Below are 455,172 nucleotides of genomic sequence, written 5' to 3' on the forward strand. Positions count from 1 at the left end.
CCCCAGCAGCAGGTCGGCGATCGCCCGCTCGTCGTCGGCGTCGAGGATGCCCGTTCCGAGAAGATGGCCGATGTTGCTCGTCAACGTGTCGACGGGCTTTTTGTCCCGATCCAGCGCGACGGCGGGATAGCGGCCTTCGGGCGTCGTGATCCAGAAGGACTTCGCGAAGCGGGCGCGCAGATCCGCCGCCCACGTCCGGAGCGCCTGCGGAGAGAGGTCGGCGCCGGCATCGAAGGACTCCAGGATCTCCGCACCCGCGAGGGCCGCTTCGTAGGCGTACCCCTGCACTTCGCACAGAGCGATCGGTCCCTCGGCGAGAGTGCCGTCACGCCACTGGATCGAATCGCCTGAATCCTTCCACCCCTGGTTGGCAAGGCCTCGGCCCGTGCGGTCGATGTAGTCGAGGAATCCGTCGCCGTCGCTGTCGCCGTGCTCGATGATCCAGCGGAGAGCAGCCATGAGGTTCGGCAGGAGCGCGCGCACCTCGGCGTCGGGCATTCCGGCCCGCCACGCGTCGGCGAGGAGGCACACCCACAGCGGCGTCGAGTCGACGCTCCCGTAGTAGAGCGGCGGGAGGGCGATCCCCTCGCCCGGCATCTCCAGGGCGGTCGCGCGGAGTTCGTGGAGGATCTTGCCGGGCTCCTGCGCCGTGTCGTCGTCGTGCCGGTCTCCCTGCAGGCGCGCGAGCACCCGGAGCGTCGAGGCGGCCATCCGCGTGTCGAGCGGCAGCGCGAGGCGCGCAGCCCAGATCGAGTCCCGGCCGAAGAGGGTCAGGAACCAGGGCACCCCGGCGGCGAAGAACTCGTCGCCGGGATGGTCGGGAAGCGCGAGTCGCAGCGCGTCGAGGTCGCCGAGGGCGACGTCGATCCAGCGCGCGATGCGCGGGTCGGACCCGGATGCCGGGGGCACTTCCGCCGGAACCTCCGCCCAGGGGCGCGCTGTGCCGGCCGCCCGGACGACGAGCGTCGTGTCGCGCAGGTCGAGTTCGAACGCGACCTGAGCGACCCCCCGCGCGGGCACGGAGACCCGCCAACTCGCCACGACGTCGTCGCCGTCGCGCTCGACGCGCCCACCCGGGGCCCGGATCGTGAGGCGCTGATCTCCCGCCGTGGCGGTGACTGTCACCGCGGCATCCGTCACGTCCACGTCGTGGGGGACCGGTTCCGATACACCGGACTTGACGTCGTGGAGCGAGGCGAAATCGAGGCCGAGCCGCACTGAGAGCGTCGTCGTGACCGCGTCCGGGAGGGCCGAGTGCAGCCTCAGCGTCTCGACGACCGACCCGGCGGAGACGACCCGCTCGCGCAGGAGCCGCACCTTGGGGTCGGGAGAGCGATCGTCGATCCCGCGCAGGAGACCCCCGAACACGACGCGCGACGGGCCGTCGGGAGCGACGGAGATCCATTCGATCGGCGAATCGGCGCACGACAGCTCGAGACTCCGCACGTGACGGACGTCACCGTGGAAGACGCCGTCGATGGCGGTACCGCCGAGGTCGCCCGTGTCGCCCGACCACATTTGCGTCGGCGCTCGCAGTACCGTCACGGCGTCGTCGAGCAAGGGCTGGAGGGGCTCGGATCGAGGGGATTCGAGGGTCATTCTTTGACTGCTCCTTCGCTGGCGTTCATGATGCGCCGCTGGAAGATGAAGAAAAGGACGGCGACGGGGATCGTCATGATGAGGGCGGCGGCGAGCTTGAGCGGGTACTGCGTTCCCTGGCTCAATTGACCCGATGCCAAGCGGGCGACGCCCTTCGTGAGCGTCGTCAGCTCGGGGGACTGCGTCGACACGATGAAGTGGGCCAGCTCGTTCCACGAGCCCTGGAACGACAGGATGATGATCGTGATGAGCGCGGGGCGCGCCATCGGCAGCACGACGGACCAGAAGACCCGGAAGCTCCCGGCCCCGTCGATGCGGGCCTGTTCTTCGACCGACACGGGGATCGACTCGAAGAAGTTCTTCATGATGAAGACCCCGGCCGCGTCGACGAGGAGCGGCACGATCATGCCCGCATACGAGTCGTACATGCCGAGCTGATTGATGACGAGGAACTTCGGAATCAGCAGCACGACGGCGGGGACCGCCATGACGGCCACGACACCCGCGAAGATGACGCCGCGACCCCGGAACTGAAGTCGCGCGAGGGCATAGCCCGCGAGTGAGCAGAAGAAGACGCGGCCGAGCGTCACGCAGATCGTCACGACGGCGGAGTTGGCGAACCACAGCGGGAAGTCGCTGCGCAGGAACAGCCGTTCATAGGCGGCGGCCGACCACGTCTGCGGGATGAGCGAGACGGGGTTGGACGCCGCGTCCGCATCCGTCTTGAACGAGGTCGAGATCTGGATGAGGAACGGCGAGATGTAGATGAGGGCGAGCACGATGAGAAGCGCGTAGAGCGCGATCTGCCAGGTCACGGTCCGGCTCCGCCACCGCCTCATCGAGGGCTTCCGCCGCGTCGAGGTCGACGCGAGGATCTCGGCCTCGGTGAGCGTCGTGCCGGTCATCGCATGCTCCTTCCGGTCGGGCGCACTTCGTACTGGCGGGCGCGGCGACGAGACACGGGCCGCTCGCGCAGCACCCAGCGCTGGAAGATCGTGAAGAACACGATGATCGCGAAGAGGATGAAGGCGATCGCGGCGCCCTGGCCCCAGTCCTGACCGAGGAAGGCGGAGGAGTAGGACAGGTAGGCAGGGGTGACCGTCGTCTTGCCGGGCGCGCCCTGCGTGCCCGTGTAGATCTGGTCGAAGACCTGCCAGCATCCGATGAGACCGAGGGTCAGGACGGTGAAGAGCGTCGGCCGGAGCTGCGGGAGGGTCACCTTCCAGAACCGCTTCCACGCGTTCGCGCCGTCCATCATCGCCGCTTCCTCGACATCGCCGCCGAGGTTCTGGAGCGCCGCGATGAACAGCAGCATGAAGGTTCCGCTCGTCGTGAAGACCGCCATGAAGATGAGGGCCGTCATTGCGACGGAGGGCCCCGCGAGCCAGTTCCAGAACGTGACGCCCAGGAACCCGTTCTCGGTGAGCGCGTCCGGTCCGCTCGTGACGCCGAACGCACCGAGAAAGTTGTGCACGATGCCGGTCGGGTCGTTGAACCAGTTCGGCCCGTTGATCCCGACCCACGAGAGGATCTCGTTGACGGCGCCCGTCGCGGAGAAGAGGAAGAGCCACAGCACGGTGATCGCGACCGACGAAGTCACCGAGGGAAAATAGAACGCCGTGCGGAAGACGCCGCGCCCGCGCAGGACCGCCCGATTGACGAGGACGGCGAGGAAGAGCGAGAGCGCCGTCTGCAGCGGAACGACGAGCAGCACGTACCACGCGTTGTTGCGGAGCGAGGTGCCGAAGTCACGGGTCGGAAGGCCGCCGTCGGTCGTGATGGCGGCGTAGTTCTCCAGGCCCACGAAGCCGACACCGGGTGCGAAGGGGCTGCCGCGTCCGGACCAGTCCGAGAAGCTCACCCACAGCGCCATCAGCACGGGCACCAGAAGGAAGACGCCCAGGATGACGAGTACCGGGAGAGTGAAGACCCATCCCGCCAGCGTCTCGCCGCGCCGCAGACCCGAGCGGGGTCTGCGGTCGCGGCGCGGCGCCGTAGCCAGTGCAGTCATGCGTCGACTCAGCCCACGACGGCTTCGGTGTTGGACTGGACGGTGTCGAGGATCTGCTGCGGGTCAGCCGCCTTCAGGTTCTCGAGCGCCGCATTGAAGTCGGAGATGACCGCCGCGATGCCGTCGTTGGTCGGGACTCCCTGCGCGTAGTCCGCTGCCGCGAGGAACGCCGCGAGCTCGGAGTTGTCAGAGGTCCACTGATCGGCGGCGGACTCGACGGGAGGCATGGGGCCGAAGGCATCCGAGAAGGCGAGAACCTGCTCCGTGCTCGTGAGGTACTCCACGAGGTCGAGGGCGGCTTCCTGGTTCGGGCTGTCAGCGGCCATACCCCAGCAGTTCGTGAACTGCAGCGTGCCCTGGCCCGCCGGTCCGGCGGGGAGCTCCGCCACGATGTACTCGACGGCGGGGAAGTCGTTCTCCATGGCGCCCGTGATCCAGTTGCCCTCGATCACCATCGCCGCCTGCTCCTTGCCGAAGGCCTCGCCGCCCCAGCCCGCGCCGAGGTCGATCGTCGCGTAGCCGAACGTTCCCGAGGCGAGCTGCTCCTTGACGAAGGTGAGCGCCTCGAGGTTCTCGGGGCTGTCCGCCGTCGCCTCGGTCCCGTCCTCGCTCACGAGAGAGCCGCCGGCCTGTGCCATGAATGCGCCGACCCTCTGGTATTCCGCGCCGAAGGCGAGACCCGTCACGCCGTCGGCTGTCAGGGTCTGAGCGACGGATGCCAGCTCATCCCAGGTGGTGGGGATGTCCGCATCGGTGAGGCCCGCGGCCTCCCACAGACGCGTGTTGATGATGAGCCCGAGGGTCGAGAAGTCTTTGGGGGCGCAGTAGAACTCGTCCTCGTACGTGAAGTTGGACACGAGCGACGGGTAGAAGTCGTCCTTGTTGGACAGCAGATCGCCGTAGGGAGTGAGCGATCCGTTGGAGGCGTAGCCGGCCAGCGCTTCAGGAGCGAGGTAGAACAGGTCGGGCGGCGACCCTGCGGCGAATCCCTGCGACAGCTCCTGCGACAGGTCGCTCGCCGCAACGACGTCCGCGTCGATTCCCGACTCGGCCGACCATGCCGCGACGGCTTCGGTGACGGCGTCGGTCTCGGCGTCGCCCGATGATCCGATAAGGATGGTCAGCGCGTCATCCGATGAGGTCAGCTCGCCCGAACCCGCCTCACCGCCGCCCGAATCGCTGAAACCCGACCCGCATCCCGTGAGCACCAGAGCGCTCGCCGTCGCGAGCGCACCGATTCCGACGATTGTTCGTGCCGTGCTGCGTGCCATGACAATCTCCTTCGATATCAAGGGGTTGAACGATCAAACTTTGAACGATCAAAATCTCTCGTGGACAAACTAAGCTCGGGATGCGCCGATGTCAAGCGCGTTGCTAGCCTGTCCCTCGTCCGAGTGCAGGTGCCACGTCGAGAGAAGGAGCGGGCATGGCGAAGTCGCCCACCGTCGAAGACGTCGCGCTCGCCGCCGGCGTCTCGCGGCAGACCGTCTCGAACGTCCTGAACACGCCCGCCGTCGTGAAGGCGTCGACCCGCGAGCGCGTCGAGAACGCCATCTCGCAGCTCGGCTACCGACGCTCGGCGGCGGCGCGGCAGCTGCGGACACGGCGGAGCTCCACGATCGGCATCCATCTGGATCCGTACGCCGGCGGAATCTCCGGCGTCGTCCTGGACCGCTTCGTGCACGCGCTCACGGAACGCGCCGGCGACCGCGGCATGCGCATCCAGCTCTACGCCGCGCGCACCCCCACCGACGAGATCGAACGTATGCGCGAGCTCGCCGACGGCGGCGAGATCGATGCCGTCGTCATCACGGGCACCTTCCACGGCGACCCGCGGACGCAGTGGCTTCTCGCGCACGAAGTGCCCTTCGTGTCGTTCGGCCGACCGTGGGGCGAGGATGACGTCGCGTCTCCCGCTCACCTGTGGGTCGACGTCGACGGCGCCTCCGGCACCGCCGCGGCCACGCGCCATGCGCTCGCCCACGCGGGGTCCCACGTCGCCTTCCTCGGTTGGCCCACCGGCTCGGGAACGGGTGACGACCGCGAGCGCGGGTGGCGCGACGCACTCGCTGCGGAGGGCTTGCGGATGCCGCGAGTCGCCGTCGACGAGGGCGTCGGGCGCGCCCGGGCAGCCGTTGCCGACCTGATCGCGTCGGACGATCGGATCGATGCCATCGTGTGCGCGAGCGACTCTCTGGCCATCGGCGCACACCTCGCGACGACGGCGGCCGGGCGGGCCGAGCTCCCCATCTACGGCTTCGACAACACGCCGGCCGTCGAGGCGCTCGGGATCTCCAGCGTCGAGCAGCTTCCCGAGAAGGTCGCATCGGGCGTGCTCGATCTGCTCATGGGGCCGACCGGCCGGGTCGTCGTGCCCCGCGAAGCGAGCGCGAACGCGGCGCACGTGCTCGTCGAGCCTCGGCTCGTCGTGCGCTGAGTCACCCGCCGAGGCGCCGGGCGAGCGTCGTCGCTGCGTGGATCACGAGCGCGCTGAGGGCTTCGGCATCCGCGTCGGAGTCGGCGGTGAACGTCACGGCGATCGCGGCGGCCGGCCACCCGGCATGGTCGCGGACGACCGCTCCGATCGATCGGAGGCCGAGCGTCACCTCGCCGTCTTCGGTGGCGTAGCCGCGGGATCGTGCGTCGCGGAGCACGTCGCGCAGCTCTCCCGGGCGCTGCGGACCCCGGCCCGTGCGATCAGCGAAGGCGCCGGCATCCGGATACAGCGCCCGCACCTGCTCGCGGGGGAGTGCCGCGAGCATCGCACGCCCCGTCGCCGTGAGGTGAGCGGGGAGGCGCACGCCGACGTCGGTCACGAGAGCGGGTCTGCGGGACGCGCGTTCCTCGACGATGTACAGAACATCGCGGCCGTGCATGACGGCGAGATGCGCGCTCTCGTGCGCCCGGTCGACGAGGTCGGCGAGCACGGGGCGACCGAGGCGCGCGAGGGGCTCCTGCCGCGCGTAACCGCCCGCGAGCTCGAACGCGGCGATCCCGACGCCCCACCGTCGCGCTTCGGGAAGGTGCACGACGAACGCGTGCTCCTGCAGCGTCGCGAGCAGGTGGTACACCGTCGAGCGGGGGAGATCGAGCGCCGTCGCGATCGTCCGCGCCGGAACCGGCCCTCGCTGACTCGCGAGATAGGTCAGGATCCGCAGGGTCTGGTCGGCCGCGGGCACTTGCGTCTTGTCTGGCATCTCAGACACAGGATGCCACGGCTGCCTGCCGCCGGGGAACTCCGGCGTGTGGAATCGACGCATGACCTCGCGCCCGCCCGCTCCTCCCGTCGTCGTCGTGGGTGCCGTTCCGCTCGCGCCCGCCGATGTCGTCGCCGTCGCACGCCACGGTGCGCGTATCGAGCTCGACGGGGCCGCGATGGACCGGGTCGCGGCATCCCGTGCCCTCATCGAGGCGCTCGCCGACGACCCGCAGCCGCACTACGGCGTCTCGACGGGATTCGGCGCCCTTGCAACGACGTTCATCGCCCCCGAGCGGCGCCGGCAGCTGCAGCTGAGCCTCATCCGCTCCCACGCGGCCGGCACCGGCGCGGAAGTCGAGGACGAGGTCGTCCGTGCACTTCAGCTCCTGCGACTTCAGACCCTCGCGACGGGACGGACGGGCGTCCGCCCCGTCGTCGTGGAGACCTACGCCGACATGCTCAACGCGGGCATCACTCCGATCGTCCGCGAGTACGGCTCCCTCGGCTGCTCGGGCGATCTCGCACCGCTCTCGCACGTCGCGCTCGCGGCGATCGGCGAGGGCGACGTGCGCGTCGCGGGCCAGACCGTGTCGGCAGTCGACGCGCTCGCCGCCGCCGGGATCCCGCCACTCGTGCTCGAGGAGAAGGAAGGCCTCGCGCTCATCAACGGCACCGACGGGATGCTCGGGATGCTCCTTCTCGCGCTCCATGACATCGAGATGCTCCTCGATACGGCCGATCTCGCCGCCGCGATGTCGGTCGAGGCGCAGCTGGGGACGGACGCCGTCTTCGCCGCCGATCTCATGGCGCTCCGGCCTCAGCTCGGTCAGGCGACGTCAGCGGCCAACATGAGGGCCTCCCTGCGCGATTCGCCCCTCGTCGCGTCGCACAAGGACCCCGCCGAGTGCACGCGCGTGCAGGACGCGTACTCCCTCCGCTGCTCGCCGCAGGTGCACGGTGCCGCGCGGGACACCGCGGCGCACGCGGCCCTCGTGGCATCCCGTGAGCTCGCGTCGGCGGTCGACAACCCCGTCGTGACGCTCGACGGGCGGGTCGAGTCGAACGGGAACTTCCACGGCGCGCCCGTCGCGTACGTGCTCGATTTCCTCGCGATCGCGGTCGCCGACGTGGCATCCATCTCGGAGCGCCGTACCGACCGCGCCCTGGATCCCGCGCGCAGCCACGGGCTCCCGCCCTTCCTCGCGGAAGAGGTCGGTGTCGATTCGGGACTCATGATCGCCCAATATGCCGCTGCCGGCATCGTCTCGGAGCTCAAGCGGCTCGCGGTTCCCGCATCCGTCGACTCGATCCCCTCCTCGGCCATGCAGGAGGATCACGTGTCGATGGGATGGGCGGCGGCTCGCAAGCTTCGCCGGAGCGTCGACGGGCTCTCCCGCGTCCTGGCGATCGAGCTCGTCACGGCGGCGCGCGCGCTCGACCTGCGTGCGCCGCTCCAGGCTGGACCCGTCACGGGTGCCGTCCGGAGCTTCCTCCGCAACGCCGGGATCGGGGGCCCGGGACCCGACAGGTTCCTCTCTCCCGAACTCGAGGCCGCCGCGCAGCTCGTCGGTTCGGGCGAGGTCGCCCGCGTCGCGGCATCCGTCACCCCGCACAACGGAGGGGATCCGCGATCATGAGGACCTCTCTCGCGCTTTCGGCCCTCAGAAACGCCGATCTCCTCAGAAACGACGACCACGAAGGAGCTGCACGATGACCGATCGCCACATCCGCGCCGCGCGCGGACCGCAGCGCACCGCGAAGAGCTGGGGCGCGGAAGCGGCCAAGCGCATGCTCATGAACAACCTCGATCCCGAGGTGGCAGAGCACCCGGAGAATCTCGTGGTCTACGGCGGCACGGGACGCGCAGCGCGCAGTTGGGAGGCCTTCGACGCGATCGTGCGCACGCTCGACGAACTCGAACCCGACGAGACGCTCCTCGTCCAGTCGGGGAAGCCCGTCGGCGTCTTCCGCACGCACGAGTGGGCGCCGCGCGTGCTCATCGCCAACTCGAACCTCGTCGGGGAATGGGCGACGTGGCCCGAATTCCGACGTCTCGAGGAACTCGGCCTCACGATGTACGGCCAGATGACGGCCGGATCCTGGATCTACATCGGCACCCAGGGGATCCTGCAGGGCACGTACGAGACGTTCGCCGCCGTCGCCCGGTCTCTCGCCGCGCGGGACGGCCGTGACGAGGCGACGGCAGACCTCGCCGGCACCCTCACGCTCACGGGCGGATGCGGCGGGATGGGCGGCGCGCAGCCGCTCGCGGTCACCCTCAACGGCGGCGCCGTCCTCATCGTGGACGTCGACGAGTCGCGGCTCGCGCGCCGTGTCGCCCACGGCTACCTCGACGAGTACACGACGGATCTGGATGCCGCGATCGCCAGGGTCGTCGCAGCCCGTGACGCCCGTGAAGCCGTCTCGGTCGGGGTTGTCGGCAACGCCGCCGAGGTCTTCGGCGATCTGCTGCTTCGTGGTACGCCGATCGACATCGTGACCGACCAGACGAGTGCCCACGATCCGCTCGCCTACCTCCCGGTGGGCGTGCCCTTCGAGCGCTGGCGCGAGGAAGCCGACCGGGATCCCGAAGGGTTCACCGCCCGCGCGCGGGGTTCGATGGCGAAGCAGGTCGCCGCGATGGTCGGGTTCCAGCGTGCCGGCGCCGAGGTGTTCGACTACGGCAACTCGATCCGCGCCGAGGCGAAGCTCGGCGGGTTCGACGGCGCCTTCGCGTTCCCCGGTTTCGTGCCCGCCTACATCCGCCCGCAGTTCGCGGAAGGGCGCGGACCGTTCCGCTGGGTCGCGCTGTCGGGAGACCCCGAGGACATCCGCAAGACGGACGAAGCGGTCAAGGCGCTCTTCCCCGACAACGCGGCGCTCGTCCGCTGGCTCGACAAGGCGGGTGATGCCGTGCACTTCGAAGGCCTCCCCGCCCGGATCTGCTGGCTCGGCTATCAGGAGCGGCACCTCGCGGGACTGAAGTTCAACGAGATGGTGGCGTCGGGCGAACTGTCTGCGCCCATCGTGATCGGTCGCGACCACCTCGACGCGGGCTCGGTCGCTTCGCCCTATCGCGAGACGGAGGCGATGGCCGACGGCTCGGACGCGATCGCCGACTGGCCGCTCCTCAACGCGCTTCTCAACACGGCATCCGGTGCCTCGTGGGTCTCGATCCACCACGGCGGGGGCGTCGGCATCGGGCGATCGATCCACGCGGGACAGGTGACCGTCGCCGACGGTTCGCCGCTCGCGGCCGAGAAGCTCGCGCGCGTGCTCGTCAACGATCCCGGCACGGGCGTCATGCGGCACGTCGACGCGGGCTACGACCGCGCGCGCGAGGTCGCCCGCGAACGGGGTCTCACGGTGCCGATGCTCTAGCGGGGTGTCTCCCACGTCCATTCGTCGGGGTCGATGCTCGTCGCGACGTCCCAGTCGGACGCTTCCCATTCGAAGCGGGCGACAGCGCAGGTCGGCATGTGGGCGATCTCGCCGTTCGACAGTTCACCGGCGAGAACGCTCATCCCCGGGTCGTGCGCCACGACGACGACCGCTCGCGCGTCCGTTTCGGCGGCGGCACGCAGGAGCACGGGCGCCGGCGCGCCGTACAGTCGCTCCTGCTGTTCGACGGGAACGCCGAGCGCGCCGCTGAAGAAGTCCGCCGTCGTCGCGGCGCGCAGCGCCGTACTGGAAAGGATCACGTCGGGACGAAAGCCCGTAGCGGCCAGCGCAGACGCCATCCGCGGAGCATCCCGCAGACCCCGGTCGTTGAGGGGCCGGTCGTGATCGTCGAGCGTGAGGTCCGCCCAGTCGGATTTGGCATGGCGGATGAGAACGAGTCGTGTCGTCATGGCGAAGTCCCTCCCGAGCGCGCTGTCACGGCAACGCTAGCCCCGATTCGCCACGTACACCCACGCGTCGCGTCCGCTCGCCAGACGTACCGCCACGCGACGGTAGAGCGACACCTCGTATTCATCCGAGGCCTCGAGCTCGTCCTCCGTCACCCAGAGCACCTTGCCGATGACCTTGTCCCGCGGGCTGTGCGTCACCCGCACGAGCGGGTGGACAGAGGCTCCGGAGAGGTCGACCACGCGACGATCCTCGATCTCGACGTAATCGACCGTGTAGCCGGGGAGGACATCGTCTTCGCTGTCGAGGAGGCGCCCAAACGTGTCGAGCTGCACTTCGGGATACTGAAGCGTCCCGTAGCTGAACAGGAGCTGGTCGGCTGCCACGCGATCAGCGTAACCCCGAGAGTCGCGGGAGCGAAGAGATCGTCACGCGCCGACATCTGCCGGCTGCCGTTAGCCGAGGAACGCGTGCGCGATCGTGTAGATCACGAGGCCCGCAAGGGCGCCGACGATCGTTCCGTTCAGACGGATGTACTGCAGGTCGCGTCCGACCATGAGTTCGATCTTCTCGGTCGTCTCTTCGGCGTCCCAGTTCTCGACGGTGTCGGTGATGATCGACGCGATGTCGTGCCGGTACCGATCGACGAGGAACACTGCGGCATCCGTTACCCACGTGTCGACGCGGCGCTGGAGCGCCTGCTCGGTCTGGAGTCGCTGGCCGATCTCGGCGAGGGCGGATGCCGCGCGGCGACGCAGCGGACTCTCCTGGTCGGCAAGGGAGCGGAGGAGCCCCGCCTTCGCGGTGTTCCACGCCGACGCGGCGAGTTCGCGCACGCGCGGGCTGTCGAAGACGGAGGTCTTGGCGTCTTCGAGGCGTCCGATGGTGGCCGGATCGTGCTGGAGATTGACCGCGAGGCGCGCGAGGTACTGGTCGATCGCGTGCCGAGCAGGATGCTCCGGGTCGGCCTGCACGGCGGCGACGAACTTGACGGCCTCGTTGTAGACCGTGTCGTCGACGAGCCGATGCGCGATCGAGGGCACCCAGCCCGGCAGGCGGCGGGAGACGAGCCCCGCGAACGAACCGCGGTTGGCCGCGAGCCACTGTCCGATCGTGTCGGCGGCGAGATCGACGGCGCCGTGGTGGGCTCCGCTCTCCACGAGCCGCTCGAGCCACTCGCCGACCGGCGGACCCCACTCGGGACTGATGAGGTGCTCGCGGGCGAGATCTTCGATGACGCCCTGCACGTCATCGTCGCTCAGGGCCGTCAGGACGCTCGCTGCCATGAGCGATCCTTCCGCGGCGACGCGCTCGGCGTGCGCGGGTACCGCGAGCCACTCGCCCAGGCGCGACGCGATCGGCGTGCGTTCGAGCTTCGTGCGCACGACATCGCCGCGGAGGAACTCGGTCTCGACGAACTCGCCCAGATTCTGACCGATCTCGTCCTTGCGGCGCGGGATGATCGCGGTGTGCGGGATGGGGATCCCGAGCGGATGCCGGAACAGCGCCGTCACCGCGAACCAATCCGCCAGCGCACCCACCATGCCGCCCTCCGCCGCCGCGCGCACATAGGCGAAGGCGGGGATCTGCTGCTGGAGGGCGAAGCCGATGACGAAGACGATCGCCATGAAGACGAGGGCGCCGAGGGCGACGCCCTTCATCAGGCGGAGTCCGCGGCGTCGCTCCTGGTCTGCGGGGCTCAGAAGGTGCGTGGGAGTGCGTGCCATGAAGGGGATCAGTCCGTGAGAGGGCCGAGCCAGGCGGCGGCGACCGTGGAGTGGGCCGACTCGGGGTCGGAAGGGTGGAAGAGGCCCGCGAGCACATCGCGGTAGAGGCGACTCAGCTCCGAGCCGGAGAAGTACGCCGACCCGCCCGCGACGAGCACGGCGTCGTCGACGACGGCCTTGGCCATCGTGACGGCGCGGTGCTTGAGGCCGCTCAGGAGCGAGAACCACCGTGCGCCGTGGTCGGCGGCGGTGTCGACGTCGTGCGCCACGGCAGCGATCTGCGGGGGCAGGGCGTCGTAGGCGAGCGCCATGTCGGCCACGCGCCAGCGGATGTCGGGGTCCTGGCTGTAGGCGGAGCCCGTCTTCTTGGACGTCCGGCGGTGTGCGGTCTCGACGGCGAGATCGAGCGCCCGTCGAGCGATCCCGGTGTAGACCGATGCGAGCAGGATCTCGAAGACGCTGAAGATGCCGAAGACGAGAGGGTCGGGCTGGGGGCCCGGGGCCATCCGGGCGACGACGCGGTCCGCGGACGCGGTCGCCCCGTGCAGCTCGGTCGTCCTCGACTGCGTCCCCCGCATGCCGAGGGTGTCCCAATCGTCGCGGGTCACGACGGCGTCCGTCCGCGGAACGAAGGCGTAGACCATCGTCGGCGCGTCGGTGCTCGTCGTGTCGAGGCCGTGCAGCCCGAGCTGCGTCCACACGGGGCCGAGGGACGTGAAGATCTTCGTTCCGCTGAAGGAGTAGCCGCCGTCGTCGAGAGGTGTGGCGACGGTGTCGCTGCCGAACAGCACGAGGTCGTTCCCCGCCTCGCTGATCCCGAACGCGAACACCTCACCGTGCACGGCTCCGTCTTGCACGAAACGGAGCCGGTCATCGCCGCGGTCCTGCAGCACCTTCGCGACGCCCGTCCACACGAGGTGCATGTTGACGGCGAGGGCCGTCGCAGGCGCGGCCGTCGCGAGACGCTGCTGGAGGAGCGCCGTCTCGGCGAGACTGAGCCCCGCACCGCCCTGATCGACCGGCACGAGGGCGGCGAGATATCCGGCATCCTTCAGCTCCGCGAGGTCGGCCTCGGGGAAGGTGTTGTCGCGATCGTGCTGGGGAGCCCGTTCGCGCAAGCGCGCCAGCAGGTCGTCGGGGAGGAGGCCGGCGGGGTCGAAGGCGGTCACGCGAGTGCCGTCCGAAGGTGCCGGACGGTGTCCTCGGGCTTGTCGCGATGCGGAGAATGGCCCGCTCCGGCGACGACCGAGATGCTGATGTACGCGTTGGCCGTCATCTCCTCGATGAGGCGCCGTGTGACGAGGGAGTACACCTTCGGGTCGGAGGCGATGACGTGCGTCGGAACCCGCAACCGGGATGCCGCGACCCGCTCGTCCCACTCGGGGTTCTGCGAACTCGTCTGCTCGACCGCCCAGCGGCTCGCCTGCTGCGCCGACAGTGCTTTGAGCTCGATGTCCTGTTCATGCCACGTGGGGTGCTCGGCCCGGACGGCCGCCGCGGTGGGATCCGCGAACGAACGGGTCTGACTGTCGCGGACGATCTGACGATCGCGCTCGCGCAGATGGATCGCGGGGTCGATGAGGATGAGGCGTCGCGTCCACTCCGCATCCGCCGCAGCGGCCGCCGTCGCCGCCGCGCCGCCGAGCGAGTGTCCGACGACGGCATCCCACGAGCCGCCCCCCGTCGGCCGCGTGATCGCGAGGTCGGCCGCGTACGCGGCGATCGTGTACTCGAGCGCCCGAGGCGCTGTCCCGTGGCCACGGAGGTCGACGGCCTGCGCGTACCATCCGTCGTCGGCGAGGGCCGTGCCGAACCGCCACATGAGCGCCGCGTTCGAGCCGAGTCCGTGGACGAGGAGTGCGCGGCGCGTCGCGGCGGGATCGCCCCATGAGAGGCGGGGGAGAGTGAGGGGTGCCGGCATGACTCCAGGGTAGGCCGGTTGTCCTACCCGAGGCCGATCAGCTCGCCCGCGAAGATCACGACGGCCGACACGAGGACGGCGACGAAGGCGACCGCGACGACGGCGAGGACGACGATGTTGCCGACGAGGGCGAGAAGGAAGGCGGCGAGGGGGAAGCGGGAGGTCGAGTGCGTGGGGATGCTGCTGGTGGTCACGCTTCGACGCTACGAACGCGGCCGGCTCGCGGCATCCGTCTGCGGCACGACCCGCATACCTCTCGAGGATGATCCCGACCGTGCCGAACGGGCCGCACCCCTCGTGGGAAGACGGACAATGGCCTGGTGATCTCCACCGACCTCGCTCTCGCCCTCCGCGCCGCCGGACTCGTCTGGCATCCCTCGTCAGGAGATCGCTTCCAGCTCGACGAACCCGAATTCGAGGCCGATGTCTTCACCGTGAGCGAGATGACGGTCGAGCCGCGCAGCTACCCGACCGGAAGCATCCTGGCCTTCAACGGAACGACCGAATGGGCGCTGGATTCCGTCGCCCTCGAAGACGCGCTCTGGCTTCCGCACGAGCACCAGCTGCGCGAACTCCTGCGCGGCACCTTCCGTGCCCTGAGGCGGGACGCCGACTCGCACGTCGTCGAGATCGTGCTCGGTGGGGAGACCCTCTCGTTCGATCACCCCGAGCCGGCCGACGCCTACGCGCTCGCTGTCCTCGAGCTCATGAGCCGGTCGGACTGACGCCGACACCCCGATTGCCTACACCCCGATTGTCAGCGCAGCGGTGTAGCCCTGCGAGACGCTCCCCGACATGGTCGCGATCTGGTGGATGCCGCCGTCGTCGCCGAAGACGTTGTCGTTCTGCAGCGACACTCGCGAGGCGTTGCTGATGCTGCGCTCGTACCCGCTCGTGGCGTAGACGGCCGTGTTCGTCTCGGCGGGGAGGGCGATCTGACTCGTCTTGACGATGGGGCCCGACGCGACGGCGGTCGCCGTGTCCTCGTAGACCTCGAAGTGGATGTGCGGCCAGCGCCCCGAGTAGCAGGCGGGATAGATCGAGGTGAACGTCACGGTGCCGTTGGCATCCGTCTCCTGCACGCCGCGGAGGTAGTTCTCGTTCTCGACGCCGTTGCTGTACAGCGAATAGTTCCCGTCGCGGTCGCAGTGCCAGAGGTAGACGCCCCGCCCCGAGAGCGCTTCGCCGGTCGTCGCGTCTCGGACGGTGAGTGCGATGGTGAGAGGGATCCCTTCGGCGACCGTCGTCGATGAGCCGAAGCTCGAGCGGATGTCGCTGCGCACGATGCCCGAGTCGTCCAGAACGTTCACCCCGTTCGATCCGTCGGCGGGGTACGGTCCGCCCGTTTCGTCGGGGACTTCCGTGAGGGATGCCGTCCCCTCGGCGCTCGCCGACGCGGTCGCGCCTCCCGTGGCCGAGGGGGTCGCGGTCGGGCTCGATCCGCTCTCGGCACCGCTCGACTGCGTCGTCGCACCGCACGCCGCGAGGAGGGACGTGAGGGCGGCACCGCCGAAGATGCCGAGCATGCGGCGCCGGTCGATGAGCGTGCGGATGTCGTAGACGAGTCCGCGGTGGTCTTCGTCGATGGGGTCGCCGTTCTCGTCGAGCCATCGGTTGTCGTCGTCTGTCATGAGAACGAGAGAACCCCACCGCCCTATGCCGTTTCTATGGCACGGCTATGACGAGCCACTGCGTGTGCGGCTCAGGGGTCAGGAGGGGCTCGGACCGGACAGCGTCGAGATCGGCTCGGTGTCGGGAAGGGGACTCGCATCACGGTGGCGGAGGTCGGGGAATCCGCGCACGAAGACGACCGCGACGAGGAGGCCGACCGCGGCGAAGGCGGCCGCCGCGACGTAGGCGCCCGTCGCGCCGATGCCGTCGATGAGGAAGCCCGCTGTGGCGGATCCCGCGGCCGCGCCGATGAGCTGTCCCGTGCCGACCCATCCGTAGGCCTCGGCGGTCTCGCTGAACTTCACGCTCGCCGATGTCATCGCGAAGATGACGGCGAGGGCGGGTGCGATGCCGATGCCGGCGAGGATGAGCGTCCCGCTGAGCCACCAGACGTCGAGCGAGACGATCGTGAGGGAAAGCCCGACCGTCACGATGAGGAGGCGGCGTGCCATCGCCCAACGGCCGATCGGGATGTGTCCGAACGACAGGCCGCCCGCGAGGCTTCCCACGGAGAAGAGGGCCAGCACGATGCCGGCTTCGAGGCCGCCGTGATCGAAGGTCGCCACGACACCCGCCTCGACGGCCGAGCATGCGCCGATGAGAAGGAACCCGACGATGGTGGCGAGGAGGACGGGAGGCTTTCCGAGCACGCGTCCGATGCCGCGACGGCTGCGGGGGATCCGCACGCGCCCGACTTCGGGGGAGAGGATGAACCACGCGCCGCCGCCCAGGAGGATCGCGACGATCAGGAGGAGCGCGGGAACCGTCCCCACCTGGGTGCCGACGAACGTGACGACGACGGGAGCGATGATCCAGATGATCTCCTGCAGCGACGCGTCGAGGGAGAACAGCGGCGTGAGCTGTCTGGCCGTGACCATCTTGGGGTAGATGGTGCGCACGGCTGACTGCACGGGCGGAGTCGACAGCCCGCCGATGAGTCCCAGCACCATGTAGAGAGGGACCGGGAGGGTCAGCAGCGCGATCGCGGCGATCGACGCGGCGCAGATGAGGAGCGTCACCGTCAGGACGCGGCGCATACCCCAGCGCCCCATCCAGCGGCTCGTGACGGGTCCGGAGATGGCCTGACCGATCGATGTCGCCGCCAGGACGAGGCCCGCAGACCCGTACGATCCGGTGACGTGCTCGATGTGGAGCAGGATCGCGAGGCTCGTCATCCCGTTGGGGAATCGGGCCGTCAACTGTGCGGCGATGATACGCCCGACACCCGGCGTGCGCAGAAGATCACGGTACCCCGACACCCGATTACGTTAGCGCGGCGCGGGGCCGTTTCGGATCGGACGGGCGCGGAGGGGCATCGCGTGGGATCGGATGCCGCGACACGCCGCGACACGCCAGGGACGTTGTCCACAGGCGAATCCGATGTCGGAACCCCCGCCTACCGTGAACCTGTGTGAAACCGGCCGCCCGCGGGGGGCCGAAACCGTTCGGATTCAGGCCTTTTTCAGCTTTCGAGAAGATGGCGCACCTGTGGATGAATCGGTGGAGAACCTGTGTTGTACCGAGAGGGACCGGTGGAAAACTACACGGATGTAACTACTAGCCCTTGTGGTGCTATCTAACGTCCGTACCCATATGTAGTATTGGACTCCCGGTGGGGGGAACCGCCGGGAATCATCGAATGTGAGGGGAGAGACCGATCACCATGGCGATCACCGTCTACACGAAGCCCGCGTGCGTGCAATGCACCGCGACCTACCGCGCGCTCGACTCGAAGGGCATCGAGTATGAGATCCACGACCTGTCGGAAGACCCCGCGGCCCTCGAGCAGGTCAAGGCTCTGGGATACCTCCAGGCCCCCGTCGTCATCACCGATGAAGACCACTGGTCGGGCTTCCGGCCCGACAAGATCGACGAGCTCGCCTCGCGTCTGTGATCCCCGATGAGCACGGTCGCGACGAGCGCACCGCTGCTCGTCTTCTTCTCCAGCGTCTCCGGCAACACCGCTCGCTTCATCGAGAAGCTCGGACTGCCGGCGGTACGCATCCCGCTCCACTCCTCTGACGCACCCCTCATCGTCGACGAGCCCTTCGTCCTGGTCACTCCCACCTACGGGGGAGGCCAGGGCCGGGGCGAGGAGAAGGGGGCGGTGCCCAAGCAGGTCGTTCGATTCCTCAACGACGAGCGAAATCGCAGCAACCTGCGCGGCGTCATCGCCGCAGGCAACACCAACTTCGGCGAGGCCTTCTGCCTCGCCGGCGACATCATCAGCCGCAAGTGCCGCGTGCCCCACTTGTATCGGCTCGAACTGTTCGGCACGCCGGAAGACGTTGATCGCGTGAGCGACGGATTGGAACGATGGTGGCATCTGCAGTGACCGATACTCAGGCGGATTTCAAGCACGAGGCGCGGTTCGAGGGCATGGACTATCACGCCCTCAACGCGATGCTCAATCTGTACGACGAGAACGGGATGATCCAGTTCGACGCCGACAAGCGCGCCGCGCGGGAGTACTTCCTCCAGCACGTCAATCAGAACACGGTGTTCTTCCACTCCCTCAAGGAGCGCCTCGACTACCTCGTCGAGAAGGAGTACTACGAGCCCGCCGTGCTCGAGAAGTACTCCTTCGACTTCATCCAGCAGCTCAACGACTTCGCCTACGGCAAGAAGTTCCGCTTCGAGACGTTCCTCGGGGCGTTCAAGTACTACACGAGCTACACGCTCAAGACGTTCGACGGCAAGCGCTACCTCGAGCGCTTCGAGGACCGCGTCGTCATGACAGCCCTCGCGCTCGCCGATGGCGACGAGAAGCTCGCGACGAACCTCGTCGACGAGATTCTCTCGGGTCGCTTCCAGCCGGCCACTCCGACGTTCCTCAACGCCGGCAAGGCGCAGCGCGGTGAGCTCGTGTCGTGCTTCCTTCTGCGCATCGAAGACAACATGGAGTCGATCTCGCGCGGCATCAACTCCTCGCTGCAGCTGTCCAAGCGCGGCGGCGGCGTGGCTCTGCTGCTGTCGAACATCCGCGAGTCGGGTGCGCCGATCAAGCAGATCGAGAACCAGTCGTCGGGCATCATCCCCGTCATGAAGCTGCTCGAAGACAGCTTCAGCTACGCCAACCAGCTCGGTGCGCGCCAGGGCGCCGGCGCCGTGTATCTCAGCGCCCACCACCCCGACATCCTGCGCTTCCTCGACACCAAGCGCGAGAACGCCGACGAGAAGATCCGCATCAAGACGCTCTCCCTCGGCGTCGTCGTGCCCGACATCACGTTCGAGCTGGCCAAGAACGGCGAAGACATGTACCTCTTCTCGCCGTACGACGTCGAGCGCGTCTACGGTGTGCCGTTCGGCGACATCTCGGTGACCGAGAAGTACCGCGAGATGGTCGACGACCCGCGCATCAAGAAGACGAAGATCAACGCGCGCGAGTTCTTCCAGACTCTCGCCGAGATCCAGTTCGAGTCGGGCTATCCGTACATCATGTTCGAGGACACGGTGAACAAGGCCAACCCGATCAAGGGCCGGATCAACATGTCGAACCTCTGCAGCGAGATCCTGCAGGTCAACACCCCGACGACGTACAACGAGGACCTCTCGTACAACCAGGTGGGCAAGGACATCTCCTGCAACCTGGGCTCGCTCAACATCGCCCTCGCGATGGACGGCGGTGACCTCGCCAAGACGGTGGACACGAGCATCCGTGCCCTCACCGCCGTCAGCCAGCAGAGCCACATCGCCTCGGTGCGCTCGATCGAGTCGGGCAACGACCGCTCTCACGCGATCGGCCTCGGTCAGATGAATCTGCACGGCTACCTCGCCCGTGAGCACGTCTACTACGGCTCGGAAGAGGGTGTCGACTTCACGAACATCTACTTCTACTCCGTGCTCTTCCACGCGCTCACGGCGTCGAACAAGATCGCGATCGAGCGGGGCGAGACCTTCGACGGGTTCGAGGACTCCACGTACGCGTCAGGGGAGTTCTTCGACAAGTACATCGACCAGGCGTGGGTTCCCACGACCGACAAGGTCAAGGAGATGTTCGCGGGTCACCACATCCCGACGCAGGAGGACTGGCGCGAGCTCAAGGCCTCGATCCAGCAGTACGGCATCTACAACCAGAACCTCCAGGCGGTCCCGCCGACGGGTTCGATCTCGTACATCAACAACTCCACGTCGTCGATCCACCCGATCGCGGCGAAGGTCGAGATCCGCAAGGAAGGCAAGCTCGGCCGCGTCTACTACCCGGCGGCGTTCATGACGAACGACAACCTGGAGTACTACCAGGACGCGTACGAGATCGGCTACGAGAAGGTCATCGACACGTACGCCGCCGCGACGCAGCACGTCGACCAGGGTCTGTCGCTCACGCTGTTCTTCAAGGACACCGCGACGACGCGTGACATCAACAAGGCGCAGATCTACGCGTGGCGCAAGGGCATCAAGACGATCTACTACATCCGTCTGCGTCAGATGGCGCTCGAGGGCACTGACATGACCGAGTGCGTCTCCTGCACGCTCTGACGGTCTGACCTGGGATTTTGGAGAAGAAGGAACGATGAGCGAGAAGCTCCAGCTCCTGGACCACGTCCAGGCCATCAACTGGAACCGCATCCAGGACGACAAAGACCTCGAGGTGTGGAACCGCCTGGTCAACAACTTCTGGCTGCCCGAGAAGGTGCCGCTGTCGAACGACATCCAGTCGTGGAACACGCTGACACCCGAAGAGCAGACGCTGACGATGCGCGTGTTCACGGGGCTCACGCTCCTCGACACGATCCAGGGCACCGTCGGTGCCGTGTCGCTCATCCCCGATGCGATCACGCCGCACGAAGAAGCGGTCTACACGAACATCGCTTTCATGGAGTCGGTGCACGCCAAGAGCTACTCGTCGATCTTCTCGACGCTGTGCTCGACGAAGGAGATCGACGAGGCGTTCCGCTGGTCGGTCGAGAACCCGAACCTTCAGAAGAAGGCGCGGATCGTCATGGACTACTACCGCGGTGACGAGCCCCTCAAGCGCAAGGTGGCCTCGACGCTCCTGGAGTCGTTCCTCTTCTACTCGGGCTTCTACCTGCCGATGCACTGGTCGTCGAGGGCGAAGCTCACCAACACGGCCGACCTCATCCGCCTCATCATCCGCGACGAGGCCGTGCACGGGTACTACATCGGCTACAAGTTCCAGAAGGGGCTCGAGAAGGCGTCCGAGGCCGAGCGTCAGGACATCAAGGACTACACGTTCTCGCTGATGTACGAGCTCTACGACAACGAGGTGCAGTACACGCAGGACCTGTACGACTCGGTCGGCCTGACCGAGGATGTCAAGAAGTTCCTCCATTACAACGCCAACAAGGCCCTCATGAACCTGGGCTACGAGGCGATGTTCCCCGCGAGCGTCACGAACGTCAGTCCCGCTATCCTCTCCGCGCTCTCACCGAACGCCGACGAGAACCACGACTTCTTCTCCGGGTCGGGCTCGTCGTACGTCATCGGCAAGGCCGAGGCGACGGAAGACGAGGACTGGGACTTCTAGAAACCCCTGGCAAACGCCCCGTTCTGCCAGTCGGCGCAGTGAGCAGAGGCCCCCGGCCGATTACCGTGAGTGGTGATCGGCCGGGGGCATTCTTGCGCGTACGCCCACACTTGCCCGAGCGTGGCCTCCCGGGCGGGGCGTGTTTCGGACCGGCGGGGCGCGAATTCTGCGCCCCGCGATGGCACACCGCGCCCCGAGCTGCGGGGCAGCCCTCGCCGCCCGCGTGAGGGAGGGCCCTAGTGTGGAAGGCATGGGCTGGCTCCAGTACGACCACATCAGCGACCCGATCGCCATCGACGATCGTGCGCTGTCGCACTTGAAGACGGTCATCACGACGAAGCTTCGCCGAGGTGAGAGCTTCACCGTCACGTGGATCCACTCCACGGAGCAGGCACCGGGTCGTACGACGATCTGGGTCGACCCGGCGATTCCTCTGCGCTTCACGTTCGAGTCGCCCGATCCCGTCGAGCTGAACCCCGAGTGGCTCGTCCGACTGGCCGACACGGCCTCGATGACAGGAGAGATCGTGCTCATTCCCGAAGAGGAATCCGGTCCGCTGACGATTCCGCCGGCGTCATGATGAGGACGATCGCCCGATGGGCTCTCGCAGGAGCCATGGTCTTCGCGGGAATCAGCCACTTGTTCTGGGCGCGCAAAGAGTTCCAGGCTCAGGTACCCGACTTCACGACGAAGGTCATGGACAAGGATGCCGTCGTCGTGGCATCCGGTGTCGTCGAAGTGATGCTCGGCGCATCGCTCGTGGCGCTGCCCCGGTCGCGCCGTACGATCGGCACGATCCTCAGCGCGTTCTTCATCGCCGTCTTCCCCGGGAACATCGAGCAGTACACGAAGAAGCGCGACGGGTTCGGCCTCGACACCGACCGCAAGCGGCTCGTACGGTTGTTCTTCCAGCCCGTTCTCGTCGCCTGGGCCTTCTGGTCGACGCGACGCTGATCCTCGCCCGAGATTCGACACCGTAGGCGGACACCGATGCCCTTCCTCTTCTCGCTCCTCGTCCTCGGGCTCATGGTGTTCGCGCTCGTCGACATCATCCGGCGAGACGACTCCGAAGTGCGGCATCTGCCGCGGGTCGTGTGGGTCGTCATCGTCGTCCTCCTGCCGCTCATCGGCTCGGCGCTCTGGTTCGCGCTGGGACGGACGTACCCCGAAGGCGGACCACGGATGCCGCGCCCGGCACCGCGCGCTGCGACACGGACCGCGCCCGCGCCGCCCGCGCCGCCGGCGCCGCCGCGCGACACGCGGACGACGGAGCAGCAGTTGGCAGACCTCGAGCGGGAGATCGAGGCCGAGCGTCTGCGCGAGGAGATCGCACGTCGCCGCCGCGATCAGGGCGGCGCGACGGCGTGACGCTCAGCGCCGCGTCGAGCGCGTCACGGTGAATTTGGCGTTGCGCGCGACCTGCTGAGTCGGACCGACCACGCGCTCGAGCGCTGATCGGTGCGGCAGGCCCGAGTTCCAGACGGTCCATAGCTCTCCGCCGGGCACGAGAACCCGTGCGGCGTCGCGGAAGAACCTCGAACCCACGTCTTCCGTCACCGCCGCGCCGGAGTGGAACGGGGGATTGAGTGCGATGAATCGGGTCGATGCGTCGGGCTGCATGCCCAGGAGATCGTCTCGCACGACGCGGACCCGATCGCCCACGCCGTTCGCCTCCGCCGTCGCGCGCGCCGACGCGACGGCAGCCGCCGAGCGGTCGGTCGCGAGGACCTGGATCGTCGGATGCCGGAGCACGAGGCTCGTCGCGATGACACCGGATCCGCACGCATAGTCGATTGCGCCGTCGGGAATGTCGGCGGGCAGGTGTGCGAGCAGCAGGCGCGTCCCGATGTCGATCGACGTTCCGGCGAACACTCCGCCGTAGGCGAGCACGACGAGGCCGTCGTGCTCGGTGCGGTCCGCGATCGGTTCGCGTCCGCCGACCGGCCCGCGGGCGATCAGCACGCGAGACTTCTGGCGCGCGTGCGTGACATCGAGCACGCCGAAGAACTCGCGAAGAACGTCGTTCATCCCGAGCGACATGTGCTTGACGCGTCCACCGGCATAGACGACGACGTCCTCAGAGGCGTACAGCGCGATGAGTCCCGCGACGTCGCGGAGTTCGGCGAGCGAGCGGGGGAGTCGCAGCAGCACGACGCGCGCGCCCGCGACGACCTCGCGCGTGAGGGGAAGCGACCGGTAGGTGTCGGTGAGCCCGAACGCCGCCGCGTTGGCGGCGAGAGCGCGCTCGCCCGTCAGGGGATCCTGATGCACCCGGATGCCGCGCGCGCCGGCGTCTGCGGACCCGAGCGTGAGCGCCCCGAAGTCGTCGCCGATGACGACGAGGTCGCCGTCGTCGATGCCCGCGCGTGCGTCCGCTGATTCGTCGAGCAGCAGGCGGTCCGCGGCATCCGTCGCCACGAGCTCGGGAGCCTCGTGATCGGGCCAGCGTCGCAGGCCATCGAGCGAGAACGTCACCGCTCCACGTTAGCCGCCCGGCGCGACGATCTAGGCTGGAGGGGCACCGACCCGAGGAGCGATGTGTTCCGCACACCCCTGTCCCTTTTCCGCACGCTCGCGATCGCGGAGGCGATCTCGTGGACGCTGTTGATCACCGGTCTCATCCTGCGCGCGACGTCCGACCTGGCGATCGCCGTGACGATCGGCGGAGGCATCCACGGCTTCGTCTTCCTTTCCTACGGCGCGACGGCGATCCTCGTCGCGAAGAACCAGCGATGGGGCGCAGGTCCGACGATCGTCGCGATCGGCAGCGCCGTCATCCCCTACGCGACGATCCCCACCGAGATCTGGCTGCACCGCACGGGCCGCCTGCGGGGTGCCTGGCGTCTCGAGCCGACGGAGGATCGACGGGATGCCGCTTGGCACGACCGCCTCATGCGCTGGTTCCTTCGCCGCCCGTGGGTGCTCGGGCTCCTCATCGCGCTCGCCGTCGTGCTGCTCTTCGTCGTCCTCCTCGTGATCGGCCCGCCCGGCGGCAAGGACTAGCGTTCGCCCGCGTCGACGCGTTCGCCGAGGGCGATCGGCGAGACGGGGAATAGACGTCATCGCATCCCGTTGAACTTGATACGGTTTCACTCAAGTTTGTGACTTGATAGACCTTGACTCAGGTTTCAGGAGACACGGAATGCCCGAAGACTTCCCCACCCCCATCGGTGACAACGGCTCGTTCGACGAGTTCCTCGCCCGCTATCTCGCGGGCGAACGCTCCCGGGCGGAGCGCTCGATCGACCTCAGCCGCTTCCTCGGCGCCCGCACGCAGGAGCTTCTCCAGCAGGCCGGCCGTTTCGCCCTCGAGCGCGGTCAGCGAGAGCTCGACGCTCTCCACCTGCTGCGCGTCCTCGTCGAGCAGGCGCCCGCGAGCGAGGCCGTGAGCCGGATCGGTGCCGACCCCGCAGCGATCGTCGCCGCGACCGACGAGCGTCTCCCCGCGGCATCCGCGCCCGCCGACGTCGACGGAGCCGTCATCACGCCCTCTGTGCAGCGCGCGCTCTTCCACGCTTTCCAGGTCGCACGTTCGTCGGGCTCGACGTACGTCGACCCGGAGCACCTCTTCTTCGCTCTCGTCCTCGCGCAGGACACCCCGGCCGGCCAGATCCTCGCCCGCGCCGGTGTGACGGCGGAGGCTCTCACGCAGGGTCTCCGCGAGACGGTGACCTCGTCGGGCGCGGAGACGGACACACGGACGGATGCCGCGGCATCCGGCACCCCCATGCTCGACACCTACGGCGACGACCTCACGGCGCGCGCGGAGCAGGGGCGCCTCGACCCCGTCATCGGTCGGACCGACGAGATCGAGCAGACCATCGAGATCCTCAGCCGCCGCACGAAGAACAACCCCGTTCTCGTCGGTGAGGCGGGAGTCGGCAAGACGGCGATCGTCGAGGGCCTCGCGCAGGCGATCGTCGAGGGCGTCGTCCCCGAGCAGCTCCGCGGCAAGCGCGTCATCGCGCTCGACCTCCCGGCCATGCTGGCGGGAACGCGGTACCGCGGAGACTTCGAGGAGCGCCTCACCAAGACGATGGACGAGATCGCGTCTCTCGAGGGCGAGCTCATCGTCTTCATCGACGAGGTGCACACGGTCGTCGGAGCCGGCGGTGGCGGAGACGGCGCGATGGATGCCGGCAACATCCTCAAGCCCCGTCTGGCGCGCGGAGACCTCCACCTCGTCGGAGCGACGACGCTCAAGGAATACCGGATCATCGAGAAGGATCCTGCTCTCGAGCGCCGCTTCCAGCCGGTCCGCGTCGGCGAGCCGTCGGTCGAGGACGCCGTCCTCATCCTTCGGGGGCTCAAGGCCGCTTACGAGCAGCACCACGCGATCGTCTACACCGACGAGGCGCTCCGTGCAGCCGTCGAGCTGAGCGACCGCTACCTGACGGAGCGCGTCCTGCCCGACAAGGCCATCGACCTCATCGATCAGGCCGGCGCGCGTCTGCGTCTGCGGCTCGGCGCGAAGGTCGACGTGAGCGTGCTCGTCGAGAAGCTCGCGACGCTCGAGGCCGATAAGAACGCGGCGGTCTCGGCGGAGCACTACGAGGAGGCCTCACGCATCCGCGACGAGATCGCCGATGTCCAGCAGCGCCTCGACGAGGCGACCGCGTCGGGTGCCGCGACGCGCGGCGAAGCGATCGTCGGCGAGCCCGAGATCGCCGCGGTCATCAGCCGCGCGACCGGCATCCCCGTGAACCGGCTCACCGAGACGGAGCGCGAGCGGCTCGCCGACCTCGAGGGCGAACTGCACGCGCGGGTCGTCGGACAGGACGATGCGGTCGCGGCCGTCGCCAAGGCCGTGCGCCGCAGCCGCACCGGAATGAGCGACGCCCACCGCCCCGTGGGATCGTTCCTCTTCCTCGGCCCGACGGGGGTCGGAAAGACGGAACTCGCGAAGGCGCTCGCCGCGTCGCTGTTCGACGACGAGACCGCGGTCATCCGGTTCGACATGAGTGAGTTCGGCGAACGCCACACGGTGTCGCGTCTCGTCGGGGCCCCTCCCGGATACGTCGGGTATGACGAGGCGGGACAGCTGACCGAGCGTGTGCGGCGCAACCCCTACTCGATCGTGCTCTTCGACGAGATCGAGAAGGCCCACCCCGACGTCTTCAATCTGCTGCTGCAGGTGCTCGACGACGGACGCCTCACCGATGGACAAGGACGCACGATCGACTTCCGCAACACGGTCATCGTCATGACGTCGAACCTCGGCTCGGAGTTCCTGGCGTCACGTGGCGGAGCCATCGGCTTCCTCGCCGACGGCGGCGGCGCGACGGGATTCGGTTCGGAGAAGGACTTGCGCGACCGTGTGTTCGCCAAGCTCCGCGAGGCCATGCGTCCCGAGTTCCTCAACCGCATCGACGAGATCGTCCTGTTCCGCAAGCTCGATAAGGCGCAGCTGAACGACATCGTGCGGCTGCTCCTCGGCGCGACCGAGGCGCGACTGTCGAAGCGCGACGTGCGACTCGTCGTGACGGACGCCGCGGTGGCCTGGCTGTCGGACGCGGGATACGAGCCCGAGTACGGCGCGCGACCTCTCCGCCGAGTCATCCAGCGTGAGGTCGAGGACCGCGTCGCCGAGCTCTTCGTCAGCGGTGTGCTCGTCGACGGTGGCGATGTCACGGTGGATGCCGGCGAGGACGGCCTCATCGTCGCATCCGGAGCGCCGCTCGCCGTCGCCGCCTAGTCGGTCGTGTCCGCGGGCCATGCCACAGTAGAGGCATGGCCCGCATCGGCGCGATCTTCAGCCCTTATCCCCACCCTCCCGAGGTCTTCCGCGACGCCGTGACGGCCGCCGAAGACGCGGGACTTCCCGAGCTGTGGCTGTGGGAGGACTGCTTCCGGCAGTCGGGCTTCGCCGCGGCATCCATGGCTCTCGCCTGGACCGAGCGCCTCCGGGTCGGGATCGGGATCTCTCCTATGCCGCTGCGCAACGTCGCCATCTCGGCGATGGAGGTCGCGACGATCGCACGCACCTTCCCCGGACGCTTCCTGCCCGGCTTCGGCCACGGCGTGCAGTCCTGGATGGCGCAGGCGGGGGAGCGGGTCGCGTCGCCGCTGACACTCATGCGCGAGTACGTGCCCACGCTCCGCGGACTCATGGCGGGGGAGCGGGTGTCGATCGAGGGGCGATACGTCACGCTGGACGACGTCGCGCTCGACTGGCCGCCGCCCGTGCCACCCCGCGTCTACGCCGCGGCCGAAGGACCCAAGACGCTGCGGCTGAGCGGAGAGGTCGCCGACGGCACCGTGCTCGACAGCCGCCGCTCGCCGGACGAACTGGCCGCCCAGGTCGCGGCGGTGCGGGAGGGGCGCGCGGGTCGCGACGGCGAGCACGACGTCGTGGCCTACGTCGTCGCCGCCTTCGGATCAGGCGCCGAAGAACGGGTGCGGGCGGACTTCGCGGGGCAGGCGTCGCCCCGCGACCACATCGGGCGCGCGCTCTGGGGAGCACCCGACGCCGTCGCGCGCGGCGCGCAGGCGTTCTTCGCCGCCGGCGTCGATGCCGTCATCCTCCTCCCCGCCGTCGGGGAGGGCGATCTCGCGAGCTTCTACGCCGACGCGGCCGAGGTCGCACGAGCGGTCGTGTCGTGACGGTCGCGCGCACCGTTGCACGGTGGGTGCTCGCCGCCCTCCTCGTGGCGGCGGGTCTCTCACACCTCCTCTGGGGTCGGCGCGGCTACCGCATCGTCGTGCCCGATTGGGCCACGCGCGTCCTCCGCACCGATAAGGACATGATCGTCGTCGCATCAGGCGCCGCCGAGGTCCTGCTCGGCGGCGCGCTCGTGGCGCTTCCGAAAGACCGCGGGCGCGTCGGCGCCCTCGTCGCCGCCTTCTTCGTGGCGGTGTTCCCCGGCAATGTGCACCAGTGGCAGACGGGCCGCGACGCTCCTCTCATGCGTACCGACCGCGCTCGGTTCGTGCGTCTCCTCCTCCAACCCGTGCTCGTGGCCTGGGCGCTCTGGTCGACGCGCGGTCGCTGACACCACCTCCGTGTCGGGGGCGGCTGGCAGGATGGCGTCATGCTCCTCTCGCGACTCGTTCAGGCGACGGATGCCGTGACGGCGACGTCCTCGCGACTCGCCAAGGTCGCGGCTCTCGCCGACGTCCTCGGTGCCCTCGACGTCGACGAGATCGCCCCCGCGATCGGCATCCTCGTCGCGAAACCCCGGCAGGGGCGGATCGGCGTGGGCTGGCGTTCGCTCATGACGCTCGACGTCGATCATCCCGAGACGGGGTCGCTCGGGGTGCTCGACATCGATCGCGCGTTCACGGCGCTCGCCGCCGCCGAGGGGCAGGGATCGAACACGGTGCGCCGCACGCAGCTGCTTTCGCTCGCCGCCGCGGCGACCGCCGGCGAGTGGGACTTCCTCGCGCGCGTCATCCGCGGCGAGCTGCGCACGGGCGCCCTCGAAGGCGTGCTCGTCGACGCGATCGCGCGCGCATCCGATCGCCCGGCGACGTCGGTCAGGCGTGCCGCGATGCTCTCGGGCGATCTCGGAGAGACAGCACGCATCGCGCTCACGCAGCCCGCGGAGGCGCTCGACGAGGTCGGCCTCGAGGTCGGGCGCGCTGTTCTGCCGATGCTCGCGGCGACGGCCCCGACGGCGGGCGAGGCGGTGCAGTCGCTGGGGACCGCGGCATCCGTCGAGTACAAGCTCGACGGTGCGCGCATCCAGGTCCATCGTGACGGCGACGCCGTGCGGGTCTTCACGCGCAGCCTCGCCGACATCACACATCGCGTGCCCGAGATCGTCGAGGTGGTCCGTGCGCTGCCTGTCGAACGCGTCATCCTCGACGGCGAAACGCTCTCGCTCGACGAAGACGGCGACCCGCGACCCTTTCAGGACACGATGGCCCGATTCGGAGCAGACGGTGCCTCGACCGTCGCTCTGCGCCCGTGGTTCTTCGACGTCCTCCACCTCGACGGCACCGACCTGCTCGACGAGCCGCTCTCCGAGCGCCTCGCGGCCCTCGAACGCATCGCCGCTCCGTGGCGCATCCCCGCGATCGTCACGGACGACCCCGAGGCAGCCGATCTCTTCTCGAAGGACGCCCTCGCGGCATCCCACGAGGGGGTCATGGTCAAGGCGATCGACTCGACGTACACGGCAGGACGGCGAGGGAAGTCGTGGCTCAAGGTCAAGCCCGTCCTGACGTATGACCTCGTCGTGCTGGCGGTCGAGTGGGGGTCGGGGCGCCGCGCGGGGCAATTGTCGAACCTCCACCTCGGCGCCCTCGATCCCGCAGGCGAGTTCGGCGATCGCGGCAGCTACGTCATGGTCGGCAAGACGTTCAAGGGGCTCACCGACGAGTTGCTCCGATGGCAGACGGCCCACTTCCCGACGATTGAGACGCACCGCACAGGGGGAGCGGTCCACGTTCGACCCGAAACGGTCGTCGAGATCGCGATCGACGGTGTCCAGCGTTCGACGCGGTACCCCGGCGGTGTCGCCCTGAGGTTCGCACGGGTCAAGGGATACCGCCCCGACAAGTCCCCGGCCGACGCGGACACGATCCAGGCGCTGCGCACGCTCCTCAAGTGATGCGCATCGTCGTCCTGACCGGCGCCGGAATCTCGGCCGAAAGCGGTCTGCGCACCTTCCGCGACTCCGGAGGCCTATGGGAGGGGCACGATGTCGACGCCGTCGCGACCCCCGAGGGCTTCGAGCGCGACCCCGACCTCGTGCTCCGGTTCTATGACGACCGCCGCCGCGCGGCAGCGACGGCGGACCCCAATCCAGCGCATCGCGCCTTGGCTCGCCTCGAGCGCGCGCTCGGCGATGACTTTCTCGTCGTGACGCAGAACGTCGATGATCTCCACGAACGCGCGGGCAGTGTCCGCCTCATGCACATGCACGGCGAGCTGAACCGAGCGCTGTGTCGTGCGTGCGCGGCCCGACCCGAGTGGCACGCCGACCTGCTCGATCGACCCGCGTGCCCCGCGTGTGGGGAGCGGACGCTGCGCCCCGACGTCGTGTGGTTCGGCGAGATGCCCTACGGGCTCGACGTCATCGGAGACGCCGTGGTGTCGTGCGACATCTTCGTCTCGATCGGCACCTCCGGGGCGGTGTACCCGGCAGCCGGTTACGTCGCGCTCGCCGCCGCATATGGCGCGCGAACCGTCGAGCTGAACCTCGAACCGAGCGACGCCGACGTTCCCTTCGACGAGGTCTGGTCGGGCCTCGCCAGCGTCGTCGTGCCGCGCTGGGTCGACCGATTTATCGTCCGCGACACACGCTGAAACGGGCAGGAAATACGGGGCTGGAAGAGTCGCGGCATCCGACCCTCCCGGGCGCGCTGATGCGACGGCATCAGCCCGTCGCGCCAGCAGCCCTCTTTCCCGAAGGACCTGCTTCCGCATGCCTGAAAACTCCTCCCGACGGCGGATGACCCACGCTCTCGCGCGTGTCACCGCCGCATTCGCCACAGCGTTCGCGCTCGCCGGCGCCTCGATCGCGCTCGCGCCGGCAGCGCTCGCCGCACCGCCCGAGATCGACGAACTGTCCGTCTCCGCTCCGGAATCCGTCGACGTGGGCGACGACGTCGAGGTGGCCATCGCGGTGACCGACGCGACGGACCTCTACGCCTACACCGTCACGGTGGCGATCGACCCCACCCTCTTCGCGTTCAGCGAAGGAAGCGCCGTCTTCCCCGCCGGGGGATTCGACGCCGTCGATGAGGGAGACGGCACGATCACATTCACGCACACGCGCCTGGGCACGTCTCCCGGGCTCGAGGGTTCGCAGGAGCTCGTCGTCTTCACGCTGCGTGCGATCGGCGCCGGTGCGACCCCCATCACGGTGGGTCCCGCCACGTTCTCCAGTTCGACCAGTGAGACGATCTCGCTCGAGGGCACGATCGATGTCACGACGACTGTCGTCGAGGCACCGAGCCCGACTCCGACTCCGACGGCATCCGCCACGGCGGCACCCGTCGACGGATCGGCCGCAGGAAGCGGATCCCAGCCCCTCGCCGTGACAGGTCAGGATGCCGGCGTCTGGACCGTCGTCGGTGTGTTCGCGGCCGCGCTCATCGCTGCCGGTGCCGTGCTCGTCCTTCGCCGACGGGCGGTCAACCGATGACTCTGCAGCGCTCCGCCCCGTCGTCCCTTTCCTCTACCAACCGCCTCCCCTCCACAAACCGCCTCCCCTCCACAAACCAAAGGATTTCTGCGGTGAGAACTCCCATCACGCGAGCGTTGGCGATCGCCTCCGCCGCGGCCGCCGTCTCGGCGTTCGCCGTGTCGACTCCGGCCGTCGCGGTCGAGGAGGCTGCATCTGCGCCCTTCCTCATGCCCTTCTACACCGAGCTCGACCTCACCGGCGACGAGCTGGTCGACACGGACGATCTCGCGGTCGCGGTCGCGGCTCTCGGGACCACGAGTACGGATGCCGCGTGGCCCGGCCTCCAGGCGATCGATGTCGACGACGACGGTGTCCTCACGGTCGCCGACATCGCGGGGCTTTCGCAGCGCATCATCTACGACGACGGTCCCTTCGAGCTCGTCGAGGCCAGCGTCATCGACATGCAGGCCGCCATGAACGCCGGCGTCACGACGTCGGTCGAGATCACGCAGGCCTACATCAACCGGATCTCCGCGTACGACCGCGTCGTGCGGGAGGGAGGGGAGCGTCCGCTCAACTCGATCGTGACGGTCGGGGCGACGACGGCGCTCGCCGCCGCTGCCGCGGCTGACGCCGAGCGGGCGGAGAGCGGCCTTACGAGCATGCTGCTCGGCATCCCCGTCGCGCTCAAGGACAACTACAACACCCTCGACATGCCGACGACCGCCGGCTGCGGATGCTGGGACGCCAACCAGACGACGACCGACGCGACGATGGTCGAAGGCCTGCGGGCAGAGGGTGCAGTCATCCTCGCGAAGGCGAGCATGGACGAGTTCGCTGTCAACCTCTCGTCGACCTTCAGCGCGGGCCAGCCGGCCGGATCGACCCTCGATGTCTCGAGCCCGTACAACACGGGGCGGAACGCGGGTGGTTCGAGCGGTGGCACGGGCGCGTCCATCGCGGCGAACTTCGCCGCGCTCGGATTCGGCACCGACACGGGCGGGTCGATCCGTATCCCGTCGAACTACAACCAGCTCGTGGGTGTGCGTCCGACGGTCGGTCTCGCGAGCCGTGACGGCATCGTTCCACTCGCTCTCTCGCAGGACACGGGTGGGCCCATGGCTCGGTCCGTGCTCGACGCGGCGGTCGCGCTCGATGCCGTCGTCGGTGTCGACGAGGCAGACCCCATCACGGCGCGTCAGGCAGGACTCGTCCCCGAGTCGTACACGGCCTCGCTCGACGCCTCGGCGCTCGAGGGCACAACGATCGGTTACGTCCCCGCCATGATCGGCAGTAACGCCAGCACTGTGCGCCTCTTCAACGCCGCCCTCGAGGACCTCCGCGCCCAGGGCGCGACGGTCGTCGAACTGACGGCGCCCGAGGGGTGGGCCGCGATCCTTGCTGAGGGCAGCGGCTCAGGTCCGGAGTTCAACCACGATCTGCAGAACTACATCGATTCGTACCTGAACCCCTCTGTCGCGGCCCGCAGCCTCGCGCAGATCAGCCAGTCGCCGAACATCATCCCGAGTCGGGGTGTCACGGCGTCGAATCCGGCGAACGCGACGTATGTCGCACGCTCCCTCGTCACCCCCGAGGCCTACGAGGCGTGGGCGGGCCCCGAGGGCACGCACACGACGCAGCTCGCGCGCGGAAAGCAGATCGTGACGGACCTCATGAACGCACAGGGTCTCGACGCGATCGTCTACCCGACGGGTAACCCCTACGGGACGATCGGCACGAACATGCGCCTGAGCCCCAACACGGGTATGCCCGCCGTGACCGTGCCGATGGGTCAGGCGAACGCCACCGAGCCGATCCCCGGGGGAGGCGCGAACATCGAGTTCCTCGGGCGCGACTTCGCCGAAGGCGATCTGCTCGGCCTCGCGTACTCGTACGAGCAGGCGACGCACCACCGCACGACGCCGGCGCTGTACCCCGCGCTCGGCTAAAGCAAAGCGAACGGAAGGCGCCGGGATCCCCTCCCCCCGGCGCCTTTCGTCGTGCGTGGTGTGCCTATAGTCGGACCGCGCCACCCGACCTCAATCGCGAGAGCGCATCGACGCTCGCCGCGAGGATGAGGACTCCGCCCGTGACGAGCAGGCTGATGCCCGCCGGCAGGTTAAGGAGTCCGAGACCGTTCGTGATGACGGCGATGACGAGTGCGCCGATCGCGGCGTGCACGAGCCGGCCCTTGCCGCCGAAGAGGCTCACTCCGCCGACGACCGCCGCGGCGACGCCGGAGAGCACGATGTCGCGCCCGACCGTCGCGTCGACGGACCCGACGCGCGACACGCTGAGGAGAGCGGATGCCACGGCGAGCGACGAGCAGATGACGAACGCCCACCACTTGACCCAGCGGACCTTGACGCCCGATCGCCGCGCGGCTTCGGCGTTGCCGCCGATGGCGTAGATGTAGCGACCGAACTTCGTGCGGTCGAGCACGAACGTCCCGGCCCAGAGGATCACCAGCACGATCGGCACGATGAGCGGGACGCCGGCGACTTCGACGACCGACTGTCCACGGTTCTGGTTCAGGATGTACACGATTCCGCCGCCGATGACGGCGATGACGGCGAGCTTGATCCACACGAGCGAGATCGCGCGGTTCGGAACACCGGCGCGCGTGCGCCGCGCACGATCCCAGAAGGACGTGCCGGCCGAGACGGCGAGCATGATCGCCAGCATGACCCATCCGCCCCATACGGGGAGGTTCCCGTTCTGGATGGCGATGAGCTCGGGCACCTGGAGGCGGTAGAGGCCTCCGGGGCCGATGATGACGAGAGCGAGACCCTGGAACCCGAGGAAGAGACCCAGTGTCACGACGAACGAGGGTATGCCGACACGGGCGACGAAGAAGCCTATGAGCGCACCCGTGAGGAAGCCGAACGCGAAGCCGATGAGGAGGGCCAGCGGCCAGGGGATCCCGTAGACGGCGTTCAGCACGACGAACAGCGCCATGCCGACACCGCCCGTGACACCCGCCGAGAGGTCAATCTCTCCGAGGAGCAGGACGAAGACGAGCGCCATACCGAGGACGACGAGGGTCGCCGCCTGGTTGAGGAGGTTGGCGAAGTTCCGTTCCGTGAGGAAGAACGGGCTCAGGACGCTGAAGAGGATGCCGAGGACGACGAGGCCGCCGACGGCGGGGAGGGCGCCCATGTCGCCACCGCGCACGCGCTGCCACCAGCCGCGGACCTGGTCGGCGAGGCCGCCTTCGACGCCGCTTCCGATCAGGTCGCTCGCGACCGGGTCGGGCGAGGCCTCGGTGCGCGTCGCGTTGCTGCTCATTCCGCTCCTCCCGTGGGGATGTTGCTCGTACCGATCAATTCGACGCCCAGCGTCTTGGTGCCCGTGATGTACCCGACGACGTCGTCGCGCGTCGTCTCGGAGGTGGGGATCTGCGCGACCATCTGGCCGAGGTAGAGCACCGCGATGTCGTCGGCCACGGCGAAGACATCCGCCAGGTTGTGGCTGATGAGGACGACGGCGACCCCCTGGGCGGAGAGCCGCGTGACGAGGTTCAGCACCTGCTCCGTCTGCGCGACGCCGAGCGCGGCGGTCGGTTCGTCGAGGATGACGACGCGTGCCTTCTTCAGAACGGCTCGGGCGATCGCGACCGTCTGCCGCTGCCCGCCCGACAGTGATGAGACCTTCTGACGCACCGACTTGACGGTGCGCACCGAGAGCGAGCGGAGCGTGTCGGATGCTTCGCGCTCCATGCGCCCCTCGTCGAACGTGCCGGCCGACAGCTCCTCGCGACCGAGGAACATGTTCTGCACGATGTCGAGGTTGTCGCAGAGCGCGAGATCCTGGTACACGACCTCGATGCCCAGGGCTGCGGCATCCCTCGGGGCGTGGAGATCACGATGAGCGCCGTCGATGAGGACCTCGCCCTCGTCGTAGGGCTGAACACCTGCGAGCCCCTTGATGAGCGTCGACTTGCCGGCCCCGTTGTCGCCGACGAGGGCGGTCACCTTGCCCGGACGCACCTTCAGGTCGACGCCCTTGAGGACGCTGACGGGTCCGAATGATTTCTTGACGCCGACCAGTTCGATGATCGGCTGCGACTGTGCGGTCGCCTCTGACATGCTCGCCTCCTCGCGAGTCGTGGGAAGGGGCGCCGTCCCGTATCCGAGACGGCGCCCCTCCTCAAGGGGATGTTCAGCTCGCGACGACGCCGAACTCTTCGCAGGCGGCCATCACGTCGGGCGTGCAGACATCGTCGTAGGCGGCGTCACCGGCGGCGACGACATCCTTGACCTCATCCGGACCGACGAGGATCGGGGTGACCTGGATGTACGGCGTGCCGTCTTCCAGTTCCGCATCCGTGCTCACGGTGTCTCCGCTCAGGAGCGCGACCGCGACCTCGACGGCGGCAGCCGCCTCATCCGCGACGGGCTTGTAGACCGTGGCGGTCTGCCATCCGAGGAGGATGTTCTGGAGCCCCGCGACGTTGGCATCCTGACCCGAGACGGCGACCCCCTGGAGGTTGTTGTCCTGCAGGACCTTGATGACGCCGGCCGCGTTGGTGTCGTTCGCGGCCCAGACGCCGTCGACAGCACCGTTGAGCGACGTCAGAGCCTGCTCGAAGTTGGTCTGCGACTTCGCCTGGTCCCAGGCTCCCGGCGGCTCGGCCGCGGCGGTGATGCCCGCGGCTTCCATGACCTCGGCAGCGCCCTCGTGGAACATCGCCGCGTTGCCGTCGGTGGGGTCACCGCCGATGTACACCACGACGGCATCCGCCGGAGCGACGCCCTTGGCCTCGAGCCCGTCGAGGACCGTCTGTCCCTGGAGGCGGCCCACCTCGACGTTGTCGAAGGAGACGTAGTAGTCGGCGCCCGCGAACGGACGGTCGTAGGCGATGACGGGAATGCCCTCGGCCTTGGCCTTCGCCGCGACGGCTTCGGCCGCGCCCTGGTAGTCCACCAGGAGCATGACGCCACAGCCCTGCGTGAGCTGCTGGTCGGCGATCGTCGAGTACTTGTTGACGTCGCCCTGCGCGTTCTGGATGTCGACGTCGAAGCCTGCGCCTTCCAGGCCTTCCTGCAGGTACTTGCGGTCGAAGTTCTCCCAGCGCGGCGACGACGCCGCGTCGGGGAGGATGACGCACGCGCGGCCCGCGGCGTCGCCGCCGCCTCCGTCGCCGCCGTCGGACGGCGTCCCGCCGCCACCGCCGGCACAACCGGCAAGGATCATCGCGGCAGCACCGGAGAGTGCAGCAGCCGCGAGCAGGGATGACTTCTTCATCGTTCGCCTTTCGTCTTTGAAGGTGCGGGCACCGGGACTCGCCCGGCACCGTTGCGCTACGGACGATCATCTCCACGGGAGACCTTGGCGTCAAGTGTTGAACGTAACGACTTCGCAACGGGCCTGAGTGATCGACGGATGTCGCCAAGGGGAGTTCTTCGGTTCCGGGGGACGCACGCATTTTGCATGACAAACAGGAGTCGATACGTGACGAACTGCTCACCCGAATCGTTTCGGAGGTGGAAACACGGCTCTCCGAGTTTTCGACGTGAACTCAGTGTTCAGTGGAGCGTCAGGCTCTTCCCGTCGCAGCGCGCTGTCTGCGTGACACCGAATCGACGATCACCGCGAGGACGAGGACGACTCCCGTGACGACGAACTGCACGGCGGAGTCGAGATTGAGGAGGGTCAGACCCGACGAGATCGACTGGATCACGACGATGCCGAGGAGAGCGGCGTACGCCGTGCCGCGCCCGCCGAAAAGGCTCGCGCCGCCGATGACGGCCGCGGCGATCGCGTTGAGGTTCGTGTCGCCGCCACCCGAGCTCTGGTTGGCCGCGCCGAGACGTGCGGCAGCCAGGAGGCCGCCCACGGCGGCGAGAGTCGAGCAGAGGACGAACGCCGAGAGGTAGATCCGCTCGACACGAATCCCCGCTCGCCGTGCTGCCTCCACCGAACCCCCGACGGCGTAGACGGCCCGACCCCATCGTGTGCGGGTCAGCGCGAAGTTCGCGACGACGACGAGCGCGAGGAAGAACAGGAACATCACGCCCACGCCGCGCGCGAGGTTGAGATACCAGGTCGCCGCCAGCAGCACGAGGAGAAGCGCGAGGGAGCGTACGCCGATGTCGAGATAGCTCTGGCTCACGAGATTCGCAGACGCCCGGCGGCGCGCGTGTCGCACGCGCGACCACGCGTACGCGGCCGCCCCGAGCACCGCCACCGCATAGGCGGCCCACGCGGGGAGGAAGAGCTGCTGCGCGAAGACGACGATCCACGACTCCGGCGGAAGATTGATCGAGCCGCTGGGACCGAGCACCCAGAGCTGAACCCCGAGGAAGCCGAGGAGCCCCGCAAGCGTGATGACGAAGCTCGGTACCCCGAATCGGGTGTACAGGAACCCGTAGACGACGCCGACGGCGCATCCCGCCACGACAGCCGCCGCGAGCGCCAGCACCGGGTCCCACCCGAGCTGCACGACCGTCACCGCGAGGATCGCGGCGGACAGACCCGAGACGGAACCGACCGACAGATCGATCTCTCCCACGAGGAGCACGATGACGACGCCGAGCGCGATCGTCCCGATCGCCGCGCACTGCATCGCGAGGTTGACGAGGTTCGTCGGGGAGAGGAACACGGGGTTGAGCGCCTGGAAGACGGCCCAGATGACGATGAGGCCCCCCACGACGGGGACGGCTCCGAGGTCTCCGCCCCTGATGCGCGACACGAGCTGCGCACCCGCTGCGCGCAGTCCCGCCGGACTGAAGAGCTTGTCGTCGTCGTCGGTCTCGACGGCACCCGTCTCCGCAGCGTTCATGCCTCGCCCTTTCCCGTGCGGGGTCGTCGTGAGCCGGCATCCGGCAGGCGGATGATGCTGCCGCCGGACGCGGCGTCCTCGACGGCAGTCTCCTCCGGCGTGCGACGTTCGCTCGCCGCAGAGCGGCCGGTGGACACGCTGACGGCGCCCGTGATGGCGGCGATGAGTGTCTCGCTCGTGAGGTCGGCGGCGTTGTAGACGCCGTTGTTGCGGCCCAAGCGGAGGACCACGACGCGATCCGCCACGGCGAGCACGTCGGCCATGTTGTGGCTGATCAGCACGACGCCGTGCCCGCGCTCGCGCAGGCGTTCGATGAGGTTCAGCACCTCCGCCGTCTGGGCGACGCCCAGCGCCGCTGTGGGCTCGTCGAGGATGATGACGCGGGGTTCTCCGATGAGGGATCTCGCGATCGCGACGGTCTGCCGCTGCCCGCCGGACAGCGACGCGACGGGCGTCCGCACCGACGGGATCTTCGCCGAGAGTTCGCGCAAAAGCGTCCACGTGCGCTCCTCCATGGCGACCTCGTCGAGCGTGCCCTCCGACAGGAGCTCGCGGCCGAGCCACAGGTTCGCGACGACGTCGAGGTTGTCGCACAGCGCCAGGTCCTGGAAGACCGTCGCGATCCCGAGATCCTTCGCGTCGGCGGGAGTGTGGATGTCGACGAACGCGCCGTCGAACTCGATCGTGCCGGAGTCCTGCGCGTGAACCCCCGCGAGCACCTTCACGAGAGTGGACTTGCCCGCGCCGTTGTCGCCGACGAGCGCGACGACCTCGCCCTCGTTGACCCAGAAGTCGACATCGGTGAGCGCGCGGACCGCGCCGAACCGCTTGCCGATGCCGTGCATCGTGAGAACACGCTCGCGCGTGCGACCGGTGCGGCCAGGTGCCATCGTCATCCTCACCCTCGGCGGACGTCCGCAACGACCATACCCGCCACCGTGCCCTCGGGAGTCACTCGGCGAGCAGTCCCGCCGCAACGCAGTCGGCGCGATAGTCGGCCGTGCAGATGTCCTCGACGGTCCAGAAGTCATCCGCGACGATCGTGTCGGCGATGTCGTCGACGGTCACGGCGACGGGGTCGAGCAACGTCGTCGGAGTTCCGGCGATCTCCATCGGCGCCTCGATGTCCTCTCCGCGCAAGAGTGCGACGGCGACCTCGGCGGCCAGCTCCGCCTGCGGCTTCATCGCCTTGTAGACCGTCATGTACTGATCGCCGCGGACGATCCGCTGGAGCGCCGAGAGCTCGGCATCCTGACCCGTCACGACCGGCAGCGGAGAGACTCCCGCCGCGCGGAGCGCCGCGACGGCGCCGCTCGCAACCCCGTCGTTGGCGGCGTAGATGCCGACGATCTCGCCGTCGAATTGGGCGATCTGTCCCGCGACCCAGTCCTGCGCCTTGTCAGGGCTCCAGTCGGGCGTGTCGTACTCCGCGAGGATCCGGAGCCCCGTCTCGTCGATGACGTCGTGCGCGCCCTCGCGGAAGAGGATCGCGTTCCCGTCGGTCGGAGACCCGTTGACGATCAGGATGCCGCCGGTGCCCTGCCCGCGGCGCTCGAGCTCCTCGACGAACGCCTCGGCCTGCAGTCGCCCGACCTTCTCGTTGTCGAAGGAGACGTAGTAGGCGAGGTCGCCGCCCGCCACGAGCCGATCGTAGGAGACGACGGGGACCCCTTGCGCGTTCGCGGACGCGACGATGCTGACGGCGGCGCGCCCGTCGACGGGATCGAGGACGAGGACGTCGGCCCCGGAGGCAAGGGCGGACTCCGCCTGCTGCTGCTGCTTCGCGGCATCCTGATCGGCATTCGCGTACAGCACGTCGATGTCGCCGAGCTCCGCGACCCGGGCCTCGAAGTACGGACGGTCGAAGGTCTCGTAGCGTGCGGTCTTGGCATCGGGGAGGAGGAGGGCGATGGATCCCTCGGAGGAGGACGCGTCCCCACCACACGCTCCGAGCGTGAGTGTCGCGGCTGTCAGTGCGGCGACGACGAGACCACGAAAGAGCGGGCGCCGCCGTGGCGCGGTGTTCGTCATGGGAGGACTTTACGCGGTGATCTGCACGACGTCCGATTCGACGGTCACGTGATCGAGGGCGATCGCGATCGCGCCGCGCGTCTCGGACCATTCGCCGAATGAGGCGCCGACGATCTCCGGAAGACCACGGGTCGAGGGGAGTGCCGACCGTTCGAGGGCGTGGCGCATGGGGGCCATCAAGATCTCCCCGGCGAGACCCAGTTCACCGCCGACGACGATCACTTCGGGATCGAAGAGGTTCGACAGGCTCGCTGCGGCGACCCCGATGTGGCGTCCGGCGTCGGCGATGACGCGGCGCGAGCTCCCGTCGCCGTCTTCGGCGGCCTGGAGAAGGTCGCCGAGGCGCTGCATCCCCTCGCTCGGCGGGAAGAGCGACAGCAGGGCCGGGCCGCCCGCGTAGGTCTCGAGACAGCCCCGGTTGCTGCATCGGCAGATCGGGCCGTTCTCGTCGAGCGTGACGTGCCCGATCTGTCCGGCCTTGCCGTTGACGCCGCGGAAGAGGTCTCCTCCCACGACGAGTCCCGCACTGATCGAGTGTCCGACGCGGATGAAGACCGACGACGCCAGTCCCCGGGCGCTGCCTTCTCGCGCCTCGGCGAGTCCGCCGAGGTTGGCCTCGCTGTCGACGTAGACGGGGCGGCCGATGCGCGAGCGGAGGCTCGCGGCGACGTCGACGCCCTCCCAGCCGCGCAGGAGTCCGGGAGTGGACACCATCCCCGTCGACGGATCGATGGGAGCGGGAAGGGCGAGACCGACGGCGAGGAGGTCGGAGAGGCTCCCGCCGAGCGACTCCATCATGTCGCCGAGGAGGATCGCGACGCGGTCCAGTTCTGCATCGTGGCGATGATCGAGGGCGAGGGGGAGCGAGGACTGCGTCACGATGGTTCGCATCGCGTCGGCGATCGCGATGTGCAGCTGGCGGGAGCTGAAGTGCACGCCGGCGACGAGCCCGAGCTGGCGCGCGAGCGACACGAGGGTCGCTCGTCGGCCGCTCCGCGACGTGAACGACGTGTGCAGGATGCCGGAGGCGGTGAGCTCCTTGACGATGTTGGAGACTGTCGCGGGACTGAGCCCCGTGCTGCCGGCGAGCTCGACCTGGGTCAAGCGTCCGTGGCGCTTCAGGGAGTCGATGACGCGCGCGCGATTGGCCTCGCGGAGCGAGGATTGCGAGCCCGGCTGGGCGCTGCGGCGTGCCACAGTCCCACACTGTACCCGACGGTCCCCCTGGCGTCCCGGAGATTCCGCGTGCGGACGGCGGTTGTCAGCGGCGGTCGGAGGCGAGACGGATCAGCACGATGTTGCTCGACTCGTCGACGTCGGCGACCGTCGGATGGGCCTTCACGAACTCCGTGAAGCTCTTGTGGCCGAGCGCCTTCTCGCTGAATGCGGGATCCAGACGCTTGATGAGGCTCTTGACCTCCGAAGCATGTTGCCACTGCGCATCGTCGGCCTTGTCGCCCTCGAGGCGCAGCGCCCGTTCGAGCAGATCAGCGCCCGGATCCTTGGAGCGCTTGCGGGCGCGGGGAGCCGCGGCATCCGTCTTGCCCGGTGCGGGGCGCGTGATGCCGGGGAGGGCATCGTATGCGTCGAACTGGTCGCACGCCGCCGCGAGCGACTTCGCCGTCGATCCGGCCACGCCGACGCCGACGACGAACCGGCCCAGACGCTTGCACCGCTGCGCGAGCGGGACGTAGTCGGAGTCGCCCGCGACGATCACGACATGCGTGAGATCGGGGAGACGGAACATGTCCTCGACCGTGTCGACGGCGAGCCGGATGTCGGCGCCGTTCTTGGCATACGCCGCGGCGGGGAAGAGCTGAACGAGGTCGACGGCGCGCGCGACGAGCTGCGAGCGGTAATCGGCGTTGACGGGGGAGGACCAGTCGGCGTAGGCCCGCGTCAGGACGAGTGTCCCGAAGGATGCCGCGTAGTCGATGATCGCGCCGACGTCGATCCGCGCCGCGGCGAGGCGCTCGGCGACGTCGGGAGCCGACGAATCCTCGGCGATCCGCTGGCGGTCGCGCGAATAGGCGTTGCGGCCGTGCACCCGGTCGTACCAGGACATCACGATGTTGTCGAAGTCGAGGTAGACCGCGACGCGCTGATTCTGAAGGTCGGCCATGTCACTCCTCCCCGGGGTATCCGACGCCGATGATCTGGCGCACGGCGTCGAGACTCGCCATGATGTCGACGACCTCGTCGAGGGGCAGGATGTCGCTGTCGGTGCGGCCCTCGGCGACGAAGCGCTCGGCGGCGAGAGCCTGGTACTGCATCCCGCGCCCCTCGATCCGCGACTCGTACGTCTCGAGCACGGTGCCGTCTGCTGCGACGACGCGGAAGGACGAGGCGTTGTACCACGTCGCGTCGATGTCGATGCGGGCATCCGTCCCGATCACGTGCGCGGTGTTCGGTCCTGCCGAGCGCGACGCGGAGAACGTCGTCGCGACGGCACCGGAGGCGTACGTGAAGATCGTCGCGACCTCGGTGTCGGCACCCGTCTCGGCGAGCGTCGCGGAGGCGTTGATCGTGTCGGGTGCGCCGAGGACGTCCCACGTGAAGGACACGGGGTAGATACCCAGATCGAGGAGGGCTCCGCCGCCGAGCTCGAGGTCGTTGAGTCGGTGGTGCGGGTCGTCGGAGATCTTCTGCGTGTGATCGGCGAGGACGGCGCGGATGTCTCCAAGCGTGCGTTCCGCGAGGATCTCCCGAATGCGGACCATGTGCGGGAGATACCTCGTCCACATCGCCTCCATCGCGAGGAGGCCGCGCTCGCGCGCGACGTCGCGGACGGCGGCGGCCTCATCGGCGTTGATCGTGAAGGGTTTCTCGACGAGGACGTGCTTACCCGCTTCGAGGGCGAGGACGGCCTGGTCGGCGTGGAACGGATGCGGCGTCGCGATGTAGACGATGTCGACGTCGGGGTCGGCGACGAGATCCTCGTACGAGCCGTGCGCGCGGGCGATCCCGAACTCCTCGGCGAAGGCGCGTGCGGCTTCTTCTCGACGCGATCCGACCGCCGTCACGGTCAGTCCCGCCGTCTGCAGATCGCGTGTGAAGGCCTGGGCGATGCCGCCCGGACCGAGGATTCCCCACCGCAGTGCACTCATATGTCGAGCGTAGCGAGCGCGCGAGGGCGGGAGGGCCCGTTTAGGCTCGGATGCGTGCCATCCTCGGTCGAACGCTTCCGCGAGCTCCTGCGCATCCCGACGGTCTCGCACGCCGACGAGTCCGCGATCGAGTGGAGCCGGTTCGAGGAGTTCCGCGCGGCGCTGACGCGGCTGTATCCCGAGACCCACCGAGTGCTCGAGCACGAACTCGTCGCGGGGCACTCGCTCCTCTACCGCTGGCAGGGGAGGGCCGCCGGTTCACCCCTCGTGCTGATGGCGCACCAGGACGTCGTCCCCGTCGTCGAGAGCGAATGGACCCACCCGCCCTTCGACGCGCAGATCATCGGCGACGGCGCGAATGCCGCCATCCACGCGCGCGGCGCGATCGATGACAAGGGCGCGCTCGTCGCGATCCTCGAGGCGGTCGAACAGCTCGTGGCGGAGGGGTTCCGGCCGCAGAACGACGTCTACCTCGCGTTCGGCCACAACGAGGAGACGGCGGGCGACGGCGCGCGAGCCATCGTGGAGGTGCTCCGGGGTCGCGGAGTGCGTCTCGGACTCGTTCTCGACGAAGGCGGCGCGGTCGTCGACGGCGTCATCCCGGGTGTCCGCATTCCCACCGCGATGGTGGGCGTGGCCGAACGGGGCGTCATGACGCTCTCCCTCGTCGCCCGCGAGGCCGGCGGGCACGCGTCGACGCCGCCCACGCGCCCCGCGACGGCGAGACTCGCGCGCGCGATCGATCGGCTGCAGCGGCATCCGTTCCCCGTCCGGCTCGTCGCTCCCGTCCGCGCGATGCTCGCAACGGTCGCGCCCCACGCCCCCCAGCCCCTCCGCGCGCTCCTCGGCAGTCTCGCGATCTCGGGGCCGCTCGTCGCCCGCGTCTTCTCGAGGCTCGGCCCCGAGATGAACGCGATCGTCCGCACGACGGCCGTCGCGACGGAGCTGGAGGGCGCACCCGGCGAGAACGTCCTGGCGACGTCGGCGCGCGCCTCGATCAACATCCGCCTCCTCACAGGCGACACGGTCGCGAGCGCCACGGAGCGCGTCCGCCGTATCGTCGCGGATCCGAGCATCGAGATCGACGTGCGCCACGGCTCCGACCCCTCGCCCGTCTCACCGTGGCGCGGAGAGTCATGGCGTCGGATCGCGACCGCCGTCGGGGAGTCGCTCGGGCACGACGTCCTGACGACGCCCTATATCCAGCTGGGGGCGAGCGACAGCCGCTGGTTCACCGCGATCGCCGACGACGTCTATCGCTTCACGCCGTTCCACCTCACCCGCTCGGAGCGCGACGCCCTCCACTCGCACGACGAGCGCATCCGTATCGACGTGTGGCTCCGGGGGATCGGCTTCTACCGCGCGCTCATCGCCGCGGGCTGAGCGTCCGCCTCGTCGACGAGCGGAGCGAGCGCCTCCGCGAGATCGGCGATGATGTCGGCGGGGTCCTCCAGGCCGATCGACAGTCGCAGCGTCGTGGGCGAGATCCGCGCCTGCGCGAGCTGCGCCGGCGACAGATGGCTGTGGGTCATGGATGCCGGGTGGTTGACGAGGCTCCGCGCATCGCCGATGTTGGCGACGAGTCGCACCGTGCGCAGCCGCGCGATGACGTCGGCGACGCGTCGGAAGTCGGTGTCGGAGTGCCCTGTCCCCACGACGTCGAAGGCGAAGACCGAGTTGGTGCCCCGCGGCAGGTAGCGACGAGCGTTGTCATGCCACGGGCTGTCGGGGAGGCCGGGATGATGCACGCGTGTCACGGCGGGATGCGACGCGAGGAAGCGCGCGACCGCGAGCGCGCTGTCGGTGTGCCGCTGGACGCGCAGATCGAGCGTCTCGAGTCCTTGCAGCAACTGGAAGGCGTTGAAGGCCGACAGCGAGGGGCCGAGGTCGTGGACGTACTTCGTCTTCACGAGTGCGATGTAGGGGGAGCCGGTCGCTCCGAAGCGCTCGACGAGGCTCCCGTCGCCCACCCGTCGATACGTCTCCGTCAGCTGCGGCCACCTGCCGGGCGACGCCGTCCAATCGAACGTCCCGAGGTCGACGATGACGCCGCCGAGCGACGTGCCGTGTCCGCCGAGGTACTTCGTGGCCGAATGCACGACGATCGCCGCGCCGAACTCCTTCGCGCGCTGGAGGTAAGGCGTCGCGATCGTGTTGTCGATCACGAGCGGGAGGCCCGCCTCGCGCGCGACTCGCGCGACGGCATCCAGATCCAGGACCTGTGCGATCGGATTCGAGATCGACTCGGCGAAGAGCGCGCGCGTCGTCGGGCGGATGGCAGACTCCCACGCCGCGATGTCGTCCTGGTCGACGAACGTGACGTCGATTCCCCAGTCGGGGAACGTGTCGTCGAGCAGATCGACGGTGCCGCCGTACAGCTGTCGCGCGGCGACGATGTGCTCGCCCTGTTTCACGAGCGCCAGCAGCGCGAGCGCGACGGCGGCTTGCCCGGACGCGACGGCTGCTGCGGCAACGCCGCCCTCGAGTTCGGCGACGCGCTTCTCCAGGACGAGCACCGTGGGGTTGGCCGCGCGACTGTAGATGTTGCCCTCGCGCCGCAGCGCGAACAGGTCGCGTGCGTCGTCGAGCGACGCGAACTCGAACGCGTTGGACTGATGGATGGGCGGGACGGCGGTGTTCTCGACGACGCCATGGAGGTGGCCGGCGTGGACCTGGGCCGTGGCGAAGGCGCGCGGAGAGGCGGACATGGCGTCCATTGTGGAAGGGGACCCCGCTTCGCGGTGCGCCTGTGTCCAACTGTTGCGCTGTGTCCAACTGTGGCGCTGTGTCCAACTGTTGCGCTGTGTCGAACTATTGCGGCGCGGGCACCGCGTCTCAGGGGACGAGCGTGATCTTGCCGTCCGTGCCGGCTTCGACAGCGCGATGCGCTTCCGGAGCGTCGTCGAGCGCGAACGACGGGCCCTGCTCGAGGGAGAAGCGCCCGGCGGCGAGAAGGCTCATCGCGACGGGGATCGCTTCGTCGCGCCACGCGTTCTGCTGCGCCGTGAGAGGCCAGGGCGCGCCGCCGCTGAACGCGCGGATCCCCAGCCGCTCGGCATGCGCTCCGCGCACGAGGGTCGCGATGCGCGTCGTGTCGGCAACCAGCTCGAGGGACGTCGAGAGGGCTTCGTCGGTTCCTGCGGCGTCGATCGCGACCGTGATGCCGCCGGGGGCGATGCCGCGGACACGGTCGGCGAGTCCGTCGCCGTAGACGACCGGCTCGCCGCCCAACTCGCGCACACGGGCGGAGCGCCGCTCGGAAGAGGTCGCGATGACGCGCGCGCCCCACAGCACGGCGAACTGCACGATGGCCTGGCCGACGGATCCCGACCCGCCGTGAACGAGGAGAGCGTCTCCCGGGCCGACGCCGAGCGAGCGGAGCGCCTGGTAGGCCGTTCCGATCGGGATGCCGAGTGCCGCCGCATCGGCCGCGCTCACGGTCGCGGGGCGAGGGACGACGCGCCGGGCGGCGACGACGACGTCGGTCGCGTACGCGCCGGAGGCGCCCCAGAATCCGATGGCGTCTCCGACACGGAACCCGTCGACGCCTTCCCCTACGGCCGTGACGACGCCCGCGCCATCCGACCCCACGCGACGGGGTTCGTCGATCGGGGGTGACGGACGGATGCCGGCGCGGAGCTTCGCGTCGATCGGGTTGACGCCGACCGCCTCGACCCGCACCGCCAGCTGCCCGTCTGCGGGCAGGGGAGCGGGGGTGTCGATCCGGTGCAGGACCTCGGGCCCGCCGAGCTCGGTGTAGACGATCGCGGATGCCATGGCGTCAACGCTACTCGCGGAGCGCCTTCAGGATGCGCTGCAGCGAAACGGGTTCGGCGGTTCCCAGCGACTGCGCGAAGAGGCTCACGCGGTACTCCTCGAGCAGCCAGCGCGCATGGACGAGCGACGGCCTCGCGTCGGGGTGCGGGGGGATCGTTCCGTCCGCGTCGGTATACGCCGACGCAGCGCGCTCGAATTCCGTCATGCGCTGCCGGTCGCGTCCCGGGTTGTCGCTGAGGCTCGCCGTCCGGTCGAGAGCCGCCCGCAGGTAGCGGGGGTAGTGGACGATGCGCGCCAGTCCCGTCTGCGAGAGGAAGCCGGGGAAGACGAGTCCCGCCAACTGGCCCTTGATGTCGTTCAGGGCGCCGAGGAGTGTCAGCGAGTTCTGAGTTCGGAGGGTCCGCTCGACGTCCCTCGCGGCGGTCAGGATCTTCGCGGCGAGCGAGACGGTCGTGAACAGCTCGTCGACGACGACGGCCGACAAGGCCGTCCGCACGGCTTCGAACGCGGTCTTCGTCCGAACAGGCGAGCCGCCCGTCGTTCGGGCGATGACAGCGTCCGCGACGGCCACACGGGCGTCTTCGATGAGTGCCTTGGCCGACGAGTAGGGGGATGCCGCGAGGGCGAGCTTCTCGGCCGACGTCAGGTGGTCGAGGACGTAGGCGGCGGGAGACGGCACTCCGAGGAGAGCGAGTCGCCGGATGCCCGCCCTGGTCTCGCGGGCGGCGGCTTCGGGGGTCGCCTCGATCCGCAGCGCGACACTCGTCCCGTCGTCGATGATCGCGGGGTAGCCGCGCACGATCCCGCCCGCGACCGCCGTGTCGACGATCTCGGGGAGGTCGTCGAAGGACCAGTCGGTGAGGCCTGACCGCGCCGGGAACCGCACGGCGGCGCCGGGGGTCGCCGGTGCCGCGGCCGGTCGGGCGCCCGGTCGCTTCGGCGATTCGAGCGAGCGCGATACGGCGGCTCTCGTACGGTCGGCGAGCGACGCCTGCAAAGCCCGGAGATCGAGGTCGGATCCGACGGGCCGACCGCGCTCGTCGACCGCGCGGAACGTGATCCGAAGGTGGCCCGGCACCCGCTCCATGTCGAAGTCCGCCGCGGTGACGGGCTGGTTCGCGACACGCTGGATGCGCGCCGCGAGGGCATCCAGCAGGGGCACCGGCGGAAGGCCCGCGTGCGACTCGGGTCCCTGTCCGGCCAGGTCGCCCGCGAAGGTCGCCGCCCAGTCGGCGGCGGGGACGACATGACGCCGGATGGGTTTGGGGAGCGCGCGCAGGAGGGCCGTCACGAGCTCGTCGCGCATGCCGGGGACCTGCCAGTCGAATCCCTCCGGGCGGAGCTGCGCGAGGAGAGCGAGGGGCACGACGACGGTCACACCGTCATCCGCGGCCCCCGGTTCGAACCGATACGCGAGCGACAGCACTTGGTCACCCTGCTGCCAGCGGGCGGGGAAATCGTGTTCGTCGCCGCGCGTCGCTTCGTCGACGAGGTCGGCCTCGCTCATGTCGAGGAGGCGCGGCGTGCGGGACGCGGCATCCTTCCACCACGCCTCGAAGGAACGCACGTCCAGCACGTCGGAGGGGAGGCGCGCGTCGTAGAAGCGATAGACCGCTTCGTCGCCCACGAGGATGTCGCGGCGACGCTCGCGCTCCTCGACCTTCTCGAGGCGTCGCCTCAGTTCCAGATTGCGTCGCTCGAAGGCCGTGAGTCTCTTGTCGAGGTGCGAGGAGTCCCAGTCGCCCTCGACGAGAGCGTGCCGGAGGAACATCTCCCGCGCGAGCGGGCGATCGAAGCGAGCGAGCTGCACACGGCGACGCGGCACGATGTCGACGCCGAAGAGCGTCACCCGCTCGTACGCGGAGGCTGCCCCCGTCGACTTCGACCAGTGCGGTTCGCTCACGCGGCGCTTCGCGAGGTCGCCCGCGAGAGGCTCGGCCCACTCGGGGTCGATCTCGGCGACCATCCTCGCGAAGAGTCTGCTCGTCTCGACGAGCTCGGCTGCCATGACGGCCGATGGCCGCTTCTTGCGGAGTCCCGAGCCGGGGAAGATCGCGAAACGCGTGCCCCGCGCCCCGAGGTACTCCGCGGGGGGTGTGCGCTTGTCGGGGCGTCCGCCGGTCGAGGGTCTCGTGCGTTCGTCGAGGATCCCGATGTGGGAAAGGAGCCCCGACAGGATCGCCTTGTGGACGAGGTCGGGATCCGCGGTCTCCCCACCGGGCCCCGGCCGGCCGACGAGCGTCGAGAGCTGCCGGTGCACGTCGGACCACTCCCGCACGCGCACGTAGTTGAGGTGCTCCGCACGGCAGAGCCGGCGGAAGGCGCTCGACCCGAGTTCGCGCTGCTTCTCCTGCAGGTGGTTCCACAGATTCAGGAGCGTCAGGAAGTCGCTCGTGGGGTCGGCGAAGCGCGCGTGCAGGCGGTCGGCCTCTTCGCGACGCTCCTCGGGGCGCTCTCGCACGTCGGGGATCGACAGGCCCGCGACGATCGCGAGGACATCGCGGATCACGCCGGTGCGGCGTGCCTCGACGAGCATGCGTGCGAACCGCGGGTCGGTGGGCATCCGCGAGATCTCGCGGCCGAGGTCCGTCAGGCGCCCGCGATCGACCGCTCCCAGTTCGGTGAGAAGGTCGAGTGCCGCGCGGACGCCGCGCGAATCGGGCTTCGTGAGGAACGGGAAGTCCTCGATCTCGCCGAAGCCGAGCGACAGCATCTGGAGGATGACGGACGCGAGGCTCGTCCGGAGGATCTCGGGTTCGGTGAACTCGTCTCGACCCGCGAAGTCCTCTTCGCCGTAGAGGCGGATCGCGACTCCCGGGCTCGTCCGTCCCGCGCGGCCCGACCGCTGCTGCGCGGATGCCTGCGACACGGGCTCGATCGGGAGCTGCTGGATCTTCGTGCGCGTGCTGTAGCGCGAGATGCGCGCCGTCCCGGTGTCGATGACGTAGCGGATGCCGGGAACCGTGAGGCTCGTCTCGGCGACGTTGGTCGCGAGGATCACACGGCGGCGCACTCCTGCGACCGACGAGCGTTCGAAGACGCGGTGCTGTTCGGCCGCGGAGAGACGGCCGTAGAGGGGGAGGACCTCCGTCGGGGCGGCGTCTTTCGCGTACATTCCCCGAACGGCATCCATCGCGTCGCGGATCTCCGCTTCGCCGGGAAGGAACACCAGCACGTCGCCCGTGGGCTCGCGGTCGAGTTCCCGCAGCGCCGCCGTGATCCCGTCGACGTCGTCCGTCGCCGTTTCAGGACGCTTCCCGGACTCGGCGCGCTCGTCCACCGCCGGGCGGTAGCGGATCTCGACGGGGTATGTGCGTCCCGAGACTTCGATGATGGGGGCGGGGCGACCCGCGGCATCCGCGAAGTGCTTCGCGAAGCTCTCGGGATCGATCGTCGCGCTCGTGATGACGACCTTGAGGTCGGGCCGCTTTGGGAGGATGCGCGTGAGGTACCCGAGGAGGAAGTCGACGTTGAGAGAGCGCTCGTGCGCTTCGTCGATGATGATCGTGTCGTAGCGGCGCAGCAGACGGTCGCGGTGGATCTCGTTGAGGAGGATGCCGTCGGTCATGAGCGCGATGCGGGTGTCTTCGGACACCTTGTCGGTGAAGCGCACCTTGTAGCCGACGGTCGAGCCGAGCGGCACCTGCAGTTCCTCGGCGATCCGCTCCGCGATGGTGCGCGCAGCGATCCGGCGGGGTTGCGTGTGGGCGATCCGCGTGCGCCCGAGCTCGAGCGCCATCTTGGGCAACTGCGTCGTCTTTCCCGACCCCGTCGCGCCGGCGACGATGACGACCTGGTGATCGCGCAACGCGCGCAGGATCTCCTCCCGCGCGGCGCTGACGGGCAGCTCCGGCGGGTAGGTGATGGTCGGTTCGTTCGCAGACACAGCCTTCGATCGTATCGTCCGCGGCGAACAACGGCGCGCCCGACATCGCGGAGTCGTAGGCTCGGACCATGGCAGACCAGCACGACGTTCCCCGTATCGCTCTCAACTCCGGCTACGACATCCCACAGCTCGGCTACGGCGTCTTCAAGGTGCCGCCGGCCGAGACCGAGAAGGTCGTGCTCGAAGCACTCGAACTCGGATACCGGCACATCGACACGGCCGCGATCTACGGCAACGAGGAGGGTGTCGGTGCCGCGATCGCCAAGAGCGGCATCCCGCGCGACGAGATCTTCCTCACGACGAAGCTGTGGAACGACCGGCAGGGCGGCGACGAGCCGCGCGCCGCGCTCGAGGAGAGCCTCACGAAGCTCGGCGTCGACTACGTCGACCTCTACCTCATCCACTGGCCAGCCCCTGCGAACGGCACCTTCGTCAACGCGTGGAAGCAGCTCGCGGCGCTCAACGAAGGCGAGGCGATCCGCTCGATCGGCGTCTCCAACTTCCTCGTCGAGCATCTCGAGGCGATCCACGGCGAGACGGGGGTCCTCCCCGCCGTCAACCAGATCGAGCTCCACCCCGCCTACCAGCAGCGCGATGTCGTCGCCTGGTGCGCCGATCACGGCGTGCACATCGAGGCATGGGGCCCGCTCGGTCAGGGCAAGTACGACCTGTTCGGCGTGCCGGCCGTCCACGACGCGGCGTCCGCCCACGATCGCACGCCCGCCCAGGTCGTCCTCCGCTGGCACATCCAGAAGGGCAACATCGTCTTCCCGAAGTCGGTGAAGGCCGACCGCCTCCGCGAGAACTTCCGCATCTTCGACTTCGCGCTGTCGGATGCCGAGATGTCGGCCATCGACGCGATCGATCCGGGCGACGGCTCGGGCCGCGTGGGTGCGCACCCCACCGAGCTCCACTGACCGAGCTGCACTGATCGCACCGCAGTGAACGAACGGCAGTGAACGAACGGCAGTGAACGAACGGCAGTGAACGAGCGCCTCTCCTCCTCCGCGAGCCCGTACCTGCGGGCACACGCCGACAATCCCGTCGCGTGGTATCCGTGGGGGAGGGAGGCGTTCGACGAGGCGCGCCGTCGCGACGTGCCCGTCTTCGTGTCGATCGGATATTCCACCTGCCACTGGTGCCACGTCATGGCACGGGAGTTGTTCGCCGACCGCGAGACGGCCGCCGACCTCGACGCGGGCTTCGTCTCGATCAAGGTCGACCGCGAGGAGCATCCCGAGGTCGACGCCGCGTACATGGCAGCCGCGGCGGCCTTCACGCTTCACCTCGGATGGCCGCTGTCGGTGTTCGTGACCCCCGACGGCCACCCGTTCTTCGCCGGAACCTACTTCCCGCCGTCGGCGCGCGGCGGAGTTCCCGCCTTCCGTGACGTTCTGGGCGCCGTCCGGGAGGCGTGGACGGAACGTCGCGAGCAGGTCGCCGAAACGGCGGATGCTCTCGTGCAGGCGCTGGCGTCCGCCCGTGCGCACGGGACGCACGGCGGCGGGGGTCTCCCCGACGTCGCGGCGCTCGCATCCGCCGCGCAGATGCTCGCGGCGCGCGAGGATCCCGAGTACGGCGGACTCTGGGGCGGCGACCCCGTGGCGCCGAAGTTCCCCGTCGCGACCGCGCTCCGCTTCCTCCAGCACCCCGTCATCCGCGAGGCCGCACCGGGGGCGGCCGCTGTCGCGGAGCGTGCGCTCGCCGCGATGTCCTCGTCGCCCCTCCGCGACGTCATCGAGGGCGGGTTCTTCCGCTACGCCACGCGGCGGGACTGGTCGATTCCGCACTACGAACGGATGCTGACCGACAACGCCCTGCTGCTCGACGTCGCCGCCGCGGCGGACGACGGGGCGACGGCGCGGGGCATCGCCTCCTTCCTCACTCTCGTGCTGCAGCAGCCCGCCGGCGGGTTCGGTGCCGCGCAGGACTCCGAGTCGTGGATCGACGGCAGGCGCAGCGAAGGCGGCTACTACCTCGTGAACGACCGTGCGGGGCTGCAACCACCCGCTGTCGACGGCAAGGTCGTCACGGGGTGGAACGGCCTCGCGATCGGGGCGCTCGCACGAGCCGGCGCGCGTCTCGGGACCGCCGAATGGATCGAGGCCGCGCGCTGGGCGGCCGATGCCGTCCTCACGATCAACACCACCGCGGATGGCAGGCTCGTCCGCGCATCGCTCGACGAGATCCCTTCGCGCGCGGCGGCATCGCTCGCCGACTACGGGCAGCTCGCGTCGGGGCTCACGGCGCTCGCGATCGCGACGGGGGAGCCGGCCTACGTCGAGCGCGCGCGAGCACTCCTCGACGCGTGCATGCGCCCGAACGGCGAACCGACCGTGCCGGGCGGCGGCGACGGCGTCCTCTCGGCGCAGGGGATGGGAGCGCCCGACGCGGCGTCCGATGCGGACGAACCCTCAGGTCTTGCCGCGCTCGCCGAGACGGCACTCGCTCTGTGGCAGCTCGGCGCGGGCGAGTCGTACCGGGTCTTCGCGGAGGAGTGCGTCGCACGACACCGCGACGCGGCGCTGGCTCAGCCGCTCGCGCACGGAACGCTCTTGCGCGTTGGCGCGGGTCTCGCCGTCGCTCCCCGCCAGATCGTCGTGGTGGCGGACTCCGCGGACGACCCGCTCGTCCGGACGGCGCGCGCCGTCGAGGCCGACGTCGTCATCGCCGTGACATCCGAGCAGGCGGCCGCGTGGGCGGCATCCGGATTCGACCTCTTCGCGGGGAAATCGACCCAGGACGGGCGGGCGACGGCGTACGACTGCCGTAACTTCTCCTGCCGGCTTCCCGTGACGGAACCCGCCGACCTCGACGAGGCCGGCGCGCGCTGACGGGACTCAGCCGGCGGAAAGGCCCCGGAGGGTGTTCCCCTGACTGCGGGGCACCTCGATGCCGAAAAGCGTCTCGAGGGCGTCTTCGAACTCGTGCAGGCGTCCTTCGGCGGCGAACTCACGCGCGCGGACGGTCGGGGCGTGCGAGATGACTCCCGCGAGGTGGCGGAGCGCCGCCTCGGTCGCCGCATCGCCGCCGCGATCGCGCACGCGCTGGATCTCGGCGTCGAGTGCCGTCTGGATGTGGCCGCGGAGCGCCACGATCGCCGGGGCCGCCGCTTGCTCGGCGTTGAAGACGCTCGCCGCTGTGCCGACGATCTCGAAAGCGCCGGGACCGAGTTCGGGAAGCGCCGCGTGGCGGCCGATGAGCTCGAGGTCGAGCAGCTCGACCCCTTCGACGGATGCCACGGACGGGTCGACGTTGCGGGGGAGACCCAGGTCGATGATGAGGCGACGCCGCCCGACGGGGATGTGCTCCTCCGTCACGACGTAGCGGGCCGTGCAGGTCAGGACGATGTCGGCCTCGCCGATCGCGTCACGGAGATCGCTCTCGGCGCGGATGCCGTACTTCGCGGCGAACTGCTCGGCTCGCCCCGTCGCGGAGTAGACCCGGATGTCCTCGGCGCCGCGTGCGCGGAGGGCCGCGATCGTCGTGGCGGCGTACTGACCCGTCCCGACGAGCAGGACCGGGACGGTCGCCCAGTTGGTGACACGCGTGTCGGCGAGGTCGAGGGCGATGCGGGCGAGGGAGCGGCCCGCGGCGGCGACGTCGGCCGTCGCGCGCATTTCGCGCGTCGCGTGTGTTGCGCGCTGGAATGCGCGCTCGAGGGCCGCGCTCGTGGTGCCGGCTCGGCGCGCGGCGCCGAGCGCGCGCTGCACTTGACCGCTGATCTCCTCTTCGCCGACGACCATCGACTCCAGGCCCGAACTCACGGCGAAGAGGTGGTGGACGACGTCGCTTCCCGCGATGCTGACGGCGGAGGCGCGAAGAGCCTCGGCGTCGGCTCCCGCGGGACCCTCGAGCATGTCGAGGACGGCTTCACGGGCGACGACGGCTCCGCCCGTGAGCGGTTCATCCAGCTCCAGGTACGCCTCGAACCGGTTGCACGTGGCCAGGACGACGGCCCCGCGAACGAACGAGTGCGTCTGCGTGAGGTCGTCGGCGAGCGAGTCCGCGACGCGAGAAATGCGATCGAGGACATCGAAGTCGGTGTTGCGATGATTCGCCGTCAGACAGAACAGCACCCGCCGATTCTAGCCCGCCCCTCGTCCGAAGGCGCCGAGCGGCGACGTAGCCTTGACGTCGTGTCCTCCACCGTGATCGCCCTGCCCGAGACCCACCCGCTGCGCGATGGGCGCACGTCGGACTCCCGTCTCGTCCGCGCCGCCCGCGGCGACCGCCCCGAGATCCTGCCGGTGTGGTTCATGCGCCAGGCGGGGCGTTCTCTGCCGGAGTACCGCGAGACGCGGGCCGGCACCGAGATGCTCGATGCGTGTCTCACCCCCGCGCTCGCCGCCGAGATCACGCTCCAGCCCGTCCGCCGCCACGGTGTCGACGCCGCCGTCTTCTTCAGCGACATCGTCATCCCCGTTCTCCTCGCCGGCGTCGCCGTGTCGATCGTTCCGGGACGGGGGCCCGTCCTCGAGACCCCCGTGCGTTCCGCATCCGATGTGCTGGCGCTTCGCCCCATCGAACCCGACGCTCTCGACCCGATCTCGGAGGCTGTGCGGCTCGTCGTGGCGGAGCTCGGCGACACGCCCCTCGTCGGATTCGGTGGCGCTCCGTACACTCTCGCGAGCTATCTCGTCGAAGGCGGGCCCTCGAAGGAGCAGTTGCGCACGCGCGCTCTCATGCGGAGCGATCCGCGCACGTGGGCGACGCTCCTCAACTGGTGCGCGGACGTGACGGGTGCGTTCCTCGAGGCCCAGGTGCGCGCGGGTGCGAGCGTCGTGCAGCTCTTCGACTCGTGGGCGGGCTCCCTCTCCCGCGACGACTACGTCAAGCGCGCTCTCCCGCACTCGAAGCGCGCCCTCGACGCCCTGCGGGGCCTCGACGTGCCGCGCATCCACTTCGGGCTCGGACTCTCGGAATCCCTCGACGCGACACCCGCCGTCGGTGCCGACGTCATCGGCGTCGACTGGCGGCTGCCGCTCGACGAGGCGAACCGCCGACTGGGCGGGCGTTTCCCGCTCCAGGGGAACATCGACCCGGCTCTCCTGACCGCGCCCTGGAGTCTCATCGACCGTCACGTCCGCGACGTCGTCGAGCGCGGCGCTGCGGCACCCGCGCACATCGTGAACCTCGGACACGGCGTCCCGCCCGAGACGGACCCGACGGTGCTCACACGCATCGTCGAACTCGTGCATGAACTCTGACGTCATCGTCGTCGGTGGCGGCGTCGGCGGTCTCGTCGTCGCCCGTCGCCTCGCGCTGAATGGCACGCGCGTCATCCTCCTCGAGCGCAGCGATGCGTTCGGTGGACAGGTCGCACCCCTGCCGGTCGCGGGAGTCGCTCTGGATGCCGCGGCCGAGTCGTTCGCGACGAGAGGAGGCGTCGTCGCGGCGCTCGCCGAGGAGCTGGAGCTCGCGGCGGACATCGTGCTCCCCGCGCCGACGCCCGCGTGGCTCCATCGCGCTGACGGGACGGCGGTGCCGCTTCCCGCGGCGGGAGTTCTCGGCATCCCGGGCGAACCGCTCGCCCCCGATGTCGTCCGCGCGGTGGGGCGAACGGGGGCATGGCGGGCAGCGCTCGACCGGCTTCTTCCCGCGCGTATCGGTCGCGACGCGGTATCCCTCGACGAACTCGTGCGGGTCCGCATGGGCGCCGCCGTCGCCGACGCGCTCGTGGCACCCGTCGTCCGTGGAGTGCATTCGATCGAGCCGTCCGCGCTCTCCGTCGACGCCGCGTCTCCGCGGCTTCGAGCGGAGATCGCCGTGCGGGGTTCGCTCGCAGCGGCCGTGAGCGCCCTGCGGGCGCAGGCGCCGGCGGGGTCGCAAGTGGCGAGCATCCGGGGAGGGATGCACCGCCTCGTCGCGGCGCTCGTCGCGGAGAACGAGCGGCTCGGGGTCGAGCTGCGGACCGACGTCGAGGTCACGCGGTTCGACGCGACCGGCGCGACGCTCGACGGGGCGCGCCTTGCAGGCCGTGTCGTCAGGGCATACTCCGAGCCCGCGGCGTCGCCCCGCCGCCTGACCCTCGTGACGCTCGTCGTCGAAGCCCCCGCGTGGGACGATGCACCGCGCGGGACGGGCCTCCTCGTCGACGCGGCTGCTCCCGATGTGACAGCCCGCGCGCTGACGCACACCACGGCGAAGTGGCAGTGGGTGCGCGATGCCCTCCCCGGCCGCCACGTCGTGCGCCTTTCCTACGACGGCGATCCCGTGGACCCGATCGCGGAGGCGACCCGCGATGCGCCGCTCCTCCTCGGCGCCGATCTCTCCCAGGTCACGGATGCCGCGGTGACGACGTGGCAGCGGGGGGTCGCCCCCTCGGACGGAGCGGTCCCCGCCGTCGGCGAAGGAGCAGCGGGGACAGGACTCGCGTCCGTCGTCGCGCACGCCGAACGTGTCGCAGCCGAGATTCTCACGATCCCCTGAGGTCGCCGGCGTCGCCTGTCCGGGTGGATTCGGGGGAGGATAGAGGAGTGAGTTCCGCGATCGACACCCCCGTTCCGTCCGCAGCCGAGACCACTCATTACGCCCTGTGGGCCGTCTTCCGCCGCGATCCGCACGCCGCCGCGGGCGATTCGTCCGCGCCGAGCCTCGCCGACGCCGCAGCCGGCGTCTCGAGCCTTCGTGGCGTCTACGACGTCTCGGGTCTCCGCGCTGATGCCGACATCCTGCTGTGGCTCACGGGGACGACGGCGGACGGCCTCCAGGCCGATCTCCGGACGCTCCGGCGTTCGGCGGAACTCGCCCCGCTCCTCCCGACGTGGAACGCTTTGGGCGTTCACCGCGACGCCGAGTTCAGCCGCGATCACTCGCCCGCCTATGCGCGAGGACTGCCGCCGCTCGGGTGGGTGACGGTCTACCCCTTCGTGCGCAGTTACGAGTGGTACGTGCTCCCCGCCGCCGAGCGCGGCGAGATGCTCGCCGAGCACGGGCTCAAGGGCCGCGAGTACCCGCAGGTGCAGTCCAACACGGTCGCGAGCTTCGCGCTCGGAGACTACGAGTGGCTCCTGGCGCTCGAAGCCGACGACCCCATCGACCTCGTCGACCTCATGCGGCATCTGCGGGCGACCGAGGCCCGGCGCCACGTCCGCGAGGAGGTGCCGTTCTTCACGGGACGCCTTCTCGCTCTGGACGAGGTCGCCGAGGTCGTGCGGTGAGCGCACTGCGGATCGGCACGCGCGCCAGCGCACTCGCGATGGCGCAGTCGTCGAAGGTCGCTGAGGCGCTCGGCGGCGAGCTCGTTCCGATCGTGTCAGAGGGGGATCGATCGACCGAGTCGCTGTCCTCGCTCGGCGGAACGGGGGTCTTCGCCGCCGCGCTCCGGGAGGCGCTTCTCGCGGGAGAAGTCGACGCTGTCGTGCACTCGTACAAGGACCTCCCGACCGCACCGCTGGCGGGTCTCGTCATCGCCGCTGTGCCGAAGCGCGAGGACGCGCGCGACGCGCTGTGCGCGCGCGACGGTCTGACGCTCGAGACGCTTCCCGAGGGCGCGCGCGTCGGCACGGGTTCGCCGCGACGGCGTGCGCAGCTCGCTCGACGCCGCCCCGACCTGGTGCTGGCGGACATCCGTGGCAACGTTGACACGCGTCTCTCACGCGTCGGCGCCGACGATCCCGAGCGGTCGCTCGACGCCGTGGTGCTCGCCGCGGCAGGACTCGCGCGGCTCGGACGCCTCGACGTCGTGACGGAGTACTTCGAGCTCGGACCGTGGCCGACGGCCCCCGCTCAGGGCGCGCTCGCGGTCGAGACGCGGGCGGGCGACGAGAAGCTCGCGGCCCGCATCAACCACACGGCGTCCCGTGTCGCAGCCGAGGCCGAGCGCGGAGTGCTGGCGCGACTCGAGGCCGGGTGCGCCGCGCCGATCGGCGCGCACGCGTTCGTCGACGACGGCATGATCTTCCTCGCCGCGCGGATCTATCGTCCCGACGGCAGCGAGATGCTCACGAGCGCGCACGCGGGGTACGTCGGCGACGTCACGGCGGCCGAACTGTCCGACCGCGTCGCCAGCGAGCTCCTGGCATCCGGAGCAGCCGACCTCGCTCCGCTCGGCGGAGCCTCCCGAGAGGACCTCTCATGACGGGCTTCCCCGCCGTCCGCGCTCGTCGCCTCCGTGCGACGTCGGCGTGGCGCCGTCTCGTCAGCGAAACGCGACTGAGCCCCGCGCAGCTCGTCCTGCCGCTCTTCGTCCGCGAGGGCGCTGTCGAGGCTCTTCCCATCGGATCGATGCCGGGAGTCGTGCAGCACTCGCTCGACTCGCTCAAGAGGGAGCTGCAGCGCGCAACGGATGCCGGGATCGGCGGCGTCATGCTCTTCGGCGTACCTGAGCACAAGGACGCCACGGGGACCGGGGCGACGGATCCCGACGGCATCCTCAACGTCGCGACGCGCGTCGCCGTCGCCGAGGTCGGGGATGCGCTCGTCGTGCAGACCGACTTGTGCCTCGACGAGTTCACCGACCACGGCCACTGCGGCGTGCTCGACTCCCGCGGACGCGTCGACAACGACGCGACTCTCGAGCGCTACCGCGACATGGCTCTCGCGCAGGCCGCGGCTGGCTCCCACCTCCTGGGACTCTCGGGGATGATGGACGGCCAGGTGGCGGTCCTCCGCGACGCGCTCGATGCCGAGGACCGCTCCGACGTCGCGCTCCTGGCGTACGCGGCGAAGTACGCCTCGGCGTTCTACGGTCCATTCCGCGAGGCGGTGCAGTCCTCGCTCCAGGGGGACCGTCGCACGTATCAGCTCGACCCCTCGAACCGCCGCGAGGGAGCGCGCGAAGTCGAGCTCGACATCGCCGAGGGAGCCGACATCGTGATGGTGAAGCCCGCCATGAGCTACCTCGACGTCCTCGCCGACACCGCTGCGGTCTCGCCCGTTCCCGTGTGGGCCTACCAGGTGAGCGGTGAGTACGCCATGGTCGAGGCCGCCGCGGCGCAGGGGTGGATCGACCGCGAGCGCGCCATCGACGAGTCGCTCACGAGCATCCTCCGGGCGGGAGCCGACGCCATCCTGACGTACTGGGCCATCGAGGCCGCCGAGAGGGCGAACGCATGACGACGAATGACGAAGCCGCCGCCCGCGCACGCGCCGTGATCCCCGGCGGAGTAAATTCGCCCGTTCGCGCCTTCGGGTCGGTCGGCGGCACGCCGCGGTCGATCGTGTCCGCCCGCGGGGCGACCGTGCAGGACATCGCAGGTCGCGAGTACATCGACCTCGTCGCGTCGTGGGGGCCGGCCCTCCTCGGCCACGCGCACCCCGAGGTCGTGGCGACCGTGCAGGATGCCGCGACCCGCGGCCTCTCGTTCGGCGCCTCCACGCTCGCCGAGACCGAGCTCGCGGAGCTCGTCATCGACCGGCTCGACGTCGACGGCATCCGTGGCATCGACCGTCTCCGGCTCGTCTCGACGGGCACGGAGGCCACCATGACGGCCATCCGCATCGCGCGCGGCGCGACGGGCCGTGACGTCATCATCAAGTTCGCGGGCCACTATCACGGCCACTCCGACGGCCTGCTGGCCGAGTCCGGGTCGGGCGTGGCGACCCTCGGGCTGCCGGGCTCCGCGGGTGTCCCCGCCGACATCGCCGCGCTGACGCTCGTCCTGCCCTACAACGACCGCGATGCCGTGCGCACGGCGTTCGCCGCGCACCCGGGCCGCATCGCCGCGATCATCACGGAGGCCGCGGGCGCGAATGCCGGCGTGCTCGCCCCCGAAGACGGATTCAACCGCTTCCTCGTCGAAACGGCGCACGCGAACGGGGCCCTCGTGATCGTCGACGAGGTGCTCACGGGGTTCCGCGTCGGCGCCGCCGGCTGGTGGGGACTCGAGCGCGCAGCGGGCGAAACGTGGACGCCCGATCTCGTGACCTTCGGCAAGGTCATCGGCGGAGGCATGCCCCTCGCCGCCATCGGCGGACGCACGGAGCTCATGGAGCTTCTCGCCCCGCTCGGCCCGGTCTACCAGGCCGGAACGCTCAGCGGCAATCCGCTCGCCGTCGCGGCCGGGCACGCGACCCTCCGCCTCGCCGACGCCGACGTGTACGCCCGCATCGATCGTGCGTCGGCGGCCGTCTCGGCCGCGCTGCACGACGCCCTCGACGCCGAGGGCGTGGCGCACACGATCTCGCACGCGGGAAGCCTCTTCTCGGTCGCGTTCCGCGATGCGCCCGTCCGTGACTACGACGACGCGCGCGCGCAGGACTCGTGGCGCTATCCGCCGTTCTTCCACGCGATGCTGGACGCCGGCATCTCCCTGCCGCCGAGCGTCTTCGAAGCCTGGTTCCTCACGGCAGCCCACGACGACGACATCATCGACAGGATCGTCACGGCCCTCCCGGATGCGGCCAGAGCCGCGGCGGCAGCGCAGCACTGATCGGATCCCGCCTGATCGGATCCCGCCTACTCATCAGATCCACCTACTGATCAGATCCACCTACTCATCAGATCCAGGTGGGTAGCCAGTTGTGGAGTCGCCAGAAGTCGTAGGGGACGCTCGTCGCCGTGAGGATCGGGTACCAGAAGGCCGACAGCACGAGCGCGACGATGAGGAAGATCCACACGAGTCGCTGACCCGAGAGTCGCCGGTACCCGTCGGTGCTCGCGGCCCCCGCGACGCTCTGCAATCCGAAGGTCAGACCCAGGATCAGGAACGGCAGGATCGCGATCGTATAGAACTGGAAGATCGTCCGCTCGGGGTACAGCAGCCACGGCACGTACGTCACGCCGATGCCGACGAGCACGAGCGCGAGTCGCCAGTCGCGCGTCATGACGAAGCGCCAGATGAGCCACAGTGCCGCCGCGACCCCCGCGTACCAGATGAGCGGATTGGGCATGCTGTAGATGTTCTGGATGCCGGCATCCGTCGACTGGTAGTACATCGACGTCGGGCGAAGCAGCAGCGGCCACTGCACGGCGGGGCTCGCATACCCGTGCGCGCTCGTGAGCCCGACGTGGAAGCCGTAGATCTGCTCGTGGTATCCCCACAGGTTCTGGAGGGGGAGCGGCACCCACGACCAGAATCCCGCGACGGGCTCCGTGAGGGTGTTGCGTCCGTACCCGCCGTCGGTGACGAGCCAGCTCGTCCACGACGCCAGATACACGACGAGCGCCACCGGGATGAAGAGCAGGAAGGTCACGGGACCCTGACGGAACGCCGCGTCGCCGGGCCACAGGGCGACTCCTGCGCGGCGCCGAGCGAGAGCATCCGACACGACGAGGTAGATCCCGAGACCCGCCGCCGCGTAGAGGCCCGACCACTTGACGGCCGTGGCGGCGCCCACGGCGGCGCCCGCCGCGAGGAGCCACGGACGATTCCACAGGACGGGTCCCCATGAGGGCGGGGTCTCGTCGGTGCGCGCCGCGATCGCCGCGGCGAAGAGCCGCGACGTGCGTCGGTGATCGAGAATGACGAACCAGAACGTCAGCAGAACGAAGAAGGACAGGAAGACGTCGAGGAGCGCGACCCGGCTCATGACGATCCCGAGCCCGTCGATCGCGAGGAGTCCCGCGGCGACGGTCGCGAACGGCATCGATCCCGTGAGGGACTTCGCCACGAAGTACAGCAGCAGGACGAGCGCCGTGCCGAAGAGGGCGACTGCGATGCGCCAGCCGACGGACGAATCCGCGCCGAAGAGCGCCATCCCCATGCCGATGAAGAGCTTCCCGAGCGGAGGATGGACGACGAAGCTCCCGGATGTCTCGAAGACACCGGTGTCGCCGGCGACGAAACTCTCGTCGGCACCGTCGGGCCACGTCGCCGAGTACCCGAGGACCCACTGCGTCCACGCATCCTTGACGTAGTACGTCTCGTCGAAGATGAGCGCGTGCGGGTGTCCCAGGTTCCACAGGCGCAGGACGCCCGCGACGAGGGTCACGAGGGTGGGGGCGAGCCACCGCCACAGCCGGGCGACGCGCGGATCGGTGCGCGTACGTGCAGCCCAACGGTCGTAGAGGCTCGTCTTGGCCGGCGGCAGGAGCGGCGCAGGGTTATCCGGTGCAGCGGATTCCGGCGCAGAGCTCTCCGGCGCAGTGTTCTCCGGCGCAGGGGTCGACGTCACGGCGTCCAGCCTATGCTGGGGCGCGTGATCATCCTCGCCGCGACGCCGATCGGCAACCTCGGCGACGCGTCCCGCCGCCTCATCGAGGTCCTCGAGGGTGCCACCGTCATCGCCGCGGAGGACACGCGTACGACGCAGCGGCTCCTCGCAGGCCTCGGGATCGGCAATCGGCCCCGGCTCATCGCGCTGCACGACCACAACGAGAAGGACCGCGCCCCCGAGATCGTCGAGCTCGCCCGCGATCACGACGTCCTCGTCCTCTCGGATGCCGGCATGCCCACCGTCTCGGATCCCGGGTACGGCGTCGTCGCCGCGGCCGCGGCGGCCGGCGTCGAGGTGACGGCGATCCCCGGTCCGAGCGCCGTCGTCACAGCGCTCGCCGTCGCGGGGCTCCCGACGGACCGCTTCACCTTCGAGGGGTTCGTTCCCCGCAAAGCCGGCGACCGGGCGCGCGTCTTCCGCGAGCTGTCTGCCGAGCCGCGCACGATGGTGTTCTTCGAAGCCCCGTCACGTGTCGCGGCGACGCTCGCGGACATGGCGACGGCCTTCGGCGCCGATCGCCGCGCCGCCGTCTGCCGCGAACTCACGAAGCTCCACGAGGAGGTCGCGCGCGGATCGCTCGCCGCGCTCGTCGACTGGGCGGCCGCGGGGGTCCGCGGCGAGGTCGTCGTCGTCGTCGCGGGAGCGTCGGCGCGCGAAGTCGCCTTCCCGGATGCCGTGACGCACGTTCTCGAACAGGTGCGCTCCGGCATCCGTCTCAAGGATGCCGCCGCCGACGTCTCCGCTCACACGGGCCACTCGTCGCGCGAGCTGTACCAGGCGGCGCTTGCCGTCAAGGGCTGAGGCCGTCAAGGGCTGAGCCACGTCACACGCCGAGCCGCGGCATCCTGCCGAACTAGAATCGTCTAGTGACTTCCGGCCGCAGCTTCTACATCACGACGCCGATCTACTATCCGAGCGACGTGCCCCACATCGGCCACGGCTACACGACCGTGGCGGTCGACACCCTCGCGCGGTGGCACCGCCAGGCAGGCGATGACACCTGGATGCTGACGGGCACCGACGAGCACGGTCAGAAGATGATGCGTGCCGCTGCCGCGAACGGCGCGACCCCCCAGGAGTGGGTGGACCGCCTCGTGAGCGAGGAGTGGTTCCCGCTTCTGGAGACCCTCGACGTCGCCAACGACGACTTCATCCGCACGACCCAGGCCCGTCACGAAGAGCGCGTCAAGCAGTTCGTGCAGGCGATCCGCGACCGCGGCTACATCTATGCCGGTGAGTTCGAGGCGCTCTACTGCGTCGGCTGCGAGGAGTTCAAGACCGAGTCCGAGATCGTCGACGGCACGGGCGCTTTCGAGGGACTCAAGGTCTGTGCCATCCACTCGAAGCCCCTCGAGCTGCTGCAGGAGAAGAACTACTTCTTCAAGCTGAGCGAGTTCCAGGACCGTCTCCTCGAGCTCTACCGCTCGACGCCCGATTTCGTGCGCCCCGAGTCTGCGCGCAACGAAGTCGTGTCGTTCGTGTCGCAGGGCCTCAAGGACCTCTCGATCTCGCGTTCGACGTTCGACTGGGGCATCACGGTGCCGTGGGACGAATCGCACGTCATCTACGTGTGGGTCGACGCGCTCCTCAACTACGCGACGGCCGTCGGCTACGGCAGCGACCCCGAGGAGTTCGCCCGCCGTTGGCCCGCGTACCACGTCGTGGGCAAGGACATCCTGCGCTTCCACGCCGTCATCTGGCCCGCCATGCTCATGGCCGCGGGAGTCGACGTGCCGAAGGGCGTGTTCGCGCACGGCTGGCTGCTCGTCGGCGGCGAGAAGATGTCGAAGTCCAAGCTCACCGGTATCGCTCCGACCGAGATCACCGACGTCTTCGGGTCGGACGCGTACCGCTACTACTTCCTCTCGGCGATCGCGTTCGGACAGGACGGCTCGTTCTCGTGGGAGGACCTCTCGGCGCGCTACCAGTCCGAGCTCGCCAACGGCTTCGGCAACCTCGCGTCGCGCACGACCGCCATGATCGACCGCTACTTCGAAGGCATCGTGCCGCCGCCCGCGGCCTACACCGACCGTGACGTCCGCGTACAGAAGATCGTGGCGGATGCCGCGTCCGCCGCTGACGACGCGATCGAACGGTTCCGCATCGACGAGGCGATCGCCGCGATCTGGACGATCGTCGACGACCTCAACCTCTACATCACCGAGAACGAACCGTGGGCGCTCGCGAAGGACGAGGCGAAGCGCGAACGACTCGGGACGGTGCTGTACACGGCGGCGGAGGGACTCCGGGCCCTCGCGGTGCTGCTGTCGCCCGTCATGCCGGTTGCGACCGAGAAGCTCTGGGTGGCACTCGGCGCCGACGTCGCGCTCGGGATGATCGCCGACCAGCCGCTGCGCGAAGCGGGCCGATGGGGCATCCTCGCACCGGGTACATCGGTCAATGCGCTCGCGCCGCTCTTCCCGCGCGTCGAGCAGAGCGTATGACCGACGATCCCTCCGGCTACGTCCGCACGCGTTCGCAGGAGGGGCGCGGCGACGTGCGCTGGCCGCAGGCGCCCGAGCCCCTGGCCGTCGCGGTCTACGACAACCACGCGCACCTGGAGATCGAGGACGGCGATGCTCCGCTGAGCCTCACGGAGCAGCTCGACCGCGCTGCCGCGGTCGGTGTCGTCGGTGTCGTGCAGGCGGGAGGAGACATCGACTCCAGCCGCTGGTCGGCGTGGGCTGCGGCATCCGATCCGCGCGTTCTCGCGGCCGTCGCGATCCACCCGAACGAAGCGCCCGCCTACCGCGCGGCAGGCCGCCTCGATGAGGCGCTCGGGGTCATCGACGAGCTCGCGGCGCAGCCCCGCGTGCGGGCGATCGGCGAGACGGGTCTCGACTTCTTCCGCACCGACGAAGAGGGTCTCCCTGCTCAGTTCGGCAGCTTCGAGGCGCACATCGCGATGGCGAAGAAGCACGGCATCGCGATGCAGATCCACGATCGCGACGCCCACGACGCCGTCCTGGAGACGCTGACGCGCGTGGGAGCACCCGAGGCCACCGTCTTCCACTGCTTCTCGGGAGACGCCGCCATGGCGCGTGTCTGTGCAGAGGCGGGCTACTACCTCTCCTTCGCGGGAAACCTCACGTTCAAGAACGCGCAGAACCTCCGCGATGCTCTCGCCGTCACGCCGCGCGAGCGGATCCTCGTCGAGACGGACGCGCCGTTCCTGACGCCGACGCCGCATCGCGGACGCCCGAACGCGCCGTACCTCATCCCCGTCACAGTGCGTTTCATGGCCGAGGAACTCGGCGTCGACCTCGACGAGCTGTGCGCGCAGTTGGCCGCCAACACCCTCGAGGTCTACGGCTCGTTCGACTCCTGATCCGGCGACTCCTGATCCTCGTCGCTCAGCATGGGCCGAGCGGCGGCGATGTGCGAGATGGAGCGCCACACGAGCAGGAGCGCCAGGGCAGACCCCACGAACGCGAACCACCACGGCGCCGTGAGCCCCCACGTCTGCGCGAGCAGGCCGCCGATGAGCTGCCCGATGACGAGACCGCCGAAGACGCCCACCATGTTCACCGAGGCGATGCGTCCCTGCAATGAGAGCGGGACGAGCCTCTGACGGACCGTCGTCGAGATCGTGCCCCAGACGAAGGCGTAGGCACCGAACCCGAACATCAGCGCGAACGCGACGACGGGTGACGTCGTCAGTGCGAACGCGAGATGCATCAGCACCTCGAGGGTCAGGCAGACGCGCATGAGGGTCGCGAACGACACGTGCCGCTCGAGCCAGCCGAAGCAGAGGGTGGCGAGGATCCCACCGAGTGCCGACGCCGTCGTCAGAGCGCCGTATCCGACCGGACCCATGTCGAGATAGTCGGTCGCGTACAGAACGAGGATGCCCCATGGGGCTGCCCACGTGACATTGAAGACGAGGATGATGACGACGAGCGTCCGCACGGGAGCATTGCCCGCAAGCCAGGCGAGGCCCTCACGAATCGGACGAGGCGGCCTTCCGTCGCGTGACGCCTCCTTCTCGGGGACGGGCGTCCGGGCGATCCGCGAGATCAGGACGACCGCGAGGCTCACGCAGAGGATCTGCACGAGGAACGGCCAGAACGAGCCCGCTGCGAAGAGGAAGGCACCCAGGGGAGGACCCGCCAACTGATTGCCGACGAGGAAGCCGGCCTGCAGCCGGGCATTGCCCGTCCCGAGATCGCTGGGCCGCACGAGCATCGGCAGCAGCGTGCTCCCCGCCGTGTCGGCGAAGACCTCGGCCGTGCCGTAGAGGAACGCCGCCGCGAGGACGATCCACACCGTGACCTGTCCCGTCACGAGGAACGCGACGAGAGCGAGCACGAGCACGGCGCGCGATCCGTTCGCGATCATGACGAGCCTGCGGCGGTCGTGATGGTCGGCGACGGACCCCGCGAAGAGACCGAAGAGCAGCCACGGGAGGAACTGCATCATGGCGCCCGCTGCGACGAGAAGCGGCGAGGAAGTGAGGGATGCCAGCAGGAGCGGTGCCGCCGACAGGGCGATGCCGTCTCCCAGGTTGCTCGTCCAGGACGAACTGAGAAGCCACCGGAAATCCCGTCCCAGGCGGCGGGGTGCGATCAGCTCGCCGAGGGAAGGCATCCCGCCATCCTAAGAGCGCCGTCAGGTGCGGGCGGTACCACGCGGCTTCTGGACGAACAGGGTCTCGGTCTGCTCGATGTCCATGCCCTTCGTTTCGGGGATCTTCCACGCGACGTAGACGAACGACAGAGCCGCGAACGCCGCGTACATGCCGTAGGTGAGCGGCAGCGACCACGCCGACATTGCGGGGAACGAGACGGTGATGAGGAAGTTGGCGATCCACTGCGCACCGGCGGCGACGCCGAGGGCCTTCGCGCGGATGCGGCTCGGGAAGATCTCGCCCAGGAGAACCCAGACGAGCGGACCCCACGACGCTCCGAACCCGATGACGAAGAGATTCGCCGCGACGAGAGCGATCGGTCCCCACGGGGCGGGGAGCGACACGTCCTGACCCGCGCCCTCCGCGAACAGGAAGCAGACGGCCATCGTCGCGAGCGAGATCGTCATGATGATCGAGCCCGTGAGCAGGATGGGTTTGCGACCGACCCGGTCGACGAGGAAGATCGCGACGAGGGTCACCAGAACGTTCGTCACGGAGGTTACGACGCTGATGCCGAGCGAGGCCGATTCGGGGAAGCCGACGGACTGCCAGAGGCTCGTCGAGTAGTAGAAGATCACGTTGATGCCGACGAACTGCTGGAACACCGACAGGATGATGCCGGCCCACACGATCGGCTGAAGCCCCAGGGCCGGTCCGCGCAGCGACACGCCCGCGTTCTTCCGATCTTCGAGGATCGCCGTGGAGAGCTCGTTGATGTGCTTCTCGAGATCGACGGGCGGGACGAGCTGCGCGTAGATCTTTCGTGCTTCGTCGTCGCGGCCCTTCGCGATGAGGTAGCGGGGCGACTCGGGGAGAGTGAAGGCGAGGATCCCGTAGACGGCGGCGGGGATGACGCCGACGAGGAACATCCATCTCCAGGCCTCGAGGCCGAACCACAGCGGCTCGGACGCGCCGCCGGCGCCCCACGCCAGGACGGCGTCGCTCAAGAGCGCGGCGAAGATGCCGAGGGTGATCGCGAGCTGCTGCAGTGAAGCGAGCGCGCCACGCACCTGCTTCGGGGCGATCTCGGCGATGTACGCCGGCGCGACGACGGAGGCGATGCCGATGCCGAGCCCGCCCAGAACGCGCCACAGGATGAGATCGGGGACGCTGAAGGTGAGGCCCGCGCCGATCGAGCTCACGAGGAAGAGCGCTCCGCCGAGCATCATGACGCGAAGGCGTCCCCACCGATCGGAGAGGTTCCCCGCCAGGATGGCTCCCACCGCGCAGCCGAGCAGCGCGACGGCGACGACGAACCCCGTCAGGACGCTCCCGAGCTCGAAGTTCTGGTCGATCGAGTCGACGGCGCCGTTGATGACGGAGGAGTCGAAACCGAAGAGGAAACCGCCGACGGCGGCGGCGACGGACAGGCCGAGCGCACGCCGCCCGTAGGGGCTCTTCAGCGTGAAGGCATCGGCGGGGATCGAGTCGGACGAGCTCATGGACGCAAACCTAGCGCTCGCGGTCATCCACGGCGAGAGGCGACACGGTGCTGTCTGACTACAGTTGAGACATGCCCGTAACTCTCCTCGGAGCCTCCGAGATCCGCTCACTCGCCGCGGACCTCGACGTGACACCGACGAAGAAGCTCGGCCAGAACTTCGTCGTGGACGCCAACACCGTCCGCAAGATCGTCCAGGTCGCTCGGGTCGTGGAGGGCGATCGAGTCGTCGAGGTCGGTCCCGGCCTCGGGTCCCTCACCCTTGCGATCCTCGAGCGCGGAGCATCCGTCACGGCTGTCGAGATCGATCACCGCCTCGCCGAGAGACTTCCCGCGACGGCGCGCGCCCACGGCGTTCCCGACGGTGCGCTCACGGTCGTCGATGCCGACGCACTGCGGGTGACCGCGCTTCCCGGCGATCCGACGGTGCTGGTCGCCAACCTTCCGTACAACGTCAGCGTCCCCGTCCTGCTGCACTTCCTCGAGACCTTCCCGCAGCTTCAGCGCGGGGTCGTCATGGTGCAGGCGGAGGTCGGCGAGCGGCTCGCGGCGCCGCCGGGCTCGAAGGTGTACGGCGCGCCGAGTGTCAAGGCGGCCTGGTACGGACGCTGGCGCCTCGCGGGAACCGTCTCCCGTCAGGTCTTCTGGCCCGTCCCCAATGTCGACAGCGTCCTCGTGGCGTTCGAGCGCAACGCTGACGCGCGGGGGACCGAGGAGGAGCGGCGGAGCACCTTCCGGATCGTCGATGCGGCCTTCCAGCAGCGGCGGAAGATGCTCCGACAGGCGCTCTCGGCATCGCTCGGCGATTCCGCCTCGGCATCCGCCGTTCTGGAAGCGGCGGGGGTCGCCCCGACGGCTCGCGGCGAGGAGCTCTCCGTCGAGGACTTCCTGCGCATCGCCCGCGTTCTCTGACCTGCATTCCGCTTCTCGTTCCCAGGGTGTTCATCGCGCCTTCAGGGAAAAGTACGAAACATGCCTGTAACATTTGCGGCACTGCAGCACGACGACCAGGGGAGAAGACGTCATGCGCACCGCCGAACACCCCGCACCCGAGCGGGCCCTGATCCACCTGAGCGACACGCACCTGCGCGCTGGAGGCGTTCGGCTCTTCGAGAGCGTCGATGCCTCTGCCCGACTCGAGCGCACCCTCGCCGTCATCGAGTCATCCGGCATCCGTCCGGACGGGATCGTCATCACGGGTGACCTCGCCGACCTCGGGGAGCCGGGCGCCTATGCGCAGCTCCGCGCCCTCGTCGAGCCTTTCGCCGCACACCTCGGCACCCGCGTGTTCTGGGTCATGGGCAACCACGACGATCGTCCCGCCTTCCGTGCGGGGCTCTACGACGACGTGTCAGCGGACATGCGACCCGTCGACCGCGTCGACGAGCTCGACGGCCTTCGCCTCGTGACGCTCGACACGAGCGTCCCCGGTGCGCACCACGGAGAGCTGGACGACGCGCAACTGGAGTGGCTCGCCGAGATCCTCGCCGTCCCGGCGCCGCTCGGAACCATCCTCGCGATGCACCACCCTCCGGTGCCGAGCGTCCTTCCCCTCGCCTCGAGCGTCGAGCTGCGCGACCAGCGCCGCCTCGCGCCCATCCTCCGCGGGAGCGACGTGCGGGCCATCATCGCGGGGCACCTGCACTACTCGACGTTCGCGTCGTTCGCGGGGATCCCCGTCTCGGTCGCGTCGTCGACGTGCTACGCACAGGACCTCACGGTCCCCACGGGCGGGACGCGTCCTCAAGACGGGGCGCAGTCGTTCAACCTCGTCCACTTGTACGCCGACACCGTCGTCCACTCGGTCGTGCCCGTCGACGCCCCGAGGGTGCTCGAGTACATCGACCCCGAGGAGGCTCAGCGGCGACTGCGCCTCGCCGGGATCGCGCCCGTCATCGACGCGCGGCAGGATGCTCGGATCGCGCCGATCGCTGCGATGCACTGACCTCGGCTTTCTCCCACGGAGCCCGCACGGGGAACATGCGCTCGAGCGTCGCGCGGAGCGTGCTGACGCGGACGTCCTCGGGGATCTCCGCATTCCCTCCGTCGTTGAGGCAGAACATGTCGACATCGGTGCTGCGCGCGGCGATCCGCGCCATGCGTCGAAGGCCCGCGACCATCGTGGTCTGCACGTAGCGGACGCGCGGCTCCCGTGTCGAGACCGCACGACCCGTCATGAGCGCGTAGTAGTGGTACAGGCTGTTCGTGACCGAGATGTCCGTCGCGGCGCGGAAGCGGGATGCCGCCGTGCGGGCGAAGTCCTCTGCGAAGGTCTCCTCGAGCTCGGCCATGACGCTCTTCCGCAAGGGTGTTGCACAGTGCTCGAGATCGCGGACGATCGTGCGACCGAAACGTTCGCGCAGGAGCGCGCGGTTGACGCGCAGGCCGTTGTCGTGTCCGCTCCGGGCGGGCGCGGGGTCGCCCGCACCGATCCGGATGCCGCACTCGACGAACTTCGTGACGCCGGCGGGCGTGAAGAACATCTCGGGCCGGACCGTCCGCCCGAAGAACATGTCGTCGTTGGAGTAGAGGAAGTGCTCCGCGAGTCCCGGAACCCGATGCAGCTGCGCCTCGACGGCGTGCGAATTGTGCGTGGGAAGCGTCGACGTGTCGGCGAAGAACTCCTCGCTCCGCACGATCGTGACCTTCGGGTGGTCGGCGAGCCAGGCGGGAGCGGGGGAGTCGGTCGCGATGAAGATCCTGCGAACCCACGGGGCGTACATGTGGACGCTCCGCAACGCGTACCGCAGCTCGTCGACGTGTCGGTAGCGGGCGGGACCGTCATCCCCTTCGCCGACGACGTACTGCGCGAGCTGGGCGGCCCGCTGCCGCTGGAAGTCGCTCGACGAGCCGTCCACCCAGGAGAAGACCAGGTCGACGTCTTCCGTGAACTCCTGCGGCTGCGGGTCGAACATGCCCGCGATCGTCCGCCACACGCGGCCGTGACGTTCGACGGTGTCCCCGTCGATGTCCTCCGTCGCCGTCTCGCGGCGGAGGTAGGCGTTGTCGTTGGGAGCCGAGACCGTCGTGTCGCCGAAGCGCCAGAACTCCAGGCGTGCCCCGAGCGATGCCCCGTAGCGCAGCGTCCGTCCGGGCGTGATGCGGGGGCGGAAGACGCGGAGTGCGGAGGGATCGGGGCCGGGATCCGTCCATTCGGATGCCGGGACGGCGGGGCGGCGCTTCGACTTGATGTACAGCGGTTCGGTGTCGCACAGCGAGCCCAGGGCCGCGAGTGCCTCCGCGCGAGCATCCACATCGACGACGATCGCGTCGACGAGACGGTCCATGCGCACGAGCAAGAACTCGACCCCGGCGCGCTCGAGAGCATCTGCGACGAGAAGCAGGTCCGCGACGCGCGCCGCCGAGGGGCTCACGGTGTCATGGACCAGATGGACGACGCCGTCCTCGAGTGAGACATCGTCGCGCGTGAGCAGTCCGGTCCACCGCTGCGAACGGTTCGGCAGCGCGGAAAGCGGCGATGCTGCGGGGCTTGCGATCACATTGTCCTCCTCATCCGGCAGCGGATCCGCAGAGGGCTCGCGGGACTGACGGGATGGCCACCCTACGCACTGTCCGTTACGGAGACGTTTCCTCACCCACCCTTGACAGGGCATTCGCCTCTATGCTCTCGCCTTGCGCCATCGGGTCGCCGTGCGCAAGGGGCCTGCGCGCATCCGCCGACGTCGCTAGCCTGGAGCGGTGACCGAAGAGCATCGCTACCGCTCCCGCGGGGGAGACCTGCACCGTCCGTACGCCGCGGCCGACGAACGCTACGAGCGCGTGGAGTATCGGCGCGTTGGAACCTCCGGCCTCACCCTTCCCCCCATCTCCCTGGGACTGTGGTGGAACTTCGGCGACAACATCCCCTTCGACAACCAGCGTTCGCTCCTTCGTCACGCGTTCGACGCGGGGATCACGCACTTCGATCTCGCCAACAACTACGGCCCGCCGTACGGCTCTGCCGAGACGAACTTCGGCCGGATGATGCGCAAAGACTTCGCGCCCTATCGCGACGAGCTCATCATCTCGTCGAAGGCCGGCTACGACATGTGGGACGGTCCGTATGCGAACGGCGGCTCGCGCAAGTACGTCATCGCGAGCGCGGAGCAGTCGCTTCGGCGGATAGGACTGGACTACGTCGACGTCTTCTACTCCCACCGCTTCGATCCCGACGTGCCCCTCGAGGAGACGATCGGAGCCCTCGACACACTCGTCCGCGACGGCAAGGCGCTGTACGTCGGCATCTCGTCGTACAGCGAGCGGCAGACCGTCGAGGCGGCCGCCATCGCCCGCTCTCTCGGGACGCCCCTCGTCATCCACCAGCCCTCGTACTCGATCCTCAATCGCTGGATCGAGGACGGCCTGACCGACGCCCTCCGTCAGGAGGGGATGGGTGCCATCGCCTTCGTGCCGCTGGCCCAGGGACTCCTCACCGACAAGTACCTCGGCGACGGTCCCGCGGATCGTGCGCAGAAGCGGTCGTCGATCCCCGATCGTCCGCTCTCGGACGAGGGGAGGGCGCGCCTGCGAGGACTCGACGTCATCGCGAAGGAACGTGGTCAGTCCCTCGCACAGCTCGCGCTTCAGTGGGTGCTGCGGGATTCCGTCGTCGCGTCGGCGCTCATCGGTGCGTCGCGCCCGGCCCAGATCGATGAGAACATCGCGGCTCTCGATGGGCCGGCGTTCACGACCGAGGAGCTGGAGCAGATCGACGCTCTCGCCGAAGGCGGCGAGGACGGCCTCTGGACGGACCCGGCCGACGCGTGAGTCAGGCCTTCATCGCCGACCGCGTCCGGGTGAGGGCGCCGGGAAAGCTCAACGTCTTCTTCGAGGTCGGTGGGGTGCAGGACGACGGCTATCACGACGTCGCATCCGCCTATCAGGCCGTATCGCTCTACGAGGAGGTGTGGGCCTCTCACTCGGACGACTTCACCGTGTCGGTGTCGGGATCGATCGACTCGACCGACGTCCCCCTCGATGATCGCAACCTCGCGGTGCGCGCCGCGCGGCTCGTCGCGCGCACGGCCGGCTACGAGGGCGGCGTCCATCTCGACATCGTCAAGGGAGTGCCGGTCGCGGGAGGCATGGGAGGTGGATCGGCGGATGCCGCTGCCGCTCTCGTCGCGTGCGACGCCCTGTGGGGAACGGATCTCGGCGGGCAACGCCTGCAGCGGCTCGCGGCGCGCCTCGGCGCCGACGTTCCGTTCGCGATGCTCGGAGGAACGGCGATCGGGACGGGTCGCGGCGACCAGCTGAGTCCCGCCCTCGCGAAGGGGCGATTCGACTGGGTCATCGTGCCCTCGAGCGAGGGGCTGTCGACCCCCGAGGTCTATTCGCACCTCGACCGCATGCGCGGGGCGAGCGACATCCGCCCGACATCGTCGCCCGACGTCGACCCCGCCGTGCTCCAGGCTCTTCGTGCGGGGGATGCTGTTGCGCTCGCGGCGGCGCTTCGAAACGACCTGCAGACGGCCGCGCTGTCGCTCCGGCCGAGCCTGCGCGACCTTCTGGAACTCGGAGAGTCGATCGACTCGTCGCTCGGCGGAATCGTGTCGGGTTCGGGGCCCACTGTCGCGTTTCTCGCCGAGGGCCCCGAGGCGGCCCTCGAACTGCAGGTGACGCTGTCGGCCGCCGGATATGAGGCGCTCCACGTCCACGGACCCGTTTCGGGCGCTCGTATCCTCCCCGCGTGAGGACGATGTGACACGTCCCGAATAGGCTCGGAGGTATGAGTACCGAGCTATCCGTCGACGTCACCGCCTACCGCGAGGGAACCCCCGATCCGGTGTCGGCCGAGAGGCTCTCGGCGCAGGGCTTGGAGATGCGCACGATCCCCGCCGCAGGCGACGACTTCGAGGGCTTCCTCCAGGCTGTCGTGCGGGGGTTCCTCGGGCCTGAGCATTCCGCCGTCCAGGTCACCGCGACGAGCGAGCGCAGCGCCTACCGTCGCGCGACGGGCGTGTACGACCCGCAGTCTCCCGTCCGGGACCGCCCGGTCGGAACGATCGCGTCGTGGATGGGCCGGCTGAGTATGCCGGGTGATCGCGACATCCCTGCGTGCGCCATCTCCGCCGTCACGGTGGCGCCTACTCACCGCAGACGCGGCATCGCGCGCGCCCTGCTCGAGGGAGAGCTTCGTGCCGCTCACGCGGCGCGCGCGCCGATCGCGATGCTCACGGTGAGCGAGTCGACACTCTACGGTCGCTACGGCTTCGCTCCCGCGGCGGCGAGCGCCGAGTGGGTCATCGACATCAAGCGTGCGGCGTGGACCGGGCCGACGCCCGCCGGGCGCGTCGACTTCATCGCGAAGGAGCGGGCGCGCGAACTCCTCTCCGTCGTGCACGAGCGAGTGCGCCGGTCCGTGCCGGGTGAGATCGACATCCCCGCCGGCCACTGGGACACCATTGCGGGCACGCGCCCCGATGCCGTCAAGCCGGAAGCCAAGCGCGCCGTCCAGTACGCGGACGCCTCGGGTGAGGTGCGCGGTATCGCCGTCTACAGCGTCACCGAGAACGAGGCCGACTACACGAAGTCGACCGTCACGCTCACGTACCTTCTCGCGGAGACCGATGAAGCGTACGCCGCGCTGTGGCGCTTCTTCATCGAGATGGACCTCATCGGCGAACTGCGGGCGAGCGAGCTTTCGGTCGACGAGCCTCTCCTGTGGATGCTCTCGGACCAGCGCGCCGCCGTCGTGACCGTCCGCGACCACCAGTACGTGCGTGTCCTCGATGTCCCTGCGACGCTCGAGGCACGGACGTTCGGCGCGCCCGGCTCGCTCGTCCTCGACGTGAGCGACCCGCTCGACCTCGCGGGTGGGCGATTCCGGCTCGACGTCGGTGACGACTTGACGGCACGCGTCGAACGCATCGACTCGGACGACGCGACAGAGGGCGCCGTCGTAGCTCTCGGCATCCAGGAACTCTCCGCCATCTCGCTCGGCGGCGTCTCGGTGGCGACCCTGGCGGCAGCCGGCCGGATCTCGACGACGGATGCCGCGCTCGCCACGCGGATGTTCGCGGGCACCCGCGCACCGCGACTGAGCATCTGGTACTGACATGGCGCATCTTCTCGGAGCCGAGGCCCTGCACCTCGAGTTCCCCACGAAAGTCGTCTTCGACGGGGTGTCGCTCGGCATCGACGAGGGTGATCGCATCGGCGTCGTCGGCCGGAACGGCGACGGCAAGTCGAGTCTGCTCGCGATGCTCGCGGGCCGGCTCGAACCCGACGGGGGACGCGTCACGGTGCGCGGTGGCGTGCGGGTCGGAGTTCTCGACCAGGCCGACACGATCGGAGACGAGGGCACTGTCGGGGAGGCGGTCGTCGGCGATACCCCCGAGCACGAATGGGCAGGGTCTGCGCGCGTGCGCGAGATCGTCTCGGGCCTCCTCGGTGACATCGCGTGGGACGCGCCCATCGACGCGCTGTCCGGCGGGCAGCGCCGTCGTGTCGCGCTCGCGCACCTCCTCGTCGAGGACTGGGACGTCGTCTTCCTCGACGAGCCCACCAACCACCTCGACGTCGAGGCGATCGCGTGGCTCGCCGAGCACCTGAAGCGCCGGTGGCCGGCGAACCAGGGCGGACTTCTCGTCGTGACCCACGACCGGTGGTTCCTCGACGAGGTGTGCACGACGACGTGGGAGGTGCACGACCGCATCGTCGAGCCGTTCGACGGCGGGTACGCGGCCTACATCCTGCAACGTGTCGAACGGGACCGGCAGTCGGCGGCGATCGAAGCGAGGCGGCAGAACCTCGCCCGCAAGGAACTCGCGTGGCTGCGCCGCGGTGCGCCGGCGCGGACGTCGAAGCCCAAGTTCCGTATCGATGCCGCGACGGCACTCATCGAGGACGTCCCGGAGATCCGAAACGCGACGGAGCTGACGTCACTCGCGGTGTCGCGGCTGGGCAAGGACGTCGTGGACCTGCTGGATGCCGCGGTCTCCTTCGACGACCGTGTCGTGCTGCATCCCGTCGAGTGGCGCATCGCGCCGGGGGAGCGGACGGGGATCCTCGGTGTCAACGGCGCCGGCAAGTCGACGCTTCTGAGCCTCGTCTCCGGCACCCTGGAGCCGACGGCGGGTCGCGTCAAACGCGGGAAGACCGTCAAGGTCGCGACCCTCACGCAGCGGCTCGACGAACTCGAGGATCACCTCGACGATCCCGTGCGCATCGTCATCGCGGGACTTCGGACGACCTACACGTTCGGGATGGGTTCGAAGGCGCAGGAGCTCACGCCGGGGCAGTTGCTGGAGCGCATGGGGTTCTCGAGCGCGCAGCTCTCGACGCCCGTGAAGGACCTCTCGGGAGGTCAGAAGCGGCGCCTGCAGCTGCTGCTCATCCTGCTCGAACAGCCCAACGTGCTGATCCTCGACGAGCCGACCAACGATCTCGACACGGACATGCTCGCTGCGATCGAGGACCTCCTGGACACGTGGCCGGGGACCCTCCTCGTCGTCTCGCACGACCGGTACTTTCTCGAGCGGGTGACGGATCAGCAGTACGCGATCCTCGGCGGGCATCTGCGGCATCTGCCGGGAGGGGTCGACGAGTATCTGCGCCTGCGCACGCGCGAGCGCGAAGCGCCCGCTGCGGCGTCCAGTTCGCCGACGGCGGGTTCTTCGTCTGCGCTGTCGGGGGCCGATCTGCGGGCTGCGCAGAAGGAGGTCTCCTCCCTCGAGCGTCGTCTGGAGAAGCTCGAGTCGCAGATCACGAAGGCGCGCACGGCGCTCGCCGATCACGACCAGGCCGACTACGTCGGGCTCGGTGCGGAGATGGCGCGGATCGGCGATCTCGAATCCGAGCGCGACGGTGTGGAGGAACGCTGGTTCGAGCTCACGGAGCAGCTCGACGGGAGCTGACGAGGTCGAAAAGCCTCGTCGGCGACGTCGTCGCAGGCCGCCAGCGGGGTCGGGCTTCGATCCATGGCGGCGCGAGGACTTCGGGCACGCCGTGGTTCATCCTCACCTGCCATCCGTGGTGATCCAGGTGGCGATGATGGAACCAGCAGAGGAGAACACCGTTGTCGGTGTGCGTCGGGCCGCCCTTCGCGTGCTCGACGACGTGGTGGATCTCGCACCAGCCCGCGGGAACTCCGCAGCCGGGGATGAGGCAGCCGCCGTCGCGGAGTGCGATGGCGCGCCTCTGGTGGCGGTTGAAGACTCGATCTTCCGTGCCGATACGGAGGATCCGCCCATCGTCGCTCTGGACGATGCGTTGCACGACGCCGCTGCAGCCGACGTGGGTGGCGGCCGTGAGCGATACGGGCTCCCCGTCGTCGAGGTGTGCCCACCCGCGCCCTTGGACGAGATCCTGCTCGCGCACCGAAACGACGAGCGTCGGCGCCGCGCCTCCGATCGTGGGCAGAAGTTCGCTGGATGCCGCCGTGAACAGCGCCGTCGCGAAGGCGTCGTGCCGCTTCTGCGCCGACGTGCGGCGGTCAGCGACGGTGTCCTCATCGCGGACCTCGTCTGACGGACGGAACATGACAGGCCCGTCGGTACTCACACGCGGAGACCCGATGGCGTGGCAGATGCGCGCGAACTGGGCGGCGACCTCGGCGAGCAGCGTGCCGGAGAGGGGGACGACGCCATCACGCGCGCGCCCGAGCGTGATGCCGCGGAGGCGCAGTGCCTTCTCTTCGCGAGGTTCGGCGCCATCCTGGTCGAGGTAGGCCGCCCACGCGCGCGCTTGCACACGCAGGAGTTCCGCGCACGCGGCCGGCGAGCCGTCGGGTCCTTCTCCGCGCGCTTCGGCCGCGAGCAGCGCATCGGCGGCCCGAAGGTCGTCGACGCTGACCCGGGGACTCATCTCCTGGAGGGGCCCCGCGACCGCGATGAGTCCGTCGATCCCCACTTCTCCGTCGGCGAGCGCTTCTCGCATTGCGGGGAGGAGTCCCGGCATGGCATCGCCGTTGAGCGCCACGCGTACCATCGTGACTTTCGCGCCGCGCTGGAGCCGTGCCGCCGACGACACTCCGAGGCGCGTGACACGTTGGACGAGCTCTCCGACGTCGTGGCATCCTCGTCGAGACGTGAGTCGCTGCTCGCGGTCGCGCTCCTGTGAACGACGGGAGATCTCGCCGACCGCCTCGATCATGACGGCGTCGGTGAGGCGCTGCAGCTCAGCCGCAACGCCCAGCGCATCGATGATCTGCTCGTCGGAAGTCCATCGGATCCCACCCTCGGCGAACACCTCGCGCACCCGGTCGCGGGTCGGCGTGATCGCCGTCCGCAGCGTCTCGAGAAGTGCTTCCATACCCCTATTCTGACGAGGGCCACCGACATTCGAAGACCGGTTTTCCCCAGGTAGGAGAGAAGAAAATGATTCTCCGAGAACCGGGCTCAGTCGCGGAGCGGCGAGCCTGCGACCTCGAAGCGGAAGCCCCCGAACTCGCCGGACAGCAGCGGGCGCGCGGCCGCGATCGACTCCTGCACCTCGGGCAGCTGAAGCGATGCCCTGTGCGCGTCTTCACTCGTCCACAGCTCCACGACGAACACCGTGTCGGGCTCGGCCGGGTCGGTGCCCACTTCGTAGGCGAGGCATCCGATCTCGCTGAGTGCGGGACTGCGGCGGGTGAGGTGCGCGACGAGCTCGTCACGCTTTCCGGGGAGGGTTCCGAGTGTTCCGACGTTCGCGAAGGTCATGGCGCGACAGTACCGGGCCGCACCGACACCCGATTCACCAGCCCATCGACCCCGGCTCACCCTTGAACGGGCCCACGACGTCGGGTGTGATCCAGCCGCCGTAGAAACCGCCGGCCTGGGGCGTCACCTCGACGCCGCCGACCGTGCAGAGGTCCATCGCGGCGGGGTAGAGAGCGACACGGTTCGCAAGCGCTTCGTAGCCGGGCGCGGGATTCGGATAGTTCCAGGCCGCCCTCGGCCGGATTTCACCGCCGCCGTGCACGTCGAGGTAGCGAGCGCCGCCCTTGAACTCGCAGAACGACGAACCTTCACCGGGAGTCAGGGCCCCGCTCACGAAAGCGGCGATCGGAAGGTAGTAGACCGGTGGGTGACTCGTCTCGAGGACGCGGACCACGTCGCCCGTGTCGACGATGGTCTCGCCGCCGAGAACGACGCGCACACGGCGGTCGACGTGCTCGACGCGGGGCGGGCGCGGGTAGTCCCACACGGACTCCTGTCCCGGCCGGATCGGATCGGGTGTCGGACGTCGCATGGCGGCTCCCTCTGTCGTGGTTCACCGCCAGCGTATGTCAGGACGCGCCGGCCGGGACCCCCACCCGGTAGCGCGCTCCCCGGTGCTCCGGCGGGAGACGGTCACCGCGACCGTGGAGCTTCTCGCGGAGAGTGCCCGGACGGTAGGTATCCGGATACACCCCGCGCGCCCGGAGGACGGGGATGACGTGCTCGACGATGTCCTCGAAGGTGCCGGGGGTGATCGCGTAGGCGAGGTTGAAGCCGTCGACATCCGTGTCTTCGACCCACTCCTGCAGAGTGTCGGCGATCTCCTCACCCGACCCGACGATGAGCGGCCCGAGTCCGCCGATGGCTCCGCGCGTCGCGATGTCGCGCACGGTGAACTCCTCTCCGTGCCGAGCCGACTCCTCGAGATTCGCGATGACGGAGCGGATGGCGTTCGATTCGACGTTGCCGACCGGCTCGTCCAGGTCGTAGCGGGACAGGTCGACGCCCATCCAGCCGCTCATGAACACGAGCGCCCCCTCGGCGCTCGCGTACTGCAGGTAGTCGCGATGCTTCGCGTGCGCCTTCTCGCTCGTCTCGTCGGTGATGATCGTGAGCAGCGTGTAGATGCGGGCCGCTGACCGCGGACGACCTGCCGCTTCCAGGGCGTCCCGGATGCGGGCCACGGTGGAGCGCAGCACCTCTTTCGTGGGCGCGGCGATGAAGATGGACTCGGCGTTCTCGGCCGCGAACGCGACGCCACGCGGCGATGCACCGGCCTGGTAGATGACGGGGGAGCGCTGCGGGCTCGGCTCGGAGATGTGGATGCCGGGAACCGTGAAGTGCCGACCCTCGTGGCCGATCTCGTGCACCTTCGTCGGGTCGGTGAAGACACCCGACTCGCGGTCGCGCACGACGGCATCGTCTTCCCACGACCCTTCCCACAGCTTGTAGAGCACTTCGAGGTACTCGTCGGCATGGTCGTAGCGATCGTCGTGCTCTCGCTGGTCGTCATGGCCCATGTTGCGGGCCGCGCTCGGCAGATAGCCCGTGACGACGTTCCAGCCGACCCGTCCGTTCGTGAGGTGGTCGAGCGTCGACATGCGGCGCGCGAAGGGGTAGGGATGCTCGTAGGCGGTACCCGCCGTGATCCCGAAGCCGAGGTGCTCGGTGACGAGCGCCATGGCGCTCACGAGCAGGAGCGGATCGGAGACGGGAACCTGAGCACCGTGGCGGATGGCAGCTTCGTTCGTCCCGCCGTACACGTCGTAGGTGCCGAGGACGTCGGCGATGAAGATGCCGTCGAACGTTCCGCGTTCGAGGAGCTGCGCGAGCTCCGTCCAGTACGACAACTCCTTGTACCGGTGCGACTGATCGTCCGGGTGCCGCCAGAGCCCGGAGGACTGGTGAGCGACGCAGTTCATGTCGAACGCGTTGAAACGGATCTGACGCTTCGCGGGAGACGCGGAATCCTCTGCCCCGGGAACGGTGTCGTGACTGCTCATCTGGACATCGTGCCCGCCGGACTCCCTGCCGGCACGCTGGACGTCACGTCATGACGCGCGGCGTCACGCAGCGTCACACGGTCGGGGAACGCGCGGCCTAAGAGTCGAAGCCGAGACTCAGCTTTCGCAGAAGTCCCGCGAGCCGGTCGCGGTCGGAGCGCGAGAGCGAGCCGAGCAGGAGCGATTCGGCGTCGACGAGACGCGTGATGGCGGCATCCACGCGGATCCGTCCGTCATCGGTCAGCGTCACGAGGATGCTCCGGCCGTCTCCCGGGTCGGCTTCGCGCCGCACGAGTCGTCGTGCGACGAGGCGATCGATCCGATTCGTCATCGTCCCGCTCGAGACGAGGGTCTGCTGCAGCAGTTGCTTGGGGCTCAACTGGAACGGTTCGCCGGCGCGTCGGAGCGCGGACAGCACGTCCCACTCCCACGACTCGAGCTCGCTGCGGCGGAAGGCGTCGCGGCGGGCGCGGTCGAGATGGCGCGAGAGGCGGTCGACGCGAGAGAGGACTTCCAGCGGGGAGAAGTCGAGGTCGGGTCGCTGCGCGATCCACGCCTCGACGATCCGGTCGACCTCGTCCGTCTCATGTGCCACGCCACCATCATCCCATCGGGCTCGTGCATGGCAGACTTGACGGGGCCGCACGTGCGGCCGGTCCGCCGTGGTGTAACGGCAGCACGACAGCCTTTGGAGCTGTTAGGCCCAGGTTCGAATCCTGGCGGCGGAGCATGTCGAACAGCACTGCGCCCCTCGCCGTCGTCGTTCTCGCCGCGGGGCAGGGGACGCGGATGAAGTCGTCGCTGCCGAAGGTGCTGCATCCCATCGGCGGAGTGCCGCTCGTCGGACACGTCCTGCATCATGCTCGGCGACTCGCGCCCCAATCGGTGCTCGTCGTCGTCCGCCACGAGCGCGATCGTGTGGCCGAAGCCGTCGCCGCGACCGACCCCGACGCGGTCATCGTGGATCAGGACGACGTGCCCGGCACGGGCCGCGCCGTCGAGATCGCGCTCGAAGCATTGCCGGATTTCGACGGCGATGTCCTCGTGCTGAGCGGTGACGTCCCGCTGCTGGAGGCCTCGACCCTCGCTCGGCTCATCGAGGCACATCGTGCGCGGACGGCCGCTGCGACGATCCTGAGCGCCGTCCTCGACGACGCGACGGGGTACGGCCGCATCATCCGCGATGCCGACGGCACGGTCGTCAAGATCGTCGAGCAGAAGGACGCCTCGCCCGACGAGGTGCGCGTCACCGAGATCAACGCAGGGGTGTACGTCTTCCGGGCTTCGTCGCTGCGGACGCAGATCGCGCGCGTGGGGACGACCAACGCGCAGGGCGAGAAGTACCTCACCGACGTCGTCGGTCTCCTGAGGGATGCCGCGGAGCCCGTGGCCGCCGAAGCGGCTCCCGATGCCGCAGCAGCGCTCGGCGTGAACGATCGCGTCCAGCTCGCCGAAGCCGCGCGCCTCCTCAACGCCCGCACCGTTCGCCGCTGGCAGCTCGAGGGTGCCAGCATCCTCGACCCCGCGACGACGTGGATCGATGTCGATGCGACGATCGCCCCCGACGTCACGATCCTTCCGAACTCCTACATCCTGGGCGCGACGACGATCGCGACGGGCGCGGTCATCGGTCCCGACTCGACGCTCCGCGACTGCGAAGTGGGGGAGGACGCCACCGTCACGCGCACTGACGCGACGCTCGCGGTCATCGGCGCGCGTGCGACCGTCGGGCCGTTCTCGTACCTCCGCGCGGGGACGCGGCTCGGCGACGGCGGCAAGATCGGAACGTTCGTCGAGACGAAGAATTCGACGATCGGCGAGGGCAGCAAGGTGCCCCACCTGTCCTACATCGGCGATACGACGATCGGTGCGCGCGTCAATCTCGGCGCCGGCGCCATCACCGCGAACTACGACGATCTGACGAAGCACCGGACCGAGATCGGCGACGAGGTGCACACAGGGTCGCACAACGTGTTCGTGGCGCCCGTTAGGATCGGAGACGGCGCGAAAACCGGCGCCGGCGCCGTCGTCCGCAAGGATGTTCCCGCGGGCGCCCTGGCCTTGAGCGTTGCCCCTCAGCGCAACGTCGAGGGGTGGGTCGAGAAGAACCGACCGGGAACGGGTGCCGCAGAAGCGGTCGCTCGGTCCCGGGCAGCACAGAAGGCGGACGATGGGTCGCAAGAAGAAGACGGTTGAGCTCGACAGGGAGCACGACATCGCGCCGGGACTGGTCGCCAAGACCAAGAAGCGGCTCGTCGTGGCATCCGGACGCTCGCATCCCGCACTGGCCGACGACGTCGCAGAGGCTCTCGGCACGCAGCTCGTCCCCACGGAATACCGCACGTTCGCGTCGGGGGAGATCCTGACGCGATTCGAGGTGTCGATCCGCGGGTGCGACTTCTTCCTCATCCAGACGTTCGGGCCTCCCGTCAACGAGTGGCTCATGGAGACGCTCATCATGCTGGATGCCGCCAAGCGCGCGTCCGCGAAGCGGATCACGGTCGTTGCGCCGTACTACCCCTACTCGCGCCAAGACAAGAAGGGCCGCGGTCGCGAGCCGATCAGCGCACGCCTCGTCGCAGATCTGCTGCGCACGGCCGGCGCGGACCGGGTCATGAGCGTCGACCTGCACGCCGCGCAGATCCAGGGATTCTTCGACGGACCCGTGGATCACCTCTTCGCCAAGCCCGTTCTGCTGGAGTACTTCCAGCGCACGCTCACACCCGATGACCGGGCCAAGCTGACGGTCGTCTCGCCCGACACGGGTCGAGTCCGCGTCGCCGACACGTGGTCGGACAGCCTCGGTGCGCCGCTCGCGATCATCCACAAGCGTCGCGATCCCAATGTCGCCAACCAGGTGACCGTCAACGAGATCGTCGGTGACGTCTCGGGGCGGGTCTGCCTCCTCGTCGACGACATGATCGACACGGGCGGAACGATCGTCAAGGCGGCCGAAGCGCTCAAGAAGAACGGGGCCGAGCGGGTCATCGTCGCCGCCACCCACCCGATCTTCAGCGACCCCGCCGTCCAGCGACTCCAGAGCGAAGCGATCGACGAGGTCGTGGTGACCGACACGATCCCGCTCCCCGAAGAGAAGCGCTTCCCGACCCTTACGGTGCTCCCGATCGCTCCGCTCCTCGCGCGTGCGATCCACGAGGTCTTCGAGGACGGCTCCGTCACGAGCATGTTCGACGGCGCCGCCTGATCTCGCGCTCTCGGGCTGGCAGGCTCCCAACGCTCAGAGGAGTCTCATAGTCGCATCCGAGAGGATGCCGAAAGAGCCCGCCTAGCGTGGGACGACCCTCGAGCGAGGCGACGAAGAAAGAGGACCGACATGATCCCCACCGCACCCCGCATTTCAGACCCCCGCATTTCAGGCCACCGCACCACCGCAGCCCGCACCACCGCCACGCGTCTTTCGGCGGCTGCCGCGCTCACCGTCATGGGAGCCTTCGCGCTCGCCGGCTGCGCTCAGACCGCGACGTCGACCGACTCCAACGGCGCCACCAGCGGGTCCGACACGTCGACCGAGTCCGGCACGACAACAGACTCCGACACGTCGACGGATGCCGGCGGCTCGTCCGGCTCCGGCACGTACGCCGACGGCACGTACACGGCGGAGGGCTCGTACGCGACACCCGAGACCGTCGAGACCATCAGTGTGACGGTGACCCTCGAGGACAGCATCATCACGGCCGTCGAGGTGACGGGCGAGCCGCAGCGTGCCGAGTCGGAGCGCTACCAGGGTGCGTTCATCGGAGGAATCGCCGATGAGGTGGTCGGTCAGTCGATCGACGACATCGCGGTGAGTCGCGTCGCGGGATCGTCGCTCACGAGCGGCGGATTCAACGACGCCATCGAGGTCATCAAGTCCGAGGCCGCGGCCTGACGACCATGACCGATCGGGCGCGCTGGCGCTTCGAGGCGATCGGCACGACGTGGGAGATCGAGACCTCCGAGCCGCTCGACGAAACGGCGCGACGTGACGTGGCATCCGTCATCGCGGACTTCGATGCGAGCTGGTCGCGCTTCCGCGACGACTCGCTGGTCTCCGGGCTCGCATCGCAGGGAGGGACCGTTCCGGCTCCGCGCGATGCCGCGGCGATGCTGGGTCTCTACAGCGAGCTCTCGGCGGCGACCGACGGCGCCGTCAATCCCCTCGTGGGGGAGTCGCTCGCCCGCCGAGGCTATGACGCGACACTCTCCCTCATCGATCGGGGTGCCGTCGGAGCACCCGCCGACTGGGAGGCGATCGTCCAGATCCGCGACGGGCAGCTCACGGTGCGGGATCCCGCGCTCATCGATGTCGGGGCGCTCGGCAAGGGACGCCTCGTCGACCTCGTGCTGGCGGCCGTGACCCCCCACACGGCCGGCACGATCGTCGTGGACGCCAGCGGCGACCTGGCCGTGCGCGGTGCCTCGCAGCGCATCGGGCTCGAGCATCCCTATGATCCGTCGCGTGCCGTCGGCGTCTGGGAAGTGACGGATGCCGCGCTGTGCGCCTCCGCGATCAACAGGCGCGCATGGGGCGAGGGGTTGCACCACGTCCTCGACGCGCGTACAGGACAGCCGGTCCGCACGATCGCGGCGACCTGGGCTGTCGCTCCGACCGCGATGCACGCCGATGCGATCGCGACGGGGCTGTTCTTCGACGGGGGCCCGCGCCTCGCCCACGAGTGGGGTGCGTCGTGGGTGCGGATGACGACCGACGGACGTCTCGAGTGGTCGCCGGGCTGCTCGGCGGAGCTTTTCGTCGCGGGTAGCGTGGGAGCGTGACCTCCGCCCCCTCCGTCATCGCGGTCGCCCGCGACGACGCGCACCGGTTCGCCAAGCCGACCCGCGGAAGCATCACGCTCGTCGCGGGCTACGGCATCGACGGCGACGCCCACGCCGGCGCGACGGTGCAGCACCGGTCGCGCGTCGCGCGTGACGCGACCGCTCCCAATCTCCGGCAGGTTCACCTCATCCACGCGGAACTCTTCGACGAGCTTGCAGAGGCCGGGTACGACGTCGCCCCGGGCGATCTCGGCGAGAACGTCACGACGGTCGGCATCGACCTCCTCGCACTTCCTCGCGGGGCACGCCTGCGGCTCGGCGACGACGCCGTCGTCGAGGTGACGGGACTCCGCAACCCCTGCGTGCAGATCGAGGGCCGCGCCCGAGGTCTCATGAAGCAGCTCGTCCGCGTCGCAGACGATGGCACGACCGCGCGATTGGCGGGCGTCATGTCCGTCGTCCTCGTCGGCGGCATCGTGCGGCCCGGCGATCCGATCGACGTCGTCCTCCCCGACGGCGTCCACGACCCCCTTGGACCGGTGTGATGTGCTGGGAACCTTGACCTCCACGTGGAACCGCGTCTTCGCGGTCCTCGGCCGTATCTCGATGTACCGTCTCGTCCTCGTCGCGCTCGCGGTGCTGGCACTCGTCGCACTGGGCCTGTCGTTCTTCGGTCTCGTCGGCCCCACCCCGCTCGAACTCATCGTCTCCCTCGTCGTGCTGTCGCTCGTGTCTTCGGGCGTGGATGCCGCAGCTCGGCGTGTGCTCCGGCTGCCCTGGCGCATCGAGTCGTCGCTGATCACGGCGCACATCCTGCTCTTCGTCCTCCGCCCGACCCTGGAGCTCGCCGGGATCGCCGGCCTCGCGATCGCGGCGGCCGCGGCAGCCCTGTCGAAGTACGTCATCGCCTGGCGCGGCCGCCACATCCTCAATCCCGCGGCGGTCGGCGCGACCGTCCTCACCTTCCTGAGCCTCGCCGTCCCCGCACTCGGATCGTCCGCATGGTGGGTCGGCACCCCCGCGATGGCCGCCCCCGTGATCCTCTTGGGGCTCGCCGTGCTGTGGCGCACCGAGAAGATCCGCGTGGTCGCGGTGTTCCTCGTCACTGCCGTCGCCGTCGCGATCGTCCGGACGTCGTCGCAGTACCAGGCCGCGGGTCTCGACGTCGAACTCGATGCCATCCTGTGGCCGATCCTCTGGTCGTCGCCGTTCCTCTTCCTGGGCGCCTTCATGCTGTCGGAGCCGCTCACACTGCCTCCTCGACGCTGGCAGCAGTTCACCGTTGCCGGCGTCGTCGGCGTCCTCGCCGGATGGCCGATCGATCTCGGGTCGGTGACTCTCGGTCAGGAGCGCGCTCTCATCGTCGGCAACCTCGTCGCCTTCGCGTTCGCGGCCCGCTCGGCGCTGGGGCTCGTGCTGGAGCGGCGCGCCCAGATCACGCCGACCGTGCGGGAGCTCACCTTCCGCGCGAAGCGGCCGCTGCGTTTCGTGCCGGGACAGTACCTCGAGCTGGAGGTGCCCCACCGGCGTCCTGATGCGCGAGGAACGCGCCGGGAGTTCAGCATCGCGTCCGCCCCCGAAGAACTGCCCGTCGTGCGGGTCGCGTTCAAGGACGCACCCGCCGCAGGAGCGAAGCCGCAGAGCTCGTTCAAGCGTGCGCTCGCCGAGGTGACCCCCGGCGACCCGCTCGCCGTGACGGGCGTCTGGGGCGACTTCGTGCTCCCCAAGCGGACGACGGCACCGCTCCTCCTCGTCGCCGCGGGGATCGGCGTCACCCCCTTCGTGTCGCAGTTGCGCCACGCGCAGCTCGCGGGGGAAGAGCGCGACGTCGTTCTCGTCTACGTCGCATCCGACGCGTCGGAGCTGGCGTATCGCGACATGCTCGAGGAGACACGCGTCCCGGTCGTCGTGTTCACCCGCGATCAGCCGGAGGGCATGGCGTCGCACTGGCTCTGGGCCCGCGGCGTCCGCCTCGACGCGGACGGACTTCTGCGCGTCGTTCCCGACATCGCTTCGCGACACGCCTACATCTCGGGCCCCGCGGGGCTCATCGCCGACCTCGCACCCGCGCTCGAGAAGGCCCGTTCTCTCACGACGGATGCCTTCAGCGGCTACTGAGCCCTTCAGCTACTGAGGATCTGCGGGGCGAGCCGCGGGGAGCGTCAGCTCGAAGGTCGTGTCGCCCGGAGTGCTCTGCACCGTGAGCGTTCCGCCGTGCGCCTGCGCGATGGCGCGGGCGATCGACAGACCGAGTCCCGTGCCGCCGGTCTTGCGCGCGCGGGATCGATCGGCGCGCGAGAAGCGCTCGAAGAGCTCGTCCGACAGTGCGGGGTCGATGCCGGGGCCGTTGTCGTGCACACGGACGACGGCGGACTCGCCCGACCGCTCGACCGAGACCGAGACGGTCGTGCCGGCGGGCGTGTGCACGCGCGCGTTCGCGAGCAGGTTTCCGACGACCTGGTTGAGGCGACCGGCGTCTCCCGCCACGACGACGGGATCCTCGTCGAGGTCGAGCTCCCAGACGTGATCGCGGCCGGCGGCCTGCGCGTCGCCGACGGCGTCGATGGCCAGGCGCGTCAGGTCGACGGAGCCGTAGACGAGCTCTTGGCCCTCGTCGAGACGCGCGAGCAGAAGCAGGTCCTCCACGAGCGTCGTCATCCGGAGCGATTGCGCCTGGATCCGGTCCAGCGACGAGTGCGTCGTCTCGCTGAGCGTGGGATCCCGCAGAGAGAGCTCGGAGTATCCGCGGATGGACGCCAGGGGTGTGCGCAGCTCGTGGCTCGCATCGGCGACGAAGGCGCGCATCCGCTCTTCGTTGCGCTGGCGCACCGCGAGCGATGTCGAGACGTGATCGAGCAGTTCGTTGAGTGCTTCGCCGACGCGGCCCACTTCCGTGCGCGGGTCGGCTTCGCTCGCCGGAACACGGTCTGCGATCGTGACCTGGCCTTGATCGAGGGGGAGCTTCGCGACGCGTTCGGCGGTGTCGGCGACGGCGCGGAGCGGGGCAAGACCTGCACGGATGGACCATGCTGTGCCCACGCCCAGCAGAAGGAGTCCTCCGAGGGTCAGAAGCGCGATGGTCGTGAGTGTCTGTCCGATCGTCTGCGACACGTCGCTGCGGGAGAGGCCCACGACGAAAGCGCTCGACGGGCCGAACGACCTTCCCTCCAGCCGATAGGTGCCCACGCCCTCGATCGAGACGACGAGAGGGCCTTCCGCACCGACCGCGTCGACGATCTGCGTGATCTGATCCTCGTCGAGCTCGACGACATCGAAGTCATCGTCGGTGACGGCAGCCGTGATGCCTCCCGAGATCGTCTGGACGACCAGCAAGGACCCCGCAGGCTGTGGCTGCTCCTCGAGGATCTGCGCGGCGGTCCGGCCGGCGTTGAGGCTCGGGAAGATGCGGGTGGCCGTCCGTTCGACCGTCGCGCTCAGCTGACTGTTGAGACTCTGTTCCAGGACGCTCCCGAGGATCGTGCTCATCGCGACGGCGACGAGCACGAGGATCATCGAGACGATCGAGATGACGGTCACGATGAGGCGTCGCTGCAGCGTCCAGGGGTGTCGAGTGCGCCTGACGGGTTCCGCGGCCGCGGTGGTCGTCACTGCGGCGCCTTGATCATGTAACCGACGCCGCGCACCGTGTGGATGAGCGGATCGCGACCGGCGTCGATCTTCTTGCGCAGGTAGGAGATGTACAGCTCGACGACGGACGAGCGTCCTCCGAAGTCGTAGTTCCAGACGCGGTCCAGGATCTGGGACTTCGACACGACGCGGCGCTGATTGCGCATGAGGTAGCGGAGGAGCTCGAACTCCGTCGCGGTCAGCTCGATCTCGGTACCGGAGCGGTCGACCTCGTGGCTGTCCTCGTTGAGGGTGAGGTCGGCGACGCGGAGGATCGGCTCGGCCCCGCTGGCGTGGGCTGTGCCCGCCCGCCGCATGAGGCCGCGAAGGCGCGCGACGACCTCTTCGAGGCTGAACGGCTTCGTGACGTAGTCGTCGCCACCGGCCGTGAGACCCGCGACGCGGTCGGAGACACCGTCCTTCGCCGTGAGGAAGAGGACGGGAACATTGTCGCCCGACTGGCGGAGGCGCTGCAGAACGGCCATCCCGTCGAGGTCCGGCATCATGATGTCGAGCACCATCGCGTCGGGTTCGAACTCGCGCGCAGCCTGAAGTGCCTGGAAACCGGACGCCGCGGTCTTCACCTCCCACCCCTCCATGCGCAGCGCCATCGACAGGAGGTCGGTGAGCATCTGCTCGTCGTCGACGACGAGGACTCGGAGGGCGGTTCCGTCGGGACGGAGGAGAGCGGTGGCAGGCGTCGTCATGAGGCCATTGTGACCCCGTCGCTATGCGATTCCTATGGACTGGCCTATGCGCGCGCTGTGAGTCGCGTACATAACTGCCGCATAGCGGACTCTTCTCGCGCGCATGAGCCGCCTCCCTACCGTGAGGGACGACCAGGCCACAGGGGCCGATCAGGAGGACAGGACATGTACATCACGTATCTGCGGCGGGAGCTGGCGGGCCGCAAAAAGCAGACGATCATCGTCGCGGCGGGTCTCGCGATCGCGATCGCGCTTGTCATGATCGTCAATTCCCTCGCCGCGGGTGTCAGTGACGCGCAGGCGAAGGCGCTCGAGTCGGTCTACGGTGTCGGCACGGATCTGACGGTGACGGGCGCCGCAGCAGAGCCCGGTGAAGGACGCGGGCAGATGTTCGAGTTCGACGAAGAGGGGGGATCGACGACGGAAGACGGGACGACGGAGCTCGCCCAGTCGCGGCTCATGACCGCGCCCATGCGTTCGACCCTCGACGCAGCGACGGTCGACACGGTGGCCGGAGTCGACGGCGTCGCCGCGGCATCCGGAGCACTCAGCCTCACGAACACGACCTTCTCGGGCGAGCTTCCCCAGCGTCCGACCGACAGCGAGTCAGGAGAAGCCGGTCCCGGTGCACCCCCGAGCGGTGAAGAAGGCGGCTTCGGTGGCGGATCGTTCGACGTCGACGCGTTCTCAGTGCTCGGCATCGATCCCGCCGTCTCCGAGGTCGGACCGCTCTCGGCGGCCTCCGTCGACGATGGTCGTGTGCTGGAGACGGCGGATGCCGGGACGAACGTCGCCGTCCTCGACGCCTCCTACGCGGCATCGGCAGGGCTCGCCGTCGGCGACACGATCGATGTGGGCGGCGCATCGTTCGAGGTGGTCGGGATCGTCGCATCCACGTCGAGCGACGCCGACACGGCGGCCAACGTGTACATCCCCCTCGACGTCGCACAGGAGCTCTCCGGTGCGGGCGACGTCGTGTCGACCGTCTACGTGCAGGCGGCGTCCTCCGACACCATCGCGACGGTGCAGACGGCGCTGCAGGACGAGCTTCCGGATGCGACCGTGAGCTCGCAGTCCGATCTCGCCGCAACGGTGTCGGGTTCGCTCTCCAGCGCCTCTTCGCTCATCACGAACCTCGGCACGTGGCTCTCCATCATCGTGCTCGTCGTCGCGCTCGCCCTCGCCGTCCTGTTCACGATCTCGGGCGTCTCGCGCCGCACACGCGAGTTCGGAACTCTCAAGGCGATCGGCTGGTCCAACAGCCGGGTCGTCGGGCAGGTCGCGGGTGAATCCGTCGTCCAGGGACTCATCGGTGGTGCCGTCGGACTCGTCATCGGACTCGTCAGCATCGCCGTGATCAACCTCGTGGGTCCCACGATCTCCTCCGCACCCGCTGCCGACACTCTCACTCAGGGCGGTCCCGGCGGAGGCGGCATGCCCGGCGGCGGAGGTTTCGCGGACATGCTCGCGTCGCAGACCACCACCGAGATCGTCCTCAACGCACCTGTTACGGGCTGGGTCATCGCCGCGGCGATCGGACTCGCGGTCCTCGGCGGACTCGTCGCCGGCGCATTCGGCGGGTGGCGCGCCGCTCGCCTGAGCCCCGCTGAAGCCCTCCGCTCGGTCGGGTGAGGGCATGACCGAAGCGACGATCCCCGATACAGAAGCATCCCCCCACCAGAAAGGCGACCCGCTCATGACCATGACCGCTCACGACACCGCAGTGCCCGATGCCGCGCCATCCGCTCTCTATCGACTCACCGGCGTCACCCGCACGTATCGGCAGAAGGACCGCGTCGTGAAGGCGCTCGCGGGTGTCGATCTGGAGATCACCGCGGGAGACTTCGTGACGATCCAGGGACCGACGGGCGGGGGCAAGTCGACGCTGCTCCAGATCCTCGGCGCACTCGACCGGCCGACGGCGGGTTCGGTCGAGCTCGGCGGATCCGATCTCGCTCGCGCCTCTCACGCGCGGCTCGGCCAGGTCAGGGCTCAAGAGATCGGCTTCGTCTTCCAGGGCTTCAACCTGATTCCGACTCTGACCGCCGCCGAGAACGTCGACATGGCGCTCGAACCGCTCGGACTGTCGAAGCAGGAGCGTGCGACGCGCGTCGCGGAGGCTCTCGCCCACGTGGGTCTCGCCGATCGAGGGGCGCACAGACCGGGGGAACTCTCGGGAGGTCAGCAGCAGCGCGTCGCGATCGCACGCGCCATCGTCAAGCGCCCGCGGGTTCTCCTGGCGGACGAGCCGACCGGAAACCTCGACGAGGCGATGCGCGATGAGATCCTGGCGGTTCTCGAGGCGCTGTGCGCAGAGGGTCTGACGCTCGTCGTCGTGACACACGACTCCGCCGTCGCGAAGCGCGCACATCGCCGGCTGCGGCTGGACCGGGGGACGGTGCGCGACATCACGCGCTGACGTTCACCCCGCCGTACGGGCGTGGGCCGCGATGCGATCGAAGAGCGCGTCGAGGTCCGCGTCCGTGCGCTGTGCGTCGGGGTGTGCGTCGTAGTGCTCGACGATCCGGCGGGCGCCCTCGTCGAAGGTCACGGTCGTCGTGAACTCGGGGACGAGAGCTGTCACCTTGGCGTTGTCGAAGAGCATCGAGTGGGCCTTGTCTCCCAGGAGGGTGGGGCCGAAGTGCGGCACGAACGCGGCGATCGTCTCGGACGCCACGTGCACGAGGTCCGGCTCGTCGACTCCTGCCGCATCGGCGATCCAGCCGTAGATCTGATTCCACGTCGGGGCATGGTCGCCCGTCACCGTGAAGTCCTCGCCGAGCGCGCGGGGGTTCGCGAGCAGTCCCGTGATGGCCACCGCGACGTCGTCGGCGTGCGTGATGGTCCACAGGCTCGTGCCGTCGCCGTGCACGATGACGGGGCGGCCGTCCCGCAGGCGGGAGATGTCCGTCCACTTCCCGAGGGTCGGGATCATCCGCTCGTCGTACGTGTGCGAGGGTCGCACGATCGTGAAGGGAACGCCCGACGCGGCGAGGAACTCTTCCGACGCGATCTTGTCGCGGGAGTACTGCCAGAACGGGTTGTCCAGCGGCGTCCGCTCTGTGACGGGAACGTGTGCGGGCGGCTTCTGGTACGCCGACGCCGAGCTCACGAAGAGATACTGGCCTGTGCGGGCGCCGAGCAGCTCGAGGTGGGGAGCCAGATCGTCCGGGACGAACGAGAGGAAGTCGGCGACGGCGTCGAACTCGGCATAGCCGAGCGCCTCACGCACGGCGCCGGCGTCGCGGACGTCGGCGAAATACTCGCGGACGCCATCGGGGACGGCTCGCCCCGTCGTCCCGCGATGCAGGATCGCGACGTCGTCTCCGCGTTCGAGAGAGTGTCGTACGCACGCGGTGCTGATCGTCCCGGTGCCGCCGATGTAGAGAATGCTGGCCACGAGAGAGAGCCTAGGCCTGTGCTGTGTCGGCAGGGGGCGCTATCGTGACGGCCGTGACCTTGTCAGAGCTCCGCGCCGCGGTGAGCGGCGCCGTCATCACTCCCGACGACAGCGAGTGGGATGCTGCTCGGCTGTTCCATTCGGGTATCGGACTCCCCACGGCCATCGTGCGTCCGGCGTCGCTCGCCGACGTGCGGGCGGCGGTCATGTGGGCTGCGGCATCCGGATCGCCCGTTGTCGTGCGCGGCGGCGGGCACGGCCCATGGGGGAGTGTGCCCGGCGGTCTCACGGTCGATCTCGGCGCGTTCACGTCGGTGGATGTCGACATCGACGCGGACGGGGCTCTCGTGCGCGTCGGCGGAGGCGCGACGTGGGGCGACGTCGCCCGCACGCTCGCGCCGCGCGGCCTCGGCATCAGTTCGGGTGACACGGCCTCCGTCGGCGTCGGGGGACTCACCCTCGGCGGGGGTATTGGCTGGATGACGCGGGCGTGGGGGCTCACGATCGATCAGCTCGTCGGGGCTGAGGTCGTCACGGCGGCGGGAGACCTGGTCGAGGTGTCGTCCGACGTCGAACCCGACCTCTTCTGGGCCCTCCGCGGCGGGGGCGGGAACTTCGGCGTCGTGACGAGGTTCGACTTCCGTGCCCACGAGCTGCCGGCCGTCGTGTTCGCGACCATGACGATCGAGGGTGACGCGCGCCCCGTGATCACAGCTCTCGCGGAGGCCCTCGTCGACGCGCCCCGCGACGTGACCGTCACGTACATGGATGTTCCGCCGATGGATCCGAGCGCCCCGGCGGGCGCGACGATCACGGCATGCTGGGCGAACGACGACGCGGGCGCGGCCCGCGCGGTGCTCGGACCGATCGCCGAGTCGCCGGGCGTGAGCTCGTTCGATATCGCGGTGCAGGCGTATCCCGACATCCTGCTCGACATGCCGGCGTACGATCCTGCCGCGCCCATGCCGGGTTTCGTCGGCGGGAACACTCTCCTTCCCGTGCTCGACGAGATCGCGATCGATCGGCTCGTCGCATTCCGCGAAGATCACCCGGCATCCGTCGTCCTTCTCCGCTCGCTCGGCGGGGCCTTCGGCGACGTCCCGCCCGAGACGACGGCTTTCGCCGCCCGCGATGCCACCTGGTTCGCCATGGCAGGTGCGTTCGACCTGCCGGGGCTTCTGAGTGACGACGAGCGCGCAGCCATCGTGGCGGAGTGGAGCGCGATCGAGTCGCTCGGCGTGGGTGTCTACGGCAACTTCACGACGTCGACGACAGAGGACTGGGTCCCCCGGATGTATCCGCCCGCGACCCTCGCGCGCCTGTCGGCGGTCAAGCGGAGCTGGGATCCGGGCAACGTCTTCTCACGCACGCACAACGTCGCTCCCGCGTGACCGGCGTCGCACGGCGCGCACGATGAGGATCGTGAGCGCAGCGCCCACGGCCGCTCCCGTCGTGTTCGCGACGAGGTCGCGGATGTCCGGCACCCTCTCCGCGAGGAGCGACAGCTGCACGAGCTCGATGATGCCGCTTGCGGCGAGCCCGCACACGACGGCGATCCACCAGCGCGCTCCCCACAGCACGGCGAGTGCGCCGAAGGGCACGAACAAGCCGACGTTCGACAAGAACTCGACCCGGTCGAGCGTCAGCCAGGCCGTCACGTCGTAGCGCGCGAACCACGCGACGACGAGGTCGACGATCCCTTGCACCTCGGGCTCGTAGGGCACCGGACGCAGAGTGAGGTACCAGAGCACGACGGCGTACGCCGCCGACGCGACGACGAGCGCCCACCTCCGCGGACGCATCGCCGTCGCGTCCGCCGTCAGTGGGTGTCTTCCGCTTCAACCTCGGTGCGGTCGCCGGACCAGAGCGTGTGGAAGGTCCCGGGCTTGTCGATGCGCTTGTAGGTGTGGGCGCCGAAGAAGTCGCGCTGGCCCTGGATGAGGGCAGCGGGAAGCCGCTCGGCGCGGAGGCCGTCGTAGTAGGCGAGGGAGGAGGAGAAGGCCGGGGAGGGGATGCCGGCCTCGGCCGAGACGCCCACGATGTGGCGCCAGGCATCCTGTGCACGGCCGAGGGCATCCACGAAGTACGGCGCCGTGAGGAGGACCGGAAGGTCGGGAGCGGCGGCGTAGGCCTCGGTGATGCGGTTCAGGAACTGCGCGCGGATGATGCAGCCGCCGCGCCAGATCGAGGCGATGGCGCCGAGGTCGATGGTCCAGTCGTACTCTGCGGCACCGGCGCGGATCTCGTCGAAGCCCTGCGAATAGGCGACGATCTTCGATGCGTAGAGCGCGAGGCGGACTTCTTCGATGAACGCGTCGGCGTCTTCGACATGGAACCCTTCGCGGGGTCCGGGGAGGTCGCGGGACACGCTCCGCTGTTCGGGGTGGCTCGAGAGCGACCGTGCGAAGGTCGCCTCGGCGATACCCGAGACGGGCACTCCGAGCGAAAGGGCGGTCTGCACCGTCCAGGCGCCCGTGCCCTTCGCGCCGGCCTGGTCGAGGATCACGTCGACGAGCGGGGCGCCCGTCTCGGCGTCGACCTGGCGGAGGACTTCAGCGGTGATCTCGATGAGGTACGACTCCAGCTCGCCGCGGTTCCACTCGGCGAAGACGTCGGCGATCTCGGCGGGGGTCTTGCCCGTTCCGCGGCGGATGAGGTCGTAGGCCTCCGCGATGAGCTGCATGTCGGCGTACTCGATGCCGTTGTGCACCATCTTCACGAAGTGTCCCGCACCGTCGTGCCCGACGTGCGTCACGCACGGCTCACCTTCCGCGATCGCGGCGATCGAGCGGAGGATGGGGCCGAGAGTGACCCACGACTCGTCGGATCCTCCCGGCATGAGCGACGGGCCGAGCAGGGCACCCTCTTCGCCGCCGGAGACGCCCATGCCCACGTAGTTGATGCCCGTTTCGCGGACGGCCTTCTCGCGGCGGATGGTGTCGGTGAAGAGACTGTTGCCGCCGTCGACGATGATGTCGCCCGGCTCGAAGACGCGCACGAGCTCGTCGATGACGGCGTCGGTGGGGCCGCCGGCCTTCACCATGATGAGAGCGGTCCGCGGACGAATGAGCGAGGCGGCGAACTCTTCGTAGGAACCCGTCGCGACGAAGCCCGCTTCGGGGTGCCCCGTGACGAGTTCGTCGGTCTTGCTGTAGGTGCGGTTGAACACCGCGACCGTGTTGCCCTCACGCGATGCGAGGTTGCGAGCCAGGTTCGACCCCATGACGGCGAGACCCACGACGCCGATGTTCGCTCGCGCCGCGTTGTCGGCAGACGGACCCGTGGGCTCCGGCACGGGGCGGTTCACCTCATGGGGCTGCGGTGCACCTTCGTGCTCGGGCGCGGAAGCGGGGTGATCCTCGCGATCCGTCGAGATGTCGTTCTGCGTCGAAGGGTCGCTCTGTGACACGCGTGCTCCTGAGGTATCGGTGACGGGCTCAGGACCAGCCTAGAGCTTCGGGCGTCCGGCCCTGCTCCTCGGCCGTCGTCCTCAGTCCTTGTAGTAGGCCTGCCGCCCCAGCGACCAGATCGCCAGCACGACGCCGACGAGGCCGATACCGCTGATGACGGCGATGACGCCGAGAAGGAGGTCGCTGGCGAGCTGGCTGTCGATCGTCATGGTTCCTCCGAGTCAGGCGAAAAGCGGTGTTCCTCATGCTAGCGGGGTCGCTGGTAGACTCTGTCAAGACTTCGGCGAGGGAGTCGCGCCCGGCGTCCTGCCGGGAGCGGATTCCGTTATCGACGAGGGTGTGCAGGCCTCCTGGTTTCCTCACGCGCTCGCGTTCGAGTCGAAACCCCTCAACTCGAGACCGCTCGATTCAAGATCCCTCGACTCGAGACCCCAGAACGTGGGACCGCGGCATGCGCGGGCCCGGAAACGAACGGGCGCTGCGCCCGCAAGGAGAACACCATGACCAACGAACCCGACCACAAGGTCCACGCCGAGCTGCGCGAGAACTTCGGCAAGGGCTTCGCCCGTCGCCTGCGCGCTGCCGGCAAGATCCCCGCCGTCATCTACGGCCACGGCACGGCGCCCGTGCACGTCGCGCTCCCGGGCCACCAGATGTCGCTGCTGATCCGTCGCGCCAACGCCGTCCTCGAACTCGACGTCAACGGCACCGACCAGCTCACGCTCGTCAAGGACGTCCAGAAGGATCCTGTGCACCAGATCATCGAGCACATCGACCTCCTCGTGGTGAAGAAGGGCGAGAAGATCGAGGTCGACATTCCGATCACGGTCGTCGGAGAGTCCTACCCCGGCACCATCGCGAACCTCGACGCCGTGAGCGTCCTGCTCGAGGTCGAGGCGACCAACATCCCCGAGAACGTCGAGGTCAACATCGAGGGTCTCGAGGAGGGCGCGCACATCACCGCCGCCGACCTCACTCTGCCGAGCGGCGCCACGCTCATCGCCGACCCGGAGATGCTCATCGTCGCCGTCTCCGTGCCGTCGTCGACGCTCGCCGCCGAGGACGAGATCGCTGAAGCCGATGCAGAGGTCGCCGCTGAGCAGTCGGCCGCGTCGGAGGAGTCCGAGTAAGACCTCGCCGAGAGGCACCAGGCACGAAGGGCGCGCGGAATTCCGCGCGCCCTTCGTCGTCGGGCAGGATGGAGATCATGGCAGACGTGTGGCTCGTCGTGGGACTGGGCAATCCCGGACCCCGGTACGAGACGACGCGACACAACGTCGGTCAGCTCGTCGTCGACGAACTCGCCGCTCGTCGCGGTGAGACCTTCAAGGCCCACAAGGCGCATGCGCGCGTCGTGGAGACGTGGCTCCGCCCCGGCGGGCCCAAGCTCGTCCTGGCCAAGCCGAACTCCTTCATGAACGTCTCCGGGGGTCCCGTAGCGGGACTGGCGAAGTTCTACGGTGTCGACCCGGACCACATCGTCGTCGTCCACGACGAACTCGACATCCCGTTCGACACGATCAAGCTCAAGTCGGGCGGCGGCCACGGCGGCCACAACGGCGTGCGCGATGTCGCGAAGGCTCTCGCGACCCCCGACTTCCCGCGGGTGCGTGTAGGCATCGGTCGTCCTGTCGGACGCCAGGATCCCTCCGACTGGGTCCTCGAACCCTTCGGCGCGACGGAGCGCAAGACGCTCGGCATCCTGGTGGCGGATGCCGCGGATGCTGTCGAGCAGCTCGTCGACGAAGGACTACTCGCGGCACAGCAGAAGCACCACGCGCCTCGCGCGTGACGCGCTACAACCCGTAGCCGAGGGTAAGCGAGACCTGCACAGCGATCGCGAAGACGACGGGGCCGATGGCAGCCAGGACGACGGCGATGATGCCCTGCACACGACCCGCACGGCGGGTGATCGCGACGATGCCCTGGACGAGCGCCCAGACGCCGAGGAGCGTCCCGGCCCAGAAGGCGACCTCGCCGAGAAGGACCCAATCGCGAACGGGTGAGAGAACGCTCAGATCGCCGCCGGTCCATTCATCGAGTGAGAGGTTCTGGCGCCCGAGACCCGCGCCGATGCCGACCGCCGCGACGGTGGCGATGATCGGACTGAGGACCGTCGCGGCGACGGATGCGAGAAGGGCGACGACGCCGAGCATCGAGGATCGTGGCGGCGCCGGTGCGGCGAACGGACTCGCCGCGGGGGAGGGGACGCCGGGAGTGGCATACGGCGCGGGGAACCCTGTCGGCGCGACGTACCCTGCCGGCGGTGCGTACGACGGCCGAGGAGTGGAGGGATCGCTCACGCGCCCATCCTACGAGTGCCCTGTTCTTGAGAGTGCCCTGTTCCTACGAGTGCTCTGTCCACAACCCGGCGCATCGAGACTCGCCGCCCGCCTAGACTCTTCGAGTGACAGTTCCCGGGATCGTACGCGCCCTCGAACGGGCTGATTCCTTCCAGGATGCCGTGGTCGCAGCATCCGTCGATGCGGACTTCTCGCTCGTCGACGGGCTCGATGCCCCGATGCTCGCGGCCCTGCTCGACCGACGGCGCGCCGGCGGGAAGCCGGCCACTCTTCTCGTGATCACGCCGACGGGCCGGCGATCGGATGCCCTGGGGCCCGCGCTGGAAGCGCTCCTCCCCGGCGCGGAGGTCGTCCATTTCCCCGCGTGGGAGACGCTGCCACACGAGCGCTTGAGTCCCTCGGCAGAGATCGTCGGGCAGCGGCTGGAGGTGTTGGGCCGGATCGCGCGATGGAACGGCGAGACCCCCTTGGTCGTGACGGCTTCGGTGCGCGGCGCCATCCAGCCTCTCGCAGCCGGCCTCACGGCGATCGAGCCGCTCCGCCTCGATGTGGGTGGCCGCGGGCACGACCTCTCCGATATCGCCGGCCGACTCGTCGCGCTGGCCTACCAGCGGGTCGACATGGTCTCCCGGCGCGGCGAATTCGCGGTCCGCGGTGGCATCCTCGACGTCTTCCCGCCGACCGCACCACACCCGTACCGTGTCGAGCTGTTCGGCGACGAAGTCGACCAGATCCGGGCGTTCTCGGTCGCCGACCAGCGGTCTCTCCCCGGCGATGTCCCGCGTGTCGAGCTCGTCGCGAGTCGGGAGCTCCTGCTCACCGATTCCGTCCGCGAGCGTGCCCGCGCCCTTGCATCCGACTTCCCGGGACTCCGGGGGATGCTCGAGAAGATGTCGGAGGGCATCCCCGTCGAGGGCATGGAATCGCTCCTCCCCGCGGTGGTCGATCGCCTCGTGACGCTCGTGGACTACCTGCCCGAGCGGTCGGCGATCGCTCTCGTCGATCCGGAGCGGTCCGTTGCGCGGGCGATCACGCTCGGAGAGACCAACCGCGAGTTCCTCGAAGCCGCGTGGAGTGCTGCCACGGCGGGAGCGGAGACGCCGATCGATCTCGGGGCAGGCGACTTCGTCACCCTTCCCGCACTCCGGGCTGCCGCGCATTCCCGCGGCGACGTCTGGTGGACGTTCAGCGGGTTCGATTCGGGCGCATCGGATGCCGCAGCCGAAGGCCTCCTCGCCGAGGACATCGACGTCGCCCTCGAGGCCGCCGCGGTCATCCGGGTACCGGGATCGCCCGTGCCGTCGTTCCAGGGCAATGTCGACGGCGCAACGGCGCACGTGGCGCAGCTCCTCGCCGAGGGATGGCATGTCATCGTCACGGCGACGGGACAGGGCCTCGTCGAGCGCGCGCGAGACGTCCTCGCCGAGCGGGGGATCGCTGCACGTCGGGTCGAGGGAATCGATGCCGTCCCCGAGCCGGGGGTCGTCCACGTCGTGATGGCCCCGCTCGAGCGCGGCTTCGAGGCGGCGGATGCCCGGCTCGCCGTCCTGACCGAGACGGAGTTCTACGGGCGCACGATCGGCGGCGATCAGCGCGTCGTCAAGAAACTGGCCTCTCGCCGGAAGAACGTCGTCGATCCGCTGCAGCTCAAGACCGGCGACTACGTCGTCCACGCGACGCACGGCATCGGCAAGTTCGTCGAGATGACGCAGCGCGAGGTCTCGAGCGGCGGGCGGAACGCCGTCAAGAGCGTGCGCGAGTACCTCGTGCTGGAGTACGCGCCGTCCAAACGCGGATATCCCGGCGATAAGCTCTTCGTCCCGACGGATCAGCTCGACCTGCTGTCGCGCTACGTCGGGGGCGAAGCGCCGACGCTCTCGAAGATGGGCGGAAGCGATTGGGCCCAGGCGAAGGGCAAGGCCCGCAGGGCCGTCCGTGACATCGCCGTCGAACTCGTGAAGCTGTACTCGGCGCGCATGGCAGCCAAAGGGCACGCTTTCGGGCCCGACACTCCGTGGCAGCGCGAGCTCGAGGAGGCGTTCCCCTTCGCCGAGACCCCCGACCAGCTCCAGACGATCGACGAGATCAAGGCCGACATGGAGAAGCCCATCCCGATGGACCGGCTCCTGTCGGGTGACGTCGGCTTCGGCAAGACGGAGGTCGCGGTGCGCGCGGCGTTCAAGGCGATCCAGGACGGTAAACAGGTCGCGATGCTCGTTCCGACCACCCTCCTGGTGAAGCAGCATCTCGAGACGTTCGCCGAGCGGTTCGCGGGATTCCCCGTGCAGGTTCGGGCGCTTTCGCGGTTCCAGACCGACAAGCAGGCGCGGGAGGTGCTCGCGGGGCTCACCGACGGCACGGTCGACATGGTCATCGGAACGCACCGCATCCTCACCGAGAAGGTCATCTTCAAAGATCTCGGGCTCATGATCATCGACGAGGAGCAGCGGTTCGGCGTCGAGCACAAGGACGCCCTGAAGAAGCTCAAGACGAACGTCGACATCCTCGCGATGAGCGCCACGCCGATTCCTCGGACGCTCGAGATGGCGGTGACGGGCATCCGTGAGATGTCGACGCTGCAGACGCCGCCCGAGGATCGGCATCCCATCCTGTCGTTCGTGGGACCCCGCAACGACAAGCAGATCGGTGCCGCGATCCGGCGCGAGCTGCTGCGCGAGGGTCAGGTGTTCTTCGTCCACAACCGCGTGCAGTCGATCCAGCGGGTCGCCGCCGAGCTGGCGGAGCTCGTGCCGGAGGCGCGGATCGCCGTCGCGCACGGTCAGATGGGCGAGCACGCGCTCGAAGAGGTCGTCGACGCCTTCTGGGAGCGCCGCTTCGACGTCCTCGTGTCGACGACGATCGTCGAGACGGGTCTGGACATCTCCAACGCGAACACGATCATCATCGACCGCGCTGACAAGTACGGCTTGTCCCAGCTCCACCAGTTGCGCGGCCGGGTCGGACGTGCGCGCGAGCGCGCCTATGCGTACTTCCTCTACGACGAGAACAAGCCGCTCTCCGAGACGGCCGCTGACCGACTCGAGACGATCGCCGTCAACAACGATCTCGGGTCGGGGATGCAGGTCGCGCTGAAGGACCTCGAGATCCGAGGCGCGGGGAATCTCCTCGGCGCCGAGCAGGCCGGCCACATCGCCGGCGTCGGGTTCGATCTGTACCTCCGGATGATCGGCGAGGCGGTCGCCGCCTTCCGCGGCGACGACGTCGAGGGCCCGACGGAGCTGCGGCTCGAGCTTCCCGTCCAGGCGCGTATCCCGGAGTCGTACATCGACAGCGAGCGCCTCCGCCTCGAGGCCTACCAGAAGCTCTCGGCGGCGGCATCCGTCACGGCGAAGGACGAGGCGATCGGCCTCGTCATCGACGAGCTGACGGACCGCTACGGCGAGATGCCGGAAGATGTCGAGGGGCTCATCGCGATCGCGCGCTTGCGCAGACGGGCCGCGCAGGCAGGGCTCGCGGACGTCGTGGCGATGGGGCCGAACCTCCGTATCGCGCCGGCGAACCTGCCCGACTCGATGAAGGTCCGCCTCCAGCGGCTCCACCCCAAGGCGAAGCTCGTCGCGAGCGGCGAGGCCCTCGTCGTGCCGCTGCCGTCCGCCGGGGGAGAGCCGCTCACCGATGCGCAGCTCATTGCGTGGGTGGGTCAGCTCCTCGATCAGCTGTGGCCCGCCAAGACCGTCGAGGAGCCCGCGGTCGCGCCGTGAGGACCCGGCACGGTGCAGGCATCGTCAGCGGCCGTCGACCTCGTCGAAGAACGCGCGGATGTCCCCGCTGAGGAGCTCCGGCTCTTCGTGCGGCGCGAAGTGTCCGCCGCGCGGCATCACGGTGTACCTCGTCAGGTTGTAGGTCCGTTCAATCCACTCGCGGGGTGGACGCGCGATGTCGTGGGGGAAGACCGCGACGGCGGTGGGAGTGGCGACGCTGCGGACCGCGGGAGTCAGGCCGTGGGCGTGCTCGTAGTAGGGGCGGAAGGAAGTCGAGATCGAGTTGGTGAACCAGTAGAGCGACGCCTGGGTCAGGAGGAAGTCGTCGGTGAACCGGCGTCCGATGTCTCCGTCGCAATCGCTCCAGGCGCGGTACTTCTCGACGATCCAGGCCAGGAGGCCGACCGGTGAGTCGGAGAGCGCGGGAGCGAGCGTCAAGGGCTGCCGCTGCTGCTGGTGCTCGTAGCTTCCCGCGAGCTCCGTCCACTCCGCCATCTCCTTCCGGTACCGCCGTTCGGCGTCCGTGAGGGTGCTCTCGTCGAGTTCGATCGGGGGGACGACCGACATCACGTGGATGCCCGTCACCGCCTCCGGGTGAGCCTGTGCCAGACGAGACGTGATCCCCGATCCCAGGTCGCCTCCGTGCGCTCCGTACCGCGAGAACCCGAGCGACGTCATCAGTTCGTGCCACAGCTCGTGCGTTTCCGTGCGCACGCCGGGTCGTTGAGGCGAGAACGGAAAGCCGGGCAACGACGGCACGACCACGGTGAAGGACGTGCGAGAGGTCTCTCCGAAGGAGGAGGGGGACGAGAGTCTCCGAGCGACGTCGACCATCTCGTAGCTCGTGCTCGGCCAGCCGTTCGTGAGGATGAGGGCCTGCGCGTCGGCCGTCTCGCCCTCGAACACGAAGGCGTGAATCGGTGTGCCGCGGACCTCCGTCATGACCGAAGGGAGGGCGAGGATCTCCGCCTCCATGGCGCGCCAGTCGAAGCCCGACACCCATCGCTCGGCGAGGCGGCGCAACGTCGCCGAGTCTGTTCCGGCGTCCCAGGGGCTCATGGGCCATTCCGGCCCCCACCGAGTCGCTTCAATGCGACGACGCAGATCGTCGATCAGGGCATCGCTCACGGGAAGCGGGAAAGGTGCCGTCACGGGAGCACACACTACCCGCCGGGGACGTGTCAGAAGGGTGCGCGAGGAGTTCCCGGAGGTCGTGGCGCCGTTGCAACCGCGAGCCAGTCCGTCGGGACGAACCTCACCTTTCGCGCGGGCCGATCGGAGTAGCGCTGCCCCGTCGGGCTCGACCATTCCAGGATTCCACCGGGGCGTTGCCGGACGGTCCAGTCCGTGTGGTGCTTCAGCGTGTGGTGGCGTCGGCACAGGTGGCTGAGGTTGCTCGCCGTCGTCGCGCCGCCGGCAGCCGCATCGATCGTGTGGTCGACATCGCACCGGAGAACAGATGTTCGACAACCGGGGAAGCGGCAGTGCTCGTCGCGTGCCCGCAGGTGACGGATCAGATCCTTGTTCGGGCGATAGCGATCGACGGCCAGGACGCCACCGGAAACAGGATCGGTGAGAACCCGGGTCCAGCTCGAGGCGCTCCCAGCGAGACGGAGGGCCGTCGCGGGATCGATCGGCCCATGCCCGACGAGGACGCACGGTTCATCCCCGACACCCGCCTCGATGAGCACGGGCACTGTCACTTGCACGTCGGCCGTGATGGATCCCAAGCCACCGTCGTGTGCCACGGGATCGCCGGCGAGCAGCAGGTCGGCGAAGATATCCGCGCGAAGCTGCCCGATCGTCCGGCGCTCACTTTCCCGACTGGGGCCGCTGACGAAGGCCGGATCGCCGTCCCCGTGGCTCTCACCCCCGTGCGCCTCGGGGTCGCTCCCGCGGTCAGCAGATCCCCTGTCGGCTTCGCGTTCTCCGTCGTGCTGAGCTTCCTCAGCCTCGATGTGAGCGGCTTCTCTCGCCATCTGCGTGACGCGATCGTAGATCCCGTGCGCGATGACGGCCGGCTGGTCTGCGATGATCCGCGCGATGCCGTCGTCGAGGTCCACGAGGCGAACTCCCCGCGCGTCGACTGCCCGCTGCCGCCGCTCTCCAACCGCTTCGGGTGCGAGCTGCGCCGCGAGCGTTCGCGCGATGGAGCGGAGACGACCCGAGGTCTCGGACTCCGCGATCGGGACGATGATCGCCTCGTACCGCGCGACGAGCTCGTCGGGCACGACGACGCCGGCATCGACGACGACGCCGGCGTGTGCGGCGTCGATGCGCCCCTCACGCCAGGCTGTGAGGGTGCGGGGATAGCGCGACGTCAGGGTCGATGCGTCGCTCATCCGCAGCTGCACGCTCCGGTCGCTCACGCGCATGGCGGTGGCCAGCTCGGCACAGACCTCCCGCATGCCCAGATCAGCATTCCGACGCCGGGACGACTCCGACCGCGTCGTGTCGCGCTCGACCGCCAGCGCAACGGCATCCGAGAGCAGACCGGCCTGCTGCGCTTGGAGTGTCGCGATCCGTCGGTTGACCGCTGCGACGTCCGCGACGAGAGCGCCCAGGGATGTCGCCCAGTCGTCGTACTGCGGATCGGAGGTCACTGCCCGGTGCTCCCTTCGGTGTTGATTCACCAGTGTGCGGACAGCTCCCAGGATAGAACAAAGCTCCGACACTCCCACGTGCCCTGTGGACAACTTCCGGCATAATCAGCCGCGCTTCGGCTCGGTCGCAACTCCTCGCCCTTGCCGCCCGCGGGCGTACTCTGGCTGCAATCGACAAGCGACGCTGCGACGGAGGAAGCACCATGCAGTTCGAGCATCTGGGAGTGAGCCCACGGATCCATCCCGATGCCGTAGTCGCGCCGACCGCCGTCATCAGCGGCGACGTCGAGATCGGCCCCGAGTGCCGCGTCCTGCACGGTGCCGTCATCACGTCGGAGGGGGGACCGGTCACGCTCGGCGCCCACGTCATCGTCATGGAGAACGCGCTGATCCGAGCGACTGCGACGAACGCCGTGCACATCGGCGACCACGTTCTCGTGGGTCCCATGGCGAGCGTCTCCGGAGCGACCATCGCCGACGAGGTGTTCCTCGCAACCGGTACCCGCATCTTCAATGGTGCGAGGATCGGCGCGCGCAGCGAAGTGCGCATCAACGCCGTCGTTCACCTTCGCACGACCCTGCCCGCCGACACCGTCGTTCCGATCGGGTGGATCGCCGTCGGTGATCCCCTCCAACTGCTCTCTCCCGATCGCCACGAGGAGATCTGGGAGGCCCAGCGGGAGCTGGACTTCCCCGGCTACGTCTTCGGGCTCGATCGCGAGACGCCGGATCTCATGGTGCAGCTCACCGAGCGCTACGGGCGGAGCCTCGCGCGACACGTCGACGACCGCCGCATCGATTGAGTCGATGCGGCGACATCGATCGGGGCCGCGCGCCCGGCGTCACCCGGTGTTCTGAAGACCGGCCGCAACGCCCGACACCGACAGCAGGAGCAGGCGCTGCTGCTCGGCATCCGTTGCGCCCGTCCTGAGCGCGCGCAGTGCCCGCAGCTGCAGGAGCGAGAGTGCGTCGACGTAGGGGCTGCGCATCTTGACGGCGCGTTGCAGGACGGGCTTGTTGCCCAGCAGTTCCGCGCCTCCCGTCAGACGCACGACCCACGCGCGCGTCAGCGCCATCTCGTCCGTGACGAGCGCGGCGAGGTCGTCGCGGTCGCCGAGCGCGAGATAGTGCCGGGCGATGCGATCGTCCGCCTTCGCGAGGCTCATCGCGACGTTGTCGATCATGGTGTGGAAGAGCGGCCACTGGTCGTAGGCCTCGATGAGGCGGTCCGCGTCGCCGACGGCCTCGAGCGCCGTGCCGAGGCCGAACCAGCCCGCGAGGTTGATGCGGGCCTGCGTCCAGGCGAACACCCACGGGATCGCCCGGAGATCGGCGAGCGACTCCACCGAGAGTCCGCGGCGCGCAGGGCGGGATCCGAGGGCCAGAAGGCCCAGTTCCTCCATCGGTGTCACTTGTGCGAACCAGGGCGCGAACCCGGGCGCCTTCACGAGTGAGAAGAACCGCTCGCGCGAGGCGGCATCCATCGTCGCGGCGATGTCGGCGTAGCGCTCCGCCGTCTCGCGATTGTGCTGCTCGTTGGACGGGGCGGATGCCAGGAGCACAGCCGCAGCGACCTGATCGATGTGCCGCATCGCGATCGCGGGGTCGCCGTAGCGGGCGAAGATGACCTCGCCCTGCTCGGTCAGTTTGAAGCGCCCGTCGACGGAGTGGGGCGGCTGCGCGAGGATCGCCGAGTTCGCGGGGCCGCCACCGCGTCCGAGCGCGCCTCCGCGTCCGTGGAAGAGGGTGAGCTCGATTTCCTGCTCCGTGGCCCACGCGCCGATCGCGGCCTGCGCTTCGTAGAGGGCGAGGTTGGCGGCGACGGGGCCGACGTCCTTGGAGGAGTCGGAGTAGCCGAGCATGACTTCCAGGCGCCTGTCCGTGGCGTCCAGCCGGGCGGCGAACTCGGGGTGCTCGACGATCTCGGCGAGGATCCCCGGAGCCGCCTGCAGGTCGGCGAACGTCTCGAAGAGCGGGATGACATCGAGGACGGGTGTCGCTTCGCCCGGGCCCATGGCGTAGCGGGCGAGGCGGTGCACGTTGGCGAGATCCTGTGCCGACTGCGTGAACGACACGATGTAGCGGCCCGCGGCGCGAGAACCGTAGCGTTCCTGCAAGAAGGCGATGGAACGGAAGACGTCGAGCACTTCGTCGGTCAGCTCGGAGCGCTCGCCACCGGCATCGAGCTCGGCGAGCACCTTCGCATGGACGGCCGAGTGCTGTCTGACCTCGAGTTCCGTCAGGTGGAATCCGAACGTCTCGACCTGCCAGATTAATTGCTGGAGATGCCCGAACGCCTGCCGAGGTGCCCGCGCCGCGACGAGCGACTCCTGCACGACCCGCAGATCCGCGAGAAGCTGCTCGGGCTCGTGGTACGCCAGATCGGCGTTGCGCGTCCGCGTCGCGGCGATCTTGCGGGCCACGAGGAGCAGGATGCGGCGGTGCGGTTCACCGGGCGACCGCTTCGCGATCTCTGCGGCCTCGTCCTCGTCGGCCGCGCGCAGTCGCTGCCACAGGGCTTCGAGCGCCGCGCTCGGCGGGGTCGTCGCGGCATCCAAGGTGAGCGTGCGACCGATTCTCAGCGCCGTGCGCTCGAGGCCCAGCAGGACATGCTCGCTCGCGATCGCTGCGGCCTTGCGCGTGACGGATGCCGTGACGAACGGGTTCCCGTCACGGTCGCCGCCCACCCAGGAGCCGACGCGGACGAACGGCTTCACGATGGGAGCACGGCTTCCGGCAGCGGGTCCCTGGAGCGCGTCATCGACGCGCCGGTAGACATGCGGGACGGCGGTGTAGAGCGTCTCGTCGAAGACGGCCATGACGGCACGCACTTCGTCCGTGGGTGACGGCTTCTCGGGACGAAGAGGGGCGGTCCGCCACAGCGTGTCGATCTCTTCGAGCATGCGCCGCTCTGCGCGCCGCTCGTCGGCGCCGTTGCGCACGGCGGTGTCCCGCTCCTCCAAGAGCGTCGCGAGTCTGCGGATGCTGGTCGACACGGCCCTGCGGCGTGCCTCGGTCGGATGCGCCGTGAACACCGGGTGGAAGCGGAGCGCCTGCAGCCGCGCGAGCGCCGTGTCATCGCCGACCTCTTCCGCGAGGCGGACGAAGGCGGCAGCCACCGAATCGCCCGCGCGCTCCTTGTCGGGCCGTCCGTCGCGCTCGCGCAGGATCCGCACGCGCTGGTGCTCTTCGCACAGGTTCACGAGGTGGAAGTAGGCCGTGAAGGCGCGGGCGACCTCGTCGGCCCGGGCGACGGAGAATCCGTCGGCGATCGCCGCGGCGCGCGCGAACGCTTCGTCGGACTCGTCGGTGTATGCCTGGATGGTCGCGACGCGGAGGCGCTCGACGTCGTCGTACAGTCCCGGCGATCCGCTCTCACGCAGGACCCGGCCGAGCAGGGCCCCGAGGAGCCGGACGTCGGCGCGCATCTTTTCGGGGATGGACTGCTCGGCTTCGTAGCGTCCGACGAGATCGATCGCCTCGGTGGGGGTGGGTTCACGCATCCCTCCACGCTATCGGCGCTGTGTTTCCTCGACGTCACGTGTGACATCAGCAACGCCCGGTAAGCTGGAGGGAGGAGAGCCGGGAAGTCTGGTCGGCACGTCGTCTGACGAACCCAGAATCCCCTCCGAAAGGACGCTTATGTCTTTGCTGCGCTCTGCGCGCTTCCCCGCCATCATCCTGTTGTCGGCGGCGATCCTCGCCCTCATCCTCGCCAATTCTCCCGCCGGCCCCGCGGTCGTCGCGCTCAAGGAGACGTATCTCGGCATCCCGGGAGTCTTCGAGATGTCGATCGGGCACTGGATCCAGGACGGCCTGCTCGCCGTCTTCTTCTTCGTCGTCGCGGTCGAGCTGCAGTTCGAGCTCACGAGCGGCGAGCTCAACTCCGCCCGGAAGGCCCTGCAGCCGGCCATCGCCGCGGCCGGTGGCGTCATCGTCCCCATCGCCGTGTTCCTGCTCTTCGCGGGCACGTCGGATGCCTCGGGCGGATGGCCCATCCCGACGGCCACCGACATCGCGTTCGCGCTGGGAGTCCTCGCGGTGTTCGGCAAGGGTCTGCCCAGCGGCATCCGCATCTTCCTTCTCGCCCTCGCGATCCTCGACGACATCGTCGGCATCGTCTTCATCGCCGTGCTGTTCACGGACGGCGTCAATGTCGCGCTCCTCGCGTTCGCGGCGGTCGCCGTCGTCGCCTTCGGCATCCTCAGTCGCATGACGGGCGGACGCGGGCACGTCGCCGTCGTCGTGCTCCTCGTCGTCATCGGCATCGTCACGTGGGTGCTCGTGTACCTCTCGGGCGTCCACGCCACGATCGCGGGCGTCGCCCTCGGCCTCGCGATGGCGCAGCAGCCGGCGCTCCGCACGCGGCACGCGATGGAGCCCTGGGTCAACGCCGTCGTGCTTCCCCTGTTCGCCTTCTCCGCGGCCCTCGTCGTCATTCCGCAGGTGTCGCCGACCGAGCTGTCGCCGGCGTTCTGGGGCGTGCTGGTGGCCCTTCCCGTCGGCAAGATCATCGGCATCACGGTCTTCGGCTGGATCTCCTTGCGGGTGGGGAACCGGGGTGCGACACCGCACCTGTCGTTCCTCGACCTCCTGGCGGCGGGAAGCCTCGGCGGCATCGGATTCACCGTGTCGCTGCTGCTGTCCGAGCTCGCGTTCGCAGGCCGTCCCCTCATCCGCGACGAGGCCACGCTCGGCGTCCTCGCGGGGTCGGCGATCTCGCTCATCCTCGCGGCTCTCCTCGTCGCGCAGCGCGCCCGCAGCTACCGCCGCCGCGGCGCGGTCGCAGCCGAGCACGACCCGATCCACGAGACCGCCGAGGAGCCTCGGATCACATGAGCCTGGATCCGCGCGACGCTCACCCCGACGATGCCCTGCGCGCTGCAGCAGAGACGATGCGTGCCGTCCGCGATCGCTGCGTGTGGTCGCAACAGATCGATCACGACGCGCTCGTGCCCTACCTCGTGGAGGAGAGCGCCGAGCTCATCGACGCGGTCGAGGACGGCGACAGGGCCGACCTTCGCGAAGAGCTCGGCGACCTCCTCTGGCAAGTGCTGTTCCATGCCGAGATCGCATCGCGCGACCCCGACGACCCGTTCGACATCGATGATGTGGCGCGGGGCCTGACCGACAAGATGGTGAGGCGGCATCCCCACGTGTTCGCGGATGCCGTCGCCACGACGCCCGAAGAGGTGCTCGTGCACTGGAACGCCGCGAAGGCGGCAGAGAAGCGCGACCGCCGCAGCGTCTTGGACGGAGTGAGCGAGCGCATGCCGTCGCTCGCCCTCGCCCAGAAGCTTCTCGGCAGAACGTCGCGACTGCCGTCCGACGTCCTTCACGTGGCACCCGCCGAGAGCGCACTCGACTCCGAAGAGCAGCTCGGGGAGGCGCTTCTCGCGCTCGTCGAGACCGCGCGCACTCACGGGTGGGATGCCGAGCGGGCCCTTCGAGCGCGCCTGCGCGTCCTGCAGACCGACGTGCGCACGGCGGAGGGTGCCGCAGGCACGGTCGGCGGTGCGGAAAGATAGAGGCGTGGCTTCCGTCAATCCGCCGCGCGGCATGCGCGACTTCCTCCCCGCAGACAAGGCTCGGCGCGAGCGTGTCCTCGCCGTCATCCGCGAGCGCTACCGTGCCCACGGGTTCGATGAGATCGAGACTCCCGTCGTCGAGGAGTATGCGCGCCTCCACTCCGGCATGGGCGGCGACAACGAGAAGCTGGCCTACAACGTCCTCAAACGCGGACTCGACGCCGACGCCATCCGCGCCGCGGCAGATGACCCCGCGTCCCTGACGGACCTCGGCCTCCGCTACGACCTCACGGTCCCGCTCGCCCGGTTCTACGCCTCGAATCGGGGTCAGCTGCCGACGGTCTTCCGCTCGATCCAGATCGCTCCCGTGTGGCGTGCCGAGCGCCCGCAGAAGGGACGCTACCGGCAGTTCGTGCAGTGCGACATCGACATCATCGGTGATGGTTCGGCGCGCGCCGAAGCGGAGCTGGCGATCGCGACCCTCGACACGCTCGATGCGCTCGGACTCAGGGGCGGCAGCATCCGGATCAACGACCGGCGGGTCCTGGACGCGATGCTCGAGGGATTCGGCTTCGCGGCGGAGGAGCGCCCGGGTGTCCTCATCACGATCGACAAGCTCGACAAGGTCGGCCCGGACGGCGTCGTCGCCGAGCTGACGTCGCGCGGCGCGGATGCGGCGGCGGTGGCGGCGTTCCACACCTTCCTCACGCGCCCTCGGACGCTGGAGTATCTCCCCTACGGAGAGGGGCAGATCCGCAAGGCGCTCCCGGACGGAATCGCGGACGAGATCATCGATCACCTCGCCGGCATCGGTGCAGCGGTCGCGGCCGCCCGCGGGTCGGACGTCGACATCCCGCTCGTCTTCGACCCGTTCCTCGTCCGCGGCATGGGCTACTACACCGGCACGATCCTGGAGCTCGCGCACCCGTCGGTCGAGTACTCACTCGGCGGCGGTGGCCGCTATGACGGGATGATCGGCCGGTTCCTCGGTCAGGACGTTCCCGCCGTCGGGTTCTCGATCGGCTTCGAGCGCATCGTCGACCTCGTCGATGATTCCGCGGATGCCGCGCAACCCGCCGTCGTCCTGGTCCACGATCGCGACATGCCCGTCGGCGATCTGCTGGCGCTCAAGGCGGCGCTCGTGAGCGAGGGCTCGCGCGTGCGGCTGGAGCAGCGGACGAAGAACATCAAGGCGCTCCTGGAGCGTGCGGCATCCGACGACTACACCTCCTTCGCGACGGTGTCCGCCGGGGCGACGCGCGAGAGCATCGAGATCAAGCCCCTCGCCTGAGCCGCGCTCGACGGCACCCGGTCGTCATCGGGCGTTCACCTCGACGTGTTCGGCTGGCATCATGAGTCCGACCCGTCGGGTGAGCGTCGTCTTCGCCAGCACAGCGCTCATCGCGGCGGCAGGTGTCGCGGCATCCCGCGCCGTCCTGGCCCGGCAGGCCGCCATCGCGCGACGGCGGATCGGCAAGCCCCTCGGCGAGGTCGCCGTCGACGCCGACCGGGTTTGGCGAAAGCGCCTCGCAGGCGACCCCGTCGAACTCCTCCTGCTGGGCGATTCGATCGCGGCGGGACTCGGGGCCGAGCGGCGCAAGGACACCCTGGGGGCGAGGCTCGCGAAGGGGGTGGCCCGCGCCGTCGGGCGGCCCGTGCGGCTGACGACAGCGGCCGTCGTCGGATCTGAGTCCTCCGCCCTCGCGGGGCAGCTCGACACGATCGCCGCGGATGCTCGTCACGATGTCGCCGTCATCATCGTGGGCGGCAATGACATCACGCACCGGATCCCCATCGCCACCTCCGTCAGGCAGCTCCACGAGACGATCGAACGGCTTCGCGGGCGGGGGACGGAGGTCGTCGTGGGGACATGCCCCGATCTCGGCGCGCTCCGTCCCGTCCCGCAGCCGCTGCGGGCTCTGAGCTCGCGGCTCTCACGTCAGCTCGCGTCCGCGCAGGCGGAAGCGGCGCGCGCCGCGGGGGCCCGTCCCGTCTCGCTCCGGCGGGCGGTGGGGCCCTTCTTCATCTCGCAGCCCGACGAGATGTTCAGCCTCGATCGATTCCACCCGTCCGCCCTCGGCTACCGCCGGACGGCGGACGCCCTCGTTCCCGCGATCGTCGACGCCCTCGAGGCGAGGTCGGCGGACGCCCGTGTGTGACGCGACGCGCGCCGGGGCCGACTGGTAGCGTTCCGGAATCGCGGACGATCGTCGCGCACCTTGACGAGGAGGACTGCATGGCCCGGACTGACAGCGCGCCCGCTGCGAAATCGCACGCCGCACCGCGAGAGGAGTGGACAGGGCAGATCGGGTTCATCCTCTCGGCCATCGGCTCGGCGGTCGGGCTCGGCAACATCTGGAGGTTCCCCGGCGTCGCGTACGAGAACGGCGGCGGAGCCTTCCTGATCCCGTATCTCGTCGCACTCCTCACTGCCGGCATCCCGATCCTCTTCCTCGACTACGCCATCGGCCACCGCTTCCGTGGTGCGGCCCCCACGGCCTTCCGCCGGCTGGGCGGTCGCCTCGGGCGCTGGATGGAATCGCTCGGATGGTTCCAGGCGATGATCGCCTTCGTCATCGGCCTGTACTACACCGTCGTCATCGCGTGGGCGCTGAGCTTCTTCGTCTTCTCCTTCGATCTGCGGTGGGGAGACGACCCGGCAGCGTTCTTCACGGGCGACTACCTGCAGGTGGGAGAACCCGGATTCTCTCTCGACTTCGTTCCCGGCGTCCTCATTCCGCTTGCCATCGTCTGGGTGCTCGCGATCGTCGTGCTCGCGGCGGGCGTCGCGAAGGGACTGCAGCGCACGAACGTCATCGCGCTGCCCGTGCTCCTCGTCGCCTTCACGGTCCTCGTCGTCCGGGCCCTCTTCCTGGACGGCGCCGGCGAAGGACTGACGGCACTGTTCACGCCCGAATGGTCGGCGCTCGCCGATCCGAACGTGTGGATCGCGGCGTACGGCCAGATCTTCTTCTCCCTGTCGATCGCCTTCGGCATCATGATCACGTACGCGTCGTACCGGCGCCGCCGCTCGAATCTCACGACGCCCGGCCTCGTCGTGGCGTTCTCCAACTCGTCGTTCGAGATCCTCGCGGGCATCGGTGTCTTCGCGACGCTCGGCTTCTTCGCGTTCCAGCAGGGTGTCGCGGTGGACGAGCTCGAGGGGCTGACGGGCGTCGGGCTGTCGTTCATGACGTTCCCGGCGATCGTGTCGCAGATGCCGGGAGGCCCCATCTTCGGATGTCTCTTCTTCGGCTCCCTCGCCCTCGCCGGCTTCACGTCGCTCGTCTCGGTCCTCCAGGTCGTCTCGGCCGCCGTGCAGGAGAAGTTCGGGATCACGCGGCGCGCCGCGGCGATCGGCGTCGGGGGCGTCTCGGCCGTCCTCTCCGTCCTGATCTTCTCCACGACGACGGGACTCCTCGCTCTCGATGTCGTCGACCAGTGGGCCAACAACGTCGGCATCGTCGCATCGGCGGTCCTCACGACGGTGCTCGTCGTGTGGGTGGCGCGGAAGGGACCCGAGCTGCGGTACCACCTCAACACCCTCTCCACGTTCCGGGTGGGCAACATCTGGGTGATCCTCGTCGGCGTCCTCGGACCCGTCGTCCTCGGCTACATGCTCATCTCGAAGATCGTCTCGCTCATCGTCGAGGGGTACGGCGGGCTCCCCGCCTGGTACCTCGGCGTCTTCGGGTGGGGCACGGTCGCGCTCCTCGTCGTGGGCGCCGTCCTCGTCACGGTCGTGCCGTGGCGTCGGTCGCCCGACGACTTCACTCCGTGGCCGCCCTATCCGCCGGCGTCCGATGAGCGCACGCCTGCTTCGCAGAAGGGAGTCCGGTCATGACTCCGATCGCCATCACATTCCTCATCCTGTCGATCCTGATCGTGTGGGGAGGCCTCGTCGCGAGCGCGATCTTCCTGCGCAGACGCCCCGAGCCCGACACGTTCCCCGAGGGTGCTGCCGACGACCATCGCGAAGACGACGCGCCCATCGAACACGACACGTGACACCGCTCACCCGGTCGGTGTCGCGCTTGACGCCGACCGGGCGGGCTTGTTGGCTGGCTACATGACAGACCCCACCCCTGACGCGTGGCGACGCGTCGACGCTTACCTGACGTCCACTCTGGTGGGGGGAGACGACGCGCTCGTGGCCGCCGTCGCCGATCAGAACGCCGCGGGGCTCCCCGCCATCGAGGTCGCGCCCGTCAACGGCAAACTCCTCCACCTTCTGGCGCGGATGTCCGGGGCCCGACGGGTGCTCGAGATCGGCACGCTCGGGGCGTACTCCACGATCTGGATGGCGCGCGCCCTCCCCGCGGACGGTGTCGTCGTGACGATCGAGGCAGAGCCCCGCAATGCCGAGATCGCCCGGGCCAACGTCGACAGGGCGGGCGTCGGCGAGCGCGTCGAGATCCGGCTCGGGCGGGCCGCCGAGGTCCTTCCCACGCTCGAGGGGGAGCCGCCCTTCGACCTGGTGTTCATCGACGCCGACAAGGAGTCCAACACGATCTACCTCGACTGGGCGGCGCGACTCGGCCGCTCGGGAACGGTCGTCGTCGTCGACAACATCGGTCGCGGGGGAGAGGTCGCCAATCCGGCCACCGAGCGCTCGGACGTCATCGGGGCGCAGCGCGGACTGGAACTGCTCGGCCGGGACCCGCGATTCGAGGCCACCGCCCTCCAGACCCTCGACGCGAAAGGATGGGACGGCGTCGCCATCGCACTGGTCGTCTGAGCGGGCGCCGCGTGTCGTCGATCCGGATGCTGCGCCTGTGGCCGCGGCATCCGCATCACTAGACTCGACACGGACCGACGACGCTCCACAGATCCACCTCCACGAACTAAGGAGTCCCAGTGGCATTGATCGAGGCTGTAGGCGCACGCGAGATCCTCGACTCGCGCGGCAACCCGACCGTCGAAGTGGAGGTGCTGCTGGACGACGGCATCGTGCAGCGCGCAGCCGTTCCGTCGGGCGCATCGACGGGAGCCTTCGAGGCGTACGAGCTGCGTGACGGCGACAAGAGCCGCTACAGCGGCAAGGGCGTCCTCAAGGCCGTCGCCGCCGTCATCGACGAGCTCGGTCCTGCCATCGAAGGCGTCGACGCGAGCGAGCAGCGCATCATCGACGAGATCCTCATCGAGACCGACGGCACCGAGAACAAGTCGCGCACCGGCGCGAACGCGATCCTCGGCGTCTCGCTCGCGGTCGCCAAGGCGGCGGCCGACTCGGCCGACCTGCCGCTCTTCCGCTACCTCGGCGGCCCGAACGCGCATGTCCTCCCCGTTCCGCTGTTCAACGTCATCAACGGCGGCGAGCACGCCGACAACGGCATCGACTTCCAGGAGTACTTCCTCGCACCGATCGGCGCAGACACCTACGCCGAATCGCTGCGCTGGGGCACGGAGATCTACCACGTGCTCAAGGGCGAGCTGAAGGCCGCGGGCTTCAACACGGCCCTCGGTGACGAGGGCGGCTTCGCCCCCGACCTTCCGAGCAACCGCGAAGGTCTCGACTTCCTCATGAAGGCGATCGAGAAGGCGGGCTTCACGCCCGGCGAGCAGATCGCGGTCGGACTGGATGTCGCGGCCACCGAGTTCTTCAAGGACGGCGTCTACACGGTCGAGGGCAACGCCTGGTCGGCCGACAAGCTGACCGACTATTTCGCCGACCTCGTGGCCAACTACCCGATCGTCACGATCGAGGACGCGCTCGCCGAGGACGACTGGGATGCGTGGAAGTCGCTCACCGACGCGATCGGCACCAAGGTGCAGCTCGTCGGCGACGATCTCTTCGTCACGAACCCCGAGCGCCTGCAGCGCGGCATCGACCTGGGCGTGGCCAACGCGCTGCTGGTGAAGGTCAACCAGATCGGAACGCTGTCCGAGACGCTCGACGCGATTTCGCTGGCCACTCAGAACGGCTACCGCTCGATGCTCTCGCACCGCTCCGGTGAGACCGAGGACACCACGATCGCCGACCTCGCGGTCGCGGTGAACGCGGGTCAGATCAAGACCGGCGCGCCCGCCCGCAGCGAGCGCGTCGCGAAATACAATCAGCTTCTGCGCATCGAGGAAGAACTCGGCGACGCCGCGATCTTCGCGGGTCGCGGAGCATTCCCGCGCTACAAGGGCTAGAAAGCACGATCGAAGGGGGAGCCGTGGCCAAGACGACGGCTCCCCCTTCGCGTGCGCGGCGGGCTCCACGCGAACGGCCCGCGCTCGACGTGCGGGAGTGGCTGGGCGGCATCCGTCTGTCTGGCTTCATGGTCATCATGCTGGGGCTCGTGGTTCTCGCGGCCTTCGTGCTGGTGCCGACGGTGGGCACCTATCTCGCGCAGCGGCAGCAGGTCGCCGCGCTCGAGCGCTCAGTGCAGCTCGGGCGTGAAGAGGTCGAGGTGCTCGAAGCGCAGCGGGAGCGCTGGAAGGACCCCGCGTACATCACGACGCAGGCTCGCGAGCGTCTTTATTACGTCAACCCCGGCGAGGTCGTCTACCTCGTCGACAACGATCTGCCGCCCGAGCAGATCCCTCAGGAGCAGGCCGCCGTCAGCGATGAGGTCGCACAGACCCGCACCGACTGGATGGCGCAATTCGTGCGCTCCCTCACCGAGGCGGGGCTCTCCGAGACCGTCACGGCTCCCACGGTCGGGGTGCCGGATCCCGCGCCGACCGACACGCCTGCCCCATGACGCGGCGGGTCCGCGTCCAGCATCGCCCCGGCACACACGGGTAGCCTGGAGGCGTGCCGACTCCTCCCTATGCGCCCGTGAGCGATGCCGATCTCGCTGTCATGCGCGAGCAGCTCGGACGCCCAGCGAGGGGAGTCGTGGGGATCGCGGCACGCTGTGTGTGCGGCAATCCGACGGTGGCGGCAACGGCGCCGCGGCTTCCCGACGGAACGCCGTTCCCGACCTTCTACTACCTGACCCACCCCGGCGCGACGGCGGCGATGTCGGCGCTCGAAGCCGACCAGGTGATGCGCGATCTCAACGCCGAACTCGCCGAAGACGACGATCTTCGCGCAGCGTACGCGCGTGCGCACGACGCCTACCTGACGGACCGGGCGGCGTTCGGTGACGTCGAAGAGATCGACGGCATCTCCGCCGGTGGGATGCCGAGTCGCGTCAAGTGCCTTCATGCGGTCTTGGCGCATACGCTCGCGGCGGGTCCCGGGGTGAACCCGATCGGCGACCGCGCACTAGCTCTGTCGACCTGGACACCCGATCGGTGCGTCTGCGCTCACCCGGGCGGCGGCGGATGAGACGCGTCCTCGCGTGCACCGCCGTCGCCGTGCTCCTCGCGCTCGGCGGGGCGCCCGCCGCGTCGGCCGCGACGCCCGTGACGGTGCCCCAGGTCTCGGCGACGCCGCAGCCGGACGCCGTGCGCGCGGCGCAGTACTGGCTCGAGGACTACGGCATCCGTGACGCCTGGGCGACGACGCGCGGCGCCGGGGTGCGCATCGCGATCATCGACACGGGGATCGGCCGCGGACCGGCGGAGTTCGACGGTGCCGTCGTGGACGGCATCGACGTCTCGGGAGCAGGATCGTCGGACGGACGGATGCCGGTGGGAGCGGTCGACGCGAACCACGGAAGCTGGGTCGGCTCCCTTGCGGCCGCGCGTGGCACAGGCCCCGAGTCGGGCATGATCGGCGTCGCGCCCGAAGCCGAGCTGCTCTCGATCTCGGTCGGCTTCGGCTCCGCGGCATCCGTGTCGTTCGTCGAGCAGATCGCCGAAGCGATGCACTGGGCCGTCGATCACGGTGCCGATGTCATCAACCTCTCGCTGACCACCAACATCCCCGACTGGGACGAGAGCTGGGACGAAGCGTTCCAGTACGCGTTCGACAACGACGTCGTCGTCGTCGTCGCGGCGGGGAACAGGGCGAGCGGAACGACGAAGGTGGGAGCTCCCGCCACGATCCCCGGCGTCCTGACCGTCGGCGGAGTGGACCCCCAGGGGCGTGCGAGCGTCAACGCGTCGACGCAGGGCATCACGATCGGTGTCTCCGCGCCGAGCGAAGACCTCCTCGGCGTATCCGCCGACGGGCGGCTCGTGCAGTGGGACGGCACGAGCGGCGCGGCCCCCATCGTCGCGGGCATCGCGGCGCTCGTGCGGGCGGCGCATCCGGATCTCGACGCCAACAACGTCATCAACCGCATCGTCCAGACGGCTCGTCCCGCCGGATCCTTGCAGGAGCGCGACCCCATCTACGGTTACGGTCTCGTGGATGCCGCTCGTGCCGTGACAGCAGACGTCCCGCTCGTCTCGCAGAACCCCATGGGGAGCCTGACGGAGTGGATCCGCCTCTACCGGCGCGCCGACGCGGCGCCCGCTCCGGAGCAGACGACGAACCCCGTAGAGATCGCGCCGCTGCCGCAGGCGGAGATGCAACCGCGCGCCGTCAGCTCGCTGCTGCCCACGCAGGACACCCTCCTCTACGGGTCGCTTCCGCTCCTCCTGGTCACGGGCACCGCTATACTGGGGGCGCTCGGCGTCACTGCAGCTGTCCGACGCATCCGATCGGCGTCCCGCGCGCCGAGCCGCTGACACAGGAGAACTCCCCGCCGTGACCAACACCGTGCCCAAGATCCTCATCGTCGGTGGCGGATACGCAGGCTTCTACACCGCCTGGAAGCTCGAGAAGCTTCTCCGCAAGGGCGAAGCAGAAGTGACGATCGTCGATCCGCTGCCCTACATGACCTACCAGCCCTTCCTCCCCGAGGTCGCGGCGGGGTCGATCGAAGCGCGCCACTCGGTGGTCGCCCTTCGTCGCCACCTCCACAAGACGACGGTCGTCGCGGCGAAGGTGACGGGTATCAACCACGCCGGCAAGGTCGCGACCATCACCCCGATCGCCGGCGAGCCGTACGAATTCGCGTACGACCAGATCGTCGTGACAGCGGGCGCGGTGTCGCGCACCTTCCCGATCCCGGGTATCGCCGACAATGCGATCGGCCTCAAGACCATCGAGGAAGCCGTCGCGATCCGCGACCGCCTCATGTCCAACTTCGACAAGGCGTCCGTACTGCCCCCCGGACCCGAGCGCGATCGGCTCCTGACCGTTGTCGTCGTCGGTGGAGGGTTCGCCGGCATCGAGGTGTTCGCCGAGTTGCGCTCGCTCGCGTCCTCGCTCATCAAGAGCTACCCGCAGGTGACTTTCGAGGACACCCACTTCCACCTGGTGGAAGCGATGGGGCGCATCATGCCCGAGGTGTCGCTCAAGACCAGCGAATGGGTTCTCTCGAACCTCGCCAAGCGCGGTGCGTTCGTGCACCTCGACACGCAGGTGACAGGTGCCATCGACGGCAATATCGAGCTGTCGACGGGCGAGACGATCCCGTCCGACTTGATCATCTGGACAGCGGGCGTCATGGCCAACCCCACGGTCGTCCGTGGCGGCGACCTGCCGGTCGAGGAGCGCGGTCGGATCCGCACGCGCGCTGATCTGCGCGTCGGCACGGAAGAGGAGTTCGTCGAGGGCGCGTGGGCGGCCGGTGACGTCTCTGCTGTTCCCGACCTCTCCGGCGGCGGTGTCGGCGGCTACTGCGTCCCCAACGCCCAGCACGCCGTCCGTCAGGCGAAGCTGCTCGCGAAGAACCTCGTCGCGGTCCTCCGCGGAGAGCTCCCGCGCGAGTACAACCACAAGAACCTCGGCGCTGTCGCAGGGCTCGGCATCGGCGTCGGCGTGTTCCAGTCCGGCAAGCTCGCCATCAAGGGCCCCCTCGCGTGGATCGCGCACCGCGGCTACCACGGGCTGGCCATGCCGTCGTGGGAGCGCAAGTTCCGCGTCGTCGGCGGCTGGTGGAACAACTTCTGGCTCGGCCGCGATCTCGTCAACCTCGAGACCGTCCAGAACCCGCGCTACGTGTTCGAGGAGTTCGCGGCGCGTCCGCGTCCGCCGCAGCCGGCGGTGACTCCGCCCGCGGAGCCGCGTGACGCCGGCAAGCGCGCCGACGAGAAGGAGACCGTCGAGGCGGAGAAGGCGTCCGCCTCGCGCTGACCGGTAGCGTGGGACCGCGTTCAGCTCTCACGGACGCGCCCCCGTAGCCCAATGGCAGAGGCAGGCGACTTAAAATCGCTCCAGTGTCAGTTCGAGTCTGACCGGGGGTACATGCTCGCCGATCGACGCGGCGCTGATCTCGCTACTTGTTGGTGCGACCGTGCGGTGTCGGGACGTTGATCGTCGACGTCGTGCGACGACAGGCCTCGCACGTGACCAGGGCGATGGTCGCCGTCGTCGATGCGCCGGCGGGAGCGGCGCCGCAGGCGGGCCGTGTCGTCCCGGCGGCGGTGTAGTGAACGTGTCCTGGCATGCGTTCATGGAACCGCACGACGCGCGTCACCGCAACGGGTCCCGGGCACGGCGCTCCACATAGGCTGGTGCCCATGCGCGCCCCCTCGGAATGTTGCCCATGAGTCTCGAGCTTGTCGGACGTGCGCCGACAGGGGAGACCTGGCGCCGGCCCGCCGACCACTGGCGCTCGCTGACGGAGGCTGTCGCGGGCATCTCCGGTCCCGTCGCGGCGATAGACGTCCCTGCCCTCCGCCACAATGCGCTGGACATGCTGGTGCGCGCAGCAGGCGTCCCCATCCGCGTCGCGAGCAAGTCGGTCCGCGTCCGCGACGTGCTCGACGCCGTCCTGGCGATTCCCGGGTATCGCGGGATCCTCGCCTTCACACTCCCCGAGGCGCTCTGGCTCGCGCGTGATCACGACGACATCGTGCTCGGCTACCCGACGGTGGATCGGGAGGCGATCGCGCACCTCGCCGCCGACGAGGAGGCCGCCGCGCGCATCACCCTCATGATCGACGACGTCGCACACCTGGACATCGTTGACGCCGTTGTGCCCGCGCGGAACCGGCCCCGCCTCCGGGTCGCGATCGATGCCGACGCCTCGTGGCGTGCGCCCGGTCTCGGTCACATCGGGGTTCGTCGCTCGCCGGTGCATGAGCCTTCCGATGTCGTGGACCTCGCTCGGCGCGTCATCGCCCGGCCGGGTTTCGATCTCGTCGGCCTCATGATGTACGAAGCTCAGATCGCCGGGCAGGGGGATGCGACCGGATCCGGCGACGCCGTCGTGCGGTGGATGCAACGACGTTCCGGGACGGAATTGCTCGAGAGGCGCGCGGCGATCGTCGCCGCCCTCCGCGACGTCGCCATGCTCGAGTTCGTGAACGGCGGCGGCACGGGCTCGCTGGAGCTCACGGCATCCGATCAGGCGGTCACGGAACTGACGGCAGGAAGCGGACTTCTCGCGGGCCACCTCTTCGACGGATACCGTGCGTTCACCCCCGCCCCCGCGGCGGCCTTCTCTCTCGAAGTGGTCCGAAAGCCCCTCCCGGACATCGCGACCGTCCTCGGCGGCGGATGGATCGCCTCGGGCCCCGCAGTGGCGTCGCGTCAGCCTCTCCCCGTCTGGCCGTCAGGGCTGCGCACGCTCGCGCGAGAGGGGGCCGGCGAAGTGCAGACGCCGCTCCAGGGCGATCGGGCGCGCACGCTCGCCGTCGGCGACCGTGTGTGGTTCCGGCATGCCAAGAGCGGCGAACTCGCCGAACGCGTCGACCGCTACGTGCTGGTCGAGGGCGGGCAGGTCGTCGGCGAGGCGCCGACCTATCGCGGCGAAGGAAGGACGTTCCTGTGACGCGTCCCGGAGGCGCATGGGAGAACTGGGCGCGCACGGCGAGGATCCGTCCGCAGCGCGTGGAATACCCGCCGACGACGTCCGCCGTCCAGCGCGCCGTCGTCGCCGCCGCGCGACGCGGGATGCGCGTCAAGGCCGTCGGATCCGGGCACAGCTTCACGGACATCGCTGCAGCTCCCGATGTCCTCCTCGAGTTGGAGGATCTCACGGGTCTCGTGCGCGTCGACCGCGATCGCGCACGCGTAACGTTGCGGGCGGGCACGCGCCTGCACCAGATCCCACGGCTGCTCGCGCCCTACGGCCTCGCGATGGCGAACCTCGGCGATATCGACCGACAATCGATCTCGGGAGCCGTGTCCACCGGCACCCACGGGACGGGCGCGCGTTTCGGTGGCATCGCGACGCAGATCGTCGGACTGCGGCTCGTGACAGCGACGGGCGATCTGCTGGACATCGACGAGGAGAACCATCCCGAGCTTCTTCCCGCGGTCGCTGTCGGGCTGGGGGCGATGGGCATCATCGTCGAGGTGACCCTGCAGTGCGTGCCGGCGTTCCTCCTCCACGCGGTCGAGCGTCCGGACCCGCTCGCCGATGTACTCGATGGACTGGAAGCGCGGGCAGCCGCCGATCACTTCGAGTTCTATTGGTTTCCGCACACAGATGTCGCTTTGACGAAGACGGACACGCGTCTCCCCGAGAGCGCCGTCCGACGACCGCTCCGTCCGGTCGGCAGATGGATCGACGAGACTCTGCTCGCGAACGGCGTCTATCGCGTGGCGTGCGCCGCGGGCATGGCCGTCCCCGCCATCACCCCGCCGTTCTCGCGACTTGCCGTGCGGCTGACGGGCGACCGCGAGTACACCGACCGCTCTGCCCGTGTTCTGACGCAGAGACGCACGGTGCGATTCCGCGAGATGGAGTACGCCCTCCCGGCCGCGCAGGTCGCACCGGCGTTCCGTGAGGTGCGTGATCTCATCGCCGACCGCGGATGGCGTATCTCGTTTCCCATCGAGGTGCGCTTCACGGCAGCCGACGAGCTGTGGATGTCGACGGCATACGGCCGGGAGTCCGGCTATATCGCCGTGCACCGCTACTTCCGCGAGGATTCGACGGAGTACTTCGGTGCCGTCGAGGAGATCATGTTGGCCCACGAGGGTCGTCCGCACTGGGGAAAGCTGCACACGCAGGATGCGGCGTCCCTCCGCCAGCGGTACCCGAGATTCGAGGATTTCACGGCACTTCGTGACCGCCTCGACCCCGAGCGGACGTTCTCGAACGACTATCTCGCCCGCGTCCTCGGTGAGTAGCGCCTGTGAGAGTTCGCGCTCACCCTCGTAGGCGCGATGCCCATGGCTAGGATGAGGGGAACGTTCGAACGGAGTATGTAGCTATGTGGGAATGGCTCATTCCGGTCCTCATCGTCGTGGCAGTCGTCATCATCGCAGGCATCTACCTGTGGGCGACCTACAACTCGCTCGTTCAACTCAACGTGCGAGTCGACGAGGCCTGGAGCGATATCACGGTGCAGCTGAAGCGACGCGCCGATCTACTGCCGAACCTCATCGAGTCGGTGAAGGGGTACGCGGCGCACGAGAAGGCGGTCTTCGAGAACGTCACTCGCGCACGTGCCGAGTCGCTGACGGCGACGACTCCCGCCGAGGCAGGGGTCGCCGAGGGACACATGCAGCAGGCGCTCAAGTCGCTGTTCGCTGTGGCCGAGGCATACCCGCAGCTCCAGGCCAGTCAGAACTTCCTTCAGCTGCAGCAGTCGATCGTCGACACTGAGGACAAGATCCAGGCGTCGCGCCGGTTCTACAACGGCGGGGTCCGGGAACTGAACACCAAGATCAAGGTCTTCCCGAACAACCTCTTCGCCCGAAACCTCGGCTTCCGCGAGCGCGAGTTCTTCGAAGTCGTGGATGGCGCCGCGATCTCGGAACCGCCCCGCGTGCAGTTCTGAGCGGAGCTCGCCTGGCAGCCATCCGGCTGCGATGGACGGTCGCATCTCGATACGCGCTTCGCGCTACTCGATGAGCGGTGGGGGTGCTTCGCGCTACTCGATGAGCGGTGGGGCCGCTTCGCTCTGCTCGATGAGCGGTGGGGGAGCTTCTCGCTCGCCGATGAGCGTGCGGCGTCCGCGTCCATTTCCGATCCCATCCCAACGAGATCGGGGGCCCCGCTGACGCGGGGCCCCCGATGGGGTGAAGTGGAAACCGTGCCTAGGCGGCAGGCGCCACCAGGGTGAACTGGACCGTCGTGGTGTTGCCCGCGACGTCGTACACGACGAGCGTGTTCGCGCCGAGGGTGCCGCCGAAGGTTCCGGGCTTGACGAAGTTGACATCGGACCACGGGTTGTTGCTGAGGTCCTTGACGACGCCGTTGAGCGTCACCTTGTCGATCTTCTGCGCGTCATAGAGCTTGAAGCTCACGAGCGAGTAGGTCCCGTCGGCACCCTTGGTCTCGCTCGCCCCGGTCTTGATCGTCACGGTCGGTGCCGTGGCGTCGAGGGTGACCGTGAACTCCCGAGTGACCGAGACGTTGCCCGCGACATCCTGAGCGTTGTATCGGATCTGATACGTGCCGTCCGGCAGCGAGACCGACGCCACGTGGCTGACAGCGGTCGCGCCGTTGCCGGCGGTCTGCGTCGACTTCACGAGCGTTCCGTTGCGGTACACGTTCGCCACGACACGGTCGAGACCGATGTTGTCCGTCGCGTCCACCTGGATGTCGAGGGACTTCAGCGGTCCGGCCGACGTCGGCGACACGAGGGCCGTTTCGGGCTTGACGGTCTCGGCGGGGATGCCGAGTCCACCAGATGCGTAGGCTGCGCGCGCCCCGCCGACGACGGGAAGCGAGATCGCCGAGGTGAGCGCGTCGAGCGTCACCGTCGCGTTGGGCGAGCCGGCGACGAAGCCCGAGAGGTTCGTCGAGACGACGACGCCGATGCGCGAGCCCGCCTTGAAGACGTAGTCATAGGGCTCCATCTTCCAGTCGAAGTCGTACTTCTGGCCGGGGACCACGTTCGTGGCCGCCCCATCGGCGAGGGACTCGCGGTTCGACGAGTCGAGCACACCGCGCGAGAGGCGCCAGTACGACGATTCGGTCGAACGACGCTCGACCTCGAGGTAGCAGGCGTTGTCGAACTGCGTCTCCGCGCCCCAGCAGGTGCGGTTCGTCGTGTTCTGGATGCCGTCACCGGGCGAGCGCGGCGTGCGGAACGCCGTGCTGTAGTCGACGAGCAGAGCCGACAGGTTCGACTGCTCCTGGCTCAGCGAGGCATCGAGCTTGACGATCGGCGTGCCCGAGATGCGCAGGTCCTGCGTCAGCGGCTGCGAGAGCAGGACGAGACGGTTGGCCTGCGGAGCCTCCGGGTTGTTCGCGAGTGCACCCTCGGACGGCGAGTTCGACCCTCCGACGATCTGCAGCGTCGAGGCGCCTTCGACGGGGCGGAAGCCGAGGCTTCCCGCGGTGCCGGACGTCGTGCCGCTGAGGCTCAGGTCGACGTACTCGGTGCCCGGTGCGGGCCAGGAGGCCTCGTCGACGTACTCGGACGGACCGAACTCGACGGTCGACTGCGGCTCGTTCATGATGCCGTTGTCGATGCCCTGCAGCCAGTAGTCGTACCAACGGTGCAGTGTGTCGACCCACACGTCGCGACGGAACTCGAAGGGATCGATGTGTCCGAGGCGGGGGAGCCACACCTTGCGCGGGACGTCACGCTCGGACAGGGCCTGCCAGTAGTCGGCGAACTGGCTCATGCGGACGTTGTCGTCGTTGAGGCCGTGGATCGCGAAGACCGAGGCCTTCACGTTGTCGACATCGAGCACGTAGTTCCGCTCGTCCCAGAAGGGGTTGTAGTCGCCCGTCTCGTCGCCGTCGATGGCGTTGAGGTTCTCTCGCACGGGCGCGCACAGTGCGCGTCGCTCGGGGTTGGTGACCGTGTTCGAAAGGCTCGCCGGGTAGTTGGTGTTGTGGCGGATTCCGTTCGTGCGCGAGTAGCGGTACCAGTCGCTGATGGCATCGATCGGAACGATCGTCGTGAGGCCCTCGACGCCCGTGGCTGCGACGCCGTTGGCGAGAGTGCCGTCATAGGACTTGCCGATCATGGCGGACTTCCCGGTGTGCCACGTCGCCAGGACCGGGTCGCCTGCGGCGTTGTGACCCGGAACCCGGCCGTTGAGCCAGTCCACGACGACCTTCATGCTCTGGATGTCGCCGGCTCCACCGTGGAGGGGGCAGCCGGTGGAAAAGCCCGTGCCGTTCATCTGCGCGTGGATGACGGCATATCCGCGCGGCACGAAGTAGTTGTCGTAGTAGAGCGGGAAGAGGTCGGTGACACCGTCTCCATCGAGGTCCTGCAGCCGCTGGGATTCGTTGCCACGGCCGAGCGTCGTGAAGTACGGGCTCGGGTCGATGATGGCCGGCACCTTCAGCGACGCGGCGGTTTCAGCGGGGCGGATGATGTCGATCGCGGTGACGTCGGTGACACCGTCGAGATCCTGGTCGACGCCCTCGACCGGGATGTAGACGCGCTCGCGGATGGCGCTCGCGTAGTCGGAGAACGGCTGCGTCTTACCGTCGACGACGGGGATCGCGGGGTCGGGAGCCGCGACGGCGGCGTTGGGGGAGAGAACGGTGACAGCGAGGGCTGCGACCGTCACGAGGGCGGCGATCGAGCGCTTTCGGCGCGCGACACCGCGCGAGGCGGGTTCGGATGGAGAGTGCATCATGTTTCCTGCATAGCGGCACTCGGGGGGTCACCGCCACCATAGAGTGCAATGTCACCAGAAAGTTACGCGGCCGCCGATCTGTCACAGGACGTTTACCTCGTCGGTGAGATGTGTCACATGCGTGTCATCTGGAACCGACAGACTGCGCTTCCCGATAGTGATACTCAGCGTCAGCCCCCGTGCCGTCAGTCGACGACGAGAGCCATCGCGTCGGAGGCGAACTCGACTGTTCCGCGGAGCGCCCAATCATCGGCGCGGTAGGTGAACGACGCGGCGCCGCCGTCCCGTCCGACACCCGATGCGGTCGCGGCGATGACGCCGCCGGTCGCCGCGAACGACTGACCGTCGGGTGCGAGCGCGACGACCGGCGGGGCCTCGATGCGAAAGGCGATCGCGTCCAGACGGGCCAGATCAGCCGCCCAGGGAACCCGCAGTCCGCAGTCGTCGGGCACGGCGTCGGTGGCCTCCGCACACCCCGCCGCGTACGCGTCCAGCTGCCGCTGAGCGAGCGCCGTCGCCTCCGGCGTGAGAGTCGGCTCGAGGGAGAGCGCCACCGAGTCGGGGCTCGTGACGGCGACTTCGGATCCTCCGGCGAGGATGCCGACAGGCATGGGTTCCACGGGGTAGACGGCAGGGAGGAGTCGCACGGAGAGTGCGGTGACAGCGTCCCCCACTCGGACGGCATCGCCGAGAGTCGTGGACACCTCGAGCGATCCGAGCTCGTCGACGTCGAGCTCCCAGCCGTCGTCCGCGCGCGCGAGAACGAAACCTAGCGTCCGTCGCTCGCCGCCGAGCCGGACGTTCGCCTCGACGCGCTGCGCGCCGTCGCGCACCTCGCCCACGGTGTAGTCGTAGTCTTCGATGTATCCCGTCGCTCCGGCGAAGGCGGCGCTGAGATGCTCGGTGTCGCTCGCGTCGGGCAGGAAGCGCTCGACCGCGGCGACGTCACCGTCGGCGAGTGCCGCGAGGTATCTCCCGGCCGCGTCTTCGGCAGACTCCGGTCTCGTGACCATCCACGCCGCCACGGCACCCGCCGCGGCAGCAACCGCGACGATGCCGGCCGCTACTCCGATCACCGCGCGCCGTTTCACGCTCTCACGCTATCCGGGTCGTCGCCCACCCGGGCATCGGCTTCGTCATGGCGAACCGTGGGCTCTGGCGACGCACTGTCGTGTCTCCCGGCGCCGGGGAGCGCGGACACGATGTCGCCGGTCGCATCGCCCCATCGGGACACCGAGATCGCGTCGAGCTGCTGCCACGACGCGGCCGTCCGCAGCTCGGCCGCGAGTCGCTCGGGCGCATCGGCGGGACGTGTGCGCTCCCACCATGCCGACTGGACGAGCAGCCGGGAGCCCGCGCGGTCGGCCTTGAGATCGACGCGTCCGACGATGTCGTCGTCGACGAGGACGGGGAGCGAGTAATAGCCGAAGCGGCGCTGAGGCGCGGGGGTGTAGATCTCGATGCGGTACTCGAAGTCGAAGAGGCGCTCCGCACGATCACGGAACCACACGACGGGGTCGAAGGGCGTCAGGATGGCCGCCGCGTCGATGCGGCGGGGGAGTCGCGCCTCGGTGTGAACCCACGCCTTGGCGGGGCGACCGGCCGTCATCCAGCCCTCCACGCTCACCTGCTCGAGTTCTCCTGCATCGACGAGTTCGCCGATCGCCGCGAGCACGGCGCGCCTGTCGCGCAGGCGCCAGTAGTCGGCGATGTCGGCGGCCGTTGCGACGCCGTAGGCGCGCGCGGCGCGACGGACGAGCTCTCGAACCGCGTCGTCGCGCGTGACCTGCCGCGCGAGCGCCTCGCGGGGGACGACGTGCTCGGCGAGGCCGTAGGTGCGCTCGAAGCCGCGTCGCCCCGCGATCGCGACCTCGCCGAAGAGCCACAGGTACTCGAGGGCATGCTTGACGGCGTCCCAGTCCCACCACTGTCCACGTGTGCCCCGCTGGATGTCGTAGTCGATCTGCGCGGGACGCAGGGGGCCGCGATCGGACAGTTCGCCACGGACCCAGTCGACGACGTCGCGGTTGCTGTGGAACCAGCCGTCCGCCTTCGTCGCGTACTTGGCCCGCATGTCGTCCATCCGGAATCGGAAGAGCGACCAATCCGTGGAGGGAATGAAGGCGGCGACGTGCGCCCAGTACTCGAGGTAGGGCGCGCGGCGAGCGAACAGGAGACGGTCGAGGGCAGCAGGGTCGTAAGATCCCAGCCGGGAGAACAGCGGCATGTAGTGCGACCGCGCGAAGACGTTGACGGAGTCGATCTGCAGCGTCGCCATGCGAGCGAGTTCGAGGTTGAGTTGGCGCGTGCCGGGGGACAGGGGGCGTGGTCGCGCGAAACCCTGCGCAGCGAGGGCCATGCGGCGGGCTTCGGCGCGGCTGAGCGTGGATCGTCGAGGGGAGGAGCGCATCGCAGCCAGCCTATTGACGACGTCCGACATCGTCCTTCGTACATGAACCGCGGGGAATGCCCCGCGCCTAGACTGGCCGGATGAGCGATTCGCAGCACGAGGGCGGGGAGCACAAGCCGCGCGGCTCGCTGTTCGATGCCCTCCGGGATCGTTCGAGGGTCGTCACGATCGACACATCGGCGTCCGTCCCCCGCGGCCTGCGCATCGCCACTGCCTATTCGTGGCGTCTGCTCGTCGTCGCAGCCGCGTCTGCGGTGATCATCTGGCTCGTCATCCAACTGAAGCTCCTCGTCATCCCGCTTCTCATCTCGATCCTCATCACGGCACTGCTGTGGCCGGGATTCACCTGGATGCTGCGGCGCCGCGTTCCCAAGTGGCTCGCGATCGTCATCTCGGTTCTCACGACGCTCGCCGTCGTGACGGGACTCATGTGGCTCGCGGTCTGGCAGATCACGCGGCAGTGGTCCTCGGTGCAGGCCCGGTCGGTGGATGCGATCGAGGACTTCCGTCAGTACCTGATCGACGGACCTCTCCATCTCACCGGGACCCAGATCGACGATCTGCTCCAGCAGGGGTGGTCGTTCCTCGAACAGCAGGCATCCCTCCTGTGGTCCGGCGCTCTCGCGATCGGGACGACCGTCGGTCACGTCGCGACGGGGGCGCTCCTGGCCCTGTTCATCCTCCTGTGTCTTCTCGCAGACGGTGCGGGTATCTGGCGATGGACGACGCGTCTCTTCCCGCGTACGGCACGGCCGGCCGTCGACGGCGCTGCGAAGGCCGGATGGCGGACCGTCGTCAACTACGCGCGCACGCAGCTGCTCGTCGCGACGATCGACGCCATCGGCATCGGGCTCGGCGCCTTCCTCCTGGGAGTTCCGCTCGCGATCCCCATCGCCGTCCTCGTCTTCCTCGGTGCGTTCGTCCCGTTCGTCGGTGCCGTCGTGACCGGCGCCCTCGCGGTGTTCCTCGCGCTCGTCTACAACGGTCCGTGGACGGCGTTGTTCATGCTCCTCGTGGTCCTGGGGGTCCAGCAACTGGAGGGGCACGTCCTGCAGCCGCTCCTCATGGGCTCCGCCGTGAAAGTGCATCCCCTCGCCGTCGTCCTCGTCGTCGCGGGCGGCGCGATGATCGCGGGGATCCCGGGCGCTCTCTTCGCCGTGCCTCTCGCGGCCTTCGTCAACGTCGTCGCCGTCTATGTCAGCAAACGAGGATGGGAGTCGGCGGCTCCGCCGACAGGCGACTACATCTGGAGCACTGTCCCTCGACCGAGGAGAACCCCCGCGTGACCGCTTCCCAGACCCCAGCAGCGCAGGCCCTATCGGTCATACCGACGCTCGCGGCGTTCGAGGACGCCGCCGCGTCCCTCGCGGGCGTCATCGTCCGCACGCCGCTCGACGAGTCCCAGCACCTGTCGGAGGTCCTCGGCGTCCCGGTGCACCTGAAGCTCGAGAACCTCCAGCGCACGGGGTCGTTCAAGGTGAGGGGAGCGACCTACCGCCTGTCACGGCTCACCGCCGACGAGCGCGCCCGCGGCGTCGTCGCCGCTTCCGCCGGCAACCACGCGCAGGGCGTGGCCCTGGCGGCGAAGACGCTCGGGATCCCTGCCACGATCTTCATGCCGCTCGGCGTTCCGGTTCCCAAGCTCCTCGCGACGCGCGGATACGGCGCCGACGTGATTCTGGAGGGTGCGACGGTCGAGACGCCGCTGCGTCTTGCCGCCGAGTTCGCCGAGCGGACGGGCGCAGTGTTCATCCATCCGTTCGACCACCCCGACATCATCGCGGGGCAGGGGACGCTCGGTCTCGAGCTGTGGGACGAAGTCCCGGGTCTCGAGACCGTCGTGGTCGGCATCGGGGGCGGGGGGCTCACCGCGGGTGTCGCGGCGGCTCTCAAGGGGCGTGCGGCCGCCGAGGGGCGCAGCATCCGGATCATCGGAGTGCAGGCGGCGAACTCGGCTGCCTACCCCACGTCGCTCGCCGCGGGGCACCCCCTCGAGGTCGCGACGACGCCGACGATCGCCGACGGCATCGCGGTCGCGAGGCCCGGAGACCTCCCGTTCGAGATCATCCGTCAGCTCGTCGATGATGTCGTGACCGTGTCCGACGACGACATCGCACGTGCCCTGCTCGTTCTCCTCGAGCGCGCCAAGCAGGTCGTCGAACCTGCTGGAGCGGTGGGCGTCGCGGCGATCCTCGCGGGCAAGATCCAGGCATCCGGACCGACCGTCACGATCCTCTCGGGCGGCAACATCGATCCGCTCCTCCTGCAGAGGGTCGTCTCACATGGGCTCGCGGCGTCCGGTCGCTACATGACGCTGCAGATCCCGCTGCCGGATCGGCCCGGTCAGCTCGCCCGTGTCTCGGAACTCGTGTCGCACGCCGGCGCCAACGTCATCGAGGTGCTCCACACGCGTCACGGACAAGGACTGCAGATCAGCGAAGTCATCCTTCAACTGAGCGTCGAGACGCGCGGCGAGGACCATCGTGCCCACGTCATCTCCGTGCTCGAGGGCGCGGGATTCGCGCCCCGGCTCATGCCGGATTGAGCGAGAAGGTCACTGACCGTTGTAGGTCTCTACCTTGATGACCTCGACGGCGATCTCGCGCCCGTTGGGAGCGGTGTAGCTCGTCTTCTCGCCTTCCTTGAGGCCGAGGATCGCCGCTCCGAGCGGAGACGCCTCGCTGTAGACGTCGAGTTCGGATCCGGACGCGATCTCGCGGTTGCCGAGAAGGAAGACCTCTTCGCCGCCGGCGACGACGGCGGTCACGACGGTACCCGACTGCACGACCCCCGTGCTCTCGGGCGCTTCGCTCACGGTTGCCGACTTCAGGAGGTGCTGGAGAGTGCGGATGCGCGCCTCCTGCTTGCCCTGCTCGTCCTTCGCCGCGTGGTAGCCGCCGTTCTCCTTCAGGTCGCCTTCTTCGCGAGCCGCCTCGATGCGCTTGGCGATCTCTTCGCGACCGACCGTCGAGAGATGTTCGAGCTCGGAAGCGAGACGGTCGTAGGCATCCTGGGTGAGGAAGGTCGCCGGGGCATCGCTGGACACGTCGGACTCCTTGCTGTCGGGGGAGGTACGTCGAACGCCCCGGCACTAGCCAGGGCGTCGTTCCGAAGAGACTACGTCACCCAGCAGGAGTTGACAAAACCTGTCGTGCCGAGCGCCGTCGTCGGGATGACCTCTTCGAATGCGCGCGCGTGGCTCTCGGATGCCGGGTACTCGACGACCTTCCAGCCCACGACGCCATGCTCCTCGTCCTGCGCCTCGAGGGCACACGCGACCGAACGACCCGTCGGCGCGGTGAATTGGAAGTTGACCACGACGGTGCGTTCGTTGACCACGGCGAAGCCCGTGGTGTCGACGTCGACGGCGTCGAGGGAGGATGAGATCGTCGACCATGCCAGCATCCCCGCTGCCACCGCGCCGACCGTGACGGCGGCACCGATCGCCCACCGCGTCGTCGATCGACGTCCGCGTCCGTATCGCGCGTCGAGCTTGTCTTGTGTCGTCATCGCCGTCCGTCGGGAAGATTAGGCTGGTGGTTCCAGGCTATGCGCTGCGGCGCGAATCGAGGACACACATGAACGACGCGCTCGACCGCTTTGTGCGCGCGCTCGCCGAACCGATGCCGACGCCGTCGATGACGGTCGATCCGACCCTCGTGACGCCGGGGCCCTGGGGTTTCGCGATCATCGTCTTCATCTCGCTCGCCGTCATCCTTCTCGTGTTCGACATGCTCCGCCGTATCCGCCGGGGTCGCGTCCGGGCCGACATCGCCGAAGAACTCGAAGCCGAAGCCGAGGCTCAGCGACAGGCCGAGGCTGCCGAAGCGGCGACGCAGACCGACGACGAAAACGTCGACGCCGCGGGCGACGACATGACGGGCGACTCGCGCTCCTGACGCCTCAGGCGCCGTGGTAGGCGGGCTGGAGGGCGATGATGAGGCATGCCGTCCAGTGGCAGAGGAACGCCAGGACCGTGCACACGTGGAAGATCTCGTGGAAGCCGAAGTGCCCCGGCCACGGATTCGGCCGCTTCAGCGCGTACACGACCGCTCCGAGCGTGTAGAGCAGCCCGCCCACGATGACGAGGATCATCATCGGAGCACTCGCCTGGAATAGCGGGACCATGTACATGACCGCGGCCCAGCCGAGGACGAGGTAGAGCGCGACGTAGAGCCACCGCGGCGCGTCGATCCAGAAGACGCGGAACAGGATGCCGGCGAGCGCCCCGCCCCATACGAGCGACAGCAGGATGACCGCCTGGTCCGTCGGGAGGGCCAGCACGGCCAGTGGCGTGTACGTGCCCGCGATGAGCAGCACGATGTTGGCGTGGTCGATCCGCTTGAGGATGACGCGCGTGCGCGGACCCCAGTTGAAGCGGTGGTACAGGGCAGAGTTGCCGAAGAGCAGCAGCGAAGTCGTCACGAACACCGCGGATGCCCACTTGGCAGGTGTGCCCTGGGCCAGGACGATGAGGATGATCCCGGCCACGATGGCGACGGGGAAGGTCGCCGCGTGGATCCAGCCCCGCCAGGTCGGCTTCAGCTCCGGGGTCGCGGCATCGACGGCAGCGGCCTCCATCAGCGGCAGCTCGGGAACGCCCGGGGCGGGGGGAATACGGCGTCGGCGGCTCACCCTCACAGCGTAGGCCTCGTTGCATACCGCCCGGGGAACATACCGGGTCCCGTCCGAGGCGGCATGCGGTCTCATCGCGCGACACGCGAGGGCGGCGAGCGGTAGCGTAGCCGTGTGGCGCATTCTTCGTCGGACGAGGGGAGAGGGCCCCTCTACCGGTTGTACATCAATCGGCTCCGTCGGCGACTCGACCCATCCGCGGTGCCGCGGCATGTCGCCATGATGATCGACGGCAACCGGCGGTGGGCGCGGCAGCTGGGCTACGACTCGGCGGCGCACGGCCACCGCGCGGGCGCCGCGAAGATGCGGGAGTTCCTCGAGTGGTGCGACGACCTCGGGATCGCGGTCGTCTCGCTCTATCTCCTGTCCAACGACAATCTCGTCAAGCGCGATTCGAGAGAGCTGTCGGACCTTCTCGAGATCATCGCCGAGCTGGCCGAGGAGCTCTCCCACGAACGCGACTGGAGGGTGCAGCACGTCGGACGCCGCGACCTCCTGCCGCCAGAGCTCGCGCGCGTCCTCACCGACGCTCAGGAGCGGACGAAGGGCAACAGCGGGCTGCACGTCAATCTCGCGGTCGGCTATGGAGGGCGCGGTGAGATCGTGGACGCCGTCCGCAGCGTCATCGTCGCGCACGATCGATCGGGCGGTTCTCTCGAAGAGCTCGCGGCGAGCCTGACACCCGAGCAGATCGGCGAGCACCTGTACACAGGCGGCCAGCCGGATCCGGACCTCGTCATCCGGACGTCGGGCGAGCAGAGGCTCAGCGACTTCCTCCTGTGGCAGTCGGCCCACTCGGAGTTCTACTTCGTCGAGGCGCTCGGCCCCGATCTGCGCGAAGTCGATTTCCTCCGAGCGATCCGCGATTTCACGCGGCGAGACCGTCGTTTCGGTCAGTGATGCCAGAATAGGTCGGTGATCGACCTCGAGACATTCCGCGAGTCCTTCGACGGCGAACCCGGATACCTCGACTGGGCCGCGTTCGGTCCGCTCTCGCCTTCCGTGCGAGCCGAAGCGCAGGCCGACACGGAGCTTCTCGGGTCGGGGAGGCGAACGAGCATCGACCTCGTGGCTGAACACGCTTTCGCCGCCCGCGCACTCGTCGCGGAACTCTTGGGAGCCGACACCGACCAGGTGACCCTCCAGCCGTCGACGACCGACGGTCTGATGCACGCCCTGTACGGGCTGTCCGGCGGTCTCCTGCTCTCGCGCGGCGAGTTCCCCGCGCTCACCGTCACGGCCACACGCGCCCGCGACGCCCTCGGGCGGATCGACCTGCAGTGGGTGGAGCCTCACGACGGCCGTATGACACCGGACGTCGTGCGCGATGCGCTCACGGAGGAGACGCGCGCGGTCGCCGTGAGCCTCGTCGACTACCGCACGGGCTATCGCACCGACCTCACCGCCCTGCGCGAGGTCATCGGGGACCGCCTCCTCATCGTCGACGCGATTCAAGGCTTCGGTGTCGTAGAGGCGGACTACGCCGCGGCGGACGTCGTCGCTGCGCACGGATACAAGTGGCTCCGCGCGGGCCGCGGTACGGGGTTCGCGTGGTTCGGTGAACGCGCACTCGAGCGCCTCTCTCCCGTCCTGTCGGGACGTGCGGGCATCGACGGCGATCTGCCTCTCGATGTCGTGCCCCTCCCCGCGGCATCCGCTCAGGCCTTCACCGTGAGCCCCGTCGACACGCTCGCTGCGGCGCGGCTCGCGACGGCCCTGCGCGACGTCCGTGACTGCGGTGTCGCCGCCATCAGCGACGAGCTCGCGCAGCGGACAGCCGATGTCATGTACTTCGCCGATCGCTACGAGCTGCCCGTCCTGACGCCTCGAGAGCCCGAGCGGCGCGGCGGCATCGTCACTCTCGCCCCCGCGCCCCACGAAGCCGCACCGCTCGCGGCGTCTCTGGCCAACCACGGGCTGACGGTCACGGTGCGGTCAGGGCTCGTGCGGGTGTCGCCGCACGTCGGAACGGGAGCCGATACGCTCCGCCTCTTCGGCGACGCGCTCGCGGCGTTCGCTGCCACGCGCGCGTGGTGAACGTGAAATTCATACGCCCGTAACCTGGGGCACCGCGTGTCGGGCGCGCGAGCGACTCGGTCTCGGACGTAGCGTGAGGCATCGGGCAAGGAGCCCGTTCGAGTCGGCCTTTCGGATCGCGACTCGTGACCCCTGGTCGACTCGTGACTGCCGGGTGAGACACCCGGGGCGGGAGTGGGTTGTGACCACACGAGCACCACAGCAGCAGAGCAGTCGCGTCGCCGATCAGGTCGACGAGGTCGAGCAGGACCTGCACACGTTCGTCCTCGATACGTCCGTCGTGCTGAGCGATCCGCGGGCGTTCTTCCGGTTCGCCGAGCACAACGTCGTGATCCCGGTGGTCGTGATCACGGAGCTCGAAGCGAAGCGGCACGACCCCGAGATCGGCTACTTCGCCCGGCAGGCGCTTCGCCACCTCGACGAACTCCGTGTCGAACACGGACGACTGGACTTCCCCGTGCCTGTCGGCGAGGGTGGCACGCTGCGAGTGGAGCTCTCCAATACGGATGCCACGGTCCTGCCCCCCGGTATGCGCCTCGGTGACAACGACTCCCGCATCCTCGCGATCGCGATGAACCTCGCGCAGGACGGCCAAGCCGTGACCGTCGTCTCGAAGGACCTTCCGATGCGTGTCAAGGCGGCATCGCTCGGTATCACCGCCGAAGAGTACCTCGCCGAGCAGGCCGTCGATTCGGGCTGGACCGGCATCGCCGACATCGACGTCTCCGGCGACGAGATCAGCGACCTGTACGAGAGCGAAGTCGGCTCGAGCGAGAGCGTCCGCGGGTTCCCCATCAACACGGGGCTCATCATCCACTCCGAGCGGGGGTCGGCTCTCGGTCGCGTGACGGGAGACGATTCGTTCCGTCTCGTGCGGGGCGACCGCGAGGTGTTCGGACTGCACGGACGCTCGGCAGAGCAGCGGATCGCCGTGGACGTGCTCCTGGATCCCGAGGTGGGCATCGTCTCCCTCGGCGGACGAGCGGGAACGGGCAAGTCGGCGCTCGCCCTGTGCGCCGGCCTCGAGGCCGTCCTCGAACGTCAGCAGCAGAAGCGCATCATCGTCTTCCGCCCGCTCTTCGCCGTCGGCGGGCAGGAGCTCGGCTTCCTGCCGGGTGACCAGGGCGAGAAGATGAACCCGTGGGGACAGGCGGTGTTCGACACGCTCGGCTCCGTCGTTTCAGGGAACGTGCTCGACGAGGTGCTGGAGCGCGGTCTGCTCGAGGTCCTGCCGTTGACGCATATCCGCGGTCGATCTCTTCACGATGCGTTCGTCATCGTCGACGAGGCGCAGTCGCTCGAACGGAACGTCCTCTTGACTGTCCTCAGCCGTATCGGACAGAACTCCCGCGTCGTGCTCACGCACGACGTTGGCCAGCGCGACAATCTGCGTGTGGGCCGTCACGACGGTGTCGCCTCGGTGATCGAGACGCTCAAGGGGCACTCGCTGTTTGCGCACGTCACGCTCATGCGCTCCGAGCGGTCCGCCATCGCGGCCCTCGTGACGGAGCTGCTCGAGGCGGGTGAGCTCGCCTGAGAAATCGCGACCGGAGGGGTGCGAAGGCGCCCCTCCGGTCGGTCCCAGATGAGACTCTTCTCATTCCGACCCGGCATGAGAAGAGTCTCATCCGCCGTGGGGGTCAGCGCGCGTCGCCGCATGTCACGATGGGATCCAGTCCGAATCCGGGCTGAATCGTCGAGGCTGCGGAGGCACACGTGGACGGAAGAGCGCGTATCGCGTTCAGCGGTCTCGCCGCCTTCGCGGTGACCGCGACAGTCGTGGCGACCGTCGTCACGACGAACGCCGCCGCCTTCGCGGACGCTCCGGGAACCGCGATCGACGCCGCCGTGGTCGATGTCAATGCCACCGCCAAGCCAACGGCGATGCGTCCTTCCGAGGTCATCACCGACCTGACAGATGCCGCCCCCGCCGCCCCCGCAGCAGCGCCGACGACCGCACCCGCGCCGGTCGACGTCCCGGCCGAGACGCTCGTTGCTCCGGCCCCTGCCGTCGTGGTCTCCACCCTCCCGGCCGCAGCCTCTCCCGAGCCCGCCGTCGAGCCCGAGGCTGAACTGTCGCTGCGCGACGCCCTGGCGTCGGACGACCCCGAGGCCCTCTATGTCTGGGCTGCCGCGCACGGATGGTCGCGCGAACGGGCCGACCGTTTCCTGTCGACTCGGCCTGGTGCCCGTGACGGTGAGCGGCGCAACGACGAAACCCGTCACGACGATCATTCAGAGCACCGAGACAACGACCAGCGCGGCCGTTTCGCCGCCCCCAGCCCACCCGTGCAGACGGGTTCCCCAGCCGTCACCGAGTCTCCCCAACGAGGTGACGGAACGAAGAGAGATCGATCGCCCGGTTCCCCAGACCACCGCGATTGATGTGACCGCGCTTCCCCAGCCCGGTCTTCAGCCCCCGACGTTCCAACGTCGGGGGCTTCTTCGTCTCACTCCCAGCGGTAGCCGGAGCCGCGCACAGTGGCGATGTGGTGCGAACCGAGCTTGCCGCGCAGGTAGCGCACGTAGACATCGACGACGTTCGACCCCGGATCGAAGTCCAAGCCCCACACACGGCTGAGCAGAACTTCTCTGCTGAGAACGGTGCCGGGGTTGCGCAGGAACTGCTCCGCGAGGGCGAATTCGCGCGCCGACAGTTCGACGTCCGTTCCCGCGACGCTCGCTCGGCGCGCGAGGACATCGAGGGTCACGTCTCCCTGCGTCACAACGACACTCGTGCTGGTCCCGGAGTCGCGCAGTCGGGAGCGGACGCGGGCGAGAAGCTCGTCGAAGGTGAAGGGCTTCGCCATGTAGTCGCTCGCACCCGCGTCGAGCCCTTCGACCGTGTCGCGTGTGCTCGAGCGGGCTGTCAGCATGATGACCGGAAGGGATGCGTCTCGTGCGCGCAGTTCGCGCAAGACCTCGAATCCATCCATCGAGGGCAACCCGACGTCGAGGAGGACCAGGTCGATGTCGCCCGCGAGCGCGGCTTCGAGCCCTTCGACCCCGTCGTCGGCTGTCACGGTGTCGTATCCCGCGCCGCGCAGTCCACGCGAGATGAAAGCGGCGATGTGGGGTTCGTCTTCGATGATGAGGATGCGGGTCATCCTGAGGCCTCTCGCTGGAGCACGACGTCTCCCGCACGAACGGGAGCAGGGATCTCGGGCGTCGACACCGGAAGCGGCAGGTGGATCGTGAAAGTGGCGCCGCCACCGGGGGAGTCGGTCACGATGCAGTGGCCGCCATGGGCTTTCGAGATGGCGTCGACGATCGCGAGCCCCAGGCCCGAGCCACCTACCGACCGCTTGCCGTGTGCGCGGTCGAAGCGGCGGAAGATCCGATGGCGGAGGGCCGGGGGAATGCCGCTTCCGTGGTCTCTCACCCAGAGGCGGATCCCGGTGGCGTCCTTCTCACTCCCGAGCTCGACCGGCGAGCCGGCAGGGGTGTACTTCGCGGCGTTGTCGGCGAGCTGCAGCCACGCCTGCACGAGGCGGTCCTGGTCTCCCAGCATCCGCCCCTCGGCGACGTGCTCGACGCTCCACGTGTGACCGGGAATGACGGCCACGAGTTCGCCGACGCGCTCCGTGAGGGCCGCGAGGTCGATGCGATCGATGGCGAACGATCCACCCTCGACGGTCGCGAGGAGATCGATGTCCTCGACGAGGCGCGTCATGCGGTCGAGTTCGGCGATGCCGAGGTCTCGCGCGAAGGAGACATCGGCGGCATCCGACGGATCCATGAGCTCGAGGTGCCCTCGCACGATCGTGATCGGCGTCTTCAACTCGTGGCGGACATCGTCGAGCAATTGTCGTTGGACATCGATGCTCCCCTCCAGCCTGTCGAGCATCGAGTTGACGGTTCGCGAGAGATCCGCGATCTCGTCGTTGCCTTCTGCGGGAAGGCGAGGGGACAGATCCGTGAGGGTGATGGCGCTCGCGGTATCCCGCAGATGCCGGATGGGGGAGAGGAGGCGTCCCGTCACGAACCAGCCCACGATCCCCATCGCTGCGAGCATGACGACGGCGGCGACCGCGTATGTCGTCATGGCCGCTGTGACGGGCGCGAGTTCGGACTCCAGATCCACGGCGCGCACGTAGACGCCCGTCTCGGGGTCACCGTCGACCGTGATCGGGATGGCGATGTACCTCAACGACCCCGCGTCTGTGACGGCTGTGCCGACGACCGTTTCCCCCGTGGCCGAGGTCTCCGCCACGACGCGGTCGATGAAGTCCTGGTCGTCCGAGATGTCGAAACCGGAGAGCGTGGAGGGGACGAAGCGGGGCTTGCCCTCGATGATCGCCACCGATGCCTCGTTGCGTGCCGGTACAAGACGGCGTACGGCGTCGTTGAGGAACGACTCGACCGTCGAATGGTCGCCCACGTCGACGAGGTCGCCGGGTGTCGAGCTCTCGTCGGCCTCGCGTGCGTCACCGGCGATATCGGCGACCGACTGCAGCCGCGACACCTGGTTCTCGAGGCGTTCGTCGATCTCGTTCAGCACCCATTCGCGCTGCACGAGGAACGTCACACTGCCCACGACGGCAAGGCCGACGCAGGCTACCGCAAGAACTGCCCCCAGGATGCGGACGCGTGCCGAGATCGGGCGTGGTGTACGTGCCACTCCCCGATTATGGCCCCCCGCGGGCTCTCCCGCGCACTTCTCGCGTGCCGGATCAGCCCGGATGCGTCATCGACAGCAGATCGAGACGCTCGTCGAGCTGCGCGAGCGTCAGCTCACCACGGTCGACGTAGCCGAGATCGAGGACGGCTTCACGCACCGTGACGCCGTTGGCGACGGCGTGCTTGGCGATCTTGGCCGCGGCCTCGTAGCCGATGAGCTTGTTGAGCGGAGTGACGATCGAGGGCGACATTCCGGCGAATGCGGCGGCGCGCTCGATGTTCGCTTCGAGGCCGTCGATCGTCTTGTCGGCGAGGAGACGCGTCGCGTTGGCGAGAAGCTCGATCGACTCGAGGAGGGCCGAGCCCATCACGGGGATCGCCACGTTGAGTTCGAAGGCACCGGATGCGCCCGACCACGCGATCGTCGCATCGTTGCCGATGACCCGCGCGCAGACCATGAGAACGGCCTCGGGGATCACCGGATTGACCTTGCCGGGCATGATCGACGATCCCGGCTGCAGGTCGGGGATGTGAAGCTCGCCGAGACCTGTGTTCGGTCCCGACCCCATCCAGCGGATGTCGTTGTTGATCTTCGTGAGCGAGACGGCGATGGTGCGCAGTGCACCGGATGCCTCGACGAGCGCATCGCGGTTGGCCTGGGCTTCGAAGTGGTCTTTCGCCTCCGTGATCGGCAGCTCCGTGTCGGCGACGATGAGTTCCAGGACCTTCTGGGGGAAGCCGGCGGGCGTATTGATGCCCGTTCCTACGGCGGTTCCGCCGAGCGGGACCTCGGCGACGCGGGGGAGGACCGACTGGACGCGCTCGATTCCGAGCCGCATCTGGCGCGCGTAGCCGCCGAACTCCTGACCTAGGGTGACCGGGGTCGCGTCCATCAGGTGCGTGCGTCCGGACTTCACGACGCTCTTCCACTCCTCGGCCTTCGTCTCGAACGCCACAGCGAGGTGGTCGAGAGCAGGGATGAGGTCGTCGATGAGCTCCTGGGTCACGGCGATGTGCACCGACGTCGGGAAGACGTCATTGGAGGACTGGGACGCGTTGACGTGGTCGTTCGGGTGGACCGGCGATCCGAGGTCGTTCGTCGCGAGGGTCGCGAGCACCTCGTTCATGTTCATGTTCGACGACGTTCCGCTCCCGGTCTGGTAGACGTCGATCGGGAAGTGCTCCGGGAACTCGCCCGCGATGACTCGGTCGGCCGCACGGGCGATCGCGTCGGCGATCGCACCGTCGAGAGTGCCGAGTTCCTTGTTGGCGAGTGCTGCGGCCTTCTTGATCCGGGCGAGCGCCGCGATCTGCGCCGGCTCCAGTGCGTCGCCCGAGATCGGGAAGTTCTCCACCGCACGCTGCGTCTGCGCGGCGTACAGGGCATCCTTGGGGACGCGCACTTCGCCCATCGTGTCGTGTTCGATGCGGTATTCGATATCGGTCACGTCGTTGTTCCTTCTCGGTGTGTCGTGGGGATGGTCAGTCGTCGGCCGTGACGCCGATGGCGATCGAGGGAACCGCCGTGCCTTCGCTGAGCCGGTAGTTCGCCCCGACGATGCCGAGGCGTCCGTCTGCGACGGCAGCGCTGATGAGCTCGGAGGACTGCAGGAGAGCGGCCACGGTGTCGCGGAGGTGCTCTCGGCCCACGGCTTCGGCGTCGACGGCGGCGGGCGCGACGCCGTCGACCGTCGTCGCGCGGATGACCCTGCGGGCAGCAGGCACGATCGGGGCGATCTGCCTCCAGATGTGCGTGGGAAGCGGAGGTGCATCGAGCTGCGTGCTCTCGATCGCGGCGTTCACGGCACCGCACGCGTCGTGGCCCAGCACGACGATGAGCGGCACCTCCAGAACGGCGACGGCGTACTCGAGGCTCCCCACGACGGAGTCGGAGATCACTTGACCGGCGTTGCGGACGACGAACAGATCGCCGAGGCCCTCGTCGAAGATGATCTCCGCCGCAAGTCGGGAGTCGGAGCATCCGAACAGTGCTGCGCGCGGGCGCTGACCGGCTGCCAGCTCATGGCGGCGTTCGACGTCCTGACGCGGATGGCGCGGCTCGCCCGCGACGAAGCGGTCGTTGCCGTGGCGCATTTCATCCCACACGGTCTGAGGCGTGGTGTCGGTGGTCACTCGGACTCCTCTGTCGGCATGTCGGCCAGGGTGAGCACTTCGGCGGAGACGGATGCGGCGAGGTCGTCGAGCGCTTCGTCGTCCGCGATGCCGTAGATCAGGACCGTATCGCCGCCGACGGACGTCGAGAGGGCGACGGAGATGTTGCCCGTCCGCGACGGATCGAGCTCGTATCGGTCCCACACGACACCGTCGATCGTGACCGTGTCGCCGGGCGCGGCACCCGAGAGTACCCGCGCCGGCCACGCCGCGTCCGCGTCGAATCCCTGCGCGACTCGGAGGAAGCCGCGTTCGTCTTGATCTGCCGGCGCGTAGACGATCGTCCAGGACCGCACAGAGCCCTCAGATTCGATGGCAGCGCGATTGACGGTCCAGTAGTCGGAGACCTCCGGGGCGATCGCGGGGCGACCTTCGCTGGCGGCGACGCGTTCGGCGGCCGCAGCCACGTCGATGGGGTCCTGTGGTCCCGGTGTGCCACGGGGGACGATGAAGATGATGACGGCGACGATGGCGACCGTCACGATGAGGGCGGCGACGAGATTTCTCGCCGTCTGACTCGACCGGTAGACCCGCGAGGACTCGGCCTTGCGTGCGGCGGTCTCGCCCGCCGTCTCGGGACGACCGAGTTCGGCGACGACGCGAGGAGAGCGCTCTGCCATCAGCTGTCCGTGTCGGGGGAGTCGCGGACCGCTTCGAGACGCCGTTTCGCCCCGAGAAGCCACTCTTCGCAGCGGGCTGCGAGAGCCTCGCCGCGCTCCCACAGAGCCAGGGACTGTTCGAGCGTCGGGGCTCCTTGCTCGAGTTCGGCGACGACGCGCACGAGCTCGTCTCGCGCCTGTTCGAACGAGAGCTCTTCGACGGCAGGGGCGGCCGGGTCGGTCATGCTGTCCATTCTAGAGTCGAGTCGATCATCGCACCGGCCGTGGAACTCAGGAGTCATGGTCGATCGGCGGGCGGAGATTCCTCCGTCACCTCACCCCGCGATCGGGCTGCGAAGGATCCGCGGCCCACCGTCACGACGACGTCGACACCTGGCGGCGCCTGCGCGGCATCCCGCACGATGACGCCATCGGCGAGGTGGGTGATCGCGTACCCGCGCGCGAGTGTCGAGGCGGGTGAGAGCGCGCGGAGCGACGCGCGCAGCTCGGACGTGCGACGAGTCTGCGACTCGAGCAGACGGTCGATGCGCTCGCGACCGCGCGCGACGCTAAGGAACACGTCGTGCGACCGGCTCGTGAGCATGGACTCGGGGGCGCGCAGCGAGGGGCGGGAGCGCAACTGCTCGAGCTGGGCGACGTCGTGAGTCAAGCGCTGCGTCAGACGCGACGTCAGACGCGCGCGGAGCTGTCCGACGAACGCGCGCTGCTCCGCGACGTCGGGAACGATTCGTTTGGCCGCGTCGGTGGGCGTGGACGCCCGAAGGTCGGCGACGTCATCGAGCAGCGGGTGGTCGTTCTCGTGCCCGATCGCCGAGACGATCGGCGTGGATGCCGCCGCGACGGCCCGAAGCAGGCGTTCGTCGCTGAACCCCAGAAGGGTCTGGGGATCCCCGCCGCCACGAGCGATGACGATGACGTCGACGTCCGGGTCCGCATCGAGTGCTTTGAGCGCCGCGATCGTCTCGGGCACGCAGCGGTCGCCCTGGACGGCGGCGTGCTTCGTGCGGAACCGCACGTGCGGCCAGCGGAGTTCGGCGTTGCGATGGACGTCCTTCTCGGCGTCCGAGTTCTCGCCGGTGATGAGCCCGACGAGGTGCGGGAGGAACGGAATCGGCTTCTTGCGGCGCGGATCGAAGAGGCCTTCGCTGCGCAGCTGCGCGCGCAACCGCTCGAGCTTCTCGAGCTGATCGCCGAGGCCGACATGGCGCATCGCCGAGACCGAGAAGCTGAAGTCGCCCGTCTTGACGAAGTAGTCGGCCTTGACGCACGCGATGACGTGATCGCCCACACGGAGGTCGTCTGGCAGCCGTTCGCGCGTCGAGGACCACAGTCGGAACGAGATGGCCGAATCGGTCGCGAGGTCCTTGACGCGCCCGAAGACGTTGCCGCCGCGGAGATTCCACGACGTGATCTCACCCTCGACCCACACGGACCCCCAGTTCTGAACGAACCCGCGGATCGTGTCGTTGAGCCTCGCCACCGACGTCGGTGCATCGGATCGAGAATCCCGCGGATGCACGGAATCCGGGGGTGGAGCCTCGCCCGGAACCGGGGCCGGCTGGAACGTCGTCATGCAGTCCTCTCGATGCGGCGCGCCGATACGCGTCGCCGGCTCGGCCTTCGCTCAGGCCCGCGCCCATAGAATCGGGGATGTGAGCCTCGCGTCTGCAACCCCTGCTGTCCGCATGCCCATGCCCCGCGTGCCGCGGCGGCGTGAGCGACTCCAGGATATCCCGGTGCAGGGACACAAGCGGGTGCTCCTGGCAGCCCCCCGCGGCTACTGCGCGGGCGTCGACCGCGCCGTCATCGCGGTCGAGAAGGCACTCGAGCGCTTCGGCGCCCCCGTGTATGTGCGCAAGCAGATCGTCCACAACATCCACGTCGTGACGGAGCTCGAGCAGAAGGGCGCCATCTTCGTCGAGGAGGTCGACGAGGTTCCTGAGGGCGCACACGTCGTCTTCAGTGCCCACGGGGTCTCGCCGGCAGTCGTCAACGCGGCATCCGATCGAGGACTCCTCGCGATCGACGCGACGTGCCCGCTCGTCACGAAGGTCCACCGCGAAGCCGTGCGCTTCGCCAAGAGCGACTACGAGATCCTCCTCATCGGCCACGAGGGCCACGAAGAAGTCGAGGGCACTGCGGGAGAAGCTCCCGATCACGTCACGGTCGTCAACTCGCCCGACGACGCCGACCGCGTCGAGGTGAGAGACCCGTCGAAGGTCGTCTGGCTCTCGCAGACGACGCTCTCGGTCGACGAGACCATGGAGACGGTGCGTCGACTGCGCGTGCGGTTCCCCGAGCTCCAGGATCCGCCCTCGGACGACATCTGCTACGCGACGCAGAATCGCCAGGTCGCGATCAAGAAGGTCGCGAAGGGCGCAGATCTCGTCATCGTCGTCGGCTCGGCCAACTCGTCGAACAGCGTGCGGCTCGTCGAGGTGGCGCTCGAGTACGGGGCGAAGGCCGCGTACCGCGTGGACTACGCCGACGAGGTCGAGCAGGCCTGGCTCGACGGTGTCGAGACCGTAGGCGTCACGAGCGGTGCGTCGGTGCCCGAGGTGCTCGTGCAGGAAGTGCTCGAAGAGCTCGCCGGTGCCGGGTACCGCGACATCGAAGAAGTGCGGACGGCCGAGGAAGACCTGCTGTTCTCGCTCCCGAAGGAACTCCGCCACGATGCCGCGGGCAATCGCGACGATCGCGCGATGGGCGGGCGCGGCCGCGTATGAGCGGAGACTATGCGCCCGAGATCGGGCCCGACGGGCGTGAGCGCCCGCGATTCGGCGAATACGCCACTCCGGAGGAGCAGCGCTCCCGGATCCAGCAGCCGGATGTGACCGAGGCGCTTTCGACGGGATCTGCGCCCGTCGATCAGGTCGTCGACACGCCCGTCGACGCGACGCCGGAAACCCCCGCTCCCGTCGCGGCATCGGCAACGCCTCGCCCGGTTTCAGCGGTGAATCGTCTCGCGACGATCGTGCTCCTCGCCTTCGGTGCGGCCAACGTGCTGTTCTCACTCTTCAGCTACCTCAACCTGGCGCCCGCGATCGAGCGATCGATGGACGTCCTGGGCGTGCCGGGTGAATTCACGAGCTTCGACGCAGCGCGTACGTGGGGGATCGTCGCGGCGATCGTGCTGCTCGCCGGCTATGTCGTCACCGCCGTCATCACGTGGCGCGTCCTGAAAGCCGGGCGCGTCTCCTGGTGGATCCCGCTCGTCGGCGCCGTCGTGACCTTCATCGCCGTGAGCTTCTGCATCGCGGTGCCGCTCATGGGGGATCCCGCTTTCATCGACTTCGTGTCTTCGGGCGCCTGAACGGCTCTCGTAGGATGACGGGATGCCGCGTCTGCTCGCCATCTGCGCCGTCCACCGACTGAGGTCGGACGCGGGCCCCGTCGGCGTCACCGCCATCGACAAGAGGCGCATCGATGGCGAGGCGAAGATCGGCGCCTACGGCGTCCGCACCGACGTCCAGGCCGACCGTCAGCATCACGGCGGTCTCGACAAGGCGTTGTACGCGTATGCCGCGGAGGATGCGGCGTACTGGGAACACGAGCTCGGCCGTGAGCTGCCGCCCGGGTTCTTCGGTGAGAACCTTCGCACGGAAGGCATCGACGTCAACGCCGCCCTCATCGGCGAGCGCTGGAGGATCGGCGAGCGCGTGGAGGTCGAGGTGACGATGCCGCGGACACCATGCCAGACCTTCGCCCGGTGGGTGGGTGGGTGGCGACGACGAACGGGGCTGGGTGCGCCGCTTCTCCGATGAGCGGCGACTCGGACCCTACCTGCGCGTCGTCGTCAAGGGGCGCGTGTGCGAGGGCGACGAGATCACCGTCATCCATCGTCCCGAGGGCGCCCCGACGATCCTGGACGTCTATCGGGGTCCGTGAGTCCTGTCCCGGTTGCCGTGAGACGACGGATGCCCCGACCCGGCGATGGGTCGAGGCATCCGGGAGTCGAACGTCAGGACGTGCTCTGGCCGTAGGAGCCGAGCTGCTTCGTCGCCGCGACGACGCGCGCCGCCATCGCCGACTCGGCGATCTTGCCCCATGCGCGCGGGTCGTAGGCCTTCTTGTTGCCGACCTCGCCGTCGACCTTCAGGACGCCGTCGTAGTTCGAGAACATGAAGCCCGCGACCGAGCGGGTGAAGGCGTACTGCGTGTCGGTGTCGATGTTCATCTTCACGACGCCGTTGGCGACCGCCTCGGCGATCTCGGCATCGGTCGAGCCGCTGCCGCCGTGGAAGACGAGGTCGAGAGGCTTCGCGCCGGTGCCGAACTGTGCCGCGATGCCCTTCTGGATCTCGCCGAGCAGTTCGGGCTTGAGCTTGACGTTGCCGGGCTTGTAGACGCCGTGGACGTTGCCGAACGTGAGAGCCGCGATCCAGCGACCGTGGTCGCCGAGACCCAGAGCCTCGACCACCTGCGCGACGTCTGCCGTGGTCGTGTAGAGCGCATCGTTCGAGCCCTCGTGCTGCACGCCGTCTTCTTCGCCGCCCACGACACCGATCTCGACCTCGAGGATCGCGTTGATCGCCTTGAGGCGGGGGAGGAGCTCCTTGGCGATCTCGATGTTCTCCGCCAGCGGGACGGCGGAGCCATCCCACATGTGGGACTGGAAGATCGGGTTTCCACCGTCGGCGACGACGGCTTCCGAGGCGGCGATGAGCGGCAGCACGAAGTCATCGAGAGCCGGCTTCGGGCAGTGGTCGGTGTGAAGTGCGACGGTGATGGGGTAGTTCTTGGCGACTTCGTGGACGAAGGCGGCGAAGGCGAGGGCACCCGTCGAGCGGCCCTTGACGGTGTGGCCGGCGAAGTAGTCGGCTCCACCCGTCGTCACCTGGAGGATCCCGTCGGAGCCGGCTTCGGTGAGTCCCTGGAGGACAGCATTGACGGACTGCGAGCTGGCCGCGTTGATGGCCGGGTACGCGAATCCGCCCGCCTTCGCGCGGTCCAGCATCTCGGCGTACTGCTCAGGGGTGGCGACGGGCATGTGTGCTCCTTCGAAGATGTGGGCCAACTCGCACGAGTCTATCGATGCACGTCCCCCGTCCGGGGACGGGTCCGCGTCCTCCGTTAGGCTACCGACGACCGCGAGACGAGAGGAGATCGGCGATGGCTCGCAAGTCCCTCGTGTCCCTCGTGGCCGACGAACTGCTCGATCGCATCATCGCGGGGGAGAGCCCGGTGGGTGCGCCCCTGCCGAGCGAAGCCGAGATCGGCGAGTCCTACGACGTCAGCCGCGTCACGGTGCGGGAGGCCCTGCGGGTCCTGTCCACCCAAGGGATCATCCGCGTCACATCGGGAATCGGGTCGCTCGTCGCTCCTCTCGATGAGTGGCAGTCCCTTAACGCGATCCTGAGATACCGCTCGGCGCGCGGCGACGACGGCGAAGTCGCGGAGCAACTCATCGCCGTCCGCCGGATGTTCGAGACAGAGGCCGCCGCGCTGGCGGCCACGAGGCTCACGCCGGACGCACTCGCCGAACTGCAGCGCTGCATCGACGCGATGACGCGGGCTGCCGATGCCGGCGAAGTGGACGGGTTCGTCGAGGCGGATCTCCGTTTCCACGATGTGATTCTCCGCGGATCTGAGAACGTCTTCCTCGCTGCCCTCTTCGAGCCGCTGACGAGAGTTCTCGCCGAGCGGCGCGCCCAGACTTCTCGCGTCCCCGAGATCCAGAGACATGCCATCGCCGAACACACGTCGATCCTCGCAGCGCTCCGCGAGGGCGACGCGAGTCGGGCGCGTGCGGCCATGGATCACCACATGCAGCAGACGCTGGACGACCTGCACACGTACGTGCTCTCGCGCCCCAGCTGACATCCGTCACACCGACCGTTGACACGGGGTCTTTCGCGATCTAACCTGTATGACACCTGACAACAGGTGCCTGATGAAGATGGTGCCGACAACGGAGTTGCTCATGAATCTCGCTGCGATGCTCGATCGTTTCCCCGCATCTCGCGGCGTCGACCCCGCGGTGATCGCCGACCGCGTCAACCGCGCGCATCGAGTGCTCATCGTTCTCGACGACGACCCGACCGGGACGCAGTCGGTCGCCGACCTGCCCGTGCTGGCGAAGTGGGAGGTCGCCGACTTCGAATGGGCTCTCGACACGGGGGCGCCTGCCGTCTACGTTCTGACGAACTCGCGCAGCGTCGACCCCGCGACGGCGGCGCGCATCAACCGCGAAGTCGTCTGGGCAGCTGTCGCAGCGGCTCGCGCACGCGGCATCCGCCCCGTCTTCGCGAGCCGCAGCGACTCGACGCTGCGGGGTCACTTCCCTCTCGAGCCCGACACCATCGCGGCGTCCCTCGCCGCGTTGGGCGAACCCGAGGTGGACGGGGTCGTGCTCGTCCCGGCGTTCCCCGATGCGGGCAGGGTGACGATCGGCGGTGTCCACGGGATGGTCGACGGCGACACCTTCACGCCGGTGGGGGAGACGGAGTTCGCCCGTGACTCCACCTTCGGCTACGCCTCGTCGCGGATGTCGGAGTGGGTCGAAGAGAAGAGCGAGGGAAGGATCGCCGCCGCGGATGTCGTGGAGATCACGCTCGACGTCATCCGCACCGGAGCCGAGGCCGTGGCGGAAGCGTTGACGACGGCCCGCCCGGGGAGTGTCTTCACGGTCGACGCCGTCAACGAAGACGACCTGAGGCAGCTCGCGCTCGGACTCGAGTTGGCCGAGGCGGCCGGTCGCACCTACATCTACCGGGTAGGACCCCCGTTCGTGCGAGCCCGGATCGGGCAGGCGCCGCGTTCGCCGCTCGACGTCTCTTCGCGGTCGGCCGACTCCGATGGCCGTGCTCCGGGCGGGCTCATCGTCGTCGGCTCGCACGTCGGCGTCACCAGTCGCCAGCTCGCCGATCTGACCGCTCGGCATCCCGCGGCGCTCGTCGTCGAGATCGATGTCCCCGCCCTCCTGGACCCCGAGACCGGGACCTCTCCCGTCGACGACGCCGTGATGCTCGTCGTCGAGGGGCTCGCGAGCGGGGACGTCATCCTCCACTCGAGCAGGACACTCATCCGCACCGACGACCCCGAGGAGAGTCTCGCGATCTCCCGCACCGTCTCGGATGCGCTCGTCGCCGTCGTCCGCCGCACGATCGCCGAACGGACACCGCACTTCGTCATCGCGAAGGGCGGAATCACATCGAGTGATGTCGCGAGCCGCGGACTCTCCATCCGTCGCGCGATGGTCCGCGGATCCCTCTTTCCCGGCATCGTCTCCGTGTGGGAACCCGCCGACGGTCCCGCCACCGGCATCCCGTACATCGTCTTCGCAGGCAACGTCGGAACCGACACGACCCTCACCGAGGCCGTCGAGAAGCTCTCGGCCCACGCCCGCACCTCCGTCGCTCGGGACCGAGCATGACCGAAAGGCACCGCATGACCACCCCTACCGTCGCCGTCCTGGGACTCGGCGCCATGGGCCTGCCCATGGCTTCGCGCCTCGCCGAGGATCTCGTCGTCCGCGGCTTCGACATCGCTCCCGCTCGTCTTGCGCTCGCCGAAGAGGCGGGAGTCATCAGAGCCGAGAGCGCGCAGCAGGCCGTGCGAGGTGCGCAGGCCGTGCTCCTCGCCGTGCGCGACTCGGCGCAGCTCGCGGACGTCCTGTTCGGTGAGACAGGCATCGTTGCGGATCTCGACGCCGGCTCGATCGTGATCCTGACCAGCACGGTCGGTACCGATGGGCTCGCCGACATCGTGGCGCGCCTGGCCGAGCACGCGATCGACCTCGTCGATGCGCCGCTATCGGGCGGCCCGGTTCGTGCAGGGGCGGGCGATCTGCTCATCGTCGTCGGCGCGACTCCCGACGCGCGTGAGAAGGCGTGGCCGATCCTCGAACGCCTCGCGTCGACCCTGACGGTCGTCGGCGATCGGCCCGGTGACGGGCAAGCGCTCAAGACCGTCAACCAGCTCTTGTGCGGAGTCCACATCGCGGCCGCCGCCGAAGCTCTCGCGCTCGCCGACGCTCTCGGCCTCGATCCCGAACGCACCCTGGAGGCGCTCGGGGCCGGCGCCGCGGCATCCTTCATGCTGGCCAATCGCGGTCCGCGGTCTCTGCAGGCCTACGACGAAGGCGGAGCCGAGGTGCTCAGCCGCCTCGACATCTTCGTGAAGGACATGGGCATCGTGTCGAAGGCCGCGCGCGCCGCTCACCTGGCAACCCCGCTCGCTGCGGCCGCCGAACAGCTTTACCTCCTCGGAGAGGCGCAGGGACTCGGTGAGAGCGACGATTCCGCTGTCATCCGCGTCATCGCCCCCGAACGTCGTTCCCGCTGATCCCCTCACCCCCTCATCGCTGTCGAAGGAGACACTCATGCCGGTCCCGATTCTGCTCGCCATCGGAGTGGGAGGAATCCTCCTCCTGCTTCTGCTCATCGTCCGATTCAAGGTCAACGCATTCCTGGCTCTGCTCATCACGAGCATCCTCGTCGGGCTGGCCGCGGGAATCCCGCTGGCAACCGTCCCCGCGACCGATGACGCGCCCGAAAGGCTCGGCATCATCCCGGCGATCATCGCGGGAATGGGGGGAACGCTCGGCTCGGTCGCCATTCTCGTGGCGCTCGGCTCGATGCTGGGGCGCATCATCGAGCTGTCGGGCGGAGCGTCGAGCCTCGCGGGGCGCTTCACCAAGCTCTTGGGGCCCCGTCGTGTCTCCGGCGCGTTGACCGCAGCGGCGCTCATCCTCGCAATTCCGGTCTTCTTCGACGTCGGATTCATCATCCTCGTTCCGATCATCTATGGCTTCAGCCACGCTGCGGGGCTCAATCCCGTGAAGTTCGGACTCCCGGTCGCGGGCATCATGCTCGCCGTCCACGTCGCCGTCCCGCCGCACCCCGGCATCGTCGGAGGTGCTGCTCTGCTCGGAGCCGACGTCGGCATGCTCACACTGCTGGGCATCGCGATCGCACTTCCGCTCGGTGTCCTGTCCCACTTCGTCTCGAAGTGGCTCAACCGTCGCGACTTCCCGATGCTCGCCTCCACGAAGGTCATGTTCGACGACTTCGGTGGAGGGAACGACACAGGTCGCGAAGGAGTCGGACCGGGCACGACGATGACCGGAACGATGACGCGGACCGAGGCGCCGCCGTCGGCGGGCATGATCCTCACGCTCATCCTGACGCCGCTCGTCATGATCGGCGCGGGGACGACGGGCGCCGCCCTGCTTCCCGCGGGCAACGCCGTGCGCGACATCCTCGGCTTCATCGGCGCCCCGATCTTCGCGCTTCTCGTGACCGTGCTCCTGGCCGCCTTCTTCCTCGGAGTGCGTCGCGGATGGTCGGGCGCGCATGTCTCCGACGTCTTCGAGTCGGCACTGCCGCCCGCTGCGATCGTCATCCTCGTCACGGGCGCAGGCGGCGCGTTCGCTCGCATCCTGACCGAATCGGGTATCGGCTCGGCGCTTGCAGGCACGCTCCTGTCGACGGGGCTCCCGATCATCGTGCTCGCCTTCGTCGTCGCCCTCGCGCTCCGCGCCGCCCAGGGCTCCGCGACCGTGGCGATCCTCACGACCGCGGGCTTGCTCGCCGAGGCCGTCACGTCGGGCGGGTACACCCCCATCCAGGTCGTCGTCATCGCCTTGGCGATCGCCTTCGGTGCGCTGGGACTGTCCCACGTCAACGACTCGGGCTTCTGGGTCGTGACGCGCTACCTCGGCCTCGGAGTGGCCGACGGACTGCGCACGTGGACCGTTCTCACCACGACGCTCGGTGTCGCCGGCTTCGCCGTGACGTCGGTCGTGTGGCTCCTGGTCGGCGGGATGTCGGCGTGATGGTGTCCAGGAACGTCGTGGATGAAAGAAACGTGATTCTTATGTCGGATGCTCGCGGGAATTCCCGTCGTGCGCGCGGCTCGCTGGCTAGGCTGACCGCATGGTGAGCCTTTCCGCCGACATGAGTCCGCTGCATCCTGACCGAAACCTCGCACTCGAACTCGTTCGCGCGACGGAAGCCGCGGCGATCCGCGCGGTTCCCTTCATCGGGCGGGGGCGAAAAGAGGATGCCGATGGGGCGGCCGTCGATGCGATGCGAGCCTTCTTCACGACCGTGAACTTCGACGGCACGATCGTCATCGGCGAGGGGGAGAAGGACGAAGCCCCCATGCTGTACAACGGCGAACGGGTGGGCAACGGTCGAGGACCGCGGGCGGATGTCGCGGTCGACCCGATCGACGGCACCTCGCTCACGGCCGCGGGGCGCAACAATGCGCTCTCGGTGATCGCCGTGTCGGATCATGGCACGATGCTCGACGCGTCGGCGGTGTTCTATATGGACAAGCTCGTGACCGGGCCAGCAGGGGTCGGAGTCGTCGATATCCGGCTTCCCATCGGTGAGAACATTCGTCGCCTCGCCGAAGCTCTCGGCAAGCCCGTCGACGAGCTCGTCGTGTCGGTTCTCCATCGCCCCCGTCATGACGCGCTGATCGAGGAGATCCGCGCGGCCGGTGCGGGAACGCGGCTCATGAGCGACGGCGACGTCGCCGGCGGGATCAATGCCGCACGGCACAACGCGCGCACCGACATGTGCGTCGGCATCGGCGGGAGCCCGGAGGGGATCGTCACGGCGTGCGCGATCAAGGCGCTCGGCGGGCACATCCAGGGTCGCCTGTGGGCGCGCGACGACGACGAGAAGCAGAAGGGCCTCGATGCCGGCCTCAAGCTCGACGGTCATGTCTACGAAGCCGACGACCTCGTGCGCGGCGACAACACGATCTTCGTCGCGACAGGCGTGACGGAGGGACAACTCGTCGCGGGTGTGCGTCGAGAAGGCGAATACCTGTACACGGAGAGCGTCGTCCTCCGTGGCAAGTCGGGCACGCTCCGCCGGATCTCCTCGGAGCACCTCGTTTCGAAGTGGCTGTAGCGGCGCACGGGGCGGGTCGGGACGCCCACGGCTGATCGGATCGAGAGCCGGATGGGATCCGAGGGACTCGTGTTGCAGATGTGAACGTCAATCCTCCCGATTCACAGTCGCCTCTGGCAGAATCGGCAGCGGTGTCAGTGACGACACGTCACCGTTCACCCTCGAGGAGGCTCTCGATGTCCATATCGTCCGGCACAACCGGTCCCCAGACGGGGGCGCACGCCGTCGTCGCCAACGCGATCGATCCGGCTCGTCGCCCCGATGTCCTTTTGCGCGTCCGTCGCGATGAAGGCCATGAAATCAGTGCGTGGTGGATGATCGGGGCATTCGTCCTGGTCTCCACCGCCGTCATCACTCTCCTGAGCTTCGTTCCCGGCGGCGCGTGACGTCCGCCGGAGCGAGTCCCGGTGCTCACACTTCTCCTCCGAGTCGCGAGCGGAGCTCGTCGAGTTCTGATGACCGAGCAGCTGTCTCGTGAGGGAGTTCGAGCCCTTCGAGAAGCTCCGGTGCCGTCATCCGACGAGGTGACGAATCGATCGTCGCAGGCGCGGAGATCGAGTCGAGCTTCGTCTCGTCGATGCCCGGGAAGCGGCGTGCGCTGACGAGCACACGCGACTCGAGTGAGCCGACGAGCCGGTTGTAGCTGTCGACGGTGCGTTCGAGTGCGCGTCGGAGATCGTCGGCGTGTCCCGCGAGCCCTCCGAGGCGGTCGTAGAGCTGGGTGCCGAGGTCGAACAACGTGCGCGCCTCTGCGGACACGTCCTGCTGCGTCCAGGTGTAGGCGACCGTCTTGAGCACCGCCCACAGATTGACCGGGGAGGCGAGCGCGACCCGCTTGGAGAAGGCGTGGTCGAGGAGAGCCGGGTCTTCCTCCAGGGCCGCCGCGAGGAGCGACTCGCTGGGCACGAAGCACACGACGAACTCCGGGCTCGACGACAACCCCGCCCAGTACTCCTTCTTCGCGAGGGCATCGACGTGCGCGCGCACCGCCTTGACGTGTTTCACGAGGAGCGCCGATCGGCGTGCTGCTTCGGATCCTCCCGCGGTCGAGGAGATGGCGCTCGCTTCGAGGTAGGCGTCGAGCGGCACCTTCGCATCCACCGCGATCGCCTTGTCGCCCGGAAGCCTGATGACCATGTCAGGACGCCCGTCTCCGGCATCGCTCGAGACCGTCGCCTGCAGATCGAAGTCGACGTGGCGTGTGAGCCCCGCGGCCTCGACGACGCGCTTGAGCTGCGTCTCTCCCCAGACGCCGCGCGTGCTGCCGGAGCGCAGCGCTCCCGCGAGCGACTCCGTCGTCGTGCGGAGGACCTCGTCGGTCTCATGTGCGCGCCGGAGCTGCTCGGCGAGCGCGCCGAACTGGGCGTGGCGGTCGCGCTCGAGGTCATCGACCTTCGACTGCATCGTGTGCAGCGTCTCTTGCACGGGTCCGAGGGCGCGAAGCACGGCCTGCTCTCGCCGTTCGCGTTCTTCCCGCGCCGCGTGGTCGGCGCGTGTCTGCGAGACCAGTTCGCGGTAGAGGAGATGCTGGTGGTCGAGCTGCGTTTGCACGCCGAGCCGACTCGCCTCGGCACCCGCGAGCGCCGCACGAGCCTCGGCGAGATGGCCAGCCGCGCGAGCGCTCCCGCGAGCGACACCGGCGATCCAGCCTGCAAGAGCGCCGAGAGCGAGGCTCCCGACGACGATCAGTGAGACGGTGAGTGCGTCCATGGTGAGAGCATGACGGAGGGGTCCGACATCGCGGCGCAGGCGCGGATCAGGCCGCGAAAGTGCGTGGCAGCTCGGGCTGGGCGGCGATGACGATCTGCGACACGCGGACGCCCGCGCCGATAGCGACATCGTCGATGTCGTCCACACCCAGTCGACGCGCCGCATCGATCATGACGTGGGCGCACGCGAGCGCGTCGGCCGTGGCATTGTGATGCGCGAACTCGGCGAAGCCGGCTTCGGCGGCGACGAACGGCAGTCGGTACGACGGGAGCTGGTACACGCTTCGGGCGACCTGCAGAGTGCACGCGTAGCGGTACGGCGGGCACTCGTCTCCGGTCGCCTCGCACGCGCGCTTGAGGACGGCCATGTCGAACCCGGCGTTGTGCGCGACGAGCACGTCGGCACCCGCGAAAGCGGCCAGGTCGCCGAGCTGATCGCTCCACGACTTCGCATCGACGACGTCCTCCGCGCGGATGCCGTGGATGCGCGTATTGAGGTCGAAGAAGGCGTCGTGCCCCGCCGGCGGACGGATGAGCCAGCCCGTCGAGGCGACGACTTCGCCCCCGCGCACCCGCACCATGCCGACGGCGCAGGCCGACGCATTGCTGGAGTTCGCCGTCTCGAAGTCGATCGCGGTGAAGTCCAATGGCACGAATCCACCTTCACCCGGCGCGCTCGCCGCGCGGGGGAGGCGCGCCGGTCACGCGTCGTAGGCTCGATGCGTGACCGACCACGAGGATCTTTCACGATCGTTCGGAGCCGCTGCGGGTGCGTACGAGGCGGGCAGGCCGGACTACCCCCTCGAGGTCGTCCGCTGGTTGCTGGAGCCCGCGCGCCTCGCGGACCGGCGCATCCGCGTCGTCGACGCGGGCGCCGGTACGGGAAAGCTCACCCGGGTCATCGTGGAAGCGGAGGCCGAGGTGGTAGCGGTCGACCCGGACCCGGACATGCTCGCGGTGCTGCGTTCCCGGGTGATCGGCGTCCCCGCGTTCACCGGGACAGCGGAGCACCTGCCTCTTCCCGACGCGTCCGTCGACGCTGTTCTGCTCGGCCAGGCATGGCACTGGGTCGCCCCCGATGCCGGTGCGAGAGAAGCCGCGCGGGTCTTGGGGCCGGGAGGACTCCTCGGTCTCGTGTGGAACATCCGCGACGACGACGTGCACTGGGTCGCCGAGCTGACAGAAGCGATGCGGGGGAGTCACGCCGAGCGGATGCTGGCCGAGGACGGCGTGCGCATCGGCCTGCCGTTCCCGACTCCCGAGCGGAAGACGTGGCGGTGGGTGCGGACGATGGATCGGACGGCGCTCCTCGACATGGTCGCCTCCCGCAGCTACGTCATCACGGCCGATCCCACGCACCGCGCCGAGATCCTGGCGTCGGTGGAAGCGATCTTCGATCGCGAGCGACGTGACGAGGACGGCACGGACGTCGTCGACCTGCCCTACCGGACCGAGGCCTTCCGCAGCATCCTCCCGTGATGGCGGCGCGTGGGGCGTGGAGCCGTCACACGTAGACTGGATGCCCGTGGCTCTTACTATCGGCATCGTCGGCCTGCCCAACGTCGGCAAGTCCACTCTGTTCAATGCGCTGACCAAGAATCAGGTGCTCGCGGCGAACTATCCGTTCGCGACGATCGAGCCCAACATCGGCGTCGTGAACCTTCCCGACCCGCGTCTCGACACGCTGGCCGAGATCTTCCACTCCGAGCGGATCCTCCCGGCCGCCGTGTCGTTCGTCGACATCGCCGGCATCGTCCGCGGAGCATCCGAGGGAGAAGGACTCGGCAACAAGTTCCTTGCGAACATCCGCGAGGCCGACGCCATCGCTCAGGTCGTGCGCGGCTTCGCCGACGACGACGTCGTGCACGTCGACGGTGCCGTCAACCCCCGAAACGACATGGAGACGATCAACGCCGAGCTCCAGCTCGCGGACCTCGAGACGCTCGAGCGGGCGATCACGCGGTACGAGAAGGAGGTCCGCGGCAAGAAGCTCGACCCGTCGGTCCTCGAGGCGGCTGTCGCTGCGCGCGACGCCCTGCAGCGTGGCGAGCTCCTGTCGGCGTCGGGAATCGACATCACGCCGATCCGTGAACTGGGTCTTCTCACCGCGAAGCCCTTCATCTTCGTCTTCAATGTCGACGAAGCCGTCTTGACGGATGCCGCGGCGAAGGCCGCGCTCGCGGAACTCGTCGCTCCCGTACAGGCCGTCTTCCTCGACGCGAAGATCGAGTCGGAGCTCATCGACCTCGACCCCGAGGATGCCGCGGAGCTGCTGGCATCCACGGGGCAGGACGAGTCGGGCCTCGACCAGCTCGCCCGCATCGGCTTCGACACACTGGGACTGCAGACGTACCTGACGGCGGGGCCGAAAGAGGCGCGCGCCTGGACGATCGGCAAGGGCTGGAAGGCACCGCAGGCGGCGGGTGTCATCCACACCGACTTCGAGAAGGGCTTCATCAAGGCCGAAGTCATCTCGTTCGACGACCTCGTCGCGACGGGATCGGTCGCCGAGGCCCGCGCGAAGGGCAAGGCGCGCCTCGAGGGCAAGGACTACGTCATGCAGGACGGCGACGTCGTGGAGTTCCGCTTCAACAACTGACGGTCGTCGGGATTCTGAACGTCCTCACGATCGTCTGCGTGCGACATTGCGGAGTCATCGAGCTGCCTGCCCGCGCGGTCGTTGTCAGCGTCGGAGCCTGGTCGACCTGCGGATGAGGGATGCCGCGGACACGGCGAGTCCGAGCGCGAGCAGGCCCGCACCGGCGATCAGGACGGGTGACACCTCGATGCCGGTGGCTGCGAGGTGCGCAGACGTCGGCTGCGACGTGGGCGTCGAGCCGCTGCCGGGCGCGACCGCCTGCACAGTGGCTTCTGCGGTCTCCGAGGTGACGCTTCCCAGGCAGTTCGACACCACGGCGCGGTAGGAGCTGGTCCGTTCAGGCGTGGTGGTGAGGGATCCCTCGGTCTCGCCGACCAGGTCCTCCCACGTGGAGCCGTTCTGGATCTGCCACTGGATCGTGGGCGTCGTGTCTCCCTCCACGCTGATGCTCGTCGCGAAGGTGCCTCCGGGCGTGATGGTCGCCGAGGCAGGTTGCGCGACGATCGTGGCGGCGCTGCCGTAGGTGAATCGGTTGGGGAAGGTGAACGAGTAGTCCTGGCCGAGCTGCGTGTACGAGACGATCACATTCACCGGCCCGCATTCACCCGGGGGAGTCTGCGCCGTCCAACGGGTTCCGTCGTAGGTGAGATCCGTGCCAGGCGTGCCGCCGAAGGTCACCTCGGTGACCGTCGTCGCACCGCCCGGGACGAGGGTGGGCGGGGCGTTGGGGACGAAGACCGGAAGTCCGTACCCGCCCGTGCCCCACGTGTACACGTTGCCGTCCGAGCCGAGTGCCGTCGAGGCATCGGTGGTGAGCGAGATCGTCGCGAACTCGACCCCCTCGGGCACCAGAACGCGGATGGGTACGGCGGTGCCTGTGCGCTCCAAGCCGTCACCGAGCTGGCCGGCGCGGTTGTCGCCCCACGCCCACATCGATCCGTCCGCCGTCAGAATCGCCGTGTGGTAGCCGCCCATGCCGAGCTCGGTGACGACAGAGCCCGCAGGCAGCTGCGCCTGAACCGGTGTCGCGCGGTTGGTGGTGCTTCCGTCGCCCAGCTGGCCGTATCCGTTGTCACCCCAGCCATACACGGTGCCGTCGGTTGCGAGGGCGACTGTCGACTGGATGCCCGAGGAGACACTCGTGAACGTCAGTCCCGCGGGCGTGTCCACCCGTGCGGGCACGTCGCGACGAATCGCGACCCCGCCGTCGCCCAGCTGACCGAAGTTGTTCCAGCCCCAGCTGTAGAGAGCGCCGTCCGACGCCAGCGCGACGGAGTGGTAGGCCCCCGCGGCGATGGACGTGAAGGTCAGTCCTTCCGGCACCAGCACCCGCACGGGAGTGAGTCGGCTCACGAGCGTTCCGTCGCCGAGCGTTCCCTCCGGATTGGCGCCCCAGGCGTACGTATTGCCGTCCGAGCCCAGCGCGAGCACATGCGTGTGGCCGACGGACAGTCGGGTGAATGCGACGCCGGGCGGTGTGGCCACGGACACAGGGGTCGAAGTGCTGGTCGTCGTGCCGTCGCCGAGCTGGCCGTAGTCGTTGGTGCCCCAGCCGTAGGTCTTCCCATCAGAACCGATCCCGAACGCGAACTCGATACCGCTGTAGACCTCGGTGAACGTCACGCCGGCCGGAGTGCGCACGGGCGCCATCCCCGCGACGCCGCTGATCGTGCCCCGGCCCAGCTGGCCGCTCTGGTTGTCGCCCCAGGCGTAGATGCGTCCGTCCGAAGCCGCGGCCGCCGTGAAGTTGAAGCCTCCCGACACCGACGTGAATCGTTCCTGAGGGAGGAGGTCGCTCACGATCGTGCCGCCCGTCGTCGGACCGGACACGGGACTGGGTGCAGCGGATGCCGCCAGAGGCGCGGTGGACATGAGTCCAACCAAGATCAGAAGCGCGGCGGCAGTGGTCAGGTGGGTGCGGCGAGTGGTCGTCACGGGATATCTCTCCTCGAGGCAGCCGTCCGGCGTTGCCCCTCGCTCCATGCTCTGCGAGCGGCCTCAGCAGCACCACGGACCTAGGTCGCCTGTCTGACGCGTCACGAGCCGGTGGGCTGCGGCGTCCGATGCATCGCTGCCGTCCTCGTTTGCTACCGTCGTCGAGGACGAAACCCCGTGAGAGGACAGACGAGACGTGACGGACATTGAGATCTTCGAGCCCGAGGGACGCGCGATCCCGTATGCCGTCGAGGGGGAGGGGCCTGCGGTCGTGCTGATCGCGGGACAGGGTCTCACGATCGGATATCTCGGAACCCTCGCGCACTCGGTCTCGGAGGAGGACTTCCGCGTCGTTCGGATCGGGTCGCGCCGACCGTCTGACGGAGCGGTCGCCGTCACCATGCACGATCTCGCTCGGGACGTCGTCGATGTCATGGACCATCTTTCCGTCGATCACGCCTGGGTCGGCGGACACGGGTTCGGCGGGGCCGTCGCCCGCATCGTGGCGCTCGATCATCACGATCGCGTCAACGGAGTCCTGCTTCTCGGGGTCGCGACCGACGCGACCGACGCTGTAGACCTGGCGGACGTTGCGGCGCCGTTCCACGATGCGGGCGTTGTCGCACTGCAGCGTGCAGCGTGGGAGGCGCCGGGCGAACTCGCTCCGACGGTTCCCGTCCTCGTCATCCAGGGCGCCGACGACCGCATCACCCCGCCCGACAACGGCGAGGCGCTCCGCTCATCAGCACCGGGACTCGTCAGCGTCGTGACGATCGACGGGGCAGGGCATCTGTTCCCCGCAACACACATGGGAGCAACCTCGTGGGCGATCGAGGACTATCTCGACTGGGACTGACTCCCACCCACCGCCGATGTCGCTGTGGTGTCACGCCCCTGAGGGTGGCGCCGCGTGGGTCCGGTCTTCGACGATCGGATCCGCGGCATCCTCCTTCGCTGCGTCGTCCTGCGCACCAGGCGCTCCCAGATCGGCATCCGCGAGAACGAGCTTCTCGATCTGCGTGCCGGTCGTGGCATCCACGCTCTTCCAGTAGGCGAACGCACGCTGGAGCACGTCCCCCTTCACTCCGCCGAGGAGGTGCCCGGCGACCGTCTTGACGAAGGCTGTCCGCTGCGCGTCGTTCCAGACGTCGCGGACGAGCGCGCCTGCTTGCGAGAAGTCGTCGTCGTCCGGCCGGAGGGTATAGGCCTCCCGCACCATGGCGCCGTCCGTCTCCCATCCGGGATCGACCTCGCCGACGTTGTCGGCGTAGCCGCGGCCGAACGAGTTCGGAGCGTACACCGGGTCATCGCCGCGGTGCTCATACGCCATCGGACCGTCCTGCGTGTAGGTGTTGACGTCGACGTGCGGGCGGTTGACGGGCAGCTGCAGATAGTTCGCGCCGATGCGATGCCGGTGCGTGTCGGCATACGCGAAGGCGCGTCCGAGGAGCATCTTGTCGGGCGAGAACCCGATTCCGGGCACGAGGGCCGAGGGCTCGAACGCCGCCTGCTCGATCTGGGCGAAGAAGTTCTCCGGGTTGCGATCGAGGGTCATGGTGCCGACCTGGATGAGAGGGACGTCGGCGTGGGGCCACACCTTCGTCAGATCGAACGGGTTGAGGTGGTAGTCCTTCGCGTCGTCGTACGGCATGACCTGTACCGACAGCGTCCACGAGGGGAACTCTCCGCGGTCGATCGCTTCGAACAGATCGCGGCGGTGGAAGTCGGCATCCTCGCCCGCAATGCGCGTCGCATCGGCATCCGTGAGGCCCTCGACACCCTGGTCGCTGTGGAAGTGGTACTTGACCCAGAACTTCTCACCGGCTTCATTGACCCACATATAGGTGTGCGATCCGTAGCCGTTCATCTTGCGATACGACGAGGGGATGCCACGGTCGCCCATCAGGTACGTGACCTGGTGGGCGGACTCGGGGTTGAGGCTCCAGAAGTCCCACTGCATGTTGTTGTCACGCAGCCCGCTCCCGCCGCGCCGCTTCTGCGAGCGGATGAAGTGCGGGAACTTCATCGTGTCGCGAATGAAGAAGACGGGTGTGTTGTTGCCGACGAGGTCGTAGTTGCCCTCGGTCGTGTAGAACTTGAGCGCGAATCCTCGAGGATCGCGCCACGTGTCCGGGGAGCCCTGCTCGCCGGCGACGGTCGAGAAACGCGCCAGCATCTCCGTCCGCACGCCGGGCTGGAAGAGTCCCGCTTTCGTGTAGGCACTGACATCGTTGGTCGTTTCGAAGACGCCGAACGCGCCGGAGCCCTTCGCGTGGACGTTGCGCTCCGGCACACGCTCCCGGTTGAAGTGGGCCATCTGATTCAGGAAGTGCACATCGTGCAGCACGATGGGGCCGTCGGCGCCGATCGTCAGGCTGTTGCGATCGCTCGGTGCGGGGGCGCCCGTGTCCGTCGTGGATCCGAGATGCGCTTCGGCGGAGGGGGCGGTCTTGATCGATTCGCCGTCGTTCGGTACGGGAAGCTCGGGCATGGGTGTTCCTCCGCGGTTGTCGTCAGCCGGGTCGTCCGACCGCGGCATGCCCCCACACCATCACTGCCGGCAGGCGGAGTCAACGGGGTTCCCGGTGCGGCCCGGGTGTGCTTTCCTTCGCGCTGTCCGTTCGTCCGGGGATTCAAGAAGAGAAGGGCGGCCCGCTGCCGAGTCGCTCGCGGGCCGCCCGAACGACGGATCGCGGCGACCCGAACGCCGCGACATGATGAATCGGTCGCTCAGAGGGGAAGAGGCGCGTCCGGTCACCCTGATACCAACATGTCGGATGTCCACAGGTGATGCGGTCCGGTCAACTCTCTCTGCGACAATGTCCGGATGACACGGTCGAGAGGTCCACGCGTCGCACGCGGACTCGCTGCCGCGTCGATCGCGACCTTCGTCGCCCTGCTCTCGCACATCGCGGCGGGAGGCGGGCTTCCGGGCCCCGTCGGCGTGGTGGTGCCATGGACCCTCGCCGTCCTCATCTGCATCGCACTCGTGGGCCGACGGCTTTCGGTATGGCGGCTGAGTCTTTCCGTCGTGGTGAGTCAGGTTCTCTTCCACGTCCTCTTCGTGCTCGGCTCGGGCTCTGCTCAAGGCGCTGCACCCCTCGGTCACGACCACGGCGTCGGCGCGACGGCGCTCAGCTCCTCCGGTGTCGCTCCCGGCGACATCGAAATGTGGATCGCGCACGTCATCGCCGGAGTCGCCACGATCGCCCTCCTCCACCGAGGCGAGCTCGTCTTCCGCGCGCTGCTCGACGCGGGAGCCGAGTTGGCGGTCGTCTTCAGGACGGGGTTCGTCGGCGTCTCCCCGCATCTCCGCGTAGATGACGGTCCCGCGCGGCTCGCGCTGGTCGTCGACCCGGCTGGTCTCCCGCCGCTCGGTTGGGACCCGCGATCCGAACCCCGCCGCGGCCCCCCGGCCGCTGCCGTGTCAACGCGTCTCCCGATCGCCGCCCTTTAGCACGACGTCCTTCTTCGGATGTCGTCCTTTGGTGGGTCGGTGTTCACTCTCCTGCGTTTTGCTGTGCGCCAGGACATCCCTTCGCCTCCATCCCATCTCCACAGCGAGGACACCATGACCTCCCTTCTTCTCAGTCCCGACCTCTCGACGAAAGTCACCTTCGAGCCCACCGACCTCGTCCTCTTCGTCTGGCCGCACCGCGAACCGGGGCAGCCGCCTGCAGCGGGTGATGAAGCCCGCCGCGAGGCAGCTCACACGCCCTGGGCGATGGGCAACGACAAGGCTGAACGCGTGCGTATTCTCATCTCGGTGGTCGGGAGCACCATGATCGGCGCGTGGAGCGTGTCGGACACGATGAGCGTTCTCACCGAGCCGAAGGGGAAGTCGCGACGGGTCAATCGAGCCACGTTCACGGCCCACGACGACCCGCGGCTGCATTTCCTGGCAGGGCAGCCCTCCCAGGTGCGGCCGCGACGTAATCCGCAGACGACGATCGAACTCCGCGATCTGTGGGGGAGCGACGTGCTGCTCGCCCCCGCACCGGAGGACGTCGATCATGGAGTCGTACGCGTCGGCGGATTCACGCTCACCGTACGCGAAGACGGCAGCGCGGATCTCATCTACCCCGCCCAGTCGCCTGTCACGCTCCGCCCAGAACGCTGGTGAGGATGCTCTCGCTGATCGCCTGTGGATAAGTAATTCGCCCCCGAACGCATGTTCTAAACTCGGGGGATGACATCAGGATCCGCACGAGACGACGAACTCCACGTCGAGTCTGGTGGTGCGTTCGACGGTGACGATCCTCATCCCGATACGATCGACCGGGTACTCGAGGTTTCGGACGCCATCGGAGCTCTCTCCGCGCAGCGGCTGATCGGCGTCGCGATGGTTCTCGCAGAGGCCCGCGATCGGGATCGTCGTTCGGAGATCCCAGCCGCATCGAACGAGATCATCGAGCGTTCCGTCCGACTCGAGCTCGCCTCCGCGTTGCGCATCACGGAGTATGCCGCCGGCGAGATGATCGCGCTGTCGACGTCCGTCGTAGGGCGCTATCCCGCGATACTGCGGGCACTGTCGAGTGCGGAGGCCACCGAAGCGCACGCGCGGATCCTCGTCGATCGTCTCAACACGATCGCGCCCGAGCACCGGAAGTTCCTCCTCGATCGCGGACTCGAACTCGCGCGTGAACTTCCGGTGGGGTCCTTTCGCCGCAGACTCGATCGCCTTGTCGAGGCGATGCGCGAGAGCTCGCTGAGCGAGCGCCACACACGGGCCGTCATCGACCGACGCGTGGTTCTCGAAACCGCCGACGATGGGATGGCGTGGCTGCACGCCTACGCGCCCGCCGTGGAGCTGTACGCCGCGTATGACCGGCTCACGCGAGTCGCGAAAGTCATCGCCGACAGCGAGGACGTGCGCACGCTCGATCAGGTGCGCGCCGACGCGATGTGCGACGTGCTCATCGACGGGTGGTCGCCCGATCACGGCGAGGCTGCGCGAGGAATCAGGGCCACCGTTGTCGTGACTGTTCCCGCACTTGCGCTCCTCGCAGGGGGTGACGCCGTCCCTGCGGGGTCCGACGCTGCGACGGTCGAAGGCATCGGTCCCGTGCCTCTCTCGGTGGCGCGCCAGCTCTGCGGGTCATCGGGGGGCTGGACTCGCGTCCTGACGCACCCCGAGAGCGGAATGGTCCTCTCCGTCGGGCGAGAGAGGTATCAGCCGCCTGCCGAACTCGCCAAGCTCGTGAAGTGGCGTGCAGACCGCTGCATGGCGCCGGGGTGCGGGATGCCGGCGTCTCGGTGTCAGATAGATCACTCGATCGCCTGGAAAGACGGAGGAACCACCTCCGTGTGGAACCTCGGGCCGCTCTGTCAGGGTCATCACACCGTCAAACATCACGCCGGATGGCAGATCCGACAACTCGATGGCGGCGACATCGAGTGGATCTCGCCCACGGGGCGTCGATACGTCGTCCGCGCTGAGCGGCGCGTCCCGGCCTTCCGGCCGTCACACGCGCCGGACCCTGGGCCGCCGTTCTGATGCCGTCGGCGAACGTCCCTCGTTCCCGCGCGGCTCGGGAGCACCCCCAGCGTCCATCACGTCGTGACTGCCGTTCATCGGATGAACATCGTGCGTTCATCGACTCCGAGCGGTCGAGGTCCGACGATTGATCCACCGGCGAGAGGGTCGCCGCCCCGAGCCCGAGAGGTGAGCGATGACCGGTCCGACGAGAGTGCTGTCGCTGTACGAGGGGTTCTTCGCCGGAGGAGCGCGCATCCTCCACACCGACGTCGCAGCGGGACTCCACGCATCCCGCGGCGAACGCGGCGGACAGCAGCACAGCGTCTTGTCCATCGCGTCGTCGGCTCGACGCGAGTCGACCCTCCAGTCGATGGAGCATGACCCTCGCTATCTTCGTCTCATCCGCGAAGGAGTCTCGGTTTCGACTCTCGGCCGCACGGCTGGTGAGATGCCCCTCGAGGCATCGACCTTCACCGACCTCGAGCTGCGCGTCGCCGCGGAAGCCATCGGCCAGGCAGACGTCATCCTGTCGCTGAAGGAGCAGCCTCTGGGCCTTCTGCTCGCGCTCCGTGATCGCGGGTTCATGCCGGACGTGCCCGTGGCAGCGTGCCTCCACCGCTCCGACCCGACGCACTCGGGTCCCGCACTGGGGTGGTTGTCGGAAGCCACCGCGACGGGTCTCGTGACGGCGACGATCTCCTGCGCGTGGACGACGAGCGCCGCCTATGAACGCGCGACACCGGGTGTGGAAGCGCGGTATGTCATCCCGAACGGCATCGACACGACACGATTCCGGCCGGGGACTCCGCGAGAGGTCCGGGCAGCACGCGCTCGGCTCGGAGCTGCGGCCGCATCCGCCGTCGTCGTGTTCGCGGCGCGTTTCGACGCCATGAAGGATCCCGGACTGTTCTTCCGGGCTGTCGCGGCTCACGCGCGGCACCGCCCCGATACGCACTACCTCGTCTGCGGCGCGGGCATGGTCCGGGGCAACGAGGCGTTGCGCGCGATGCTCGATGAATCAGGTGTGCCGACGCACGCCAACGTGCACTTGCTCGGCATTCGCGACGACATGCCGCTGATTTACCGGACGGCCGACATCGTCGCCTTGACGAGCGCTTTCGGTGAAGCATCCCCGCTGTGCCTCATCGAAGGAGCTGCGAGCGGTGCGACCCCCGTCACGACCAACGTGGGCGACTCTGCGCGTGAGGTCGACGGCTTCGGTCTCGTGACCGCGCATGACCCCGAGGAGATCGCCTCGGCCTGGGAGCACGTCCTGACGCGTCGGAGTGCCTTCCGGGACGCCGCCATCGCCGCGCGCCCGCGTCTCGGACGAGAGCGGATGCTCGACGACTATCGCGCCGCAATGGACGACCTGCTCGTCACGCGCCGCATCGCGGCCTGACTCACGGCGGCCTCGCTCTCGCTCGGATTATGTCGAGTCCTTTCCGTACGTTGCGCCATGTTTCGGGTCGGGGTTCTCGATCGCCGTGAGGATCGCGACACTCGGGACATGCCCCACGTCATCGACGCGAGCGCCCTGAACGCGGAACTGGCCGCCGGCCGCAGCGTTCGACTGCTCGACATACGTTGGCGCCTCGATGCTCCCGAGGGCCGCCCGTCGTATCTGGGCGCCCACATCCCGGGTGCTGTGTATGTCGATCTGGAACGGGAACTCGCCCGTCCCGGGCATCCCGAGGAGGGGCGCTATCCCCTCCCTTCTCTCGTGAGTCTTCAAAGCGCCGCTCGTCGGTGGGGGATCAATGATGGCGACCTCGTGGTGGCCTACGACGACAACGACGCCGTGGCAGCGTCGCGGGCGTGGTGGCTCCTCCGCCGTCGCGGGGTCGATGTTCGCGTGCTCGACGGTGGCGTCCGGTCATGGTTCGCCCGCGGACTGCCCCTGGAGAGCGGTGATCGCGTCGTCGGGCAGGGCCACGTCACGCTCCACGACAACGACCCGGGGGTCGCGTCTCTTCAGGAAGCGGGGACGGCGCCTCGCGACGGAACGCTCGTCGACGTGCGGTCACCCGAGCACTATCGCGGACACGTCCTCGGTCTGGATCCCGCGGCCGGGCACATTCCCGGGGCCATCAATGTCCCGACGATCACTCACACGACGAGCGAAGGTACGTTTCGAGATCCGGAGGACATTCGGGCCAGCATCCTGGCCGCGGGCGTGGACCCGCGGCGTCCCGTGGTCCTCTATTGCGGGGTCGGAGTCGCGTCGACCCATTCCGCGCTCGCCTTCGCATTGGCGGGGATCGATACACGCGTCTACTCGGGGGCATGGAGTCAGTGGTCGCGCTCGCCGGGGCGGCCCGTTGCGGTCGGTCGTACCCCGGCCGGGTCCATTCAGGGCTGGTGAATCGAGCGGTCTCCGTATCAGGATGCCCGGCGCACCCCGCCCGCCATGTCGTCGACCCGGCGGTTGTCAACCGCCACCCGCCATCGCGATCCGATCCGTAGCATCGGGAGCATGACCATCGAGTTCGACGTCCGCCCCATCGAGGTTCGCGATGCGGGCCAGGTGCTGACGCTTCAGCGCGCCGCCTTCGTTCAAGAGGCGCTCATCTACGGCGACCCCGATATGCCCGCGCTCACACAATCGCTCGAGGAACTGGAAAGCGAGCTCGCCGACAATCTCGGCTGCGTCGCCGTCATGGGTGAGCGGGTCGTGGGTGCGGCGCGGGCACGCGCATCCGACGATCTTCTGCTCGTCGGACGCATTGCGATCGCTCCCGACGTGCAGGGGGGAGGTCTGGGCAGCACCCTCCTGGAAGCCGTCGAGGAGCGGGGCAGGAAGAACGGATGCCGCGAGGCGGAACTCTTCACCGGGTCGCTCAGCGAAGCCAACCTCCGGCTCTACTCGAAGCTCGGCTACCGCGAGTCCGACCGAGTCGAGCAGGGCGACGGCATCGCCGAGATCTACCTCCGCAAGGAGTTGTGAGCGATCTCGACGAATGTCGGTGGTCGCTGACAGGATGACGGCATGCCGGAGTCTCCTGAAGTGCAGGCCCTCGCGGAGTTCCTCGACGATCGCCTCACAGGGCAGACGATCTCATCCGTCGACATCCTGGAGTTCCGGGTGATCAAGACGCGTGCAGCTCCGCCCGGCGATCTGGTGGGGGAGTCCATCAGCGGTGTGGATCGCTTCGGCAAGCATCTCGACATTCGAGTGGGAGACCGCCATCTCGGAGTCGCGCTCGGTCGCCATGGGTGGGCCCGCTGGACTAGCCGCGGCGGCGTGACGGCCGCTGAGGGCGAGACTCCGCCCGCGCTCGCCTCGATCGGGTTCGACGGCGGAGATCTGCTCGAGTTCACCGATGCGGGCTCGTGGGTCTCGCTCGGCCTCTCGGTGACAGATCGACCGGCCGACGTCGCAGCAGTGGCCAAGCTCGGCGCGGATCCGGCCGATCCTGCATTCGTCCGCGCGCAGCTCGACGCGGTCGTAACGGGGCGTCGTAAGCAGCTCAAGGCGCTCCTGCAGGAGCAGGAGTCGATCGCAGGTATCGGGAACGCCTACTCCGACGAGATCCTCCACCGTGCGCGACTTTCGCCGGTCATTCATGCGTCGGAGCTGGACGATGAGCAACGCGGGGCGCTCTTCGACGCGACCGTCGGCACGATCCGCGAAGCGATCGGGGCCAGACGCGGGATCCCGATCGACCAGCTCAAGGCAGCCAAGGTCGCGTCGATGCGCGTGCACGGACGGGCCGGCGAACCGTGTCCCGTGTGCGGGGACACGGTTCGCGACGTCCGACTCGGGTCGTCGACGGCGTCGTACTGTCCTGCCTGCCAGACCGGCGGAGCGATTCTCCACTAAGGCCCTGCGCGCTCAGGCCGTCTGCGCGCTGTGCGGCCCCTCCTCGATTTCCTCGATGAGCTTCGCGTTGAACGCGGGCAGGTCGTCGGGCGTTCGACTCGACACGAACCCGGCGTCGACGACGACCTCCTCGTCGACCCAATCGGCCCCGGCATTGCGAAGATCCGTCTTGAGGCTGGGGTAGCTCGTCATCGTTCGGCCGTCCACGACGCCCGCCTCGACGAGGACCCAGGCTCCGTGGCAGATCACGGCGACAGGCTTGTGCTGGGCGAAGAAGTCCCGGGAGAACGCGACAGCGGCCTCGTCCATCCGCAGGTGGTCCGCGTTGACGACGCCGCCAGGAAGGACGAGCGCATCGAAGTCGGATGCCGCGGCATCGGCGACAGCCATGTCGACGCGCTGTTCGTGACCGTTCTTTCCGGTCACGGATCCGTCGGCGGGGGAGACCAGGGTCGCCGTCGCACCCTCGTCCACGACCGCCCCCCACGGCGAGGTCAGCTCGCTGTCTTCGAAGCCGTCGGTGAGCAGGAACGCGATCTTCTTGCCGTCGATGCGGGCCATGATGTCTCCTTCGTTCGGGGTGTTCGGGGGATGACACAACGGTACGAAGCGCGTCGTCCCGCGTTCAGGGGCTTGCGTGTCGCAGGGAGATGACGTACCGACTCACGGGATCGTGCGCGTGGAAGGCGGCGCTGCGCCACGTCCTCGGAGCGCGAGTAGCATGGTGCGCATGTCGGCCTCTCCGTCCTCCACATCCGCGACCGTTCCGTCCCTCGGCGTCGAGAAGAACCTGTTCCTGATCGACACCGGCGCAGAGTCGTCCTGCTGCGGGGGCGGAAGCTGCGGCACCGGCATCGACAGCAGCGCAGACGGAAGCGTCGACAGCGCGGCGGCGGAGTCCGCGAGCCGCAGCAGCGACGCCGGCTGACGCCAGCAGGTCCCGTCGTGAACTCTCGGTCCGCTCCGACGGACGCGGGGTCACTCCGGCCGGGCGTTGCGCGGGTCCTGCAGTCGGAGGAGGCCGTCTACGGGCTCATCCTCGTCTCCGGCATGATCGTCGTGAGCAACAGCCTCGTCGGAACGTCGATCAACGCGCTCCTCACCGTGGTCGTGACGGTATTCGTCTTCTTCTGTGCTCATGTCTACGCCGGTACGCTGGCCCGCCTCGCGGCGACGGACGGCGCTGCAGGCTTCGGGCCGAGTCTCGTCGCGTCTGCGAAGCACTCGCTGGGAATGCTGATCGCGGCAGTCCCGCCCCTCGTCGTTCTCCTGCTCGGCGTGACGAGGGTGTTTCCCGACGACACCGCGATCTGGGCGGCCTTGATTCTCGATACCGCTCTGCTCGCCGTGCTCGGCTGGTTCGCCGTCTCGCGATGGACGGTCCGGGTCTGGCCGCGCATCCTCAGCGCTGTCATCACTGCCGGCTTCGGGGTCATCCTCGTGGCGTTGAAGGCACTCATCCACCACTGATCACGACGCGAGAGTCGCGCCGGCGATGATCAGTGAGTGGCGGAGAGGTCCTCGTCTTCCACGACGTCGGCCGGCTTCCGCACGAACAGCGCCAGAACGACCGCGCCGGATGCGATGCACGCGCCGACGAAGAACGCGACGTGGACGCCCTGCGCCTGCGCCAGGACGGCATCCGATCCGTTGCTCAGCGCGGCCGCCGAGGTGACGGACAGCAGGGTCACGAAGAGCGCCGTGCCTGCGGCGCCGGCAACCTGCTGTACCGTCCCCACGATCGCGCTTCCGTGCGGGTAGAGGCGGCGGGGAAGCGAACCGAGCGCCGACGTCATCAACGGCGTGAACGTCAGGCCGAGGCCGAGGTTGAGTCCGAGGTAGACGACGACGATCCACGCTATCGGCGTGCCCTCGTCGAATGTCGCCATGCCCCACAGCGCGCTGGCCGCGATGACGAGTCCGGGGATGACGAGCGGTGTCGGCCCGAACCTGTCGAACAGGTTGCCCACGATGGGAGCCATGACACCCATGAGGATTCCGCCCGGCAGCAGCATGAGGCCCACCGTCAGGGTACCGAGGCCCAGAACCTGCTGCAGGTAGATCGGAAGGAGGATGAGCGAGCCGAACAGGGCCGCGAACACGACGCTGACCAGGACGACGGCGAGGCTGAACGTCTTGCTCCGGAAGGTACGCAGGTCGAGGAGCGCGCCGTCCGTCTTCTGCAGTTGGAGCTGACGAAGCACGAAGGCGGTCAGCGAGACCCCGCCGATGACGAGGGGGATCCACACGGGAACAGACGCGTGTCCGGAGGCGGATTCGCCGATGCTGCTCAGCCCGTAGATCAGTCCACCGAATCCGACTGCCGACAGCAGGACGGACAGGACGTCGAAGCGGGCGTTGCGATTCGTCTCCGTGACGTTGCGGACCCAGACAGCGCCGAGCGCGATGGCGAGGAGTGCGATGGGCAGGACGATCCAGAAGATCGCGTGCCACGTGAGGGTCGAGAGGATGAGACCGGACACAGTCGGGCCGACGGCGGGCGCGACGGCGATGACGATCGTGATGACGCCCATCATGCGTCCGCGATGGGAGGCCGGGACGATGTTGAGCACTGTCGTGAACAGCAGCGGCATCATCACGCCGGTGCCGCTGGCCTGCACGACCCGCCCCGCCAGGAGGAACTCGAAGCTGGGCGCGAGCGCCGCGATGAGTGTGCCGAGAGCGAAGAGACTCATGGCAGCGAAGAACACCTGGCGGATCGTGAATCGGCTCAGGATGAAGCCCGTCAGCGGGATGACGATGGCCATCGTCAGGAGGAAGCCGGTCGTGAGCCACTGCCCCGTCGACGCCGTGACGCCGAGGTCTTCCATGATCGGCGTCAATGCGACGCCCATCGTCGTCTCGTTGAGGATCACGACGAATGCGGCGACGACGAGAAGCGCGATGACCGGGCCGGTGCGGACGGGTGCGGACGGCGCAGGAACGGGAACCGCACCGGTGCGGGGGCTCAGGTCGGTAGCAGCCATGGGGGCGTCTCCTCGGGCTCAGATCGCGGCCTGAATCCGCGAGGTACGCGGGCTCAGACGGCAGGACGAGATGCCACCCGAGGATGGCAAGCTTCCAGGGTAACGGCGCGCGCGGACATCGCATTCCCGATGCACGTGGAAAACTCTCCGCTATGTCCACCCCTCGCCGCTCGATGCTGATCGTCCGCGCTTCGGTCGCCGTCGTCGTCGGAACGGGGGTCTGCGTCGCCGTCGCCTCGTGGCTCGGCCTGGCGGCAGGGCTCGTCGCCGGATGGGCGGCCCTCGCCGCGACAGCAGCCGTCTGGGTCGCGGTCCTCATCTGGCCGATGGATGCCGCACGCACGCGCGCGCACGCGGTGGCGGAGGACCCCGGGCGGTCGGGGGCCCGCACCGTCGCCCTGATCGGCAGCATCGCGAGTCTCGGAGCGGTGGGCATCGTGCTGATCGAGACGGGAGACCGTCCGGAGCTCGAGTCCTACGTGCTGGCGGCGATCGCCGTCATCAGCGTCGCGGCATCCTGGTGTCTCATCCAGATCGACTACACGCTGCGGGTCGCCCGCATCTACTACACCCCGCCGGAAGGCGGCATCGACTTCAATCAGTCCGAGGATCCGACCTACACCGACTTCGTCTACTTCGCGGTCGGCGTGGGGATGGGATACCAGGTCGGCGACACCAGCGTGCGGACGAACGAGATCCGCCGCATCGTGATCGGTCAGGCCTTGCTGGCCTATCTGTTCGGGGCCGTCATCATCGGCACGGTGGTCAACCTCGTGCTCGATCTGGGCTGAGTCCCGACCTCACTCCTGCTCGAGCGACTCGTCCTCGACTGGCTCGTCCCACTCTTCGCCGCCGATCGCGTCGGTGGGATGAGGAGTCGGCTCCTCTTCTTCGAGGGACTTCGGGGTGGGGCTGAGCAGCTCGTCTTCGGGGATCGCCTTCAGCTCGTCGATCTCCGCGCGGAGGGCGTCGAGGTCGGATCCGTCCGGAGTCGGGTTCTCGGGAGTCGAGGTCATGCCAACAGACTAGTCCCGGTGTCGCGGGCGCTCGTTAGGCTGACCGGATGAGCATGGGCGGACGAGGCGGCGGCGGGTTTCGCCCCGTCGACATCGCGGCGCAGCGTCGCCTGAATGCCGAAGCGCCCCGAGTCGAGAACCTCGGCCGTCGCGTCGTCGCACTCTTCCGACCGTATCTGGGCCGGATCATCGTCACGGGGATCCTCGTCATCGTGGGCGCCGCCGTCGCTGTCATCCCGCCTCTCATCGTGCAGCGCATCTTCGACGACGCGCTCTTCCCCGTCGCGGGCGGATCACCCGATGTGCCGCTGCTATGGCGTCTCGTGCTCATCATGATCGCGCTGTTCCTGCTGTCGGCGGGCCTGGGGGTCATCCAGACCTGGCTCACCGCGACGGTCGGCAACGCCGTGACCGGCGATCTGCGCGTGCGACTTTTCGAGCATCTCCAGGCGATGGAGCTGGGCTTCTTCACCCGCACGAAGACCGGCGTCATCCAGTCGCGACTCCAGAACGACGTCGGCGGTGTCGCCGGCGTACTGACGAATACGGTCACGAGCATCCTCGGCAACGTCGTCACCGTCATCGCCTCACTCGTCGCGATGATCATCATCGACTGGCGTCTCACGATCATCGCCGTCGTGCTGATGCCTTTCCTCGTCGTCGTCCAGCGGCGGGTCGGCCAGGTGCGCGCGCGGATCGCAGGGGAGACGCAGGAGTCGCTCTCCGAGCTGTCGGCGATCACGCAGGAGACGTTGAGCGTCTCCGGCATCCTCTTGTCGAAGTCGTTCAACCGTCAACGCACCGAGTCCGCACGCTACGCCGACGAGAACCGCAACCAGGTGCGCCTGCAGGTTCGCCGCGCGATGAGCGGCCAGGGGTTCTTCGCCGTCGTGCAGGTCCTCATGGCCAGTGTGCCGGCGGTCATCTACCTCGTGGCCGGATACCTCATCACGGGCGGCACCGACGCCATCACGGCGGGGACGGTCGTCGCCTTCACGACTGTCCAGGCACGACTGCTGCAGCCCCTCATGGGACTCATGCGCGTTGCGCTCGACGTGCAGACGTCGGGCGCGCTCTTCGCGCGCATCTTCGAGTACCTCGACCTCGTTCCGGCGATCAGCGACGCTCCCGATGCCATTGACGTCTCACGCGCCCCCGGACCCATCGGCGGGATCGAGTTCCGCGACGTCGTCTTCCGCTATCCCGACGCCGCGGAGTCTGCCCGTCCCACCCTTCGGGGCGTGTCCTTTCGTGCCGAGCCGGGGCAGCACGTCGCTTTCGTGGGTCCGTCAGGGGCCGGCAAGACGACGGTGCTGTACCTCACTCCGCGGATGTACGAGGCTTCGGGCGGAGCGGTGCTCTTCGCGGGAGAGGACGTCCGCAGGCTCACGCAGGAATCGATCATCGACCACGTCGGCATCGTGTCGCAGGAGACCTACCTCTTCCACGCGACGATCGCCGAGAACCTGAGATACGCGAAGCCCGGCGCGAGCGACGCCGAGCTCGAGGCGGCATGCCGTGCGGCGAACATCCATCACGTCATCGAAGGCTTCGAGCGGGGATACGACACCCTCGTGGGCGAGCGGGGGTACCGTCTCTCCGGCGGCGAGAAGCAGCGCATCGCGATCGCCCGCGTCCTGTTGAAGGACCCGCCTGTCCTGCTTCTCGACGAGGCGACGTCGGCGCTCGATACGGTCTCCGAGCGCGTCGTCCAGGAGGCACTGGATGCCGCAGCCCGGGGTCGCACGACGCTCTCGATCGCGCACAGACTCTCGACGGTCATCGACGCGGATGTCATCCACGTGATCGAGGCGGGGCGGATCGTCGAGTCCGGCACGCACGCGTCGCTTCTGGCGGCAGGGGGGCTCTACGCCGAACTCGCCGCACAGCAGCTGGCATCTTCGCGAATCCTCGAGGCGGAGGAGTCCGAGCCGCCGCCCCCGCTTCCCGACCGGCGCGCGGACCGCGCCCCCGAGGGCGGCGCCACCGACCGCGAGGTTGTGTTCGTTCCCGATGATCTGGTTGGTGGGGATGTGCCGGCGGTTCCGGGTGTCGCGCCGACCTCATGGCCCGCGTCGCCTCCGGCTCCCTGACGTCGCGGACGGGCAGTGCGCCGCTACCAGCGCAGCGCCATCTCCACGGCAGCCGAGGCGGGCTCGACCGCGCGCGAATGCAGACTGCGAACGAAAGCTCCGAGTTCTCGACGGTAGGCAGGGTCGGGATGAGCCCTGGCGATCTCGATGAGGGGCGGAACATCCATCGTGAGGATGAGCCGCACCCGCGACGCCGCAGCGGCGGCGAAGCCCGCAGCGTCCAGCACGGCGATTCCTCCCGCGAGCGCGTCGATGTAGTCGCGCAACACCGGCAGCCCGTCTTTCCGCTGTGTGATCGACGTGCCCTCGGCGCGTTCGCGCCACTGCACGACGACGTCCGGGATCACATCGAAGCTCCGCGCGGTCGTGTACAGCAGTTGCGCCGCGAGCTGGTCCTCGTAGGTTCGCCCGAGAGGGAACCGCAGGTTCTGCCACATTTCGCGACGGCTCACCTTCGACCACGCGACGATGTTGCCGGACGCATCGGGGTGCTCGGCGAGCGTCGTGCGATCGCGCGCGGGGGATGTCGCTGCCGCTACCCACGGCTGCACGTCGCCGGGGGAGTAGCCGCCGCGGGCGTCCGGTCGAAGGCGCACGTACGCTCCGGCGACGAGATCGCTTCCCGTGCGCTCGATCGTGCCGACGAGGCGTTCGACGGCGCGCGGCATCATGACGTCGTCGGCATCGAGGAACCCGATGTAGGGGGTCGTTGCGAGGTCGAGGCCTGTGTTGCGTGCCGCGCTCAGTCCTCGCTGGAGGTCGTGGTGGACGACGTGGAAGCGCGGGTCTGTCTCCGCCGCGGCCTCGAAGATCGAGCCCGTGGCATCCGTCGAGCCGTCATCGACGAGCACGGCCGTCCAGTCGTGCCGGGTCTGGGCGCGGAGGGAGTCGATCGCCTCACGGGCATACGACTCCACGTCGAAGCCCGGTACGACGACGGTGAGAGCGGGCGAAGACGTCACCCGCCCGATGCTACTGCCGTGACGGATGCCGCGACCGCCGCCGCGAGTGCGTCGGGATCGAGCCGCGCCTCGTGGGGGAAGGTGAAGCGCACGGCGGTCTGCGCGACCTCGGGCGCGACGCCCATCGCGAGGAGGACGTGCGAGGGCTCGTCGCTTCCCGCGGCGCACGCCGAACCGCTGGAGGAGACGATGCCTCGCCGCTCGAGTTCGAGGAGCACCGCCTCGCCGCTCGTCAGAGCGAACGTGAAGCTCGCTGTACCGGGGAGCCGTCCGGTCGGATGACCCGTCAGGGTGGCGGACTCCACGCGCGACAGCACCGCCGCGATGAATGCGTCGCGCAGCGCGGCCACACGTGCGGAAGACTCGGCGCGCTCGGACTCCGCGAGCTCGAGTGCCGTCGCGAGTCCAACGGCACCTGCGACGTCTTCCGTGCCGCTTCGACGTCCACGCTCCTGCCCGCCGCCGTGCAGCAGGGGCTCGAGGGGCACACGGCCGCGAACGATGAGCGCGCCGGTGCCCTTCGGGGCACCGAGCTTGTGACCCGCGATCGAGAGGCCATCCGCACCGGTGTCGGCGAGTGGAAGCCAGCCCGCCGCCTGCACGGCGTCGAGGTGCAGGGGGATGCCGCGCTCGCGCGTCACGGCAGACAGCGCGCGAACCTCCTGGACCGTTCCCACCTCGTTGTTCGCGTAGCCGAGCGTCACGAGCGCTGTGTCGTCACGGAGGGCTGACGCGAGTTCCTCGGGGTGGACACGCCCGTACTCGTCGACGGGCACGCGCGTGACGTCGACATGGTGGAGGCGCGCGAGGAAGTCGGCGGACTCGAGGATGGACTCGTGCTCGATGCCGCTCGTCACGACATGGTTCCCGCGAGAGGCGAGCGTGATCCCCTTGACGGCGAGATTGTTGGCCTCGGTGCCGCCTGACGTGAAGACGACGTCGGAGGCTCGCATGCCGACGACACGGGCGACGCGCGCGCGTGCGTCCGACAGGGCGTCGGCGGCCGCCTCGCCCACAGTGTGATGACTCGACGGATTCCCGAACCACCGCGTCAGATAGGGCATCATCGCCTCGAGGACCTCGGGGCGCACGCTCGTCGTCGCTGCGTTGTCGAGGTACAGCATCATCGGACGGCCTCGTCAGTCGTGGTCGATGCGCACGTCGAGGCCGAGGTCGAGCGCGGGCGCGGAGTGCGTGAGGGCCCCGACCGAAATGACGTCGACGCCCGTCTGCGCGATCGAACGCACCGTCTCCAATGACACGCCCCCCGATGCCTCGACGATCGCGCGTCCGGCCACGAGGGCGACGCCGGTCCGCAGATCGTCGAGTGAGAAGTTGTCGAGCATGATGGTGCCGATCCCGGCGGCCAGGACGGGTTCGATCTGATCGAGGCGGTCCACTTCCACCTCGATGTGCGTCGTGTGGGGGAGCACGTCCTTTGCGGCGAGGAGCGCAGCCGTCACCGATTCACCCAGGTGTCCGATGACGGCCAGGTGGTTGTCCTTGGCCATGACGGCATCCGACAACGAGTACCGGTGGTTCCGCCCGCCCCCGTCGCGGACGGCCTTGCGTTCGAAGGCACGCAGGCCCGGTGTCGTCTTGCGGGTGTCGACGATGCGCGCCCGGGTGTCGGCAACTTCGTCGACATACCGGCGCGTGAGTGTCGCGATGCCCGACATCCGCTGCACGAAGTTCAATCCGATCCGCTCCGCCGTGAGGACGGAGCGTGCCGAGCCCCGCACGACGGCGAGGACGTCGCCCGCGTCGAACGACGCGGCATCCTCGACGAGATGCTCGACCTCGACGAGAGGATCGGTCAGCCGGAAAGCTGCCGCGAACACCTCCGCGCCCGAGAGGACGCCCGGTTCGCGCGCGACGAGGGCTGCTTCGGCACGCGCGCTCGCCGGCAGGAGGGTCTGGCTCGTGAGGTCGCCCCACGGGGCATCCTCTTCGAGAGCTGCCCCGACGACGCGATCGATGGTGGTGCGGTTCATGCGAAAGCCTCCTGGCGATCGGGGAGGTCGGGAGATTCGGAATCGGCTATCGCGTCCGAACGGAAGTGCGCGCCCACCGACCCGCGCCGTGCGAGTGCCGCCTCCACGACGGCGGTCGCCACGACGAGCAGGTTGTCGTCCTCGAACTCGGATTCGGTCTGCGGCGTCCGTCGGCGAGAATTCCAGTGCGACAAGACGGATGCCGCGAGTGTCAGCCCTGCCGCGTCGCGGACGAGACCCGCGCAGCGCCACATGAGATCCTGCAGCGCTTCCCTGCTGAACGCGGGAAGGTCATCGACCGCTCGAGCTTCTCGCGCGACGGGGCGCGTCATCGTCGTGTCGGGAGAGTCGGGCCAGGTCCCCGCGACCGCATCGGAGTCGATGACATCGCCTGTGCGCGCGCCGAAGACCGCACCTTCGAGAAGCGAGTTCGACGCGAGGCGGTTCGCTCCGTGGACACCCGTTCGTGCCACCTCGCCGACGGCGTAGAGCCCGGGCACACTCGTGCGGCCGAAGAGATCGGTGCGGACGCCGCCCATCAAGTAGTGCGCGGCGGGGACGACGGGAATCTGTTCGGTGGCCCAGTCGAGCCCTCGAGCGCGCACGGCGGCGTCGATCGTGGGGAACCGCGCCGCGAGGAACGCCCGGCGCTCCTCGACGGAGTCTCGGAGCCCCGTTGCGTCGAGGAGGACGGGGCGACCGTCCTGTGCCTCCATCTGACGGGCGATCGCCCGCGCGACGACATCGCGCGGCGCGAGTTCGCCGTCGGGGTGCGCGTCGAGGGCGAACCTGCGCCCAGACTCGTCGCGGAGCACGGCACCCTCGCCGCGGACGGCTTCGGAGACGAGGAATGCCTCGCCGACCGCGAGGATCGTCGGATGGAACTGGACGAATTCCAGATCCTGCACGACTGCGCCCGCGCGGATCGCGGCCGCGATGCCGTCGCCCGTCGCAACGGCGGGATTCGTCGTGTGGGAGTACAGCTCTCCCGCACCGCCCGTCGCGAGGACGACCGCGTCGGCTTCCACGACGAGGCGACGTGGCGTCGAGCCCGGCGCGCCGATCAGCAGGTCGACGCCCTGGACGCGACCCGACCATGACACGAGGTCGATGAGGAAGGCGTGTTCGACGACTTCGACGCCGCTTTCGCGGAGTCGCTCGACGAGCGCGTGCTCGATGGCGGTCCCCGTGGCATCCCCTCCGGAGTGGAGGATGCGCGGATAGGAGTGCGCCGCCTCGAGCCCCTTGACGTAGGTCCCGTCGGCGTCGCGGTCGAAGGCGACCCCGAGGCCGACGAGATCACGGATGCGCTCGGGGCCCTCCTCCACGAGGACCCGGACGGCTTCGGGGTCGGCGAGTCCCGCGCCCGCGAGGAGCGTGTCCCGCACGTGCGCCTCGACCGAATCGTCGTCGAACATGACGCCGGCGATACCGCCCTGCGCATAGCGCGTGTTCGCGTGCGCGAGGACGTCCTTCGTCACGAGCGTCACACGGCATCCGCTCGCTGCGGCGTGCAGGGCGACCGTGACGCCCGCGATGCCGCTCCCCACGACAATCGCGTGCGTCATGATGTCGGCACCCCCGCGGGGGAGGTCGACGCGGGAGGCTTGGCGGCGAGCATCCGTTCGAGAGCCACACGGGCGGGTTCGGCGACGTCGGCCGGCACCGTGATGCGGTTGGGGGTCTCGCCGGCGACGAGAGACTCGAGCACCCACGCGAGGTAGCCCGGGTGGATGCGGTACATCGTTGAGCACGGGCACACCACGGGATCCAGGCAGAAGATCTCGTGCTGCGGATACTGCGCGGCGAGGCGCTGGACGAGGTTGACCTCGGTGCCGACGGCGAAGGTGGTCGGCTCCGTGGCCGCTGCGATCGCCTTTCGGATGTAGTCGGTCGATCCGGCCTCGTCTGCCGCGTCGACGACGGCCATGGGGCACTCCGGGTGCACGATGACGCGGACACCGGGGTGTTCCGCGCGGGCCTTGTCGATCTGGTCGACCGTGAACCGGCGATGAACGGAGCAGAAGCCGTGCCAGAGGATCACGCGCGCGTCGTCGAGGTCTTCCGGCGTCGAACCGCCGAACGGCTTTCGGGGGTTCCACATCGGCATCTGCTCGAGCGGCACGCCCATCGCCTTCGCGGTGTTGCGCCCGAGGTGCTGGTCCGGGAAGAACAGCACGCGACGGCCGCGTTCGAAGGCCCACTCGAGAACCGTGCGCGCGTTGGACGACGTGCAGACGATTCCCCCGTGTCGGCCGACGAAGCCCTTGATGGCTGCGGACGAGTTCATATAAGTGACCGGGATCACCGGAACGCGTCCGTCGGGACCCGCGGCATCCATGTCTCCGTAGACATCGGCCAACTGCTCCCAGCATTCCTCGACCTGATCGATGTCGGCCATGTCCGCCATCGAGCATCCCGCCGCGAGGTTGGGGAGGATCACGGCCTGGTCGGGCTGTGACAGCAGGTCGGCCGTCTCGGCCATGAAGTGCACGCCGCAGAACACGATCGCCTCGGCATCGGGGTGCTCGAGCGCGGCGTTGGCGAGCTGGAACGAGTCGCCGACGTAATCGGCGTGGCGCACGACCTCTTCGCGCTGATAGAAGTGGCCCAGCACGACGACGCGATCGCCGAGGACGGCCTTGGCGGCGATGATCCGCGCGTCGAGTTCGTCGTCGGTCGCATCGCGGTACTCGCGCGGCAGTTCGCCCTGTCTGGGCGACCCCGTGGGGATGACGTCGCCCATCGACGATCCGGGCCCGTAGCCGGGTCGAGTGTCGAAGTCCCACGGCCCGACGGCGAGGTCGGTCGTACAGGTCTCGGTGGTCGACGCCCCCGAGACGATGGCCTGGATGGCGTGGTCGACCGATGGATCGGCGGGCGTGGCGGGGCGAGGCCGGAGGCTGAGCGGTGCGGTGGACATGGCGGTTTCCTTCGGGTGGCGTCAGCGGCGCGACGTGAGCGGCCCGCGGTCGGCGAGCTCGACATCGCTGTTGTAGCGGTAGAGGCGGGCGGGTCGATGACTGCCCGTGCGGAAGGCATCGGTCGGGATGAGGGTGCCGGAATTCTCGACCTGGCGACGGAAGTTCGCCGGGTCGAGACGTCGATCGAGGATCGACTCGTAGACCTCGCGGAGCTCGGCGAGGGTGAACTCGTCGGGCAGCAGGCCGTGCGCGATCCGGCTGTAGCCGACCTTGTTGCGCAGGCGCCACAGTGCGTAGTCCACGATCTCGTCGTGGTCGAACGCGAGGGTCGGGAGGGCCGTCGTGTCGAACCAGGCGACGTTCTCCTGTGGCTCGATGCCCGACTCGTCCTCGCGCAGCAGCGCCCAGTAGACGATCGAGACGACGCGAGTGGGGGAGCGATCGACGGCACCGAACGCGTAGAGCTGCTCGAGATAGCTGGGAGCGAGCCCCGTCGTCTCGGCGAGGGTGCGGGATGCCGCGGCGTCGAGGCTCTCCCTGGCGTCGAGCCAACCACCCGGGAGGGCCCATCGCCCCTCGAACGGGTCGCGTGTGCGCCGTACGAGGGGGAGGACGACGGAAGCGCGGTCGACTCCCGGCGTGCGTCGCAGCGAGAAGATAACCGTCGACACCGCGACGCGCGTGACATCGTCGGCGGCCGGGGAGGCGGGCGACGCGTAAGCGGTAGCGGTAGCGGTGGGGGTTGTTCTTGTCATTGTGACTCTAACTCTCGAGAATTGATCTTAGAGTCATCTCGACCAGAAGGCAAACCGCCTCGTCAGGATGACTCACAGGAGCACTGCCTACGCTGATTCCGCGGCGGCTCGCGCAGACGGCCGCACGGATCGCCGTCCGACGAAACAGGGAGACACCGCGTGCTGGTCGTGGACGTGATCGTGATCGTGGCGCTCCTCGCCGCGCTCATCCTCGGTGTGCGTCGGGGGTTCTTCGCGAGCATCGGCAGTCTCGCCGGCCTCGCCGCGGGAGGAATCGCCGCGTTCTGGCTGACGCCGCTCGTCACGGCGTGGGTGCCATCGCAGTCGTGGCGCGGACTCGCCGTCCTGGGCGCGACCCTCGTCCTCCTCATCGGCGGCACGGCGCTCGGCTCGGCCATCGGATCGGTCTTCCGCTCGGGCGCCGACAAGCTGAAGCTGCGGGGGATCGAACGCCTTCTCGGGGGCATCGCGAGCGTCGTGGTCGCAGCCCTCGCCGTCGTCCTCGTCGCACCCGCCATCTCGGCCACCGGCATCCCTGTGGTCTCGACCGCCGTCGCATCGTCGCGCGTCATCCAGGCGATCGATCTCGTGACGCCGGCACCCCTCGACGGCGCGCTCGCCGAACTGCGGTCCACCGTTCTCGATGACGGCATCCCGCAGCTCGGCAATCTTCTGTCGCCGGGAACCGCGCCGCCGGCTCCGCCCGTCGCGCTCGACGATCCCGAACTGCAGCGTGCCGCGGCATCCGTCGCCCGGGTGTCCGGCACGGCGTACTCGTGCGGCCGGAGCTCGACGGGCACGGGGTTCATCGTGGCCGCCGACCGCGTCGTCACGAACGCCCACGTCGTCGCGGGCGTCGACACGCCCATCGTCGAACTGCCCGGCGCTGAGGCCCGCGAGGGGCGGATCGTCTACTTCGACCCGATCGACGACCTCGCCGTGATCGCCGTCGACGGCCTCGCGGCCGCGCCGCTGCCCCTCGCGCTCAGCCTCTCTGCGGGGGCGTCGGGGGCCATCCAGGGCTATCCGTACGGAGGACCGTTCGAGATGATCTCTGCGGCCGTGCTGTCGGTGGGCTCCGTGCCCGTCCCCGACATCTACGACGACGCCTGGAATCCCCGCGAGATCTACTCCCTCGAAGCCGGCGTCCGCCCCGGAAACTCGGGCGGTCCGCTGCTGACGGAGGACGGCGCCGTCGCCGGAGTCGTCTTCGCCCGAGCCGAGAGCGACGCGTCGCGCGGGTACGCCGTGACGATGGCGGAACTCAGCCCCGTCGCCGACGCCGCACCCGGTCTCTCGCAAGCCGTCTCATCCGGTCCCTGCATCACCGGATGAGGCCGCTATGCTGGCCGGGTAACTGAAGACAGGCCGCATGACGTGTGCGGGAGAGCCCCGACTCCGGACAGGAGCGGGCACCGAAGGAGCAAGCCTCCCCGCCAATCTCTCAGGTCCTCGTACCGCACCCGCCCGGCCGCTCTGGAAAAGGACTCCGACGTGAGCCCTGCCGAAGGTGAAAGCCCCCGTGGTGAAACTCTCAGGCCAATGACAGAGGGGGAGTTCCACGGCCGCCCCGGCAGCCACCCGCGTGACCACGGGAGAACTCATGACCGACCTGCGCTTCACCCCTCTGCGCGAGCGCCACGAAGCGCTCGGAGCATCCTTCACCGACTTCGGCGGATGGGCCATGCCCGTGCGCTACACCTCGGATCTCGCTGAGCACCACGCCGTGCGGACGGCGGCGGGTCTCTTCGACATCTCGCACATGGCGCAGTTCCGCGTCGTCGGGCCGGACCGTGACGCGTTCCTCGCGTACGCCCTGGCCTTCGATCCGGCGAAGCTCGCGCTCTCGAAGGCGAAGTACACGATGATCCTGGCGCCGACGGGCGGGATCGTCGACGACCTCATCGTGACGCGCAATGCTCCCGACGAGCTGCTCGTCGTCGCGAATGCGGGAAACCGCGACGCCGTCCGATCAGCGCTGGAGGAGCGCAGGGCCGGCTTCGACGCCGAGATCGATGAGCTCGACGCGTCCCTCATCGCCGTGCAGGGCCCGCGGGCTCAGGAGATCCTGGAGGCGACGGCGGGACTCGATCACGACGACGCGCTCGCGATGGGACACACGCTGGACTCGCTCCCGTACTACACGGCGATGGGTATGCGGTTCCGCAACGGCGCCGTGCTCGTCAGTCGCACCGGGTACACGGGGGAGGACGGGTTCGAACTGAGCGTCGACTCCGCCGACGCAGGCGCGCTCTGGGACGCGCTCCGCGACGCCGGTGAGCCCCTCGGGCTCGTTCCCGCGGGTCTCGCCTCGCGCGACACACTCCGCCTCGAAGCCGGTATGCCGCTCTACGGCCACGAGCTGTCGCTCGACGTCGTCCCCGCCCAGGCAGGCCTCGGCCGCGTCATCCCGCTCGCGACGAAGGAGGCCGACTTCGTGGGCCGCTCCGCTCTCGAACGCGGAATGCCCGAAGACGCCGCCGTGCTCGTCGGCCTCGTCGCCGACGGCAAGCGTGCGGGACGCGCAGGCTACGCCGTCTACGCCGGTGACACGCGCGTCGGCGAGATCACGTCCGGCGCCTTGAGCCCGACGCTCGGCCACCCGATCGCGATGGCGTATGTCGCGGCATCCGTCGCGGATGCGGAGACCCCCCTGACTATCGACGTGCGCGGCACCCGCATCGCCGCGACCGTCTCGACCCTGCCCTTCTACAAGAGGAACGCGAAATGACCGATCTCACCAGCCTCAAGTACACCGCCGAGCACGAGTGGGTCGCCCTCGACGGCGACATCGCCACAGTGGGGATCACCGACTACGCAGCGGACAAGCTCGGTGATGTCGTCTTCGTCGAGCTCCCCGAGGTGGGTGCGACCATCGACGCGCACAGCATCGTGGGCGAGATCGAGTCCACGAAGTCGGTCGGCGAACTCTACGCGCCTCTCACGGGAGACGTCGTCGAGGTCAACGACGCCGTCGTCGACGACCCGTCGCTCGTGAACTCCGATCCGTACGGCGACGGGTGGCTCGTGAAGATCACGGTCGACCCCGCGGCGGTCGCCGACCTGCTCGACCGCGACGCCTACCTCGCACTCACGGGCGGTGACGAGTGACCGGCGCCTTCGCAGAGCGGCACATCGGGACGGATGCCGCAGCCCAGCGCACGATGCTCGACGCGCTCGGCTACGACTCGATCGATGCGCTCCTCGATCGCGCCGTCCCGTCGTCCATCCATGCCGCACCTCGTGAGACGAGCGACATCCCGCCCGCCGCGACCGAGGCGGAGGCACTCGCAGAGCTCCGTGCCCTCGCATCCCAGAACCGCACGGCGCGGCCCATGATCGGCCTCGGCTACTACGACACCTTCACGCCGTCCGTCATCGCGAGGAACGTGCTCGAGAACCCGTCGTGGTACACCGCCTATACGCCGTACCAGCCCGAGATCTCGCAGGGTCGGCTCGAGGCGCTCATCAATTTCCAGACGATGGTCACCGACCTAACGGGGCTCACGACCGCCAACGCATCGATGCTCGATGAGTCGACCGCCGTCGTGGAGGGAATGCTCGTCGCTCGTCGCGCGTCCAAGGCCGTTTCGAACGTCTTCGTCGTCGACGCCGACGCGCTCCCGCAGACGAAGGCACTCCTGCAGGCGCGGGCGAGCGCACTCGGGATCGAGCTGGTCGAACGCGACTTCGCGCAGGGCGAGGTCCTGCCCGACGGCCTCTTCGGCGTGTTCGTCCAGTATCCGGGCGCGTCCGGAAGGGTCTGGGACCCGTCAGCGGTCTTCGACGCAGCGCATGTGGCGGGCGGCCTCGCCGTGGCAGCGGCCGATCTGCTCGCTCTCACTCTCCTGCGTTCGCCCGGCTCCCTCGGGGCGGACGTCGCGGTCGGGACGACGCAGCGCTTCGGTGTGCCGCTCGGCTTCGGCGGTCCGCACGCCGGTTACATGGCGGTCAGGTCGGGCCTCGAGCGTCAGCTTCCCGGTCGGCTCGTCGGCGTGTCGGTGGATGCCGCGGGCCACCCCGCCTACCGCCTGTCGCTGCAGACGCGCGAGCAGCACATCCGTCGTGAGAAGGCGACGTCCAACATCTGCACGGCACAGGTCCTCCTGGCCGTCATGGCAGCCATGTACGCCGTCTATCACGGACCCGACGGGCTGCGAGCGATCGCGACCGACGTCTCGAAGAAGGCGGAGGCGCTCGCCGCGAGGCTCCGCTCGTACGGGTTCTCCCTGGCATCCGATTCCTTCTTCGACACGGTGCGCGTCTTCGTTCCCGGGACGTCACGCCGCATCGTCGACCGGGCACGCGAACGCGGCTACCAGTTGTTCTGGGCCGACGACGCATCGGTGGGCGTGTCGGTCGACGAGACGACGACGGCCGATGATCTCGCCGCCGTCGCGTGGGCGTTCGGGCTCCCCGAAGGCGAATTCGCCGGCGCGGGTGAGCAGGGCGAGCGGGCGCTGCCGTTCCACGACGCGGAGCCGCTCTCGGCTGTTCCGGCGGGTCTCGCGCGGGACGACGAGTTCCTGACACATCCCGTCTTCACGTCGCACCATTCCGAGACCGCCATGATGCGCTATCTCAAGCAGCTGGCCGATCGGGACTACGCCCTCGACCGCGGCATGATCCCGCTCGGCTCCTGCACGATGAAGCTCAACGCCGCGACCGAGATGGCCGCCGTGTCGTGGCCGGAGTTCTCTCGCATGCATCCTTTCGCACCCGAGGCGGACGTGCGCGGCTATCTCGCGATGGTGGAACAGCTCGAGGCATGGCTCGCAGAGGTGACGGGCTATGACGCCGTCTCCCTCCAGCCGAACGCCGGGTCGCAGGGGGAGCTCGCGGGACTCATGGCCATCCGCGGGTATCACCGCGCGAACGGCGACACCGAGCGCACCGTGTGCCTCATCCCGTCCTCGGCCCACGGCACGAACGCCGCATCGGCGGTGCTGGCGGGCATGAAGGTCGTCGTCGTCGCGTGCGACGAGGCGGGGAACGTGGATCTCGCCGACCTTCGCGCGAAGATCGCGGCACACGCCGATCAGCTCTCGGCGCTCATGATCACGTATCCGTCGACGCACGGTGTGTACGAGCACGACGTGCTCGAGATCACGCAGGCCGTCCACGACGCCGGCGGGCAGGTCTACGTCGATGGAGCGAACCTCAACGCGCTCCTCGGCTACGCGCGCTTCGGCGACCTCGGCGGCGATGTGTCGCACTTGAACCTGCACAAGACGTTCGCGATCCCGCACGGCGGAGGGGGTCCCGGCGTGGGCCCCGTCGCGGCGAAGGCCCACCTCGCGCCGTATCTGCCGTCGCATCCGCTCGCCCAGCGCGCCGATCACGCGGGTGGATACGTGTTCGAAGGAGGACCGATCTCGGCAGCGCCGTACGGCTCGGCTTCGATCCTCCCGATCTCGTGGGCGTATGTGCGGATGATGGGCTCGCGGGGGCTTCGGGATGCCACAGCCGCAGCAGTCCTGTCGGCGAACTACATCGCCGCGCGGCTCCGCGATCACTATCCCGTGCTGTACACGGGCGATGGCGGACTCGTCGCGCACGAGTGCATCCTCGACCTGAGGCCCCTGCGTGAGGCGACGGGTGTGACCGTCGACGACGTCGCGAAGCGCCTCATCGACTACGGGTTCCACGCTCCGACGATGTCGTTCCCCGTCGCGGGGACGCTCATGGTCGAGCCGACCGAATCCGAGGACCTCGGCGAGATCGAGCGCTTCATCGAGGCGATGATCGCGATCAAGGCCGAAGCGGATGCCGTCGCGGCGGGCGAATGGCCCCAGGGCGACAACCCGCTCGTCAACGCGCCGCACACGGCCTCGTCGGTCATCGAGGGGGAGTGGGAGCATCCCTATTCCCGATCGACGGCTGTGTACCCCGTGCACGCTCTCGTCCGGACGAAGTACTGGCCTCCCGTGCGGCGCATCGACCAGGCGTACGGCGACCGCAACCTCGTGTGCGCCTGCCCGCCCATCGAGGCCTTCGCCTGACCCGGTGACGGGTGCCGTTCCGCGGCATCCGTCACCGTCCTGTCGTTCCGCGCCCGCCGCGCCTGCGCTCGGGCCGCCGAGACTGCATCTCGCGGCCGAGACCGCGGTCGCAGGGTGCTGTCTCGGCGCGGCGGTGCAGTCTCGCGGTCGAGGGCGTTGTACGCGACGGACGCCCGCGCCCGCGCGGCACCTGTCCGTGGCATCCCCAGCCGAGACTGCATCTCGCGGCCGAGACTGCGGTCGCAGGGTGCTGTCTCGGCGCGGCGGTGCAGTCTCGCTCCGAGGGCGTTGTACGCGACGGACGCCCGCGCCCGCGCGGCACCTCTCCGTGGCATCCCCAGCCGAGACTGCATCTCGCGGCCGAGACTGCGGTCGCAGGGTGCTGTCTCGGGGTGGCGGTGCAGTCTCGCGGCGCAGGAGGTGTGTCGAGCGCCGGTGGGGTGGGGAGGGCTACCCGGGCGAGGTCAGCGTGGGCCCAGGAGGCGCCGCATCGACAAGAGCGCGGCGGTGTCCTCGCGGGAGACGAGCGGCAGCCCGTGGGCGAGGAGGCGGTTGCGGAGAGGCGCGAAAGTCGTCGCCTCGAGCCAGCCCCAGTGGGTCACCGCGCGGACATGGGTTTCGAGACGGATGTCACGCTCGCGGCGTGCCCGCAAGGCCCGCGCGGGATCGCCGAACGAACCGTCGTACTTGATGTCGCCGTCGGCCTCGCCGAGCAGCGACCAGTCCGGCCACCAGAAGTCGCCGCGATCATCCGCCTCCGGCCCCCGTGAGAACTCCTTCTGCAATTCGGGAGCTGGAAACCCGAGCCACCTGATGGCGATGCGGCTCACCGATTCAAGTGGCGACTCCGCCGAGCCGTCGGCCGAACTCAGCGGATCGCGCGCGCGGTCACGGCCGCGACTACTCACCCGTAGCTCATTCACGCCCGCGAGAAGGCCTGCCGTCAGGCTCGGGTCAGTCCGGAGCGCAGCGTCAGCGACCGCAAGTGCGACCGCCGGATGCCGGTGGCGCGCCACGTCCACGGCAGTGTCCGCCGGCGAAGTGACGCCAACGGTCTCGAGCTCGATGAGATGTCGGTCACCGGACCCTGAGTGCATTCGCACACCGGCGACGTCTCGCGCGGTGGAGTTCGGACCACCGAGGACATGAACGGTCGTCGGATCGCGGAACACCGGCAGTCCGAGCAGCGCGCAGGCCGACTCGAGGCAGAACACCGCATCGGGCCTCTGCATCGCAACAGCGTGGACCCTCGCCAGATAGCGTTCCCATCCGCGCAGCGCCGACCACTCCGTGGCATCCGCATAGATGCCCTCGCGAACTCGGATGAGCTCGCCTCGCGCGACCCCGCGCACCGGATGGCTCAGTCCGGCCGCGTGGTGAAGGGCCAGCGGTGCTCGCGCAAGGGTGGGAATGGTCGCCATCAGGAGATCCTCGCGCTCGCTTCCCTTCGCGCTGACGGGCCCGCCGAAATCTGGGGAGGACATCCCCACAGAGCCGGCTGTGGAGGAGTCAGCGTCGCACCCTCGCCGCGGCGCCGCCCGCGACGCCGAGACTGCATCATCCGGCCGACACTGCACGTTCCGGCCGCAGTCTCGGCCGGGGGATGCAGTCTCGCGGACAGTGGTCTCGCGGGCAAGGGGTCTCGCGGACAGGGGCCTCGCGGGCTGGGAGTTCCGCGGACAGCGGCGACGCGGCCGTGGCGGCGCGGCCCCACGATCGCGTCAGGGCGCGGGTCAGGGCGTGGGGGAGCCGCTCGGTGTCGGGGAGACGCTCGGAGTGGGGACCGGCCCGAAGAGGCCCGGCCACAGCGCCACGGCGAGCGGGTAGCCCACGAAGGCGACGATGTCGATGACGGTGTGGGCGATCACGAGGGGCATGACGCGGCCCCAGCGCCGGTAGCACCAGCCGAACACGACGCCCATCGCGAAGTTGCCGACGATCGCACCGAATCCCTGGTACGCGTGGTAGGCCGCACGCAACGCGGCGGTGGACAGGATGATCGTCCACCATCCCCACCCGAGGCGACGCAGGCGATCGAAGAGGTACCCGACGAAGATGACCTCCTCCGTGAGGCCCGCGCGAAGAGCGGCGAGCACGAGGAGCGGCACCGTCCACCACGCCGCGCCGAGCGGCGATGCCTGGACCTGCACCGTGATGCCGAGGGCGCGGCCGGCCGCGTACAGGGCGAGCCCCGGAACGCCGATGAGGGCTGCCAACAGGATGCCGCGGCCCACGTCGCCTCCGAAGCGACGGAAGTCCAGCCCGATCCGGCGCAGGGCGCTCACCCCGGGTTCCCAGAGCAGGAACACGACGAGGGCGACGAGGGCGAGGCCGAAGAAGATCGACAGGAGCTGGTAGAGGACGTCCCAGAACGCCGCGCTGTCGCGTGACGGGTTCAACTGCGTCTGCTGATCGCCGATCGGAGTCGGGCGCAGGAGCGCGCGCACGAGCGACAGGACGGAGTAGAGCGCCGACTGTCCGACGGTCACCGCGAGAACGAGACCGATCTCCCAGCGTGTGCGCGATCGGGCGTATCCGCTTCCACGCTCGAGGAGGGGCAGATCCAGGGCCGGATTCACGCGCATCTTGTCAGAATGTCACAAGCTCGTCGCGCTGAGTTAAGGATCTGTAACGGTTTGCCCCACACGTTTTGCCCAGTTCCCCGAGCATGCTTATGGTTTCCCCTATCCGTGTCCGGTGCTGTCTCAGGCCGGGCACATCACCCTTGCACAGGAGGAAATGTGAAGATCGCGCGTCTTGCGGCGGGCGTGGGCATCGTGGCGGCAGGAGCACTCGTGCTCGCCGGCTGCGGCAACCCATACCAGTCCGAAGTCGTCGAAGGCACGGAGATCACGGTTGCGTACAACTCGGGATTCTTCCACTTCAACGACGACAGCTCGGCCGGAAACAACACGGCCAACGGCAACGTCAAGTACATGACGGACACCAGCTTCGGGTACTACGACAACACCCCGGAGTATGTCCACCGCACCGACTTCGGCACCTACGAGAAGACCAGCGATGACCCGCTGACCGTCGAGTACGAGATCACCGCCGACGCCGTGTGGTCCGATGGTGTCCCGATCGACGAGGCCGACCTGCTCCTCCAGTGGGCAGCCATGTCCGGCAACGTCGACGAGGCGTTCTCGCCTGCCGCGACCACCGGCTACAACCTCATCACCGAGACGCCGGCCACCGACGACAAGAAGATCACCCTCGTCTACGACGAGCCCTACGTCGACTGGGAGCTCGTGAGCCCCCTCGGCGTCTCGGCCCACGGCACGTACGCGCTCGCCTTCCCGGACGAGTACAGCGACGTCCAGGCTGCGTACGACACGTGGAAGGACTCGGGCGAGGAAGGCGACTTCACCGCTTACAGCGACGCCGCCAAGGCATTCGCCGAGGACGCGAAGCAGAAGGTCGTCGACGCCATCACCGACGGTGACACCGAGGTGCTCGCTGCCCTCGGCGACGCGTGGAGCAACGCCTACGGCTACACCACCCTCCCGGACAGCCCCGCCGCTGCCCTGACGAGCGGCCCGTACATCGTTGACGACATCGTCGAGGATCAGTACATCACCATCGCGAACAACCCCCTCTACACGTGGGGTCCGTCGCCGAAGTTCGAGAAGATCACGGTCCGCACGATCGCGGACTCGACGACCGCCCTCCAGGCTCTGGAGTCGGGCGAGCTCGACATCTGGACCGGCCAGCCGACGTCGGACATCCTCGAGGTGGCCAACGGCATCGACACGGCCGACGTGCAGACGGGCGTCCAGGCGTCGCACGAGCACATCGACCTGACGGTCAACAACGGCGGTCCCTTCGACCCCGCCACCTACGGCGGAGACGAAGAGAAGGCGCTCAAGGTTCGCCAGGCGTTCCTGATGACGGTGCCGCGTGAAGAGATCGTCGACAAGATCATCAAGCCGCTCAACCCCGAGGCGACCGTCCGCAACACGAACCTCGTTTCGCAGGCCGACACGGCGCGCTACGACGAACTCGTCGCGGCGAACGGCTCGGACGCGTACGCCGAGGTCGACATCGAGGGTGCCAAGGCGCTTCTCGCGGAGGCCGGAGTGACGACGCCCATCGAGGTCGGCTTCTGGTACCCCGAGGGCAACGTCCGCCGTGGTCAGCAGTACGAGCTCATCGCCTCGTCCGCTGCTCTCGCGGGCTTCCAACTCGTCGACGAGGCAGAGCCCGACTGGGTCTTCACCGACCCGTCGGCCGAGCCGATCAACCCGCACGACGCGACCCTGTTCGCGTGGTCGCAGACCTCGACCGCCATCGGTGGATCCGACCAGATCTACGCGTGCTACGACGACCCGATGGCCAAGGGTGGAAACTACAACGGCTACTGCGACGAAGAGGTGTCCGACGCACTCGCGACACTGAACGTGACGGCAGACGAGGCGACGCAGACCGAGCTGCTCGTCACGGCCGAGACCGGAATCTGGTCGGACGCGGTCACGCTTCCGATCTTCCAGTTCCCGGGTCTCCTGGTGTCGAGTGACAAGGTCACCGGTGTGGAGATCATGCCGCTGAGCCCGGACTACTTCTGGAACTTCTGGGAGTGGGCCCCCGCCGACGCCGGCGAGTGATCCTGTCGTCCGGGTGAGCGGTCCTGCCGTTCACCCGGACAGACACGACCGATGACTGTGGGTGCCGAGGCGAACCCTCGGCACCCACAGTCATGTCCGGCGGTGCTTCGTACGCACGATTCCGCCGACCGCGTAGTAGTTTTGGGCGCAGTCCGATCGAGTCCCCACAGGGACGCCGCGGACTGACTTCGGCCCCATATCCGAGAGGGCTCACGTGCTGACCTTCATCCTGCGACGACTGGGTGCGACGATCCTCGTCCTCCTCGTCGCATCCTTCATCGTCTACAACCTCACAGCGATCACCGCCGATCCGCTGCGAGAGCTCCGCGCAAGCAACTCGCCCAACCGCGAGGAGCAGATCGCCAATCGGATCGAGCTGCTCAATCTCGATCTGCCGCCCATCGTGCGGTATTTCTCGTGGCTCGGCGGGGCAGCGAAATGCGTCATCCTGCAGTGCGACCTCGGCATCGCCTTCTCGCGAAGCAACCAGCAAGTCACCGACGCGGTGGGCAACGCCGCCGGCTCCACCATCCAGCTCGTGACAGCCGCGACGATCATCGCCATCATCTTCGGGCTCACGATCGGCATCCTCACGGCTCTCCGCCAGTACAGCGGCTTCGACTACACGGTCACTTTCCTGACCTTCGTCGTCTACTCCCTCCCGATCTTCTGGGTCGCCGTTCTTCTCAAGGAGTTCGGCGCCATCCGCCTCAACGCCTTCCTGTCCGATCCGGAAGTCACGGTCTGGGCGATCCTGCTCACGGGACTCATCTCCGGCATCATCTTCATGAGCGTCCTCGGCGGAAGCTGGAAGCGCCGCCTCATCACGTTCGGCGGCGCGTTCATCGCCGCCGGCGGACTTCTCTGGTTCCTCGGCATCACGGGATGGTTCGCGCGTCCTCAGATCGGCATTGCCGGCATCATCATCACGGGCATCGGCGCGGCGATCGGTATCACCGCGCTGTCGACGGGCCTCGCGAACCGGCGCGCCCTCTACTCGTCGCTCATCGTCGTTGGAATCTGGGGCGCCCTCTGGTATCCGCTGCAGTTCCTCTTCCTCTACGTCCCCACCGGGTGGATGCTGTTCTTCCTCGGCATCGCCGCGATCGGACTGGGCATTCTCGTCGGCGTGGTCGTGGGCGGCGACGGCAAGCGGGAAGCGGCGAGGACTGCGGCCGTCGTCAGCTTCATCACGTTCTTCGTCGTCGTCGTCGACCGAGTCCTGCTGGTCTACCCCGACTATGTCGACCGCATTCCGCAGTCGGGCGTCATCGCGACGATCGGATCGAGTACACCTGGTCTGCGCGGAGACATGTGGTTCCAGATCCTCGACGGATTCGCCCACCTCATCCTCCCGACCATCGCCCTGGCGGTCGTGTCGATCGCCGCCTACACGCGGTACGCGCGCTCGAGCCTGCTCGAGGTCATGAACCAGGACTACGTGCGCACGGCTCGTGCGAAGGGGCTCACGGAGCGCACCGTCGTCGTCCGCCACGCGATGCGGAATGCGCTCATCCCGATCGCGACCATCATCGCCTTCGACATCGGCGCTCTCATCGGCGGTGCCGTCATCACCGAGACGATCTTCGCCTGGAAGGGGATGGGCGCGCTCTTCGTGGACGGTCTCAACGCGGGCGACGTGAATCTCGTGATGGGCTTCTTCGTCGTCACCGGCGTCCTCGCCGTCATCTTCAACCTCATCGCGGACCTCTTGTACTCCGCACTCGACCCACGGATCCGGGTGAGCTGACATGTCGACCACGATTCCTACCGGAGCCCCGCAGGACCGCGGGAGCGAACAGTCCATCGAGCAGAAGGCCGTCGCAGGCCTCAGCCAGGGCGCCCTCGTCCGCCGACGATTCTTCCGTCATGGCGGCGCCATGGCAGCCCTCGTCGTCCTCGTCCTCGTCATCCTGCTGGCCTTCACCTCCGTCGGCACCGTTATCGGCGGGACAGGAACGCTCGAAGCCGGTCCCGGCGGGGAGCTCCAGATCAACGGCTTCCGCATTCCTGGTTGGTGGCCGCTCGACTGGTTCACGCAGTACCCCGTCGTCAACGGGGGAGCGCCGACTCTGTCGCTGTGGCCGCTGAGCCTCGGCGAGCACCCGTTCGGTCAAGACACGCTGGGCAAGGACATCTTCGCCCAGGTCATGCGTGGAACGCAGCAGTCGCTGACGGTCATGTTCCTCGTCGGCATCGTGTCGCTCGTGATCGGCGTCCTCCTGGGATCCCTCTCCGGTTTCTACCGCGGCTGGGTCGACTCGCTCGTCATGCGCTTCACCGACGTCATCATCATCATCCCGATCATCGTCATCGGCTCGATCCTCGGACGGCTCTTCGGTGGCAATGCGATCGTCTTCGGTCTCTTCCTCGGCATCCTGAGCTGGACCGGTCTTGCGCGACTCGTGCGCGGCGATTTCCTCGCTCTTCGCGAGCGCGAGTTCGTCGATGCCGCCCGCGTCGCGGGCGCGAGCAATGCCCGGATCATCTTCCGGCACATCCTTCCGAACGCCGTCGGCGTCATCATCGTCAACACGACGCTCCTGATGAGTGCCGCCGTGCTGATCGAGGCGGCGCTCAGCTTCCTCGGCTTCGGAATCACGTACCCGGACGTCTCACTGGGTCAGATCATCAGCGAGTATCGCGAGGCGTTCCGCACGCGACCGTGGCTCTTCTGGTGGCCGGGTCTGTTCATCGTGATCCTCGCGCTATGCATCAACTTCATCGGCGATGGGCTCCGCGACGCCTTCGATCCACGCCAGCAGGGCAAGGTCAGCCGACGCAAGGCTTCGCGCGCGATCGCCGCCATCCCCTCAGTCCAGGCCGTGCAGATGGTCGAAGGTCCGACATCGAGCGACGATGACGACGTCTATATGGACGGGTTCAGCAGGTTCCCCGAACCCGAACCGAGGGTCGATCCCGTCGAGCGGCCCGGCACGGGGCCGGATGGCGATGCGGATGCCAGCGGGCCGGGGTCGAAGGACGGTCAGCCGTGAGGCAGCAGCGCGATGCTCAGGACGGCGGCCGCAATCAGGACGGCCGTCACTCCGATGTGCAGCACGCCGAGGGTGGTGGCCGTTCCTCCCGCGAGCGCGGGGCCGGCCGCACGCCGGTACTCCTCGAGGTGCCGCAGCACGAGCGTCGCGGAGTCTCCCGACTCGGTACCCGCAGCATCCGACGGGCGACGCGTCTCGCCCTCGCCGGGGGTCCCCGCGACCTCTTCCCGGCGGGTGGACAGGGCGCGACGTGCGCCCGGAGCCGGCGCCGCCCACGCGCGGATGCGTCGACCGTCGCGCGTGTGGATCGTGAGCGCGTACCGGGTGTCGACGCGATCGATGTCTCCCCAGGGGACTCGGTGCGTGCGGAAGGGATTGCCGATCTCGGCGAAGCCTTCGGTCACGGACACGTACGGGCGGACGTAGAGAAGCCACGCGAGCCACGCGGCGAGCACGAGCGGCCACGCCCATGCGAGGAGGCTCGCCACGCCGTCGGTGACGGCCATGAAGACCAGACCCGCAGCGCACGAGGCGATCGCGATCCACGCGAGGATCTGCCCGCCGCGGGGACGAAAGACGACCGGTTCGGGCATGCGCCCATCCTGACACGGGAGACTGACCGATGAGCACCCATGAGAGCGGCCGCACGCGTCGCCACGCAGCACCGAAGCCTGAGGGCGGTCCTGTCCTCTCCGTCAAGAACCTCGGCGTCGAGTTCTGGGTCGGCGGGTCATGGGCCGCGGCGGCCAAGCACGTCACCTACAATCTCGAAGCCGGGAAGGTCCTCGCGATCGTCGGTGAGTCGGGCTCCGGAAAGAGCACGAGCTCGATGGCGATCATGGGACTCCTCCCGAAGAACGCCCGAGTGCAGGGGAGCGCGGTCCTCGCGGGGCGAGAGCTCATCGGGGCACCCGACAAGGTTCAGCGACAGGTGCGCGGCGAGGGCATCGCGGCGATCTTCCAGGAGCCGATGACGGCGCTCAACCCCGTGTACACGATCGGCTTCCAGATCTCCGAGGTCCTCCTCACGCACCGCCCCGGCATGACCCGGGGCCAAGCGAAGGAGCGCGCGCTCGAGATGCTCCGCCTCGTCGAGATGCCCGACCCGCCCAAGGCGTACAACTCGTACCCCCACCAGCTCTCCGGCGGCCAGCGTCAGCGTGCCATGATCGCGCAGTCGATCGCGCTCGATCCCCGTGTCCTCATCGCCGACGAGCCGACGACCGCCCTCGATGTGACGGTCCAGGCGGAGATCCTCGATCTGCTGCGGAACCTGCACCAGAAGCTCGACTCGGCGATCATCCTCATCACGCATGACATGGGTGTCGTCGCCGACATGGCCGACGACGTCATGGTCATGAAGGACGGCGACGTCGTCGAGTACGGCGCTGCCGAGAAGATCTTCGCCGACGCCGAGCACCCCTACACGCGCGCCCTCATGGCGTCCGTGCCGCACCTCGGCCTCGGATCCGCGGGCGAAGAGGTCGCGAGCGTCCGCGACGACACGACTGCCGCGCTCGTGCTCGACCGACTCAGCATCGATTACCCCAAGCGCGGCCGGGTTCCTGCTTTCCGTGCCGTCTCGGATGCGTCGCTCACGATCCAGCCGGGAGAGGTCCTCGGCCTCGTCGGCGAATCGGGCTCTGGAAAGACGACGATCGCGCGTGCCGTCGTCGGCCTCCTCCCCATCGCGGAGGGACAGCTCCGTGTCGCGGGCCAGGAGATGGTCGGTGTCGACACGAAGCAGCTTCGAGCGGTCCGGCGGAAGCTCGGCATCGTCTTCCAGGATCCTGGATCGTCGCTCAACCCGCGCTGGCCCGTGGGTGAGTCGATCGGAGAACCGCTCGTCCTGGCGGGACGCGCGAAGAAGGAGATCTCCGGGCGGGTCGAGGAGCTTCTCGACATGGTGGAGCTTCCGCGCGACTTCCGCAACCGCTACCCGCACGAGCTCTCGGGTGGCCAGCGGCAGCGCATCGGCATCGCGCGCGCCCTCGCGCTCGATCCGACGGTGCTCGTGGCGGACGAGCCGACCAGCGCGCTCGACGTCTCCGTGCAGGCGCGCGTGCTCGAGCTCCTCCAGCAGATCCAGAAGGAGAAGCAGTTCGCGACGCTGTTCGTGACGCACGACCTCGCCGTCGTCGACCTCCTCGCCGACCGGATCGCCGTCATGCAGCATGGGCGGATCGTGGAGCAGGGGACGAAGGACCAGATCCTGCGCAATCCGCAGGACCCGTACACGCAGCGCCTCATCGCAGCCGTCCCGGTTCCCGATCCGGCCGAGCAGCGCCAGCGTCGTCAGGCGCGCGCTGCCCTGTTGGCATCCCAGAAGTAGGTCCAACACCTCTATCGCTCCGGGTTGCGGTATCTCTTCCGGATGCCGCAACCCGGCGGTTCAGGCTGCTCACGGGTCCCTGCGTTAGGCTGGGGTGTCGGACCCTTCGATTCTGCTCAGGGTCCGCCTCTCTCTTCTCATCACACTCGCAAGGACCCTTTTATGGCGCGCGCCCTCCGTCCGGACCTCCGCAACGTGGCGATCGTCGCCCACGTCGACCACGGCAAGACGACGCTCGTCGACGCCATGCTCCGTCAGACCGGCTCCTTCGGCTCGCACGAGCACATGGAAGAGCGCGCGATGGACTCGAACGATCTCGAGCGCGAAAAGGGCATCACGATCCTCGCGAAGAACACGGCGATCACCTACAGCGGCATCCACTCCGATGTTCCCGTCACGATCAACGTCATCGACACCCCCGGTCACGCCGACTTCGGCGGTGAGGTCGAGCGCGGCCTGTCCATGGTCGACGGTGTCGTGCTGCTCGTGGATGCCAGTGAGGGCCCGCTGCCGCAGACGCGCTTCGTGCTCCGCAAGGCGCTCGAGGCGAAGCTCCCCGTCATCCTGCTCGTCAACAAGACCGACCGTCCCGACGCGCGCATCGCCGAGGTCGAGGAGGAAGCGCACGATCTCCTCCTGGGGCTCGCATCCGACCTCCAGGACGACGTGCCCGACCTCGACGTCGACGCGCTGCTCGACGTCCCCGTCGTCTACGCGTCCGGCCGTGCCGGTGCGGCGTCCCGCACGCGTCCCGGCAACGGCGAGCTTCCCGACAACGCCGATCTTGAGCCGCTGTTCGAAGCGATCCTCCAGCACGTCCCCGCGCCGTCCTATGACGATGAGGCCCCGCTCCAGGCGTGGGTCACGAACCTCGACTCGAGCCCCTTCCTCGGTCGCCTCGCGCTCCTTCGCGTCTTCAACGGCACGCTCAAGAAGGGTCAGACGGTCGCCTGGGTCCGCCACGACGGCACGACGAGCAACGCCCGCATCACGGAGCTGCTCAAGACGCGTGCCCTCGACCGGTACCCGGCCGAGAGCGCCGGCCCCGGTGACATCGTCGCGATCGCGGGCTTCGAGGACATCACGATCGGTGAGACGATCGCCGACCCCGAAGACGTGCGCCCGCTGCCGCAGATCCACGTCGACGACCCGGCGATCTCGATGACGATCGGCACGAACACGAGCCCGCTCGCGGGCAAGGTCAAGGGCCACAAGCTCACGGCGCGCATGGTCAAGGACCGCCTCGATCGCGAGCTCATCGGCAACGTCTCGCTCAAGGTCGTCGACATCGGTCGGCCCGACGCGTGGGAGGTCCAGGGTCGTGGCGAGCTCGCCTTGGCGATCCTCGTCGAGAACATGCGTCGCGAAGGTTTCGAGCTCACGGTCGGAAAGCCCCAGGTCGTGACCCGCAAGGGACCCGACGGCAAGATCGAGGAGCCGTTCGAGCACCTGACGATCGATGCCCCCGAGGAGTACCTCGGAGCGATCACGCAGCTTCTCGCCGCCCGCAAGGGACGCATGGACAACATGACGAACCACGGAACGGGATGGGTGCGGATGGAGTTCATCGTCCCGTCGCGCGGTCTCATCGGATTCCGCACCGAGTTCCTCACGACGACCCGCGGCACGGGCATCGCGAACGCGATCTCCCACGGCTACGAGCCGTGGGCGGGGCAGATCGTGACGCGTCAGAACGGCTCGATCGTCGCGGACCGTTCGGGTGTCGTCACCCCGTTCGCGATCATCGCGCTGCAGGAACGCATGTCGTTCTTCGTGCAGCCGACGCAGGAGGTCTACGAGGGCATGGTCATCGGCGAGAACTCGCGCGCCGACGACATGGACGTCAACATCACGAAAGAGAAGAAGCTCACCAACATGCGCTCTTCGACGTCGGACTCGTTCGAGTCGATGACGCCCCCGCGACAGCTCTCGCTCGAGGAGAGCCTCGAGTTCGCGCGCGACGACGAATGCGTCGAGGTCACGCCCGAGATCGTCCGCATCCGCAAGGTGAACCTCGACGCGACCGAGCGTGCCCGCGCGACGGCACGTCTCAAGCGCCAGGACGCCAACGTCTGAGGCAGGATTCGGTCCGCGAACGGCAGAGTGGACCGGGGGTCCGCTCTGCCGCGGTCGCTAGGCTCGATGGAGTGAGTCCGGAACCGATCTTCGACGATGCGCACGCACCGGGGGAGTCGCGCCGGGCCGTGCGGGAGGCGCTCGGCGTGGCTCTCGCGACGAGCGCGTACGGCGTCTCGTTCGGAGCCCTCGCGGTCGTCTCCGGCTTCGACGTGTGGCAGACGTGCGTCCTCAGCCTCCTGATGTTCACGGGCGGATCGCAGTTCGCCTTCATCGGCGTCATCGGCGCCGGGGGAGTGGCGGCGGCGCCGGCCGCGATCGCGTCGGCATCCCTCCTCGGGATCCGCAACATCGCCTACGGCATGAGCATGTCTCCCATCATCGGGCGGGGCGCCGTGAAACGTGCCGCGGCAGCGCACTTCACGATCGATGAGTCGACGGCCGTCGCGCTCGCCCAGCGCACTCCGCGCGCACGCACGCTCGGATTCTGGGTCACCGGCGTCGGCATCTACGTCGGATGGAACCTGTCGACACTCGCGGGCGCCCTCGCCGGAGACGTCCTGGGCGATCCCAAAGCATATGGGCTTGATGCCGCGGCTGCCGCCGCCTTCCTCGCCCTCCTGTGGCCGCGTCTCCGGCGGCGCCAGCCCATCGTCGTGGGTATCGCGGCGGCGCTCGTCGCGACGCTTCTGACCCCTGTGCTCATGCCCGGCATTCCCGTCCTCGTGGCGGCGCTCGTCGCCGTCGTCGTCGGCTGGTTCAACTGGCTGGGGGGAACGTCCGCCGCGGAGGCGGGGGAACCCGATGATGTGCCCGAGCGGGAGGGGCTCCCGTGACCCTCTGGAACGCGGTCCTCGTCGCCTCGATCATCTGCGTCGCCCTGAAGACCTTCGGATACCTCATCCCCAGCCATTGGCTCGACGCTCCGCGACCGTCGCGCATCGCCGACCTCCTGACGGTCGCGCTCCTCGCGGCGCTCGTCGCCGTGCAAGCACTGGGTGCGGGACAGAGCATCGTCGTGGACGCGCGCGTGCCCGCCGTCCTCGTCGCCGCGGGTCTTCTCCTCCTTCGTGCGCCCTTCCTCGTCGTCGTCATGGCGGCGGCCATCGTGGCCGCTCTCCTGCGACTCTGGGGATGGGCGGCCTGACGTAGGCTGGCGCGGTGGCTCTCTCCTGGACACGTGTCGGCACGTGGATCGTCGCCTTCCTCGTAGGACTCGTCTACGGCGTGGCAGGAACGATCGCCCACGGCTTCACGCTCGCAGGTCTCCCGGTGGGCCTCGCTCTCGGGATCGTCGGATGCGGCGCGCTCGTCGTCGCCGTGCGCCTCCTGACGTCTGATCGGTGGGCGGCCCTCGCGACGGGACTCGGCATGGTGCTGGCGACTCTCGTGTTCTCGGGGCGCGGCCCGGGCGGATCGGTCGTCGTCCCCGACACCGGGCTGGGAATCGTCTGGACGCTCGCGATCCCGCTGCTCGTGGGCCTCGTCGTGGCGTGGCCGTCTCTTTCGCCCGTGCGAGCGCAACGCGACGGCGCGCTTCGCGGAGAGGACGCCGCCGAGGCGAACTAGACTTGTCGACGTGACATACGTGATCGCCCTTCCCTGCGTGGATGTCAAAGACCGCGCCTGCATCGACGAGTGCCCGGTCGACTGCATCTACGAAGGCGAGCGCAGCCTCTACATCCATCCCGACGAATGCGTGGACTGCGGAGCCTGCGAACCCGTCTGCCCTGTTGAGGCGATCTACTACGAAGATGATCTGCCGGAAGAGTGGCAGGACTACTACAAGGCGAACGTCGAGTTCTTCGACGACATCGGATCTCCCGGCGGCGCGGCCAAGGTCGGCGTCATCCACAAGGACCACCCGGTCATCGCCGTCCTCCCGCCCCAGGAACACTGATCGTGGGGGTCTCCGACCTCGCCGACTACCCCTGGGACGCCGTCGCGCCCTACGCGGAGCGTGCTGCTCGGCATCCTGACGGCGTCGTCGACCTTTCGATCGGGTCTCCCGTCGATGCGACGCCCTCCGTTGTGGCAGCGGCCCTGGCGGATGCGACCGACGCGCACGCGTATCCGCAGACGATGGGAACCCCCGCGCTGCGCGCCGCCATCACGGACTGGTACGCCCGCCGGCGGGGCGTCCCCGGGCTGAGTCCTGAGAACGTCCTCCCCACGGTCGGTTCGAAAGAGCTCGTCGCGCTCCTTCCGCTCCTCATGGGGCTCGGCGGCGGTGACGTCGTCGTGCACCCGAAGGCCGCCTATCCGACGTACGAGGTCGGCGCTCGACTCGTGGGTGCGACTGCCGTGGCATCCGACGATCCCGCAGAGTGGCCGGACGGCACACGTCTCGTCTGGATCAACTCTCCGGGGAATCCCGACGGGCGGGTGTGGGATGTCGAGGCGCTCCGACGACGCGTCGATCGCGCGCGCGAGCTCGGTGCCGTGCTCGCGTCGGACGAGTGCTACGCAGAACTCGGCTGGGACGCTCCGTGGGACGGGGAGCCGATTCCGTCGGTCCTCGATCCGCGGGTGACAGGCGGCGACCTCCGCGGGCTTCTCTCGGTCTACTCGCTCAGCAAGCAGTCCAACCTGGCGGGCTACCGCGCCGCCTTCCTCGCGGGCGAGGCCGACATCGTGGCGCGCCTGCTGACAGCGCGCAAGCACCTGGGGCTCATGCTCCCCGCGCCCGTCCAGCGCGCGATGACCGCGGCTCTCGGCGATGATCTTCACGTCCGAGCGCAGAAGGAGCGCTACCGGGCTCGCCGCGCGCGCCTGAAGCCCGCGCTGGAGGCGGCAGGCTTCCGAATCGATCGCAGCGAAGCGGGGCTCTATCTGTGGGCTACGGAGGGGCGTGATGCGTGGGAGAGTCTCGGACGTCTCGCCGATCTCGGCATTCTCGCCGGTCCTGGTCACTTCTACGGTGAGCATTATCCACAGCACGTCCGCCTGTCACTGACGGCGAGCGACGAGCGCATCGACGCGGCCGCGCGACGTCTGTCGGCGGCCGAGGACCCGGCGGGAACTCCGAGCGCGGTCTCGTCCGTGTGAGATTCCCTCCATCGGATTCGGCTGAGCTTTGGTGGTGTCCGACGGTGTGGTCCTGGCCCGATAGGCTGTATTCAGGCGGTCGCTCTGCACCCGGAGCTCCGCGCCGGACCCCGCGACGTCTGCGGTGGGTATCCGGACGACACCCCCGCACGACCACAGAATCGCGAGGAGGCGGCGTGAGCGACGCAAACCCCCAGCAGGAGAAGGCCACCCTCACGGTCGGAGACCGGACGGCGGAGCTGCCGGTTCTCCGGGGCACGGACGGCCTCCCGAGCATCGATGTCTCGACCCTCACGCGGCAGACGGGCCACACCGCGCTCGACTATGGTTTCGTGAACACGGCGGCCACGAAGTCCGAGATCACCTATATCGACGGCGACCAGGGCATCCTTCGCTACCGCGGATACCCGATCGAGCAGCTGGCTCAGAACAGCACGTACCTCGAGGTCGCGTGGCTGCTCATCTACGGCGAGCTTCCGAGCGCCGACGAGCTGGCCGCGTTCGACGACCGGATCCGTCACCACACTCTGCTCCACGAAGACCTCAAGCGATTCTTCTCGGCGCTGCCCCACACAGCGCACCCGATGTCGGTCCTGTCGTCGGCGGTGTCGGCTCTCTCGACGTATTACGAGCGCGAATCGGATCCCCACAACCCCGAGCATGTCGAGCTCAACACGATCCGGATGCTCGCGAAGATGCCCGTCATCGCGGCGTACGCGCACAAGAAGAGCATCGGCCAGGCCTTCCTCTATCCCGACAACTCGCTGAGCTTCGTCGACAACTTCCTCAAGCTCAACTTCGGCGTCCTGAGCGAGATCTACGAGGTCAATCCCGTCATGTCGCGTGCGCTCGAGCGCCTGCTCATCCTCCACGAGGACCACGAGCAGAATGCATCGACCTCGACCGTGCGCCTCGTTGGATCGACGGGAGCCAACCAGTTCTCCTCGATTTCGGCCGGCATCAACGCGCTCTATGGTCCGCTGCACGGCGGTGCGAACGAAGCGGTCCTCGACATGCTCGCCCGCATTCGCGATTCCGGCGAGAGCGTTCAGCGTTTCGTCGAGCGGGTGAAGAACAAAGAGGACGGCGTCAAGCTCATGGGCTTCGGACACCGGGTCTACAAGAACTACGACCCGCGCGCCAAGCTCGTGAAGGAATCCGCCGATGAGGTGCTGCGTGAGCTGGGAGTGCACGATCCGCTCCTCGACCTCGCGAAGGAACTCGAAGACATCGCGCTGAACGACGACTACTTCAAGGAGCGTCGGCTCTACCCGAACGTCGACTTCTACACCGGCGTCATCTACAAGGCGATGGGCTTCCCGACGCGCATGTTCACGGTGCTCTTCGCGATCGGCCGTCTGCCGGGCTGGCTCGCGCAGTGGCGCGAGGCGATCAACGATCCGCAGACCAAGATCGGCCGGCCCCAGCAGCTCTACGTAGGGGCGCCGGAGCGTCAGTACCCCGGACTCGGCTGAGCGATTCCTAGAGCGTCGCCGCGTAGTCGGGGACGATCTTGCTGTCGTCGTGCGGCGGCCGCTCGTAGCCACGGGACTCCGGACGTGGTGGGATCTCGATCTCGGGTCGTTCAATGACCTCGTACGGGATCTGCGACAGCAGATGGGCGATCATGTTGATCCGTCCGCGGCGCTTGTCCTCGTTGTCGACTTCGAACCAGGGCGCTTCCGGAATATCGGTGTGGACGAACATCGTGTCCTTCGCGCGAGAGTAGTCCTCCCACTTCGTGATGGAGAGCACATCGTTGGGGCTGAGCTTCCAGCGCCGCATCGGGTCGTCGTTCCGTGAACGGAAGCGCTTCTCCTGCTCGACGTCCGAGACGCTGAACCAGTACTTGAGCAACAGGATGCCCTCCTCGACGAGCATCCGCTCGAAGATGGGTGCCTGGTGCAGGAACCGGTGGTATTGCGCGTTCGTGCAGTAGCCCATGACATGCTCGACGCCGGCACGGTTGTACCAGGACCGGTCCATCAGGACGATCTCCCCAGCGGCGGGAAGATGCGCGACGTAGCGCTGGAAGTACCACTCGGACCGTTCGCGCTCCGTCGGCGTGGGGAGGGCCACCACACGCGTCACGCGGGGATTGAGATACTCCGAGACGCGCTTGATCGTGGAGCCCTTGCCCGCGGCATCCCGCCCCTCGAAGAGCACGATGATGCGTGCACCGCTCGCCTGCACCCACGCCTGCATATCGACGAGCTGCGCTTGCAGCCGGCGGAGTTCGGTTTCGTAGGTGTTCTTCGCCAGACGGTGCGTCATGCGCAGAGCCTACGCGTGGAGGGCCTCGTTCAGCGTGACGCCGACTCCCGCGCGGCGGGTCGCCTCGACGGCACCCGTGAGCGAATTGCGACGGAAGAGGATGCCGTCGTGGCCGGAGAGCTCCGCACCCTTGACGGTTGCGCGCGAGCCGTCGGGCCGAGGCGCCTCGTCGACGAGCACGATCTTCGTGCCGGCGGTCACGTAGAGGCCGGCTTCGACGATGCAGTCGTCGCCGAGCGAGATGCCGATGCCCGCGTTCGCCCCGAGGAGCGTTCGTGCGCCGATCGACACCTTGTGCGTTCCGCCGCCCGACAGCGTGCCCATGATCGATGCGCCGCCGCCGATGTCGCTGCCGTCGCCGACGACGACGCCCTGCGAGACGCGGCCTTCCACCATGGAAGCACCGAGCGTTCCCGCGTTGAAGTTGACGAATCCCTCGTGCATGACGGTCGTCCCCGGCGACAGGTACGCACCCAGGCGTACGCGCGACGCATCGGCGATGCGGACACCCGGGGGAGTGACGTAGTCGAGGAGACGCGGAAACTTGTCGAGCCCCTGCACCTGGATGCCGTCGCGCTGGAGGAGGGGGCGGAGTCGCGTGAGATCGTCGGGATGCACGGGCCCCGCATTCGTCCACGCGACGTTCGGAAGATGCCCGAAGATGCCGTCGAGGTTCACGTCGTTGGGCTTCACGAGGCGGTGGGACAGTGCGTGCAGGCGCAGGTACGCATCGCTCGTCGAGACGGGCGGTGCCGCGAGCTCGATCTCGATCGCGACGACGTCGGACGAAACGCCACGGCGCTCGTCGCGGACGGCGAGGCGGTCGAGATCCGCGGGCGCGATGGCGGGGTCGAACCCGAGCGGAATCCGACCGTGTGCGGGAGACGGATACCACGTGTCCAGCACCGTGCCGTTGTCCGCCGTCGTCGCAAGGCCTGCGCCCCAGATCCACCCGTCGTCGCTCATGGCTTCCACGCTAGCGGGATTCGCGGCGTCGTTAGACTCGGAGGATGCCGGCGCTCGACCTCACCGCGACTTCGATCGATCTCACGCGCGCGATCTGCGACATCCCCAGCGTCTCCGATGACGAGACGGTGCTCGCGGATGCCATCCACGAGGCGGTACTCGCCCTCCCGCACCTCGAGGTCTACCGCGACGGCGACACGATCGTCGCGCGGACGAACCTCGGGCGCGATCAGCGCGTCGCGATCGCCGGGCACATCGACACCGTCCCTCTCAACGCGAACCTGCCGACGCGCGACATCGAGATCGACGGCGAGCCGTACCTGTGGGGTCGGGGAACGGTCGACATGAAGGCGGGGGTCGCCGTGCAGCTCAAGCTCGCTCACGACCTCGTCACCCCGCGGGCGGACATCACCTGGATGTGGTACGACCACGAGGAGGTCGACGCCGACCTCAATGGGCTCACGCGGCTCGCGGCATCCCGGCCCGATCTCTTCGCTGCGGACTTCGCCATTCTCGGCGAGCCCTCCAATGGTCAGGTCGAGGGCGGATGCAACGGCAACCTCCGCGCGATCGTGCGCACGCGCGGAGTCCGCGCGCACAGCGCGCGCTCGTGGATCGGCGAGAACGCGATCCACAAGGCCGCCCCCGTGCTCGCACGACTGTCGGAGTATCGTCCGCGCGAGATCGAGGTGGAGGGGCTGCTCTACCGCGAAGGACTCAACGCCGTGCGGGTCGGGGGAGGAATCGCCGGCAACGTCATCCCCGACCTCTGCGAGATCGAGGTCAACTACCGATTCGCCCCCAGTCGCGACGCCGATGAGGCCGAACGACACGTGCGTGACGTCTTCGCCGGATTCGACGTCGATGTCGTCGATCTCGCCATCGGCGCGCGCCCGGGGCTCGACGCTCCCCTCGCGCAGGAGTTCGTCGCCGCCGTGGGTGCCGAGCCGCGGCCCAAGTACGGCTGGACGGACGTCGCGCGTTTCTCCGCGATGGGTGTTCCCGCGGTCAACTACGGTCCGGGTGACCCGCACCTCGCGCACCACGACGAAGAGCGTGTGCCGCTCGCGCAGATCATCGAGGTCGAACGCGGACTGCGCGCGTGGCTCAGCTGACGCCGCCGCACGACGACACCGAGCGGGAGGCCCCGGCGACCGCGTGGGCGCGAGCGCCCATCGCGGTGCGCATCGGCCTGCTGTACGTTCTCTCGCGGCTCGTCACGACGGGCTTCTTCTTCATCGCGGCCGAATTCTCGGGCCCCGCTTCGCGCTACGGTCCGGATGCCACCGTCGGCACCTTCGCGATGGGCTGGGACGCGCAGTGGTACTGGATGGTCGCCGTCAACGGCTACCCCAGCGTTCTTCCCCTCACCGAGGCGCGACAGGTCGCCGAGAACCAGTGGGCCTTCATGCCCGTCTACCCGATGCTCGCCCAGGCGCTCGGTCTGCCATTCGGTTCCTGGGCCGTCGGCGCCCTCGTGATCTCCCTCGTCTCGGGATACCTCGCGTGTCTCGCCCTCCATGCCCTCCTCAAGAGTCGAATCGGGGCGAGCGCGGCGATGTGGGCGACGCTCTTCTTCGCCTCGGGTCCGCTTGCCGCCCTCTTCCAGGTCGCCTACGCAGAGACTCTCTTCCTCCTCTGGCTCTTCCTGGCGCTGTGGGCGGTCGAACGGCGGCGGTACGCGTGGTTGTACCTGCTCATTCCGCTCATGGGATACACACGACCCGGCATCCTCGCGTTCGCACTCTTCCTCGCGCTGCACGGCATCCATCGCTGGTTCACGCGGCGACGCGAACCCCTCCCCGTGTCGCACATCCTCCACATCGTCTTCCTCGGTCTGCTCGCTGTCGTGGTCGGCTTCTCATGGCAGGTCTTCGCAGCCTTCGTGACGGGAGACCCGGGAGCGTACCTCGCGACCGAACTCGCGTGGCGGCGCAGCTGGATCGGTGACGCGGAGTCGTCGTTCATTCCGTTCGACGGGTTCATCCACGCCGCGGCGTTCTGGTTCACGACGTGGGGGTTCGGACCTGTCGTCGGCTACGTCGCCCTCGGCATCCTCGTGATCGGACTCGCGGCGCTCCTCGTCTTCGAGCCGCATGTCCGTCGACTCGGCGTCGACATCCGCCTGTGGTCGGCGAGTTACGTCGTGTATCTGCTCCTCGTCTTCTTCCCCCAGTCGAGCATCTTCCGGCTCCTCGTTCCCCTGAGCCCCCTCTTCGGAGCCGCTGCGGTGCCGCGATCTCGCTGGTGGCGCGGCGGATTCCTGGCGCTGTGTCTTCTCGGCCAGTGGTGGTGGATCTACAACATGTATGCGCTTGCAAACACCTATTGGCAGATCCCGTGAGGCCCGTCTCCGTCGACCGAGCAGCCGGTGTGCGGCGGGTTCGGTAAACTCGACGGGCAGACCTCACGAAAAGGAGCCGTTATGGCAGCCATGAAGCCGAGAACCGGAGACGGGCCGATGGAGGCCGTTAAGGAGGGTCGCCTCATCATCGTGCGCGTGCCGCTCGAAGGAGGAGGACGCCTCGTCGTCTCTGTGAACGACGCTGAGGCCAAGGAACTCTACGACGTCCTGGGTGGAGTCGTCGGAGCAGCGTAACGTCACACGCAGAACGACCGGTCTTCGGACCGGTCGTTCTGCGTGACCCGGTCGGTCAGTCGGTGGCGATCGTCGTCAGTTGCAGCAGTCCTTCGCCGACGATCGACAGAGCCCCGATGACGGCGGGAGACGACTGGGTCTCCTGGATGAGGGAGCGGTAGGCGCTCGTGACGGGATCACGGCGCACGGGATCGGCAACCGCGCCGCCCCCCAGAACGCGTGGCACGAGCACGGTTCCGCCTGCGCGGACGAGTCGCAGGCCGTGCTCGACGTATTCGATGACGCCTTCGGGGTCAGCGTCGACCAGCACGATGTCGTAGGAGGCCTCGTTCATACGCGGCAGGACATCGGATGCCCGGCCCGTGATGAATCGTGCGCGCGCGGCGGGGATCTTCGCGTCGCCGAATGCTCGACGCGCGACGCCCAAGTGCTCGGGCTCGTTGTCGATCGTCGTGAGCGTCGCGCGCGGCGACCCGTGGAGGAGCCACAGCCCCGAGACGCCGGCGCCCGTCCCGATCTCGACGATGTTGAGGGCTCGCGAGGCGGCGGCGATGACGGCACACTGCGCGCCGACAGGGGAGCTGACGGGCGCCGCGCCGATCTCGAGCGCGTGCTGGCGAGCGCGAGCGATGTGCTCGGGCTCGATCGTCGCTTCAGCTGCGAATCGTTGATTCGCGTCGTATTCGCCCATCGTGATGCCTCCGTGCACAGCCTACGGCGACGCGTCGCGCGCGACGGCCAGGCGCGGCGGTAACCTGATCTCATGTTCTTCGGCCTCACGATCGAGAAGCTCCTGCTGATCGGTCTCATCGCGGCCTTCGTCATCGGACCCGAGCGGCTGCCACGGTATGCCGAGAACCTCGCGACCTTCACGAAGCGCGCCCGTGATTGGGTATCCAACGCTCGCACGCGGGTCAAGGATGAAATGGGTGATGATTTCAGCGACGTCGACTGGAAGACCCTCGACCCGCGCCAGTACGACCCGCGTCGCATCATCCGCGAGGCTCTCCTCGACGATGCCCCCGTTGCGGCCATCGCCCCGGCGAGCCAGAAGGTCGTCCCACCCCCTCTCACGCCGACTCCGCCCTCGTTCCGCGCGGGCGACGTGCCCCCCTACGACAACGAGGCGACCTAGCGCGGGGACGCGCGTCCGCCGGAACCCGAGCTCCAGCCGCCGAGAAGACCCGAATCGTCGGCTTTCGGCCCGAGATCGGACCGTTCGGGTCTTCTCGGCGGGGGGATGCCGGGCTCCTCAGGCGTTCCGGAAGGGGAGGCTCCTGCCCTGGAGGCCGCGGGGCATGGCCATGAGGGCTGCGGCGAGCTGCGCGATAGAGGTCGCTGCGGGATCGGTGGGGTCCGTGATGACGACAGGGGTACCGGCATCCGATCGCTCGCGCAGCGTCGTGCTGAGGGGGATCGATGCGAGAAGCGGAACCTCCTCGGCCGCCGTCGAGAGTGCGGACGCCACCTGTGCGCCACCGCCCTCGCCGAACAGCGCGAGCCGGGATCCGTCGGGAAGCGTGAGAGCCGCCATGTTCTCCACGACTCCGACGACCCGCTGACCTGTCTGACGGGCCACGAGGCCGCTGCGCACCGCGACATCCGACGCGGCGGACTGCGGTGTCGTGACGACGACGACTTCCGCGTTCGGAAGGAGTTGGCCCACGGAGATCGCGATGTCGCCCGTCCCGGGCGGCATGTCGAGAAGCAGGATGTCGAGGTCACCGAAGTAGACGTCGGTGAGGAACTGCTGCACCGTGCGGTGGAGCATCGGCCCACGCCATGCGACGGCGCCGAGCGGCTCGTCGTCACGACCACGGCGGAGGAACATCCCGATCGAGATGACCTTCACCCCGTGGGCGACGGGAGGAAGCATGAGGTCGTCGATGCGGGTGGGTGCGGGCACCGATCCGTCCGCGCCGACGAGTCCGAGGAGACCCGGGATCGAGAAGCCGTGGACATCGGCATCCACGAGACCCACCGACGCGCCCTGCGCGGCGATGGCCACAGCGAGATTGGCGGTGACGGTCGACTTGCCGACGCCGCCCTTGCCGCTCGTCACGGCGATGACCCGCGTCAGGCTGCCTGGCCCGAACGGCATCGTGCGTGCGGGGCGACCACCGCGCAGGCGTTCAGTCAGGGCCGCGCGCTCGTCGGGGGTCATGACGCCCAGTCGCACCTCGACGGTCTCGACTCCGGGAACGGATGCCGCAGCATCGCGCACTTCCCGTTCGATCCTGTCCGAGGCGGGGCAGCCGACGATTGTCAAAGCCACCCCAACCTGTGCGACGCCGTCGCGCACGTCGATCTCGCGCACCATCTCGAGGTCGGCGAGAGACCGGCGCAGTTCCGGGTCGATCACGGCTCCGACGGCGCTGCGTACGGAGGCGGACACGTCGGATGTCATCGGCGCGGTTCTTCGCCGTCGAGGCGCTCGAGAAGACTCTTCAGCTCGGCGCGCAGCGCGTCGCGCGTCACGACCTCGTTCTGGAAGTCCGAGACCGCCATGCGCAGCGCCACGATCTCGCGGGCGAGGTACTCGGTGTCGGCGAGGTTCCGCTCTGCCCGCTGGCGGTCCTGTTCGATCTGCACGCGGTCCCGGTCGTCCTGGCGGTTCTGCGCGAGGAGGATCAGGGGTGCGGCATACGACGCCTGGAGCGAGAGCATGAGCGTCAGTGCCGTGAAGCCGTTCGCAGCGGAGTCGAACCGCGCGTCGACGGGCGCGAGTGTGTTCCACGCGATCCACGCGACGCAGAAGAGCGTCAACGCGACGAGGAAGAACGGCGTTCCCATGTTGCGTGCGATCCACTCCGTCGCACGCCCGAAGCGGTCGCGCGACGGCTGCGCAGGTCGGGGCGCGAGCATGCCGGAACGACCGCGAGGGGCATCGAGCGCCGGCACGCGGCGCGAGGCGCGGGCCATCACGCGACGCTTCCCGTCGAAGCGGGCGTGCTGTCGTCGTGCGAACGCCAGTCCTCGGGGAGCATGTAGTCGAGCACGTCGTCGATGCTGATGGCGCCGACGAGTCGGCGCGCTTCGTCGACGACGGGCACCGAGACGAGGTCGTAGCTTGCGAGCAGGCGCGCGACTTCGGCCGCCGACACGGTCGCGGAAAGAGGCTCGAGTGAGTCGTCGATGATCGCGCCGAGGCGCTCATGCGGGGGATAGCGCAGCATCCGCTGGAAGTGCACCGTTCCGAGATAGCGTCCGGTCGGCGTCTCGTAGGGCGGGAGGGTGATGAAGACGGCGGCCGCGAGAGCAGGGTGCAACTCGTGGCGGCGGATGAGGGCGAGGGCCTCTGCAACGGTCGCGTCGGCCGACAGGACGATCGGCTCGCTCGTCATGAGCCCACCCGCCGTGTCGGGTCCGTACTGCAGCAGCGCGCGGACGTCCTCAGCCTCTTCGGGCTCCATGAGCTCCAGGAGCTCCTCGGACCGCTGCTCCGGAAGCTGGCCGAGGAGATCCGCGGCGTCGTCGGGTTCCATGGCGTCGAGGATGTCCGCCGCGCGCTCGTCGCCGAGGGCTTCGAGGATATGCACCTGATCGTCTTCCGGCATCTCCTCGAGGGCGTCCGCGAGGCGGTGGTCGGGGAGTTCCTCGGCGACCTCGATGAGCCGCTCGTCCGGGAGATCCAGGAGCGTATTGGCCAGGTCGGCGGGCTTGAGGTCGGAGTAGGTGGCCACGAGCTGCTCAGCGGATTGGGACTGACCGGGAGCAAGGCGCTCGCGCACGTCGCTCCATGCCGCGAACGTCGTCGTCCCCTTGGCGAACGGAGACGCGCTCGTGCGCGGTCGACGCAGGAACAGCTGTCCGACGTCCCAGTCGCCGAGCCGGCTGCGCTCGATCGCGACGTCCTCGATGACGGCGTCGCCGGAGCCGTCGACGAGCGTCACACGGCGCCCGAGCAGTTCCGACATGACGCGAACTTCGCCGCCGCGCTGCTGGAAGCGACGCACGTTGATGAGTCCCGTCGTGATGACCTGACCGGTCGCGATCGACGTGACACGACCGATCGAGACGAAGACATGCCGTCGTCCGGGAATCTCGATGATGAGGCCGATGACGCGCGGAGGATCGTCCTTGCGATAGATCACGACGACGTCTCTGACCTTGCCCAGCCGGTCGCCTGCGGGATCGAAGACGGAGCATCCCGCCAGGCGCGCGACGAAAACCCTCTGCGTGCTCACACCTCCCAGCGTAGACCCGCGTGGGAGGATGGAGAGATGAGCATGATGGGCGGTCGCTTCTCGCAAGGCCCCGACGACGTCGGGCAGACCATCGCCAGCTTTCCCACCTACGACCGTGCTCAGAAGGCCGTTTCCTCGCTCATCGCGGGTGACGTTCCCGCGCGCGACATCGCAATCGTGGGACAGGGTCTGCGGTCCGTCGAGCGCATCACGGGCCGCCTCGGCTACGCCACCGCGGCACGATCCGGCGCGATCAACGGTGTCCTCCTGGGACTCCTCTTCTCGGCGATCCTCGTCATCGGTTCTCCCTCGGTGCCCATTCAGGCCTTTGTCGGCGTCCTCTTCGTAGGGATCGCGGTCGGGATGCTGCTGAGCATCATCACGTACTCGTTCGTGCGTCGTCGTCGCGACTACGCCTCCGTGACGCAGGTCATCGCGGACCACTACGAGGTGTCCGTCGCACCCGCGAGTGCGGCGCGCGCGCGTCAGATCATCGGTGCGCCGCAGACCGTTGCAGCTGCGCCGCCTCCCCAGGCGAGCACGGCGCACGAACCTCCCCGATACGGAGAACGCGTGCCTTCTGACGACGGCCACGCCGCCCAGCATCCGGCTCCCGATGATTCTTCGGCGCGCGATGCGACGCCGACGGCCGGTGACGACGATCACGACCGGGGGACAACTCCGGATCGCGACGAACGCGGCGGGGACCCGTCGAGCGCATGACCGAGTCCGCTGTGCGGATTCCGGTCGCGTTGCCCTCCGGTGTCGTCGAGGTCTCCGGAGCCTACGGCGACATCACCGGCGCGCGCTCCGTCGTCGCCGTTGCGCACGGCGCGGGCGGGACGTTCGCGCAACCCTTCCTCGAAGGACTCGTCTCGGCGCTCGGCGGGCTCGGCCTGGCGACTCTGCGCTTCAACTTCCCGTACTCCGAGGCGGGGCGGCGTCTGCCCGGGCCCGCGGCCCACGCGGTCTCGACATGGAGTGCCGTCGAGGCGTGGATCGCGGGGGAGCGGCCGGGAGTGGACTTCTGGGCCGCCGGCAAGTCCTACGGCGGGCGGATGGCCTCCATGGCGGCCGCGGAAGGCAAGATCTCACCACGAGGACTCGCCTACCTCGGCTACCCGCTCCACCCGCCGGGTGCCCCTGAGAAGCTCCGCGCCGAGCATCTCCCATCCATCGCCGTCCCGCAGCTCTTCGTCGAAGGGACGAACGATCCGTTCGTCCTGCCGCACGAGCAACTGACAGCGGTCGTCGCGGCGTGCCAGGACGCGGAGCTCGTCTGGATCGACGGTGCCGGTCACTCGTTCGACGTGAAGGGTCGCAAGCGCCCCGCTGACGAGGTCGGAGCGGGGCTGGCTCCGATCATCGCGCGCCGCGTCGCCGAGTGCTTGTGAAACGGCTCAGGTGAGCCGCGCGATCCAGGCTTCGACCTCGTCGGCCGTCCGTGGGATGTCGGCCGAGAGGTTGACCGGGCCGTCGGCTGTCATGAGGATGTCGTCCTCGATGCGGACACCGATTCCGCGGAGCTCCTGAGGGACCGTGAGGTCGTCGATCTGGAAGTAGAGTCCCGGTTCGATCGTGAACACCATTCCGGGCTCGAGAGGGGCGTCGTAGTACATCTCGCGTCGCGCCTCGGCGCAGTCGTGTACGTCGATACCCAAGTGGTGGCTCGTCCCGTGGACCATGTAGCGACGGTGCTGACCACCCTGATCCGCATCGAGCGCCTCTTCCGCGGACACGGGAAGGAGTCCCCACTCGGCGACGCGGGCGGCGATGACCTCCATGGCCGCCGCGTGCACTGCGCGGAAGGGGACGCCGGGCCGCGCCGCGGCGAACGCCGCATCCGCAGCTTCGCGCACTGTTTCATAGACGCGGCGCTGGACGTCGGTGAATGTGCCGTTCACGGGGAGCGTGCGGGTGATGTCGGCGGTGTAGAGGCTGTCGACCTCTACTCCGGCGTCGATCAGGATGAGATCGCCGGGAACGACGGCTCCGTCGTTCCGCGTCCAGTGGAGGTAGCAGGCGTGGGGCCCTGATGCGGCGATCGTCTCGTATCCGACGGCGTTCCCGTCGCTGCGGGCACGCTGGTGGAAGACCCCCTCGACGATGCGCTCGCCTCGAGGATGCGCGATCACGCCGGGGAGGTTCGCGACGATGTCGTCGAACCCGCGTGCCGTCACTTCGACGGCGAGCCGCATCTGGGCGATCTCGTACTCGTCCTTCACGAGGCGCAGCTCCGAGACGAAGCGCGTGAGCGCGGGGTCGTGACCGACCGTCAGATCGTCATCGTCGAGCTGCAGATCGTCGAGGTGTGCTGTTGCGAGGCCCAGTTCCGACGCGACGCCTGCGAGCGAGGGACGCGGGCCGATCCAGAACTCGCCGATCGCGGCATCCGAGTAGAACTCGCTCGTCGTGCGGTCGGCGCGCTCGCGGAAGTAGAGAGTCGGCTCGTGGCCCTGGTCCTGCGGCTCCAGGACGAGAACGGCGTCGGGCTCGGCGTCCGAGGCCCAACCGGTGAGGTGAGCAAAGGCGGAGTGCGCGCGGAACGGGTGGTCGGTGTCATTGCTGCGCTGCGCGAGGCCGCCTGCGGGGATCACGAGACGCTGGCCCGGGAAAGCGGCGGAGACGGCGGCACGGCGAGCTGCCGCGAAATCCGCCTGCTCACGTCGCGGCGGATGCGACTCGGGACGATCGGCCCACCCGGTCGAGATGGTGTCGAGGAACCCGCGCCCGAACGGCTGTCGCCGGTTCGTGCTGGTGGTGGCGGGCGTCTCGGACGGCTGGGTCTTGGCATCCGTCGCGGTGTCTCCTGCGCTGCTCATGCAGACCAGTCTCGCACGCGGTACGCGCCGCGTCACCGGTCCGCGACGGGCTCCAGCTGGACGACGAGAGGTCGGTGGTCGCTTCCGGATCCATCGAGCGAGCGGACGACGAGCGAGCCCGTCGCCTGCCAGTGCGGGGAAGTCATCACGTGATCGATCGGTGCGCCGGCAAGGGGAGGGAGAGCTGTCGTCCACGTGCCGATCGCACCGTTGCCGGTCTCGGCCGCCGCATCGTGGCACAGGCCCATCGTGCCGCCGTCCACGCCGAGTCCTGTCATATGGTCGAGGGTCGCGTTGAAGTCTCCCGCCATGATGACGTTCGCGTCGGCGCACTGGTCGGCGAGCCACTGCAGATCGTTCCGCCAGGACTGCATGGCCGACGGTCGGGGCGCGACGGCGTGCGCCGCCACGATGATCGGCCCTTCGCCCGACGTCGGCATCGCGACCGCGCTCGGGACCGTCGACGTGTTGCTCGAGCCGTCGCGCGACGATTCGATGACCGAATAGTCGCCGAGCTCGGGTGCGATCAGGATCGTCGTCGACCCGGCATCCCACACCGTCGAGGGATTGTTGACATGGTGGGCCCACATGGGTCTGCCGAGATCGCGCATGAGGATCGCGACCTGCTCACCGGTCTCGATGGTCGTCTCCGGGAGCGTCACGACATCGGCGCTCATCGCGACCGCCATCTGTGCGATGGCGTCAGGCGGCGTCGCATCCCCGGCGGTGTTCCACGTCATGACCCGGATGGACGTGTCGGTCTGCGCGGGGAGCTCTTCGGTTCCGAGGCCGCGCGAGGTGAGGATGACCACGTTCGCGACCCCTGCAGCCCCCGCGACGACCGCCAGCGCGAGTCCGAGCGCGCGGAGCGGCCGGGCGATCATGAGAAGAAGGGCGACGAAGGCTGCAGCGAAGAAGGCGACAGCGACGAGGCCGCGGAACGACACGATCTGGGCGACGGGGAAGTAGCGATCGACGCGGAAGACGCCGGGAAAGGTCAAGACCGCAGCGGCCGCCGTGCAGAGGACCGCCAGGATGATCCCGAGCACGCGAAGCACGCGCTCGACTCTATGACGACATTCTGGGAGTTCCGTAAGCCGATGCCCCGCTCCACCTCCCGCTACTGTCGAATGCGTGCAGCCGACTCGCCGATTCCAGGGGCCGATCGACCTGCACCTGCACTCGACGCATTCCGACGGTACGGAATCGCCGGCGCAGGTGATGCAGGCCGCCCATCGGTACGGCCTGCGTACAGCGGCGTTGACCGATCACGACACCACCTCCGGCTGGGCTGAGGCCGCGGAGGCCGCCGGATCGCTCGGGATCACCTTCATCCCCGGGATGGAGCTCTCCGCACGGCACGAGTGGCGGAGCGTCCATGTGCTGGCCTACCTCATCGATCCCGATGAGACGGCGCTGCGCACCATGACCGACCGCATCCGCTCATCGCGCCTGGATCGGGCACGACTCATGGCCGAGCGGATCGCGCGTGACTACGACCTGCAGTGGGACGACATCGTCGCGCAGACGACGGAAGGTGCCACGGTCGGTCGTCCGCACATCGCCGATGCACTCGTCGCGCGCGGATTCGTCCGCGATCGCACCGAGGCCTTCTCCGACATCCTGAGCCCGCGCGGCGAGTACTACGTCGCGCTCTTCGCTCCGGACCCTGTCACCGCCGTCGAGGTCGTGACGGCCGCCGGCGGTGTCGCCGTCGTGGCTCACCCCGCCGGTCGTGCCGGAGTCCTGCCGCGCGCGCTCCTCAACGACATGCTCGATGCGGGTCTTGCCGGATTCGAGCTCGGACACCGCGAGAACGTCGAGCCCGGCATCCGGATGCTTCGGCGACTCGTCGATGAGCGCGATCTCATCGTGACGGGATCGAGCGATTACCACGGGCTCGGCAAGCCCAATCTGCCCGGCGAGAACACGACGGCCGACGACATGATGGCGCGCATCATCGATCGCGCAACGGGAAGCGCCCCCGTCTACCCCTGACGGGCGGACGAGGGCGCTCGGTCTCCGACGTCAGCTGAGGGCTTTAGCCTTCAGGCTGTCGTACTCGGCCTGCGTGATCGTGCCGGCGTCGAGAAGCGACTTCGCCTTGGCGATCTCGTCGGCGGGGCTCGTCCCCGCCACGTGCTTGATGTAGTCGTTCTGAGCCCGCTGGAGGTCGCGTGCCTGGGCTGCGCCGCGTTCGGCCATGCCGCCGCCCCGAGCGATGAGGTAGATGAGCGCCGTGATGAACGGGAAGAAGATGAGGAAGAAGATCCAGACCGCCTTCCACCATCCGCTCAGCTTGTGATCGCGGAAGAGGTCGGAAATGATCGCGAACAGCGCGAACAGGTAGGCGACGAAGACGAACGCCCACAGGAACCACCAGATGAGGTCCCAGAACGAACCCCAGAATCCCTGGTATTCGACGGTTTCGAAGAATCGCACGGCTGTGCCTTTCGTAAGGGGGCTGATGGGGCCGAATGGCCCCGTCAGCGCTCACGATAGCGCCTGCCCCGCCCGCGCGTCAGATGCTCCGACACACGCCGAGACGCCGGCACGACGGCCGTGGCCGACGCGTCACGCTCCCTGCGCGGGAGCACCGCCCGTCCGGGGTCCGCGGCGGCGCCGACGACGTCGCGGTGCGGAGTTGCCGTCGTGGTGCTCCGAGCCGCCTCCGTCGTGCGTGCCCGCGCCCTCGGTACCGCGGTCCGCGGCATCGGCCGTGCGAGCGGAACCGTCGGAGGACGCCGCGTGCGACGCTCCCTCGACGAACGTTGCGCCGACGGGCTCGGAAGCCCCACGGCGGCGTCGGCGGCGCGTCGTGCCGGGTGCTGTCGCGCCGGCCTCGGATGCCGCGTCCGACGCGCGTTCGGGCTGTGTGCGTACCGCCTGCGTCTTGGGCGCCGTGCGAATACGACCCTTGGTGCCCGCGGGGATGTCGAGGTCGCTGAAGAGGTGAGGGCTCGACGAGTACGTCTCGGTGGGCTCGGGCTGACCGAAATCGAGCGCCCGATTGATGAGTGCCCACTTGTGAAGGTCGTCCCAGTCGACGAAGGTCACGGCGATGCCGGTCTTTCCCGCGCGACCGGTGCGTCCGACGCGGTGCAGATACGTCTTCTCGTCATCGGGGATCGTGTGGTTGATGACGTGCGTGACATCGTCGACGTCGATGCCGCGAGCGGCGACGTCCGTCGCGATGAGCACATCCTTCTTGCCGGCCTTGAAGCCCGCCATCGATCGCTCGCGCGCCTCTTGGCTCATGTCGCCGTGCACAGCGCCGGCGTTGAAGCCGCGATCGTTCAGCTCGTCGACGAGCTTCTGGGCGGCACGCTTGGTGCGCGTGAAGATGACGCTCTTGCCGCGCCCTTCGGACTGCAGGATGCGGGCGATGATCTCGTCCTTGTCGAGCGAGTGCGCGCGGTAGACGAGGTGACGGATATTCGCCTGGGTGAGCCCCTCATCGGGGTCATTGGCCCTGATGTGGATGGGGTTCGACATGAAGCGGCGTGCGAGGGCGACGATCGGTCCGGGCATCGTGGCGGAGAAGAGCTGCGTGTGGCGCACGGGCGGCACCTTCGAGAAGATCTTCTCGATGTCGGGGAGGAACCCGAGATCGAGCATCTTGTCGGCTTCGTCCAGAACGACCTCGGTCGCTCCCGACAGATCGAGAAGCCGCTGGTTGTTGAGGTCGATGAGTCGCCCGGGCGTGCCGACGACGATCTGCGCGCCGGCCTTGAGCTGATCGATCTGGCCCTCGTACGCCTTGCCGCCGTAGATCGCGACGACGCTCGTCGGGCGACCGCGCGTGAGCATGTCCATGTCTTCGAAGACCTGTACCGCGAGCTCGCGCGTCGGAACGACGATGAGGGCTTGGACGCCCGGTGCCGGGTTGGGGCCCAGACGCTGGACCACGGGGATGCCGAAGCCGAACGTCTTGCCCGTTCCGGTCTTGGCCTGTCCGATGATGTCCTGCCCGGGGAGCCCGAGGGGAATCGTCTGCTCCTGGATGGGGAAGGCGTCTACGATGCCGCGTTCCGCGAGCACATCGACGATGTCCTGGTCGACGCCGAGATCGGCGAAGGTCGTCACGATATGAGCCTGTCTGGCGGTGAGAGGCCGCCGGGGGTGAATGGTCCACGCCCTTCACTCAGCCACAGGCGCGGGGGCCCCGATCCGACGCCGGGACATATCCAGGATAACCGGATGCGTGCGGGCCGTAGTCTTAGAGCGTGGTCAAGTGGTTCTGGCAGCGGTCGAGGCCCGCCTCCGGCGGACTCTCGTTGCGCGCGCGCGGAGATTTCGGCGGGGCGACGCGTGTCGACTTCGAGGAGCTCGCTCCCGATATCGACACCTTCCTCGGCCAGGCCGCCTATCTGCAGCTCGGGTTCTTCGAAACGCTGTCCGAGCTGATCGCCCTCACCCCCGAGTTGGCGCAGAAGGAATCGCTCTCCCGCGCGGCGGGGGCAGCGTTGCGCAAACACGAGGAGCTCGTCGGTGTCATCCGGGAACGCGGCGATGACCCGACTTCCCTCATGCTCCCGTTCCGCGAACCGCTCGATGCTTTCCGCCGCGAGACCCACGGCGTGCGTCCTCACGAGACGATGCTGTCGGTGCACATCACCGCGGGGATGCTGGATGACTTCTACCTCGCACTCGCGGCGAGCTACGGCGAGACGGGTCGGCGCGTCGCGCGCATCCTGAGGGCAGACGACGACCGGCAGGCGATCGTCGACATCATCGGCGCGCGCATCGCGAGCGACGAGCAGTGGCGATCGCTCCTCGCGCTGTGGGGTCGGCGCCTCGTCGGCGACACTCTTCTCATCGCGCGCGCGGCGCTGCGGCCCGGCGAGCTCCGCATCGCCGACGAGGCCAAGGTCGAGCCCGTGTTCACAGAACTCATGGCCGCGCACTCGCGTCGGATGGACGCGATGGGACTCGCTGCCTGATCGGCCAGGACGCCTGGCCGGGCACCGCCCCGGCGGGTCTCAGACGAGCTTGAGGCGAGCGCGTTCGCTCTCGTCGTGCGCGACCCGCGTGCGGGTGAGAACGAGCAGGAGCGGCCACGTGACGACAAGAGGCGCGACGAGTGCCGCGAGCCAGGGCCACGGCGAATCGATGCCGACTCCGGACCACGTCAGGATCGTCCACGCGAGTCCCGCTGCAGCGGCCCCGATGACAGGGCCGAGTACGACACCGCGAGTCGCGCGGCCCGCGACGAGGAAGTGCAGCGCCGTGCCGACGGCGGCGCCGAGGATGAAGCCGAGGAGGATCTGCATCGTGATCAGGCGACGAAGCCGACGCGGCGCGACTCTTCTGTGCCGACCTCGACATAGGCGAGTCCGGACGTGGGCACGATGTAGGCGTTGCCCTTGGCGTCGGTGAACGTGACGTGCGTTGCAGCCGCGTCCAGCGCCGCGGCGACGGACTTCTTGACGTCTGCGGCAGGCTCGTTCGTCTCGAAGGTGAGCTCACGGCCGGTGTTCGCGATGCCGATGCGGATCTCCACGTGTATGACCTCCTGCGTGCCGGAGCCGGTCCCCGGGCGCATGGCAACTCTACGACACGCGCAGGGGGCTCCTCCTCGTCGTCCGCACGCTCTCGGCGAACGCCGCGATGTCGGAGACGCGCGCTAGCGTCGACGTCATGATCTCCGGGGAGGAAGCGATGCTCGACGCGTTCCAGCACGCCGTCGTCGCCGCCGATCCGCAGTGGTCGGCCGTCGTCGTGGGTGCTCCCGGCAGCGGAAAGACGACGACTCTCGCGGCCCGCGTCCGCGCTCTCGTCGACCGGGGGATCGAACCCGACGGCGTCCTCGTGCTGACGCCGTCCCGTCAGACGGCGACGGCACTGCGCGACCGCCTCGCCCTGGCGGTCGGGCGAGCGACGTCGGGGCCGCTCGCCCGCTCCGTCGCATCATTCGCCTTCCAGATCGTCCGCGCCGCCACGGTGGCCCGCGGCGACGACCCGCCGCAGCTCTTGACGGGCGGAGACGAGGACCAGCTCGTCCATGATCTCCTCGACGGAGACGCCGAGGACGAACGGTCCGGCACGTCGCGATGGCCTGAATGGCTGGGCCCCGATGTCCGCGGCAGCGCGGGGTTCCGCACCGAAGTGCGGGCGTTCATCGCGGAGTGCACTGCGCTGGGGGTCGACCCCGTCCGGCTCCGTGCGCTCGGCGAGCGGAGCGATCTTCCGGCCTGGGTCTCGCTCGCGTCGTTCCTGCGCGAATATCACGCTGTCCGCGCCGCCATGCGGGGATCCCATCGCGATGCGGCGGGGCTCGTGCGGGAGGCGGGGATGATCCTGCGCACCGCGCCGCCCGGCATCGAGGCCATCGACCGCCTCGTCGCGATCCTGGTCGATGACGCGCAGGAATTGACCCTGGGCGGCGTCGAGCTGCTCGAGGCGGCGCATGCACGGGGCATCCCCGTCATCGCCTTCGGCGATCCGGACGTCGGCTCCGGTGCCTTTCGCGGCGCGACACCCGAGAACTTCGCGCGCCTGTGTGCGGCGCTCGGCGAGACAACGACGCTCGGCGCACCCCACCGCGGCACGGCGTGGCAGACCGACGTCGTACGGCGCGTCGCCGAACGCATCGGCTCGTCCGGCATCGTCGCGCACCGCGCAGCCCCCGTGGGAGTCGAGCCCGATGGCTCTGTCCGCACGTGGATGCTGCGCTCCGCCGCCGAAGAGTACGACGCGATCGCTCGTCTCCTGCGGGAACGCCACGTGCACGACGGCGTCGCATGGGGCCGGTGCGCCGTGATCGCCCACGACACGCGTCAGCTGACCGCGCTGGAGGCGGAGCTGTCCGCACGCGAAGTGCCCGCACGTTCGGCGGGGCCGGGTCGCGCGTGGGGTGCGCATCGGGCCGTTCGGGATCTCGTGCGGCTCATCGACCTCGCGCTGCGCGAGGACTGGTCCTCCGACGACGTGTCGACCGTGCTCCTCGGCGTCTACGGTCGTCTCGATGCGATCGAGCTCAGGCGACTCGTCTCGACCCTCCGGCACGCCGATCTGGCACTCGGCCGCACCACGCCGGGGCAGGATCTGCTGCTCTCGGCCTTCCGGACGCCGCTCGAGTTCGACCTCGTCGACACGCGGGAAGCACGCCGCGCGTCCCGCGTCGCCCAGATCGTCGCGACCCTGCGATCGGAGTTCGACCGGGGGGCGACCGCTCACGATCTCCTGTGGACGGCGTGGGATCGCGCGGGACTCGAACGAGCGTGGGCCGACCTCGCGCGCGGTCACGGTCCTCTCGCCGACCAGGCCAACCGGGATCTCGACGCCGTGGTGGGCGTGTTCCAGGCGGCGAAGCGATTCGTCGAGCGCTCCGTCGAGACGGATCCGCGGGCGTTCGTGCGAAGCGTCCTCGACAGTTCCGTCGCGGAGGATCGACTCGACGCCCCCGCGCACGACGAGAGCGTCCGCGTCCTGACACCCGCTGCCGCACTCGGACTCGAGTTCGACACGGTCGTGATCGCCGGAGTGCAGGAGGGCGTCTGGCCCAACACCCGCCTTCGCGGCAGCCTTCTCGATACGTGGCGGCTCGCGGACGCCGTGAATGGCGACGCGGCGACGCCCGCAGCTGCGCTCGATCGCCGCCGCAGTGCCATGCACGACGAGCTGCGCCTCTTCGCGCGAGCGCTGTCGCGCGCGCGCACGCTCGTCGTCGTGACCGCCGTCGATGACGACGACTCGGGTCCGAGCGTCCTGTTCGAATTCCTGCCGCCGCCCGAGCCGTACTCGGCTGAGCACCCGCTCTCGCTGCGCGGAACGGTAGCCCGCCACCGTCGGACGCTCACGTCATCCGCTTCCGCAGCGGCGGTCGCCCACGCGGCAGGGCAGCTCGCCGTGCTCGCCGACGCTGCCGTCCCCGGAGCCCATCCCCGCGAGTGGTACGGAGTGCCGCCACCCACGACGACCGGCCCGCTCCGCGACCTCGCCCGCGAAGACGTCCGTGTGTCACCGTCGCGCCTGCACGCGCTCGAGGAGTGTCAGCTCGACTGGGTGATCGGCGACCTCGGTGGTGATCCGGGTGGCGCCACGGCGGGACTCGGCACGATCATCCACGCCGCGCTCGAGCACGCGACGGGAACGGATGAAGCGAGCCTGTGGCACGAAGTCGAGACCCGGTGGGGTGATCTGTCGTTCGAGGCGGAGTGGCGCGCTCGCGCGGAACTCACGCGAGCGCGTGACCTCGTCCGGCGGCTGCATCTGTACCTCCGCCGCTTCGAGGATGCCGGTGGTGCGCTCATCGGCGCCGAACCGCACTTCGAAGTCGCGATCCCGCTGGACGACGCCGAGATGTACGAACACGGGGCGATCCTGTCGGGCTACATCGACCGCGTCGAGCTCACGCCAGAGGGAACCGTCGTCATCGTCGACCTCAAGACCGGCAAGCGTGAACCGCAGACCGACGCCAAGGTCGCCGACAACCCGCAACTGGCCGCTTACCAGCTCGCGTACGAGACGGGCGCGATCCCCGCTGTCGAGGGCGCCGATCCCGGAGGGGCGAAGCTCCTCGTGCTGCGACCGACCGCGACGGGAAAGGACTACGTCACTCCGACGCAGGCACCCTTCGACGAAGAGACGCGCGCAGCGTTCCTCGCCCGGGTCCGCACCGCCGTCACCGCCATGCGCGGTACGTCCTTCGCCGCGCCCTATGAAGAGCACTGCCGCGACGAGTTCTCGTACGGTCTGTGCCGCATCCACACCATCGGGGCGGTGAGCGCGTCGTGACGGGCGGGCAGGCCCCCGTGCTGTCGGCGCGGGTCATCTCGGCGGCGCTCGGTCAGTTCCCTCCGACCGACGAGCAGGCCGCCGTCATCGAGGCGCCGCTCACGCCGGCTCTCGTCATCGCGGGAGCAGGGAGCGGGAAGACCGAGACGATGGCGGGCCGTGTCGTCTGGCTCGTTGCCAACCGTCTCGTCGAGCGGGATGAAGTGCTCGGCCTGACCTTTACGCGCAAAGCGGCAGGCGAACTCGCAGAACGCATTCAGCGCCGACTCGGGAGGCTCGCTGAGTTCGAGCGGCGTGGACTTCTCGAACACTTGCCGCGCCTCTACGACGAGGGGCGACTCTCGGTGTTCGCCGACCTCGAGCGGATGACTGAGGGGCCAGGCGCCTTGCGGGCACGAACGTCCGCGATGGACGCGCTCGCACATGACTGTGGAGCGGTGGCCCAGGATGCCGCGGGCGATGCCCTCCTCGACCGCCCCACCGTCGCGACGTACAACAGCTTCGCCGACCAGATCGTGCGGGAACACGCCGTCCGCGTCGGGCGCGACGCCGAGGCAGCGGTCATGTCGGAGTCGGCGGCGTGGCTTCTCATGCGGCGCGTCGTCTTCGCCTCCGACGACCCGCGCCTGGAGACACGCACGGAAGCCGTGAGATCGATCGTCGACGCCGCGTTGCGGATCGCGCGCGATGCTGTCGACAACCTCGTGGGTCTCGACGAGCTGGCGGAGTTCCCCGAACACTTCCGCACGGTGCTCGATCGTCCGTCGGAGCGAAAGGGCACGGTCGTCTACGCCGACGTCGTCGAGGCCGAGTACAAGGTCGGCGCGCTGTCGATGCTCAGCGATCTCGCGCGCACGTACGCGGCGGAGAAGAAGCGGCTCGGCGTGATCGACTTCTCCGACCAGGTCGCCGGCGCCCTCGACGTCGTCGCGAGCCACGACGCTGTGGCCGCCGAGATCCGCGAGCGCTATCGCGTCGTGCTGCTCGACGAGTATCAGGACACGTCGGTCGTGCAGACGGATCTGCTCGCGTCGCTGTTCGCCGGCACCGCGGTCATGGCGGTCGGGGATCCGCACCAGGCCATCTACGGCTGGCGGGGCGCGAGCGCCGGCAATCTCGGGGGATTCGCGAGCGCGTTCTCGGGTGACGCGCACTGCGCGCGCTACTCGCTCATGACGAGTTGGCGCAACAGCGCGCGCGTGCTCGCCGCGGCGAACGCCGTACTGCAACCCCTCGCCGCCGAGGCCGCGGTCGCCGTCGACGAGCTCCAGCCGCGCCCAGGTGCGCCCATGGGCGATGTCCGGCTCGCCTTCGAGAGCGACATCGACGCCGAAGCGGGCCGCGTGGCCGAGTGGTTCGCCGCCGTCCGCTCCGAGCGACGCGCCGTCGGTGCGGCGACGACCGGGGCCATCCTCTTCCGCAGCAAGAAGCACATGGTGCGCTTCGGCGACGCCCTGGCCGCGCGTGGCATCCCGCACCGGATCCTCGGACTCGGCGGACTCCTGTCGACCCCCGAAGTCGTCGACGTCGTCAGTGCGCTCCGTGTCATCAGCGATCCCAGCGCGGGTTCGGCCCTCATCAGGCTCCTCGCCGGGCCGCGCTGGCAGATCGGGCTTCCCGATCTGCGCGAACTCGCCTCACTCGCGAGACGCCTCGCGCGGCACGATGCCGCCCTGCAGCCGTTGTCTCCGGACATCCTCGAGCGTCTGCGCTCGAGTGCGGGATCCGATGACGGCTCGCTCGTCGACGCACTCGACTTCGTACTCCGGCATCGCCCCGATCATGGCTGGCTGGCGGGATTCACTCCGGCCGCACGGGAGAGGCTCCGCGAGGCTGCAGCGGTCTTCGCGGGTCTTCGGCAGGCGGTCGGGATGCCCGTGCCCGACCTCGTGCGGCTGATCGAGCTCGAGCTGCGGCTCGATGTCGAGCTCGCGGCCAACGAGACCAGAGGTCCGGCGCGGATCGCGTCGGCGCAGCTGCGTGCTTTCGTCGACGAGCTTCACGCGTTCCTCGCCGCCGATGAGACCGGCTCGCTGTCGGGTCTTCTCGCGTGGCTCGATCGCGCGGAGCAACTCGACGAGTTCGCGCCGCGGACGGAGCCGCCCGAAGACGACGTCGTCCAGCTGCTCACGATCCACGGTTCGAAAGGGCTCGAGTGGGATGCCGTGGCCGTGGTGCGCCTCGTGAAGGACGAACTGCCGAGTGCGCCGCGCGACACCAAGGGGTGGTTGGGCTTCGGCATCCTTCCGTATTCGTTCCGCGGCGACGCGCGCTGGCTCCCGGAGTTCGCATGGCGGGGTGCGCAGACGCAGCAGGATCTCAAGGCGGCTCTCGAGGGCTTCGTCGCCGCCAACCGCGCACGCCAGCTGGAAGAGGATCGCCGACTCGCGTACGTCGCCGTGACCCGCGCCCGCGATCATCTTCTTCTGACCGGATCACCGTGGTCGGGGGCCAAGCGACCACGCGAGTGCAGCGTGTTCTTCACCGAGATCGCCGACGCCCTCGGAGTGGAGAGACCCGTCGTCGCCGCGGGCGAGAATCCCTACGACGGTGAGAGGCGACTTCTGCATTGGCCTCTCGACCCGCTGGGTGCGCGGCGCAGGCGCGTCGAAGAGGCGGCACGCCTCGTCGCGACCGCGCTGGAATCGCCGCTGCCCGCGCCCGACCACGACGCCGCACTTCTTCTGGCGGAGCGTGAGGCTCGTCGAGCGCCCGCAACACTCGAAGCGCCGACCCGTATCGCGGCATCCCGCTATAAGGACTTCGTCGCCGATCACGAGCGGACGATGGCGCGCATCGCACGCCCCCTTCCCGAGCGCCCCTTCCGGGAGACCCGGCTGGGGACCCTCTTCCACGCGTGGGTCGAGAACCGCTCGGGCCGCACGGGTCTCGGCGGATCGATCGACGATGCCCTCTGGGAGATCGACGACGCGTCGAGCGAGCAGGCCGCGGGGACGGGCGATGCCGTCGCTCTGGCGACCTTGCAGGCGACGTTCCTCGCCTCGGAGTGGGCCGCGCTCCAGCCTCTCGAGGTCGAGACGGAGATCGACTTCACCGAGACGGGGTTCGACGGACGCCCGCACGTCGTCATCTGCAAGCTCGATGCCGTGTATCGCCGCGAGGATCGCGGAGGGCGTATCGAGATCGTCGACTGGAAGACGGGTGCCGCGCCACGCACGCCGCAGGAGAAGACCGACAGGATGCTCCAGCTCGAGCTCTATCGGCGGGCTTATCACGCGAAGCACGGCGTCCCGCTCGAAGAGATCGACGTCGCGTTGTACTACGTGGCCGAGGATCTTGTTCTTCGGGCGTGACCGTCCGTTCGAGCGCTCACCCGGCGAACCACCCGAACCATCGGAAGGACGGGCGGCACCTCTCAGTCAGTCAACCAGCGCCGGAGTGCCGCGTCTGACGCCCGCTCGGCGTCCACGACAGGGTCGTCCCGGTCAGTGTGCGCATCGGCGGAAGTTGCGGAACCGGCACGTGCGTCGTCGCGATGGGAGCGGCGGGGTGACCGCTCTCGTGCGGCGGGAAGGTCGATCGGCGCGGTCGACAGATCGTCGTGCGCGGCCGGGTCGGCGCTTGTCGGCTCGTCGCCGGACGCCGCCTCGAGCCGGTCCTCCTGATCGGCGAGCCAGAGCGACAGCTCCTCGGGGTCGTACGCATCCGTCTGCATCGAGGTGTCGACGCTCGACGGGGTGGACTCCGGAATGCGTTCGAGGAGAGCAAGCGCATCCTCGACGTCGAGCGCCGCGTCGGCCACGATGTCCTCCCCGCCGACGCTCGCGGAGAGCGACGTGAGGAGGCCGACGGCGTCGTCGACGACGTCCTGCCTGCCCGACTCGTGCCCGTGGATCAGCCACTTCGCGAACTCGAGCTCGGCATACATGCGGGCGCGCGCGCGGGCGTGGGGATCCGGGGCGCGGTCGCTGTGGGCGATGTAGGCGGCGTAGACGTCGTCGGCGGCGTCAGGAGCCGACGCGAGCCATTGCAGATCGCTCGCGGGATCGCCGACCGAGAGCCCGTGCCATTCGAGGAGCCCGGTGACCTGCGGGACGTCGTCGATGTCCTCGAAGAGGAAGGATGCCGCGCCGGCGCCGCCGAGAACGACGGCCGATTCGAACCGCCAAAGCTCGGCTGTCGCAAGAGCTCGCTGCCATCTGTCGACGAGGGGTTCGGGGAGGGCGCCGGTGGCTGAGGCGCGATCGATGAGTCTCTCGACGTCGTCGCGGACCTGAGCGGGCGTGCGAACGGGGAGCCCTTCGGTCCGGACGACGGAGAGCGGGAGTCCATGGAGAGCCGCGAGCGCTGCGCCGAGCGACGTCGCCGCGCCGCGACCGGCCGGCAGGTGCGCGGGGTCGACGCGATAACCCGGGAGGAAGTCGACGACGACGGCCTGTGCGCCATCGAGACCCGTCTCACCGAGCAGCTCCGGGGCGCGGAAGGGCAGCAGGACGCGGACGCCGGGTGTCAAAGCTCGAAGCGCGCGGACTTCTGCAGCGAGCTCGGGTGCGGCATCCGCTTCGACGGGTACGCGCACGACGACACGCCGGCCGTCGTCGAGATGGGCCACGGCCGAGTCGTAGCGACCTGTCGCGCGTTCCGTGAGCGCACCGACCCCCACGACGCCGACCCGGGGCAGAGCCGACGTCACGGACGCGGCTAAAGTGAGGGGTGAGCGTGCCATGTGCCCAGGGTAGGTCGGGTGCGCGAGCGCGACCCGACGCCACGCCCGGCGAAGGTCACGGCGATGCGCGCGGCTGATCGAGCTGGTCGCGGCAGAAGGGTCCTTCATGACGTTGTCCGACACCGCGAGCGGGGGACCGGCGAACTTCGACCGCGCCGCCGAGGAGCGGACCACGACGGATCTGACCGAGGCTCGCACCGACGCATCCGTCCGTGTCCTGGTGGTCGCGGGCGATGCGGCGCCGCTCTCGGCTCCCGACCGCCTGCTCTGGGTACCGCCGAGTGATGTTCCCGACGACGCGACCTGGGCTTTCCTCGGACGATCAGGCGAGGGGGAGCGACTTCTTCTCGCGGCGCTCCCCGCGGCGGAGTCCGATGTGTTCCCCGCCCCCGCGGGATGGGCTTCGCTGCGCACCGCGGCGCCCGCACTCTCATCGGAGGAGGCCGGTGCCTTCGTCGCAGGGCTCAGCCTTTCGCGCTGGCTCCTCGATTCGCCGTTCTGCGCGGCGTGCGGGACGCGGTGCGACATCCGCGATGCGGGGTGGTCCCGTCGCTGTCCGGCGTGCGGACGCCAGCACTTCCCGCGTACCGACCCCGCTGTCATCGTGGCGATCACGAGCGCGGCGGACCCCGACGCGCTCCTGCTCGGATCGAACGTGCTGTGGGGACCGGACCGCTTCTCATGCTTCGCGGGATTCGCCGAGGCGGGCGAGTCTCTCGAGAGCGCCGTGCATCGCGAAGTGCTCGAGGAGTCGGGCGTCGCCGTCACGGATGTCCGCTACCGAGGGTCGCAAGCGTGGCCGTTCCCGCGCTCTCTCATGGTGGGTTTTCTCGCGACGGCCGTGGATGACGCGGCGGCCCGCGCCGATGGCGAGGAGATCGCGACGCTCCGTTGGTTCTCCCGCGCCGAGATCGGGGCGGGGCTCGCGGGAGAGTCGGCGCTGCGGCTTCCCGGGCCGGCATCCATCTCCCATCGGCTCATCTCGGACTGGTACGCGGGGAACGCATGAGCGACCGCGCGCTCGAGGGTCTCGACGACCGCCAGCGGGAGGCGGTGACGACCCTGCGGGGGCCTGTCGCGGTGCTCGCCGGTGCCGGGACGGGCAAGACCCGCGTCATCACGCACAGGATCGCCTACGGCGTCGACACCGGTGCGTACTCGCCCGGACGCGTCATGGCGGTGACGTTCACGTCGAAGGCGGCGGGGGAGATGCGCGCGCGTCTTCGGGCGCTCGGAGTCGAGGGGGTCGCGGCGCGCACCTTCCACGCGGCGGCCCTCGCGCAACTCAACTACTTCTGGCCTTCGCTGGCCGGAGACACGATGCCGGCGATCGTCGACAACAAGGTGCGGCTCCTCGCTCACGCGGCGGACCTCATCGGCATCCAGCCCGATACGCCGACACTCCGCGACGTCGCATCCGAGATCGAATGGCGAAAAGTCACCATGCGGTCCATCGACCAATACGTCGCGGAGCGCCCGAACGGCATCGGTCGGTTGAACGTCGGCCGTCTCGCCGATCTCCAGCGCTCCTACGAGAAGCTCAAGGACGAGCGTCGGCAGGTCGACTTCGAAGACGTCCTGCTGGCGTGCGCGGGGATGCTCGAGGCCGAGCCGCACGTCGCGCGCGCCGTCCACGAGCAGTACCGCCACTTCACCGTCGACGAGTTCCAGGACGTCTCGCCGCTGCAGCATCGCCTGCTCGAACTGTGGGTGGGTGACCGCAAGGACATCTGCGTCGTCGGGGACGCGAGCCAGACGATCTACTCCTTCGCGGGTGCCGACGCGACCTTCCTCCTCGACTTCTCGTCGCGACACGATGACGCCCGTGTGGTGCGGCTGGAGACGAACTACCGGTCGGATGCCGCGATCCTCGCCGTCGCGAACGAGCTCATGCGCGGTCGGCCCGGAGCCCTGCACCTCGCCGCGGCGAAAGGGACTCGCGACACACAGAGTCCCCAGAGTCTGCCGAGCGTCACCGCGTATGTCGACGACGAGAGCGAGGCGAGGGGCGTGGCGCGCCGAATCGCGGAGCAGCTCGCGGCGGGCATCGATCCTCGAAGCATCGCCGTGCTCTACCGCGCCCACGCGCAGTCGGCGGAGATCGTGCGCGCACTCGCCGACCTCGGCATCGCCGCCACGGTTCTCGGGGGGAAGCGGTTCTTCGAGCTTCCCGAGGTGCGGCAGGCGCTCATGGAGCTGCGGGCGGCGACCGTCGCCCCCATCGCGACGGGGTTCGTCGAGACCGTTCGCGACATCCTCCGCTCGCGCGGGCTGACCGATGAGCCGCCCGCGGCCGGAGGAGCGGTGCGTGACGCGTGGGAGGCGCGCGCCGCGGTGCTGCGACTCGCAGAGGAGGCTCCCGAGGGGATGAGTCTCCGCGAATTCACCGACGACCTCCTCCGTCGTGCCCGCACGCAGGACGAGCCGTCCTTGCGCACCGTGACCCTCGCGACCCTCCATGCGGCGAAAGGACTCGAGTGGGACCACGTCCACCTCATCGGATTCGCGGAGGGACAGCTGCCGATCGGCTATGCGACGACGTTCGAGCAGGTCGACGAAGAGCGACGACTCGCATACGTGGGGATCACGCGGGCCGGGCGTACGCTGTCGGTCTCCTGGGCTCGAGGGACGCGAGAGCGCCAGCCGTCTCGCTTCCTGCGGGAGATCGGCACGCGCACTCTGAGTGCACGCGATGGGTCTTCGTCGTCCGGTGCGCCCGGCGTGCGGAGAGCTCCAACGAGACGGACGGTTCCCGCGGACGATCGGCCTGGACGTCGCGGATGAGTCGCGCCGCCGCGATGCCTGCCTCGACGGCGTCGGCTCGCTCTCTCCGCGAGGGCGGCAGCGTCAGGAGCTGAGCCGCGATAGCAGGCCACGCCGGGTCGGCGTCGCGACGCGCGAGGCCGACGCACGACGTGCAGGGAGTCGTGCCGGGGACCACGACCGGCCCGACGATCGTGCCCTCGCCGGTGAAGACGATCGGGAGGTGTGCGAGATCGCGAGCCATGAGCGGCGCGACGCGTCGAGGGTCGACCACATGCTGCGCGATCACGACGACGAGTCCGCTCCCCGTGTCGCGGACGGCCTCGTCGGTCACGAGGCGCGCGGTGATCCCCACGAGTTCGAGCCCCGTGATGACGTCGTCCACGGCCACGTGATCGTCGGGAGCGCGGAGCACCGCGACCTCGGTCGGCAACGGGGGCAGCTCCTCGGCGAGCACCGGCTCGATGCGGGCGATGAGCGACGCGGCGCCGCCGAGAGGGACGCCGATCGCTTCCGCGACGGGTTCGACAGCCGACTCCGGGATACCCCGGATCAACTCTCGTAACAGGCTGAGCTGCCACGGGTGTTCGATGTGGATCGTCGTGGTGGCGTCGAGGCCGAGCTGGACGGTCGTGGTCGACCGCCAGAGCAGAGGGTAAGCCGGGTCGATCCTGAGCATGTCAGGATCATGCCCGCTCCCGCGCGGCCCTTGGCGGCTTTCCACAGGGCTGACCGCCTGTGGAGGAGGCGACGCCGCTCAGACGGGACGTTCGTCGGGCGACTCGCCGCCGTCGCCGTCAGCCCCGTCCGCGTCATCCACCGACCGATCGTCCTCTCCCGAGAGCAGACGCTCGAGCGCATCGTCGAGTTCATCCCGCACCGGCTCCTCGCCGCGGGCCCGCGCCTCCAGCCGGGCGACGAGTGTCGACGGATCGTCGATGTCGTCCGACGTGGGCATGAGGTCGGGGTAGTCCCACAGCGTGTCGCGCGCGGACACCCCCACGGCATCCGTCACGGCACGCCACATCGCAGCGGCTTCACGCATACGGCGCGGTCGCAGCTCGAGACCGACGAGCGATCCGAGGCCGCGCTCGGCGGGGCCTCCGACGGCACGGCGGCGGCGGACGACCTCAGAGATCCGCGCGGCCGACGGAAGGCGTGAGAGCGCGTCCTCCGTCACGACGTCGACCCATCCCTCGATCGTCGCGAGGAGGTTCTCCAGCCGCGTCAGAGCGGCGGTCTGCGCTTCCGAGCGCTGGGGGAGGAGCGCTCCGCTCTCGATCGCACGGCGAAGCTCTTCGGGCTCGGACGGATCGAACCGCGCGGCGAGCTCTTCCAGAGCATCCGTGTCGACGTGAACGCCGCGCGCGAAGTCGGTGACCTGCGAGATGACGTGCAGTCGCAGCCAGCGGGCGTGGCGGAAGAGGCGCGCGTGGGCGAGTTCGCGCGTCGCGACGAACAGCGCGAGCTGGTCCTCGGGGATCTCCAGGTCGCGTCCGAAGTCGGCGAAGTTCTGGGGAAGGATGACGGCCTCGCCGTCGGGCATGAGCGGGATGCCGACGTCGCCGCCGGAGACGACCTCCTTGGAGAGGTTTCCGACGACCTGACCGAGCTGTGAGGCGAAGAGCGTGCCCCCGACCATTCGCATGAGTTTGCCGGCACCCTGGATCATCGACTGCATGTCGTCGGGCGCCTGCTCGCTGAGAGCCGACGTCATCGCATCGGCGATGCTCGTCGCGACGGGTGCCGCGAGTTCCTGCCAGACCGGCAGTGTCGCCTCCACCCAGGCGCCGCGCGTGATCGCGGCAGGCGGAGCGGCGAGATCCGAGATCGAGGTCGCTTCGCTCAACCACAGCGTCGCGAGAGAGAACGCCTGGTCGAGGTCGGTGCGTTCGCCCGCCGTCACTCCGTGACCGTCTTGATTGGCGATGTGAAGCGCCTGACGCTTGGCGGCATCCCACGAGATGCCTTCCTCTGGACCCGAGAACGCACCCTGCAGCTGACGGAAGACCGTCTGCATCATGGCGGGGTCGATGTTCATCCCCGTGAGTCGTGAGAGCTGCTCGGGGTCGAACTCCGAACCTCCCGCCCCGAAGAGCTGTCTCAGGAGCTCTTGGAAATCATCCTCGGGAGAGCGATCGTCCTCTGCCACTTCAGCCGCCTTTCAGCCGGTACCTGACGTCGCGTTCTACGCTAGTCGCAGCATTCATCGCACCCCCCGGCACGGACCCGAACGCCTTACGCCGGTCGCGAACGACCAGGCAGAGGAGTCCACGTGGCCCTGTTCGACGAGGACGTCACGATCCGTCCCCCGCGCCGGCGGCTCACACGAGGCATGGTGGGAGGGCTGTGGGCCCTCGCGCTCGCGATGGTCGTGCTGCTCGCCCTCACGTTCCTGCCGACGTCGTACGTCATCCAGCAGCCCGGACCCGTCTACAACACGCTCGGGAGCGCGACCTCGGCAGACGGCGAGGAAGTTCCCTTGATCTCGGTCGAGGGAGCGGAGACGTTCGAGACGGCCGGCGCGCTCGATCTGCTCACCGTCCAGGTGCGCGGCAACCGTGAACGCACACCCTCGTGGCTCGAGCTCGCCACGGCGTGGTTCAATCCGACGCAGGCCGTCCTGCCGATCGACGCCGTCTTCCCCATCGGGCAGACGACGGACGAGCGCAGCGAAGAGAGCGCAGCCCTCATGGTCGACTCGCAGAAGGAGGCCACGGCGGCTGCCCTCATCGAGCTCGGCTACGACGTCGAGTCCCAACTCACGGTCCACTCGTTGAGCGCTGACGACTCCGCCTCGGCAGGCATCCTGGAAGAGGGCGACATCATCGTCGGTGCGAACGGCACGCCCGTCACGGACACCGCATCGCTGCGCGCGATCATCGCCGAGGGCGCCGGAGCGCCCGTCTCGATCGACATCGTCCGCGATGGCGTGGCGCAGACCGTCACCGTCACGCCGAAGGAGACCGAGACCGACGGCGAGACGGCATGGGTCATCGGCGTGACCCTCATGTCGGACTACGAGTTCCCCATCGATGTCACGATCCAGCTGAACAACGTCGGCGGCCCCTCGGCGGGCATGATGTTCGCCCTCGGGATCATGGACGTCCTCACGCCGGGCGAACTCAACGGCGGCGAGAACGTCGCTGGCACCGGAACGATCAACGCGGAAGGCGACGTCGGTCCCATCGGCGGCATCCGTCAGAAGATGTGGGGCGCCGTCGGCGAAGGCGCGGAGTGGTTCCTCGCGCCTGCGGCGAACTGCGACGAGGTCGTGGGCCACATCCCCGACGGGCTCCGCGTCTTCTCGGTCGCGACCCTCGACGATGCGATCGGGGCGCTCGACGCCCTGCGCGAGGGCGGCGACCTCGACGCCGTCCCTACCTGCACGGCGGAGTGAGGCGTTCGCCCGTCGCGGATTCGGGCAACCCCCAGACTGCTCACGCCTAGGATGAAGGGGTGACCACGACCTCAGCGCCGACCCAGGCCACGCCTCCTCGTTCCCGCCGTATCATCGCGATCAGCCTGGCGATCATTGCCGCGATCGTGGTGGCGTTCTTCGTCTTCGCCAACCTGTATGCGGAATGGCTCTGGTACGAGCAGCTCGGATACAACGGCGTCCTCCTCACCGAGTGGACGGCGAGGGTCATCATGTTCGTCGTCGGCTTCCTGGGCATGGCGATCCCGGTATGGCTCGCCATCCAGCTCGCCTACCGCCTCCGGCCCGTGTACGCGCGTCTGAGCTCACAGCTCGACCGCTACCAAGAGGTCGTCGAGCCGCTGCGTCGCCTCGCGATGTGGGGCATCCCCATCTTCTTCGGCTTCTTCGCCGGCTTCGCGGCCTCCGCCCAATGGCAGACGACGTGGACGTGGCTCAACGGCGTCGCGACGACAGAGACCGACCCGCAGTTCGGGCTCGACACGGGCTTCTACATGTTCGCGATGCCGTTCTACGTATCGGTCGTGGGCTACGTCTCAGCAGTCCTCCTGATCTGCCTCCTGGTGACGGCGCTCGTCTCGTACCTCTACGGTTCGGTACGCATCGGGCAGCGTGAGCTGCGGATCTCGAAGTCGGCTCGCATCCAGCTCGCCGTGCTCGCGGGCATCTACCTCCTCGTCCAGGGCGCGAGCCTGTGGCTCGACCGCTACCAGACGCTCGTCGAGCCCGGCGGGATGGGACGCATCACGGGTCCCGGCTACACCGAGGTCAACGCCGTCATCATCGGCCAAGAGATCCTCGCGATCGCGGCGGTCGTCGTGGCGCTGCTGTTCTTCGTCACGGCCGTCATCGGCCGCTGGCGCTTCCCGCTCATCGGCACGGGCCTCCTTCTCGTCGTCGCCCTCGTCCTCGGAGTGGGATACCCGTGGGTCGTCAACACGTTCCAGGTGCAGCCGAACCAGCTGAGCCTCGAGCGCGAGTTCTATCAGCGCAACCTCGACGGGACGAAGACCGCCTACGGCATCGACGGCCTCGAGAAGACCGAGTTCAGCGCGGAGACCACCGCGGAGGCCGGCCAGTTGCGCGAAGACGCCGGCACGACGACGCAGATCCGCATCATGGACCCCGCGATCATCGGTCCGACCGTCCGGCAGCTCGAGCAGTATCGCGCCTACTACCAGTTCCAGAACCCGCTCGACGTCGACCGCTACGAGATCGACGGTGAGATGCAGGACACGATCGTGTCGGTCCGCGAACTCAACATGAATCAGCTCGGTTCCGGCTCGTCGTGGCTCAACGAAACCCTCGTCTACACCCACGGATACGGCATGGTCGCAGCGGCGGGCAATGAGCGCACGGCAGACGGCAACCCCGTCTTCCTCGAACGCGGCATCCCCGCGACGGGCTTCCTCTCCGACAACCCCGACTTCCAGCCCCGCGTGTACTTCGGTGAGTTCTCTCCCGAGTACTCGATCGTCGGAGCGCCCGAGGGGACCACTCCGATCGAGCTCGACTACCCGTCGGGGAGCGGTGACTCGGCATCCGGCATGCGCACGACGTTCGACGGCGACGGCGGTCCCTCCGTCGGCAACATCTTCAACCGTCTTATCTACGCGCTGAAGTTCCAGTCCGAGCAGATTCTCTTCTCCGACGACGTCAACGAGGACTCCCAGATCCTCTACGACCGCGACCCGCGCCAGCGCGTCAGCAAGGTCGCTCCCTACCTGACGCTGGACAGCGACCCGTATCCCACCGTCGTCGACGGCCGGATCAAGTGGGTCGTCGACGGTTACACGCTGAGCGCCAACTATCCGTACTCGTCGACGGTCCCGCTGTCGCAGGCGATCGCAGACTCGAACAACACGCAGCCGCGCTTCCTGCTCGACGACATCAACTACATCCGCAACTCGGTCAAGGCGACCGTCGACGCGTATGACGGCTCGGTGACGCTCTACGCGTGGGACCCCGAAGACCCCGTGCTGAAGACGTGGCAGAACGTCTACCCGACGCAGATCAAGCCGATCGCGGACATGTCGGCCGACCTCATCAGCCACGTCCGGTACCCGACCGACCTGTTCAAGGTCCAGCGCGCGATGCTCCAGACGTACCACGTCGACGATGCGCAGTCGTTCTACGAGCGCGACAATGCCTGGGCGACGCCGGAAGACCCGCAGAACCCGAACCAGCTTCAGCCGCCGTACTACCTGACGATGCAGATGCCGGGCCAGGACAACCCCGCCTTCTCCATGTTCACGACATTCATCCCGTCGTCGCAGGGCGCGGCGAGCCGAAACGTGCTCATGGGCTATTTGGCCGCAGACTCCAACGCGGGCCGCGAGGCGGGTGTCAAGGGCGAGGATTACGGAAAGCTCCGGATGCTCGAGATCGCAGCCGAAACGACGGTCCCCGGTCCCGGTCAAGTGCAGAACCGCTTCGACTCCGATCCCACGGTGTCGCAGCAGATCAACGTCCTCACGATCGGTCAGTCCGAAGTCCTCAACGGCAACCTGCTGACGCTTCCGGTCGGTGGCGGTCTGCTCTACGTCCAGCCGGTCTTCGTCCAGGCCGCGGAGGGTACTCAGCTGCCTCAGCTGCGAAAGGTGCTCGTCGCGTTCGGTGATGACATCGCCTTCGAAGACACCCTCGGTGAGGCGCTCGACGTGCTCTTCGGCGGTGACTCGGGTGCCAGCACGGGCGACGGCGAAGTGATTCCCGACGACGGTGGAGCCACGCCGCAGCCGACGCCCGAACCGACCGACCCCGGCTCCGAAACCCCCGCGCCCACGCCGCCGGTCGGCGACTACGCGACGGCCTTGGAAGACGCACGCGTCGCGATGGCGGATCGGCAGGCGGCCCTCGAGGCCGGCGACCTCACCGCGTTCGCCGAGGCCGATGAGCGTCTGACCGACGCCGTCGAGCGTCTGCTCGCCCTCAGCGAGTAAGGACGATCGGCCGGGCACGACCCGCTCACGAAGAAGGCCCCCGCACGATGAGTGCGGGGGCCTTCTCTGTCGTCCCGGTGTTCAGGACGTGAGGAGCCAGTACCAGATGAGGAGCAGCGTCACCGCGAAGCCCGCGAACTGGTTGAGCCACAGAAAGCGCGCCCAACCTCGCGTCGCGGCGGCTGCTCCGGCATCCGTCACGTTGCGATAAGGCCAGACGGTGATCAGGTACGGCACGGCGGCGATGGCTGCGAGAGGGCCGGGCCACTGCGTCGCGAGAACGACGACACCCGCCGCCGCGTATCCCGCGAGAGCGAATCGCACGGTCCACCGCGCGCCCCGGGCCGTCGCGATCGAGGAGATGCCTGCCTCCCGATCGGCGACGACGTCCTGGACGGCGCCGAAGGCGTGCGAGGCGACACCCCAGAACCCGAAGGCGACGATGATCGCGACGAGCTGCCACGTCCACTCCGCGCCGGCGAGCACGAGCCCGTAGACGGCGGGGGAGAAGAAGTGGATGCTGCTCGTGATCGAGTCGGCGAACGGCACTTCCTTCAGCCGCAGAGGCGGCGCGCTGTAGAAGACGACGAAGAACAGACTGAGAGCGAGCACGAGCCAGGACAACGGCGAACCGACGACGGCGAGATACACGACGAACGGAAGGCAGGACAGACCTGCAGCCCACAGGATCGGTCGGTGCAGTCGCGGGTCCAGCACCGCGCCGTGAGCGCCGCCCTTCCGGGGGTTGCGGAGGTCGGATTCGTAGTCGAAGACGTCGTTGATCCCGTACATGGCGAGGTTGTACGGAATGAGGAAGAACAGTGTGCCGACGACGACGGTGATATCGATCTGCCGCGTCGTGAGCAGGTAAGCCGCAGCGAACGGGTACGCGGTGTTGATCCAGCTCACCGGGCGCGAGGACAGGAAGAGCTGGGACGCCACGGTCCCGGCTCCGAGCGGTGTCGTCACGGTGAGGTCTCCTTCGCGCGGTGTCGACGCTCGAGAAGCGTAACGACCGCGGGCACGAGGAAGGCGGCGCACACGGCGTAGGAGAAGTCTTCGATGGGCGCCAGGCCGATTCGGATGCCGCTGATGTGCTCCTCAGGGTACGTGAAGAGTCCCGCCGCGATCATGATGTTGTCGAACACCGCCGTGAGGATCACGAGCACCCCGGCCGTTGCGGCGGAGAGGGCCATCCGTTGGCCGAAGCGGGGTCGCCGTGCCGTCGCGAGGACGACGATCGCCGTCAGCACGGCGAAGGGCAGCACGATGAGCGGGTACGTCACTGCGCCTCCTCGCTGCGCCGCCGCACCCTGTCGAAGCCGCCGTACACGACGAGCGCCAGATAGCACAGGAAAGCGAGGAAGAACGGCTCCTCGAGCGGGAGGTGGGGAGCCAGGTCGAGCCCGAGGAGTGCGGGACTGTCCCCCTTCACGAACACGCCGGCGGCGATGCCTGCGGCGTCCCACGCGAGAAAGAACAGCGTTCCGATCGCGACCGCGATCAGAGTCGGGACGGGGCGCCGCCACGCGGCGAGGCGGAATCGGGCGTCGAGCAGCGCGACGCCGGCGGCACTGAGGAGGATCGCTGCGAGGTACAGTCCCGGCATCACACGCCCGCCCGTTGGGGAACGGGCAGAGGTCCGGGTGTCGTGTCGCCGCGCAGACGCTTGACGACGAGTTCGGCTGAGATGAGGCACATCGGCAGTCCGATCCCGGGCAGCGCGGATCCGCCGGCGTACATGAGTCCCGACACCTTCTTGGAGACGTTGCGCGGGCGGAAGACGGCGCTCTGGCCGAGCGTGTGGGCGAGGCCGAGGGAGTTTCCGCGCCACGAGTGCAGGTCGCTCTCGAAGTCGGCGGGCGCGATGGTGCGGCGGACGACGATCCTGTCCGCCAGGTCCGGGATGTCGCACCACTCTGCGATCTGGGCGATCACCCTGTCTGCGGCCTGTTCGATCCTCGGATCTCCTCCGCGGTCGGCGCCACCGTGGCCGAGAGACGGATCGGCCGGCATCGGCACGAGGACGAAGAGGTTCTGGTGGCCCTCGGGGGCCACGGTGGCATCGGTCGCGCTCGGGCGGCAGACGTACAGCGACGCGGGATCGGGGATGCGGGTCTCACGTCCGAAGATGTCCTCGAAGTTGGTCTTCCAGTCCGCCGTGAAGAGCAACGTGTGGTGGGAGAGCTCGGGGAGCTCGCCTCGGACGCCGAGCAGGATGAGCAATGCCCCGGGACTCGGGGTCTTCTTGTCCCACCAGCGCTCGGGATACGTCTGCTGCTGCGGAGGCAGCAGCGCAGTCTCGGTGTGGTGCAGGTCGGCCGTCGACACCACCAGTTCGGCAGACAGCGTCCGGCCGTTCGCGAGTCGGACGCCCGACACGGCGCCTCCGGTCGTCACGATCTGCTCGACGGGTGTTCCCGTCAGGATCTCGACGCCCTGCGCACGCGCGACGCGCTCGACGGCCGCGATGACCTCGGTGAAACCCCCGCGCGGATAGAGGACGCCGTCAGCGAGGTCGAGGTGGCTCATGAGGTGGTAGAGGCTCGGCACGCCGTAGGGAGAGCCACCGAGGAAGACCGCGGGGTATCCCAGGATGCGCTGCAGTCGCGGGTCGCTGAAGCGACGATCGATGTGCGATGCGAGGGGACGGGTGAGGAGGGGAGCAAGCGTGGGAAGGCGCTTGATGATCTCCGGGTCGCGGAGCCCGGCGGTCGTCTCATAGGTGTCGTAGAGAAAGCGGTTCACCGCGAGCTCGTACGCATCGCGGGCGGAGTCCAAGTACGACTCCAGCTGCGCACCGGCTCCCGGCTCTATCGATTCGAACAGTGCTGTGGCTTCTTCGCGGCCCGACCGCACGTCGACGGGAACCGGGTATCCCTCCGTGAAGACGCGATATGCGGGATCGAGAGGAGCGAGGTCCAGCTCGGCTGCAGACGACGTGCCGAGGAGTTCGAAGAAGTGGTCGAAGACTTCCGGCATCAAGTACCAGCTGGGACCTGTGTCGAAGCGGAATCCGTCCCGCTCCCACGAGCCGGCCCGTCCGCCGAGGTCATCCCGCCCCTCCACGATGGTGACAGCGCGTCCCTCTGCCGCGAGGAGCGCTGCAGTGGCGAGGCCGGCGATGCCGCCTCCGATGATGATCGTTCGCCCGGTCAACCGCGGCCTCCTCTGGGTGTGCCGCCGACGACGGCGCGTGCGGCGATGGCGAGCTTCACAGGATCGGGAACGCGGATGCGCCCTGTTTCGCTCGTCGAGCGCCGAAGGCGCGCGGCGAGTTCTGCGAAGAGATCATGGGCGACGGTGACAGCCCGTCGGCAATCCGTGGGAAGGAGCGGGATGACGGCGGCCGCCGCCGCGAGGTCGCCGTCGATGCGGTCGAGTACTTCGCCACGGCTCGACGTCGCCGCCAGGTAGTCGCGGCCCAAGGCCGCCTCGTCGTGCGAGCGGTCGCGCAGGAAATTGACGTCCTGGAACGCCGCCCCGAGGCGGCGGGCGCCGTCGACGAGGTCCGCTGCGGGAGTGACGGGTTTTCCCATCCCCGCGTTCACGAAGACCTGGAGGCACATGAGGCCGACCACCTCGGCGGAGCCGTACACGTAGGCGTCGTGAGAAGCGGCGTCATGCTGCGTTGTCGAGAGGTCTTCTCGCATCGAGACGAAGAAGGGCGCGATGAGCTCGGAGCCGATCCCGCACTCGCGTGCCGTGGCGGCGAAGGCGTGCACGATGAGATTGGTGCTGAATCCGCGCTCGATGGCGTCGTAGGTCTCCTGCTCGAGGTCGTCGAGGATCGCACGGGCTTCGTCGGGGGAGAGTCCCGCTGCTGCGGCGGGGCCGTCGACGACTTCGTCGGCGACGCGGACGAGCGCGTAGATGTTCCGCACGTGCGGACGCGGCCGTGGGCCGAGGAGTCTGGACGCCATACCGAACGACGTCGAGTAGGCGGCGATGACAGCGGCCGCGGCATCCTGAGCCGTCTGGTCGTAGAGGCGCAGACTCGTCGGATCGCCCTGTTTGACGCCGCGGTCGGTCATGGGACCCGTCTTTCGACGAGATCTGCGAGCTCGCGCAGAAGGGTGCCCGCCGCCGGAGGGAGCGAAGGGTCGTCCGCCGAGAACCGAACGTCCGAGAGGGTGCGGTCGATGAGATCGCGAAGCTCCCGGCGTGCTCCGCTGCGCTCGAGCAGACGTTGCGCGTGGCGCACCGCGATCGGGCCCGTGTGGGCGACGGCGATCGCATCGTTCACATCTGACCAGTGCGCGGTGTCGCGCGCGAGGGCGACGAGCGGCGTCTTCTTCGCCTCGCGGAGGTCGCCGCCGGAGGCGCGTCCGGCCTGCGCGGCAGAGCCGAACGCCCCGATGAGGTCGTCGGCGAGCTGGAAGGCCAGGCCGAGACGGTCGCCCGCCGCGGCGAGGGAGGCCAGCGCATCGTCGTCGGCGCCCGCGAGGACGGCCCCCGCAGCGAGCGGGGCGCGAAAGGTGTAGACGGCCGTCTTGTTGAACGTCGCGTCGAAGATCGCGGATGCCTCGGGCGACGAGGTCGAGACACTGTGCTCGACATCGGCCAGCTCACCCGCCGCCGAAATGAGGACCGCGTCGTCGTACAGCTCGAACAGGCGCCGTCGGCGCTCGACTCCGATGTCCGCCAGAGCGATGAGGCGCGAGGCCTCGTGGAGAAGGACGTCCCCCGCGAGGATCGCGGCGGCATCTCCGAGGAGCGCGGAGCCTGCGGCATCCGCACCCTTCTCGCGAGCACGTGCCCGGAACTCGCCGGCCACGTTGGGGACGCCACGTCGCTCGATGTCGTGGTCGATGACATCGTCGTGGATCACGAAGGCCGTGTGCAGCAACTCGAACGCCGCCGCGATGTCGTACGTCCCCTTCGTGTCCTCTGGCCGACCGCCGAAGGCGTTGAAGGATGCCACGACGAGCATCGGCCGAAGGCGCTTGCCACCGGACGCGGCACGCCTCGATGCGTCGAGGAGCGCGACGAACGCCGGCCCGAGAACAGCTGCACGGTCGGTCAGCCGCGAGATGATGCGGTCGATCGTGTCATCGATCTCCGCGCGAGAGGCGGGGTCGATCATGATGCGCGGCGCCGAGCGAGAGCACCGTCGAAGAGGTGGAGCTGCTGCGCCTGCAGGACGAGCCAGGGGCTGAACGCCCAGGGCGTCGCGTCGAGTGAAGCGCGGAGGTCGGCGGGATCCACCCACATGGCGTCAACGACTTCGAGAGGGTTGAGCACCGGTTCCTCGTAGGCGATGGCGGTGTAAACGGGGCAGACCTCGTGCTCGACGATTCCCGTGGCGTCGACGGCGCGGTAGCGGAACAACGGCAATGCCAGCTCGAGATTCGTCAGAGTGAGGCCGAGTTCGAATTCGGCACGGCGATGGACGGCGGCCACGACGGGCTCAGCGGGACGGGGGTGACCGCAGAAGGAATTGCTCCAGACTCCCGGCCACGTCTTCTTGCCGAGGGCGCGGCGTGTCACGAGCACTTCGCCGCGCTCGTTCAGGACGTGGCAGGAGAATGCCAGATGCAAGGCTGTGTCGGTGCCGTGCACACTGCTCTTCGGGGCCGTGCCGATCGCGTGACCGTCATCGTCGAGGAGGACAACATGCTCCGGGTCGATCATCGATTCCTCCTGCTAACTCGCTAGTTTATCTAGCAATCTACGTGATTTCGATGATACAAGGGGACCAGGGGAGTGTCCACATGTCCGAACGCTGGGTGCCGCAGACGGCGCGGGACCATGCCGTCCTCGACACGCTGAAGGCCGTCCGTGCGTTCGGCGACGCGCTGGACCGCATGCACGGTGGCATGAAGGGGGACATGGACATGAACTCCACCGATCTCGCGGCTCTGCGCATGCTGATCGTACGTGAGCAGCGCGGTGAATCCGTGAGCCCACACGACCTGTCCAAGCATCTGCGGATCTCGACCGCCTCGACGACGAAGCTTCTCGATCGGCTCTCCGCCGCCGGACACCTCGAGCGGCACCCGCACCCGCATGACAGGAGGGCACGCGTCGTCGTGCTCACCGAGGGATCCCGCGCGTCGTTCTACCGGCACTTCGGTGAGCGGCTGACCGCGATGCGAGCGGTCGCCGGTCGCTACGACGAGTCCGAGCTCGCCGTCGTGGCGCGCTTCCTCACCGAACTCGGCGCGGTGCTCGACCCTACGTGATCCTTCGCTCGGACGCATCTCGGGCCCCTGCTGTGGATAACCGGCGGATGCCGCGAATGATCCGGCTACGTTGGTCGCCGTGTCACCTCGCATCGCCTTCGCCGCCGCCGCTCTCGCGCTGATCGCCCTGCTCGGCGGCTGCGCTCCGGAGTCCAGCCCGTCGCCCTCGGCATCACTGTCGTCGTCGCCGACCTTCACGAGCGACGCCGAAGCTTTCGCGGCTGCCGAGAAGACCTACCGCGCCTACGTCGACGCGCTGAATGACGTGGATTTGAGCGACCCCGAGACCTTCGAGCCGGTCTTCGCGCTCACCACGGGAGACGCCAATGACGCGACCAAGAAGACCTTCTCGCAGATGCACGCCGATGGTTGGACCGTCCAGGGAGAAACGCGCATTGATCTGCTTGAGCGAAGTCCTGGCGACGAGGGTGTGGCGTCAGGCGACGTGATGCTCGATGTTTGCCTCAACGTGGGTGACGTTCGGCTGACAGGACCTGACGGCGAGTCAGTTGTCAGCCCCGATCGCCTTGACGTTCAATCGATGAGAGTTGAGTTGTTCCAAAGCGGTTCGTTGCCGGCCTACTTGATCGCGTCGATCAGCGGTCGCGAGGACGGCACTTCATGCGCGGGTTGATTTCCGTTCATGCACTTGCATCTGCACTCGTGCTGGTGATGGGATCACTGCCTTCATCGCCGCAGGACTACTGCAGCTCCGCTGGATGGGGAGGGAACTGCTCCGTCTCCAACACCGGAACACAGGTCGACGTGTCGTCGTCGCAGACCGCCCCGCGCGGGTCCCACGACTCCGCCGGCGATGCTCCCGCCCCACGTCCCGAGCGCAGTCGGACGCCCTACGAGTGCTCGCCGGCGATCGGATGCCGCGAGATCTACACGATGTCGTCGCTCCCCGAGGTCACGGCCGATGATCTGGCTTCCTTCCGGCCTGCCTCGGCGTTCTTCGACACGGAACCGGAGGGGTTCGCGGTCATCGGTCTTCCCACGAACTTCGTCGCGAGCGCGGGGGAGCAGGAGTTGTCGGGTGAGCTCCTCGACTGGCAGGTGACTGTCCGCTTCACGCCCGTCGGCTACCTGTTCGACTACGGAGACGGCACCACGCAGAGCGCCGCGTGGGGAGGCTCCTCGTGGGCAGCGACAGGAGCGGCGCAATTCGCTCCGACGCCGACGAGCCACATCTACCGCAACCGGGGTTCGGTGACACCGCGAGTCACAGTGAGGTATGCGGCATCCGTCGACTTCGGAACGGGATGGCGACCCGTGTCCGGTGTCGTCACCGCGACGACGGTGGGCGGCGTCATCGAGGTGCTCGAGGCACGCACCGCGCTCGTCGAGCACACGTGTCGTGAGCGCCCCGACGCCGCGGGCTGTTGACCGTCGCACCACCCTCTGTGGGCCGTCGCACGTTCTCCTCTGCTGCGCGTCGTGCCGTGCCGCGATCGCGCGGTGCCGGTCCGTGGCCCCACCACGATTCGCCGCGAAACTGCATCTCGCGACCGAGGCAGCGGCCGTATGGTGCAGTCTCGGCTCCGACGTGCAGTCTCGCTGCGACGAGCGGGCGCGGGTGCAGTCTGGCCGGGACCACGGGTGAATGACGAAGGCCCCGGATTCAGTGAATCCGGGGCCTTCTCTTGTTGCGGGGACAGGATTTGAACCTGCGACCTCTGGGTTATGAGCCCAGCGAGCTACCGAACTGCTCCACCCCGCGGCACAAGAGAAAAGCCTAGCACGGGTTCGGAGCGACGTGAACCGCGGGCTGCGACTTGCCCCGCGGATGCCCGCGACGCGAGGATGAGGCATGCCCTCGCCCCGAGACGTCGACCGGCTCGACGACATCGACGACGGTCGTCATGAGACGGCCGACGAGCGCGCAGATCGCAACTGGCTCGAGGTCCTCCAGGAGCTTCGAGTCATGCAGACGGGCACTCAGATCCTGACGGGCTTCCTTCTGGCTCTAGCGTTCCAGCCGGCCTTCGCGGATCTGACCGACGGACAGCGGACGCTCTACCTGTGTCTCATCGTGCTCTCGGCGCTGAGCTCCATCGTCGCGCTCTCGCCCGTGTCGCTCCACCGTGTACTCTTCCGGCGTCGCGCGAAGGCGCGCGTCGTCTCGTTCGGTCACGTCGCGCTCATCATGAGCCTCGTCACGATCGCGGTGCTGCTGATCGGCGTCGTGGCCTTCGTCTTCGATGTCGTGCTCGACGGTGCGGCCTCCTGGGCCGTCGTGGCAGCCCTCTCGGTGGTGCTCATCGTCCTGTGGGTCGTGGCGCCGATCGTCATCAGAATCCGTCATTCCGAGGAGGAGGACTCATGACCGTCTCCGGTTCGACCCCGATCGCCGTCGCCCAGTTCGCCCCCGCGGCGGACGAAGCCGCCAACCTCCGTCTGATGGAGCAGCTCATCGTGACGGCTGTCGGCCGGGGCGCGAAGCTCGTCGTCTTCCCCGAGTACTCGAGCTACTTCGTCGACCCGTTCGACGCGTCGCTGGCGGACCACGCCCAGGATCTCGACGGGCCGTTCACCTCGGCGCTCACAACGTTCGCGTCGCGGCACGACGTCCATGTCGTCGCGGGTCTCCTCGAGACGGGCGACTCCGACCCACGTGTGCGGAACACGGTCGTCGCGGTGGGACCCAACGGTGTCGTCGCCACGTACCGCAAGCTCCACCTCTACGACGCGTTCGGCCAACGGGAGTCGGACTGGGTGCAGCCGGGCGCGCTCACCGGTGCCGAGACATTCGACGTCGACGGGCTCCGGTTCGGACTCATGACCTGCTACGACCTCCGGTTCCCGGAGGTGTCGCGCGTCCTCGCCGACGCAGGATGCGATGTCATCCTCGTTCCCTCCGAGTGGGTCCGAGGACCGCTCAAGGAGCATCACTGGCGGACGCTGGTGCACGCGCGCGCCATCGAGAACACCCTCTTCGTCGCGGCAGCCGACCACCCGCCGCCCCTCGGGGTCGGATCGTCGATGATCGTCGACCCGGCGGGAGTCGAACTCGCGGCGGTCGGAACGACGACCGACGTCGCGGTGGCCTATCTGGACCGTGATGCCGTCACGCGGGTGCGTCGCGTCAATCCGGCCCTCAAGCTCCGCCGCTTCGCCGTCGGCCCGCGCGACGGCGCCTAAGCGCCGAGAGCAGCGAGTCGCGCAGCGGCGTCCTCCAGCACTTCCACCCGCTTGCACGCGGCGAATCGCACGAGGGTCGCATACTGGGCCTCGCGACTCGTGGTCGTGAAGGCCGTCAGCGGGATGGCGACGACACCCGCACGGTCCGGAAGGCTCCTGCAGAACTCCGCGGCATCCGTCACGTGCAACTGTGCCGCGTCGGCCACCGTGAAGTACGACCCGGACGCGACCGATACGTCGAATCCCGCTGATCTCAGACCCGCGCCGAGGATGTCGCGCTTCTCCCGCATCGTTCTGGCGATGCCGTCGAAGAACGCATCGGGAAGTCGCAGGCCCGTCGCGATCGCCGGCTGGAACGGGGCGCCGTTGACGTAGGTGAGGTACTGCTTGACCGCCAGGACGGCGTCGATGAGGGGAGCGGGGCCGGTGACCCACCCGATCTTCCACCCCGTCGTGGAGAACGTCTTGCCGGCGGAGGAGATCGTGAGTGTTCGCGCCCATGCGCCGGGCAGCGTCGCGAGGGGAACATGCGGACCGTCGAACACGAGGTGTTCGTAGACCTCGTCAGTCACGATGAACGCGTCATGGGCGTCGGCGAGCCGGACGATGGCATTCTTCACGTCGGTCGAGAAGCTTGCGCCTGTGGGATTGTGCGGATCATTCACGAGGATGACGCGGGTGCGATCCGTCACGGCTCGCTCGAGTTCCTCGATGTCGGGCTGGAACTCGGGCCAGCGAAGCGGCACCGTGACGAGTCGCGCGCCGGAGAGCGCCGCGATCGCCGCGTAGGAGTCGTAGAAGGGCTCGAACACGACGATCTCGTCGTCGGGTCCGTCGATGAGGCCCAGCAGGGCCGCGGCGAGAGCCTCTGTCGCCCCCGCTGTGACGAGCACGTCGCGGTGCGGATCCAGGGCGATCCCGTAGAAGCGCTCCTGATGTTCTGCGATCGCGTGCAGCAGGTCGGGCATGCCGCGACCAGGCGGATACTGGTTGACCCCGTTGGCGATCGCGGCGCGCGCTGTCTCCAGAACCTCTGCGGGGCCATCCTCGTCCGGGAATCCCTGTCCGAGATTGATCGCGCCAGTCCGGGCCGCGAGTGCCGACATCTCTGCGAAGATCGTGGGGCGGATGCTGCCGTCGTCTGCGACGAGTCCAGCGCCGCGCGCTGTGCGGAGCCAAGCACCGGGAATCTGCTGCATCCGGATCACGCTACTCGCCCTTTGCAGGACGTTCGCATAGACGCATCCCATCGGCAGCATAAGAAATCCACAGACTCGCGCTGCACAGTGGTCACATCTTGGCAGCAGTGGTCAGAGCCTGGCAGAAGGAGCACCGATGAGCGAGAACCAGGGCGAACGCCCCGCCGACGAAATCCCCGAGACACCCGCGACCGAGGAGTCGCCGGCATCCGCCGCGCAGACCCCGTCGCCCGAGACGCCCGCAGCCGGCACCCCGACGGGCGCTCCGGCTCAGGTGATCCCGCCACAGCCTCCCGCGCCCCCCGTCCGCACGACGCCGACGGCACAGACCCCGGATGCGCCGTCGAGCGATGCTCAGGCGGCTGCGGCGCAGGCGCCCGCGCCGACGACACCGCCTCAGGCCCCCGCAGCTCAGGCGCCCGCGTGGCAGCCTCCGCACCCGACCGCCGCGCAGGGCACTGTCCCTCCCGGCTACGCGGGGCCGGGAGCCGCCTACGCACGACCGCAGGCCTACGCCGGGCAGCCGTCCGCTCAGAACCCGTCGTACGCGGGTCAGGCGCCGCAGGGCGCGGCGTTCGGCGCCGTTCACAGCGCGGACGCGCAGCCGACTCTTCCCCTCGGTGACGCACCGATGACGACAGCGCCCAAGCGCGAGAAGTCCGGAAGCGCGGGGAAGATCGTCGGGCTCATGGTCGCTGCAGCTCTCGTGGGCGGTGCCGCCGGCCTCGGCGGCGCGTACGCAGGCGTCAATCTGTTCGCGCCGGCGCCCACCAGCGCCGCGGCAGGACCCTCGACGGTCACGGTCAACGACACCGAGTCCGTCAACCAGACGACGGGCATCGCCACGAAGGCGCTGCCGAGCGTCGTCACGATCGCCGCCGCGTCGAGTTCCGGTTCCGGTACGGGGTCGGGGGTCGTCCTCACGGAGGACGGCTACGTCGTGACGAACACGCACGTCGTGACGCTCGACGGTGCAACCGGCGACGCGTCGATTCGCGTGACGACGTCGGACGGGCGCGTTTTCGACGCGACTGTCGTCGGCACCGACCCCACCTACGACCTCGCCGTGATCAAACTCGAAGGCGCGGAAGATCTCACGCCGATCGAGTTCGCCGACTCGTCCGATCTGAATGTCGGCGACCAGACGGTCGCGGTCGGGGCTCCGCTCGGACTCGCGAACACGGTGACGACGGGGATCGTCAGCGCGCTCAACCGCTCGATCGAGATCGCCTCCTCGGCAGCGCCGGAGGGTGACGCGGAGGAGGACGGGGGCGAGAGCGAGCAGGAGGACGCACCGTTCTTCTTCGACTTCGGCCAGGGACAGCAGGGCTCTGGTTCGAGCGCCGAGAGCATCAAGATCGCCGTGATCCAGACGGATGCCTCGATCAACCCCGGCAACTCGGGCGGGGCGCTCGTCGACGCCGATGGCGCTCTCATCGGGATCAACGTCGCGATCGCCTCGGCGGGAGGGTCCTCGGGATCGTCCGGCTCGATCGGCGTCGGGTTCGCGATCCCCTCGAACGTCGTCGAGCGCATCACGTCGGAGCTCATCGAGAACGGCGTCGCGACGCACGGTCTCCTCGGCGCGAGCGTGCAGTCGGCAGAGTTCGTCGAAGGCGCGTCCATCACGGGGGCCTACATCGCGGAGGTCGTCAGCGGGGGAGCCGCGGAGGCTGCCGGGCTCGAGGTCGGAGATATCGTGACGGAGTTCAACGGCGCGCCGATCAGCGATTCCGTGGACTTGACGGCGCAGGTGCGCGCTGCGGCTGCCGGAAGCGATGCGACGCTCACGTTCGTCCGCGACGGCCGCTCGCAGACGGCGGATGTGACGCTCGGGTCTCTTTCCTGATCCCTGATCCCGTCGAGAAGGACGCCACCCCGCGATAGGCTCGCGGGGTGGCGTCCTTCTCATTCGGCGTGGGAAACGCGCGAAAGCTGGCCGCACTCCCGCTGTACGTCGCAGGTCGCATCGCGACGCTCCTGATCCCGCGTTCGCGTGACGAGTGGGTCTTCGGATGCGGGGCCGGCATCGGTGACGGCGCCCTCGCCCTCTGGGATGAAGCGGCGCGCGACGGTCGCACGGCGGTCTGGCTCGTCGGCTCGGCACGGGAGCGTGCGGACGCCGAGAGTCGCGGCATTCGTACCGTCGCGAAGATGTCGCTCGCAGGTTTCTGGCGGACAGCGCGCGCACGGGTGATCGTCGTCACCCATGGGTTCGGTGACGTCAATCGCTACGCCGTCTCGGGCGGCTTCATTGTGCAGCTGTGGCACGGCATCCCGCTCAAGCGGATCGGTCTCGACTCACCCGAGACGCTGCGCGTGCCGGCACGGTGGGGGAGGCTCGCACCGCTCGCGCGTCGTGCGCTCGGTGTCCTGTACGCGCAGACGACGCGACAGATTCGGATTCTCCCCGCCGCGTCTCATCTCGTGCGGGGTCGGCTCGAATCCGCCTTCTCGCTGTCCGATCCGCAGGTCCCGGTCACGGGGGAGCCGCGGGTCGACGTCCTGTCGCAGGGCGACCCCGCGCAGCGGCAGGCCGACGCGCGGGCGGCGGTGGCGAAGATCCTCAGCCCCGTGGGGGTGTCGCGCCTCCTGCTCTACGCCCCGACCTGGCGAGACGGTGATCCCGATCCGGCCATCCCGACGACCGGGGAGTGGCAGGCGATCCTCGCGGCTCTCGAACGGCATGACGCGATCCTCGTCGTCCGCTCTCATCCGCTGGGCGCGGGGGAGTATTCGCCGACGACGCAGTCGGATCGCGTGCGCTCCCTCGGAAGCGACCTCGCGGCAGACATCACTCCGCTGCTCCCCGCCTTCTCCGCGCTCATCACGGACTACTCGTCGCTCGCCTTCGACGCGACGCTCGTGCCGCTTCCGCTCGTCTTCCTTGCCCCGGATGTCGAGGCCTACTCCCGTCGGCGCGGCTTCTACGGGGCCTATCACGACGTCGCTGGCGAGGATGTCGCGATGGACTGGATGGGGGCGGTGTCGCAGCTCGAGGCGGTTCTCGACGATCCAGGCGAAACGGACCGCCGACTGGAGAGGTCTCGGGCGCTCAGCGAGCGCGTGCACGCCTTCCGCGACGGGGGGAACACGACGCGGGTGTACCGCACGATCCTGGCGGGCCTCGCGCGCGATCAGGCGAAGGGACGACGATGACCACTTCGAGTTTCACGACCGACGGAGAGGATCCGGCGCTCGTTCTGTCGGGCACGGGACCGCGACCCACGGCCGTCGCCCTGGCGGGGCCGCGTGCCCGCGTGGAGGCGCGCGTCACGGGCCGCGGAAAGACGTGGCGCGCCGTGATCCCGCTCGCCGCGGCGAGGTGGGGCGGGCCGGCGCTTCCGCTGCCGACCGGCACCTATCGCCTCGTCATGGAAGGCATCGAGGCCGATCCGCCCGAGCCCCTCGCTCTCGCTCAGCTCGGGACGCTCCGCGCGAGCGTCGATGGTTTCGAGGTCCGCATCGGTCCGCCGGTCGATCCCGCGTACGACTCCGGTGAGGGACAGGACGCGCTCGAGCGGCGCTACGCGACGCGCCCGGGCGGGCTGGAGAACGCCGTCTTCTTCGAGAGCTTCTATGGACGCAACGCCAGCTGCAACCCGCTCGCGATCGATCGCGAGCTCGCGCGGCGAGCGCCGGAAGTCACGCGATACTGGAGCGTCGTCGACCTCTCCGTCCGTGTGCCGGACGGCGCGATCGCCGTTGTGGACGGCAGCCCCGAGTGGTGGCGTGCACGCGGCGCATCCCGGTTGCTCGTGATCAACGACTGGCTCCGGCGACGGTTCTCCCGCCGACCCGGCCAAGTCGTCCTGCAGACGTGGCACGGTACGCCGCTCAAGCGCCTCGCGCTCCACCGCCCGGGGTTCGACCCGCGCCGCATGGTGGCGGTCGTGCGCGAATCCCGGCGATGGAACGTCCTCCTCGCACAGAATCCGTACGCGTCCCGCATCCTCACGAAGGCCTACGCGTTCCTGACACGTCCCGTGTGGGTCGAGGGCTATCCGCGGAACGACGTGCTCGTGACGGGAGGCTCCGACGAGACGCGCACGGCGCTGGGAATCGGCGCCGCAGAGAAGGTGGTGCTGTACGCGCCGACGTGGCGGGACGATCGCGACGAGATGGTCGACTTCATCGATCCCGCCCGACTGGCCCGCGAGCTCGATGCCGTCGTGCTCGTCCGCGGACACTCGCGGACTCTGCAGCCCGGACACGACGCCGAAGGCCCCAGGGTCGTCGACGTCACGGGATTCCCCGACACGTCGCAGCTCCTCCTCCTGGCCGACGCGCTCGTGACGGACTACTCCTCGGTGATGTTCGACTACTCGGCGACGGGTAAGCCCCTGTTCTTCCTCGTGCCCGACATGGAGCACTATCGCGGTGAGCTCCGGGGCTTCTATTTCGATCTCGCCAAGTACGCGCCGGGGCCGCTCGTACGCACGCACGACGAACTCGTCGCGGCGGTGCGCGACCACGATCCTTCCGTCTACGCAGAGAAGTACGCGCGGTGGCGAGCGCAGTTCAACGCGCGGGACGACGGCCGGGCCTCCGAGCGCGTCGTGTCACGGATCCTCGATCAGGGCTTCGTCGACGCCGACTGACGTCAGGGGAGAGGGGTGTTGCGGCTTCCGAGTCGTGACGTGTCGACCGTGTCGTGCGCGCCGCGGAAGACACCGGAGAGGAATCCTGCGCCCCACGCGAGGTGCATCGATGGCAGGACGGCGAGGGTCCACAGCTTGTCGCGCCATCCGTGCCCCCCGCCCCGCCCCGCAGCGACCGCCACGACGAGGGCCGCGTAGGCGACGACGGGCAGATACACAACGGATGCCACGAGCGACCACCATCCTGCGAGGACCCCTGTCAGCTGCAGGGCGCCGACGACGATGGCGAGGCCCATCGCGACTACGAGGAGCGGTGGTGCGAAGAAGCGGAGCGAGTTGCCGCGGCCGAAGCGGCGGACCAGCTCTCCGCGCCACCGTCCCGTCGCCGAGAACTGGCGGACGAGCCGTGACCAGCTTTCGCGCGGCCAGTAGGTGACGGCGAGCGCGGGATCGAACCACACGCGGTACCCGGCCCGCCGGATGCGCAGGTTCAGCTCCCAGTCCTCACCGCGCCTGATCGACTCGTCGAATCCGCCGACCTCGTCGATCACCGCACGCCGCATGACACCGAGGTACGCCGATTCGGCGGGACCCTCGCGGTCCCCACCGTGGTACGCGCCGCCGCCGAGACCGAAGGGGGAGTTGTAGGCGCGCGCAACGGCCCGCTGGAAGGGCGCCTTGCCGTCGGCGCGCATGACGCCACCGACGTTGGCGGCGCGCACGCGTTCCAGCGTCGCCAGCGCATGCCGCGTATAGCCGGGTTCCAACTCGGAGTGCGCATCGACTCGGACGATCGTCTCGTGCGATCCCGCGCGGATCGCGAGGTTGAGACCAACGGGGATGTCGGCAGCGGGGTTGCTCACGAGGATGATCCGGTCGTCGCCGGCGGCGAGGCGCTCGGCAAGCTCGGTCGTACCGTCGGTAGAGGGAGCGAGCGCGATGACGAGCTCGAGCGGACCGTCGATGTCTTGTGCGAGGACCGTTTCGACGGCACGCTCGAGGTACGGGCGTTCGTTGAGCACAGGCATGACGTACGTGACTCCCGCGCCGGTCGGTACGACCGGTGCGTCTTTGCGTCCGTCGGAGACCTGCACGGGTCGATCATGCCACGCACGACGGTGAGTACCCTTGAGGGGTGGCTCTGATCTCGGATGCGAAGAAGGCCGCGGCCCTTGTGCGCAAGGCGCTCGTGAACCGGGCGGCGGTCGCGGACGTGCGGCGGACTCTCGCTCTTTCGGGACCGCACGCACCCGGTCGTTTCCAGGTCGCGGTGTATTTCGCTGACGGCGCTGTGAACATGTACCAGATGCGCCAGTGGTACGAGCCGCTCGCCCAGCTCTCGAAGACATGGCCGGTCGTCGTGCTGAGCCGCGCCGCCACGGGAGCGCAGGCGCTCGTGCGCGACGGGGCCCTCCCCGTCGCGTTCGTCCCCACCGTTCGAGACCTCGAGGCGTACCTCGTCACGCAGGACGTCAGGGTCGTGCTGTACGTCAACCAGAACACCCGGAACTTCCAGATGTTCCGCTACGGCCGTCGCTGGCATGTCTTCATCAATCACGGCGAGTCGGACAAGATGTACATGACCACGAACCAGTTCAAGGCGTACGACTTCGCCTTCGTCGCGGGGGATGCCGCACGAGAGAGACTGGCCCGTGTCCTGTGGGACTACGACCTCGAGGCGCGGACGATCGAGATCGGTCGTCCACAGGCAGACCACTACACGGGTGCTCTTCCCTACACTCCGGACGATCGCCTCGTCGTGCTGTACGCACCCACGTGGGAGGGCGACCGGCCCTCCGCGCACTACGGTTCGATTTCGTCTCATGGGGTGGCGCTCGCACGAGCGCTGCTCGCATCCGGACGCCACCGTCTCATCTACCGTCCGCACCCGCGTTCGGGTGTCGTGGACGACGCCTACGGCGCGGCGAACCGCAGGATCATCGCGGCGATCGCGGCCGCCAATGCTGCCGATCCGTCGGCGCACCACGTCTACGACGACGGTCCCGAACTCGGATGGCAGCTCTCCGCCGCGGATGTCGCTGTCGTCGACATCTCGGCGATGGTCTACGACCGCCTCGCCGCGGACAAGCCGTTGCTCATCACTCGGCCGGTCGACCCCGACGCCGTCATCGACACGCACGGGTACCTCTCCGCGTGCGAGTGGCTGGATGCCTCCGCTGCCCCGCACATCGCGGACGTCGCCGATCGCCTTCTCGCCGATCCGGATGCCACGGCGCGACTCGAACACTGGGCGACCCGCTACTTCGGCGACACTTCGCCCGGCGCGGCCACCCGCCGATTCCACGAGGCCGTCGGCGAACTCATGACCCGCTGGGACGAGTGGCACGCCCTCACCCCGACCGAAGACGAGCAGGATCCCGAGGAAGCCGAGTTCGACGACGAGTCGCTCGCCTGACGCCCGCGTCTTCACTCCCACCCCCACCCCCACCCTCACCCGACCACCGCGAGACAGGCGACTTCGCCGAGGCAGAGTGGGATGCCGCCGTGTTTCGGCGAGATCCCCGGTTTCGCCGCGGGACACAGCGCCCAGGAGTCAGGCGCCGACGAGCCGCTCGATGGCGCGCAAGGGGATCGAGACCCAGGTGGGTCGGTTTCGCGACTCGTAGATCGACTCGTAGACGGCCTTGTCGAGCTCCAGCGCTGCCAGGAGCGGGTCGTCACGGTCGAGAGGCGTTCCGGATGCTGCGGCGTAGGCGTCGATGAAGGCGGTACGGGCGGACCGTGCCCAATCCCGGACGCTTGCCGCGTCGCGACGCGGGTCGTCGAGCCGGATCGAGCCGGCCACGTAGTCGAACGACCTCAGCATCCCGGCGACATCGCGGAGCGCGAGGTCGGGACGCGTGCGCTCGCTCATGGGCCGCAGAGGCTCGCCTTCGAAGTCGACCAGCACCCACCCGCGCTTCGGCACGTGGAGCACCTGGCCGAGATGGTAATCGCCGTGGATGCGCTGCGCCGCGGGCCACCGTCGGGTGGCCGCGCGTCGGTAGACGTCCTCGATCTGCTCGCGGCGCTCGGCGATCCCGGGCACCTCCGCGCTCGCGATCGCGAGGCGTCGCGTCCAGGAGGCCTGCGTCGATTCGCGCTCGTGCGCGTCCATCGACGTCGTCGGGAAGAGCCGAGCGAGCGAAAGGTGGACCTCGGCCGTCGTCGTTCCGAGTGCTGCCGCCCGCTCGCGGAAGTCGTCGCCCGCAGCCGCCGACTGCAACGCGACTCTCCAGGCGTCCTCGACATCGGGCAGGAACTCCTGAGCGAAGGCGAACGAACCCGTGACCCCACCCCGCGCGGTTTCGGAGTCCGGCCACGTCCCCTCGATCGCGCCGACGGCACGGGGGACGTGAGCGGATCCTGCCGCCGCAAGGGCAGAGGCCAGTTCGATATCGGGGTTGAGGCCAGGGTGCACCTGTCGGTAGAGCTTGACGATGATGGGAATCTCGTCGTCGACAGCGGACTCGTAGATGACGGACGTGTTCGACTGCTCGCCTGTCAGGACGGTGGCGGAGCGCGGGGAATCGCCCGGGAGCGCGAGAGCGACGACTCCCTTCGCCGTCGCTCTCGGACCTGCTCCGGTGCCGCCGGAGAGCATCAGACGGACCAGCGCGTCGGTGAAGGCAGGGTCGAATGGCCCGTCGATGAACGTCGTACCTGGCTCCGGGCTCCCGATGATGTGGTCGGGATGGGCATCGACCGTCTCCGTCGCGCGCGCGACGATGGGGATCTGGTAGAGCACGACGGGCAGCGCGCCCTCATCGGCGACGAGATACGTGCGAAGGCGCGTTCCCGCGGCATCCGGCGCAGGCAGTTCCCACCATGCGATGAGACGAAGGCTCGGCGGCCGCCCCTTCGCCGCGTACCACCGCTGTCGCGGCATCCAGGCCGCGAGGCACGCCAATGTGCTGTCCACGGTGCGAGGCTAGGCTGCCGCAGCAGCGGTGTCGAGGCGTGCGTGGGAGCGGTTCCGAGGAGTGCTCGGGTGGGGAGTCACTGCAGGATCGCCACGATCGCTGCGATGACGGACGCCACGGCGAGCACCAGCGCGATGGCGATGAGGACGGCGTGCACGCGGAGGAAGGCGGTGGATCGGCCAGACTCGTCGCGCGCTCGCGGATCTTTCGCGACCCGGCGATAGAAGGTCGGCCAGACGAGCGCGTTGAATGCGGCGTTCGCGAGGAGGAGGCCGATCAGCACCGAGGTCATTCCCCGACTCTATCGGCGCGGTGGGTTCGCATCGGATCCTTGCGGGTCATGACGAGGGTGACATCCAAGCACATGAAAGCACATGCATCAATGCGTCGTGCTCGCAAGCGGCTGGTAGCCACGCTGGAGGCATGAAGGAACCGCGCTCACGAGCGTCTGCGAGAATCGGTCAGCTCGTGCGCGACCTTCGGCATCAGTCGACGATCAGTCGCAAGAAGCTCGCCGATCGCGCGGACATGGACGTGTCGCATCTCGCGCGCATCGAGGCGGGGCAGGGTAATCCGACGATCCATACGATCCTTCAGCTCGCGACGGCGTTGGACGTCGAACCCGAGGTCTTCGTTCGCGGACTGACCGCCGACGATCTGCCCGAGGGTGTCCGGCCCTACTCGGAAGCCGAGATCCTGCGCGAACTCCGACGCCGAGACGGCGGTACCAGCCGCTCTGCCTGATCACGTGACGAACCTCCAGCAGTACTCGAGGTTCGATCCCTCGGGGAACCACGCCACGGTGATGACGGAGTCGTCGGGGTCGCAGCCGCTGAGGCATACGTCGATGCCCTCACCGGGGAGCACGCGACCCCAGTGGAATGTACGACGACCGATGGGCGCTTCGACGAAGACGCGCACGAACTCGAGGCGATCCTTGCTGGCATTGACCACCTGCGGGCGTCCGCGACTCACGCGGTTCACAGTCCAGGGAACAGGGTAGGACGCGGGGGGTGGGGTGTCAGAGGGTGTGACGACGCGCAGCATCCTGTGACGGTATCCACGCCCACCGACGCGATCGTCCGGCGCTCACGTGTCGACGGGTGAGTCTGTGGATCGGAGGTCAGGCGTCAGGCTGGGGAGGAGAGGTCGGCAGTCGATCGCCCGCGAGGGGGACGACGAGCGACGTTGATGCGCCTCCGCCGAAAAGTGCAGTGAGTGCTGGGTCGACGGCTGCCGAGTCGGGGAGTCTGTCCACGGCGGACTCGTCGTCGAGAGGTTCCGAGGGGAGCCCGGCCCACTCGGTCGGATCTTCGGGGCGGTGCTGGAACAAGCCCATGTCAGTCCTCTCCGAGGTCGTCGGGATCTCCTGATCCCTCGATCTCCGTGGCGGTGTCGTTCCTCTTGCGCCGAGGTGTCATCGCGCCGCCCACCTTGCGTGCCGTGCCGCCGACGGCACCTGCCGCGGTCACGACGCCTCCCGCGACGGCGTCACCGGCACGGCGCAGGGCCCGTCCTGCCGTGGACTCCAGCCTGGCGGCTCCGGGTCGAGGCTCGAGATCGGGCGGCAACTGCAGGGGAGGCAGCCCGAAGGCGCGGCGCGACCCCACGAGGACACGACGCCCGAGGATGTGGTTTCCGGTGCCGCCGATGACGGCACCGATGCCGAAGGGGAGAGCCTTGCCGAGCCACGACGCCCCGCCGCGAGCGGCGAACTGGTGGATGAATGCGGTCTTCAGGCGATCGACCAGCGGACCCATCGCCGCGCGAGGAAGGGTCTTGGTGATGACTTCGCCCCAGTAGCGGTCCCGCGTCACACCGCGGCCGGCGGCCTGGCCCGCGAGCTGTGAGACGAGATCGACGCCTTCTTTCCCGAGCATGAGCGTCAGGACGAGCGCGCGAGCACGGTCGGGGTCGGAGACCGGGATGCCGTGCACCTCCGAGAGCGACTGGGCGTAGAGCGCCGTCGCTTCGAGGAATCCGACGGTTTCTACGCCGCTCAGTGCGAGAGTGACCCCCGTGCCGATTCCTGGCACGACAGCGGTTGCGCCCACGGCGGCCCCACCCGTCGTGACGGCAGCGAGATATCGTCGCTCCAACATGCGGACGATCTGTTCCGTCGTAGCATCCCGGTGACGAAGGCGGATGCTGCGCAGATGAGCCACGACGACGGGTCGCTGAACGGCTAGGACGCGATCGAGCAGTCGGATCATACGCGGATGCTCGTCGGAGCCCACGGGAGGAAGCCCTCCCGCCCACGGTGCGTCCTCGGGGAGGGAGTGGATGCGGTGCACCTTCTCAGCCATCACGGCGATCCTACGATCAGCCCGCTGAAGGCCGGCTGAGCGATCGGGTTCAGACGAAGAGGTTTGCTCGCTCGAGGTCTTCGGCGAAGTCGACCTCGACCGCGTAGAGGTCGGAGATGTCGAGCGGAAGGATCTCCAGACCGTCCTCGGCGATGGCCAGCTCGAGCCCGCGCTCGAAGTAGTCCTGGTCGCCGACCCGCGTCAGCTGACGGACGAACGCCTTCTTGTCTGCGCGGGAGATGTAGTTGATCCCGACCGCTTCGCCGATACCGTTCGCGACGGTCTTCGACAGTTCCGCGATGCGACCGCGTGCGTCGACGGTGTACTTGACCTCTTCGTCGCTCACCTTCGACGTGTTGACCGTGACGAAGGACTGATCGCGCTCGATCAATTCGATCGCTCGCCCGAGAACGCGCGGATCGAAGACGACGTCGCCGTTCATCCAGAGCACGCTGCTGCGACCGGTCTTCACAAGGGCGCGAAGAAGGCTCTTCGACGTGTTGGTCTGGTCGTAGAGGTCGTTGTAGACGTAGTCCGTCTCGGGGAACGCCTCGACGATCGCCTCAGCGCGGTAGCCGACGACAGCCGTGACAGCGGCGTCATCGCCGAAGGCGGCGCGGATGTTGTCGTGCTGCTGCTGCATGATGCTGCGGCCGTCGCTCAGTTCGGTGAGCGGCTTGGGCAGGCTGCGGCCGAGGCGCGAGCCCATTCCGGCTGCGAGGATGACGGTCTGAAGAGTCAAGGTGTGCTCCTGAAGTGCGTGGTTCATCGGCGATTCACCGAATCGACACCTCGTCGTGCCTCCGCCATGGTAGCGATATCGCCTGGGAAGGCGCATAATCATTGACCGCCGTTGTTCATTCGTGATATTTCCGACCTATCAACACTCGCAGCGATCCCAATGCTCGGGTTCGGCGGGGGGTTGATACCGTTGAACGGTGACTGCCTCACTCCCGGTGCCACATGAGCCGCTTCCGGACGACCCGGACGGCGACGGCGCGCCCGCGAGCGACGGCAGGATCGTCGAGTTCGTGAAGAACCCGCGGAACACGTCGGAAGGTGGCGCTCGTCCGGTGTCGGCGCGATCGAAGCGCGCACCGAAGTCGCGCGCTCCCCGCGCCCGCACCCCGCAGGTGGTGGCCCCCGATCCGGGCCCGCCACCGCCTCTCCCTCCTGCCATCGGCCGGGATTCGGCGACACCGCCTCCCCGCCCGGAAGCTCCTCGCGGATCCTCAGCCGACAGGGCTCCGGTGCTTCCTCCCAAGCCCCCGATGCCGGCGGAGGTCGCTGCAGCGGCAGCGGCGGAACTCGCAGCCGTCGCGGCTCCCGTCAGCGCGCCGATCGAGGTCGAACGAGAGCTTCCGATCGCGCAAGAAGCCCAACCCGAGTCGATCGCTGAGCCGGAGCCGGCGCCCGTCGCCGAGGCTGAGCCGGAGCTCGTCGCCGAGCCGGATCCGGCGCCCGTCGCTGAGCCTGAGCTCGAGCCCGTCGCCGAGCCAGAGTCTGAGCCGGCGCCCGTCGCCGAGGCTGAGCAAGAGACCGTCGCGGAGTCTGAGTTCGTCGCGGAGCCGGAGACCGTCGACGAGACGGCCGACGCCGAGCCCGCCGAGGTCGACAACGAGTCATCGGAAGCCCCCGTCCTCGATGTCGTCGGGTACGCGGAGCTGGTCGACCTGGCTCCCGGACTCGTCGAGGACGACGTCGACCGCGACGATGACGACGACCCGCTCGCGTACGTGTACGAACAGGCGCGTCTGGAGGCTTCGCTCGATGAGGAGTCCTCCGCGCTCGTCCTGCGCGGCGTCTCGAAGTCCTTCGGTGACATGACCGCCGTCGAGGCCATCGACCTCACAGTGCCGGCCGGGACGTTCTACGGGCTGGTCGGGCCGAACGGCGCGGGAAAGACGACGACACTGTCGATGATCGCGGGTCTCCTGACTCCCGACCGCGGTGTCATCCGCGTCGGCGGTGTGGACGCGGCATCCGATCCTCTTGGTGCCAAGAAGCTCATGGGCGTGCTGCCCGACAGGCTCCGCACCTTCGACCGCCTGACCGGCAGGCAGCTGTTGTATTACTACGGCATCCTGCGGGGGCTCCCGGCACGGGTCGTGGAAAGTCGCAGCGCCGATCTCGCTCGCGCGTTCGATCTCACTGACTCCCTCGGCCGTGTCGTCAGCGACTACTCCGCCGGCATGCTCAAGAAGGTCATGCTCGCGGGAGCGATGATCCATTCACCGCGCGTCCTCGTTCTCGATGAACCGTTCGAATCGGTCGACCCCGTCTCGAGCGCCGTCATCCTCGACATCCTTTCGGCCTACGTTGCGCACGGCGGCACAGTGATCCTCTCCAGCCACGGTATGGAACTCGTCGAACGGGTCTGCACGCGCGTCGCCGTCATCGTCGCGGGCCAGGTGCTCGCCGAGGGGACGATCGACGAGGTGCGTGGCGAGCTCACTCTCGAACAGCGCTTCGTGGAACTCGCCGGCGGCCTCAGCGACGTGGAGGGGCTCGAGTGGTTGCACACGTTCTCCGACTGAGATTCGCGCTGCTCGTCGGCGCGCTGCGGGGGAGCGTGGGTCACGTGACCCGTCTGGTCATCGGTGGGGTCCTGCTGATCGCCTTGACGATCGCGGCCTGTTGGGCGCTGATCTCGCTCGGCGACGCTCCTGTCGAGGAGCTGTTCGCCGTCACGGTGCTCGGCGGCTCGGCGATCACTCTCGGGTTCGCCATCGCGCCTGCTGTCCTCGGCGTGGATGATCCGCTCGATCCTCGGCGTTTCGCTCTCCTCGCACTCCACCGCGGAAGACTCTCGGCCGCCATTGTGGTCGCGGCGTTCGTCAGTGTTCCCGTGATCGCGACGCTCGCGGTCGCGATCACCTCTGCCGTGGTCTGGGGGCGTCAGGGAGCGTCGTGGATCGCGGGTGCTCTGAGCGTCCTCGTCGTCGTGACGACCTGCGTCCTGGCGGCGCGGGTCTTCCTCGCCCTCTCGACGCTCTTTCTCCGCGAGCGCCAGTCGCGCGAGCTCAGCGGCCTCTTCATGCTCGTCGTGATCGTCGTGCTCGTCCCCGCGGGAGTCTTCGTGGCGTCGCTCGACTGGGACGGCGCCGTTCCTTCCGAGTTGGCCGGTGCCGTGTCGATTCTCGCGCTCACGCCGCTCGGCGCGGGCTGGGCGATCCCTGCCGCTCTCGCGGGCAGTGCCGGAGTGGCACCGGTCGCTGTCGCGATCGTGACGCTCGTCGCTCTCGCCGGCGCGTGGTGGTGGCTCGTGCGACGGCTCCTCACGACGACGGAGCGTCCCGCGACGAGTCGCGAACGCGCGGGACTCGGGTGGTTCGCGATCGCGCCCGGCACTCCGGGGGGAGCGATCGCGGCACGCAGTCTCCTGTACTGGTCCCGCGATCGCCGGTACCTCATGAACCTCGTCGTGATCCCGGTCGCGGCTGTCGTCACGATCGTGCCGCTGCTGGTCGCCGGCGTGCCGCTCGAGGTCGCTGTCCTCGTCCCCGTGCCGTTCGCGGCTCTCTTCCTCGGCTGGCTTCCGCACAACGACGTGGCGTACGACTCGAGCGCGGTCTGGATGCATCTCGCGAGCGGCGTGCACGGCATCTCCGATCGGATCGGGCGACTCGTCCCCGTCCTTCTGATCGGGGTGCCCATGCTCGCTGTCGCGGTGCCCGTCGCAGCGGCGCTTCACGGAGACTGGAGCATCCTCCCCGCGCTCGTCGGTGTCAGCGCCTGCCTGTTCTTCTCGGGTCTCGGGCTTTCCAGCATCGCCTCGGTGGTCGCACCGTACGCCGTGTCCCGCCCGGGCGAGAGTCCCTTCCAGCAGCCGCAGCGCACCGGCTCGGCGGGCGCGCTCGCGCAGGCGGGCGTCATGCTCGGGGCGATCATCGTGACCTCACCGGCCCTCTGGTGGTCGTGGGAAGCGCTGACGGAGGATCCCGAGGCGGCCACGACGGCGCTCTGGGGCGGCCTCGCGATCGGTGCGGGCGTCCTCATCGTCGGCCTGCTGGTCGGTTCACTCGTCTTCCGGATGCGCGGTGGGCGACTCATGGAGTTCGCGGAATCGACGTGAGTGCGGATGCCGCGGCATCCGTCACGACCCGCCCTGAGGCACGGGTCCGCGGCTAGACTGCTTGACCATGAGCACTCCGCTGGACAGCCCCGACCAGGGGGGACTTGCGACTCTCGACCGCGAACTCGAAGAGCTCATTCGCGAAGAGAGCATCGAGCCGGGCGACCATGAGCGGTTCTCGCACTACGTCAAGAAGGACAAGATCCTCGAGTCGGCGATCACCGGCAAGCCGGTCAGGGCGCTGTGCGGCAAGAAGTGGACGCCGGGGCGCGACCCCGAGAAGTTCCCCGTCTGCCCGACGTGCAAAGAGATCTACGAGTCCCTCAACTTCTGACTGCCCTGCACGCGAGTCGTGGGGCGGCCGACGCGATCAGCGCTGGACGAACACCGTGGGGATCGCCGGATCCGACCGGCTGAGGGCGAGCGCTCGAACGGGAAGCTCCTCGCGCACACGCTCGTGATGCGCGCGGGCGGCCGCGACGCCCACCCGACCTTCGCAGGCGTTATCGATGTCGCCTCGCTCGGCCAGCACGACCTGGAGAGGCCGCGCGTCGGGGTGCGCCGCATCTACCGCGGGTGACGTGTCGAAGCCGTCGGCGACGATGATCTGCTCGCTCGTGGCGGTGCCGTCATCGAGCGCGCGGAACGCGGTCTTGCGACCGCCTCTCGACGCCTTGTCGGTCGACGCCTTCGCTACGGGAACCCAGCCGCCGTCGGCGTCCTGTCGCGCGACGAGCTTGTAGACCATCCCGGCTGTCGGAACTCCCGAGCCTGTCACGACCGACGTCCCCACGCCGTAGGCGTCGACGGGCGAGGCGGCGAGTGCGGCGATCGCGAACTCGTCGAGGTCACTCGTCACCGTGATCCGCGTTCTGGTCGCGCCCAGAGCGTCCAGCTGCTCGCGCACAGCCGCGGCGACGGTCGGCAGATCGCCGGAATCGAGGCGGACTCCGCCGAGCTCCGTGCCGGCGACGCGGATGGCCGTTTCGACACCTGTCCGGATGTCGTAGGTGTCGACGAGGAGCGTCGTGTCGGTCCCGAGGGCCGAGATCTGGGCTCGGAAGGCGTCCTCTTCCGTGTCGTGCAGCAGCGTCCACGCGTGGGCGGCGGTCCCCATCGTGGGAACGCCCCACGCACGTCCTGCTTCGAGATTGGATGTTGCCCCGAAACCTGCGATGTAGGCGGCGCGTGCTGCCGCGACGGCGGACTGCTCGCCCGCGCGGCGCGATCCCATCTCGGCGAGCGGTCGATCTCCCGCAGCGACGCTCATACGCGCCGCTGCTGTGGCAACGGCGCTGTCGTGATTGAGCACGCTGAGCGCGAGGGTCTCGAGCACGACGGCTTCCGCGAACGTTCCCTCGATCGTGAGGACGGGCGACCCGGGGAAGTAGAGCTCGCCCTCGCGGTATCCCGTGATCGTGCCGGTGAAGCGGTAGTCCTCGAGGTAGTCCAAGGTCGCGGGGTCTACGACGTGCTCGTCGCGGAGGAACGCGAGCTCCTCGTGTCCGAATCGGAAGTCGCGGATGAGACTCAAGAGTCGTCCCGTTCCGGCGACGACGCCGAACCGTCGTCCTCCCGAGAGGCGCCGACCGAACACTTCGAAGACGCAGCGGCGCCCGGCGGTGCCGTCCTGAAGGGCCGCGTCGAGCATCGTGAGTTCGTAACGGTCTGTGTGCAGGGCGCTGCTGCGCGACTCGCTCATGCGGGCAAGCCTACTGAGCCGCTCGCGTAGGCTGGACGACCGTGACTCCTCGGCAAACTCCGCGCGGCGCCGACGCACCCATCGGCATCTTCGATTCCGGGGTCGGCGGACTCACCGTAGCTCGTGCGATCTCCGCTCAGCTCCCGCGCGAGTCGATCCTCTACATCGGCGATACCGCCCGGTCACCGTACGGTCCGAAGCCCATCGCCGACGTCCGTCGCTATTCGCTCGAGATTCTCGACACCCTCGTGGAGCAGGGGGTGAAGATGCTCGTCATCGCGTGCAACACGGCATCAGCGGCAATGCTGCGGGATGCGCGCGAGCGCTACGACGTCCCCGTCGTCGAGGTCATCGGACCCGCCGTCCGCACCGCCATGTCGACGAGCCGCAACGGCCGCATCGGCGTCATCGGTACCGAAGGGACGATCGGCTCGGGCGCCTATCAGGACATGCTCGAAGTCAACGCCCGGCTGACGGTCTTCGCGCAGGCGTGTCCGCGCTTCGTCGAGTTCGTCGAAGCCGGCGTGACCGATTCCGCCGAGGTTCTCGCGGTCGCCGAGGAATACCTGGCGCCGCTGCGGCACGCGGGGGTCGACACGCTCGTGCTCGGATGCACGCACTACCCGTTCCTCGAGGGTGCGATCAGCTACGTCATGGGCCCGGAGGTGTCGCTCGTCTCGAGTGACACCGAGACCGCGAAGGACGTCTACCGTCAACTCGTGTCCCGAAACCTCTTGGCCGGCCAGGATGCCGCGCCCCGACACGTGTACGAAGCCACCGGCGCCTCCGCCGACGAGTTCCTGCGTCTTGCGCATCGCCTCATGGGGCGCGAAGTGCGCGAAGTGCAGCTCGTCCAGACGGGCGCCATCGATCTGCCGCGCTGAGCGCGGCATCAGAGGAGAACAATGACCGACATCGTCCGCGCAGACGGCCGCACGACCGACGCCCTGCGTCCCATCACTATCGAGCGCGGGTGGAGTGCGCACGCCGAAGGGTCTGCTCTCATCTCCTTCGGTGACACGAAGGTCCTGTGCACGGCGTCGTTCACGAACGGCGTGCCGCGCTGGCTGACGGGCAAGGGGAAGGGGTGGGTGACCGCCGAGTACGCCATGCTGCCGCGTGCGACGCACGATCGAAGCGACCGCGAGAGCATCAAGGGCAAGGTCGGCGGGCGCACGCACGAGATCTCACGTCTCATCGGCCGCGCACTTCGCGCCGTCGTCGACACCAAAGCACTCGGCGAGAACACGATCGTGATCGACTGCGACGTCCTGCAGGCCGACGGTGGGACCCGCACGGCGGCGATCACGGGTGCGTACGTCGCGCTGGCCGACGCCATCGAGTGGGGACGCGCGAAGAAGTTCATCGCGCAGCGGTCGACACCCCTCATCGACTCGGTCGCGGCGGTGTCCGTCGGCATCATCGACGGGACGCCCATGCTCGACCTCGCATACGTCGAGGACGTCCGCGCCGAGACCGACATGAACGTCGTCGTCACGGGTCGCGGCCTGTTCGTCGAGGTCCAGGGAACAGCCGAAGGGGCTCCCTTCGACAAGCGCGAACTCGACGCTCTCCTCGAGCTCGGTGTCGCGGGCTGCGAGACGCTGCGCGGGCACCAGCTCGCGGCGCTCGGGACCGCCGGAGCATGAGCACGCGCGTCGTGCTGGCCACCCACAACCCGCACAAGGTCGAGGAGTTCCGATCGATCGTCGCGGCCGTACGCCCCGACCTCGAGGTGGTCGGCTACGACGGTCCCGAGCCCGTCGAAGACGGTGTGACGTTCGCAGAGAACGCCCTCATCAAGGCCCGAGCCGCGGCATCCGAAACCGGGCTGCCTGCGCTCGCCGACGACTCGGGCATCCGCGTCGACGTGCTGGGCGGGTCGCCGGGTGTGTTCTCGGCGTATTGGGCCGGTCACGCAAAGGATGCCACGGCGAACCTCACCCTGCTGCTGGACCAGCTCTCGGACATCAGTGACCCGCACCGCACCGCACAGTTCGTCTCGACGATCGCCCTCGTCGTACCGGGCGGCGCGGAACACGTCGTCGAGGGGGTCTGGCCGGGGCGACTCGCTCTCGCTGCGAGCGGGAGCGGCGGGTTCGGCTACGACCCGATCTTCGTTCCGGACGGGTCCGACCGCAGCGTCGGCGAATGGAGCGCCGCCGAGAAGAACGCGGAGTCCCATCGCGCGCGCGCGTTCGCGGCGCTCGTTCCTCTGCTCGCCGATCTCTAGCCGCGGAGTCTGGTCCGCGACCGCACGTGCGTGAGAATGACTCGCATCTTCATTCCCGACTATGCGATTCTCCGGCGCGCACCCGGCCACCGGCTCTAGCCTTGGAGCGTGCACGATCACGCGCCCTCAGGCATCCGCGGTGCGAGCAACCGTCGGCTGCTCGCGATCTCGTTGTCGATCACCGCGACCGTCATGGTCGTGCAGATCGTCGGTGCTGCCCTGACGGGGTCGCTCGCGCTTCTCGCTGACGCCGCGCACATGTTCACGGACGCTGCGGCGCTCGTCATCGCTCTCATCGCGAGCCTCGTCGCGGCGCGTCCCGCGAACGACCGCAACACCTTCGGCTATCAGCGGGCCGAGGTATTCGGCGCGCTCGTGAACGCGATCATCCTCATCGCCCTGTCGGTCTGGGTCGCTCTCGAGGGGGTTCGGCGCCTGCTCGAACCGGAGGCGGTCGAGGTGGCCGGCGGCCTCATGCTCGTCGTGGCGATCGTCGGGCTCGCAGCGAACGCGATCGCGATGTGGCTCCTGAGTTCGGCGCAGCGTCGCAGCATCAATGTGCGCGGGGCCTACCTGGAGGTGCTCGGCGACCTGCTCGGATCGGTCGCCGTCATCGTGGCTGCCATCGTCATCCTCACGACGGGATGGATGCCCGCCGACGCCATCGCCTCACTCCTCATCGCCGCCATGATCATCCCGCGTGCCGTTTCGCTCCTCCGAGAGGTCGCGTCGGTGCTGTCCGAATCGACGCCGCAGGGGATGCAGGTGGCCGAGGTCCGGCGGCACATCCTCAGCAAAGAGGGTGTCGTCGATGTGCACGACGTGCACGTCTGGCAACTCACGCGTGGCGCTCCCGTCTTCAGCGCGCACGTCGTCGTCGACGATGACGCTGTCCGCGCCGGTCGCTCGTCCGAGATCCTGGCGTCGCTGCAGAACTGCCTCGCGCAGCATTTCGACGTCGAGCACTCGACGTTCCAGCTCGAGCCCGCAGGCCACGTGGAGCACGACACCCACGCGTAGTCGCTGATTCCCTCAGTCCTCCCGACGGACGTCGTCGGGGGACTTGTCGGGGCGGAAACCCCGCCAGCGCGCATGGCGGAGGATGCCACCGGGCGTGAACTCGGCGTACTCGACTTCGCCGACGACCTCAGGTCGCACCCACAGGGCGTCGGACGCATCGGCGGACGGAATGCCGACGAAGGGGTTCTCGCCGTTGCGAAGCGGGGTCAGCGTCTCTTCGAGGCGGGTCAGGGTCGCGTCGCTGAATCCCGAGCCGACGCGACCCGCGTACTGCAGTCCGTCAGGACCGGGGATTCCGAGAAGGAGCGACCCGATGCCGCCCGAGCGGAGTCCCTTTCCGGGCCGGATGGCGCCGATCACGACCTCCTGCGTGCGCGTGAGCTTGACCTTCAGCCAGGACTCCGAGCGGATGCCGCGACGGTAGATCGACGAGGGATCTTTGACGACGACCCCCTCGAGCCCGAATCTGCGGCTCGCCGCGAGGGCCGCGTCGACGTCGTCGAAAACGGGCGGGAGGACGATCGCGGGAATGGCGTCGGCCGCGATCCGTTCGAGAAGCTCGCGGCGTTCCGTGAGCGGGCGGGACGCGGCATCCGCCTCACCGACGGAGAGAACATCGAACAGGTACCAGTGCACGGGGGTTCGCGGTGCTTCGCGGGCGATGTCGCGTGGTTTGGCGAGATTCATGCGGTTCTGGAGGAGCGGGAAGCTCGGGCGCCCACGCGCGTCGAGCGCGACGATCTCGCCGTCCAGGACGACGGGCTCCGAGCCGAGCCGCGCATCGACCGCGGTGAGTTCGGGATACTTCGCCGTGATGTCGTTGCCGCTTCGTGCGCGGAGACGCAGGCGTTCTCCGTCCCAGAAGCCGATCGCGCGCACGCCGTCCCACTTGACCTCGGCCCACTCACCCCACCGGGACGCTGCGGCGCGTGCGATCCCCGCCGTCGCGGACGTGGCGAGCATGGGGCGCAGGAGACGCGGCGCGGGCATCTCGCGGGTGCTTCCGGCGCGCTGGTCGAGTGCGGAGGCCGCGTCGTCGGGCTCGACGTCGTGGCCCGCGGCACCGGGCATTGCGGGCGGCTCTTCTTCGTCGCCCTGGCGTGAGGGCTCGACGGGGATGCCTTCCGGTTGCGGCTGCCCCGCGGCATCCGTCTTCATGCGATGGAGAAGCCAGCTCGACTTCTCGCCCGTGCCGCTCGTGCGGATGAGGGCAAAGCGCACACGGCCGAGCGGACCGCCCGCGCGACCCTCGAGCGTCGCGATGATTTCGTCGTCGCGCCACTTCTCGAGGTCGTAGCGGCCCTCGTCCCAGATCGTCACGGTTCCGCCGCCGTACTCGTTGGCAGGGATCGTGCCTTCGAATGCGGCGTACTCCATCGGATGGTCCTCGGTCATCACCGCGAGATTGTTGCGCCGGTACGTGTGCGGGACTCCGCGCGGCACCGCCCAGCTGACGAGCACCCCGTCGTGCTCGAGACGGAAGTCCCAGTGCAGCCGCGAAGCGTGGTGTTCCTGGATGACGAAGATCGGCCTGTCGGTCGAGGGGACGGCGGCGAGGGGATTGGCGGGGACGGGCTCCGGGGTTGCTCCCGCCGTGCGTTTGGCGATGTAGACCGAAAGAGGTCCGCTCTCGGCTTCGCGTCCTCCTGCGTGAAAACCGAGGGCGCTCATCGGGTCGCCCATCGTCTCCGCGCGATCGAGCACGTCCGTGAAGGCGAGCTGCTCGAGGTCCGGCTCATCGAGTTCCTCCCAGGTGCGCGGCGCGGCGACGGTCGGATGAGAGCGACCCCGTAGGGAGTAGGGCGCGATCGTCGTCTTCGCGCCGTTGTTCTGACTCCAGTCGATGAAGACCTTGCCGGCGCGGTCCGACTTCTTCATGCTGCTGACGACGAGGTCGGGGTGGTCGGTCTCGATGGCGCGGGCGAGTTCGCGTGCGATCGCGGAGGCCGCTTCCGAGCTCTGCCCCGGTGGAAGTGCCGCATACAGGTGGATGCCTTTGCTCCCACTCGTCACGGGGAATGGCTCGAGCCCCATGTCCGACAGGATCGTTCGCGCCCATCGTGCGACGGTCGCGCATTCGGTGAGGCCGACACCCGGGCCGGGATCGAGGTCGAGCACGAGACGATCGGCGTCGCCGCGCTCCCCGCGGGCTGAGAACCTCCATTGGGGGACATGCAGTTCGAGGCTCGCGACCTGGGCGAGATACACGAGCGTGGGGACGTCCTGGACGAGCGGATACTCCTTCGCGCCGCTGGAGTGCTCGATCGCATGACGCGGCACCCAATTCGGAGCGCCGGGTTCGAGGTCTTTCGCGAAGAAGGGCTCGTGGTCGACGCCTTCGGGCCAGCGTTTCCGGGTGACGGGGCGCCCGGTGGCGTGCGGGATGAGGAGTCCCGCGATGCGCGTGTAGTAGTCGATCACCTCGCCCTTGGTCGTTCCCGTTTCGGGATAGAGGACTTTGTCGAGGTTCGTCACGCGCAGGCGTCGTCCGTCGATGTGCACGAGCTGGTCTCTCGTGCTCCGTGGTGCCGCGCGAGCCATGGCACCATCCTGCCGTGTCAACCCCGTGCGTCGGGGTAGCCCGCGAGCGTGTGACGGGTGTGTACTGGTGTGATGAGAGCGATCTGGAAAGGCGCGCTGACGTTCGGACTCGTCAACGTGCCCGTCAAGGTGTATTCGGCGACCGAGGACCACGACGTCTCGCTGCATCAAGTCCACAACGCCGACGGTGGCCGGATCCGGTACCAGCGGATCTGCGAGATCGACGGCGAGGTCGTTCCGTATCAGGACATCGACAAGGCGTACGACGACGGAGAGAAGACGGTCGTCCTCACGAAGGAGGACCTCGCCTCGCTGCCGTCGGAGAAGAGTCGCGAGATCGACGTCGTCGAGTTCGTGCCGAGCGAGCAGGTCGATCTGCTTCTTCTCGACAAGGCGTACTACCTCGAGCCCGACTCCGCGTCGCCGAAGGCCTACGTTCTGCTGCGCAAGACCCTCGAACAGACCGACCGGACGGCGATCGTGCAGTTCTCGCTGCGCCAGAAGACGAGGCTGGCCGCGCTCCGGGTGCGCGGTGATGTCTTGGTACTCCAGACGCTCCTGTGGGCGGACGAAGTGCGCGAAGCCGCATTCCCGTCCCTCGACGAGCCGGTCAAGATCTCAGCGAAGGAGCTCGAGCTCTCGGCATCCCTCGTCGACAGCTTCGCGAGCGACTTCGAACCCGAGGACTTCACCGACGACTATCAGGCAGAACTGCGGACCCTCATCGAGGCGAAGCTCGAGAAGGGCGACGCGCTCGACACGTCGGAAACGTTCGGCGATCAGGAGGACGAGGAATCCGGCGGGGAGGTCATCGACCTCATGGAGGCCCTGCGTGCGAGCGTCGAGCGCACCCGTGCGGCACGGTCGGGCTCATCGAAGGACGACGCACCCGAGACGAAGAAGAAGTCCTCCCCGAAGAAGAAGGCGTCGAAGGCGTCTTGACAGGATGCCGGTGGCTCAGGCCTTCGGCGCGTCGCCGTCGTGGTGCTCAGGGCCACGCTCGAACACCTCGGGCTCGAGCACGAGTGCCTCAGCCTCCTGGTGGTCGATCACGACGTCTTCGCCGGCCCGCGCCGCCTTCTTGGCCTTGTTGCGTTCTGCGAAGTAGTGCCAGACGATGAACACCACGGTGCCGGCGACGGCCGCGAGGAGGATGACGTCGATGTACTCGGCGACGAACTCGCCGACACCGGGGATGTAGCCGATCCCGTACCCGATCATCGTGAGCCCGAAGCCCCACAGCACGGCTCCGATGAAGTTATAGAGCGTGTACTTGCGCCACGGCATGTGGCCGACACCCGCCGCGACGGGGGCGAACGTGCGCACGATCGGGACGAAGCGGGCGAGGATGATCGTGATCCCGCCGAACCGCTCGAAGAACGCGTTCGTGCGCTCGACGTTCCGCCGGCTGAAGATTCCCGACTCCTTGCGTTCGAAGACCGCGGGCCCGCCCTTATGGCCGATGTAGTAGCCCACTTCTCCACCGAGGAAGGCGGAGAAGCCGATCAGCAGTGCGACCCACCAGGCGCTCAGCCCGAACACGCCGTCGGGCGGGTAGGTGAGCGGGTTCGCGAGGAGGCCCGCCATGATGAGCAGCGTGTCGCCGGGGAGCAGGAACCCGACCAGCAGTCCGGTTTCGGCGAAGACGATGAAGCACACGACGAGAAGCGACCAGGGCCGGGACCCCTCGATGATCGCGGCGGGGTCGAGCCAGGGGATGAGCGCCATCGGCGCCTGGAGTGCGGTTTCGAGCACGAGAAATCCCGTCGGTATGTCGGTCGGCGGTCCAGCGGTGGTTGGCGGAACGCGTGCGGAAGGTGGGACTTGAACCCACACGCCCGGAGGCACAGGAACCTAAATCCTGCGTGTCTGCCAATTTCACCACTCCCGCGAGTGGGATCAGTCTACTGAGGCTCGCGACAGCCGAAATGGGGGACAACCCGCGGATCGCCTGTGGATAACTCCGGTCTGCCCGCGTCGCTCTTGCCAGGATGCTGGAATGCCCGCCAGCCCCACCGCCGCAGCCGCTCCCTCCGCCGTCGTGGCGCAGCGGGTGCGCGAGCGTCTCCGGGCCGAGCGCCTCGACCCGGCGCGCGAGCCCGACGCCGTCGCGAAGCTGGTGCGTGCTGAGGTTCGGAGGTACGACGACTTCGCGCTGGCGCGCGGTGCGACACCGGTCGACGACGAGGCCGCATGCGTCAAGGAGGTCTTCGCGGCGGTCGCCGGGTACGGTCCACTCCAGGCGTACCTCGAGGATCCGTCCGTCGAGGAGCTCTGGATCAATGCCCCGGACCGCATCTTCGTGGCGCGGGGAGGGGTCTCCGAGCGCGTACCGCTCGTCCTCACCGATGTCGCTGTTCGCGACCTGGTGGAGCGCATGTTGCACTCCACCGGCCGCCGCGTCGACCTGTCCCAGCCTTTCGTCGACGCATCGCTTCCCGATGGATCACGTCTCCATGTCGCGATCCCCGATGTCACACGGCGCCACTGGTCGGTGAACATCCGCAAGTTCCTCCCCGGCTATCGCAGTCTCGACAGCCTCGTCGATGCCGGATCGCTCGCGCCGGAAGCCGCTTCGCTCCTCACCGAGAGCGTGCGCACGGGGGGAAGCATCCTTGTGTCAGGGCCGACGCATTCGGGCAAGACGACCCTCCTCGGTGCATTGATCGCCGCGTGCCCTCCGCATCATCGCATCGTGACCGTTGAGGAGACCTTCGAGCTTGCGGTCGCGGCACCTGACCTGGTCGCTCTACAAGGGCGCCAGCCGAGTCTTGAAGGCACGGGTGAAGTGACGCTCCGCCGCCTCGTGAAGGAGGCGCTGCGGATGCGTCCTGATCGTCTCGTGGTCGGGGAGGTGCGGGATGCCGAGGCGCTCGACCTGCTGCTCGCGCTCAACACCGGTGTCCCGGGAGCTGCGACGATTCACGCCAACTCGGCACGGGAAGCCCTCGCGAAGCTCGTGGCGCTTCCTCTTCTCGCGGGGAGGAACATCGACGCGGGGTTCGTGCTTGCGGCGGTCGCGGCATCGGTCGACGTGGTCGTCCACTGCGAGAGGGACGCGGGCGGCGCCCGCAGGGTGAGCGAGATCATCGAACCGGAGGGTGTCGAGGGAAGCTTCGTCACCGCGCGCACGCTCTATCGGGCGGAGTCGCGATGACGTTCGTGCTGGGTGCTGCGCTCTCCGCGGGGCTGCTGCTCGCCCTCTCGCCGTGGCTCTGGCCCAAGGCGTCTCGTTCCTCGCGAGCAGCCGTGCCGGGACGGCTGGCCCGGCTGCTCGAAGAGTCCGGGACGACACGCCTCGTTCCCTGGCAGCTCGTGTCGATCATGATGCTCGGCGGAGCGGTCGCCGCATCCGTCGTCTGGCTCGCGACAGCGGTCCTCGCCCTCTCCGTCATCGCAGGTGGCGCGGGAGCCCTCGCTCCCGTCGCGGTGCTGCGTGCGCGACGCGCGAGTCTCCGGCGATCGCGGCGCAGTCTCTGGCCCGATGTCTGCGATCTCCTGATCGCCTCGGTGCGGGCGGGAATGTCGCTGCCCGACGCCGTTGCGAGTCTCGGCGGCTCTGCGCCGGCGCCGCTCCGACCGGCGTTCGCCGCGTTCGGGGGAGACCTCGCGGCATCCGGTCACTTCGATTCCAGCGCACTTCGGCTGAAGGCCGCGCTCGCCGATCCGACTGCCGATCGCATCGTCGAGGCGCTGCGGATGGCGCGTCAGGTGGGCGGAACGGAGTTGACGCCGGTCCTCCGTGCGCTGTCCTCGTCTGTGCGGGCTGACGCTGCCGTCCGATCCGAGGTCGAGGCACGGCAATCATGGATCCGCGGCGCTGCTGTCCTCGGCGTCTCCGCGCCGTGGGTGATCCTCGGGCTCCTCGCGATGCGGCCGGAGGGTGCCCGAGCGTACGGAAGCCCCGAGGGCGTCGGACTCGTGGTCGCGGGTGCTGCCATGTCGTTCGTCGCGTTTCGGATCATGGTGCGGCTCGGACGCCTCCCCGAGTCGAGGCGGTGGTTCGGTTGACGGGAGTCGTGACGGATCTCGCGTACGCCGTCGTCTTCGGGTCGGCCATCGGAATCGGCATCAGTCTCATGCTGTCTCTCGCGCGTCGCTGGGGCGCGCCCCCGCTCACGCGTCGCGTGGCACCGTACATCCGCGACGTCACAGACCCTCGTGGCCTCACGCTCGAGTTCGAGACGGGACATGACCTCAGATCTCTCTGGACTCGCGCGCAAGCGCGGTTCGCGCAGATCGCTGGTGGTGAGGCATCTCTCGAGCGGCGTCTCCGGCAGGCGGGATGGACGATGGATGCCGCGGCGCTGCGCGGACGCCAGCTCGCATGGAGCATCGTCGGCGTGGGCGGAGGAGGTCTGTTCCTCATCACGATCGTTCTCGTCGGTCGAGGCTCAGCGGTCGTCTGGCTGGTCCCTCCCTTATGTGGCGCGGCAGGAATGCTCATCGTCGACATGCTGCTCACTCGAGCCGCGCGCGCGCGAGTCGTGCGCATCGAGGAGGAGCTGCCGACGGTGTTGGAGTTCCTCGCGCTGTGTCTGTCGGCGGGGGAGGGAATCCTGGACTCGCTGCGTCGTGTCGGCGAGGTCGGCGTCGGTGACCTCACACGGGAGCTTCAGGGTGTCGTGCTCGCGGTCGGGACGGGTTCGTCGCTGTCAGAGACGCTCGCGCGGCTGTCGCGCGATCTCGACATTCCCGCCGTGTCACGGAGCACAGATCAGATCGTGGCGGCGATAGAGCGCGGAGCCCCGCTGGCACACGTCCTCCAGGCGCAGGCTCTCGATGCGCGGGAGGAAGCCAAGCGTGCACTGCTGGAGAGCGCGGGGCGGAAGGAGATCCTCATGCTTCTGCCCCTGGTGTTCTTGATCCTCCCGTTGAGCGTGCTCTTCGCCGTCTTCCCCGGCATCTTCATGCTTCGACTCGGAATCGGCTGACGCCGGAAAGGACACTCATGCCCACCTCACCCGTCCGCACCTCACCCATCCGTCGAGGCCGCACTCTGCGCGACCTCTACACCGCAATCGACGACGAGCGCGGTGACGTCCCTGGCTGGGTGCTCATCACGCTCATGACGGCGGGACTCGTCATCCTCATCTGGGCGCTCGCGGGGCCGGCGCTGTCGACCCTCTTCGAACAGGCGATCTCGCGCGTATCCGGGATCTCGTGACATGCATCGCCTGCGCGAGGCGCTCGCCGACTCCCGCGGTTCCGGATCGGTCGAGTTCGTGCTCGTCGGCACTCTCCTGACTCTGCTGACACTCGCCGTCCTTCAGTTCGGACTCAGCGTCTACGTGCGCAATGTCGTGCACGACGCCGCCGTCGACGGCGCGTATCACGCGGCCCTCGCCGATACGACGCTCGCCGAGGGTGAGGCCCGGGTGCGCGAGATCGTCGCGCGCACGGTCGGCGAGGCGTATGTCGACGAGGTCATCGTCGAGGAGCGGGACATGTTCGGGCACGCGACCATCGACGTCACGGTCCACGCGACCCTGCCGCTCATCGGTCTTCTCGGTGCACCGCGGATGCTGGAGGTGACCGCCCATGCACCCGCTGAGTCGTTCGGCTGAGGTCAGTGCTGCGACGGCCGACGATCCCGAGCGCGGTTCGGCGGCACTCGAGTTCATCCTCGTCGGACTCGTTCTCCTCGTCCCGCTCGTCTACCTCGTCGTGGCTTTGGGAATCATCCAGGAGCAATCCCTCGGTGCGGTTGCCGCAGCGCGTCACGTCGCCCGGGCCATCTCGACGGCACCGGGAAGCGAGCAGGCAAGCGAACGGGCCCGACGTGTCGTCGCCGCTGTCGCCGAGGAATACGAGATGGATGCCGGCGCGGTTGACCTGTCGGTGACGTGCACGCCGCGAGAGGACCCGTGTCCACAGGCCGGATCTACCGTCGTCGTCACGGTTCGATCGAGCATCACTCTTCCGCTCGTTCCTGCCGTGCTCGGGCTCGATCGGATTGCGACCGTCCCGATCGAGGCGACCGGCGTGCAGAAGGTCTCACGGCTCTGGGGTGAGCCGTGAGACAGAGAATCAGCCGGCTGCGAACGGCCGCCGCAGACGAAGACGGGAGCGTCCTCCTCCTTGCTCTCGGCTACGCGGTGCTGGCACTCGCCACGGTCCTCGTCTGCGTCGATGCGACGAGCCTCTACCTCGAGCAGAAACGTCTCGACGCACTCGCGGATGCCGCAGCGCTCGCCGGCGCGGACGGGTTCGTGCTCGACGTCGTCGACGGGAGTCCCGCCGCACGATTGTCCTCCGATGGCGTGCGCGCGCAGGCGGAAGTCCTTCTCGCAGTGGCCGACGCCGATGCCGACCTCGTGCGGGCAGATGCTCCCGATGGTGTTTCCGCCCGCGTCACTGTCGCGGATACCTGGCACCCGCCGGTCTTCTCGCTCTTCGTCCCGGACGGCGTGGAGCTGCAGGCGACCGCGACGAGCCGGACGGCGCTGCGTTGACCGGCTGAGAAGAGGAGACGCGACAGCCCTGACCAGCATCACGGCTGCTCTCACCAGCCGTGGGTATTGAGCCATTCCGCGCGCCGCTTTGACTCCTCATCCGTCTCGTCCGGATCCGACGTGTCGTGCGCGACGAGGGCGCCGTGTGTGAGCTCGATGAACCGTAGGCACCTCGGGCACAGCGCCCGACCATGCGGGTAGCCGTCGGCGAGCAGCGCCGCGGCGGTGGCGGATGTGCCTGAACCGAGGCACCGGGGATCGTCCGCACCGGCGTCCGACCACATGATCGTGCGGTGTCGATGCAGTCCCACGTGACCGAGCGGGCGCGTGCAGCGTCGACCGCCCGAGCGGCTGCGGCAGAAGCGGACCACGCCGGACTTCGTGGCGTCGCCGGTCATGTCACCACCTCTGGGCGGGGGACCCACCTGACGAACGCGAGCGCGCCCAGCAACCCGATCGCCCCCACGACCCCCGCGGCCACGGAGAGCGACGCGACGGCCGCGATGCCTGACACGAGGAGAGGCGACACCGCCCCGCCCGCGTCGGTAAGCGTGCGCCACGATCCCAGGAACGGTGCCGGATCGTCAGGCGGAGCCGCATCGGCTCCCAAGGTCAGCAGGATGCCGCTCGACAGACCGTTCCCCACACCGAGCACCGCAGCGAACAGCGCGAACCACATCGCCGCCTGATCGCCGTCGTGTGTGAACGACAAGGCGATGAAGCCCGCCCCCATGAGCACCATCGCGGGGAGCGCCGCCCACAGGCGTCCGAAGCGGTCCATGACCTGACCGCTCGCATAGAACAACGCGAAGTCGAGAGCACCCGACACGCCCACGACGAGGGCGATCGTCTGCGCGTCGAGCCCGATCGACACACCCCACAACGGCAGGACGACCTGACGCGCCGCCCGCACCGCGGAGAGCGATGCCGCGGCGAGACCGAGTCGACCGAGCACGCGGCGGTATCGCCACATCGTCCGAAAGACGCCCACCCGTTCCGCAGTGGGGATCGATCCCGTGACGACTTCGCCGGTGTCCTCGGCGAGCGACGAGCAGTTCCGAGTCGTCACCGGAGCGAATTGCCTCTCGGGATCGGGTCCGAACAGAACGAGCGCGACGGTCGCGATGAGACACACGCCGAAGAACCAGATCGCCGCGTTCGCGTCGCCGAAGATCGACAGGAGCAGCGCGGCCGCGAATGGACCGATGAACATCCCGAGCCGGAACGTGCCTCCGAGGAGGGACAGCGCGCGGGCGCGGAACGGCAATGGGACGCGTGTCGTCATGAAAGAGTGGCGCGCCAGGCCGAAGGCGGCGGCGCAGAACCCGATGAGGAGCACGGCGATCGCGAAGACCCCGAGCGAGGGAGCGAGCGCCATGCCCGCGACGCCTGCGAGAGCGACGAACCCCGCGATCGCCATCGTGACGCGCTCCCCGAGGCGCGCGACGGCCCATCCCGCCGGAATGTTGCCGCACAGCTGGCCGACGACGAGAGCCGACACGACGAGCGCGGCTGTGGCGACATCCGCCCCCAACCGGGCCGCGATGACGGGGATCAGGGGGAGGACGGCTCCCTCGCCGAGTGCGAACAGAACCGTCGGGGCGTAGACCATGGGACCGAACTGCCACAGCACGTCGCGCGCGCGGGGAGTCTCGGGAGAATCGGTCACGCCCATCCACGTTAGTCTGGAGTGTCATGCTCGAACTCGATCTTTCCGCCGACATCCAGGCGCTGCGCTCCACGTTCGACGACATTCGTTCTGTCGTCGACGTCGATGCGCTGACCGCAGAAATCGCACGCCTCAGTGATGAGGCCGGTGCGCCCGACCTCTGGGACGACGTCGAGAAGGCGCAGAAGGTCACGAGCGCCCTCAGTCACCGTCAGAGCGAGCTGAAGCGGATCACCGACATCGAGCAGCGGCTCGATGATCTCGACGTCCTCATCGAACTCGCTCTCGAGATGGACGATGAGGACTCGGCTGACGAGGCCCGCAAGGAACTCGCCGAGCTCGAAGACGTCATCGGTCAACTCGAGGTGCAGACGCTCCTCGACGGAGAGTACGACGCCCGTTCGGCTGTCGTGACGATCCGCTCGGGTGCCGGCGGTGACGATGCGACCGACTTCGCCGAGATGCTCATGCGCATGTACCTGCGATGGGCCGAGCGTCACAAGTACCCCGTCAAGGTGATGGACACCTCGTACGCCGAAGGTGCCGGCATCAAGTCGGCCACGTTCGAGATCGACGCGCCCTACGCGTACGGCACCCTCTCGGTCGAGGCGGGCACGCACCGCCTGGCCCGCATCAGCCCGTTCGGTTCCGCCGACAAGCGTCAGACGTCGTTCGCGGCTGTCGAGGTCATCCCCGTCATGGAAGAGGCCGTCGAGGTCGATGTGCCCGAGGGTGACATCCGCGTCGACGTCTTCCGGTCGTCCGGTCCGGGCGGTCAGTCGGTCAACACGACGGACTCGGCCGTCCGCATCACACACCTCCCCACGGGGATCGTCGTCTCGATGCAGAACGAGAAGTCGCAGATCCAGAACCGCGCCGCGGCGATGCGCGTCCTGCAGACGCGACTGCTTCTGCTCAAGCGCGAAGAGGAAGCGGCGAAGAAGAAGGAACTGGCCGGCGTCATCACGGCCAGCTGGGGCGACCAGATGCGCTCCTACTTCCTCTACGGTCAGCAGCTCGTGAAGGACCTCCGCACAGGCTACGAAGTCGGCAACCCGGCAGTCGTCTTCGACGGTGATCTGGATGGACTCATCGCCGCCGGCATCCGCTGGCGCAAGCGCAAAGACGACGACTGAGCTCGCTCTCACGCTGAGACAGCATCGCGACGAAGGGCACCGCGCGGCCGTGGGGTTTCACCCCGATTCGCGTCACTCCCGCGATGTCACGGCATTCGTGGCGGACTCGTTCTCGATCAGGTGGAGCTGCGTTCCGTCAGGATCGATGAGGAACCCAGCTCGTAGCCCCCATGGCTGATCCTGAACAGGATGCAGCCGCGGGAATCCTGCTGATGTCTCCACGACACCTGTGCTCTGGATCTGCCGGTACAGCTCGTCGACGTCATCGACCCGGATGCTGCACATGAACGAGCTCGTCTCGGGCGACAACTCGGGGAACTGGAAGAACTCCAACCGGAGATCGCCACGGTGCAAGATGAGCCAGCCGTCATCTCGATACGTCCGCTCGAAACCGAAGCCTCCGTAGAACGCGGTCGTGAGATCGAAGTCGCGCGACGGGAGGTTCGGCACGGCATGGTCGGTCATGCCGCAACGCTACTGCGCGACGCCGCCGTCACGCTCGAGATCGTGGAACCGGCATGGTGAGCGTTGGCGCTCAGTCGAAGATGGCCGCGACCGCCTCGATCTCGACCAGTTGATTTTCGTACCCCAGCACCGTCACGCCCATCAGCGTGCTGGGCACGTCATGGTCGCCGAACGCCGCGTGGACGACGTCCCACACCGCGTCGAGGTCGGATCTCTGCGCAGACGCGACGAGGACTCGAGTGCTCACGACATTTCTGAGCGACGCGTCGGCCGCACGCAACGCCTCGCTCAGATTCTGGATGCACCTTGCGGCCTGGCCCACGTAGTCCCCAACAGCCGCCGTCGTCCCGTCGGGTTCGAGCGGACACGCACCCGCGAGGAACACCAGTCGTGCACCACTATCGACGACCGCTGCGTACGCATACGGTGCGTCACTGAGCGCGGCTGATCGGATGAGGCGCACGGGCGAGTCCATCCGCTCATCATGTCTTACGTGCCCGGCCGGCACTCGCGCTAGCCCGAACGCGCGAGCACGGCTTGTCGAAGTCGCAGCGGTGAGGTTGTGACGGGTCGCCACTGGGCGCGATGATCCCACCACAAGGGCGCCTTCACTTCGGGCGCTCCCTTGTTCATGCGCACCCGCCAGCCGCTCGTATCGAGGAACCGATGGTGGAACCAGCAGAGCAGGACGCCGTTGTCGGTGTGCGTAGGTCCGCCCCGCGAATGCTCATGGACGTGATGGATCTCGCACCACGCAGCCCGGATGCCGCAGCCCGGGATGATGCATCCGCCGTCTCTCAGCGCGATCGCGCGACGTTGATGGTGGTTGAACACCCGGTCGGTGGTGCCGAGGCTGCGGATGCGTCCGGAGGCATCGGACACGACACGCTGCACGCCACCCGAGCAGGCCACGTGCCGCGCGGCCATCATCGAGATCGGCTGTTCACACCCTTCGACGTGGGCGTACCCGGTGTCGCCGATGAGGTCTTCCTCGCGCACCGACACGACGAGGGTCGGAGCAGAGCCGCCGACGGTCGGAAGGTCTCCGCTCGCTGCCGCGACACCCAGGACCGTCGCGAGAACGTCGTGCTGCTTCTGGGCTCGCGTGCGCGAGTCGACCGGTGCCTCGGGACGGCACAAGTCGGGATCGAGAGCCGCGTCGGTGTCGGAATCAGGATCGTCGAAACGGACACCGGCGCGGGGACTCAGCATCGCATCGCAGAGTTGCTGGAACTGAGCGGCGACCTCGGGCATGAGCGTGCCCCGCACGGGGACGCCACCGACACCAGCAGGACCGAGGCTGAACCCTCGTCGATGCACGGTGATGCGCTCCCGGGGCTCTGCGCCGTCCTGATCGAAGGCATTCGTCCATGCCTGCGCCTGCACGCGCAGCAGGTCGGCGCAGACCGGCGGAGCGCCGTCGAGGCCCGTGCCGCTCGCCGCGGCAGCGAGGGCTTCGTCAGCGAGGTGACGCTGCTCACGGCTCACCCGACGCCGCGCCGCGATGATGTCGCCGGAGGCGGCCACGAGGCCATCGACGCCGACGGCACCGTCGAGCATCGCTTCACGCAGAGCAGGAAAGAGTGGTTCGAGCTTCTCGCGACTGACGAGTGCGCGTTCCCCGCAGACCGCCGTCGCCGCACCGATCACGCGCCGTGCCGAGCGGGGCGACAGAAGCGTCGCCCATTGAACGAGCTCGTTGAGGTCATGACAGCCCAGTCGGCTCGTCAGTCGCTCCGTCATCACGGGCGAATCCGAACGGGAGGAAACCTCGCCCACTGCGTCGATCATGAGACCCTCGATCTGACGGTGCGCGCGTGCGACGGCAGCGAGCACCGTCATCAGGCGCTCGTCGGAGACGCGGTCGACATCGATGGCACCACGCAGATCGGACACGACGTCGCTGAGCGCATCGAGTCGATTCTGCAGGTGATCCATAGGGTCCATTCTGACGAGGGCCTCCGACATTCCGATCCCAGATCAGAAGCGGAATCCGGACCTTGTGGACAACGTTTCCGGAGACCACGTCGGGGAGGAGAAGATGCCACACGCCCGGGTGTCGCTCGGGCTCCCTCGTGCCCGCGCGCTTAGGCTCAGTGAGCCATGATCCGGTTCGAAAACGTCACGAAGCGATACCGAGGCACCGCCAGACCCGCTCTCAACGAGGTCGACTTCGAGGTGTTGCGCGGTGAGTTCGTGTTCCTCGTCGGTGCGTCAGGGTCGGGAAAGTCCTCGTGTCTGCGGTTGATCCTCCGCGAAGAGACCCCGTCGGACGGCCGCGTCGTCGTGCTCGGACGCGACCTTCGCACTCTCTCCAACCGCAAGGTGCCGTACTTCCGGCGCCACGTCGGCGCTGTCTTCCAGGACTTCCGTCTCCTGCCGACGAAGACCGTCTTCCAGAACGTCGCGTTCACCCTGCAAGTGATCGGGTCGTCGCGCGGATTCATCCAGCAGGCCGTTCCGGAGGTGCTCGCCCTCGTCGGCCTCGCGGGCAAGGAAAAGCGCTTCCCCAACGAGCTCTCCGGCGGTGAGCAGCAGCGGGTCGCGATTGCCCGCGCCCTCGTCAACCGTCCACAGGTGCTGCTCGCCGACGAGCCGACCGGAAACCTGGATCCCGCCACCTCAGTCGACATCATGCAGTTGCTCGCGCGTATCAATGCCGGCGGGACGACGGTCGTCATGGCCACTCACGAAGCAGGATTCGTCGATCAGATGCAGCGCCGTGTCATCGAGTTGCGCGACGGCGAGATGGTCCGCGACGAGCGTCACGGCGGATACGGAGACACGTCCGGCCTGCCGAGCCTCGCTCCCGAGCCCGAAAAGGGTGCGGCGGCGGTCGCGGCTCTCACGGCGGTGCTCGAGCTCCATCGCGAGATCGTCGAGACCGGGGTCGTCGAGCCCCTCGCCGTGGATGCCGCGGTTGAGGCCGTTGCCGCTGCGACCGAGCCCGTCCTCGAAGCGGAGACCGTCGCGGCGACGGAAGCGGCCATCGCCGAGTCAGCGGACCGCCTGGCCGTCGCAGAGTTCCTCGAGCCGGCGGCATCCGATCCCGCCCCAGAGCCTTCGCCGGTGCCTGCCGCCGACATCGCGAGCCCTGTCCACCCGGACGCTGGGCCCGCCGAGGTCGACGTCCCGGAGGAGACCGGTGAACCCGCGCGTCCGCGCACCAATCCGATCCCGGTCGTCGAGGCGATCGAGATGGATGTGCAAGAACTCGGCCTCGCCGACCGCCTCGGGCTCGGGAAGCGCGATGACGACGAAGTGGGGCCGACGTCATGAGGTTCGGACTGATCCTGTCCGAGGCCTTCACGGGACTCCGACGCAATGCCTCGATGGTGATCTCCGTCGTGCTCGTGACCTTCGTCTCCCTCGCGTTCGTGGGTGCGGCCATCCTCATGCAGATGCAGATCGGCACGATGCGCGATTTCTGGGTCGATCGCGCTCAGGTCAAGATCTACATGTGCACCGAGATCTCGACTGCCACGACGTGCTCTGACGGTGTCGCGACTCCCGAGCAGCTCGCGGAGGTCGAGACGCGGTTGGAGAGTCCCGCGCTGTCGGGCCTCATCAGCGGCGTCGTCTTCGAGAATCGCGACCAGGCGTACCAGAACGTCGTGGACCTGCTGGGGGAGGAGGACGCGAGCGTCATCTCTCCCGAGAGCCTGAACGAGACGTACATCATCAGCCTCGTCGATCAGCGACAGTCCGAGGTCATCCTCGAAGCCTTCAGGGGGACGCAGGGCATCGAGGAAGTGCGCGACGAGATGCAGTATCTCGAGCCCCTCTTCTCGGCGCTCACCGTCGCCACCTACATCGCCGTCGGCATCGCGGGTCTCATGCTCGTCGCAGCCGTGCTGCTCATCGCCACGACCATCCGTCTGTCGGCATACGCCCGAAGACGTGAGATCGGCATCATGCGACTCGTCGGTGCGTCGAATCGGTTCATCCAGACTCCCTTCGTGCTCGAGGGCGTGTTCGCCGCCCTCATCGGATCGGTGCTCGCGAGCGGGGCCGTCATCGCGGGCGTGCACTTCGGCGTCAACGGGTACCTGCGCGAACGGATCAACTTCGTCACCACATGGGTGGGGCTCGGCGAGGCGTGGATCGTTGTCCCGATCCTCATCGCGATCGGGGTCGCTCTCGCGGCGATCTCGGCCGGATTGGCCATCCGACGCTGGCTGCGCGCCTGAGCGGACGCCGCTCGCACGTCTCGACGATCCGTCCCGATGTAGACTGACAGGCTGCCACTTCGACGGATCCGCCGTCGGATGCCGATCGAGGAGTCACCATGCCACGGGAACGGGGCGAGAAGGTCATCGCGACCAATCGTCGCGCACGCCACGATTACGCCATCGAGAAGACGTATGAGGCGGGTCTCGTGCTCACCGGCACCGAGGTGAAGTCGCTGCGGCAGGGTCGCGCGAACCTCTCGGACGGTTACGCCTTCATCAACGGGGGAGAGGTGTTCCTCGACGCCGTGCACATCCCGGAGTATTCGCAGGGGCACTGGACGAACCACTCCTCGAAGCGCACGCGCAAGCTGCTTCTCCACAAAGAGGAGATCGTGAAGCTCTCGCACGCCGTCTCCGCCGGTGGATACACCCTCATTCCCCTCCGTCTCTACTTCTCTGATGGCCGGGCCAAGGTCGAGATCGCGGTCGCCAAGGGTATGCGCGAGTTCGAGAAGCGTCAGACCATCCGCGAGCGCGAAGACAAGCGCGAGGCCGAGCGGGCCATGCGTTCACGCAATCGTCTCGGTGACTGAGCGGGCCCGCGTCAGTTCGCGCTGAACCGGGCCTCGACGGCCGCCGACACGACGATGTCGTCGGGCTGGAACTCCACGGCAGGACCGGACGCCACGGCATCCGCTGCGAACGATGCCTTCGCCATCCCCAGCATGCGGGGTGCGGGCGAGGCGCTCTCGCCGCGACCCAACAGACCGAGATCGGCGATCTCGCGCGCCGTCACGGTGGAGAGCCCGATGGCCGTCGCGTAAGCGTTGGCTCGTTCGACGGCGACCCGAACGGCCTGCGCGGCGACGGCGGCCTCGGTCAACCGGGCCGAGTCGGGGGTCAATTGCCACGTGACGCCGTCGATCTGCACACCGTCGCGCTCCGATACCTCGCTGATCCACCAGGACAGGGCGGCGAAATCGGTGAAGGTTGCGGTGATCTCCACCGAGGCGTAGTGGACGAGGGCGAGTTGCGTGCCTTCGCTGCTCCACGGCCTGCTCGCCCAGAGCGAGACACGCTGACTCGACCAGTCCGCGACGCCGCCGGCGGCCTTCCGTGCCGAGAGATCGTCGCGAAGCGGCGCCGTGAGCTGCGCGATCCGCTCGACCACTCCGCCACGCTCGGGTCCCTCGGTTCGAACGGAGATGTGCGCGATCGCTTCTTCGGGGGCGACCCGGACTTCGTGTTCTCCGCGGACGGTGATGATGACGTCGCTCATGTCGAGAAGACTAGTTCTCTCGGGCCTGTGAAACGGATTCCGAAGAAATCTCGAGCAAGGTGCATCCAGAAGTGGGTTCCCCCGAGAACAACTCATCAACGGGCGGTGATCGGACCGCCCCCGATGAAGGAGACCACCGTGCGCAAGACCATCACCCTGGGCGTCGTGGCTGGGGCCATCGCCGCCATGGGCTTGATCGCCCCGGCCCAAGCCGCCACGTCGGCCAACGCTCAGCTGTCCGTTCTTCATGGAATCCCCGACACACCTGTCGATGTCTATGTCAACGGTGACCTGACCCTGGACGACTTCGAGCCGGGCGACCTCGCGGGCCCCCTCGCGCTCCCCGCCGGCGACTACTCGGTCGCGCTGACCGCGCCCGACGCCGCTGACGACAGCGCGCCGGTCCTCGGACCCGTCACGCTGACGCTCGCAGCAGGCACGAACTACACCGCGGTCGCCCACCTCACCGCTGACGGCAGCCCGACGGTGACCCCGTTCGTGAACGACACGGCCACGACGGCCGCAGGTGAAGGTCGGCTGACGGTGCGTCACACCGCCGCCGCGCCCGCCGTTGACATCCTCGCGGGCGGTACGCCGGTCATCGAGGGCCTCACGAACCCCAACGAGGCGACGCTCAATCTGCCCGCCGGCACCATTTCGGCCGCCGTCGCCGCAGCGGGAACCACCGACCCCGTGATCGGCCCGGCAGACGTCGCGATCCAGGAAGGCACGCTCACGATCGTCTACGCGTGGGGAAGCCTCGAGGATGAGAACCTGAACCTCGCCGTTCAGACCATCAGCGGTCTGCACTCCGCGCCCGACGGTGTCAACTCCGGCACCGGCGGACAGCTCGCTCAGCGTGACGCCACGAACCAGATGCTCCTGATCGGCGGTGGCATCCTGCTCATCGCCGCCATCGGTGCCGGTTCGGTCGTCGCCGTCCGCTCGCGGTCGGGCCGCTGAATCAGAGGCACCCGATGAAGAGGACGATCGCGACGGCGCTGGCCGCCGTCGCGATCGTCCTCGGGACGGCGGGATGCGGAGCCACCACCCCCAGTGCTCCGGTCCCGACCATCCCGGTGGAGTCGTCACCCCCGCCGGCACCCCCCACGCCGGCGGTCGACGTTCCCGTCGCGGCCGCCACCCTTGCACCGGTGAAGGAACCTGTTCCTCCCGTGCGGGTGGCGGTCGCGTCCATCGGAGTAGACATGCCCATCGTCCCCGTCGGTGTCGAGCTGGGGGGATTCATGGAACTGGACCCCGATCCCGCCATCGGCGGGTGGTATCGATTCGGTTCCGACGCCGTCAGCGAGCAGGGGAACGTCGTCATCTCGGCGCACGTGGACTCGCCCGATCACCCGATCGGCCCGTTCAGCAAGCTCCGGGATCTGTCCGCGGGAGCGGAAGTTCAGATGACGGATGCCGCGGGGACGACGCACACTTACGCGGTGACCAGCGTCACCTACTACCCGAAGACCGAACTGCCCGTCGATGAGCTCTTCGCCCGGACGGGAGACCGAACGCTCGTGCTGATCACGTGCGGCGGCGGATATGACGCAACTGTGGGCAGGTACACCGATAACGTGGTCGCCATTGCGACCCCCATCGCGTGAGACTGCCTCGACGATGAGCAGATGAGAGGAGCCGGCGTGACAAGCCCGGATGAGCTGGAAATCGCCCAGCGCTTTCGCGACGGTGACGAGCGTGCACTCGAGGAGGTCTACCGTCGGTGGTCGCCGATCGTCTTCACCCTCGCCCTCCGCTCGCTCGGAGACCGCGGCGACGCGGAGGATGCCACGCAGAAGGCCTTCGTCTCTGCATGGACGTCGCGTGCTTCGTACGATCCGGCCAAGTCGAAACTGTCGACGTGGTTGGTCGCCATCACGAAGCGTCGCGTCGCGGATATGCACGAGGCCCGGGCCAAAGTGAGAGCGTTGCAGGAAGAGTTGCAGCGGCTCGCGAGCCCTGACGAGATGGTGGGCGGCGAAGTCGATCTCGGTGACAGTCTTCTGCTCGCGGATGAGATCGACCGGCTCGAACCCGACGCTCAGACCGTCGTCCGATTGGCTTTCTACGACGATCTCACTCACGATCAGATCTCCGAGAGGCTGCAGATGCCGCTCGGCACCGTGAAGAGCCATATCCGACGAAGTCTCTCCCGCATGCGCACACGATTGGAGGTGGGACATGTCGCATCTTGACCCCGAGCGCCTCGCGCTGACAGCTGCCGGCGCGGAGCTCACGCCAACTGAGCAGGAGCACATCGACGCCTGTGACGACTGCGCGCTGGAACTCGCCGAACTGGAACACACCGTCGACGTCGCGCGCGCCACAGCGCTCCTCGGTCCCCTCGAAACACCGCCGGAGCGCGTGTGGGAGAGGATCTCGGCCGAGGTCCGCGCCGCGGCCGCAGAAGCACCGCCGACGCGTCGAGAGCGCCGCCCTCGCCGCACCAGCGCGCTCACGAAACTCATGTTCACGCTCGCCGCAAGCATCGCCATGGTGCTCGTCGCGGTGGGAGTCTGGTCCGTCGTCCGGCCGGTGCAGGTGGTCGAGCTCGCCGCCGCGAGCCTCGATGCCTTCCCCGCTCACCCGGGTTCGGCAGGAGAGGCCGTCGTCGTCGAGAACCCCGATGGTCAACTCGAAGTCCGCGTCGCGCTCGATGCGGATGACTTCGAGGACGGATACCGCGAAGTCTGGCTGATCAAGGCCGATGCATCCGATCTCGTCAGCCTCGGAGTGCTGCAGGGCCGAGACGGCGTCTTCACCGTTCCCGAGGGGATCGACATCCACGACTTCGTGCTGGTCGACATCTCGCAGGAGCACGAAGACGGCGACCCCACGCATTCCGGCGATTCGGTCGTGCGAGGTGAGCTGCAGTTCGCCTGAGGAATGGCGGGCTCCGTGGGGGCGTTGTATGCTGGTGTGCTCGGATGCCACGGCATCCGGCGTATGACAACTCCACAGAGTGACAGTGGTTCTCTTCGAAAGAAGGTTCACGGGGATGATCGGTTTCGACATCGCCTGCGAATCCACGAGAAGCGGGCCGAGGATGCAGGGTTATCTCGTAAACGCCCTCTGCAAAAATATAACTGCCGATAAGAAGCAGTCTGACTTCGCCCTCGCTGCGTAAGTAGCGAGCCCGAGTCCGTCAGTCCGTGTGTGATTCCGTCACGGTTTCTGGCGTCATCTAGGAATCTTGCTGCGTGATGTTGTCTGGTCGTCACGCGGGACTTTCACCAGGCTGGGCCTGTCGACTTAGGTGTCTGTGACAAAGGTCGGGGCCGAGTAGAACGCATGCATAGACTGCGCCCGGAGAAGGCGTGGAGACCCAGCGATGGACGGGGGTTCGATTCCCCCCATCTCCACTGAACTGCTGTCACGACGGAAGGACCCGACGCCCGCGAATCAACGCGGACGTCGGGTCCTTCCGTCTCTTCGGGACCGCGTGAAACGAGTGATCGCCCGCATGCCTCCGATCGCTGGTTGACTGGACGTCATGGACACCATGGCGATGTTCCCGCTGGGGAGCGTGCTGTTCCCCTACACGCCGCTCGCGCTGAGGGTGTTCGAGCCGCGCTACCTCACGATGATCGGGCGACTCCTCGATGTGACGGATCCCGAGTTCGGGGTCGTGCTCATCGAGCGAGGACTCGAAGCAGGAGGCGGAGATCAACGTGCGTCCGTGGGCACCAGAGCGCGCATCCTGCAGATCGAGGCCGGCGCCGAAGACCTCTACGTCGTCGCGGTGGGCGGCGAGCGGCTGAGCGTTCACGAGTGGCGTGAGGACGATCCCTACCCCATCGCTCACGTATCGACGATGCCACCGCTCACGTGGGACGACGCACTCGAGCCCCTGCGTCGCGAGGCGGAACGGGTCGTCCGGCGCGTCGGGAGTCTCGCGTCGGCGCTGGGAGAATCACGATGGGATCCGGAGACGCCGCTGTCCGATGATCCTCTGGAGTCGTCCTGGCAGCTGGCCGCCATCACCCCGTTGGGGGAGTACGACCGGTTTCGTCTGCTGAACTCGACCACTCTCGGAGGCCTGCTGCGCGCCGTCATCGACCTGTCGCTCGACGAGGAGACGGTGCTCATTGCCCGCATCGCGGACGCGCGAGACCAGAACGAGGACGACCTCTAGACCCGAGTCCGCGACCCCGGCCGAATGCTCAGCCCGCAGGATCGTCGTCGCCTTGGCGGCGACGGCGATCACGCTGGGACACGGCGACGGCGGCGGCGCCGCTGGTCGCGGCGGCGAGCCCGGTCAGAGCGCTGACGAGCGGCTGGCCCAGGGTGAGCAGACTGACGATGACGCCCACGAAGAACACGAGCGCAAGCAAGCCGGTCGTGAACTTCATTTCTCCAGGCTAGGGACGTCGACGGCTGTGGGGCACTTCTAGGGGCGACTGGCGCCGGCGGAGTGCTCTCCAGATCAGACGTTCCGGCGATGCATCCATCTGGCCAGGAATACTCCCGCAGCGCCGACGACGATCATCGCTGCTCCAGCCCACGTCCAGAGTCCTTCGCTCGTGGTGACTCCGCGGACCGCCAGCACGAGACCGCCCAGCAGGCACCCCGTCGCCACGAGGGTCCGTACCCAACGTGCGAGCCGCCGACGCGGGCGATGCATACCTTCTGGCAGCGACCCGGGTCTCTTGCCGTACTCGTCTTCGCTCATGGACAGTCCAATCGCCCGTCGAGACGTCAGCGTATCGTGAGCGCGCGTGGCGCAATGCACCTCCCTTCACGGACGAGAGAGGGGATGGTAGCTGCCCGAGCGATGTCAGGATATGCGTCTAGGGTGCCGCTATGAGCGAATCGGGATGGCGGGGATTCCTCGCCAGCGCGGGCCTTGATGATTGGTCGATCCTTCATGGTGGCCCGACGGCGGTCTACCGGGTGGAATCCCTGACGAATGCCGCTCGGCTCGCCGCCGCGATCGCCGATCTGCCCGGACTAGGGCTCCGCACCGTCTTGACGCTGGCATCCGACCGCATGACCGTCAAGCTGACGCGCGAACTCTGGGCAACGGAGCAGGAGCATGTCGAGGTGGCGCGCGCGATCTCCGCCGTCGCTCGCGAATTCTCAGCAGTTGCCGATGCGAGTGCCGCTCAAGAAGTCCAGGTGGCGATCGCCGCGCATCCCGACGCGATCGATCTCCCGTTCTGGCGCGCAGTGCTCGGCTATGCGCCGATGGCGGAGGACAACGGCATCGACCCTCTTGGGCAAAGCTCGACGGTGTGGATGCAGGACCTCGATTCCGCGAAGCCTCTCCGGCACGCGATGCATCTCGACGTCTCGCTGTCGAAAGACCACATCCGGGCACGTCTCGAGACAGCTCTCACGGCGGGTGGCCGTATCGTCGACGACTCGGAAGCGCCGGCCTCGTGGATCCTCGCCGACAGATCCGGCAACAAGGTGTGCCTCGCGGCCTGGCCCGATGGTGCAGCACCGTCCGCGTGAACGGTTCTACTCGTCCCGTGAGGGGAGCGCGATCCGAAGGGACGTCCCTTCTCCGAGGACCGACGAGATGGATAGGTCCCCATGGTGGGCCTGAACGATCTCGCGAACGATCGCCAGTCCGAGTCCTGTTCCCTGGACAGCCTGATCCTGAGCATTGGTGGCGCGGTAGAAGCGGTCGAAGACGTGAGGGATGTCGTCCTCCGGAATGCCCATACCCGTGTCGGTGATGCTGATGACGACAGTCGTGGTTCCGTCTGATTGAAGCGCGGGCTTCATATCGACGTGGATACGACCGGACGAAGGCGTGAACTTCACGGCGTTCTCGATCACGTTCATGAACGCCTGCTCGAGTTGGTCCTCGTCGCCGTCGATGACGGCCCCTCCCTCGGCGCTCATCGTCAGAGATGCGCCCTGGGAAGCGGCGAGCGGACGGAGCGACTCTTCCACGCGCCGAAGCACCCGACCGACCTCGAACGACCTGGCAGTTTGCGTCGCGCGTCCGGACTCCAGCCGTGCAAGGAGCAGCATGTCTCTGGCGAGGTCATGAAGCCGACGCGCGTTGCGCTCGACGATCCACAACCTCTTCTTCGTACTCGCAGAGAGCGCCTCGTCGTCATCGAGAACGAGGTCGAGGTATCCCAGGATGGACGTCAACGGCGTTCGCATCTCGTGGCTCATCGTGTTGATGATGTCGCTCTTCGACTTGTCGAGCTCCTTCAGTTGCTGGACCAGGAGCTCCTGTCGCTCGAGCAGACGGGCGAGCGCGGCATGGCGGGACATCACGGTGACGGCGGCGAGGACGATGGCGGCCGCAGCCAGCACCAAGGCGACGGTGGGGACATGGGTCTGTGAGGCGATGAGCAGGACCACAAGGCTGGCGAGGACCGCGAGCGCTGGCACCGGCAGGATCCGGGGATTCGAGATCGTGGGGGTGATGCGGGGTTCGATTCGCGTCACGCCATCGACCCAGATCGCGGTGCAGGCGAGACCGAGCGTCCACGCGGCGTCGAGCGGAGTACCAGTCGAGTAGGTGCCCTCGCGGGTGAGCAGCGCATAGACGATGTCTGCCCCCGCGAACAAGAGGAATCCGACGACGAGGAAGGGCCAGCGAGGGCCGAGTCGCAGGACCGGTGAGGCGAAGATGGCGACGATGGCGGTGACGAGGAGAACATCGAACAGCGGGTACAGGGCAGCAATGGCCACACTCAGCGGATCGGTGCCGCTGGCGGCATCCGTGAATACCGGTCCGAGGATCGCGGCGAGGACCGCGGCCGCCCCCAGTGACGCCACAGCGCCGTCGAACAACGCCGAATTGAGGGAGCCGGGGGATTGACGCAGAACCAGCACCAGCAGGGCAGCCAAGGTGAGCGGGTAGTAGAGGAGGTATCCGACGTCGGCGAGCGACGGCGAGGGGAGCTCGCCTGAGGGGTTCATCGCGATGGCGTAGTACGTATCCCCTGCGGCGTTGAACGCCACTCCGATCGCAGCGAGGATCACTTCCGGTCTCGCGAACCTCGTCCGCACGGCGACGAGCCAGAAGACGCCGACGGGGACCCATTGAGCAACACTCGACAGCCACACGTTCACGAAGGTCGAGGCGGGGTCCCCAGGCACGAGGAGAAGCACGAGGAAGACCAGATTGACCACGAGCGTGAGGATGATGAGCGCACGGATCGCCCGGTCCAAGCGGCCGCTACCTGCCTCGGAACGCGGCGGAGTGGCGGACTGATCTGCTCCTGAGACGATCATCCATCCCTCCATCCGACCGGCACCGCACAACCACCTGGGCCACGTCGCCCACACGATCCGTCCGCGCGTCCTGCACGGCGACCGTGTTCCTCACGCCGCAGGTCGAGTGCGGTTCTGAGTGCTCCGAACTCTACGGGGCCGCGGTCGCCGAACTCGCTGTGACATGCGCGACGGCGATCTTGGTTTGCGCGGGTGAGTCGTTCTGGTTCAGGGATCGATACCTGTCAGGTCTCCCCGGCAGGGTCACCAGATCGTGCCGCCGCCGATCGAGATGCCGCCCCAGGTGAGTGCGATGAAGATCGCCGCGAACACGACGGGTGCGATGCCCTGACCGCTCCGTGCGAGCCCCTTGAGGAGTGCGATCACAGCAAGGACAGTCGCGACGATGGAAAGGCCGCCGCCCAAGATCAGACCGATGAACAGTGGAATGGGCATGAGAAGCAGGCCGGCGAGTGCGAACCAGAAGGCAGCCCAGGCGGTCGGGTTCGAGCGGCGTGCTGCGGAGGAAGACATGTCTCCATTATGAGTGCCCGTGCGGGGCAGGCGAGGAACCGAGGCGGGGTGGTCGGATGGCGCCGGTGGGTACGCTGATTGCGGCGTGCTCGTCATCGGGGTCGAGGCGCTTCAGAACGTCGTGAGGAGCCGTGACGGATGACCGTGTGGTGTGAGCGACTGATTCTGGACGGCATCGTGCATGAGAGTGTCCGGTTGGTGGCCGGGCCAGACGGACACGTCAGTGCGTTCGCGGTCGGTGAGGACCCGCACTCCGGAGACGTGATGATCGGTACGGCCCTACCGGGGGCCGCGAATGCCCATTCGCACGCCTTCCACCGCGCTCTGCGTGGGCGCACTCACGATCACGGCGGCGACTTCTGGACGTGGCGTGCGTTGATGTACCGCACCGCCGCGCTGCTCACACCGGAACGATACGGCCGGCTCGCCCGCGCGGTGTTCGCCGAGATGCTGTCGACGGGATACACGGCGGTGGGGGAGTTCCACTACGTTCACCACCGGCCCGACGGCCGTCCCTATCCGCACGAGATGGAGCTCGCCATCGCGGATGCCGCCGCGGACGTCGGCATCCGCTTGACGCTGCTCGACACCGCGTACCTCAACGGCGGGATCGGCGAGCCGCTGTCGGCCGCACAGAAGCGCTTCGGCGACGGCACCGCCGAGGCCTTCTTGAGTCGGTGGCACGAGCTCGCAGCGCTCGTCCCGGGGCTGGGCGCCGCGATTCACTCGGTGCGGGGGGTCGCGCCTGCCGATATCCGCACGATCGTCGAGGGACTTCCTCCCGACGTGCCGCTCCATGTTCACCTCTCCGAGCAGCCGAAGGAGAACGCGGATTCCCTGGCCGTCTACGGTGCCACGCCCACACGTGTGCTCGCACGCGAAGGCATGCTGGGTCCTCGTGCGAGCGTCGTCCATGCCACACACCTCACCGCCGACGACATCGACGCTCTCGGCGCTGCCGGCGTCACCGTCGTCATGTGTCCCACGACGGAAGGCGACCTCGGTGACGGAATCGGCCCCGCGAGGGAACTCCTCGATGCCGGGGCGGCTCTCGCCATCGGGTCGGACCAGAACGCCGTCGTCGATCCGTTCCTCGAAACCCGCGGGCTCGAAATGCAGGAGCGTCTTCGCAGTCTCCGCCGTGGGCGATTCACCATGGCGGAGCTCGGAGCGGCGATGAGTGAAAGCGGCTATCGCTCGCTCGGGCATCCTGCACCCCTGACGGTCGGCGGACCGCTCGACCTCATCGAGATCGACACTCGGTCGGCCAGGACGATCGGAGCAGAGCCGGCGCAGCTGGTGCTGTGCGCGACAGCATCCGATATCCGTCGTGTCGTGGTGGGCGGGCGCGTCGTAGCGGAAGAGGCAGCGCTGGCAGATGGTCGGCGCCCCGAGGATATGCTCGCTGACGCGATCGCGGAGGTGACAACGTGAGTACGTTGCTGACCGATATCGGAGAGCTCACGACGAATGATCCGGATGTCGGACGCCGTCACGACGCGGCGATCGTGATCGAGGACGGTCGAATCGCCTGGATCGGCAATGCCGCCTCAGCCCCGCCCGCTGACGAGGCGCTGGGTCTCGGGGGAGCGGCGCTCCTTCCCGGCTGGGTCGATACGCACACGCACCTCATCTTCGCGGGGGATCGATCCGGTGAATTCGAAGCCCGCATGGCGGGTGAGCGCTACGCCGCCGGCGGGATCGCGGTCACCGTCGCTGCGACGCGGGAGGCGACCGTCGATGAGCTCCGGGCGAACGCGGCATCTCTGCGTGCAGAGGCTGAGCGGGGCGGAACGACCTTTCTCGAGACGAAGACCGGCTACGGGCTCGACATCGACTCCGAAGTGCGCAGCGCGCGCGTCGCGCGAGACATCGCCGACAGCGTGACGTTCCTCGGCGCGCACGTCGTGCCTTCCGGGGTCGATGCACGCGAGTACGTGGACCTCGTCCGCGGACCGATGCTCGCGGCCGTGCGCCCGTACGTCGATGCGATCGACGTGTTCTGCGAGGACGGCGCCTTCACGGTGGACCAATCACGCGAAGTGCTTCTCGCGGGCCGCGCTGCCGGCCTTGCCCTGCGTGTGCACGGCAATCAGCTCGGTCATTCCGGAGGCGTGGCCTTGGCGGTCGAGCTGGGCGCGCGAAGCGTCGACCACTGCAACCACCTCACCGCGGATGACATCGACCTGCTCGCCGCATCCGACACCGTGGCGACGTTCCTGCCGGCGTGCGACCTGTCGACGCGCGAGCCCTTCGGACCCGCGCGCCAGCTCATCGACGCCGGAGCGACCGTGGCGCTCGCGACGAACTGCAACCCCGGGACGTCCTTCACGACGTCGATGCAGTTCTGCGTCGCCACTGCCGTCCTCCAGATGCGCCTCACGGTCGAGGAAGCCGTGTTCGCCGCCACCACCGCGGCGGCGCGCTCGGTGGATCGGGACGATGTGGGCGTCATCCGTGTGGGCGCGCGCGCCGATCTGCAGACACTTGCCGCGCCGGGGATCTCCCATCTGGCCTACCGGCCGGGCGTGCCGCTCACCGATCGGGTCTGGAAGGACGGGAAACTCCTCGCTCGCTGAGTGCGCTCAGCTGCCGCTGTAGAGCTCCCCGACGGGCACCGCCACGGAAAGGACATTCCCGGGCTGTGCGAGCGGGCACGCCCACGCCGGGTCGTACGCGCACGACGGGTTGTACGCGAAGTTGAAGTCGAGCACGATCGTGCCGCGCGCGGCATCCGAACCGAGGTCGGCTCCTTTGATCGTGTCGATCAGATAGCGACCCCCGCCGTAGGTGCCGCCCGGGCGCCCCGCCAGTCCATCTCTGACGGGGACGAAGAGTCCGCCGCCGTACGATGTGAGCCGCCAGACGTCGAGCGAACCGGCATCCGGTATCTGGACGACACCCACACGCTCGAACGGGACGACTCCGTCGGTGCCGGTCGCGAACTCGAAGCGGCCCGGCTCGGCGGGGAGGATGGGAAGCTCGAACCGCCAGTCCGGATCGTAGGGGGCGATTGACAGACCCTCGAAGAGCAATCGGTCGTCTTCGAGGAGAGGCGTCGCAGGATGCCGCGCCATGAGGTCGTCGCGCTCGATACGCCAGAGTTCGTGGGCCTCTTCGGGATCGTCCGCCCGTCGGACCTCGGCGTAGAGGGCGAAAACTCGGCGTCGCCAGTCGACGACCTCCGCGGCGGTGCGCGCACTGTGAGCGGTCATCCCCTCAGGCTACGTGCCTCGGCTCTCGCGTCGCGCGGTCCATTGACGCGCGCGGTGTCTGGTGCCATGCTCAGCGCACCAGCGCCATTGGGGTGAGAGCTGGCAGACGCAGGTCTGTGTACCACGGGGGGTGCGCCATAAACGCAACGGCAACACCGACACCCACACCGACACCATTCGACCCGGCGGGAACGGCTGCAAATGTCGCTCTGTCGAACTACTACCTGGCGATCATTTTGATCGTGGCGGCGATCACCGTCATTGTGATCGCACTCGGCTTCGCCTGGATCTATCACCGGAAAGCGCTCCAGATCATCATGTCGGCGGTTTCCCGAGGTGCGATTCTCGGTTCCCCTGTGAACGAGGATGTCGGGGCACGCGGGGTCGGGCCGCGCGTCGTCGGGCCCTCCTGCGGCAAGCCCTCAGAGGAGTTCTTCTTCGTGCTCATCGGTGTGGACGCCAGCACCGCCGTGAAGTGGACGGCCGCGGACGGGTCGCCATCCTCCGGCGACGAGCAGACGTTCACCACGAAGTTCGCTGCGGGCGGGGATCACACCGTCCAGGTTGCGATCGACGGAGTGGCCGAGCCTCTGACGAAGACGGTCACCGTCGGCGCTGCGTCCGGATCGGGCGCGCCGATCGCGATCCCGTTCGTGTTGAAGAACTGGGGACGCCTTGTCATCGTCCTGTTCGGTGTCGGCGTGATCGCCGCACTCATGGTGACGAAGACCATCAGCGCGGAGGCCGGGATCGGCATCCTCGGCGCACTACTGGGCGTCGGAGCTACCGCAGCGGCGGCCGGGGGCGCGGGCGGTGACACGGTGACCAGCGGCGTGCAGCCTCCTTCGGGGGATTCCGGAACCGTGCCCGACTCCGGATCGGTGCTGGGTCGACGTGGCAAGAAGTGACGGTCGTCTGCCCGGAACCGGGTTCGACGACGACGATCCCGTCGAGGTGCTCGGGTCGGCGTGGACGATGGGTCAACTCCGCTCTCCCGGCGGCGCGTGGCTGATCAAGCCGGTCCGCCCGCCGGAGTACGACGTTCTTCCCTGGCCCGATGGAGAGTGGGTCATGGCCGTCGTAGACACGGGTGTGTGCGACGACTACCCGCCGCTCGCTGGTCGCATCGTCGAGCAGGTCGATCTGACAGGAGAGGGTGTCCGTGATGAGGACGGACACGGAACCGCGGTGACGGCCATCATGCTCGCCTACAACTCGCCACGTACGAAGATCGTGAGCGTCAAAGCGCTCGATCGCGATGGCGCCTCGTCGGTCGGTCGACTCGCGGTCGGCATGAGGAAGGCCGCCGCGCTCTTGCGTGGACGAGGGACGATCATCAATCTCTCCGCGGGGCGGCGCACCCCGGCCTGCGCGGGCACCTGTCCGCTGTGCACGACCGCGAAGCAACTCGAGGCTGACGGCTTCCGCCTGCTCGCTGCTGCGGGCAACACCCCCGGCGTCACCTACTGTCCTGCGAAGAGCACCGCCTTCGCGATCACCTCGACAGAGCAGGATGCCGCACCCGGGACGATCCAGGTCGAGCTTCCGCCGTGGGAGCCGCTCGATCCGGAGGGCATCTAGCGGGCCTCGCGAGTGCTGTCTGAAGCTACGCCTACGCTGTCACCATGGCGACGGAACAATTGACCTTTCAGGCGAAGATCGGTGTCGAGGTCAAGGGCGACACCTGGACCTGTATCGAGATCCCTGGATCTGCCGAATTCTTCGGAGCAGGCAAGACCGTCAGAGTCGACGCGAAGGTCGACGACCTCGTTCTCGAGAACGTCGGTGCGATGGTGACAGGCACGGGCGGACACATGGTGTCTCTCAACGCGAAGGTTCGCAAGGCCATCGGCAAGGACATCGGAGACGTCGTCGCCGTGGAGATCACGAAGCGCTAGGAGCGCTCTCTGCCCTGCCCGCGTTTAGGCTGACTCGGTGCGAGAGTTCATTCGCGGAGCCGCGATGCTGGGTCGTGGCTTCGGATACTGGTCCCGACGCCCCGGGTTGATGGCCCTCGGACTCGTCCCGGCCGCGATCGTCGCTGCACTCTTCCTCGCGGCACTGATCGCGCTCGGCGCCTTCTTGCCGGGGATCACGGAAGCGCTCACCCCTTTCGCGGGAACGTGGCCCGCTGTCTGGGCGACCGTCATCCGAATCGCCGTCGGGACGGCGCTCATCGGAGCCGCTCTCGTGCTCGTGGCGGTGACGTTCACCGCCGCCACTCTTGTCGTGGGGGAGCCCTTCTACGATCGGATCTGGCGTGCCGTCGAGGGCGAACTCGGCGACGCGGATATCGAAGCCGACTACGGCTTCTGGCAATCGGTCGGCGATGCGACGCGCCTGGTCGTGCGGGGTATCGCCGCCGCGCTCCTCGCCGCTCTCGCCGGTCTGATTCCGGTCGTCGGGGGAGTGATCGCGACGTTCCTCGGTGTGCTGATGACGGGCTGGCTGCTCGCCGTCGAACTGACATCTCGTGCTCTGACGGCCCGTGGCATCCGCCCCGATACTCGCAAGGAGCTGCTGCGCCGGCGCAGGGGCCTCGCGCTCGGATTCGGTGTCGCGACGCAGTTGTGCTTTCTCGTCCCCGGTGGCGCGGTCGCGACGATGGCCGCCGCCGTGGCGGGATCCACGATGCTCGCGCGAACACTCCTGGAGCCGACAGCGGGCGCCGAATCCGAGGGATCGGACCCGACGGCAGCTGTCGCGTAGCGGGCGACGATCGCGACATGGACGATCCCCGGCTCCCCGTCAACCCCTTTGCGGGTCGCTGAGTCGGCGAGCAGGCTGGTTGTCCACGTCACCGCAACAGGAGGAACCATGTCTACCGACTCACCCCAGGAAGCCCACCAAGACGCCGACACGATGCCGGACACGGAAGAACTCGAAGAGCCCAGCACGGAAAAGGATCCGGGCGAGGAGCCCAAGAGCGAAACGCCCGATGACCCGGATGCCGACCACCACGCCGTGGGAATCGGTGTGATCGACGACGGCCCCGCGCCTGCCCACTCGTAGGGGGATTGACCCTGGCTACTGCTTGCCGCCGTCGATCCAGTGCGTGTGCGCCTTGAGCGCATGGAGCACGGCGAGACGCACGACGAAGTAGACCACGACCGCCAGCACGGCCACGATGACTGCATAGAAGAGGATCGCGACGAGGATTCCGGTGCCGAACATCATCAGCCCACCCTATGCACCGCTCCGGGCGCTCGCACAATTCGCGTGATCAGGAGACCATCGTGACGGTTGCGAGCGCCGAGTCCCAGCGGCGCATGTGCGTTGCGTGACCGTCGCGAGGGAGCCCGACGAGTTCGCGCGCATGATCGACCGCCTCGCGACGAAGCCGTCGGGCCAACGTGACGTGCGGAGTCCACGCTCCGGGAGCCGTGTGGGGGAGATCCTCTCCCGGCGGCGCCAGCGCGTGGACGGTGCGGTGAAGCTCTGTGAGCGGTTCGTCGAGTCGGACAGGTCGCGCGAGCACCACACGACTCCCGTGGTCGAACGTGATCGGATCTCCGAGTCGGATGCCGATGGGCAATTGCCGCACCGCTGCGCCGAAATCGGTGACGGGAAGCTCACGGCGAGCGAGCAGGGTCACGTGTGGCCGGTTCGATGGAGACGTATGGGCGGCGAGACTCGAGAGTCCGGCGTCGGACAGGCGCCGCCAGTCGTCACGCACGGCACGCTCGGTGTCAGCATCGAGCAGGAGTTCGATGCTGACGACCTGGTTCCGTGGCGTCACACCTGACGCTTGATGAATCGCATGAGCCATGCGATGACGGCGAGCACGAGAACGACGATGCCGATCCACAGCAAGAACTTCACGGCTTCGACGAAGATGCCGAGCGCGAGCAAGACGAGTCCGATGATGAGCAGGATGATGGCGAGTGCGGGCATGCTTCCATCATCGCGGCACTCTCCGAGATCTTCACCGGGTTGACACGACTCCGAAAATTCTCCAATCCGTTCTCGGAACGGCTCCGAACAGAGGTCACCCGACGCTCTGGCCTGCGCGGGGACGTGTGCGAGGAGGCGCCATGGCCACTGGGGAATGGGGCGTGGCAGCGGGTGGACGGGTTTCCCGTCGCATCCCTCGCCCGCATGCGGTGCGGACCCCGCGGCCGATGTGGATGCGTGTAGCCGGGGGGCATACGGATCAGTCGGCCGTGGGCCCGCGGCCCATACGTGTCGCACACGCAAGCGTTGTCAGCGGGTGGGTCGCTGCCTCCCTCGGCGGGGACGTGCATGAGCGAATCGGGCACGTGAGGCTCCGGATGCCGCGATCCTTGCGGACCACCTCGGAGGGGACCTCAGAGATCCTCCCCCCGACAACCCCGCGGTCCGCGGAGCCAACAGCCGCAGCCATCCCGATGCCACCGCCGATGTCGGCACGGCAGTTCCTCGCATCCCTCGGTGAAGCCGAGGTCTCACGCTCCGCCCCTGCTTCCGTCCAACGGACTCCCGCCGCCACGCCCGATCGTGCGGTGTCGGAGCCGCGAGTGCTGACCAAGCCGAAGGCGATCTCGGCGGAGGAGCACCGCGCCGACATGCCGTCGGGGGACCCGGTCAACGCGTGGCTTCTCGGCCATCTGCGCGCGGGACTATGGCTCGTCGCAGTGCTCGCGGTCGCCGGCGTCACTCTCGTCGCCGTCCTGACTCGACCCGCTCGCTCGGCCGAAGAGGCGGCGCTCGCGACGCCTGCGTGGATGCCCTTCCTGACGGGAGGGTCTGCTGCTGCGGGACCCTGGGACGGCTCTGCTCTCGCCACGCTGCAGATCGGCGCCTACACGCACCTCTCGGGCGCTGTCGTCCGGTGGGACTCCGCGATCTTCGCTGCGCGAGAGGCGATGGTCTTCTTCGCGCTGCTGTCCGCGATCCTGGTCTGGCTCATCGCTCGCCGACTCCGGCTGTCGATTCCCGCGGCTGCTGCAGCCACTCTCGCCTTCCTCGTCGTTCCGATCGGTCTGCAGACCCACGGTCTAGTGAGCGCCGACACCGTCGCTCTGCCCTGGGCGCTCCTGGCCCTGCTCCTGGCGCTCAGTTCACGACGACAGATCGCGGGATTCGTGCTCGCGGGTCTCGCGTTCGCCATCGCGACGCTCACATCTGTCGCGTTCGCCGTGATGCTCCCGCTCGTCGTCTGGCTCATGGTCCGCTCGACGCACGCGGGGCGCCGCGCCTGGCCGCTTGTCACGGGCGGTCTCATGCTCGCGGCGGGCGTTGCGGCATCCGTTCTTCCGGTCGTCTTGGGCGGTGACCTCGACGTGGTCGGCGCCGCGATACCGGCCGCGCTCGTGACGATCACGATACCGATCGCCGCCATCGTCGTCGCGGGAGTCGTGGACATCTCGATCGGACGGATGAGACGTAAGGGTCCCACGCGCTACGCCGCGATCGGCATCGTCTCGCTCGCCTCGGCGGGTGTCCTCATCGGGATGCCCGTGTGGTCCCTCCTCGCCACGGCCCCCGCGTCGAGCGAACGACCCGACGCGACGATCGCGGCTCAGGAGTGGATCATCGACAACGTCGATCCGTCACAGCGCGTGGTCGTCGATGACGTCATGCGCGCCGACCTTCTGTCGGCCGGATGGCGCGACCCGGACGTCGAGGGTTACACCGCGGCATCCGGAGCCCTTCCGGGGGACTGGCGTGACGCGGACATCGTCGTGACTCGCCAGCGCTCTGATCTGGCGGACGCCAGCCGCGTCGTGGCCCGGTTCGGGGAGGGGCCGAACGCGCTCGAGATCCGGCAGGTGTCGTCTGACGGACTCGCCGCGCGGACATCCGCCGCCGTCGCTGCCGCCGTCGACCGCCGGCGTGCCGGATCCGAGCTTGCAGAGAACCCCCGACTCCTCCTCACCGATGACGCGCGCGCAGCACTCGCGGAGGGGCGAGTGGACGAGCGGATCATTCTGGTTCTCGGGGCTCTCGCGGCGGAAGGCGACGTGGCGATCGACGGCTTCCCCGTCGTCGAGGGTGAGGAAGGTCGGACGCTCCGCCAGGTGAGCCTCAGCGGACTGAACGCCGAACCCCTCGCCCGCGAAGACCGCGCGAATGCACTCGCCACACGGCTGATCGATGCGCTCCAGGGTGCTTTCGCCCCGGACGACTCCTCGGCCGTCGATGACGCGCTCGTCCTGCGCTACTCGATCGAACTCGACCCTCTCGTCCCCTGACCTTCGCCGTTCCCCGCCACAGAGAAGAGATGCTCATGATCCGCCGTCACATCCGTGTCGCCCTGATCGCCGCCATCGGTGCTGTCACGCTGTCGATCGCGGCCGTCGCCCCGGCATCCGCCATTCCGGGTCCCGCGGCCGTCTCTGCCGCGGAAGGGAGCACCGGATGGGTGCGACTCGGCCACTTCTCACCCGACACGAAGCAGGTCGACGTCCGCGTCACGGCGCTTCGGGGAGGATCCACCGTGCTGGAGCTCGCCGGCGTCGGCTACGGGGACGTGTCGCCGTACGCGCAACTGGGAACGGGGTCGTACACCGTTGCCATGGTTGCCGCCGGATCGAACAGCTGGGCCGACCCCGTTCTGTCGGCGCGCTTGACCGTCGACGCCGGATCAGCCTCGACTCTCGCCGCATACGGTCCGAGCCGCGATCTTCGCGTGCGCGCGTTCACGGACGACCTGTCGGCTCCCGCCGCCGGATCTGCGCGGATCCGTCTCATTCAGGCATCCACCCTGACCGACGTTGTCGACGTCCGGACGACGACTGGTGTCTCGATCGCGCAAGGCGCTCGAGCCGGGTCGGTGACCCCGTACACGGAGGTGCCGGCCGGCCCCTGGACCTTCGAACTGACGGGCGACGGCGTGGCCGACACGGCGACCGTCGACGCTCCGTCTGGGAGTGTCGCGACGCTCTTCGTGCTCGACACCGCCGACGGTGGACTCACGATCCTTCCCGTTCTCGATAGCGCCGCCGCCGCGGTCACTCCCGACGGGGGAGTGCAAACGGGAGGCGGCTGGCTGGCTCACGCCCAGACGGTGACCAGGACCGGAGCGGGCCTCGGCGCAGGCGCCGTGTACGCCGTGTGATGTCGTATTTCGCGATGGCCCCCCGCATGCGCGGCCCTGCTCACGCGCAGCGTCGCGCGTGGGCGCTGCGCGTGTGGGTCCAGCGTCACCGCATCCGTCTCGCGCTCTACGGAGCGGCCGGTGCGCTCGCGCTCCTCGCCGGTATGGGAGTCGGCGTCACGACGGCCGGCTCGTTCGGCGAGACGGCCGGGCGAGATGGTGCCGCGCCGCCGGCTGCTCCCTCTGAAGCCGCGGGACCGGTCGAGGTGTCAGCGGGTGCTCTCCAGGATCCCTCTCGCGCGTCCGAGTTCGCCTCCGCCACGGATGCCGAGCCTGTTCGTCTCTCCATCCCGTCGATCGGCGTCGACACGGCGCTCGAGTCGCTCGGACTCGGTGCCGGAAACGAGCTCTTGCCGCCCGTCGACTTCGATCGTGCCGGGTGGTTCGCGGAAGGAACAGTGCCGGGCGATGTCGGCCCGTCGATCATCGCGGGTCATGTCGACTCGCCGTCCGCTCCGGCGGTCTTCCTCCGGATCGGCGAGCTCGCTCCGGGCGATGAGGTCGTCGTCGATCTGTCGAACGGTGAATCGGTGGCGTTCACCGTCACGGGAACGATGCAGACGCCGAAGGCGGCGTTTCCGACGAGCGACGTCTACGGTCCGACTCCGCGGGCAGATCTCCGCCTGATCACGTGTTCGGGCAGCTTCGATGACGGGACCGGGCACTACCTCGACAACGTGGTGGTCTTCGCGACACGAACGTGAGCTGTCAGTCGCGCGCCCACAGCTCTTCGATCGGAACCGTACGACCGAGAATGCGCTCCGCAGCGCGGTGGCCCGAGTGGAGTGCCGCCGTCACCGTCGCGGGATCATCCGTCCAGGTCGCCTCGCCCGCGAGGTGAAGCACGCCGCCCACAGGGGTCGCGAGGTCGTCGTGGTCGGCTGTGGTCGATCCGACGGTCATGTAGGCGTACGAACCGCGCGCGAACGGGTCGTCCTGCCACGCCGTCACGCTCACGGAGGTCGGCTCGACGGCGCGGTCGCCGTACAGACGTCGCAACTGCGTCATCACCGAGGCGATGAGGTCGTCTTGCGGCCACGTGCGCGTTTCGACGGCGGCCGAACCCGCGGCGAAGGTGAGGAGCGTCGGTGTGCCGTGCAGCGCCGTGAGGTCGTACCAGGAGTGCCACCACCTGCTGTCCGGTCCCTGCTGGCGGATCGCGTAAACGCCGTCGTCCCAGAACTTCTCGGGAAACCGGAGGAACACCTTCTCGAAGGCGTTCATCGTCAAGCGGCCGAGAGCGCCCGCGACCGGCTCGGGGAGAGGTGGATCGATCGTGAACTCGCTCGACTGAAGGATGCCGACGGGCACCGTGACGACCACCGAATCGGCCGACCACGTGCCGTCGTCCGTTGTGACGGTCACGCCCGACGGAGACCACTCGACACGAGTGACCCGCTCCTCCAGCCGGACATCGAGTCCCTTCGCGAGTGCGGTGGGCAGGCGGTCGTAGCCGTCGGGGAACACGACTTCGTCTCCGTCGACGACATCGTCGTCGAGCCCGTGGGCGGCGAGGTCGTCGATCCACGCGCCGTACTGTTCCTCGCTCCGATGCTCGAGGTACTCCCGAACGCGCTGTGTGCGCGCGGCATCCCATCCCTGGCGGGCGAGTGCGATCTCGGTCACGTCGCGATACGAGGCACGGGGCTCGGATTCCGCGATCACATCGACGAGCTCGGCGTCGACGGTGTGCACGTCGTTCGCGAAGCTCTGTGCGTCGTGCGGGCTCAGCCTCGTGGCATCCGGTCCGTAGTAGGCGATCGGTCGACTGTCGGGCTGGTAGCCGCCGACGGTGAACTCGACCATTCGCATGCCGAACGCCTCGGCTGCCGCGGCGACGGCGCTGTCGTTGATGCCGTGGATCCACGACGCCCCGAGGTCGGTCGTGTTGCCGTCGAGCCGCTCGGTGTGCACACGCCCGCCGACGCGGTCTCGTGCTTCGAGCACCACGACGTTTCGTCCCGCGCGGCGGACGAGCCGAGCGGCGCTGAGCCCGGCGACTCCGGCGCCCACGACGATCGTGTCCAGGTTGTCCATGAGCGGCCTCCTCGGCGAAGTCGAGTGTGCTCACCGACGCTACCGCTCGCGGCGGTCTCGCGCTGGGGTGGCGACCCAGGTCTCTTCCCGAACCGATCTCGGTTGCGCCACACTCGGTTCCGGCGGCACCGTGTGGAGTCGGCCGCTGAAGGGACGAACGATGTCGCAGGGAACGAGACGCATGGGGATCGTCGCCGCGATGGCCGTGGGGATTCTGCTGGTGTCAGCGTGTGCGCCGGATCGGATGGCCGAGGAACGCGTGCCTGAGGCTTATGCCACGAAGAGCCCCACGGCCGTGCCCATCGTCGAACCGGAAGTGACACCGGAGCCGGAACCGACGCACGGACTCTGCGATCAGGGCACCCTCGTCGCCATCTGGGCGCACTACGACGACGACTTGATCTTCGGCCATTCGCGCGTGAGCGATGCGCTTCAGGAGGGCTGGTGCGTCACGGTCGCCTATCTTTCCGCTGGTGATGCCGGGCGGGGCGTGGAGTACTCGCAGGGGCGCGAGCAAGGGATCAGGAACGCGTACGACGCGCTTCGGGGGTATAGCGGAGACTGGAGCGAGAACACCGATGTTCTGAACACCGGCGTCACCGTCGAAGAATGGCAACCGGTGGACGACCCGAGGCTTCTCCTGCTCTCCTTCCGGCTCGTCGACGGAAACATCGACGGGAGCGGCTTCGCGAGCATGGGCTACGAGAGCCTCGCGAAGCTCGCGGCCGGTGACATCCCGACGGTGCGCGACGTCGATGGTCCCGAGCAGCTCACCATCGACGACATCACGCATTCTCTCGTCGAGATCCTCACGGATGCCGGACCTGACCAGATCCTCACCGGCATGCCTGCCGAAGCGGGCGAGCTCGCCGACGGCGATCATTCGGACCACAGAACGGCAGCGTCCTTCGCTCGTGCCGCGTGGCGCAGCATGGACGTCGATCCGGCGATCGTCTCCCTGGCGATCGGGTACCAGACGCAGAACTACCCCGTGAACGTCGAAGGCGACGTTCTCGAGCGCAAGGTCTCGGCCTTCTCGGCGTACGCCATCCAGGATCCCGTGACGGCGAACTGCCGCGACCTCGACTCGTGCCTCAACCTCAGGCTCTTCGGGGCGTGGCTCCAACGGGAGTATTCGAAGACCGCTGCCGAGCTGAATCTGCCCTGACCCGATTCGCCCCGGGGCCACGAGAGGACTTTAGGCTGATCTGAGGCACCCGTCCGGGTGCGGCAAAGGAGCGATCATGCGCGCGACACTCAACGGAACCGTCATCGCCGAGGCCCCCGAAGAGGATCTCGTCCGGATCGAAGGAAACTGGTACTTCCCGCCGGCGAGCGTGGACTTCTCGCTCATCGCGGAAAGCCCGACGCCGTACACGTGCCCGTGGAAGGGCGCCTGCCAGTACTACCACGTCGTCATCGACGGGGAGCAGTTCGCGGACCGCGCTTGGGCCTACCCGTCCCTGTACAACGGTGCGATCGAGCGCGTCGGCACCGACTTCTCGGGCTACGTCGCGTTCGCGCCCGGCGTCGAGGTCGGCGAGTAGCCGCTACGCCTTCGGCCACTCCACGAGCAGAAGACCCTGCTTCGTGTCGGCCAGTTCGACCGCGCCATCGGTGAAGAGGTACGTCATACCGTACCCTTCCGCGTCGACGGCGATCGTCGTCTCGGGGTTCTCCGTGATGTAGACGCCTTCGGCGGCCTCTTCTCGGATCCAGCCTTGACTCGTGAGCGACGACTGGGCCGCGCGTGCGTCGTCTGGCGTGATGGGTGCCCATCCGTACAGCTGCAGGTGGTCGCCGGCGGGGGCGTCGAAGTCGGCCCACACGCACATGATGCCGTCGACGATCTCGAGCTCGCCGATGTAGAACGGGCTCTCCTCGTAGGTCCAGCCCACGCTCTCGAAGTCGGTGACGGTGGCCACGGGGATGATGGTTTCGCACGCCGGTTCGCCTGCCTCGGGAGAGGTCGGATCGGTCTCCGAGGGCTCAGGGGCGGGGCTGCTCGGCGCCGACACGGCAGTGTCGGTCGGCTCCGGCTCGGTGCCGGGGTCCTGTGCGCAGGCGGTGAGGAGGACGAGTGCCGCTGTGAGCGCGATCACTGCGCCGACGCGGCGGGAGGGGAAAGTCATCGAATGGCTCCGAGCTGGGGACGGGAGTCAGGAAGTGTGCAGCAGATCGAGAAAGGTGTCGTGCAGTCGCCCGTTGGTGGCGAGCGATGAGCGTTCGGTGAGGGAGTGCGCGCCGGAGTAGGCGGTGAAGGACCCGCCGGCCTCGATCACGATCGGAGCAAGGGCGGCGATGTCGTACTCCTTGACTCCGAACTCTGCCACGAGTTCGAGGCGTCCTTCGGCAAGGAGCATGTACGGCCAGGCGTCGCCGTATCCGCGGTCACGCCAGACCGCGTCGGTGAGTCGAGTGAGGGCGTCGAGCTCACCGGCATCCCGCCACTGCTCGATGCTCTGGAAACTGACGCTCGCCTTCGCGACATCGTCGACGTCGGAGACCGAGATGCGACGCTCTTCGCCTGACGGGGTGATAGTCCAGGCGCCGAGTCCTGTCGCTCCCCACCAGCGGCGGGAGATCGCCGGCTGGCTCACAACCCCCACACGTGGCACGCCATCGATCGCGAGCGCGATGAGGGTGCTCCACATCGGGATGCCGCGCAGGTAGTTGTGCGTGCCGTCGATCGGGTCGATGATCCACTGGCGCGATGACTCGCCCGTGCTGCCGAACTCTTCGCCGAGCACGCTGTCATCGGGGCGCTCAGACGCGAGAATCTCGCGGATCGCCTTCTCGGTCGCGATGTCGGCATCGGTGACGAAGCTGGCGTCGGGCTTGGCCTGGACGTCGAGATCGGGGGAGTCGAAGCGCGGCATCGCGACCGCGTCTGCGGCATCCGCCAGCTGAAGAGCGAGCTGCAGGTCGTCCCGCAGATCCCCGTCGAACGGCGCATCGAAGGCTGCGGCGGGGGAGAGGGACGTCACGGGATCAAGGATAACTGTCAGCTCCCGTCTCGATTTCCGAGTGACCCGATCGTGATGCTAATGTTGACCCTCGGTTCGCCTCGTACGAATCAACGCACCTCTAGCTCAATCGGCAGAGCAACTGACTCTTAATCAGTGGGTTCTGGGTTCAAGTCCCAGGGGGTGCACCACAGAGAAGGCCCGGAAACGCTGAGTGAAATCAGAGTCCGGGCCTTCGCCAGTTCCCGACCGTATGCGGGAATCAGCGCAAAATGCGCACGTGCCCTGCCGCGCTGAGTCCGAGCGTTGTCTCCGCGTGATCCGACTGTGCCCATGACCTCGACCATACGACGGCGGGCCAGAGCGCGCAGAATCTTCCGGCTGCGATGTTTGGATGCCTCTTTAGCTGTGGACCATGCGAGGCGACGTCGCGTCGCGTCGTATGCCGAATGTGTTCTGGAGCGCTTGTACGGACAGCCGGGCCTTCAACCGCCCGTCAATCGGGTATCCGACGATGCGGCCAAAGCCGACGTCGTTGACGGACGAGAAGGTACTGCTTGCCCTCCGCGGCCCTGCGTTGCGTGACTCCATCAGCCACAGCCGGTCGGTGCGCCCGCGGCGAGAAGCGTGCGGCAGCCGGACGCCCTCGTCCATGACCGCGCAGAGGTCGTCGCGCACGAGCAGGGGTGAGAGCGGCCGAGCGGGTGAGTCCCGCGGGGCGACACGGGCAATGAGCGGCGAACGCGCGGGTGAAGTTGCGCGCGGGTGGTGGCGGGGCTTGCCCGTGATTCCGCGACGCGACGGTGATGTCCCGATCTGGAGCCCCCGGCTCTTCCCTGAAGGTATGAGTCACGCAATCGATCCGTTGCGCGACGCGAGATTCGAATACGGGGAGTTCCACATTGCATTTTCTCAGGACTCGAATGGGCTCGGCCCTGCTCGCACTGACACTCGTTGCTGTCGGCATCGTTGGCCAGGAACCACAGCGTCTGTGAGTGCTGCCAGTGCCGCGAGCTACTCCGCGTGTGTTGGAAACCCAACCCCAAAGTTCCGGGTTCAACCACTACCTCCTGGAATGGTAGAAATCCCAAGGACTGCAACGCTCGGTACCAGCTGTACGACACAAGCAGAGGGCGCGGAGCGCTCGTCATCGACATCAACAAGAAGGCCAACACCACGGCTTTCTGGAAGGCAGTGAATCAGGGCTACTCCGCGGCCCAGACATGGTGCAGCAAGAACTCACTGAGTTGCTCTATCCTCGTGTCGGTTGGAGTCGCACTGCTACAACCGCTCACGAGCGCTGCGAGAGGTTGAGTGATGGTCAGAAGGTCTGTGACACAGTTCATGCCGATCCTCGCAGCTCTGTCCGTCTACGCAGTGGCTAACGTTCTCCTGTTACTTACAGCGCTCCAGTTGCTCGACCGCCTGCTGCTCAGTGCGGGCGTCGCGCTTGTGGTCGTCGCTGTGTCTTCACGCGTGTTCCACCGAGTGAAGCACAGGCGTGTCAGCCCCGAGCAGGTCAGTGGGGGCGAGGGCGACAGTCTGACACCGACGGCACGACAGTAGGATTGCGAAACTGCGCCACCCGCCGTACGAGCCCTTTGGCGAACAGGACTCCGCCTCATCACCAATCGGTGATGAGGCGGAAACGTGTTCGCGCGATCGCCGATCAGGCGTCAGCGCCTTCGTCTTCCTCGGGCTCGAAGGTCGACTGCTCACCTGTGTGACCGGCGGCGACTCCGTCTGGGTCGGCGGGAATCGTGCCGTCCTGGCCGAGGCCACCAGGCTCTTGCTCACCTTCGGCGTCGTTCACGGGATCCTTCTGGTCTGCTGAGTCGCTCATCGACTTCTCCTTCCACACCGGGTCGCCCAGGATATGTGCGCCATCGGTGCGGTCGCGACCCCCTTGACAGGGATCCAAGCGGTTTCCGCTCGGGCCCGGACGACGAGTCAGCCGATGCAACCGATGACGGCATCCACCGCACCATCGGTCAGCGACACCGTTTGGCCGCCAAATGTGGTGGGGTACGCCGTGAACTGCTGAGACACCTCGTCGACCGCGGCGATCTCCGACGGTTCTCCGTCGAGCGTGGGCACCATCCATACGCCCACCTCGTAGTTGAATCCCGCAACGTCGTACTCGGCCGCGACGAGGTAGGCGTCGGGGATGCTCGGAGAGGCGACCGCGGCGGACTGCTCGGTGGGCGTCAGGGCGAGATCGCCCGCGCCCGAGGCGATGGCTTCGAGCACCGAGGGGCTGACCTCGAGGCACTCGAAAGTGCCGGGAGCGCCGTCGTCGGGGAGGGATGGCTCGGGGTCGGGGGATCCGGCCGTGCATCCCGCGAGCATCAGCATCCCAGCGAGACCGACGACGGCGACCGATCGAGTGAAGCCAGTGTCCATGCATCCGAGCGTATCGTCGGCGTAGATTCCGCAGCGCGATCCGCCCGGACCCAGCAGAATGTCGAAAAGACCCGAACTGCGCAATCCGGAGACGAAACGCAGCAGCTTGAGTCTTCTCGGCCAGAAGGGGCGAGGTTCGACTCGGGCACGGAGATTCTGGCGACAAGACTCGAACTGCGCAGGACAGAGACGAAACGCAGCGGTTTGGGTCTTCTCGGCGAAGAGGGGGCCGACGTTCGCAGGCGGCAGGGGAGCGGGCGAGCTTGTGGATGGGCGAGGCGAGGGGCGAGTGGCGAGTGGCGAACAGGGTGGGTGAGAGGAAGGCTTCGGGGATGACCGAACAGGACTTGGCGGGCAAGCGAGCGCTCGTCACGGGCGGGGCGAGCGGAATAGGACTCGCGTGTGCGCGCGAGTTCGCCCGGCGCGGCGCCTTCGTGATCGTCGCCGACCTCAATGAGGATGCCGCGACGGCAGTTGCAGCCGAAGTCGCCGGAGAGCCGTGGGTCGTCGACCTCTCCCAGACGGCCGACCTCGACGATCTGATGCTCGACGTCGACATCCTCGTCAACAACGCCGGCATCCAGCGGGTCAGCTCGATCCCGGACTTCGACCCCGAGACGTTCCGGCTCCTGCTGCGTCTCATGCTCGAGTCGCCCTTCCTCCTCATCCGCGCGGCTCTTCCGGCCATGTACGACCGCGGGTGGGGGAGGATCATCAACATCTCGAGCGCCCACGGCCTCCGCGCATCGTCGTTCAAGTCGGCCTACGTCTCCGCAAAGCACGGGTTGGAGGGCCTGTCGAAGGTCACGGCGCTCGAGGGCGCGCCGCACGGCGTCACGAGCAACTGCATCAACCCCGCCTACGTCCGGACGCCCCTCGTGGAGAAGCAGATCACGGATCAGGCCGCGGTTCACGGCATCCCGGAAGAAGAGGTCGTCGAGCGCATCATGCTGACCGAGACCGCCATCAAACGCCTGATCGAACCCGACGAAGTCGCCTCCCTCGCGGGCTGGCTCGCCTCGTCTCATGCCGGCATGGTCACGGGCGCCTCGTACACGATGGACGGCGGATGGACGGCGCGATGAACGCGCACGCCCATCGCCTCGTGCACGTCCCCGTCGCAGGAGGCGACCTGCGGGTCGGCATCTGGGACCCCACGGGGGATGAACGTACGGCGGATGTCCTGCTGATCCACGGGATCACGTCGTCGCACCTCGCGTGGTCGTTCGTCGTCGAGCGGTTGCCCGGAGTCCGCGGGATCGCTCCCGACCTGCGGGGCCGCGGCGGCAGCAACGGGCTCGAAGGTGCCTCGGGGATGCGGCAGCACGCCGACGACCTCGCCGCAACGCTCGATGCGCTGGGCATCGATCAGATCCTGGCGGTGGGCCATTCGATGGGCGCTTTCGTCGCCGCCGTCTTCGCGCACTTCTATCCAGAGCGCGTGTCGCGTCTCGTTCTCGTCGACGGGGGACTTCCGCTCGATGTCCCGCAGGACCTCGACGCCGGTGCACTCGTCTCGGCCATTCTGGGCCCAACGGCGGCCCGCCTGTCGATGAGGTTTCCCGACACGCGCGCCTACCTCGACTTCTGGCGGCAGCATCCTGCCTTCGGTGATGAATGGCCCGCGATGCTGGAAGAGTACTTCGCCTACGACCTCGTCGACGATGGCGCGGGTGCCCTGCGTCCCGCCACGAGCTACCAGACGACCGTCGAGGACACCGTCGACATGAACACGGGCACCGCCGTTCCCGAGGCGATCGAGGGCCTCCGTCATCCCGCCCGATTGATCACGACGTCACGGGGACTGCAGAACGAGGAGCCGGGACTCTACGCACCCGAGCACCTCGAGCGGATGCTGGCACAATCACCCGCTATCCGGCACCAACGTGTCGCCGGTCTCAACCACTACACGATCGTCCTGTCGGATGCGGGAGCCGACCTCGTAGCGGCGATCATCCAGGAAGAACTCGCCCTCAGCTAGGTCTCAGCGGCGGAGGCGCTTCTTGAGCAGCTTCTCTTCGCTCCCGCGAATCGGGGAGTCCGTGTCGACGAGCCGACCCTTCGATGCTCTCCTCGTGTCGACGATCGAGCCGATCGCCAGCGCGAGCGTGATGCCCCAGCTCGCCCACGCGAGCGCCGTGCGCCACGTGAAGGGGGAGTCGTCTCGCGCCGTCTTGAGCAGGCTGAGACCGGTCAAGAGGGAGCTGAAGAGCCCCGAGCCGAAGATGAAGCTGCGCATGCCCCTACGGTAGCGCGCTCGCTTCGCGCGCAGCGCCCCTTGACAGCACGCTCCGCTCCCGTCAAGCGCCGGGCCGGTCGCGGGAGCGCTGTTAGCCTGAGATCACCGCCAGCCACGGAGGCTCCATGACCCGCGCCGAATTCGTCGTCGTTGCAAACCGACTCCCCGTCGACCACATCGTCAACGCCGACGGAACCGACGGTTGGCGCCCATCGCCGGGCGGTCTCGTGACGGCCCTCGAGCCCGTCATGCGCTCGACGCACGGTGCGTGGGTCGGGTGGCCCGGACAGGCCGATGTCGAGCTCGAGCCCTTCGACTTCGACGGCACACGCCTCGTGCCGGTCACGCTCACTGCAGAGGACGTCGAGCTCTACTACGAGGGCTTCTCGAACGACACGATCTGGCCGCTCTACCACGACGTCATCGCCGCCCCGCGCTATCGCCGTGTCTGGTGGGACGCCTATGTCCGGGTCAACGAACGCTTCGCTGCTGCGGCAGCGGATGCCACGGCGGAAGGCGGCACGGTGTGGGTCCAGGACTACCAGCTGCAGCTCGTTCCCAAGCTTTTGCGAGAGGCGCGACCCGACCTGACGATCGGGTACTTCCACCACATTCCTTTCCCGGCATACGGTCTCTATTCGCAGTTGCCGTGGCGGCGCCAGGTGCTCGAAGGACTTCTCGGAGCCGACGTCATCGGGTTCCAGCGAGTGGCCGACGCGGGCAACTTCGCGCGGGCCGTGCGGCGCCAGCTGCGGTACGAGACGAAAGCCACCGGCATCCGCGTGCCGGAGGCCGATGGGTCTTTCCGAACGGCGCTCGCGAAGGCCTTCCCGATCTCGATCGACACGGCGTCGTACGTCGAGCTCGCCGAGCGAGCCGATATCCAGGCGCGCGCTGCGGAGATCCGCGAGAGCCTCGGCAATCCGAAGAAGATCCTCCTGGGCGTCGACCGGCTCGACTACACGAAGGGGATCCGGCACCGTATGAAGGCTTTCGGAGAGCTCATCGAGGACGGGCGCATCAGCGTCGAGGACGTCACACTCGTGCAGGTCGCCAGCCCCAGCCGCGAGCGCGTGCAGGCCTACATCGAACTCCGTGACGAGATCGAGCTCACCGTGACGCGTGTCAATGGCGACAACGACACGCTCGGCCACTCCGCCATCCGCTACTTGCACCAGGGGTTCCCGCGCGAGGAGATGGTCGCGCTCTACCTGGCTGCCGACGTGATGCTCGTCACGGCGCTTCGCGACGGAATGAACCTCGTCGCGAAGGAGTACGTCGCGTCGCGGGTCGACAACCGAGGTGCGCTCGTGCTGAGTGAGTTCGCCGGCGCGGCCGATGAGCTCGGCACGTCGCTCCGCGTCAATCCGCACGACATCGGCGCCCTCAAGGACACCATCCTGCGGGCGATCGACATGCCCCCCGCTGAGCAGGGGCGACGCATGCGGGCGATGCGCAAGAAGGTCATCGAGAACGATGTCGCGGCGTGGTCGCGCTCGTTCCTGACAGCACTCGCGGCAGCCAAGGAGAACTCATGACCGACACGCACAACCGTGCGGCCGAGTTGCGGCGCATCGCGGCATCCGACCACCTGCTCGTCGCCCTCGACTTCGACGGAACCGTGTCGCACCTCGCGGACGAGCCCATGAAGGCGCGGATGGTGCCTCAAGCACGTACGGCGATCGAGCACCTTGCCGCACTTCCGAGTACGACCGTCGCCTTCGTGTCGGGGCGGAGCCTGTCGGACCTGCGAGAGATCGCCGAGCATGGCGACGACTCCGCCTACCTCCTCGCGGGAAGTCACGGAGCGGAGTTCTGGATCCCCGGTGAGGGCGCTCTGGAGCCCGAGCCCGACGAGGTCGATGACGCCCTTCGCGAGTCGCTCTTCCGCCACGCGAAGGAAGCGACGGCACACATGGACGGCGTGTGGATCGAACCGAAGGCCTTCGGTCTCGGCGTGCACACTCGTGTCGCCACGAGCGAGACAGCGGATGCCGCGAACACGGCCGTCGACGCGATCGTGAGCGCAGAAGCACCGCACTGGCGCCGACGCACGGGCAAGAACATCGTCGAGTACGCCTTCCGCCACGAGGGCAAGGACTCGGCCGTCGCCGCGCTTCGCGAGCGACTCCACGCGACCGCCGTCCTGTTCGCGGGCGACGACGTGACAGACGAGGACGCCCTCGGCACGCTCGGGCCTGAGGATCTCGGCGTCCGTGTCGGCGGCGGGCCCAGCGCGGCCTCCGTCTTCGTGGCAGACATCGAAGAATTCGCCGTTCTGTTGGAGGAGCTCGCGACACTCAGGGCTGCTGCGCGGCAATAGGCTTGCAAGATGCCCGAGGCACGCACTGACATCGACATCAAACCTCGCAGCCGAGTCGTCACAGACGGCATCGAAGCCACGACGTCGCGCGGAATGCTCCGCGCGGTCGGCATGGGTGACGAGGACTGGGACAAGCCACAGATCGGCATCGCGTCGAGCTGGAACGAGATCACCCCCTGCAACCTGAGCCTCGACCGGCTCGCGCAGGGTGCGAAAGAGGGTGTGCACTCGGGTGGCGGGTACCCGCTCCAGTTCGGCACCATCTCGGTCTCCGACGGCATCTCGATGGGGCACGAGGGCATGCACTTCTCGCTCGTGTCACGAGAGGTCATCGCCGACTCCGTCGAGACCGTCGTGATGGCGGAGCGCCTCGACGGTACGGTCCTCCTCGCCGGATGCGACAAGTCCATCCCCGGGATGCTGATGGCGTCGGCGCGCCTGGACCTGTCGAGCGTCTTCCTCTACGCCGGGTCCATCGCCCCGGGCTGGGTGAAGCTGTCGGACGGCACCGAGAAGGACGTGACGATCATCGACTCGTTCGAGGCCGTCGGCGCGTGCCTCGCGGGCAAGATGAGCGAGGCCGACCTCAAGCGCATCGAGTGCGCGATCGCACCGGGCGAGGGCGCCTGTGGTGGCATGTACACGGCCAACACGATGGCGTCGGTCGCGGAAGCGCTCGGACTCTCGCTTCCCGGCTCGGCGGCGCCGCCGTCGGCCGACCGCCGGCGCGACTACTACGCCCACCGCTCGGGGGAGGCGGTCGTCAATCTGCTGCGTCTGGGTATCACGACGCGTGACATCCTCACGAAGGAGGCGTTCGAGAACGCCATCGCCCTCGCGATGGCGCTCGGAGGCTCGACCAACGTGGTTCTCCACCTGCTCGCGATCGCGCGCGAGGCGGACATCGATCTGAGCCTCCACGACTTCAACCGCATCGGCGACAAGGTTCCGCACGTCGCGGACATGAAGCCGTTCGGCAAGTACGTCATGAACGACGTCGATCGCCACGGCGGCATCCCGGTCATCATGAAGGCGATGCTCGACGAGGGACTCCTCCACGGCGACGCGCTCACGGTGACGGGCAAGACGCTCGCCGAGAACCTCGCCGACCTCGATCCCGACCCGATCGACGGCACGGTCATCCACACGTTCGACAACCCGATCCACGCGACGGGCGGCATCACGATCCTCCACGGCTCGATGGCGCCCGAGGGTGCCGTCGTCAAGACGGCGGGCTTCGATGCATCCGTCTTCGAAGGGCCCGCGCGCGTCTTCGAGCGCGAGCGCTCCGCGATGGACGCTCTGGAGGCCGGCGATATCGCCAAGGGCGACGTCATCGTCATCCGGTACGAAGGACCCAAGGGTGGCCCGGGGATGCGCGAAATGCTCGCCATCACGGCGGCGATCAAGGGCGCTGGGCTCGGAAAAGATGTACTACTCTTGACGGACGGCAGATTCTCAGGCGGCACAACCGGCCTGTGCATCGGCCACATAGCACCCGAAGCGGTGGACGCAGGTCCCATCGCCTTCGTGCGCGATGGTGATCTGATACGGGTCGATATCGCGGCTCGCACTCTCGACCTACTCGTCGACGAGACCGAGCTGAGCTCCCGCCGCTCTGGCTGGGAGCCACTGCCCCCGCGCTATACCCGTGGCGTTCTTGCCAAGTACTCCCGTCTCGTTCGCTCCGCTGCGGAGGGCGCGACGACGGGGTGAACCGCTCCCTTTCCCCTGGGACCGTCGTGGCGTGAGCCGGACTCCCAGACCCATTTCTCTCAGTGCGAGGATCTCCACCATGTCCGCCGAATCCGTGACGGCCGTTCCCCGGCCTCCCGCTCGCACCGCCACCGCGCCCGTGCTCACGGGCGCGCAGGCGGTCGTCCGCTCTCTCGAACTGCTCGGAGTGACCGATGTCTTCGGTCTTCCGGGCGGCGCCATCCTTCCCGTCTACGACCCGCTCATGGACTCGACCGACCTGAGGCACATCCTCGTCCGTCACGAGCAGGGCGCGGGCCACGCGGCTGAGGGCTACGCCGCGGCGTCCAACAAGATCGGCGTCGCGATCGCGACGTCCGGCCCCGGCGCGACGAACCTCGTCACGGCGATCGCCGACGCCTACATGGACTCGGTCCCGATCGTCTGCATCACCGGCCAGGTGTTCTCGACCCTCATGGGCACGGACGCCTTCCAGGAAGCCGACATCGTCGGCATCACGATGCCGATCACGAAGCACTCCTTCCTCGTGAAGGATGCCTCGGAGATCCCGGGCGCCATCGCTGCTGCCTTCGAGGTCGCGGGAACGGGTCGCCCCGGTCCCGTGCTCGTCGACATCACGAAGGATGCTCAGCAGGCCGAGGCGCCGTTCATCTGGCCGCCGAAGATCGACCTTCCCGGCTACCGTCCTGTGACGAAGGCCCACGGCAAGCAGATCCAAGCCGCCGCGCAGCTCCTCGCCGAGGCGAAGAAGCCCGTTCTCTACGTCGGTGGCGGAATCATCCGCTCCCAGGCGTCCGCCGAGCTCCTGACCCTCGCCGAGGCGACGGGAGCGCCCGTCGTCACGACACTCATGGCGCGGGGAGCGTTCCCCGACTCGCACGAGCAGCAGCTCGGCATGCCGGGGATGCACGGAACGGTTCCCGCGGTCCTCGCGCTCCAGGAAGCCGATCTCCTCGTTTCTCTCGGCGCACGGTTCGACGACCGCGTGACGGGCAAGGCGGCGCTGTTCGCTCCGCACGCCAAGGTCGTGCACGTCGACATCGACCCGGCCGAAATCTCGAAGATCCGCAACGCCGACGTGCCCATCGTGGGGGACCTCAAGGACGTCCTCGTCGACCTGGCCGCGGCTTTCCGCGGAGCGACGGACGGCGTGAAGCCCGACATCTCCGAGTGGTGGGCCTTCCTCGACGGACTGAAGGACGAGTTCCCGCTCGGCTACGCCCCCACGACCGACGGCCTGCTCGCTCCCCAGCACGTCATCCAGCGCATCGGCGAGCTGACGGGCCCCGAAGGCGTCTATGCGTCCGGCGTCGGCCAGCACCAGATGTGGGCGGCGCAGTTCATCAAGTACGAGCGTCCGAACGCGTGGCTCAACTCCGGCGGCGCCGGCACGATGGGCTACGCGGTCCCCGCCGCCATGGGTGCCAAGGTCGCCGAGCCCGATCGTCACGTGTGGGCGATCGACGGTGACGGATGCTTCCAGATGACCAATCAGGAGCTCGCGACCTGCGCGATCAACAACATCCCGATCAAGGTCGCGATCATCAACAACTCCTCGCTGGGCATGGTGCGCCAGTGGCAGACGCTCTTCTACGACGGCCGCTACTCGCACACGAACCTCAACACGGGCCACGGGACCGTGCGCATCCCCGATTTCGTCAAGCTCGCCGAGGCCTATGGATGCCTCGCGATCAGGGTCGAGAAAGAGGAGGACGTCGACGCCGCGATCAAGACGGCGCTCGAGACCAACGACCGCCCCGTCGTCATCGACTTCGTCGTGAGCGCCGACTCGATGGTGTGGCCGATGGTTCCCCAGGGAGTCAGCAACAGCTACGTCCAGTACGCGCGTGACCACGCGCCGGCGTTCGAACAGGAGGACTGAGCCATGACGACGCACGTGCTGAGCCTCTTGGTGGAGGACAAGCCCGGTCTGCTCACCCGTGTCGCGGGACTCTTCGCGCGACGCGGCTTCAACATCAACTCTCTCGCCGTCGGCGTCACCGAGGTGCCGGGGCTCTCCCGCATCACGGTCGTCGTCGACGTCGATGCGCTCCCGCTCGAGCAGGTCACGAAGCAGCTCAACAAGCTCGTGAACGTGATCAAGATCGTCGAACTGGACTACGCGGCCTCCGTTCAGCGCGAACACGTGCTCGTGAAGGTGAAGGCCGACAACCAGACCCGCTCGAACGTGCTCGAAGTCGTCAATCTCTTCCGTGCGCAGATCGTGGACTACGCGACCGACGCGCTCGTCGTCGAGGTGACGGGCGACAAGGGGAAGGTCGACGCCCTCCTTCGCGCGCTCGAGCCCTTCGGCATCAAAGAACTCGCGCAGTCCGGTCTTCTCGCCATCGGGCGAGGCGGCAAGAGCATCACCGAGCGCGTCCTGCGCAACTGACCACCGATCGTCGAGTCGCGGCGCAGCCGCGTACCGAGACACGAACCACCACATCAAGGAGAAACACCCCCATGGCTGAGATCTTCTACGACGCCGACGCCGACCTGAGCATCATCCAGAGCAAGAAGGTCGCGATCGTCGGCTACGGCTCGCAGGGCCACGCACACGCTCAGAACCTGCGCGACTCCGGTGTCGAGGTCGTCATCGCTCTCAAGGAAGGCTCGCGCTCGATCGAGAAGGCCCAGGACGAGGGCTTCGAGGTCAAGACGGTCGATGAGGCGACCCAGTGGGCCGACCTCATCATGATCCTCGCGCCGGACCAGCACCAGCGCGGCATCTTCAACGACCACATCAAGCCGCACCTCCGGGCGGGACAGACGCTCGCGTTCGCCCACGGCTTCAACATCCGCTTCGGATACATCGATGCGCCCGAGGGCGTCGACGTCATCCTCGTCGCACCGAAGGCCCCCGGCCACACGGTCCGTCGCGAGTACGTCGCGGGACGCGGCATCCCGGACATCATCGCCGTCGAGCGCGACGCATCCGGCTCGGCATGGGCGACAGCGCTCTCGTACGCGAAGGCGATCGGCGGAACGCGTGCCGGTGTCATCAAGACCACGTTCACGGAAGAGACCGAGACGGACCTCTTCGGCGAGCAGGCTGTCCTCTGCGGTGGCGTTTCCCAGCTCGTGCAGTACGGCTTCGAGACGCTCACGGAAGCGGGCTACCAGCCCCAGATCGCCTACTTCGAGGTCCTCCACGAGCTCAAGCTGATCGTCGACCTCATGTGGGAGGGCGGCATCGCGAAGCAGCGTTGGTCGGTCTCCGACACCGCCGAGTACGGCGACTACGTCTCGGGCCCGCGCGTCATCGACCCGCACGTCAAGGAGAACATGCAGGCCGTCCTCGGTGACATCCGTTCGGGTGCTTTCGCGGAGCGCTTCATCAACGATCAGGACAACGGCGCCGTGGAGTTCCAGGAGCTCCGCGCCAAGGCGGCGGCGCACCCCATCGAGTCGGTCGGCAAGGACCTCCGCGCCCTCTTCGCGTGGAAGCAGCAGGATGAGGACTACGTCGAGGGCAGCGCAGCGCGCTGATCCTCGTGACCCGGTCGTCGCCGTCCCGAGTGGCGTGCGACGGCCGGGTACGCTGAGACCGTGACTTCCGGCCGCGACGACGACGCCCTCTCGTGGGGCGATGACGATCCGACCCTCGATGTCGGTTCATCGGATGCCGCGCGCGACGCGACGCTCGGACTTCCGACCGGCTATCGTGCCGTCGGCAAGGGGAGCAGGCCCGTCGAAGCTGAGCCCCCGGCCGTCGAAGCGGATGACGCAGTCGATCCCGCCGAGCGCCAGCAGTTGAGCAACGCGACGCTCGTGTTTCTCGGGATCTTCGGTGGCGTGTATCTCCTCTACGCCGTGGGATGGCTCATCGGCGGGCTCCGGCTGCAGGACGCCGCACTTTTCGTGGTGACGCCTGCCATGTACCAGCCGGCGCTCGTCCTGGCTGTTCTGGCTCCTCTCCTGTGGTTCCTCGCGGCCCTGTACCTGACCCGCGCGAGGGCTACCTGGCTGCGCGTCCTGTGGCTCATCGCGGGGGCGCTGCTCCTCGTGCCGTGGCCGTTCATCGCCGTCGGGGCGGTGGGATCATGAGCGCAGCAGCTTCCGAGCGCCCGTCCGCGATGCCCGTCTGGCTCGTCGCAACGATCTCCGGCGGGTTCGGTCTCTTCTACGCCTACGCCGTGTGGAACGCGGTCGCGTTCCTGCTGCAGCAGGCGGGCGGTGCGTTCGGACTGAGCGGCCTCGGCTGGTTCGTACTGGTGTTCGCGTGCGTCTTCCCGATCATGGTCTTCGCGGCAGCCTTCGCGCTCGGATGGCGTCGCCGGGCGGGGGAGTGCGCGCTCATCTTCCTCGCGGGTCTCGCTCTGTCAGCCGTTCTGTGGCTCAACGTCATCGCCTACGCGACCACGAGTTTCTCGCTGTACCTCAGCTGACCCGCGCGTCATACGGTTCGGCGTCGTCTCTGCCCGACGATAGGCTGGCGGTTGCCTCGTCCCGATGGCGTGCGGCGTGGCCTCCATCCGATCTGCCGTCGCGCACAGCCCCTTAAGGATCCATCTCGTGACGAAGCCCGTCGTGCTCATCGCCGAAGAACTGTCTCCCGCAACCATCGACGCTCTCGGTCCCGACTTCGATGTCCGCCAGGTCGACGGCACCGACCGCCCGGCCCTGTTCGCGGCTCTTGCCGACGCGAACGCCGTGCTCGTACGGTCGGCCACGAAGATCGACGCCGAGGCTCTGGCCGCAGCGCCCGCGCTGAAGGTCGTCGCGCGCGCCGGAGTCGGCCTCGACAACGTCGACATCAAGACGGCGACCGCGGCGGGTGTCATGGTCGTCAACGCGCCGACATCCAACATCATCTCGGCTGCCGAGCTGACGATCGGTCACATCCTCTCCCTCGCGCGCCGCATTCCGGCGGCGCACGCGTCGCTGTCGCAGGGACAGTGGAAGCGCAGTGCCTACACCGGCACCGAACTGTTCGAGAAGACCGTCGGAATCATCGGCCTCGGCCGCATCGGCGCCCTCATCGCGGCGCGTCTCCAGGCGTTCGACATGCGCGTCGTCGCCTACGACCCCTACGTCACGAGCGCGCGTGCACAGCAGCTCGGCGTCCAGCTCGACTCGCTCGACGACCTTCTCCAGCAGAGCGACTTCGTCACGATCCACATGCCGAAGACGCCGGAGACGACCGGGATGATCGGCACCGCGCAGTTCGCGCTCATGAAGCCGACGGCGTTCGTCGTGAACGTCGCGCGCGGGGGACTCATCGACGAAGAGGCACTGCGCGAAGCTCTCGTCACGGGTCAGATCGCCGGTGCGGGCCTCGACGTCTTCACGTCCGAGCCGCCTGCCGAGGGAAGCACGGCCGCCGCGCTGCTCGACCTCCCGAACGTCGTCGTGACTCCGCACCTGGGCGCGTCCACCGAGGAGGCGCAGGAGAAGGCCGGTGTGTCGGTCGCCAACTCCGTCCGTCTCGCACTCGGGGGAGACCTCGTGCCCGACGCCGTCAACGTCGCGGGCGGACTCATCGACCCCTACGTCCGTCCCGGCATCCCGCTCGTGGAGAAGCTCGGCCAGATCTTCGCCGCGCTGTCCCACTCGCCCCTCACGTCGCTCGACATCGAGGTGCACGGCGAACTCAACGCGTACGACGTCAGCGTCCTCAAGCTCGCCGCGCTGAAGGGTCTGTTCACGAACATCGTGAGCGAAACGGTCTCGTACGTGAACGCGCCGCTCCTCGCAGAGCAGCGCGGTGTCGACGTGCGCCTCCTCGTCGACGACGTCAGCGACGAGTACCGCAACCTGATCACGCTCCGCGGAGCCCTCTCCGACGGTTCGCAGCTGTCCGTCTCGGGCACGCTGACGGGCACGAAGCAGATCGAGAAGCTCGTCGGCATCAACGACTACGCCATCGAGCTTCCGATCGAGAAGCACCACGTGGTGATGGTCTACACCGACCGTCCCGGGATCGTCGCGGTCTACGGGCAGAAGTTCGGCGAGGCCGGCATCAACATCGCGGGGATGCAGATCGCTCGTCGGGCCGCGGGGGGACAGGCTCTCTCCGTCCTGACCGTCGACTCGCCCGTCGACGACGACCTGCTCGCCGAGGTGAGCTCGTCGATCCACGCAGACCTGTTCCGGCAGATCGAGATCACCGAGGCCTGAGAACCGACGCTCTCAGGGGGCGATGGCGCGTTCGACGAGGGTGACGAGCGCGTCCATCGCCGCGTCGCGGGGAACCGGGCCGGGGATCGAGCCGCCGTCGAGAGCGTTGTTGAAGTAGAGCCCATCGCTCACGAGCATGACGAGGTCGAGGGATGCCGCATCCTTGGCGTGCGGGCGGAGGGCGTCGGCCCACTTCTCCCTGACATCGCGCAAGGCTTCCGCTGCGGCCGTGTTCCCGCCCTGAGCGAGGCGCGCTGTCGCGAGGATCGCTCGGTCGATCGGATCGTTCTGCATGACGGACGAGCGCAGAAAGTAGGCGACGGCGCCGTCGGGCGACGCTGTCATCGCGGCGACGTCCTCATCGACGAGCGCACGCAGACGGTCGAGAATGCCCGACTCGAGGGCGTCCTTCGACGAGAAATGGTAGAGCAGACCGCCCTTGGAAACGCCCGCACCGCGAGCCGTGGCATCCATCGTCGCGGCGCGTTCGCCCTCGTCGACGAGGATCGCCTCGAACGCGTCGAGGACCTTCTCACGCGCGAGGGGAGGCCGACTCATGGTGTCGATCGTATCGACGTCGCATCGCTCATTCTGATACTATACCGGCTGGACGGTAAAGAAAGAGGACATCATGACCACGGGCACCATCACGGCGGCGATCCGCGCTGAACAGCAGCAGCGGGTCGGATGGCGCGGCTGGGCTGCGCTCGTCGTGCTCATGCTGCCCGTCCTGCTCGTTTCGGTCGACAACACGGTGCTGAGCTTCGCCCTCCCCGCGATCGCCCTCGACCTCGAACCGTCGAGCGCACAGCAGCTGTGGATCATCGACGCCTACCCGCTCGTTCTCGCGGGTCTGCTCGTCACGATGGGGACGCTCGGCGACCGCTTCGGTCGGCGCCGCATGCTGCTCATCGGCGCGACGGGCTTCGCCGCCGTCTCGGCTCTCGCCGCGTTCGCGCCGACCGCCGAGCTGCTCATCGCCGCGCGGGCGCTCATGGGTGTCTTCGGAGCGATGCTCATGCCGTCCACCCTCTCTCTGCTGCGCACCATCTTCACCGACCGCGACCAGCGTCGATTCGCGATCGCCGTGTGGGCCTCGATGTTCTCGGCCGGTGCCGCGCTCGGCCCCATCGTCGGCGGCATCCTCCTCGAGCACTTCGGGTGGGGATCGGTCTTCCTCATGGCCGTGCCCGTACTCGTGCCGCTGCTCGTCCTCGCCCCGCTCCTCGTTCCCGAGAGCCGCGACCCGAAACCGGGTCGCATCGATCCCGTCAGCATCGCGCTCTCGATGGCCACGCTCATTCCGATCGTCTACGCGATCAAGGAACTCGCGGTCCACGGTTTCGCGAGCATCGCGCCGGTGCTCTTCCTCGTCGGTGTGGTCTTCGGATGGCTCTTCGTGAAGCGACAGCTCCGTTCGTCAACACCGATGCTCGATATGCGGCTCTTCCAGAACTCGACCTTCAGTGGCGCTCTGATGGTGAATCTGCTCAGTGTCGTCGGACTCGTCGGGTTCCTGTTCTTCGCGGCTCAGCACCTCCAGCTCGTCGTCGGACTCAGCCCGATGAACGCGGGTTTCGCTCTCGTCCCCGGACTCGCGGCGATGATCGTGTCGGGTCTCCTGGTGGTCCCCATCGCCAAGCGGATCGCTCCCCGGATCGTCGTCCCGGTCGCCCTCGCCTTCTCCGTGCTCGGCTACGCACTCGTTGCGATCTCGACGGGTCCCGAGACGCTCTGGCTCCTGATCGTCGCCTTCGTCTCGCTCGGCATCGGCATCGGCGCGGCGGAGACGGTGTCCAACGAACTCATCCTCGCGAACGCACCGCCGGCGAAGGCCGGCGCCGCGAGCGCCGTCTCCGAAACCGCGTACGAGCTCGGAGCCGTCCTCGGGACGGCGGTGCTCGGTGGCATCCTGACCGCGCTCTATCGCTCCAATCTCGTCCTCCCGGAGGGGCTTCCCACCGCGGCCGCCCAGGCCGCGACGGAGACGCTCGCGGGAGCGATTCACGCGGCGGATGGCGTGGGGGGAGCCCTCGGCGAGAGCCTCCGCGCGGCAGCCGCGCACGCCTTCGATGCGGGTGTCGGCACGACAGCGCTCATCGGAGCAGGGCTCGTCGTCTGCGCCGCCGTCATCGCCGCGGCGACTCTGGGGCGTCGCCGCTAGGCTGGCGGGGTGTCCCGCGTTGTGAAGCTCGCCGTCATCCCCGGAGACGGCATCGGTCCCGAAGTCATCGCCGAAGCCGAGAAGGTTCTGGAGGCTGCGACGGCAGACTCCGGCGTCCGATTCGACAAGACGCATTTCTCGCTCGGGGCCGGTCGCTTCCTCGAGACGGGTGAAACCCTCACGGACACGGACCTGGCGGACATCGCCTCGCACGACGCGATCCTCCTGGGAGCCGTCGGCGGAGTGCCCGGTGATCCGCGGCTCGCGAACGCGAACATCGAGCGCGGGCTCCTCCTCAAGCTCCGCTTCGAGCTCGATCACTACGTCAACCTCCGTCCGTCGAAGCTGTACCCGGGCGTTCCCGGCCCTCTCGCGGCGCCCGGCGACATCGACTTCGTCGTCGTTCGGGAGGGCACCGAGGGGCCCTACGTCGGGAACGGCGGGTCGATCCGGCGCGGAACACCTCACGAGGTCGCGAACGAGACGTCGGTCAACACGGCTTACGGCATCGAGCGTGTCGTCCGGTACGCCTTCGATCTCGCCGAGCGTCGTCGCAAGAAGCTCACGCTCGTGCACAAGACGAACGTTCTCGTGCACGCGGGCGGCATGTGGAAGCGGATCGTCGATGCCGTGGCATCCGAACACCCCGACGTGGCCGTAGACTACCTCCACGTCGACGCGGCAACGATCTTCCTGGTCACGAACCCGGGCCGCTTCGATGTGATCGTCACCGACAACCTCTTCGGCGACATCCTCACGGACCTGGCAGGCGCCGTCACCGGTGGCATCGGCCTCGCCGCTTCGGGCAACATCAACCCCGACGGCGCGTTCCCCTCGATGTTCGAGCCCGTTCACGGATCGGCACCCGACATCGCAGGACAGCAGAAGGCCGATCCCACGGCCGCGATCCTTTCGGTCGCTCTGTTGCTCGATCACCTCGGGCTGCGGGATGAATCGGCCCGCGTCACGCTCGCGGTCGAAGCCGACATCGCGGACCGCGACGCTGCCCGCTCCACCACTCAGATCGGCGACGCCATCGCCGCACGACTCCAGGCGTAGCCTGTAGGCACCGCCCGAGAAACCAGGACACGACATGACTCTCATCGACTCCGACCCCGACACCGGCCTCTCGCCCCTGCAGTTCGCGGTCTCGAGGAACCTCAACGGCAAGACGCCGCAGCAGCGCGCGGAGATCCTCGCCAACCCGGGCTTCGGCACGAACTTCACAGACCACATGGTCGACGTCTGCTGGTCCGTCAACGGGGGATGGCACCGGCCCCGCGTGCAGCCGTACGGACCGATCTCGCTGGATCCCGCTGCGGCCGTGCTGCACTACGGGCAGGAGATCTTCGAGGGCATCAAGGCCTACCGCCACGCCGACGGTTCCATCCACACGTTCCGTCCCGACCAGAACGGACGACGGCTCCAGCGTTCGGCGCGCCGCCTCGCCCTGCCTGAGCTGCCCGTCGCCCACTTCATCCAGTCGCTGCGCGAACTCATCGCCGTCGACGGCGACTGGGTGCCCGCCGGCGACGATCAGAGCCTGTACCTCCGCCCCTTCATGTTCGCCAAAGAGGCGTTCCTCGGCGTGCGGCCGGCGCAGAAGGTCGGCTACTACCTCATCGCGTCGCCCGCGGGTGCCTACTTCAAGGGCGGCGTTCGTCCCGTGTCGATCTGGCTGAGCGAGGACTACGCGCGCGCCGGCAAGGGCGGCACCGGTGCCGCCAAGACGGGCGGCAACTACGCGGCATCGCTTCTGCCGCAGGCGGAAGCGTACGAGAACGAATGCGATCAGGTCGTGTTCCTCGATGAGCACCGGAACGTGGAAGAGCTCGGCGGAATGAACGTCGTGTTCGTCTACAAAGATGGAACGCTCGTGACGCCCGAGTCGCCGTCGATCCTGGAGGGCATCACGCGCGACTCGATCCTCCAGCTCGCTCGCGATCGCGGACACAAGGTCGAGGGCCGTGCCGTATCGATCGACGAATGGCGTCAGGGCGTGGCATCCGGCGAAATCGTCGAGGTGTTCGCGTGCGGGACCGCCGCTGTCGTGACCCCTATCGGCCTTCTCAAGGGCCGGGACTTCTTCGACGAGCAGCCGACCGGTGAGCTCGCCCTGTCGCTCCGCCAGGAACTGACGGACATTCAGTACGGTCGCCGCGAAGACACGCACGGGTGGCTCCTGCGCCTCGACGCCTGAGCAGCGGGCTCGTCCTGAGTAGGCTGTTCGGGTGAGGATCGCACGCTTCAGCCACCAGGACGCCATCAGGTTCGGGATCGTCGATGAGGGCGAGCTCGTCGTCCTCGCGGGCGACCCGATGTTCGCGGGATACGACACGACCGGTGAGCGGGTGCCCCTGGCCGACGTCGTTCTGCTCGCGCCCGTCATCCCGCGGTCGAAGATCGTGTGCGTGGGTCGGAACTATCGGGACCACGCCGCAGAACTCGGCAATGACGTCCCCGACGCGCCGTTGCTGTTCTTCAAGCCCAACACCTCGGTGGTCGGGCCGGGCGACGCGATCGTCCTGCCGCCCCAGTCCGAGCGGGTCGATTTCGAAGGCGAGCTCGCGGCCGTCATCGGACGCGTGACGAAGAACGTCCCGGCGGAACGGGCTCTCGAGCATGTCTTCGGCTACACGATCGCCAACGACGTCACCGCGCGCGATCTGCAGAAGACCGATGGGCAGTGGGCCCGAGCGAAGGGCTTCGATACGTTCTGCCCGCTCGGACCCGCGATCGAGACCGACTTCGATCCGACGGGCGACGCCGTCGTCACGACGCGGCTCAACGGCGAGGTCATGCAAAAGGGACCGATCAGCGACATGATCTTCTCGCTCGCCGATGTCATCGCCTACGCGTCGGCGGCTTTCACGCTGCTCCCGGGTGACGTCATCCTCACGGGAACGCCGGCGGGAGTCGGTCCGTTCACCGCCGGCGACGTCGTCGAAGTCGAGATCTCGGGTCTCGGCATTCTGCGGAACACGGCTCGCGCCGCGTGACGTCAGCGGCCCAGGGCGCGGAGTGCGTCGTCCACGTCGCGCTCGTCGTTGAAGACGTGGAAAGCGACGCGCGCGCGGCCTGAGCGGCCCGATGCCCGGATCCCCGACGCGGTGAGCGCCGCGAGATCGGCGGCGCCGGGGTCGTCCCAGGTCACGATCGCGCTGTCGATCGCAGGCCGGGCGAGCCCCATGCGGGTGCGGAACAGCGTGGCGAGATGCGTCGTGTGTGCGTGTACTCGCGCCGCATCGAGGCCCGCGAACAGTGCGAGGGCGGGGGCCGCGCCCACGAAGGCCTGCCACGCGGGGGAGACGTCGAATCGTCGCGCATCGGATGCCAGGGCGAACGACGAGCCGTAGCACGACTGCCATGGATCTTCACCGGCGTACCAGGCGGCGTGGATCGGCCGAAGCCTCGTCTGCAGCTCCGCTGAGACGGCGAGGAAGGCGACGCCGCGCGGCGCGCAGAGCCACTTGTAGGCGTGGCACACGAGAGCGTCGACTCGGGTGGCATCGACCGGCATCCACCCGACGGCCTGCGTCGCGTCGCAATAGGTCACGGCGCCGTGGCGACGTGCTGCCCGCGTGATCGCCTCGACGTCGGCGACGTCGCCCGTCGCCGATTGGACGAGGGAGAAGGCGACGCACGCGGTGTCGGGTCCGACCGCGTCGGCGAGGAGGGCGAGCGGAACCGAGCGCACGCGCAGGCCTCGTCCGGCGTGCAGCAGCGGACGCGCGATGGAAGAGAAGTCTCCGTCGGGGACCAGGATCTCGCCGCCATCCGGCACGGCGCCGGCGATGAGCGCTGTGAACACGGAGACCTGCGATCCGACAGCGATCCGATCGGGGGGCACTCCGACGAGCGCTGCGAAGAGCGAGCGCGACCGCTCGACGATCGCGCTGTACGCGACGGGGTCGATCTCGCCCGCGGCTGCGCGTGTGACGTCCTCGACGATTGCGTCACGGGTCGACCGCGGAGGGAGTCCGACCGTACAGGCGGCGAGGTAACCGCGCCCGCCGTCGAAGGCGGCACGTGCCGTCGAGATGGTGTCGTCGAACAGGAGAGTGCTCATCTCTTCAGTGTCGAACCGTCGAAGCCATTCGTCCATGGCAGGTATTCGATGAAATACATCCACTGACGTAGCATGTGCGCATGACGGAGACCACGATGAGCGCACCCGATCTCGATGTGCACGCGCTCCGCGTCATCAAGGCGATCTCTGATGAGGGATCCATCACGGCGGCCGCAGCCGCAATCGGCTACAGCCAGCCGGCCATCAGCCAACTGCTGAAGCGGCTCGAGACGCGACTCGGACTGCCTCTCGTCGAGCGGATCGGGCGGGGAGTCCGGTTGACCGAGGCGGGCATGGTGCTCGCTCGGCACGCTCCCGCCGTCACGACGGCCCTCGATGCCGCGGCGGGCGAAATCGCAGAGCTCCGCGGTTTGAGGTCGGGGCGCGTCCGGCTCGTCGGCTTCCCCTCGGCGTCGCCGACGGTGGTGCCGAGGATCCTCGCGGATCTCGGCACGCGGCATCCCGGGGTGTCGCTCACCTATGTCGAGGCGGAGCCTCCCGAGGCGGTGGAGGCGGTGCGGGAGCATCGCGCCGACATCGCGCTGACGTTCAGCTACCCGGGCGATCGCGACGACCCGCACGGATCGAGCGCGCACGGACTCTCGGTGACCGACGTCGGATTCGACGACCTCGTGGCAGTCCTTCCCCGCGGCCACGCCGCCGTCGTCGAGGGCAGCGTGAAGATGTCGGATCTCGCGGGGGAGCCGTGGATCGCGGGATGTCCGCGTTGTCGCGGACATCTGCTCGAGGTGTGCGAACGCGCCGGTTTCGCTCCGCGGATCGCGTTCGAGACCGACAACGTCGCAGCCGTCGAGGGACTCGTCGCCCAGCGGATCGGTGTCGCGACCCTCCCGCGCCTCGCAACGGAGTCCTTCCCGCCGCGTCCGGAGATCGTCTTCGTCCCGCTCCCGCCCGCTGAGGCACGGACGATCCACGTCGTGACCGCGCACGGCGCGACCCGCGTGCCCGCCGTCGGTGCGACGCTGCGAGCCATCCGCCGCGCTCTGGGAAGCCCGGAGGGGCGCGCGCGCCGCAACTAGACTGGACGACGATGTCTTCTGCACCCGATCCCCGCACCACGACCGCAACCGCCGCCGACGTACGCGTCCGATTCTGTCCTTCGCCCACCGGCCTTCCTCATGTCGGCATGATCCGGACAGCGCTGTACAACTGGGCCTATGCCCGGCACACGGGAGGCTCGATGGTCTTCCGCGTCGAGGACACCGATGCCGCGCGTGACAGCGAAGAGAGCTACCGCCAACTCGTCGACGCCCTCACGTGGCTCCGGATCGACTGGGACGAAGGGGTCGAGAAGGGTGGGCCGCACGGACCGTACCGGCAGTCGCAGCGCGCCGACATCTACGCCGACGTCCTGCAGAAGCTCATCGACACCGGCGCCGTGTACGAGAGCTACTCGACGGCGGAGGAGATCGACGCACGCAATGCCGCGGCCGGCCGCGCGAAGCAGCTCGGCTACGACAACTACGACCGTGACCTCACGGAAGAGCAGAAGGCCGCGTTCCGCGCGGAGGGTCGCGTTCCCGCGTGGCGCGTTCGCGTGCCCGACGAAGATCTCACCTACGTCGACCTCATCCGCGGACAGGTGACCTTCCCCGCGGGCTCCTTCCCCGACTTCGTCGTCGTCCGTGCCGGGGGACAGGCGCTCTACACCTTCACGAACCCGGTCGACGACGCGCTCATGGGCATCACGGACGTCATCCGCGGCGAAGACCTCATGCCGTCGACGGCACGTCAGCTCGCGCTGTACTCGGTGCTCATCGACGCGGGCGTCACGACGTTCGTCCCACGCTTCGGCCACATGCCGCTCGTGCTCGGCGAGACGGGCACGAAGAAGCTCTCCAAGCGCGACCCGCAGGCCGACCTCTTCCTTCAGCGCGAGAAGGGGTTCATCCACGAGGGCCTGTTGAACTACCTGGCGCTGCTCGGCTGGTCGATCGGGCCGGACCGCGACATCTTCTCGCTTGAGGAGTTCACGGCCGCGTTCGACATCGCCGACGTCAACCCCAACCCGGCACGATTCGACCAGAAGAAGGCCGAATCGATCAACGGCGACCACATCCGGATGCTCGCTCCCGAGGACTTCGCGGAACGCATCATTCCCTACCTGCTGGCAGCGGGAATCGTCTCACCCGAGCCGACCCCCGAGCAGCGCGCGCTCATCGCGGCTGCGGCGCCGCTCGTGCAGGAGCGTGTCCAGCTCCTCGGTGAAGTCCCCGGCCTTCTCGGGTTCCTCTTCACCAACGACATCGACTACGCCGAAGACGCCCTCAAGGGACTTCCCGACAATGCGGGCGAGGTGCTCGTGGCATCCGTCGGCGCCCTCGAACTCGTTCCCGAGGGGGAGTTCACGGCGGCAGCGGTGCAAGAGGCTCTCTCGGCGGCACTCATCGATGGACTGGGATTGAAACCCCGGGTCGCCTACGGCCCGCCGCGTGTCGCGCTCAGCGGACGCCGCATTTCGCCCCCGCTGTTCGAGTCGATGGAGTTGCTCGGCAAAGCCGAGACGATCCGGCGGCTGCAGGCGTTCGTCGAGCGCTGACGGGTGCTCGGTTTGGCCTGACCGCCGAGTTCGACTAAACTCGATCTTCGGCACAGCTTCGGCTGAAGGCCTTTGGGGTATGGTGTAATTGGCAACACGGAGGTTTCTGGTACCTTTGTTCTTGGTTCGAGTCCAGGTACCCCAGCAAGTGTGAGAAGCCCGGTAACACGGCGTACAGCGCGTGTTCCGGGCTTCTGTCGTTTCTCCAGACCATCGGATGTCCGGCGTCTGATGATAGAACTCTCATGGTCGAGCGTCGTGTGAATGGCCAGATGAGGGAGCAAAACCTCGCATCCTGTGCTTACCATGTGTCCATGGCGGATAGTTCACCGCAGGGAGCGGGAGGACGAGACATGTCGCCCGCGACGGATTCGGCGGCCTGGGCCGACTTCTCCTCTGCTTTGGGCCGTCGACTGCAGGAAGCGCGGCACGACCTGAATCTGACTCAGGAACAGGTGGCCTCGGCATCCGGCATTTCGACCTTCACCTATCAGAAGCTCGAGAACGGCGAGTCGAACCCGGGAACCCCTGCGAACCCTCGACTGCACACGATCGCGTCACTGGCGAAAGTGCTCAAGATCGACATCGGCGATCTCGTCTCGCCTCCGCCTGACGAGGCGACGGCGCCCGACAGGCGACGCGCGGAAGTCTGAGGCCGGTTCCGAAGCCCTCGCGATGCTCTTGGCGGGGAATCGACGACGCGACGGGGAGTCCTCAGCGCCGACGTCGCTCCATGGACTCGGACGCGCGGCGCGCGCGAGTGGTCACGCCCGAGGAGCGATGCTGAAGGAACTGGTGCACGGACACCTCGCGAGTCGTGCGCCATCCTGATTTCACACGGACAAGTGTGATCCCGAGGGAGCGCATTCTGGCGGCGGTCTCGACCGTGAGGTGGATCCTTTCGGTGGGGGCCTCCCACCCTTCTCGTCCACTGTAGACACGAATGACGCGAGGTGCCCGTTTGGGCCAAAGCCGAGTTGCCATGTCAGTGACTGCCGGTCTTCCGGGCGACAGCGCACCGTCGCGAAAATGGACACATGCTCGTGAATGTACCATGTATACATGGTTCATTTGTGACCAATGACACGCCGAGGTGTGCACGCAATCCGACCGCCAAACGGACGCCGCTACCATTGCGACGGAATCGAGCGCGATTCGCCGAAGCGGGACGACATCCGTCTCAGGTGTTGTCGCGAATATCGCGGAGGAAGCCCTCGACGTTCATTCGGAGATTCGAAATGCGTCGCTCGATGGCGGCATCGATGTCGAACCCGAGGTAGGCGGGTGGCGGCGGGGTGCGGACGTTCCTGCTGCACTGAAATTGCTCGCAGACGAGAGTCCCCACCGAGTCTCCGCGTCTTCCGGCGGCTCCCGCGCGACGCGCACCGAAGAAGACGACGTCGTTGGGCAGGGTGACGTCCTCACACCATGCGCACTGGGGCCGGGCTCGGGTGCGGCTCTCGGTCTGACGCAGGAGCACGCCGACGGGTTCGCCGTCGACGACACCCACGACGTAGCCCGCGAGCACCGCCTTCGAGCCGCGCCAACCGAGGACATCGAGGCGGGCCCAGTCGAGATCGGCGAGGCCGGCGGGGAGTTCGATCGCCGAGCGCTCGCGCTGCGAGACATTGATGAAGGACGCGCGAATCTGCGCGTCGGAAAGAGCATGCATGGAAGACCTGTTCGTGTTCGTGTGGGAAGGGAGATCGAGGAAGCGCCGATGTATCCCGGAAAGGGAGTCGGCTGCCGGGCTATCTACCTCGTCCTGGCGGTGAGACCGCCGAGGACCTCCTCACGCCCGGAGGGCGACGAACGAAACGTATGCACCCACCCATGTTACGACCGCGCTAGCGCGCGTGCTCGACGACGTCAAGGGTGTGTGCTCCCGGCGGACGCCTGTGTGGACTGGGATCACACCCACCCGCAAGGAGACAGACATGCAGATCATCGAGACCATCGACGTGAACGTACCGATCACGACGGCCTACAACCAGTGGACGCAGTTCGAGACGTTTCCCCAGTTCATGGACGAGGTCGTTTCGATCACGCAGCGCGATGAGACGAACCTGGAGTGGACCGTCAAGGTCGCGGGTGCTGAGCGGACGTTCGATGCCGTCATCACGGAGCAGCATCCCGATGAGCGGGTCGCGTGGACGAGCACGGAAGGCGATCTTCAGCACGCCGGCGTCGTCACCTTCCACAAGCTGTCCGATGACGAGACACGTGTCACCGTGCAGCTCGACTGGGAGCCGAAGGGTCTCCTCGAGAAGATCGGTTCGGCCGTCGGTGTCGGGAAGCACGCCGTGTCGCATGATCTCAAGGAGTTCAAGAAGTTCATCGAGGGTGCGCATCACGAGACCGGTGCATGGCGGGGAGACGTTCCCCGCGACTGAGACTCCCGGCCCGTTTCGAGAGCGGAGCGCTTAGCATCGATGACGGCGACGTTCTCGACACGGGAGTCCATTCGCGTCGCCCTCGACAGGCAGCGGCAGGAAGTTCCCGATGGACGCTCGCACACTCTCCGCCGATGACGCACGGGAGCTCGCGGACCTGAGACGTCGTGCTTACGGCCCCGGGGCCGATATCGCGGACGATCCCGCGGCGGTGAGGCGTCTGCGGGAGCTGGAAGACGGGCGCCGGTCTCCCGCCGACGCCGTCGCGCCGACCGCGGCTGAGCGCGTGGCGGCGGTCGCGAGGGCAGTGCCATCGTCATCGCCCGCTGCGGCCGAAGCGCCCGTCGGCGACGCGGCTGATACTCACGCAGCGGCGAGCTCGGACGCTCCCGCCGTCGAGAGCGCACGTCCGCGTCGGTGGTGGCGGCGCGCGCCGGTGTGGTCGATCGTGGCCATCGCTCTCATCGTCGGGGTCGGGGTCGGCGCTGGGAGCATCTACGCCGCCGCGCCGCGTGCCGACGTCGTCTTGCGCGTGGCGCCATCCGAAGGTGGGCGCGATGCGAACTGGCTGCGGGAGCTGCGCACGTGGGGGATCTCACCCGACACCGCCGTCCCGTTCGAGCAGTACAAGGGTGTGGGAGTCTGGACGGCCATGAGCGACGAAGGTTCCCGGTGCCTCGTCCTGGAGAACGGCGTGCGGCCCATCCACGCGACGTGCGTGGGCGGCGGATTCGATCCGATCCTCGACCTCACGATGTACGGGGGGCAGGACGAGTTCCTCGATGACCCGCCGCCGGCGGGGAGCGTCATCCGCTTCATCGCGCGGGAAGGCGCTGTCGAAGTGTGGGTCCGCGAGCGTCAGTCGGTCGCCGCCTCGGCGAGCGAGATCAGGCCGAGTTCGCGATAGACGGGATTGTCGTCGCTCTGGGAGATCATCGCGAGTGAGAGCGCGACGGCCCACGCCCGCGCCCTCGTCCAGTCGACGGGGTCGTAGTGGTCTCCCAGCGCACCGATGAAATCGGCCCGCCCCTGTTCGTCGAAGATGAGCCATGCTGATGCCAGATCGCACGCGGGATCGCCCGCGGTCACGTCTCCGAAGTCGATGATCGCCCGCAGTCCGCTGGCGTCTGAGACGAGGTTGCCCGGGTGCAGGTCGCCGTGGATCCACAGGGGTGTCCCGCCCCACGGTTCGGCATTCACCCCTCTCGTCCAGGTGAGCGCGGCCCGCGCGAGGAGAGACGGCTCAACGCCGACGACGTGATCGAGCCGCGCCCGCACGACATCGGATCGTTCGGCGAGCGGCACCCCTCGGAAGGGGTTCCGTGGATGCTGCGACGGAGCTGGCGTGTGCAGCGCGAGAAGCGCGTTTGCGAGGTCGGATGCCCAGCGGCGCCGCTCTTCGCGGGGCACGGAGATCCCACTGGAACCGTCGAACCACGGCACAAGCGACCATGGCCGCGGGAAGGCGTCTGACGGCTCGCCGAGGAAGAGGGGCGTGGGCACGTGGACACCGCTCGCTTCGATGGCCGGGCCAACGACGGGAAGAACCTGCTGCTCGTGGAGGACGAGCGAAACGGCGGCGCTGCGGCGCGGCATCCTCAGGGCGAGATCGTCTCCGATCCGCCACACGTCGCAGTCCCAGCCTGCGGATGCCCGGCGACGTGGCAGCGCGACGAGGTGGGGGAGGGCCTCCGCGACGAGGCGATCGACGACGAGTTCGTCGATCACCCACTCTGCGCTCGGTCGATCGGCCATCAGCTGATCCTAGCGAACCTATTGTTTTGTCTTTGTTCATGTTGTACTCTGTGGTAATCCCACATCGACGAAGGGTGAACGTGTACGCAACGGAGCGACAGGAACTGATCGAGCGGCTTCTGCTCGACGAGGGGCGTGTGAGCGTTGTCGACTTGTCCCGACGGTTCGACGTCACGACCGAAACGGTGAGGCGCGACCTCGATCTGCTCGAGCGCACGGGGGCACTGCGCCGGGTCCACGGTGGTGCCGTCCCCACCGAGCGCGGCAGCACCAGCGAGACCGCGCTCGATGAGCGTCGACTGCATCACGCGCCGGCCAAGGTTGCCATCGCGCGCCGCGCCGTTGCCGCCGTGCGCGAGGGCTTCCAGGGGTCGCTCTACTTCGACGCGGGCACCACGACCGCGGCGGTGGCCGCCGAGCTCGCCCCGCGGCTCGCGGGGTCAGCGATCGACGTCGTCACGCACGCCCTCCCGATCGCGCTCGACCTGTCGGCCCGCGTCACGGTGTCGCTCGTCGGCGGTCGCGTGCGCGGACTCACATCGGCGGCCGTCGGCGCAGATACCGTCCATTCGATCGAGACGCTCCGTCCGGACATCGCATTCATCGGCGCCAACGGGGTGTCGGCCGGTTTCGGCATCAGCACACCCGATCCCGACGAGGCCGCCGTGAAGGCGGCGATCGTTCGCGCGGCTCGCCGGGTCATCGTCGTCGCTGACGCCGAGAAGCTCGATCGCGAACTGCTCGTCTCCTTCGCGCGCCTGACCGACATCGATGTCCTCGTGACGGATGCCGCGCCCGCTCAGGCCCTCGCGGAGGCGCTCCACGCCGCCGAAGTGGAGGTGTGGATCGCATGATCATCACGCTCACCGCCAATCCGTCGCTCGATCGGACGATCGTGCTCGAAGACGCCCTTCGCCCCGGCGAAGTCCAGTCCGCATCCGAAGGGCGAGAGGATGCGGGAGGCAAAGGCATCAACGTCGCGCGTGTGATCGCAGCAGCCGGGGCGGACGCCCGCGCGATCCTCCCGCTCGCCGACGACGACCCCTTCGCATCCGCCCTGCGCGCTGCAGGACTCCGGAGCGAGGCCGTCCCGATCGCGGGGCGGGCGCGCTCCAACCTGACGATCACGGATCCCGCCGGGACGACGACGAAGCTCAACCTTCCCGGCGCCGAGTTGAGCCGCGAAGAGCGTTCGGCGATCGTGCGCACCGTCGTTGAGGCCACAGCAGAAGCTCGCTGGCTCGTGTTGGCAGGTTCGCTGCCGCCGGGCGCCGGCGACGGGTTCTATGTCGACGTCATCAGCGCCGTCAGGGCGGCTCACGGCGATCGTGCGCCGCTCGTCGCGGTCGATACATCGGGGCCCGCGCTGACTGCGGTCGTCAACGATGCGGCACCGGATCTCATCAAGCCCAACGATGAGGAGCTCGCCGAGCTCGCCGGCGTGGCGATCAGCGATGGGGATCTCGCCCACGCCGTCCTCCCGGTCGCGAGAGAGCTCGTGCCGACCAAAGTGCGGGCTGCCCTCGTGACTCTCGGAGCCGCCGGCGCGGTGCTCGTGACATCCGCTGGCGCCTGGTCTGGTCGCCCGCCGCGCATCCGCGTCGTGAGCACTGTCGGCGCGGGTGACAGCTCGCTCGCGGGGTACCTGCTCGCGGAGGCTGCGGGCGGAACACCGGAGGACTGTCTGCGCAGCGCCATCCGGTATGGGGCGGCCGCCGCGTCGCTCCAGGGCACGCAAGCTCCTCACCCAGGGGACCTTCCCGCTGGCGACGTTCCCGTCGACCGGATTCTGTAATGCAAAACCACACGAATCAACACATTCGTTCCACCGACCACTGGAGGTCATCGTGACAGACACCATCACCCCGGAACTCGTCAGCCTGGACGTCGGGCTGGGAGCCGACAAGGCGGCCGTCATCCGCGCGCTCGCGCAGAGGGTCGTCGAACAGGGGCGCGGCACCGATGCCGAGGCCCTGTTCGCCGACGCGTGGGCTCGTGAAGAGAAGGACGAGACAGGCCTTCCCGGCGGCATCGCCATTCCGCACGCCAAGAGCGCGGCGGTCACGACACCGTCGCTCGCCTTTGCGCGACTCGCGCCCGGTGTCGACTTCGGCGCCCCCGACGGTCCGGCCGACCTCGTGTTCCTCATCGCGGCCCCGGATGGTGCCGCTGAGGCCCATCTCGCCGTGCTGTCGAAGCTCGCCCGGAGCCTCATGCAGGACGACTTCACGGCCGGGCTCCGCGCGGCGGCGACGAACGACGACGTTGTGGCGATCGTGCGTGCGGCCATCGGCGAGGGGGATGCTCCAGCCCCCGCCGCGCAGGCCACCACGCCACCGCCCGCCGCGGCGGCCGCCCCCGCTTCGCAGTTCGAGATCGACGGGCGCCCGCTCCGGATCGTCGCCGTCACATCGTGTGCGACGGGCATCGCGCACACCTTCATGGCAGCAGATGCCCTGTCGGCCGCGGGTAAGAAGGCCGGTGTCGATCTCACGGTCGAACCGCAGGGCTCGAGTGGCTACAAGGCACTCCCGCAGTCCGTCATCGACGACGCCGACGCCGTCATCTTCGCCAACGACGTCGATGTACGGGAGTCGCAGCGCTTCGCCGGCAAGCCGGTCGTGAGAGTCGGCGTCAAGGCAGGCATCGAGCGCGCCGATGCCCTCGTCGCTGAGGCCGCGGCCGCGGCATCCGATCCATCCGCGCCCCGCGTTCCAGCGGGCAGTTCGTCGTCCACGTCGTCCACGTCGACCTCGCAACTGTCCTGGGGTGCGAACATCCAGCGGATCCTGCTGACGGGTGTCAGCTACATGATCCCGTTCGTCGCCGGTGGCGGTCTGCTCATCGCGCTCGGCTTCGCGATCGGTGGGTTCCAGGTCACCGAGAACGCCGGCACCGTCATCACGCAAAACGCGCTGTGGAACCTCCCGGCCGAAGACGGCACATCGCCGTTCGGCCCGCTCGGGCAGTACCTCGGAGCGGTCGCCTTCATGATCGGCGCCACCTCGATGGGCTTCCTCGTTTCCGCTCTCGCGGGGTACATCGCCTTCGCGATCGCCGACCGGCCCGGAATCGCACCCGGCTTCGTCGCCGGTGCCGTCGCCGTCCTCATGAACGCCGGCTTCATCGGCGGCATCATCGGCGGTCTCCTCGCGGGTCTCGTCGCGTGGTGGCTCGGTCGACTCGATGCACCTCGCTGGCTGCGCGGCCTCATGCCGGTCGTCATCATCCCGCTGCTTGCGTCGATCGTCGCCTCGGGTCTCATGATCCTGCTGCTCGGACGCCCGATCGCCTCGCTCATGGAGCTGCTCAACGACGGGCTCACGAACCTCGCGGGCGGCGCCGGCATCATCATCGTCGGCGTCATCCTCGGCCTCATGATGTGCTTCGACCTGGGAGGACCCGTCAACAAGGTCGCCTACGCGTTCGCTGTCGCTGGTCTCGCAGCAGGATCGCAAGACAACCCGACGCCGTACCTCATCATGGCTGCCGTCATGACGGCAGGAATGGTGCCGCCGCTTGCGATGGCGCTGGCCTCGACGATCCTCGCTCGCCCGCTGTTCACTCCGGTCGAGCGTGAGAACGGCGTCGCCGCCTGGCTGCTGGGCGCCTCGTTCATCTCGGAGGGCGCGATTCCCTTCGCCGCCGCGGATCCGCTTCGCGTCATCCCGGCCTCGATGGTCGGCGGTGCAGTGACCGGCGCGCTGAGCATGTTCTTCGGCGTCCAGTCGCTCGCTCCGCACGGCGGAATCTGGGTCGCATTCGCGATCAACCCGATCTGGGGATTCCTGGTCGCCCTGGTAGCAGGTACCGTCGTGAGTGCTCTCCTCGTGGTCGCGCTCAAGAAGTGGGTCGGCCACCGAGAGCTCGAACAGGCCGAGACCTCGACCGCGACCGCGACTGCGGTTCCGGCCTGAGATCCGACGAGAGGGAGACCATGGCAGAGCGCCAAGCCACCATCGCCAGCAGCTCAGGGCTGCACGCCCGACCCGCGAAGCTCTTCGTCCAGGCGGTGCAGGAGAAGAAGATCCCCGTGACGATCGCCGTCGAGGGCGGCGCAGACCTCAACGCGGGGAGCATCCTGTCGCTCATGGGTCTCGGCGCCTCGCACGGGACGGTCGTGACTCTGAAGGCCGAGGGAGAGGGCGCTGATCAGGCTCTCGACGAGCTCGTGATCCTCTTGGAGACCGATCTCGACGCCGAGTAGTCTTCACGACAGACGAACGACGGATGCCGCGGAACGAAGCCGCCGCGGCATCCGTCGTCGCTGTTTCAGAGCTCTGTCGACTCGGACGGATCGAGGTCGAGGAAGACCCCGCCGCCCTGTTCGGTCGCCCAGCGCAGCCGAGCGCGATGCATGTCGCGACCGATGACGGAGAGCGTCATGTCGTGCGTCCCGAAAGCACGGCGCGGCGCGACAGCGAGCACGAAGTCCATGGCTTCGCCGATCTTCAGCCAGGGCGCGCCGAGCGGAGCTGCGAGCAGGTCGACCGCGACGCCTTTGGGCACCGCGTAGGAATCGCCCGGGTAGTACAGCTGGTCGTTGACGAGGACACCGACATTGTCGATGACCGGGATCGACTCGTGAATCACGTTGTGCGTGCCCCCGAAGAACTGCAGCGTGAACGGCTCGACGGTGACGGTGTCGCCCGGATGAACGACGGTGATGTCGTATCCGGGAGCCGCGTTCGCGACGCCATCGGGCCCGTAGATCGGCACTCCGGGAACGGATGCACGGACACGATCCAGGTGCTCGGGGGTCCAGTGGTCGGGATGTTCGTGCGTGAGCACGACCGCCACGACTGACGCCAACTCGGCGATGGGCAGGGTGAAGGAGCCCGGATCGATGAGAAGACTGCTGCCTTCCTTGTCGACGCGGAGGGCGGCGTGCTCGAACTTTGTGACTCGCATGCGTCGAGTCAACCTCCGTAGTTCGGGCGTCGGCAAGGGGTGCGGGCGATCCCGGCCTCGATTTGGCCGACTACCTCGAGACGTGGCATAATCGAACGGTTGTCGCGAACGGCCCCATCGTATAGCGGCCTAGTACGCCGCCCTCTCACGGCGGTAACGCGGGTTCGAATCCCGCTGGGGTCACCACAACGAAAACCCCCGGTTCATCCGGGGGTTTTCTCGTTTCCGCAGCCTTCGCCGCGCCGGTGATCCGCACATGCACGGGGCTGCTCTTTGCCATCGAGACTGCACCTTCCGGCCGAGACTGCGCGATGCAGGTGCTGTTTCGGCCGGAAGGTGCAGTCTTGCGGCGATGGGCTCGGTCAGGACGCCGCAGGAGCGGGAGCGGAGGGCGCAGGGCGGATCGCGCAGGACGGATTGCGCAGCACGGATGACGTCGCGATGTAGGTTAGGCTCGCCTTAGTCTGCGTGGCCGATATATTGTGGCGCGCTTCTCCTGATGTGGTGTCTGCTCATGCTTCCGTCGTTTCTCATCGGCCTTCGTGAAGGTCTCGAGGCCGCCCTCGTCGTCGGCATCCTCGTCGCCTATATGTCGCGTATCGGTCGCCGCGATCTGCTGCCCCGAATGTGGGCCGGTGTCGTCCTGGCGATCGTGCTCTCGCTCGCGTTGGGCGCGATCCTGACGTTCGGCGCCTACACGCTCAGCTTCACGGCGCAGGAGGTCATCGGGGGAGTGCTCTCGCTCCTCGCGGTGGCGATGGTCACCTGGATGATCTTCTGGATGCAACGCGCCGGACGCACGATGACGCGGTCGCTGCAGGGGGGCGTCGACGACGCGGTCCGAGAGGGATCGCTGTGGGCCATCGTCGTGCTCGGTTTCGTCTCCGTGGCACGCGAGGGGATCGAGACGACCCTCTTCCTGTGGGCGATGGTGCGATCGTTCGGCGACACCCCCGGAGCACTCATCGGCGCCGTCCTCGGGATCAGCGCAGCGGCGGTCGCGGGGTGGCTCATCGCGAAGGGGGCCGTGCGGCTGAGTCTGCGCGGCTTCTTCACCTGGACGGCCGCGTTCCTCATCGTCGTGGCCGCAGGGGTGCTCGCCTACGCCGTCCACGATCTGCAGGAAGCCGCCGTCCTTCCGGGACCGTTCTCGGGTGCTGCGCCGGTCGACCCCGACACGGGGACCGTCCTCGTCGGCTGGGGGGCTGTTCCGTTCGGCTGGGCCTTCGACGTCTCGTCGGCCGTTCCGCCGGGAAGCGCCCTCGCTCACCTTCTGCAGGGACTCATCGGGTTCATGCCGCTGATGTCGTGGCTCCAGGTCATCGCCTGGGGACTGTACACGGCGATCGTCGGGGGGCTCTTCTTTCGCAACCTCCTCCGGTCCGCGCCGCGGCAGCATCCTGCTGTCGCGCCCGAGACCGTTTCACCCGACGGCGCCGAGTCGCCGTCGCCTATCACCACAGAGAGCAAGTAGGGAAAGCATGCGCATACACCGCCGCATGACCGTGGCCGCCTCCGCTGCCGCTGTCGTCGTGATCCTTTCGGGATGCGTCCCGAACACCGAGGCCTCCGCGGCTGCCGTGACTGTCCGGTCGACCGACGACACGTGCGACGTGTCCTCGAAGAGCGCCGCGAGCGGCAACGTCACGTTCAAGGTCGCGAACGACGGCACCCAGGTGACGGAGTTCTATCTCCTCGCCGACGACGGCTTGCGGATCGTCGGCGAAGTCGAGAACATCGCCCCCGGAGCGAGTCGCACACTGACCGTCGTGGCGCAGCCCGGCGACTACTTCACACTGTGCAAGCCGGGAATGATCGGCGAGGGTGTCGGGCGAGCAGGATTCGCCGTGCAGGGCGAGAAGGTCGCGATCTCGGGTGACGACGCCGAGGTCAAGCAGGAGGCGGTCGGTCTTTACGCGGCGTTCGTAAAGGACCAGGTCGAGCAGCTCGTGCCCGGTGTGGAGGAACTGACCGCCGCCTACGTCGCGAACGACGACGATACGGCACGCGCTCTGTTCCCGACGGTCCGTGCATACTACGAGCGCATCGAACCCGTCGCCGAGGCGCTCGGTGACCTGGACCCGCGGATCGACTACCGCGAGCTCGATGCGGTCGCCGAAGGCCTCGAGTGGACAGGATTCCACCGGATCGAGAAGGACCTCTGGGTTCCCGCGAGCGACGCGCTGAACTCAGACGACGAGACACCCGCGTGGCAGGACTGGAAGCCGTCCACGAGGGAAGAACGCCAGCAGTGGGCGGACCGTCTCCAGGCCGACGTCGCCGAGCTCAACGACTACGTGCACGGCGAGGAATTCCAGACGGCGCTCGACGATCAGGGCATCGCGGGGATCTCCAACGGTGCGATCGCGCTCCTCGATGAGGTCGCGACCGGCAAGATCACCGGAGAGGAGGACTGGTGGTCGGGCACCGACCTCTGGGACTTCGCGGCGAACGTCGAAGGCTCGAAGATGGCGTACTCGCTCGTGAGCGACTTCGCGGCGTCGACAGGCACGGAGGGCGAGCAGATCATCGCCCGCATCGACGAGGGGTACGCCGCCCTCGAAGGCAAGCTCGCCCAGTACGGCTCGCTGACCAACGGATTCGTTACCTACTCGGACCTCACCGATGATGATCGTCGCGCGTTCACCGACCTCATCAATGCCCTCGCCGAGCCGTTGTCCCGCCTCACCGTGGTTGTTCTGACGTGACGTCACCCGACGGATCCCCTGCGAGTGGGCTGACCAGGCGCGGGATGCTGGGACTGCTCGGCGCGGGCGGCGCAGGCCTCGTCGCCGGCGGAGTCGGCGGTGCCGCCGTCGCCGCGGCGGCGACGACGGATGCTGTCGCTACCGCCGCGGAGCGTCTCGTCTACCCGTTCTTCGGGGCCCATCAGGGCGGGATCACGACGCCCGTCCAGGAGCACCTCCACATCGCGGCGTTCGACATGGCGGACGGCGCGAACCGCGACGACATCCAGACGCTGCTGCAGGACTGGTCGTACGCGGCGTCCCGCATGACGCAAGGGCTCGACGTCACCTCCAGCGGGGCGCTGGGCGGAGATCCTCAGGCGCCGCCGGATGACACGGGCGAAGCGATCGGCACTCCCGCGAACGGCCTCACGATCACGATCGGTCTCGGGCCGACGCTGTTCCGCGCAGACGGCGTAGACAGGTTCGGGCTCGCGGTGCGTGCACCCGAAGATCTCGTCGCGCTGCCGAGATTCGTCGGAGACGACCTGAATCCGCGGCAGTCGTATGGGGACCTGTGCATCCAGGCGTGCGCGAACGATCCGCAGGTCGCCGTGCATGCCATCCGCAACCTCACCCGCATCGCGTTCGGCCGCGCGGCGATCCGCTGGTCGCAGCTGGGTTTCGGCCGGACGTCTCGCACGACGAGCGAGCAGTCGACGCCGCGGAACCTCTTCGGCTACAAGGACGGGACGGCGAACATCCTGGCCGACGACACCGGGGCGCTGAAGCAGCACGTCTGGGTTGGCGAGGATGACGGGCCCTCATGGCTCGCCGGCGGTACCTATCTCGTCGTCCGAAAGATCGCGATGACGATCGAGCTGTGGGATCGTCAGCGACTCGCAGAGCAGGATCGGATCTTCGGAAGGAACAAGGGCGAGGGAGCGCCGCTGTCAGGCGGTGACGAGTTCACACCTCCGGATTTCGCCGCGAACGATGCCACGGGTGCGCCCGCGATCGACCCCGACTCGCATGTCCGCCTCGCGCATCCCTCGCAGAACGACGGAATCCGCCTCCTCCGACGCGGCTACAACTTCGTCGACGGCAACAGCGAGATCGGACAGCTCGCAGCGGGTCTTCTGTTCCTGTCGTTCCAGCGGAGTCCCGAGCAGTTCATCGCTGTCCAGCGCCGACTCGCGGCATCTGATCTCATGAACGAGTACGTCCGGCACGTCGGCTCTTCCGTCTGGGCCGTCCCGCCCGGCGTCGAGGACGGCGGTTACATCGGCTCGGGACTGTTCGACTGACCCGCGACGTCGATATCCTCGGGGGACCGCGGGACTGGGCAGCCACGGGACTGGGCACCGGCAGAACAGTCACCCGGAGGACAGGAGCACACGATGGACGGCACCGAGATCGATCCCGCAGCTCCACCTTCGGGTGACGGCTGCGTGGAGTGCGAGGAGCAGGGCGGCTGGTGGGTGCACTTGCGGCGGTGCGCCACATGCGGGCATATCGGATGCTGCGACCAATCGCCGGGTCGACACGCGACAGCGCACTTCCACGAGACCGCTCATCGGTTCATGCGCACGTACGAACCGGGGGAGTCGTGGTTCTGGGACTACGCCGACGAGAAGTTCGTCCTCGGCCCGGCACTTGCACCGCCCCTCGCGCACCCGGCGGATCAGCCCACTCCGGCGCCCGCCGACCGCGTCCCCGAGAACTGGCGGGAAATCATCGCCGAATAGTTCGCCGATTTCGGCCCACACCCGCTGAGCGCTGGCTACGCTGACCTCGATGGAAACGCCGCCGCTCGATCCCGCGCAGTCCCCGACACTCACGGATGCCCAATGGGCGCGCTTGCTCGCTTTCGGCGCGCACAGCGAGGACATCGCCGCGGGAGACTACGTCTTCCGTTCCGGAGATCGCGACTACGACCTCGCCCTCGTCGAATCGGGCGGCGTCGAAGTAGTACGTGACGCACTGGCGTGGATGGGCGAAGAGGTCCTTGCCCGCATGGGCTCTCGCCGGTTCGTCGGCGAGCTCGGTCTGCTCAACGGCCAGGGGGCGTTCCTCTCCGCTCGCGCGACGGAGCCCAGCCGGATCCGGCGTGTGTCGCGCACCTCGCTCCGAACCCTCATGGCGGAGGACGACGAACTGTCCGATATCGTCCTCCACGCGCTGTGGGCTCGCCGTGAAGCGCTCCGCAAGGGCACGGCCGCGATGACTCTGAAGTTCCTCGGCGAGCGCTCGTCGAGCGACATGCTCGCCCTCCAGCGCTTCGCGGAGCGTGTCGACCTCGTGCACAAGGCCGTCGAGCTGGATCCGTCCGAGATGGACGCGACCCCGGGCCACGACTACAAGGTCGAGGATCTCCCGATCGCCTTCATCCGCGGTGAACCCATCCTGCGTGCGACGCCGGGCATGGTCGCGGAGCGTCTCGGGCTGAGCTACCAGGCGCAGGCGGACGAAGTCGTCGACCTCGTCGTCGTCGGGGGAGGGCCGGCGGGGCTCGCCGCCGCCATCTACGGGGCTTCCGAGGGGCTGAGCACGGTTCTCCTGGATGCTGTCGCGCCGGGCGGGCAGGCGGCCGCCACGTCGCGGATCGAGAACTTCCTCGGGTTCCCCTTCGGCGTCGCGGGCGGCGATCTGATCGGGCAGGCGTCCCTTCAAGCACTCAAGTTCGGTGTGCGCGTCTATGCGCCGTGCGAAGCGGTCGGCCTCGAGAGCCTGGGAGATGAGCTCGCGATCACTCTGAGCGATCAGCGCGTCATCCGCGCTCGCACCGCGATCGTGACGTCCGGCGCCGCGTACCGCCGCCTTGATCTCGAGCGATGGAGCGACTTCGAACGCGCGGGGATCTACTACGCCGCGACGCAGCTCGAACTCCGGCAAGTACGCGACTCTCCCGTCGTCGTGGTGGGCGGTGCGAACTCCGCAGGCCAGGCGTCGTTGTATCTCGCCGCCAACGGATGCCCCGTCCGGTTGGTCGTGCGCGGGGGCGACCTGGGCGGCCGCATGTCGTCGTACCTCGTCGACCGCCTGCGCGAGGAGCCGCGCGTGCAGATCCACACCCGTTCGCGTGTCACGGGTCTGCGGGGCGCGACGCGCTTGGAGGGAGTGGAGATCGACAGCGTGGGAGAGGTCGACTCACGAGGTCTCTTCTGCTTCATCGGAGCAGACCCTGCGACATCCTGGTTGCCGGCCCTTGATCGCGACAATGACGGGTTCCTGATGACGGGATCAGATGTCGCCGTTCAGTCGCTCGCGCAGTGGCAAGGGCTCGGGCGCGAGCCGTTGCCCTTCGAGACGTCGACCCCGCGCGTATTCGCCGCCGGTGACGTCCGCCGGGGATCGATGAAGCGCGTCGCGGCGGCCGTCGGCGAGGGATCGAGCGCCGTCGCGTCTGTTCACCGCGCCCTCGCCGGGTAAGGCCCGCTCAGTCCTCGGGTGTGACCGCATCGGCTCGGCGCGCACGACGCCGCCGGGTCACCCGGACGATGCCCCACACGATGAGCCCAGCGATCGTGGCGACGCCGAGCCAGGGGAGGAGGAACCCGAGGGCGACGACGATGCCATTGAGCGTCGCCACGAGACCATTCCAACCCGCCACGAGACCGTCGCTGAATCCCGCAGGGTCGGCCTGGACCGTTTCCACGACGGGCGACAGCGAGACGCTGAGCGTCGACATCGCCACCTGGTCGGCGATCATCTCGCGCTGCTGTTCGAGTGACTCGAGATTGGCCTGCCGCTCCGACAGTGCAGCCTCGGCAGCGATGAGATCGGACAGATCGCCCGCTTGCGCCATGAGGTCGGTCAGTCGATCCACGGATGCCTGTGCTGCTTCGATGCGCGCGTCGAGATCGACGGTCTGCTCCGTGACATCCTGACGGTCGATGGAAGACGCCGTCACTTCGCCGAACTCGCTCAGGTCGGCCACGAGGGCGGCGAGCTCGCCAGAAGGTACCCGCACGGAGATCCATCCGCCATCGGTCGGCGGATAGGCGAGCGAGTCGTACGACAGACCCGTCTGGGGGTCGACAGGAGCGACGACGCCCGACGTGCCGATGCTCATCGACTCGACGTATCCGCCGCGGTCGACGGCGGCGTCGCCGATGGCGCCCGCGGATTCTCGGACGTTTTGCACAGTGATGCTCGCCGAAGCGGTGGTGATGATCTCGCGATCGGTCGCCGTCATGTCGCCGGCGCCGGAGGACTCCTCGACTGCTCCGCCGCTCGTGGACCGGGCGCCGTCCAGCGTCGTTCCGTCGATGACCCCGTTCTCGGGGAGCACGGCGAAGCCGCCGTCCGATGCCGGCTGGACAGCGGAGGAATCCGCGCCGGACGATCCCCCGACCAGTCCGCCCACACTCGGGGCGATGATGGCGGCGACGGCGATGACGGCCGCGGCCGCACCGCCCGCCATCCACGCGCGTCCTCGCCGCGCGCTTCGGCGCTGTCGTGCTGCGCGGTCGTCCGCGATCCTGGCGAAGAGGGAGTCCTCGATGTCATCGATACGCGCGTCGTCCAGCTCGGGAAGCGACGCGTACTTCTCTGTCGTGTTCATGTGCCCTCCTTGACGACGGCGCGAAGGCGCGTCCTGATCCGGGAGAGACGATTGCGGACCACACCGTGCGGGACACCGAGCTCGTCCGCTGCCGCCTGGTAGGCATAGCCCTCGGCCGTGCACAGCCGGAAGATGTCCCGATCGAGCGGCGTGAGCCCGTTGACCTCGCCGAGGATCCGTTCCGCGAGATCGTCGCCGATCACCTGCTGCTCGACGCTGACCGTCGAGACCAGCGCTTCTTGGTCTACGTCCGCCGAGTGGTCGCGTTCGCGCCTCTGAGCGCGAATGCGGTTGGCTGATTGGAAGCGGCAGATCGTGGCGAGCCAGGGGAGGAGCGAGTCGCTGGCGAGCTCCATGCCGGGCAGCTTTCGCCACGCGACGAGGAACGTCTCCTGGGTCACATCCTCGGCATCCGCGGCGTTGCCCACGAGTCCGTGCGCGAGCCAGTAGACGGGGCGTACGTACGCTCGGTACAACGTTCGGAACGCGATCTCGCTCCCATTCGCGGCCTGCGCCACGAGCGTTGCGTCGTCACGCACAGCATCCGCCGTCATACCCGTCCTCCTGGCTCGCGACACTCGCGTGCGAGCATCGTCGCAGAGCTCAATCATCTCTCAGGGTGTAGGTGTCGACACGGACGCGATCGTCTCGCGAACCCCCGGAATCGGGACCCCGGCGGATGTATCCTTGTGCGAGCGAAGGGGAGTATCCCGAGAACGCGCATCCGTCAGCACAGGCTCCTACGACAGTCGCCTCGGGTTCGTGTCGCGAGCCGAGGCGCGCGGGGAGAGACTTTCTGACTCCCACGACCCTCTTTTCGAAAGGCCCTCATGGACCTCGAACTTCCCCTCTGGTTCGAAATCGGATCACTCGTCGTCCTGACGCTGATCCTCGTGGCCGATCTCTTGATCATCCTCAAGCGCCCGCACATTCCGTCGACGCGGGAATCGACGCTGTGGGTCGTCTTCTACGTCACGCTCGCCCTCATCTTCGCGGGGCTGATGTGGATCTTCGCGGGAGGCGAGTACGCGGGCCAGTTCGTCGCCGGCTGGCTGACGGAATACAGCCTGTCGATCGACAATCTGTTCGTCTTCGTCCTGATCATGACGCAGTTCTCGGTGCCGCGGCGGTATCAGCAGGAGGTGCTGATGGTCGGCATCATCATCGCGCTCGTCCTGCGCGGGCTCTTCATCCTCGCGGGTGCCGCGATCATCGAGCAGTTCAGCTGGGTGTTCTACATCTTCGGCGCGTTCCTCGTGTGGACGGCGTGGCGCCAGGCGTTCCCGGGCGGCGATCACGACTCCGACGTCAAGCAGGAGAACTTCATCGTGCGTCTTCTGCGCCGAACGATCGACATCTCCGAGGAGTACGACGGAGCCAAGATCCGCACGGTCGTCGACGGCAAAAAGATGTTCACTCCGATGATCATCGTGTTCGTCGCCATCGGTGTGACGGATCTTCTCTTCGCGATCGATTCCATCCCCGCGATCTTCGGCATCACGACGAGTCCCTTCATCGTCTTCACCGCGAACCTCTTCGCCCTCATGGGTCTCCGCCAGCTCTACTTCCTCCTCGGCGACCTCCTCGATCGTCTGCGGTACCTCCACTACGGGATCGCCTTCATCCTGGCCTTTATCGGCGTGAAGCTCGTCCTGCACGCGATGCACGAGAACGAGCTCCCCTTCATCAACGGCGGACAGCACATCGAATGGGCGCCCGTCATCTCGACGTGGGTGTCGCTCGGAGTCATCGTCGCATCGATGGGTGTCGCCACGATCGCGAGCCTCATCGCGTCGCGCCGAGAGCGTCTCGCGCTCGCCCCGGATGCCGCATCGGCGACGGGTTCCGGTCTCGAAGCCGGCACCGGCCCGACCGCGCGAACCGAAGCGGCCGCGGCCGTCGTCGCCGATGAGAAGGGCACTCCGCCGACGGTCGACCAGCCGCCCGCACCGAGTGACCGCTGAGGCCGTCTCCCGGAGCCGGTGGTACTCTTTCCGGATGCGGATCGCTCACCTCCTCCTCCTTCGCGGCCGCGACGAGTCCTAACCCCCAGGCCTCCCTCGTCGCGGAGTTCGTCGCTGGCTTGATCTACCTCACGAGGAGAACGACAGAGCAATGAGCACACCCCTTCGCAGCATCCCCGACCACCCCCGCACCCTCGCAGAGAAAGTGTGGGACGACCACCTCGTTGTGAAGGGCGAGGGCGGACAGCCCGACCTCATCTACATCGACCTGCATCTCGTGCACGAGGTGACGAGTCCGCAGGCGTTCGACGGTCTGCGTGCAGAGGGCCGGCCCGTCCGCCGGCTCGATCTCACGATCGCGACGGAAGACCACAACACTCCGACGCTCGACATCGACAAGCCCATCGCCGACCTGACGAGCCGCACCCAGATCGAGACCCTCCGACGCAACGCGGATGAGTTCGGCGTCCGCCTGCACTCGCTGGGCGACAAAGAGCAGGGGATCGTGCACGTCGTGGGCCCCCAGCTGGGGTTGACGATGCCGGGAATCACGGTCGTCTGCGGCGACTCGCACACCTCGACGCACGGCGCCTTCGGGGCGATGGCCTTCGGGATCGGAACGAGCGAGGTCGAGCACGTCCTCGCGACCCAGACGCTGCCGCTCAAGCCGTTCAAGACGATGGCGATCACGGTCGAGGGCGACCTGAAGCCCGGCGTCACGGCGAAGGACATCATCCTCGCGATCATCGCGAAGATCGGCGCGAACGGCGGACAGGGCTATGTGCTCGAGTTCCGCGGCAACGCGATCCGGTCCCTCTCGATGGAGGGGCGCATGACGGTCTGCAACATGTCGATCGAGGCCGGTGCGCGGGCGGGGATGATCGCGCCCGACGAGACGACGTTCGCGTACGTGAAGGACAAGCCCCACGCCCCGCAGGGTGCCGATTGGGATGCGGCAGTCGCGTACTGGCGGACCCTCCCGTCGGATGAGGGTGCCGTGTATGACGCGGAGGTGTTCCTCGACGCGAACGAGCTCGAGCCCTTCGTGACGTGGGGCACCAACCCCGGTCAGGGAGTGTCGCTGTCGGGTGTCATCCCGCAGCCGGGATCGTTCGCCGACCCGAACGAGCGCGCCGCAGCCGAGCGGGCGTTGGAGTATATGGACCTGACCCCCGGCACTCGACTCAAGGACGTCCCGGTGGATGCGGTGTTCATGGGGTCGTGCACGAACAGTCGCATCGAGGACCTCCGTGCGTTCGCGTCGATCATCGAAGGGCGACAGAAGGCCGACGGCGTCCGCGTCATGGTCGTCCCGGGGTCCGCGCGGGTGCGACTGGAGGCCGAAGCGGAAGGGCTGGACAAGATCATCACCGCGTTCGGGGCGGAGTGGCGGTTCGCGGGTTGCTCGATGTGTCTCGGGATGAATCCCGACCAACTCGCTCCCGGCGAACGTTGCGCGTCCACGAGCAACCGCAACTTCGAAGGCCGTCAGGGCAAAGGCGGCCGCACCCACCTCGTCTCCCCGCTCGTCGCCGCCGCGACGGCGATCCTCGGGCGGCTCGCGAGCCCCGCTGACCTGGCGGCGGTCGAACAGGTTGAGCAGACGGCGGGAGCGGAGGCCTGACATGGATGCTTTCACGACGCACACCGGCATCGCCGCTCCCATGCGGCGCTCCGCGGTGGACACCGACCAGATCATTCCGGCCGTCTATCTCAAGCGCGTGACGAAGACGGGATTCGAAGACGCGCTGTTCGCCAACTGGCGCCAGGATCCCGACTTCGTCTTGAATCGTCCCGCGTACCAGGGAGCTTCCATCCTCGTCGCGGGCCCCGACTTCGGAACGGGTTCCAGCCGCGAACACGCCGTCTGGGCGCTGCGGGACTACGGCTTCACGGCGGTCCTGAGCCCCAAGTTCGCGGATATCTTCCGCGGGAACGCGGGCAAGCAGGGACTCGTCACGGGCGTCATCACCGAGGCCGAGGTCGAGGCGATCTGGGACGTGCTCGAGCAGCATCCGGGCATCGAGATGACGGTCGATCTGAATGAGCGCCGCGCGCGTGTCGGTGACCTCGATCTCGTTTTCGAGATCGACGATTACACTAGGTGGCGGCTTCTTGAAGGGCTCGACGACATCGGGCTCACCCTGCGCAACGAAGATGCGATCGCGCAGTTCGAGGCCCGTCGCGAGGCATGGCGGCCGCGGACGCTCCCCGTTCCATAACCCGGAGCACCGCCGTTTGAGACGGCGGCCCGCACTCGATCTCCGCCCCTCGTCAGAACAAGTGAGGTTCACTGGATGAAGGCCCTTCTCGGCGATACCGCTCCCGCGGGAGACAAGCAGGCTTCGGAAGAAGTCCTCGCGATCCGCGGCGGACGACCGCTCACCGGCCGCGTCGAGGTGAAGGGGGCCAAGAACCTCGTCACGAAGGCGATGGTCGCAGCGCTCCTCGGTGAGACCCCGAGCACTCTGCGCGACGTCCCCGACATCAGCGACGTGCAGGTCGTGCGTTCCCTCCTCGAAGTTCACGGCGTCACCGTCGTGGAAGGCGACGAGGAAGGCTCGATGCGGTTCGATCCGAGTGGAGCCGTCACGGCCCACTTCGAGCAGATCGACGCCTACGCGGGCGCTTCCCGCATTCCCATCCTCTTCTGCGGTCCGCTGCTGCACCTCCTCGGCGAGGCACTGATCCCCGACCTCGGCGGATGCAGGATCGGTGACCGTCCGATCAACTTCCACATGGACGCGCTCCGGGCGTTCGGCGCGGTCGTCGACAAGAGCTACGAGGGTATCCGGATCACGGCGCCCGACGGCCTGCACGGCGCCAACATCGCCCTGCCGTACCCGAGCGTCGGCGCGACCGAGCAGGTGCTCCTCACAGCGGTGCGCGCAAAGGGCACGACCGAGCTGCGCAATGCGGCGATCGAGCCCGAGATCATGGATCTCATCGCCGTCCTGCAGAAGATGGGCGCGATCATCTCCTACGAGCCCAACCGGGTGATCCTCATCGAAGGCGTCGACTCGCTCCAGGGCTACGACCACCGGGCGATCTTCGATCGCAACGAGGCTGCGTCGTGGGCCTGCGCGGCCCTGGCGACGGACGGAGACATCTTCGTAGGCGGCGCGCGCCAGCAGGAGATGCTGACGTTCCTCAACGTCTTCCGCAAGGCGGGTGGCTGGTTCGACGTCCGCGAGGACGGCATCCGCTTCCGCCGGGGTGGTGCGCTGAAGCCCGTCGTCGTCGAGACCGACGTCCACCCGGGCTTCATGACCGACTGGCAGCAGCCGCTCGTGGTTGCGCTGACTCAGGCGGAGGGGACCTCGACCGTCCACGAGACGGTGTACGAGAACCGCCTCGGCTTCACGGAGGCGCTCAACCAGATGGGCGCGAACATCGTCGTGCACCCCGAGGGGATCGAGGCAGCTGATCGTCGTGTCCCGCGGCGCGCTCTCGAACAGGCCGCGGTCATCAACGGCCCCACGCCTCTGCACGGAGCAGACGTCGAAGTGCCCGACCTTCGCGGCGGATACAGCTATGTCATCGCGGCTCTCACCGCCGAGGGGGAGTCCGTCGTCCGCAACGTCGGAATCATCCGGCGCGGCTACGAGAAGTTCCTCGCGAAGCTCGAGGCGCTCGGCGCCGACTTCGACGTCATCGGCTGACCCGTGGCGCGTCAACGATTCCGGGCCTCCGAGGAGAAGTCGCGGCCGAGCTTCTTCTGGCCGCTCGCCGCCGTGGCTGTGCCGCTTCTGAGCCTGCTGATCAAGCTGGAGATCCGCGGCGGTGAGCGCCTCCCGCGCGAAGGCGCGTACGTGCTGGCTCCCAACCACTACTCCGAAGTCGATCCGCTCGCGGTGGCCCTCGCCGTCTGGAAGATCGGCCGCGCGCCGCGCTTCATGGCGAAAGAGAGCCTCTTCCGAGTGCCTGTCCTCGGATGGATCCTGCGCAGCACGGGAATGATCCCCGTGGCGCGGCAATCGTCGGCTGCATCGGCACGTCAGACGCTCGCCGCGTCGGAGCAGCTTGTAACGCACGGCCGGGGCGTCATCGTGTACCCCGAGGGATCCCTCACGCGCGACCCCGAGCTCTGGCCCATGCGGGGCAAGACCGGCGCTGTCCGTCTTGCCCTCGAGGGCGACATCCCGGTCATTCCCATGGCCCATTGGGGCGTCCAGCAGATCATGCCGCGGTACGGCAAGCTCCGAGTGTGGCCGCTGCGGCGTCGCGTCCAGGTCATCATCGGAGAACCGACGGACCTGAGCGCATTCCGCGATAGGCAGCACCAGCCCGCCGTGCTCGCCGAGGCCACCGACCTGCTGATGGCGGACATTTCCGCGCTTCTCTCCGAACTGAGGAGCGAGCCGGCACCCGCCGAGCGCTGGAACCCCTCCGTGCACGGCCAGAAGGAGACGGGGCGTCTTGACCCGTAGACAGGATGCCGACAGGCCCCGCGTCGCCGTCGTCGGTGCGGGGAGCTGGGGGACCACGTTCGGCAAGATCCTCGCCGACGGCGGAGCGCACGTGACGATGTGGGCCCGACGTCCAGAGCTCGCACACGAGATCCGCGAAGCGAAACGCAACAGCGAGTATCTTCCCGGGATCAACCTGCCTCGTGGCATGACGGCGACGCACCACTTGTCCGAGGCGCTGGACGGCGCCGAGCAGATCTACCTGTCCATTCCGAGCCAAGCGGTCCGTGAGAACCTGAAGGCCGTCCGTTCGCTCGTCCAGGGCACGAACGCGCCGGTCGTCTCGCTCATGAAGGGTGTCGAGAGACGCTCCGGGCTCCGCATGAGTCAGGTCATCGAGCAGGAACTCCAGATCGATGAAGCACGGATCGCCGTGGCATCCGGACCCAACCTGGCCCTCGAGATCGCACGCGAGCAGCCGACCGCCGCCGTCATCTCGTCGACGAGTCAGGAAACGGCCGAGGCCGTCGCCCGACGCGCGCGCAACGCGTACTTCCGCACGTTCGTGAACACCGATGTCATCGGCACCGAGTTCGGGGGAGTGCTCAAGAACCTCATCGCCGTCGCGATCGGCATCGTCGACGGCGTCGGCTATGGCGAGAACACGAAGGCGTCGATCATCACGCGCGGCCTCGTGGAGATGACCGACTTCGCTGTCGCCTTCGGCGCCCAGCCCGAGACGCTGCAGGGCCTCGCGGGTCTCGGCGACCTCATCGCCACGTGCCAGTCGCCGCTGAGCCGCAACAATACGGCAGGCCGTCTCCTCGGGCAGGGCTATCGCTTCGACGATGTCGTCAAGCAGATGAATCAGACGGCCGAGGGGCTCGCGTCGGTCGCCCCCGTGCTGCAGCTCGCTCGTGAGGTCGGTGTTGCGATGCCCATCGTCGAGCAGGTGAAGATGGTTCTCGACGGAACGATGAATCCGCGCGACATCGCGCCGCACTTGACGACCGACGACGACACCCCGACGGGTGAGAGGACACAGCATGGACAGGCCGGCGGTGGCGGTGCTCTTTGGCGGTCGCTCCAGCGAGCACTCGATCAGTTCCGCAACGGCGGGAGGGGTGCTGCGGGCGATCGATCGTGATCGCTACCGGGTGATACCGATCGGAATCACCCGTGACGGGGCTTTCGTCCTCGAAGACGATGACCCGGAGAAGTTCGCGCTCGAGGCGTCGCATCTTCCCGAAGTCGTGGACAACGGAACGCGAATCCTCTGGCCGGATTCGACGCTCACGCGCGAGCTTCGCGTCGCGCACTCCGACGGCTCTGTGACCTCGCTGGGCGACGTCGACATCGTGTTCCCGATCCTCCACGGTCGCTACGGCGAGGACGGCACGATCCAGGGGATGCTCGAGCTTCTCGGTCTTCCGTACGTCGGCGCCGGCGTGCTCATGTCGGCGATCGGCATGAACAAGCACGTCGCCAAGAGCGTGCTGAAGGCGGCGGGCGTCGCCGTCGTGCCGTGGGTCGCTGTGAAGCGGAGCGATCTCGCTCGCGATCGCAGCCTGTGGGAGCGGCGGATCCGTGCGCTCGGGCTGCCGGTCTTCGTGAAGCCCAACCAGGCGGGTTCGAGCGTCGGCGTATCGAAGGTCTCGGACTGGAACGAGTTGGATGCTGCGCTCGACCTGGCGTTCGACGAAGACGCCACCGTCCTCGTCGAACAGGCAGTCGTCGGTCGCGAGCTCGAATGCGGCGTCCTCCCGGGCGTCGACGGTGCCGACCCTCGCGTCAGCGTTGCGGGTGAGATCGTCGTGACCGGTCGGGACTTCTACGATTTCGAGGCGAAGTACCTCGATGCGCCGGGAATCGATCTCGTCTGCCCCGCGGATCTCCACGACGGCGAGCTCGCCGAAATGCAGCGCCTCGCCGCGCGCGCGTTCGACGCGCTCGGGGGCGAGGGACTGTCACGCGTGGACTTCTTCTACACGGGGACCGAGTTCTACGTCAACGAGGTCAACACGATGCCCGGTTTCACACCGATCTCGATGTTCCCCACGTGCTGGATCGCGTCGGGGATGACGTACCCGGAACTCGTAACCGAGCTCATCGAGACGGCGCGTGTGACGGCGTAGTCCGTCAGCCGTCGTTGCCGACGAGGGCATCGCTCGTCGCGATGCAGGCGGAGTCGGCGATGGTCGCGGCCGAGATGATGGGGGCGAGTCGATCGAGGACGGCGTTGGACGACACCACCTCGTTGTCGACGAGAACCTGGACCGCTGGCTCGCGGCCGTACGTCGTGACGCGATAACGCGGCGCCTCGGACTCGTCGACGACCCAGTCGACCCCGCCGACCGTGATGCACCGCGCCTCAGTGGGGCCCGGGGGAGTCACGCCGCACGCGAGGATGACGGCTGAGGGGTCACCCCACGCGCCCGTCGCCTGCGCATCCGTCCAACGGCGCTTCTCGCCGTCGACGGTGTCGGGAAGACGCACCGTGACATCGGCGCACGCGGGGTTGTTGGCATCCGGAGCAGGCTCGAGCGACACCGTCGTCGCGCAGCCGGTGAGCGATGCGATCACGACGAGAGCGGCGAAGACAGAGGCGAGGACGCGGGGCACACCCCCAGGCTATCTCGCGCGCACGGATCATCGCCGCCCGGCAGGCGCGATAGCGTGAAGGGGTGATGGATGCCGGTGCCGACGACCCGCGTGTCGGCGACCTCAGCGAGGGCGCGGTACTGCGCAGCATCCTGGAACGACTGGGCTCTTCGCGGGCTGAGGTCGGGCCCGGCGACGATGCCGCTGTGATCCCGATTCCCGACGGGCGTGTCGTGGCGACGGTCGACACGCTCGTCCACGGTCCCGATTTTCGACTCGCGTGGTCGAGCGCCTTCGACCTCGGCTGGAAGTCGGCAGCCGTGAACCTCGCCGATATCGCGGCGATGGGAGCGCGCCCGATCTCGCTGCTCGTCGCCCTCGCGATGCCCGATGACACGCGCTTGTCGTTCGTCGAAGGGCTCGCCGACGGGCTTCGAGCAGCCTGTGACGAACTGGCTCCCGGCTGCGCTGTCGAGGGTGGCGATCTGACCGTCTCGGATACCCTCACCGTCGCCGTGACGGCACTGGGATCGCTCGAGGGTCGTCGCCCGATCCTCCGGAGCGGCGCGCGACCGGGTGACGTCGTGGCGCTCTCGGGAGACGCCGGCAAGGCGGCGCGGGGGCTCGAGATCCTCTTCGCGGAGTTCCGTGACAGCGCGGGTCACCCGGTGTCGGTCAGCGCGGAACGCGTCGGCGCGGAGGATCTGGAGGCCGTGGCAGCCCAGCTGCGTCCGCGCCCTCCTGTGCACGCCGGTGTCCTCGCGGCATCCGACGGAGCGACGGCGATGATGGACGTCTCCGATGGGCTCGCGCTCGACGCCTCCCGGCTCGCCGACGCATCCGGCGTCACCGTCGACTTCACGGGGGCCGCTTTCGGTCCCGACATCGCCCTTGCTCTCGCGGGCGGTGAGGACCATGCCCTGCTCGCGACCTTCCCGGCGGGAACCGACCTCCGGGCGGGGTTCCGTGTCATCGGGTCAGTGCGCCCGCGTGGGGCTGACGCCGTGACGGTGGATGGCAGCCCGTTCGACGGTCGCCGCGGATGGGATCCCTATCGGGACTGGGACTCGGGCAGAGGCTGAGCCGAGGGGCTCGCCCACCAGAGCGTCGTGTCGCCGTACTTCTTGGAGCGCACCAGCTCGAGTGCGACCGGAAGCGCCGGCTCCGGCGATCGCGACGCGCGCTCGATCACGACGACGGCGTCATCCGCGAGGAGGGGGACGAGCAGTCCGAGCGTGGTCGAGAGCTCGAATTCGCCGATGTCGTAGGGCGGATCGATGAAGACGAGATCGAACGATCCGTGCGCTCCCCGAAGATAGGCGTCGACGGCGACACGGTGAACGCGCAGCGGTCGGTCCGGTCCGATGGCCCGCGCGACCTTTGCCGCGTTTCGCTGCACGACGGCCGCGGCGCGCGGCGACTTCTCAACGAGGTCTGCGGACGCCGCACCGCGGCTCACGGCCTCGAGGCCGAGGGCGCCCGAACCGGCGAAGAGGTCGAGGACGTGAGCTCCCTCGATCGAGTCCGACGACTCCAGCGACCCGAACAGCGACTCGCGGACGCGGTCGCTCGTCGGTCGCGTGCCCGCGTCGGGGACGTCGAGGGGGAGCGATCCGGCCGTGCCCGCGATGATCCTCGTCACGGTCTCACGATATCGGCGGAGCCGCGTCCTCTTCGCGCAGGCGCGGTGTCGTGCGAAGTTCCGGACGAAGCCCGGACTTGTCGGCGTAGAAGGCTCGGATGCGGTCCATGTCGGCGCGGACGTCGCCCGTGAGGTCGATCGTGATGCCGAGGCCCGTCGTCATCGTCGTGCGGTCGACGTACCCCAGGGTCACCGGCATCGAGGCGGCCCGAGCGATCCGGTAGAAGCCCGACTTCCAGTACGTCCCGGCGCCGCGCGTGCCTTCGGGCGTGACGACGAGGCCGAACACCTCGCCCGCGTGGACGAGGGTGACGACGTCGTCGACGACGTCTGCGGGGTTCGCGCGATCGACCGGCAGCCCGCCGAGGCGCCGCATCAGCGGACCGCGCCAACCGCGGAAGAGGCTCGCCTTGCCGAGCCAGCGGATGTGCATATCGAGACGCCACGCGATGGCGAGCATCAGGACGAAGTCCCAGTTGGAGGTGTGCGGCGCACCGATCAGGACGGTCGGAGTCGTGGGAGCAGGCGTCGAGACGAGACGCCATCTACTGCACGCCCAGAACGCGCGTGCGATGAGGCGTCGTAGCATCCGCCCACCGTACGCTGTGCCACATGTCCGGCACGGCATGTGGACAGCGGTCGGCCTGTCGGCGGTGCTCTCTAGACTCGAGTGATGGTGACCCTGACGCTCGAGACGCGTCTCGATGGCGTTGTCGGAGGCAAGACCGCGACGGCGCTCGAGAAGTCGTTCGCAATGCGCACGGTCGGCGACCTGGTCGCACACTATCCGCGGCGGTACGCCCGGCGCGGTGAGCTGACCCCCATCGCGTCCCTGCCGCTCGGTGAGCCCGTGACGATCGTGGCCGAGGTCGTCCGTGCGAACGAACGGCGCATGCAGAACCGCAAGGGGTCGCTCCTCGAAGTCCAGATCAGCGATGGACAGGGCACCCTGTCGCTGACGTTCTTCAATCAGCCGTGGCGCGTGAAAGACCTCACGCCCGGACGACGTGGCATCTTCGCCGGGAAGGTGGGGGAGTACCGCGGTGCGACGCAGCTCGCGAACCCCGACTACGAGCTCTTCGACGACGAAGTGCTGGCGCGTCACGCCGCCGAGATGAAGGCGAACGTCCCCATCCCCATCTACCCTGCGACGAGCACCGTGGCCAGTTGGCAGTTCACCAAGATCGTGAACCTCGTGCTCGACGGACTCGGCGACGTTCCCGAACCGCTCCCCGACGAGCTTCGTGGTCGACACGAGCTCGCATCGGCACGTGACGCGATCGAGTGGATCCACCGTCCGCGCAGTGAGGAGGAGTACGGTCTCGCGCGCCGAACCCTGCGGATGCAGGAAGCCTTCGTACTGCAGGCGGCCCTGCTGCAGCAACGCAATCTCGTTCGCGCGCTCTCCGCGACCGGACGGGCGCCGGGCACGCTCCTCGAGCGGTTCGACGCCTCCCTCCCGTTCGAGCGGACGCCCGATCAGGTATCGGTCGGTGCGCAGATCGAGCGAGACCTGCAGGGCGATTGGCCGATGAATCGGCTCGTTCAGGGTGAGGTGGGCTCGGGCAAGACCCTCGTCGCTCTCCGCGCCATGCTCCAGGTGGCCGAGAGCGGCGGCCAGTCGGCGCTCATCGCCCCGACCGAGGTGTTGGCGGGACAGCACCTTCGCTCGATCGCCCGCATGCTCGGGCCGGGTCTCGCTCCTGAACTCATGCCGACTCTCCTGACGGGGCAGCAGCCTGCCGCCGACAGGCGGAAGGCTGCCCTGCGCACCGCATCGGGCCAGGCGCGAATCGTCGTCGGAACACACGCCCTGCTGAGTGAGAGCACGACTTTCGCCGATCTCGGTCTCGTTGTCGTCGACGAGCAGCACCGGTTCGGAGTCGAGCAGCGCGAGGCGCTTCGCGCGAAAGGCACGTCCCCGCACGCGCTCGTGCTGACGGCGACGCCCATCCCGCGCACTGTCGCGATGACGGTGTTCGGAGACCTCGACGTGTCGACGATCCGGACGATGCCCGCCGGGCGCGCGGGCATACAGACGTTCGTCGCGCCGATCGCCGACAAGCCTGCGTGGTTCGGGCGCGTGTGGGATCGGGTCGCGGAAGAAGTGGTGGCGGGGCATCAGGCGTTCGTCGTGTGCGCGGCGATCGACTCCGAAGCCCTGTCGAAGGACGAGAAGAGCGACGACCAGAAACTCGAGGGCGAGGCCGAGCGCACGCGCTGGGGAGTCGTCCAGGTCGCCGACCTACTGTCACGACACCCTGCCTTCGGCGGCATCCGGGTCGAGATCCTGCACGGCAAGATGCCCTCAGACGAGAAGGACGCCGTCATGCAGGCCTTCGCGCGAGGAGAGATCGACGTTCTCGTTGCCACGACGGTCGTCGAGGTCGGCGTCGACGTCGCGAATGCATCCACGATGGTGATTCTCGAAGCGGACCGTTTCGGTGTTTCACAGCTCCATCAGCTCCGGGGGCGCGTCGGGCGGGGCGGGGTTCCCGGCCTGTGTCTCCTCGTCACGGAATCACCCGCGGGCACGCCGGCCCGTCAGCGTGTCGAGGCCGTCGCAGCGACTCTCGACGGCTTCGAGCTCGCCGAAGTCGACCTCGAACTGCGTGGCGAGGGAGATGTGCTGGGTGATGCGCAGTCAGGTGCCCGATCGTCCTTGAAGCTCCTCCGTGTCGTGAAGGATGCCGATCTCATCGCGGAGGCACGCGTCGTCGCAGAGCGCGTTCTCCAAGAGGACCCCGCACTCATCCGGCATCCCGGTCTCGAGGCTGAGATCGAGCGTCGCGTGGGGATACAGGAGCGCGCGGCGTTTGCTCGTGCGTGACGCCGCTACGCTGGAACCGTGAATCCACGGATCGCTGTCGTTCCCGGCTCATTCGACCCGCCGACCCTCGGGCATCTCGACGTCATCCGTCGCGCCGCGTCACTGTACGACCAGCTCCATGTTCTCGTCGTTCACAATCCCGACAAAGAGGCGATGCTCCCTATCGCGCAGCGTCTGACGCTCCTCGAACAGTCGATCGTCGAGGCCGGTGTCGATGGCGACGTCGTCGTGGCCTCCTGGAGTATGGGCCTCCTCGTCGACTATGCGACGGACGTTGACGCGGGTGTCCTCGTGAAGGGAATCCGCTCGCAGGTCGATGTCGCCTACGAAACGCCGATGGCGATCGTCAACCGCCATCTCGCGCACGTCGAGACCGTCTTCCTGCTTCCGGATCCGTCGCACGCACTCGTCTCGAGTTCCCTCGTGCGCCAGGTCGCGGCGCTGGGCGGCGACGTGTCACCGTTCGTCCCCGGTGCCGTCGCCCGGTTCCTGGACACGGGTTCCCGCGACGTCTGAGCCTTCGCGCCGTGAGCGCGGGTACGCTGGGGAACCGTGAAAAGACAGCGACCCGGACCCTTTGCCGTCAACGTCCGCGACCTCGTCCGCCGTCCCGGCGAGATGCGAGAGGTCGAGATCGAGATCGATGCGCCCGAGCAATGGGGGGAAGGGCTCGTGTCGGTCGCGCAGGGCACTCCGATCGTGATCGACGCGCGGATCGAGTCGGTTCACGAGGGGATGTTGGTCTCGGCAGACGTCGATTCGACGTACGAAGGAGTCTGCGGGCGATGCCTCATCGATATCGCCGCGCCCGTCGAAGTCGAGTTCCAGGAGCTTTTCGCGTATCCTGGGGGGGAAACATCTGACTTCGAGGTTCAAGACGACCACGTGGATCTTGAAACTCTGGTCAGGGATGCGATCGTCCTGTCGCTTCCGTTTCAGCCGGTCTGTCAGCCGGATTGCCCCGGCCTTGACCCGGCTACGGGCGAGCGGATCGCTGACGAGGGCGGCACAGAACAGCATGAGCCCGTCGATTCGCGGTGGGCTGCGCTTCAGGACTACACCACAGACCCCGATGCCGGCGCCACGCGCGTGGGCGCCGAGAACACAGAAGAGAGTTAGCCATGGCAGGTAACCCCCCGAAGCGGAAGGTCTCCCGCTCCAACACTCGTTCGCGTCGCGCGCAGTGGAAGGCCGAGGCCCCCACGCTTGTCAAGACCATCGAGAACGGCAAGGTCGTCTACAGCCGTCCTCACCAGGCCAAGGTCGTCACCGACTCGCAGGGCACTGAGCTGTTCCTCGAGTACAAGGGCCGCAAGGTCGCCGACGTCTGAGATCGCGGTTGACCCGGTGACTGACGTCACGACGGGACAGACCCGCCTCACCGACAAGCTCGGGGTCGTCATCGACCCCGAGCTTCTGTCGCTCGCCCTGACTCACCGGTCCTGGGCGTATGAGCACGGCCAGGTCCCGCACAATGAGCGCCTCGAGTTCCTCGGCGACTCGGTACTCGGACAGGCCGTCACGGTGAGGTTGTTCACGCGGCATCCCGAGCTCGAGGAAGGCGCGCTCGCGAAGCGCCGCGCCGCCGTCGTCTCGACCGTCGCGCTTGCTGCCGTCGCTCGGCGGATCGGCTTGGGCGAGTTCATCAAGCTCGGTCGTGGCGAAGAGCTGACCGGCGGTCGCGATAAGGACTCGATCCTCGCCGACACGACGGAGGCCTTGATCGGCGCGACGTACCTCTCGGCCGGACCTGATGCGGCAACGGCCCTCGTCGTGCGTCTCATCGACCCTCTGCTCGACGATCCAGAGAGGTTCGGCGCGGCCACCGACCCGAAGACCGCGCTGCAGGAACTCGCGGCGCGCACGGGGCAGCAGCCGCCGACGTACGAGGTCACCTCGACAGGACCTGATCACGATCGGCGCTTCACTGCTGTCGCGCGCGTCGGAACCACCACGCAGCAGGGCGTCGGGACGAGCAAGAAGCACGCCGAAATGGCTGCGGCGCTCCTGCTCTGGCATGAGCTGAGCGGGCGTGCCTGAACTTCCCGAGGTCGAGGTCGTCCGTGCCGGCCTCGAGCCCGCTGTCGCGGGCGCCGAGATCACGGCTGTCACGGTGTGGGACGAGCGGGCGCTCACACGGCACGTCGGCGGAGCGGCGCACTTCGAAGCCGAACTGACGGGTCGGACGTTTCGTGCCGTCGCGCGTCGCGGGAAGTTCCTGTGGATGCCGATGGACGCGATCGGCGCGTCATCGCAGCCGGACGGCGCGCTCGTGGGCCATCTGGGGATGAGCGGTCAGATGCTGCTCCGCCCGTCAGGTGCTCCGGCGGAACGCCATGAGAGAGTGCGAATCGACCTGCAGCATCCCCGTCACGGCGAAGTCGCGGTCGTCTTCGCAGACCAGCGCACGTTCGGTTCCCTCGCCATCGATGCACTGGTGCCGACGCCCGACGGTGCTCCCGGCGGACGCGGCACCGACGAAGCGGCGGTGCCGACGCAGGTGGCGCACATCGCGCGTGATGCTTTGGACCCCGCTTTCGACGCGGCGGCGTTTCGACGCGCGCTCGCGCGGAAAGCCTCAGCGATCAAGCGGGTATTGCTCGACCAGACCGTCGTGAGCGGAATCGGCAACATCTACGCCGACGAAGCGCTCTGGGCGACTCGCCTGCATCCCGAGACCCCCGCGTCGATGCTCTCGACGCGCACGGTGAATCGTCTGCTCGCGGAAGTGCGCGCTGTCTTGGAGAAGGCCCTCGCGGAGGGCGGCACGAGCTTCGACGCGCAGTATGTCAACGTCAACGGCCAAGCCGGCTACTTCGCGCACTCGCTTCACGCCTACGGACGGACGGGTGAACCCTGCGACCGTTGCGGTCGTCCGATCGTGCGGGTGTCGTTCATGAATCGGTCGAGCCACTACTGCCCTCATTGCCAGCGGCTCGCCGGGTGACTCCGGGATGAACGGACGTCCATCCCGGAGTCGCCCTCAGTCGGCGAGCACCTTCTTCCAGGCACCGGCATAGGCGATGGGTGCGAACCCGATCGCTTCGTTGATATCGAGCATCGGCCGGTTCTCCTCGGCGTTGTACGTGAGGACGCGCGGAGAGTCGGGAGCGAGCTCCCTCCAGGAGAGGAGCGCCGCGCACTTCACGAGCGTCCCGAGGCGGTGGCCGCGGTGCTCCTTCAGCACGAGGGTGTCCTCTTGGCTCGTCGCCTCCGTCCGATCCTTGCCGACGGCGAGCTCGTTGAAGGCGCAGAGTTCGCCCGTTTCGATGTGCTGTGCCGCCGTGACGAGGAGGAGCCGACCGGGATCCGTGTACAGGGCGTCGTGTCGCGCGACGCGTGCGGCATCCCACGTCTCTTCGTCGAACTCCATGTCGGCGGCGGGAGCATCCGTGGACATCCGCGACTTCATCCAGGCGTAGCCTTCGACGAACTCGGCCGGCGTCGGCGGCGACCACTGGACGACCCGATATCCGCTCGCCGCCGCCGTCGCATCGGCGAGCAGTTCTTCGAGACGCGCGAACGAGCCCTTCAGATCGAAGGCGCTGTTGCGCTCGACTTGCTCCAGTGTGTAGCCGTGACGGCGGTAGAACCGAGCGGCATGGTCGTCGGGGATCGAGCCGAAGCCGGTGGGCGGCGTGAGACGGTCGCCGTCGGCGGCCGGGTGCGTCGCCCACGACTGCAGGACGACTCGGCCGTGCTCCCGCGCCGTGCGCTCGACCAGCTTGTAAGCCGCTGTGCCGATGCCCTGCCCCCACGTCTTGCGGAGCAGTTCGACCTCCCAGAAGGCCGTTCGAGAACCCTTCTCGAGGGGAAGATCGATGCCCGCACGACCGACCATCTCGTCGTTCAGGAGGATCACCCACATGAACCGCAGTTCGTGGGGGTCGGGCTGGTAGTGCGGGAGGAGTTCGGCTGCCGTGATCGACTCGTCGGTGTGGCCGGAGATCTCCTCGTAGATCCGGTTGCGGACATCGACCATCGCGACGAAGTCCGTCGCCGTCGGATCGTCGATCGTAGCGGGAATTGCGAGGGGGCGGATTTCGAGTGCGGCCGGAAGTGTGGTGTTCATGATTCGTCTTTCGTCAGAAGTGAGTTGTGGGGGGTGGCGCCGAACCGATCGGCGTCAGCGCCACCCGGTGGCCGGAGAAGGACTCACGGCCGGGGCGAGAGGAGATGAGCCCGCAGCGTCGCGAGTTCACGCGCCGCCCGTGCTGTCTCGACAGCGTGGCGGTGCGTGTGCGCGCTGTGGTCGGTGTGACGCTGGGCCCTGCGTGCGCTGCGGAGAAGCAGCCACAAGCCGAGCCGGAGCGCCACTCGATCGAGCACGGGAAGGTGCGCGGTCGATGCAGGCAGAGCGAGGACGGGGGAGGACCGGACGTCGGTCGTCGTCGAGTCCAGGAGTTGCGTGGACATGGAAGTGAGCTCTTTCGAGTCGAAGTGCGTGAGGAAGAGGGGATCGAGAACGATCCGGGCGTACGAATACGCGGGCAGCGACATACCGCGTGACGGTGCGAGCGTCAGTCGTGCGACGGAGTCCGCCTATGGGCGGAGTTCTCCTGCCAGCTCAGCACCCGTTGGGGAAGAACGCCGAGAAGGAAACGGTCGCCAGCGAGCGGGCGACTCCTCCTGCGATAGCGCGGGTGGGAATCTTGCCGGTTGCATTCATGTGCATCATCATCATGGCGACCTCCTTTCAACTTCTGACGCGATCGATGACGCTAGCGCACCTGATCTGGTCCCGTCAAGCATCCCGGGCGTGTCGCGGTCGGTTCGATTCGACTCGGATTGTCCGCGGCCCGCCGTCGCGGCATCCGCGAACCGTTCGGCTAGCGTGGACGCGATGTCCCTGTCGGAGGCCCCCGCATGCACCTGAAGAGCGTGACGCTCAAGGGCTTCAAGTCCTTCGCGCATCCGACCACATTCGCGTTCGAGACCGGCGTGACGTGCATCGTCGGACCCAACGGCTCAGGCAAGTCGAACGTCGTCGACGCCCTCGCGTGGGTCATGGGGGAGCAGGGCGCGAAGACGCTTCGCGGCGGCAAGATGGAAGACGTCATCTTCGCGGGAACTTCGACTCGTGGTCCCCTCGGGCGCGCCGAGGTGCAACTCACGATCGACAACGCCGATGGCGCCTTGCCGATCGAGTACGCCGAAGTGAGCATCAGTCGAACGCTGTTCCGCAACGGTGCGAGCGAGTACGCGATCAACGGCGAGACGTGCCGTCTGCTGGATGTCCAGGAGCTCTTGAGTGATTCGGGTCTCGGGCGCGAGATGCACGTGATCGTCGGGCAGGGACGCCTCGACAGCGTGCTTCAGGCGACGCCGGAGGACCGACGCGGGTTCATCGAAGAGGCTGCGGGAATCCTCAAGCACCGACGCCGCAAGGAGAAGACCCTTCGCAAGCTCGATGCGATGGAGGCCAATCTCACGCGCCTGAGCGACCTCGCGGGAGAACTCCGCCGCCAGCTCAAGCCGCTCGGTCGGCAAGCCGAGATCGCGCGTGAAGCCGCGACGATCGCCGCTGTCGTCCGAGACGCGAAGGCGCGGATCTTCGCAGACGACCTGGCGACGCTGCGCGCACAGCTCGCCGACCATGCGCGGAACGAGCAGGAACGCCACTCGGAACGCATGGTGCTGCAGGACAGGCTCGACAACGTCAAGGCGCGAATCGAAGCCCTCGAAGCTGATCAGCGATCGGAGGCCGTCGATGAAGCGCGTCGGGTCGCGCACGGCCTCGAACGCGTCCAGGAGCGCCTGCGTTCGCTCTACACGTTGGCGGGGCAGCGGCTCGCGCTCTTGGGCGATGCCGAGGACGATGCTCGACAGGACCTGACCACTGTGTCGCAGGGAATGATCGATGACGCCCGCGCCGAGATCGACGAGATCGGCTCGGGCCTCGGTGACGCGCAGGATGCCGCGGCCGACGCCAATCGCGCCGTGATCAGAGCGCGCGCCGAGCTCGACGCCCTCGACGTGGACATCGCCGCGCAGAGCGCCCTCGTTTCGGAGCACGACATGCGGCTGGCGGCGTTGCGCGCCGCGGCTGATGCCGCCGCGTCGACCCTCACGGCGGTGCAAGCGGCCGTCGAGCGGCAGGAGCGCGCCCTCGATGCGGCGCTCGCACGTCGCGCGGAAGCCGAAGAACTGCTCGAGGGTGTGCGACCCGAACTCGCCCCCGAGGGATCGTCCGCCGAGTACGCGGCGGCCTACGAGCGCGCGCAGCGCGAGGCGACCGACGCTGAGACCCATGTGGGAGAACTCCGCGAGCGGCTCCACGCGGCTGAGCGCGAGCTCGAAGCGTTGAACGCCCAGACGACGGCTCTCAGCCGCGCGCTCGACGTCAAGAGCGCGGCATCCGATGTCCTTCTCCGCGGGGGAGACGGCGTACGCGGCCTCGTCGGCGACGCGATTCAGGTGGAGTCGGGCTACGAAGCGGCGATCGCCGCCGTCCTCGGGTCCGTCGCGGAAGGAGTTTTGGTCGACGGGCCTTCCGAGGCCTTCCGCCTTGCGGAGGACCTGCGCACGGCCGACCTCGGCGTCGTCGACATCGTCATCGCCAACGCGGCGCATCGTGCCGCCGACGCGCCCGCCACCGGCGCGGTTCCCGCCGTCGACGTCGTGACCGCACCGGACGGAGTTCTCTCGCTGCTCTCGGACGTCCTCATCGTCGACGACCTCGCGTCCGCGCGATCCGTCGGCGAGGCGCTGGCCGATGACTCGGGCGCCCATCGGATCATCGTGACGAGAGCCGGCGAGGTCTACTCCGTGCACGCGCTGCGCGCCGGCGCGGGTGCGTCGCGTTCGCGCCTGGAACTCATGGCAGAGCGGGATGCCGCCGCGGAGCGGCGCGATGAGCTGATCGTCGTCACCGATTCGCTGCGCGAGGCACTCGCCGACGCGTCGCGAGAGCTCGACGCCGCACGCCACCGCACCAAGGCGGCGCTCTCGACATTGCGGGACCACGATGCCGCGTTGGCGGCCCACACCGAACAGGTCAATCGTGCCGCCGTCCGGCACGAAGCCGCCGTCGCCGAGTGCGAGCGACTCGAGGCGGGTGTCGCGCAGGCGCAGGCTGCTGTTGCCGAGGCCGCGGACTCGGCGCGCGTCGCGGATGCGCAGCTGACCGCCGCCCTCGAGGCTCCGCGGCCGATCCTCGACGCATCGGCGCGGGACGGAATGCTCGCGGAACTCGAGAGCGCGCGCGACGGCGAGATGCGCGCACGACTCGATGTGGAAACGCTCCGCGAACGGATCCGTGCGGGAGAAGCACGGGTCGTGCAGCTCGAGCGCCAGCGCGAGCGGGAGCGCGAAGCGGCGGCCGAGGCGGCCCGGCGGGCTGTCGTACGGCGTGCGCAGCGCGACATCGCCGCCGACGTCGCCGAACGTCTTCCGGCCGTGCTCGACTCCGTCGACCGCTCCGTCTCGCAGGCACGCGTCGAGCTCGCGGCCGCAGAGTCGGCGCGCACCGCGCTGACGGCCGAACTCGCGGAGCTACGGGGGCAGGAGTCCACGGCGCGCGAGCGACTCGCGGGCCTCACCGAGAGCGTCCACACGTTGGAACTGCAGATCCACGAGAAGCGCCTGCATGTGACGGGACTCGTCGATCGCGTGGCGTCGGAACTCGGGTTGGACGAAGATATTCTGCTCAGAGAATATGGGCCGGACCAGTTGATCGCGGGGGAGGACGACGAAGAGGGCATCCCCTACGACCGTGCGCAGCAGCGCCGTCGGCTCCAGGATGCCGAGCGCAAGCTCGGGCAGCTGGGGAGGGTCAACCCGCTCGCGCTCGAGGAGTTCGCCGCGCTCGAGCAGCGCCACAAGTTCCTCACGGAACAACTCGCCGACCTCGCTCAGACGCGCAAGGACCTCGTCACGATCATCGAAGAGCTCGACGAGCGGATGCAGACGATCTTCCTCGCGGCCTTCGAGGACACGCGCGTCGCCTTCGGAGAAGTGTTCCCGATCCTCTTCCCCGGAGGGACGGGCAGCATCTCGCTGACCAACCCCGACGATCCCCTCACGACGGGGATCGAAGTGTCGGTGCGCCCGGTCGGCAAGAAGATCGAGCGACTCTCGCTCCTCTCCGGTGGCGAACGCTCACTCGCCGCCGTGGCACTCCTGACCGCGATCTTCAAGGCGCGGCCCAGCCCGTTCTACATCCTCGACGAGGTCGAAGCCGCTCTCGACGATGCGAACCTCGGTCGGCTTCTGGGCGTCTTCGAGCAGCTCCGCACGTCGAGCCAGCTCATCGTGATCACGCATCAGAAGCGCACGATGGAGATCGCCGACGCTCTGTACGGTGTTTCGATGCGGCAGGACGGCGTCTCGGCGGTCGTCGGGCAGCGGATCAGCGAGCGCGCCTCGGCATAGGCTGTGAGGATGGCTGAGAGCTCATGGTCACTCGGGCGCGCACTGCGCGGCATGTTCGTCAAGCCCACGATCGACGAGAACACGTGGGACGACCTCGAGACGGCGCTGATCACGGCCGACTTCGGTCCCGACATCACGGAGCGCATCGTCGACGAGCTGCGCGACAAGGTGGAGCGCTACCGCACGACGGATCCTCGTGATCTCCAGCGGATGCTGAAGGAGACGCTCGAAGAGCACTTCGCGAAGTTCGACACGACGCTCAAGCTCACCGAGCGCCCCGCCGTCGTCCTCGTCGTCGGCGTCAACGGTGTCGGCAAGACCACGACGATCGGCAAGTTCGCGAAGTTCCTCCAGCGCTACGAACGCTCCGTCGTCGTGGGTGCCGCCGACACCTTCCGCGCAGCCGCCGTCGATCAGCTCGCAACGTGGGCCGAGCGTGGGGGAGCGGCGATCGTCCGCCCCCAGCAGGAGGGGCAGGATCCGGCATCCGTCGCCTTCCAGACCATCGACTACGCCAAGCGGACGGGAACGGAGATCGTCCTCGTCGATACAGCGGGGCGCCTGCATACGAAGGGCGGCCTGATGGACGAACTCACGAAGATCCGTCGCGTCATCGAGAAGCAGGCGCCGATCAGTGAAGTCCTCCTCGTGCTGGATGCCACGACGGGACAGAACGGCGTCATGCAGGCCCAGGCCTTCCTCGAGCACGCGGGTGTCACGGGGCTCGTGCTGACGAAGCTCGACGGCTCCGCCAAGGGCGGCTTCGTTCTGGCGGTGCAGGAGAAGACCGGCATCCCGGTCAAGCTCCTCGGTCAGGGTGAGGGCATCGGCGATTTGACCGGCTTCACGCCGCACGTCTTCGCTGCCGCGCTCGTCGACTGATCCGGCGGCGCGCCGTCCAGGACTTCCGCGGTACGCCCGCGGCTGGTTTCATGGGGATATGGCGATCGAGCACGACTACTTCGGACTCCTCGAGTCCGGCCCCGACGGGTCCATCTTCTGGTCCGAGAACGTCGAACTCGGTGATCAGAGCGTGACGATCGACCTCACGGCCCCCGATCAGGACGACGTCTCCGAGGCTGCGCTCGACATGGCGGCCGGGCTCATCAGCGCGCTCGAGACGATCGATCTTTCCGCGCGGAACGCGATGGTGAACGAACTCACCGATCGCACGAGCGAAGTGACGGAGTACGTCCTGCAGCAGCAGGAGGAGCTCGGCGAGGAGCTCGAGGATCTGCTCGTGGATATCTCTGGCGACGTCGCGATCGACATCATCCGCTCGCTCCAGTTCATGAGCATGACGATTCTCGCCGACGAGCACGGCGGCGCCGACCCGTTCGCGGTCTTGGAGTACGCGCTGGATCCCGATTCTGCCGACGAGGTCCTGCTCGTCAACCTCGACTCCGACGGGGATGTCCTGTCGGTGACGAGCGCGGACTGACGCCTCACACGGCCTGCGCGAAAGCCAACCCTTCCTGCGCGATGTCCGCCGCCAGATGGGACAGCTCTTCGGGGATGTCGCGACCCTTCGCGAGCATCGATTGCGCCCACAGCCGCCCCGCCCGGTAGGACGACCGGACAAGAGGCCCCGCAAGCACGCCCAGGAACCCGATCCGCTCCGCCTCCTGCTTGAACTCGACGAACTCGGCGGGCTTGACCCACCGCGCGACCGGCAGGTGACGCGGTGAGGGCCGAAGGTACTGCGTGATCGTGATGATGTCGGTTCCCGCGTCATGCAGGTCGTGCAGGGCGGCGACGACTTCCTCGGGCTCCTCACCCATCCCGAGAATCAGGTTGGACTTCGTGATGAGGCCCGCGTTCCGCGCGTGCGTCAGCACTCCGAGCGACCGGTCGTAGCGGAACGCCGGACGTATGCGTTTGAAGATCCGGGGCACCGTTTCGACGTTATGGGCGAAGACCTCGGGTCGGCTGTCGAAGACTTCGCCGAGGAGCGCGGGGTCGCCGTTGAAGTCGGTCGCGAGGATCTCGACTCCCGTGCCCGGATTGTCGGCGTGGATGCGGCGCACCGTCTCTGCGTGGAGCCACGCGCCGCCGTCGGCGAGATCGTCGCGCGCGACGCCCGTGACGGTCGCGTAGCGGAGCTGCATCCGCTGCACGCTCTCCGCGACCCGCCGCGGTTCGTCGGTGTCATAGTCGGCAGGCTTCCCCGTGTCGATCTGGCAGAAGTCGCAGCGCCGGGTGCACTGGCTCCCTCCGATGAGGAAGGTGGCTTCGCGGTCCTCCCAGCACTCGTAGATGTTGGGGCAGCCGGCCTCCTGGCAGACGGTGTGGAGACCTTCGTCCTTCACGAGGGAGTGGAGGGCCGTGTACTCGGGCCCCATCTTGGCGCGCGTCTTGATCCACTCGGGCTTCCGCTCGATAGGCGTCTGGGCGTTGCGCACCTCCAGTCGGAGGAGCTTGCGTCCTCCCGGAGCCGTCGATGGGGCGGATCCGGGCGTGCCACAGGCGCTCATGCGGGGACCGCCGAGTACTCGGCTTCGAAAACACGCGCGATCGTGTCCAGGACGTCCCGCGGCGTCACGACCTCGCCCACCACTTCGCTCACCGTCGTGACTCCCGCGTCGGTGATCCCGCACGGGACGATGTCGCGGAATCCCGCGAGTGTGTTGTCGCAGTTCACAGCGAACCCGTGCATAGTGACGCCCTTCTCCACACGCACGCCGATCGCGGCGACCTTGTCCTCGGTGAGTGGACGTCGCACCCACACGCCGCTGCGTCCGGCCACCTGATAGCCGTCGACGCCGTGTGCGCGGAGGGCATCGATGAGGAGCTGTTCGATGCGCCGCACATGGGCGACGACGTCGACCGGTTCTCGAAGTCGGACGATGGGATAGCCGACGAGCTGTCCGGGCCCGTGCCACGTGATCTTCCCGCCTCGATCCACATCGATGACGGGAGTCCCGTCCATCGGGCGCTCATGCGGCTCGGTGCGCTTCCCCGCTGTGTAGACGGCCTCGTGCTCGAGGAGCAGGAGAGTGTCATCGCGGATTCCCGACACGACATCGGCGTGGATGCGGCGCTGCAACTCCCAGCCGTCTCGATACGGCACGAAGTCGGGGTTCAGACCCTCGACGCGGATGTCCAGCATGACGACCCTCTCGGTGTATTGAAAGACGCAGTCCAACAATACCCGTCGTGACGAGATCGGTGCGCGCGCAATACCGTGGAGTCGTGACGAACGAACCGCGCGCCGGACGACCACGAGCTTCATCGCGCGAGACGCTTGCCGACGCGGCGTGCGAACTCTTCCTCGAGCGCGGGTTCGAGAACACGTCGATCGCCGACATCGCGTCTCGCGCCGGCGTGAGCCGTTCGAGCTTCTTCAACTACTTCGCGTCGAAGTCCGATGTGCTGTGGGCGGGGCTCGACGAGCGCCTCACCGCGTTCGAGAGAGACGTCCGCGAGACGTCCGCCAGCGAGCCGGTGTCGAGCGTCGAACGCGCTGTCGCGGAGCTCGCGACCGGCTTCACGCCGGATCCACTGGCGCTCGCGATCGTCAACGCGGCCGCGATGGGGCTCGTCGATGAACTCGCGCGTGAGGGCGCCGTCCGCCGCGCGCGCGTCGCGCGGGCCGTCGTCGACCGGCTGCAGAAAGACGGCGCAGATCGGTTGGCGGCCGAAGTCGCCGGTGCCGCGTGGGGAGGAGCGGTGCTGTCGGCGATCGAGGCGTGGGCGCTGGATGGTGCGGGCCGCACCTCGCTCCGTTCCTTCCTGCAGCGCGCGTCGACCATCGCGGCGCGCACGACGCCCGTCACGCCGCCGGGTGCCGTGAGGCAGTTGCGTCTCGTCGTCCACGCGCCCGAGTTCGACCGGACCCTCGCGTTCTACCGCGACGCGGTCGGGATGCCGCAAGTCGGCGCCTACGAAGCCGACGGCGGGGCGCGCGTCGCCATCCTGGAGGCGGGACGCGCGACGCTCGAGCTGGCGAACTTCGCTCAGATCTCCTTCATCGACCGTGTCGAGACCGATGGGGGGCAGAGCGATCGGCTTCGCGTCGCGCTCGAAGTCGACGACGCGAGGTCCACGGCGGCGCGACTCTCCGAGAGGGGCGCCGAGGTCGAAGCATCCGCTCGTCCTACACCCTGGGGATCGATCAACGCGCGGTTGCGCGGCCCGGCGGATCTGCAGCTCACGCTCTTCCAAGAGCTGGGGTCGGAGGACGGCGACGCGCCGGGCGCGTAAACTGATCGTCACCATGGCGACTTTCGGCACACTCTCCGACCGGCTCACCGATACGTTCCGCAATCTGCGGACCAAGGGCAAGCTCACACCCGCCGACGTCGACGGCACCGTCCGCGAGATCCGTCGGGCCCTCCTCGACGCCGACGTCGCTCTCCCCGTCGTCAAGGAGTTCACCGCCAAGGTCCGAGGGCGAGCGCTCGGCGATGAGGTCAATCGGGCGCTCAACCCCGCACAGCAGGTCGTCCAGATCGTCAACGAAGAGCTCGTCGCGATCCTCGGCGGACAGCAGCGCCGCCTCCAGTTCGCCAAGAACCCGCCGACCGTGATCATGCTCGCGGGCCTCCAGGGCTCGGGTAAGACGACCTTCGCGGGAAAGCTCGCGCGTCAGCTCGAGAAGGACGGGCACACGCCCCTCCTCATCGCCGCCGACCTCCAGCGTCCCAACGCGGTCAACCAGCTCCAGGTCGTGGCCGAGCGCGCGGGCGCGGCGATCTACGCTCCCGAGCCCGGCAACGGTGTGGGCGATCCCGTCCGCGTCGCGCGCGAGGGTGTCGAGGTCGCTCGCCGCCAGCAGCACGACGTCGTCATCATCGATACGGCGGGCCGTCTCGGTGTCGACGCGGAGCTGATGAAGCAGGCCTCTGACATCCGCAAGGTGACAGACCCCGACGAAGTGCTCTTCGTCATCGACGCCATGATCGGACAGGACGCCGTCAACACGGCGAAGGCGTTCCAGGACGGCGTCGACTTCACCGGTGTCGTCCTGTCGAAGCTCGACGGCGACGCGCGCGGTGGTGCCGCACTTTCGGTCGCCTCCGTCACAGGGCGCCCCATCATCTACGCGTCGACCGGTGAAGGACTCGACGACATCGAGGCCTTCCACCCCGACCGGATGGCTTCGCGCATCCTCGACCTCGGTGACATTCTCACCCTCATCGAGCAGGCGCAGGAGGCCTTCGACGAGGCCGAAGCCATGAAGATGGCCGAGAAGCTCGCCACCGAGACCTTCACCCTCGAAGACTTCCTCGAGCAGATGCAGCAGCTCAAGAAGATGGGCTCGATGAAGAAGATGCTCGGGATGCTGCCGGGCATGGGCCAGATGAAGCAGCAGCTCGACGACTTCGACGAGAGCGAGATCGGTCGCACCGAGGCGATCATCCGGTCTATGACGCCCGTCGAGCGCCGGAACCCCAAGGTTCTCAACGGATCGCGGCGCCTGCGTATCGCACGGGGATCGGGTGTCACGGTCACCGAGGTCAATCAGCTCGTCCAGCGCTTCGATCAGGCTGCGAAGATGATGAAGACCGTCGCGCGTGGCGGCACCCCCAACATCCCGGGCATGGGGCCCATCCCGGGGTCGCGTCCCGGAGCGTCGGCGAAGCGCGGCAAGCAGCCGAAGGCGAAGGGCTCGCGTTCGGGCAATCCCGCCAAGCGTGCGGCCGAGAACGCCGGCATCGCGGCTCAGGCTTCTTCCACGCCGACAGGATCGGGCTTCGGACTCGGCGGCGCGAAGGGCGCGCCGAGCGAAGCAGATCTCGCCGAGCTGCAGAAGATGCTCGGCCGGGGCTGAGTGCTTTCCGCGGCCGAGGCCGCGTCAGGTCGCGAGGTTGGCCAAGTGCTCGCGTAGCGTGGGCCCTGCCCGGAACTCGCGGATGAGGTGCTGGACGACGTCGCGGAGGTCGCCGTCCGCGGCATCCGCCACGAGCATCTGCCGTGTGGACGAAGATCCCTGCGTGAGGATCGCGTCGAGACCCGCGAACTCCCGAGCGCACTTCAGTTCGGCGGCGACGTCGGCCAGACGGTCGACCGTCTCCCGCAGATGGTCGGTCACGAGCCGCTGGGTTCCGTCGGCGTCGACGATGAGGCGGGCCTCGAGCCCGTACCGCGCGGCGCGCCACTTGTTCTCGCGCACGAACCAGGGTTGCAGCGTGGGGAGCGTGCGGCCTTCGTCGAGTTCGCGGGAGAAGTGCTCGACGAGCACCTGCACGAGCGCTGCCAGGGCGGCGAGTTCGGGAAGCGTCGACATGCCGTCGCAGGCCCGCACCTCGATCGTCCCCCACCTGGGCGCCGGGCGGATGTCCCAGCGCACCTCTGAGGAGTCCTCGATCACACCGGTGCGCGCCATGTCTTCGAGATAGTCCTCGAACTCGCTCCAATCGGTGAGCGGCCAGGGGAGACCGGCTGTCGGGAGCTGCTGGAACACGAGGCTCCGGTTCGACGCGTATCCGGTCCGCTCGCCCGCCCAGAACGGGCTGGACGACGAGATCGCCTGCATATGCGGCAGATACGTCGCGAGCGCGTTGATGATGGGGAAGACCTTGTTGACGTCTTCCACGCCTACGTGCACATGAATGCCCCAGATCATCATGTTCCGCCCCCACCACTGGGTGCGTTCGATGAGCTTGTGGTAGCGCGTCTTATCCGTGACCTCTTGGTCGTACCACTGGGCGAAGGGGTGACTTCCCGCGCACATGAGCTCGACGCCGAGCGGATCGCTCACGGAGCGCACGGCGCTGATGGCGTCGGCGATATCGTCGATCGCGGCGGCGACCGTGTCGCCGATGCCGCTTGTCACCTCGACGGTGTTCGTCAGCAGCTCGCTCGTGACGGTATGGCGCTCATGCTCCAAGCGGTCGGCGAGGGCGTCGATGATCTCGGGCGCTCGCCCGACGAGTTCGCCGCTCTCGGGATCCACCAGCATCAATTCCCACTCGACACCGACCGACGAGCGGGCAGAAGTGGCGAAGGCCTCCGTCATCCGGCAAGTCTCGCACGCGACCCGGCGCGATTCACGGTTTCGCGACAGGCCGTGTCATCTGGCAGAATAGAGGGTCGGATGCCGGTGCTCGACCCTCTAATCCAGCACCTCGTCCATTCCAGAGCTTCCGCCGGGTGTGCACCCCACGCTCCAGGCGACGTTCATTCACTTCCACTCGTTTCAGGAGAATCGTGGCTGTAAAGATCCGTCTCAAGCGTCTCGGCAAGATCCGTGCGCCGTACTACCGCATCGTCGTGGCCGACTCGCGTACCAAGCGCGATGGTCGTGTCATCGAAGAGATCGGAAAGTACCACCCCACCGAGGAGCCCTCGTTCATCGAGGTCGACTCCGACCGTGCGCAGTACTGGCTCGGAGTCGGCGCTCAGCCGACCGAGCAGGTGCGTGCCCTGCTCAAGCTCACGGGCGACTGGGGTCGGTTCCAGGGCGACGAGAACGCCGTCTCGACGGTGAAGACCGCTCCCGAGAAGGTCCCGTTCGAGGTCGACTCGTCGAAGAAGTCTGTCGTCCAGCCCAAGGCCGAGAAGAAGGCCGACGAGCCCGCTGAAGCCAGCGAGCCCGCCGCCGAGACCGACGCAGAGTAAGCCGTTGCTCGCCGCCGCGCTCGAACACGTCGTCAAGGGGATCGTCGATCACCCTGCCGACGTCCGCATCCAGTCGTCCACGTCACCGCGCGGTGACGTCCTCGAGGTGCATGTGCACCCCGACGACCGGGGTCGCGTCATCGGGCGCGGCGGCCGCACGGCCAAAGCACTTCGCACGCTGATCTCAGCCCTCGCCGACGGGCGCCGCGTCCGCGTCGACGTCGCCGACGACTGATGGCCGCCGTCGAATCGGTGGGCGGCGATGGCCGTGCACCTCGTCCCTCCGCGCCCACAGGACGCGCGCAGCTGCGCGTCGGGCGCCTCGTCAAGGCGCACGGCCTCAAGGGCGCCTTCAAGCTCGAGCTCTATACCGACGATCCCGACGGCCGCTTCGTGCCGGGCGCGACGTTCACGCTGCAGGTTCCCGACTCTTCGCCGTGGCACGGCAAGTCGTTGACCGTCCGTGAATTCCGGTGGATGAACAGCCACGCCGTCGTCTTCTTCGAGGGCGTCGACGATCGCAGCGCCGCTGAGGAGCTTCTGCGCGCCATTCTCTGGATCGACGAGGACGCCGCAGCCGCCCCCGACGAAGAAGACGCGTGGTACGACCACCAGCTCGTGGGACTCGACGTCGTGCGCGATGACGTCGTCGTCGGTCGTGTCGTCCGTGTCGACCACTTGCCTTCGCAAGATCTCCTCGTCGTCCGAGCCGAGGATGAGCGCGAGACGCTCGTTCCGTTCGTGAAGGCCATCGTGCCCGAAGTCGATGTACGCGCGGGACGAGTGCTCGTCACCCCGCCCGCCGGGCTGTTCGAAGACCTGCCGGCCGAGGACGACATGCCCGATGCCGAGTCCACCGCAGACCTCGACGGGGAGTCGGAGGCCGTCGACGACGAGACCGATGCATCAGCCTCGTCGGATGTCCGCGAGCACCAGTCCCGCTAGGACCGACACGATGCGCATCAACGTCGTCACGATCTTCCCGTCGTTCTTCGACGTCCTCGAGGTGTCTCTGCTCGGCAAGGCCCGCGGTCGGGGTCTGCTCGACGTGCGGGTTCATGATCTTCGCGACCACGCCCACGACAGGCATCGCACGGTGGACGACACTCCGTACGGGGGCGGGGCCGGAATGGTCATGACTCCTGAGCCGTGGGGGCTCGCACTCGATGCGATCGCCGCGGATGCCGACAGCAGACCCGTCTTCGTCTTCCCGTCGCCTGCGGGGGAGCGATTCACACAGTCGACGGCGCGCGAACTGGCCGATTCTCCGCACCTCGTGTTCGGATGCGGAAGGTACGAGGGCATCGACGAGCGCGTCTTCTCCTACGCCGCGACGCTGGGGGAGGTGCGCCTCATCAGCCTCGGTGACTACGTGCTCAACGGCGGCGAGGTGGCCGCCATGGCAATGATCGAGGCGATCGGAAGGCTCGTTCCGGGCGTCGTGGGCAACCCCGAGAGTCTCGTCGAGGAGTCTCACGAGGACGGATTGCTCGAGTATCCGTCGTATACGAAGCCCGCTTCCTGGCGCGGCTACGACGTGCCGGATGTGCTTCTCAGCGGACACCACGGCAAGGTCGCCGAGTGGCGGCACGAGCAGCAGCTCGAGCGGACGAAACAGCGTCGACCGGATCTCCTCGACTGACGATCGCGCGTCGATGGCGCGGATCCGTCACGACATCGTCACGTCAGTGACATCGGTAGCCGTCCGTCATGGGCCAGAGTGGGACCACACCCTCGAGGAGGTCCGCATGCGCCGCGCCAAGATCGTCGCCACCCTGGGCCCGGCGACGCAGGACTACGACGTCGTCGAGGCTCTCGTCAGAGCGGGTCTCGACGTCGCACGGCTGAACCGCAGCCACGGCGATGACGACGCGCACGATCTGTTGTTCTCGCACGTCCGCCGCGCAAGCGACTCGACGGGTCGGGCGGTCGGCATACTCGTGGATCTTCAGGGGCCGAAGATCCGGCTTGCCCGGTTCGCCGATGGACCGCACACGCTCGAAGCGGGAGACGAGTTCACGATCACGACCGAGGACGTCGTCGGGACCAAGGAGATCGTCGGGACGACGTATCCACATCTCGCCGCCGATGTCGCGCCGGGCGACACGATCCTGGTCAATGACGGAAAGGTGCGCCTCCGCGTGCGGGCGACCGATGGGGTGCGCGTCGTCACCGAGGTCGTCGTCGGCGGCGAAGTCTCCGACAACAAGGGGATGAATCTCCCCGGAGTCGCTGTGACGACGCCGGCGATGAGCCCGAAGGACGAGGAGGATCTCCGGTGGGCGCTCCGCCGCGGCGCGGACATGGTCGCTCTTTCCTTCGTGCGCAGTCCGCGCGACGTGCACCGGGCGCGCGTCATCATGGCCGAAGAGGGAAGAGATCTTCCACTCATCGCGAAGATCGAGAAGCCCGAGGCCGTGACGCATCTGCAGGAGATCATCGATGCGTTCGACGGCGTCATGGTCGCGCGCGGAGATCTCGGCGTCGAGCTGCCGCTCGAGAGCGTCCCCGTCGTTCAGAAGCGAGCGATCGAGTTGGCGCGCCGATGGGCGAAGCCGGTCATCGTCGCGACGCAGATGCTCGAGTCGATGATCGAGAATCCCGTGCCCACTCGGGCCGAGACGTCCGATGTCGCGAACGCGGTTCTTGACGGTGCGGATGCCGTCATGCTCTCCGGCGAGACGAGCGTCGGCGCGCACCCCGTCGCGGTCGTCGAAACGATGGCGCGGATCATCGAGTCGACCGAGCGCCAGGGGCTCGACCGCATCCCGGAGCTCGGGACGAGGCCTCGTACGCAGGGGGGTGCCCTGACCCTCGCCGCGGCGAGCATCGCGGAATTCGTCGACGCTTCTTACGTCTGCGTCTTCAGCCAGTCCGGGGATTCCGCTCGTCGGATGTCACGGCTGCGGCATCCGGTTCCCATCGTGTCTTTCACGGATCTCCCCGGTGCGCGTGCGCGCAACACCGTCATCTGGGGGGTGCAGACGTACCTCGTGCCGCGCGGAGAGTCGACCGACGAGCTGATCGAGATCATCGACGACGTCCTGTTGCGTGAAGGACTCGCGAAAGTGGGTGATCGCGTCGTGATGACGGCGGGCGCTCCTCCCGGCCGTGCGGGGACGACGAACAACGTGCGCGTCCACGTCGTCGGCTCGGGCGCCTCGGAGACGCTTCCGTAGACCGCGTCAGTGGACCCCGAGGAAGGACCGATCCGTCAGGACGATCGGGCCGTCGGCCGTGATGGCGATCGTGTGCTCCGAGTGGGCACCGCGCGAGCCGTCGACCGAGCGCAGCGTCCATCCGTCAGGATCGGTCACGAGTTCGTCGGTGGTCTGCAGAAACCACGGCTCGAGCGCGAGCACGAGCCCCGCGCGCAGCGGGTAGCCGCGGTGGGCCTTGCCGTCATTGGGGACATGGGGATCGCCGTGCATCTCGCGTCCGACACCGTGTCCGCCGAAGTCCGTGTTGATCCGGTAGCCGTCGGCGTGTGCGACGCCGGCGATCGCGTGGGAGATGTCGCCGATGCGGTTTCCGACCGTTGCTGCGGCGATCGCGGCATCGAGAGCGCGCTCCGTCGTGTCGATGAGAGCGAGGTCCTCATCCCGCGGGGTACCCACGATGAAGGACACCGCCGAATCGGCGACCCAGCCGTCGACCGAGACGGCGAAGTCGAGTGTGACGAGGTCGCCATCCCGCAGGGAGTAGTCGAAGGGGAGTCCGTGGAGAACGGCGTCGTTGATCGACGTGCAGATGACCTTGCCGAAAGGGCTGGCCCCGAACGACGGGTGGTAGTCGATGTAGCAGCTCTCTGCGCCGGCACGGCGGATGAGGTCGTGCGCGCGCCGATCGATCGCCAAGAGGTTGGTGCCGACCGTGGTCTCGTCGCGCAAGGTCGCGAGAGTCTCCGCGACGAAGCGGCCCGCGGGCCTCATGGCGTCGATCTCGGCGGGAGTGCGCAGCTCGATCATGGTGGTTCCTCTCTGACAGCTCTCCATTCTCTCCGACCCGGGCGGTTCCGGGCGACCTGGGAGGATGCCGCGGGTGCCCGCGCACGCCGTGCCGACCCGTTCCGGCAGGCGTAACATCTGACACATGGTGGTCCGGCGATTGTTCTTCTGGTGGCTGATCCCGGCCGCCTTCGTTCTCCCCCTGTGGATGCTGGTCGGCTGGATCGTCACCGGTGCCGGAGGCTGGGCGCTCCTGTGGGTCTTCTTCGCGATTCCCGGCATCTTCGTGTGGCAGGTGATTCTCACACTCCTCGTGCGCGCCCGAGGCACCGTTCGTGCCGAACGCGCCGTGTCCTGGTGGGATGTGGGAGCCTTCGCGATCTGGCACGCACTCGTCATCGCCCTGGGATTCTTCAACCCGACGTGGTGGGCCCCGTTGTTCGTCGCAGCCATGGCTGTCGGCGTCGGACTGCTGTGGCTGGAGTTCTGGCAGCTGTGGAGTGAGGCACGGCCCTCGCGATTCGTCCTCCGTACGACAGAAGGCCTCGGGTACATCCCGGCTCCGGCGCCGGAGCCAGCTCGGAGCACACCGGATGACATCATCGTCATCACGGAAAGTCGGGAGCGGTCCGCGCCGTAGCCCTCCCATCCGTTCTGGTTTTGCGAGCCCGCGCCGGCATGGCAGAATAGATCTTTGTGCCCTGACCCGGCTCTGCCTCAGGGGAGTCCGCTCGCCGCGATCCGTCCGGTGACATCGGGTGCACCACTTCCATTTCACTTCTTCCCGCGGTCGACCTGTGGCGGTCGCAGAGAGAGACGATCATGCAGATCCTCGACTCCGTCGACGCAGCATCGCTGCGTTCCGACATCCCCGTCTTCGCCCCCGGCGACACTGTCAAGGTGCACGTCAACATCACGGAGGGCAACCGCTCGCGTATCCAGGTCTTCCAGGGCGTCGTGATCGGTCGCTCCGGTGATGGCGTGCGCGAGACCTTCACGGTCCGCAAGATCAGCTTCCAGGTCGGCGTGGAGCGTACGTTCCCCGTCCACAGCCCCGTCATCGACCACATCGAGGTCGTGACGCGTGGTGACGTCCGCCGCGCCAAGCTCTACTACCTGCGCAACCTTCGCGGCAAGAAGGCCAAGATCAAGGAGAAGCGCGACAACTGACGCGCTTTCGAGAATGCCCCGGACTGAGGTCCGGGGCATTCGTGCGTGCAGGGTCGTTCCGACCCGCCGCGTGAACCACACCGTCGTGCCCGTCGTCCGAGCTTCCATGTGCGAACCTTGGGGGGTGGGATCACCGATGGACGGTGGATCCCGTCTCCGAAGGAAACCCATGACCACGCAGCAGTCGGCGGCCCCTGAGCCGGCGCCCACCTCGACCCTGATGGCAGAGACGCCGAGCAGGAGTCGGGGATGGCTCATCTTCCTGCGCGACGTCGTCGTGATCGTGCTCATCGCGGTCTTGGTGTCGTTCCTCGTCAAGACGTTCGTGATCCGGTCGTTCTACATCCCCTCGGGGTCGATGGAGGACACGCTCATGGTGGATGATCGCATCTTCGTCGACGAGCTGACACCGCGATTCGGGGCGTACGAGCGGGGCGACATCGTCGTCTTCCGTGACCCGGGCGGGTGGCTTCCGCCATCGAACCGGCCGGAGCGAGCGCCCGTCGTCGAGGCGGTCGACTGGGTGCTCTCTCTCGTGGGCCTGACGGCTCCCGACAGTGACGACCACCTCGTCAAGCGCATCATCGGGTTGCCGGGAGACCACGTCGTGTGCTGCAACGACCTCGGCCAGATCACGGTGAACGGCGTCGCGATCGACGAGACGTCGTACACGAAGCTCCCCGGGGGCAGCCCGGCGTCCGCCGACGCATTCGACGTGACGGTACCCGAGGGAAGCCTCTGGGTGCTCGGGGACAATCGGAATCGTTCGAAGGATTCCCGCTACAACACCGATCAGCCCGGACGTGGATTCGTCCCCGTCGACAACGTCGTCGGGCGTGCGTTCGTCGTCACTTGGCCCTTCGACCGTTGGGGACTCCTCGACTTCCACCACGAGGTCTTCGCCGGTGTGCCCGACCCCGAAGCGGAGAGCGCCGGCCCGTGACGGTGGCGGATCCCCGGCTCACCCTGGAGCGCCGGCTTCTGAAGGATCACTCCCTCGTCATCGCGTGCGACGAGGTCGGACGGGGCGCCTTGGCGGGCCCCGTCGCCGTCGGGGCGGCCGTCATCGATGCTCAGCGATCCCGGAAGCGGATACCGCAGGGACTCCGCGATTCGAAGCTCGTGCCCGAAGCGCGGCGTGCCGATGTCGCCGCGCGCGCGGCATCGTGGGTCTCAGCGAGCGCCGTCGGATGGGCGAGTTCAGCCGAGATCGACGAGATCGGCATCATGCGCGCGTTGGGGCTTGCGACGATCCGCGCTCTCGCGGATCTCCGTGCCCACGGCATCGTGACCGAGGACGCCATCGTGATCCTCGACGGCAACTACGACTACATCACGGCGGCCGGAGCGGAGGGACTCCGTGTGCGCCCTGTCGTCAAGGCCGACCGCGACTGTGCGAGCGCCGCCGCGGCATCCGTCATCGCCAAGGTCGCGCGCGACGACCTCATGACGCGCCTGCATGCCGAAGAGCCCGTGTACGCGTGGGAACGGAACAAGGGATACGCGAGCGCGACGCATCGCGACGCGATCCGCTCCCATGGACTCAGCACGCACCACCGGGCGTCCTGGGCCATCGCCGACGCCCCGACCCTCTTCTGACGACGTGGGCGATCTAGGATGGATGAACCATGGATGACGACGTCTTCGAGGACTATGACCGCGAGCTCGAGCTGGCGCTGTACAAGGAGTACCGCGATGTCGTGTCGCAGTTCCAGTATGTGATCGAGACCGAGCGGAGGTTCTATCTCGCGAACGAGGTGAACGTCGTCCGGCGCGACACGGAGCACGATTTCTACTTCGAGATCTCGATGACGGACGTCTGGGTATGGGACATCTACCGCGCCGATCGCTTCGTGAAGAGCGTTCGCGTGCTCACGTTCAAGGACGTCAACGTCGAGGAACTGTCACGGCGCGACTTCCACCTCCCCGAGGAACTCTCACTCGACTCTTGATGTCGTCTTCTCCTCCCCAGCGGGGCCTCACCGCCGTGTCCTCCACGGATGTCGAGAAGCTGCCGCACCAGAAGTAGGCCGTCGCCCACGCTGGGCACATGGCAGCAAAAGACGAACTGGGCCGCGCGGGCGAAGACCGCGCCGTTCGACACCTTCAGGACCTCGGCTATACCGTTCTCGATCGCAACTGGCGGTGTCGCGCCGGCGAGATCGACATCGTGGCGAGCCTCGGGAGCGATCTCGTCGTCGTCGAGGTCAAGACCCGCCGCAGTGAGGACTTCGGCCATCCGCTCGCGGCCATCAATGCCGTCAAGCGCGCCCGCCTGTGGCGATTGGCGATGGCGTGGATCGCCGAGCATCGGACTTCTGTCAGCTATGGACGCCTGCGCTTCGCGGCGATCGGAGTCCTCGGACCGGAGCCCGCAACAGCCCGCGTCGAGATGCTCCCGGATCTCGAACTGCGATGAGCCTCGCTCGTACGTGGTCCGTCGCCTTGAGCGGCGTGGATGGACACCTCGTCGAGGTCGAGGCCGATCTCTCGAACCAGCAACCCGATTTCCGGATCATCGGACTCGCTGACAAGGCACTCGGCGAAGCGGCGCAGCGCGTCCACAACGCGGCCGCGAACAGCGGCCTCGAGCTCCCTCGACGAAAGCTGACCGTCAATCTCTCGCCCGCGAACCTGCCGAAGCACGGATCGGGGTTCGACGTCGCGATCGCCGTGGCTGCGCTTGCGACGGAGGGCACGTGGAATGCGGCTTCGCTCATGAGCACTGCGCATGTGGGTGAGCTGGGCCTCGACGGACGGCTCAGGCCGGTACCGGGGGTGCTCCCGGCGGTCGTCGCTGCAGCACGCGCAGGATTGCGCCGAGTCGTCGTGCCACTGGCGAACCTCGAAGAGGCGAGCCTCGTGGACACGATCGAGGTTCACGGAGCGGCGAGCCTCGCTGCCGTCGCGGCACTGCACGGCGCGGAGGTCGTGGTCGACGATGTCGATGCCGTCCAGCTGAACGCCGAGCCTGTGCCGGCGCCGCCCCGCGTCGATCTCTCCGACGTCGTGGGCCAGCCCGAAGCCGTCGAGGCGCTGGTCGTGGCAGCCGTCGGCGGCCATCACCTCTTGATGTCCGGTCCGCCCGGCGCCGGGAAGACGATGCTCGCACGCCGCCTGCCCGGCATCCTCCCCGATCTCGACGACGCTGATGCGTTGGCCTGCGCATCGATTCGTTCACTCGCGGGTCATGCCGTCACTGATCTCTCGCGGACGCCTCCCTTCGAAGCTCCGCATCACAGCGTCAGCGTCGCCGCACTCGTCGGAGGCGGGTCGCGGTCGGTGCGGCCCGGTGCGATCGCTCGAGCGAGCGGAGGCGTGCTCTTCCTCGACGAAGCGGGCGAGTTCCAGACTTCGGCCCTCGATGCGCTGCGTCAGCCGCTCGAGAACGGCACGATCGAGATTCACCGGACCGGGTTCTCAGCGCTCTTCCCCGCTCGATTCCAGCTCATCCTCGCGACGAACCCGTGCCCCTGCGGCAACTACGGAGTACGCGGCGGCACGTGCGTGTGCACGCCGATGGCCATCCGACGCTATCTGGGTCGGCTGTCCGGCCCCCTCCTGGATCGCATCGATATCGAACTCCATCTCGCGCGGGTCTCGGTGGCCGACCGCGTCGGCCACGCCGCGCCCACGTCGACCGCGGAGGCGCGTGCACGCGTGGCGGAAGCGCGGCGCCATTCCGCTGCACGCCTCGCCGGCACGCCGTGGAAGCTCAACGCGGAGGTGCCGGGGACGTGGTTGCGCGATGGTCCGAGCGCGCCGTCGCCGACCGTCCGACGTGCGCTCGATGTCGCGCTTCAGCGTGGATCGCTGACGCTCCGGGGATATGACCGGGTTCTTCGACTCGCCTGGTCGCTCGCCGATCTGGCTCAGCGCCCCCAATTGTCCATCGACGACGTCGGACGCGCGCTGTTTCTCAAGAGAGGTGCAGGGGAGTGATCGAGATCGACATGACACCGCGGACCGCGCGTGAGTCCCTCGGCCGTCTCGCTGTCGATGACGACGACACCACCGTCGTCGTCCGATACGCACGCGCGATCTGGAGCGCCCTCGTGGAGCCGGGCGACGGCGTCGCGGGAAGATTCATCGGCGCTCTGGGAGCCGTCGAAGCGTTGCGCGTCGTCGTAGCAGCAGCGGCGGGAAGTGGTCCGCCGGCGATGGACTCGGACGACCTGAAGCGGGGATGTGAGCGCTGGATACCGCGGTTGAAGAAGGGCGGGGTGAGCGACGCCCTGGCTGTCGCGGGGCGCACCCGTGTCCGACTCGTGATCCCCGAAGACGCGGATTGGCCGCGTTCGCTCGCTGACCTCGGCGACCACGAACCCGTTGCCCTGTGGGCCCGGGGCGACACGGACGCTCTCCGGAGGTCGCCGGTGGGCGTGGCGATCGTCGGTGCGCGCGCGTCGACCGCCTACGGCGATCGTGTCGCGGGCGAGTTGGCGACCGAACTCGGCTCCAGCGGCATAACTGTCGTGTCGGGCGCCGCCTACGGCATCGATGGGAGCGCGCATCGAGCAGCCCTCGCCGTCGATGCTCTCACCGTCGCATTTCTCGCGGGCGGGGTCGAGGAGGCCTACCCGCGCGGGCATACCCGCCTCATCGACACGATCGCGGAGAGGGGCCTCCTCCTCAGTGAGGCGCCCTGCGGATCGCGCCCGACCAAGTGGAGGTTCCTGCACTAGAAATGCAGACATGTCGACACGGACTACAGTTTTCGCACTGGCGTCATCGCACCTTCGTCTCCCCGCTACTATCGCCACATGCAAGTCACGGAGTACATCGGCACCCAGCGACCAACGCCCCAGACGCTCTACCGAGTTGGCATGACGTTGGAACCGTTGGTTCGTTGGTACGACGAGACACCAGACCCCGAGCGTCCCCACGACCACGGCGTGAGCATCGGGATGAATGACATGTACCGGCCCACCGGCATCATCGCCACGTTGCAGGCGTACGAGATAGGGTCCCGTCGCATCACGCCGAACACATCGGTCTCTTTAGTTGAAGAGAACCTACGCGATCTCATTCCGACTGAAGCAACCGCGTTCGAGATCGGGTTTACGTACGTGGGTTCGCCACAGCTGTACCCCGGACAGGCGTCCGTGATGATCTTGCACAGGGACGGAAGCCCGTCCACATATGTCCACGTTGAGATGCCTGATGAGCACGCAGTACCCACGCTGGACGCGGTCCGCGCGATTTTGAACGAGTTTCCCCTTGTCGTCAATGAACCTCCAGTCGGGCCGCTGAAGGTGTTCATCGGCCACGGCGGGGATCGGAAGTGGGAGGTCGTGCGCGACTTGATCGCAGCCCAGGAAGGGTATGAGGTAGTCGCGTTCGAGTCCGAGCCGCGCGCCGGTTCGATCAATCTCGACGTGGTTGAGGGCTTGATCACAAGCGCAGGCGCGGCCGTCATCGTGATGACCGGGACTGACCGCGTGGAAGGGGGCCTCCGTGCCCGTCAAAACGTCATTCATGAGTTGGGATTCGCCCAGGGTCGGCTAGGCCGATTCGAGACAATTGTGATGGCTGAGGAAGGCGTTGAGCGCTTCACAAACCTTGGAGGGCTGAATGAGATTCGCTTTCCGACCGGGCAGATACACACCGCCAACGACGAAGTGCTCGCCGCTCTCGCGCTTCGGGCGCGCGCTAGAGGCGCGTAATGCGAGGCCGACAGCTCGGGTTGAGCGGGGGAGACCTCATCACCTACCAGGCGGGTGAGGTTGCCTTGCTCGGCGCAAAGATCGACGGCTACTTCGAAACATGGATCAGGCATCGATCGGACTGGAGTCAAGGCGTGCCGAAGGTGCCGTTTAGCCTGAAGGACAAGCACAAGCTGGCGCGCAAGCTGGCGGCAGATGTGCCGAACGCGACCCCCGAAGAGGTCGAGATGATGCGGGGCGCGCTCACGGCTGCCTATGAAGCGATGCAGCACCGGCACGCAATCGTTCATAACGAGTGGGGGGCGTTCGAGGATCGACCGGATGTCATCATGCTGATGACGCGCGAACTCCCGTCAGACCAGCCGCGCGAACAGTCCCACGAGCGTTGGGAAGAGGTACGTGTGGAGCTTCAGCGTGCGTCGGCTCGGATGCACTGGCTGGTCTTCATGGCGTGGGGCATCCGGGACGTGCCTGGGCACAACTACGACCACGACTTCGAGATCGTCCGCGGAGAGTTCGACATTTTGCCAGGAGGCATCGCCTACCGTCCGTGGTCGTGGCGTCCGTCCGAAGACGGTTAGCTAGCTACGGTAGGCGCATGGAACTGCTCGACATCCTCGGCTTGATCCCGAACTACATTGGTGCGCTGGCTGGTGTTGGCGCGCTAGTGGTGTCGATCTTTGCTTACAACCGATCGAAGACAGCGAAGTCTGAGACGGCGGAGGTCGCGAAGATTCTTTCCCAGGCGCTGCTCGAACTCGCGAAGCCTCGCGAAGTCACGAAGACGGTTGAGTCGCTACGCGATCACATCCAGGTTTCGGATGAGGTAGCGGCGCAGATCGCCCGCGCTGAGGCGATGGACCGGTCGACGTTCAATCGCCTTCGCGATGAGCTGAAGCGGGAGCTAAAACACCCGTCGTCAACTCGTCAGCTTCTAGGTTGACGGCTCACGCGGCAGCTTCCAGCGCCAGAACTCGCGCGTTGAGCTGCGCGACCTGAGCGAGAAGAAGCTGGATGAAGTCGATTGATTCGACTTCCCCGCCGATGCGCACGACGAAGCGGTCTGTGTCGGGTTCCCCTGCCAGTTCTTCTGCGATGTATCCGAGGACGGGCGTTTCGGTGTCGTCGGCCTTCAGAGTGAAGCATCGGAGCGTTGGCCAGATGTTGCCCAGCGTGGAAACGTTCGGGTCATCTAGAAGGTCCTTGTACTTTATCGAGGAGACGCCGCGCGAAACTCGTCCGTCACCGTTGATGTAGGCCACCGTGTATCCCGAGGATGCGCCAGTCGACGCGGGCAGGTAAAGGTGACCGGACATCGTATCGCCCGACTTCGAGACGCGTGCGTTGATGTCTGAGATGCGGGATGCATTGAGGCTATCGACGTATCCGAGCGAGCAGAGTTCAGTCGGGTACGCGACGCCAGGCGCTTCCCAGAGAAGCCGTCCGAATCCGGTACTGGTGAATTTCAGCGACCCGACTCCGGTTTCGGGCGCACCGATGTTCACGGGGGTGACTCCGAGCGCTGTACGGGCTGCGGCGGCTGTGGTCGAGCCGGTCCCGCCTTTCGCTACGGGAGTCACTGAGCTGGTGCGATTCGCGGTCCAGTCGGCGAGGCGGTTTACTTCGGTGTCAATCTGATTGGCCGGTGTGGTGCCGGATACAAGCGCGAAGCCTGCGGCTAGAGCATCGTCTCCGATTGCCATGGTGCTGCCTCCTAAAGGCTGTCGATCGTGCCTGAGAGGGCGTCGATGGTTCCGGGCAGCAGGTCGATTGCGCCCGCGGGGGTGTCGGTTGTTCGGGTGGTGACCGTCATTCGGTCGGTGTCCAGATCGAACGTCAGCGACTGCGTGAGCCCGATCTGAGTGGGTGCGCCGTTGAGAGTGACCGCTATGGGTTGCTCGGCGTGCGCGGACCAGTCGGCGACCGCCGTCGCGGATACCTCTCGTCCGCGGCCCTGCGCCCGTCTAACGGCGTACTCGCTCCGACCTGGCCCCGGATAGGCCGTGCGCAGATCGAGCGTCGTAAGGCGCGTATAGGGGAGGGTGAGCGCAAAGGCGTCGGTGCGGGTCTGGGTCGTGCCTGAGCTATCTGTCCACGTGTAGTTGGTTACGCGCGCGTCAAACCACAGACCCGAGTCTCGGCTGATGGTGTCGGTGCCGTCGATCATGTTTACCCCGTAGCGGATGCTCAGAGAGCCGCTGGCGGAGTGATTCTCATCGCGGAGTGTCCATACCCGTTGCTCGTCGCACACAAGGCGCAGACCCGCGGCTTGGACGATCGGCTGGATGAACTCGATCGCCGACTGTCCCGCTTTCCATGTCAGCCCGTCCGGTGTGGCTGCGTCCACGAGCGGCTTGCGGGTCGAGACTGATGCATGGCTGGCCTGAGTCCAGGCGTAGTCGTACTGAGCCGTGTCCATGAAGCTGCCGTCGAAGTACAGACGATCGGCTGCGATGTCTCCGGTGAACTCGCTTAAGCGGAAAGCAGTGACGTTGAAGTACTGCCCGTACGGCATGCTCGCGATGTTGAGGCGGGGTCGGACCCGCGAGGCGTTGCCGGTGGCATAGAACGTCGTGTGGACCCGCTGATAGCTACCGTTGCCGATGATCGGTGCAGGCGTGGCGAAGGCGACGATGTTACCGGACTGGTCGTACAGGATCGCGTCAAGCGATGCCGACTGCCCGGTCGGTGGATTCGCCGTGACGCTCAGGACGTAGAGCCGCCCCTGAGTGACCGAGATGGATTGCTGGTCGAGGTACGCATACACCCCCGTCGACGCCGCGCCGCTCGCATAGATCTGCATGTAGCTCGGCGCGTACGACGGCCCGCCCGATGCGTAGCGGTTGAAGCTAAGCCCGCCTGAAGTCCAGGTGAGCGCCCAGTCGGTGGAGCCGGTCGCGACGCGAGGGTTGCGGATCAGGTTGTCCGACGCTGCGAGCGCGGGAACGGGCGGATCGATCGAGCCAGGAGCAAGCGCGCCGGACACCTTCGACAGCACGTAGGCCACAAGGTCTCTCAGCGATGCCTGATGATCCAGCGGCGTTGCGTCGTCTTCGAGAGGTGCGTAGTCCTCTAGGAGCGCTTCATCCGACGCCAGGGCGAGCGTCAACACCGCCCCCGCCTGGTCGCTGTCACGGTCACGCAAGCTCAAGTCGAACTCGCGGTGAAGGCTGAAGGCGGGATAGACACCGTCAACCTCAATGCGCACGCGGGCACTTTCCCGTGGATCAAGAAGTGCGAGCGTAGGCGCGTCGGGAACTGCGATGCGGATCTCGGCTTGCACGTGCGGAGCTGCGCCCGCGTCCAAGGTGACCGAGCCGCCCGTAACTGACAGGGGCACATCCGGCGTTCCGATCAGGAACGCGCTGTAGATGTGCGTGGAGGTGGTCACGGCGCGACCTCCTGGAAGTCAACCCGGAGCACCCACGCGTCTCTGGTCTCGTCCTCCAGCTCCCTGGTGATCCTTCCCGCGGCGACGTAGGACATCTCGATCGTGCCGCGGTCGGGGGAGAGCACCGTGAAGACGCCCCCGGTAGCGTGGAGCGCTTCAGCGGACGCGGAGTCGGCCTCGCTGTTCGCACCGTGGAATCCCATGATCAGCGTGCCGGTGCGGAGCGCGGCGGGACGTAGCGTGACGTCGGGGTTCGATCGGCCCAAGATGGCGTGGATGATGTTCCGGGACTCGCGTTCCGAGGTGTACCCGAGAATTTCGGTGGGTGTGATGGTGCTGGCACCGTGCGTGATGAGGTTCATTCCCAGTACCGGCCCACCGCTGGCTTGGCCTTGACCTCACCGTTCTTGACGGTCGGTCGCCAGTTGTCCCACTCGCTCCGGTCGACCACGACTTTCACCGGCTGCGTCTTCTGCGGGAGCTGCCGCTGTTCGAGAGCGTCAATGTCCTCGTGCGCAGTCTTGGTCTTCGCGTCGATCACAACCTGTTTGCCTCCGGGCATTGTGACGATCGCGTTGCCCAGGTCGTCTACTTCGCCGGTCGCCTCTCCCGCCGTCGTAGCGAGGTCGTAGAGGGCGTTCGCGTTCAGTCGAGCGGCATCCTTGCTGAGGGAGAATCCGAGCGCCGTTCCGTCGAGGGTGCCCTGAAGCTCCTGGAGTCGGCCCACGGTCACCGTCGTAGTGTTTGCGCCTTCGTTGAATGCCGCCGTCAGCGCTGGCATACCGTCGCCCGTCGCAAGCGCGGTCAGGACGTCCTTCTGACGCCAGCCCGAAACCGTCGCGATCTCCTGAATTTTGCGGAGTTCTTCGACAGAGCCAGTGAGTTCGCCTATTCGCGCAGCCGCGTCGGCGTACTTGCCTGATTCGGCAACCGTGATGCCGTACTCGTATGCGCTGTCGCGGGCCTCGTCCGAGGCCTCCTTCGCCTTCACAAACGTGTCAGTGATGACACCGACGGCGGCAGCGGCGGGTGCCGCTGCGAGACCGATAAGACCAAGGTTCGCGGAAACACCACCAAGCGTCCCCTGAACTAGATCACCCACGGACTCCATCGAGCCGTCGAAAGACGACGTAACTTCGGAGAGGTTCGACAGCGCCTCGTCTTTGAACTCAGATGACGCGTCACCGGCCTTTCGGAACCCTGAGCCCGCGTCATCGCCGACCTTCTTGCCCGACTTCGCGAGACGTTCGTTTGCCTTCTCCGCGGACTCGGCGTCCTTGGTCATCTCGCGGAAGGAGCGCTCGACGCGACCACCGGACGTGTCAGCTTCGGCGGCGAGGTCGTCGAGTGCGTCGGAAACGCCTTCGAGAGCCTTACCCAGGTCCTTGACCTGGGACTGCGCTCCGCGGGCGTTCGCGTTGATGTCGACACTGAGTGCCATGGTTACTCCTGCTTGCCCTCTAGGGCGTTTGCGATCGTGCGAACCGTGGTCTGCACGTAGTAGCTGGCGACGCGCGGGACGAACTCGCGCACGGTTGGGTAGAAGACGTAGCCGCGGCGATTCGGCACCTTGAACTGCGTGTTCATCGCTCGCATAACCCGGTGCGTTCCGCCGTTGCGCGACTTGCGTGTGTAGCTCTTGCCCTTCGCATGCGCCCCGAACTCCACGGGCGCGTAGTCCGTCTTCGGGTTGAGACCGCCGGAGAGGCGGCGGCCCTTGCCTGCGGACTGCAGACGCACGTTTTGGTTGCTCACCGAGACGACGGCGGTGTCTACGAGCACACGGTGTTCGAGCTTTGTGTCTGCGTGCTGCGCCATCGACTGCTTAAACTCGGGCTGCGCCCAGCGCTTGACGTGGGTACGGATCTGCTTCTGAAGGGTCTTGTCGAGCGCGCGAATCGCGTAGATGGTCGCGAGCATCTCGCGCGACTTGAATACGTCGATCTGCACGAGCGCCAACCCCCTAAGCCGCGATGGTCGGCTGTCCGTCGACCGCGAACGTCACCGTGGCTTCGGGAACCGTGTCGAGCGATCCGCCGATGGCTGCGGGTTGAATGACGATGATTGCCGTCACACTTGCTCCGCCTGCCACGGGATCGAATGCGAGCGTGACCTTCGTACCCACGGGGGTGTTGTGCAGGTACTTCGAGAGTGAGTTCGTGCTCGCGATGTCCTGCGCGAATGTCAGAGTGGCATCCCAGATCGGTGTGCCCGCGAAGGAGTGCGAGCTTCCCGGCGTCATGCCCTTCCATCGGACGACCGGCGTCGTCGGGTTCAGAAGTACCTGCGTGCAGGCGGCTTCATAGCTATCGGTGCCGATGGTCACGGTCACGTTGTTCAGAAGGATCGGGGCGGCGGCGATTGCGGCCATAGTTACGCCTCCTCAGGCGTCGGGGCCGTCTCAGCGACGGCGATGATTGTCAGGGGGATGTCGACTGCGAGGCGGTCGCCGTAGCCGACAACTTCCGCGCGGTCGTGCTTGTAGCGGGGACCCAGGTAGGTGAGCACCGCTTCGGTCAGCTCTTCGATGTCGTCGCCCGCGAGGTCGAGGTCTTCGCGCTCGCTGATGAGAGTCAGGAGAAGCCCGACGTTGCGGCCCGCGAGCGGTGCTTGGGGCAGGCGCTCGATGGTCCTCAGGCGCAGGAGCGCGGTCGGCTGATCGAGACGATCGATCGTGCGCTCGGTTCCAATGACGCGCACATTGGCGAGGTTGGGAATCTCTGCCCAGTCCGCGCGCAACTGGTCGGCAATCTGCTTGCGGACGCTCACCAGATCGCCCCCACTCCCTGCTCAGGTCGCAGAAGCTGCTTCACGGTCCAGTCGAGCGGGTATGTCGCGACGCCGTAACCAGAGCCGTCCCAGTCGCTGCTGGGGTTCGTGGGGGATTGGCCCGCGTTGAATAGGTTGCGAGCCTGCATCACCTCCGCGAGCTTCCACGCGGAGGGGACGTCGATCTGTGCAATCTCCGCCCCTCCGACAACGCCGCCTGCGAAGGTGAACCGGAAGAACGCTCCCTCCACGGGAACGTCAAAGGTGCCGGTGTAGTCGTCGGGAAGGTCGGCACTCAAAATCAGGTCTGTCGCGACAATCTGCCCGTCTGCCACGGTGACGCCGAATGTGACCGACTCTTCGGTGTCCGCCGAAGCGAGATCCGGGGCGTAAGCCAGGCACGACGCATTAGCGGACTCGAGGTAGAGCCCCAAGGTTGGGTCATCGGCGGGCGCGTCACGCCAGATGGCGCGCGCGTCCGCGAGAGTGTTCCATGCCATGACTTACGCCCCGTCCACTCACGCCGGGGTGGTGTGCTTGAGCACGAGACCGCGGGAGTCGTTCGTGATGTCCGCGAGGTACCCGTAGAGCGCAGGGTCGATCGCGCCGTGGTGCGGTGCGAGACCTTCGACGCGGATGGGTGCGCCGGGTAGTTCGAAGACGGTCAGAGCCTGCGAAGCACCAACAAGCACGTTGTCGGTTCCGACGGTGCCGGGAACGATCTGGAAGCCGTCGAACGTGCCACCCGTCAGACCGAAGGAGGCAGACAGGTGCGCCAGCTTCTCCTTGTCGAGTTCGTAGAGCACGGACCCGTATACGGAGGGGTCCACGACGGCGAACGTCGGAGTGATGTCGTTGGCGACCAACTGAAGCGCGCCCTGGATGATTCCGGCGTACACGGCGTTCACACCAGATACGGGCGTGATGTTCGTTGCGGAACCGGCAGCGGTGACAGCCTTCGCGAGGATGTCAGCGTCGGAGACCTTCGCGTAGGACTCGCTCATGAGGCGGAAGTACGACTCGATGACGCTCTGGTCATTGAAGTCCAGGTAGCGGCGATCGATGCGATGACCTCCCGCGATACGACGCGCCTGCGCGGTGACCGGCGCTGTGTCGACCGCGTTGGATGGAATCTCTGCGTTGTTGCCCGCGTATGCGGCGACAGTCGGCTTCGTGACCCAGGACCAACCACGAACCTCGTAGTTGGTGAGGTCTCGCTGGTGGAATAGCGGGATGTACTTCCGCTGATAGGCGTTTCCGCTCCACAGCTCGCCTAGGTAGCCGGTCTGCTGAACGTCGGCACCGATTGTGACGGCTGATGGCCCGGAGTGCTGGATCGGCGAGATGGCGAATAGGGCACCTGCCTCGTCCGGTGTCTCCAGAGCTGCGAGGGCGGATGCGTCGCGGGACGTGACGGCAGCGAAGAACGCGGATGCGCTTTCGCCTGCCTGGACCGGGTTGTCTGCCCCGGTCTCGGGAACAATGGAAGTCACTTCGGACTCCTCCTTCGTTTCTTGTGGGGTGTCCTCAGCCGGGGCGGCTTCGGGGGTCTCGGGGGTGACTGCCTGATGCGCCGCGAGTGCCGCCGTGGCCACAGATAGGCGAGCGGCGATTTCGGCCAGCTCCTCGGCGGTAATCGGGCGTTCGTCGGCCTCATCGCCGGGAGCGACGGAGAAGAGGGCGGCGGATTCGAACGAGCCCTCGGCGCAGACGGCAGCGCCTGTAAGGCGTGCGGATATTGCGTTCTCGCCTTCCCGCGTCCATCCGGGAGCGATCTCGGCAGAGAGCTTGCGGACCGGGTTTGCGAGGTAGGCGTCGCCCTCTTCGGTCTCGGCGATTGCGAAGGTTGCCTCGATACCTCGCTCGGTTTCGACCAGCGCAGTCGCCCGTCCGAGCGGGCTGAAGTGGTCGTGTTCGTCGTAGAGCGTCGCGACGGAAGGATCGGCAGGCAGCTTCACGACGCCCGCGCTGAACCTGACGGGCGCGGTCTCGCTGAGATTCGGACGGCTCAGCTCGCCGAAGGGGAGGAGGAGTCCGCGAATCGTGCGGGTATCCGCCACCCGGGCGAACAGACCCGCTGGCTGAGAAGCAGACTCATTCTCAATAAGAGACGAGATGTGGGTCGGTGGTTTGGTCATGGGTGCTCCTAGGCCGCTTCGGGTGCGGCGTCTGCGGCCAGCTCGGGACCGTGTGAGTTGTTGGGAACGTCAGTGAGGTTCGAGCGGTCGAAGCGCACGACCTGTCCCTGCGGCGTGACGTCGGGCATGCTGAGGCGTGCCTCGATCGGCGCGAGCCAGTACTCCAGCCAGTCGATGAGCGACTGCCGTTCGCCCTCCTGCGTGACGTATGTCAGAGAGGCGGTCGCCGTCGATCCGTCGAGCAGAGATGCGGGGAGGTTTAGAAGGTTCGCGACGTCGAGACGTAGCGCGTTGAAGGCTTGGTCGTACAGCTCGGGTTTGATGTCACCGTGGACCGCGAGGGACAGCTTGGAAGGCAAGAACCCGATCATGCCGTTCGGGTCGCGGCGTCGGTCGCCCCAGGCCTTCACGTACTGTTCGGCTTCGGCCTGCGTGACCTTGCCCGCCTCGGTCTCCTGCAAGACCATTGCGGGGATGGGGTTCTGTGCCTTCGCAAGACGCGCAAGTCCGAGCGCCGCCCACGACTGGACAGCTTCGTTGCCGGTGGCGAGGATGCCTTCGTCCGGCCCCTGAAAGAGGATCACGTTTCGCGGGTCGGTGACCGGCGTCTTGTCGATCCGTATCCCCAGGGGTGTGCTCTGGTCGAAGCTCCAGCGGTTCTGCGGCAACGCGTACGCGTCAAGAATGGTCCCGGCCTCGGATCGGTTCAGCGCCCAGAGTGACCAGCCGTAGAAGATGAGGTCGTCAACGGTCGTCGCCATGCGGTGCCAAGGCGTCTGTGTGCCAGAGCAACGGGTGAGCCATACGGGTTGGCGGTTTGCTGGTACCCAAGTCACGCCGTCCCACGCGCCCGCGCTCAAAGGCAGATCTGAGATTGAGCCCACGATGATCGCTCGACCGCGCTTGATAGGAGCGACCTTCATGGCTGCGGTGCGCTGGAGTTCTCCGTACTTCGAGCCGAAGTGGTCGCGGTACACGAGCGCTTGCGCATTTGTCTCGTACCACTGCGATTCGGGTACGAGCGAACCGGAGGCGGCGGCAAGAGGAGCTGCACCGCCTCCGGTGCCGAAGAAGAGGTCAGACAGCCAGCCCACGGGCGGAGACCTTTGAATAGATGCATGTCATATTACATACAATTATCCCAGGGACTGTATTGTTCGTTGATCTGGCCTTTGTGCAGCTCGGTCAAGCGGCGAGGATCGGGCCGAAGCTCTCGACTGCCGGGTTCTCGTCGTAGTAGCGAAGCGCGAGTGCCGCGGCTTCGAGCGCACTGATATCGGCGCTGTCGTACTCCTTGGGTGGGGGCCCAAAGGCCCAGCTCGCGGGGCCTGTTTTGCGGCGCACGGCGATCTTCGCTGCGGTATCGAGGGGAGACTGTTTGTAGTGCACGACGTTGCCCTGGTTGATCTCCTTGACCAGGAGTGCGGCGGCACTTGTCACATCATCGAACCCCTGCTCGCGCAGGTCGGGAGTCGGCTCCATGCGCGCCATGACCTCTGCTTCGGCTCGCATCGTGTTGCTCTTCTTGTCGAAGATGACTGGTACGCCGTACTCGCGAGACTTCCGCGCTGCCGCGTCTGCCAGCCATGTTGTGCCGTTGCGGTGGTCGATGAGGTAGATGTGTGCGCGACCGCTCTCATCGCGCCAGACGCAGACGATCGAACCGTGCTTGCCGGGGAAGCTGGTAGCGGCGGCGAGCGTCACGTGCTCGGGGCGGTCTGGCACGGCATCGTTCCCTGCGTCGATCCACGATTGAACGTTGATCGGCCCCAGGCCCTCACCGATCGTGCCAAAGATGCCCAGATACTCGCGCCCGAAGCGCTCCGGTCCTTGCGCGACGAAGCGCCGACGTACCTTCTCCTCGGTTGTGAGGCCAGACTGAATGCCCGGGTGCATGGCCAGCGTCAGTTCGCGAGCACGTGCGAATGGTGCATCCTCGCTCGGCTCCCAAGCCTCCAGCTCGTCGGGGGTTGTGTCCTCGGGGATGGCGTACCGCACGTGTGCGTTGTCGGCGTTGCCCAGTGCTTCATACAGAAGCTGCGAGCGGCGGAAGGTGCCAGCAGTGCCGGTGAGGATGAGCTGCCCGTCTGTTGTGTCGAACGTGCTCAGGATTGCGTCCAGGAGGTCCTTTGCCTGCTCGGGCGTCGCTTCTCCGGACTCATCGATCCAGACGCACGAGTAGCTGGAGGCACGGAAGCTCGCACCCTTCGCCGTCTTCTGTGAAAACCGCGAGCCGTTCGGGAACTTGATGTGCTCGCTTCCCTTGCCCTTGTAGATGCGCACGGGGCGTGTCTCGGGGTCCGGATACAGCGTCTCTAGCTCGTCCATGACCGTCTGCGTGAAGACCTCAGAACTCTTGCTCGCAAGTGTCGTGATCGAGAACGCGGCGTTGTACTTGGGGCGGAGGAGGCAGCGCCCCAATATCAGCATCACGAGAGTCTTCGTCTTGCCGATCTGGCGGGGCGCGAGGACAGCGCCTACCTCCTGTCCGGCGTTTAGTGCGTCGGCGATCAGGAGCTGGTGAGCATGCAGGGTTGATACGTTCAGGAGGCGAGCGCCCGCGATCAGCTCAGCACGCGTCTGTTCAGTCGTGACCAGTTCGGTAGCGTCCAGCGGCTGAATCGCGGTGTCTCGCCAAGTGAGCCAGACCGCCTCATCCTGGAGATCGTCGAGCGAGGGCGCAGACAGGGGAGGGATTTCGCTCGCCGCCTCGGCTTGGTGATGACGATCCGTCAAAAGATCACCATCCCGATCCACCGCGCGGCAGTCGCTTGTCGTCCGCCCCGCCTCTCCGGATGCGCTGCGCCTTCTTGCCGCCCTCGACCGAGCCGGCTCGTGTGTTGCACTTCGCGTGTGATGGACCGACCGACTGAAGAGTCAGTGGCGCAAGCGGGTCGAGGTGGTGGCTGCGGATGTGCCCGACGTGCCACACCTGATCGGGATACACCGCTCCTGTGCAGGTCGGGTGCGCTCCCGCGTTCACGCAGGGGAGTGGGAGCTGCGCCTTGATGATGGGCCGAGCCTTGCGCGTGAACGTCCCCCACTTCGATGTGCGGTGAAACTCACTCACGCAGTGCCGCCTCGAACACGGCTACGAAGTCGACCTCCGAAGGGGCCTCGCCCTCGTTCACATACCGTTCGTCGGCCTGCTCCTGCGTCAGCAGCCGCACGATGTGCAGACGCGCGCTCACGACGCACTGCCCTGGCGACGGGCGTACCCATTGCGTGAGTACTCGCGTACGGCGGCTCTGCATGGCTCGCAGGGGCATGCGTGGTTGTTGGCTGTGCTCACGGATCCGTGGGCTAGTGAGCGGTTCAGCTCGGGCTGGCGCGCGGCCCGTCGTTCACGAGCTTCCAGGCTGTATGTGGACCAGGCGGAGCGGCATGAGGTACACCGGCATCCGCGCCGATACTGATCGGCGGAGCCGTCGTGCGTGGTGTCCTGGCGTTGAGCCCCGCCAGGTGGGCATGGTAGCTCTGGGGTTATAGTCATACCTACATTATCTCATGAATTGTGACGCCCGACGGGCTAACTCAGGCAATAAACAATGCGACGTAGCGATCTGGCTAAAAGGGCTTCCGCGATGGTATCGCTGAGTGCGATAATGTTCATCGCCCTGACAAGTCGACAGTGCCCAGTTCTGTGCGTCCCAGCGTCTCACTCGGAGTACTTACGTAATACGTACGTGTTGTGGGATTGTGGGACGGGACGCACTTTGCCGCGTTTTTCCGCGGTTTCGGCGTCCCATTGTGAGGTGCGTCCCAGTGGGACGCGTGGGACGCGGGATTAGCATCGGCATGCTGGGGATAGGTGCCCGCGACGGGTTTGTATAATGGAAATGTCAAACATAATAGACATTCTGATTATCCTTTATACTATTCTCAGAGCCGCCCACGGTCACAAAGCACTCGAAGTCCGCTCCATTTTCCTTACACGAATCCTTTTTATGGAGCACTTCAATGAATACTTCTGAGTACCTGCGCATCGGAGATGCGGTCAACCTGACCGTCACACCCAACGCGTATCCCTACGTCCTGACCTTCGGCGACAGCGGTGAGATCGTCACCAATCTGACCCTCCAGGGGCGCGTGATCTACGCCGACGCGCTCGGCGTCTGCGTAGTCACGACTGGCGGGCGCATCATGCCGTCGTCCAACCCCGACCATGACCTCTTGCCCGCGCCTTCCGCAGACGATGCCGGACAGTTCTTCCCCTGGCGATCTATCGACCGCGTTCAGATTCTGAAGCGCTCGGAGGCGTACGACGCCGCGTGGCTCGTGAAGTTCGCAGAGGAAGAGGTCTACGCCGCTGACCATGACGGCGACTATCCCGATTCCCAGCGCGAGTACACCGATTGGGCGCGCACGCAGGGGTATGCCGACCTAAGCCGCCGCATCGGCAAGGTGCTCACGCGCGATGCGGAGCTATCTCGATGAGCGCGGACACGGAGAGCACTGCGACCGTGCCAAAGAGTCAGGCTTCACTCGTGAGTGCGGTTCTGGCAGAGGACTGGACACCCGCCATGAAGGCGCAGATGATCGGCGCGAGCAGTCTTCCGGTGGATGAGATGAAGTCCGTCATGCAGGGTGTCCTTGACCGGGCAGCGACGGGCAACACCGGGGCAACTGAGGACATGGAAGAGCAGGTCGAAGCGACCCTCTTCACGATGAAGGTGAAGGCGGAGGCCGAGCGCCGTCTCGGCGCTGAACTCTTCACCGGCTCCGCGGAACTGAGTTGGGATGATCTGGACTCGGCGCACCGCGAGTTCATCATCCCGGGTCTGCTGACCTCTGGAGGCGTTTGCGTGATCTGCGCCCGGTCGAACCTCGGCAAGACGTACACCTACCTGGACATGGCGTGCCGGATGGCCTGTGGCATGCCGTGGCTAGGGAAGCCGACCCGGCAGGCAAAGACGCTCATCGTTCTCGGCGAAGGTAAAGCCGGATTTATGAGCCGTCTCCAAGCTTGGATGACTGCACACGGGAAGACGCCCGGCGACCTGCGTCCGTGGCTGTTCTTCATCGACCGCGCGAACCTCAACAACGACGAGAGCCTGAGTCGCATCCGCGAGGTTGTCGAGCGCGAGGGCATCGAGGTCGTCATCTACGACACATGGGCTGCGACCTCGGGAATTCAGAAGGAGGATGACGCCGTGCTGACGGGCATGACGATCAACCGCGTCAAGGACGCCCTGCCGGAAGCAACTCACCTGTTCATCCACCACCCTCGCAAGGCCGAGCAAGACACGGACGCGCCGGTCATGCGCGGCTCGGGAGCCTTCGAGGGGGCGGCGGATGTCGTCATGATGATGTACCGGGACCGTAAGTTCATCCCGGCGTCGGGGGAGTCGTTCGAGTTCATCGCACTGTCGACCGAACAAGACCACAACGGGAAAGCACGCGACGGTGCAACCGAGACGATCCGCGGGCTGTACCTGGATGAGATCGAGCTTGCGGACGGTTCAATCAATCGAGTGATGCGGCTTCTCGACTCGGAAACGATCAGCAAGGAGGCACGAGAGGTTCGCCGCGTGCTCACGCGACCGATGTCGCACGCCGAGTACGCGGAAGCATCCGGCAAGAGTCGGTCCACCGCTCACCGCTACCTGCAAGCGGCGGTCGCGGACGGCGTGGTGACGAAGGCACAAGGCCCGCTCGGTATGGATATCTACACGCCCACGCAGGCCTGGTCAGAGCTTCTGGGGCGTGCAGCGTGACTGAATCCGAACAGGTCTACGTGAACGCCCTGTTGCTCGAAATCTCGACGCTCCGCGAGATGCTGATGAATGTCGACCTCGAAGTGCTGGCGCGTATGCGTGCGCGTCAGGCTTCGAGCGACGGCTCCTTGCCCCTCCGATCGTGGGCGTCCAGCCAGGAGACATAGTCCTCTGTCTCGGCACGGAAGGCTGGCATCTCGCTAGAGAACCGCTCGCGGTGTGTCCTCAGCAGCTTCTCCAACCGCGATTTCAGCACGCGGTCATCCGTTGCTTGCCGCCCGTGAAGTTCTCGAACCTTGTCCGACGTGACGGTCGCCGCGATCTGTTCGTGGCGCGCAGCGGTTTCGTCAAGCTCTTCGATCTTGCTGGAGCAATTGACTACACCGGACCAAGACTCGTCCACCGCGTGTAGGTGAGTACGAATGGACTCCAGTCGGCGATTCTCCGGGAGCCGGGGCCCCAGGTCGCGCAACACGGCAATAGCGTCGGTCAGTGCTTCGGGAAGCGGGGGCGGTGTCCCGGGCTCCATCGGTGTCCTGTGCGGGTCAATCGACTGGAGTGCTTGTACGAGTGCGCTCCGCACGAGATCTCGATTCGTCCGCGTGCGTTGCCGGTGTGGCTCGCGCTTCGCCACGATGATTGCCCAGATCGACACGACCAGAGCGACTGCCGCAACGGAAGACGCGAATGGATCGAACTGCAGTTCCATGCCCCGCAGACTAGCGGGGCGACACTGCTACGCGGTCCAGCCCGCGACCCTTCTTGACCTGGACGCTGAGGCGTGACTCCACGAGAGCACGGCGGGCGTCCAGGTCTTGTGCGTCGAAGAACTCTTCCCACGCGTCCAGGTCCACATCCACATCGAACGAACCGTCTGGGAGCGTACGAACACCGGATTCGATACCTTCCGCAAGCACCACCCGCGCCCGACGCGTCAGCTCTTGCGTAGCCGACGCGACGCGGGAGCGGCCCAGCTCCGCCGCCACGCGCTCGGACTCCTCGTGAATGCGGGCCAGCTCGCGCTCAACCTCCGTCATGTCTGCCCACGGCAACGCGCCCATGCGTGTCCACCGCTTGCGCTCTTCCTCCAGTTCGCTGAGCCTCCGTGCGAGCGGACTGGGTGCGTCGTGGGCCTCTCGTCGTTGACCCCGGATCAACTCGACCGCCAGGTGGGCCTTCACGAACTCCTCTAGAGCGGTCTTGTAGATGGTGGCGTGCGCGGTGTCGGCGGAGCATGCGTAGTAGCGGGAGATGGCGCGCATCTTCGCGCCACACCCAGGCTCGGCGCATGTGGCGATTCCAGACAGCAAATGCTGGCGCGAGGGACCGGGGGATACTCGGCGCGCCTCATCGGCTAGGAGGTCTTGGACAGCCAGCCAGGTGTCCCGCTCGACGATCCGAGCAACCTCGGGCGCGGCCTCGAACCGTTCGCCGCCTCGAACGACCCAGCCCGCATACGCGGGGTTGGTCAGAATCTCACGCACCCGGACCGGAGGGCGTCCCCACTCGTTCGCCACTGATCTAATACTGCGACCATTCAGGAGGTCCACGTAGGCGCGTCGAATCTTGTCGGCCTCCTCGGGCCGCTCCAAGATGTTCCCCGGCTCGAATCCCATACGCCGCTTCCCCGGTACGGGCAGACCTTCCGACACTCGGGATTCGTTGGCCCTTGTCTGGCGCTCACCTTTCCGGCGAGCCTCGAACGACGCCAGCGAGGTCAGCAACTCCGCGCGGAAGCGACCCTCCGCGGTAGTCAGGTCTAGGTCTCCCTCGACGGTGGCTACCGTCTTGCCCGCTTCGATGAGTGCGAGGAGGTCGGCCTGTCCACGGAGCAAGCGATCCATGTTGACCGCCACCACAACGTCCGCGGGTGAGGCGAGAAGCCTTGCCCATGCAGTACCAGGCCCACGAGACTTGAACGCACTCACGGCATTGTCCTCGAACTCCGCAACGATGCTCCACCCTCGCGATGCCGCGAGAGCACGGCACCGCGCTAGCTGGCGGTCGATTCCCTCCGCCTTGTCGATGGACTGGCGCGTGTAGATGGCGATATCTGTCACGTATGTGATTCTGTCAGCGGAATCGACTCATCGCCGCACTGTCCGACGCGACCGTCGTGGTTGAGGCGGGGCAGCGCAGCGGCTCGCTGAACACCGCCGGCCACGCCGCAGCGCTCGGCAGAGAACTCGGCGCAGTGCCCGGCCCCGTCACGAGTGCGGCGTCGGCCGGCTGTCATCGACTTCTCCGCGACTATGGTGCGCAGTGCATTACGACTGCGGACGATGTGAGAGAGATGCTCGGCTTCCGATTGATGGACACGGGCAGCGGTTCACTCGAGATCGTCGACGGCTCCCTCAGGATCTTCGATGCTCTGAGCGCGCGTTCGTGGCGAACGGCGGAGGACATCGCTCAGCGGTCCGGGATGAGCCGAGCTGACGTAGAAGCGCGCCTCGGTCTCCTGTCGATGTCGGGGCTCGTCGATCGCGGTGCACAGGGGTGGCGCGATGCGAGGATGCCATGACACGCCACCCACGACGATCGCGATCTCGAGACTTGCCGGGACGCATGCGGTACCGATCCGAGTCCGTCGCTGCATTCTGGAGACATGAGGATCACCGAGGCTGCCGAGCGCTACGCGCTCCACCTCGCCCAGGCGCGGCGGCTGTCCCCGGCCACCGTCCGTGCCTATCGATCGGACCTCCACGATCTCGCCTCGGTCGCGGGCGACCCCGAGCTGTCCATCGTCGATGTGGAGACGCTCAGAGAGTGGCTGTGGGCAGCAACGAAGAGGGGTGATGCCCGTTCCACGATCGCGCGTCGGACCGCGGCCGCTCGAGGATTCTTCTCCTGGGCCGTCGAGGCAGGGCTCTTGTCGCTCGATCCGAGCGTGCGCCTCGTCGCTCCCAAGCGCGGACGTAGCCTCCCTCGTGTCGCCACCGCCGACAACCTCTCGATGGTCCTCGATGCTGCCCGCGAATCCGCCTCCACGGGTGATCCGCTCGCCCTGCGCGACCACGCCATCGTGGAGTTGCTCTACGGCGCGGGGGTCCGCGTCTCCGAGCTGACGGGGCTCGACATCGATGACATCGATCGGGATCGACTCACGGCGCGCGTCACGGGAAAGGGATCCAAGGACCGCGTCGTTCCCTTCGGCATGCCCGCAGCGCGGGCGCTCGAGGCGTACCTGGTTCGTGCGCGACCAGCCCTCATCGCGGATTCCGACCCCGGCGGCGCGGTCTTCATCGGCGCGCGCGGTGGCCGGATCGGGGCGAGGGCGGTGTATGACGTCGTATCGAGGATGGTGTCACCGATCGTCGGCGGTACGGCGGGCCCCCACGCTCTCAGGCATTCCGCTGCGACCCACATGATCGACGGCGGAGCAGACCTTCGCACCGTTCAAGAGCTGCTCGGGCATGCGAGCCTCGGAACCACCCAGATCTACACTCACGTGTCGAGCGAACGCCTCGCGGCGACATACCGGCTCGCGCACCCGCGTGCATGAGCCCGCGCCTCAGCAGCACGGAAGCAGAACGGCTCGTGGTATGTCCCCCAGGAGCACGAGGGGGTTGATGTACTCGCCGTTGAGCCGCAGTCCGACGTGCAGCTGACCCTCCGCGCTGTGCCCGCCCGTGGTGATCGCGCCCACGACATCGCCCCGCTCGACCCGGTCGCCGGGCACGAGCACGGTGTTCACCGGCTCGAGCGTCGATACATAGCCGGCGCCATGATCGATCGTGAGGACGCCACGATCGACGACGACACCGGCGAAGGCGACGACACCGGCGGCCGGAGCGTGAACCTCAGCACCGACTGTCGCGACGAGGTCGACGCCGCGGTGTCCTGTTCCGTAGCGATGCGCCGGGGCCGTGAACGGCTCCGCGACGACAGCAGGATCGAGCGGCCAGCCCCACCCCGACGCCCCCACGACGACTCCTGAAGCGGGGGAGGCGACACTCGAGACAACGACGAGGCAGGCGACGAGGAACGCGTCCCAGGCCCGCGCGCGGTGCCGTGCCCACCGCGCCCCAGTCTGCCGGAGATCTGCCATCGGGCAAGGCTCGCACTCGCGAGCGCTCCGTTGGGCTTCGCCAGGGAGAACGGGGGAGGACGGTCGATGAGAACGGCCTGGGGAGGAGCCGGTGCACTGGTATGCTGGGAGGTGCACCTCGCATATCGAGGTGACTACGCGTGCCCAGAGCGTCGCTCACGCCGGACTCGGCGACGAGACTCACGATGCGGCATCCCACTCCCGACGGTCCCTTCTCCTCCGAGAGGGGCGGGTGTGTGCCGGGCACCAGGCCACGCCGGCGATCGTCGGCGCGAAACAACCGAAAGAGACGCGCACGCGTCAGAGAAGGAGACCGGCCATGGCCGTCGTCACAATTCGCCAGCTGCTCGACAGCGGTGTCCACTTCGGACACCAGACCCGCCGGTGGAACCCGAAAGTCAAGCGCTTCATCCTCACCGAGCGCTCGGGCATCCACATCATCGACCTCCAGCAGTCGCTGACGTACATCGACAAGGCGTACGAGTTCGTTAAGGAGACCGTCGCCCGCGGAGGAACGGTCCTCTTCGTCGGAACGAAGAAGCAGGCGCAGGAGATCATCGCCGAGCAGGCGACGCGCGTCGGCCAGCCCTACGTCAACCAGCGCTGGCTCGGTGGACTCCTCACGAACTTCTCGACGGTCTCCAAGCGGCTCGCCCGCATGAAGGAGCTCGAAGAGCTGAACTTCGACGACCCCGCTGCGAGTGGCTTCACGAAGAAGGAGCTCCTCCTCAAGAAGCGCGAGCTCGACAAGCTCCACAAGTCGCTCGGCGGTATCCGCAACCTGCAGAAGACGCCGTCGGCGATCTGGGTGGTCGACGCCAAGCGTGAGCACCTCGCGGTCAACGAGGCAGCCAAGCTGGGTATCCCCGTCATCGGCATCCTCGACACGAACGCCGACCCCGACGAGTTCCAGTACCCGATCCCCGGCAACGACGACGCGATCCGCTCCGTGAGCCTGCTCACGAAGGTCATCGCGGATGCTGCGGCGGAGGGACTCATCCAGCGCCACAACCCCACCGACGAGGCCGCTGCCGCCGAGCCGCTCGCCGACTGGGAGCGCGAGCTCCTCGAGCAGGGCGCGCCCGTCGAGACCGACGTCGCCGCCGTCGCGACGATCGCGACCGAGTCCGACGCCGACCGCGCGGGTGCTGCGGCACACGACGCCGTCGCCGGCGAAGCAGAGGCTGAGGCTGCCGACGACGCCAGCGAGGCGAGCGACGCGCCCGTCGAGGACGAGGTCGCCGAGAAGGTCGCTGCCGACGAGGCCGAAGCCGTCAAGGAAGCCGCGGAGTAAACCTCTTCGACACAGGACATCGTCCCGGTCGGATTGCGCCCCCGCGACGTGATCCGACCGGGACATCCACGAGAACTCACCACAATCAAGGAGCCGCCAACCATGGCAAACTTCACGATCGCCGACATCAAGGCGCTGCGCGAGCAGCTCGGCACCGGCATGGTCGACACGAAGAAGGCGCTCGAGGAGGCCGACGGCGACCTCGAGAAGGCCGTCGAGATCCTGCGCCTCAAGGGTGCGAAGGGCAACGCCAAGCGCGCTGACCGTTCCACCAGCGAGGGGCTCGTCGCCGCGAAGCAGTTCGGCGACAAGGTCACGATCCTCGAGCTGAACACGGAGACGGACTTCGTCGCGAAGAACGAGCGCTTCATCGCGCTCTCCGAGAAGGTCCTCGAGGCGGCGGGCGCCGCTCAGGCCGATTCGGCGGAGGCGGCACTCGCCGCACCGGCGGGATCGCAGACGATCGCGGAGCTCATCTCGGACGAGGCCGCCATCATCGGCGAGAAGGTCGAACTGCGCCGTGTCCGCACGCTGTCGGGTGACCACTTCGAGATCTACCTGCACAAGACGAGCAAGGACCTGCCGCCCCAGGTCGGCGTTGTTCTCGCCTACTCGGGTGACGACGCTGAGACCGCTCGCAGCCTCGCGCAGCACATCTCGTTCGCCAACCCGACCTACCTGTCGCGCGATGAGGTCCCCGAGGCCGACGTCGACAAGGAGCGCGAGATCGTCACCGAGATCTCCCGGAACGAGGGAAAGCCCGAAGCGGCGCTCCCGAAGATCGTCGAGGGTCGCGTCAACGCCTTCTTCAAGCAGGTCTCCCTGCTCGACCAGGACTACGCCAAGGACAACAAGCTGTCCGTGGCCCAGGTCGCGAAGGACGCCGGACTCACGCTGACGGGCTTCGCCCGCTTCAAGGTCGGCGCGTAAGAGCGTCCAGGGGCCCGCATCGCCAGTCGGTGCGGGCCCTTCCCATGTCTGCGATGACGGGGGAGTAGTTTGTACATCGGCGAGAGGAATCAAGTGATCGATGAAGCGACCGGACGCCGACGCGTCCTCCTGAAGCTGTCGGGTGAAGCGTTCGGTGGGGGCCAGCTCGGCGTCAACCCCGACATCGTGAGCCAGATCGCACGCGAGATCGCAGAAGCGGTCGGCCGCGTCGAGATCGCGATCGTCGTGGGCGGCGGCAACTTCTTCCGGGGCGCGGAACTGAGCCAGCGCGGCATGGACCGCGGCCGCGCCGACTATATGGGCATGCTTGGCACGGTCATGAATGCGCTGGCGCTCCAGGACTTCCTCGAGCAGGCGGGCGCGGCAACGCGCGTTCAGTCCGCCATCGCCATGACTCAGGTCGCCGAGCCCTACATTCCGCGCCGCGCAGAGCGCCACATGGAGAAGGGCCGCGTCGTCATCTTCGGCGCCGGAGCGGGTCTTCCGTACTTCTCCACCGACACCGTCGCGGCACAGCGCGCACTCGAGATCGGGGCGACCGAGGTTCTCGTTGCGAAGAACGGTGTCGACGGCGTCTACACGGCCGACCCCAAGAAGGACGCGACGGCCACCAAGATCGACTCCATCACGTATCTCGACGCTCTGCAGCGCGGGTTGAAGGTCGTCGACTCGACCGCCTTCAGCCTGTGCATGGACAACCGCATGGACATGCGCGTCTTCGGTATGGAGCCCGCCGGCAACGTCACTCGTGCGCTTCTCGGCGAGACGATCGGCACGCTCGTGACCGCATGAGTGACGTCGAGTCGTCGCAAGTAGACTTTCCCTATTCCCCTCACGCGAAGGAGACACTGTGATCGCGGACGTCTTGGCTGAAACCGGAGCGCGTATGGATCGCGCCGTCGAGGCAGCGAAGGAGGATTTCGCGACGGTGCGCACGGGCCGTGCGAACCCCCAGCTGTTCCAGAAGATCCTCGTCGACTACTACGGTTCCCCGACTCCGCTCGCTCAGCTGGCTTCGATCAACAACCCGGAAGCACGCACGCTGATCATCACGCCGTACGACAAGTCGGCGCTGAAGGCGATCGAGCAGGCCATCCGTGACCTCCCGAACCTCGGTGTGAATCCGACGAACGACGGCAACATCGTCCGCATCACGATGCCCGAGCTGACGCAGGAGCGTCGCAAGGAGTACGTCAAGCTCGTGCGCACGAAGGGCGAAGACCACAAAGTGCACCTCCGCGGCATCCGTCGCAAGTCCAAGGACGAGCTCGATGCCCTCAAGTCCGACGTGGGCGAAGACGAGCTGGTCCGTGCCGAGAAGGAACTCGATGCACTCACGCGTGCCCACGTCGACGCGATCGACGACGCGCTCAAGCGCAAAGAGGCTGAACTCCTCGAGGTCTGAGGATCCGCGATGAGCGACGCCTCCGATCCTGAAGAGTCCGATCCTGCGGACGTCCCGATCGCCCCTCGTGATCCCGCAGGCGGCCGTCGTGAAGCCGAAGCGTCCGCGGTCTTCCAGGCCCACGTGCGCGCGGCGAAGACCGAGTTCGAACAGCAGATGGCGCACGCGCGTACCGAGTTCGAGGAAGTCAACGAGCGCATCAAACAGCGCACCGGCCGTGATCTGATCGTCGCGATCCTCATCGCCGTCGGGATCGGCGGCGTGCTCCTCGCGTCACTCGTGTTCTTTAAGGAGGGCTTCGTCGTCTTCGCGCTCGGCGCTGCGCTGCTGGCGACGTTCGAGTTCAGCAGGGCTCTGAATACCTCGGGGCGCCGCGTCGACATCGTTCCTCAGATGCTGTCCGCCGCCCTCATCGTGCTCGCGGGTTACTTCTTCGACGTGTGGTTGCTGTGGGTCTGCGTCTTCGTGGCGGTGGCGTTCGTCGTCATCTGGCGGCTGGTCGCCCAGATGGCCTCGGGAGAGCCGAGGTCGTACTCGGAGGGCCTCGCCGATGTTCTCATCGGTGGCTTCATCCAGCTCTACGTGCCCTTCCTGACGAGCCTCGCACTCGTCCTGCTCGCGCGAGACGGAGGGCAGTGGTGGGTGCTCGCGTTCATCATCGTCGCCGTCTCGGCCGACACAGGCGCCTACACCGCCGGCGTCGCGTTCGGACGGCATCCCATGGCTCCCCGCATCAGCCCCAAGAAGACGTGGGAGGGCTTCGCCGGCGCGGCCGTCGCGGCGGCCGTCGCGGGTCTCCTGCTCGGGCTGTTCATGATCCAGATCGAGTGGTGGATGGGGATCGTCTTCGGACTCGTCATCCTCGTCACGGCGACCGTGGGCGACCTCGGGGAATCCATGATCAAGCGCGATCTCGGCATCAAGGACATGAGTTCGTGGTTGCCGGGTCACGGCGGCGTTCTCGATCGACTGGACTCCCTGCTGCCCTCGACCGCGGCGGCCCTGGCCCTGTTCTACCTCTTCACCCCCTTGGTGGCATCATGACGACGACCGAGCCCACCGTTTCCGCTTTCCCGCGAACTCGAGGTCGCTCGAAAGGGTACGAACCCCGCGCCGTCGACGCGTTCCTCCTCCGTGCCCGCCAGGCGTTCGAGAACGGCGACGATACGGTGACGGCCGCGGAGGTGCGGCAGGTCGCTTTCCCGCTCGTCCGCAAGGGGTACTCGATTCCTCCTGTCGATGCTGCCCTCACCCGGATCGAGGACGCCTTCGCGACTCGCGAGCGCGAGGCGGCGCTGGCGCGGGTGGGCGCACCCGCGTGGGTCGGACACGCCAGGGAGACCGCTCAAGTCGTGCTCGATCGGCTGACCAGACCCGCAGGACGCCGCTTCGATCGCGTCGGAGCCTTGAGGTACGGCTACCGGATCGACGAAGTCGACATCGTCGCCGACAAGATCGCGAGATATTTGGAGTCCGGCGATCCTGTCACGATCGAGCAGGTTCGCTCCGTTGCCTTCCGAATGCAGCGGGGCGGATATCGCGAGGTGCAAGTAGACGCCGTGCTCGACGCGGTCGTCGAGGTGATGCTGGCTGTGTCGTAGAGCGGGACGGAGACGGATAGCGAGCCTCGTGACCGCCGAGTAGACTCGTTCGCACTGTGACTCCCGGAAACGAGATGGCTTCGACACGGCGTTCTCATCGCCGCCATCTCGCGATCTCTGAGGACGTCGTCCCGCCGCCGCGACGTGTCGGCGCATCGGATGCGCCGCGCTGGTCTCGCAGGCGCGGCGTGCTGAGCGTCTTCGCGGGTTTCGCCGCCATCGGCTTCGTCGCAGCATATGCGGGCCCGACGGGGATGGCGATCGCCGAGGCCGCGAATGCCGAGGAGCCGACCTCGCTGTATGCGACGGCACTCGACGACGTTCAGACGTATGAGGGAGTCATGACCGCGAGTGCGGCTGAGGCGGAGGGGCTCATCGATCTCGGGCGGGGAGGCTACTCCGTGTACGTCACGCCGACCCCGACTCCCACCCCGACTCCGACGCAGACATCGCGATCCTCCGGTGGGCAGGCGGCCCAGCCGGCGCCCCCCGGCTACACCGGCGGGGGCTCTCCCGCCGAATGGATGGCAGCAGCGGGCATCGCCGAAGCGGATTGGGGATACGTCGACTTCATCGTCCGCAAGGAGAGCGGCTGGAACCCGAACGCGACGAACCGGTCCTCGGGAGCATGCGGCCTCGTCCAGGTGTATCCGTGCAGCAAGCTCGCCAACGCGTACGACCCGGTGGTGAACCTCACGTGGGCCAACGGGTATGCGACGGGGCGGTACGGCAGCTGGGGCGGTGCCTACGCATTCTGGACCGCCAATCACTGGTGGTAGGCCGCGCGCGATGCCACGATCTCACCGGCGCCGACGCGATGACGCCGCCGACGATTCGTTCGATCGGCTCCTCGCGGGCTGGAAGCGGACGGAGACGCGGCGCGGCTCGCTGTGGACGGTGCAGCCGGTATCTCGCGGGCAGGCCGTCAAGGCGTATCGCTGCCCGGGGTGCGGACGCACCATCGACCCTGGCGTGGCCCACGTCGTGACGTGGAGAGCGGACGGGGTCATGGGTGACACCGCGGATCTGGAAGCACGTCGTCATTGGCATGAACACTGTTGGAAGGTCAGCTGACATGGAGATCCGGGGCCCGGTACTTCTTCCCGCCCACCGCGAGGACGTCGAGTTCGAGACGATCGATGGGCTCACCCTCGTCGGCGAACTCGCGACCCCGCTCGATCGTCCTCCGGTCGCGACGCTCGTGACCTTGCATCCGCTTCCCACCGCGGGAGGCTTCATGGACTCGCACATCCTCCGCAAGGCGGCGGCGCGGCTCCCTGCGCTGGCAGATCTCGCGGTTCTCCGCTTCAACACGCGAGGCACCACGTCACCCCGCGGAACGAGCGGAGGCGTGTTCGACGGCGGCCGGGCCGAAGCGTTCGATGTCGCCGCGGCGATGGACTTCGTCGCGCGCCGTGGTCTGCCGAATCCCTGGCTCGTCGGCTGGTCGTTCGGAACCGAGCTCGCGATCAAGTACGGACGCGATCACCCGATCGAGGGCGCGATCCTCTTGTCTCCGCCCCTGCACAGGGCCACCGACGAGGATGTCGCGGCGTGGGCTCAGGAGTCTCGGCCGGTGATCGCCGTGATCCCGGAGTTCGACGACTACCTGCGGCCGGATGCCGCCGCCGAGCGGTTCGCGAGTGTGCCGCACGCGATCCTGGTTCCCATTGAGGGAGGCAAGCACCTGTGGGTGGGGGAGACGCAGACCCGTCGCGTTCTCACCGAGATCGTCGCCGCCGTGAACCCGGACGCGCTGCCGCTCCCGACGCGGTGGGACGGGCCGGAGGAGGACGCGTGATCAGCGTTCGTTCATCCGCGGAATGAGGACTTGGCGATAGAGGATGAGGATACTGGCGGCGACGGGGATTGCGACCAGAGCACCCAGCAGCCCGAGCAGTGAACCGCCGGCGAGCGCCGCGATCACCACGACCGCACCGGGGACCGAAACGGCACGGCCCATGATGCGAGGCGAGATCACATAGGCCTCGATCTGCATGTAGATGAGGTAGTAGATCGCCGCGACGAGCGCCGTCTGCGGCCCGCCGACCCCGGGGATCAGACACGTGAGGACGATGATCGTCGAACCTGTGAGCGTGCCCACGAGCGGGATGAGCGAGAAGAAGAACGCGATGACGGCGAGGACCGCCGCGAACGGCGCCTGGATGATCGTGAGGAAGATCGCGCTCAGGACGCCGTTGATGACACCGAGGCTGACCTGTCCGATGACGTAGAAGCCAACGGATGCCGTGATCTGTTCGCTCAGATCGACGAAGCGTTCCCGCTTGGAAGCGGGCACGATCTGGTATACGGCGCGCTTGAGGCTCGGTGTCGAGGCGGTGAAGTAGATGGTGAGGATGAGGATGATGAAGGCGCCCGCGAGGCCCGCCAGGACAGCGCCGCCGATGACCAGCAGACTCTCACCGATGGATCCGCCGATCTGGCCGTAATCGAGGGTGGCGAGCCACTCCTGCACGTAGAGGAAGACATCGTCGACGAGGAGCAGCGGGAACGTCGCCTTCAGCCACTGCCGCAGATCTTCGACGGGGTCCGCTGCACCCTGTTCCACCCAGACCTGGATCGTGCCGACGAGCTGAGACACCTGTCCGACGATGATCGGCACGACGGTCAGGAGAATACCTGCGAAGGCCGCCAGCACGGCGAGGATCGTCACGATGACGGCAGCCCAGCGGGGGAGACCACGCCGCTCGAGCCACGCCACGATCGGGTCGAGGCCGAGCGACAGGAATAGTGCCGTCCCGACGTACAGCAGAATCGTCGAGAGATTCTGGATGCTGCCGATGAGCAGGAGTCCGAGTCCGACGCCGAGCGTTGCGACGAGCGCAGTGCGGAACGGGCTGTGCAACTTCATGATGGATTACCCTGACCTCTTGCCGTGGATGGCTCTCGTCAGAATACGCAGAGTTGACGGTCAGACCCGGCATTGCTCCCTCTCGGACGATGTCCAGGCGTGTTTCGCTAGGCTGAAATGTCGAATCGACGGTCCGCTGCGTGTTTCCGCGGATCGGGAAATGGGAGTTTCGTGCGTTTTGTGTGGGCTGTGGCGGCATTCGTCCTCGCCGCCATCATGATCGGGGCGGGCATCGCTCAGCGCACGGTCTTTCAAGGTCCCACGACAGCCACCGTCCAGATCGAGGCAGAAGCGGAGGCGCCGTACCTCCTCGTCGACGGTGCGGTGCTCGGGTCGCTCCCGGGCACGCAGACCCTCCGCGCGCAAGGGCAGGGCGAGATCTTCGCCGCCTACGGGCGCACGGCCGACATGACGGCCTGGCTCTCCACGACCTCGTACAATCACGCCACGCTCGACTCCGCAGGCGAAACCGTCGTCGAGCTCGTCGAAGCGGAGGCCGACTCGCCGGGAACCCCGAGCCCCGCGGCGACGGACCCCGCCTCACCGGACGATGCCGCGGCGTCGGCCGCTGCGGAAGAGGCGGCCGCACCGGAGGTGACCGAGGCTCCCAGCCCCGTCGGATCAGACCTCTGGCTCGACGAGTTCGCTCAATCCGACATCTTGATCGCGCCTCTTCAGCTCCCCGCCGACATGAGCGTCCTCGTGGCGTCCGACGGTGTTGCTGCCGCGCCGACCGATGTCGCCGTGTCCTGGCCGATCGGTAACGGCACTCCGTGGGCGGGCCCACTGATCGCGGCGGGCGCTGTTCTTATGGCCGTCGGCGTGGTCCTCTACATCCTCGGCATCCGTCATGCGCGTCGCTCTCGCGGCCCGCGCCGCAAGGGACTCCCGCTGCCGGTGACGGAGCCCATCGACCTCTCGATCGATTCCGTCGACAAGGGGGTCATCTCCTCATCGCCCTCGTCGCGGCGCGCGCTCGGCCGAGGACGACGGGGGTTCGTCGTCGTTCCGGCGATCGCGGTATCGGCCATCCTCCTGGGAGGATGCTCGGCGGACGTCTGGCCCGAGCTCGGGGAGTCCGCGACGCCGTCTCCGACCCCGACCCTCATCGTGCCGGAGGGTCAGCAGTCGCCGGCCGTGACGAAGTCTCAGGCCGAGCGGATCCTCGTTCGAGTCGCCGAGACGACGGCGGAGGCTGACGAGGCGATGGACTCCACTCTGGCCGCCACGCGCCTCGAGGATGCTGCTCTCGCCGCGCGCGAGACCAACTATCGGCTGCGCGGAGCGATCGCGGATTTCCCGGCTCCCGCCCCGATTCTCACGAAGCCGCTCGAGATCGTCCTTCCGCAGATGTACGACGAGTGGCCCCGATCGTTCATGGCGGTCGTCGACGACGAGAGCTCGAAGACGTCGAGCATCATGGTGATGACGCAAGCCGATCCTTGGGCGCCCTACAAGCTGAGCTATCAGGCGAATCTCGAGGCGTCCACGACGATGCCCGATCTCGCTGCCCCCTACGTGGGTGCTGCACGCGTCGCACCCGACTCCGCCTTCCTCATCATGCCCCCCGACCAGCTCGCGGCGGCGTACGCGGACGTCGTGGACAAGGGTGAAGAGAGCGAGTACGCCTCGTTCTTCGAATCCGAGGACGACCAGTTCCGTGCGACGATCGCCGCAGACCGACAGAAGCGCCTCGACGAGTTCAATCAGACTGCGACCAACACCGGTGAGATGACTTTCGAGGCTGTCGTCGGCGCATATCCGCCGTTCGCGATCCTGACGCTCGAGAGCGGCGCGATCGTTGCCGTCAACATCAACGAGACCGATACGGTGAAGGCGATCAACAGCGATGCTGTGATCAAGTTCGAGAACAACCCGACCGTCAAGACCCTCACCGGCGTGGACCAGTCCGCGACGGGGGTCACGACCACATACAGCGACCAGCTCTTCTTCTACGTACCTGGCCAGGGCTCGACCGAGAAGATCCGCCTCCTCGGATTCAGCACCGCCATCCTCGACGCAAAGGTGATCCCTTGACCGATCCGATGCCGGCGGCCGCGCTTCGCGGCGCCGTCGACCTCTCCACGTTGCGCAATCGGCCCGCGGCGCCCGCAGCCGCGGCCCCGTCGTCCGAGAACGCGCCGTCGCTCGTCTTCGATGTGACGGATGCCTCCTTCCCGCAGGTCCTCGAGCTGTCTCGCACAGTACCCGTCGTTGTCGATCTGTGGGCAGAGTGGTGCGGGCCGTGCAAGCAGCTGAGCCCGATTCTGGAGAAGGTCGTCACCGAACTCGGTGGCAGGCTCGTGCTCGCCAAGGTCGACGTCGATGCCAACCCCCAGCTGTCTCAAGCGTTCCGGGCGCAGTCGATTCCGATGGTCGTGGCGCTTCTGGGCGGTCAGCCGGTTCCGTTGTTCACGGGCGCGGTTCCCGAGCAGCAGGTCCGTGAGGTCTTCGCTCAACTCCTCCAACTCGCCGCTCAGAACGGTGTGACCGGCTCGGTCCCCGTCGAATCGGGTCAGGTCGAGGCCACGGAGCCGGAAGAAGCGCCGCTGCCGCCTCATCACGCGGAGGCGTACGAGGCGATCGAAGCGGGCGACTACTCGCGGGCAGTGAGCGCCTACGAGGCGGCACTGGCAGAGAATCCGCGTGATGCCGACGCGCGCGCGGGTCTGGCCCAGGTACGGTTGCTCGCTCGCGTGCAGGATCTCGACTCTTCCGCCGTCCGTGCCGCAGCTGCGGCCGATACCGCCGATCTCGATGCCCAGTTCGCCGTGGCTGATCTGGACGTATCGGGTGGTCACGTCGAGGACGCCTTCGACCGGCTGCTCGACGTTTTCGCGGCTTCCTCGGCGGACGATCGGCCCGCTGTCCGAGAGCGCCTCCTCGATCTGTTCGGCATCGTCGGCGACGACGACCCGCGCGTGCTCCTCGCACGCCGGCGGTTGGCTTCGCTGCTGTTCTGACCCGCGGGTCGTTCGCGCTCGGTTCGCGCCGACACCGGGCATTCCGCCGAAGCAGGGTGGTGTGCCGCTGCGTCTGGGCGGAATGCCCGGTCTCGTCAGCCCTGCGTCGGTGAGGGGATGTGCTTCGCCGTCTCGTGACGCAACCAGATGACGGCGAGCGGCGGCACGATGAGCGACGCGCGACCGTTCTCGTCGGCGTAGACGATGCCGTGGTTGCCGACGCCGGATCCGCCGAACTCGTGCGCGTCAGAGTTCAGCACTTCGTGCCAGACGCCGCTCGCGGGCAGATCGAGCGTGTAGTCCGTGATGGGGACACCGGAGAAGTTGCAGATGACCGCCACCGTGTTGCCATGCCAGTCGTGCCGTGCGAAAGCGATGACGTTCGGATTCCACGAGGGCGAACCCAGCCGAGAGAACGCGGCTCCGTCGGAATCGCGCGACCACAGCGCCGACTCGGCACGATAGGTCCGATTGAGGGCACCGACGAACGACAGCAGCTGCGCATGCGAGGGCTGATCGAGCGTCCACCAGTCGAGGCTGCGGCCCTCCGACCACTCTGACATCTGCCCGAACTCCTGGCCCATGAACAGAAGCTGCTTGCCCGGGTGGCCCCACATGTAGGCGAGGAACGCGCGCGTGTTGGCGAGCTTCTGCCAGTGGTCGCCGGGCATGCGGGAGAAGAGACTGCCCTTCCCGTGGACGACCTCGTCGTGGCTGATCGGGAGGACGTAGTTCTCGCTGAACGCGTAGACGAACGAGAACGACAATTCGCCCTCGTGGTGCGAGCGATACATGGGATCGCGCGAGATGTACTGGAGGGAGTCGTTCATCCACCCCATGTTCCATTTGAAGCCGAAGCCCAGCCCCGCCTGACTCGTCGGCGCGGTGACACCCGGGAAGCTCGTGGACTCCTCTGCGACCATCGCGATGCCGGGATAGCGCTTGTAGGACGTCGCATTGACCTCCTGGAGGAACGAAATGGCCTCGAGATTCTCGCGGCCCCCGTGCACGTTCGGCACCCATTCGCCTGCTTCGCGCGAGTAGTCGAGGTAGAGCATGGATGCCACGGCATCCACCCGCAGGCCGTCGACGTGGAACTCCTCGAACCAGTAGAGCGCGTTCGCGACCAGGAAGTTGCGCACTTCGCGGCGGCCGTAGTCGAAGATCAGCGTGCCCCAGTCCTTGTGTTCACCACGGCGCGGATCGGGGTGTTCGTACAAGGCTTCGCCGTCGAACTTGGCCAGGGCGAAGGCATCCTTCGGGAAGTGGCCCGGGACCCAATCCATGATGACGCCGATGTCGGCTTGATGAAGGCGGTCGATCAGGTAGCGGAGGTCGTCCGGCGTGCCGAACCGGCTCGTCGGTGCGAAATAGCCCGTCACCTGGTATCCCCACGACCCGCCGAACGGGTGCTCCGCGAGGGGGAGGAACTCGATGTGCGTGAATCCGTGCTCGGTGACGTAGTCGATCAGAGGGTCGGCGGCGTCGCGATACGACAGTCCGGGGCGCCAGGATCCGAAGTGGACCTCGTAGACCGACATCGGCTGCGAGACCGGAGTGGAGCGTGCGCGCCGCGTCATCCACTCGTCGTCCTGCCACGCGTGCGCGGCTTTCGTGACGACGGATGCCGTGCCCGGCGAAACCTCCGCGAACCGGGCCATCGGGTCGGCCTTCATGATCCAATCGCCGTGCCGTGTCAGGAGCTCGTACTTGTAGGTCGCACCGATTCCCAGGCCCGGGATGAAGAGCTCCCAGATCCCGCTGGAACCCATCGAGCGCATCGAGTGGCCCTGCCCGTCCCAGCCGTTGAAGTCGCCGACGACCCGGACGGCCTGCGCGTTCGGCGCCCAGACGGTGAACGCGACCCCGTCGGAACCGTCGAGCGTCCGCACGTGCGATCCGAGGGCGCGCCACAGTTCCTCATGACGCCCTTCCGCGATGAGGTGGAGATCGAGCTCACCGAGAGACGGGAGGTGGCGATACGGGTCGTCGGCGACGTAGTCGGGACCCTCGTCGTACGTCGTGGCGAGCTCGTAGGCGCCGGCCGCGCCGGAACGCGTGCCCTCCCAGATTCCGTTGCGCACGTGATCCATCGGGATACGCGTCCCGTCCGCGAAGACGGCGGTGACGCTCCGGGCCAGCGGCCGCCGCGCGCGCACCACCCACTCGGAGTCGCCTCCCGCGTGCGACACCTCGTGAAGCCCGAGAACGGAGTGCGGGTCGTGGTAAGAACCGGTCGCGATCGTGTCGAGGGTGCGGTCGTCGGGCGTCATGATGTCTCCTTGACGTGCAGGATGTGGACAGGCTCGTCGAAGGCGTCCAAACGCACGAAGTTGTGATCGGACCAGGTCCAACGGGCCCCCGTGACGAGGTCCTCGACGTCATAGGGTTTGCCCGGTTCCACGCCCCACACGCGGGTGTCGAGGTGGACCATGGTCTGGCGGGCCGAATGGGGATCCACATTGACGATCACGATGACCGTGTCGGGGCGCCCCGTGTCGGAGAGTGCCGCATCGAGATGCTTGACGTAGACGAGGATCGCTTCGTCGTCGCTCCAGTGGATCGTCGTGTTCCGCAGCTGGCGCAGCGCCGGATGGGCGTGACGGATCTCGTTCAGGCGCGTGAGGAAGGGAGCCAGAGAGGCACCGCGAGCTTCGGCATCCGCCCAATCCCGTGTCTTGTACTCGAACTTCTCGTTGTCGATGTTCTCTTCCGAGCCCGGTCGCGCGACGTTCTCGAAGAGTTCGTAGCCCGCGTAGACCCCGTAGGTGGGCGCTGCGGTCGCCGCGATCGCGGCACGGATGCGGTACGCCGCTCGACCGCCGAACTGCAGGTACTCCGTCAGGATGTCCGGGGTGTTGACGAAGAGATTGGGGCGCATGTAGTCGGCGGTCTCCTGCGAGATCGCGGTCAGGAACTCCTCGAGTTCCTGCTTCGTGTTTCGCCAGGTGAAGTATGTGTAGCTCTGCTGGAACCCTGCCGCCGCCAGTCCCTGCATCACGCGTGGCCGTGTGAAGGCCTCTGCGAGGAACACGACATCGGGATACTCGGCGTTGACGGTCGAGATGAGCCACTCCCAGAACTGGAGGGGCTTCGTGTGCGGATTGTCCACGCGGAAGATCGACACACCCTGCGCGATCCAGTGACGGACGATCCTCAGTACCTCTGCGCGGATGCCCGCGGGGTCATTGTCGAAGTTGACCGGATAGATGTCCTGGTACTTCTTGGGCGGGTTCTCGGCGTAGGCGATCGAGCCGTCCGGAAGGGTCGTGAACCACTCGGGATGCTCCGTCACCCAGGGGTGGTCGGGAGAGGCCTGCAGAGCGAGATCGAGGGCGATCTCGATGTTCTCCTCGCGGGCAGCGCCCACGAAGGCGCGGAAGTCGTCGAGCGTCCCCAGATCGGGGTGGATCTCGTCGTGGCCGCCCGCGTCGGCGCCGATTGCCCACGGCGAGCCCGGGTCGCCGGGCTGCGGGTCGAGGGTGTTGTTCCGGCCCTTGCGGTTGCGCACGCCGATCGGATGGATGGGCGGGAGGTAGAGCACGTCGAATCCCATGGCCCGCACGGCAGGCAGGCGGCGCTGCGCCGTCCTGAATGTTCCGCTGCGGATCGTGCCGTCCGGCTGTCGTGATGCGCCTTCAGAGCGCGGGAAGAACTCGTACCAGGCGCCCACGCCCGCCCGCTCGCGCTCGACGAGCAGTTCGTGGTCGTCGCCGACCGTGACGATCGACATGAGCGGACGGGCGGCGAAGAAGGCCGCGATCTCGGGACTGCGAACGATCTCGAGCGCGGCGGCATCGGTCACCGCCGAGTCCCGCAAGGACGCGGCGGCCGCAGCCAGTGTGCGTCGCTCGGCCGCCGGTCGCTTCTTCTCCGCGAGAGCGCGGTCGAAGAGGATAGCGCCCATCTCTCGCATCAGCGCTGTGTCGACGCCCGCGGGGATCTTCAGATCAGCGGCGTGCTCCCACGTCGCGAAGTCGTCTCCGAACGCCTCGAAGCGGAAGCGCCAGACTCCCTGTTCGAGCGGCGCCACGAGCGCCCGCCACTGATCGAAGCCGTCGTGAAGCGGTGTCAGCCGGTGCAGCGACACGTCACCCGATGGCGAGACGAGTCGCACGTGGACGCCGATCCGGTCGTGTCCCTCTCGGAACGCCGTCGTGACGAAGGGGACCGCTTCTCCGACGAACGCCTTCGGCCGGTAGCGGCCGTCGGGGGTCGTTGGATGCGCGAGAGCGAGAGGGATACGTCCCGCCGCGGTGTCCCGCGGCTTCGGCCGGTCGACCGGTCGGACGGGGAGCGAAGAGGCACTCCGCCACGGATGAGAGCTGTCAGCGAACGAGGTAGTGACCACGGACTCGAACCTACCCAACGGGTCGCGGGAGCGACAGCAGGAGCGATCGGCGCCCGGACGTGGTAAAGCGGCTCACTCGGCGCGGAAGAGGTGCATCGAGGTCCCGGGAAGCCGGATGACGTCACCGGGCGAGAAGACCGGGGCATCCGCTGCGGGAGTGTCGTCGACGCTCGACCAGAGCGACACGTAGCTCTCCACTCCCTCGACGGTCGGAAGGGTCACCTCGATGGGGTGCTCGTTGCCGTGGACCATGAGCAGGATCCGATTCAGCGCTTCATTCTCGGGTGTCGACGTCGCGACGTACTGCAGCGTGCGGTGTGCCGGGTCCGTCCAGCGCTCGATCGACATGGTCTCGCCGTGCTCGTCGTACCACTCCATGACGGAAGCCGATGGTGTCACGGCGCCGAGGCGCGCGAAGCGGATGGGACGGAGGGCGGGGTTCTCCGCGCGCAGCGCGATGAGCCGCTGCACGTGCGCGTGCAGATCCTTCTGCCACGGCGCATGGTCCCACGCGAGCCACGTGAGCGGAGAGTCGTGACAGTAGGCGTTGTTGTTCCCGCGCTGCGATCTGCCGAACTCGTCCCCCGCCGTCAGCATGGGGATGCCGGCGGAGAGGAGCAGCGTGCCGAGGAGGTTGCGCATGGCCTTCCGCCTCGTGGCGAGGATCCTCTCGTCGTCGGTAGGTCCTTCCGCTCCGTGGTTGAAAGATCGGTTGGTGTCCGCCCCGTCGCGGTTCTGCTCACCGTTCCCGAGGTTGTGCTTGACGTCGTAGGAGACGAGGTCGCGCAGAGTGAAGCCGTCATGCGCCGTGACGAAGTTGACGCTCGCGAGTGGGCCACGCTCGGCGCTGTAGGTGTTCGACGATCCCGCAAGACGCGTCGCGAATCCACCGATACCGACGGGCGCGGCCGAGGCGCGTCGTGCGTAGTCGACATCGCTCAGCCAGAAGTTCCGCACGCGATCCCGGTAGCGGTCGTTCCACTCGTGCCAGCCGTCGGCGAAGTTGCCGGTCTGCCAGCCCCCCATCCCGACGTCCCACGGCTCGGCGATCTTCTTGACCCCCGCCAACTGCGGGTCGTCGATGATCGCGGCGAGCAGAGGATGGTCGGGCGTGAACGAGTGAGAGGCGTTGCGCCCGAGCGTCGCGGCGAGGTCGAACCGGAAGCCGTCGATCTGCACGTCGTTGGCCCAGTACCGCAGGGAATCGAGGACGAGACGGGCGGCGGCATCCGTCGAGGTGTCGACGGAGTTGCCGCACCCCGTGACATCGATGTACGCGCCATCCTCCTGCTGACGGTAGTAGTGGCGGTTGTCGATGCCGCGGAGGCTCGTGCGAGGACCGCCGATGCCCTCTTCCGACGTGTGGTTGTAGACGACGTCGAGGATGACCTCCAGGCCCGCCTCGTGCAGGAGCCGGACCATGCCCTTGAACTCGCGGAGGATCGCCTCCGGTCCTTCTCTCCGCGCGTCCTCCGTTGCGTAGGCGGCGTGCGGAGTGAAGAAGTTGACGGTGTTGTAGCCCCAGTAGTTCGTCAGGCCGTGCTGCAGCAAGCGCGGTTCGGTCGCGAACACGTGGATCGGCAGCAACTCGACGCTCGTGACTCCGAGATTCGTGAGGTGATCGATCATCGCGGGGTGTCCGAGCCCGGCATACGTGCCGTGCAATTTGGGCGGAACGCCCGGATGCCGCTTCGTGAGCCCCTTCACGTGGCCCTCGTAGATCACGGTGCGGTCGAGCGGAACTCCCGGCTTGCCCACGCCTCCCCAGTCGAACCCTCCATCGACGGCGACGGAGCGCCAGTCCTCGTAGCCGCCGGAGACGAGCCCGCGCGCGTACGGATCCGTCAGGAGCGTCCGACGATTGAATGTGTTGCCCGGACCGTGGGGGCCGTCGACGCGCAGTGCATATCGCACACCCGGGCGCAGCAGATCGGTCGTGATCGACCACACGCCCCCGGGACCGGGGGAGAGCGCGAGTTCGTCGGTGATCCAGTCCAAGTCGGTCTCATCGAAAATGACGAGGTCGACCGAATCGGCCGAGCTCGACCATACGCGGAGGGTGCCTCCCTCGGCGCCGAAGGTGATCCCGAGGTCATCGAGCTCCGGGCTCAAGAGCCCCGGCACGGGTGCTGCGGCGGTCGGCGGGTTCGGGCTGAGCATGCGATCTACAGTAGTAATGCCGAACGCCTTGCAGGTGACACAGACGGGGGAGCGGATGGCGGTCTATCTCGACCACGCCGCGACGACCCCGTTGCGGGAGGAAGCGCGGGATGCGTGGATGCGCGCGGCGTCCCTGTTGGGCAATGCGTCGTCCATCCACACCGCGGGTCAGGCCTCGCGACGGCTCCTCGAAGAATCCCGCGAGAGGGTCGCCGCGGTTCTCGACTGCGATCCCATCGAAGTGGTCTTCACATCGGGCGGCACCGAGGCCGTCAATCTCGCGCTCAAGGGGTTGTGGTGGTCGCGGGCAGATGCTGCTGACGCGATCGTTCTGCCCGACGGTGAGCACCACGCGACGCTCGATGCCGTGGACTGGCTCGTCGGATACGAGAAGGCGGTCGTCCGACCCGTGGGTCTGGACGACGTCGGCCGGATCCCCGTCCCCGATTTCGAGGCGGCGCTCGTCGGCGCCGCCCTCGGAACCGCACTGATCGCCAACAACGAAACCGGAACGATCAACGATGCCGATGCGCTGTCCGCCGGCGCGGCGCGCGCGAGTGTCCCTCTGCACCTCGATGCGATCGCCGCGTTCGGACACGTCCCCGTGTCATTCCGACGTCTGCGCGGATCGGCTGACGGCGGTTCGGGCCTCGTCGCCCTGAGCGTTTCCGCGCACAAGATCGGCGGGCCGGTGGGTGTCGGTGCGCTCGTCGTCGCGCGCTCCGCGTCCCTCACACCAGTGCAGCACGGCGGAGGACAGCAGCGGCGGCTGCGCGCCGGTACGCAGGACGTGCCAGGAGCTGCCGCCTTCGCGACGGCTGCGGAGCTGGCGGCGGGCGAACTCGACGACGAGGCTCAGCGCCTCTCCCAGCTTCGTGAGCGTCTGGTTCGCGGCATCCTCGCGACGGTTCCGGGCGCCGTGCTGCTCGGCGACCCGACCGATCGACTTCCCGGGAACGCCCACCTGCTGTTCCCTGGCGCGAGGGGAGAGACGCTGCTCTTCCTCCTCGATCAGCACGGCATCGCTGCCTCGACGGGCTCCGCCTGCCAAGCCGGCGTCCCCGAGCCCTCCCACGTCGTGCTCGCGCTCGGCAGATCCGCAGCGGATGCCAGTGACGTGCTGCGCTTCACGCTGGGTCGCACATCGAGCGAGGGTGACGTCGATGCGCTCCTCGCCGTGGTCGGCAGCGTCGTGGCGAGAGCGCGGGCTGCGCGCTGAGTCTCCCAGGTCCCTGTCCGGAGAGCGCTCGTAGACTGGGCGGATGCGAATTCTTGCGGCCATGAGCGGGGGAGTGGATTCCGCTGTCGCCGCGGCACGTGCCGTCGACGCCGGACACGATGTCGTCGGCGTGCACCTTGCGCTCTCCCGTGCGGGCGGCACCCTGCGCACCGGGAGCAGGGGCTGCTGCACGATCGAGGACGCGATGGACGCACGTCGCGCGGCGGATCGTTTGGGGATTCCCTTCTATGTGTGGGACTTCTCGGAGCGCTTCCGCGACGACGTGATCGATGACTTCGTCTCCGAGTATCGCGCGGGGCGCACCCCCAATCCCTGCATGCGCTGCAACGAGAAGATCAAGTTCGCCGCCCTCCTCGAGCGGGCCATGGAACTCGGCTTCGACGCCGTCTGCACGGGGCACTATGCGACTCTCGTGGATGGGGCGGGAGGACTCGAGCTTCACCGCGCGTCCGACGCTGCGAAGGATCAGTCCTACGTGCTCGGAGTTCTCACCGCCGAGCAGCTGGCCCACACCTACTTCCCGCTGGGCGACACCCCCTCCAAGGCGCTCGTCCGGGCAGAGGCGGAGCAACGGGGTCTGTCCGTCGCGCAGAAGCCCGACAGCCACGACATCTGCTTCATCCCCGACGGCGACACCCGCGGGTGGCTCGCCGACAAGGTCGGGGCCGCGCAAGGAGACGTCGTGGACCGGACGGGAGCCATCGTCGGTAGCCACGAAGGCGCGCACGCGTTCACGATCGGGCAACGTCGGGGGCTCTCACTCGGTGTCCCCGCGCCCGACGGCAAGCCGCGCTTCGTGCTCGAGATCCGTCCCGTTTCGAACACCGTCGTCGTCGGTCCGAAAGAAGCCCTCGCGACGGCGGAGATCTCGGGCTCCCGCTTCACGTGGACCGGCCGAGCACCCGCGGTCGACGAGTTCGACTGTCACGTACAGATCCGTGCGCACGCAGACCCCGTCCCGGCGCGCGCGTCGCTGTCGGACGGGGTGCTCACCGTCCGCCCCGAGACACCCTTCGACGGAGTCGCCCCCGGGCAGACGGCAGTGCTCTACGACGGCACCCGCGTTGTGGGGCAGTTCACGATCGACGACGCCGTCTCCGCTGTTCCCCTCTCGGCCTGACCCGTCGGAGGAGATGTCGGAGCCCGTTCGTACACTGGACGGGTGGTAGACGGCACAGCATCCGACCTTCTCGATCTGACGCTCGATCAGGCGCGCGCCGAAGTGGCGACGCTGACGGACCGCATCGTCGGTGCGCGCGACGCGTACTACGGCGCCGACGCCGAGCTCGTCGACGATGCGACGTACGACGGCTGGATGCACCGGCTCGAGGCCATCGAACGTCGGTATCCCGAGCTTCAGGGCCAGGATTCGCCGACGCTCACGGTGGGTGCGGCGCAGAGCACGCAGTTCGCGCCTGTCGAGCACGCGGAGCGCATGCTGAGCCTCGACAACGTCTTCTCGGTCGAAGAACTGCGCGAATGGTGCGCGAAGGCCGAGGCGAGCGCCGGGCGACGCGTCCGGTGGCTCACCGAGCTCAAGATCGACGGTCTTGCGATCAGCCTCCGTTACGAGAAGGGCGTGCTCGTCTCGGCCGCGACGCGTGGCGATGGGCGCGTGGGAGAAGACGTCACGTTCAACGCCGTGCGCGTGACCGGCATCCCGCGCCGCCTCGCAGGCGACGGGCACCCCGACCTCGTCGAGGTGCGGGGTGAGGTCTTCATCCCCGTGGTGGCATTCGAGGCGCTCAACCGGCTGCAGGCTGATATGCGCGATCGCGCGATCGAGGAAACGCGGGCGCGCTCGCGCCGCTTCGACGAAGAGAAGGCGCGCATCAGCGCCGAACGTCGGTTCCCGTCCTTCGCCAATCCTCGCAATGCCGCAAGCGGCGGGCTGCGCCAGCAGCTCGACAAGAAGGAAGGGCTCGAGCGCGAAGCCGGCCAGGCACGCCTCGATTCCCTGCGACTGTTCGTCCACGGAATCGGTGCATGGCAGCGTCCGCCGGTGGAGTCTCAGAGCGAGGTCTACCGACTACTGGCGGACTGGGGTCTGCCGGCGAGTCCCTATTTCCAGACGTCCGACTCGATCGACGGCGTCACGGGTTTCGTCGAGCATTACGGCGCGCACAGACACGATGTCGAGCACGAGATCGACGGTGTCGTCGTCAAGGTCGACGAGCTGGCGCTCCACGACGAGCTCGGGGCGACGAGCCGCGCACCTCGTTGGGCCATCGCCTACAAGTACCCGCCGGAGCAGGTCAACACGAAACTGCTCGACATCGTCGTCTCGGTCGGACGGACCGGACGCGCGACGCCGTTCGCCGTCATGGCGCCCGTTCGCGTTGCGGGATCTGTCGTCCGACAGGCAACCCTGCACAACCAGGACGTCGTGCGGGCCAAGGGAGTGCTCATCGGTGACACCGTCGTCCTCCGCAAGGCCGGGGATGTGATTCCCGAGGTTCTCGGACCCGTGGTCGAACTCCGCGACGGGACGGAACGCGAGTTCGTCATGCCGACGACGTGTCCCGAATGCGGATGGGCCCTCGCGCCGGCGAAGGAGGGCGACATCGATCTTCGTTGCCCCAACACGCGGGCGTGTCCCGCTCAAGTCCGCGGCCGCGTCGAGCACATCGGTTCACGCGGCGCACTCGACATCGAAGCCCTGGGCGAGGTGACGGCGGCCGCATTGACGCAGCCCGTGTCGCCCTCGGCACCGCCGCTGGAAACCGAAGCCGCCCTGTTCGACCTGACTCTCGACCAGTTGGTGCCGATCGAAGCGATGGTTCGCGACGCCGAGACCGGCGAACCGCGCGTCGATGAGAAGACCGGCCAGATCGTCCGACGAGCGCCGTTCCGTCGAAACCCCAGCGCTGCAGAGAAGAAGGCGGGCATGACGGGTCCGCAGCCTTCGAGCCAGGCGATCCTCCTGCTGGAGGAGCTCGAGCGCGCAAAGACGAAAGATCTCTGGCGCTTCCTCGTAGCCCTCAACATCCGGCACGTCGGACCAGTCGCTGCCCGGGCGCTCGCGCAGTGGTTCGGATCGGTCGACGCGATCCGCTCCGCATCACGCGACGAGCTCGCCGACGTCGAGGGAGTCGGCGGGATCATCGCCGACTCCGTCATCGATTGGTTCGAGGTGGACTGGCACCGCGAGATCATCGAGCGGTGGCGCGCGGCGGGAGCGCAGTTGTCGACGCCCGGCCACGGTGGCCCGGGCGCCGCTGCTGCGGCGGGTGGGGTCCTCGACGGAATCACGGTCGTCGCGACGGGCTCGCTCGAGGGCTACTCGCGCGAGGGAGCGCAGGAGGCGATCATCGCCGCTGGCGGAAAAGCCGCATCGAGTGTTTCGAAGAAGACGGACTTCGTCGCGGCGGGGCCAGGCGCGGGGTCCAAGCTCACCAAAGCCGAAGACCTGGGGGTGCGGATCATCGATGCGCGTCAGTTCCGCATCCTCGTCGAGCAGGGCCCCGGTGCGCTCGACGAGCTCGCGCCCGACGCGGGGTGACGTCCGCGCGCGGGGTCAGGACCCCGAGGTGAGAGCGAGCAGTCGTTCGCGCACTTGCCGGCGAAGCACCTTCCCGATGAGCGACTTGGGCAGTTCGTCCACGACGAAGATCCGTCGTGGCACCTTGTAGGGCGTCAGGATGCCACGGACATCCTCTCGGAGCGCGTCTACATCGATGTCCTTGCCCGCGACGGGAACGATCGCCGCGACAACCTCTTCACCGGAGTGGTCGCTCGGAAGCCCGACGACCGCGGCATCCTCGACATCGGGGTGCTGACGGAGGGCGCTCTCGACTTCGGTGGGCGAGACGTTGAAGCCCCCCGTGATGATGAGCTCCTTGATGCGGTCGACGATGCGGACGAATCCCGCCTCGTCGATGCGCACGATGTCGCCCGTGCGGAACCACCCGTCGACGAAGACGGCATCCGTCTCCTCCGGCTTGCCGTAGTACCCGGCGAAGACCTGCGGTCCTCGCACGAGCAGTTCGCCGGGGTCGCCGGGGGCGACATCGCTCGTCGGATTGTCGGGGTCGACGACACGGCATTCGGTGCCAGGGAGCGGCAGACCGACGGTTCCCGGTCGGCGATTCGTCGCGACCGGATTGGCCATGAGGACCGGGGATGTCTCGCTGAGGCCGTATCCCTCGACGAGGTAACCGCCCGTCGCCGCCTCGAAGGGGACCACGAGCTCGTGCGGGAGAGCCATCGCGCCCGAGATCGCGACGTTCGTCCCCCTGATGGACACGCCCTTCTCCTGGGACGCTGCGAGCAGCCGCTCGGCGATCGGGGGAACGAGGGGGAGGAACGTCGCCGGGTGCTTCTTCGTCACCGCGAGCACCATCTCGGGGTCGAAGCGGGGAAACAACACGAGACGTGCTCCCATCGACATCGCGAACGTGAGACAGAGCGTCAACCCGTATGCGTGGAACATCGGAAGCACCCCATAGACGACACATCCGGGCCCACGCACGATCGAGGGCACCCATGCCCGAGCCTGAGCGGCGTTCGACAGGAGGTTGCGGTGCGTCAGCGAGGCGCCCTTGGGGATCCCCGTCGTTCCGCTCGTGTACTGGATGAGCGCGAGGTCGTCCGTTGCCGGCGCGGGGTGCGTGGCACGAAGTGGATCGCTTTCGACGATCTGCTCCCAGGGAACGGCGCCGGACACGCGGTCGTGCAGCGCGCGGCGGGCCTCGCGTGCTTTCGGGATGGGCAACCTCAGCGCGAGCCGGGTCGAGATCGGCATGGCCTTCGTGACATCGACCGAGATGAGCGATGTGAGCGCGAGGTCCGCGGGGAACTCCTGCACCGTCTTGACGACTTTCGACCAGACGACGGCATGCCGGGCGCCGTGGTCCTCGAACTGCTTGCGCAGCTCGCGAGCCGTGTAGAGCGGATTGTGCTCGACGACGACGGCCCCCAGGCGCAGGATCGCATAGAACGCGACGATGTGCTGCGGGCAGTTGGGCAGAACGATCGCGACGGGGTCCCCGGCGCGCACGCCGTGCGACGCGAGACCCGCGGCGGCCCGCTGGATCTGCTCGTCGAGCTGGCGGTAGGTCGTCTCACGTCCGAAGAACTGCAAGGCCACGGCATCCGGATAGTCTCGCGCCGACGCCGCGACGATATCGACGAGCGAACCCTCCACCGGAGCGAGATCTGCGGGGACCCCTGCGGCATAGCTGGCGATCCAAGGGCGCGGCGGGTCGTAGGTCGTCACGGGGGACAGCCTAGTGACGGTCCGCCGCGCGGAGTCGGCGCTCGTAGGATGGGAGTGTGTCGGAAATCACCCCAGATCTTGTGCGCCACCTCGGTACGCTCTCCCGCATCCAGCTCAGCGAAGCGGAGGTCGAGCGTCTGACGGGCCAACTCGACGTCATCGTGGACAACATCGCGAAGGTATCGGAAGTGGCCACCCCGGATGTCGCGGCGACGAGCCACCCGATCCCCCTCGAGAACGTCTTCCGCCAAGACGAGCCGGGCGATCTGCTGAGCCTCGAGCAGGTGCTGCAGAACGCGCCGGATGCCGCGGACGGCCGATTCCGTGTCACCGCGATTCTGGGGGAGGAACAGTGACGGATCTCACGAGACTCACCGCCTCAGACCTCGCCTTGAAGCTCAGCGTGGGCGAGGTCTCCAGCGTCGAGGTCACCCGCGCACACCTCGATCGCATCGCTGCCGTTGACGGCGACGTGCATGCTTTCCTGCACGTGAGCGATCACGCTCTCGACGTCGCGGCCGACATCGATCGTCGGCGGGCATCGGGCGAAGAGCTCGGCCTCGTCGCCGGCGTGCCACTCGCCATCAAAGACGTCCTCGTCACGACCGACATGCCGTCCACGAGCGGGTCTCGCATCCTCGAGGGCTACATGTCTCCCTACGACGCGACCGTCGTCGCGCGAGCCCGTGCCGCTGGGCTCGTCCCGCTCGGCAAGACCAACATGGACGAGTTCGCGATGGGGTCGTCGACGGAGCACTCCGCGTACGGTCCCACGCACAACCCGTGGGATCTCGAGCGTGTTCCGGGCGGCTCAGGCGGCGGCTCTGCCGCTGCCGTGGCTGCGTTCGAGGCACCGCTCGCCCTCGGCTCCGACACCGGAGGGTCCATCCGTCAGCCGGCTCACCTGACCGGTACCGTCGGCGTCAAGCCGACCTACGGGGGTGTCAGCCGCTATGGCGCGATCGCCCTCGCGTCGTCGCTCGATCAAGTCGGTCCCGTCACGCGCACCGTCCTCGACGCGGGCCTGCTCCACGACGTCATCGCCGGCCACGACCCGCACGATTCGACGTCGCTCGACGAGCGTTGGCCCTCGTTTGCCGCGGCCGCTCGCGAGGGGGCGACCGGTGACATCCTGAAGGGTCTCAAGATCGGCGTGGTCCGGGAGCTGTCTGACGGCGCCTTCCAGAGCGGCGTCGCGGAATCCTTCCGGCAGTCGCTTGCGGCGATGGAAGCGCAAGGGGCGGAGATCATCGAGGTGAGCGCGCCGAGCTTCGAGTACGGCGTGGCCGCCTACTACCTGATCCTGCCCGCCGAGGCCTCGAGCAATCTCGCCAAGTTCGACTCCGTCCGCTTCGGGCTGCGGGTGACTCCCCACGCGTCCGCGACCGTCGAGGAGGTCATGGCGGCCACGCGCGAGGAAGGATTCGGCGACGAGGTCAAGAGGCGCATCATCCTCGGCACGTACGCCCTCTCGGCGGGTTACTACGACGCGTACTACGGCTCGGCGCAGAAGGTGCGCACGCTCATTCAGCGCGACTTCGACGCGGCATTCGCCCAGGTGGATGTCATCGCGACCCCTTCGGCGCCGACGACAGCCTTCCGTCTCGGCGAGAAGATCGACGATCCATTGCAGATGTATCTCAACGACGTCACGACGATTCCCGCCAACCTCGCGGGCGTGCCCGGCATCTCCGTCCCGTCGGGTCTTGCGGCCGAAGACGGCCTGCCTGTCGGCATCCAGTTCCTCGCCCCGGCGCGTGAGGACGCGCGCCTCTATCGCGTCGGTGCCGCACTCGAGACGCTGCTGATCGACGCGTGGGGAGCACCGCTCCTCGACCGTGCACCGCTTCTGGGAGGGGTCGCCTGATGGCGAAGGATATGTTGATGGACTTCGACGAGGCCCTCGAACTGTTCGAGCCGGTCATGGGTTTCGAAGTGCACGTCGAGCTCAACACTCAGACGAAGATGTTCTCTTCGGCGGCGAACCCGGCGAACTCGGTGAACCACGGTGCTGCGCCCAACACCCTCGTGGCCCCTGTCGACATGGGCCTTCCCGGCGCTCTCCCCGTGGTCAACGAAACGGCCGTGAAGTACTCGATCAGCCTCGGGCTCGCCCTCGGCTGCTCGATCGCTCCGTCGAGCCGTTTCGCACGCAAGAACTACTTCTATCCCGATCTGGGGAAGAACTACCAGATCTCGCAGTACGACGAGCCGATCGCCTTCGAAGGACAGATCGACGTCGAGCTGGCGGACGGCACGATCGTCACGGTTCCCATCGAGCGCGCGCACATGGAAGAGGACGCCGGAAAGCTGACTCACGTGGGTGGCGCCACGGGGCGCATCCAGGGTGCCGAGTACTCGCTCGTCGATTACAACCGCGCGGGTGTACCCCTCGTCGAGATCGTGACCAAGCCGATCTTCGGCGGCGAGCACCGCGCTCCCGAGATCGCCAAGGCGTATGTCGCGACGATCCGCGACATCGTGATCGCGCTGGGCATCTCGGATGCCCGGATGGAGCGCGGGAATCTCCGCTGCGACGCGAACGTGTCGCTGCGCCCCCGCGGCGAAGAGAAGCTCGGAACGCGGACCGAGACGAAGAACGTCAACTCGATGCGGTCGGTCGAGCGGGCGGTTCGCTATGAGATCCGCCGTCAGGCCGCGATCCTGCGGGCCGGTGGCACGATCACTCAGGAGACCCGACACTGGCACGAGGACACCGGCACGACCTCACCGGGGCGGCCGAAGTCGGATGCCGACGACTACCGCTACTTCCCCGAGCCGGATCTCCTCCCCGTCGCGCCGTCGGTCGAGTTGATCGAGGAGCTGCGTGCAGCTCTTCCCGAACCTCCGGCAGCGCGCCGACGCCGTCTGAAGTCGGATTGGGGCTTCACCGACCTCGAGTTCCAGGATGTCGTCAATGGCGGGCTCCTCGCCGAAGTGGAGGCGACGGTCGCGGCCGGTGCCACGCCCTCGGCGTCGCGCAAGTGGTGGACGGGTGAGCTCACGCGTGTCGCCAACTCGCAGGGCAAGGAGCCCGCGGAGCTCGTCGAGCCCGCCGCGGTCGCGGCCCTTCAGCGCCTCGTCGACGAGGGGACCCTCACCGACAAGCTCGCGCGGCAGGTCCTGGAGGGCATGATCGCGGGAGAGGGGACGCCGCAAGAGATCATCGACGCACGGGGCCTCGCGGTCGTCTCCGACGACGGTGCCCTGGTCGCGGCCATCGATGAGGCCCTCGCGGCTCAGCCCGACGTCCTGGCGAAGATCCGGGACGGCAAGGTGCAAGCCGCGGGCGCCGTGATCGGCGCCGTCATGAAGGCCATGAAGGGCCAGGCGGATGCCGCGCGTGTGCGCGAGCTCGTCCTGGAGCGCGCTTCCCAGTAGGAAGTTCGCCCTGAGCGCGAGTGTCGGGGGTTCCTGAGAGGATCGGGCGCATGGGACGAGGAGACGGTACTGGCCGGATCGTCTCGCCCCCGGGTGCAGACGACGAAGGGACAGGCATCCTGCACGTCGACATGGATGCCTTCTACGCATCCGTCGAGGCCCTCGATGATCCCTCCTTGCGCGGAAAGCCGATCATCGTCGGGGCACCTGAGGGGCGGTCGGTCGTGTCGAGCGCGTCCTACGAGGCGCGGCGTTTCGGCGTCCGCAGCGCTATGCCGGTCTCGCAGGCGTTGCGGCTGTGTCCTCAGGCGATCGTGGTTCAGCCGCACTTCGATCGCTACCTGGAACTGTCTCGTCAGGTCATGGCCGTCTTCCGCGACTTCACGCCGCTCGTCGAGCCATTGTCGATCGATGAGGCCTTCCTCGACGTCGGCGGCGCGCGTCGCTTGTGGGGATCGCCGGGCGAGATCGCCCGGCTGATACGTCGACGCGTGCACGACGAGGCGGGAATCACGTGCTCGGTCGGCGTCGCGGCGACGAAACATGTCGCGAAGATGGCCTCCACGATCTCCAAACCCGACGGCTTGCTCATCGTGCGTGCCGCAGATACGGCGGCCTTCCTCGCGCCACGGTCTGTGCGAGCCCTGTGGGGAATTGGACCGAAGGCTGCCGAGGCGCTCGAGTCGCGTGGCATCCGGCTCATCGGCGACGTCATCGAGACCCCCGCCGATGTGCTCGATCGAGCGGTCGGGGCTGCGATGGGCGACCGCATCCGCAGCCTCGCACGCGGGATCGACGCTCGCGATGTTCAGACGGAGCATGTCGAGAAGAGCATCGGGCACGAGGAGACTTTCCACGACGACATCGCCGACGACGCGATCCTCCGTTCGGAACTGCGTCGGCTCGCTGATCGTGTGGGCGCGCGGCTGCGGGCCGGCGGATTCGAAGCAGCAAGGATCGCGATCAAAGTGCGCTTCGCCGACTTCACGACGATCAGCCGGTCTCAGACGCTCGCCGAGCCGACGGCCGTCGGTCAGCGGATCGGCGATGCCGCTCAGGAGCTTTTCGCTGCCGTCGAGAGGCCCATGGCCGTCCGGCTCATCGGTGTCCGCGCAGAGCGGCTCGGGCAGGCGGGTGCTGGTGCGCCGACACTGTGGGATGACGACGAGGATTGGCGCCGCCTGGAAGGAGCCCTGGACGGCGCGGCCGTGCGGTTCGGCAAGGGCGTCGTGACGCGCGCGACGCTCCTCGGCCGCGCTCGGGGCGGAGGGACGTTGCCGTCCCACCCCCGCTCTCCGCGCGACGGGTGAAGGTGCCCGGTCTGGGCAGCGTGGACTTCGACGGGTAGCGTTGCAGTATGTCCAACATCGCACTTGAGCTCGGCAAGCAGTCAGCATCACTCGGCGTTCACAGCGCCTACGGCGAGCAGCAGGATGTCGACGGGGTGAGGTTGATCCCCGTGGCGATCACCTGGTCCGGATTCGGCGGGGGCTCCGATGACTCCGGCAACGGTGGAGGCGGCGGCGGGGCATACGCGATCCCTGTGGGCGCGTACATCCGCAAAGGCGGCGATCTTCGTTTTGAGCCGAACATCGTCTCGCTCCTCGCTGTGGCGATTCCCTTCGTCTGGATCGCCGGACGCGCTCTCAGTCGTGTCATCCGCGCTCTCAAGAAGTAGCGATCCCGTCACTGCTGCCGTCGAAGCCGGTGTCGCGCGAGTCGTCGCCGCTCTCGCCGAGATCGGTGCGTCCAATCCGGTCGTGCTGATCGACGGGCGCAGCGGTGCCGGCAAGTCGAGTCTTGCGCGTCGTCTCGTGCAGCATTGGCCGATGGCGGGGCGGGTTCAGCTTGTCGCACTCGACTCGCTCTATCCCGGTTGGGACGGCCTGGAGCTGGGCGTCACCGTCGCCACCGAGAATGTCCTTCGTCCCCATGCGCGCGGGATCATCGGCGTGTGGCGCCGCTGGGACTGGGATGAGGGAGCGGTGGCCGAGGCGCACGCGATCGATCCCGCACTTCCGCTCATCGTGGAAGGTTCGGGAAGCCTGAATGTGACGACGGCGCGGCTCGCCGACATCACGGTATGGGTCGAGTCGCCGGAGGCCTCACGCAAGCAGCGCGCTCTCGCGCGCGACGGCGACACCTATCGACCGCATTGGGAGCGATGGGCGCGCCAGGAGGAGCGGCACCTCGCGAACGATTCACCAGGCGAACTCGCCAAGATCGTTGTCACGGTGCCCTGAGGTCGACATCTCAGTGCCGGTTCACGCCTCATCGAGCGCGCGGACGAGGCGATCCAGACGGAACCCGAGCCAGTCGTAGATTCCGAAGCGAGGGTCGTCGTCGTCGTGATCATCTTCCCCGGTGATCCCCAAGCGCGTCGCGAGCACGAGGCGGATCGCTGCCAGAGTGCGAAGCCACGACCGAGCCGTTTCGGCATCGAGGACGATGACGGTGCCTGTCGACGACTCTGCCGCGTCGAGATCCGTGGTCGGCGGCGAGTCGTCGAGTGAGGCGAGTACCGCATTGGCGTCATCATGCCGGCGACCCAGGAGATCCCGCTCTGTGAGGGAGCGGAACTCTCGTGCTGCCTCAGGGTCCGCGTAGGCGTCCGGGACGAGACGACGAACGGCCGGGTCCGCGCGGTCAGGGTCCGGGCTTTGCGGCGCATCCAGCAGTTCCACGAACTGCGCCACCAACTGGCGCAAATGAACGATTTCGAGCGGAACCATCTCCAGGATCACCGTCGGAGCCGTCATCGAGGAGCCTCTCTGACCGTCGCCCACAGACCATAGTCGTGCATGGCACTCGCGTGCAGTTCCATTTGTTCTCGCGCTCCTTCGGAGACGACGGCATGCCCGTCGTGGTGGACGCCGAGCATGAGCCGCTCGGCGTGCGCGGGTGAATAGCCGAAGTACTCCCGGAAGACGTGGGTCACATACGACATCAGGTTGACGGGATCGTTCCACACCACCGTCTGCCAGGGGACGGCGGCCGACTCCCGTTCGGAGACATCGACCCTCTCGTCGAGTTCGGGAAGCGCGGTCGTCATCACGCCCATCCCAGTTCGTGGAGTCGGTCGTCGTCGATCCCGTAGAAGTGGGCGATCTCGTGGACGAGAGTCGTATGGATCTCGTCCCGCAGCTCGTCCTCGTCGTCGCAGACAGCCAGATGCGCTTCGCGGTACACGATGATCCGGTCGGGCAGTTCGCCTCCGCCGTAGCGGTCTCGCTCCGTGAGTGCCCATCCGTCGTAGAGACCGAGCAGATCGAGACTGCCGTCTTCGGAGCGGTCTTCGACCACAAAGATGACATTGTCGAGCCCGTCGACCATATCGTCGGGAAGTGCGTCCAGCTCGTCGACGACGAGCCGCTCGAACGCCTCTGCGCCCATCTCCATGCGATGCCTCACAGCTCCGCGACCATGGGGTGAGTAACGGGACTTGAACCCGCGACCCCCTGGACCACAACCAGGTGCTCTACCGACTGAGCTATACCCACCATGCCTCCCGCCAACGCGGGCAACCAGAAGATTCTCTCACACCTCGGGTGCGAACGCCGACACCGCCGCCGCCGCCGCGGCGCGTGCACCGTCGCTCGTCGGACCGGGTTCGGGCACGAACACAGCCTGTCGGTAGTACGCGAGTTCTCGGATGGATTCGAGGATGTCGGCGAGGGCGCGATGGCCGCCGTCCTTTGCCGGGGCGTGAATATAGGCCCGCGGATACCAACGGCGTGCGAGCTCTTTCACGCTCGAGACGTCGACGTTGCGATAGTGCAACCAGCGGTCGATGCGCGGCATGTACTTCGCGAGGAACATGCGATCGGTGCCGATGGTGTTGCCAGCGAGAGGAGCCTTGCCCTCGATGGGGACGAAGCGCTGGATGTACTCCAGAGCCTGGAACTCGGCGTCTGCGAGCGACACTCCCTGGGGGATCTCGTCGAGGAGGCCCGACTTCTCGTGCATCGCTGTCACGAAGTCATTCATGTGCTCGAGGGCGGACGCGTCCGGTTTTATGACGATCTGGAACCCGGGATCGACAGGACGCAACTCGAAGTCGGTGATCACGACGGCGATCTCGACGAGTTCGTCGACGTCGAGGTCGAGACCCGTCATCTCGCAGTCGATCCAGACCAGCCGGTCGTTCTCTGAAGCACCCACCATGCGCCCATCCTAACGACGGGTTCCGACGCCGAGATCCGTCCCCCAGGCACGATTCGAACGTGCGACCGGCGGATTAGAAGGCCGCTGCTCTATCCACTGAGCTACTGGGGGTTGCCCGTCAAGGCTACCGGGCCGACGATCGCGCAGGGAATCTCGCGCCGGTCCGGGACGGGATCTGGCGCGACGTGCAGTGACGGCGTAGCGTCGGTGGCATCGGAGGGAGTTCGACGATGAGCACAACCGACACCAAGCACCCCCTGTGGGTGGCATACGGCCCCGGGGGCGTGGCGGGAAGCATCCGCAAGGACGACGACGGCTATGTCGTGACGATGGCAGGCGCCAGCTCCGTGGCTGGGACCTATCCCTCGATGGAGATCGCCAAGCGCGCACTCCACGCGCACATGCGCCCGGGGAGCGACTGGCCCTCGTTCCGCGAGCATTGAGGGTTCCGCGAGCACTGAGGGTTCCGCGAGCACTGCGGGCTCTGCGGCGCTGAGGCCCGCGCGAGACCCCTTCACTCCACCCGCATCGGTTCGGAGAGCGCGGGTCCCGATGGCGCGCGTCGGCGGCGCGTCGAGTCGAGGAGTGGGAGAGCGAGGTGGACGAGTGGGCCGATGAGCAGTGCGAACAGCACTGTGCCGATGCCCACGGTTCCGCCGAGCATCCATCCGGCCGCGAGGACCGTCAGTTCGACGGACGCGCGGCAGACCCAGATGGGCCAACCGAGTCGCCTGTGGAGCCCTGTCATGAGTCCGTCGCGGGGTCCCGGGCCGAAGTGCGCGCCGATATACAGGCCGGATGCGACCGCGACGGCAACGATCCCTGCGAGAAGCACCAGAAACTGGACCAGGAATCCCTGCACGGGCGGGATGACCCACAGTGTGAACTGCATGCTGGTGCCGACGAGCATGATGTTGGCGATCGTTCCCCACCCCGGACGCTGGCGCAACGGGATCCACAGGAGGAGGACGAGGAAGCCGAGGATGTTCGTGATCCACCCGATACCGATGCCGGTCTTGATCGAGAGGCCCTCGGCGAGAACCGTCCACGGGTCGACGCCGAGACCGGCTTCGATCGTGAGCGCACAGCCGAACCCGTAGAGGGCGAGACCGACGAACAATTGCAGGATGCGGCGGGACATGCGTCAATCCAACCTCATCATTGGACTGTTCGGTGCAGGCCAATCAGGCTAGCCTGGACCGGTGGACTCACGAATCTCGGCGCGCGCCCTCAGCATCGCCCTCGGCGGATGGCGCACGCGTGAACCGGCATACGAGGCGTTGGCTGACGGCATCAGGTTGCTGTGCCTGGACAACCGGCTTGCGCCGCGCACGACGCTTCCCGCGGAGCGCGAGCTGGCATCGGCACTGCACATGAGCCGCAGCACGGTTGCGGCGGCGTACCGGAGTCTGCGGGCGTCGGGCCACATCACCAGTGCGCGGGGTTCGGGGAGCACGACCCTGCCGTTGGGGAGACGCGATCCGGGACGCGTCTTGGCCACGGAGGGCTACATCGATCTGCAGCAGGCGAGTCCCGCCGCGTGGCCGGGCCTCGCGGGGGTGATGACGGAGGCCGCAGCCTCGGCAGCGGGTCTCATCGCCCGATCGGGCTACGACGTCCTCGGGCGCCGCGAGTTGCGTGCAGCCATCGCGCAGCGCTACTCCGCGCGGGGACTCGCGACGACGGAGGACGAGATCCTCGTCACGACCGGTGCGCAGAGCGCGATTCATCTTCTGTCCGGCCTCCTCGTCAGCCGCGGAGATCGCGTCGTGATCGAGACGCCGACGTATCCGCATGCCGCTGACGCGCTGCGCAGAGCCGGTGCTCGACTCGTCGGACTTCCCGTCACCGTGGACGACGGATGGGATCTCGAACGCGCACGTCAAGTGTTCGCACGCACTCTTCCCGTTCTCGCCTATCTGATGCCCGACTTTCAGAACCCCACGGGGCGAAGCATGTCGTCGGAAGAGCGCGCCGAGCTGGCGCTCGCGGCGGATCGCGCGGGAACCATCATCGTGCTCGATGAAACGACGGCCGATCTCGACATCGATCGCGGACCTGTGCCGCCGGGGTTCGACGGACACGAGGCGACGAGTGTCGTGCGCATCGGCTCGTTCGGAAAGACCGTGTGGGGAGGCCTGCGTGTCGGATGGATCCGTGCCGACGCAGATCTGATCAGGCGACTCGTAGCCGCTCGACCCGCGCAGGACCTCGGAACTCCCGAGTTCGAGCAGGCTGTCGTGACGGCGCTCCTCTCTCGCTTCGATCGGGTGCTCGAACAGCGGTCTCAGCTGTTGCGCGAAGGGCGGGAGGCCGCTATCTCCGCGCTGTCGGATCACCTCCCGCAGTGGCGGGTCGCAACCCCGCACGGAGGCGTCTCGCTCTGGGTCGAGCTCGATGCTCCGCTGAGTTCGGCACTCGTCATGGATGTGCGAAGCCGGGGTCTTCTCCTCTCCGCCGGTCCGCGCTTCTCGGTGGACGGTGGGCACGACCGTCATCTGCGTATTCCGTTCACCGCGCCGGCAGAAGACCTCACCAGGGCGATCGGTCTGCTCGCCGAGTCGTGGCGGACTGTTCGCGACGGTGCGCCCGTGAGCCTCATCGACGAGTTCGACGCCGTCGTGTGACAGCATCCGTCACGCCCCGTACCGGAGACATTGCAGGGCGTCGTCGGGCGACCAGAACTCGCCGAGGTCGCGAAAACCGGCGGTCGAGACGTGGAATCGCCGGGCAACGTATCTGACGCCCTGCTCATCGACCCGTGTTCCGAGGTGGCCGATGATGCGGCCCTGCTCGTTGCTCACACGCCACAGCGACGGGCCCGCGGGCGTGAGTCGCAAGCGGCTCTGGTCAGCGGGGCGCGGCATCTCGGCTGGCGACTCGATCGTGATCGCGGACATGGTTCCTCCTCTATTCGAAGATAGATACGACCTCCGACATCGCCGTGACGAGCATCAGCTGACGGCTTCATCCGTTCCTCCCCAGCGGGGGGCGTGAGTCCGAGCATCCACAGATCGCGTCCGCACCAGCAGCGGGGGGCCGCCGATCACCGATCGTTGGTCGTGGGAGGCGGCTCGATGGGCACGCTGGCGGGCCGCCTTCCTTCGAACTTCGAGAAGGGAACAGTCGGATGAACCAGACGCACATCTGTCTTGTCGGCAACGTGGCCACCGTGCCGGAACGGCACCAGAGCGGGGGAGGTGATTCGGTAGTGAGATTCCGCGTCGCCAGCTCACCCCGGCGATTCGACCGCGACTCAGGCCGTTGGCAGGACGGTCCGACGTCCTGGTACTCGGTCTCGGTCTTCCGCACTCTCGGCGACCACGCCTTCGAATCGCTGAACAAGGGCGACCGTGTGGTGCTGTCAGGACGACTCAGGATCCGAAACTGGCAGGCGGGAGAGAAGCGCGGGACTGATGCCGAGATCGACGTCGAGGCGCTCGGCCACGACCTCATGTGGGGCACGACGACGTTCGAACCACGACCGCGCACCGGAGCGGAGCAGCGTCGAGAAGACGAATGGACGCACTCGCCGAACTCCTCATCGGGATCTCCCGTCGAATCGGTCGGGTCGCCTGTCGAAGCTGCCCCTGCTCTCGAGTGGGACACGAGCCCTCTCGGATCGACGACGGTCGCGACGGCAGACGTTCCGTTCTGAGCGCTCATCGCCGCGGATGACGGGACGCCTAGACTCGGTACGTGCGTCGACCCCCCGTTCTCCGAATGCCTGCTCGCACCACCACCCCGGCACGCGTCACCGCCATCGTGGCCGCGATCACCCTTGCCGGTCTCCTCGCCGGCTGCACGGGGGATGGCACGGCGCCAGAACCGACCGCCCCCGTCGTCCCGACCTCGGAGCCCACGTCGGTCGAACCCTCGGAGCCCTCAGCGCCTGCTCTCGTATCTGACGGGTCGGCCAGCGACAACCTGCCGCTGTTCGCGCAGGTCGTCGCCGCGGTCTGGGGGAGCCCTGAGAACCTTGCCGGGCGGGCGTACGTGGATGCCCTTGTCGCTGCCGGGTTCGACAAGACAGCGATGCAGGTCACAGAGGACTTCTCCACGGTCGGGAATCCGGCGGAAAGTCTGCAGTTCTCCGTGCTCTGGGGCGGAGAGTGCCTCGTCGGTCAGGTAGGCCCTGCCACGGGTGAACCGGTGACGGCCGTCATGCCTGCTCTCGTCGAGGGTGGCTGCCTCATCGGCAGCACACGTCCCATCGACTGGTGAGATGTACCTGACGGGTAGGCTGGGGGGCTGAGGTCCGGAGCGCAAGGAGAGCGGCACACGCATGGCTGAGTACATCTACTCGATGGTCCGAGCACGCAAGGCGGTCGGCGAGAAGCTGATCCTGGATGACGTCACGATGGCGTTCTTGCCGGGCGCCAAGATCGGAATGGTCGGGCCCAACGGTGCGGGCAAGTCGACGATCCTCAAGATCATGGCGGGTCTGGATGTGCCGTCCAACGGCGAGGCCAAGCTGTCCCCGGGGTTCTCCGTCGGCATTCTGATGCAGGAGCCGGAGCTCGACGACACGAAGACCGTCCTCGAGAACATCGAGGCGGGCGTGGCGATCAAGCCCAAACTCGATCGCTTCAACGAGATCTCCGCGCTGATGGCCGACCCCGACGCCGACTTCGACGCCCTGCTGGCCGAGATGGGGACCCTCCAGGAAGAGATCGACGCGGCAGACGCGTGGGACCTGGATTCGCAGCTCGAGCAGGCCATGGATGCTCTGCGGACACCGCCCGCAGACGCCGATGTCACGAACCTCTCCGGCGGTGAACGCCGCCGCGTCGCGCTGGCGAAGCTGCTCCTGCAGAAGCCCGATCTCCTGCTCCTGGACGAGCCCACGAACCACCTCGACGCCGAGAGCGTGCTCTGGCTCGAGCAGCACCTGCAGTCCTACAAGGGTGCCGTCATCGCCATCACCCACGACCGGTACTTCCTCGACAACGTCGCGGAGTGGATCGCCGAAGTGGACCGTGGACACCTGTACCCCTACGAGGGCAACTACTCGACCTACCTCGAGAAGAAGGCCCAGCGACTCGACGTCCAGGGCAAGAAGGATGCCAAGCTAGCGAAGCGTCTGAAGGAGGAGCTCGACTGGGTGCGCTCCAACGCCAAGGGACGTCAGGTCAAGTCCAAGGCGCGCCTCGCCCGCTACGAAGAGATGGCGGCGGAGGCCGAGCGCACACGCAAGCTCGACTTCGACGAGATCCAGATTCCGGCAGGCCCGCGATTGGGCAGCATCGTCATCGATGCCAAGAAGCTGCAGAAGGGCTTCGACGGCCGTTCGCTGATCGACGGCCTCAGCTTCACACTCCCGCCGAACGGCATCGTCGGTGTCATCGGACCGAACGGCGTCGGGAAGACCACGCTGTTCAAAACGATCGTGGGCCTCGAGCCCCTCGACGGCGGAACGCTCAAGATCGGCGAGACGGTCAAGATCAGCTACGTCGACCAGTCCCGCGGCAACATCGACCCCAACAAGAGCCTGTGGGAGGTCGTCTCCGACGGGCTCGACATCATCACGGTCGGTAAGACCGAGATCCCTTCGCGAGCGTATGTCTCCAAGTTCGGATTCAAGGGTCCCGACCAGCAGAAGAAGGCTGGTGTGCTGTCCGGTGGTGAGCGCAACCGTTTGAATCTCGCCCTCACCCTCAAGGAGGGCGGAAACCTCCTCCTCCTCGACGAGCCGACCAACGACCTCGACGTCGAGACCCTCCAATCACTCGAGAATGCGCTCCTCGATTTCCCCGGGTGCGCTGTCGTGATCACTCACGACCGGTGGTTCCTCGACCGCATCGCGACGCACATCCTCGCCTACGAGGGCACCGACGAGGCCCCCGACAAGTGGTACTGGTTCGAGGGCAACTTCGAGGCCTACGAGGAGAACAAGATCGAGCGTCTCGGGCCCGATGCCGCGAAGCCTCATCGCTCGGCGTACCGCAAGCTGACCCGTGACTGACGGCGCGACGGACACTCCGGATCTCAACGGACACGTCCGTGTGCACATCCCCATCCATCTGCGCTGGGGCGATCTGGACGCGCTGGGGCACGTCAACAACACCTCGATGCTCAAACTTCTCGAAGAAGCACGCCTTCGCGCGTTCTGGCTGCCCGAGAACGGGGGAGAAGCCGCGCCCACGGCCGTCTTCGACATGTCGGTGCTCGAAGGCGGTGGTGAGCGCGCGACCCTCGTCGCACGTCAAGAGATCGAATACCTTCGGCCCGTGCCCTACGGGCATCGGCCGCTCGACGTCCAGATGTGGATCGGCAAGATCGGCGGCTCGAGCCTCGAGATCTGCTACGAGGTCTTCAGCCCGGCGGGTGACGAGGCGCAGACGCTCTATGCGCGATCGTCAGCGGTCGTCGTCCTCGTCGACACCGCGTCGGGCCGACCCACACGACTGACGGATGCGGAGCGTGCCGTGTGGGTTCCGTTCCTCGGCGCGCCGATCGAATACCGTCGCTGACGGCCCTTCGATCGGAGGGCGTCAATCGGAGTCCGGCACGCGCACCATGACTTCCTGGGCGACGCTCGCGAGCAGGACTCCGTCTCGAGAGTAGATCCGACCGGTCGCGAGCCCGCGCCCTCCGCGTGCGCTGGGCGATTCCTGCACGTAGAGCATCCATTCATCTGCTCGTCCCGGCCGGTGCCACCACATGGCGTGGTCGAGACTCGCGACTTTCAGACCCGGCAACTCCCACGGCACCCCGTGCGCGCGAAGGATCGATTCCTGGATGGTCAGGTCGCTGAGATAGGCCAAGGCTGCCCGATGCACGTCGGGACGGTCGTCGATGCGGCGTCGCAGGCGCATCCAGACCGCCTGCCGCGGCGTCTGCTCACCCTCGACAGCGCGATAGATCGGCGAGGGGATGTGACGAAGATCGGCGGGGCGTTCCCGGAACATCCGCTGGGACATCGGGTGGAGCCCTGAGAGTTGCGACTCCAGGTCGTCCACGTCGTCCGGGCCGGGGAGCCCCTCGGGCATCGGTTCCTGATGCTCGAGGCCTGCGTCTTCGTCTTGGAACGACGAGATCATCGACAGGATCGGCACCCCGCCCTGAAACGCCTGGGTGCGGCGCGTCGAGAAGGACCGCCCATCGTGGATGCGATCCACGGCGAACGTGATGCCCTGCGACGCGTCGCCAGGACGAAGGAAGTAGCCGTGCATCGAGTGCACGATCCGCTCGGGTGGGAGAGTCCGGGAGGCTGCGACGATCGACTGCGCGAGGACCTGTCCGCCGTAGACCCGTCCGAGCGGCATCGCCTGCGATTGGCCCGTGAAGATATCCTCCGTCGTGCGGGCGTCGGACTCTGCGAGGTCGAGAACGGCGAGCATCGCCGCGACAGGATCCGTCGGGGTCTCGGCTGCGTCGGCAGGAACGTCGGTCACGTCGTCTTCATCCCCTCCCCGGTCTCGGTCGAGACAGGTGCTGTCGCTTGGTAGTTTAGGTCGGATGCCAGAGCGCCTTCTTCTCGCAGACCCGCACTCCGCCGCCGATGCTCTGACCTTCGCCGGCCGCGCTGCGACCATGGGTGACGGTGCCGTGCGGCTCCGCGCCGCTGAGGGCGTGCTGGTGATGACGAGCGCGCCGCTCGCGCCGCGCGGTCTCTTCGATCAGACGCCGACAGTCCTCGGCATGAGAGTTCTTCGCGCGGATCCGGAACTCGAGTGCGATCTCGTCGTCGCGGCATCCGAACTCGCGCGTGATCAGGAGGCTCCGCACGCCGTCGTGCTGCCCGAATCGGGCCTCGCCCCACCGTGGGCGGGTATCACACCTCCTCGCGGGGGATGGGCGGCGCGTCCCGGAATCGCAGCGGCAACCCTCGCGACGCGGGCGCAGTGGGGCATCGCCGCCGTGGCCGAAGCGATTCCCCGGGATGCCGGAGAAGACCTCGTGCGTTCCGTCCGGGCCGCCGTGTGGGGTCCGCCGGACGCCGATCTCGACGATCTTCCGCTGGGGATCGCGTTCGCCGCGTTCGGCTTGGGATTCATCGCCGGAGAGGAGGAGGCAGCCGTTCGTACGGCCGGTGTCTGGACGCGCATCACCCTGGCACGCGGGCACGTCGTGGTCCGGGGACCTGCGAAGACGGGCCTCGGCGAGATCCGCAGCACCGGCGCGTCGGTTTAGGTCGCCGACGCCATCGCGCGCCCGGCGAGGCGTCCGGAGAAGAGGCACCCGCCGAGGAAGGTGCCCTCCAGTGCTCGATAGCCGTGGACGCCCCCGCCCCCGAAACCACTCGCCTCACCCGCGGCGTACAGCCCCGGCACGGGTATTCCGCTGGGCGCGAGTGCCCGGCCCGTCAGATCCGTCTCGATGCCACCGAGAGACTTCCGTGTGAGAACGTGGAGCTTGACTGCGATGAGGGGACCGGCGCCGGGATCCAGGATGCGGTGTGGCGCAGCCGTCCGGATGAGCTTGTCACCGCGGTACGCGCGCGCCGAGCGCAGCATGGCGATCTGAGCGTCCTTCGTGAAGTCGTTGTCGATCTCGCGATCGCGTGCCTCGATCTCGAACCGCACGCGTGCGGGATCGAGAGCGTCGCCACCGGGTTGCGCTCTCATGCCCACGATGAGTTCGTCAAGAGTGTCGCGGACGACGAAATCCGCTCCATGATCCATGAAGGCCTGGACGGGAGCCGCAGCGCCCTTCCCCAGCCGCGATCGTGCGAGAAGCGCCACGTCTTTGCCGGTCAGATCGGGATTCTGCTCGCTCCCCGAGAGCGTGAACTCCTTCTCGATGATCTTCTTCGAGAGAACGAACCACGAGTGATCGTGGCCCGTCGCACGCAGATGCGCCAGTGTGCCGAGCGTGTCGAATCCGGGATACAGGGGGACGGGAAGCCTGTTCCCGGTCGCATCTAGCCAGACCGACGACGGTCCGGGAAGGATCCTGATCCCGTGGTTGGCCCACACCGGATCCCAGTTCTGGATGCCCTCGACGTAGTGCCACATGCGATCCCGATTGATGAGACGTGTGCCGGCCTCCTCCGCGACAGCGAGCATCGAACCGTCGACGTAGGCGGGGACCCCCGCGATCATCTCCGCCGGCGGAACCCCCAGCCGGGCGGGCCAGTGCTGCCGCACGAGGTCGTGATTGCCGCCGATGCCGCCCGACGAGACGAGGGTGGCACCGGCGGTGATCTGGAAGGAGCCGACAGTTTCGCGGGATGAGGCATACCCTCGCCCCGCGCCGGAGGGGGCCAGGATGTCACCGCTCGCGCCCGTGACCGTCCCGTCGGACGAGGTCAAGGACGTGACACGGTGGCGCGGCAGAATCGTCACGCGGCCCGACGACTCACCCGCTTCCACCTCGGCTTGGAATGCTGCCACGAGGGCCGGCCCCGTTCCCCACGTCACGTGGAAGCGCGGCACGGAGTTGCCAGGTCCCGTCGCGTTGTAGCCGCCGCGTTCCGCCCATCCGACGACCGGGAAGAAGCCGATTCCCTTCTCTCGCAGCCATGCTCGCTTCTCTTGGTGTGCGAACTGGAGATAGGCCTCGGCCCAGCGCCGTGGCCAGGCATCGTCCTCGCGGTCGAACCCCGCCGTGCCGAACCAGTCCTGTCGCGCCAGGTCGAGCGAGTCTGCGATCCCCATGCGCCGCTGCTCGGGGGAGTCGACGAAGAAGAGCCCGCCGAATGACCACCACGCCTGGCCACCGAGGTTGCTGCGCGGCTCCTGGTCGACGATGACGACTCGTTTGCCCGCGGCAAGCGCCTCGCTCGCGGCGACGAGCCCCGCGAGACCCCAGCCGATGATGAGGACGTCGGTAGCGTGCGACGTGTGGGTGGCGGACATGGCGACTCCTTCGTCGTGATCCTCAGTCGCGCGTCGGCGGGACCGCTCTGACCGGGAGGGGGGAGACCGACCCGGGTTGTGGAGAGAGGCCGATGCCCGTGGGCTCGAACGTGTTCACCATGGCATGCGCGGCGCGCTGGAGGTAGTCCCACAGCGTGGCTTCGTGGAGCGGGGGCAGCTCGAGTAGGTCGAGGGCCGTGCGCATGTGGGCGAGCCACCGGTCTCGCGCGTCGGGGTTGACATGGAAGGCCGCGTGTCGCATCCGTAGCCGTGGGTGACCCCGTTCCTCGCCGTACGTCGTAGGTCCTCCCCAGTACTGCTCGAGGAACATCAGGAGCCGGCGCTCGGCGGGCCCGAGGTCCTCTTCCGGGTACATCGGCTTCAAGACCTCGTCGGTCGCGACACCGCGGTAGAACTCGTGGACGAGTCGCTCGAACGTCGCGCGCCCTCCCACCTGCTCGTAGAAGGTGGCCGGCGTTTCGTCGATGGGGTCTCGCGAAGCATCGTCCTCCGTCATGACTCCTCCTTCGGCCCGTCAACGGGGGCGTGTTCTCCGGACTCGGCCGAGGGCTTCTTCGTCTTCGAGGTCCGCTTCAGTTTCCAGACAGGATGCTCGGCCTCGACCTGCGCGATGGGCTGAGGCTTCGTCCGGGGCGGGTTGGCGCCGCGGATGCGTCCGGCACCCTCGAACCCCGTGAGGACGATCGAGTTCAGCTGCGGCAGCGTGATCCCCATCGCGTCGATCGCGCGCTTGAGGCGCACGCGGAGTTCGCGGGCGACATCGTCTTTCGCGTTCGCCCTCGTCTTCATGACGAGACGGATGACGAGCGCATCGCCGGACACCGACTCGAGTCCCCAGACCTCCGGGGCCTCGATGATGCGCGATCGCCATTTCGTGTCTTTTGCAAGCGCCTTCGCCGCGTCGAGCATGACCTTCTCGACCTCTTCGATGTCGGCGTCGACGGGCACGGCGAGGTCGATGATGACGCGGGACCACCCTTGCGACATGTTGCCGATCCGCGTGATCTCACCGTTGCGGACGTACCAGAGCGTTCCGTTCACATCACGCACGTGAGTGATTCGCACGCTGACGTACTCGACGATCCCGGTGGCGAGACCGAGGTCCACGACGTCTCCGATACCGACCTGATCCTCGGCGACGATGAAGATGCCGTTGAGGACGTCTTTGACGATGTTCTGGGCCCCGAAGCCCAGGCCTGCACCGATCGCCGCCGTGAGGAGAGTCAAGGATGCGAGGGCGTTCGGCGCCAAGACGTTGACGATCAGAAGCAACGCGACGATCACGATCGTGACGTTGACCACGTTCTGGAGGATCGAGCCGAGTGTGCGCGTCCGCTGGACGACGCGCACAGAGGCGAGCGGCGACTGTTCGAGGGCACGCGTATCGGTGACCTCCGCCTTCGATTTCGCACCGTTCACGATGCGGCGCACGACGCGACGGATGACGAGCTTGAGGATCCATGCGAGCACAAAGGCGCCGACGATGATGCCGCCGACTCTCGCGAGATTCCAGCCCGCTTCGACGAAGAACACGCCGACCCCCTGCCAGAATTCGAGGTCGGCGATCGTCGGCTCCTCGGGAGCCGCGGCGGGAATGACGGTGGTCCACATGATCGCCACGATCCTAACGACTCGCACTCATGAGACAGCTGAGGCGCGGGGCGACAGCTGCGTCACCGGGTGTCCGTCATGCCGTGTCGATGCGCGAGGATCACAGCGTGCACTCGATCACGGGCACCGATCTTCGTGAGGACGCGGCCGACGTGTGTCTTGACGGTCGACTCGCTCAGGAACAGGTCACGGGCGATCTCGGAGTTCGTGCGTCCGTCGGCGATGGCGCGAAAGACATCGCGCTCTCGATCGGTGAGTGCGTCTGAGCCGGGAAGCGGAGTCGCCGGTACCGCACCGGGACCCACGAGTTCGATGAGACGGCGCGTCACGCGCGGGGCCAGAGCGGCGTCGCCTCCATGGACGGCACGAACGGCTCCCACCAGCTCAGCGCGTTGCGCGTCCTTCAGGAGGAATCCGCTGGCTCCTGCGCGGAGCGCCGCGAACGCATATTCGTCGAGATCGAAGGTCGTGAGGATGAGGATGCGGACGCCGGGGTGTGTCGCCACGATGCGTTCCGTCGCCGTGATGCCGTCCATCACCGGCATCCGGACATCCATGAGGATGACGTCGGGATCGAGTCGCGCCGTTTCGCTGATCGCGTCGCGCCCGTCGGCGGCTTCGCCGATCACCTCGATGTCCGGCTCGGCATCGAGCACGAGCCGGAAGCCGAGGCGGATGAGGTGCTGGTCGTCGACGAGGAGGACACGGATGGGAGCGGTCATGCTTCTTCTTCCCGAGGGACCGGAGCGAACGGGATCTCCGCGCTGAGACTCCAGCCGCCGTCCGCCCGCGGGCCGACATCCAGCGTGCCACCCACGTGTCCCACTCTTTCGTGGAGTCCCCGAAGACCGAATCCGGGTCGTGCGGCCGGAGACGCCATCGTCGTTCCGTCATTGTCGACGATGACTCGCAAGTCTGATTCGGCCACGAGCACACGGACGCCGATCTCCCGAGCGCGGGGAGCGTGGCGCATGGCATTCGTCACACCCTCTTGGACGATCCGGCCGACCGCGAACCGCGCGGAGCGCGGAACGCGGTCGAGATCACCGGCCAGCTGAAGAGTCACGGGATAGCCGGCGCGCTGGGCGGTGGCGACGATCTCTCCGGGATCGACGGGCTGAAGCGGTTCGAGCGGGGACAGCTCGTCGGAGGAGTCGCGAAGCACGCCGAGCATCGCTCGCATGTCGTGCAGCGCCGTCCGCGCGGTCTCGGCGGCGGCATGATTGGCCTGCCGGGCGTGGGCCGGGTCGGCGGCAGCGGAGGCCCCTTCCGAGAGGGCGACGATGACGGTCAGCGAGTGCGACACGATGTCGTGCATCTCCCTCGCGATCCTCGTCCTCTCCGCCGCTGCCGCGAGCTGTGCCTGCTGATCGCGCTCGATGGCGAGTTGCCGCGAGCGCTCGATGAGCGCCTCGAGATAGCGGCGTCGACCGCCGACGTTGATGCCGATGAGTGCACCGATGAGAAGGGGGATGACCGCGCCGACGACGACGCTCGAAAGATAGCCGACGGACTCGGCTCCCGTCACGGCGGACACCACGGCATGAGCGGTGACGAGAACAGTGCCGATGCCTGCAGCGACCCAGCACGCGCGCGTCGAACGGTAGACGGCAAGCGCGTAGACAGCGAACCCGAGCAGGAGGTGCCCGATGGGCGAGAGGCTTGCCGGCAGGAGCAGTGAGGGGAGCAGCACGACGACGAAAACGGCGCGGGGGTGGGTGCGGCGCAGCAGGAGTGCGGCGCAGGCGACGGCCATGAGCGCCGCGGCGAACCACACCTGGGTGATCGCCGGTTGGCTTGCGATGTCCGAGCGGAGGACGAGTGCCGGCGCGGAGACGATGAGTCCCGCCACGGCGACGATCGCGTCTGTCGTGCGGGGGTGCGCCGCCCAGAATCGGCGAAGGACGCCGGGCGGCCGGGGCAGCAGCAGGTCGTCGTCGGTCCGCGTGGCGGAACCGACGACGACCTGCTGCTGCGTGGCCATCCGGATGACTTTACGCGTCGCGTGCCTTGAGACCCACGGCGGATGCCGCGATACCCACGGCGCCCCAGAGCACGAGCGTCACGAAGGCGACCGTCGGCTCGAGGGCTCCGGCGTTGTCGGCGATCATGAGGGCCTGGCCCGCGTTCGTCGGCAGACAGTCCGCGATGTCGTGGATCCACTGCCACTCGTCGGTCTGCGGGAAGAAGGCAGGAACGAGTGGGAGTACGAAGACGACGCCGACCCCGAGGGCGATGGCACCAGGACCGTTGCGCAGAAGGTACCCCGCCGACAAGCCGATGAGCGCGATAACGGCCATCATGAAGCTCCCCGCGAGGATCGGGAGGATCGTGGAGCCCGCATCGGAGAGGTCGAAGCGGAT

General features: G+C 68.0%; 445 protein-coding genes, 9 tRNA genes, 1 other RNA gene and 1 riboswitch (2 of these 456 cut by a window edge). Of the genes, 273 read left to right on the top strand and 182 right to left on the bottom strand.

Annotated elements, in window-relative coordinates; translation table 11 throughout:
- From FBY39_RS10005 to FBY39_RS10020, 4 genes are all read right to left on the bottom strand, one after another.
- Positions 1-1,599 carry the 5' portion of a glycogen debranching N-terminal domain-containing protein gene (locus FBY39_RS10005; protein WP_141932164.1) on the bottom strand. It extends 330 nt beyond the left edge of the window, so the window shows 1,599 of its 1,929 coding nt (coding positions 1-1,599); the start codon lies at positions 1,597-1,599; the stop codon falls past the left edge of the window.
- Positions 1,596-2,438, bottom strand: coding sequence for a carbohydrate ABC transporter permease (locus tag FBY39_RS10010; RefSeq protein ID WP_260838066.1), 843 nt, complete (start codon positions 2,436-2,438; stop codon positions 1,596-1,598). The genes FBY39_RS10005 and FBY39_RS10010 overlap by 4 nt, the downstream gene beginning before the upstream one ends.
- Before the next feature lie 62 nt (positions 2,439-2,500).
- Entirely contained in the window at positions 2,501-3,610 is a 1,110-nt protein-coding gene (locus tag FBY39_RS10015) for a carbohydrate ABC transporter permease (RefSeq protein WP_141932166.1), read from the bottom strand.
- 8 nt (positions 3,611-3,618) lie between these two features.
- On the bottom strand, positions 3,619-4,881 hold the full coding sequence (locus tag FBY39_RS10020; protein WP_141932167.1) for an extracellular solute-binding protein: 1,263 nt from the start codon (positions 4,879-4,881) through the stop codon (positions 3,619-3,621).
- Positions 4,882-5,036: 155 nt separating this feature from the next.
- Here FBY39_RS10020 and FBY39_RS10025 point away from each other — a divergent pair, with 155 nt between their 5' ends.
- Entirely contained in the window at positions 5,037-6,047 is a 1,011-nt protein-coding gene (locus tag FBY39_RS10025) for a LacI family DNA-binding transcriptional regulator (protein ID WP_141932168.1), read from the top strand.
- A gap of 1 nt (position 6,048) precedes the next feature.
- Here the strand turns inward: FBY39_RS10025 and FBY39_RS10030 are convergent, their stop codons facing one another.
- Positions 6,049-6,807 carry an IclR family transcriptional regulator gene (locus tag FBY39_RS10030; protein ID WP_141932169.1) on the bottom strand — a complete coding sequence of 253 codons (759 nt, stop codon included), beginning with the start codon at positions 6,805-6,807 and terminating at the stop codon, positions 6,049-6,051.
- A 61-nt stretch (positions 6,808-6,868) separates the two neighbouring features.
- Here FBY39_RS10030 and hutH point away from each other — a divergent pair, with 61 nt between their 5' ends.
- Both hutH and FBY39_RS10040 read left to right on the top strand, forming a co-directional pair.
- On the top strand, positions 6,869-8,446 hold the full coding sequence (hutH, locus tag FBY39_RS10035) for a histidine ammonia-lyase (protein WP_141932170.1): 1,578 nt from the start codon (positions 6,869-6,871) through the stop codon (positions 8,444-8,446).
- Positions 8,447-8,519: 73 nt separating this feature from the next.
- Complete coding sequence (locus FBY39_RS10040; RefSeq protein WP_141932171.1) at positions 8,520-10,190, top strand: urocanate hydratase; 1,671 nt, start codon at positions 8,520-8,522, stop codon at positions 10,188-10,190.
- Here the strand turns inward: FBY39_RS10040 and FBY39_RS10045 are convergent.
- From FBY39_RS10045 to FBY39_RS16450, 6 genes are all read right to left on the bottom strand, one after another.
- On the bottom strand, positions 10,187-10,660 hold the full coding sequence (locus FBY39_RS10045; protein WP_141932172.1) for a histidine phosphatase family protein: 474 nt from the start codon (positions 10,658-10,660) through the stop codon (positions 10,187-10,189). The two genes, FBY39_RS10040 and FBY39_RS10045, sit on opposite strands and share 4 nt — an antisense overlap.
- 36 nt (positions 10,661-10,696) lie before the next feature.
- Positions 10,697-11,044 carry a gamma-glutamylcyclotransferase family protein gene (locus FBY39_RS10050; protein ID WP_141932173.1) on the bottom strand — a complete coding sequence of 116 codons (348 nt, stop codon included), beginning with the start codon at positions 11,042-11,044 and terminating at the stop codon, positions 10,697-10,699.
- Positions 11,045-11,113: 69 nt separating this feature from the next.
- Complete coding sequence (locus FBY39_RS10055) at positions 11,114-12,385, bottom strand: DUF445 domain-containing protein (protein WP_141932174.1); 1,272 nt, start codon at positions 12,383-12,385, stop codon at positions 11,114-11,116.
- 8 nt (positions 12,386-12,393) lie between these two features.
- Positions 12,394-13,554 carry an acyl-CoA dehydrogenase family protein gene (locus FBY39_RS10060; RefSeq protein WP_141932175.1) on the bottom strand — a complete coding sequence of 387 codons (1,161 nt, stop codon included), beginning with the start codon at positions 13,552-13,554 and terminating at the stop codon, positions 12,394-12,396.
- Positions 13,551-14,306 carry an alpha/beta fold hydrolase gene (locus FBY39_RS10065; protein ID WP_141932176.1) on the bottom strand — a complete coding sequence of 252 codons (756 nt, stop codon included), beginning with the start codon at positions 14,304-14,306 and terminating at the stop codon, positions 13,551-13,553. The genes FBY39_RS10060 and FBY39_RS10065 overlap by 4 nt, the downstream gene beginning before the upstream one ends.
- A gap of 23 nt (positions 14,307-14,329) precedes the next feature.
- Positions 14,330-14,500 carry a hypothetical protein gene (locus FBY39_RS16450; protein WP_160133091.1) on the bottom strand — a complete coding sequence of 57 codons (171 nt, stop codon included), beginning with the start codon at positions 14,498-14,500 and terminating at the stop codon, positions 14,330-14,332.
- Between the two features lie 126 nt (positions 14,501-14,626).
- On the opposite strand from FBY39_RS16450, the gene FBY39_RS10070 reads away from it, so the two are divergent.
- Positions 14,627-15,031: a pilus assembly protein CpaE gene (locus FBY39_RS10070; RefSeq protein WP_141932177.1), complete on the top strand. Its 405-nt coding sequence runs from the start codon at positions 14,627-14,629 to the stop codon at positions 15,029-15,031.
- A gap of 18 nt (positions 15,032-15,049) precedes the next feature.
- On the opposite strand, the gene FBY39_RS10075 is transcribed toward FBY39_RS10070, so the two are convergent.
- Entirely contained in the window at positions 15,050-15,937 is an 888-nt protein-coding gene (locus tag FBY39_RS10075; RefSeq protein WP_141932178.1) for an intradiol ring-cleavage dioxygenase, read from the bottom strand.
- A 78-nt stretch (positions 15,938-16,015) separates the two neighbouring features.
- Positions 16,016-17,236 (bottom strand): MFS transporter, encoded by a 1,221-nt coding sequence (locus FBY39_RS10080; protein WP_141932179.1) that lies wholly within the window; start codon positions 17,234-17,236, stop codon positions 16,016-16,018.
- 404 nt (positions 17,237-17,640) lie between these two features.
- Between FBY39_RS10080 and nrdH the strand changes: the two genes are divergently transcribed.
- The 7 genes from nrdH (at position 17,641) to FBY39_RS10115 (ending at position 22,833) form a co-directional block, all read left to right on the top strand.
- On the top strand, positions 17,641-17,871 hold the full coding sequence (gene nrdH, locus FBY39_RS10085) for a glutaredoxin-like protein NrdH (RefSeq protein ID WP_141932180.1): 231 nt from the start codon (positions 17,641-17,643) through the stop codon (positions 17,869-17,871).
- 6 nt (positions 17,872-17,877) lie between these two features.
- On the top strand, positions 17,878-18,312 hold the full coding sequence (gene nrdI / locus FBY39_RS10090; protein ID WP_141932181.1) for a class Ib ribonucleoside-diphosphate reductase assembly flavoprotein NrdI: 435 nt from the start codon (positions 17,878-17,880) through the stop codon (positions 18,310-18,312).
- The gene (nrdE, locus tag FBY39_RS10095; protein WP_141932182.1) at positions 18,294-20,456 is read left to right on the top strand and encodes a class 1b ribonucleoside-diphosphate reductase subunit alpha; all 2,163 of its coding nucleotides are present in this window, start codon (positions 18,294-18,296) and stop codon (positions 20,454-20,456) included. The genes nrdI and nrdE overlap by 19 nt, the downstream gene beginning before the upstream one ends.
- Before the next feature lie 34 nt (positions 20,457-20,490).
- Positions 20,491-21,465: a class 1b ribonucleoside-diphosphate reductase subunit beta gene (gene nrdF, locus FBY39_RS10100; RefSeq protein ID WP_141932183.1), complete on the top strand. Its 975-nt coding sequence runs from the start codon at positions 20,491-20,493 to the stop codon at positions 21,463-21,465.
- 250 nt (positions 21,466-21,715) lie between these two features.
- Complete coding sequence (locus FBY39_RS10105; RefSeq protein WP_141932184.1) at positions 21,716-22,045, top strand: hypothetical protein; 330 nt, start codon at positions 21,716-21,718, stop codon at positions 22,043-22,045.
- On the top strand, positions 22,045-22,419 hold the full coding sequence (locus FBY39_RS10110; RefSeq protein WP_186337008.1) for a hypothetical protein: 375 nt from the start codon (positions 22,045-22,047) through the stop codon (positions 22,417-22,419). The genes FBY39_RS10105 and FBY39_RS10110 overlap by 1 nt, the downstream gene beginning before the upstream one ends.
- A 36-nt stretch (positions 22,420-22,455) precedes the next feature.
- Positions 22,456-22,833, top strand: a complete 378-nt coding sequence (locus FBY39_RS10115) for a PLDc N-terminal domain-containing protein (protein ID WP_141932185.1) — start codon at positions 22,456-22,458, stop codon at positions 22,831-22,833.
- A 3-nt stretch (positions 22,834-22,836) separates the two neighbouring features.
- Here FBY39_RS10115 and FBY39_RS10120 read toward each other — a convergent pair whose 3' ends face one another.
- The gene (locus FBY39_RS10120; protein WP_141932186.1) at positions 22,837-23,940 is read right to left on the bottom strand and encodes a class I SAM-dependent methyltransferase; all 1,104 of its coding nucleotides are present in this window, start codon (positions 23,938-23,940) and stop codon (positions 22,837-22,839) included.
- Between the two features lie 63 nt (positions 23,941-24,003).
- Here FBY39_RS10120 and FBY39_RS10125 point away from each other — a divergent pair, with 63 nt between their 5' ends.
- The 8 genes from FBY39_RS10125 to FBY39_RS10160 all read left to right on the top strand — a co-directional run bounded on the left by FBY39_RS10125 (position 24,004) and on the right by FBY39_RS10160 (position 33,490).
- On the top strand, positions 24,004-24,468 hold the full coding sequence (locus FBY39_RS10125) for a DUF3817 domain-containing protein (RefSeq protein ID WP_141932187.1): 465 nt from the start codon (positions 24,004-24,006) through the stop codon (positions 24,466-24,468).
- A gap of 139 nt (positions 24,469-24,607) precedes the next feature.
- Positions 24,608-27,160, top strand: coding sequence for an ATP-dependent Clp protease ATP-binding subunit (locus FBY39_RS10130; protein WP_141932188.1), 2,553 nt, complete (start codon positions 24,608-24,610; stop codon positions 27,158-27,160).
- A gap of 35 nt (positions 27,161-27,195) precedes the next feature.
- Positions 27,196-28,068, top strand: a complete 873-nt coding sequence (locus FBY39_RS10135) for an LLM class flavin-dependent oxidoreductase (RefSeq protein WP_141932189.1) — start codon at positions 27,196-27,198, stop codon at positions 28,066-28,068.
- Positions 28,065-28,457: a hypothetical protein gene (locus FBY39_RS10140; RefSeq protein WP_141932190.1), complete on the top strand. Its 393-nt coding sequence runs from the start codon at positions 28,065-28,067 to the stop codon at positions 28,455-28,457. The genes FBY39_RS10135 and FBY39_RS10140 overlap by 4 nt, the downstream gene beginning before the upstream one ends.
- A 39-nt stretch (positions 28,458-28,496) precedes the next feature.
- Positions 28,497-30,020, top strand: coding sequence for an ATP-dependent DNA ligase (locus FBY39_RS10145; RefSeq protein ID WP_141932191.1), 1,524 nt, complete (start codon positions 28,497-28,499; stop codon positions 30,018-30,020).
- A complete protein-coding gene (locus FBY39_RS10150) occupies positions 30,020-30,718 on the top strand; it encodes an NAD-dependent deacylase (RefSeq protein ID WP_141934083.1) in 699 nt (232 codons plus the stop codon). The genes FBY39_RS10145 and FBY39_RS10150 overlap by 1 nt, the downstream gene beginning before the upstream one ends.
- A gap of 145 nt (positions 30,719-30,863) precedes the next feature.
- Positions 30,864-31,559, top strand: coding sequence for a cohesin domain-containing protein (locus tag FBY39_RS10155; protein WP_141932192.1), 696 nt, complete (start codon positions 30,864-30,866; stop codon positions 31,557-31,559).
- A 92-nt stretch (positions 31,560-31,651) separates the two neighbouring features.
- A complete protein-coding gene (locus tag FBY39_RS10160; RefSeq protein ID WP_260837626.1) occupies positions 31,652-33,490 on the top strand; it encodes an amidase family protein in 1,839 nt (612 codons plus the stop codon).
- Positions 33,491-33,554: 64 nt separating this feature from the next.
- On the opposite strand, the gene FBY39_RS10165 is transcribed toward FBY39_RS10160, so the two are convergent.
- The 9 genes from FBY39_RS10165 to FBY39_RS10205 form a co-directional block, all read right to left on the bottom strand.
- Positions 33,555-34,829 (bottom strand): sugar ABC transporter permease, encoded by a 1,275-nt coding sequence (locus FBY39_RS10165; RefSeq protein ID WP_141932194.1) that lies wholly within the window; start codon positions 34,827-34,829, stop codon positions 33,555-33,557.
- Positions 34,826-35,629, bottom strand: coding sequence for an ATP-binding cassette domain-containing protein (locus tag FBY39_RS10170; protein ID WP_141932195.1), 804 nt, complete (start codon positions 35,627-35,629; stop codon positions 34,826-34,828). Before FBY39_RS10170 ends, FBY39_RS10165 begins: the two co-directional genes overlap by 4 nt.
- Before the next feature lie 73 nt (positions 35,630-35,702).
- A complete protein-coding gene (locus FBY39_RS10175) occupies positions 35,703-36,788 on the bottom strand; it encodes a substrate-binding domain-containing protein (RefSeq protein WP_141932196.1) in 1,086 nt (361 codons plus the stop codon).
- Positions 36,789-37,080: 292 nt separating this feature from the next.
- On the bottom strand, positions 37,081-38,325 hold the full coding sequence (locus FBY39_RS10180) for a sugar ABC transporter permease (protein WP_141932197.1): 1,245 nt from the start codon (positions 38,323-38,325) through the stop codon (positions 37,081-37,083).
- Positions 38,322-39,221: an ATP-binding cassette domain-containing protein gene (locus FBY39_RS10185; RefSeq protein ID WP_141932198.1), complete on the bottom strand. Its 900-nt coding sequence runs from the start codon at positions 39,219-39,221 to the stop codon at positions 38,322-38,324. The genes FBY39_RS10180 and FBY39_RS10185 overlap by 4 nt, the downstream gene beginning before the upstream one ends.
- A 55-nt stretch (positions 39,222-39,276) precedes the next feature.
- Positions 39,277-40,356 (bottom strand): substrate-binding domain-containing protein, encoded by a 1,080-nt coding sequence (locus FBY39_RS10190; protein ID WP_141932199.1) that lies wholly within the window; start codon positions 40,354-40,356, stop codon positions 39,277-39,279.
- Between the two features lie 9 nt (positions 40,357-40,365).
- Entirely contained in the window at positions 40,366-41,553 is a 1,188-nt protein-coding gene (locus tag FBY39_RS10195) for an ROK family transcriptional regulator (protein WP_141932200.1), read from the bottom strand.
- A gap of 64 nt (positions 41,554-41,617) precedes the next feature.
- Positions 41,618-42,478: an NYN domain-containing protein gene (locus tag FBY39_RS10200; RefSeq protein WP_141932201.1), complete on the bottom strand. Its 861-nt coding sequence runs from the start codon at positions 42,476-42,478 to the stop codon at positions 41,618-41,620.
- Between the two features lies 1 nt (position 42,479).
- Positions 42,480-43,463, bottom strand: coding sequence for a Gfo/Idh/MocA family protein (locus FBY39_RS10205; protein ID WP_141932202.1), 984 nt, complete (start codon positions 43,461-43,463; stop codon positions 42,480-42,482).
- 54 nt (positions 43,464-43,517) lie between these two features.
- Here FBY39_RS10205 and FBY39_RS10210 point away from each other — a divergent pair, with 54 nt between their 5' ends.
- Positions 43,518-44,846, top strand: a complete 1,329-nt coding sequence (locus FBY39_RS10210) for a M20/M25/M40 family metallo-hydrolase (RefSeq protein WP_260837636.1) — start codon at positions 43,518-43,520, stop codon at positions 44,844-44,846.
- Here the strand turns inward: FBY39_RS10210 and FBY39_RS10215 are convergent.
- From FBY39_RS10215 to hrpA, 3 genes are all read right to left on the bottom strand, one after another.
- Complete coding sequence (locus FBY39_RS10215; protein ID WP_141932204.1) at positions 44,819-46,171, bottom strand: O-acetylhomoserine aminocarboxypropyltransferase/cysteine synthase family protein; 1,353 nt, start codon at positions 46,169-46,171, stop codon at positions 44,819-44,821. The genes FBY39_RS10210 and FBY39_RS10215 overlap by 28 nt on opposite strands.
- 127 nt (positions 46,172-46,298) lie before the next feature.
- The gene (locus tag FBY39_RS10220; protein ID WP_141932205.1) at positions 46,299-47,240 is read right to left on the bottom strand and encodes an NADP-dependent oxidoreductase; all 942 of its coding nucleotides are present in this window, start codon (positions 47,238-47,240) and stop codon (positions 46,299-46,301) included.
- Between the two features lie 10 nt (positions 47,241-47,250).
- Positions 47,251-51,126: an ATP-dependent RNA helicase HrpA gene (gene hrpA, locus FBY39_RS10225; protein WP_141932206.1), complete on the bottom strand. Its 3,876-nt coding sequence runs from the start codon at positions 51,124-51,126 to the stop codon at positions 47,251-47,253.
- Between the two features lie 68 nt (positions 51,127-51,194).
- Between hrpA and FBY39_RS10230 the strand changes: the two genes are divergently transcribed.
- On the top strand, positions 51,195-52,043 hold the full coding sequence (locus tag FBY39_RS10230) for an aldo/keto reductase (protein ID WP_141932207.1): 849 nt from the start codon (positions 51,195-51,197) through the stop codon (positions 52,041-52,043).
- 66 nt (positions 52,044-52,109) lie between these two features.
- Positions 52,110-53,960 carry a thioredoxin domain-containing protein gene (locus FBY39_RS10235; RefSeq protein WP_141932208.1) on the top strand — a complete coding sequence of 617 codons (1,851 nt, stop codon included), beginning with the start codon at positions 52,110-52,112 and terminating at the stop codon, positions 53,958-53,960.
- A 6-nt stretch (positions 53,961-53,966) separates the two neighbouring features.
- On the opposite strand, the gene FBY39_RS10240 is transcribed toward FBY39_RS10235, so the two are convergent.
- On the bottom strand, positions 53,967-55,205 hold the full coding sequence (locus FBY39_RS10240; protein ID WP_141932209.1) for a glutamyl-tRNA reductase: 1,239 nt from the start codon (positions 55,203-55,205) through the stop codon (positions 53,967-53,969).
- 75 nt (positions 55,206-55,280) lie between these two features.
- On the opposite strand from FBY39_RS10240, the gene hemE reads away from it, so the two are divergent.
- From hemE to FBY39_RS10270, 6 genes are read left to right on the top strand one after another with little or no spacing between them, the layout of a single operon-like run.
- Positions 55,281-56,336, top strand: a complete 1,056-nt coding sequence (gene hemE / locus FBY39_RS10245) for a uroporphyrinogen decarboxylase (RefSeq protein ID WP_396652301.1) — start codon at positions 55,281-55,283, stop codon at positions 56,334-56,336.
- Positions 56,326-57,558, top strand: coding sequence for an NAD(P)/FAD-dependent oxidoreductase (locus FBY39_RS10250; RefSeq protein ID WP_141932211.1), 1,233 nt, complete (start codon positions 56,326-56,328; stop codon positions 57,556-57,558). The genes hemE and FBY39_RS10250 overlap by 11 nt, the downstream gene beginning before the upstream one ends.
- A gap of 47 nt (positions 57,559-57,605) precedes the next feature.
- Positions 57,606-58,289 (top strand): hydrogen peroxide-dependent heme synthase, encoded by a 684-nt coding sequence (gene hemQ, locus FBY39_RS10255; RefSeq protein ID WP_141932212.1) that lies wholly within the window; start codon positions 57,606-57,608, stop codon positions 58,287-58,289.
- Between the two features lie 38 nt (positions 58,290-58,327).
- Entirely contained in the window at positions 58,328-59,209 is an 882-nt protein-coding gene (gene hemC, locus FBY39_RS10260) for a hydroxymethylbilane synthase (RefSeq protein ID WP_396652302.1), read from the top strand.
- Entirely contained in the window at positions 59,206-60,186 is a 981-nt protein-coding gene (gene hemB / locus FBY39_RS10265) for a porphobilinogen synthase (protein ID WP_141932214.1), read from the top strand. Before hemC ends, hemB begins: the two co-directional genes overlap by 4 nt.
- The gene (locus FBY39_RS10270; RefSeq protein ID WP_141932215.1) at positions 60,183-61,502 is read left to right on the top strand and encodes a glutamate-1-semialdehyde 2,1-aminomutase; all 1,320 of its coding nucleotides are present in this window, start codon (positions 60,183-60,185) and stop codon (positions 61,500-61,502) included. The genes hemB and FBY39_RS10270 overlap by 4 nt, the downstream gene beginning before the upstream one ends.
- Positions 61,503-61,569: 67 nt before the next feature.
- On the opposite strand, the gene FBY39_RS10275 is transcribed toward FBY39_RS10270, so the two are convergent.
- A complete protein-coding gene (locus FBY39_RS10275) occupies positions 61,570-63,186 on the bottom strand; it encodes a dolichyl-phosphate-mannose--protein mannosyltransferase (protein WP_260837649.1) in 1,617 nt (538 codons plus the stop codon).
- A 24-nt stretch (positions 63,187-63,210) separates the two neighbouring features.
- On the opposite strand from FBY39_RS10275, the gene rsmI reads away from it, so the two are divergent.
- From rsmI to FBY39_RS10290, 3 genes are all read left to right on the top strand, one after another.
- On the top strand, positions 63,211-64,029 hold the full coding sequence (rsmI, locus tag FBY39_RS10280) for a 16S rRNA (cytidine(1402)-2'-O)-methyltransferase (RefSeq protein ID WP_141932216.1): 819 nt from the start codon (positions 63,211-63,213) through the stop codon (positions 64,027-64,029).
- A 65-nt stretch (positions 64,030-64,094) separates the two neighbouring features.
- Positions 64,095-65,672: a methionine--tRNA ligase gene (gene metG / locus FBY39_RS10285; RefSeq protein ID WP_141932217.1), complete on the top strand. Its 1,578-nt coding sequence runs from the start codon at positions 64,095-64,097 to the stop codon at positions 65,670-65,672.
- Complete coding sequence (locus FBY39_RS10290) at positions 65,669-66,556, top strand: TatD family hydrolase (RefSeq protein ID WP_141932218.1); 888 nt, start codon at positions 65,669-65,671, stop codon at positions 66,554-66,556. The genes metG and FBY39_RS10290 overlap by 4 nt, the downstream gene beginning before the upstream one ends.
- Here FBY39_RS10290 and FBY39_RS10295 read toward each other — a convergent pair.
- Together FBY39_RS10295 and FBY39_RS10300 are read right to left on the bottom strand one after the other, a co-directional pair.
- Positions 66,535-67,815, bottom strand: coding sequence for an MFS transporter (locus FBY39_RS10295; protein WP_141932219.1), 1,281 nt, complete (start codon positions 67,813-67,815; stop codon positions 66,535-66,537). The genes FBY39_RS10290 and FBY39_RS10295 overlap by 22 nt on opposite strands.
- A 21-nt stretch (positions 67,816-67,836) precedes the next feature.
- Complete coding sequence (locus FBY39_RS10300) at positions 67,837-69,297, bottom strand: sugar porter family MFS transporter (protein WP_141932220.1); 1,461 nt, start codon at positions 69,295-69,297, stop codon at positions 67,837-67,839.
- 71 nt (positions 69,298-69,368) lie between these two features.
- Here FBY39_RS10300 and rsmA point away from each other — a divergent pair, with 71 nt between their 5' ends.
- Complete coding sequence (gene rsmA, locus FBY39_RS10305; RefSeq protein ID WP_141932221.1) at positions 69,369-70,208, top strand: 16S rRNA (adenine(1518)-N(6)/adenine(1519)-N(6))-dimethyltransferase RsmA; 840 nt, start codon at positions 69,369-69,371, stop codon at positions 70,206-70,208.
- Between the two features lie 112 nt (positions 70,209-70,320).
- Entirely contained in the window at positions 70,321-71,241 is a 921-nt protein-coding gene (locus FBY39_RS10310) for a phosphodiesterase (RefSeq protein ID WP_141932222.1), read from the top strand.
- Here FBY39_RS10310 and FBY39_RS10315 read toward each other — a convergent pair.
- Positions 71,189-72,796, bottom strand: coding sequence for a stealth conserved region 3 domain-containing protein (locus FBY39_RS10315; protein ID WP_396652266.1), 1,608 nt, complete (start codon positions 72,794-72,796; stop codon positions 71,189-71,191). The genes FBY39_RS10310 and FBY39_RS10315 overlap by 53 nt on opposite strands.
- A 199-nt stretch (positions 72,797-72,995) precedes the next feature.
- Between FBY39_RS10315 and FBY39_RS10320 the strand changes: the two genes are divergently transcribed.
- Genes FBY39_RS10320 through FBY39_RS10335 form a run of 4 tightly spaced genes read left to right on the top strand, consistent with a single transcriptional unit; the run spans position 72,996 to position 78,154 of the window.
- On the top strand, positions 72,996-74,063 hold the full coding sequence (locus FBY39_RS10320) for an aldo/keto reductase (protein ID WP_141932224.1): 1,068 nt from the start codon (positions 72,996-72,998) through the stop codon (positions 74,061-74,063).
- Positions 74,060-74,989, top strand: a complete 930-nt coding sequence (locus FBY39_RS10325; protein WP_141932225.1) for a 4-(cytidine 5'-diphospho)-2-C-methyl-D-erythritol kinase — start codon at positions 74,060-74,062, stop codon at positions 74,987-74,989. The genes FBY39_RS10320 and FBY39_RS10325 overlap by 4 nt, the downstream gene beginning before the upstream one ends.
- A 35-nt stretch (positions 74,990-75,024) precedes the next feature.
- The gene (locus tag FBY39_RS10330; RefSeq protein ID WP_141932226.1) at positions 75,025-76,353 is read left to right on the top strand and encodes a GNAT family N-acetyltransferase; all 1,329 of its coding nucleotides are present in this window, start codon (positions 75,025-75,027) and stop codon (positions 76,351-76,353) included.
- Position 76,354: 1 nt separating this feature from the next.
- Positions 76,355-78,154 (top strand): ABC-F family ATP-binding cassette domain-containing protein, encoded by a 1,800-nt coding sequence (locus FBY39_RS10335; protein ID WP_141932227.1) that lies wholly within the window; start codon positions 76,355-76,357, stop codon positions 78,152-78,154.
- On the opposite strand, the gene FBY39_RS10340 is transcribed toward FBY39_RS10335, so the two are convergent.
- The 5 genes from FBY39_RS10340 to FBY39_RS10360 all read right to left on the bottom strand — a co-directional run bounded on the left by FBY39_RS10340 (position 78,129) and on the right by FBY39_RS10360 (position 82,537).
- Complete coding sequence (locus tag FBY39_RS10340) at positions 78,129-79,550, bottom strand: HNH endonuclease signature motif containing protein (RefSeq protein ID WP_141932228.1); 1,422 nt, start codon at positions 79,548-79,550, stop codon at positions 78,129-78,131. The two genes, FBY39_RS10335 and FBY39_RS10340, sit on opposite strands and share 26 nt — an antisense overlap.
- Positions 79,551-79,636: 86 nt before the next feature.
- The gene (locus tag FBY39_RS10345; RefSeq protein ID WP_141932229.1) at positions 79,637-79,939 is read right to left on the bottom strand and encodes a putative quinol monooxygenase; all 303 of its coding nucleotides are present in this window, start codon (positions 79,937-79,939) and stop codon (positions 79,637-79,639) included.
- Between the two features lie 34 nt (positions 79,940-79,973).
- Complete coding sequence (locus FBY39_RS10350) at positions 79,974-80,471, bottom strand: DUF427 domain-containing protein (protein WP_141932230.1); 498 nt, start codon at positions 80,469-80,471, stop codon at positions 79,974-79,976.
- 37 nt (positions 80,472-80,508) lie between these two features.
- Positions 80,509-81,942 carry an LLM class flavin-dependent oxidoreductase gene (locus tag FBY39_RS10355; RefSeq protein ID WP_141932231.1) on the bottom strand — a complete coding sequence of 478 codons (1,434 nt, stop codon included), beginning with the start codon at positions 81,940-81,942 and terminating at the stop codon, positions 80,509-80,511.
- A 97-nt stretch (positions 81,943-82,039) separates the two neighbouring features.
- A complete protein-coding gene (locus FBY39_RS10360; RefSeq protein ID WP_141932232.1) occupies positions 82,040-82,537 on the bottom strand; it encodes a MarR family winged helix-turn-helix transcriptional regulator in 498 nt (165 codons plus the stop codon).
- A 61-nt stretch (positions 82,538-82,598) separates the two neighbouring features.
- On the opposite strand from FBY39_RS10360, the gene FBY39_RS10365 reads away from it, so the two are divergent.
- The 7 genes from FBY39_RS10365 (at position 82,599) to FBY39_RS10395 (ending at position 88,836) form a co-directional block, all read left to right on the top strand.
- Positions 82,599-82,670, top strand: a tRNA-Gln gene (locus FBY39_RS10365).
- Position 82,671: 1 nt separating this feature from the next.
- On the top strand, positions 82,672-84,138 hold the full coding sequence (glmU, locus tag FBY39_RS10370) for a bifunctional UDP-N-acetylglucosamine diphosphorylase/glucosamine-1-phosphate N-acetyltransferase GlmU (RefSeq protein WP_141932233.1): 1,467 nt from the start codon (positions 82,672-82,674) through the stop codon (positions 84,136-84,138).
- Positions 84,113-85,147, top strand: a complete 1,035-nt coding sequence (locus FBY39_RS10375) for a ribose-phosphate diphosphokinase (RefSeq protein WP_141932234.1) — start codon at positions 84,113-84,115, stop codon at positions 85,145-85,147. Before glmU ends, FBY39_RS10375 begins: the two co-directional genes overlap by 26 nt.
- A gap of 237 nt (positions 85,148-85,384) precedes the next feature.
- Complete coding sequence (locus tag FBY39_RS10380; protein WP_186337009.1) at positions 85,385-85,831, top strand: FMN-binding protein; 447 nt, start codon at positions 85,385-85,387, stop codon at positions 85,829-85,831.
- A gap of 5 nt (positions 85,832-85,836) precedes the next feature.
- Positions 85,837-86,718 (top strand): FAD:protein FMN transferase, encoded by an 882-nt coding sequence (locus tag FBY39_RS10385; RefSeq protein ID WP_141932235.1) that lies wholly within the window; start codon positions 85,837-85,839, stop codon positions 86,716-86,718.
- A complete protein-coding gene (locus FBY39_RS10390) occupies positions 86,715-87,263 on the top strand; it encodes an MOSC domain-containing protein (protein WP_141932236.1) in 549 nt (182 codons plus the stop codon). Before FBY39_RS10385 ends, FBY39_RS10390 begins: the two co-directional genes overlap by 4 nt.
- A gap of 4 nt (positions 87,264-87,267) precedes the next feature.
- Positions 87,268-88,836 carry an FAD-dependent oxidoreductase gene (locus tag FBY39_RS10395; RefSeq protein ID WP_141934089.1) on the top strand — a complete coding sequence of 523 codons (1,569 nt, stop codon included), beginning with the start codon at positions 87,268-87,270 and terminating at the stop codon, positions 88,834-88,836.
- Positions 88,837-88,845: 9 nt separating this feature from the next.
- Here the strand turns inward: FBY39_RS10395 and FBY39_RS10400 are convergent, their stop codons facing one another.
- Together FBY39_RS10400 and FBY39_RS10405 are read right to left on the bottom strand one after the other, a co-directional pair.
- Positions 88,846-90,327, bottom strand: coding sequence for a cell wall metabolism sensor histidine kinase WalK (locus FBY39_RS10400; RefSeq protein ID WP_313901694.1), 1,482 nt, complete (start codon positions 90,325-90,327; stop codon positions 88,846-88,848).
- Positions 90,324-91,052: a response regulator transcription factor gene (locus tag FBY39_RS10405; RefSeq protein ID WP_141932237.1), complete on the bottom strand. Its 729-nt coding sequence runs from the start codon at positions 91,050-91,052 to the stop codon at positions 90,324-90,326. Before FBY39_RS10405 ends, FBY39_RS10400 begins: the two co-directional genes overlap by 4 nt.
- 165 nt (positions 91,053-91,217) lie before the next feature.
- Here FBY39_RS10405 and FBY39_RS10410 point away from each other — a divergent pair, with 165 nt between their 5' ends.
- Both FBY39_RS10410 and FBY39_RS10415 read left to right on the top strand, forming a co-directional pair.
- Complete coding sequence (locus tag FBY39_RS10410) at positions 91,218-92,684, top strand: ABC transporter permease (protein WP_141932238.1); 1,467 nt, start codon at positions 91,218-91,220, stop codon at positions 92,682-92,684.
- 64 nt (positions 92,685-92,748) lie between these two features.
- The gene (locus FBY39_RS10415) at positions 92,749-93,471 is read left to right on the top strand and encodes an ABC transporter ATP-binding protein (protein WP_396652267.1); all 723 of its coding nucleotides are present in this window, start codon (positions 92,749-92,751) and stop codon (positions 93,469-93,471) included.
- A gap of 3 nt (positions 93,472-93,474) precedes the next feature.
- Here the strand turns inward: FBY39_RS10415 and FBY39_RS10420 are convergent, their stop codons facing one another.
- Positions 93,475-94,452 carry an NAD-dependent epimerase/dehydratase family protein gene (locus FBY39_RS10420; protein WP_141932239.1) on the bottom strand — a complete coding sequence of 326 codons (978 nt, stop codon included), beginning with the start codon at positions 94,450-94,452 and terminating at the stop codon, positions 93,475-93,477.
- Between the two features lie 53 nt (positions 94,453-94,505).
- On the opposite strand from FBY39_RS10420, the gene FBY39_RS10425 reads away from it, so the two are divergent.
- Complete coding sequence (locus FBY39_RS10425) at positions 94,506-95,843, top strand: FAD-binding oxidoreductase (protein ID WP_141932240.1); 1,338 nt, start codon at positions 94,506-94,508, stop codon at positions 95,841-95,843.
- Here the strand turns inward: FBY39_RS10425 and FBY39_RS10430 are convergent.
- From FBY39_RS10430 to FBY39_RS16720, 3 genes are all read right to left on the bottom strand, one after another.
- Positions 95,814-96,254 (bottom strand): VanZ family protein, encoded by a 441-nt coding sequence (locus FBY39_RS10430; protein ID WP_141932241.1) that lies wholly within the window; start codon positions 96,252-96,254, stop codon positions 95,814-95,816. The two genes, FBY39_RS10425 and FBY39_RS10430, sit on opposite strands and share 30 nt — an antisense overlap.
- 17 nt (positions 96,255-96,271) lie before the next feature.
- Positions 96,272-97,747, bottom strand: a complete 1,476-nt coding sequence (gene gndA, locus FBY39_RS10435; protein ID WP_396652303.1) for an NADP-dependent phosphogluconate dehydrogenase — start codon at positions 97,745-97,747, stop codon at positions 96,272-96,274.
- Between the two features lie 195 nt (positions 97,748-97,942).
- On the bottom strand, positions 97,943-98,071 hold the full coding sequence (locus FBY39_RS16720; protein WP_260837659.1) for a hypothetical protein: 129 nt from the start codon (positions 98,069-98,071) through the stop codon (positions 97,943-97,945).
- A gap of 291 nt (positions 98,072-98,362) precedes the next feature.
- Here FBY39_RS16720 and FBY39_RS10440 point away from each other — a divergent pair, with 291 nt between their 5' ends.
- Together FBY39_RS10440 and pth are read left to right on the top strand one after the other, a co-directional pair.
- Positions 98,363-98,992, top strand: a complete 630-nt coding sequence (locus FBY39_RS10440; RefSeq protein WP_141932243.1) for a 50S ribosomal protein L25/general stress protein Ctc — start codon at positions 98,363-98,365, stop codon at positions 98,990-98,992.
- Between the two features lie 77 nt (positions 98,993-99,069).
- A complete protein-coding gene (pth, locus tag FBY39_RS10445) occupies positions 99,070-99,654 on the top strand; it encodes an aminoacyl-tRNA hydrolase (protein ID WP_141932244.1) in 585 nt (194 codons plus the stop codon).
- A 4-nt stretch (positions 99,655-99,658) separates the two neighbouring features.
- On the opposite strand, the gene FBY39_RS10450 is transcribed toward pth, so the two are convergent.
- Positions 99,659-100,165, bottom strand: a complete 507-nt coding sequence (locus tag FBY39_RS10450; protein ID WP_141932245.1) for a hypothetical protein — start codon at positions 100,163-100,165, stop codon at positions 99,659-99,661.
- A 104-nt stretch (positions 100,166-100,269) separates the two neighbouring features.
- On the opposite strand from FBY39_RS10450, the gene mfd reads away from it, so the two are divergent.
- Entirely contained in the window at positions 100,270-103,887 is a 3,618-nt protein-coding gene (mfd, locus tag FBY39_RS10455) for a transcription-repair coupling factor (protein WP_141932246.1), read from the top strand.
- 24 nt (positions 103,888-103,911) lie between these two features.
- Here mfd and FBY39_RS10460 read toward each other — a convergent pair whose 3' ends face one another.
- Both FBY39_RS10460 and FBY39_RS16610 read right to left on the bottom strand, forming a co-directional pair.
- Positions 103,912-105,039: an epoxide hydrolase family protein gene (locus FBY39_RS10460; RefSeq protein WP_222115687.1), complete on the bottom strand. Its 1,128-nt coding sequence runs from the start codon at positions 105,037-105,039 to the stop codon at positions 103,912-103,914.
- 29 nt (positions 105,040-105,068) lie between these two features.
- Entirely contained in the window at positions 105,069-106,490 is a 1,422-nt protein-coding gene (locus FBY39_RS16610) for an HNH endonuclease signature motif containing protein (RefSeq protein WP_160133095.1), read from the bottom strand.
- Between the two features lie 203 nt (positions 106,491-106,693).
- On the opposite strand from FBY39_RS16610, the gene FBY39_RS10470 reads away from it, so the two are divergent.
- Positions 106,694-107,293, top strand: a complete 600-nt coding sequence (locus FBY39_RS10470) for a gamma carbonic anhydrase family protein (protein WP_141932249.1) — start codon at positions 106,694-106,696, stop codon at positions 107,291-107,293.
- 39 nt (positions 107,294-107,332) lie between these two features.
- On the opposite strand, the gene FBY39_RS10475 is transcribed toward FBY39_RS10470, so the two are convergent.
- A complete protein-coding gene (locus FBY39_RS10475; RefSeq protein WP_141932250.1) occupies positions 107,333-109,993 on the bottom strand; it encodes a phosphoenolpyruvate carboxylase in 2,661 nt (886 codons plus the stop codon).
- Positions 109,994-110,132: 139 nt separating this feature from the next.
- On the opposite strand from FBY39_RS10475, the gene FBY39_RS10480 reads away from it, so the two are divergent.
- The 13 genes from FBY39_RS10480 to FBY39_RS10540 all read left to right on the top strand — a co-directional run bounded on the left by FBY39_RS10480 (position 110,133) and on the right by FBY39_RS10540 (position 122,134).
- Entirely contained in the window at positions 110,133-111,329 is a 1,197-nt protein-coding gene (locus FBY39_RS10480; protein ID WP_141932251.1) for a Na+/H+ antiporter NhaA, read from the top strand.
- Complete coding sequence (locus FBY39_RS10485) at positions 111,326-112,018, top strand: MazG family protein (protein WP_141932252.1); 693 nt, start codon at positions 111,326-111,328, stop codon at positions 112,016-112,018. The genes FBY39_RS10480 and FBY39_RS10485 overlap by 4 nt, the downstream gene beginning before the upstream one ends.
- A gap of 31 nt (positions 112,019-112,049) precedes the next feature.
- Entirely contained in the window at positions 112,050-113,309 is a 1,260-nt protein-coding gene (hisS, locus tag FBY39_RS10490) for a histidine--tRNA ligase (protein WP_222115716.1), read from the top strand.
- A gap of 61 nt (positions 113,310-113,370) precedes the next feature.
- On the top strand, positions 113,371-114,177 hold the full coding sequence (locus FBY39_RS10495) for an SGNH/GDSL hydrolase family protein (RefSeq protein ID WP_141932254.1): 807 nt from the start codon (positions 113,371-113,373) through the stop codon (positions 114,175-114,177).
- 77 nt (positions 114,178-114,254) lie between these two features.
- Entirely contained in the window at positions 114,255-115,862 is a 1,608-nt protein-coding gene (locus FBY39_RS10500) for a sodium-dependent transporter (protein ID WP_141932255.1), read from the top strand.
- Positions 115,859-116,026: a methionine/alanine import family NSS transporter small subunit gene (locus FBY39_RS10505; RefSeq protein WP_141932256.1), complete on the top strand. Its 168-nt coding sequence runs from the start codon at positions 115,859-115,861 to the stop codon at positions 116,024-116,026. Before FBY39_RS10500 ends, FBY39_RS10505 begins: the two co-directional genes overlap by 4 nt.
- A gap of 61 nt (positions 116,027-116,087) precedes the next feature.
- Positions 116,088-116,756, top strand: a complete 669-nt coding sequence (locus tag FBY39_RS10510; RefSeq protein WP_141932257.1) for an O-methyltransferase — start codon at positions 116,088-116,090, stop codon at positions 116,754-116,756.
- 119 nt (positions 116,757-116,875) lie between these two features.
- Entirely contained in the window at positions 116,876-118,156 is a 1,281-nt protein-coding gene (eno, locus tag FBY39_RS10515; RefSeq protein ID WP_141932258.1) for a phosphopyruvate hydratase, read from the top strand.
- Between the two features lie 23 nt (positions 118,157-118,179).
- Positions 118,180-118,710 (top strand): septum formation initiator family protein, encoded by a 531-nt coding sequence (locus FBY39_RS10520; protein WP_260837664.1) that lies wholly within the window; start codon positions 118,180-118,182, stop codon positions 118,708-118,710.
- Positions 118,711-118,811: 101 nt separating this feature from the next.
- The gene (locus FBY39_RS10525; protein ID WP_141934097.1) at positions 118,812-119,282 is read left to right on the top strand and encodes a DUF501 domain-containing protein; all 471 of its coding nucleotides are present in this window, start codon (positions 118,812-118,814) and stop codon (positions 119,280-119,282) included.
- The gene (locus FBY39_RS10530; RefSeq protein WP_141932259.1) at positions 119,279-120,571 is read left to right on the top strand and encodes a S8 family serine peptidase; all 1,293 of its coding nucleotides are present in this window, start codon (positions 119,279-119,281) and stop codon (positions 120,569-120,571) included. Before FBY39_RS10525 ends, FBY39_RS10530 begins: the two co-directional genes overlap by 4 nt.
- 19 nt (positions 120,572-120,590) lie before the next feature.
- Entirely contained in the window at positions 120,591-122,024 is a 1,434-nt protein-coding gene (locus FBY39_RS10535; RefSeq protein WP_396652268.1) for an NAD(P)/FAD-dependent oxidoreductase, read from the top strand.
- 37 nt (positions 122,025-122,061) lie between these two features.
- Positions 122,062-122,134: transfer RNA gene (locus tag FBY39_RS10540), tRNA-Leu, on the top strand.
- A gap of 32 nt (positions 122,135-122,166) precedes the next feature.
- Here the strand turns inward: FBY39_RS10540 and FBY39_RS16455 are convergent.
- Positions 122,167-122,337, bottom strand: a complete 171-nt coding sequence (locus FBY39_RS16455) for a hypothetical protein (RefSeq protein ID WP_160133097.1) — start codon at positions 122,335-122,337, stop codon at positions 122,167-122,169.
- Between the two features lie 99 nt (positions 122,338-122,436).
- Here FBY39_RS16455 and FBY39_RS10545 point away from each other — a divergent pair, with 99 nt between their 5' ends.
- From FBY39_RS10545 to FBY39_RS10555, 3 genes are all read left to right on the top strand, one after another.
- Positions 122,437-123,666, top strand: coding sequence for an alanine racemase (locus FBY39_RS10545; protein WP_141932260.1), 1,230 nt, complete (start codon positions 122,437-122,439; stop codon positions 123,664-123,666).
- Positions 123,663-124,973, top strand: a complete 1,311-nt coding sequence (locus tag FBY39_RS10550; protein WP_141932261.1) for a D-arabinono-1,4-lactone oxidase — start codon at positions 123,663-123,665, stop codon at positions 124,971-124,973. The genes FBY39_RS10545 and FBY39_RS10550 overlap by 4 nt, the downstream gene beginning before the upstream one ends.
- 83 nt (positions 124,974-125,056) lie before the next feature.
- Positions 125,057-125,626 (top strand): LemA family protein, encoded by a 570-nt coding sequence (locus tag FBY39_RS10555; protein WP_141932262.1) that lies wholly within the window; start codon positions 125,057-125,059, stop codon positions 125,624-125,626.
- Positions 125,627-125,885: 259 nt separating this feature from the next.
- On the opposite strand, the gene FBY39_RS10560 is transcribed toward FBY39_RS10555, so the two are convergent.
- The 3 genes from FBY39_RS10560 to FBY39_RS10570 form a co-directional block, all read right to left on the bottom strand.
- Positions 125,886-128,396 (bottom strand): CocE/NonD family hydrolase, encoded by a 2,511-nt coding sequence (locus FBY39_RS10560; protein ID WP_141932263.1) that lies wholly within the window; start codon positions 128,394-128,396, stop codon positions 125,886-125,888.
- A 185-nt stretch (positions 128,397-128,581) separates the two neighbouring features.
- A complete protein-coding gene (locus FBY39_RS10565; protein WP_141932264.1) occupies positions 128,582-129,487 on the bottom strand; it encodes a hypothetical protein in 906 nt (301 codons plus the stop codon).
- Complete coding sequence (locus FBY39_RS10570; protein WP_141932265.1) at positions 129,484-130,806, bottom strand: winged helix-turn-helix domain-containing protein; 1,323 nt, start codon at positions 130,804-130,806, stop codon at positions 129,484-129,486. The genes FBY39_RS10565 and FBY39_RS10570 overlap by 4 nt, the downstream gene beginning before the upstream one ends.
- Before the next feature lie 80 nt (positions 130,807-130,886).
- Here FBY39_RS10570 and FBY39_RS10575 point away from each other — a divergent pair, with 80 nt between their 5' ends.
- Together FBY39_RS10575 and ilvA are read left to right on the top strand one after the other, a co-directional pair.
- A complete protein-coding gene (locus tag FBY39_RS10575) occupies positions 130,887-132,092 on the top strand; it encodes an AI-2E family transporter (RefSeq protein ID WP_141932266.1) in 1,206 nt (401 codons plus the stop codon).
- Positions 132,089-133,351, top strand: coding sequence for a threonine ammonia-lyase (ilvA, locus tag FBY39_RS10580; RefSeq protein ID WP_260837674.1), 1,263 nt, complete (start codon positions 132,089-132,091; stop codon positions 133,349-133,351). The genes FBY39_RS10575 and ilvA overlap by 4 nt, the downstream gene beginning before the upstream one ends.
- Positions 133,352-133,360: 9 nt before the next feature.
- Here the strand turns inward: ilvA and greA are convergent, their stop codons facing one another.
- Positions 133,361-133,852 (bottom strand): transcription elongation factor GreA, encoded by a 492-nt coding sequence (greA, locus tag FBY39_RS10585; protein WP_141932268.1) that lies wholly within the window; start codon positions 133,850-133,852, stop codon positions 133,361-133,363.
- Positions 133,853-133,923: 71 nt separating this feature from the next.
- Positions 133,924-134,316, bottom strand: a complete 393-nt coding sequence (locus FBY39_RS10590) for a DUF4307 domain-containing protein (RefSeq protein WP_141932269.1) — start codon at positions 134,314-134,316, stop codon at positions 133,924-133,926.
- Between the two features lie 68 nt (positions 134,317-134,384).
- On the opposite strand from FBY39_RS10590, the gene FBY39_RS10595 reads away from it, so the two are divergent.
- The gene (locus FBY39_RS10595) at positions 134,385-134,705 is read left to right on the top strand and encodes a hypothetical protein (RefSeq protein WP_141932270.1); all 321 of its coding nucleotides are present in this window, start codon (positions 134,385-134,387) and stop codon (positions 134,703-134,705) included.
- Positions 134,706-134,709: 4 nt separating this feature from the next.
- Here FBY39_RS10595 and FBY39_RS10600 read toward each other — a convergent pair whose 3' ends face one another.
- Positions 134,710-135,387 (bottom strand): hemolysin III family protein, encoded by a 678-nt coding sequence (locus tag FBY39_RS10600; protein WP_141934101.1) that lies wholly within the window; start codon positions 135,385-135,387, stop codon positions 134,710-134,712.
- Positions 135,388-135,555: 168 nt separating this feature from the next.
- Between FBY39_RS10600 and FBY39_RS10605 the strand changes: the two genes are divergently transcribed.
- The 4 genes from FBY39_RS10605 (at position 135,556) to FBY39_RS10620 (ending at position 139,863) form a co-directional block, all read left to right on the top strand.
- A complete protein-coding gene (locus tag FBY39_RS10605; RefSeq protein WP_141932271.1) occupies positions 135,556-136,341 on the top strand; it encodes an isoprenyl transferase in 786 nt (261 codons plus the stop codon).
- Positions 136,342-136,356: 15 nt separating this feature from the next.
- The gene (locus tag FBY39_RS10610; protein WP_141932272.1) at positions 136,357-137,478 is read left to right on the top strand and encodes an aminotransferase class V-fold PLP-dependent enzyme; all 1,122 of its coding nucleotides are present in this window, start codon (positions 136,357-136,359) and stop codon (positions 137,476-137,478) included.
- A gap of 181 nt (positions 137,479-137,659) precedes the next feature.
- Positions 137,660-139,015, top strand: a complete 1,356-nt coding sequence (locus FBY39_RS10615; RefSeq protein ID WP_141932273.1) for a PhoH family protein — start codon at positions 137,660-137,662, stop codon at positions 139,013-139,015.
- A gap of 179 nt (positions 139,016-139,194) precedes the next feature.
- Positions 139,195-139,863 carry a hypothetical protein gene (locus FBY39_RS10620; RefSeq protein WP_141932274.1) on the top strand — a complete coding sequence of 223 codons (669 nt, stop codon included), beginning with the start codon at positions 139,195-139,197 and terminating at the stop codon, positions 139,861-139,863.
- Between the two features lie 65 nt (positions 139,864-139,928).
- Here the strand turns inward: FBY39_RS10620 and FBY39_RS10625 are convergent, their stop codons facing one another.
- From FBY39_RS10625 to xseA, 7 genes are read right to left on the bottom strand one after another with little or no spacing between them, the layout of a single operon-like run.
- Positions 139,929-140,585, bottom strand: coding sequence for a response regulator transcription factor (locus FBY39_RS10625; protein ID WP_141932275.1), 657 nt, complete (start codon positions 140,583-140,585; stop codon positions 139,929-139,931).
- Positions 140,582-142,099 (bottom strand): HAMP domain-containing sensor histidine kinase, encoded by a 1,518-nt coding sequence (locus tag FBY39_RS16530; protein WP_186336942.1) that lies wholly within the window; start codon positions 142,097-142,099, stop codon positions 140,582-140,584. The genes FBY39_RS10625 and FBY39_RS16530 overlap by 4 nt, the downstream gene beginning before the upstream one ends.
- A 52-nt stretch (positions 142,100-142,151) precedes the next feature.
- Positions 142,152-143,546 carry an aspartate ammonia-lyase gene (locus FBY39_RS10635; protein WP_141932276.1) on the bottom strand — a complete coding sequence of 465 codons (1,395 nt, stop codon included), beginning with the start codon at positions 143,544-143,546 and terminating at the stop codon, positions 142,152-142,154.
- A gap of 34 nt (positions 143,547-143,580) precedes the next feature.
- Positions 143,581-144,192, bottom strand: coding sequence for a carbonic anhydrase (locus FBY39_RS10640; protein WP_141934104.1), 612 nt, complete (start codon positions 144,190-144,192; stop codon positions 143,581-143,583).
- A gap of 35 nt (positions 144,193-144,227) precedes the next feature.
- Complete coding sequence (locus tag FBY39_RS10645; protein WP_141932277.1) at positions 144,228-144,890, bottom strand: DUF4245 family protein; 663 nt, start codon at positions 144,888-144,890, stop codon at positions 144,228-144,230.
- On the bottom strand, positions 144,890-145,123 hold the full coding sequence (locus tag FBY39_RS10650; protein WP_396652270.1) for an exodeoxyribonuclease VII small subunit: 234 nt from the start codon (positions 145,121-145,123) through the stop codon (positions 144,890-144,892). Before FBY39_RS10650 ends, FBY39_RS10645 begins: the two co-directional genes overlap by 1 nt.
- Before the next feature lie 44 nt (positions 145,124-145,167).
- Positions 145,168-146,463, bottom strand: coding sequence for an exodeoxyribonuclease VII large subunit (xseA, locus tag FBY39_RS10655; RefSeq protein WP_141932279.1), 1,296 nt, complete (start codon positions 146,461-146,463; stop codon positions 145,168-145,170).
- 118 nt (positions 146,464-146,581) lie between these two features.
- Here xseA and FBY39_RS10660 point away from each other — a divergent pair, with 118 nt between their 5' ends.
- The 4 genes from FBY39_RS10660 to FBY39_RS16725 are packed head-to-tail and all read left to right on the top strand — an operon-like array spanning position 146,582 to position 148,778.
- A complete protein-coding gene (locus FBY39_RS10660; protein WP_141934107.1) occupies positions 146,582-147,616 on the top strand; it encodes a 4-hydroxy-3-methylbut-2-enyl diphosphate reductase in 1,035 nt (344 codons plus the stop codon).
- Positions 147,613-148,203 (top strand): DUF6264 family protein, encoded by a 591-nt coding sequence (locus FBY39_RS10665; protein ID WP_141932280.1) that lies wholly within the window; start codon positions 147,613-147,615, stop codon positions 148,201-148,203. The genes FBY39_RS10660 and FBY39_RS10665 overlap by 4 nt, the downstream gene beginning before the upstream one ends.
- 22 nt (positions 148,204-148,225) lie before the next feature.
- Complete coding sequence (locus tag FBY39_RS10670; protein WP_260837682.1) at positions 148,226-148,654, top strand: MOSC domain-containing protein; 429 nt, start codon at positions 148,226-148,228, stop codon at positions 148,652-148,654.
- Complete coding sequence (locus FBY39_RS16725; protein ID WP_260837684.1) at positions 148,635-148,778, top strand: hypothetical protein; 144 nt, start codon at positions 148,635-148,637, stop codon at positions 148,776-148,778. The genes FBY39_RS10670 and FBY39_RS16725 overlap by 20 nt, the downstream gene beginning before the upstream one ends.
- Positions 148,779-148,851: 73 nt before the next feature.
- Here FBY39_RS16725 and fbaA read toward each other — a convergent pair whose 3' ends face one another.
- On the bottom strand, positions 148,852-149,898 hold the full coding sequence (gene fbaA, locus FBY39_RS10675; RefSeq protein WP_260838069.1) for a class II fructose-bisphosphate aldolase: 1,047 nt from the start codon (positions 149,896-149,898) through the stop codon (positions 148,852-148,854).
- Between the two features lie 104 nt (positions 149,899-150,002).
- Between fbaA and FBY39_RS10680 the strand changes: the two genes are divergently transcribed.
- From FBY39_RS10680 to FBY39_RS10705, 6 genes are all read left to right on the top strand, one after another.
- A complete protein-coding gene (locus tag FBY39_RS10680) occupies positions 150,003-150,710 on the top strand; it encodes a FadR/GntR family transcriptional regulator (RefSeq protein WP_141932282.1) in 708 nt (235 codons plus the stop codon).
- A gap of 73 nt (positions 150,711-150,783) precedes the next feature.
- On the top strand, positions 150,784-152,265 hold the full coding sequence (locus FBY39_RS10685) for a four-carbon acid sugar kinase family protein (protein ID WP_396652271.1): 1,482 nt from the start codon (positions 150,784-150,786) through the stop codon (positions 152,263-152,265).
- A gap of 14 nt (positions 152,266-152,279) precedes the next feature.
- On the top strand, positions 152,280-153,176 hold the full coding sequence (locus FBY39_RS10690) for an NAD(P)-dependent oxidoreductase (protein ID WP_141932283.1): 897 nt from the start codon (positions 152,280-152,282) through the stop codon (positions 153,174-153,176).
- Positions 153,177-153,213: 37 nt separating this feature from the next.
- A complete protein-coding gene (locus tag FBY39_RS10695; RefSeq protein WP_141932284.1) occupies positions 153,214-154,668 on the top strand; it encodes a GntP family transporter in 1,455 nt (484 codons plus the stop codon).
- A 100-nt stretch (positions 154,669-154,768) separates the two neighbouring features.
- A complete protein-coding gene (glpX, locus tag FBY39_RS10700; protein WP_141932285.1) occupies positions 154,769-155,758 on the top strand; it encodes a class II fructose-bisphosphatase in 990 nt (329 codons plus the stop codon).
- Positions 155,759-155,934: 176 nt separating this feature from the next.
- Complete coding sequence (locus tag FBY39_RS10705; protein ID WP_141932286.1) at positions 155,935-156,144, top strand: UDP-N-acetylmuramyl pentapeptide phosphotransferase; 210 nt, start codon at positions 155,935-155,937, stop codon at positions 156,142-156,144.
- A 25-nt stretch (positions 156,145-156,169) separates the two neighbouring features.
- Here FBY39_RS10705 and FBY39_RS10710 read toward each other — a convergent pair whose 3' ends face one another.
- Entirely contained in the window at positions 156,170-157,468 is a 1,299-nt protein-coding gene (locus FBY39_RS10710) for a DNA recombination protein RmuC (protein WP_141932287.1), read from the bottom strand.
- A 46-nt stretch (positions 157,469-157,514) separates the two neighbouring features.
- Positions 157,515-158,120: a 3'-5' exonuclease gene (locus tag FBY39_RS10715; protein ID WP_141932288.1), complete on the bottom strand. Its 606-nt coding sequence runs from the start codon at positions 158,118-158,120 to the stop codon at positions 157,515-157,517.
- Positions 158,121-158,190: 70 nt separating this feature from the next.
- Between FBY39_RS10715 and FBY39_RS10720 the strand changes: the two genes are divergently transcribed.
- Both FBY39_RS10720 and ychF read left to right on the top strand, forming a co-directional pair.
- Positions 158,191-158,946, top strand: coding sequence for a class I SAM-dependent methyltransferase (locus FBY39_RS10720; RefSeq protein WP_141932289.1), 756 nt, complete (start codon positions 158,191-158,193; stop codon positions 158,944-158,946).
- A gap of 46 nt (positions 158,947-158,992) precedes the next feature.
- On the top strand, positions 158,993-160,066 hold the full coding sequence (gene ychF, locus FBY39_RS10725) for a redox-regulated ATPase YchF (protein ID WP_141932290.1): 1,074 nt from the start codon (positions 158,993-158,995) through the stop codon (positions 160,064-160,066).
- An 84-nt stretch (positions 160,067-160,150) separates the two neighbouring features.
- Here ychF and FBY39_RS10730 read toward each other — a convergent pair whose 3' ends face one another.
- Entirely contained in the window at positions 160,151-161,938 is a 1,788-nt protein-coding gene (locus FBY39_RS10730) for a hypothetical protein (RefSeq protein ID WP_160133099.1), read from the bottom strand.
- Between the two features lie 259 nt (positions 161,939-162,197).
- On the opposite strand from FBY39_RS10730, the gene FBY39_RS10735 reads away from it, so the two are divergent.
- The gene (locus FBY39_RS10735; protein ID WP_141932292.1) at positions 162,198-162,857 is read left to right on the top strand and encodes an alpha/beta fold hydrolase; all 660 of its coding nucleotides are present in this window, start codon (positions 162,198-162,200) and stop codon (positions 162,855-162,857) included.
- Between the two features lie 30 nt (positions 162,858-162,887).
- On the opposite strand, the gene FBY39_RS10740 is transcribed toward FBY39_RS10735, so the two are convergent.
- The gene (locus FBY39_RS10740) at positions 162,888-164,492 is read right to left on the bottom strand and encodes a catalase (RefSeq protein WP_141932293.1); all 1,605 of its coding nucleotides are present in this window, start codon (positions 164,490-164,492) and stop codon (positions 162,888-162,890) included.
- Positions 164,493-164,828: 336 nt separating this feature from the next.
- On the opposite strand from FBY39_RS10740, the gene FBY39_RS10745 reads away from it, so the two are divergent.
- From FBY39_RS10745 to FBY39_RS10775, 7 genes are all read left to right on the top strand, one after another.
- Positions 164,829-165,458, top strand: a complete 630-nt coding sequence (locus FBY39_RS10745) for a hypothetical protein (protein WP_141932294.1) — start codon at positions 164,829-164,831, stop codon at positions 165,456-165,458.
- 114 nt (positions 165,459-165,572) lie between these two features.
- Positions 165,573-166,124: a hypothetical protein gene (locus FBY39_RS10750; RefSeq protein ID WP_141932295.1), complete on the top strand. Its 552-nt coding sequence runs from the start codon at positions 165,573-165,575 to the stop codon at positions 166,122-166,124.
- A 66-nt stretch (positions 166,125-166,190) separates the two neighbouring features.
- Entirely contained in the window at positions 166,191-167,498 is a 1,308-nt protein-coding gene (locus FBY39_RS10755; protein WP_141932296.1) for an HNH endonuclease signature motif containing protein, read from the top strand.
- A 175-nt stretch (positions 167,499-167,673) separates the two neighbouring features.
- Positions 167,674-168,882, top strand: coding sequence for a glycosyltransferase (locus FBY39_RS10760; RefSeq protein ID WP_141932297.1), 1,209 nt, complete (start codon positions 167,674-167,676; stop codon positions 168,880-168,882).
- A 108-nt stretch (positions 168,883-168,990) separates the two neighbouring features.
- Positions 168,991-169,845, top strand: a complete 855-nt coding sequence (locus tag FBY39_RS10765) for a sulfurtransferase (RefSeq protein WP_141932298.1) — start codon at positions 168,991-168,993, stop codon at positions 169,843-169,845.
- Positions 169,846-169,956: 111 nt separating this feature from the next.
- Positions 169,957-170,427: a GNAT family N-acetyltransferase gene (locus FBY39_RS10770; protein ID WP_141932299.1), complete on the top strand. Its 471-nt coding sequence runs from the start codon at positions 169,957-169,959 to the stop codon at positions 170,425-170,427.
- A gap of 42 nt (positions 170,428-170,469) precedes the next feature.
- A complete protein-coding gene (locus tag FBY39_RS10775; RefSeq protein ID WP_141932300.1) occupies positions 170,470-171,303 on the top strand; it encodes a DNA-formamidopyrimidine glycosylase family protein in 834 nt (277 codons plus the stop codon).
- Between the two features lie 12 nt (positions 171,304-171,315).
- On the opposite strand, the gene FBY39_RS10780 is transcribed toward FBY39_RS10775, so the two are convergent.
- Positions 171,316-171,864 (bottom strand): type 1 glutamine amidotransferase domain-containing protein, encoded by a 549-nt coding sequence (locus FBY39_RS10780; RefSeq protein WP_141932301.1) that lies wholly within the window; start codon positions 171,862-171,864, stop codon positions 171,316-171,318.
- 169 nt (positions 171,865-172,033) lie between these two features.
- On the opposite strand from FBY39_RS10780, the gene FBY39_RS10785 reads away from it, so the two are divergent.
- Positions 172,034-172,231 (top strand): hypothetical protein, encoded by a 198-nt coding sequence (locus tag FBY39_RS10785; protein ID WP_141932302.1) that lies wholly within the window; start codon positions 172,034-172,036, stop codon positions 172,229-172,231.
- Positions 172,232-172,248: 17 nt separating this feature from the next.
- Complete coding sequence (locus FBY39_RS10790; protein ID WP_141932303.1) at positions 172,249-172,773, top strand: hypothetical protein; 525 nt, start codon at positions 172,249-172,251, stop codon at positions 172,771-172,773.
- 29 nt (positions 172,774-172,802) lie between these two features.
- Here the strand turns inward: FBY39_RS10790 and FBY39_RS10795 are convergent, their stop codons facing one another.
- Positions 172,803-174,290 carry an MDR family MFS transporter gene (locus tag FBY39_RS10795; protein ID WP_141932304.1) on the bottom strand — a complete coding sequence of 496 codons (1,488 nt, stop codon included), beginning with the start codon at positions 174,288-174,290 and terminating at the stop codon, positions 172,803-172,805.
- A gap of 152 nt (positions 174,291-174,442) precedes the next feature.
- Here FBY39_RS10795 and FBY39_RS10800 point away from each other — a divergent pair, with 152 nt between their 5' ends.
- The gene (locus tag FBY39_RS10800) at positions 174,443-175,081 is read left to right on the top strand and encodes a DUF1345 domain-containing protein (RefSeq protein WP_141932305.1); all 639 of its coding nucleotides are present in this window, start codon (positions 174,443-174,445) and stop codon (positions 175,079-175,081) included.
- A 9-nt stretch (positions 175,082-175,090) separates the two neighbouring features.
- Here the strand turns inward: FBY39_RS10800 and FBY39_RS10805 are convergent, their stop codons facing one another.
- A complete protein-coding gene (locus tag FBY39_RS10805; RefSeq protein ID WP_141932306.1) occupies positions 175,091-175,306 on the bottom strand; it encodes a hypothetical protein in 216 nt (71 codons plus the stop codon).
- A gap of 53 nt (positions 175,307-175,359) precedes the next feature.
- On the opposite strand from FBY39_RS10805, the gene FBY39_RS10810 reads away from it, so the two are divergent.
- Positions 175,360-177,399: an ABC transporter ATP-binding protein gene (locus FBY39_RS10810; RefSeq protein ID WP_141934111.1), complete on the top strand. Its 2,040-nt coding sequence runs from the start codon at positions 175,360-175,362 to the stop codon at positions 177,397-177,399.
- 23 nt (positions 177,400-177,422) lie between these two features.
- Here the strand turns inward: FBY39_RS10810 and FBY39_RS10815 are convergent, their stop codons facing one another.
- Genes FBY39_RS10815 through FBY39_RS10840 form a run of 6 tightly spaced genes read right to left on the bottom strand, consistent with a single transcriptional unit; the run spans position 177,423 to position 184,034 of the window.
- Complete coding sequence (locus FBY39_RS10815; protein WP_141932307.1) at positions 177,423-178,361, bottom strand: glycosyltransferase family 2 protein; 939 nt, start codon at positions 178,359-178,361, stop codon at positions 177,423-177,425.
- The gene (locus tag FBY39_RS10820; protein WP_141934113.1) at positions 178,358-179,485 is read right to left on the bottom strand and encodes a cysteine desulfurase family protein; all 1,128 of its coding nucleotides are present in this window, start codon (positions 179,483-179,485) and stop codon (positions 178,358-178,360) included. The genes FBY39_RS10815 and FBY39_RS10820 overlap by 4 nt, the downstream gene beginning before the upstream one ends.
- 15 nt (positions 179,486-179,500) lie before the next feature.
- Entirely contained in the window at positions 179,501-180,355 is an 855-nt protein-coding gene (nadC, locus tag FBY39_RS10825) for a carboxylating nicotinate-nucleotide diphosphorylase (protein WP_141932308.1), read from the bottom strand.
- Complete coding sequence (gene nadB / locus FBY39_RS10830) at positions 180,352-181,923, bottom strand: L-aspartate oxidase (RefSeq protein WP_141932309.1); 1,572 nt, start codon at positions 181,921-181,923, stop codon at positions 180,352-180,354. Before nadB ends, nadC begins: the two co-directional genes overlap by 4 nt.
- On the bottom strand, positions 181,920-183,278 hold the full coding sequence (gene nadA / locus FBY39_RS10835) for a quinolinate synthase NadA (protein WP_141932310.1): 1,359 nt from the start codon (positions 183,276-183,278) through the stop codon (positions 181,920-181,922). Before nadA ends, nadB begins: the two co-directional genes overlap by 4 nt.
- A 21-nt stretch (positions 183,279-183,299) precedes the next feature.
- A complete protein-coding gene (locus FBY39_RS10840) occupies positions 183,300-184,034 on the bottom strand; it encodes an NrtR DNA-binding winged helix domain-containing protein (RefSeq protein ID WP_186336943.1) in 735 nt (244 codons plus the stop codon).
- Between the two features lie 159 nt (positions 184,035-184,193).
- On the opposite strand from FBY39_RS10840, the gene FBY39_RS10845 reads away from it, so the two are divergent.
- The 4 genes from FBY39_RS10845 to gcvP all read left to right on the top strand — a co-directional run bounded on the left by FBY39_RS10845 (position 184,194) and on the right by gcvP (position 190,036).
- The gene (locus FBY39_RS10845; RefSeq protein WP_141932311.1) at positions 184,194-185,369 is read left to right on the top strand and encodes a MarP family serine protease; all 1,176 of its coding nucleotides are present in this window, start codon (positions 184,194-184,196) and stop codon (positions 185,367-185,369) included.
- 37 nt (positions 185,370-185,406) lie between these two features.
- A riboswitch (glycine riboswitch) is annotated at positions 185,407-185,504 on the top strand.
- A 133-nt stretch (positions 185,505-185,637) separates the two neighbouring features.
- A complete protein-coding gene (gene gcvT, locus FBY39_RS10850) occupies positions 185,638-186,765 on the top strand; it encodes a glycine cleavage system aminomethyltransferase GcvT (RefSeq protein ID WP_141934117.1) in 1,128 nt (375 codons plus the stop codon).
- Complete coding sequence (gene gcvH, locus FBY39_RS10855) at positions 186,762-187,145, top strand: glycine cleavage system protein GcvH (protein WP_141932312.1); 384 nt, start codon at positions 186,762-186,764, stop codon at positions 187,143-187,145. The genes gcvT and gcvH overlap by 4 nt, the downstream gene beginning before the upstream one ends.
- A gap of 53 nt (positions 187,146-187,198) precedes the next feature.
- Positions 187,199-190,036, top strand: coding sequence for an aminomethyl-transferring glycine dehydrogenase (gene gcvP, locus FBY39_RS10860; RefSeq protein ID WP_396652304.1), 2,838 nt, complete (start codon positions 187,199-187,201; stop codon positions 190,034-190,036).
- A gap of 464 nt (positions 190,037-190,500) precedes the next feature.
- Here the strand turns inward: gcvP and FBY39_RS10865 are convergent, their stop codons facing one another.
- The gene (locus tag FBY39_RS10865; protein ID WP_141932314.1) at positions 190,501-191,457 is read right to left on the bottom strand and encodes a hypothetical protein; all 957 of its coding nucleotides are present in this window, start codon (positions 191,455-191,457) and stop codon (positions 190,501-190,503) included.
- Positions 191,458-191,769: 312 nt separating this feature from the next.
- On the bottom strand, positions 191,770-192,621 hold the full coding sequence (locus FBY39_RS10870) for a CPBP family intramembrane glutamic endopeptidase (RefSeq protein WP_141932315.1): 852 nt from the start codon (positions 192,619-192,621) through the stop codon (positions 191,770-191,772).
- A 156-nt stretch (positions 192,622-192,777) separates the two neighbouring features.
- Here FBY39_RS10870 and FBY39_RS10875 point away from each other — a divergent pair, with 156 nt between their 5' ends.
- The 3 genes from FBY39_RS10875 (at position 192,778) to FBY39_RS10885 (ending at position 197,636) form a co-directional block, all read left to right on the top strand.
- On the top strand, positions 192,778-194,640 hold the full coding sequence (locus FBY39_RS10875; protein ID WP_141932316.1) for an ABC transporter family substrate-binding protein: 1,863 nt from the start codon (positions 192,778-192,780) through the stop codon (positions 194,638-194,640).
- 214 nt (positions 194,641-194,854) lie between these two features.
- The gene (locus FBY39_RS10880; RefSeq protein WP_141932317.1) at positions 194,855-196,390 is read left to right on the top strand and encodes an ABC transporter permease; all 1,536 of its coding nucleotides are present in this window, start codon (positions 194,855-194,857) and stop codon (positions 196,388-196,390) included.
- 1 nt (position 196,391) lies between these two features.
- The gene (locus FBY39_RS10885) at positions 196,392-197,636 is read left to right on the top strand and encodes an ABC transporter permease (RefSeq protein WP_141932318.1); all 1,245 of its coding nucleotides are present in this window, start codon (positions 196,392-196,394) and stop codon (positions 197,634-197,636) included.
- Here FBY39_RS10885 and FBY39_RS10890 read toward each other — a convergent pair.
- The gene (locus FBY39_RS10890) at positions 197,627-198,229 is read right to left on the bottom strand and encodes a PH domain-containing protein (protein ID WP_141932319.1); all 603 of its coding nucleotides are present in this window, start codon (positions 198,227-198,229) and stop codon (positions 197,627-197,629) included. The genes FBY39_RS10885 and FBY39_RS10890 overlap by 10 nt on opposite strands.
- Before the next feature lie 29 nt (positions 198,230-198,258).
- Here FBY39_RS10890 and FBY39_RS10895 point away from each other — a divergent pair, with 29 nt between their 5' ends.
- The 8 genes from FBY39_RS10895 to FBY39_RS10930 all read left to right on the top strand — a co-directional run bounded on the left by FBY39_RS10895 (position 198,259) and on the right by FBY39_RS10930 (position 206,567).
- Complete coding sequence (locus FBY39_RS10895; RefSeq protein WP_141932320.1) at positions 198,259-199,968, top strand: ABC transporter ATP-binding protein; 1,710 nt, start codon at positions 198,259-198,261, stop codon at positions 199,966-199,968.
- 162 nt (positions 199,969-200,130) lie between these two features.
- Positions 200,131-202,044 carry a translational GTPase TypA gene (gene typA / locus FBY39_RS10900; RefSeq protein ID WP_141932321.1) on the top strand — a complete coding sequence of 638 codons (1,914 nt, stop codon included), beginning with the start codon at positions 200,131-200,133 and terminating at the stop codon, positions 202,042-202,044.
- Between the two features lie 71 nt (positions 202,045-202,115).
- Complete coding sequence (locus tag FBY39_RS10905; RefSeq protein ID WP_260837703.1) at positions 202,116-202,880, top strand: AzlC family ABC transporter permease; 765 nt, start codon at positions 202,116-202,118, stop codon at positions 202,878-202,880.
- Positions 202,877-203,191 (top strand): AzlD domain-containing protein, encoded by a 315-nt coding sequence (locus FBY39_RS10910; protein ID WP_141932322.1) that lies wholly within the window; start codon positions 202,877-202,879, stop codon positions 203,189-203,191. The genes FBY39_RS10905 and FBY39_RS10910 overlap by 4 nt, the downstream gene beginning before the upstream one ends.
- A gap of 14 nt (positions 203,192-203,205) precedes the next feature.
- Entirely contained in the window at positions 203,206-203,613 is a 408-nt protein-coding gene (locus tag FBY39_RS10915; protein WP_141932323.1) for a histidinol dehydrogenase, read from the top strand.
- A 10-nt stretch (positions 203,614-203,623) separates the two neighbouring features.
- Entirely contained in the window at positions 203,624-203,944 is a 321-nt protein-coding gene (gene fdxA / locus FBY39_RS10920) for a ferredoxin (protein ID WP_141932324.1), read from the top strand.
- Positions 203,945-203,946: 2 nt separating this feature from the next.
- On the top strand, positions 203,947-205,092 hold the full coding sequence (gene dapC / locus FBY39_RS10925) for a succinyldiaminopimelate transaminase (RefSeq protein WP_141932325.1): 1,146 nt from the start codon (positions 203,947-203,949) through the stop codon (positions 205,090-205,092).
- Positions 205,093-205,268: 176 nt separating this feature from the next.
- Positions 205,269-206,567, top strand: a complete 1,299-nt coding sequence (locus tag FBY39_RS10930; protein ID WP_141932326.1) for a citrate synthase — start codon at positions 205,269-205,271, stop codon at positions 206,565-206,567.
- Positions 206,568-206,574: 7 nt separating this feature from the next.
- On the opposite strand, the gene ppk2 is transcribed toward FBY39_RS10930, so the two are convergent.
- Together ppk2 and dapD are read right to left on the bottom strand one after the other, a co-directional pair.
- Positions 206,575-207,366, bottom strand: a complete 792-nt coding sequence (gene ppk2, locus FBY39_RS10935; RefSeq protein WP_186336944.1) for a polyphosphate kinase 2 — start codon at positions 207,364-207,366, stop codon at positions 206,575-206,577.
- A gap of 9 nt (positions 207,367-207,375) precedes the next feature.
- Entirely contained in the window at positions 207,376-208,332 is a 957-nt protein-coding gene (gene dapD / locus FBY39_RS10940; RefSeq protein WP_141932327.1) for a 2,3,4,5-tetrahydropyridine-2,6-dicarboxylate N-succinyltransferase, read from the bottom strand.
- Positions 208,333-208,376: 44 nt separating this feature from the next.
- Here dapD and dapE point away from each other — a divergent pair, with 44 nt between their 5' ends.
- From dapE to FBY39_RS10955, 3 genes are all read left to right on the top strand, one after another.
- Positions 208,377-209,447 carry a succinyl-diaminopimelate desuccinylase gene (gene dapE, locus FBY39_RS10945; protein WP_141932328.1) on the top strand — a complete coding sequence of 357 codons (1,071 nt, stop codon included), beginning with the start codon at positions 208,377-208,379 and terminating at the stop codon, positions 209,445-209,447.
- Positions 209,435-210,676 (top strand): hypothetical protein, encoded by a 1,242-nt coding sequence (locus FBY39_RS10950; protein ID WP_260837706.1) that lies wholly within the window; start codon positions 209,435-209,437, stop codon positions 210,674-210,676. The genes dapE and FBY39_RS10950 overlap by 13 nt, the downstream gene beginning before the upstream one ends.
- An 81-nt stretch (positions 210,677-210,757) precedes the next feature.
- A complete protein-coding gene (locus FBY39_RS10955; protein ID WP_076490128.1) occupies positions 210,758-210,931 on the top strand; it encodes a DUF3117 domain-containing protein in 174 nt (57 codons plus the stop codon).
- Positions 210,932-210,986: 55 nt separating this feature from the next.
- On the opposite strand, the gene FBY39_RS10960 is transcribed toward FBY39_RS10955, so the two are convergent.
- On the bottom strand, positions 210,987-211,622 hold the full coding sequence (locus FBY39_RS10960) for an O-methyltransferase (RefSeq protein ID WP_141932329.1): 636 nt from the start codon (positions 211,620-211,622) through the stop codon (positions 210,987-210,989).
- A 72-nt stretch (positions 211,623-211,694) separates the two neighbouring features.
- On the opposite strand from FBY39_RS10960, the gene FBY39_RS10965 reads away from it, so the two are divergent.
- Complete coding sequence (locus FBY39_RS10965) at positions 211,695-212,066, top strand: Sec-independent protein translocase TatB (protein ID WP_141932330.1); 372 nt, start codon at positions 211,695-211,697, stop codon at positions 212,064-212,066.
- Positions 212,067-212,183: 117 nt separating this feature from the next.
- Here FBY39_RS10965 and FBY39_RS10970 read toward each other — a convergent pair whose 3' ends face one another.
- The 3 genes from FBY39_RS10970 to FBY39_RS10980 are packed head-to-tail and all read right to left on the bottom strand — an operon-like array spanning position 212,184 to position 215,118.
- Entirely contained in the window at positions 212,184-213,338 is a 1,155-nt protein-coding gene (locus FBY39_RS10970) for an Mrp/NBP35 family ATP-binding protein (RefSeq protein WP_141932331.1), read from the bottom strand.
- Positions 213,335-213,853 carry a DUF1003 domain-containing protein gene (locus FBY39_RS10975; protein ID WP_141932332.1) on the bottom strand — a complete coding sequence of 173 codons (519 nt, stop codon included), beginning with the start codon at positions 213,851-213,853 and terminating at the stop codon, positions 213,335-213,337. The genes FBY39_RS10970 and FBY39_RS10975 overlap by 4 nt, the downstream gene beginning before the upstream one ends.
- On the bottom strand, positions 213,853-215,118 hold the full coding sequence (locus FBY39_RS10980) for a magnesium transporter MgtE N-terminal domain-containing protein (protein ID WP_141932333.1): 1,266 nt from the start codon (positions 215,116-215,118) through the stop codon (positions 213,853-213,855). The genes FBY39_RS10975 and FBY39_RS10980 overlap by 1 nt, the downstream gene beginning before the upstream one ends.
- Positions 215,119-215,154: 36 nt before the next feature.
- Here FBY39_RS10980 and FBY39_RS10985 point away from each other — a divergent pair, with 36 nt between their 5' ends.
- Both FBY39_RS10985 and FBY39_RS10990 read left to right on the top strand, forming a co-directional pair.
- Positions 215,155-215,841 (top strand): general stress protein, encoded by a 687-nt coding sequence (locus FBY39_RS10985; RefSeq protein WP_260837708.1) that lies wholly within the window; start codon positions 215,155-215,157, stop codon positions 215,839-215,841.
- Positions 215,838-216,512, top strand: a complete 675-nt coding sequence (locus FBY39_RS10990; protein WP_141932334.1) for an alpha/beta family hydrolase — start codon at positions 215,838-215,840, stop codon at positions 216,510-216,512. The genes FBY39_RS10985 and FBY39_RS10990 overlap by 4 nt, the downstream gene beginning before the upstream one ends.
- A gap of 6 nt (positions 216,513-216,518) precedes the next feature.
- Here the strand turns inward: FBY39_RS10990 and FBY39_RS10995 are convergent, their stop codons facing one another.
- Both FBY39_RS10995 and FBY39_RS11000 read right to left on the bottom strand, forming a co-directional pair.
- Positions 216,519-217,940 carry an aminopeptidase P family protein gene (locus FBY39_RS10995; RefSeq protein ID WP_141932335.1) on the bottom strand — a complete coding sequence of 474 codons (1,422 nt, stop codon included), beginning with the start codon at positions 217,938-217,940 and terminating at the stop codon, positions 216,519-216,521.
- 32 nt (positions 217,941-217,972) lie between these two features.
- The gene (locus FBY39_RS11000) at positions 217,973-218,998 is read right to left on the bottom strand and encodes an endonuclease/exonuclease/phosphatase family protein (protein WP_141932336.1); all 1,026 of its coding nucleotides are present in this window, start codon (positions 218,996-218,998) and stop codon (positions 217,973-217,975) included.
- Between the two features lie 76 nt (positions 218,999-219,074).
- Here FBY39_RS11000 and FBY39_RS11005 point away from each other — a divergent pair, with 76 nt between their 5' ends.
- Entirely contained in the window at positions 219,075-219,938 is an 864-nt protein-coding gene (locus FBY39_RS11005) for a PHP domain-containing protein (protein WP_141932337.1), read from the top strand.
- A 30-nt stretch (positions 219,939-219,968) separates the two neighbouring features.
- Here FBY39_RS11005 and FBY39_RS11010 read toward each other — a convergent pair whose 3' ends face one another.
- Together FBY39_RS11010 and FBY39_RS11015 are read right to left on the bottom strand one after the other, a co-directional pair.
- Complete coding sequence (locus FBY39_RS11010; RefSeq protein WP_141932338.1) at positions 219,969-220,382, bottom strand: SHOCT domain-containing protein; 414 nt, start codon at positions 220,380-220,382, stop codon at positions 219,969-219,971.
- A gap of 132 nt (positions 220,383-220,514) precedes the next feature.
- Positions 220,515-222,026, bottom strand: a complete 1,512-nt coding sequence (locus FBY39_RS11015) for a DEAD/DEAH box helicase (RefSeq protein ID WP_141932339.1) — start codon at positions 222,024-222,026, stop codon at positions 220,515-220,517.
- Between the two features lie 140 nt (positions 222,027-222,166).
- Here FBY39_RS11015 and FBY39_RS11020 point away from each other — a divergent pair, with 140 nt between their 5' ends.
- Complete coding sequence (locus tag FBY39_RS11020) at positions 222,167-222,883, top strand: ferritin-like fold-containing protein (RefSeq protein ID WP_141932340.1); 717 nt, start codon at positions 222,167-222,169, stop codon at positions 222,881-222,883.
- Positions 222,884-222,922: 39 nt separating this feature from the next.
- Here FBY39_RS11020 and FBY39_RS11025 read toward each other — a convergent pair whose 3' ends face one another.
- Both FBY39_RS11025 and FBY39_RS11030 read right to left on the bottom strand, forming a co-directional pair.
- Positions 222,923-223,213, bottom strand: coding sequence for a hypothetical protein (locus FBY39_RS11025; protein WP_141932341.1), 291 nt, complete (start codon positions 223,211-223,213; stop codon positions 222,923-222,925).
- A 5-nt stretch (positions 223,214-223,218) separates the two neighbouring features.
- Positions 223,219-223,443: a DUF3107 domain-containing protein gene (locus tag FBY39_RS11030; protein WP_141932342.1), complete on the bottom strand. Its 225-nt coding sequence runs from the start codon at positions 223,441-223,443 to the stop codon at positions 223,219-223,221.
- A 137-nt stretch (positions 223,444-223,580) separates the two neighbouring features.
- On the opposite strand from FBY39_RS11030, the gene FBY39_RS11035 reads away from it, so the two are divergent.
- Both FBY39_RS11035 and FBY39_RS11040 read left to right on the top strand, forming a co-directional pair.
- On the top strand, positions 223,581-226,679 hold the full coding sequence (locus tag FBY39_RS11035) for an ATP-dependent helicase (protein WP_260837714.1): 3,099 nt from the start codon (positions 223,581-223,583) through the stop codon (positions 226,677-226,679).
- Positions 226,640-229,993, top strand: coding sequence for an ATP-dependent DNA helicase (locus tag FBY39_RS11040; RefSeq protein ID WP_396652273.1), 3,354 nt, complete (start codon positions 226,640-226,642; stop codon positions 229,991-229,993). The genes FBY39_RS11035 and FBY39_RS11040 overlap by 40 nt, the downstream gene beginning before the upstream one ends.
- Before the next feature lie 62 nt (positions 229,994-230,055).
- On the opposite strand, the gene FBY39_RS11045 is transcribed toward FBY39_RS11040, so the two are convergent.
- A complete protein-coding gene (locus FBY39_RS11045) occupies positions 230,056-231,366 on the bottom strand; it encodes a phosphotransferase (RefSeq protein WP_141932344.1) in 1,311 nt (436 codons plus the stop codon).
- Between the two features lie 106 nt (positions 231,367-231,472).
- Between FBY39_RS11045 and nudC the strand changes: the two genes are divergently transcribed.
- Both nudC and FBY39_RS11055 read left to right on the top strand, forming a co-directional pair.
- On the top strand, positions 231,473-232,375 hold the full coding sequence (nudC, locus tag FBY39_RS11050; RefSeq protein WP_141932345.1) for an NAD(+) diphosphatase: 903 nt from the start codon (positions 231,473-231,475) through the stop codon (positions 232,373-232,375).
- Positions 232,372-234,150: an ATP-dependent helicase gene (locus FBY39_RS11055; RefSeq protein ID WP_141932346.1), complete on the top strand. Its 1,779-nt coding sequence runs from the start codon at positions 232,372-232,374 to the stop codon at positions 234,148-234,150. The genes nudC and FBY39_RS11055 overlap by 4 nt, the downstream gene beginning before the upstream one ends.
- 736 nt (positions 234,151-234,886) lie before the next feature.
- Here FBY39_RS11055 and FBY39_RS11060 read toward each other — a convergent pair.
- The gene (locus FBY39_RS11060) at positions 234,887-236,281 is read right to left on the bottom strand and encodes a zinc-dependent metalloprotease (protein ID WP_141932347.1); all 1,395 of its coding nucleotides are present in this window, start codon (positions 236,279-236,281) and stop codon (positions 234,887-234,889) included.
- A gap of 123 nt (positions 236,282-236,404) precedes the next feature.
- On the opposite strand from FBY39_RS11060, the gene FBY39_RS11065 reads away from it, so the two are divergent.
- On the top strand, positions 236,405-237,529 hold the full coding sequence (locus FBY39_RS11065; RefSeq protein ID WP_186336945.1) for a PDZ domain-containing protein: 1,125 nt from the start codon (positions 236,405-236,407) through the stop codon (positions 237,527-237,529).
- 59 nt (positions 237,530-237,588) lie between these two features.
- Positions 237,589-240,510 carry a UPF0182 family protein gene (locus FBY39_RS11070; RefSeq protein WP_141932348.1) on the top strand — a complete coding sequence of 974 codons (2,922 nt, stop codon included), beginning with the start codon at positions 237,589-237,591 and terminating at the stop codon, positions 240,508-240,510.
- A gap of 81 nt (positions 240,511-240,591) precedes the next feature.
- On the opposite strand, the gene FBY39_RS11075 is transcribed toward FBY39_RS11070, so the two are convergent.
- The 7 genes from FBY39_RS11075 to idi are packed head-to-tail and all read right to left on the bottom strand — an operon-like array spanning position 240,592 to position 246,144.
- Entirely contained in the window at positions 240,592-241,479 is an 888-nt protein-coding gene (locus FBY39_RS11075; RefSeq protein WP_260837721.1) for a prenyltransferase, read from the bottom strand.
- A complete protein-coding gene (locus FBY39_RS11080; RefSeq protein WP_141932349.1) occupies positions 241,476-241,796 on the bottom strand; it encodes a lycopene cyclase domain-containing protein in 321 nt (106 codons plus the stop codon). Before FBY39_RS11080 ends, FBY39_RS11075 begins: the two co-directional genes overlap by 4 nt.
- Entirely contained in the window at positions 241,793-242,119 is a 327-nt protein-coding gene (locus FBY39_RS11085; RefSeq protein WP_141934131.1) for a lycopene cyclase domain-containing protein, read from the bottom strand. The genes FBY39_RS11080 and FBY39_RS11085 overlap by 4 nt, the downstream gene beginning before the upstream one ends.
- Positions 242,119-243,669, bottom strand: a complete 1,551-nt coding sequence (gene crtI, locus FBY39_RS11090; RefSeq protein ID WP_141932350.1) for a phytoene desaturase family protein — start codon at positions 243,667-243,669, stop codon at positions 242,119-242,121. Before crtI ends, FBY39_RS11085 begins: the two co-directional genes overlap by 1 nt.
- Complete coding sequence (locus FBY39_RS11095; protein WP_141932351.1) at positions 243,666-244,544, bottom strand: squalene/phytoene synthase family protein; 879 nt, start codon at positions 244,542-244,544, stop codon at positions 243,666-243,668. Before FBY39_RS11095 ends, crtI begins: the two co-directional genes overlap by 4 nt.
- Positions 244,541-245,596: a polyprenyl synthetase family protein gene (locus tag FBY39_RS11100; protein WP_141932352.1), complete on the bottom strand. Its 1,056-nt coding sequence runs from the start codon at positions 245,594-245,596 to the stop codon at positions 244,541-244,543. Before FBY39_RS11100 ends, FBY39_RS11095 begins: the two co-directional genes overlap by 4 nt.
- On the bottom strand, positions 245,593-246,144 hold the full coding sequence (idi, locus tag FBY39_RS11105) for an isopentenyl-diphosphate Delta-isomerase (protein ID WP_141932353.1): 552 nt from the start codon (positions 246,142-246,144) through the stop codon (positions 245,593-245,595). Before idi ends, FBY39_RS11100 begins: the two co-directional genes overlap by 4 nt.
- Positions 246,145-246,224: 80 nt before the next feature.
- Here idi and FBY39_RS11110 point away from each other — a divergent pair, with 80 nt between their 5' ends.
- From FBY39_RS11110 to FBY39_RS11120, 3 genes are all read left to right on the top strand, one after another.
- Positions 246,225-246,695: a MarR family winged helix-turn-helix transcriptional regulator gene (locus FBY39_RS11110; RefSeq protein WP_141932354.1), complete on the top strand. Its 471-nt coding sequence runs from the start codon at positions 246,225-246,227 to the stop codon at positions 246,693-246,695.
- Positions 246,696-246,774: 79 nt separating this feature from the next.
- Positions 246,775-247,329, top strand: coding sequence for a hypothetical protein (locus FBY39_RS11115; RefSeq protein WP_141932355.1), 555 nt, complete (start codon positions 246,775-246,777; stop codon positions 247,327-247,329).
- A 38-nt stretch (positions 247,330-247,367) separates the two neighbouring features.
- Positions 247,368-248,084, top strand: coding sequence for a hypothetical protein (locus FBY39_RS11120; RefSeq protein ID WP_141932356.1), 717 nt, complete (start codon positions 247,368-247,370; stop codon positions 248,082-248,084).
- Positions 248,085-248,344: 260 nt separating this feature from the next.
- Here FBY39_RS11120 and FBY39_RS11125 read toward each other — a convergent pair.
- Positions 248,345-248,418, bottom strand: a tRNA-Met gene (locus tag FBY39_RS11125).
- 90 nt (positions 248,419-248,508) lie between these two features.
- On the opposite strand from FBY39_RS11125, the gene FBY39_RS11130 reads away from it, so the two are divergent.
- Positions 248,509-249,024, top strand: coding sequence for a DUF6328 family protein (locus tag FBY39_RS11130; protein WP_141932357.1), 516 nt, complete (start codon positions 248,509-248,511; stop codon positions 249,022-249,024).
- Positions 249,021-249,839 (top strand): carbon-nitrogen hydrolase family protein, encoded by an 819-nt coding sequence (locus FBY39_RS11135; RefSeq protein ID WP_141932358.1) that lies wholly within the window; start codon positions 249,021-249,023, stop codon positions 249,837-249,839. Before FBY39_RS11130 ends, FBY39_RS11135 begins: the two co-directional genes overlap by 4 nt.
- On the opposite strand, the gene FBY39_RS11140 is transcribed toward FBY39_RS11135, so the two are convergent.
- Positions 249,836-251,038 carry an aminotransferase class I/II-fold pyridoxal phosphate-dependent enzyme gene (locus FBY39_RS11140; protein WP_141932359.1) on the bottom strand — a complete coding sequence of 401 codons (1,203 nt, stop codon included), beginning with the start codon at positions 251,036-251,038 and terminating at the stop codon, positions 249,836-249,838. The two genes, FBY39_RS11135 and FBY39_RS11140, sit on opposite strands and share 4 nt — an antisense overlap.
- Before the next feature lie 136 nt (positions 251,039-251,174).
- Here FBY39_RS11140 and FBY39_RS11145 point away from each other — a divergent pair, with 136 nt between their 5' ends.
- Genes FBY39_RS11145 through FBY39_RS11155 form a run of 3 tightly spaced genes read left to right on the top strand, consistent with a single transcriptional unit; the run spans position 251,175 to position 255,639 of the window.
- Positions 251,175-252,887, top strand: coding sequence for a S1C family serine protease (locus FBY39_RS11145; RefSeq protein WP_141932360.1), 1,713 nt, complete (start codon positions 251,175-251,177; stop codon positions 252,885-252,887).
- A 47-nt stretch (positions 252,888-252,934) separates the two neighbouring features.
- On the top strand, positions 252,935-254,197 hold the full coding sequence (locus tag FBY39_RS11150) for a CDP-glycerol glycerophosphotransferase family protein (RefSeq protein WP_141932361.1): 1,263 nt from the start codon (positions 252,935-252,937) through the stop codon (positions 254,195-254,197).
- Positions 254,194-255,639: a CDP-glycerol glycerophosphotransferase family protein gene (locus tag FBY39_RS11155; protein ID WP_141932362.1), complete on the top strand. Its 1,446-nt coding sequence runs from the start codon at positions 254,194-254,196 to the stop codon at positions 255,637-255,639. The genes FBY39_RS11150 and FBY39_RS11155 overlap by 4 nt, the downstream gene beginning before the upstream one ends.
- Positions 255,640-255,641: 2 nt before the next feature.
- On the opposite strand, the gene FBY39_RS11160 is transcribed toward FBY39_RS11155, so the two are convergent.
- Positions 255,642-256,667, bottom strand: a complete 1,026-nt coding sequence (locus tag FBY39_RS11160; protein WP_141934133.1) for a glycosyltransferase family 2 protein — start codon at positions 256,665-256,667, stop codon at positions 255,642-255,644.
- 107 nt (positions 256,668-256,774) lie between these two features.
- On the opposite strand from FBY39_RS11160, the gene FBY39_RS11165 reads away from it, so the two are divergent.
- Positions 256,775-258,055 carry a CDP-glycerol glycerophosphotransferase family protein gene (locus tag FBY39_RS11165; RefSeq protein WP_141932363.1) on the top strand — a complete coding sequence of 427 codons (1,281 nt, stop codon included), beginning with the start codon at positions 256,775-256,777 and terminating at the stop codon, positions 258,053-258,055.
- A gap of 138 nt (positions 258,056-258,193) precedes the next feature.
- Here the strand turns inward: FBY39_RS11165 and FBY39_RS11170 are convergent, their stop codons facing one another.
- Entirely contained in the window at positions 258,194-259,561 is a 1,368-nt protein-coding gene (locus tag FBY39_RS11170; RefSeq protein ID WP_141932364.1) for a maltokinase N-terminal cap-like domain-containing protein, read from the bottom strand.
- Between the two features lie 77 nt (positions 259,562-259,638).
- Positions 259,639-259,854, bottom strand: a complete 216-nt coding sequence (locus FBY39_RS11175; protein ID WP_141932365.1) for an SCO4848 family membrane protein — start codon at positions 259,852-259,854, stop codon at positions 259,639-259,641.
- Positions 259,855-259,985: 131 nt separating this feature from the next.
- Between FBY39_RS11175 and FBY39_RS16460 the strand changes: the two genes are divergently transcribed.
- The gene (locus tag FBY39_RS16460) at positions 259,986-260,306 is read left to right on the top strand and encodes a helix-turn-helix domain-containing protein (protein WP_160133101.1); all 321 of its coding nucleotides are present in this window, start codon (positions 259,986-259,988) and stop codon (positions 260,304-260,306) included.
- Here FBY39_RS16460 and FBY39_RS11185 read toward each other — a convergent pair whose 3' ends face one another.
- The 3 genes from FBY39_RS11185 to FBY39_RS11195 all read right to left on the bottom strand — a co-directional run bounded on the left by FBY39_RS11185 (position 260,307) and on the right by FBY39_RS11195 (position 262,610).
- Positions 260,307-260,537, bottom strand: coding sequence for a hypothetical protein (locus FBY39_RS11185; protein WP_141932367.1), 231 nt, complete (start codon positions 260,535-260,537; stop codon positions 260,307-260,309).
- Between the two features lie 365 nt (positions 260,538-260,902).
- Positions 260,903-261,868 (bottom strand): hypothetical protein, encoded by a 966-nt coding sequence (locus tag FBY39_RS11190; RefSeq protein WP_141932368.1) that lies wholly within the window; start codon positions 261,866-261,868, stop codon positions 260,903-260,905.
- Between the two features lie 49 nt (positions 261,869-261,917).
- Complete coding sequence (locus tag FBY39_RS11195; protein WP_141932369.1) at positions 261,918-262,610, bottom strand: NTP transferase domain-containing protein; 693 nt, start codon at positions 262,608-262,610, stop codon at positions 261,918-261,920.
- 529 nt (positions 262,611-263,139) lie between these two features.
- On the opposite strand from FBY39_RS11195, the gene FBY39_RS11200 reads away from it, so the two are divergent.
- From FBY39_RS11200 to FBY39_RS11210, 3 genes are all read left to right on the top strand, one after another.
- On the top strand, positions 263,140-264,405 hold the full coding sequence (locus tag FBY39_RS11200) for an ATP-binding cassette domain-containing protein (protein WP_141932370.1): 1,266 nt from the start codon (positions 263,140-263,142) through the stop codon (positions 264,403-264,405).
- A gap of 44 nt (positions 264,406-264,449) precedes the next feature.
- Positions 264,450-265,943: a hypothetical protein gene (locus FBY39_RS11205; protein ID WP_313901698.1), complete on the top strand. Its 1,494-nt coding sequence runs from the start codon at positions 264,450-264,452 to the stop codon at positions 265,941-265,943.
- Positions 265,944-266,010: 67 nt separating this feature from the next.
- Positions 266,011-266,277, top strand: coding sequence for a DUF3039 domain-containing protein (locus FBY39_RS11210; protein WP_141932372.1), 267 nt, complete (start codon positions 266,011-266,013; stop codon positions 266,275-266,277).
- 36 nt (positions 266,278-266,313) lie between these two features.
- Here FBY39_RS11210 and FBY39_RS11215 read toward each other — a convergent pair whose 3' ends face one another.
- Positions 266,314-267,645, bottom strand: a complete 1,332-nt coding sequence (locus FBY39_RS11215; protein WP_141932373.1) for a nicotinate phosphoribosyltransferase — start codon at positions 267,643-267,645, stop codon at positions 266,314-266,316.
- Positions 267,646-267,686: 41 nt separating this feature from the next.
- Here FBY39_RS11215 and murI point away from each other — a divergent pair, with 41 nt between their 5' ends.
- The 4 genes from murI to FBY39_RS11235 all read left to right on the top strand — a co-directional run bounded on the left by murI (position 267,687) and on the right by FBY39_RS11235 (position 270,898).
- Complete coding sequence (gene murI, locus FBY39_RS11220) at positions 267,687-268,529, top strand: glutamate racemase (RefSeq protein WP_141932374.1); 843 nt, start codon at positions 267,687-267,689, stop codon at positions 268,527-268,529.
- A 21-nt stretch (positions 268,530-268,550) separates the two neighbouring features.
- Positions 268,551-269,294 (top strand): ribonuclease PH, encoded by a 744-nt coding sequence (gene rph / locus FBY39_RS11225; RefSeq protein ID WP_141932375.1) that lies wholly within the window; start codon positions 268,551-268,553, stop codon positions 269,292-269,294.
- The gene (gene rdgB / locus FBY39_RS11230; protein ID WP_141932376.1) at positions 269,291-269,878 is read left to right on the top strand and encodes an RdgB/HAM1 family non-canonical purine NTP pyrophosphatase; all 588 of its coding nucleotides are present in this window, start codon (positions 269,291-269,293) and stop codon (positions 269,876-269,878) included. The genes rph and rdgB overlap by 4 nt, the downstream gene beginning before the upstream one ends.
- A gap of 108 nt (positions 269,879-269,986) precedes the next feature.
- Positions 269,987-270,898 carry a cation diffusion facilitator family transporter gene (locus FBY39_RS11235; RefSeq protein ID WP_141932377.1) on the top strand — a complete coding sequence of 304 codons (912 nt, stop codon included), beginning with the start codon at positions 269,987-269,989 and terminating at the stop codon, positions 270,896-270,898.
- A 12-nt stretch (positions 270,899-270,910) separates the two neighbouring features.
- Here FBY39_RS11235 and FBY39_RS11240 read toward each other — a convergent pair whose 3' ends face one another.
- Positions 270,911-273,439, bottom strand: a complete 2,529-nt coding sequence (locus FBY39_RS11240) for an ATP-dependent DNA ligase (protein WP_141932378.1) — start codon at positions 273,437-273,439, stop codon at positions 270,911-270,913.
- A gap of 72 nt (positions 273,440-273,511) precedes the next feature.
- On the opposite strand from FBY39_RS11240, the gene FBY39_RS11245 reads away from it, so the two are divergent.
- Positions 273,512-274,381: a Ku protein gene (locus FBY39_RS11245; protein ID WP_141932379.1), complete on the top strand. Its 870-nt coding sequence runs from the start codon at positions 273,512-273,514 to the stop codon at positions 274,379-274,381.
- A gap of 15 nt (positions 274,382-274,396) precedes the next feature.
- Here FBY39_RS11245 and FBY39_RS11250 read toward each other — a convergent pair whose 3' ends face one another.
- Entirely contained in the window at positions 274,397-275,167 is a 771-nt protein-coding gene (locus FBY39_RS11250) for a DedA family protein (protein ID WP_141934135.1), read from the bottom strand.
- An 81-nt stretch (positions 275,168-275,248) separates the two neighbouring features.
- Positions 275,249-275,330 (bottom strand) — tRNA-Leu (locus FBY39_RS11255).
- A 108-nt stretch (positions 275,331-275,438) separates the two neighbouring features.
- Here FBY39_RS11255 and FBY39_RS11260 point away from each other — a divergent pair.
- Genes FBY39_RS11260 through FBY39_RS11290 form a run of 7 tightly spaced genes read left to right on the top strand, consistent with a single transcriptional unit; the run spans position 275,439 to position 279,894 of the window.
- Positions 275,439-276,596, top strand: coding sequence for a CpaF family protein (locus FBY39_RS11260; protein WP_141932380.1), 1,158 nt, complete (start codon positions 275,439-275,441; stop codon positions 276,594-276,596).
- Positions 276,593-277,450 (top strand): type II secretion system F family protein, encoded by an 858-nt coding sequence (locus FBY39_RS11265; protein ID WP_141932381.1) that lies wholly within the window; start codon positions 276,593-276,595, stop codon positions 277,448-277,450. Before FBY39_RS11260 ends, FBY39_RS11265 begins: the two co-directional genes overlap by 4 nt.
- An 8-nt stretch (positions 277,451-277,458) precedes the next feature.
- On the top strand, positions 277,459-278,373 hold the full coding sequence (locus FBY39_RS11270) for a type II secretion system F family protein (RefSeq protein WP_260837741.1): 915 nt from the start codon (positions 277,459-277,461) through the stop codon (positions 278,371-278,373).
- A 17-nt stretch (positions 278,374-278,390) separates the two neighbouring features.
- Positions 278,391-278,606: a hypothetical protein gene (locus FBY39_RS11275; RefSeq protein WP_260837742.1), complete on the top strand. Its 216-nt coding sequence runs from the start codon at positions 278,391-278,393 to the stop codon at positions 278,604-278,606.
- A gap of 1 nt (position 278,607) precedes the next feature.
- On the top strand, positions 278,608-279,006 hold the full coding sequence (locus FBY39_RS11280) for a TadE/TadG family type IV pilus assembly protein (RefSeq protein WP_186336946.1): 399 nt from the start codon (positions 278,608-278,610) through the stop codon (positions 279,004-279,006).
- Positions 278,981-279,460, top strand: a complete 480-nt coding sequence (locus FBY39_RS11285; RefSeq protein WP_141932382.1) for a TadE family protein — start codon at positions 278,981-278,983, stop codon at positions 279,458-279,460. The genes FBY39_RS11280 and FBY39_RS11285 overlap by 26 nt, the downstream gene beginning before the upstream one ends.
- Positions 279,457-279,894, top strand: a complete 438-nt coding sequence (locus FBY39_RS11290; RefSeq protein WP_141932383.1) for a pilus assembly protein TadG-related protein — start codon at positions 279,457-279,459, stop codon at positions 279,892-279,894. The genes FBY39_RS11285 and FBY39_RS11290 overlap by 4 nt, the downstream gene beginning before the upstream one ends.
- 50 nt (positions 279,895-279,944) lie before the next feature.
- Here the strand turns inward: FBY39_RS11290 and FBY39_RS11295 are convergent, their stop codons facing one another.
- Positions 279,945-280,292, bottom strand: coding sequence for a hypothetical protein (locus tag FBY39_RS11295; RefSeq protein ID WP_141932384.1), 348 nt, complete (start codon positions 280,290-280,292; stop codon positions 279,945-279,947).
- Positions 280,289-281,569 carry an MFS transporter gene (locus FBY39_RS11300; RefSeq protein WP_186336947.1) on the bottom strand — a complete coding sequence of 427 codons (1,281 nt, stop codon included), beginning with the start codon at positions 281,567-281,569 and terminating at the stop codon, positions 280,289-280,291. Before FBY39_RS11300 ends, FBY39_RS11295 begins: the two co-directional genes overlap by 4 nt.
- Before the next feature lie 20 nt (positions 281,570-281,589).
- On the opposite strand from FBY39_RS11300, the gene prfB reads away from it, so the two are divergent.
- Positions 281,590-282,699, top strand: a complete 1,110-nt coding sequence (prfB, locus tag FBY39_RS11305; RefSeq protein ID WP_141932386.1) for a peptide chain release factor 2 — start codon at positions 281,590-281,592, stop codon at positions 282,697-282,699.
- A 72-nt stretch (positions 282,700-282,771) separates the two neighbouring features.
- Here the strand turns inward: prfB and FBY39_RS11310 are convergent, their stop codons facing one another.
- From FBY39_RS11310 to FBY39_RS11320, 3 genes are all read right to left on the bottom strand, one after another.
- On the bottom strand, positions 282,772-283,164 hold the full coding sequence (locus FBY39_RS11310; RefSeq protein WP_141932387.1) for a bleomycin resistance protein: 393 nt from the start codon (positions 283,162-283,164) through the stop codon (positions 282,772-282,774).
- Positions 283,165-283,234: 70 nt separating this feature from the next.
- Positions 283,235-283,639 carry a RidA family protein gene (locus FBY39_RS11315; protein ID WP_186336948.1) on the bottom strand — a complete coding sequence of 135 codons (405 nt, stop codon included), beginning with the start codon at positions 283,637-283,639 and terminating at the stop codon, positions 283,235-283,237.
- A gap of 38 nt (positions 283,640-283,677) precedes the next feature.
- Positions 283,678-285,102: an HNH endonuclease signature motif containing protein gene (locus tag FBY39_RS11320; protein WP_141932388.1), complete on the bottom strand. Its 1,425-nt coding sequence runs from the start codon at positions 285,100-285,102 to the stop codon at positions 283,678-283,680.
- Between the two features lie 165 nt (positions 285,103-285,267).
- On the opposite strand from FBY39_RS11320, the gene ftsE reads away from it, so the two are divergent.
- The 3 genes from ftsE (at position 285,268) to smpB (ending at position 287,929) form a co-directional block, all read left to right on the top strand.
- Positions 285,268-286,443, top strand: a complete 1,176-nt coding sequence (ftsE, locus tag FBY39_RS11325; RefSeq protein WP_141932389.1) for a cell division ATP-binding protein FtsE — start codon at positions 285,268-285,270, stop codon at positions 286,441-286,443.
- Positions 286,440-287,354: a permease-like cell division protein FtsX gene (ftsX, locus tag FBY39_RS11330; protein ID WP_141932390.1), complete on the top strand. Its 915-nt coding sequence runs from the start codon at positions 286,440-286,442 to the stop codon at positions 287,352-287,354. Before ftsE ends, ftsX begins: the two co-directional genes overlap by 4 nt.
- 98 nt (positions 287,355-287,452) lie before the next feature.
- Positions 287,453-287,929: an SsrA-binding protein SmpB gene (smpB, locus tag FBY39_RS11335; protein WP_141932391.1), complete on the top strand. Its 477-nt coding sequence runs from the start codon at positions 287,453-287,455 to the stop codon at positions 287,927-287,929.
- An 11-nt stretch (positions 287,930-287,940) separates the two neighbouring features.
- Here the strand turns inward: smpB and FBY39_RS11340 are convergent, their stop codons facing one another.
- A complete protein-coding gene (locus tag FBY39_RS11340) occupies positions 287,941-288,615 on the bottom strand; it encodes an SIMPL domain-containing protein (protein WP_141932392.1) in 675 nt (224 codons plus the stop codon).
- A 138-nt stretch (positions 288,616-288,753) separates the two neighbouring features.
- On the opposite strand from FBY39_RS11340, the gene FBY39_RS11345 reads away from it, so the two are divergent.
- From FBY39_RS11345 to FBY39_RS11370, 6 genes are all read left to right on the top strand, one after another.
- Positions 288,754-289,578, top strand: a complete 825-nt coding sequence (locus FBY39_RS11345) for a DUF4397 domain-containing protein (RefSeq protein ID WP_141932393.1) — start codon at positions 288,754-288,756, stop codon at positions 289,576-289,578.
- Positions 289,579-289,592: 14 nt separating this feature from the next.
- Positions 289,593-290,228, top strand: a complete 636-nt coding sequence (locus FBY39_RS11350) for a class F sortase (protein WP_141932394.1) — start codon at positions 289,593-289,595, stop codon at positions 290,226-290,228.
- Between the two features lie 21 nt (positions 290,229-290,249).
- Complete coding sequence (locus FBY39_RS11355; RefSeq protein ID WP_141932395.1) at positions 290,250-290,816, top strand: sigma-70 family RNA polymerase sigma factor; 567 nt, start codon at positions 290,250-290,252, stop codon at positions 290,814-290,816.
- Positions 290,803-291,504 carry an anti-sigma factor gene (locus FBY39_RS11360; RefSeq protein WP_141932396.1) on the top strand — a complete coding sequence of 234 codons (702 nt, stop codon included), beginning with the start codon at positions 290,803-290,805 and terminating at the stop codon, positions 291,502-291,504. Before FBY39_RS11355 ends, FBY39_RS11360 begins: the two co-directional genes overlap by 14 nt.
- 111 nt (positions 291,505-291,615) lie before the next feature.
- Positions 291,616-291,986: a transfer-messenger RNA gene (gene ssrA / locus FBY39_RS11365) on the top strand.
- A 128-nt stretch (positions 291,987-292,114) separates the two neighbouring features.
- Entirely contained in the window at positions 292,115-292,756 is a 642-nt protein-coding gene (locus FBY39_RS11370; RefSeq protein ID WP_141932397.1) for an LON peptidase substrate-binding domain-containing protein, read from the top strand.
- A 28-nt stretch (positions 292,757-292,784) separates the two neighbouring features.
- On the opposite strand, the gene FBY39_RS11375 is transcribed toward FBY39_RS11370, so the two are convergent.
- Positions 292,785-292,973, bottom strand: coding sequence for a hypothetical protein (locus FBY39_RS11375; protein WP_141932398.1), 189 nt, complete (start codon positions 292,971-292,973; stop codon positions 292,785-292,787).
- Between the two features lie 74 nt (positions 292,974-293,047).
- Entirely contained in the window at positions 293,048-293,293 is a 246-nt protein-coding gene (locus FBY39_RS11380; RefSeq protein ID WP_141932399.1) for a hypothetical protein, read from the bottom strand.
- A gap of 131 nt (positions 293,294-293,424) precedes the next feature.
- Here FBY39_RS11380 and FBY39_RS11385 point away from each other — a divergent pair, with 131 nt between their 5' ends.
- Positions 293,425-294,078 (top strand): VOC family protein, encoded by a 654-nt coding sequence (locus FBY39_RS11385; protein WP_141932400.1) that lies wholly within the window; start codon positions 293,425-293,427, stop codon positions 294,076-294,078.
- A gap of 6 nt (positions 294,079-294,084) precedes the next feature.
- Here the strand turns inward: FBY39_RS11385 and FBY39_RS11390 are convergent, their stop codons facing one another.
- Both FBY39_RS11390 and FBY39_RS11395 read right to left on the bottom strand, forming a co-directional pair.
- Positions 294,085-295,827 carry a cell wall metabolism sensor histidine kinase WalK gene (locus FBY39_RS11390; protein WP_160133103.1) on the bottom strand — a complete coding sequence of 581 codons (1,743 nt, stop codon included), beginning with the start codon at positions 295,825-295,827 and terminating at the stop codon, positions 294,085-294,087.
- A gap of 243 nt (positions 295,828-296,070) precedes the next feature.
- Positions 296,071-296,340 carry a hypothetical protein gene (locus FBY39_RS11395; RefSeq protein ID WP_141932402.1) on the bottom strand — a complete coding sequence of 90 codons (270 nt, stop codon included), beginning with the start codon at positions 296,338-296,340 and terminating at the stop codon, positions 296,071-296,073.
- Positions 296,341-296,478: 138 nt separating this feature from the next.
- Here FBY39_RS11395 and FBY39_RS11400 point away from each other — a divergent pair, with 138 nt between their 5' ends.
- Together FBY39_RS11400 and hutI are read left to right on the top strand one after the other, a co-directional pair.
- On the top strand, positions 296,479-297,774 hold the full coding sequence (locus FBY39_RS11400) for a formimidoylglutamate deiminase (RefSeq protein WP_141932403.1): 1,296 nt from the start codon (positions 296,479-296,481) through the stop codon (positions 297,772-297,774).
- Positions 297,771-298,919 carry an imidazolonepropionase gene (gene hutI / locus FBY39_RS11405; protein WP_141932404.1) on the top strand — a complete coding sequence of 383 codons (1,149 nt, stop codon included), beginning with the start codon at positions 297,771-297,773 and terminating at the stop codon, positions 298,917-298,919. Before FBY39_RS11400 ends, hutI begins: the two co-directional genes overlap by 4 nt.
- 6 nt (positions 298,920-298,925) lie before the next feature.
- On the opposite strand, the gene FBY39_RS11410 is transcribed toward hutI, so the two are convergent.
- Entirely contained in the window at positions 298,926-299,555 is a 630-nt protein-coding gene (locus FBY39_RS11410) for a DUF1684 domain-containing protein (RefSeq protein WP_141932405.1), read from the bottom strand.
- Positions 299,556-299,797: 242 nt separating this feature from the next.
- On the opposite strand from FBY39_RS11410, the gene FBY39_RS11415 reads away from it, so the two are divergent.
- From FBY39_RS11415 to FBY39_RS11435, 5 genes are all read left to right on the top strand, one after another.
- Positions 299,798-300,463 carry a PKD domain-containing protein gene (locus FBY39_RS11415; RefSeq protein ID WP_141932406.1) on the top strand — a complete coding sequence of 222 codons (666 nt, stop codon included), beginning with the start codon at positions 299,798-299,800 and terminating at the stop codon, positions 300,461-300,463.
- Complete coding sequence (locus FBY39_RS11420) at positions 300,450-301,136, top strand: S8 family serine peptidase (RefSeq protein WP_141932407.1); 687 nt, start codon at positions 300,450-300,452, stop codon at positions 301,134-301,136. Before FBY39_RS11415 ends, FBY39_RS11420 begins: the two co-directional genes overlap by 14 nt.
- A gap of 44 nt (positions 301,137-301,180) precedes the next feature.
- Entirely contained in the window at positions 301,181-301,453 is a 273-nt protein-coding gene (locus FBY39_RS11425) for a DUF1905 domain-containing protein (RefSeq protein ID WP_141932408.1), read from the top strand.
- A gap of 37 nt (positions 301,454-301,490) precedes the next feature.
- On the top strand, positions 301,491-302,264 hold the full coding sequence (locus FBY39_RS11430; protein WP_260837763.1) for an EI24 domain-containing protein: 774 nt from the start codon (positions 301,491-301,493) through the stop codon (positions 302,262-302,264).
- Positions 302,265-302,372: 108 nt separating this feature from the next.
- Positions 302,373-302,567, top strand: coding sequence for a hypothetical protein (locus FBY39_RS11435; RefSeq protein ID WP_141932409.1), 195 nt, complete (start codon positions 302,373-302,375; stop codon positions 302,565-302,567).
- 15 nt (positions 302,568-302,582) lie between these two features.
- Here FBY39_RS11435 and FBY39_RS16465 read toward each other — a convergent pair whose 3' ends face one another.
- The 3 genes from FBY39_RS16465 to FBY39_RS16535 are packed head-to-tail and all read right to left on the bottom strand — an operon-like array spanning position 302,583 to position 303,449.
- Positions 302,583-302,732 (bottom strand): hypothetical protein, encoded by a 150-nt coding sequence (locus tag FBY39_RS16465; RefSeq protein WP_160133105.1) that lies wholly within the window; start codon positions 302,730-302,732, stop codon positions 302,583-302,585.
- A 46-nt stretch (positions 302,733-302,778) separates the two neighbouring features.
- Positions 302,779-303,294 (bottom strand): 2'-5' RNA ligase family protein, encoded by a 516-nt coding sequence (locus FBY39_RS11440; RefSeq protein ID WP_260837764.1) that lies wholly within the window; start codon positions 303,292-303,294, stop codon positions 302,779-302,781.
- Positions 303,291-303,449 (bottom strand): hypothetical protein, encoded by a 159-nt coding sequence (locus FBY39_RS16535; protein WP_179522133.1) that lies wholly within the window; start codon positions 303,447-303,449, stop codon positions 303,291-303,293. Before FBY39_RS16535 ends, FBY39_RS11440 begins: the two co-directional genes overlap by 4 nt.
- Before the next feature lie 602 nt (positions 303,450-304,051).
- Between FBY39_RS16535 and FBY39_RS11445 the strand changes: the two genes are divergently transcribed.
- The 3 genes from FBY39_RS11445 to FBY39_RS11455 are packed head-to-tail and all read left to right on the top strand — an operon-like array spanning position 304,052 to position 307,337.
- Positions 304,052-305,728 carry a glycosyltransferase family 39 protein gene (locus FBY39_RS11445; protein ID WP_222115688.1) on the top strand — a complete coding sequence of 559 codons (1,677 nt, stop codon included), beginning with the start codon at positions 304,052-304,054 and terminating at the stop codon, positions 305,726-305,728.
- A gap of 35 nt (positions 305,729-305,763) precedes the next feature.
- On the top strand, positions 305,764-306,594 hold the full coding sequence (locus FBY39_RS11450; RefSeq protein WP_160133109.1) for a DUF4397 domain-containing protein: 831 nt from the start codon (positions 305,764-305,766) through the stop codon (positions 306,592-306,594).
- A gap of 14 nt (positions 306,595-306,608) precedes the next feature.
- Positions 306,609-307,337 carry a class F sortase gene (locus FBY39_RS11455; protein WP_222115689.1) on the top strand — a complete coding sequence of 243 codons (729 nt, stop codon included), beginning with the start codon at positions 306,609-306,611 and terminating at the stop codon, positions 307,335-307,337.
- A gap of 4 nt (positions 307,338-307,341) precedes the next feature.
- Here the strand turns inward: FBY39_RS11455 and FBY39_RS11460 are convergent, their stop codons facing one another.
- A complete protein-coding gene (locus FBY39_RS11460; RefSeq protein WP_141932413.1) occupies positions 307,342-308,670 on the bottom strand; it encodes an NAD(P)/FAD-dependent oxidoreductase in 1,329 nt (442 codons plus the stop codon).
- Positions 308,671-308,830: 160 nt separating this feature from the next.
- On the opposite strand from FBY39_RS11460, the gene FBY39_RS11465 reads away from it, so the two are divergent.
- Together FBY39_RS11465 and FBY39_RS11470 are read left to right on the top strand one after the other, a co-directional pair.
- Positions 308,831-309,838 (top strand): PIG-L deacetylase family protein, encoded by a 1,008-nt coding sequence (locus FBY39_RS11465; protein WP_160133111.1) that lies wholly within the window; start codon positions 308,831-308,833, stop codon positions 309,836-309,838.
- Positions 309,839-309,914: 76 nt separating this feature from the next.
- The gene (locus FBY39_RS11470; RefSeq protein ID WP_141932415.1) at positions 309,915-310,217 is read left to right on the top strand and encodes a DUF427 domain-containing protein; all 303 of its coding nucleotides are present in this window, start codon (positions 309,915-309,917) and stop codon (positions 310,215-310,217) included.
- 3 nt (positions 310,218-310,220) lie between these two features.
- Here FBY39_RS11470 and FBY39_RS11475 read toward each other — a convergent pair whose 3' ends face one another.
- Both FBY39_RS11475 and FBY39_RS11480 read right to left on the bottom strand, forming a co-directional pair.
- On the bottom strand, positions 310,221-310,802 hold the full coding sequence (locus FBY39_RS11475) for a hypothetical protein (protein ID WP_141932416.1): 582 nt from the start codon (positions 310,800-310,802) through the stop codon (positions 310,221-310,223).
- 27 nt (positions 310,803-310,829) lie between these two features.
- Positions 310,830-311,657 (bottom strand): inositol monophosphatase family protein, encoded by an 828-nt coding sequence (locus FBY39_RS11480; protein WP_260837774.1) that lies wholly within the window; start codon positions 311,655-311,657, stop codon positions 310,830-310,832.
- Positions 311,658-311,751: 94 nt separating this feature from the next.
- On the opposite strand from FBY39_RS11480, the gene FBY39_RS11485 reads away from it, so the two are divergent.
- Positions 311,752-311,827: transfer RNA gene (locus FBY39_RS11485), tRNA-Lys, on the top strand.
- Between the two features lie 1,478 nt (positions 311,828-313,305).
- Here the strand turns inward: FBY39_RS11485 and FBY39_RS16470 are convergent.
- Positions 313,306-313,479, bottom strand: a complete 174-nt coding sequence (locus tag FBY39_RS16470) for a hypothetical protein (protein ID WP_160133112.1) — start codon at positions 313,477-313,479, stop codon at positions 313,306-313,308.
- A gap of 107 nt (positions 313,480-313,586) precedes the next feature.
- Positions 313,587-314,039, bottom strand: coding sequence for a hypothetical protein (locus FBY39_RS11490; protein WP_141932418.1), 453 nt, complete (start codon positions 314,037-314,039; stop codon positions 313,587-313,589).
- A gap of 332 nt (positions 314,040-314,371) precedes the next feature.
- Here FBY39_RS11490 and FBY39_RS11495 point away from each other — a divergent pair, with 332 nt between their 5' ends.
- Positions 314,372-315,124 (top strand): 3-hydroxybutyrate dehydrogenase, encoded by a 753-nt coding sequence (locus tag FBY39_RS11495; protein ID WP_141932419.1) that lies wholly within the window; start codon positions 314,372-314,374, stop codon positions 315,122-315,124.
- The gene (locus tag FBY39_RS11500; protein ID WP_141932420.1) at positions 315,121-316,020 is read left to right on the top strand and encodes an alpha/beta fold hydrolase; all 900 of its coding nucleotides are present in this window, start codon (positions 315,121-315,123) and stop codon (positions 316,018-316,020) included. The genes FBY39_RS11495 and FBY39_RS11500 overlap by 4 nt, the downstream gene beginning before the upstream one ends.
- Positions 316,021-316,023: 3 nt before the next feature.
- Here the strand turns inward: FBY39_RS11500 and FBY39_RS11505 are convergent, their stop codons facing one another.
- On the bottom strand, positions 316,024-316,278 hold the full coding sequence (locus FBY39_RS11505) for a protein BatD (protein ID WP_141932421.1): 255 nt from the start codon (positions 316,276-316,278) through the stop codon (positions 316,024-316,026).
- A 125-nt stretch (positions 316,279-316,403) separates the two neighbouring features.
- Here FBY39_RS11505 and FBY39_RS11510 point away from each other — a divergent pair, with 125 nt between their 5' ends.
- The 9 genes from FBY39_RS11510 (at position 316,404) to serA (ending at position 326,440) form a co-directional block, all read left to right on the top strand.
- Positions 316,404-317,816 carry a trehalose-6-phosphate synthase gene (locus FBY39_RS11510; RefSeq protein WP_141932422.1) on the top strand — a complete coding sequence of 471 codons (1,413 nt, stop codon included), beginning with the start codon at positions 316,404-316,406 and terminating at the stop codon, positions 317,814-317,816.
- On the top strand, positions 317,813-318,601 hold the full coding sequence (otsB, locus tag FBY39_RS11515; protein WP_141932423.1) for a trehalose-phosphatase: 789 nt from the start codon (positions 317,813-317,815) through the stop codon (positions 318,599-318,601). Before FBY39_RS11510 ends, otsB begins: the two co-directional genes overlap by 4 nt.
- Positions 318,602-318,610: 9 nt before the next feature.
- Entirely contained in the window at positions 318,611-320,317 is a 1,707-nt protein-coding gene (gene ilvD / locus FBY39_RS11520) for a dihydroxy-acid dehydratase (protein WP_141932424.1), read from the top strand.
- 79 nt (positions 320,318-320,396) lie between these two features.
- Complete coding sequence (locus FBY39_RS11525) at positions 320,397-322,199, top strand: acetolactate synthase large subunit (protein WP_141932425.1); 1,803 nt, start codon at positions 320,397-320,399, stop codon at positions 322,197-322,199.
- Between the two features lie 3 nt (positions 322,200-322,202).
- Positions 322,203-322,712, top strand: a complete 510-nt coding sequence (gene ilvN / locus FBY39_RS11530; RefSeq protein ID WP_141932426.1) for an acetolactate synthase small subunit — start codon at positions 322,203-322,205, stop codon at positions 322,710-322,712.
- Between the two features lie 71 nt (positions 322,713-322,783).
- Positions 322,784-323,809, top strand: coding sequence for a ketol-acid reductoisomerase (gene ilvC, locus FBY39_RS11535; RefSeq protein ID WP_141932427.1), 1,026 nt, complete (start codon positions 322,784-322,786; stop codon positions 323,807-323,809).
- Positions 323,810-323,869: 60 nt separating this feature from the next.
- Positions 323,870-324,367 carry a DNA polymerase III subunit gamma/tau gene (locus FBY39_RS11540; RefSeq protein WP_141932428.1) on the top strand — a complete coding sequence of 166 codons (498 nt, stop codon included), beginning with the start codon at positions 323,870-323,872 and terminating at the stop codon, positions 324,365-324,367.
- The gene (locus tag FBY39_RS11545) at positions 324,364-324,708 is read left to right on the top strand and encodes a bacitracin resistance protein (RefSeq protein ID WP_141932429.1); all 345 of its coding nucleotides are present in this window, start codon (positions 324,364-324,366) and stop codon (positions 324,706-324,708) included. Before FBY39_RS11540 ends, FBY39_RS11545 begins: the two co-directional genes overlap by 4 nt.
- Before the next feature lie 127 nt (positions 324,709-324,835).
- Entirely contained in the window at positions 324,836-326,440 is a 1,605-nt protein-coding gene (gene serA / locus FBY39_RS11550) for a phosphoglycerate dehydrogenase (RefSeq protein ID WP_141932430.1), read from the top strand.
- Positions 326,441-326,452: 12 nt separating this feature from the next.
- Here serA and FBY39_RS11555 read toward each other — a convergent pair whose 3' ends face one another.
- Positions 326,453-326,998, bottom strand: coding sequence for a TetR/AcrR family transcriptional regulator (locus FBY39_RS11555; protein WP_141932431.1), 546 nt, complete (start codon positions 326,996-326,998; stop codon positions 326,453-326,455).
- A 73-nt stretch (positions 326,999-327,071) separates the two neighbouring features.
- Between FBY39_RS11555 and FBY39_RS11560 the strand changes: the two genes are divergently transcribed.
- From FBY39_RS11560 to FBY39_RS11575, 4 genes are read left to right on the top strand one after another with little or no spacing between them, the layout of a single operon-like run.
- Entirely contained in the window at positions 327,072-328,604 is a 1,533-nt protein-coding gene (locus FBY39_RS11560) for an MFS transporter (protein ID WP_141932432.1), read from the top strand.
- Positions 328,605-328,613: 9 nt separating this feature from the next.
- The gene (locus FBY39_RS11565) at positions 328,614-329,663 is read left to right on the top strand and encodes a 3-isopropylmalate dehydrogenase (RefSeq protein WP_141932433.1); all 1,050 of its coding nucleotides are present in this window, start codon (positions 328,614-328,616) and stop codon (positions 329,661-329,663) included.
- A gap of 34 nt (positions 329,664-329,697) precedes the next feature.
- Positions 329,698-330,804, top strand: coding sequence for a branched-chain amino acid aminotransferase (locus tag FBY39_RS11570; protein WP_141932434.1), 1,107 nt, complete (start codon positions 329,698-329,700; stop codon positions 330,802-330,804).
- A gap of 31 nt (positions 330,805-330,835) precedes the next feature.
- A complete protein-coding gene (locus FBY39_RS11575) occupies positions 330,836-331,603 on the top strand; it encodes a fumarylacetoacetate hydrolase family protein (protein WP_141932435.1) in 768 nt (255 codons plus the stop codon).
- 2 nt (positions 331,604-331,605) lie between these two features.
- On the opposite strand, the gene FBY39_RS11580 is transcribed toward FBY39_RS11575, so the two are convergent.
- Positions 331,606-332,673: an aminotransferase class V-fold PLP-dependent enzyme gene (locus tag FBY39_RS11580; protein WP_141932436.1), complete on the bottom strand. Its 1,068-nt coding sequence runs from the start codon at positions 332,671-332,673 to the stop codon at positions 331,606-331,608.
- 80 nt (positions 332,674-332,753) lie between these two features.
- Between FBY39_RS11580 and FBY39_RS11585 the strand changes: the two genes are divergently transcribed.
- The 4 genes from FBY39_RS11585 (at position 332,754) to FBY39_RS11600 (ending at position 335,886) form a co-directional block, all read left to right on the top strand.
- Positions 332,754-333,713, top strand: a complete 960-nt coding sequence (locus FBY39_RS11585; protein WP_141932437.1) for a LysR family transcriptional regulator — start codon at positions 332,754-332,756, stop codon at positions 333,711-333,713.
- A gap of 11 nt (positions 333,714-333,724) precedes the next feature.
- Positions 333,725-335,233 carry a glutamate--tRNA ligase gene (gene gltX / locus FBY39_RS11590; RefSeq protein ID WP_141932438.1) on the top strand — a complete coding sequence of 503 codons (1,509 nt, stop codon included), beginning with the start codon at positions 333,725-333,727 and terminating at the stop codon, positions 335,231-335,233.
- 73 nt (positions 335,234-335,306) lie between these two features.
- Positions 335,307-335,378, top strand: a tRNA-Gln gene (locus tag FBY39_RS11595).
- A gap of 169 nt (positions 335,379-335,547) precedes the next feature.
- A complete protein-coding gene (locus FBY39_RS11600) occupies positions 335,548-335,886 on the top strand; it encodes a helix-turn-helix domain-containing protein (RefSeq protein ID WP_260837796.1) in 339 nt (112 codons plus the stop codon).
- Between the two features lie 527 nt (positions 335,887-336,413).
- On the opposite strand, the gene FBY39_RS11605 is transcribed toward FBY39_RS11600, so the two are convergent.
- Entirely contained in the window at positions 336,414-336,905 is a 492-nt protein-coding gene (locus FBY39_RS11605) for an FBP domain-containing protein (protein WP_141932439.1), read from the bottom strand.
- Positions 336,906-337,170: 265 nt separating this feature from the next.
- Here FBY39_RS11605 and FBY39_RS11610 point away from each other — a divergent pair, with 265 nt between their 5' ends.
- Positions 337,171-337,626 (top strand): SRPBCC family protein, encoded by a 456-nt coding sequence (locus tag FBY39_RS11610; RefSeq protein ID WP_141932440.1) that lies wholly within the window; start codon positions 337,171-337,173, stop codon positions 337,624-337,626.
- A gap of 109 nt (positions 337,627-337,735) precedes the next feature.
- Positions 337,736-338,533, top strand: a complete 798-nt coding sequence (locus FBY39_RS11615; RefSeq protein WP_141932441.1) for a hypothetical protein — start codon at positions 337,736-337,738, stop codon at positions 338,531-338,533.
- Here FBY39_RS11615 and FBY39_RS11620 read toward each other — a convergent pair.
- Positions 338,485-339,381, bottom strand: coding sequence for an aminoglycoside phosphotransferase family protein (locus FBY39_RS11620; protein WP_141932442.1), 897 nt, complete (start codon positions 339,379-339,381; stop codon positions 338,485-338,487). The two genes, FBY39_RS11615 and FBY39_RS11620, sit on opposite strands and share 49 nt — an antisense overlap.
- 80 nt (positions 339,382-339,461) lie before the next feature.
- Here FBY39_RS11620 and FBY39_RS11625 point away from each other — a divergent pair, with 80 nt between their 5' ends.
- From FBY39_RS11625 to FBY39_RS11640, 4 genes are read left to right on the top strand one after another with little or no spacing between them, the layout of a single operon-like run.
- Positions 339,462-340,235 (top strand): DeoR/GlpR family DNA-binding transcription regulator, encoded by a 774-nt coding sequence (locus FBY39_RS11625; protein ID WP_186337013.1) that lies wholly within the window; start codon positions 339,462-339,464, stop codon positions 340,233-340,235.
- A complete protein-coding gene (gene pfkB, locus FBY39_RS11630) occupies positions 340,232-341,176 on the top strand; it encodes a 1-phosphofructokinase (protein WP_141932444.1) in 945 nt (314 codons plus the stop codon). The genes FBY39_RS11625 and pfkB overlap by 4 nt, the downstream gene beginning before the upstream one ends.
- Positions 341,177-341,228: 52 nt before the next feature.
- Complete coding sequence (locus FBY39_RS11635) at positions 341,229-343,298, top strand: fructose-specific PTS transporter subunit EIIC (protein WP_141932445.1); 2,070 nt, start codon at positions 341,229-341,231, stop codon at positions 343,296-343,298.
- Positions 343,299-343,318: 20 nt separating this feature from the next.
- Positions 343,319-343,588 carry an HPr family phosphocarrier protein gene (locus FBY39_RS11640; RefSeq protein ID WP_141932446.1) on the top strand — a complete coding sequence of 90 codons (270 nt, stop codon included), beginning with the start codon at positions 343,319-343,321 and terminating at the stop codon, positions 343,586-343,588.
- Between the two features lie 65 nt (positions 343,589-343,653).
- Here FBY39_RS11640 and FBY39_RS11645 read toward each other — a convergent pair whose 3' ends face one another.
- On the bottom strand, positions 343,654-344,292 hold the full coding sequence (locus FBY39_RS11645; RefSeq protein WP_141932447.1) for an MBL fold metallo-hydrolase: 639 nt from the start codon (positions 344,290-344,292) through the stop codon (positions 343,654-343,656).
- Between the two features lie 110 nt (positions 344,293-344,402).
- Between FBY39_RS11645 and FBY39_RS11650 the strand changes: the two genes are divergently transcribed.
- The 6 genes from FBY39_RS11650 to FBY39_RS11675 all read left to right on the top strand — a co-directional run bounded on the left by FBY39_RS11650 (position 344,403) and on the right by FBY39_RS11675 (position 350,411).
- Positions 344,403-344,478, top strand: a tRNA-Glu gene (locus tag FBY39_RS11650).
- A 328-nt stretch (positions 344,479-344,806) separates the two neighbouring features.
- Positions 344,807-345,766, top strand: a complete 960-nt coding sequence (efeU, locus tag FBY39_RS11655) for an iron uptake transporter permease EfeU (RefSeq protein WP_141932448.1) — start codon at positions 344,807-344,809, stop codon at positions 345,764-345,766.
- Positions 345,767-345,791: 25 nt separating this feature from the next.
- Positions 345,792-347,000, top strand: coding sequence for an iron uptake system protein EfeO (gene efeO / locus FBY39_RS11660; RefSeq protein WP_260837802.1), 1,209 nt, complete (start codon positions 345,792-345,794; stop codon positions 346,998-347,000).
- Positions 346,997-348,286, top strand: coding sequence for an iron uptake transporter deferrochelatase/peroxidase subunit (gene efeB, locus FBY39_RS11665; protein ID WP_260837804.1), 1,290 nt, complete (start codon positions 346,997-346,999; stop codon positions 348,284-348,286). Before efeO ends, efeB begins: the two co-directional genes overlap by 4 nt.
- Positions 348,287-348,379: 93 nt before the next feature.
- Positions 348,380-348,727: a UBP-type zinc finger domain-containing protein gene (locus FBY39_RS11670; protein ID WP_141932451.1), complete on the top strand. Its 348-nt coding sequence runs from the start codon at positions 348,380-348,382 to the stop codon at positions 348,725-348,727.
- A 49-nt stretch (positions 348,728-348,776) separates the two neighbouring features.
- On the top strand, positions 348,777-350,411 hold the full coding sequence (locus FBY39_RS11675) for a cyclic nucleotide-binding domain-containing thioredoxin-disulfide reductase (protein WP_141932452.1): 1,635 nt from the start codon (positions 348,777-348,779) through the stop codon (positions 350,409-350,411).
- Positions 350,412-350,418: 7 nt separating this feature from the next.
- Here FBY39_RS11675 and FBY39_RS11680 read toward each other — a convergent pair whose 3' ends face one another.
- The gene (locus FBY39_RS11680; RefSeq protein WP_141932453.1) at positions 350,419-351,546 is read right to left on the bottom strand and encodes a DUF4349 domain-containing protein; all 1,128 of its coding nucleotides are present in this window, start codon (positions 351,544-351,546) and stop codon (positions 350,419-350,421) included.
- Positions 351,543-352,100: an RNA polymerase sigma factor gene (locus tag FBY39_RS11685; protein WP_141932454.1), complete on the bottom strand. Its 558-nt coding sequence runs from the start codon at positions 352,098-352,100 to the stop codon at positions 351,543-351,545. Before FBY39_RS11685 ends, FBY39_RS11680 begins: the two co-directional genes overlap by 4 nt.
- Before the next feature lie 276 nt (positions 352,101-352,376).
- Here FBY39_RS11685 and FBY39_RS11690 point away from each other — a divergent pair, with 276 nt between their 5' ends.
- The 7 genes from FBY39_RS11690 (at position 352,377) to FBY39_RS11720 (ending at position 360,054) form a co-directional block, all read left to right on the top strand.
- Positions 352,377-353,510 carry a TerC family protein gene (locus FBY39_RS11690; RefSeq protein ID WP_141932455.1) on the top strand — a complete coding sequence of 378 codons (1,134 nt, stop codon included), beginning with the start codon at positions 352,377-352,379 and terminating at the stop codon, positions 353,508-353,510.
- A gap of 151 nt (positions 353,511-353,661) precedes the next feature.
- On the top strand, positions 353,662-355,134 hold the full coding sequence (gene leuC / locus FBY39_RS11695; RefSeq protein WP_141932456.1) for a 3-isopropylmalate dehydratase large subunit: 1,473 nt from the start codon (positions 353,662-353,664) through the stop codon (positions 355,132-355,134).
- 1 nt (position 355,135) lies between these two features.
- Entirely contained in the window at positions 355,136-355,732 is a 597-nt protein-coding gene (gene leuD, locus FBY39_RS11700; RefSeq protein ID WP_141932457.1) for a 3-isopropylmalate dehydratase small subunit, read from the top strand.
- A gap of 75 nt (positions 355,733-355,807) precedes the next feature.
- A complete protein-coding gene (gene murA / locus FBY39_RS11705) occupies positions 355,808-357,172 on the top strand; it encodes a UDP-N-acetylglucosamine 1-carboxyvinyltransferase (RefSeq protein WP_141932458.1) in 1,365 nt (454 codons plus the stop codon).
- A 3-nt stretch (positions 357,173-357,175) separates the two neighbouring features.
- Complete coding sequence (locus FBY39_RS11710; protein ID WP_141932459.1) at positions 357,176-357,940, top strand: 1-acyl-sn-glycerol-3-phosphate acyltransferase; 765 nt, start codon at positions 357,176-357,178, stop codon at positions 357,938-357,940.
- The gene (locus FBY39_RS11715; RefSeq protein ID WP_141932460.1) at positions 357,930-359,066 is read left to right on the top strand and encodes an NAD(P)H-dependent glycerol-3-phosphate dehydrogenase; all 1,137 of its coding nucleotides are present in this window, start codon (positions 357,930-357,932) and stop codon (positions 359,064-359,066) included. The genes FBY39_RS11710 and FBY39_RS11715 overlap by 11 nt, the downstream gene beginning before the upstream one ends.
- On the top strand, positions 358,966-360,054 hold the full coding sequence (locus tag FBY39_RS11720) for a D-alanine--D-alanine ligase family protein (RefSeq protein WP_141932461.1): 1,089 nt from the start codon (positions 358,966-358,968) through the stop codon (positions 360,052-360,054). Before FBY39_RS11715 ends, FBY39_RS11720 begins: the two co-directional genes overlap by 101 nt.
- A 4-nt stretch (positions 360,055-360,058) precedes the next feature.
- Here FBY39_RS11720 and FBY39_RS11725 read toward each other — a convergent pair whose 3' ends face one another.
- Entirely contained in the window at positions 360,059-360,541 is a 483-nt protein-coding gene (locus FBY39_RS11725; protein ID WP_141932462.1) for a DUF3515 family protein, read from the bottom strand.
- A 65-nt stretch (positions 360,542-360,606) separates the two neighbouring features.
- On the opposite strand from FBY39_RS11725, the gene thiL reads away from it, so the two are divergent.
- Positions 360,607-361,602 carry a thiamine-phosphate kinase gene (thiL, locus tag FBY39_RS11730; protein ID WP_141934151.1) on the top strand — a complete coding sequence of 332 codons (996 nt, stop codon included), beginning with the start codon at positions 360,607-360,609 and terminating at the stop codon, positions 361,600-361,602.
- Here thiL and rsmD read toward each other — a convergent pair.
- Both rsmD and FBY39_RS11740 read right to left on the bottom strand, forming a co-directional pair.
- On the bottom strand, positions 361,572-362,162 hold the full coding sequence (gene rsmD, locus FBY39_RS11735) for a 16S rRNA (guanine(966)-N(2))-methyltransferase RsmD (protein ID WP_141932463.1): 591 nt from the start codon (positions 362,160-362,162) through the stop codon (positions 361,572-361,574). The two genes, thiL and rsmD, sit on opposite strands and share 31 nt — an antisense overlap.
- A 4-nt stretch (positions 362,163-362,166) precedes the next feature.
- Positions 362,167-362,751 (bottom strand): 1-acyl-sn-glycerol-3-phosphate acyltransferase, encoded by a 585-nt coding sequence (locus tag FBY39_RS11740; RefSeq protein ID WP_141932464.1) that lies wholly within the window; start codon positions 362,749-362,751, stop codon positions 362,167-362,169.
- 84 nt (positions 362,752-362,835) lie between these two features.
- Between FBY39_RS11740 and FBY39_RS11745 the strand changes: the two genes are divergently transcribed.
- From FBY39_RS11745 to mutM, 6 genes are all read left to right on the top strand, one after another.
- On the top strand, positions 362,836-364,992 hold the full coding sequence (locus FBY39_RS11745; protein ID WP_141932465.1) for an ATP-dependent DNA helicase RecG: 2,157 nt from the start codon (positions 362,836-362,838) through the stop codon (positions 364,990-364,992).
- Between the two features lie 18 nt (positions 364,993-365,010).
- Positions 365,011-365,508 carry a pantetheine-phosphate adenylyltransferase gene (gene coaD, locus FBY39_RS11750; protein ID WP_141932466.1) on the top strand — a complete coding sequence of 166 codons (498 nt, stop codon included), beginning with the start codon at positions 365,011-365,013 and terminating at the stop codon, positions 365,506-365,508.
- A 102-nt stretch (positions 365,509-365,610) separates the two neighbouring features.
- Positions 365,611-366,111 carry a DUF177 domain-containing protein gene (locus FBY39_RS11755; RefSeq protein WP_141932467.1) on the top strand — a complete coding sequence of 167 codons (501 nt, stop codon included), beginning with the start codon at positions 365,611-365,613 and terminating at the stop codon, positions 366,109-366,111.
- 2 nt (positions 366,112-366,113) lie between these two features.
- Positions 366,114-366,323: a 50S ribosomal protein L32 gene (gene rpmF, locus FBY39_RS11760; protein ID WP_019179169.1), complete on the top strand. Its 210-nt coding sequence runs from the start codon at positions 366,114-366,116 to the stop codon at positions 366,321-366,323.
- 16 nt (positions 366,324-366,339) lie between these two features.
- A complete protein-coding gene (gene rnc, locus FBY39_RS11765) occupies positions 366,340-367,032 on the top strand; it encodes a ribonuclease III (RefSeq protein WP_141932468.1) in 693 nt (230 codons plus the stop codon).
- Positions 367,025-367,939: a bifunctional DNA-formamidopyrimidine glycosylase/DNA-(apurinic or apyrimidinic site) lyase gene (gene mutM, locus FBY39_RS11770; RefSeq protein WP_141932469.1), complete on the top strand. Its 915-nt coding sequence runs from the start codon at positions 367,025-367,027 to the stop codon at positions 367,937-367,939. The genes rnc and mutM overlap by 8 nt, the downstream gene beginning before the upstream one ends.
- Positions 367,940-367,975: 36 nt before the next feature.
- Here the strand turns inward: mutM and FBY39_RS11775 are convergent, their stop codons facing one another.
- Together FBY39_RS11775 and FBY39_RS11780 are read right to left on the bottom strand one after the other, a co-directional pair.
- On the bottom strand, positions 367,976-369,064 hold the full coding sequence (locus tag FBY39_RS11775; RefSeq protein ID WP_141932470.1) for a GNAT family N-acetyltransferase: 1,089 nt from the start codon (positions 369,062-369,064) through the stop codon (positions 367,976-367,978).
- Positions 369,065-369,147: 83 nt separating this feature from the next.
- A complete protein-coding gene (locus tag FBY39_RS11780) occupies positions 369,148-369,492 on the bottom strand; it encodes a hypothetical protein (RefSeq protein WP_141932471.1) in 345 nt (114 codons plus the stop codon).
- A 366-nt stretch (positions 369,493-369,858) separates the two neighbouring features.
- Between FBY39_RS11780 and smc the strand changes: the two genes are divergently transcribed.
- Genes smc through FBY39_RS11795 form a run of 3 tightly spaced genes read left to right on the top strand, consistent with a single transcriptional unit; the run spans position 369,859 to position 374,806 of the window.
- Positions 369,859-373,365: a chromosome segregation protein SMC gene (gene smc / locus FBY39_RS11785; RefSeq protein WP_141932472.1), complete on the top strand. Its 3,507-nt coding sequence runs from the start codon at positions 369,859-369,861 to the stop codon at positions 373,363-373,365.
- Positions 373,366-373,374: 9 nt separating this feature from the next.
- A complete protein-coding gene (gene ftsY, locus FBY39_RS11790) occupies positions 373,375-374,247 on the top strand; it encodes a signal recognition particle-docking protein FtsY (protein ID WP_141932473.1) in 873 nt (290 codons plus the stop codon).
- Positions 374,248-374,305: 58 nt separating this feature from the next.
- Complete coding sequence (locus tag FBY39_RS11795) at positions 374,306-374,806, top strand: DUF2004 domain-containing protein (RefSeq protein ID WP_141932474.1); 501 nt, start codon at positions 374,306-374,308, stop codon at positions 374,804-374,806.
- Between the two features lie 4 nt (positions 374,807-374,810).
- Here the strand turns inward: FBY39_RS11795 and lipA are convergent, their stop codons facing one another.
- Together lipA and lipB are read right to left on the bottom strand one after the other, a co-directional pair.
- Positions 374,811-375,839 carry a lipoyl synthase gene (gene lipA / locus FBY39_RS11800; RefSeq protein WP_141932475.1) on the bottom strand — a complete coding sequence of 343 codons (1,029 nt, stop codon included), beginning with the start codon at positions 375,837-375,839 and terminating at the stop codon, positions 374,811-374,813.
- On the bottom strand, positions 375,836-376,474 hold the full coding sequence (gene lipB / locus FBY39_RS11805) for a lipoyl(octanoyl) transferase LipB (RefSeq protein WP_141932476.1): 639 nt from the start codon (positions 376,472-376,474) through the stop codon (positions 375,836-375,838). Before lipB ends, lipA begins: the two co-directional genes overlap by 4 nt.
- Before the next feature lie 83 nt (positions 376,475-376,557).
- Between lipB and FBY39_RS11810 the strand changes: the two genes are divergently transcribed.
- Both FBY39_RS11810 and ffh read left to right on the top strand, forming a co-directional pair.
- Positions 376,558-377,568, top strand: a complete 1,011-nt coding sequence (locus FBY39_RS11810; protein ID WP_141932477.1) for a TetR family transcriptional regulator — start codon at positions 376,558-376,560, stop codon at positions 377,566-377,568.
- Positions 377,569-377,581: 13 nt separating this feature from the next.
- On the top strand, positions 377,582-379,138 hold the full coding sequence (gene ffh / locus FBY39_RS11815) for a signal recognition particle protein (protein WP_141932478.1): 1,557 nt from the start codon (positions 377,582-377,584) through the stop codon (positions 379,136-379,138).
- Between the two features lie 24 nt (positions 379,139-379,162).
- Here the strand turns inward: ffh and FBY39_RS11820 are convergent, their stop codons facing one another.
- Positions 379,163-380,326 carry a glutamate--cysteine ligase gene (locus FBY39_RS11820; RefSeq protein ID WP_141932479.1) on the bottom strand — a complete coding sequence of 388 codons (1,164 nt, stop codon included), beginning with the start codon at positions 380,324-380,326 and terminating at the stop codon, positions 379,163-379,165.
- A gap of 191 nt (positions 380,327-380,517) precedes the next feature.
- Here FBY39_RS11820 and rpsP point away from each other — a divergent pair, with 191 nt between their 5' ends.
- The 5 genes from rpsP (at position 380,518) to pyk (ending at position 384,107) form a co-directional block, all read left to right on the top strand.
- The gene (rpsP, locus tag FBY39_RS11825; RefSeq protein WP_141932480.1) at positions 380,518-380,928 is read left to right on the top strand and encodes a 30S ribosomal protein S16; all 411 of its coding nucleotides are present in this window, start codon (positions 380,518-380,520) and stop codon (positions 380,926-380,928) included.
- Positions 380,929-380,932: 4 nt separating this feature from the next.
- Positions 380,933-381,163: an RNA-binding protein gene (locus FBY39_RS11830; protein ID WP_141932481.1), complete on the top strand. Its 231-nt coding sequence runs from the start codon at positions 380,933-380,935 to the stop codon at positions 381,161-381,163.
- Positions 381,163-381,873: a ribosome maturation factor RimM gene (gene rimM, locus FBY39_RS11835; protein ID WP_141932482.1), complete on the top strand. Its 711-nt coding sequence runs from the start codon at positions 381,163-381,165 to the stop codon at positions 381,871-381,873. The genes FBY39_RS11830 and rimM overlap by 1 nt, the downstream gene beginning before the upstream one ends.
- A gap of 10 nt (positions 381,874-381,883) precedes the next feature.
- Positions 381,884-382,570 (top strand): tRNA (guanosine(37)-N1)-methyltransferase TrmD, encoded by a 687-nt coding sequence (gene trmD / locus FBY39_RS11840; protein ID WP_141934152.1) that lies wholly within the window; start codon positions 381,884-381,886, stop codon positions 382,568-382,570.
- A 106-nt stretch (positions 382,571-382,676) separates the two neighbouring features.
- A complete protein-coding gene (gene pyk / locus FBY39_RS11845) occupies positions 382,677-384,107 on the top strand; it encodes a pyruvate kinase (RefSeq protein WP_141932483.1) in 1,431 nt (476 codons plus the stop codon).
- 6 nt (positions 384,108-384,113) lie between these two features.
- Here the strand turns inward: pyk and map are convergent, their stop codons facing one another.
- Positions 384,114-384,896 carry a type I methionyl aminopeptidase gene (gene map, locus FBY39_RS11850; RefSeq protein WP_141932484.1) on the bottom strand — a complete coding sequence of 261 codons (783 nt, stop codon included), beginning with the start codon at positions 384,894-384,896 and terminating at the stop codon, positions 384,114-384,116.
- A 124-nt stretch (positions 384,897-385,020) separates the two neighbouring features.
- On the opposite strand from map, the gene FBY39_RS11855 reads away from it, so the two are divergent.
- The 11 genes from FBY39_RS11855 to FBY39_RS11905 all read left to right on the top strand — a co-directional run bounded on the left by FBY39_RS11855 (position 385,021) and on the right by FBY39_RS11905 (position 392,654).
- Positions 385,021-385,515: an MFS transporter permease gene (locus tag FBY39_RS11855; protein ID WP_141932485.1), complete on the top strand. Its 495-nt coding sequence runs from the start codon at positions 385,021-385,023 to the stop codon at positions 385,513-385,515.
- 182 nt (positions 385,516-385,697) lie between these two features.
- Positions 385,698-386,045 (top strand): 50S ribosomal protein L19, encoded by a 348-nt coding sequence (gene rplS, locus FBY39_RS11860; protein WP_141932486.1) that lies wholly within the window; start codon positions 385,698-385,700, stop codon positions 386,043-386,045.
- 169 nt (positions 386,046-386,214) lie between these two features.
- Positions 386,215-386,988 (top strand): signal peptidase I, encoded by a 774-nt coding sequence (gene lepB, locus FBY39_RS11865; protein WP_141932487.1) that lies wholly within the window; start codon positions 386,215-386,217, stop codon positions 386,986-386,988.
- On the top strand, positions 386,985-387,644 hold the full coding sequence (locus tag FBY39_RS11870) for a ribonuclease HII (RefSeq protein WP_141932488.1): 660 nt from the start codon (positions 386,985-386,987) through the stop codon (positions 387,642-387,644). The genes lepB and FBY39_RS11870 overlap by 4 nt, the downstream gene beginning before the upstream one ends.
- Positions 387,645-387,673: 29 nt before the next feature.
- Complete coding sequence (locus tag FBY39_RS11875) at positions 387,674-387,997, top strand: DUF2469 family protein (RefSeq protein ID WP_141932489.1); 324 nt, start codon at positions 387,674-387,676, stop codon at positions 387,995-387,997.
- Between the two features lie 98 nt (positions 387,998-388,095).
- Positions 388,096-388,464, top strand: a complete 369-nt coding sequence (locus FBY39_RS11880) for a YraN family protein (RefSeq protein ID WP_141932490.1) — start codon at positions 388,096-388,098, stop codon at positions 388,462-388,464.
- Complete coding sequence (locus tag FBY39_RS11885) at positions 388,461-389,987, top strand: YifB family Mg chelatase-like AAA ATPase (protein WP_141932491.1); 1,527 nt, start codon at positions 388,461-388,463, stop codon at positions 389,985-389,987. Before FBY39_RS11880 ends, FBY39_RS11885 begins: the two co-directional genes overlap by 4 nt.
- Positions 389,984-390,730 (top strand): DNA-processing protein DprA, encoded by a 747-nt coding sequence (locus tag FBY39_RS11890; RefSeq protein ID WP_141932492.1) that lies wholly within the window; start codon positions 389,984-389,986, stop codon positions 390,728-390,730. Before FBY39_RS11885 ends, FBY39_RS11890 begins: the two co-directional genes overlap by 4 nt.
- A gap of 141 nt (positions 390,731-390,871) precedes the next feature.
- A complete protein-coding gene (locus tag FBY39_RS11895; RefSeq protein WP_160133116.1) occupies positions 390,872-391,711 on the top strand; it encodes a TIR domain-containing protein in 840 nt (279 codons plus the stop codon).
- Positions 391,711-392,292, top strand: coding sequence for a hypothetical protein (locus FBY39_RS11900; RefSeq protein ID WP_160133118.1), 582 nt, complete (start codon positions 391,711-391,713; stop codon positions 392,290-392,292). The genes FBY39_RS11895 and FBY39_RS11900 overlap by 1 nt, the downstream gene beginning before the upstream one ends.
- A 17-nt stretch (positions 392,293-392,309) precedes the next feature.
- Positions 392,310-392,654, top strand: coding sequence for a hypothetical protein (locus tag FBY39_RS11905; RefSeq protein WP_141932495.1), 345 nt, complete (start codon positions 392,310-392,312; stop codon positions 392,652-392,654).
- A gap of 4 nt (positions 392,655-392,658) precedes the next feature.
- Here FBY39_RS11905 and FBY39_RS11910 read toward each other — a convergent pair whose 3' ends face one another.
- From FBY39_RS11910 to FBY39_RS16730, 13 genes are all read right to left on the bottom strand, one after another.
- Entirely contained in the window at positions 392,659-393,414 is a 756-nt protein-coding gene (locus tag FBY39_RS11910; protein ID WP_141932496.1) for a hypothetical protein, read from the bottom strand.
- An 11-nt stretch (positions 393,415-393,425) separates the two neighbouring features.
- A complete protein-coding gene (locus FBY39_RS11915; RefSeq protein WP_141932497.1) occupies positions 393,426-395,102 on the bottom strand; it encodes a hypothetical protein in 1,677 nt (558 codons plus the stop codon).
- Complete coding sequence (locus FBY39_RS11920) at positions 395,099-395,464, bottom strand: hypothetical protein (RefSeq protein ID WP_141932498.1); 366 nt, start codon at positions 395,462-395,464, stop codon at positions 395,099-395,101. The genes FBY39_RS11915 and FBY39_RS11920 overlap by 4 nt, the downstream gene beginning before the upstream one ends.
- The gene (locus FBY39_RS11925) at positions 395,461-396,543 is read right to left on the bottom strand and encodes a hypothetical protein (RefSeq protein WP_160133120.1); all 1,083 of its coding nucleotides are present in this window, start codon (positions 396,541-396,543) and stop codon (positions 395,461-395,463) included. The genes FBY39_RS11920 and FBY39_RS11925 overlap by 4 nt, the downstream gene beginning before the upstream one ends.
- Positions 396,544-396,545: 2 nt before the next feature.
- A complete protein-coding gene (locus FBY39_RS11930; protein ID WP_141932500.1) occupies positions 396,546-397,061 on the bottom strand; it encodes a hypothetical protein in 516 nt (171 codons plus the stop codon).
- A 4-nt stretch (positions 397,062-397,065) separates the two neighbouring features.
- The gene (locus FBY39_RS11935; protein ID WP_141932501.1) at positions 397,066-397,473 is read right to left on the bottom strand and encodes a hypothetical protein; all 408 of its coding nucleotides are present in this window, start codon (positions 397,471-397,473) and stop codon (positions 397,066-397,068) included.
- A 2-nt stretch (positions 397,474-397,475) separates the two neighbouring features.
- Positions 397,476-397,871, bottom strand: a complete 396-nt coding sequence (locus tag FBY39_RS11940) for a hypothetical protein (RefSeq protein WP_141932502.1) — start codon at positions 397,869-397,871, stop codon at positions 397,476-397,478.
- Positions 397,868-398,371: a hypothetical protein gene (locus tag FBY39_RS11945; protein WP_141932503.1), complete on the bottom strand. Its 504-nt coding sequence runs from the start codon at positions 398,369-398,371 to the stop codon at positions 397,868-397,870. The genes FBY39_RS11940 and FBY39_RS11945 overlap by 4 nt, the downstream gene beginning before the upstream one ends.
- 18 nt (positions 398,372-398,389) lie before the next feature.
- Positions 398,390-399,931, bottom strand: a complete 1,542-nt coding sequence (locus FBY39_RS11950) for a hypothetical protein (protein WP_141932504.1) — start codon at positions 399,929-399,931, stop codon at positions 398,390-398,392.
- Positions 399,932-400,017: 86 nt separating this feature from the next.
- Entirely contained in the window at positions 400,018-400,770 is a 753-nt protein-coding gene (locus FBY39_RS11955; RefSeq protein ID WP_222115690.1) for a hypothetical protein, read from the bottom strand.
- A 424-nt stretch (positions 400,771-401,194) separates the two neighbouring features.
- Positions 401,195-402,745, bottom strand: a complete 1,551-nt coding sequence (locus FBY39_RS11960; protein ID WP_141932506.1) for a hypothetical protein — start codon at positions 402,743-402,745, stop codon at positions 401,195-401,197.
- 4 nt (positions 402,746-402,749) lie between these two features.
- Positions 402,750-403,079, bottom strand: a complete 330-nt coding sequence (locus FBY39_RS11965) for a hypothetical protein (protein ID WP_141932507.1) — start codon at positions 403,077-403,079, stop codon at positions 402,750-402,752.
- Complete coding sequence (locus FBY39_RS16730) at positions 403,072-403,200, bottom strand: hypothetical protein (RefSeq protein ID WP_260837836.1); 129 nt, start codon at positions 403,198-403,200, stop codon at positions 403,072-403,074. Before FBY39_RS16730 ends, FBY39_RS11965 begins: the two co-directional genes overlap by 8 nt.
- Positions 403,201-403,969: 769 nt before the next feature.
- Here FBY39_RS16730 and FBY39_RS11970 point away from each other — a divergent pair.
- Together FBY39_RS11970 and FBY39_RS11975 are read left to right on the top strand one after the other, a co-directional pair.
- Positions 403,970-404,446, top strand: coding sequence for a hypothetical protein (locus FBY39_RS11970; RefSeq protein WP_141932508.1), 477 nt, complete (start codon positions 403,970-403,972; stop codon positions 404,444-404,446).
- Positions 404,447-404,496: 50 nt separating this feature from the next.
- Positions 404,497-405,726 carry an AAA family ATPase gene (locus FBY39_RS11975; RefSeq protein ID WP_160133124.1) on the top strand — a complete coding sequence of 410 codons (1,230 nt, stop codon included), beginning with the start codon at positions 404,497-404,499 and terminating at the stop codon, positions 405,724-405,726.
- Positions 405,727-405,832: 106 nt separating this feature from the next.
- On the opposite strand, the gene FBY39_RS11980 is transcribed toward FBY39_RS11975, so the two are convergent.
- Positions 405,833-406,435 carry a hypothetical protein gene (locus FBY39_RS11980; RefSeq protein WP_141932510.1) on the bottom strand — a complete coding sequence of 201 codons (603 nt, stop codon included), beginning with the start codon at positions 406,433-406,435 and terminating at the stop codon, positions 405,833-405,835.
- Positions 406,436-406,445: 10 nt separating this feature from the next.
- Positions 406,446-407,786 carry a recombinase family protein gene (locus tag FBY39_RS11985; protein WP_141932511.1) on the bottom strand — a complete coding sequence of 447 codons (1,341 nt, stop codon included), beginning with the start codon at positions 407,784-407,786 and terminating at the stop codon, positions 406,446-406,448.
- A gap of 56 nt (positions 407,787-407,842) precedes the next feature.
- On the opposite strand from FBY39_RS11985, the gene FBY39_RS11990 reads away from it, so the two are divergent.
- Positions 407,843-408,247, top strand: coding sequence for a DNA-processing protein DprA (locus FBY39_RS11990; protein WP_396652275.1), 405 nt, complete (start codon positions 407,843-407,845; stop codon positions 408,245-408,247).
- Positions 408,248-408,331: 84 nt separating this feature from the next.
- On the top strand, positions 408,332-409,228 hold the full coding sequence (locus tag FBY39_RS11995; protein WP_141932513.1) for a tyrosine-type recombinase/integrase: 897 nt from the start codon (positions 408,332-408,334) through the stop codon (positions 409,226-409,228).
- A gap of 9 nt (positions 409,229-409,237) precedes the next feature.
- Here the strand turns inward: FBY39_RS11995 and FBY39_RS12000 are convergent, their stop codons facing one another.
- Positions 409,238-409,774, bottom strand: a complete 537-nt coding sequence (locus FBY39_RS12000) for a murein hydrolase activator EnvC (RefSeq protein ID WP_141932514.1) — start codon at positions 409,772-409,774, stop codon at positions 409,238-409,240.
- Positions 409,775-410,093: 319 nt separating this feature from the next.
- Here FBY39_RS12000 and rpsB point away from each other — a divergent pair, with 319 nt between their 5' ends.
- The 9 genes from rpsB to FBY39_RS12045 all read left to right on the top strand — a co-directional run bounded on the left by rpsB (position 410,094) and on the right by FBY39_RS12045 (position 416,826).
- On the top strand, positions 410,094-411,068 hold the full coding sequence (gene rpsB / locus FBY39_RS12005) for a 30S ribosomal protein S2 (protein WP_141932515.1): 975 nt from the start codon (positions 410,094-410,096) through the stop codon (positions 411,066-411,068).
- A 102-nt stretch (positions 411,069-411,170) separates the two neighbouring features.
- Positions 411,171-411,998: a translation elongation factor Ts gene (tsf, locus tag FBY39_RS12010; protein WP_141932516.1), complete on the top strand. Its 828-nt coding sequence runs from the start codon at positions 411,171-411,173 to the stop codon at positions 411,996-411,998.
- Positions 411,999-412,091: 93 nt separating this feature from the next.
- Positions 412,092-412,811, top strand: a complete 720-nt coding sequence (gene pyrH, locus FBY39_RS12015; RefSeq protein WP_141932517.1) for a UMP kinase — start codon at positions 412,092-412,094, stop codon at positions 412,809-412,811.
- 58 nt (positions 412,812-412,869) lie between these two features.
- Positions 412,870-413,424 (top strand): ribosome recycling factor, encoded by a 555-nt coding sequence (frr, locus tag FBY39_RS12020; RefSeq protein WP_141932518.1) that lies wholly within the window; start codon positions 412,870-412,872, stop codon positions 413,422-413,424.
- Positions 413,425-413,433: 9 nt separating this feature from the next.
- Positions 413,434-414,468 (top strand): phosphatidate cytidylyltransferase, encoded by a 1,035-nt coding sequence (locus FBY39_RS12025; RefSeq protein WP_141932519.1) that lies wholly within the window; start codon positions 413,434-413,436, stop codon positions 414,466-414,468.
- Positions 414,465-415,025, top strand: a complete 561-nt coding sequence (locus FBY39_RS12030) for a DivIVA domain-containing protein (RefSeq protein ID WP_141932520.1) — start codon at positions 414,465-414,467, stop codon at positions 415,023-415,025. The genes FBY39_RS12025 and FBY39_RS12030 overlap by 4 nt, the downstream gene beginning before the upstream one ends.
- A gap of 188 nt (positions 415,026-415,213) precedes the next feature.
- Positions 415,214-415,804, top strand: coding sequence for a lytic transglycosylase domain-containing protein (locus FBY39_RS12035; protein ID WP_260837850.1), 591 nt, complete (start codon positions 415,214-415,216; stop codon positions 415,802-415,804).
- A 10-nt stretch (positions 415,805-415,814) separates the two neighbouring features.
- Positions 415,815-416,099: a hypothetical protein gene (locus FBY39_RS16735; RefSeq protein ID WP_141932521.1), complete on the top strand. Its 285-nt coding sequence runs from the start codon at positions 415,815-415,817 to the stop codon at positions 416,097-416,099.
- Between the two features lies 1 nt (position 416,100).
- Positions 416,101-416,826, top strand: coding sequence for an alpha/beta hydrolase (locus tag FBY39_RS12045; protein ID WP_141932522.1), 726 nt, complete (start codon positions 416,101-416,103; stop codon positions 416,824-416,826).
- Here FBY39_RS12045 and FBY39_RS12050 read toward each other — a convergent pair whose 3' ends face one another.
- Positions 416,827-417,897: an AI-2E family transporter gene (locus FBY39_RS12050; RefSeq protein WP_141932523.1), complete on the bottom strand. Its 1,071-nt coding sequence runs from the start codon at positions 417,895-417,897 to the stop codon at positions 416,827-416,829. It abuts the gene before it with no gap.
- A gap of 189 nt (positions 417,898-418,086) precedes the next feature.
- Between FBY39_RS12050 and FBY39_RS12055 the strand changes: the two genes are divergently transcribed.
- On the top strand, positions 418,087-419,934 hold the full coding sequence (locus FBY39_RS12055; protein WP_260837852.1) for a glycosyl transferase: 1,848 nt from the start codon (positions 418,087-418,089) through the stop codon (positions 419,932-419,934).
- Between the two features lie 8 nt (positions 419,935-419,942).
- Positions 419,943-420,860: a tetratricopeptide repeat protein gene (locus FBY39_RS12060; protein WP_396652305.1), complete on the top strand. Its 918-nt coding sequence runs from the start codon at positions 419,943-419,945 to the stop codon at positions 420,858-420,860.
- Between the two features lie 95 nt (positions 420,861-420,955).
- On the opposite strand, the gene glgB is transcribed toward FBY39_RS12060, so the two are convergent.
- The 3 genes from glgB to glgX form a co-directional block, all read right to left on the bottom strand.
- Entirely contained in the window at positions 420,956-423,133 is a 2,178-nt protein-coding gene (gene glgB / locus FBY39_RS12065; RefSeq protein WP_141932526.1) for a 1,4-alpha-glucan branching protein GlgB, read from the bottom strand.
- Positions 423,130-425,211, bottom strand: coding sequence for a maltotransferase domain-containing protein (locus FBY39_RS12070; RefSeq protein ID WP_141932527.1), 2,082 nt, complete (start codon positions 425,209-425,211; stop codon positions 423,130-423,132). Before FBY39_RS12070 ends, glgB begins: the two co-directional genes overlap by 4 nt.
- A gap of 72 nt (positions 425,212-425,283) precedes the next feature.
- Positions 425,284-427,371, bottom strand: a complete 2,088-nt coding sequence (gene glgX, locus FBY39_RS12075) for a glycogen debranching protein GlgX (protein WP_141932528.1) — start codon at positions 427,369-427,371, stop codon at positions 425,284-425,286.
- A 55-nt stretch (positions 427,372-427,426) separates the two neighbouring features.
- Between glgX and FBY39_RS12080 the strand changes: the two genes are divergently transcribed.
- From FBY39_RS12080 to ligA, 3 genes are all read left to right on the top strand, one after another.
- Positions 427,427-428,590: a cysteine desulfurase family protein gene (locus FBY39_RS12080; protein ID WP_141934157.1), complete on the top strand. Its 1,164-nt coding sequence runs from the start codon at positions 427,427-427,429 to the stop codon at positions 428,588-428,590.
- Positions 428,591-428,633: 43 nt separating this feature from the next.
- Positions 428,634-429,731, top strand: coding sequence for a tRNA 2-thiouridine(34) synthase MnmA (mnmA, locus tag FBY39_RS12085; RefSeq protein ID WP_141932529.1), 1,098 nt, complete (start codon positions 428,634-428,636; stop codon positions 429,729-429,731).
- 195 nt (positions 429,732-429,926) lie between these two features.
- Positions 429,927-432,113, top strand: coding sequence for an NAD-dependent DNA ligase LigA (gene ligA, locus FBY39_RS12090; RefSeq protein ID WP_396652306.1), 2,187 nt, complete (start codon positions 429,927-429,929; stop codon positions 432,111-432,113).
- A 15-nt stretch (positions 432,114-432,128) separates the two neighbouring features.
- Here the strand turns inward: ligA and FBY39_RS12095 are convergent, their stop codons facing one another.
- On the bottom strand, positions 432,129-433,829 hold the full coding sequence (locus FBY39_RS12095; RefSeq protein WP_141932530.1) for a long-chain-fatty-acid--CoA ligase: 1,701 nt from the start codon (positions 433,827-433,829) through the stop codon (positions 432,129-432,131).
- A gap of 56 nt (positions 433,830-433,885) precedes the next feature.
- On the opposite strand from FBY39_RS12095, the gene gatC reads away from it, so the two are divergent.
- The 6 genes from gatC to FBY39_RS12120 are packed head-to-tail and all read left to right on the top strand — an operon-like array spanning position 433,886 to position 439,453.
- Complete coding sequence (gatC, locus tag FBY39_RS12100) at positions 433,886-434,185, top strand: Asp-tRNA(Asn)/Glu-tRNA(Gln) amidotransferase subunit GatC (protein ID WP_141932531.1); 300 nt, start codon at positions 433,886-433,888, stop codon at positions 434,183-434,185.
- Complete coding sequence (gene gatA, locus FBY39_RS12105; protein WP_141932532.1) at positions 434,182-435,696, top strand: Asp-tRNA(Asn)/Glu-tRNA(Gln) amidotransferase subunit GatA; 1,515 nt, start codon at positions 434,182-434,184, stop codon at positions 435,694-435,696. Before gatC ends, gatA begins: the two co-directional genes overlap by 4 nt.
- Positions 435,696-437,210, top strand: coding sequence for an Asp-tRNA(Asn)/Glu-tRNA(Gln) amidotransferase subunit GatB (gene gatB / locus FBY39_RS12110; RefSeq protein WP_141932533.1), 1,515 nt, complete (start codon positions 435,696-435,698; stop codon positions 437,208-437,210). The genes gatA and gatB overlap by 1 nt, the downstream gene beginning before the upstream one ends.
- A gap of 50 nt (positions 437,211-437,260) precedes the next feature.
- Positions 437,261-438,520: a DNA polymerase IV gene (dinB, locus tag FBY39_RS12115; RefSeq protein ID WP_141932534.1), complete on the top strand. Its 1,260-nt coding sequence runs from the start codon at positions 437,261-437,263 to the stop codon at positions 438,518-438,520.
- 47 nt (positions 438,521-438,567) lie between these two features.
- Positions 438,568-438,888 (top strand): hypothetical protein, encoded by a 321-nt coding sequence (locus FBY39_RS16740; RefSeq protein WP_260837881.1) that lies wholly within the window; start codon positions 438,568-438,570, stop codon positions 438,886-438,888.
- Positions 438,863-439,453 carry a hypothetical protein gene (locus tag FBY39_RS12120; RefSeq protein WP_260837883.1) on the top strand — a complete coding sequence of 197 codons (591 nt, stop codon included), beginning with the start codon at positions 438,863-438,865 and terminating at the stop codon, positions 439,451-439,453. The genes FBY39_RS16740 and FBY39_RS12120 overlap by 26 nt, the downstream gene beginning before the upstream one ends.
- A gap of 21 nt (positions 439,454-439,474) precedes the next feature.
- Here the strand turns inward: FBY39_RS12120 and FBY39_RS12125 are convergent, their stop codons facing one another.
- The 6 genes from FBY39_RS12125 to FBY39_RS12150 form a co-directional block, all read right to left on the bottom strand.
- Positions 439,475-439,969, bottom strand: coding sequence for a DUF2017 family protein (locus FBY39_RS12125; protein WP_141932536.1), 495 nt, complete (start codon positions 439,967-439,969; stop codon positions 439,475-439,477).
- The gene (clpS, locus tag FBY39_RS12130) at positions 439,966-440,271 is read right to left on the bottom strand and encodes an ATP-dependent Clp protease adapter ClpS (protein ID WP_141932537.1); all 306 of its coding nucleotides are present in this window, start codon (positions 440,269-440,271) and stop codon (positions 439,966-439,968) included. The genes FBY39_RS12125 and clpS overlap by 4 nt, the downstream gene beginning before the upstream one ends.
- Positions 440,262-440,609 (bottom strand): metallopeptidase family protein, encoded by a 348-nt coding sequence (locus FBY39_RS12135; protein WP_141932538.1) that lies wholly within the window; start codon positions 440,607-440,609, stop codon positions 440,262-440,264. The genes clpS and FBY39_RS12135 overlap by 10 nt, the downstream gene beginning before the upstream one ends.
- Positions 440,610-440,634: 25 nt before the next feature.
- Positions 440,635-440,710 (bottom strand) — tRNA-His (locus FBY39_RS12140).
- Between the two features lie 37 nt (positions 440,711-440,747).
- The gene (gene orn / locus FBY39_RS12145; RefSeq protein ID WP_141932539.1) at positions 440,748-441,374 is read right to left on the bottom strand and encodes an oligoribonuclease; all 627 of its coding nucleotides are present in this window, start codon (positions 441,372-441,374) and stop codon (positions 440,748-440,750) included.
- Positions 441,375-441,412: 38 nt separating this feature from the next.
- Positions 441,413-441,485, bottom strand: a tRNA-Arg gene (locus FBY39_RS12150).
- 119 nt (positions 441,486-441,604) lie between these two features.
- On the opposite strand from FBY39_RS12150, the gene FBY39_RS12155 reads away from it, so the two are divergent.
- Entirely contained in the window at positions 441,605-441,817 is a 213-nt protein-coding gene (locus FBY39_RS12155) for a methyltransferase (RefSeq protein ID WP_141932540.1), read from the top strand.
- A gap of 71 nt (positions 441,818-441,888) precedes the next feature.
- On the opposite strand, the gene FBY39_RS12160 is transcribed toward FBY39_RS12155, so the two are convergent.
- Positions 441,889-442,515, bottom strand: coding sequence for a YitT family protein (locus FBY39_RS12160; protein ID WP_141932541.1), 627 nt, complete (start codon positions 442,513-442,515; stop codon positions 441,889-441,891).
- A gap of 61 nt (positions 442,516-442,576) precedes the next feature.
- On the opposite strand from FBY39_RS12160, the gene FBY39_RS12165 reads away from it, so the two are divergent.
- Entirely contained in the window at positions 442,577-444,001 is a 1,425-nt protein-coding gene (locus FBY39_RS12165; RefSeq protein ID WP_141932542.1) for a PLP-dependent aminotransferase family protein, read from the top strand.
- A 9-nt stretch (positions 444,002-444,010) separates the two neighbouring features.
- Here FBY39_RS12165 and FBY39_RS12170 read toward each other — a convergent pair whose 3' ends face one another.
- On the bottom strand, positions 444,011-444,274 hold the full coding sequence (locus FBY39_RS12170) for a hypothetical protein (RefSeq protein ID WP_141932543.1): 264 nt from the start codon (positions 444,272-444,274) through the stop codon (positions 444,011-444,013).
- A 230-nt stretch (positions 444,275-444,504) separates the two neighbouring features.
- Between FBY39_RS12170 and ssb the strand changes: the two genes are divergently transcribed.
- The 4 genes from ssb to FBY39_RS12190 all read left to right on the top strand — a co-directional run bounded on the left by ssb (position 444,505) and on the right by FBY39_RS12190 (position 447,847).
- Complete coding sequence (ssb, locus tag FBY39_RS12175; RefSeq protein WP_141932544.1) at positions 444,505-445,032, top strand: single-stranded DNA-binding protein; 528 nt, start codon at positions 444,505-444,507, stop codon at positions 445,030-445,032.
- 41 nt (positions 445,033-445,073) lie between these two features.
- Entirely contained in the window at positions 445,074-445,598 is a 525-nt protein-coding gene (locus tag FBY39_RS16540; protein ID WP_313901702.1) for a DUF6993 domain-containing protein, read from the top strand.
- Between the two features lie 61 nt (positions 445,599-445,659).
- The gene (gene ettA, locus FBY39_RS12185) at positions 445,660-447,339 is read left to right on the top strand and encodes an energy-dependent translational throttle protein EttA (protein WP_141932545.1); all 1,680 of its coding nucleotides are present in this window, start codon (positions 445,660-445,662) and stop codon (positions 447,337-447,339) included.
- A complete protein-coding gene (locus tag FBY39_RS12190) occupies positions 447,332-447,847 on the top strand; it encodes a thioesterase family protein (RefSeq protein WP_141932546.1) in 516 nt (171 codons plus the stop codon). Before ettA ends, FBY39_RS12190 begins: the two co-directional genes overlap by 8 nt.
- 21 nt (positions 447,848-447,868) lie before the next feature.
- On the opposite strand, the gene FBY39_RS12195 is transcribed toward FBY39_RS12190, so the two are convergent.
- Complete coding sequence (locus FBY39_RS12195; protein ID WP_141934163.1) at positions 447,869-448,717, bottom strand: acyl-CoA thioesterase II; 849 nt, start codon at positions 448,715-448,717, stop codon at positions 447,869-447,871.
- 118 nt (positions 448,718-448,835) lie between these two features.
- Here FBY39_RS12195 and FBY39_RS12200 point away from each other — a divergent pair, with 118 nt between their 5' ends.
- The gene (locus tag FBY39_RS12200) at positions 448,836-449,510 is read left to right on the top strand and encodes a hypothetical protein (protein ID WP_141932547.1); all 675 of its coding nucleotides are present in this window, start codon (positions 448,836-448,838) and stop codon (positions 449,508-449,510) included.
- On the opposite strand, the gene FBY39_RS12205 is transcribed toward FBY39_RS12200, so the two are convergent.
- The 6 genes from FBY39_RS12205 to FBY39_RS12230 form a co-directional block, all read right to left on the bottom strand.
- The gene (locus FBY39_RS12205; protein WP_141932548.1) at positions 449,507-451,177 is read right to left on the bottom strand and encodes an FAD-binding dehydrogenase; all 1,671 of its coding nucleotides are present in this window, start codon (positions 451,175-451,177) and stop codon (positions 449,507-449,509) included. The genes FBY39_RS12200 and FBY39_RS12205 overlap by 4 nt on opposite strands.
- A 22-nt stretch (positions 451,178-451,199) precedes the next feature.
- Positions 451,200-451,694 carry a globin gene (locus FBY39_RS12210; RefSeq protein ID WP_141932549.1) on the bottom strand — a complete coding sequence of 165 codons (495 nt, stop codon included), beginning with the start codon at positions 451,692-451,694 and terminating at the stop codon, positions 451,200-451,202.
- Positions 451,691-452,809, bottom strand: coding sequence for a mechanosensitive ion channel family protein (locus tag FBY39_RS12215; RefSeq protein ID WP_141932550.1), 1,119 nt, complete (start codon positions 452,807-452,809; stop codon positions 451,691-451,693). Before FBY39_RS12215 ends, FBY39_RS12210 begins: the two co-directional genes overlap by 4 nt.
- Positions 452,810-452,871: 62 nt before the next feature.
- Positions 452,872-453,531 carry a response regulator transcription factor gene (locus FBY39_RS12220; RefSeq protein ID WP_141932551.1) on the bottom strand — a complete coding sequence of 220 codons (660 nt, stop codon included), beginning with the start codon at positions 453,529-453,531 and terminating at the stop codon, positions 452,872-452,874.
- Positions 453,528-454,793, bottom strand: a complete 1,266-nt coding sequence (locus FBY39_RS12225; protein ID WP_141932552.1) for a sensor histidine kinase — start codon at positions 454,791-454,793, stop codon at positions 453,528-453,530. The genes FBY39_RS12220 and FBY39_RS12225 overlap by 4 nt, the downstream gene beginning before the upstream one ends.
- A 10-nt stretch (positions 454,794-454,803) precedes the next feature.
- Positions 454,804-455,172, bottom strand: the 3' end of a protein-coding gene (locus tag FBY39_RS12230; RefSeq protein ID WP_141932553.1) for an ABC transporter permease. 489 nt of this gene lie beyond the right edge of the window; the window shows 369 of its 858 coding nt (coding positions 490-858); the start codon falls outside the window, past its right edge; it ends in the stop codon at positions 454,804-454,806.

The organism is Microbacterium sp. SLBN-146 (assembly GCF_006715145.1).
Taxonomy (GTDB): Bacteria; Actinomycetota; Actinomycetes; order Actinomycetales; family Microbacteriaceae; genus Microbacterium.

Coding starts and splice junctions, on each gene's coding strand:
- FBY39_RS10010 (WP_260838066.1), bottom strand. CDS start 2,438: ATGAGGCGGTGGCGGAGCCGGACCGTGACCTGGCAGATCGCGCTCTAC.
- FBY39_RS10015 (WP_141932166.1), bottom strand. CDS start 3,610: ATGACTGCACTGGCTACGGCGCCGCGCCGCGACCGCAGACCCCGCTCG.
- FBY39_RS10020 (WP_141932167.1), bottom strand. CDS start 4,881: ATGGCACGCAGCACGGCACGAACAATCGTCGGAATCGGTGCGCTCGCG.
- FBY39_RS10025 (WP_141932168.1), top strand. CDS start 5,037: ATGGCGAAGTCGCCCACCGTCGAAGACGTCGCGCTCGCCGCCGGCGTC.
- FBY39_RS10030 (WP_141932169.1), bottom strand. CDS start 6,807: ATGCCAGACAAGACGCAAGTGCCCGCGGCCGACCAGACCCTGCGGATC.
- hutH (WP_141932170.1), top strand. CDS start 6,869: ATGACCTCGCGCCCGCCCGCTCCTCCCGTCGTCGTCGTGGGTGCCGTT.
- FBY39_RS10040 (WP_141932171.1), top strand. CDS start 8,520: ATGACCGATCGCCACATCCGCGCCGCGCGCGGACCGCAGCGCACCGCG.
- FBY39_RS10045 (WP_141932172.1), bottom strand. CDS start 10,660: ATGACGACACGACTCGTTCTCATCCGCCATGCCAAATCCGACTGGGCG.
- FBY39_RS10055 (WP_141932174.1), bottom strand. CDS start 12,385: ATGGCACGCACTCCCACGCACCTTCTGAGCCCCGCAGACCAGGAGCGA.
- FBY39_RS10065 (WP_141932176.1), bottom strand. CDS start 14,306: ATGCCGGCACCCCTCACTCTCCCCCGCCTCTCATGGGGCGATCCCGCC.
- FBY39_RS10075 (WP_141932178.1), bottom strand. CDS start 15,937: ATGACAGACGACGACAACCGATGGCTCGACGAGAACGGCGACCCCATC.
- nrdH (WP_141932180.1), top strand. CDS start 17,641: ATGGCGATCACCGTCTACACGAAGCCCGCGTGCGTGCAATGCACCGCG.
- nrdI (WP_141932181.1), top strand. CDS start 17,878: ATGAGCACGGTCGCGACGAGCGCACCGCTGCTCGTCTTCTTCTCCAGC.
- nrdE (WP_141932182.1), top strand. CDS start 18,294: ATGGTGGCATCTGCAGTGACCGATACTCAGGCGGATTTCAAGCACGAG.
- nrdF (WP_141932183.1), top strand. CDS start 20,491: ATGAGCGAGAAGCTCCAGCTCCTGGACCACGTCCAGGCCATCAACTGG.
- FBY39_RS10105 (WP_141932184.1), top strand. CDS start 21,716: ATGGGCTGGCTCCAGTACGACCACATCAGCGACCCGATCGCCATCGAC.
- FBY39_RS10110 (WP_186337008.1), top strand. CDS start 22,045: ATGAGGACGATCGCCCGATGGGCTCTCGCAGGAGCCATGGTCTTCGCG.
- FBY39_RS10115 (WP_141932185.1), top strand. CDS start 22,456: ATGCCCTTCCTCTTCTCGCTCCTCGTCCTCGGGCTCATGGTGTTCGCG.
- FBY39_RS10130 (WP_141932188.1), top strand. CDS start 24,608: ATGCCCGAAGACTTCCCCACCCCCATCGGTGACAACGGCTCGTTCGAC.
- FBY39_RS10135 (WP_141932189.1), top strand. CDS start 27,196: ATGGCCCGCATCGGCGCGATCTTCAGCCCTTATCCCCACCCTCCCGAG.
- FBY39_RS10145 (WP_141932191.1), top strand. CDS start 28,497: ATGCTCCTCTCGCGACTCGTTCAGGCGACGGATGCCGTGACGGCGACG.
- FBY39_RS10150 (WP_141934083.1), top strand. CDS start 30,020: ATGCGCATCGTCGTCCTGACCGGCGCCGGAATCTCGGCCGAAAGCGGT.
- FBY39_RS10155 (WP_141932192.1), top strand. CDS start 30,864: ATGACCCACGCTCTCGCGCGTGTCACCGCCGCATTCGCCACAGCGTTC.
- FBY39_RS10165 (WP_141932194.1), bottom strand. CDS start 34,829: ATGAGCAGCAACGCGACGCGCACCGAGGCCTCGCCCGACCCGGTCGCG.
- FBY39_RS10170 (WP_141932195.1), bottom strand. CDS start 35,629: ATGTCAGAGGCGACCGCACAGTCGCAGCCGATCATCGAACTGGTCGGC.
- FBY39_RS10175 (WP_141932196.1), bottom strand. CDS start 36,788: ATGAAGAAGTCATCCCTGCTCGCGGCTGCTGCACTCTCCGGTGCTGCC.
- FBY39_RS10180 (WP_141932197.1), bottom strand. CDS start 38,325: ATGAACGCTGCGGAGACGGGTGCCGTCGAGACCGACGACGACGACAAG.
- FBY39_RS10185 (WP_141932198.1), bottom strand. CDS start 39,221: ATGACGATGGCACCTGGCCGCACCGGTCGCACGCGCGAGCGTGTTCTC.
- FBY39_RS10190 (WP_141932199.1), bottom strand. CDS start 40,356: ATGACGAACACCGCGCCACGGCGGCGCCCGCTCTTTCGTGGTCTCGTC.
- FBY39_RS10200 (WP_141932201.1), bottom strand. CDS start 42,478: ATGGCCGACCTTCAGAATCAGCGCGTCGCGGTCTACCTCGACTTCGAC.
- FBY39_RS10205 (WP_141932202.1), bottom strand. CDS start 43,463: ATGAGTGCACTGCGGTGGGGAATCCTCGGTCCGGGCGGCATCGCCCAG.
- FBY39_RS10215 (WP_141932204.1), bottom strand. CDS start 46,171: ATGTCCGCCTCTCCGCGCGCCTTCGCCACGGCCCAGGTCCACGCCGGC.
- FBY39_RS10220 (WP_141932205.1), bottom strand. CDS start 47,240: ATGGCATCCGCGATCGTCTACACCGAGCTCGGCGGGCCCGAGGTCCTG.
- FBY39_RS10230 (WP_141932207.1), top strand. CDS start 51,195: ATGGCAGACCAGCACGACGTTCCCCGTATCGCTCTCAACTCCGGCTAC.
- FBY39_RS10250 (WP_141932211.1), top strand. CDS start 56,326: ATGAACTCTGACGTCATCGTCGTCGGTGGCGGCGTCGGCGGTCTCGTC.
- hemC (WP_396652302.1), top strand. CDS start 58,328: ATGGCGCAGTCGTCGAAGGTCGCTGAGGCGCTCGGCGGCGAGCTCGTT.
- hemB (WP_141932214.1), top strand. CDS start 59,206: ATGACGGGCTTCCCCGCCGTCCGCGCTCGTCGCCTCCGTGCGACGTCG.
- FBY39_RS10270 (WP_141932215.1), top strand. CDS start 60,183: ATGACGACGAATGACGAAGCCGCCGCCCGCGCACGCGCCGTGATCCCC.
- FBY39_RS10290 (WP_141932218.1), top strand. CDS start 65,669: ATGACCGACGATCCCTCCGGCTACGTCCGCACGCGTTCGCAGGAGGGG.
- FBY39_RS10295 (WP_141932219.1), bottom strand. CDS start 67,815: ATGCCTTCCCTCGGCGAGCTGATCGCACCCCGCCGCCTGGGACGGGAT.
- FBY39_RS10300 (WP_141932220.1), bottom strand. CDS start 69,297: ATGAGCTCGTCCGACTCGATCCCCGCCGATGCCTTCACGCTGAAGAGC.
- rsmA (WP_141932221.1), top strand. CDS start 69,369: ATGCCCGTAACTCTCCTCGGAGCCTCCGAGATCCGCTCACTCGCCGCG.
- FBY39_RS10310 (WP_141932222.1), top strand. CDS start 70,321: ATGCGCACCGCCGAACACCCCGCACCCGAGCGGGCCCTGATCCACCTG.
- FBY39_RS10330 (WP_141932226.1), top strand. CDS start 75,025: ATGAGTACCGAGCTATCCGTCGACGTCACCGCCTACCGCGAGGGAACC.
- FBY39_RS10335 (WP_141932227.1), top strand. CDS start 76,355: ATGGCGCATCTTCTCGGAGCCGAGGCCCTGCACCTCGAGTTCCCCACG.
- FBY39_RS10340 (WP_141932228.1), bottom strand. CDS start 79,550: ATGGAAGCACTTCTCGAGACGCTGCGGACGGCGATCACGCCGACCCGC.
- FBY39_RS10345 (WP_141932229.1), bottom strand. CDS start 79,939: ATGACCTTCGCGAACGTCGGAACACTCGGAACCCTCCCCGGAAAGCGT.
- FBY39_RS10350 (WP_141932230.1), bottom strand. CDS start 80,471: ATGCGACGTCCGACACCCGATCCGATCCGGCCGGGACAGGAGTCCGTG.
- FBY39_RS10355 (WP_141932231.1), bottom strand. CDS start 81,942: ATGAGCAGTCACGACACCGTTCCCGGGGCAGAGGATTCCGCGTCTCCC.
- glmU (WP_141932233.1), top strand. CDS start 82,672: ATGTCGAACAGCACTGCGCCCCTCGCCGTCGTCGTTCTCGCCGCGGGG.
- FBY39_RS10375 (WP_141932234.1), top strand. CDS start 84,113: ATGGGTCGCAAGAAGAAGACGGTTGAGCTCGACAGGGAGCACGACATC.
- FBY39_RS10380 (WP_186337009.1), top strand. CDS start 85,385: ATGGGAGCCTTCGCGCTCGCCGGCTGCGCTCAGACCGCGACGTCGACC.
- FBY39_RS10385 (WP_141932235.1), top strand. CDS start 85,837: ATGACCGATCGGGCGCGCTGGCGCTTCGAGGCGATCGGCACGACGTGG.
- FBY39_RS10405 (WP_141932237.1), bottom strand. CDS start 91,052: ATGACGACGCCTGCCACCGCTCTCCTCCGTCCCGACGGAACCGCCCTC.
- FBY39_RS10410 (WP_141932238.1), top strand. CDS start 91,218: ATGTACATCACGTATCTGCGGCGGGAGCTGGCGGGCCGCAAAAAGCAG.
- FBY39_RS10415 (WP_396652267.1), top strand. CDS start 92,749: ATGACCATGACCGCTCACGACACCGCAGTGCCCGATGCCGCGCCATCC.
- FBY39_RS10430 (WP_141932241.1), bottom strand. CDS start 96,254: ATGCGTCCGCGGAGGTGGGCGCTCGTCGTCGCGTCGGCGGCGTACGCC.
- FBY39_RS16720 (WP_260837659.1), bottom strand. CDS start 98,071: ATGACGATCGACAGCCAGCTCGCCAGCGACCTCCTTCTCGGCGTCATC.
- FBY39_RS10440 (WP_141932243.1), top strand. CDS start 98,363: ATGACCAACGAACCCGACCACAAGGTCCACGCCGAGCTGCGCGAGAAC.
- pth (WP_141932244.1), top strand. CDS start 99,070: ATGGCAGACGTGTGGCTCGTCGTGGGACTGGGCAATCCCGGACCCCGG.
- FBY39_RS10470 (WP_141932249.1), top strand. CDS start 106,694: ATGCAGTTCGAGCATCTGGGAGTGAGCCCACGGATCCATCCCGATGCC.
- FBY39_RS10475 (WP_141932250.1), bottom strand. CDS start 109,993: ATGCGTGAACCCACCCCCACCGAGGCGATCGATCTCGTCGGACGCTAC.
- FBY39_RS10480 (WP_141932251.1), top strand. CDS start 110,133: ATGTCTTTGCTGCGCTCTGCGCGCTTCCCCGCCATCATCCTGTTGTCG.
- FBY39_RS10485 (WP_141932252.1), top strand. CDS start 111,326: ATGAGCCTGGATCCGCGCGACGCTCACCCCGACGATGCCCTGCGCGCT.
- hisS (WP_222115716.1), top strand. CDS start 112,050: ATGCGCGACTTCCTCCCCGCAGACAAGGCTCGGCGCGAGCGTGTCCTC.
- FBY39_RS10495 (WP_141932254.1), top strand. CDS start 113,371: ATGAGTCCGACCCGTCGGGTGAGCGTCGTCTTCGCCAGCACAGCGCTC.
- FBY39_RS10500 (WP_141932255.1), top strand. CDS start 114,255: ATGGCCCGGACTGACAGCGCGCCCGCTGCGAAATCGCACGCCGCACCG.
- FBY39_RS10505 (WP_141932256.1), top strand. CDS start 115,859: ATGACTCCGATCGCCATCACATTCCTCATCCTGTCGATCCTGATCGTG.
- FBY39_RS10510 (WP_141932257.1), top strand. CDS start 116,088: ATGACAGACCCCACCCCTGACGCGTGGCGACGCGTCGACGCTTACCTG.
- FBY39_RS10525 (WP_141934097.1), top strand. CDS start 118,812: ATGCGCGAGCAGCTCGGACGCCCAGCGAGGGGAGTCGTGGGGATCGCG.
- FBY39_RS10530 (WP_141932259.1), top strand. CDS start 119,279: ATGAGACGCGTCCTCGCGTGCACCGCCGTCGCCGTGCTCCTCGCGCTC.
- FBY39_RS16455 (WP_160133097.1), bottom strand. CDS start 122,337: ATGCCAGGACACGTTCACTACACCGCCGCCGGGACGACACGGCCCGCC.
- FBY39_RS10545 (WP_141932260.1), top strand. CDS start 122,437: ATGAGTCTCGAGCTTGTCGGACGTGCGCCGACAGGGGAGACCTGGCGC.
- FBY39_RS10555 (WP_141932262.1), top strand. CDS start 125,057: ATGTGGGAATGGCTCATTCCGGTCCTCATCGTCGTGGCAGTCGTCATC.
- FBY39_RS10560 (WP_141932263.1), bottom strand. CDS start 128,396: ATGATGCACTCTCCATCCGAACCCGCCTCGCGCGGTGTCGCGCGCCGA.
- FBY39_RS10570 (WP_141932265.1), bottom strand. CDS start 130,806: ATGCGCTCCTCCCCTCGACGATCCACGCTCAGCCGCGCCGAAGCCCGC.
- FBY39_RS10575 (WP_141932266.1), top strand. CDS start 130,887: ATGAGCGATTCGCAGCACGAGGGCGGGGAGCACAAGCCGCGCGGCTCG.
- FBY39_RS10590 (WP_141932269.1), bottom strand. CDS start 134,316: ATGACGACACAAGACAAGCTCGACGCGCGATACGGACGCGGACGTCGA.
- FBY39_RS10595 (WP_141932270.1), top strand. CDS start 134,385: ATGAACGACGCGCTCGACCGCTTTGTGCGCGCGCTCGCCGAACCGATG.
- FBY39_RS10600 (WP_141934101.1), bottom strand. CDS start 135,387: ATGGAGGCCGCTGCCGTCGATGCCGCGACCCCGGAGCTGAAGCCGACC.
- FBY39_RS10625 (WP_141932275.1), bottom strand. CDS start 140,585: ATGACCCGCATCCTCATCATCGAAGACGAACCCCACATCGCCGCTTTC.
- FBY39_RS10640 (WP_141934104.1), bottom strand. CDS start 144,192: ATGCGCCACGGCAACGACCGCTTCGTCGCGGGCGAGCCGCGCCATCCG.
- FBY39_RS10645 (WP_141932277.1), bottom strand. CDS start 144,890: ATGGCAGAGCGCTCTCCTCGCGTCGTCGCCGAACTCGGTCGTCCCGAG.
- FBY39_RS10650 (WP_396652270.1), bottom strand. CDS start 145,123: ATGGACAGCATGACCGACCCGGCCGCCCCTGCCGTCGAAGAGCTCTCG.
- xseA (WP_141932279.1), bottom strand. CDS start 146,463: ATGACGACGTTCCAGCCGGCCCCGGTTCCGGGCGAGGCTCCACCCCCG.
- FBY39_RS10660 (WP_141934107.1), top strand. CDS start 146,582: ATGCCCCGCGTGCCGCGGCGGCGTGAGCGACTCCAGGATATCCCGGTG.
- FBY39_RS10665 (WP_141932280.1), top strand. CDS start 147,613: ATGAGCGGAGACTATGCGCCCGAGATCGGGCCCGACGGGCGTGAGCGC.
- FBY39_RS10670 (WP_260837682.1), top strand. CDS start 148,226: ATGCCGCGTCTGCTCGCCATCTGCGCCGTCCACCGACTGAGGTCGGAC.
- FBY39_RS10680 (WP_141932282.1), top strand. CDS start 150,003: ATGGCTCGCAAGTCCCTCGTGTCCCTCGTGGCCGACGAACTGCTCGAT.
- FBY39_RS10685 (WP_396652271.1), top strand. CDS start 150,784: ATGAAGATGGTGCCGACAACGGAGTTGCTCATGAATCTCGCTGCGATG.
- FBY39_RS10690 (WP_141932283.1), top strand. CDS start 152,280: ATGACCACCCCTACCGTCGCCGTCCTGGGACTCGGCGCCATGGGCCTG.
- FBY39_RS10695 (WP_141932284.1), top strand. CDS start 153,214: ATGCCGGTCCCGATTCTGCTCGCCATCGGAGTGGGAGGAATCCTCCTC.
- glpX (WP_141932285.1), top strand. CDS start 154,769: ATGGTGAGCCTTTCCGCCGACATGAGTCCGCTGCATCCTGACCGAAAC.
- FBY39_RS10705 (WP_141932286.1), top strand. CDS start 155,935: ATGTCCATATCGTCCGGCACAACCGGTCCCCAGACGGGGGCGCACGCC.
- FBY39_RS10710 (WP_141932287.1), bottom strand. CDS start 157,468: ATGGACGCACTCACCGTCTCACTGATCGTCGTCGGGAGCCTCGCTCTC.
- FBY39_RS10730 (WP_160133099.1), bottom strand. CDS start 161,938: ATGTCCACCGCGCCTCTGGCGGCATCCGCTGCACCCAGTCCCGTGTCC.
- FBY39_RS10740 (WP_141932293.1), bottom strand. CDS start 164,492: ATGCCCGAGCTTCCCGTACCGAACGACGGCGAATCGATCAAGACCGCC.
- FBY39_RS10745 (WP_141932294.1), top strand. CDS start 164,829: ATGACACGGTCGAGAGGTCCACGCGTCGCACGCGGACTCGCTGCCGCG.
- FBY39_RS10750 (WP_141932295.1), top strand. CDS start 165,573: ATGACCTCCCTTCTTCTCAGTCCCGACCTCTCGACGAAAGTCACCTTC.
- FBY39_RS10755 (WP_141932296.1), top strand. CDS start 166,191: ATGACATCAGGATCCGCACGAGACGACGAACTCCACGTCGAGTCTGGT.
- FBY39_RS10760 (WP_141932297.1), top strand. CDS start 167,674: ATGACCGGTCCGACGAGAGTGCTGTCGCTGTACGAGGGGTTCTTCGCC.
- FBY39_RS10765 (WP_141932298.1), top strand. CDS start 168,991: ATGCCCCACGTCATCGACGCGAGCGCCCTGAACGCGGAACTGGCCGCC.
- FBY39_RS10770 (WP_141932299.1), top strand. CDS start 169,957: ATGACCATCGAGTTCGACGTCCGCCCCATCGAGGTTCGCGATGCGGGC.
- FBY39_RS10775 (WP_141932300.1), top strand. CDS start 170,470: ATGCCGGAGTCTCCTGAAGTGCAGGCCCTCGCGGAGTTCCTCGACGAT.
- FBY39_RS10780 (WP_141932301.1), bottom strand. CDS start 171,864: ATGGCCCGCATCGACGGCAAGAAGATCGCGTTCCTGCTCACCGACGGC.
- FBY39_RS10785 (WP_141932302.1), top strand. CDS start 172,034: ATGTCGGCCTCTCCGTCCTCCACATCCGCGACCGTTCCGTCCCTCGGC.
- FBY39_RS10795 (WP_141932304.1), bottom strand. CDS start 174,290: ATGGCTGCTACCGACCTGAGCCCCCGCACCGGTGCGGTTCCCGTTCCT.
- FBY39_RS10800 (WP_141932305.1), top strand. CDS start 174,443: ATGTCCACCCCTCGCCGCTCGATGCTGATCGTCCGCGCTTCGGTCGCC.
- FBY39_RS10805 (WP_141932306.1), bottom strand. CDS start 175,306: ATGACCTCGACTCCCGAGAACCCGACTCCGGACGGATCCGACCTCGAC.
- FBY39_RS10810 (WP_141934111.1), top strand. CDS start 175,360: ATGGGCGGACGAGGCGGCGGCGGGTTTCGCCCCGTCGACATCGCGGCG.
- FBY39_RS10820 (WP_141934113.1), bottom strand. CDS start 179,485: ATGCTGTACCTCGACAACGCAGCGACGACGAGCGTGCGCCCCGAGGTC.
- nadC (WP_141932308.1), bottom strand. CDS start 180,355: ATGAACCGCACCACCATCGATCGCGTCGTCGGGGCAGCTCTCGAAGAG.
- nadB (WP_141932309.1), bottom strand. CDS start 181,923: ATGACGCACGCGATTGTCGTGGGGAGCGGCATCGCGGGCGTCACGGTC.
- nadA (WP_141932310.1), bottom strand. CDS start 183,278: ATGTCCACCGCACCGCTCAGCCTCCGGCCTCGCCCCGCCACGCCCGCC.
- FBY39_RS10840 (WP_186336943.1), bottom strand. CDS start 184,034: ATGACAAGAACAACCCCCACCGCTACCGCTACCGCTTACGCGTCGCCC.
- gcvT (WP_141934117.1), top strand. CDS start 185,638: ATGACCGACCTGCGCTTCACCCCTCTGCGCGAGCGCCACGAAGCGCTC.
- gcvH (WP_141932312.1), top strand. CDS start 186,762: ATGACCGATCTCACCAGCCTCAAGTACACCGCCGAGCACGAGTGGGTC.
- gcvP (WP_396652304.1), top strand. CDS start 187,199: ATGCTCGACGCGCTCGGCTACGACTCGATCGATGCGCTCCTCGATCGC.
- FBY39_RS10865 (WP_141932314.1), bottom strand. CDS start 191,457: ATGGCGACCATTCCCACCCTTGCGCGAGCACCGCTGGCCCTTCACCAC.
- FBY39_RS10870 (WP_141932315.1), bottom strand. CDS start 192,621: ATGCGCGTGAATCCGGCCCTGGATCTGCCCCTCCTCGAGCGTGGAAGC.
- FBY39_RS10885 (WP_141932318.1), top strand. CDS start 196,392: ATGTCGACCACGATTCCTACCGGAGCCCCGCAGGACCGCGGGAGCGAA.
- FBY39_RS10890 (WP_141932319.1), bottom strand. CDS start 198,229: ATGCCCGAACCGGTCGTCTTTCGTCCCCGCGGCGGGCAGATCCTCGCG.
- FBY39_RS10895 (WP_141932320.1), top strand. CDS start 198,259: ATGAGCACCCATGAGAGCGGCCGCACGCGTCGCCACGCAGCACCGAAG.
- typA (WP_141932321.1), top strand. CDS start 200,131: ATGGCGCGCGCCCTCCGTCCGGACCTCCGCAACGTGGCGATCGTCGCC.
- ppk2 (WP_186336944.1), bottom strand. CDS start 207,366: ATGACGCACCGTCTGGCGAAGAACACCTACGAAACCGAACTCCGCCGG.
- dapD (WP_141932327.1), bottom strand. CDS start 208,332: ATGAGCGACGACGGGTGGATCTGGGGCGCAGGCCTTGCGACGACGGCG.
- dapE (WP_141932328.1), top strand. CDS start 208,377: ATGCCGGCGCTCGACCTCACCGCGACTTCGATCGATCTCACGCGCGCG.
- FBY39_RS10955 (WP_076490128.1), top strand. CDS start 210,758: ATGGCAGCCATGAAGCCGAGAACCGGAGACGGGCCGATGGAGGCCGTT.
- FBY39_RS10960 (WP_141932329.1), bottom strand. CDS start 211,622: ATGGGCGAATACGACGCGAATCAACGATTCGCAGCTGAAGCGACGATC.
- FBY39_RS10965 (WP_141932330.1), top strand. CDS start 211,695: ATGTTCTTCGGCCTCACGATCGAGAAGCTCCTGCTGATCGGTCTCATC.
- FBY39_RS10970 (WP_141932331.1), bottom strand. CDS start 213,338: ATGACATCCGACGTGTCCGCCTCCGTACGCAGCGCCGTCGGAGCCGTG.
- FBY39_RS10975 (WP_141932332.1), bottom strand. CDS start 213,853: ATGGCCCGCGCCTCGCGCCGCGTGCCGGCGCTCGATGCCCCTCGCGGT.
- FBY39_RS10985 (WP_260837708.1), top strand. CDS start 215,155: ATGAGCATGATGGGCGGTCGCTTCTCGCAAGGCCCCGACGACGTCGGG.
- FBY39_RS10990 (WP_141932334.1), top strand. CDS start 215,838: ATGACCGAGTCCGCTGTGCGGATTCCGGTCGCGTTGCCCTCCGGTGTC.
- FBY39_RS10995 (WP_141932335.1), bottom strand. CDS start 217,940: ATGAGCAGCGCAGGAGACACCGCGACGGATGCCAAGACCCAGCCGTCC.
- FBY39_RS11025 (WP_141932341.1), bottom strand. CDS start 223,213: ATGCAGATCCTCCTCGGCTTCATCCTCGGCGCCGCCGTCGGCACGGCG.
- FBY39_RS11035 (WP_260837714.1), top strand. CDS start 223,581: ATGATCTCCGGGGAGGAAGCGATGCTCGACGCGTTCCAGCACGCCGTC.
- FBY39_RS11045 (WP_141932344.1), bottom strand. CDS start 231,366: ATGGCACGCTCACCCCTCACTTTAGCCGCGTCCGTGACGTCGGCTCTG.
- nudC (WP_141932345.1), top strand. CDS start 231,473: ATGACGTTGTCCGACACCGCGAGCGGGGGACCGGCGAACTTCGACCGC.
- FBY39_RS11055 (WP_141932346.1), top strand. CDS start 232,372: ATGAGCGACCGCGCGCTCGAGGGTCTCGACGACCGCCAGCGGGAGGCG.
- FBY39_RS11085 (WP_141934131.1), bottom strand. CDS start 242,119: ATGCCGGGACTGTACCTCGCAGCGATCCTCCTCAGTGCCGCCGGCGTC.
- FBY39_RS11095 (WP_141932351.1), bottom strand. CDS start 244,544: ATGACCGACCGCGGCGTCAAACAGGGCGATCCGACGAGTCTGCGCCTC.
- FBY39_RS11100 (WP_141932352.1), bottom strand. CDS start 245,596: ATGATCGACCCCGCCTCTCGCGCGGAGATCGATGACACGATCGACCGC.
- idi (WP_141932353.1), bottom strand. CDS start 246,144: ATGATCGACCCGGAGCATGTTGTCCTCCTCGACGATGACGGTCACGCG.
- FBY39_RS11110 (WP_141932354.1), top strand. CDS start 246,225: ATGTCCGAACGCTGGGTGCCGCAGACGGCGCGGGACCATGCCGTCCTC.
- FBY39_RS11120 (WP_141932356.1), top strand. CDS start 247,368: ATGGGATCACTGCCTTCATCGCCGCAGGACTACTGCAGCTCCGCTGGA.
- FBY39_RS11130 (WP_141932357.1), top strand. CDS start 248,509: ATGCCCTCGCCCCGAGACGTCGACCGGCTCGACGACATCGACGACGGT.
- FBY39_RS11135 (WP_141932358.1), top strand. CDS start 249,021: ATGACCGTCTCCGGTTCGACCCCGATCGCCGTCGCCCAGTTCGCCCCC.
- FBY39_RS11140 (WP_141932359.1), bottom strand. CDS start 251,038: ATGCAGCAGATTCCCGGTGCTTGGCTCCGCACAGCGCGCGGCGCTGGA.
- FBY39_RS11145 (WP_141932360.1), top strand. CDS start 251,175: ATGAGCGAGAACCAGGGCGAACGCCCCGCCGACGAAATCCCCGAGACA.
- FBY39_RS11155 (WP_141932362.1), top strand. CDS start 254,194: ATGACCACTTCGAGTTTCACGACCGACGGAGAGGATCCGGCGCTCGTT.
- FBY39_RS11160 (WP_141934133.1), bottom strand. CDS start 256,667: ATGCCTGTGCTCAACGAACGCCCGTACCTCGAGCGTGCCGTCGAAACG.
- FBY39_RS11175 (WP_141932365.1), bottom strand. CDS start 259,854: ATGACCTCGGTGCTGATCGGCCTCCTCCTCGCGAACGCCGCATTCAAC.
- FBY39_RS16460 (WP_160133101.1), top strand. CDS start 259,986: ATGAAGGAACCGCGCTCACGAGCGTCTGCGAGAATCGGTCAGCTCGTG.
- FBY39_RS11190 (WP_141932368.1), bottom strand. CDS start 261,868: ATGGCTGAGAAGGTGCACCGCATCCACTCCCTCCCCGAGGACGCACCG.
- FBY39_RS11200 (WP_141932370.1), top strand. CDS start 263,140: ATGCCGGCGGAGGTCGCTGCAGCGGCAGCGGCGGAACTCGCAGCCGTC.
- FBY39_RS11210 (WP_141932372.1), top strand. CDS start 266,011: ATGAGCACTCCGCTGGACAGCCCCGACCAGGGGGGACTTGCGACTCTC.
- FBY39_RS11215 (WP_141932373.1), bottom strand. CDS start 267,645: ATGAGCGAGTCGCGCAGCAGCGCCCTGCACACAGACCGTTACGAACTC.
- rph (WP_141932375.1), top strand. CDS start 268,551: ATGACCGACATCGTCCGCGCAGACGGCCGCACGACCGACGCCCTGCGT.
- rdgB (WP_141932376.1), top strand. CDS start 269,291: ATGAGCACGCGCGTCGTGCTGGCCACCCACAACCCGCACAAGGTCGAG.
- FBY39_RS11240 (WP_141932378.1), bottom strand. CDS start 273,439: ATGGCTCGCGCGGCACCACGGAGCACGAGAGACCAGCTCGTGCACATC.
- FBY39_RS11245 (WP_141932379.1), top strand. CDS start 273,512: ATGAGAGCGATCTGGAAAGGCGCGCTGACGTTCGGACTCGTCAACGTG.
- FBY39_RS11250 (WP_141934135.1), bottom strand. CDS start 275,167: ATGGCGCTCATCCCCTGGCTCGACCCCGCCGCGATCATCGAGGGGTCC.
- FBY39_RS11260 (WP_141932380.1), top strand. CDS start 275,439: ATGCCCGCCAGCCCCACCGCCGCAGCCGCTCCCTCCGCCGTCGTGGCG.
- FBY39_RS11265 (WP_141932381.1), top strand. CDS start 276,593: ATGACGTTCGTGCTGGGTGCTGCGCTCTCCGCGGGGCTGCTGCTCGCC.
- FBY39_RS11275 (WP_260837742.1), top strand. CDS start 278,391: ATGCCCACCTCACCCGTCCGCACCTCACCCATCCGTCGAGGCCGCACT.
- FBY39_RS11280 (WP_186336946.1), top strand. CDS start 278,608: ATGCATCGCCTGCGCGAGGCGCTCGCCGACTCCCGCGGTTCCGGATCG.
- FBY39_RS11285 (WP_141932382.1), top strand. CDS start 278,981: ATGCACCCGCTGAGTCGTTCGGCTGAGGTCAGTGCTGCGACGGCCGAC.
- FBY39_RS11295 (WP_141932384.1), bottom strand. CDS start 280,292: ATGACCGGCGACGCCACGAAGTCCGGCGTGGTCCGCTTCTGCCGCAGC.
- FBY39_RS11300 (WP_186336947.1), bottom strand. CDS start 281,569: ATGGGCGTGACCGATTCTCCCGAGACTCCCCGCGCGCGCGACGTGCTG.
- prfB (WP_141932386.1), top strand. CDS start 281,590: ATGCTCGAACTCGATCTTTCCGCCGACATCCAGGCGCTGCGCTCCACG.
- FBY39_RS11310 (WP_141932387.1), bottom strand. CDS start 283,164: ATGACCGACCATGCCGTGCCGAACCTCCCGTCGCGCGACTTCGATCTC.
- FBY39_RS11315 (WP_186336948.1), bottom strand. CDS start 283,639: ATGGACTCGCCCGTGCGCCTCATCCGATCAGCCGCGCTCAGTGACGCA.
- FBY39_RS11320 (WP_141932388.1), bottom strand. CDS start 285,102: ATGGATCACCTGCAGAATCGACTCGATGCGCTCAGCGACGTCGTGTCC.
- ftsE (WP_141932389.1), top strand. CDS start 285,268: ATGATCCGGTTCGAAAACGTCACGAAGCGATACCGAGGCACCGCCAGA.
- ftsX (WP_141932390.1), top strand. CDS start 286,440: ATGAGGTTCGGACTGATCCTGTCCGAGGCCTTCACGGGACTCCGACGC.
- smpB (WP_141932391.1), top strand. CDS start 287,453: ATGCCACGGGAACGGGGCGAGAAGGTCATCGCGACCAATCGTCGCGCA.
- FBY39_RS11340 (WP_141932392.1), bottom strand. CDS start 288,615: ATGAGCGACGTCATCATCACCGTCCGCGGAGAACACGAAGTCCGGGTC.
- FBY39_RS11350 (WP_141932394.1), top strand. CDS start 289,593: ATGAAGAGGACGATCGCGACGGCGCTGGCCGCCGTCGCGATCGTCCTC.
- FBY39_RS11355 (WP_141932395.1), top strand. CDS start 290,250: ATGAGAGGAGCCGGCGTGACAAGCCCGGATGAGCTGGAAATCGCCCAG.
- FBY39_RS11360 (WP_141932396.1), top strand. CDS start 290,803: ATGTCGCATCTTGACCCCGAGCGCCTCGCGCTGACAGCTGCCGGCGCG.
- FBY39_RS11370 (WP_141932397.1), top strand. CDS start 292,115: ATGGACACCATGGCGATGTTCCCGCTGGGGAGCGTGCTGTTCCCCTAC.
- FBY39_RS11375 (WP_141932398.1), bottom strand. CDS start 292,973: ATGAAGTTCACGACCGGCTTGCTTGCGCTCGTGTTCTTCGTGGGCGTC.
- FBY39_RS11380 (WP_141932399.1), bottom strand. CDS start 293,293: ATGAGCGAAGACGAGTACGGCAAGAGACCCGGGTCGCTGCCAGAAGGT.
- FBY39_RS11385 (WP_141932400.1), top strand. CDS start 293,425: ATGAGCGAATCGGGATGGCGGGGATTCCTCGCCAGCGCGGGCCTTGAT.
- FBY39_RS11390 (WP_160133103.1), bottom strand. CDS start 295,827: ATGATCGTCTCAGGAGCAGATCAGTCCGCCACTCCGCCGCGTTCCGAG.
- FBY39_RS11395 (WP_141932402.1), bottom strand. CDS start 296,340: ATGTCTTCCTCCGCAGCACGCCGCTCGAACCCGACCGCCTGGGCTGCC.
- FBY39_RS11400 (WP_141932403.1), top strand. CDS start 296,479: ATGACCGTGTGGTGTGAGCGACTGATTCTGGACGGCATCGTGCATGAG.
- FBY39_RS11410 (WP_141932405.1), bottom strand. CDS start 299,555: ATGACCGCTCACAGTGCGCGCACCGCCGCGGAGGTCGTCGACTGGCGA.
- FBY39_RS11425 (WP_141932408.1), top strand. CDS start 301,181: ATGGCGACGGAACAATTGACCTTTCAGGCGAAGATCGGTGTCGAGGTC.
- FBY39_RS11435 (WP_141932409.1), top strand. CDS start 302,373: ATGTCTACCGACTCACCCCAGGAAGCCCACCAAGACGCCGACACGATG.
- FBY39_RS16465 (WP_160133105.1), bottom strand. CDS start 302,732: ATGATGTTCGGCACCGGAATCCTCGTCGCGATCCTCTTCTATGCAGTC.
- FBY39_RS16535 (WP_179522133.1), bottom strand. CDS start 303,449: ATGCCCGCACTCGCCATCATCCTGCTCATCATCGGACTCGTCTTGCTC.
- FBY39_RS11450 (WP_160133109.1), top strand. CDS start 305,764: ATGATCCGCCGTCACATCCGTGTCGCCCTGATCGCCGCCATCGGTGCT.
- FBY39_RS11455 (WP_222115689.1), top strand. CDS start 306,609: ATGGCCCCCCGCATGCGCGGCCCTGCTCACGCGCAGCGTCGCGCGTGG.
- FBY39_RS11460 (WP_141932413.1), bottom strand. CDS start 308,670: ATGGACAACCTGGACACGATCGTCGTGGGCGCCGGAGTCGCCGGGCTC.
- FBY39_RS11465 (WP_160133111.1), top strand. CDS start 308,831: ATGTCGCAGGGAACGAGACGCATGGGGATCGTCGCCGCGATGGCCGTG.
- FBY39_RS11470 (WP_141932415.1), top strand. CDS start 309,915: ATGCGCGCGACACTCAACGGAACCGTCATCGCCGAGGCCCCCGAAGAG.
- FBY39_RS11475 (WP_141932416.1), bottom strand. CDS start 310,802: ATGACTTTCCCCTCCCGCCGCGTCGGCGCAGTGATCGCGCTCACAGCG.
- FBY39_RS16470 (WP_160133112.1), bottom strand. CDS start 313,479: ATGAGCGACTCAGCAGACCAGAAGGATCCCGTGAACGACGCCGAAGGT.
- FBY39_RS11490 (WP_141932418.1), bottom strand. CDS start 314,039: ATGGACACTGGCTTCACTCGATCGGTCGCCGTCGTCGGTCTCGCTGGG.
- FBY39_RS11495 (WP_141932419.1), top strand. CDS start 314,372: ATGACCGAACAGGACTTGGCGGGCAAGCGAGCGCTCGTCACGGGCGGG.
- FBY39_RS11500 (WP_141932420.1), top strand. CDS start 315,121: ATGAACGCGCACGCCCATCGCCTCGTGCACGTCCCCGTCGCAGGAGGC.
- FBY39_RS11505 (WP_141932421.1), bottom strand. CDS start 316,278: ATGCGCAGCTTCATCTTCGGCTCGGGGCTCTTCAGCTCCCTCTTGACC.
- FBY39_RS11510 (WP_141932422.1), top strand. CDS start 316,404: ATGACCCGCGCCGAATTCGTCGTCGTTGCAAACCGACTCCCCGTCGAC.
- otsB (WP_141932423.1), top strand. CDS start 317,813: ATGACCGACACGCACAACCGTGCGGCCGAGTTGCGGCGCATCGCGGCA.
- ilvD (WP_141932424.1), top strand. CDS start 318,611: ATGCCCGAGGCACGCACTGACATCGACATCAAACCTCGCAGCCGAGTC.
- FBY39_RS11525 (WP_141932425.1), top strand. CDS start 320,397: ATGTCCGCCGAATCCGTGACGGCCGTTCCCCGGCCTCCCGCTCGCACC.
- ilvN (WP_141932426.1), top strand. CDS start 322,203: ATGACGACGCACGTGCTGAGCCTCTTGGTGGAGGACAAGCCCGGTCTG.
- ilvC (WP_141932427.1), top strand. CDS start 322,784: ATGGCTGAGATCTTCTACGACGCCGACGCCGACCTGAGCATCATCCAG.
- FBY39_RS11545 (WP_141932429.1), top strand. CDS start 324,364: ATGAGCGCAGCAGCTTCCGAGCGCCCGTCCGCGATGCCCGTCTGGCTC.
- FBY39_RS11555 (WP_141932431.1), bottom strand. CDS start 326,998: ATGAGTCGGCCTCCCCTCGCGCGTGAGAAGGTCCTCGACGCGTTCGAG.
- FBY39_RS11560 (WP_141932432.1), top strand. CDS start 327,072: ATGACCACGGGCACCATCACGGCGGCGATCCGCGCTGAACAGCAGCAG.
- FBY39_RS11570 (WP_141932434.1), top strand. CDS start 329,698: ATGACTCTCATCGACTCCGACCCCGACACCGGCCTCTCGCCCCTGCAG.
- FBY39_RS11580 (WP_141932436.1), bottom strand. CDS start 332,673: ATGAGCACTCTCCTGTTCGACGACACCATCTCGACGGCACGTGCCGCC.
- FBY39_RS11585 (WP_141932437.1), top strand. CDS start 332,754: ATGACGGAGACCACGATGAGCGCACCCGATCTCGATGTGCACGCGCTC.
- gltX (WP_141932438.1), top strand. CDS start 333,725: ATGTCTTCTGCACCCGATCCCCGCACCACGACCGCAACCGCCGCCGAC.
- FBY39_RS11600 (WP_260837796.1), top strand. CDS start 335,548: ATGGCGGATAGTTCACCGCAGGGAGCGGGAGGACGAGACATGTCGCCC.
- FBY39_RS11605 (WP_141932439.1), bottom strand. CDS start 336,905: ATGCATGCTCTTTCCGACGCGCAGATTCGCGCGTCCTTCATCAATGTC.
- FBY39_RS11610 (WP_141932440.1), top strand. CDS start 337,171: ATGCAGATCATCGAGACCATCGACGTGAACGTACCGATCACGACGGCC.
- FBY39_RS11615 (WP_141932441.1), top strand. CDS start 337,736: ATGGACGCTCGCACACTCTCCGCCGATGACGCACGGGAGCTCGCGGAC.
- FBY39_RS11620 (WP_141932442.1), bottom strand. CDS start 339,381: ATGGCCGATCGACCGAGCGCAGAGTGGGTGATCGACGAACTCGTCGTC.
- pfkB (WP_141932444.1), top strand. CDS start 340,232: ATGATCATCACGCTCACCGCCAATCCGTCGCTCGATCGGACGATCGTG.
- FBY39_RS11640 (WP_141932446.1), top strand. CDS start 343,319: ATGGCAGAGCGCCAAGCCACCATCGCCAGCAGCTCAGGGCTGCACGCC.
- FBY39_RS11645 (WP_141932447.1), bottom strand. CDS start 344,292: ATGCGAGTCACAAAGTTCGAGCACGCCGCCCTCCGCGTCGACAAGGAA.
- efeU (WP_141932448.1), top strand. CDS start 344,807: ATGCTTCCGTCGTTTCTCATCGGCCTTCGTGAAGGTCTCGAGGCCGCC.
- efeO (WP_260837802.1), top strand. CDS start 345,792: ATGACCGTGGCCGCCTCCGCTGCCGCTGTCGTCGTGATCCTTTCGGGA.
- FBY39_RS11670 (WP_141932451.1), top strand. CDS start 348,380: ATGGACGGCACCGAGATCGATCCCGCAGCTCCACCTTCGGGTGACGGC.
- FBY39_RS11675 (WP_141932452.1), top strand. CDS start 348,777: ATGGAAACGCCGCCGCTCGATCCCGCGCAGTCCCCGACACTCACGGAT.
- FBY39_RS11680 (WP_141932453.1), bottom strand. CDS start 351,546: ATGAACACGACAGAGAAGTACGCGTCGCTTCCCGAGCTGGACGACGCG.
- FBY39_RS11685 (WP_141932454.1), bottom strand. CDS start 352,100: ATGACGGCGGATGCTGTGCGTGACGACGCAACGCTCGTGGCGCAGGCC.
- FBY39_RS11690 (WP_141932455.1), top strand. CDS start 352,377: ATGGACCTCGAACTTCCCCTCTGGTTCGAAATCGGATCACTCGTCGTC.
- leuC (WP_141932456.1), top strand. CDS start 353,662: ATGAGCACACCCCTTCGCAGCATCCCCGACCACCCCCGCACCCTCGCA.
- leuD (WP_141932457.1), top strand. CDS start 355,136: ATGGATGCTTTCACGACGCACACCGGCATCGCCGCTCCCATGCGGCGC.
- murA (WP_141932458.1), top strand. CDS start 355,808: ATGAAGGCCCTTCTCGGCGATACCGCTCCCGCGGGAGACAAGCAGGCT.
- FBY39_RS11720 (WP_141932461.1), top strand. CDS start 358,966: ATGGACAGGCCGGCGGTGGCGGTGCTCTTTGGCGGTCGCTCCAGCGAG.
- thiL (WP_141934151.1), top strand. CDS start 360,607: ATGGATGCCGGTGCCGACGACCCGCGTGTCGGCGACCTCAGCGAGGGC.
- FBY39_RS11740 (WP_141932464.1), bottom strand. CDS start 362,751: ATGCTACGACGCCTCATCGCACGCGCGTTCTGGGCGTGCAGTAGATGG.
- FBY39_RS11745 (WP_141932465.1), top strand. CDS start 362,836: ATGGTGACCCTGACGCTCGAGACGCGTCTCGATGGCGTTGTCGGAGGC.
- FBY39_RS11755 (WP_141932467.1), top strand. CDS start 365,611: ATGCGAGAGGTCGAGATCGAGATCGATGCGCCCGAGCAATGGGGGGAA.
- rpmF (WP_019179169.1), top strand. CDS start 366,114: ATGGCAGGTAACCCCCCGAAGCGGAAGGTCTCCCGCTCCAACACTCGT.
- FBY39_RS11775 (WP_141932470.1), bottom strand. CDS start 369,064: ATGAACACCACACTTCCGGCCGCACTCGAAATCCGCCCCCTCGCAATT.
- FBY39_RS11780 (WP_141932471.1), bottom strand. CDS start 369,492: ATGTCGCTGCCCGCGTATTCGTACGCCCGGATCGTTCTCGATCCCCTC.
- smc (WP_141932472.1), top strand. CDS start 369,859: ATGCACCTGAAGAGCGTGACGCTCAAGGGCTTCAAGTCCTTCGCGCAT.
- ftsY (WP_141932473.1), top strand. CDS start 373,375: ATGGCTGAGAGCTCATGGTCACTCGGGCGCGCACTGCGCGGCATGTTC.
- FBY39_RS11795 (WP_141932474.1), top strand. CDS start 374,306: ATGGCGATCGAGCACGACTACTTCGGACTCCTCGAGTCCGGCCCCGAC.
- lipA (WP_141932475.1), bottom strand. CDS start 375,839: ATGAGCGCCTGTGGCACGCCCGGATCCGCCCCATCGACGGCTCCGGGA.
- lipB (WP_141932476.1), bottom strand. CDS start 376,474: ATGCTGGACATCCGCGTCGAGGGTCTGAACCCCGACTTCGTGCCGTAT.
- ffh (WP_141932478.1), top strand. CDS start 377,582: ATGGCGACTTTCGGCACACTCTCCGACCGGCTCACCGATACGTTCCGC.
- FBY39_RS11820 (WP_141932479.1), bottom strand. CDS start 380,326: ATGACGGAGGCCTTCGCCACTTCTGCCCGCTCGTCGGTCGGTGTCGAG.
- rimM (WP_141932482.1), top strand. CDS start 381,163: ATGGCCGCCGTCGAATCGGTGGGCGGCGATGGCCGTGCACCTCGTCCC.
- trmD (WP_141934152.1), top strand. CDS start 381,884: ATGCGCATCAACGTCGTCACGATCTTCCCGTCGTTCTTCGACGTCCTC.
- pyk (WP_141932483.1), top strand. CDS start 382,677: ATGCGCCGCGCCAAGATCGTCGCCACCCTGGGCCCGGCGACGCAGGAC.
- map (WP_141932484.1), bottom strand. CDS start 384,896: ATGATCGAGCTGCGCACTCCCGCCGAGATCGACGCCATGAGGCCCGCG.
- FBY39_RS11855 (WP_141932485.1), top strand. CDS start 385,021: ATGGTGGTCCGGCGATTGTTCTTCTGGTGGCTGATCCCGGCCGCCTTC.
- rplS (WP_141932486.1), top strand. CDS start 385,698: ATGCAGATCCTCGACTCCGTCGACGCAGCATCGCTGCGTTCCGACATC.
- lepB (WP_141932487.1), top strand. CDS start 386,215: ATGACCACGCAGCAGTCGGCGGCCCCTGAGCCGGCGCCCACCTCGACC.
- FBY39_RS11875 (WP_141932489.1), top strand. CDS start 387,674: ATGGATGACGACGTCTTCGAGGACTATGACCGCGAGCTCGAGCTGGCG.
- FBY39_RS11880 (WP_141932490.1), top strand. CDS start 388,096: ATGGCAGCAAAAGACGAACTGGGCCGCGCGGGCGAAGACCGCGCCGTT.
- FBY39_RS11885 (WP_141932491.1), top strand. CDS start 388,461: ATGAGCCTCGCTCGTACGTGGTCCGTCGCCTTGAGCGGCGTGGATGGA.
- FBY39_RS11895 (WP_160133116.1), top strand. CDS start 390,872: ATGACGTTGGAACCGTTGGTTCGTTGGTACGACGAGACACCAGACCCC.
- FBY39_RS11900 (WP_160133118.1), top strand. CDS start 391,711: ATGCGAGGCCGACAGCTCGGGTTGAGCGGGGGAGACCTCATCACCTAC.
- FBY39_RS11905 (WP_141932495.1), top strand. CDS start 392,310: ATGGAACTGCTCGACATCCTCGGCTTGATCCCGAACTACATTGGTGCG.
- FBY39_RS11910 (WP_141932496.1), bottom strand. CDS start 393,414: ATGGCAATCGGAGACGATGCTCTAGCCGCAGGCTTCGCGCTTGTATCC.
- FBY39_RS11920 (WP_141932498.1), bottom strand. CDS start 395,464: ATGAACCTCATCACGCACGGTGCCAGCACCATCACACCCACCGAAATT.
- FBY39_RS11925 (WP_160133120.1), bottom strand. CDS start 396,543: ATGGCACTCAGTGTCGACATCAACGCGAACGCCCGCGGAGCGCAGTCC.
- FBY39_RS11935 (WP_141932501.1), bottom strand. CDS start 397,473: ATGGCCGCAATCGCCGCCGCCCCGATCCTTCTGAACAACGTGACCGTG.
- FBY39_RS11945 (WP_141932503.1), bottom strand. CDS start 398,371: ATGGCATGGAACACTCTCGCGGACGCGCGCGCCATCTGGCGTGACGCG.
- FBY39_RS11955 (WP_222115690.1), bottom strand. CDS start 400,770: ATGGCGACGACCGTTGACGACCTCATCTTCTACGGCTGGTCACTCTGG.
- FBY39_RS11970 (WP_141932508.1), top strand. CDS start 403,970: ATGAATACTTCTGAGTACCTGCGCATCGGAGATGCGGTCAACCTGACC.
- FBY39_RS11980 (WP_141932510.1), bottom strand. CDS start 406,435: ATGGAACTGCAGTTCGATCCATTCGCGTCTTCCGTTGCGGCAGTCGCT.
- FBY39_RS11995 (WP_141932513.1), top strand. CDS start 408,332: ATGAGGATCACCGAGGCTGCCGAGCGCTACGCGCTCCACCTCGCCCAG.
- FBY39_RS12000 (WP_141932514.1), bottom strand. CDS start 409,774: ATGGCAGATCTCCGGCAGACTGGGGCGCGGTGGGCACGGCACCGCGCG.
- rpsB (WP_141932515.1), top strand. CDS start 410,094: ATGGCCGTCGTCACAATTCGCCAGCTGCTCGACAGCGGTGTCCACTTC.
- tsf (WP_141932516.1), top strand. CDS start 411,171: ATGGCAAACTTCACGATCGCCGACATCAAGGCGCTGCGCGAGCAGCTC.
- FBY39_RS12025 (WP_141932519.1), top strand. CDS start 413,434: ATGAGCGACGCCTCCGATCCTGAAGAGTCCGATCCTGCGGACGTCCCG.
- FBY39_RS12030 (WP_141932520.1), top strand. CDS start 414,465: ATGACGACGACCGAGCCCACCGTTTCCGCTTTCCCGCGAACTCGAGGT.
- FBY39_RS16735 (WP_141932521.1), top strand. CDS start 415,815: ATGCCACGATCTCACCGGCGCCGACGCGATGACGCCGCCGACGATTCG.
- FBY39_RS12045 (WP_141932522.1), top strand. CDS start 416,101: ATGGAGATCCGGGGCCCGGTACTTCTTCCCGCCCACCGCGAGGACGTC.
- FBY39_RS12050 (WP_141932523.1), bottom strand. CDS start 417,897: ATGAAGTTGCACAGCCCGTTCCGCACTGCGCTCGTCGCAACGCTCGGC.
- FBY39_RS12060 (WP_396652305.1), top strand. CDS start 419,943: ATGCCGGCGGCCGCGCTTCGCGGCGCCGTCGACCTCTCCACGTTGCGC.
- glgB (WP_141932526.1), bottom strand. CDS start 423,133: ATGACGCCCGACGACCGCACCCTCGACACGATCGCGACCGGTTCTTAC.
- glgX (WP_141932528.1), bottom strand. CDS start 427,371: ATGCTCAGCCCGAACCCGCCGACCGCCGCAGCACCCGTGCCGGGGCTC.
- FBY39_RS12080 (WP_141934157.1), top strand. CDS start 427,427: ATGGCGGTCTATCTCGACCACGCCGCGACGACCCCGTTGCGGGAGGAA.
- mnmA (WP_141932529.1), top strand. CDS start 428,634: ATGCGAATTCTTGCGGCCATGAGCGGGGGAGTGGATTCCGCTGTCGCC.
- ligA (WP_396652306.1), top strand. CDS start 429,927: ATGCACCGGCTCGAGGCCATCGAACGTCGGTATCCCGAGCTTCAGGGC.
- gatB (WP_141932533.1), top strand. CDS start 435,696: ATGGCGAAGGATATGTTGATGGACTTCGACGAGGCCCTCGAACTGTTC.
- dinB (WP_141932534.1), top strand. CDS start 437,261: ATGGGACGAGGAGACGGTACTGGCCGGATCGTCTCGCCCCCGGGTGCA.
- FBY39_RS16740 (WP_260837881.1), top strand. CDS start 438,568: ATGTCCAACATCGCACTTGAGCTCGGCAAGCAGTCAGCATCACTCGGC.
- FBY39_RS12125 (WP_141932536.1), bottom strand. CDS start 439,969: ATGACGGCTCCGACGGTGATCCTGGAGATGGTTCCGCTCGAAATCGTT.
- clpS (WP_141932537.1), bottom strand. CDS start 440,271: ATGGGCGTGATGACGACCGCGCTTCCCGAACTCGACGAGAGGGTCGAT.
- FBY39_RS12135 (WP_141932538.1), bottom strand. CDS start 440,609: ATGGAGATGGGCGCAGAGGCGTTCGAGCGGCTCGTCGTCGACGAGCTG.
- orn (WP_141932539.1), bottom strand. CDS start 441,374: ATGGTGGGTGCTTCAGAGAACGACCGGCTGGTCTGGATCGACTGCGAG.
- FBY39_RS12155 (WP_141932540.1), top strand. CDS start 441,605: ATGAGCACAACCGACACCAAGCACCCCCTGTGGGTGGCATACGGCCCC.
- FBY39_RS12160 (WP_141932541.1), bottom strand. CDS start 442,515: ATGTCCCGCCGCATCCTGCAATTGTTCGTCGGTCTCGCCCTCTACGGG.
- FBY39_RS12170 (WP_141932543.1), bottom strand. CDS start 444,274: ATGTCCGCGATCACGATCGAGTCGCCAGCCGAGATGCCGCGCCCCGCT.
- ssb (WP_141932544.1), top strand. CDS start 444,505: ATGAACCAGACGCACATCTGTCTTGTCGGCAACGTGGCCACCGTGCCG.
- ettA (WP_141932545.1), top strand. CDS start 445,660: ATGGCTGAGTACATCTACTCGATGGTCCGAGCACGCAAGGCGGTCGGC.
- FBY39_RS12195 (WP_141934163.1), bottom strand. CDS start 448,717: ATGCTCGCCGTTCTCGACCTCGCAGAGTCCGACGCCCGCACGACGGAG.
- FBY39_RS12200 (WP_141932547.1), top strand. CDS start 448,836: ATGCCAGAGCGCCTTCTTCTCGCAGACCCGCACTCCGCCGCCGATGCT.
- FBY39_RS12205 (WP_141932548.1), bottom strand. CDS start 451,177: ATGTCCGCCACCCACACGTCGCACGCTACCGACGTCCTCATCATCGGC.
- FBY39_RS12210 (WP_141932549.1), bottom strand. CDS start 451,694: ATGACGGAGGACGATGCTTCGCGAGACCCCATCGACGAAACGCCGGCC.
- FBY39_RS12215 (WP_141932550.1), bottom strand. CDS start 452,809: ATGTGGACCACCGTCATTCCCGCCGCGGCTCCCGAGGAGCCGACGATC.
- FBY39_RS12220 (WP_141932551.1), bottom strand. CDS start 453,531: ATGACCGCTCCCATCCGTGTCCTCCTCGTCGACGACCAGCACCTCATC.
- FBY39_RS12225 (WP_141932552.1), bottom strand. CDS start 454,793: ATGGCCACGCAGCAGCAGGTCGTCGTCGGTTCCGCCACGCGGACCGAC.